This is a genomic window from Streptomyces sp. DSM 40868 (assembly GCF_011820545.1).
Taxonomy (GTDB): Bacteria; Actinomycetota; Actinomycetes; order Streptomycetales; family Streptomycetaceae; genus Streptomyces; species Streptomyces eurythermus.
Window position 1 is genome coordinate 2,837,563 of record NZ_CP050504.1, and the last position, 461,373, is coordinate 3,298,935.

Sequence of the window (461,373 nt, forward strand, 5' to 3'; positions counted from 1 at the left end):
GGTGTCCCGGGCGCCGATGGCGGTGAGCACGGCCTGCGGTACGGCGTCCGGGTCGTCCACGGGGGCCAGTTCGGCGAGCCACACCCCGTCCCGGACGGTGTGCCGTACCGCCTCGGCGGCCTCCTGGGACAGCCGGGTCTTCCCGGCGCCGCCGGGCCCGAGCAGGGTGACCAGGCGGGCCCCGGCGAGGTCGGCGGCGATGGCCTCCAGGTCGGCTTCGCGGCCGACGAAGGAGGTGAGCCGGGCCGGCAGGTTGCCCGGGCCTGCGGCGGGCGCGGCGGGCGCCGGTTCCGCGCGCAGCAGTTCGGCGTGCAGGGCGCGCAGCTCCGGCCCCGGGTCGGAGCCGAGCCGGTCGGCGAGCAGCCGGCGTACGTCCTCGTAGGCGGCCAGGGCCTGGGCGGGGCGGCCGGTGTCGCGCAGGGCGCGCAGCCGCAGCGCCTGGAGCGGCTCGTCCAGCGGGTGGTCGTCGCACAGCGCGGCCAGCTCGGGCAGCGCCTGCTCGGCCCGGCCGAGGGCGAGGGCTGCGGCGTGCCGGGCGCGCCGGGCGTCGAGCCGGCGGGTCTCCCAGCGGGCCGCCTCGGCGGTGCGGTCGGGCAGGTCCGGCAGGGCGGGCCCGTGCCACAGGGCGAGGGCCTCGTCGAGGACGGCGGCGGCCTTGGCCGGGTCGCCGTCGGCGAGGGCGGTCAGGCCGTCGCCGGTGAGCCGGTCGAAGCGGGTGAGGTCGACGTCGTCGGGGGCGGCGGTGAGCCGGTAGCCGCCGTCGGCGGAGGCGACGGCCTCGGCGCCGAGGGCGCGGCGGAGCCGGCCGACGAGCGCCTGGAGGGCGCCGGTGGCGTCGGCGGGCGGGTCGGCGCCCCACACCTCGTCCACGAGCACGGCCGCGGGTACGGTCCGGCCGGCCCGCAGCGCGAGCACGCTGAGCAGGGCACGCAGCCGCGCCCCGCCGACCGGGACGGCCGTGCCGTCGGGGCGGATCGCCTGGGTGGTGCCGAGCAGCCGGTAATACACGGGGTCCATTGTCTCCGGAGGGGGCGCGGACGGTGATCGGTGGTGGGGGGCGGTCGGTATCGGGAAGGGGGCGGAAGGATACGGAGGGCGGCCACGGGCTTGCCGGAAACGGCACCCACCGGCAACGCTGCCGAAAGCGGCCGCCGACTTGGCAGGGGGCGGCACCTCCGGACACTACCGGCGGGACCGCGGGGGCGGCCGTCGACTTGACGGGGAGCGGCACCCGCCAGGCACGACCGGCGAGACTGCCGGGGGCAGCCGTCGGCTTGGCAAGGGGCAGCACCTCCGGACACTACCGGCGGGACCGCGGGGAGCGGCCGCCGGCTTGACGGGGAGCGGCCCCGCCAGGCACGACCGACGAGACTGCCAAGAGCGACCACAGGCTTGACCGGGAACGGCCCCCGCCAGGCACGACCGGGGAGACTGCCAGGGGGGCAGCCGCAGGCTTTGACGGGGAGCGGCACCTCCGGACACTACCGGCGAGGCTGCCGGGGGCGGCCGCAGGCTTTGACGGGAGCGGCCCCCGCCAGGCACGACCGGCAGACCGCCGGAGACAGCCGCCGGCCTGACGGGAACAACACCGCCGGACACAACCGGCGAGACCGCCGAGAGCGACCGCAGGCTTGACGGGGAGCAGCACCGCCAGGCACGACCGGCAGACCGCCGGAGACAGTCGTCGGCTTGGCGAGAGGCGGCACGGCCGGACGCGACCGGCGAGGCTGCCGGACCCGGCCACCCGCTCGTCGAGATCAGCACCTGCCAGACACGCCCCGAGCGACTGCCGGGCGGCACCGGCCGGGCCGGTGTCGGAAGGGGCGCCGACGGCAACCGGGCCGGTGCCAGGGGCAGTAGCCCACACAGCCGAGCCGGAGCCAGAGACGGCAACCCACCACGGCCCCACCGGTACCGGAAGCGGCAACCCACCACTGCCCCGCCGGAGCCAGAGACGGCAACCCACCACAGCCCCACCGGTACCGGAAGCGGCAACCCACCACGGCCCCGCCGGAGCCAAGGGCGGCAGCCCACCACGGCCTCACCGGCCCCAAGGGCGGCAGCCCACCGCGGTCAGGGGCCGTCGGCCGTCGGTTCCAGGGTGATCAGGGCGCCGACCGTGCGGTGTGTCCGGTGGGGGCCCGGGCCGGGGCCGGGTTCGTCCGGGTCGAACCACTTCGGGCAGTTGTCGGCGGTCTGGAGGGCGTACGCGCCGGGCACCGCCTCCCAGTGGTACGGGGACGGGAGGACGACCGTCCCCTCGGACCCGGCGTCCGGATCGAGGGCGCGGTCGAGGCGTGCGCGGGCGCGCCGGTCCGTGTGGACCACGTACTCCTGGCGCACCAGCTCGATGGCGCTGACCCGGCCGGTGGTCCGGCGGGTGCGGTCGCCGTGGTTCTCCACCCACGCCTCGGCCCCGTAGTACCGGTCCCGGCGTTCCCCCGGGTCCACGGCGACCAGCGGCCAGGCCACCTCGTCGCCCACCGCGAAGGGCCGCCCGCAGCACTCCATCTGCCAGTCCTCGTAGAACACCCTCATCCCTGCCATCCTCCCAACCTTCCAGGAACCCGGCGGCGACCGCGAGACGTTTTCCCCGTATGCTCTCGGATCTTCCGGGAGTCCCTTCCCGTGTCCCTCGTCACCTCAGGAGCCGATGCATGACCACCGCCACCACCCGCCCCGGCGACCGGCAGGTCAGTCCCGTGTTCGTCGGCATCCTGGCCGTGACGGCGGTGACCGGCTGGGCCACCTGGACCGGGTACGCCGAGCAGCCCGGCGTCGCGGTGTTCCTGTTCGTGACCGCGGCCTGGATCGTCTCCCTGTGTCTGCACGAGTACGCGCACGCGCGCACCGCCCTGCACAGCGGGGACATCTCGGTCGGCGCGAAGGGCTACCTCACGCTGAACCCGCTGAAGTACACACACGCGCTGCTGAGCATCGTGCTGCCGGTGATCTTCGTGATCATGGGCGGGATCGGTCTGCCCGGCGGCGCGGTGTTCATCGAGCGCAACCGGATCCAGGGCCGCTGGCGGCACAGCCTGATCTCGGCGGCGGGCCCGCTGACGAACGTGCTGTTCGCCGCGGTGTGCACGGCGCCGTTCTGGCTGGACGCGCTGGACGGCGTCCCCGCGGACTTCCGGTTCGCGCTGGCGTTCCTGGCGCTGCTCCAGGTCACGGCGGCGATCCTGAACTTCCTGCCGGTGCCGGGCCTGGACGGCTACGGCGTGATCGAGCCGTGGCTGTCGTACAAGGTGAAGCGGCAGGTGGAGCCGTTCGCCCCGTTCGGGCTGCTCTTCGTGTTCGCGGTGCTGTGGCTGCCGTCGGTCAACGAGGCGTTCTTCGACGTGGTCGACGCGGTGATGCGGGCGCTGAACGTGGACATGTTCTCGCAGTACTGCGGCGACGCCCAGTACCGCTTCTGGGAGGAGAGCCCGGCGATCTGCTCGCTGGGTTCGTGAGGGACTCGTTCAGTTCGTGACGGACGTGTCGCGGGCGGCGTCCGTCCGGCCGCGCTTGACGTAGTACCAGGTCATGTTGGACGACAGTCCGGCCAGCAGCACCCAGACGATCCCCAGCCAGCTGCCCTGGACGAAGGAGACGACCGCCGCGGCCACGGCGAGGACGCAGACGACGAGGGTGTAGAGGGCGATGCGGGGCATGACGGGGGGCTCCTGTCGGGGACACTGCTCGGAACTGCTTCGCCGACCAGTGTCCCCCATGGGCTCAGGCGGCTCACACGTCGGTCACGCGCAGCCCGGCGTGTGCCTTGTACCGGCGGTTGACGGAGATCAGGTTGGCGACCAGCGACTCCACCTGGTGGGCGTTGCGCAGCCGCCCCGCGAAGACACCGCGCATGCCGGGGATGCGGCCGGCCAGGGCCTGCACGATCTCCACGTCCGCGCGCTGCTCGCCGAGGACCATGACGTCGGTGTCGATGCTCTCGATCTCCGGGTCCTGGAGCAGGACGGCCGACAGGTGGTGGAAGGCGGCGGTGACCCGGGACTCCGGCAGCAGCGCGGCGGCCTGCTCGGCGGCGCTGCCCTCCTCGGGCTTGAGGGCGTAGGCGCCCTTCTTGTCGAAGCCGAGCGGGTTGACGCAGTCCACGACGAGCTTGCCGGCCAGTTCCGCGCGCAGCGCCTTCAAGGTGTCGCCGTGGCCGTCCCACGGTACGGCGACGATCACGATGTCGCTGCGGCGCGCGGCCTCGGCGTTGTCGGCGCCCTCGATGCCGTGGCCGAGTTCGGCGGCGGCTGCCTGGGCGCGGTCGGCGGCGCGGGAACCGATGATCACCTTCTGGCCGGCCCGGGCCAGCCGGTAGGCGAGGCCCTTGCCCTGCGGTCCGGTGCCGCCGAGCACGCCGACGGTGTACCCGGAGACGTCGGGCAGGTCCCAGGGGTCCTTGGCGGGGGCCTTCTGTGCGCTGTCGGTAGAGGTCATGGCCCGACTCTACGTCCGGTCCCGCCGGGGCACCGGATCAGGTCAGGCGCCGTACCGGCACCCGGCGGAAGGTGATCGTCTCGTAGGGACCGAAGTCGCCCGTCTCGTACAGCAGCCCCACCGTGTGCGGGTCGACGCGGACCAGGTCGGAGTAGGCGGCGGGCAGTCCGTCGGCGGTGTACGCCGGGCGCCAGGTGGTGCCGCCGTCGCGGGAGACGCGGATCGTCATCAGGGCGCGGGCGTTCCCCGGGTCGGCGGGGGCGGAGAACAGCAGCAGGCCGGGGTCGCGGAGCTGGAGGACGGCGGCCTGGCAGACGGGGGCGGTCAGGCCCGCCTGCGGGCGGAAGGGCTTGAGGAGCGTCCTGCCGCCGTCCGGGGAGTGGGCGTCGGCGCGGTTGCCGGGGGAGGGCGAGTCGTTGCGGGCGTTGAGGTAGACGCGGCCGTCGGGGAGTTCGGCGGCGGTGGTCTCGTTGACGTTGACGTAGCCGTCGGTGTTGTCGTCCAGGTAGCCGAGGTACCAGTTCTCGCCGCGGTCGTCGCTGAGCAGGCAGTGCCCGCCGTTGTACTTGGCCTCGGCGCCGGTGTCGGTGCCGGTGGGCGGCACGGTGTGGTTGGCCGGGACCAGGATCCGGCCGGAGGTCAGCTGGAGGGCGTGGCCGGGGGTGGTGGCGTACCAGCGCCAGCCCGGTGCCTTCACCTGCCGAGTGATCTCCCGGGGCGCGGACCAGGTCACGCCGTCGTCGTCGCTGTGCTGCACCCACACCCGCCGGCCGTCGGCGTCCGGGACCTGCCCGCGCACGATGGCGGCCTCGGTGGCCCAGCCGGCGGCGCGGACGTGGACGAGCAGGACGCGGCCGGTGTCGAGGACGACGGGGGCGGGGTTGCCGGCGAGGTCGGTGCCGTTGCTCGCGGCGACCTGGAGCGGGCCCCAGGTCCGGCCGCCGTCCGTGGACCGCTTCAGCACGATGTCGATGTGCCCGTGGTCGGCGGCGGAGCCGACCCGGCCCTCGCAGAAGGCGAGCAGGGTGCCGGCCCGGGTGGCGACGACGGCGGGTATGCGGAAGCTCGCGTACCCTTCGCGGCCCGCACGGAAGGGAACGGTCACATCGGCCGGGGGAAGAGCCGTGTCGGCCGGGGAAACGGTCGGGGGAACGGTCGGGTCGGTCACGGGGCGGCTCCTCGGTCGTGGACGGGACACACACGGGCCGTGCACGGGTCGCAGGGGGACGCGTACGGGTCCCGTACGCGACCCGTACGGGGCGCCTTTTCCCCGAGTCGGGCGAATTCCCGGTGAACTCCGGGTCACGAGTGGCCCGTTGCGGCAGGATTCGGCCACATGGACGCCGTACGGGTCGCGTTGCTGCGGGAAGTGCTCGCCGGGACGGAGTGGCTGGGGGCCACCCGGAGGTTCGCGGGGGTGCTGCGCGGGTCGGTGGTGGCGCACGGGGGCGGGCTGCTGCTGGTGGGCACGCCGGAGTACGAGCCCTGGCACCTGGCCGCGCACCTGGTGGACGAGGCGGCCTGGTCGGGCACGCCCGAGCTGGCGCCGACGCTGGTCCGGCAGCATCCGCGCCCGTCCGACCCCGCGCATCTGGCGGTCGGACCGGGCCGGATCTCGGCGGCGCGGCGCGGGGAGACCCTGCTGGTGGTGGCGCCGGAGGAGCCGGCGTCGCTGCTGGAGCGGGTGCACGACGCCCGGCGGGCCGGGGTGACGGTGCTGGCGCTGGGCGGCGCGGGCGGGGGCGAGCTGGCCGCGATGGCGCATGAGGCGCTGGCCGTGCCGGAGGGGGCGGAGCTGGACCTGGACAGTGTGCAGCACCTGGTGAGCGCGGCGGCCGGCGAGAACGCGGGACCGCCGGGGTCCCGGCGGGGCTTCCGCGACCGCCTGTCCCGCCTGACCGAAGCCCTGACCGCACCACCGCCGGCCCCCTGGTGACCGGCCCGCCGCCGGGGCGGAGTCGGCCGGTTCCGGAGGAACGGGCACGCGGTACGGATGCGGGAGCGGCGCGCCGACGCCCTGCGGACCCGCTCAGTCTTCGTCGGACCCGCTCAGTCCTCGTCGGTCCGCTCGCCGGACGGCGTGTCGTGCCAGCGGGGGTCGTTCTCCCACTGGAGGTTGCGCTCGGCGGCGGTCTGCATCGCGTGCCGGGCCGCCTCGGGGGTGGCGTACGGTCCGAAACGGTCCTTGCCCGGGCAGTCGGGGCCCTCCTCGACCTTCCCGTGCTCCAGGCAGTAGTACCACTCGCCCGGTTTGCCGGCCGTGCGCTTCTTGAACAGGGCCATGGACAGCTCCTCTCGCCACCGACATGTTCCCCCATGTCCGCTGGTTAGACTCGCTGGCATGTCTGGCCAGTCGCTGCTCGTACCAGGGGAGCTGTCTCCCACCCGTTCGGTTCCCGGAAACATCCGCCGCCCCGAGTACGTCGGCAAGCCCGCGCCGGCGCCGTACACCGGGCCGGAGGTGCAGACCCCCGAGACCATCGAGGCGATGCGGACCGCCGGCCGTATCGCCGCGCGGGCGATGGAGGAGGCCGCGAAGATCATCGCGCCGGGGGTGACCACGGACCAGCTGGACAAGGTCGCCCACGAGTACATGTGCGACCACGGGGCCTACCCGTCCACGCTCGGCTACCGCGGCTTCCCGAAGTCGCTGTGCACGTCCGTCAACGAGGTCATCTGCCACGGCATCCCCGACTCGACGGTCCTCAGGGACGGCGACATCGTCAACCTGGACGTGACGGCGTACATCGGCGGGGTGCACGGCGACAACAACGCCACGTATCTGGTCGGCGACGTGGACGAGGAGTCGCGGCTGCTGGTGGAGCGCACCCGGGAGGCGCTCAACCGGGCGATCAAGGCGGTGCGGCCGGGCCGGCAGATCAATGTCATCGGCCGGGTCATCGAGTCGTACGCCAAGCGTTTCGGCTACGGCGTCGTGCGGGACTTCACCGGGCACGGCATCAACTCGTCGTTCCACTCCGGGCTGATCATCCCGCACTACGACAGCCCGCACGCGACGACGGTGATGCGGCCGGGGATGACGTTCACGATCGAGCCGATGCTGACGCTGGGCACCCACGAGTACGACATGTGGGACGACGGCTGGACGGTCGTGACGAAGGACCGCAAGCGCACCGCCCAGTTCGAGCACACCCTGGTGGTCACGGACACCGGCGCGGACATCCTGACCCTTCCCTGAGGCCGGGTCCCCCTGGCCGGATGCGGCAGGGGGACCCGGGCCGCGTCAGAACAGGGTGTCGGTGCAGTGGGCGCCACCCCAGAAGATCTTGTTCTCCAGCGAGGAAAGTCCGCCGAAGTACGGGCTGCACACTACGTCGTCGTCCTTGTGGTCGTCGTAGGTGCCGGCGGCTGCCGTCGACGCGCCGGCGCCGGCCAGGGCGACGGCGAGGACGGTCGCGGCCAGAACGGATCTGATGCGCATGGTGCTCCTCTCGGGAGGCTGAGTGGTCACGCCCAGAGGTCCCCGTTCGTCCTCGCGCGCACACGCGGTTCCACCCGGACGGCGCGCGGCCGGTCACCCGGACGCCCGCGCGTCAGCGCTCCAGGCGGACCCGGCCGCCGATCTCGGTCCAGCCGTGCGGCTGGGGCGCGGTCAGGATCTGCGAGCCACGGCCCTGGATGATGTTGAGGGCCCGGCCCAGCCGGTCGGTGAGCAGCAGCGCCGCCGCGCCGGTGGCCTCGTCCTCGTCGATCCCGTCGTCCCGCCCGGGGAAGGCCCGGGCACGGATCCTCCCGGCCGCCTCGTCCTCCCAGGCCCACGCGTACACCCACTCCCCCGGCGGCGGCACGGGAAGCGCGTCCACCTCGGCGGCGCTCGGGTACTGGCGCAGGGTGCGCGGCGGCGCCCACTCCGCGCGGGCCTCGATCCAGCTGAACTCGCCGTCCTGCCGGGCCCCGGCCACACCGGCGGGGGTGACGAGTTCGGGCACGTCGAGCAGCCAGGCGGTGCCCACGCAGGGGTGCCCGGCGAAGGGCAGGCGCAGGGTGGGCGTATAGATGTCGATCACTCCGCGCTCGGGGTCGTCCACGAACACGGTCTCGCTGAAGCCGAGCTTGCCGGCCAGTGCCTGCCGGTCGTCGCGGCCGGGCAGCACCGTGCCGTCGCGGACGACGCCCAGTTCGTTGCCGTAGCCGCCGTCCGGCCCGCAGAAGACGCGGAGTACGTCGTAGTCGGTCACCCGGGAATTGAAGCACCGCGGCGCCCGCCAGGGGCCGCACCGGGCGTTTTGACCCTGCCTTTGCCGTGGCGTGATGTCCGCTTTGCGGCACCGCAATCAAGTCGTGTCCGTGTGCCCGCTGTGAGAGCCGAATCACCGACAGCACGGGTACGGGCGTGGTAAGCCTCGGGTAAGTTAGGCCAGCCTCACCATACGAATCGCCCTTGGAGCCTGCATGCGAGCCGTCCGACTGACCGTCACCGCCGCCGTGACCGCGGCCGCTCTGACCGCCCTCTCGGCCTGCACCTCGAAGAGCGACGCGAAGGACGGTGACGCCATCCGGGTCACCGCGGCCGACTCCACCTGCGACACCTCCAGCAAGTCCGTGCCGGCCGGCCAGGTCACGCTGAAGATCGAGAACAAGGGGTCGCGGGCGACCGAGGTCGAGATCCTCTTCCCGGACGACCGGATCGTCTCCGAGAAGGAGAACATCGGGCCGGGCACCAAGTACACCCTCACCGCCGAGGTGAAGGCCGGCTCCTACGAGATCGCCTGCCGGCCCGGCATGAAGGGCCACGGCGTCCGGCAGAAGCTGACCGTGACCGGCGGCGCCGCCACCGCCAAGCGCGACCCGAGGCTGGACGCGGCCGTCGCCCGGTACCGCACCTACGCCCAGGACCAGGCCGACGAGACGCTGCCGAAGGCCGAGGCGTTCGCGAAGGCCGTCCAGGACGGCGACCTGGAGGCGGCGAAGAAGGCCTACGGTCTGTCCCGCCTCGGCTGGGAGCGCACCGAGCCGGTCGCCGAGTCCTTCGGTGACATCGACCCGAAGGTGGACGTCCGCGAGGACGGCCTGGAGCCCGGGCAGAAGTGGACCGGCTGGCACCGGCTGGAGAAGGCCCTCTGGCACGACAAGAAGGTCGGCGCCGAGGAGAAGGCCCTCGCCGGACAGCTGGTGACGGACCTCAAGGACTGGCAGAAGCGGGTCGGGAAGGCCGAGATCACCCCGACCTCCATGGCCAACGGCGCCAAGGAGCTGCTGGACGAGGTCGCCACCGGCAAGGTCACCGGCGAGGAGGATCGCTACGCCCACACCGACCTCGTCGACTTCAAGGGCAACGTCGAGGGCGCGCAGAAGGCCTACGAGCTGCTGAAGCCGGTCGCCGCGAAGAACGACCCGGCGCTGACCAAGGAACTCGACAAGCAGTTCGCCGCGCTGGACGCCCTGCTCGACAAGTACCGCTCGGACAAGACCTCGTACGACTTCGTCTCCTACGACAAGGTCGGCAAGGACCAGCGCAAGGAGCTGTCGGACGCGGTGAACGCGCTCGCCGAACCGCTGTCCAAGCTCGCCGCCGCGGTCGTGAAGTAGGCAAGGGGAAGGGCGATGACCGAGACCCAGGGGAGCAATCCGTCGCGCCGGGCGCTGATCGGCTGGGGCGGTGCCGGGCTCGCGCTCGGGGCCGCCGTGGCCGGCGGAGCCGTGGCGGTGGCCCAGTCGGGCGAGGACGCGGACCCGGTGGCGGACGGGATGGGCGGCGCGGTGGAGTTCCACGGCGCCCACCAGGCCGGCATCGCCACCCCGGTGCAGGACCGGCTGCACTTCGCCGCGTTCGACGTGAGGACCGACGACCGCGAGGCGTTCGTCCAGCTGCTCAAGGACTGGACCGAGGCGGCCCGCCGGATGACCGCCGGCAAGCCGGTCGGCGAGGGCGCCTACGGCGGGCTCGCCGAGGCCCCGCCGGACGACACCGGCGAGGCGCTCGGCCTCAAGCCGTCCCGGCTGACGCTGACGATCGGCTTCGGGCCGTCGCTGTTCGACAGGTTCGGTCTGAAGGACCAGCGGCCCCCGGCCCTCGTCGACCTGCCCAAGTTCCCCGGCGACAACCTGGAGCGCTCCCGCACCGGCGGTGACCTGTGCGTCCAGGCGTGCGCCGACGACCCGCAGGTGGCCGTGCACGCCATCCGCAACCTCGCCCGCATCGGCTTCGGCAAGGTGGCCGTGCGCTGGTCCCAGCTCGGCTTCGGCAAGACCTCCTCGACCACCCCGGGCGCGCAGACCCCGCGCAACCTCTTCGGCTTCAAGGACGGCACCCGCAACATCGCGGGCACCGAGACCGACCGGCTGGACGAGCACGTCTGGGTCGGCGCCGGGGACGGCCCGGCGTGGATGACCGGGGGGTCGTACCTGGTCGCCCGGCGGATCCGGATGAACATCGAGACCTGGGACCGCACCTCGCTCCAGGAGCAGGAGGACGTCTTCGGCCGGGACAAGCGCGAGGGCGCCCCGGTCGGCAAGGCCAAGGAGCACGACGAGCCGTTCCTGAAGGCGATGAAGCCGGACGCGCACGTCCGGCTCGCGCACCCCGACTCCAACGGCGGGATCACCATCCTGCGCCGGGGCTACTCCTTCACCGACGGCACCGACGGCCTCGGCCGGCTCGACGCGGGCCTGTTCTTCCTCGCCTACCAGCGGGACGTGCGCAAGGGCTTCATCCCGCTCCAGCGCAAGCTGGCCGCGCACGACGCGCTCAACGAGTACATCCAGCACGTGGGTTCGGCGGTCTTCGCCGTCCCGCCCGGCGTCCGGGACTCCGGCGACTGGTGGGGCCGGACGCTGTTCTCGAAGGAGGCGTAGCCCGTGTTCTCCAACTACCTGATCGGCCTGCGCGAGGGACTGGAGGCGTCGCTCGTCGTCTGCATCCTGATCGCCTACCTGGTCAAGACCGGCCGCCGGGACGCCATCAAGCCCATCTGGGCCGGCATCGGTGTCGCCATCGCCATCGCCATGGGCTTCGGCTGCGCCCTGGAGTTCGGCTCGCAGGAACTGACCTTCCAGGCGCAGGAGGCGCTCGGCGGATCCCTGTCGATCATCGCCGTCGGCCTGGTGACCTGGATGGTGTTCTGGATGCGGCGCACCGCCCGGAACCTGAGGTCGGAGCTGCACGGCAAGCTGGACGCGGCCCTCAAGCTCGGCACCGGCGCGCTGGTCGCCACCGCGTTCCTCGCCGTGGGCCGGGAGGGCCTGGAGACCGCGCTGTTCGTGTGGGCGTCGGTGCACGCGGCCTCCGACGGCACCCCGCGCCCGCTGGTCGGGGTCGCCCTGGGCCTGGCCACGGCGGTGCTCCTGGGCTGGCTGTTCTACCGGGGCGCGCTGAAGATCAACCTGGCGAAGTTCTTCACCTGGACCGGCGGCATGCTGGTCGTGGTCGCGGCGGGCGTGCTGGCGTACGGCGTCCACGACCTCCAGGAGGCCGACTGGGTGCCGGGCCTGAACGACCTGGCGTTCGACATCAGCGGTGCCATCCCGCCGGACAGCTGGTACGGCACGCTGCTGAAGGGCGTGTTCAACTTCCAGCCGGATCCGACGGTCGTCCAGATCACGGTGTGGGCGCTGTATCTGGTCCCGGTGCTCGGGCTGTTCCTCTCCCCGGTAGGGTTCGCCTCCGGGAAGGGGAAGGTGAAGGAGCCCGATGAGCAGGGAACGCAGCCCTCGGCGGCCTCGCAGGCGTGACCGGAACGCACTCATAGCGGCCACGCTGACCGCTTTGTCGCTGACGGCGAGCGGATGCGTGGTGGTGCACGGGGAGCGCGAGGTGCTCCCCGCCGCCACCCGTGCCGAGGCCGCCAAGGCCGTCGCCGCGTTCACGGACGCGTACAACAAGGCCGACAAGGCCTACGACAGCTCCGTGGACGCCCCCTATGTCACCGGCGCCCTCGCCGACATCGACTCCGCCCGGCTGAAGGCGGGGCACGTCAACAGCCCCTCCGGCAACCCGGCCCACACCCCGCTGACCCTGACGGACGTGAGGATCACGATCGTCAAGAAGGCCGGCTGGCCCCGCTGGTTCGTCGCCGACGCCCGGGGCAACAAGGGCGGCAATGCCCGGTGGGTGCTCGTGTTCACCCGGGGCGACCTCGGCGAGCGGTGGCGGGTGGCCTATCTGACCCTCATGGCGCCCGGGACCGTACCGGAGTTCGAGAAGGACGCGGACGGCTGGGCCGAGGCCGTGCCCGCCGACACCACGCGACTGGCCGTCCGCCCCGACGAGTTGAGCAAGTCGTACGCGGCCTACCTGAAGAACGGCGGGACGGTCTTCGCGGACGGCCGCGACACGAGCGGGCTGCGCGCGGCCCGGAAGAAAGAGGCCGAGAAGCCCGGTCTGGTCCGGCAGTTCATCGACGAACCGCTCACCCACGGCGCCTACGCGCCGCTCGCGCTGCGCACGGCGGACGGCGGGGCGCTGGTGTTCTTCACCACGCACCACTACGAGAAGCGGACCGCCGCGACCGGCGCGACCGTGCCGATCCCCAACAAGGACGTGAAGGCCCTGATCAAGGGCGAGGTGAAGCAGTCCCTGACGATGGAGTCCATCGCCAACGAGGCCGTGCTCGACCCGGCCGGCAGCGGCCCGGTACGGATGCTGGGGCGGGTCCAGGGACTGACGTCCGCGCAGGGTGGCTGAACCCGGCGACCGGACGCCGGACTACCGGGGCCGGTTGGTGGAATCGGCCGGGGCCGGTCGGTGGAGACCGCCGGGGCCGGTCGGTGGAGACCGCCAGGGCGCAGGTCAGTGGTTACGGCCGGGGTGCCGGTTGGTGGAGTCGGCCGGGAGGCCGGGGCGGCCGGCCAAGTCGGCCGGGGCCCGCAAGCCAGGACGGCCGGAAGGCCGATCGGCAGAGACAGCCCGGGGCCGGACGACGGCGACAACCGGGAGTCGGTTGGCGGAGACAGCCAGGGGGCCGGTCGGTCAAGACGACCGTGAGGCCGGGCGACGGAGACAGCCGGGCGACGGAGACAGCCGAGGCACTGGTCGACGGCGACAACCGGGGCCCACCGGGCAAGACGGCCGGAAGGCTGATCGGCGGAAACAACCCGGGGCCGGACGACGGCGACAACCGGGAGTCGGTTGGCGGAGACAGCCAAAGGCCAGTCGGTCAAGACGACCGGAAGGCCGGACGACGGCGACGACCAAGGCACTCGCCGACGGCGACAACCGGGGCCCACCGGGCAAGACGGCCGGAAGGCTGATCGGCGGAAACAACCCGGGGCCGGACGACGGCGACAACCGGGAGTCGGTTGGCGGAGACAGCCAGGGGGCCGGTCGGTCAAGACGACCGGGAGGCCGGGCGACGGAGACGGCCGGGAGGCCGGTCGGTCAAGACGGCCGGGCGACAGAGACGACCAAGGCACTGGCCGACGGCGACAACCAGGGCCCATCAGGCACCACGGCCGGAAGGCCGATCGGCAGAGACAACCCGGGGCCGGACGACGGCGACAGCCGAGAGTCGGTGGCGGAGACAGCCAAAGGCCGGCCGGTCAAGACGACCGGAAGGCCGGACGACGGCGACGACCAAGGCACTCGCCGACGGCGACAACCAGGGCCCATCAGGCACCACGGCCGGAAGGCCGATCGGCAGAGACAACCCGGGGCCGGTCGACGGCGACAGCCGAGAGTCGGTTGGCGGAGACAGCCAGAGGCCAGTCGGTCAAGACGGCCGGGAGGCCGGTCATCGGTGACAGCCAGGGGTCGATCGGCGGAGACGGCCGGGCGGTCACCACGGCCGGGAGGTTGGTAGACGGCAGCGGCAGAGCGGCCGGTCGACGGCGACAGCCGGGGCCCGTCGGGCAGGACGGCCGGGAGGCCTCAGTGGCGCAGGGGCCAGGCCGCGCCCGGGTGGTCGGCCTCGGCGCCGTGCCGGGCGCAGGCGTCGGTGAGCGCCTCCAGCAGGCTCAGCGGATCGGGCAGCGCGTGCTCCGGGCCGCGCACCCAGCGCACCCGCTGGTCGTCGTCGCCGGGCAGCCGGGCCGGCGGTACGAGGACGTAGGAGCCCCGGCAGTGCCAGCGCAGGCCGGGATGCTCGTCCATCGTCTCCGGATGGCAGTCCAGCTCGCAGGGCCACCACTCGTCCTCGTCCTCCGGGGTGCCCCGGGTGAGGGTGAAGAACAGCATGCGGCCGTCGTCGCTCTCGGCGACCGGACCCACCTCGATCCCGGCGCCGAGCAGCCGCTGAAGGGCCTCCCGCCCGGCCTGAAGGGGCACATCGAGGACGTCGTGCACCATGCCGGTGGCGGTGATGAAGTTGGCCAGCGGCTGGTGCCGGGCCCAGCGCTCGATCTGCGCGCGGTCGGTGGTGGACTGCGTCTGCCAGGCGAACGACACCGGGTGCCGGGCCGGGGTGGGACAACCGACGCGGTCGCAGGAACAGCGGTAGCCGGGCGCGGGGTGCGCGGCGGGGGCGAGCGGCAGACCCGCGCCGGCGGCGGCGAGCAGCAGGGCCTCACGGCCACCGTCGTCGGCGGCGCCCTCCTTCGGGCGGCGTCCGCGCAGCCACTGGGAGAGTTTGCCCTGCCGGCCGGACCGGCCGCCGAACGTCCCGCTCATCTATCCCCTCGCCTCGCTGGTGTGCGGACAGCATGCCTTATCGTCCCATCTTCGCGTGGACCGGGGGGTCGCCGCAGGCGAGTGGCCGACTGTCACCGGCAGGGGTACGGCGGTCAACGCGGTGCCAGGCCGTACAGCGCGTAGTCGACCAGGGTGTCCGTGTAGTCGTAGGTGATCGGGCCGGTGTGCTGGAGCCAGCGCTGGGCGAGCGGCGAGACGAACAGCTCCAGGGCGATCCGGGGATCCACGTCGCGCCGTATCTGCCCGGCGTCCCGCGCCGAGCGCAGCCGGGCGACGTACAGCTGGAGCTGCGGTTCCAGGAGCCGGGCCACGAAGACGCGGCCGAGCCGCTCGTTGACGACGCCCTCCGCGGTCAGCGCACGCGCCGGTGCGTCGAAGCGGGGGTCGAGCAGCTCGTCCACCGTGGCGCGCAGCACCGCCTTGAGGTCGGCGGCCAGGTCGCCGGTGTCCGGGATGCCGGCGGTCTCGTGTCCGGCCCCGTCGTGTCCGGCCGGGCGGGCCGTCTGTTCGGCGAGGTCCAGGAAGGCCTCCAGCAGGACGTCCGCCTTGGAGGACCACCAGCGGTAGATGGTCTGTTTGCCGACCCCGGCGCGGGCGGCGATGCCCTCCACCGTGGTCTTCGGGTAGCCGGCCTCCGCGACCAGGGAGAGGGCGGCGGCGTAGATCGCCCGGCGGGACTTCTCGCTGCGGCGGGTGGCGTCGGGGGCGGGCTTGCTGGCCATGGCACCGAAAGTAACAAGCCGGGGCGGCGGGCTACGACGCGGAGTCGTACGGCGGCCAGGCGTCGCCCCAGTCGGCGTCCCGGGCGGCCTTGTACAGGTCGCCGTGGCGCTTGGTGACCGTGCCGCGGCTCAGCCTCTCGTCGGCCTCGCACAGGTCGAGCAGCACCTGGCCCTTGCGGATCTGCGGGCGCCGGACCACCCGGGCGGGGGCCGGCTCGGCGGGCAGCCGGGTCGCGGCGACGTACGAGAACTTCTCGTCCTCGTACGCCAGGGAGCCGCCCTTGACCTGTCGGTGCAGGGAGGACCGGCCGACCCGGGCGGAGAAGTGGCACCAGTCGGTGCCGGGCGCGATGGGGCAGGCGGCGCTGTGCGGGCAGGGCGCGGCGATCCGGAAGCCGGCCCGGATCAGCCGGTCGCGGGCCTCGATGACGCGGGCGTAGCCGGCCGGGGTGCCGGCCTCGACGATCACGACGGTCCGGGCGGCGCGGGCGGCGGCGTCGACGAGGGCGGCGCGGTCGGGCTCGGCGAGTTCGTTGAGCACGTACGACACCGTGACCAGGTCGGTGTCGTCCAGGGTGAGGTCCGCGCCGATCCGGGCGCGCTGCCAGCGGGCGTCCTTCAGGGCCGGGTGGGCGGCGGCGAGCCGGCGGCCGACGGCGAGGGCGGGTTCGGCCCAGTCCAGCACGGTGACGGCGCGCTCGCCGGGCCAGGTCGTCTGGACGGCCCAGGTGGCGGCGCCCGTGCCGCCGCCGACGTCGGTGTGGCCGGCGGGGGTCCAGCCGGGGAGGACGTCGGCGAGGGCGGCGAGGGCGGAGCGGACCGCCTCGAAGGTGGCGGGCATGCGGTACGCGGCGTACGCGGCCACGTCGGCCCGGTCGCGGAGGATCGGCGCGTGGGTGGGGGTGTCGCCGCGGTAGTTGGCGATCAGGCGGTCCACGGCGGCGGCGACCTCCCTGGGGGGCAGGCCGTCCAGCAGGTCGGCCAGGGCCGTGCGGAGGTCGTTCACCCGGCGATTCTATGGCGCCCGGCGCCTTGGTTCTCCGGCCCACCGCCCACCCGGTTCCGCCGGCCGGGAGGGCGCCCTCGCCTCCGGGCTAGATCACCGCTTTTGCCAGCAGCGTCGCCAAGGTGGCTCTCGGGGTGCTGTCGGGCGGCCGGCGGCGGGGGTGGACCGTGTTGGCCAGGAGGATCAGGAAGGTGTCGGTGGCCGGGTCGAGGACCAGGGACGTGCCGGTGAAGCCGGTGTGGCCCGCCGCGCCGCGGCCCGCCAGTTCGCCCATGAACCACGGCTGGTCCAGTACGAAGCCCAGGCCGGGCGGGGTGAACAGCAGCTCCACGTAGTCGGGGCCGAGGATGCGCGCGGGGCCGTAGGAGCCGCCGGCGAGCAGGGCGCGGCAGAAGACGGCCAGGTCGGGCGCGGTGGAGAACAGGCCCGCGTGTCCGGCGACCCCGCCCAGCGCCCAGGCGTTCTCGTCGTGCACCACGCCCCGCAGCATCCCCCGCTCGGCCTTGGCCCACGGCCGCCGCTGGTCCTCGGTGGCCGCGGCGCCGGGGCAGGGCCCGAAGCCGGTGGCGGTCATGCCGAGCGGCCGGGTGATGCCGTCCCGCACCAGGACGTCCAGGGTGCGGCCGGTGATCCGCTCCAGGACGCACTGGAGCAGGAGCATGTTCAGGTCGGAGTACCGGTGGGCGCCCGGCCGGCCCGTCGGGGCCTCGGCGCGCAGCAGGTCCAGCCGGGACGCGTCGTCCGGGCAGTCGTACAGCGGCAGTTCCGGGCGCAGCCCGGAGGTGTGCGTGAGCAACTGCCGTACCGTGACGCCGTGTTCGGCGGCGGCGTGGAAGTCGGGCAGGTAGTCGCCGACCCGGGCGTCGATGCCGAGGGTGCCCCGCTCGATCTGCTGCACGGCGGCGACGGCCGTGAACAGCTTGGTCAGGGAGGCCAGGTCGAAGCGGGTGTCGAGGGTGGCCGGGACCCGGGCGGCCGGCGGCAGCTCGACGCCGGCGCCGGTCCCGGGGTCGTACCCGGCGTAGCGGACCGCCCAGCCGGCGGCCTCGGCGACGGCGATCACGGGCCCGCGCCCGGCCAGCACGACCGCGCCGGCCGCCCAGGGGCGCTCACCGGTGGTGAGGGCGTGCACCTCGGCGACCAGGTGCCCGAGTCCGACGGGGTCGAGCCCGGCTCGCTCCGGTGTGCCGGCGCGCAGTCTCGGTGCGCTCAGCTCGCGTCTCCCTCCGCGTGCGCACGGGTGGTCTCCCGTGTGGTCCAGGGACGGCACATTCCCACGAAGCAGGCCGCCGCGACCAGTGCTCCGGCCAGCTGGACCACGGCCATGGGCACGGCGGTGTGCTCTCCGGCGACGCCGACGAGCGGGGAGGCCACCGCGCCGACGAGGAAGGAGGAGGTGCCGAGCAGCGCGGAGGCGGACCCGGCGGCGTGCCGGACGCGCAGCAGGGCGAGGGACTGGGCGTTGGGCAGGGTGACGCCCATCGCGGACATCAGGACGAACAGGGCGGCGGCGACGGGGACCAGTCCGGTGTCGCCGAGGACGCCGGTGGCCATCAGCAGCAGGGCGGTCGCGGCGAGCGCGATCACCGCCAGACCGGCCGCGAACACCTTGTCCAGGCCGACCCGGCCGACCAGCACCTTGCCGTTGATCTGCCCGGCGGCCACCAGGCCGACCGAGTTCAGGCCGAACAGCAGGCTGAAGGTCTGCGGGGAGGCGCCGTAGATCTCCTGGACGACGAACGGGGAGGCCGATATGTAGGCGAACAGCGCGGCGAAGGTGAAGCCGCCGGCGAGCATGTAGCCGGTGAAGGGCAGGTCGGCGAGGAGGCCGCGCATCGCGCGCAGGGTCTCCCCCACGCCGCCGCGGTGCCGCTCGGCGGGCGGCAGGGTCTCCGGCAGCCGCAGCCAGACCAGGGCGGTGAGCAGTACGCCGATCACCGTGAGCACCACGAACACGCCCCGCCACTCCGTGACCCGCAGGATCTGCCCGCCGACGAGCGGCGCCACGATGGGCGCGGCCCCGGAGATCAGCATCAGGGTGGAGAAGAAGCGGGCCATGGCGACACCGTCGTACAGGTCGCGTACGACGGCCCGGGCGATGACCACCCCGGCCGCGCCCGCCAGGCCCTGCACCACGCGGAACGCGATCAGCGTCTCGACGGTGGGCGCGAGGGCGCACAGCGCGGTGGCGGCCAGGTACACGACGAGCCCCGCGCGTAGCGGGCGGCGGCGCCCCCAGCGGTCGCTGAGCGGGCCGATGATCAGCTGGCCCAGCGCGAGTCCGGCCATGCAGGCGGTCAGGGTGAGCTGCACGGTGACGGCCGGGGCGTCCAGGGAGCGGGTGACCTGCGGCAGCGCGGGCAGGTACATGTCCATCGCGAGCGGGGTGGTCGCGGTGAGGGCGCCGAGGAGGAGGGTGACGAGGGGGCCGGTGCGGCCCGGGGCGCCGGCCGCCGGTGGCGCGGTCGCGGAGTGAGGGGCCTGGTCCTGGTCCCGGCCCTGGTCCCGGTCTTGTTCCGGTGTCGGTGTCGCCGCGTGTTCCGGCATCTGCCCCTCCCTGTCCGTGCCTTGGGCCCCTCTGCCGTCGGTCCCGCCGACACGGGTGTCGCCGGCATCGGGTGTCGCGACATCGGTGTCACCGGTCCGACCGGCACCTATGCTCTCAGCTCGGACAGACTGCCGAGGCACACACGAGCGAGGGCGGGCGGAATGGCGGAGCAGAGCGTGCGCTGGGGGATCCTGGCGACCGGCGGGATCGCGGCGGCGTTCGCGGCGGACCTGGTCGATCTCCCGGACGCGGAGATCGCGGCGGTGGCCTCGCGCCGGCGGGAGTCGGCCGAGGCGTTCGCCGAGCGGTTCGGGGCGCGGCGGGCGTACGGCGACTGGGAGTCGTTGGCCGCCGACGAGGACGTGGACGTGGTCTACGTCGCCACCCCGCACTCGGCGCACCGGGCGGCGGCCGGGCTGTGCCTCCGGGCGGGCCGGAACGTGCTGTGCGAGAAGCCGTTCACGCTGAACCTGCGCGAGGCGGAGGAACTCGTCGCGCTGGCCCGGGAGCACGGCCGCTTCCTGATGGAGGCGATGTGGATGTACTGCAATCCGCTGGTCCGGCGGCTGAAGGCGCTCGTGGCGGACGGGGCGATCGGCGAAGTGCGCACCGTTCAGGCGGACTTCGGGATCGCCGGGCCCTTCCCCGCGACACACCGGCTGCGGGACCCGGCGCTGGGCGGCGGGGCACTGCTGGACCTGGGCGTGTACCCGGTGGCGTTCGCGCAGTTGCTGCTCGGCGAGCCGGACGGGATCACCGCGAGCGCGGTGCTCTCGCCCGAGGGCGTCGACCTCCAGACGGGGGCCTTGCTGTCCTGGGAGAGCGGCGCGCTGGCCGCACTGCACTGCTCGATCACCGGCGGTACGGCGAACACCGCGTCGGTCACCGGCACGCGCGGGCGGATCGACGTGCCGTCCGGGTTCTTCCACCCGGAGCGGTTCGTGCTGCACCGCGAGGGCCGGGACCCGGAGGAGTTCACCGCCGACCCCGCCGACGGTCCGCGCACCAGCATGCGGCACGAGGCGCTCGAGGTCATGCGGGCGCTGCGGGCGGGCGAGAAGGAGTCGCCGCTGGTGCCGCTGGAGGGGACGCTCGCGGTGATGCGCACGATGGACGCGGTGCGGGAGCGGGTCGGGGTGCGGTATCCGGGGGACGCGGCGCCGGTGGGTGTCTAGCCGCGGGGCGGCCATGTCGCTCGCGTCGGGCAACCGTATGGCGGACAGTCGATTCCGTATGGCGGACTCTCCGCCTACGCTGCGGAGTCATGACTGACAGGAACTCGAAGATCGCGGTGGTGACCGGGGCCGGGTCCGGCATCGGGCGGGCCGTCGCCGTGGAGCTGCTGCGCGCCGGCTGGTCCGTGGTGCTGGCCGGCCGGCGTGCCGAGCCGCTGGCGGAGACGGCGGCACTGGTGCCGGGGGCGGCCTCGCTCGCCGTCCCCGCCGACGTGTCCCGGCCGGAGGACGTCGACGCGCTGTTCACGGCGGCCGTGGACCGGTTCGGCCGGGTGGACCTGCTGTTCAACAACGCGGGGACCTTCGGGCCCGGCGGGGTCCCGGTCGAGGAGCTGCCGTACGACGCCTGGCGGCACGTGGTGGACACGAACCTCAACGGGGCGTTCCTGTGCGCGCAGGCGGCCTACCGGCGGATGAAGGAACAGGACCCGCGGGGCGGCCGGATCATCAACAACGGCTCCGTCTCGGCGCACACGCCCCGCCCGCACTCGGTCGCCTACACCGCGACCAAGCACGCGCTGACCGGCCTGACCAAGTCGCTGTCCCTGGACGGACGGCCGTACGGCATCGCGGTCGGCCAGATCGACATCGGCAACGCGGCGACCGACATGACGGCGCGGATGCCGATGGGCGCGCTCCAGGCGAACGGGGAGGTCGCCCCGGAACCGATGATGGACGTGGCCGATGTGGCGCGCACGGTACGGCACATGGCGGAGCTGCCGCTGGAGGCGAACGTGCAGTTCGCGACGGTACTGGCGACGACGATGCCGTACATCGGCCGGGGCTGAGCCGCGCCCGGGCCGTACCGGCGGGCGGAACTCGGTCGTCCGCGGTATTGCGGCCCGTTGCTGACCTATGCTCAACTTTTCTCCACCGGAGCTTCACAGTTGGAGCATGACGGTTCCGCGGCCATTCCGAGGGGGGAGGCGGCGGCCGTTCCACCGGACCGGAACAGGGGGGCACACCTCGCGCCACCGCGAGGCCGGACCGGCCGCGGGAACGGCCGCCGCGCAGGCATGCGGGTGCGCGCACGCCACGTACGTACGGCGCCTCGGCGCAGCTCGCCGGTCACCGGATACGCACGGCGGCCCTGCTCAGTTCGTCGGCCGGCGGATACGTACGGCGATTCGGCGCAGCTGGTCGGCCACCGGATACTACGTGGGCTCAGCTCGGCTCGTCGGCCGTCGGTTCCGGTCCCCCGCCCTCCGGTGTCGCCGGCCGGGTCCGGCGGCGGCGCAGGGCCCAGGCGCCCGCTCCCAGCAGGGCGAGCGCGCCGGCGCCGGCCGCCACCGCGACGGGGCCGGTGGAGCCGGCGCCAGCACCCACCACGCCGGGGGCACCGGCCGCCGCGCGCACCGCCCGCCCCCCGGGAGCCGGGCTCGCGCTCGCCCCGCCCTCGCTGAGCGGGGTGACCAGCGTGCCCACGGGCCGGGCCGAACGCCCGTGGGTGAAGCCCCAGTCGAGCAGCGCGGCGGTCTCCTCGTACACGGCGTTGCCGCCGGACTCGGGATGCATCACGGTCACCAGCAGGGTGCGCCCGCCCCGGGTGGCCGCGCCGGTGAACGTGTTGCCGGCATGGCTGGTGTAGCCGTTCTTGACACCGATCAGGCCGTCATATGTCTTCAGACCCCATGCCCCGGTCAGCAGACGGTCGGTGTTCTGGATCTGGAACGTCTTCTTGCCGCCCGCCGGGAAGTCGGCCGTCCTCGTGCCGCAGTAGCCGCGGAAGTCGGCGTCCTTCAGCCCGTGCCGGGCGAAGAGCGTGAGGTCGTACGCCGAGGAGAGCTGCCCCTTGTGGTCGAAGCCGTCGGGGCTGACCACATGGGTGTCCAGGGCCTGCAGGTCCTGGGCCCTGGCCTGCATCTCGGCGACCGTCCTGGCGATGCCGCCGTTCATGTGGGACAGCACGTGCACGGCGTCGTTGCCGGACCGCAGGAACACGCCCTGCCACAACTGCTCGACGGTGTAGGTGATGCCGGGCTTGATGCCGACGAGGCTGGACCCGGCCGGGACGTCGGCGAGGTCGGCGTCGGTGACCTTGTACCGCCGGGCGCGGTCGAACTTCTTCAGCACGGTGTCCGCGAACAGCATCTTCAGCGTGGACGCGGGCGCGAGCCGCCGGTGCGCGTCGAACGAGGCGAGCACCTCCCCGCTCGCGCAGTCGGCGACCAGCCAGGCGCGGGCGGTGAGCTTCTTGGGCAGTCCCGAGGCGCCGTGCACCTGGACGCCGGTACGGGCCAGTCGTTCGCCCCCGACGACCGTGGTGGCCGCTGTCGCGGCGGTGGCGTCGGTGGCCGTGGACAAGGGCAGGGCGGCGGCCGTCAGCCCGAGGACGGCACGCCGGCTGAGCCGGGAACATTCACGCACCCGGGGACCGTACACCGCGACGAGCAGACGTTCCGCGTCCGGAGGGGCGTACGGTCCGGATCACGCCGCGCACCGGGCAGATCGGCCAAGTCGGCGCACCTCAGCGGGCCTTGGAAAGGCTCACCTGCCGAGCAAGCGGTCGATCTCGGCCAGCTGGCCGGCGGTGAGCGGTCCCTTCTCGATCGCCCCGGCGTTCTCCTCGGCCTGGGCGACGGTCCGGAAGCCGGGGATCGGCACGGTGCGCGGGCTGCGGGCCCACAGCCAGGCGAGGGCGCCCTGGGCGAGGGTGCGGCCGTCGCTGGTGAGGAGGGACCGGACGGCGTCGATCCGGTCCAGCCACTGCGGATCGGCGCCGGAGCCGTCGGACGCGTACCCCGGGAGCCAGGCCGGCGGCCGGCTGCGGATGTCCCCCGCGTCCAGCGTCCCCTCGCGCCGCCCCGCCAGCAGTCCCATGGCCAGCGGGCTGCGGTTGACGCTCGCCAGCTCCAGCCGCTCGCACAGCGCCAGGGTCCGGGGCGCGTCCTGGAGCACGTTGAGGGCGTGCTGCACGGCCGCGCAGTGCGGTCCCTCGGCGAAGACGGCGGCCCGCTCGGGATCGTCGGTGCTCCATCCGTAGGCCCGCACCAGCCCCTCCCGCACGAACTCCTCGCAGGCGTCGCGGAGTTCGGCGGCTCGCTCCGGGTCGGCGTCGGAGATGTGCAGCTGGTACAGGTCGACGCGGTCGGTGCCGAGCCGGCGCAGGGAGGCGGTGAGGGCCCGCCGGGCGTACTCCGGGGTGTCGTCGGTGCCGGTCAGGGTGCGGGTGTCCGGATCGAAGACGTTGCCCCACTTGGTGGCGAGGACCACCTCGTCCCGCCGCTTGCCGAGGGCCCGGCCCAGGATCTCCTCGCTGTGCCCGGTTCCGTAGGAGTCGGCCGTGTCGAAGAAGGTGACACCGAGGTCGAGCGCCCGCCGGACGGCCCGTACGGACTCGTCGTCGTCCACCTTCCCCCAGCCGACGGGCTGCCCGTCGGCCATCCAGTGCTCACCGCCGATGGCCCAGCACCCGAAACCGAGTGCGCTCACCGCTGTGCCGCCGCGTCCCAGCGTCCGTGTCGTCGTCATGGGCCGCACGCTAGGAGTTGGAGCGCGCGCGAAGGCAAGGAACCGTACGGAGCCCCCCTCACGCCGGGACTCACGCCGGGTCGCCGGACCCGGCCGGCTGGATCGTCACGGCGGCGGGCTCATTCCGCGCCCCCCGGCCCGCCACCCGAACGGCAGCCACGAGGGGCCGCTCGGGGCCGTGGGTGCGAGGGTGGCCCCAGGAGCCCTGTCCGCCTGTCCGCCTGTCCGCCTGTCCGCTGGGAGTCACCGTGACCTGTTACGACCGACGTGATCTGGGCCTGCTGCTGCTCCGGCTGGGCACCGGAGGGGTGCTGGCGGCGCACGGCACGCAGAAGCTGTTCGGCTGGTTCGGCGGACACGGACTGGAGGGCACGGGCCAGTTCATGGAGTCCATCGGCTACGTGCCCGGCAAGCTGAGCGCGATGGCGGCGGGCCTGGCGGAGACCGGCGGCGGCACGCTGCTGGCGCTCGGCCTCGCGACCCCGGCGGCCGGCGCGGCGGCGGCCGGCGGGATGGCCGGGGCGGCGGCCGTCCACGTGCCCAACGGCTTCTTCGCCCAGGAGGGCGGCTACGAGCACGCGGCGATCCTGGGCCTGACCGCCGCCGGCCTGGCCGTCACCGGCCCCGGCCGCCTCTCCCTCGACCACGCCCTCGGGCACGTCCTCGACCGCGGCTGGATGGTCCCGGCCGCCCTCGGCGTGACGGCGGCGGCGACGGCCGTGGTGGTGGGCGCGCGCAACCGCCGGCTGCGGCGCAAGGCGCAGGGCGAGCAGGAGACCCTGTTCGAGGAGTGAGCCGGCGTCCGCACGACACCGGGGCCGGCCGGAAGGCCGTAGAGGCGCACGGACGGCTGCAAACGGCGCCGACCGGACGCGACCGGACGCATGGGGACGGTACGAGCAAGCACCCCCGAGGATGAACAAGCACCCCCGAGGGCCGCCGAACGCACTGACGACTTTCGGCCATCTTCGGGCTTCCGCCCCTCCCGTCCCGCCCGCCACACCCCGCCTCACCACCGGCCCCACCCCGGCCGGCCACCCTCCGCGGGCGTCACCGAAGGGCCCCCGGAGCCTTGCCGCGCCTGGCTCAGGAGCCCCGTTCTCCGGCGCTGTCCGAACACCCGACACCCCCGCCGGACACTACATCTGGGGTCCATTGCCAGCCGAGACACAAGATGTATGCTCCCACCTGATTTCGGCGACACCTGAGACGCCCACGGCACAACGGGCCCCTCAGGCACGGGCGGCTGCCTTGCCATGCCTTGCCCCCCTGTGTCCCGGGCCCCGTTTCCATCCGACGAGGGAGCACCACGTGACCATGGCTCCAAGCCATCCGGCCGCGCTCACCGAGGAGCGACCGCAGCACGATCCGGAGCCCGCGCTGCTGCGGACGCTGTCCGAGCTGACGGCCGATCTGCCCGACGCCGACCCCGATCGGGTGGCCGCCGCCGCGCTGCGCGGGCGGTCCGCGCGGGCCGACGAGGCGGAGCTGCGCGAGCTGGCCACGGAGGCCGCCGCCGGCCTGATCGCCGAGGACCCCGCCTACTCCAAGCTGGCCGCCCGGCTGCTGACGATCGGCATCCGCCGCGAGGCCCGTACCCAGGGGGTGTCGGCCTTCACCGAGTCGGTGGCGGTGGGGCATCGCGAGGGCCTGGTCGCCGACCGTACGGCCGAGTTCGTGCGCACCCACGCGGAACGGCTGGACGCGCTGGTGGACTCGGCCGTGGCGGAGGGCGCCGACGACCGCTTCGGTTACTTCGGCCTGCGCACCCTCTACACCCGTTACCTGCTGCGCCACCCGGTCACCCGCAAGGTCATCGAGACGCCCCAGCACTTCATGCTGCGCGTGGCGAGCGGTCTGGCCGAGGACCACACGCCCGGGGCGGTGGACCAAGTGGCCGACCTCTACGGCCTGATGAGCCGCCTGGACTACCTGCCCTCCTCCCCCACCCTGTTCAACTCCGGCACCCGCCACCCCCAGATGTCCGCGTGTTACCTGCTCGATTCACCCCTGGACGAGCTGGACTCCATCTACGACCGCTACCGGCAGGTCGCCCGGCTGTCGAAGCACGCCGGCGGCATAGGGCTGTCGTACTCCCGTATCCGTGCCCGGGGCTCCTACATCCGGGGGACGAACGGGCACTCCAACGGGATCGTGCCGTTCCTGAAGACCCTGGACGCCTCGGTCGCCGCCGTGAACCAGGGCGGCCGCCGCAAGGGCGCCGCCGCCGTCTACCTGGAGACCTGGCACTCCGACATCGAGGAATTCCTCGAACTCCGGGACAACACCGGCGAGGACGCCCGCCGCACCCACAACCTCAACCTCGCGCACTGGATCCCCGACGAGTTCATGCGCCGCGTCAACGCCGACGCCCAGTGGTCCCTGTTCTCCCCCGCCGACGTCCCCGAACTCGTCGACCTGTGGGGCGAGGACTTCGATACCGCCTACCGCAAGGCCGAAGCCGCCGGCCTCGCCAAGAAGACCCTCCCCGCCCGCGAGCTGTACGGCCGGATGATGCGCACCCTGGCCCAGACCGGCAACGGCTGGATGACCTTCAAGGACGCCGCCAACCGCACCGCCAACCAGACCGCCGAGCCCGGCAACGTCATCCACTCCTCCAACCTCTGCACCGAGATCCTGGAGGTCACCAACGACGGCGAGACGGCCGTCTGCAACCTCGGCTCGGTCAACCTCGGCGCCTTCGTCCGCGACGGCGACATCGACTGGGACCGCCTGGACGCCACCGTCCGCACCGCCGTCACCTTCCTCGACCGCGTCGTCGACATCAACTTCTACCCCACCGAACAGGCGAGCCGCTCGAACGCCAAGTGGCGGCCGGTCGGGCTCGGGGTGATGGGCCTCCAGGACGTCTTCTTCAAACTCCGCCTGCCCTTCGACTCCCCGGAAGCGAAGCACCTGTCCACACGCATCTCCGAGCGGATCATGCTCGCCGCGTACGAGACGTCCGCCGACCTCGCCGAGCGCAACGGCCCCCTGCCCGCCTGGGAGAAGACCCGCGCCGCCCGGGGAGTGCTCCATCCCGACCACTACGACACCGAGTTCACCTGGCCCGAACGCTGGGCGGCGCTGCGCGAACGGGTGGCAACGGTCGGCATGCGCAACGCCCTGCTGCTGGCGATCGCGCCCACCTCGACCATCGCGTCGATCGCGGGGGTGTACGAGTGCATCGAGCCGCAGGTGTCGAACCTGTTCAAGCGCGAGACCCTGTCCGGCGAGTTCCTCCAGGTCAACTCCTACCTGGTGCAGGACCTGAAGGACCTCGGGGTCTGGGACGCCCGCACCCGCGAGGCGCTGCGCGAGGCCAACGGCTCGGTGCAGGACTTCCAGTGGATCCCCGAGGACATCCGCGCCCTGTACCGCACGGCCTGGGAGATCCCCCAGCGCGGCCTGATCGACATGGCCGCCGCCCGCACCCCGTTCCTCGACCAGGCGCAGTCGCTGAACCTGTTCCTGGAGACGCCGACCATCGGCAAGCTCTCCTCCATGTACGCCTACGCCTGGAAGTCCGGGCTGAAGACGACGTACTACCTGCGTTCCCGGCCGGCCACGCGGATCGCGCGGGCGGCGCGGGCCACGGTGCCCGTCCAGCAGGCCGCCGATCCCCAGGCCATCGCCTGTTCCCTGGAAAACCCCGAGTCCTGCGAGGCCTGCCAGTAATGTCCCGTAACACCAACCTGCTCGACCCCGGCTTCGAACTCACCCTGCGCCCCATGCGCTACCCCGACTTCTACGAACGCTACCGGGACGCCATCAAGAACACCTGGACCGTCGAAGAGGTCGACCTCCACTCCGACGTCGCCGACCTCGCCAAACTCACCCCCGAGGAACAGCACCTCATCGGCCGGCTCGTCGCCTTCTTCGCCACCGGCGACTCCATCGTCGCCAACAACCTCGTACTGACCCTCTACAAGCACATCAACTCCCCCGAAGCACGCCTGTACCTGAGCCGTCAGCTCTTCGAGGAAGCCGTACACGTCCAGTTCTACCTGACCCTGCTGGACACCTACCTCCCCGACCCCGACGACAGGGCCGCCGCCTTCGCCGCCGTGGAGAACATCCCCTCCATCCGCGAGAAGGCACAGTTCTGCTTCACCTGGATGGACTCGGTCGAAAAACTCGACCGGCTGGAGACCAAGGCCGACCGCCGCCGCTTCCTGCTCAACCTCATCTGCTTCGCCGCCTGCATCGAAGGACTCTTCTTCTACGGCGCCTTCGCCTACGTCTACTGGTTCCGCAGCCGCGGCCTGCTGCACGGCCTGGCCACCGGCACCAACTGGGTCTTCCGCGACGAGACCATGCACATGAGCTTCGCCTTCGACGTCGTCGACACCGTCCGCAAGGAAGAACCCGACCTCTTCGACGACCAGCTCCAGCAGCAGGTCACCGACATGCTCAAGGAGGCCGTCGAGGCCGAGCTGCAGTTCGCGCGCGACCTGTGCGGTGACGGCCTCCCGGGCATGAACACCGACTCGATGCGGCAGTACCTCGAATGCGTCGCCGACCAGCGCCTCACCCGCCTCGGCTTCGCCCCCGTCCACGGCTCCGAGAACCCCTTCTCCTTCATGGAGCTCCAGGGCGTTCAGGAGCTGACGAACTTCTTCGAGCGCCGCCCCTCCGCGTATCAGGTCGCCGTCGAGGGCACGGTCGACCTCGACGAGGACTTCTGAACGGACTCCCTCAGGACGCCAGGCTGCCGCTGACCTCCCGGACCTCGACGGCAGCGGCGGCGCGGGCCTCGGCGGCGGCATCGGCGAGGTCGTCCAGGAGCCGGGCCAGGGCCGTGCGGGTGGGCTCGTCGGTGATCCGGCCGTCGCTGATCATCAAGGTGGCCCGTGGGATGCCCAGTTCCCGCGGGATCACCTTGGCCCCCATCACGGCGAGGGTCTCGGCGAGCCAGGCCCGGGCCCGGTCGCCGCCGGTCGCCGCGGGGGACGCGCTGGCCAGGGCGACCGGCTTGCCGTCCATCTCCCCGCCCCCGACCAGCCACTCCAAGGCGTTCTTCAACACCCCCGAGGTGCCGTGCGCGTATTCGGGAGTGGCGATCAGCAACCCGTCCGCCGCGCCGACGGCACCCCGCAGTTCCGCCACGACCCGGGGCAGCGCCGTCGTCTCCACGTCGGCATCGAAGAACGGCAACCGCCCGAGCCCCGGGTCGACGAGGAGTTCCCGCGGGGGCACCACCAATTCCGCCGCCGACCGCAACACAGCCGCGTTCAACGACCCCGCCCGCAGACTCCCGCACAACCCGAGGATTCTCATACCGGCCAGCCTATGTCCCGACGTCTTACGAGACGTCTTACGAGCGGTGCGGGACCGCGGCGCCTGACGGGGCGGGGACGCCTGAAGGGCGGTGCGGGCCGGCTGACGCGCGGCGGGGGTGCCTGGCGCGGAGTGAGGGCGCCTGACGCGCGGTGGGGGCGGCTGACGTGCGGTGGGTGCCTCACCCCACCAGCAACCCCCGTTCCAGGGCGACAACGACGGCGCGGGTGCGGTCGCTGACGTCCAGCTTCGCGAAGACGCGCAGGAGGTGGGTCTTCACCGTGGCCTCGCCGATCACCAGGCGGCGGCCGATCTCGGCGTTGGACAGGCCGTCGGCGACCGCGCGCAGCACCTCGCGTTCGCGGGCGGTGAGGGCGACGGGTTCGGGGCGGCGCATGCGGGCCACGAGGCGTTCGGCGACCTTGGGCGCGAGGACCGTCTCGCCGCGCGCCGCCGAGCGGATGGCGTCGGCGAGCTGTTCGCGGGTGGTGTCCTTGAGCAGATAGCCGACGGCGCCTGCCTCCACGGCCCGTTCGATCTCGGCGTCCGTGTCGTACGTGGTGAGGATCAGCACCCGGGTCGCGACGGGCAGGGCGACGATCTCGGCGGTGGCGGCCGCCCCGTCGAGCACCGGCATGCGCAGGTCCAGGAGGGCCACGTCGGGGGCGAGCCGCTGGACCAGGCCGACGCCCTCGCGGCCGTCGCTCGCCTCGCCGACGATCTCGATGGTGGGCTCGCCGGTCAGCAGGGCCACGACCCCGGCGCGCATCACGGCGTGGTCGTCGACCACGACGACCCGTATCCGGTCGGTGGCGGTGTCGGTCATCTGCTTCCCTCGGGGTCGGCGTGGCGGGGTCTCAGCCCTGGGCGGGTGTGGGCAGGGTGGCGAGGATGCGGGTGCCGTCCCCGAGGGAGCTGGTGACGGTGAGTTCGCCGTCGAGTTCGGCGAGGCGCCGGCGCATGCCGTCGAGTCCGAAGCCGCGGGACTCCGCGACGACGAAGCCCTTGCCGTCGTCGGTGATCTCCAGCTCGACGCCGCCGGGAACTTCGCTGAGGACGACGCCGACGGTGGCGGCACCGGAGTGTTTGCGCACGTTGGCGAGGGATTCCTGGGTGCAGCGCAGCAGGGCGACGCGGGTGCGCTGGTCGAGGTCGATGTCGGGCAGTTCGGCGGTGACGGTGACGCCGGTGTCCTGGGCGAAGCGGTCCAGGGTGCGGCGCAGGGTGGTGGCCACCGAGCCGGCCGCGACGCCGCTCACCGGGACGGAGCCGACGAGCACCCGGGCCTCGGTGAGGTTCTCCCGCGCGGTCTGCTCGATGGACGCGAGCTGCTGGGCGCTGCGCCCGGGGTCGGAGGTGAGGGCGGCGCGCGCGGCTTCGGCGAGTACGACGATGGAGGCGAAGCCCTGGGCGAGCGTGTCGTGGATCTCCCGGGCCATCCGCTCGCGTTCCTCGGCGGCGCCCTGGCGCTGGTGGGCGAGGGCCAGTTCCTCCTGGGTGAGGGCGAGTTCGGCGGTCAGTAGCTCCTGCCGCTCGTTGCTCTGGCCGACGAAGCGATGGATCCACAGGCCGAGGCCGGTGCCGATGGCGTAGGCGGCGAGGGTGAACACCGTGTTGCCGGTGAGGAATTGGGGGCTCCAGCCCTGGCCGAGCGTGCCGCCGAACACGGTGAGGGCGGCGGCGCCGCCGCTGAGCGCGACCGCCTCGCGGGGTGTGCGGGTGCAGAGCCAGAACTGCGGCAGGGACACGACGTAGAAGGCGGCCCCGCCGTCGAGGAGGTACGAGCTGCCGCCGAGGGCGAGGGCGAGGAGGCCCAGGTAGGCCCGGCGGTTCAGGAGGCGGGTGCGCGGTCGGGCGAGGGTGAGGGCGTGGCACAGCGCGATCAGGGCGAGCAGGCCGAACATCCAGCCCTTGCGGGCCGGCGACCGGTCGAGCACGCCGCCGGCCGTCGGCAGCAGGCCGAACAGGACCCAGACCACCGTGTTCCCCAGCCGGATCCGGTCCGGGGTGAGCCGGTCGCTCGGCTGCTGCTGCCCGTGGGCCACGCTGACTCACCTCATCCGTAAGGGTGTTCGGAATCCTATCGGCGGTGGTGGTCAGTCCACCGGCTCCAGCGGGCGGGCCGTGGGGTCGGCGGCGGTGGCGCGGGCGCGGCGCACGCCCCGGGAGGGCCACCAGTTGGCCTCGCCGAGCAGGAGCATCAGAGAGGGCAGGACCAGCATACGGATGACGAAGGCGTCCAGCAGGACGGCGACGGCGAGGCTGAAGCCGATCTGCTTCATCTCGATCAGGTGCAGGGCGGCGAAGCTGGCGAAGACGGTGACCATGACGACGGCGGCGCTGGTGACCACGCCGGCCGAGCTGCCGATGCCGTCGATGACGGCCTTGCGGGTGGGGACTCCGCGCAGCGCGACCTCCCTGATGCGGCTGATCACGAAGACCTGGTAGTCCATGGACAGGCCGAACAGGATCACGAAGAGGAACAGCGGGACGCGGGAGCCGATCGATCCGGTGGAGGTGAAGTCGACCAGGCCCTCGGCCCAGGTGTGCTGGAAGACCAGGACCAGGATGCCGAGCGAGGCGGCGGCGGACAGCAGGTTGAGGACGACGCCGACCAGGCCGAGGACGACGGAGCGGAACGCCCGGACGGTCATGACGAAGGTGACCAGGAGGAGGGCGCCGATGATGAGCGGCAGCTTCTGTTCCTGGTGGGTCGGGTAGTCGGCGTAGCGGGCGACGTCTCCGGTCACGGCGGTCTCGGCGCCCGGGACCCTGCCGACGGTCTCGGGGACGTAGCGCTCGCGGATGTCCTCGAGGGAGGACTGGGCCGCGTCCGTGCTGACGTCGTGCGGGACTTGGAGCTGGAGCATGCTGATCCGCCGGTCGGACGAGGTGGTCAGGGCGGAGGTGCCGCTCAGGCGCGGGTCTTCCTTGACGTCGGCGGCGAGGGCGCGCAGGGCGGCGGTGACCTCGGCGGAACGGCCGGCGTCGGCGCGTACGACGACCTGGTGCATGGACTTCAGCTCGGGGAAGGCCGTGTTGAGCCGGTCGTAGACCCGCATGGCAACGATGGAACGGGAGTGGGTCTCGCGGCCCATGTCGGTGAGTTTCAGGCCGAGGACCGGGGCGGCCAGGGCGAGCAGCGCGAGGACCGTGACCAGGAGGGTGGCGGCGGGCCGCTTGGCGACGGGCCGCAGCACGGCGGCGGTGAACCGCCCGGGCCCGGTCCGGTACGCCCGCTGCTTCCTCGGCGCGAGCCCGCGCGCGGCCCGCCGCTCGGCCCGGCGCTCCGCCCGCATGCCCATCTTGGCGAGCAGCGCGGGCAGGACGGTCAGGGAGCTGACGACGGCGACGAGGGTGACGACGATCGCGCCGGTGGCGATGGAGGAGAAGATGATGTCGTCGGCGAGGTAGAGGGTGGCGCTGGAGACGGCGACGGCGAGCCCGGAGAGGACCACGGCACGGCCGGAGGTGGCGGCGGCGATCTCCACGACGGCCCGCGGGCCGAGCCGGCCACCGCCACGGGCGCGTTCCTCCCGTTCCCGCTTGAGGTAGAAGAGGGTGTAGTCGACGCCGACGGCGAGGCCGATCAGCAGGATGATGTTGGTGCCGACGCCCGCGTCGGGGAAGACGTGCGAGGCCACCATCGACAGACCCACGGCCGCCACGATCGAGGACAGGGCGAGCAGCAGCGGTACGAGGGCCATGGCGATGGAGCTGAAGACGAGCAGCAGGGTGATCAGGGTGACCGGCAGGGCGATGACCTCGGTGCGCGAGAGGTCGTCGCCGCGCAGCTTCTCGACGCCCTTGCTGATGGAGGGCGAGCCGGTCTCCTCGATCCGCAGCCCGGGGTGGGCCTTCTGCACGGCGGCGGTTTGCGCGAGCAGCGGCTCGACGTGCTTCTTGCCGTCCAGCTCGGGCCCGTTGAGGGTGACGGTGACCCGTACGGCGGTGTGCCGCGCGTCCCGCACCGGTTCCGCGACGGACCGGACCTCCGGAAGCCTCCGCATCAGGGCGGTGATGTCGGCGGCGGCCGCGTCGGCGTCAGCGGTGTCGAGCCGTCCGCCGCCGGGCTTTGCGGTGATCAGGACGTGTTCGACGGGCCGCTGCTGCAACCCGCCCTCGGCGGCGATCGCCTCACCCCGCCCCGCCTCACCGATCCGGAAGTCCTCGGTGGTCGCCGCGTTGGTGCCGACGGCGATACCGACCCCGAGACACAACACGACGAACACCAGCCAGCCGACGATCCCCCGCCAGGGGTGCGCCGCACTCCAACCAGCCATACGCACAGGGAGATTCTTCATGCCGACCATGCTCTTGGCGGACGCTACGACACCGACAGCAGCGACTGGTTGAACCTGGGGTCCACCGGGTGGTGGACGGGGGTACGGCGGGCTGCCCCGTCCGGGGAGCCGGAGCCGCGGCGCCGGATCACGACGACCAGGGCGGCGCGCGGGGACGGCTCCACTCAGCGGCAGGCAGACTCACCGAGCGCCGGGCCTTCGCATCCTCCACCCCACGGCCAACGGCCCGTTCCCCGGCTGAGGCCGCCAAGGCCCGGCCGCCGCGAACGACTCATGTATCGGTCTCGTTTCAAGCAACCTTCGCCCGTAAAACGTGCGCGGAGTGGACTAGGACGCGACACCAAGGCGACTGAGGGAGGCAAGCGGTAACCCTGCTGTCTCTGTCACCTGCCCGGCATGGGAAGGCGGTCGGAGGGACCGACGTCTCGAACTGACAACCACGCGAGATGCAAAGTCCGGGCCCTAACATGTGCGTAAACTCAGTCAAACAATGCGTCCCTCAAACGCAGGTGCTCACGGAATCACTGGGCGCGAGGCTGCCACGAGCTCCGGAGGAGATCATGTCCAAGACCTCAGGGTCCCCCCCGGTTGTCGTCACCCTGGCGGAGATCGCGCGCCTCGCGGGCGTCGGGCGCGCCGCCGTCAGCAATTGGCGGCGACGGTATGACAGCTTTCCCTCTCCCGTCGGCGGCACCGACACGAGCCCGCAATTCTCGCTTCCGCAGGTCGAGGAGTGGCTCAGGCGGGAGAACAAACTCAAGACGGCGCTCAACCCGCTCGACCGGCTCTGGCCGGAATACGAATCCCTGGGCGACCGGGAGACGACGGGCCTGCTGGTGGCCCGGGTAGGACTCCGGCAGAGTGGCGTCGAAACCGCCGGCCCCGCCGGGGGGCCGCGCCTTGACCAGCGTCAGACCCGCCTGCTGGAGCGCACTCTCGAACTGGCTCAGCCGGACGAGGAGGCCAAGACCTTCGAACTCCTTCTCGACCGATGGCTCCGGACACACGTGCGACAGATCACGACTACACCGGTACAGCTGGCCCAGCTCATGGCCCAGGCGGCGGCCATGAACCACCCCGGGCCGGTCCGGAGCGTGTTGGATCCCGCGTGCGGGACGGGAACATTGCTCATCGCAGCCGGCCGGCAGTGGGATGCTGGCCGTGCGACGAGACTGCGTTTCCTCGGTCAGGACAGCGACCCGGTTCTCGTGGAGCTGGCCAAAGCTCGCCTCTCCGTGGACGGGTTCGCCGAGCGTGACCTGTCCAACGTCTCGTTGGCTGCGGGTGACACGCTGCGGGGCGATGCCCATCTCGGAACGCAGGCCGATGTGATCCTTTCCAACCCGCCGTCGAACGAGCGCGACTGGGGTCACGCGGAGCTCGCCACAGACCCGCGTTGGGTGTACGGGCAGCCACCGCGTACCGAGCCAGAACTCGCCTGGGTTCAACATGCCGCAGCAGCTCTGGCTCCTGGTGGCGTCGCAGTTCTCGTCTTGCCGCCCGCAGTGGCGGCCCGCCGCGCGGGTCGGCGGATCAGAGCCGGTCTCCTGCGGTCCGGAGTGCTCCGGACAGTGATCGCTCTGCCGCCTGGTGTCGCCCCGCCTTACGGTGTCGGACTGCATTTGTGGATCCTGCACGCGGACGGTGTCCCCGGTCGGGGCGGTGCGGACGGCAGAGAACTCACGTTCGTGGACACCACACACGCCACTCGTCCCGTGTCCGTCGACAGCGCCGGCGTCGACTGGTCCGCTGTGGCAGAGCAGGTAGTAGGAGTCCTCGGCGGCACAAGCATGCTGGGAAGCGTCTCAGTGCCCGTGGTCGACCTGCTGGACGATCAGGTGGACCTCACACCTGCGCGGCGTGTTCCGAGGACACGAGCCGCAACCATCGTCGATCTCAGGCGCCTCTGGACACGGTTCGACTCACACATGGGGGAAGTCCGCGAAGCCGCCGACGCCCTGTCGGCACTCATACCCGCGGACGGTGACGAGACGGTTCCGCTCATCAGCGTCGGCGAGCTGGAACGAGCCGGTGCCCTGGAGATCCGGACCGGGCAGGGGCTGCCGGAGTCGCTGGTGCGCCGCGGGGAACGCCAGGAGGACGAGACGCGCGTCCTCACGGGGACGCCGCTGTCCGGTCAGGCGCAACTGTGGCTTCCCGCGTCGGCCGTCGCGGCAGGTGAGCAGGATGGCTCACTCACGGTCACGGCGCCCCAGGACGTCATCGTCTCGGTGCTGGCCCGGGCCTTCGACGTACGGGTGGAAAGCGACGCCCCGTCCGTCCTGGGGCCCCAGCTCTCGGCGCTCAGGGTAAATCCCGCGGTCCTCGACCCGTGGTTCCTGTCCGGCTGCTTGCGCGCCCCCGCCAATGTGCACAGGGCCGGCACGCACGCGTCCACCACGTCACGCATCGACGTCAGGCGTCTGCACGTCCCGAGGCTCTCACTGGAGGAGCAGCGGCAGTACGGGGAGGTCTACCGGAAGATCGCCGTCTTCGAACGAGAACTCACCGATATGAAGACCGTGGGCGGCGAGCTGAGCCGGGCGCTGGGGGACCTGCTGGCCGCGGGGCACCTTCCGCGGGACTGACCGGCTACGCCTCGGGCAGCCAGGCGAGGAGGTCGGACACCTCCGCTTCGTAGCCAGACTCGGCCAATTCCACCGCGACCTCACGGCAGCGGCTCGTCAGCCGGCCGGAATCCGGTACGGCGACGAGCGACAGGCTGTGCACCACTGCGCGCCAGCCGCCGAGCGCGCCGGTGAAGTCACCCTCGGGCATGAGGCACTCGGCAACCCCGAGGCGGCCTTCCAGGACCAGAGGGTCCGACGGCTCTCCGTTCTCGGCCACGAGCTGGTACTGCTCTTTCGCCTCACCCGTACGACCATCCAGCCGGGCGGCGTCGGCACACACCAGTCGCCCCTCCAGGACGATCGGCTCCCGCGCGCCCCAGTCCGACGCCGCCTTGGGCAGCAGGTCGAAGAGCTCGGCGCAGCGGTCGCCGGGACCATCGGCGAGCAGTTCCGCCCGGGCCTGCGCGACGCGTCCGGCGAACTGGTTGCGCCCCAGCCACCCACCGCGGCGGCGGACCGGACGTCGTGCTGTGGCACGGGGGGTGAGCGGGGTGCTCGCTGCGCCCGTCAGCGAGCCGTCCGCGAGGCGATAGCGAGCGGTCGGGTCCGGATCCAGTTCCGGATCCGGGGCCGGGTCGCCCGGCTTCGGAAGGAAGTCGCCGAGCACGTCCAGCACTTCGTCGATGGACTTGGGGCGGTCCGCCGGGGCCTTGGCGAGGAGGTCCCAGCCGAGGTCGTCCAGTTCCTCCGGGATCCCGACATTGATGCTCCGCAGGCGCGGCGGCAGGTCCTCGAGGTGCTGGGTGTCCTTGTTCCGGTCGGGCTTGTCCTCGAAGGGCTTTTCTCCGGTGAGGAGTTCGAACAGCACACAACCGAACGCGTAGAGGTCCACCGAGGCAGAGATGTCCTGCTGGCCCCGCAGCTGCTCCGGGGCCATGTACCCCACGCTGCCCGGCGTCGCGCCGAGGGCGGTGTAACGGGTCGCGTCAGGGTCGGTGAGGTGGGCGATACCGAAGTCGAGCAGCTTCACCGCTCCGTCCGCGGAGGCGATGACCATGTTGCCCGGTTTCAGGTCGCGGTGCACCACGCCGTTCATGTGCGCGTGCCCAAGGGCCTCGGCGATCTGGACCGCGACGGCGATGGCGGCATCGAACGGGAACGGCCGGCGCACGTCCAGGAATTCGCGCAGGCTGATCCCTTCGACGTATTCCATCACGAGGTAGGGCTCTTCACCGCGGTAGCCACGGTGCAGCAGGCGGGGGATCCCGGGGTGCTTCAGCTCCTCGAGGATGACACCTTCACGTTCGAACCGCTTCAGCAGCTCGATTCGGCGTCGCGTGCGCTCTGCCGGGGTGAATCGGCCCTGTGTGTATGCATCGAGCCGCAACACCTTGACGGCGACCGTCTGCCCGGTCCCCAGGTCGGTGGCCGCCCAGATGGTGCCCATGCCGCCCTGGTCGAGCGCCTCATCGATTCGGTAGCGGCCGTCGAGGACTTCCCCGGCTTCCACGCCTCACCCCCGGCTGTTCATGACATGGTGTCAGCCACACAATAGCGGTTCACGGGACACATCGAGTCAATCGCTTGACTGAGTTCACAAACATACGCTTCCCTGAGTGTGTTGGCGCTCTCGTCTCACCACGCCCGTAAGGGGTGCATCGTGTCGCTCCCTCTGCCTCCGCCCGGAACGAACGGAGACATCCGGCTCATCCGCACTTCGCTGCCGTTGCTCCGCGAGGACCCTCAGGAATGCCCGCGCGGCAACGCCCTGCGAGCCAGGGCACTGCTCCGTCAGGTTCCGCCGCGGCCGCGGGGCAAGCCCGTCGAGGACTTCGCTCTCGGACCGGTGATGAGCGTCCTGGACTCGGTCGAGCACGAGGGAGAGGACGTCGACAGCTCCTTGGCGCGAATTCTGAGGAACCAGAAGTACCATACGGGCCACTCCAGTTGGGTCGAATCAGCCGTTCGGTCCTACCTGCTGGCGCGCACGGCGCGCGAGGCGGAGCGGCACCTTCTCGGGCGCCCGCCGACCCTGCCGGTGCGCGCCCAGTGGACGGCCATCACCCAGATCGAGAGTCCGGACACCCGCGGGGCGATCCGCTACGAGCGCACGGCGTGGGGACGGCGGTACGCGTCCGCCGACGGGACTGAACGCGAGCTGTGGCTCCTGTCCGTGAATTCCCTCAAGGGGGACCGCCCGCCCGCCGAGATCACGGAGGCGGCTGCCGTGGCGGCAACGGGCATCCCCTCCCAGTCGGCCTTCCACGACATCTTCCGTCCGGCACCGGGCAGCACCGTCCACCCGCAGCGGGTCCGGGTCGTAGGCGTCGGCTGCGGCAGCGGCGAGCACGAGGTGCTGGCCGACTGGGACACCGCCGAGGTCGAGAGGCGGTTCGTGGAAGACGCCCAGCCCGTGCTGCGCCGGGTGATCGAGGACGGCCGGCTCAACCCCGGTTCCAGTTGCACGCGCTGTGAAGGCCTGGTCGGCTGCGAGCAGCCGCCCCGCGCCCCCGGTGTCCTCGGGGTCCCTGGGCCACGCCGCCCCCGCATTCGTCGCTCCGTGTCCGCCAGCGACCTGCGCGTCCATGCCCGCTGCCCGGCGCAGTTCCACCTCACCCGCGCGCTGCACCTGAAGTCAGGGGATCCGGAGAGCGAGCCGGTCCGCAGGGGACGTGCGGTCGACCAGTGGCTCAACCTCCGTCACGAGGACGGATGCTGCCGCACGGTACCCCTCCCGGATGTCCTTCCCGGCCTCTCCCCCTCCGAACTGCCGACCGCCCTCACCCTGCTCATGGAGCACCAGCGGGCCTGCCCCCTCGACGGCCTGCCGTCCGACGAGGTCGTACGGATACAGCCGCGCCTGACCATGTACGACCCCGAGCTGGACGTCGTCCTGATCGCGGACCCCGACCTCTTGTACACCCGCTCCGGAGGCTGGGTTTGGCACGAGACGAAGACGGCTGCGAAACCCCCCTGGGAAGGCCGCGCATTGCTGGAGACGTATCCGCAGCTCGCCTTCGCAGTGCTGATGATGTCGGCCGGAGTACCCGGCGGTGATCCGCGTCGGTCGCTGATCGAGCTGGAGGTCCTGTACCTGGACGCGGAAGGAACCGGCAGGTCGCGCTGTGAGGAGATCGATCCCGGCGATCCCGACACCTTGTCGGAAGCACGCCGCGTCATCGCCGCGCTCGCCGGCCCCTGGGCGGTGGACGAGACCTACGCACCCACGCCCGGCAGCCATTGTGCAGTCTGTGACGTGCTCAGACACTGCGCGGCCGGCCGGGCGCACCTGGAGGCACCGTGACCACGACCGACAACGCAGTACCACCACACGACACCGACTGGTCCGCACACCGCGGTATTCCCCTCATGCGCGCACTCGCCACCGCTCTGACGGTGCTCGACGCGGCCACCGGCCCCGAAGCCTTCACCTTGCCCTATCCGTCCGAGGTCCAGCGCGCCCTCGACCGGACGGTGCTGGCCTGCCTGGAGCGCGGGGCCGAGCCTCCGGTCAGCCTTCCGGACCTGCTGTCCTGGTGCCGCGAGCGACCGGTGGCGGACTGGCCGGTGGGCCTGCCGGCCGAGGCGGCCGGACCGGAAGACCTGCTGCTCGACCCGGACTCCTCACGCCCTACCGAGCTGTGCTACGAGTGGGCGGAGCAGTTCTCGGACAGCGCACTGGTCCTCTACGACCGTGAGATCATCCGCGCAGCACTGCGCCTGTGCCGCGAGTACGGCGAGGAGGATGCGTACACCGAGTTCCGGCGGCTCCTGGTCACCCGGCCCGTCCTCACCACGGCCGAGGAATGGGCCGTGTCGATGGACCACGTGCTGGACCCGGTGAAGGAATTGCTGAGCCGCATCTACCTCCCCGTCCCGGACAGCTATCTCCGCAGTGGCGTCTACGCGACCTGCGGCCGGTGTCTCACCCTGCTGACCCCGCTGCCCGACGGTGGCTGGTGGTGCGAGCGGGACCGTTGCCGCCGCAGGGGCCGACCGCCGGTGGGACGTCGCATCCCGAAGGAGGAGGCCGGTGAACTGCTTCAGCTTGCCCGGCCGTTGCGCCAGTTCGTGACCGGCCCCGGACGGGCGGAGACCCGATTGGAAGGACGGCTCACCGCGCTCGGGCTGAAGGTGAGGATGTGGCCTGCGTATGACGCCTATGACGTACACGTCACCTTTCCGGACGGCTGGGTGTGGGCGGTGGACGTGAAGGACTGGGCCCATCCGGCGTTCCTGGGGCGGGCCGCCAGGCCCGTGCCCCAGGAGCCCCGGTACGACGAGGCGTTCTGGGTGGTGCCGCAGGACCGTGTCGACGACCGACCGGGCTATATCGCCACGTATGAGCGGAACCGTCCGGTCACCGCCCGCCGAGTTCCGTTGCTCACCGACACCCAACTGCTCGCCCGCGCCCAGGACCGGCTGGAACACACCGGCAGAACCATGTGTGAGGAGGAGACCGGCGATGCGTGACCGCGACAGCTGGCATCATCCGGTCAGCAGGGAGCTCGCCCGTTTGTGGGACGAGGTGCCCGCCGAACTCGGCGACGTGAAGCCCAGCCTGCTGTGCCAGGCGGAGCTGGCCTTGCGGATCCTGGAGCACATCGCACCGGACGAACCCGCCCGCGGTGCTTACGTCCTGTTCGCCGGATACGATTTCGCCGGCGCCCGGGGACACGTGCCCACCCTCCAGCACGAGGTCATGCTGCTCGCGGGCCGCCACCTGCTGTGGCACCTGCGCCGCGGTCGTGCGTGGGAGCGTACTCTGGAGACCTACCGATGTCTGCCGGACCGGCTGCGGGCCTACGAGGTCGCCGCGCTCGACCGGCCCGCTCGGCGGCGCGAGCCAGCCGTCGCGTCGGACCGATTCGTCGTGTATGACGCCGCCCTCGCGGCGCTGCCTCCGCTGGCCCGCAAGGCTCTGCCCCTCGCTCCGCCCGGCCGCGCCACCTTCGTCGACAGGGGCCGTCCCACCTCGGTGACGCTGCCCAAGGAGCTACGTCCCGACCCCGTTCCCGGCCACGCCCCGGAGGCGGGGCGGCCGGGTAAGGGGCAGCCGCTCACGATCGGCCGGACCGAACTCCTCGATACGGCGCGATGGATGGACGCCACCGAGCAGGCGAACGAAGTGGAGAATCCTGGCCACTGGGCGGACCGTCTCGCCGAGCTGCACATCTTTCCGCGCGACGCGGACGGGCTGGGCTTCTCCAAGGAGGGCGACCTCCGGCTCGTCGGACTGCTGCACCTGGCCGGCATGGTCGGTGCGGGCAAGTCAACCCTGATGACCCTGCTCGCGGTCTGGGGTGCCCGCCGGACGCCGGCGCTGCGCACCACACTCCTCGTCGGCGACGTGGCCGAACAGCTGCGGCTCACCGCTCTGTTCCGCGATCTGGGGCTGCCCGCCACGCCGGTGCTGGGGCTCACCACGCGGGAAACCCATGTTCAGCGACTGCACCGGCGGCTCGCCTCCCGCGGCGTGCACAACCTTCTGGATCACGACGACCCGGGCTTCGACCACCTGAGCACGGTGTGCGTGGTGGACGCCCTGCGCGGTACCGAGGCGGCACGCCCCCTACGGTTCGCGGACGCGCCGTGCGCCTCTCTCTATCCGGAGAAGAAGCGCACGCAGGACGCCGGCGCGGACCCTGGCGCCCTGCCTGAGCCGTACCGACCGGGGCAGCGTCACCCTTCGAGCGGGGACGAGCGTCCGGCGGAGGTGAAGGGAGCCCCGCACGGGTGCCCCCTGTGGTACGTGTGCCCGCGTCACCGTACGGCCCGGGAGCTGGTCGACTCCCTGATCTGGGTGGCCAACCCGGCGAGTCTTGTGCAGTCGGCCGTGCCGCGCCACCTGGGTGACGAGCGGCTGCGCCACCTGGAACTGGCCTGCTTGCGCAGTGACATCATCGTCGTGGACGAGGCCGACTCGGTACAGATGAAATTGGACGAGATCTTCGCACCCTCCGCGACCCTTGTCTCTCCCGGCCCCGAGTCCTGGCTGGACCAGGTGCAAACTCACCGCATCGAGGAACTGTGCCGGCAGGGGCGGCTGCCGCTCACCGACCAGGAGGTCGAGCGCTGGTCGGCCTCACTGACGGTGGTCCATGCCGCCACCGACCGCCTGTACAAGCTCCTGATCTCCGACGCGGACCTGCGCGAGTGGGCCGACATCGAGTACTTCAGCCCCTGGACCCTTCAGGAGAAGCTGCTCGGCTCCTGGTTCACACAGGACCCCGAATCCGGGCCCCCGGACGGCGTCTCTGACGAATCGGAGCTGTACGAGGCATACGAGGACGAGGCTCCGGAGCTCGAGTCGGACGGACCGGAAGTGGATGCCCACCGTGCCGAACTGACCGAGCACTTCGACAACTTTCGCGACGATCCCCTGGGTGGACGTGGCCCGTACGGCAGCCTGACCGACGAATTGGTGCGCCTGGCTCAGGACTTGCTGACCACGTTGTCCACTTCTGACACGCGCGAACGCGTCCTCGCCGTGCTGCGCCCACTGCTCGCGGGCACTCCCGCTGCTGCCCGGACCCAGGACGGGGCCTGGCTCGATCTGACCGCCGGCCGCCTTGAGTTCATGCTGCTCCTCAGCGCCCTGCACCAGCGTCTCGACCGGCTGGTCTTCCTCTGGCCCCAGGTCGAGGCGGCCCTGCACCTGGACTCGACCGGCAACGAGCTGTCCCGCCGTCCGCCGCTCGACTACGCCCCGCTGGTACCGGAAGCACCGATGGGCAACGTCCTGGGATTCCAGTATCTGCCTGACGAGCGAGAACACGACGGCGAGGGACGGCACAGCGGCACCCTGCGCTTCTTCCGGTGCGCGGGCGTGGGCCGGGAACTCCTGCTCACACTGCCCAACGTGGGGGCCGACCCGGGCCGGGGACGCAGGGGACCGCACGTCGTGCTGATGTCCGGAACCAGTTGGGCGGGCACCTCGACACGTGCGCACGTGGTCGCGCCCGTGGGCGCGGTCCTGACGCCCTCCCCAAGGTCCCTCGAAGCCGTGAGCGCGTCGGAATTCAGTACGCACTTCCTGTACGACGACGAGGGCCGCCCCCTGAGCCTGTCAGGCACCGAGCCGAAAGCCCGGCCCGCCGCCTGCCGGGCGATGGTCAGCCGGCTCGGCTCCCCCGGCCGGGGCGGCGCCCCGAGCCCGCTGGAGCAGGAGCTCGCCAGGGTCGTCGACAGTCGCCGACGACGGGCGATCCTCCTGGTCGGCAGCTACAAGGAGGCACACATCGCGGCGGAGGTCCTGCACGAGATGGAACGCTGGCACGGCCGCGTCCGTGTGCTGACCGCCGACGACGCCGACCTGGAACAGGCCGTACGGGGCTCGGCACCGCCCCGGGCGGAGGCAGACCGGGTCACGGCGCTGCGCCGTGGCGACCTGGCGATGTTCGCCCAGGACCCCACGGCTGAGATCCTCGTGGCCCCGCTGATGGCCGTCGAGCGCGGGCACAACATTCTCAACGCGCAGCGCAACGCAGCTTTCGGCACGGCCTTGTTCCTCGCTCGGCCACATCCGCGCCCGGACGACCTCGCCCTGGCCGTGTTCGCGATCAACGACTGGGCGACCCGGTTCGCCCGTGACGAACCCGGGCTCGCACAGGGAACCTTCAGCAAGCTGGTCACGACGGCGGCGGATCTGGACGCGGCCGGGCTCGCATTCCGACACGTGGCGCGCGCCGAGTGGCGTCGTCTGCTGTCCCGCCGGTACATCTACTCCCGCCTGTCCGTCCACGAGAAGACGTCCTTCACATGGGACCAACTGGTCACGATCTGGCAGGTCATCGGCCGTCTGGTGCGCGGTGGGGTGCCCGCCCGTGTGGTCTTTGTGGACGCTCGGTTCGCGCCCCGTACGGCCAAGCTGCTGTCCCCCGGCGCGGCGGCGGCGCAGCTTCCGCAGGACGACGGCCTGCTGACCAGGCTGCGAAACGTGCTTGCCCCCTACTTCACGGAGGGCTCCCCACCGCCTGACTGCCCCGATCCGGCGGACCCCGCGGTCGCCAGGCTGTTGTACGCGCCGCTGTACAAGGCACTGCGCGCCATCGAGCACCACACGTCCTGACCTTCGCCAGAGAGGACCTGACCATGGCCCCCCGTTACGACTGCATCCGTACCGCGGCCGCACGTCCCGTCTCCCCCGACACCTCGGTGGTCGAGCGGTACCGCGCGCTGCCCTTCCCCGAGGAGTGGACCGGCGCGCTGCTCGCCCTGTGCAACGCGGGCCGCGACAAGCCGCTGGAGACGGTGCCCACCTTCCGTATGGACCAGGTCGTGCAGACGCTCGCCCCCGACGTACTCGTGCGGCCCCGCCCCAACCGCCACCGCGGGGAGGGCCAAGACTTCTGGCTGTACGCCCCCGAAGGCGTGCCCGATCCACTGCCCGACGCGGCGCTCAGGGGACTCCTCGGCGCCTGGCTGAAGGACCTGCGCCCGGAGCCCGAGTTCCGTTCGCTGCTGTCCGAGACCCGCTCGGCGCTGCTGGAGAAACCTCCCCGGTGGCAGGAGGACGTACCTGTGGAGCTGCTGCGCCACGAGCGGCCCACCGACGGTGGCACGGCCGCTCCGGAGCCGCGCCAGTTCCAGTTGGCCACCGACTGGCTGGCCAGGCGGGTCCTCGCCTTGGAGCCGTACAACTTCGCAGGCGGCCGGCTGCGCTTTCGGGCCATGCCGCGCGGCCCGATGGACCGGGGCGCCGAACTCGTTTCACAGGCGCTGGAGTTCGAGGGCAGCCGGGGTTCCGAGTGGTACTCCGTCGTCTTGAACATCACGCTGCAGACGGTCCCCTTCGACCCGCTCCCTCGCTTCCATGTGCACACTCACATCCGCCGGTACGCGACCCGCGTGAGCGCGCGGACGGAACGGTTGTACCTGCCGTTCGGCCGCCGGACCACGGTGCTGCTGCGCCCGCGGGTTCCATGGCTGCCTGGCGCGCCGGCGAGCGACCGGTTCGCCGTGGCGCGGCTCGCCTGGAGCCGGGACGGCCACGACTGGGTCGGCGGCGGACCGGCCGGAATGCTCCGGAGCATGTCCCTCACCGAGTCGTTCCCGGACGCCGACGCCATCCTCACCGACCCGGTCGGCTGGCTGACCGACGACATGCGGGCGGCTGTCCTGTACAGCACGGCCATGGGGTCGCACGAAGTCGGAGCCGGCCTGATGACGGATCAGCGCTCGAAGATCGTCGAGTGGGCCCTGCAGGCCCTTCCGGAGCAGCTGGAGCCGGTACCCGCGCTGGTCCGCACGAGCCTGTCGGGCAGCACGCCCGGCAACTCCCGTCAGGATCCTTCCGAGGAGTCGGCGAAGAGCGAGGAGGAGCGCAGGCGCGCGGAGGCTCGGCGGCGCGGCACGGCGTTCGCGCTGTGCCAGCTGCCCCAGGACCTCTCCCCGGGTGAGCTGCCCGCGCTCGAGGCGCGGTTGCTCTGGCAGACTCCCGTGATGCGGGACACCGCGATCAACGCTCTCGTGGCGCACCTGGATCTGAAGGGCGACGGCGGCGCGCCGGGGTCTGAGGAGGCCTACGACGGCACGGTGGTCCTGGAGTGGCAGTCCCCCGAACTCACCGTGCGGCTGCGCTGTCGCAGGCTCTCCCGCTCCCTGGGCCGGGATCTTGCCCTGTCCGAGGGCATCCGGCACTCGCGGGCCGCGGTCACCACCGCGATCCGCGACCGGCGCCGGGAGATGACGGCCTTCCTCACCGAGGAAGGGATCCCGTCGCCCGCGCCCACGCTCGCCCTCGTGGAGATCGACCGGGCCAAGGACTTCTCCTCGCCCGACCACGACGCCAAGTTCGCGCTGCGACTGGGCTGCGCGGACGCCGGTGTGCTCACCCAGTTCCTGGCCGTGCCGAAGAAGGCCAAGGGTTACAACAGCGAGAAGAACAAGGAGTTCCGCGCGGCGAAGGCCTGGGACGATGGACTGCGGCAGCTGGGTGTGCGGGTCCACCCCGAACACAGCCTCGGGGAGCGTCTGCCCGTCGGCATGCGGTACGCGGCCGTTTGGATGGTGCGCAAGAACCGTCGCAGCCGCACCCGGTGGGCCGGGCATGTGCCCGTCGCCGTGCTGGTCACTCCCGATTCGTCCGGTGTGGGTCTGGCCCGAGTGGAGGGCTGGGACGACGAGGCGCGTGCCTGGGTGCCGTACCCGGTCATGCTGTTGAAGCTGACCAGGCAGTGCGAGGTGCCCAAGGACATCCTGCCCGCACCGCGCGATGGCGAAGCCCCGGCGGCCCGGCCGTCCTGGTGGGCCGACATGGCTCAGCAGCGGAGGGATACCGAGGAGTGGCTCCAGCGGGTGCGCCGCACGCTGCGCGGCACGCCGACCATGCTGCTGGCCCACGCACAGAACATGCGCTCGCACTGGACCTGGCTCCAGGACGGCACCGTGGTGGCGGACAAGTTCCGCGACGGCCATGCCCCCGCGCGCCGACTGGACCCGGACCTGCGGCTCGTCCGGGTACGTACGGCACGCAACCGGGAGACCGCCCAGTGGTGGGGGGTGAACCCCGACGGTCCCAACGGCCTGGCCGCCCATCTGTGGGCGGACCCGACCGCGGACCCCGGCAAGGCCCGCGTCTTCTGGTCCACGACGCCCAAGGCCCGCACCTTCAAGCTGTCGGTGGCCGCCGACAAGCTGGCACCTCGCGTCAACACCAGGGGCAAGGTGACCATCGACACCGACAAGGCGGCCTGGAACCCCGGGCTCGTGGAGATCGCCGTTCTGGGGTGCCACTCCGGCGACGGCGACGTTCCCGAAGCGCTCGCGCTCGCCGTGCACCAGCTCCGGCAGGCTCCCGATCTGCCGGACGCGCTCAGTCTGCCGTTGCCCCTGCACCTCGCGGGGCTCGCGCAGGAGTATGTACTGCCGACCCAGAGCGAGGACGGCAGTGACGGGGGCGACGCCGTCGACTCCGTCTCCGACGCCGACCCGGACACGGGGGCGGCCCCGGGGACGGAGACGGCTCCCGAGCCGGAGGAGACGGACTGGGAACAGCTCGCCCTCGCTATCCCTGCACAGTCCGTGTCCGGGGGCAAGCGGTGGGAGAAGCAGCCGGGCTGAGGTCCGCCACCGCGTCGCGTGTCGCAGCCCCATGACGTGCTTTCCGCCTCATGGGGCTCCGGGCTGACCTAGGATCGTCCTCGATTCACCCGCAGTGACAGTGCGGTAGGTACGGGTTACAGAAGAGCTTGGGGGGCCGTCGAGTGCCTCGAGGTGAGCGGATTGCCGATCGCTATGAACTGCTGGCGCCGATCGGTCATGGGGCGATGGGCGAAGTATGGGAATGCACCGACCTGCGCCTGCGGCGGCCGGTCGCCCTCAAGTTCATCCGTCCGGCACTTCTCGACTCGCACGACGAACGGCAGCGCCTCGTCCGGCGCTTCCGGCGGGAGGCCGCCGCGCTCGCCGGAGTCGACCATCCTCATGTCGCGACCGTGTACGACGCCGGTGAGTGGAAGGCGCTGCAGTATCTGGTGATGCAGCTCGTTCCGGGCATGGCGACTCTGGATGACCTGGTTTCGGAGCGCGGTCCGCTCACTGTGGACGCGACGGCCGCCGCGGGCGCGCAGATCGCTGCCGGGCTGTCCGCTGTACACGCGGCAGGTCTCGTGCACAGGGATCTCAAGCCGCAGAACGTCATGGTCGCTCCCGATGGCACCTTGAAGATCATCGACTTCGGTCTGGTCACCGCGCCCGGCGCCATGCCCACACGACTGACAGTGCCGGGGGAAGACATCGGTGCACCGGACTACCGGGCGCCGGAACAGGCAGGCGGTCCCTGTTCCTCCGTCGACCACCGGGCCGATCTGTACTCGCTCGGCTGCCTCCTGCACTTCATGCTGGTTTCGGAACCCCCGTTCACCGCGCCGACACCGGCGCTCGTCGTGCTGGCGCACCGGAAGAACGTGCCCCCAGCCCTCACCGCCTTCCGCCCTGACATCCCACCGGGCCTTGAAGACCTGGTCCTTCGGCTCCTCGCCAAGGACCCCGACGAGCGCCCCGCCGACGCCGTCTCGGTGTACTCCCTCCTGGCTGGCCATGTCCCATCGTCCGCACCCACCGTCTCGTGGGATTCCACCCCCGACGCGGGTATGGACGTCACGCGGCCGTTCCGATACCCGGCCGCTCCGCGACCGCCGGCGGCCCGGGTGCACAGCGGGGTGCGGGAGAGGCGATGAGGGACTACCGCATGACGCCGGGCGAGTTGATCGACGGCCGCTACGAACTGGCGGAGCTGCTCGGCAGGGGCGGCATGGGTGAGGTGTGGGCCGCCTACGACCAGCGGCTCGACCGCTCCGTGGCGGTGAAGCTGTTGACACCGCCGACCGTCTCCGGGGTGCCGCGGCAACTCGATCCGCAAGACCCCGCCGTCATCCGCTTCACTCGAGAAGCCCGGCTGATGGCCAAGCTGGAGCACCCGTACGTGCCGGTCATTCACGATGCGGGCACCCACCGGGCGAGCCGGCTCTACCTGGTGATGCAGCGCGTGTACGGGCACACCCTGGACCGGCTGGTGCTTCAGCGCGGCCGCTTCCCCGTGGAGTGGGCCGCCGCGGTGGGCGCCCAGGTGTGCTCCGTGCTGGAGCAGGCCCACGGCCGCGGCTTCGTACACCGGGACCTCACCCCGCGTAACGTCATGCTCACGGCGGACGGCACCGTGCGCGTTCTCGACTTCGGCATCGCCACCGCCCTGCAGGGCCCGGACGGCCCACGGCTGACCGGCGCCGGCACGGTGGCGGGAACCCCGGGCTTCATCTCGCCCGAGCAGGGCAAGGGTCAGGCGGCGACACCTCTCAGCGATCTGTATGCGCTGGGATGCGTGCTGTACGAGATCCTGGGCGGCCGGCCACCGTTCACCGCCCACGAGCCACTGGCGCTGGTGGTCCAGCACATCGTCGACGACCCGGTTCCGCTGGATCGGCTGCGCGGGGACGTACCGGCCGAGCTGTGCGATCTGGTCTCCCGGCTGCTTGCGAAGCGCCCGGAGGAGCGTCTGGCGAACGCGGCCGAGGTCCGGGACGTCCTCGCCCCCTGGGCCGAGCAGGCGGTGCCGAGGACCATCCGCGCGGCAGCTCCGCGACCCGGTTCGGTCACCGCACGGGTTCCGCAGGGCGGGGCCGGTCTTCCGGGCAGGCTTTTTCCCGGCCAGGAGCACAGGCCTTCCCCGGAACAGGCGCCGGCTTCTCCCCCGGCGGCACAGTCTCCCTCCCGGCCGCGGCGATCGTCATCGCCCTCCGGCACCGGGTCATCCACGCCCGTGGACCCGGGTGACCTGCGCGAGCGCGCCCGACGCCTGGCTGCGGAAGGACGGTTGTCACAGGCGCTGGAGCTGCTGAGCAGGGATCTCGACGCGGTTCTGCCCCGTTTCGGCCCCGCTGACCCGGAGGTCGTGTCCCGCCGTCTTGGCATTCTGCGACTGCAGTTCGAGGCCCAGGAGCTGCATGCTGCCCGCGACGGTTGCTTGGAACTTGCGGACATCCTCGCGTCGACCCGTCCCGCGCCGGACGCAGACCTCGCAGTGTGTCGGGTGATGGCCGCCCGCTGCCTTGGCCGACTGGGGCATAACTCCGATGCGCTTCGGGAGTTTCGCAGCGCGCTCGATCTCCAGAAGACGGTGTTCCCCCTGCTGCACCCGGAGATCTTGGGGACCCGACGGGAGATCGCCACATTGCTGGCGGGGTCGGGTGCACCAGGTGAAGCCCTCGACGCTTTGCGCTCCCTCGCTGACGATCAACGAACCGCGCTGCCTCCGGACGATCCCGCCCACGCCGAGGTGGAGCGGTTGGTCAACCGCCTGACCCGACTGCCCCGCGCCGTCCCTCTCACGCAGTAGACCGGCGGCTACCCGCCGCGACCAGACGAGGAATCTTCGTGAACTGAGTCAACCGACGGGTCGGTGGCTAGTATGAGCGTCCCGGTAGGCACCGCCGTATCGCCAATAGTGGAGGATATCCGTATGCCCAGTACCACCCGTACTTCCGGAGCCTCCGCGATCGTCGCACCGCCCAAGGAGAACGATCTCGTCCAGGTGCGCGGCCAGAACTGGGTGGTGTCCGGCATCGAAGTCGCCCCTGCTGGTGATGCCACGGTGGTGCACCTGCAGTCCGTCGCCGACGGCCGCTACGGCGACACCCTCTCGGTGATATGGGAGGTGGAGCCGGGACGCCGGGTACTCCCCGCCGGCTCCCTCCCCGACGCTTCCGCGGGACGGTTCGACCCGCCCGAGCAGCTCGCCGCCTTCCTTGATGCGGTCCGCTGGTCGGCCGTCGCCTCCGCCGACGTCAAGACGCTCCAGGCTCCCTTCCGGTCCGGGGTGGCCATCGAGCCCTATCAGCTCGAGCCTGTCGCCCGCGCCGTCGGCGCCCCTCGCGTCAACCTCCTGCTCGCCGACGACGTCGGTCTCGGCAAGACCGTGGAGGCCGGCCTGGTCGCCGAGGAGCTACGACTGCGCGGCAGAGCCCACCGCATCATGATCATCTGTCCTGCCGGGCTCACCCTCAAGTGGCGCGACGAGATGGCGGACAAGTTCGGCCTGGAGTTCACCGTGGTCGACTCGGCCTGCTGCGCCGAGCTGCGGCGCACGCACAGCAGCGCCGCCAACCCCTTCCGGGTGTTCCCGCTGACCATCGTCAGCCTTCCCTGGCTGCGTACGCCCAAGGCGCAGCGACTCATCGACGAGGTGCTACCACCGGGCGGAACAACGGAGCTGCCGGGCCGCCCCGGCCGCCGGACCTTCGACCTGCTGATCCTGGACGAGGCGCACCATGTCGCCCCGAGCGCCCCCAAGCAGGTCTACGCCGTCGACTCCCAGCAGACCAAGCTGATTCGGCGCCTCGCCCCCCACTTCGAGCACCGGCTCTTCCTCTCCGCCACCCCGCACAACGGTTACCAGGAGTCGTACACGGCGCTCCTGGAGCTCATCGACAACCAGCGCTTCTTCCGCGGTGTCGAGCCCGACACGGACGCCCTCGCCGACACCGTCGTACGACGTCTGAAGACCTCCGTGGTCGACGAGGACGAAAACCCGCGCTTCCATGCCCGGGAGTCGAAGGCGCTGCCCGTCGAATACCCGGAGACGGAACGTGAGATCCACGCTCTGGTGACCCGTTACGCGGAGCTGCGCAAGAAGCGTGTCACTCCCGACCGGCGCGGCGGCCGCAAAGCCGTCGACCTGGTCACCCTGCTACTGAAGAAGCGGCTGTTCTCCTCCCCCGCCGCCTTCGCGCACACAGTCGGCGTCCATCTGGAGTCGGTGCGTGCCAAAGACAAGTCCAGTGGGGACAAGGACGTCCAGGCCCCGGTTGAGACGCCGCTGTGGATCGCGCAGTACGAGGACTACGCCGCCGAACTCGACGACGAGGAGCTGTCCGAGGCCGAGGACGACGCGATCATCCGCGCCGCCACCGTCACCCCGGGATCCTCTGAGGACGAGGCCGAGCTGCTGGAGCGGATGGCCCACTGGGGTCAGGCCCACCAGGCGTCCCCCGACGCCAAGGCCACGGAACTCATCAAGACCCTGAAGGCCATCTGCCTTACCGGCGGGATGTGGGGCAACGAGCGGGTCGTCGTGTTCACCGAGTACCGCGACACCCAGGACTGGCTGCTGACCCTGCTCCAGCAGGAGGGTCTCGCGCAGGAGGGCCGCGTCCTTACCCTTCACGGCGGGAAAAGCGCCGAGGAACGGGAGCAGATCCGGCTCGCCTTCCAGGAACCGCCCCACACCCCCGAAGGCAAGGTCCGCATCCTCATCGCCACCGACGCCGCCAGCGAGGGTATCGACCTCCAGGACCACTGCCGCTATCTGATCAACTACGACATCCCGTTCAACCCCAACAAGCTGGAACAGCGCATCGGCCGTATCGATCGCTACGGCCAGCGCCACAACCCGCAGATCATGCACTTCGTCGGCGCCGCCTGGGACAGGGCCAGGACCGATGTGTACGAGGCAGACCTGGAATTCCTCGCGCGTATCGCGAGGAAGGTCGCGCAGATGGAGGAGGACCTCGGCGAGGTGAACGCCGTCCTCGCCGAGAAGGTGCAGCTGCGGATGACCGGGCAGCTCGGTGACTTCGACATCGAGCACGCCCGAGCGAAGAAGATCAAGGGCCGCCCCACCGGCGGCAAGGTGGACGCCGAGCAGAACGTAACCGAGCAGGTACGGCGGCTGAGCGCCCAGCTGAAGCAGACCACCGCCGACCTCGGCATCACCCCGGACCGGGTCGCCCGCGTCGTCAACACGGCACTTAATCTGGCGAGGCAGCAGCCCCTCGTGCCGTGTTTGGACGAGAACCCGCAGTCCGAGGACGACTTCCGGCAAGGCCTGTTCACCGTGCCGCCGCTGACCGGCTCCTGGGAGCGGGCCACCCGCGGCCTGACCGACAAGCTCCGCCCCGACGTCCTGCGTCCGGTGACCTTCGACGCGAAGGCCGCTTCGGGGCGCCCCGACATCGTCCTGGCCCATCTGAACCACCCGCTGGTCGCCATGTCGACCCGGCTGCTGCGCACGGCCGTGTGGAACGCGGACAACGTCGATCTGCGCCGCATCACGGCCGTCGTCAGCGACGATCCCGCCCTGGAAACCACGTTCGTCGGCGCGTACGCGCGTTTCGTGCTCGTCGGCACGGACGGGCAACGCCTCCACGAGGAGATTCTGCACGCGGGCGGCTGGCTGGGGGAGAACGGCTGGCAACGCCGGCTGCGCGGGGTGGAGGCGGTCGGTGCGATCCTGGACCGCGCGCTCACCGAGGGCCGCCCCGCCCGGGACCGTCTCCTCCACCGCCTCCAGCAGAGCTGGCCGAAGACGTACGAGGGCCTCACCCAGTCCATCGAGGCACGCGGCAAGGAGCGCAAGGCATCCCTGATCGACCGGCTGGCCGAGCGCCAGGCCGACGAGGAGAAACGCATCAACGCCACCCTGGACCGCCTGCAGCGCACACTGCGGAACCGGCTCGGCGACACCTTCCCCGGCACAGCCTCCCCCGCGGGCGGGACGGACGCGCTGTTCGGCCTGGACGAGCTGAAGGACCCCGACGAGCGCCGCCAGCTCGCCGACGACCGCAAACGCTGGCGGGCCCGGCTCGACGGTCTGGAGGACGAGCGCAAGCGCGAACTCGCCGCAATCGCCGCCCGCTACCGCGACCCGCAGGACCACCTCTTCCCGGTCGCCGTCGTCTTCGTCATCCCCTCCAAGGAGGCCTACTGATGAGCCCCGCGCCCCGCTCTGGAGGCCGACGCCCCTCCGCCGCCGCGATCCGTGCCGCGAAGGCGTCCGACGGCAAACAGCAGCACCTGGACTGGCTGAACCTCGTCGAGGTTTCCGGCCCCTTCCTCACCCTGCCGGTCCTGTTGCGCACCTGGCCGCAGCTGGAGGGCGTCCCCAAGGAGCGCCGCGCCGACATCCGCCTCCACCACGGCATCTGGCAGGACGACCGCAAGGGCGCCGGCCGTCTCGACTGGATCGACTTCCAGCTGCGGACCTTGCTGGAGTGGGGCGACGCCCTGCACCTGCGGGAGGGCACCGGGCTCTTCGGCGACAGCGGCGAGAGCCTCGCCGAGGACGACGCCCTGCTGGACCGGTTCGCCGTCAGCCCACCCGGGTCCGACACCACCATCCGCCCCGACTTCGCACTCGTCCGGCCCGGAACCGATCCCGCCACCGAACCGGACACCGCCGCTCTCACCCGCCATGTACCGGTCCTCGGCCTGGTCCTGCCGCCCGACACCGTGCCGACCCGGCGCATCAAGGGCGACTCCTGGTCGGCGAGCGGAGTCGACCGGCTCGCCCACGTCCTGCGCCACCACGGCGTCGAGCTGGGCCTGGTCACCGACGGCCGCTGGTGGTCCCTGGTCTGGGCGCCGCCCGGCGGCGTCACGACCAGTGCCACCTTCGACACCATCGCCTGGAACGAGTCCGCGGACCTGGTGGCGGTCCGCGCCTGGGTGTCCCTGCTGCGGCGCGGCCGGTTCTTCGGACGCCCCGAGGACGAGCTCCTCCCCGCGCTGCTGCGCGAGAGCCTGGACGGCCAGGAAGACGTCACCGAGGCCCTCGGCGTCCAGGTCCGCCAGGCCGTCGAACTCCTCGTGGACTCCATCGGCCGCGCCGAGGCCAAGATGGTCAAGCGCGGCGGCAAGGGCCTGTCGGGCGTACCGGCGAGCGAGGTCTACCGGGGAGCCGTCGCGGTCATGATGCGCGTCGTCTTCCTGCTCTTCGCGGAGGAACGGGGCCTGCTGCCCGCCGACAACGAGCTGTACGCGGAGGCGTACTCGGCCGGGCGGTTGTACGAGACGCTGGACGAACGCCGCCGCGCAGACGGCGAGGACTCGCTGGAGCACACCACGGCCGCATGGCACCGGCTGATCGCGCTCTTCCACGCCGTGCACGGCGGAGTGAACCACCCGCTGCTCACCCTGCCCGCGTACGACGGCTCCATCTTCGACCCCAAGCGCTTCCCCTGGCTGGAGGCGGTCCCGGAGGGCGCGGACGGTACGGACCCCGACACCACACGCGCCGCCGACGGTCACACCTCTCTCCTCCCGATCGACGACCGCACCGTCCTGCACGTCCTCGACTCGGTGCAGTTCGTCGTCGTCAACAAGGAGCGGCGTCGGCTCACCTTCCGTGCCCTGGACGTCGAGCAGATCGGCTACGTGTACGAGGGCCTGCTCTCCTACGACGGCAAGCGCGCCCAGGACACCGTGCTCGGGCTCATCGGCAAACCTGGCCTGGAACACGAGGTGGGCCTGACCGAACTGGAGACACTGGCGGCGCCGTTCGGCGTGGGCGCGCGCGCCGTCCCCGGCCAGAAGTCCGACCTGCCCGGCCTCGCAAAGAAGCTGTACGAGCGCTTCAAGGACCCCAAGCCGCCGGCCACGGCGTCGAAGATGGAGAAGCTGCTCGCCCCCGGCGACGAACAGGCGCGGGGCAAGGCCCTTCACCGCCTTCTCGCGGTGACCGAGAACGACCGCGAACTGGCCGAGCGAATCCTCCCTTTCCACGGCCTGCTCCGCGAGGACCTGCGCGGCCTGCCCGTGGTGATCCCGGAGGACGGCCTGTACGTCACGGAGTCCCGCCTCCGCAAGAACACCGGCACCCACTACACGCCGCGAGCCCTGGCCCAGCAGGTCGCCGAGGGAGCGTTGGAGCCGCTGGTCTACCGTCCGGGCCCGTTGCAGACGGCGGAGAAGAAGCAGTGGAAGCTCGTCAAGGCGGACGAGATCCTCAACCTCAAGGTCGCGGACATCGCGATGGGGTCGGCGGCGTTCCTGGTCGCCGCCTGCCGCTACCTCGCGGACAAGCTGATCGACGCCTGGGTCGAGGAGGGTGACGAGGAGGCCCTGGCCTTCCGCGGCAGTCACCGCGATCAGGCGGGCGCGGTCACGGCGGCAGACGCGGAGAGCGACCCGGTCGTGATCCGCGCCCGACGCCTGATCATCGAGCACTGCCTCTACGGCGTGGACATCAACCCGATGGCCGTAGAGATGGCCAAGCTGTCGCTGTGGCTGATCTCGATGGACCCGGAACGGCCCTTCACCTTCCTGGACGACCGGCTGGTGGCGGGCGACTCGCTGCTGGGCATCACGTCCCTGGAGCAGCTGGAGGTCATGGACCTCGACGCCCGGCGGGGCCGCGAGCGGCACAAGCGGGGCGTCATCGACTTCACGGCGGGCGTGCGCGAGCTGGTCCACGAACTCGCCGAGGACCGCAAGCGGATCGGCGACATGCCGGGCGAGACGCTGAAGGACATCGCGGACAAGCGGTCGATACTGGCCGACGTTAGGGAGCGGACGGCGCGCGCCAACCTTCTCGCCGACCTGACGGCGGGAGCCGCTCTTGCCTCGCACGGCAGTGGTCCGCTGCCGGCTCGGGAGTCTCTGAAGAAGGAGATGGCCCGGCACGGCTGGTCCCTGAAACGGTCCGAGGCTCCGATGGCTGCGGCGGGCATGGGCTTCGCCGTGGCGAAGGGGCTTGAGGGAGCCACGGAGGAGGCCCGCTCACTGGCCCGGGAGTGGCTGGCCACGGATCTGCCTGAGGGCGGGTTCGAGAGGGAGCCGGTGCATTGGCCGTTGATGTTTCCGGAGGTGTTTGAGGGGGGTGGGTTTGATGCGGTGATTGGGAATCCTCCTTTCCTGGGCGGGACTAAAATCTCCGCCCCCATGGGCATTGCTTACCGGCACTACGTGGCAGATTCGATCGCTGGATTCGAAACGGATCGAGCGGATCTAGCCGCATTCTTCACCCGCCGAGCCGCAACAATCACGAATTCCAGCGGAAAGATCGGCCTAGTAACGACGCACGGCGTAGCCCAAGGCACCAGCATGGAGGTAAGCCTCGGAAACCTGACCAGCGCAGGATGGGTCATTTACAAGGCTATCCCCAGGCATCCATGGCCGAGCCACAGCGCATCCGTGTACATCATTCAATTCCACCTGAGTTCTGATCAGTGGCATGGGACAGTAACCCTAGGAGCAGCAAAGGTTCCCAGGATTACGCCGACTCTCACACCCGCCAGCCGCTCAGATTGGAAACCCGTTCGGCTAGCCGAGAACAGCAACCGCGGCCTACAGGGAAGTAAGCCGTCAGCCAAAGGGTTTATCCTCGATACTACAACCGCACGGATGCTCATTGCTTCCAACCCAAGGAATGCCGAGGTTGTCAGGCCTTACTTGACTGGCAGCGACCTCTACGGCACCCCAGATCAGAGCGCACGACGGAGCATCATCAATTTCCAAGACTGGCATGAAGAACAGGCCAAGACATACACCGAACCTTTTTCTTACCTCTACAAGAGGATCCCACTCGAACGAGTTGGCTCCTCAGAGGAGGACAACCCGAATTGGTGGCAATTTGGCCGTCCAGCAGTTGAGCTGTACAGACGAATCAGCGAACTAGACTCTGTCATCGCGTTCGCATACACCAGCAAGACAATGACGCCCGTGATGGTGCCGGTCGGCCCAACGTTTGGCGATAGCGTTGTCATACTTCCTTTTTCTGACTACGGCACATTCGCCACACTGGCGAGCTTCGCCCATTACTGGTGGGCCATCATTAACGGCACATCCATGAAGAACGATCCCCGGTACCAAGTGCCGAGATGCTTCGAAAATTACCCCCTCCCACTTCCGGGCCGCCGCGCTCTACTACAAGAGGTCGGTAAGGAACTGCATGATTCACGACGCCACGTAACCCACCAACGGAACATCGGCCTTACTGATCTATATAACCTAATCCATAACCCTGATTGCCATGATGGCGATATCGTTAAAATTAGAAACATTCAATGTCTCATCGATGAATCAACAGTCCGCGCGTACGGCTGGGACGACCTCCTAGAAACTCCTGAAGGACTAGGCCACACTTTCCAGGAAACCGAACAAGGAACACGCTACACGGTTGACTTGACGGTCCGCACCGAAATCATCGATCGCCTCCGCGAGTTGAATCAGGAGCGATATGCCGCCGAGGTCGCTACTGGACTTCATAAGGGCAAGTCCGGGAGCATGGGAAAGCGGGCGCAGGGCGAGGCCAAGAAGGCGCAACGAGAGGAAATCCCCGGCACCAAGGAGGGCGCCCCAGCGCAGAGTTTCGATGACGACGGGCTCTTTCCGCCCCAGGACGCCCTCTTCTGATCCGAGCACCACCTGGGTCGCCGCCACCCACAACACCGGGCGGCGACCCGCCCTCCCCCCACGCGCAACACCCAGACCCCGTTCACTTTCGCCCAGTGGAGCGTGTCATGGCTGTAGTCGACACCCGGCTCGTCCAGACGGCCGTCATCGGCACGAAGGATTCGGATCAGCCGGTCATCCTCCCCGAAGAGCCGCACAACCTTGATCGGTTCCGCCGGCACTTCCACGGCAAGCGATTCTGGTGCGGCACGTTACTCGGCGGTTGCGGCGGGGAGCTGATGACCAAGCGGTACGAGACCAAGGTCTGCCACTTCGCCCATTACCCGGACCACACCGGCACCGCCCCCGTGTGTGATCGCGTCGCGAACGGCGTCGACAGCGCCGACCATCTCTTCATCAAGAGGGACCTGACGGCCTGGCTCAAGGCACAGGGAATTCGGGTCCAAGCGAAGCTTCGCAACCTCGGCACCAGTCCCGGCGATGCGGTGGACTTGTGGCTCCCCAAGACCCGTCATCGGATGCGCTTCCAGCTCTGCCCCCAGGACTACCGCACCTGGTACCGGGCCGAACAGGAACTCAGCACGCCCTGCGAGCAGATGGACTGGGTCTTCAGCTCTGAAGGGCCGATCTCCGCCAACATGGTGCAACGGCAGGGTTACGCGCTCCGCGTGAAATGTGAGACGCACGGTTCGGACCGACGCGTCCTGATCGGGGTCGAACGTGCCGATCGGCCTGTTGTCTGGTCAGCTCTGGACGATTGCCGACTCACTCCTGACGGGCTGGTCACCCCAGTACTGGAGGAGTTACTCGGCGACGACAGTGCGATTCAGCGCGGCAAAGGTGCCTGGCTCCGGCCCGCAACGTTCCCCCTCCGGGCCGACCAGATCGTTTTTGCAATCGACGCCAAGGTGCCGGCGCCCAAGCACTCCCCACTCGCCGCCGAGGGCCGCTACATCATCACCGCGGACGTAAAGCCCGCTGGCAGCAGGATCATCCGAGCGCACGTGTCCCTCCCGAACGACGTTCCTATGCCGACCGAGCAGCATGTGTACCGGCTGTACGGAGTGGCCCGTCTCCTCCTCACCGATCCCGATCCGCGAGACGGCGTGCAGTGGGCGGTGCGGGCCGATGGCGTCGTTCAGCTCGGCGGCATCGAGGCGGAGCGCACCGGTTTGTGGCGCCCCGGCATCGCTCTTGCCCAACGGGTGGGGAGAGCGTCAGACGTTCCTGTCCCCGCCCAGCGCACCGCCATGGAGCAGGACACTGCCGTATACGGCCGAGTCGGCTCAACGCAATCGTCGAGTGGTGCTGCTCCCACAAGGCCGGATCCCGAAATGGTGGTCCGGGTTCGCAAAGCGCTGGAGGATTTCGCCAAGCGTCGCACCCCCACGACGTGGAGCACGCTGGGAGCCGTTGCGAAACTCAACCTGATGCGGCTGTCCCCCGCCGAACGCCGGGACCTGCTCATCGCCGTTGATCGTCCCGTCACCCCGGACAAGCCCGTGCTCTCGGCTCTGGTACGCGACTCCGGCGGCCGCCCGCTGCCGGATATGACCACGATCATCCGCGAACTCGGGATTCATGCCCCCGCCGATGACATCACCTTGAGGCTGTGGTGTGACCGCGAAAAGGATCGCGCCTACCACGCTCACAGCACATCACGTATCCGCATGATCCCGGCCCGGCTGGCCATCGGCGCCGATGGCCAGCCAGCCAAACCTCCGGCGGTGTCACGACCCAAGGGACGCCCGACCACTCCCGACTCACGGCGTCCCAAGACGTTGGAGGGCGGTCTCCAACAGCTCATCAGCGCCATGGCCCGTGGGCAGGAGTTGTTGCGTGTGACAAGCGGCCCCGATCACACGAGGTTGTCCAAGGCCATGAAGAAAGCCAGGGCACGCCTCGATGCTCACTACGCCGCAAAGACCAAGGGGACAACCTACGCCGACCAGTTGAATAGTCACAGTGGTTCGCTGAGTCACCATGCTCAGCTCTTGCTGCGGGCCATCAGGACAACGGAGGACCACTTCACCCTCGAGCCGGTTCCCGAGGCAAAGACGCCTGAGCCTGCACAACCGGCTTCACCGCGTGTCGTCGCCGAGCATGCGCCCTCGGCGCAGCCGACCGAAGCAGCGGTACACAAGTCGCCCAAGGATGTGGCCGCCGAACAGTTCGAGTCCCTGGTCGAGCAGTTCAGGGAGGCACAGCGCGTGCTGGACGTCGACCGGGCGGAAGAGATCTACCGCATGGCCGGTCCCCTCCACAGAACACAACTCTCTCCCGCAGCCCAGCACCGGAACCAGGCGATCGTCGCGGAGATGAGGACGTGGGTAGGCGTGCAGCAACCCAACCGCTCCTCGGCGCTTCTCAAGCGCTGCCGTCGTCTGATCCACCAGATGCGGGAGGAGAAGGACACCATCAGCACCGACGGCCTGGCGGCCCTGCTTGCGGAAGCGAAGGCATTGAGCGAACGCGTCACGCTGTCCGACTCAGAGCGCAAGGATCTCGCCAAATGGCAGCGGCATCTCCAGGCACGACGCGAGGCGGAGCAGCTCACTTCAGACAGCGATCCGTCCAAAGACGAGCCTGTAACCGAAGGGCGGCTCTCCCGGTCACAGGTTCTCCATCTCGCCTCCGTCGTGCGGCCCTTGTTGGAGCAGACCGCACGGGGTCAGTCCCTGACAACGTGGAGTGACCTACGACGGCGGCTCGGGGAGAGTGTCCTTCCTCGCCTTCACCCGGATGATCAAGGCGAGGTCCTCGTCGCTGTAGACCGTGGCACTCCGGCCGATGAACCCCTGTTGTCGAGCCTCATCGTCGTAGGAGACAGCGAGATCCATCCCTTGTACCGGCACGTGGCCTTCTCTCTCGACCGGGACGTTTCCCTCTCGGATACGACTCTCCGGAGTGAATGGGCCGTGGACGTGCTTCGCCTTCGTGCTCTGTGGAAACACCGGTGACCAATCAGCCATCAACTGCTCGTTGACTGCACGGGCGGGGCTTTCACCTGCGGCCCACGGTGGACGACGTCCCAGCCTACGCCGATTCGTGCAACGGCCTTGTCGCCGTGCAGCCCGAGGGTGGGCACGGGTTTACGCCCGCTGGGGTGTCGAGCCGTACCGTCCACCGGCAAGTCGGTCTGGTATTAACTGAACGTCGGTCGTCTTCGGTCCCCTGCAGAGCGGCCCTGAACCTCGGAGTCGGCCACGCGCTCAGAACAGTGTGTCGTCGCGCTGGAAGAGTCCCCCGTCGAAGACCGCCGAAGCCTGCTCCTGCTCGGCTGGCGGGACCTCGTAGAGCGAGGCGCCCCCTTCGTCTCGCCCGTCCAGCCGCAGCCCGGCACCACGCGGCTCCTGCCCCACCGCCGGGGCCTCCGCGTCGGGCTTGTCCACCATTCCGCTCAGCCGCTTCAGCCGGGCGTATGCGTACTCCCCGCACAAGTCCCTCAGCGGCTCGGGTACGTCCACCCTGATCGTGCGCAACGTCCGCAGCCCGCCCGCCTTCCTGGCGGCCAGGATGTCGAGTCGGGCCCATCCGGTCGTGGCGAGCATCAACAGCCTGGACAGGTCGTCGGGGTCGTTCTCGTCGTACTGGAAGCGTAGGTGATGGAGGAAGCTCTCCGGTTCGTCGTCCGGCAGGCCGATGAGCAGGTCTCCCGGCCGTTCCTTGTCCACCTCGAACTGGATCCGGCCGTCGTGGCCGAGCCTGGCCGCCATGCGTTCCTCGGGGCCGGGACGCACCGCGCAGAACCACCAGGGGGTGTGGCCGGGGAGGGAGTGCCAGGTGAAGGTCGTCGGTGTCGTGCCCCGGGCGGACCCTGCGCGCAGCTCGATCATGGTCGTCATCCAGCCCGGTGCCGGCGCCTGCGAGCCCGGCAGGAGGGGTCTCGGGTGGGGGCCGGCGTCGCCGTCCCGTACGAGATAGGTCTCCAGCATCAGCTCCTGGTCCCGCTTCCGGTCGTCGTGCGCCGCCCGGAACAGTTCCTGCTCGTAGGTCGTGAGGCCCTCGCGCACCCGCTCCCGGACTCGGGCGTAGTCCGCCGCCGCGGCCGCCACGTCCCTCCAGAGGCCGCCGCCCGTGCCGGAGCTCAACTCGTCGGCCCGGCGGCGGACGTATTCCGCGGCCTGCGCCTCGCTGCCGAGCGCGACGAGGTGTCGCGCCTCTCCGAGGTACTCCCCGAGCCACTGGGCCGATCCGGTCAGGTGCCGGGCCACTGGTGCTCGGTCCAGCAGTCCGAGGGCGGCCCCCGTGACGTTGTCCCGCTGGGTGGTGCGCAGGTAGGCGGCGAAGGACTGCCACCGGGCTCCCGGATCCAAGGGCCGGTCCAAGGATCCGTCGCTCATCACGCACGGATCGAGCATCCAGCGTTCGTCCAGTTCGCGCGCCGTGCGCAGGGCTCCGACGGCTGCCGCACGTCGTGCGGTGTACAGCTGGAGGAAGCCGGTCCACAAGTCGGACGTCCGCCAGGAGCGCAACAGCGGGAGCGCGTGCTCGTGCTCGTGCAGGTGACGGAGGAGGCTCGCGACCAGGTCGGCGCAGTCCTCCAGGGGTGGTTCCCGGTTCGGCCAGAGCGAGTAGAGCTCGTCGGCGATGTCGGTGGCCGCGGTCCCCCGCTGGTCGCGCAACGCCGTGCGGACCATCAGCATGGCCTGTACGAGGGTGGGGTTCCCCAGGTCTTCGGGGAGGAATCGTTCCGTTCCCGGGCAGGCGGAGTCCAGTTCGTACGCCAGTTCCTGGATGATGTTCTCCCACCACTCGGCTCCGGCGTCGGAGAACTCCCTGCCGTTGTCCACTTCCCACCCCACAACAACTGTGTTGGACGCACCATGGTTGACCGTAAGTCAGGTGACGCCTTCAGCCTGCACCCTACGTGAGACAACAGAGGAAGACGCTTGTGAACTGAGTACACAGCTGTCATTCTTAGCATGCGCAGTTTGTGCGGACACCGCGCTGTCGGTGGACCGCCCTATCGTTGTTCGCGGGTGCCCATCGGTGCCCAGGGAGGGAAATGCGCATGCCGTCACCACAGAACGCCGCCGCTCCGACGCCCGGCGTTCCCCACCCCGTCGACGAGGTTCCCCAGACTTTCCGGTCCGGCTCGTCGTACGACGTCCGCGAGCAGCTCGGCAAGCTGATCTCATGGGACCTGCTGGGGCCGTGGGCGGGCGACGAGACCGAAACTCTGCCGCCCAACAGCGCGGGTCCCCGCGACCGTTACCTCGTCGGACTGCTCGGACCCCGTCCGGCGCCGACCGACCAGCCGGTGAGGGTCGCGGCCGGCCAGGCGGAGACCGAGGTCGGCGGGGAGGGTGACGGGCAGGACGCGGAACTCACGGACCGGCTCACCCCTCAGGCGGCCGGACGGCTGTGGGCGTCGTCCATGGGACTGAGCTTCCTGGTACCGGCCGACGTGGGCATGCTCAGTGTGGTCGCCTCCTGGGGACGGTACCGGCAGAGCGACGGCAAGACCGACGACGGTCGCACAGTCCGCACATGGTCGCGGGAGCCGGTCCGGCACGAGGTGGACATTCCCGTCGACGTGCCGGGCACCCGCCGCAAGGTGCTGGAGGGCGTCGACGAGAGCGATCCGAACCTTCCCTGCATCCGGCTCGACGTGCACGTGCGGGAGCGGCCCGGCACGGTCGACGGCGCGGACAACCTGCGCTTCGTCGACCTGTCGCTGATCAACGCACTGGAGGAGTCCCGCGAGCAGCGGGACGGACAGTGGCTGTTCCAGACGAAACTCGAGGTCACCTCCTTCGACGGGCAGTCCAGCGTCTTCCTGCCGATCGACGACCCGCTGTCCGATGACCCCGGACGGCCCCAGGAGAGCCCCGAGGAGCAGCATCTGCGGCTGCTGTACCGGCAGGAGCTGAAGCACGCGCACGGGCGGAACGTCGCCGTGCACGCGCAAGTCCTGCCGAAGGGACGCCGTGCGGTCAAGCTGGAGACGACCTGGCTTCCGGTGAAGGACGTGCCCGCCACGGTCGCACCGAGCACGGCGCAGCAGCCGCTCCTGGCGGGACTCGAAGTGAGCATGGACAAGCTCGCCGAACTGGCGGTGTGGGAGCGCCGCGATGAGCTGCTGAAGGCTCTGCAACCGCTGGCCGACGGCTACGACGGCTGGCTGGAGCAGCAGGCCGTCAAGGCGCAGTCGCTCTCCGGCGAGCTGCGCACCGCCGCGCAACGGGCGGTCGAGGAGGCGCGCGACGCGTGCGCCAGGATCGCACTCGGCATCGACCTGCTGCACGCCGACCGCGACGCGCTGCGCGCGTTCCGTTTCGCCAATCGGGCGATGGCAATGCAGCGGCGGGCCACGGCGACGGCTGCGCTGCGGGCCGAGGGCGGCGAGAACCCGCCCACATACGCGGCGGCGTACGCCGAGGTCGACAGCCGCGGCGCCGCGGCCGCGAGCTGGTACCCCTTCCAGCTGGCGTTCGTGCTGCTCAATCTGTGCTCGCTCACCGACCCCGCGCACAAGGAGCGCCGGGCGGACAGTACCGCCACGGTCGACCTGCTCTTCTTCCCCACCGGTGGCGGCAAGACGGAGGCCTACCTGGGCCTGGCGGCCTACACGTTCGCCATCCGCCGGCTGCAGAAGGTCGTCGGGGAGGGGGAGGACGCCCGCGAGGGGCGTGACGGTGTGGCCGCACTGATGCGCTACACCCTACGGCTGCTGACCGCCCAGCAGTTCCAGCGGGCCTCGGCCCTGGTATGCGCGGCGGAGGTGCTGCGCAGGGAGGACGAGAACGTCTGGGGCAGCCGGCCGTTCCGCATCGGCCTGTGGGTAGGCGCCGGTGTGTCGCCGAACTGGTATGGAGACGCGGCACAGCAGATCGCCGAGGCCACCGAGTCCGCCTCGGGACAGCATGCGAACGTGCTGCAGGTGCTGTCCTGCCCGTGGTGCGGCGAGGAGCTGCGGGCGTGGCGGGACGTGACGCCGGACGACGTGCGGCGGCGGATCCTCGTGTACTGCCCGCGCGGTGAGGACGCGGAGCCCTGCCCGTTCTCCCGGGTGCTGGCACCCCGTGAGGGGCTGCCGATCCTCACGGTCGACGAGGAGATCTACCGGCTGGTGCCGAGTCTGCTGATCGCGACCGTGGACAAACTCGCGCAGCTGCCGTGGCGCGGCTACGCGGGGTTGCTGTTCGGACGCGTGACCGAGTACTGCGAGCGGCACGGCTACCGCCACGACGACCTCGACGAGGAGATCGGCTGCGGCTCCCGGCACAACGCCAAGGACAGGCACAAAGCCGTGACGAGCCGGCCGATGCCGCGACGGCTGCGGCCGCCGGACCTCATCATCCAGGACGAGCTACACCTGATCTCCGGGGCGCTGGGCACCACCGTGGGACTGTTCGAGTCGGCCGTCGACCAGCTGTGCACCTGGCGAGTGAGGGACGCGCGAGGGGAGCTCCGCGAGACCGGGCCGAAGATCGTCGCGTCAACGGCCACGACGCGCAACGCCCGTGCCCAGGTACTGGGGGTCTTCGCCCGGGACCTGGCGATCTTCCCACCGCAAGTGGTGGACGTCGGGGACACCTTCTTCTCCCAGCAGGTGGACATCACCCGCGAGAACCCGGGGCGGCGTTACTACGGGGTGTGCGCGCATGGTGTGCGCATGAAGGCCGCCGAGATCCGGATCGCGGAGATCCTGCTGCTGGCCGGGCAGCACATGTTCGACCTCTACGGCGCGCCCGCCGATCCGTACATGACGGTGGTCGGGTACTTCAACGCGACCAAGGAGCTCGCCGGCATGCGGCGGGTCCTCGACGACGACGTGCCGAGCCGGCTGCGGGCCAACGGGCGCCGCCGGGGTATCGCCAACCGGCTGCTGCGCGACACCGACATGCTCAACCTTCAGGAGCTGACCTCCCGCATCTCGTCAGCCGACATCAGCGCCACCCTCAAGCGGCTGGAGATCGGTTTCAACCCGGAGCACGACACGTCGGTGCGCAAGCAGGCGATCATCGACGAGTTCCGGGACGCGGGGAAGACTCGCCAGCCGCGGGTCCTGCCCTCCCTGCCGCACCGCAAGCCGGTCGACTACGTGCTGGCCACGTCGATGCTGCAGGTCGGTGTGGACGTCTCCCGCTTCGGGTTGATGGTCGTCACCGGACAGCCGAAGAACACCGCCGAATACATCCAGGCCTCGTCACGTGTCGGACGTCAGGCAAAGCGGCCCGGGATCGTGATCACGCTCTACAACTGGGCACGTCCCCGGGATCTCGCCCACTTCGAGGACTTCGAGCACTACCACGCCACGTTCTACCGGCAGGTCGAGGCGCTGTCGGTGACTCCCTTCACCCGGCGGGCGCTCGACCGGGGTACCACCGCCACGTACGTCTCGGCTGTTCGGCAGGCCTGTGACGAGTTCTCCGACAACGTGGACGCGGAGGCAGTCGACCTCGACGACCCGCGGGTGCGGGAGGTCGAGCGGCGGCTGCTGGCACGTGCCGAGTCGGTGGACGGAGAGCGCGCCCGCCAGTACCTCGCCGAGCGCATCGATACTCTGCGCGATGCCTGGCTGGCCAAGAAGGGCGAGCAGGGCAGGCTCGGCTACCGGGGCCAGACCCGGAAGAAGCAGACACTTCTGGGGCTGTTGCGCAACGCGGACGGCAGCGGATGGGACGTTCTCACCGTTGCCCAGTCGATGCGTGAGACGGAGAACGAGATCAACATGCTGCTGCCCGCCGACACGGTGCTGACGGCCCCGGCCGGCAAGGCATGGGAGTTCGGGCCGTCGAACGAGACAGGTGGCGGAGACAGCGCGGACACGGTGGGCGGCGACGAGTTCGGCGAGGTGCCGGACTCCGAGGGCAACGGCACGGGGGCCAGGGGGCAGCGGTCATGAGCGGTGGGTACTTCAGGCGGGTGGGTGCCGTACGGCCGAGCCACCTCATGTTCACCGGCGGCGTCGGCGCGCTCGTCGACCTGCCCAACTTCTCCGTCATGGTGAAGGGCCTCGACCACTGGAGCTACGCGGGTGTGCCCGATCCCGTGATCGAGGAGCCCCGGCTGCGCGGGGCCATCAACAGGACACTGCGCCGTTATGGCCCCCACCAGGTGACCGAGTTGCGCACTGCGCCGTGGATTCCCGGCACCGACACCGACCCGAAGGGACACGCGGCGAGGATCGGGGTGCCTGTGACCCCCTTCCCACAGTGGCTGCGCTGCACCGCGTGCAATGAGCTGGCCTCCCTGGGCTCGGGCAAGTGGGGGTTCGAGAACAACAACCCCCGGCGCCCCGACGAGGCGCGCTTCTACCACGAGAACTGTTACCGGAAGAAGAAGGGCCGCAAGCCCCTCGCCGTGGCCGCCCGCTTCGCCCTCGCCTGCACCAGGGGACACCTCGACGAATTCCCGTACACGGAGTTCGTCCACGAGGGGCGGAGCTGCCCCGACACGACGTACCCGACGCTGCGTATGCGCGACAGGGGCGGCAACCTCGCGGCGAACGTCTCTCTCGAATGCCTGGTCTGCAAGAAAGCCAAGCGCAACATCCGGGACGCAATGGGCGACAAGGGCCGGGAGAACCTGCCCCGCTGCCGCGGCCGGCACCCGCAGTTCGACGGCGTCTACGACAACTGTGGCGAGCAGCCTTATCTGCTGGTCGTGGGGGCGTCCAACCAATGGTTCCCCGTGACGCTCAGCGCGCTGGCACTACCCGACACCGGGGCCGACTCGCTGCGTAAGCTCGTCGAGGAACGCTGGCCGGACCTGGAGGACTTCGAGGACGAGCATGAGATCGCCATGTTCGCCAAGAAGTCCAAGCACCACCGCTATCTGCGGGACTACGAGCCAGCACAGGTCTGGCAGGCCATCTCCGCCTACCGGGCGGCCCTCTCCGGTGAGGAGGGCGAGGCCGAGCAGCAGCCGGGTCCTCCGGATCTGCTGACCCCGGAGTGGCAGGTGCTGTCCGCAGCGAAGATCGCCGACCCGACCGAGGACTTCGCCCTGGTGGAGGCCTCGCTCAGTGAGCCCCTGTCCTCCGTCTTCTCCCGGGTGCGGCAGGTGGAACGGTTGCGCGAGGTGCGGGCGCTAATCGGGTTCACCCGGCTCGACGCGCCCGACCCGGAAGACCCGGGCCTGGTTACCCGGGTCGAACTGGGACGGCGCGAACGCGGCTGGGTGCCGGCCAGTGAGGTTCGCGGCGAGGGGCTGTTCCTGCAGGTGGACGATCAGTTGATCGAGCACTGGGAGCAGCGCGTGGCGTCGAGCGAGGCGCTCGCCGCCCACGCGGCGGCGTTCCGTCGGTTCCGTGAACACCGTAGGTCCGAACGCATCCAGGACGGTTCCGACCCGATGCATGGCTGGCCGGGCAGCCGCTACATTGCGCTGCACACACTCTCCCATCTCCTCATCCGAACCATCGCAATGGAGTGCGGTTACAACTCGGCGAGCTTGGCCGAGCGGATCTACAGCGGCGACGCCGAGGAGCGGCGGACCGGCATCCTCATCTACACGGCGGTCCCGGATGCTGAAGGCACGCTCGGCGGCCTGGTGTCCCTCGCCGATCAGGACCCGAGCACCGGGGAGAGCCGGCTGACGAGAATCGTGCGCACGGCACTGCACAAAGCGGGGCGGTGCTCCTCAGACCCGCTGTGCGGCGAGCGGCTTCCCCAGGCGCCGGAGGACTTCCTGCACGGCGCAGCCTGCCACTCCTGCCTGTTCGTGTCCGAGACCACATGTGAGCGCGGTAACCGTTTCCTGGATCGGCGGTTCATCACCCCGTTGCCGGGTGACACGGAACCGCTGGCCCTCATACCGGATTTTAGGTGAGCGGACGAGCGCGTGAGTCGCAAGCACTTCGAGGCGGCGACCGCCACGGCCGCCGCCTCGCTCGGACCCACACGGACGAAGACCCTGGCCACGCTCCTCGCCCAGGGGCGTTCCCCCGCGTACATCCTCGGCAAGTTCCAGACACCGGCCGCTCTGGAGGCCATCTCCTCCCTGCTGGTCTCGATCACAGAGGACGGCGTGCCTCCGGCTGAGGCCGCGGCGTATCTGCGTGGGTACGCCGCGGCCTGGACCCGGCGACGCGAGGACACCGAGGTCCGAGCCGTGTGGAGCGGCCCCTCCACGCCGGGGACGCCGGTCCGCGCCACCGCCCAGGTACTCACAGAGGTGGTCGGCGCCGCGGAACACCGGATCGTCGCCGTCACCTACTCGGCCCGCTCGTATGCACCGCTGACCGCGGCGCTCTCCGAGGCCGTAACCCGCGGCGTCACGGTCGACATCGTCGTCGAGACGCTGGAAGGCGCGGGCGGACTTCTCTCCGGAGGTGAGCCGGCCGCTGCATTCTCCGGCATACCCGGGCTGCGACTCTGGCACTGGCCGAATTCCCGACGCGCCGCTCCCGGCGGTCGGTTGCATGCGAAGTTGGCGGTGGCCGACGACCGGATCCTCTTCCTCACCAGCGCCAACCTCACAGCGTCGGGCGCCGAGCGCAACATCGAGGCGGGCGTGCTGTTGAAGGGCGGCCCCATGCCGGGCCGGATGGCAGATCACATACGGGAGTTGCAGCGACGAGGGGTTCTGACGCGATGGCAGGGGCCCCGCACCCCTTAGAGAGCTGACCGCAGTGTTCGCGTCAGAGCGGACGCGGCCGGGTCTACTGGCGCGACAGCACCCATGACTTCGAGCCGTATCGGGCCGCTCCCTTCGAGGATTCGGCTGCTTACATCATTGAGTGACGCGCACCGCGCCGAGCGAGCGACGCATCACTCCGTACGTGCCCGCGCGTGTACGGACCTGCGTTCCGCGCCGCAGCCGGTCAGTAAGGTGATGGTGTTCTTGAGGGATGGCCGGAGGGGGCGCTGATGGCTACGTTGGGGATGCACCGGGACTTCCTGCTGGAGTTCGCGGCGCTGGAGAAGCCTGTCCAGAAGCGTGTCTTCGAGGTGTTCGAGAAGTTCGCGACAGCCACCCACGCAGGGCTGCACCTGGAGAAGCTGACGCATCAGAGGGATCCGCGCCTGCGGACCATCCGCATCACCGACTTCTGGCGAGGCGTCGTCCTCAAGGCTGAGACCGGCAGCAGTTATCTGCTGTTGAAGGTCCTCCCCCACGACAAGGCCAACCACTGGGCCGCCAAGCACCGGGCGTCGGTGAACGAGGCGACGCAGGGCATCGAGATACGCAACGACGTGGCTCTGGAACGGGCCACGGCCGGGTTGCGGGCGCTGGCCACCCAGGAGTCGCCCTGTCTGTTCCCCGCCTCCGAGTATCCGGACAAGATGCTGCGCAGTCTCGGTGTGGACGAGGAGATCCTGCCGATCATCCGGCTGATCCCGGACGAGGATCATCTGGAGGCCTTGCACAAGGTACTCCCGGAGCATCAGTACGACGTGCTGCTGGGGCTCGCGACCGGCATGACACCGGAAGCGATCGACCGGGAGTTGGTGCAGGCGTATGCCCGGACCGCAGTGCGGACTCCCGCGGCCGAAGAGACCGACGAGTTGAGAGCTGCGATGGCCCGTTCCCGCGGCCGGGTCGCTCTCGTGTCCGGCCCGGTGGAACTGCAGGCCATCCTGGAGCGCCCGTTCGACGCCTGGCGGGTCTTCCTGCACCCGAGCCAGTACCGCGTGGCATACCACGAGGGCTATACCGGGCCGGCCAGGGTCACCGGCGGACCCGGCACCGGGAAGACCGTCGTCGCCCTGCACCGGGCATACCACCTGGCACGGCGGCTGCCCGCCGATGCCCCCGACGGGTGTGTCCTGCTCACCACGTACACCAAGGACCTTGCAGCGGAGCTGGAACGCTGCCTGGCCCTCCTGGTCGAGGAGGTGGACGTCCGGGCGAGGATACGTGTGGTCAACGTCGACGCCCTGGCCAACGAGATCGTACGAGCGGAGCGTGGCGGCACCCCGCTGAAGCTGGTCGTCGACCAAAAGGACATCACCGCCCGCTGGGCCCGCATCGCGCGACGGCTGGGGATCGACTTCACCGACGTCTTCCTCGATCAGGAGTGGCGTCATGTCATCCTGGCGCAGGCTCTGACGGAACCGGAGGAGTACCTGAAGGCCCCGCGCACCGGTCGTGGTACGGCGCTCCCGCCGCTGAAACGGCTTCAGGTATGGCGTGCCGTCTCCGCCTTCGAGGAACAGCTGCGTCATGCGGGAGAGTGGACTTTCCTGCAGGTGTGCGCGGAGGCGGCACGTATTCTGGACGAGCGGCGAGAGAGACCGTATCGCCACGTCGTGATAGACGAGGCGCAGGACCTGCACCCCGTACAGTGGCGGTTCCTGCGGACACTGGTAGCCCCCGGCCAAGACGATCTCTTCCTCGCCGGGGACACCTACCAGCGGATTTACGGGAACCGGGTCTCGCTGCGCTCGCTCGGCATCCCGGTCGTCGGGCGCTCGCACCGGCTGCGGATCAACTACCGCACCACACAGGAGATCCTGGCCTGGTCCTCCTCTCTGCTGACCGGAGAGGAACCCGATGACATGGACGGCGGCAACGAGACACTGGCCGGGTACCGATCCACGATGCACGGTGAGCGGCCGGAAACGGCCGGGTATGCCACCAAGCCCGAGGAGATCGAGGCCTTGGTCGCCCGGGTGCGGGACTGGATCGGCGCGGGAGTGGATGCGGAGGACATCGGGGTGGCGGTGCGCTTCATCCAGCTGGGGCGGGACATCGCGCACGCCCTGGAGCAGGCCGGAATTGCGGCATGCATACTCGGCACCGCCGGTCGCGGCGGTGCCGGCGTGCGCATCGAAACCATGCACCGGATGAAGGGGCTGGAGTTCCGCTGCGTCGCCGTGGCAGGTATCAATGACGGCACCGTGCCGATGAAATCGGCTGTCACCGCGGTGACTGTCGACGCCCAGCAGCACCAGGAGGACCTGAACAGCGAACTGAGTCTGCTGTTCGTGGCGTGTACCAGGGCTCGGGAGGCACTGCGGGTGTCCTGGCACGGCGCACCGAGCCCGTTCCTGGCACCGGTCACCGCGCCGCGCCGGTAGTGCCCCGTCCCGCACGCGCGGCGTGCGGGACCCTGCTTGCGCGTGTGGGGGTCAGAAGTCCCAATGCCATGCATTCACTCAGCGTTGTCAGAAAGTGTCGGGGTTCTCGTCCACCATGCGACGGGCCTCCGCGAGGGCGGCTGTGTGCGCGAACCACTCCAGCACTGCGCAGATTTCCTCACTGTGCTCGGCGAAGGCCTGCAACGGAAAGGACGGGCGCAGATCCAGTTTGACCTCGGCCAAGTCGATACCGTGGATCCCGTTCAGCCGAGTCATCAGCTCGCGCCGCAGCGGTTCGTCGTCGAACGGGGGTCGCCGCTTGAGGTACTGAAAGGCGACCTCGACCGTGCCGGAAATCGGGTAGAGCGCCAGTGGCCACAGCACTCGGGAGTCGGAGGCGTTGCCAAAGCGTGCTGTGGGGAAGCAACTGGTCTCGCTCGCCCGACCATAGGCGAAATGACCTCCCTGTCGCTCCCAGAAACGCATGGTGGTCAGGACGCCGTCGACGGTCTCCTTGGTCTGGTTCTCCCGCAGTTGCCTTTCGAACCGGCCGGCCGCCGAATGGTGCTCGTCGTCGGCCTGCAATGACGGTTGGGCATCCTCGGGGACGTCCTTGCCCAGTAGGGCTGCCAGGTCGGCGGTGGTCAGCCGGTGGGATCGGTGGGCCCGGCCTGCTGCGTCGAAGGGGACACCCTCCGCCTCCAAGCGGGTCCGTGCGTCGCCCGACTCCTGGCCCTCCGGCCAACGGAAGCCATCCGACACGCGGCCGGCCGCCGTCAGCACCCGGTAAGCGCCATGCACGCCCGCCCTGGTCGCCAAGTGCTGGCCGACCGGGACCGCGTGGGTGCCGATGAGCGCCGCGACGTCGCCGTACGTCGTCCACGTCCCGGCCGGCATGGCGAGGAGCGCGGCCCGCAACTCCTTCCAGCCGGACCACTCGTCGTCCACAGGGGCAGTGCCCGCTTCGGGGCCGGGCCACAGCCGGACGGCCCGGGCGGCGAGGTCGGCGGCGCGGTCAAGGATCTCCGTCTTCCCCCACCGCTCTCGCCCGGCGATCTCCTGGTTCATGCGCAGGGCGCTGAAGTCCAGGATCTCTTGCTTGCGACGGAAGGGGTGATTCGACAACTTCGCGTTGTCCGCGGAGAGGGTCAGGTTGCCCAGTGTGTGGACCAGGGCGGCGTGAAGTTCCTCCGGGCTCTGACCGTCCTCGGTATCCTCTGCGAGTAGGTCCAGCCACTGATGAGCGGGGTTCTGCGGCAGCACGTGCTCGACGGTCAGCCGTGCCTTGGCGAAGTCGACCGGTTCGCTTGATCCGTAGCTTTCCTCCAGCCTCCGCAACACCTGCAACCGCTGATTACTGCGACCCGCCTTGTAGAAGGGGCGACTGAGAATCGCCTCGCGGACGGCGTCATCGTCGGGCCAGACGCGAGCGCCTGTCTTGTTTTTGGTCAGGAAGCGGCGTACCGCCTCGGCCGGGTCGTCGTCCTTCTCGATCTCCTTGGGCATCTCCATGAACACCCGGTTGCTACCCGTGGTGGAGTATCCGGTGAAGAGACGCCTCACCATGTAGCTCTCGGCATAAGTCAGCGCCTGGGCAGCCTGGTGGGGTGTGGCCTGCCCGTCGTCCACCCGGTCGAGCAAGTGGAGCGCCAGCGGATAGTGGGTTTGGCCACCCCAACGGGAGAGCCTTTCCAGCACTTCGCGGAGTTCCGGGTCAGGCTCCCGCTCGGGTTCCAGAATCCTCATCAGGCGTTCCGCCCTGCGGGCCAGGGAGACGATCTCGGCCTCCAGAGCCGCCTCGTCGGAGCTCACGGGCGCCAGGCGTTTCTTCTGGTCCCGGTAGATCTCGCTCTGCTTGGCACGACTGTTGCCAGCCACCACCAGGTCGAGCCAGACAAGCAGTTCCAGGTTGGCGGGACCCAGCCGTTCTTGCATCGGCAGCCAGAGACTGCGGTAGACGGCCTCGCCACGGGTCGGCAAACACATGAAGAGGTAGTTGCGCAGCAGGTCGCTCTGACTGAGTCCGACACCGGTATTGTTGATCGACTCGAAGATCCGATAGACGTTGTCGCCCTCCGCTGCAGTGATCTCCACGATCGACAGGAGACCACTGAGTACGGTCTCCACCGCGTCCGTCCACGCCTCGCCACCGCTCTCCTCACCCTCGGTGAGGGCGCCCAGGAAGAACCGGTAGGCGGCCCCCACATTGCCGGGACCCCCGGCCCTGGGTGAACTCTCGACGCAGGCGGTGAAAGCGTCGCGGTCCGCCTGCGTTGGCAGAAGACGGTAGTGGTCGTCGCCATTTCGGTACTTGTTGACGAGCACCAAGTCATGAATGCGCTCAGCCTTCCGCTCCGCGCCCCGTTCCCGATGGCGGTCACGCAGGGCAGTGAAGGCGAGCATGAGGGTGGTGAGTCGCTGTTGACCGTCGACAACAAGCCATCGTTGAATGCCTCCCGCGCTGATCCGGCCAGGTGCCAGCACTACGGAGCCTAGGAAGTGCGCCGCGGGAGCCTGGCCCTCCAAGCGCTCCTCGGCCAGCTCCAGCACGTCATCCCAAAGCCGCTGCAGCTCGTCCCGCTGCCAACTGTACGTGCGTTGATAGAGCGGTACCTGGAACTGCTTCTCGCCTTGGACGAGTTCGCTGAAAGTCGTTTCCTGAGCGTGCACGCGAAACTACTCCCTGGTAGTCGGACCAGATCACCATCCTGCCACCGTGGAAACAGCCGCGTGGCGAGTTCGCTCCCAGGCGTTGATCCGGCTGCCTGCTCCGCACTGTTCCGAAGACGGTAGCCGCGGCTCGATGCATGACGAACCGGCACGTCCGCCGCAGCAGACACCGAAGGGACGTTTTGCTCGCTGAGCTGCCGACGGCACCGGCCCACGAGCATGTGGGCTCACCAGCGCACCGCCGCTGAAGGGGTTCGACGAGGAGGGGATCGAACGCTTACCCGGTCACCGGGGACAAGTGGGCGGAGTCCTACGCGTACGACCGGCTCGGCAACCAGACCGCCGCCGACTGGCCCGCGCGGCAATTCGGCCACGACGGGTGCGGCGAACGCGGCTACCAGGGCGCCGACCTGGTCCGCGCCGGCCGGATCCGCTACGAGCACGACGCCGCGGGACGCGTGGTGCTGCGCCAAAAGACCCGGCTCTCCCGCAAGCCGGACACCTGGCAGTACAGCTGGGACGCGGAGGACCGGCTCACCCGGGTCGTCACTCCGGACGGCACGGTGTGGCGGTACCTGTACGACCCGCTGGGCCGGCGCATCGGCAAGCAGCGCCTCGCCGGGAACGGGGTCGACGTACTGGAACAGGTGGACTTCGCCTGGGACGGCACCTCGATGTGCGAGCAGACGACCAGCTGGGCGGACTCGGTCGACTCGGTGACCCTGACGTGGCACCTCAACGGGGCCGAAGCGGTCGCGCAGAGCGAGCGCCGGACCCTGGCCAAGGCCTCGCAGGAAGAGGTGGACGCCCGCTTCTTCGCGATCGTGTCCGATCTCTCGGGCGCTCCGTGCGAGCTGATCGACGAGTCCGGCGACATCGCCTGGCGCGCCCGGGTCACCAACTGGGCCTCCACTACAACTACCTCAGGTACTACGACCCCGAGATCGGCCACTACATCAGTTTGGACCCCCTCGGCCTGGCTCCGGCGGCCAACCCTGTCGGTTACGTGGACCGCCCTTCCGCCTCCTGCGACCCCCGGGCCTCGCTCCCCAGAAGTCACCGATCCCGCCCAAGCCGTACGAGACACCCGATCTTTCCCACTTGGCACCGCATTTCAACCCGGAAGGAGGGATGAGCAACTGCACCTATGTGGCCGAGGCCTTCGACCGGTACCTCGCCGGTGAGGGCATCAAACCCGTCCCCGGTAACATTCCGCTCCAATCCCTCGATCGACTGGAGAGCGTGTACGGGCGAAAGTTCACGGAAACCGGATCTGGAACATGGTCGATCACATACGGAATCCCGACCACGGGGCTCGAGGTCTGGTGGCCGCGCGACCCGAAGCAGGCACGGCAGGCCATGTGTTCAACATCGTGAACCACCAGGGCCGTGTGCTTTTCTCCGATGTGCAGACAGGTTTCGTCGATCCCATGCTTTACAAGACATTCAAGCTGATGAGGAGCAACTGATGTACACGATGGAACAGGCGGAGCGACTGGCGGCGGAGGCTCTGTGCCAGAAGTTCGGCGAGTGGAGCGATCAGGTCGCACTTTTCGGAAACGGAGAATTCGCAACGAAAAAGGGAGAATTTTTCTATTTCGGCTTCCAGTCCGTGAAGTACATCGAAACCCGGGACGAGAAGTACTTCAACTACGGACCCAACTGCATTTCGGTCCACAGCGAGACCGGCGAGTGCCGGTTCCTCGACATCCATGAGGTTCTGGCCGTGGATCCCTTCAAGACGGACTGACCGCCGACAAAAGGGCTCCTGACCTGTGTTTCCGCTGGTCGGGAGCCCTGAGGGGCAGACGAGTCGGGACATACGCCGGGTTCTGTTCCCCGGTTGCCTCGCGGCGGCCGGGGCGACGGCCATCCATCTAGGGCCGGCGTTGCCGCCGGCCTCGTGCGGTCTACCCGCGGACTCGGGCGGGCAGCCCTCGGTCGTCCGCGCAGGAGCACCGGAGGCGCTCCCTCTTGACCTTGCTCCGGGTGGGGTTTACCTAGCTGCCCAGGTCACCCTGGGCACTGGTGGTCTCTTACACCACCGTTTCACCCTTACCAGGAACCGGAGTCCCTGGCGGTTTGCTTTCTGTGGCACTGTCCCGCGGGTCACCCCGGGTGGCCGTTAGCCACCACCCTGCCCTGTGGAGCCCGGACGTTCCTCGGGAAGCCCCCTAGGGGGACCCCACGCGGCCGTCCGCCCGGCTCGTCTGCCGTGAGGACCATGGTACCGGGCGGCCGCCCCGGCACGGACCGCGCCCGCTCCCCTACGTGCCCAGCGCCCCGAGCCCCCGCTTCCACGCCGCCTCCAGGTCCGCGTCGGCCGGGAAGCGGCCGTGGATCTCCAGGGTGACCATGCCGTGGGCGAAGGCCCAGAAGGCGCGGGCCAGGTCCAGGTCGCCGGCGCAGGCGCGCAGCAGGGGCAGGGCGGCCCGGTCCTCCAGGCCGGCGGGCAGTTCGGCGCGGGGCAGGGGCCGCTCGGTGCCCAGGCAGTACAGGTGGGGGTGGGCGAGGACGTAGCTCCGGTACGCCCCGGCCAGCGCCTCCAGCGAGCCGGGGGCGCGGGCCTCGGCGGCCTCCAGCGCCTCCGCCGTCTCCGTCAGCATCTGCGCCACCAGTTCGACCTCTACGGCGTGCTTGTCGGGGAAGTGCTTGTAGAGGGACGGGGCCTTGATGCCGAGGCGGTCGGCGAGGGTGCGCATGGTCAGCTGGGCGGGTCCGGACTCCTCCAGGAGGTCCCGGGCCGCCGTCACGATCTCCCGTGCCCGGGGGGTGAGCCGGTCAGCCACGCTGGTAGCCCTCCTTGGTGCGCAGTCCGTAGCCGAGGGCGCGATCGTACGAGATGTGGGCGAGCCAGCCGCACAGCGCGGCGAAGGCGGGCGGCCAGTCCAGCGGGAGCGCCGCGTAGGCGACGGCGAGCGTGAACGGGACCAGGGCGCGGTGCAGCGCGTTGTAGTACGGCACCGCGCGGGGCGGCAGCTGTCCCTTCGCCATGCGGGGTGCCTCGTCGAGCGCGACCAGGAAGGTCAGGTCGGGCAGCACGAGGAAGGCCAGGGCGAGGAGCGTGGCCGGCCAGCCGTGGCGCACGCATTCCACCACCGCGAAGGCCGACCAGAACAGCGCGAACGCCAGCCACGCCCCGCGTCGTAGGGCCGGACTCCCGATGCGGCGGGTGACGGTCGCCGTCGTCGTATCGACTGTCGTGGTCATGGCTGCCCCCAGGTCGTCGTCTCGGCGCGCCGGTCATGGCTAACGTCGTTAGCCATGACCGTACGGCTAACGTTGTTAGCCGTCAAGACCCGCTCTCTCCAGGGCGTCGAACGCCGCCTCCAGCCGGCGCCGATGATCCCGGGCGACCTCCGTCACCAGGTCTCCCGCAAGCAGCCGGCGCACTGAGGCGACGAACACCGTCCGGTACGCGGCCATGGTCAGCGCGGCCGACAACTCCGGGTCCGCCACGCCCGCCTCGCCGAACGCGGCGGCCAGCGCCGCCTCGATCTCCTCCACGCCCTCCCGGGCCCGCGCGCGCAGCGCGGACGAGGCAGCGACTGTCCGCCAGAAGTCGGCGAAGGTGTCCCCGACCCCGCCCAGCGGATGCCGCTCTTCGAGGAGCCGCAGCGCGAGGCGACGCAGGGCGGCGAGCGGGGGTTCATCGGGGGCGCGGTCTCGTATCGCCGACGCGAAGAGGTCGGCTGCCTCCGGGATGCGGTCCAGGAAGAGGTCTTCCTTGCGCGGGAAGTAGTTGAAGACCGTCATCGGGGAGACGCCTGCCGCGCGGGCGATCTCGGCGACCGTCACCGCGTCGAAGCCACGCTTCCCGATCAGGTCCGTCGCGATGTCCGAGATCCGCTGCCGGGTCTCGCGCTTCTTCCGCTCCCGCAGGGAGAGCTCCGGATCAGGTCTGGAATCCATGGGGGAACTGTATCCCAGATATCTGTAGTCACTCGAAAGTTTTAGTGACTACAGTTGAGGCCATGACGACAACCGAGTACGACTACGACGTGGTGGTGGCCGGTGCCGGCCCCGTGGGGCTCTTCCTCGCCTGTGAGCTGCGGCTGGGCGGGGCACGGGTGCTGGTCCTGGAGCGGCGGACCGAGGTGGACGAGACGATCAAGGCGGGCTCCGTCAACATCGCGACCGCGATCGCCCTGTACCGGCGGGGCCTGCTGCCCGAGCTGGCGGCGGCCTGGGAGGCGTCCCGGGCCCGGCTGCGCGCCTTCGACGGGAACGCTCCCGGCCAGACCAGCGGTCACGCCCCCGGTGGGCCCTCCGGACTCCCGCCCAAGTTCGCCGGGCACTTCGCCGGGATCATGCTCGACCCGGACCTCTTCGACGGCTCCGATCCCGCCTGGGCGGACGCGGGCCCCGCCGCCGACGCCGGTCTCGTCCTGCCCCAGGCCGAGCTGGAGCGGATCCTCGGCCGGTGGGCCGGGCGGCTGGGCGTCGAGGTGCGCCGGGGCGTCGAACTGACCGGCTTCGACGCCGAGGCCGACGGGGTGACCGTGCGCTTCCACACCGACAGCGCGGGCGGCGGCCCGCGGAGTCTGCGGGCCGGCCGGCTGGTCGGGTGTGACGGGGGGCGCAGTACGGTCCGCAAGCTGGCCGGGTTCGACTTCCCGGGCACGGCACCGGAGATCACCGGCTACCAGGCGCTCGTACGACTGGCCGGGGCCGAGCGGCTGGGCACCGGCTGGCAGACCACCGGCACGGGGACGTACGTCCACGGGCCGTTCCCTGGGCGCGTGCTCACCGTGGAGTTCGACGGTCCGCCGGCCGACCGGTCCGCGCCGGTCACCGCCGAGGAGCTGACGGCGAGCCTGCGCCGGGTCTCGGGCGTGCCCGAGGTGACCGTCACCGAGGTGCTCACGGCGACCCGGTTCACCGACAACGCCCGCCAGGCGACCGACTACCGCAGGGGCCGGGTGCTGCTCGCCGGTGACGCGGCCCATGTGCACGCGCCGTTCGGCGGGCAGGGTCTCAACCTCGGCATCGGGGACGCGCTGAACCTGGGCTGGAAACTGGCCGCCGTCGCACGCGGCCGGGCCCCCGAGTCGCTGCTGGACACCTACACCGCCGAACGGCACCCGGTCGGCGCCCGAGTGCTGGACTGGACCCGGGCACAGGTCGCGCTGATGCGCCCCGACCGGCACTCCCGCGCCCTGCGCCGGGTGGTCACCGACCTGGCGCTGACCACCGCCGGCACGACCTACCTGGCCACGCGGATCTCCGGCGTGCGGCAACGCTACGACCTGCCCGGCGACCACCCGCTGACCGGCGTCTGCGCGCCCGACCTGCGGCTTGCCGACGGCACCCGGCTCGGCGAGCGGCTGCACACCGGCCGCGCCCTGCTGCTGGACCCGGCCGGCGACGCCGGGCTGCGGGTCCGGGCCGGGGGCTACGGCGACCGGCTGGACGTGGTCACGGCCGCCTGCCCGGACCGGCCCGGGCTGCGGGGGCTGTTCGTGCGGCCGGACGGGTTCGTGGCGTGGGCCTCCGACACGGCGGGCGGCGAGGGACTGCCCGCCGCCCTGGAACGCTGGCTCGGCACACCGCGGGTCGCCGCCTGACCAACGTCGACGCCCCCCACCGGCCGAGACCCTGGACCGCCGGTTCGGCACGCCCCGGGTCACCGCTTGACCCACGTCGAACGTCCCCCGACCGATGCCCTGGAACGCTGGTCGGCTCGCACCAGGCCACCGCACAGCCGGCGCCGACACCACCGGACCGACCAAGTCCCTCGACCGCCAACCCGGCCCCTGCGCCCACCCCTTGACCCCGCCGTGACGTCAACGTCTGTACTGGGTCCCATGCGGATCGGAGAACTCGCCGCCGCCGTCGGCGTCACGACGCGCACCGTGCGGCACTACCACCACCTGGGCCTGCTGCCCGAGCCGGCGCGGCGCGCCAACGGCTACCGGCACTACGCGCTGCGGCACGCCGTCGTCCTCGCCCGGATCCGGCGGCTGACCGAGCTGGGGCTGGGGCTGACCGAGGTGCGGGACGTCCTCGCCGACGACGCGGGCAAGGACCTCGCCGAGGTGCTGACCGAACTCGACGAGGACCTGGCCCGGCAGGAGGCGGCGATCCGGGAGCGCCGGCGGCGGCTGCGGGCGCTGCTGGACGCCGGTGAGCCGCCCGCCGAGGGTCCCGTCTCGCCCGAACTGGCCGCCGTACTGGAGGCGTTGCCGGCCGACGGCTCACCCATGGCCGTCAAGGACCGGGAGATCCTGGCCCTGGTCGACACGGGGGCGTCGCCGGAGGACCGGGGGCGGCTGTCGGCCGCGTTGCGCGGCGTCCTGGACGACCCGGACACGGTGGCCCGCGCCCGCGAGGCGTACGCGCTGCTCGACGCGCTGGCCGACGCGGACCCGGGCGATCCGCGCGTGGAGCGGACGGCGCGCACGCTCGCCGCGTGCGTACCGGACGGATTGCCGGTGGAAGGCCAACCCGACCTGGACAACGCGGTGTTGGGGGCGGTGTACGCCGACCTCGCGCCCGCCCAGGCGGAGGCGGTGCGCCGTATGCTGGAGATCGTCCTGGGGGTGGAGCGATGACGACGGTGTACCGGATGGCCCGGCACGAGATGCGGCTCTTCGTCAGCCTGGCGCTGTGGCTGGCCCGGCGTACCCAGGGCACCGCCGGCGGGCGGGCGTTCGGGTACGCGCGCGGGCAGGGCTCGACGCTGCTGGGGCTGGCCTTCGTCTGCGTCGTGGAGACGGTCGGGGTGTCCTTCATGCTGCGGGACATGCCGCTCGCGCACGACGTGCTGCTGGCCGTGGACGTCTACACCGTGCTGTTCGTGATCGGCCTGCACGCGGCCGGCGTGGTCCGCCCGCACGTGCTGACCGGCGACGCGCTGCGGGTGCGCCACGGCGCCCATGCCGACCTGCGGATCCCGCTGGCCTCGATCGCCGCCGTACGCCGCGAGACCCGGACCACGCACAAGCCGGAACCGGACGCCCTGGACCTGATCGTCGGCTCGCAGACCACGGTGACCCTCGAGCTCGCCGAGCCCGTCGTGCACACGTCCCTGCTGGGCCGGCGCAGACCGGTGCGCGTGATCCGGCTGTACGCCGACGACCCGGGTGCCCTGGTCCAGGCCCTCACCGCGCGCTGAACCCCGCGGTCGAGGCCGTACGCGGGACCGCCGTACCCTGGCGCGGAGGTCTACGTAAGGAGTACGTGTTGCTGGTCCTGCTGCCGCCCTCCGAAGGCAAGGCGAACTCGGGTGACGGCGCCCCGCTGGAGCTGGGCTCGCTGTCCCTGCCGGGGCTGACCGCCGCGCGGGAGGCCGTGCTCGCCGAGCTGGTCGAGCTGTGCTCCGGCGACCCGGAGAAGGCCCGCGAGGTGCTGGGGCTCAGCGAGGGCCTGCGCGGCGAGGTCGCGAAGAACGCCGGGCTGCGCACGGCCGGCGCCCGCCCCGCCGGGGAGATCTACACCGGTGTCCTCTACGACGCCCTCGGCCTGGCCACGCTGGACGCGGACGCCCGGCGGCGCGCCGCCGGCTCGCTGCTGGTGTTCTCCGGACTGTGGGGCGCGGTGCGGGTGACGGACCGGATCCCCTCCTACCGCTGCTCGATGGGCGTGAAGCTGCCGGGCCTCGGCGCGCTGGCCGGGCACTGGCGGGCGCCGATGGCCGAGGTGCTGCCGGCGGCGGCCGGCGAGGGCCTGGTGCTTGACCTGCGCTCCTCGGCCTACGCCACCGCCTGGAAGCCGAAGGGCGAGGTGGCCGGGCGCACGGCGACGGTACGGGTGCTGCACGCGCCCACCCGGAAGGTCGTCAGCCACTTCAACAAGGCGACGAAGGGCCGGATCGTGCGCGCCCTGCTGACGTCCGGGGCCGCCCCGGAGAACCCGGCCGAGCTGGTGGAGGCGCTGCGGGAGCTGGGCTACGCCGTGGAGGCGGAGGCACCCGGCAAGGCGGGCAAGGCGTGGGCCCTGGACGTGCTGGTGGACGAGGTCCACTGAGCATTCATCGCACTCGTTGCAGCATACGCAACGCTCATTGCGGGTGGTGCAGTAGCTGGGCACGATGAGGGCATGACCTCGCCGCTGCCCCGCTCCGCCGACCCCTCCGTCCTGGACCTCGCGCCCGTCCTGCCCGTGGTGGTGCTCGCCGACGCCGCCGACGCCGTACCGCTGGCCCGGGCGCTGGTGGCCGGCGGGCTGCCCGCGATCGAGGTGACCCTGCGGACCCCGGCGGCACTGGAGGCGATCCGCGCCATCGCCGCCGAGGTGCCCGAGGCCGTGGTCGGCGCGGGCACGGTGGTGACCCCGGAGCAGGTGGGCGCGGTGACGGCGGCCGGGGCGCGGTTCCTGGTCAGCCCCGGCTGGACGGAGGCGCTGCTGACGGCGATGCGCGCGTCCGGGGTGCCGTACCTGCCCGGGGTGTCGACCGCCTCGGAGGTGGTCGCGCTGCTGGAGCGGGGGGTGCGGGAGATGAAGTTCTTCCCGGCGCAGGCGGCGGGCGGTACGGACTATCTGCGGTCGCTGGCCGGACCGTTGCCGCAGGCCCGGTTCTGCCCGACCGGCGGCATCGGTCCGGCGACCGCGCCGGAGTACCTGGCCCTGCCCAACGTCGGCTGCGTCGGCGGCAGCTGGATGGTCCCGGCCGAGGCGGTGGCCGCCCGCGACTGGGACCGGATCGAGGAGCTGGCGCGGGCGGCGGCCGGGCTCAGGGGCGCAAGTGGGACGTGTCGTTGAAGAGCCGGACGCTGGCGTTGCCGTCCGCGTAGTACGCCACCACCGACAGCGAGGCCGCCGACAGCTCCATCCGGAACAGCGACTCGGGCGGGGCGCCGAGGGCGAGGCGGATCAGCGTCTTGATCGGGGTGACGTGGGTGACCAGCAGGACCGTGCGGCCCTGGTACGCCGCGACCAGCTTGTCCCGGGTGGCGGCCAGCCGTACGGCCGTCTCGGCGAAGCTCTCGCCGCCGCCGGTGGGGTGGGCCTCCGGGTCGGCGAGCCAGGCGTTCAGGTCGTCCGGGTGGCGTTCGCGGACCTCGCCGAAGGTCAGTCCCTCCCAGGCGCCGAAGTCCGTCTCGCGCAGGCCGTCCTCGATCGTGACGTCCAGGTTCAGCCGGGCGGCGACGATACCGGCGGTCTCGCGGGTACGGGCCAGGGGGGAGGCCACGATCGCCTGGATGGTGCCGCGCCTGGCCAGGGCGTCGGCGACGCGGTGCGCCTGCTCGCGGCCGGCCGCGGAGAGGGCGGGGTCGGTGCCGCCGCTGCCGGAGAAGCGTTTCTGGGGGGTCAGCGGGGTCTCGCCGTGGCGCAGCAGCACGAGGGTGGCCGGGGCACCGAGGTCGGGCGCGGCGCTCCAGCCGGGCGTCGAGGTATGCGACTGACCTCCGGTCACCGGCCGCTGCCCACCGGCGGCCGCCGCTGCCTCCGCCGGGACGGCCTCCGCCCCACCGGCCCGACGGCCCTCGGTGACGGCGGACTCCGGCGCCGCCCCGGCCGTACGACCACCTGCGGCCACGGCGGATCCGGGCGCCGTCTCGGCCGTGCCGCTGTCCGTGATCACGGCGGATTCCGGTGCCGCTCCGGCCTTACGGCTGTCCGCGGTGGTTCCGGGCGCCGTCTCAGCCGCGTGGCTGCCCGCGGCCGCGGCGGACGCCGCCCCGGCCGTTCCACTGCCCGCGGCCGCTGCGGACGTCGTCTCGACCGGGCGGCCGGCCGTCGGCACGGAGGACGGCGGCTCGTCGGCGGGTGCCGCCCCGGCCGTGCGGTCAGCCCCAGCTCCGGCGGCGGCCGGCGCCGCCCCGGCCTTCGTCGCCAGGTCGGCGCGGGAGAGCGACGGGGACCACTGTTCGCCCCTCGCCCCCGCGTCCATCGCCTCGTTGGCCAGGCGGTCCGCCTGCTTGTTCCGCTCGCGCGGGATCCACTCGTACGTCACCTGGTCCGGCGGGAAGACCGAGCGTGCCTCCATGGCCAGGGGCTTCATGTCGGGGTGCTTGATCTTCCAGCGGCCCGACATCTGCTCCACGACGAGCTTGGAGTCCATGCGGACGCGGACCCGCGCACCGGGGTCGAGGGCGTGCGCGGCGCGCAGGCCGGCCAGGAGGCCGCGGTACTCGGCGACGTTGTTCGTGGCGGTGCCGAGGTACTCCGCCGCCTCGGCCAGCGTCTCCTCCGTCACCCCGTCGCGCACCACGGCCCCGTAGCCCGCGGGCCCGGGGTTGCCCCGTGACCCGCCGTCGGCCTCGACGATGAACTCCCGCACGCCCGCCCTCCCGGGTTCCTCAGATTCCGGACTCGGCCGTGCGCACCAGGATGCGCCCGCAGTTCTCGCAGCGGACCACCTTGTCCCGGGCCGCCGAGCGGATCTCGTTCAGCTCGGTGATGGCCAGCTCCTGCCGGCAGCCCTGGCAGGTCCGGGCGTACAGCTTGGCCGCGCCGATGCCGCCCTGCTGGGAGCGCAGCTTGTCGTACAGCTTCATCAGGTCCTCGGGCACGGACGCGGCGACGACCTCGCGCTCCTTCGTCACCGAGGCGGCCTCGGCGTCGATCTCCTCGAACGCCGCGTCCCGGCGCCCGGTGGCGTCGTCGATCTTCGCCTGCACGGAGGCGACCCGCTCGGTCAGCTCGTTCACCCGCTCCTGCGCGGCCTCGCGGCGCTCCATGACCTCCAGGACCACGTCCTCCAGGTCGCCCTGCCGCTTGGCGAGGGAGGCGATCTCGTGCTGGAGGTTGGACAGGTCCTTCGGCGAGGTGACCGCGCCGGAGTCCAGCCGCTGCTGGTCGCGGGCGGCGCGCTGGCGCACCTGGTCGACGTCCTGCTCGGCCTTGGTCTGCTCGCGGGCGCAGTCGCTCTCCTCGGTCTGCGCGGCCACGAGCAGGTCGCGCAGCTGCGTGAGGTCCTTCGTCAGCGAGTCGATCTCGGCGTGCTCGGGCAGCGACTTCCGCTTGTGCGCGAGCTGCTGGAGGCGGACGTCGAGGGCCTGGACGTCGAGGAGTCGGATCTGGTCGGCGGGCGCGGCGTTCAGTTGGGGGCTCCCGTGGGCTAGAGGGTTGTGGAGGACGCCGCGTGGGCGGTCCAGGGGTCGGTGACCGTCTTGGAGACGTGAACCCGCAGGTCCCAGCCGTTGCGGTCGGAGATCTCGTCGAGCTGGCTCGCGGCCAGCTCGCACCAGGGCCACTCGGTGGCCCAGTGCGCCGCGTCGAGCAGCGCGAGGGGGCTCGTGGCCACCGCCTCGGAGGCCGGGTGGTGGCGCAGGTCCGCGGTCAGGAAGGCGTCGACGCCCGCCGCGCGGACCTGGTCGAAGAGGCTGTCGCCGGAGCCGCCGCTGACGGCGATCGTGCGGACGACGGCCTCGGGGTCGCCGGCCACCCGGATGCCCTGCGCGGTGGCGGGCAGCCGCTCGGCGGCGCGGGCGGCCAGTTCGCGGACGGTGAGCGGGTGGTCCAGCTCGCAGACCCGGCCGAGGCCCCGGCGCCCGTGCGGGTCGGTGGGGTCCGGCACGAGGGGGCCTGTGACCCTGAGGTCCAGGGCGCCGGCGAGGGCGTCGGAGACACCCGGGTCGGCGGTGTCGGCGTTGGTGTGGGCGACGTGCAGCGCGATGTCGTTCTTGATCAGCGTGTGCACGACCCGTCCCTTGAAGTGGGTGGCCGCGACCGTGGTCGTACCCCGCAGATAGAGCGGGTGGTGGGTGACCAGCAGGTCGGCGCCGAGCTGCACCGCCTCGTCGACGATCTCCTGGACGGGGTCGACGGCGAACAGCACCCGGGTGACCTCCTGGCCGGGGTCGCCCACCACCGTGCCGACCGCGTCCCAGGACTCGGCCCGCTCGGCGGGCCACAGGTTCTCCAACGCGGCGATGACTTCAGACAGACGGGGCACGGGCCAAGGCTACCTGGCTGTTCGGCGGGGGTGTACCGCATGCGTCCGGTCTGACCCGGCTCAGCACACCCGTCCCGGTTTCCCCGGGTGAATCGCTTCTGCGCCACCCGTATGTGTGAAGCGGGCCTCGGCGCCCGCGCGCGCCGGTGCACGCCGAAACTAGCGTCGTCGCCGGAGGTGACCGAACGATGACGGCCTGTGCTATCGAACCCCCGTCCACGAGCGGGGCCGACGGCGTGCCGGAGGCGGGGTGCGTGATCACGGCGGACGGCTCGTACGCGGCCCGGCTCGCGCCCGCCGGTGACTGCTGGTTCCCGGAGCGCTGGACCTTGGACGGCCCGGAGCCCTACGCGGTGCCGCTGCCCGGCAACCAGCCCGAGGAGCCCGGCACCGGGGTGCAGCCGATGGGCGACGGCCGGGTGCTGATCCACCGGCCGTCGGCTTCACGGCACCTGTTCTCGCTGCTGTACCCGACCGGGCCCGGCACCGGCGAGCTGCCGCTGGGCGCGGTGGAGTGCCCCGAGCCCGGCACCCGGCTCGTGCTGCTGCCGCCCGCCCCGGGAGGCGCCCGGGCGTACGCCCTCGCCAGCGGGCCGCGCTCCAGCGCGGTGTGGCTGGTCGCGGGCGGGGCGTTCGGCCCGGAACGGCTGGCCGAGGTGCCGGGGCGCTGCTCGGGCGGGGTCTGGCTGGACGGCACCGGGCGGCTGCTGGCGCTCGACCGGGAGCTGGGCGGGCGCACCAAGACGGTCGTGGTGGACCTGGAGCGGGCCGTGGTCTCGCCGCTGCTGCAGATCGCGGACGACAGCGACGACCGGCTGCTGCTCGCCGACCCCGACAGCGGGCTGCTGCTGATCTCCTCCGACGCGCCCTCCCCCGGGCAGGAACGATTGGGCTGGGGCGTACTGGGCAGCACCCTGCCGGTGCGGTTCCCGGAGTGCCTGCGGCTGCCGGACTGCGTGGTGACGCCGTTCGCGATCCAGCCCGGGCAGGTGCTGACGCCGGAGAACTGCGCGGTGGGCCTGCGCGTCGACGGCGCGTTCGGCACCTGGGTGGGCGTCTGGCGGCCCGCCGAACGCCGGGTCCGTCACCTTCCGGCACCCGAGGGCTGGCTGGCCGGGACCGGGGTGTGGACCCCGGAGGGGGTGCTACGACTGCCGTACGCGACCCGGTCGACACCATGCGGCGTGTCGACCCTGACGGCCGCACGGGGGAGCGCGGGGGCGAAGGAACCGAACGGGAAGGCGGGGGCGACGGAAGCGGACGGGAACGCGGGGGCGACGGAACCGGGCCGGACCGCTGTACCGGCGCCCACCCGGCCGGCCGCCCCGACGAGGTCCCGGCCTCCCGCCCCCCTGGAAACCCGGACCCCCGCGCCCCCGGTGCCCCAGGCCCCCGTGCCCTCGGTGACCCGCGTCGCCGGGCCGGTGCCGGCGCGGCCCGTGCCCTTGCAACAGGCCCCTCTGGGGCGTCTTGTAACGAACTAGTGCCGGTTGGCGTGTGCGCCTGGATTCGACCCGTGGTGCGCCGGTTACACTCCCCGGCTGTACCGAAGATCATGTTGACGGGGTGAATACGTCCGATGAGCGACACCAGCACGACCGAACAGCTGTCTGCCGGCTCTTCCCAGACCGCGGGCCACGGCCGGCACCGGGGCCCGGTCGCGGCCCAGGAGAGGGAGACCGCTCCGCACGGCCGGCACCGCAAGCCGGTCCAGGAAACGGCCGAGGCGGCAGCAGCCTGACGGCAGTGAAGCAGTGAAGAGGAGGGGGCGTCCGACCGGGCGCCCCCTTTTTTCCCTTCTTGCGTGGCCGCCTTCTCCCGTGTCCACCGGTCCGGTGTCATCCGCGTTCGGGCGACAGCACCTCCGCCGCCGCGAACGTCTCCCCTGCCGGCCGCCCGGCGAAGTGCGGGGTGAGCAGCGCGTCGAGCTCGTCGTAGGTGAACGTCTCCTGCTCGCTGTCGTACTTCGCCTGTACGCGGGGCCGGTCCAGTACGGCCACCATGCCGTCGTGGACGACGAACAGCCGACCGTTGAGGCCGGCGGCGGCCGGTGAGGCCAGACAGCCGACGAGCGAGGCGACGTGTTCGGGGGCGAGCGCCGGCTGGGGCAGCACCCCGTTCATCGCGGAGGTCCGAGTGGCACAGGCCGGTGGCGCGCACCCGGATCCTGACCTTGCCGGGGCCGAAGCCGACCGCCTCGACGTCGTCGAGGACCTCCAGCTTCTCCCGGCCGATCTCGTGCAGTACGGCGGCGCGCATGCTGCACCTCCCCTCACTGGCTGCTCAAGCGTGCGGAAACGACGACTTCCGACCGTGCGGAAACGACGACTTCCGACGGCTTCGCGGAAGTGCCACCGCTCAGGAGTGCTCCACGACCGTGTCGGCGAGCACCGGCGCGTCGTCCCGGTCCACGGCGCCGGCCTCCACCCGTACCCGCCCCTCTTCGCGCCACATCCGGACGCGCAGGGTCTCGCCCGGGAACACGACCCCGGCGAACCGGGCGCGGTAACCGCGCACGCGGGTCACGTCCCCGTCGAGCAGCGTGTCCACGACCGCCTTGAGCGTCATGCCGTAGGTGCACAGCCCGTGCAGGATGGGCCGGTCGAACCCGGCGCGCTTGGCGAAGTCGGGGTCGGCGTGCAGCGGGTTCCAGTCGCCGCTGAGGCGGTAGAGCAGGGCCTGGTCCTCGCGGACGGTGCGCTCGACGGTGCGGTCGGGCTCGCCGGCGGGCGGGTCGAGCCGGCCGGAGGAGCCGCGGTCGCCGCCCCAGCCGCCCTCGCCGCGGACGAAGATCCGGGCGTCGCTGGTCCACAGCGGGCCGTCGGCGTCGGCGACCTCGGTGCGCATGACCAGGACGGCGGCCGTGCCCTTGTCGTGGACGGCGGCGATCCGGCCGGTGGCGGTGGCGGTGCCCCGGACCGGGATGGGGCGGTGGACCTCGATGCTCTGCCCGCCGTGCAGGACGCGTGCCAGGTCGACGTCGATCCCCGGCATGGACAGCCCGCTGATCACTCCGGGCGAGCCGTTGCCCGCGACGGTGGCGAAGCTCGGCAGGACGTGCAGCCGGGACTCCAGGGTGTAGCGCAGTTCGTCGGGGTCGGTGGCGGGACGTCCGGCGCCGATGCCGAGGTGGTAGAGCTGTACGTCCTTGTGGTCCCAGGTGATCTCGCCGGTCCGGGGTTCGGCCGCGAGGGCCTGCGCTGCGTCGATGGGCATGGGGCTCCTGACACGGTGGCGGCGGTCGTGGCGGTGGCAACGGTCGTACGGCGGCAGCGGTCGTGGCGGAAGGCCCCGGCGCGGACGTCCGCACCGTCGGCCGCACCGGGGCCGCCACGAGCCGATCTAGAACGCGTTCCAGTCCGGCGCCCTCTGTATAGCCGAGCGCTCCGCCGTCGTGAAGGCTCCTGACGCCTCGTCAGCCGGGCGCGCGGGACCGTGACATTTGTACTGCTCGTTTCCGTATCTCCGTCCCTGCCGAAGGCGGCGTCCGGTTCCTTACGTTCGCTACGTACGCTGTGCGTCCCGACGCCGTACGGCGAGGACCATTCGACCGGGGGGACACGGAGATGACGGGATGGCGCGGACCACGGGACCGGGGGGCGGTCCGGCAGGGCGCGATGGAGCGGTGGCGGGTGCGGCGCGAGTGCTCCCGGACCGCGCGACGGGCCCGGTGGGAGGGCGGGAAGACCGGCGTCGGCCATCCGGGCCCGGCGCCCACCGGTTTCTCCCTGCTGCCCTGGCTGCTGCTGGGCATGGGCGCCTTCTCCAATGTGATCCAGGGTGACACGCCGAACCCCTGGATCGGCGTCCTGGGCCTGCTGGCCTTCAACTCCCTCTACGTCCATGTCACCTTCCGTGCCTTCGACCGGGCCAAGCGGGAGTCGGTGTCCAACCGGGTGGCCCTGGGGCTGCTCGGCCTGGTCACCACGGGACTCGCCCTCGGCTACGGCGGAAACTGGCTGATGTTCTTCCCGCTGCTGGGCCTGGCCACCGGCGCCACCCTGCGCGGGCCGTGGGTGGGCCGGGCCGGGTTGCTGCTCACGCTGTACGCGGGGGCGCTCTCCTGGCTGCGGGCCGGCTGGGACGAGGCGACCGGCATCGCCTACGCCACGTTCCTCTCCAGCATGGTGACCGCCGCGATCCTCGGTCTGTCCGAGGCGGTGCGGGAACTGCGGGCCGCCCGCGAGGAACTGGCCCGGCGCGCGGTGGAGAAGGAGCGGCTGCGTTTCTCCCGTGATCTGCATGATCTGCTGGGTCACACCCTTTCCGTGGTCGTGGTGAAGTCGGAGGCGGCCCGCCGGCTGGCCTCCCGCGACCTGGACGCGGCGCTGACGCAGATCGCGGACATCGAGACGGTGGGCAGGCAGGCGCTCACCGAGATCCGGGAGGCGGTGACCGGTTACCGCGAGGGCAGCCTGGCCACCGAGCTGACCCGGGCCCGGTCGGCACTGTCCGCGGCGAGCGTGCGGCCGGTGGTCCGCCAGTCCGGCACGCCGCTCGCCCCGGAGACCGAGGCACTGCTCGGCTGGGTGGTCCGCGAGGCGGTCACCAACGTCGTCCGCCACAGCGACGCCACCCGCTGCGAGATCACCGTGGAGTCGGCCGCCGAGCGAGTACGGCTGACAGTGACGGACAACGGCACGGGCGCCTCCGGCGGCGGGGTCCCAGACGCGGGTGCCTCCGGCGGTGAGAGCGGGCGCGCCTCCGGCCGTGAGGGCGCCTACGTGTTCGGGAGTGAGGGCAAGGGCTTCTCCAAGGGTGAGTGCGGGGGCGCCTCCCGTGGTGGGGACGCGGGCGTCACCGCAGGTGAGCGCGCTCCCCGGCGCAGGGTCGTCGGCGGTACCGGGTTGAAGGGGCTGACCGAGCGTCTCGCGGCGGCGGGTGGTTCTCTGACGGCCGGTCCCTCGCCCCGTGGCGGCTTCACGGTCACGGCCGTCCTCCCCGTCGGCGCCGACGAGTTGACGCTCACGGGGTGACGTCCGGGGCCGGGGCGAGGCGGGCCGCGAGCCCCGTCCGCGCCCGCCGTACGCTGGCCCCATGAGTGACACGCCCGGGAAGCAGCGTTCGGCCGCCCCCGTCCGGGTGTTGCTCGCCGAGGATCAGGGGATGATGCGCGGCGCGCTCGCCCTGTTGCTCGGGATGGAGGAGGACATCGAGGTCGTGGCCCAGCTGGGCTCGGGGGACGGGATCGTGGACGCCGTGCTCGCGCGGAGCGCGGACGTGGCCCTGCTGGACATCGAGCTGCCCGGGATGAGCGGGCTGGACGCGGCGGCCGAGCTGCGGACGCGGGCGCCCGGGTGCCGGGTGCTCATCCTGACCACCTTCGGGCGGCCCGGTTATCTGCGCCGGGCCATGGAGGCCGGCGCGGCCGGTTTCCTCGTCAAGGACGGGCCGGTGGAGGAGCTGGCCGCGGCGATCCGGCGGGTGCTCGCCGGAGAGACCGTGGTCGATCCCGTACTGGCCGCCGCCGCGCTCAGCGCCGGGCCCAGTCCGCTGACGCCTCGTGAGTGCGAGGTGTTGAAGGCGTCCGTGGACGGGGCGACCGTCGCCGATGTCGCCGCCCGGCTGCACCTGTCCGAGTCCACCGTCCGCAACTACCTCTCCTCCGCGATCGGCAAGACCGGCACCCGCAACCGGACCGAGGCGGTGCGCGAGGCCCGGCAGCAGGGCTGGCTGTGAGACCGTGAGCGCGGCGCCCGCCGTGTCCGCGTCCTCCGCCGTACCGGCGGCCGCTACTGGATCACCACCGCCGCCTTGACGCTCTCTCCTTCCGGGGCCAGGCACAGGAACCATCTGTCCGGAGACCCGGCGGCCGCCACCGGCAGATCCACGGTGCTCTCGTCCTTCTTCCATGTGCACTTCACCTGCTGTGCGGTCCCGGCGACCCGGCCCACCGCGAGCCGGTCGGACACCGTGGCGCCCTCCTTCGCCAGCGGCAGCGCGCCGAACGAGACGTCCCGGCCCGACATGCGGTCCCACTTCTCGACGTTGTCGAAGACGAGCACCCTGGGCTTGCGGTCGTCACCGAGGTAGAGGCTCGCGTAGTACGACGTCCGGTTGACGAGGCCGTCGGGGCCGGGCGGCAGCACCGTCTTGGTGAGGCCGAACTTCCGCATGGCCGTCAGCTGTCCGGCCGCCTCCGCCCGGTCGCGCGGCGCTCCCCATACGGTCAGCTCCACCCGCCAGTCGCTGCCCCGGTCCGTCCCCGTCCCCAACGGGGTGCGCTGCGGCCGGTACACATGGCGCGCCTCCGCTGTGGACAGTCCGGCGGCCACGCCCGTCTGCCGGTCGCCGCCGGGCAGCCCGGCCAGCGCCAGCGTCGCCCCCGTGGAGCCCGCCAGCACCGCGGCCGTGGCCGCCGCCACGGCCCAGCGCCGTGCCCTGCGCCGCCGCCGGCCGGCCTGGATGACCGCCTGGACCGGGGCTATGCCGATCTCGACCTCGTCCGCCGCGTCGGCGAGCAGGTGGGCGATGTCCGTCTGTGTCATGTTCTGCTGCTCCCGGTCCCCGGTCATCACTTCCGCCTCTCCTGCGTCACCGTCTCGGCCAGTACCGGTATGGCGCGGAGCTTCGCGATCCCCTTGGCCGCGCTGCTCTTCACCGTGCCGACGGAACAGCCCATGGCCTCCGCCGCCTGGGTCTCCGTCAGGTCCTCCCAGTAGCGCAGGACCACCGCTTCGCGCTGTCGCGCGGGCAGTTGGGCGAGCGCCTTGAGCAGGGCGCTGCGGTCGTCCGCCTGGGCGATCCGGTCGCCCGTGTCGGCCACCTCGCGCACCAGGCCGGAGTCGTCCTTCGGCGCCAGGAACTCCCTGAGCCTTCTGCGGTGTTTTCGCGCGTGGACGTTGATCATCACGCGCCGTACATACGCCTCCGGGTCGTCTGCCGCGCCGACCCTGCGCCAGGCCGTATAGACCTGTTCGAGGGTCGACTGGACCAGGTCCTCGGCGGCGTGCTGTTCCCCCGTGAGAAGAAATGCCGTACGCATCAACCGCGGCCAGCGGCCGACCATGAAGCTCTGGAACTCCTCGTCCCGAGTCTGCTTCCCGTCCCCCATGGGCACCTCCTAGATGTCTAAAGGAGTCCATGGGCCGTCCGAACCGTTGCCCCGATCCCGGAACTCGGAGAATTTCCTCAGCCCGGCGGCGTCCCGCCGTCCTCCACCGCCCGCGGCACCGTCACCACCGCCGCATCGCCCAGCCCGATGTTGTGCGCGAGGCCCACCCGCGCCCCCGGCACCGGCCGGGCGCCAGCCTCGTCCCGTAGCCGCCACACCAGCTCGGCCGTCTGCGCCCGGCGATCTCGGCCAGGCCGGACGGGCACCGCCGCCGTGCGAACCGTTCCGAGACCACCACGGCCCCGTCCGAGGTGGGCGAGCACTGGAGTCTGGTGAGCGGGTAGTGGATCACGCGTGCGGCGAGGATGTCCCCGACCTCGTACCCGTCCCGGAACCGGGCGTAGGGGTTGTGCGCGGAGTGCCGTTGGTACTTGGTGGCGACCGCGGCGAGCTGGGCCTCGGTCGTACCGCTTTTCCATGTGTTCGCGGGCGGCGGCGCCGAAGATCTGCGCGGTGGGCGGGGCGGGAGCGAAGCCGTGCCGGGCGGCCATGGCGCCGTAGTGCCGGGCCACGGGCGGCCGCGAAGTCACCGGCTCCGGCGCCGTCGCCGGGCGCGCCCTTCCGCATCCGTTCGAAGCCGAGCGCGAGCACGCGGTCGCAGCCGCCGCCCTCGACGAGCTGGCGGGCCGGCATCAGGGCGGTGGCGCCGGTCGCGCAGTTGATGCTGACGTTGCAGACGGGCGCGCCGGTCAGGCCGAGTTCACAGACGGCGCGCCGGCCGGCGGTGGAGGGCTGGAGGCAGTAGCCGATGGGAACCTGTTCCACGTCGGCGGAGGCGATCCCCGCGTCCGCGAGCGCCCCGCCGCCCGCTTCCGCACCATGTCCCAGTACTGCCATTCACGGGTCTCGGGCTTCTCGAACCTGGTCGTCCCGACCCCGGCGGCATATGCCTTCATGGCGCGCACATTAGAACGCGTTCCATCAGCAGGCCAGACCTTGACAGGGGGTCAGAAACCCATGGAACGGTCAAGACTTCATTAGGGGCCCGAAGCAACGGAATAGTTGCCTGTGCATACGAGGTTTACCTGGCACTTATGACACGTGGAAGGCCTCACTCCATGACAGACACGACGACCGACCAGCCCACCCGGAAAGCGGGCGGCGCGGTGGTCCCGGTGCTCGCGTTCGCGGGCATCGTCGTCGCGGTGATGCAGACGCTGCTCGTGCCGGTCATCAAGGACCTGCCGCAGCTGCTAGACACCGCTCCCAGCAACGCGACCTGGGTCCTCACCTCCACCCTGCTGTCCGGCGCTGTGGCCACCCCGATCATGGGCCGGCTCGGTGACCTCTACGGCAAGCGCCGGATGCTCGTCCTGAGCCTGGCCGTGATGGTGATCGGCGCCCTGGTCAGCGCGTTCACCAGCGAGCTGATCACCATGATCGTCGGCCGTACCCTCCAGGGCTTCGCCATGGGCGCGATCCCGCTGGGCATCGGCCTGATGCGGGACATGCTGCCGCGCGAGCGGCTCGGCTCGGCGATGGCCCTGATGAGCTCCTCGATCGGCGTCGGCGGCGGACTCGCGCTGCCCGCCGCGGCCCTGGTCGCCCAGCACACGAACTGGCACGCGCTGTTCTACGGCGCCGCCGGCCTCGGTGTGCTCGCCATCGGGCTCACCCTCCTGGTCGTGCCCGAGTCCCCGATGCGCGCGGAGGGCTCCTTCGACCTGGCCGGCGCGCTGGGTCTGTCCACCGGTCTGGTGCTGCTCCTGCTGCCCATCACCAAGGGCAGCGACTGGGGCTGGTCCTCGGGCACCACGCTCGGCCTGTTCGCCGCGGCCGTCGTCGTACTGGTCCTGTGGGGCCTGTACGAGCTGCGCGTCCAGGCACCGCTGGTCGACCTGCGCACCACCGCCCGTCCGGCGGTCCTGTTCACCAACCTCGCGTCGATCATGGTCGGCGTCGCGTTCTACGTCGTCTCGCTCGTCCTGCCCCAGCTGCTCCAGCTGCCCACCGCGACCGGGTACGGCCTCGGCCAGTCGATGGTCGTCGCGGGCCTGTGCGTGGCCCCGCTGGGCCTGACGATGATGTTCACCGCGCCGGTGTACGCGCGGCTGTCCGCCCGCTACGGCCCCAAGGTCACCCTGATCACCGGCCTGCTGATCATCGCGATCGGCTACGGCGGCGGGCTCGGCCTGATGGACGCGGCCTGGCAGACGATCGTCACGTCCGTGATCCTCGGCGCGGGCATCGGCCTCGCCTACTCCTCGCTGCCCGCGCTGATCGTGGGCGCGGTCCCTGCGTCCGAGACCGGTGCGGCCAACGGGCTGAACACGCTGATGCGGTCCATCGGTACGTCGGTGTCGAGCGCCGTCGTCGGCATGGTGCTGGCCAACACCGCGGACAATGTCGGCGGGGTCGCGATACCGACCATGCACGGTTTCCGGGTGTCCTTCCTGATCGCCACGGCGGCGGTGGCCGTCGGTCTGCTGCTGGCGCTCTTCCTGCCGAAGAGCCCGCGGCCGGCGCAGCAGCACACGCAGCTGCGGGCCAGCAGCGAGGAGGACGCTTCGCTGGAGCGGGCCGAGGAGGCGCTGCGGGGCTTCCGGGGCCGGGTGCTGGGCGCCGACGGCGCGCCGGTGGCCCGGGCGAAGGTCACGCTGATCGACCGGCGGGGGCGGCAGGCGGGGGCGACCGTCTCCGACGAGGAGGGGCGGTACGCGCTGGCCGTACCGGCGCGGGGCCCGTACGTCCTCGCCGCGAAGGCCTCCGGCCATGGGCCGCTCGCCTCTTCCGCGACGCATTCCGGCGAGGAGCGGGCTGTCGACCTGGATCTGTCGCTGCCCGGGGAGACGGTGAACGCCTAGGAACTCGGGGGGCCGGGCGGCCGACGGCCGCGAGTGTTTCAGTTGGTGAGCCCGCGGTAACCGATCAGGTCAGCCGAGCCCGACAATCCGTATCGGCCCGTCAGTCGCGCTGACGGGCCGATACCATACCCTGTCCGGGAGCGCATCGGAAGCGAGAACACCCCAGCCCTCCTCGCTGTGCCACTCGAGCACGCGGCCGGAAAACACATCCGCAGATGTGGTGTCAGGCATTTTCGGGCCCCCCTTGCGACACCGGTATTTCGCCGTTCCGGCGTGTGCTGTGGTCAGCAGCGCTCGACCGAACCGCAGTCACGTCAACAGACGGCCCGGAACTCCACGATCTTGATTCCGCATGCTCGACAACGCGGTGGGCCCCTTCGCCAAGCACAGCTTCGGACGCCCTTTATCAGTGCGTGAGTCGGCGGTGGCTGATCGGGGACCGAACGCACCCCCCGTCCCCCACGCGGCCCAGCGTGCGGCAGCATAAGCGGGGTTCGGACAGTCGTACGGTCGAGAGGAACCCATGGCCACCGCCACGCCCAAGCCCGAGATCCTGGCCGCGTTCGAGGCGGCCAAGGGGTTCATGCCCGTGGACGAGGGGCTCGCCCTGTACGCGGCGGCGGTGGAGGCGGGGCGGCTGGGGCTGCCGTTGCTGGAGGTCGGGACCTACTGCGGGCGCTCCACGATCCTGCTGGCCGACGCGGCCCGGCAGGCCGGGGTCACCGCGCTGACCGTCGACCACCACCGGGGCAGCGAGGAGCAGCAGCCCGGCTGGGACTACCACGACCCGGAGACGGTCGATCCCGAGACCGGGCTGATGGACACGCTGCCGCTGTTCCGCCGCACTCTGCACCGCGCGGGGCTGGAGGAGCACGTCGTCGCCCTCGTCGGCCGCTCGCCGCAGATCGCGGCGTTCTGGAACTCCCCGCTCGGCTTCGTGTTCATCGACGGCGGCCACACGGACGAACACGCCGGCGCCGACTACGAGGGCTGGGCCCCGCACGTCGCCGAGGGCGGCCTGCTGGTCATCCACGACGTCTTCCCGCACCCCGAGGACGAGTTCACGGGCCAGGCACCCTACCGGGTGTACCTGCGCGCGCTGGATTCCGGGGCGTTCACCGAGGTCACCGCCGCCGGCTCGCTGCGCGTGCTGCGGCGAGCGGGGGCGGGAATCTGAGGCCCCGGTTAGAGTCGCAGACGTGTCGTACACAGGCCCGGAATTCGAATCCCCGCAGCCCCGTCGGCCCCGGCGCGGCCCGCTGACCGTGGCGCTCGCCGCGCTGGTGCCCGGCGCTCTGCTCGGCTGGGGGGCGTACGCGGCGCTGGGCGACGGGGGTTCGGACAGCGCGGCGCCCACCGCGTCCCGAACGGTCTCCTCCGCTCCCGCCCCGGCGGCCTCCCGTGGTGACGACGGCAAGGTGTCCGGCTCGCCCTCCGCGCCTTCCGGCGGCTCCGGTGCGCTCCAGGGGAAGGTCGTCGTCATCGACCCCGGGCACAACCCGGGCAACTTCCGGCACACGGCGGAGATCAACCGCCAGGTGGACATCGGCACCAACTCCAAGGAGTGCGACACCACCGGTACGTCCACCAACGACGGTTATACGGAGGCGTCGTTCTCGCTCGACCTGGCGCACCGGCTGCGGGACCTGCTGGAGCGGGAGGGCGTCACGGTGAAGCTGACCCACGACGGCGACAGCCCGCCCTGGGGACCGTGCGTGGACGAGCGGGCGCGGTTCGGCAACGCCGCGCACGCGGACGCGGCGATCTCGCTGCACGCCGACGGCTCCGCCGCCGGCAACCGCGGCTTCCACGTCATCCTGCCGGGGTCCGTGCACGCCGGGGCGGCGGACACCCGCCCCATCGTCGGCCCCTCGCACGAGCTGGGGGTGCGGGTCGCGGGCACCTACCTCCGCGCGACCGGCGAACCGCCCGCCAACTACGTCGGCGGCGGCACCGGTCTGGTCACGCGGACGGATCTGGGTGGTCTCAATCTGTCAACGGTTCCCAAGGTGTTCATCGAGTGCGGCAACATGCGCGATAACACGGACGCGGCCCTGCTGACCGACGGAAGCTGGCGGCAGCGCGCGGCGCAAGGGATCTCTGAGGGAATCGTGAGTTTCCTGCGCGTTTCGTGACCGGCGGCCATAACCGGCCGGACAGCCCGATCTTGCGGACTGTAGTGTCTACCGACGACGAGACGACCTACGAAGGACCTGAAGTGAATATCCGCTCCCTCACTAGAGGCGACGGCGTGGTGATCGGAGCAGCGGTGGTGCTGTTCATCGCGTCGTTCCTCGACAACTACTCGTACGACGGGCTGCCCGACAGCGTCGACCTGCCGAACCTCTGGGAGAGCGGACCGGTCCTGCTCAGCGTCGTGCTGGCGGGCATCATCGGCGCGGCGCTCATCGTCGTGAGCCGGGGCCTGCCCCAGCCCCGCAAGATCGCGGGTCTGGAACTGGGCGCGTTCGGCGTGGCGTTCGCGGTGTTCGCGGCCTGGAGCGCGCTGGGCAACATCATCGACCCGATCGGCGGTGTGGACAACATCGGCGAGGGCTCCGACCGGTCCCCCGACGCCGGCATGGGGCTGATCCTGGCCCTGATCGCCACCCTGGTGATGGCCGCCGCCGCCATCGCCACCCCGCTCGTCCCCGCCCTCCAGGCGTCCCTGGTCCCGGCCCCGAAGCCGCCGGCCCCGCAGCCCTACGGCGCCCAGCCGCCCGGTGGTTACGGCTACCCGGGCGCCCAGCCGCAGCAGCCGTACGGTGCCCAGCCGCAGCCGGGCCAGCCGTACGGGCAGCAGCCGCAGCCGGCCGCGCAGGGCGCCCCGGCCGCGCAGCCGCCGGCCGCGGACTTCTCGCCGTTCTGGTTCGCCGTGCCGGTGACCCGTCCGCTGTTCGCGGAGGACGGCTCGGGCGGTCAGATCGCCGAGCTGGCGCCGGGCACCTGGTACCTGGCCGTCGAGCAGCGCGGTGCCGCGCTGGTCGCGCAGACCCAGGACGGCCGTCGTGGTGTGCTCCAGGACACCTCCGGCATCCAGCGCGGCTGAGCCGTAGCTTTGTAGCGCACCGGCCCCTCGCCCTTCCGGGCGGGGGGCCGTTGCCGTACAGCCGCCTCCCCGCTGTTGTCTGACGGCATGTCAGGAGGCGGGTGTCGTGCGGCTCGGTCTCGCACTCGGCTACTGGGGACACGGCCCGGACACCGGCCATGTGCCGCCGGCCCGGGAGGCGGAACGGATCGGCTACGACTCGGTGTGGTCGGCGGAGTCCTGGGGCTCGGACGCGTTCACCCCGCTGACCTGGGTCGCCGCGCACAGTCGCCGCTGACCGCGACCCGGGAGTACGTGGACGTGGTACGGCAGGTGCTGCGCCGCGAGGCGCCGGTGGAGCTGGACGGCCGGTTCCACGCCCTGCCCTACCGGGGCCCGGACGCGACCGGTCTCGGCGGACCGCTCAAGCCCGTCACCCATCCCCTGCGCCCCCGCCTGCCCGTCCTGCTCGGTGCCGAGGGGCTTCTGGTGGCCCCGATGGCGCGGGTGAAGGTGTGCGACGACGTGGCCGAGGGGCTGCTGCCGGGCAAGGCCATGCTCGGCTTCTACATCGGCGGGATGGGCCACGCGGCCCGCGACTTCCACGCCGACCTGATGGCCCGCATGGGCTACGAGGCCCAGGCGCGGCGGATCCAGGAGCTGTTCCTCGCCGCGCGCCGCGAGGAGGCCGCGCTGGCCGTGCCGGACGCCTTCGCGGACGAGATCTCCCTGGTCGGCCCACGCGAACGCGTCGCCGAACGGCTTCAGTTGTGGCGCGCGGGCCCGGTGACGGACCTGCTGGTCCTGTCCCCGGACCCGCACACCCTGCGGGTGCCGGCCGAGCTGAACGGCTAGCCCTTCGTCAGCTCCGCGGCCGTCGGCACCTGTTCCTTCACCGGTGCGCCGGCGCTGCGGCCCGCGTCCTTGATCTGGCCGATGATGTCGTCGAACGCGCCGGCCGCGCCGTCGTCGCCCTTGCGGAGCTTGCTCGCCAGGCCCTTCAGGGATTCGATGCCGGCGCCGAGCGGGGCGAGGGCCTTGGAGAGCGTCGGGTCGCCCTGGGCGTTGCGCTGGGCTGCCTTGAGCCGGTTGTAGGCGAAGAGGCCGGCGGCGCCCGCCTTGACCAGGGCCAGCCTGCGGCCCTTGGTTCCCTTCTTGAACTTGCCGGCCTTCCAGGGCTTCACGATCCACTGGTAGGTCGCCCCGGCGGCGAGGCCCGCGTTCGCCACGAACCGGGTCTTGGCGAACTTCTGGCGTTCGGCGGACTTGCTGGGGCTGGGGCTGTCGGCGGCGGGCACGGCCTGGGCCGCCGCCGAGGTGTTCTTCGTACTGCTCTGCTGGCCGCTCCCGCAGGCGGTGGCACCGGCCACCAGGGCGCAGCACAGGGTGAGCGCCACGAACAGGCGCCGTATCGGTACGGGCACGGGGTCCTCCCGACGTGTCCTCCCCGAGCGGTCTGGTTCCTCCGGCAGGTTCGCCCGGGGCGGGCGGTTGCGCCACTCGGGGGACGCCGTCAGAGGGACGGGGCGCGGTCGCGTCCGGGTCGGGTCGGGGGCGTTTCCGGGGCGCGTCGGGGTCTTCTCCGGGGTTACAGGACCCGTGGTGCGGCAATCCGGAGAGTATGTCCACTCGATATCGCAACGGTGCGAACCCGGCCGGACGGGTCGTGGCGATCGTCGCCGACGTCGCGGCGCTGATCCTCGGCCTGTGGATCCTGATGTACCTGCTGGAGGCGAACCGGGCCAACGACCTGGTCCGCTTCGTGCACGACGCGGCCTCCTGGCTGGCGGGGTGGTCGCGCGACCTGTTCACCTTCGACGAGGCCTGGGCCCGCGTGGTCGCCGGGTACGGCCTGGCCGCCGTGGTCTATCTGTTCGCGGGCCACGCGATAGCCCGCCGAATACACCGGCACTGAGCGGTGCGCCCAGTACCGGCGCGGGCGCCGGTCGCGGTGCGAGTGCCGGTCCCGGCGCACGTTCCTGCGCCGGTGCGGATGCCCGCGCCGGCGTCGGTCAGGCGCAGCAGTCCGGGTCCAGGCCGGTCGGCAGGCGCTCGCCGCCGAAGACCGCGCAGGTGGCCTCGTGGCCGCCCAGCGCGGCCACGGCCAGCAGCAGCGAGCCCGCCGTCCAGGTGGTCAGCTCACGGGGCCAGATCGCGTCGTCCTCGAAGACGTAGCCCGTCCAGTAGAGGCCGGTCGCGGGGTCGCGCAGGTGCTGGATGGACTGGAGGATCTCCAGGGCCCGGTCGGACTCGCCGACCGCCCACAGGGCCAGCGCGAGTTCGCTGGACTCGCCGCCGGTCACCCAGGGGTTGGGGACCACGCAGCGCACGCCGAGGCCGGGCACGACGAACCGGTCCCAGCCCTCCTCGATCCGGGCCTTGGCCTCTGCTCCGGTCAGGGCGCCGCCGAGGACCGGGTAGTACCAGTCCATCGAGTAGCGGTCCTTGTCCAGGAAGCGCTCGGGGTGCCGGCGGATCGCGTGCCGCAGCGCCCCGGCGGCCGGCTCCCAGTCCGGCTGCGGTTCCTCGCGCTGCTCGGCTATGGCGAGCGCGCAGCGCAGCGCGTGGTGGACGGAGGAGCTGCCGGTGAGCAGGGCGTCGGCGGTGGGCGTGCCGTCGTCGTCGCGCCGCCAGCCGATCTGCCCGCCGGGCTGCTGGAGCCGCAGCACCCACTCGACGGCCGCGTAGACGGCCGGCCACATCCGGTCCAGGAAGGTGTCGTCGCCCGTGGAGAGGTAGTGGTGCCAGACGCCGACGGCTATGTAGGCGACGAAGTTGGACTCGCGGGCCCGGTCGGTGACGTCGTCGTGGGCGCCGTCGGCGTAGGCGGCGTACCAGGAGCCGTCCTCGTTCTGGTGCCGGGCCAGCCAGGTGTAGGCGCGCTCGGCGGCCTCGTGTTCGCCGGCCGCGTCCAGGGCCATGGCGGCCTCGGTGTGGTCCCAGGGGTCGAGGTGGTGTCCACGGAACCACGGGATGGCGCCGTCCTCCCGCTGTCCGGCGAGGATGCCGGCGACGGTCGCGGCGGCCTGCTCGGCGGTGAGGACCCCGGGCAGGACGAGGTGTTCTGTCCGGGGGGTGGTCACCTGGCGTCCGCCTCTGCGCCGAGCGAGGGGAGGTGCGGCTTGGTCGCGTAGACCACGAAGCTCTTGCCGATCAGCGGGTTGAGCGCCTGTTCGGCGAGCCGGGTGGCGAACGGCTTCTTCATGATGTCCCAGACCAGCAGCTTGTGGTACGCGCGCACCGGCAGCGCCTTGTCGTTGTCGACGCCGAAGGCGCACTTCAGCCACCAGTAGGGGGCGTGCAGGGCGTGGGCGTGGTGGCTGCCGTAGGGCTTCAGGCCCGCCTCGCGGAGCTTGCCGGTCAGCTCGTCGGCCTTGTAGATGCGGATGTGGCCGCCCTCGACCTCGTGGTAGGCGTCGGACAGGGCCCAGCAGACCTTCTCGGGGCCGTAGCGCGGCACGGTGACGGCGATCCGGCCGCCGGGCTTGAGCACGCGGACCATCTCGGCGAGCACGCCCTTGTCGTCGGGGATGTGCTCCATCACCTCGGAGATGATGACGACGTCGAAGGACTCGTCGGGGAACGGCAGGGCGAGGGCGTCGCCCTCCATGGCGGTGGCAGTGGCGCCCTCGGGGGCCTCGCCGGCCTCCTTCATCGCCGCGAACCACTTGGCGACCTCGCGGATCTCCTCGCCGTTGCGGTCCACGGCCACGACCCGGGCGCCGCGCCGGTAGCACTCGAAGGCGTGCCGGCCGGCCCCGCAGCCGAGGTCCAGGACGCGGTCGCCCGGGGCGAGCGGGAACCGGGAGAAGTCGACGGTCAGCACGTGGCCCTGCTTTCGGAGGAGACGCTGGTGTCACTCGCCGAGGTCGCGGACGCGGCGCTTGGCGGGGCCGCGACGCTCGCCGGGGCCGCGGAGCGGCCGGGAACGGGAGCCGCGGTGGGGGTGCCCACGCGCGGGCCGGTTCGAGCCTGAGGGCGGCCCGGGGCCGCCGGGCGGGCGGGGTTTCCCGTGCGGGCGGCGCGGGCGATGGCCTCGCGGTAGTGGGCCACGGTGCCCTCGGCGGCGCGGGCCCAGGTGAAGTTGGCCAGCACCCGGTCGCGGCCCGCCGCGCCGAGCCGGGCCCGCAGCCCGGGGTCGCCGAGCAGCCGGTTCAGCGCGGCGGCCAGCGCGTCCGCGTCGCCGGGCGGTACGGCCAGGCAGGTCTCGCCGTCGCGGCCGGCGACCTCGGGGATCGCGCCGCCGGTGGTGGCGACCAGCGGGGTGCCGGTGGCCATGGCCTCGGCGGCGGGCAGCGAGAAGCCCTCGTAGAGCGAGGGCACGCAGGCCACCTCGGCGGAGCGGATCAGGTCGACCAGCTCGGCGTCGGAGATGCCCTTGACGAAGTCGACGGCGCCCGCGAGGCCGTAGCGCTCGATCGCCTGGGCGACCGGGCCCTCGGCGGGGCGCTTGCCGACGACGACGAGGTGGGCGGCGGGGTGCTCGGCGCGCACCTTGGCGAGCGCCTCCACGAGGAACACGAGCCCCTTGAGCGGCACATCGGCGCTGGAGGTGGTGACGATCCGGCCCGGTACCTCGGCGACGGCGGGATTCGGCGCGAACAGGTCGGTGTCGGCGCCGATGTGGACGACGTGGACGCGGTCGCGGCGGACCCCGAGGTGGTCGACGATCTCCTGGCGGGAGCTGCCGGAGACGGTGAGGACGGAGGGCAGCCGACGGGCGACGCGCTTCTGCATCCGGGTGAAGGCGTACCAGCGGCGCACCGAGTAGCGGCGCTGCCAGGTCTCGGCCGCGTCCAGCTCCAGCTGGCGGTCCACGGTGATGGGGTGGTGGATCGTGGTGACCAGGGGGGCGCCGATGTCGCCGAGCAGGCCGTAGCCCAGGGTCTGGTTGTCGTGGACGACGTCGAACTCGCCGCGCCGGGCGCGCAGGTGGTGGCGGGCGCGCAGCGAGAAGGTCAGCGGCTCGGGGAAGCCGCCGGTCCACATGGTGGCGACTTCGAGGGCGTCGATCCAGTCCCGGTACTCGTCCCGCTTCGGGGTGCGGAAGGGGTCGGGCTGACGGTAGAGGTCGAGGCTGGGCAGCTCGGTGAGGGTGAGGTTCGGGTAGCCCTCGTCCAGCACGGGGTAGGGCTGGGAGCCGATGACCTCCACGCGGTGCCCGAGGCGGGCCAGTTCGCGCGAGAGGTGCCGTACGTAGACGCCCTGTCCCCCGCAGAACGGGTTCCCCTTGTAGGTGAGGAGCGCGATGTCGAGCGGTCGCCCCCCGTCGGCAGCGGGTTCCTGGTCGGCACCCGCTTCCCGGGCCTCAGCGGTCACTCCGTGCCCCCTTCTGCCTGCACTGTCCCGCGAGACTACGACGGGACGCTAATCTAGAACAAGTTTCAGACTTGATCGTTCAAGAGGCTCCGAATCTACCGGCAGGTAGGGGCGCTGTGAGCAGTGGATCGGGTGATTCGCGCCACGGCGCGCGGCCCTGCCATGCTGGCCGATCACGAGCCCTACAGACCCCCTCACCGACTGTCACGGAACGGGACCCATGCCTGCGGAAGCCAGCACCTCGCGCCCGGCCGCGCCATCCCTCACCGAGCGGCAGGAGGCCCGCCGCCGCAGGATCCTGCGCGCCAGCGCGCAGCTCGCCGGGCGGGGCGGGTTCGATGCCGTGCAGATGCGTGAGGTGGCCGAGTCCTCGCAGGTGGCGCTGGGCACGCTGTACCGCTACTTCCCGTCGAAGGTGCATCTGCTGGTCGCCACCATGCAGGATCAGCTGGAGCACATGCACGGCACGCTGCGCAAGAAGCCCCCGGCGGGCGCCACGGCCGCCGAGCGGGTCGCGGAGACGCTGATGCGGGCCTTCCGCGCGCTCCAGCGGGAGCCGCACCTGGCCGACGCGATGGTCCGCGCGCTCACCTTCGCCGACCGCAGCGTCTCGCCCGAGGTCGACCAGGTCTCCCGGCAGACGACCGCGATCATCCTGGACGCGATGGGCCTGGCGGACCCCACGCCCGAGCAGCTGTCCGCGGTCCGGGTCATCGAGCACACCTGGCACTCGGCGCTGATCACCTGGCTGTCCGGCCGCGCCTCGATCGCCCAGGTGAAGATCGATATCGAGACGGTGTGCCGGCTGATCGACCTGACGGATCCGGCCGCCGCGCACTCCCGACGGCCCTGAGCCCCGCCGGAGGGGGCATGGAAAGACCTACGAGACGGGTTCCCTTCGCCGGTATGGTCCGGATCAGGTAATGGGGGTCGTCGTCCGGCGTCGCCGCCTTCCGACCTCTCAGCCCTACCGTCGCTGTCGGCCCGGGCGGATGCTCTTCGCGTCTCGCCTGAGTCGGCTACTCCGGTCGGACTCCCTCACTCGCCTCGTAGGCTGATATCAGGATATACCGGAAACCTCCTGACGGAACCGCTCAATTCCCACCATTTGCCAACGCGGTACCGCCTGGTGGGCGCGGTTCAGCAGACCGCCTCCAGCCCCTCCCGGCGCCGCCCGCCGCCCACCGGGCCGGCAGCCGCCGGGCCTCCTCCTCCGGGGCCGCCAGGAAGACCCGCTGGGTGCCCGCGTGGACGGCGCGCTCGCGTTCCACCGTGCCCTCGCTGCAACAGGCGCACAGCAGCTGGAAGCCGCCGGCCGGCTCGGCGCCGTAGCCGTGCCCGGAGAACAGGTCGGTCAGCTGCTCCATGCAGGTGGGAGGACTCGGCCCCAGCGCCCCCAACACCGCCGCCCTCAGGCGCTGACCGCCTTGCGGGTGATGTAGCGGGTGCCGGTGAACACCATCCGCTTGAAGGCCACCGCCGTGAACCCCTTGAGGTGGCTGTCCTTGAGGCTGTCGTCGGGGTGGGTGAACTGGGCCACCGCGTCCTTTCGTCCGAGGCTGACGCACCGGGCCACGTACCGCAGGTCGTACGGCTCCGGCTCGCGCCCCTCGGCGAGGCGGGCCAGGGCGTCGACGGCGGCCTGGGCCTGCGGGGCGGCGGTCTGGCAGCCGAACCGGGCGCCGGCCACGCCCGCGCAGTCACCCACGGCGAAGATCCGCGGGTCGGTGACGCTGCGCAGGTAGGCGTCCACGACGGCCCGGCCGTCCGCGTCGACCTCGAGTCCGCTGCGCGCGGCGAGGTCGGGCACGCCCGCCACGATCCCCCACAGGGTCAGGTCGGAGTCCAGTTCCCGCCCCGACCGCAGCCGCACCATGCCGTCGGCGGCCTCCGTCACCCCGTCGTCCACGGTCTCCACCCGGAGCCGGTCCAGCGCCGCGAGGGCCCGCCGTCGCGCCCCGCCCGACAGGCAGTCGGCGACCGCCGGCGCGACGATCCGGACCCGCAGGTCGGGCCGGGCCTCGGCCACCTCCGTCGCGGTCTCCACGCCCGTCGCCCCGCCGCCGACGACCGTCACGGTGCTCCCGCCGGGCAGGGCGGCCAGTTCGGCCCGTGCCTGCCGCGCGCCCTCCCAGGTGCCGACCGGGACCGTGCCCGGCAGGGCCCGGACGGTGCTGCCGACGGCCAGGAAGAGGTGGTCGAAGGCGAGGCTCTCGCCGTCGTCCAGGACCACCGTGCCGTCGCCGATCTTCTCCACGCTGCCGATCCGCACGGCGATGCCGGGCCGCAGCATCCCGGTGAGCGGCGTCGCCACCGTGGCCGTCCCGGCGACCTGCTGGTGCAGCCGGATGCGCTCGACGAACTCGGGGCGCGCGTTGACCACCGTGACCTCGGCGCCCTTCACCTTCTTGGCCACCCGGTTCGCCGCGAACGTGCCCGCGTACCCGGCACCCACCACCACTACCTTCATCTCGGCCTCCCATCGGAGCAGTTGGTCACTCCCGAGACGAGACGGGCCGCTCCCCCGTGACATGGCGCCCGTGTGAGCCGCGCCACACCACAAGGGGCACCTACTCCTCCGGCGGGAACACCGCCTCCCCGCTGTCCGCCAGCGTGATCACGATTGCCTCCACCGGGCACCCCTCGGCCGCCGCCAGGAACTGTTCGCTCGCGTCGGTGTCCGGTGCAGGGGGGCCGGGACCGGCGGGCGGAGTCCGGCCGGAAGCCGCCGGGGGCGTGGTGGAGGCACTGGGCCGAGCCGACGCAGAGGGACCGGTCGACCTCCACGTGCCGGCCGTCGTCCACGACACACCGGGCCAGACGCAGCCTGCCGGTCGGCGGCGGATATCGCAATCCACACCGAACCCAGAAGGCCCTCACCTGTTCAAGCACCCAGCACGCGTGTCACCAACGTCCCGGGACAGCACACCTAGGGCAGCAGGCGGACGACTGGGCGGGGCGGAGCCGGTACCGGGCAGCGAGCCGGTGGCGTACGTGGCGGTGTGAGGGGCGGCGAGACGCAGGACGGCGAGTCGAGGGACGGCGGGGGTCAGGCCGATGCCCCCAGATCCCGTACTCCGGAACCCCCCACGACACCCGCCCCTTCCCCCGCGAGAGCCTGCCGGTGGAACCTCTCTATCGCCGCCTCATGGTTGCGCAGTGCGTGCGAGACGTTCTGCAGTTCGCTGTCGGGGACGCAGGGGAAGGCGAGGAACTCGGCCTGGGAGTCCGGGTGTTCCGGGTCGTCCGGGGCGTGCAGTGCCGTCGCGGCGAACCGGAGGTCCACCGCCCCCGCGATGCCCCGCGCGACCGGCTCCGGGTAGCCCGCCTCCAGCGCCGCGGACCGTATCCGCTCGCGCCGGGACGCGCTCAGGTACGGCCCCAGCTTGAGGAGGCCGTCGTTGATGGCGGCCCGGCGCAGTTCCAGGCGCAGGGCGGCGCCGCTGACCCGGCCCGTGGCGGGCGCGGCGGGCGGGGTGATGGCCAGCATGGCCTGCCACAGCGGTTTCAGCCGCCGGTGTTCACGGACCAGGCGCCGCCGCTCCGCCAGCACCGGACCGGCCTGGCCGACGATGAACGCGACCGCCACCAGGCCCGCCTCGGCGATGGCGAACGGCGGTGCCGCGTAGGTCGACAGCCAGTCCCAGTCCCGGCCGCTCCACCGGCCGGCGATGGCCGCGAACTTGGCGACGTCGAAGAGGAGCCCGAGGGCGTATGCCTCCTGGAGGAAGATCACCGCGCGGCGCAGCCAGGTGTCGGCGACCTCCCGGTACCAGGCCCGCAGCATCCCGGCGGCGACCAGCGCGGACGCCGTGTGGGCGACGACGTAGAGCAGGATGAACTCGCGCATCCACGGCGTGCGGGCGTAGTAGGTGTCGAGGTCGCGCAGCCGCTCCACGCGGTGGTCGGCGAGCAGGAACGTCACGCACAGTCCGGCGATGACGGCGGCGTACGCCAGCCCGACCTGGCGGGTGCGCCGGCGGCGGGCGGCGGACGGCGGTTCGCGCCAGGTGATGATGAGCCACAGGCAGGCCCCGCAGTAGGCGGTGGCGAGGCAGTACACCCACACGGCGGCGAAGTTGGGGACGCCGGTGAGGACGTTGATGCGGTGCAGGTTGGCCGGTGGCAGGGAGACGAAGACGAGCGTGCCGATGCCGAGCAGCACGGCGGTGGCCCGCAGGATCGGGTCCTGCCAGGCGCGCCGCAGCAGCGGCAGTTTGATCACGAAGGCGACGGCGAACAGGACGGCCGGGACGGCGTAGGAGACCCAGGAGCCGGAGATGTCCCAGCGCATCAGGGGCCGCCTATGTTGCCCAGCGAGGAGGACAGCCGGTCGGTGAGGGTGTCCTGGGTCATCCGGCCGGCCGCGCCGGGCCCGACGACCTTGGAGAACTTCGCCGCGAGGCGCAGCCCCCACTCCTCGGCCTCCCACTCGGCCTCGGCGGCCTCGGCGGCGGGCGACCGGGTGGCCATGGCGACCACCCGGTCCCAGGGGATGTCGTCCTCGGCGCGGGCCAGCAGCCGGCGGGCGGCGGCGGGCAGTCCGGGGGCGTAGTGGACGTCCAGGGTTCCGTAGTGGATGTGGCCGATCTCGTGCCCGGCGATGACGAACTTGTGCGGGTCGGGGGCGCGTTGCTCGACCACGACGATGTAGTCCTCCTCGCGGGCGAGGGTGATCCCGGAGATGTCCAGCCCCGGCGGGAAGGCGACGAACCGCAGCTTGACCGGGCGGTCCAGGTGGGGGCTGAGGGTGGCGCACAGCGCGTGCAGGAACGCCTCGGGGGTGGTCGGCGGGGTGAGGGTGCGGACGGTCTCGCGCACGAGCCGGTCCAGGAAGCGCTTCGGGGAGCCGAAGGGCCCGAGGCGCAGCGCCGACCGGGAAGTCCGCTTGGGCCTCGGGGTCTTGGCGGACTGTTCAGGCACGCCCGGTGTCTCCCGCCTTCTCCGAGGCGATGATCATCTCGGCCAGGTCGGCCAGGGTGGCGAGCTGCCGGGCGTTCATCTGCGGGGCCCGGGCGGCGAGCCGGATCAGGCCGCTCTCGCGCAGTCTGAGCAGCGGGTCGGCCTCGGCCTCCAGGCTCTGCAGCACCGGTTGCAGCGCCTCGAACAGCGCCTCGGGTTCGTCGGCCGTGAAGAAGCCGGCGGGCAGGCCGAAGAAGCGGCGCAGCCGGTCGGCGTGTTCCAGGCTGGGCATGCCGCTCTTGCGCCACTCGCTCAGCCACTGCCTGCTGGTTCCGGCGATCCGGGCGAGTTCGTCCAGGGAGTACCGCTTGCCGTCCGGGCGGCGCCGGGTCTCCCGGATGAAGTCCAGCCGCTGGCGCACCCGGTGGGCGAGGCAGGTCTCGCCGGCCCGGCCGCCGGAGAGGAGTTCCACGACGACGCCCACGGGGATGCCGGTGCGGTAGGAGAGGCCGGCCACGTCGAGGGCCTCCGGCAGCCGGCCGGGTCTGCCGGTCAGCTCGCCGAGCCGTTCCAGCACGTCGGCCAGCGCGGCGTAGGCGTCACTCACCGAGTCCCCCCTGCGTGTCTTTCCGTTCGCCGGCTGGGCGCGAGGCTACTAGGTTGCCCCCTTGACGACCAGATCTGACAAGGCTCCCTGCGTAATTACGCAGCTATCGTTGACAGTTCAGGGCGCGGTGGGTGAGGATCACTGCACGGAGAGCAAGATCCGACCCGCCTCGGGTGCCGCCTATGGGGGAGCGGCACCCGGGGCGCTCCTGATCGCCTTCCCCCCGAGGAAGGTCCAGGCCCATGGCCCAGCCCGTCGTGCTCCTCGGGGCCGGCCGGGGGGAGATCTGCGGCGAGTTCCCGCTGGCACGCGTCGCCGCGGCCCGCCCGGTCCTCTTGGTCGACCCGTTCCCGCCCGCCCGCTGGGCCCGCCCGTACGCGACCGCCCACTTGGCGGCGGACCCGGCCGATGCGGAACGGACGGCGGGGGCGTTACGGAGACACTCCCCCGCAGGCGTACTGGCCTGGTCCCCGGAGTACCTGCCCGCGGCGGCGCGTCTGGCCGCCCGGCTCGGTTTACCGGGCCTGCCGTACGAGACGGCCGTGACGTGCGCCGATCCGCCGGCGTTACGGGCGCTGCTGGACCGGCACCGGGTGCCGACGGCGGATCCGGCGGACACCGAGGGGGAACCGGTGTCGGCCGAGGCCGTCGTCCTGGACGACGAGGTACGCATCGTCGCCCTCACCCGTACGACCCCGGGCCCGGCGCCCGCCCGCAGCCCGCTGCGGCACGGCGTCCACGCCCACGACGTGCTGCTGCACAACCGTTTCCTGCGCCAGTGCGTGGAGCGGGCCGTGTGCGCCCTGCGGCTCACGCACACCGTCGCGCACATCACGCTGCGGCTGACCGCGCGCGGCCCCCGCGTCCTGGGCGTGGCCCCGTACCCGCCCGGCGACCTGATCACGCTGCTGGTGGAGCGGGCCACCGGCGTCGATCTGGCCGGGGCCGCGGCGACCCTGGCCACCGGCGGGCTCCCGGACGTCACGCCGACCCGGCAGCGGGCCGCCGCCGTCCAGTTCGCCTATCCGACCGTGACCGGCCGCCTCGCCCACCTCCACCTGGACCCGGCCGCCGCGGACGAGCCGTGCGCCGAGCGCATGGTCCTCACCCGCCGCCCCGGCGACCCGGTGACGGCGGCCCCCCACGCCCGGATCACCGACCGCCTGGCCCACTGGGTGGCCACGGCCGACACCCCGGCCCAGTGCGAACACGCCCTGCGCCGCATGTCCCGCCACCTCACCGCCACGGTCCATCCGGCGGTCCACGTCCACGCGGCCTAGGGATCGCCCTGCCGGCTCCCCTTCGCCCCCGGTCGGCGTCGACGGCAGTGCACCGGCGTCGACGCCACGCCGGCGGTGGGCCCCCGGTGGGACGGCCTCACCCGTTCCGGAAGCAGTGACCGTCGCAGGTGTAGTCCCACCAGGCTCCGCAGCCGCTCGGGATCCGTTCGCAGGAAACCCGGTACTGGCAGTGCGTTCCGATACGGCAGAAGTCCGACGCGTCGGAACAACTGCAGTACTCGGCCCTGGCGGGGACCGGCTGGTCGTCCGGGCCGAGAGACGCCATGACGCGGTAGGCCTCGTCGGCGCCGAACGCCGCGATCATCCGCCGGCTCATCTCCTGGTCCGCGCGGACCCGTGCGTCCGACTTGTCGCTCTTGTCGCCGCCGAACACCGCGTCATCGGAGATGTAACGCTCCAGGTCGGCGAGGGCCCGCTGCTGCTCCGAGGTCGTGGGCGGGTGGGCGGCCCGGTAACTCGCGACGTGCTCGCGCCACAGGCGCGCGCGGGTGGAGGCCGGCAGCGCGGCGTGGATGGCCCTGCGGTAGTCGGGCGAGTAGGCGATGATCGCCTGGTAGGTCTGCGGCAGCCGGTCCCGGTTGGCCGTCACCCACGCCGCGGCGGCGGTGCGGCGTTCCTCGGCGAAGGCCGGCGCCGTTCCGGTGAACAGCAGGCCCCCGGCGACGGTGGCGCCGGCGCCCAGGCGGAGGAACTGCTTACGGCTGAACCGCTTGGTGTCGTCGGCAGGGCCGACCAGCGGCTGATGGATCTGCTCGCGCAGCCGGCCGAGGGCGCTCAGGACCCGGAAGGTGGCGCGCACCCCGAGACGACGGGTGAGGGGAAGGGCCATTCGGTGCGACGTCCACGCGCGAACCCGCCCGTCCCCGTCGGCACGGATCAGGGTCGGTGCGAAGGGGGCGTCGGGGCCGAGGGCCGCCGCCCGCCACTCCTTCATCCGCGGGTTCTCGAGGGGGAGCACCTCGAGCCTGCCGGCGCAGGCGGCGGCGACCGCCTGCGAGATCTCTCCGCAGGTGCGGCACGATCCGTCGAAACCGAGTACCCAGTGCGCGTCACTTCCCGGTCGTGCCGGACGTGCCTCTCTTTCCTTCATGTGCCTTGTTCCTCCTTTGATCGGGACGCAGCCCTCTCGTAGCTGAGGTCTCGTCAGATAGTGTCCCCTTTGTTCGATTGCCGAGAAAAGCTGCAAAAAGCGGCACTTAGTACAGATAGAACCTATGTACGAGTTGCCCCGGAAGGCGGGTGGCGTGTTTTCCGCGCGCGCTTCGTCCGCCGCTTCCCGCCGCATGCCCACGGCCACCGCCGGTCCCGTTCGGGGCGGCCGGTAAAGTGGCGGGGTCGTCACACCCGTACGGGGGAAAGCCGGTGCAATTCCGGCGGTGTCTTCGCCGCGTCACCGGCTTGGCCGGAGCGGGCGGGAACGCCTCGCCGGGTCGTTGACGGCTCGCGTGCGCCGGTGGTCCGCCGCGCACGGCACCGTCGAGGTTGACGGAGCCGAGCCGCCCGGGGTGTCACCCGCGCGCTGCCCGGCTCCCCGCAGGAGAGGCAGTCGCCGACCATGAACGTCCGCCGCAGTGCCGCGGCTCTCGCCGCCGTAGGCGTGCTGGCCGCCGCCGCGCCCGCCACGGCCGCCGACCCGTCCCCGTCGCCCAAGGCCACGCTCCCCGCCGGGCTGTACGGCAAGGGCGACCCGACGTACGACGGCGTGTGGCGGCAGTCGCTGACGCTGGTCGCGCAGCGGACCCTCGGCTACAGGCCCGCCCCCGCCGCCGTGGACTGGCTCACCGGCCAGCAGTGCGCGGACGGCGCCTTCGCCGCCTTCCGGGCCACCCCGGACAAGCCCTGCGACGACAAGCTGAAGACGGACACCAACAGCACGGCCGCCGCCGTGCAGGCCCTCGCCGCGACCGGCGGGCACGGCGGTGTGGTGGAGAAGGCCGTGAACTGGCTGAAGTCCGTGCAGAACAAGGACGGCGGCTGGAGCTACTACCCGGGCGACCCCAGCGACACCAACTCCACCTCCGTCGTCATCGGCGCCCTCGCCGCCGCCGGCACCGACCCGGCGTCCGTCCGCAAGTCCGGCAAGTCCCCCTACGACGCCCTGCCCGCCTGGTCCATCCCCTGTGACCAGGACGGCGGCGGCGCCCTCGCCTTCCAGCCGGACAAGAAGGGCGAGCTGCTGCCCAACGCCGACGCCACCGCGGCCGGTCTGCTCGGCGCGCTCGGCAAGGGCTTCGTGGCCCGCGCCGGCCAGGCCCCCGCCAAGGACACCTGCGTCAAGGCCACCTCCCGTACCCAGGTCGCCGACAACGCCGGCGTCTACCTGGCGGCGGCCGTCGGCAAGACCGGGCACCTGGAGTCCACCCTGCCCGGCGCCAAGGCCCAGCCCGACTTCGGCAACACCGCGGACGCCGTCGTCGCGCTCGCCGCGAACGGCCGTACCGAACCGGCCCGCAAGGCGTACGCCTGGCTGGAGAAGAACGCCAGCCCGTGGGCGGAGCAGAGCGGTCCCGCCGCCTACGCCCAGCTGATCCTGGCCGCCCACGCCCTCGGCGAGCAGCCGGGCGACTTCAACGGCACCAGCCTCGTCAGCGCCCTCAACTCGCAGGGTCCGGCCCCGCAGATGGACACCTCCGGTCAGCAGCACGAGGAGGAGGAGAAGAAGGAGTCCCGGAACTGGGGCTGGTGGATCTTCGGCGTCTGCCTCGTCGCGAGCATCGGTGTCGGATTCCTGCTCAGCGGCCGGAAGAAGCAGCAGCCGTGACCGCCGTCCGCCGTACCGCGCCGGTGCTGGTCGCCGCGCTGCTCCTCCTCGTCTGCGCCGGGCGGGCCGGTGCGACCGGCTACCGCTACTGGTCCTTCTGGGAGCGCACCGACGGCCACTGGACGTACGCGACGCAGGGCCCGGCCTCCGTCCGGCCCGGCGACGGTACGGTGCAGGGGTTCCGGTTCACCGTGGGCGCCGATGCCGCGGACGCCGGCCGGCCGCGCGGTACGGCGGACTTCGACACGATCTGCGCGGACACCCCGGCGAAGGCCGGGTCCAAGCGGGTGGGCCTGGTCCTCGACTTCGGCACGCCCGCGGACGCGCCGTCCGGCGAGGCCCCGCCGGAGCGGCGGGCCGTGTGCGCGCGGGTGCCGTCCGACGCGTCCAGCGCGGACGCGCTCGCCGCGGTGGCGGGGCCGCTGCGCTACGACACCAACGCCCTGCTGTGCGCCATCGCGGGCTACCCGCACAAGGGGTGCGGCGAGCAGGTCTCCACGGACCGCGAGCCCACCGCCGCGCCGGAGTCCGACTCCTCCGAGTCCTCCGGGTCCGGCCCGTCCCTGGGCCTGCCGATCGGCGTGGGGGTGGTGGCCCTGCTGGCAGGCGCGGCGATATGGCAGTCCCGACGGCGGCGCGATGCGTCCGGGTGACCCCGGCCCGTCCTGCGACCGCGACGCGACGCGTCCGGGTGAGCAAGGCCCGTCGTGCGGCTGCGGCAACACCGTGGCCGCTCGCGCGGTTCCCCGCGCCCCTAGGGAGTCGCAGTCCCGTCCGCCGGGAACCACCCCCGTCCGGTTCCGCCCCACCCTCCACCCCGGCGCCTGGTGGCTCTGGGCGATATCGCTCGGCGTCGCCGCGACCCGTACCACCAACCCGCTCCTCCTGGCCCTCCTCCTCGCCGCCTCCGGCTACGTCGTGGCGACGCACCGCTCCCCCGCCCCCTGGGCCCGCTCGTACACCGCGTTCGTCCGTCTGGCCCTCGCCGTCGTCGTCATCCGCGTCCTGTTCGCGGTGGCGCTCGGCTCCCCCATCCCCGGTACGCACACCCTCCTCACCCTCCCCGAAGTCCCGCTCCCCCACTGGGCGCAGGGCATCCGCCTAGGCGGGCGGGTGACCGCCGAGGCCGTGCTCTTCGCCGCCTACGACGGCCTGAAGCTCGCCACCCTCCTGGTCTGCGTCGGCGCCGCGAACGCCCTCGCCAGCCCGAGCCGCCTGCTCAAGTCCCTGCCCGGCGCCCTGTACGAGACGGGCGTGGCCGTGGTCGTCGCGCTCACCTTCGCCCCGCACCTGATCGCCGACGTCCGCCGGCTGCGCGCCGCCCGCCGTCTGCGCGGCCGTCCCGACCGGGGTGTACGGGGCCTGCTCCAGGTCGGCCTGCCGGTCCTGGAGGGCGCGCTGGAGCGTTCGGTCGCGCTCGCCGCCGCGATGGAGGCCCGCGGCTACGGCCGTACCGCCGACGTCCCCGCCCCCGTCCGCCGTACCACCACCGCCCTCACCCTCGGCGGCCTGCTCGGCGTCTGCGCGGGCACGTACGGACTGCTGACGGCCGAAGGCGGCACCTACGGGCTTCCCGTACTGCTCGCCGGAGTCCTCGCCGCGCTCGCCGGGCTGCGGCTGGGCGGCCGGCGTTCCCCGCGCACCCGGTACCGTCCCGACCCCTGGGGAGCGCACGCCTGGCTGGTCACCGGCTCCGGTGCCGCCGTGGCCGCGCTGCTGACGCTGGCCTCGGTCCGCGATCCCGAGGCCCTGCACCCCGGTGTCGTCCCCCTGGTCGCCCCCACCCTTCCGCTGTGGCCCGCCGTGGCCGTCCTGCTCGCCCTGCTGCCCGCCTTCGTCGTCCCCAGGGAGCCGTCGTGATCCGCTTCGAGGATGTCAGCGTGACGTACGAGGGCGCCGCCGGACCCACCGTCACCGGCGTCGACTTCGAGGTGCCGGAGGGCGAACTCGTGCTGCTCGCCGGCCCGTCCGGGGTCGGGAAGTCGACGGTGCTGGGCGCGGTCAGCGGGCTGGTCCCGCACTTCACCGGCGGCACCCTGCGCGGACGCGTGACGGTGGCCGGCCGGGACACCCGTACCCACCAGCCGCGTGAACTCGCCGACGTGGTGGGCACGGTGGGCCAGGATCCGCTGGCGCACTTCGTGACGGACACCGTGGAGGACGAACTCGCCTACGGCATGGAGTCCCTGGGGCTCGCCCCGGCGGTGATGCGGCGCCGGGTGGAGGAGACCCTGGACCTGCTGGGCCTGGCCGCCTTGCGGAACCGTCCCATCGCCACCCTCTCCGGCGGGCAGCGGCAGCGGGTCGCCATCGGCTCGGTCCTCACCCCGCACCCTCAGGTACTGGTCCTGGACGAGCCGACCTCCGCGCTCGACCCGGCGGCGGCGGAGGAGGTGCTGGCCGTCCTCCAGCGCCTGGTGCACGACCTCGGCACGACGATCCTCATGGCCGAGCACCGCCTGGAACGAGTGATCCAATACGCCGACCGCATGGTCCTCCTCCCGTCCCCCGGCGCCACCCCCCTCACCGGCACCCCGTCCGAGATCATGGCGGTCTCCCCGGTCTACCCCCCGGTGATCGCGTTGGGCCGCCTGGCCGGCTGGACCCCGCTTCCGCTGACGATCCGGGACGCCCGCCGCCAGGCGGCTCCGCTACGGGCCCGGCTGGCTGTCGGTCCTTCGCGCCGGGACTCGGCGACGCCGGCAAGCGACCCCTCCCCCGCCCCGCACCAGCACCGCTTCCGCTCCCGGTTCCGCCGCACCACCCCCACCCCGGCCCCCGACCACCAGCACCTCGCCCAGATCCACGCCCTCTCCCTCCGCCGGGACACCACCCAGGCCCTGCGCCACATAGACCTGACCATCTCCAAGGGCGAGACCATCGCCCTCATGGGCCGCAACGGCGCCGGCAAGTCCACCCTGCTGAACACCCTCGTCGGCCTGCTCACCCCCACCACCGGCACGGTCACCGTCGGCGGCCTCACCCCCCACCGCACCCCGCCCCCGACCCTGATCCGCCAGGTGGGCCTGGTCCCCCAGGACCCCCGGGACCTGCTGTACGCCGACACGGTCGCCGCGGAGTGCGCCGCCGCAGACAAGGACGCGGGCGCCACCGAGGGCACCTGCCGCGCCCTCGTCTCCGAGCTGCTCCCGGACATTTCCGACGACACCCACCCCCGGGACCTCTCCGAGGGCCAGCGTCTGGCGCTCGCGCTGGCCGTGGTGCTCACCGCCCGCCCGCCCCTGCTCCTGCTGGACGAGCCGACCCGCGGCCTGGACTACGCGGCCAAGGCCCGCCTGGTCTCCGTGCTGCGCTCGCTCGCCGCCGAGGGACACGCGATCGTGCTGGCGACGCACGACGTGGAGCTGGCCGCCGAGCTGGCGCACCGCGTGGTGCTGCTGGCCGAGGGCGAGGTGATCGCCGACGGCCCGATGGCGGAGATCGTCGTCTCCTCCCCCTCCTTCGCCCCGCAGGTGACGAAGATCCTGGCCCCCCAGCACTGGCTGACCGTCTCCGAGGTCCGCGAGGCTCTGCGGTGAACCGTCGCCTGCACGCCGTCCGCCTGGGGCCCCGCTCCCTCGCCGCCCTCGCCCTCACCGGCGCCGTCGGCCTGGTCGCGTTCTGCTGGCCTTTTCTCGCCCCGCCCCGCTCCCAGCTGAGCGCCCACGCCCAGGACGCCCCCTGGCTCTTCGCGGGCCTGCTCGTCCTGCTGGTCGCGGTGGTCGCGGCGACGATCTCGGAGTCCGACCTGGGCCCGAAGGCGGTGGCGATGCTGGGCGTCCTGGCCGCCACGGGCGCGGCGCTGCGGCCGATCGGCGCCGGTACGGCGGGCCTGGAGCCGATGTTCTTCCTGATGGTGCTGAGCGGCCGGGTGCTGGGCCCGGGTTTCGGCTTCACCCTGGGCTCGGTGACGATGTTCGCGTCCGCCCTGCTGACGGGCGGCGTCGGGCCGTGGCTGCCGTTCCAGATGCTGGCGATGGGCTGGTTCACGATGGGCGCCGGGCTGCTCCCGGGTCCGGTCCGGCTGCGCGGCCGGGCCGAGCTGCTGTTGCTCGCGGTCTACGGCTTCCTGGCCGCGTTCGCCTACGGCACGGTGATGAACCTGGCCGGCTGGCCCTTCATGGGCGGCGGGGCCTCGGGCGTCTCCTTCGTCGCCGGGGATCCGGTCGCCGCGAACCTGGCCCGTTTCGTCGCGTACTGCACGGCCACGTCCCTCGGCTGGGACCTGGGCCGGGCCCTGTGCACGGTGGTGCTGACCCTCGCGCTCGGTCCGGCGGTACTGCGGGCGCTGCGCCGGGCCACCAGGCGCGCCGCCTTCGAGACCGCGGTCACATTCGACGGCCCCGAACGGTGACCGAGCGCACCAACCCGGGCGCGTGGCGTGTGCGAGTCGGTGAAGAACCCCACATGACGCAGGTCACCTACGACCCTCGACCGTAGCTCCTTTTGCCCGATTCACCCCTTCCCGCACCCCTTCTGACCTGCGGATTGAGACGCACGCCACATACTTCGCATCCCTCATGGATCCGGTCACCACTAGTAAAGGGGGTCATTGCGGGCACCTTCCGGGCCTGCTTATCTGGATGACGTCGCCAGGCGCCACGAGCCCCGCAGCGGGCCGCGGCGCCGACGTATGCGGATCGCCCCTCACGGTGGTCCACCCCATGCGGGCGATCCCCCGTCCCCGAACGCAAGAGGTACTTCGTGACCGTCTCCGTCATCCGCCGCATCGCTTCCCCGAAGAAGGTCCTCACCACCGCCGCCGTGGCCGCCGCCACCGCCGGCATGGCGCTCACCGCCGCTCCGGCTCACGCCGCCCCGGCCCAGGCCTCCTCCGCCCAGGCGATCGCGCACAAGATGATCCCGGACGCCGCGCAGTTCAACGCCTTCAGCAAGATCGTCTCCCACGAGAGCGGCTGGAACCCCCACGCCACCAACAGCTCCTCCGGCGCCTACGGCCTCGTCCAGGCCCTCCCGGCCTCGAAGATGGCCTCCGCCGGCTCCGACTGGAAGACCAACCCGGCCACCCAGATCAAGTGGGGCCTGGACTACATGAACTCCCGCTACGGCAGCCCCGTCAAGGCCTGGAACTTCTGGCAGGCCAACGGCTGGTACTGAGCCGACAGCACACCTCACCGCGTCAGCGCCCCCACCCACCCGGCGGGGGCGCTTCGCGTATATACGGACAGGGCCGTTCGGGCTGCTTCCCCCGGCTCCCCGCGTGTCCCGGCCCCTCCCCCGCACCCCCTGCCCGCAGGCTGCTGCGCATGCTGCCGGACCCCGAGACGCGCGGGCTGCGGCTGGTGGCCGTGCTGCTCACCCTCACCGTGGTCAGCGGGATGATCGACGCCGTCAGTTATCTGGGGCTGGGCCGGGTCTTCACCGCCAACATGACCGGCAACGTCGTCGTCCTCGGTTTCGCCGCCGCCGGTGCCCCCGGCTTCTCGGTGCCCCATACGAGCGTGTCCCTGTGCTGCTTCCTGCTGGGCGCGGTGACCGGCGGCCGGGTGGGTGCCCGGCACCGCCAGGGTTCCCGTCGTCGCCGGGCCAGGCTCGCCCTGGCGGCGGAGGCGGTGCTGGTCGGCGCCTCGGCGGCCGTCGCCTTCGTCTGGCCGGGCACCGGCGCCACCCGGTACGCGCTGATCGCGCTCACCGCCTACGCGATGGGCCTGCGCAACGCGACCGTCCGCAAGCTGGGGGTGCCGGACCTCACCACCACCGTGCTGACGATGACCCTGACCGCCCTCGCCTCCGAGTCCCGGCTCGGCGACGGCACCGGCCACCGCTCCCCCCGCCGCACGGCCGCCGTTCTCGCGATGGCCGGCGGCGCCTGCCTGGGCGCGTGGCTGGTCCTGCGGTACGGCCTGACCCTCCCGCTGCTGATCGCCGCGCTCGCCTCGGCCGTGCTGGCGGTGGTGGCCTCGGGCAGGGAGTGAGGCGCGCCACGCGTCAGCACGCCAGCTGTCGCGGGGCGCTCCCGGCGGAAGAGGTCCCGTCGGAGTTCGGGTTGCCCTCGTCCTCCGCCGCCACCGGTGTCGAGACGATGTCCCAGGGCGGGCGGCGGCGACGATCGCCTCGGCGCGGGCGCGCAGCCGCTGCTCCAGCGCGCGGATGGAGCGTGGCGTGAACCCGCGCTGCACTGTCTGGCGCACGCGCGTATGTTCCGGTGGATCCAAGTCGAGCAGGATCAGCCGCTGGGCGTCGACGGCGTCGCGCTCGATGTGCTCGTTGAAGCGGATGACCGCCGTGTTGAGGGAGGAGGAGAACAGTACGGCTCGGGCAGTGCTGGACAGGGCATCGGCGGCTCCAGACATCCGACGGCCCATCAGCGGGTGTGGCGACGGTGGTAACGGGTTCTACAAGTCGCAAGAGCCGTGACTGAGCCAATCCATGGCGAAACCGCGCGGATCACGCCTTCCCCATCCGCAAGACCCTTGCGGTGACGGTCATCACATCAGCAGACTGCCGGGCAGGAACTAGAACACGTACTAGTTCTGGAGGAGAGCCCTCTCGGAGAGGACCCGCGCCCATGGCCGCCGAACCCGTGATCGTCGAAGCCGTCCGCACCCCCATCGGCAAGCGCGGCGGCGCGCTCGCCCAGCTGCACCCGGCCCGTCTGCTGGGCGAGACCTACCGTGAACTCCTCGGCCGCACCGGCATCCCCGCCGACGCCGTCGAGCAGATCGTCGGCGGTACGGTCACCCACGCCGGCGAGCAGTCCATGAACCCCGCGCGCACGGCCTGGCTGACCATGGGCCTGCCCTACGAGACGGCGGCGAGCACGGTCGACTGTCAGTGCGGCTCCTCGCAGCAGGCGTCCCACATGGTGGCCAACATGGTCGCGGCGGGCGTGATCGACGTCGGCATCAGCTGCGGAGTCGAGTCCATGTCCCGGGTCCCGCTGGGCTCCGGCTCCAAGCACGGCCCCGGGAAACCCTTCCCCGACGAGTGGAACGTCGACCTCCAACCAGTTCGAGGCCGCCGAGCGCATCGCCCGCCACCGGGGCCTGACCCGGGAGAACGTCGACGCGCTCGGCCTCCTCTCCCAGCGGCGCGCCGCCCACGCCTGGGCCGAGGAACGCTTCAAGCGGGAGACCTTCGCCGTCCAGGTGCCCACCACGGAGGAGGAGCAGGACGCCGGTCAGGGCATGTGGCGCCTGGTCGACAAGGACGAGGGACTGCGGGACACCACCCCGGAGGCGCTGGCCGGCCTGAAGCCGGTCATGCCGACCGCCGTCCACACCGCCGGGAACTCGTCCCAGATCTCCGACGGCGCGGCGGCCATCATGTGGGCCTCCAAGCGGATGGCCCGCGCGCTGAGACTCAAGCCGAGGGCCCGGATCATCGCCCAGGCCCTGGTCGGCGCCGACCCCCACTTCCACCTGGACGGCCCCATCGACGCCACCCGCGCCGTCCTCGGCAAGGCGGGCATGACCCTCAACGACATCGACCTGGTCGAGATCAACGAGGCGTTCGCCTCCGTCGTCCTGAGCTGGGCCCAGGTCTTCGACCAGAACCTCGACAAGGTCAACGTCAACGGCGGTGCGATCGCCCTCGGCCACCCGGTCGGCGCGACGGGCGCCCGCCTCATCACCACGGCCCTGCACGAACTGGAGCGCGCCGACAAGGAGTACGCCCTGGTCACCATGTGCGCGGACGGCGGACTGGCGACCGGGACGATCATCCAGCGGCTGTAGCCGACGCCCAGGAGACGAAGTCGCCGAAAGCGACGGGGCCGACGTTCAGCACCGGTCCCGCCGGGTTCTTCGAGTCACGGATGGCGACGGTGGTGGCGCAGGGGGGTTCGGCGACCTCCAGGCACTGGCCGCCCTGGTCACCGCTGTACGAGGACTTCTGCCAGGTCAGGTCACCGAGGGGGGCGCACTCGACGCAATCACCGCCCTGGTCGCTGCTGTAGCTGGACTTACGCCACTTGCTCTCCATAGCGGTCCTCCATGACGCCTCGGATCAGCTCCGCCGACTCCTTGATCGAGAGCGCGGCGGCCTGGAGGTGATCGTAACGGAGCGAGCAGTCCTTAACGGTGTCCGGATTGGCCGTGGGGTACCCGCTCCCGTAGCTCTCGGTGTAGAGGATGGTCGGGTCGTCCGTGAAGCGGTAGAGATTGAATGAGCCGGTCAGCCCCGCGTGCGCTCCCGTGTCACTCGGCAACACCTGGATGTTGATCAGGGGGTTGTCCTCGAAGGTCAACAGATGAGCCAATTGACCTCGCATGGTTTCCCGGTCGCCGATTTGCAGGTGGAGCGCGGCCTCGCTGAGAATCGCCCAGAAGACGGGCGGGTTCTCCTTCTCGAAGACTCGCTGGCGCGCCAGTCGGGCGGCGGTGCGGTCGTCGAGCTTGTCCCGGTCCACCGCTCCGAGTACCGCCCGCGCGTAGTCCGGAGTCTGGAGCAGACCGAGGACCATGTGCGTCTGGAACGAGCAGATCTCCACCGCCCGTACCTCAAGCTCAGCCACCTGCTGGAACCACGCGGGAAGTTGCGTCCGCATCACCAGCGGATGCAGTCGCGTCAGCAGCCCGCCCGTCCCCAGGGCCGCATCCATCCGCTGACTGAACTCCAGCGTGGGGACTTTCCTCGCGGTCTCGATCTGGCCGATAAGCGACCCGGTGTAGTTGGTGATCTGCCCTAGCTCCCGCTGCGTGAGGCCCGCCGCCTCCCGATACCGCCGCAGCTCGAAACCGTAGTAGTGGAGCGGAGACGCGCCCGCGTCGAGGGTGCTGATGTTGGCCACGGTGGGACCCCTCTCACGCAACAGAGCCCACGTGGGGACTCGTTGTGTTCTTCCTGTAGCCGAGCGTAGTGAGAGCAGGTCAGTCTCGTACCGTGAACCTGAATTTTCCCCACATTCCCCAGTACCGCATGGAAATCACGGTCGGCGAGCACTCCGTGCGTCACATCCGCCGGATCGTCCGCTCGCTGCTGTGCGAGTGGGAACTGGAGCCGTTGACGTTCGCCGTGGAGCTGGGCGTGAGCGAGCTGGTCACCAACGTCGTACGGCATGTGCCCGACCGCCGCTGCCGGGTGGTCGTGGCCCGGCAGGCGGCGGGGGTCCGGGCCGAGGTGAGCGACGGCTTCGCCGCGCTGCCCCGGATGGAGACCGAGGTGGACGAGGAGTCCGAGGGCGGCCGGGGTCTGGCCCTGCTGGACGCCGTGGTGGACAAGTGGGGGGTGTCAGCGGGCGCCGGCGGGAAGACCGTGTGGTTCGAGTGCCACGGCTGCCCCGCCGACGCCGAGGTCAGCCGATGACGCGCACGGACAGGGGGTTCTGGTAGGCAACCGCCCGGCCCGGGGCCAGATTGCTCGTGAAGTTGACGCAGTTCGCGGCGAAGAAGTAACTCACCGTCTTGTTCGTCTCGTTGACGAGCGTCCGCGCTCGGGCCTGAAGGTTGATGCAGACGTTGTCGGGCGGGTTGTCGATCCGGAATTCCTGTCCGGTGGAGCTGAAGTACCGGATCCTTCCCGTGGCGGCCTCCGCGCTGGAGGTCAGACCGACGGCCAGGACGCCCGCGGTGCCGGCCGCGAGGGCGAGCCTGGCCGGACGTGCGATGCGGAACATGGGGGGCCGCCTTCCTCAGCCGATGACGCGCACGGACAGGGGGTTGCTGTAGGACACCGCGCGGCCGGGGGGCAGGTTGTCGGTGAAGTTGGTGCAGTTCGCACCGAAGAAATAGCTCACCGTCTTGTTCGTGTTGTTGGCGAGCAGCTGCGCGCGGAAGCGAAGGTTGATGCAGACGTTGTCCGGCGGATTGTCGATCCGGGCTTCCTGGCCGGAGGCGCTGAAGTACCGGATGTTTCCGGTGGCGGCCTCCGCGCTGGAGGTCAGGCCGACGGCCAGGACGGCCGCGATACCGGCCGCCAGGGCGAGTCTGGCCACATGCGCGATGCGGAGCATGAGTGGGTGTCCCCTTTCCGTTCCAGCCCTCGAAAGGGGAAATCCCACCGATCGAGGGAATTAAAGGGGACACGCCCAAACTCTCACCTGAACAAGTGATAGTTCAGGTAATGAGATTTCACTCATCCGGCGCGTTTGATCCACTGCTGTTCCTGGTCGCCGTACGCGCAGTCGACCAGCTCGACCGGACCGTTCAGCCGGGTGGCGGCGAGGCACTTGCCCTGCGCGTTGTTCCGGTAGACCCAGCGGTTGCCGCCCACGGGGATCTGGGTCCACCACGTCACCGACCCGCTGCCGCCGCAGCTCTGCATGGACACTTCGGCGATGCCGTTGAACACGGCGGAGGCGCACAGCTCCCGCCCGCCGATCCGCTGCATGATGTGGACGGTGTTTCCGCCCTCGGGGTCCACCTCCCACACCTGGTTCGGCCCGCCGTGCCGGTCGTAGACCAGGACACTGGAGCCCTCTCCCCGGCCGGCGTCGTTGTCGAGGACGTAGCCGGGGTTGGCGACGTTCTCCAGCACCAGCCCCGACTGTGCCGCCGCCTGACCCGTCAGGGCGCCGGAGGCCAGCAGCCCGGCGCCCAGCAGAGCGACGACCGCGCGCGTCCTGGTCTTGTTCACGAAGACTCCCTCACTCTTGTCCGCTACTGCGGGATGAGCCTTGCCCGCGAGCGGCCCGGAGGAGGCGTCGCCTCGCCCCGCCGTCACCTGAAGTCGGTACGCCCCAGAGCCGGGTGGAGCCCTACGGCCGGCGCCGGGGAGACGGCGGGCGCCGGAGCGGCCCGGGGCCCCTGGAGCACGTACGACAGCCCGAAGCCCGCGCCCACCACCACCGCGCCGCCCACCGCGTCCAGGACCCAGTGGTTGCCGGTGGCGATGATCGTGGAGACCGTGAGGAAGGGGTGCAGGAGGCCGAGGGCCTTCATCCACCAGCGCGGGGCGACGACCGCGATCACCACACCGCACCACAGCGACCAGCCGAAGTGCAGCGACGGCATCGCCGCGTACTGGTTGGTCAGGGCGGTCAGGGTGCCGTAGTCCGGCTTGGCGAAGTCCTGGACGCCGTGGACCGTGTCGATGATGCCGAGGGTGGGCATCAGGCGCGGCGGGGCCAGCGGGAAGAGCCAGAAGCCGACGAGGGCGAGCAGGGTGGCGAAGCCGAGGGAGGCGCGGGCCCAGCGGTAGTCGGCCGGGCGGCGCCAGTACAGGACGCCGAGGATCGTCAGCGGGACGACGAAGTCGAACGACTCGTAGTAGAAGACGAAGAACTCCCGCAGCCAGTCGATCTTCGCGACGGCGTGGTTGACCGCGTGCTCGATGTCAAGGTGCAGGAAGCGTTCGAGGTCGAGGACCATCCGGCCGTGGTGCTCGGCGCGGGCCCGGCCGCCGGAGATGGTGCCGCCGGTCGCCGCGAGGCGTACCTGCTGGTAGGCCGCGTAGGTGACGCGGAGCAGCAGTAGCTCCAGCAGGAGGTTGGGGCGGGACAGGACGCGCCGCAGGAAGGGCAGGAGGGGGACGCGGCGGAAGCAGGCGGGGGCCTGCGGGGCGTACTCGGCGGGTATCGGCTCGCGGTAGTACGGCGAGGTGCGCGGCAGGAAGGGGACCGCCGTGGCGGCGGCCAGCGCCGCGAGCAGCACCAGGTTGTCCCGCAGCGGGAACATCCACGACATCTCCGGCAGCATCATCGACGCCGGGAGGGTGGTGAGGAGGACGACGGCCACCGGCCAGACGTAGCGGTCCGAGGCCCGCCGCCCGGCCCGGCCGACGATCGCGAGGAGCAGCCACAGCAGCTGGTGCTGCCAGGTGGTGGGCGACACGGCGATGGCGGCGCAGCCGGTGACGGCGACCGCGAGCAGGAGCTGGCCGTCCCGGGCGTAGCGGACCGCGCGGCGCAGCGCGAGGACGGCGACGGCGGCGCCGAGCACGAGGTAGAGCGCCGTCTCCGGGTGGCCGGTGAGGCCGAGGCGGAGCAGGGCGCCGTGCAGGGACTGGTTGGCGAGGGCGTCGGCCTGCCCGCCGAGCCCGGCCCCGGCCAGGTGGTGCACCCAGTAGGTGTACGAGTCGTGGGGCAGCGCGGCCCAGGCGAGCGCCGTGCACGCGGCGAAGGTGACGGCGGCGGCGCGGGCGGCCCGGCGGCGGTCGGTGAGCCACAGCAGGGGGACGAAGAGCAGCACGGTGGGCTGGAGCGCGGCGGCCACGCCGACGCACAGTCCGCTCGCGCGCTGTCCGCGTACGGTGAAGCAGCCGAGCAGGACGAGCAGGACCGGGGTGATGCTGGTCTGGCCGAGCCACAGGTCGTTGCGGACCGGCAGGGAGAGCATCAGCAGGCTGACGGCGACCGGGGCGGCCAGCAGCGAGGTGCGGCGGCCGACCGGCCGGGGCAGCGCGCGGGCGGCGACCACGCCCAGGGCGACGACCAGCAGCAGGGAGCCGAACGTCCAGCTCCAGCCGAGGGCGGCCTCGGCCCAGCGGGTCATGGGGCGCAGGACCAGGCCGCCGAAGGGGGTGCCGGTGAACTCCCCCGAGGCGTAGATCGAGCCCTTGACGTGCAGGACGCCCTCGGGGCCGATCCAGGTCTCCAGGTCGGTGAGGCGCTCGTTGCCCGGGGTGGTGAGGACGACGGCCAGCTGGCGGGCGGCGAGGATCAGGGCCACGGCCCACAGGGCGAGCCGGGTGGCTCTCAGCCGCGCGCCGGCCTCCGGCGCGTCGAAGCCCCCCGTGGCTCGTCCGCCGTGCCTCACGCTCATCACGACTCGTCGGCCTCCCGCCCCTTCGTCCCGGACGCCCGATGCGCCGGATTCCTGTCCGCGTGCCCTATGAGGCTCGCAGACACCTGGAGGGGGAACGCAGGCAACCCCCCGTTAACCCGACGTGCCCGCTTATGTCCGGATGAGTTCGGTCCCGCGAGGCCGCGGTTGCAGCCCGGGGGCGCGATAAGGATCACACTGACCAGCAGGAATGACCTTGGGTGAGGGGGCAGACGTACCTGCGTACCCGCGGTTTCGCTGCATTGTGCACCTAAACGCATACAGCACGTAAGACGCAGAAGCCGCCTATGGTCGATTTTCGGCCCACGCACGTCACCGTTGCCGTCGGCGGGCCCGACCCTGTCCCCGTCGAAAGGTAGGCGAGCCCCGTTTTGGCGACCGCCACTGCCGTCACCCCGCGTCCGACGACCCGCCGGGCCACCAAGGCCCGCAACGTCACCGTCACCGACCCCGCCCTGGTGAGGCGCGCCGTGAAGGCGGCAGCGCTCGGCAACGCCATGGAATGGTTCGACTTCGGTGTCTACAGCTACATCGCGGTCACCCTGGGCAAGGTCTTCTTCCCGTCCGGCAACCCCACCGCGCAGCTGCTGTCCACCTTCGGTGCCTTCGCGGCGGCCTTCCTGGTCCGCCCGCTGGGCGGCATGGTCTTCGGGCCGCTGGGCGACCGCATCGGCCGCCAGAAGGTCCTCGCCCTGACGATGATCATGATGGCGGCGGGCACGTTCGCCATCGGCCTGATCCCGTCCTACTCGGTGATCGGCGTCGGCGCGCCGCTCCTGCTGCTGGCCGCCCGGCTGGTGCAGGGCTTCTCCACCGGCGGCGAGTACGCGGGCGCGTCCACCTTCATCGCCGAGTACGCGCCCGACAAGAAGCGCGGCTTCTTCGGCAGCTGGCTGGAGTTCGGCACGCTCGCCGGCTACATCGGCGGCGCGGGCCTGGTCACCCTGATGACCGCCCTGCTGTCCTCCGAGGACCTGCTCTCCTGGGGCTGGCGCATCCCGTTCCTGATCGCGGGCCCGATGGGCATCATCGGCCTGTACCTGCGGATGCGGCTGGAGGAGACCCCCGCCTTCGCCGCGCAGCTGGAGAAGGCCGAGGCCCGGCCCAAGGTGCCGCTGCGCGACATGGTCGCGGGCCAGTGGAAGGCCCTGCTGATCTGCATGGGCCTGGTGCTGGTCTTCAACGTCACCGACTACATGCTGCTGTCGTACATGCCGAGCTACCTCACCAGTGAGCTGAAGTACGACGAGACCCACGGCCTGCTGGTCGTGCTCGGCGTGATGGCCCTGATGATGATCGTCCAGCCGTTCGCCGGCGCGCTCACCGACCGCGTCGGCCGCCGCCCGGTGATCGCGGCGGGCTGCGCGGGCTTCCTGCTGCTGTCCGTTCCGGCGCTGCTGCTGATCCGCCAGGGCAGCCTGCTCGCGGTGGGCCTCGGCATGGCCGCGCTGGGCCTGCTGCTGGTGTGCTTCACCGCCGCCATGCCGGCCGCGCTGCCCGCGCTGTTCCCGACCCGGGTGCGCTACGGCTCCCTGTCCATCGGCTTCAACGTCTCCGTGTCCCTGTTCGGCGGTACGACCCCGCTCGTCGTCACCGCGCTGATCGGGGCCACCGGGAACATGATGATGCCCGCGTACTACATGATGGCCGCCGCCGTCGTGGGCGGTTTCGCCGTCTGGCGCATGTCCGAATCGGCGGGCCGCCCCCTGCCGGGCTCGGCCCCGTCGATCGAGGCCGGCTGACCGCTCCCACGCGCCACCGCTCAAGGCCCGCGACCGGATCCGTCCGGCCGCGGGCCTTTGCCCATACCGTGGAGCCCCGCTCTCGCCCGTCTGCTGGGATCATCGGACGTGCAGGGCGTAAACAGCCTCCGGAAGACACTCGGGAAAGGCAGCAGGCGCTATGAGCGGGTCGCAGCTCTGGGTCGACGTCGACGACTACTTCACCAGCCATCTCTCACCGGACGACGAGGCGCTGCGGGCGGCCCTGCGGGACAGCGAGACCGCCGGGCTGCCCCCGATCGCGGTCACGGCCGCACAAGGCAAACTCCTCCAGCTGCTCGCCCTCGCGCAGGGCGCCCGGCACGTGCTGGAGATCGGCACGCTCGGCGGGTACAGCACGATCTGGCTGGGCCGCGCCCTGCCGGAGGACGGCAGACTGATCACGCTGGAGTACAACGCCAAGCACGCCGACGTCGCCGTACGCAACATCTCCCGGGCCGGGCTGGAACGGATCGTGGAGGTGCGGGTCGGCCCGGCCCTGGAGTCGCTGCCCAAGCTCGCCGACGAGAACCCGGCCCCCTTCGACCTCGTCTTCATCGACGCGGACAAGGCGAACAACCGGCACTACGTGGAGTGGGCGCTCAAGCTCACCCGGGCGGGCAGCCTGATCATCCTGGACAACGTGGTGCGCGAGGGCCGGGTGGCCGACGCGCGCAGCACCGAGCCGGACGTGGTGGGCACCCGCGCCGCGCTCGAACTGATCGCCTCGCACCCCCGGCTGTCCGGTACGGCCATCCAGACCGTCGGCCTCAAGGGCTACGACGGCTTCGCGCTGGCGCGGGTGCAGGACTGAGTCTCACGGCCGGCCTGTTGACCGGGTTCACAGCTATCGCGTTGACCGGGTTGGTGGGCTGCCGCGTGCCGATTGACTCGGTTCACAACTGTCGTATGCGATCGGCTGCTCACAGCTGTTCGCACGGCGCCGCCGGTTCACACCTCGTGGAAGAACCCGACGTTGACGCTGCGCGGCCCGGAGCGTTCCTGGACGACGATCTCGCCCGCCCCGCCGCGCGGCAGCGGCACGGTCGCGCCGTAGCCGACGGCCTGCGCGTGCGGGCCGTAGGTGAGCCGGACCTCGGAGGCCGGGTCCGGCTGGGAGCCGCGGTGCCAGGTCAGCTGCCAGGTGCCGTCCGGGCCGCAGCGGAACTCCAGGTGGACCCGGGAGACGAACAGCCAGTCCTCGGGGGTGACCAGCCGGCACACCGCCGCGTCCCGGCCGACCCGCAGCGCGGCGCCGGGCTCGCTGGGCAGCTCGGCCAGCGTCATGCCGGCCGTGGCACCCGCGTCCGCGCCCGAGACGGTGACCATGGTGAGTTCGAGCACGAGCGCTCCCCCTGAAACGTCCGAAACGTCGTTGTACGGCGGTGGGTTGCGGCGGGCGGGCTGCCGTACCGTCGCCGCATGATAAGGCCCTCGGCACGGTGGCGTCCGGCACAATGGACCCATGACCGAGCGAAAGCCACCGGGCGTTCCGTTCGACTCCTGGGTGGACAAACAGATCCGTGACGCGCAGGGGCGCGGGGAGTTCGAGGCGCTGCCGGGGGCCGGGGCGCCACTCTCGGCGGAGGTCGACTCCACGTACGACGAACTGTGGTGGGTCAAGCGCAAGATGGCCCGGGAGGGACTGGCCTACCTGCCGCCCGCGCTGGCACTGCGCAAGGAGGCGGAGGACGCGCTCGCGGCGGCCTACGCGGCGCCCTCGGAGCGGATCGCCCGCAAGATCATCGAGGACGTCAACGTCAAGATCCGCGACATGATGTTCAAGCCGCCGCCCGGCCCGCCGCTGGGGAAGAAGCCGTACGACGTCGAGGAGGTCGTACGGGAATGGCGGCAGCGCAGGGCTGCCGCCGACGGCCCGGGCGCGACGGGTTCAGCTGTGCAGTAGCCGTTCCGCGAGTTCCCGGTAGTCCCGCAGGGCGAGCCGCAGTTGCTCGGTGTCGGTCTCGGCGCCGGGCCCGCGTTCCTCGGTGCCCTCCCAGGACATCCGCAGGGTACGGCGGCGCCGCGTCACCGCCTCGCTGAACCGGGCGGCGATCTCTTCCAGGGTCCGGTCGGCCCGCTCCACGGCACCCTTCGGCTGGTCCACGAAGCCTCCGACCACCTCCCGCATCCGCCGCTGCCACTCCTCGACTTCCTCCCGCGCGATCAGGGGGGAGCCTTCGCCGGAGGGGGCGGGGGTCGGAGCGCCCACGGAGGTGACCGGTTCCGTGCCTGCGGGGCCGGAGGCGGGGGCGGTGTCCGAGCGGGGCGCGTCGCGGGTCGGTGCGCCCGGGGCCGTCGGCCAGGTGTCGCGGCCCGGGGTGTCGGTCGTCATCGCGTCGCGCTGGGACGCCTCGCCGGGCGCCGGTGCGCCCAGACCGTTGTCGGGCATCCGGTCCTCCTCCGAGATGGCCTCGCGCTCCGCCCGGTGACTGGCCCCGAACCCCTCGTCGGTACCGGCCCCCATGTCCTCCGTACCGGGCCGCAGCCCTTCGGTCCCGTGCCACTGCCCGGCCTGATCGGTTCCGCGCCACTGCCCGGTCTCCTCGGTACCGCGCCACTGCCCGGCCTGCCCGGTACCGCGCCACTGCCCGGTCTCCTCCGCACCGCGCCACTGCCCGGCCCCGGCACCCGCCGGTCCCGGGGGCGGCGCCGGGGTGTCGTCGGGAGTGCGGTCGTCGCCGGTCAGACCCTCACGGCCGGGGCCGACGGCACCGGGAAGCCGGCCGCCCGCCGGTCCGGCACCGGATGTCTCCGGGGTCCGGTCGCCCGTCGGGGCGGTACCGCTCGCGTCCGGGGTCCGGTCACCTGCCGGGCCCATACCGCCAGACTCCGGAGCGCCCCGGCCGCCCGCCAGGCCCGTACCGCCCGCATCCGGGGTTCGGGCGCCTGCCGGGCCCGTACCGCTCGTGTCCGGGGCCAGGCCGCCTGTCGGTCCTCCGCCGCCGGTTTCCGCGTCCGGGATCCGGCCGCGTGCCGAACCCGTTCTTCCGGCTTCCGTGTCCGGCGTGCCCGCGCCGCCCACGCCCTGGCCCTGGCCCTGGCCCTCGCTCGAGATCCAGCCCGCTGTGCCCCCGCGCGGGGACTCCGCGCGGCCCGGTTCGCCCGGGAGGCGTTCCTCCGGGCGGGGCGTTCTGGGGGCGCGCCGGCCGGCGGTGGCGTCGCCCGGGGACCATTCGTCCGTGGCCGGGGAGTCCTGTTCCGGTGTCCATTCCTCGCCCGGGGCCCGGGAGAGGCGTTCGGTGCGGTGGCGGTCGTCGCCGGGGCCGCTCGTCCTGTCCCGCATGGTGCTCAGCTCTCCTTCGGTCGGCTCCGGTGCAGCGCCCACGGTGTGTGGGAGCGTGCGTGGGAGCGGCCGCCGTCGGACGTCGTGGCGCGGCCCGTACCCGCCGGGGCCCGGTGCCGTCCGGGCTCGCCGCTGGTCAGGTCGTCGAAGAGGGCGCGCCCGCCGAGCAGCGCCGAGCGCAGCTCCTCGGTACCGCCGCCCTCGCGGGCCGCCCGGTGCAGCCGCCGGTAGCCGTCGACGTGGTCGGCGTGGTGCACGGACAGCGCGTCGACCTGCTCCTCGTACCGCCCGCCGTCGGGGTAGCCGCGCGCCCCCGCGAGCCGCGCGAGCAGCCGGTCGGCCTCGGCCACCGCCTCCTTCGGCGAGTCCACGAACCGTTCCTGCACGGCCGTCCAGAGGTCCGCGTACCGCTGCCGCTCGGCGCCGTCCAGCGGACGTTCCCGCAGGTCACCGTGGCGTTCGAGGCGTTCGCCCAGTTCCCGTTCGGCCGCCTTGGTGTCCCCGTCGTGCAGGGCGACGGCCCGCTCGTACTCCGGCCCGAAGCGCCGCTTCAGGCTCGTCCCGCCGCGCCGGCCACGGCTCCGCCGGGCGACGAGCCCGGCCGCGCCGAGGACCACGACCGCGGCGATCACGATCAGCAGAATGATCAGCCAAGTGGACATGGTTGCCTTCCGGCCCCTTCCGATCGGACCGGCTCCGCCGGCCGGTTCACCCCCCGGGTGACCCGGAACCCGGTCCACAAACGACGGCCCGCGAACGACGGTCCGGGCCCCACCCCGGCCGCCGTGACGTGACAATGACGGCCATGACGTGGACGATCACCGCCGAGCCGTACGACTCCCCGGCCGCCGCCGCCCTCTGGCGGGCCTACTACACCGAGGTCAGCGACCGCTGGTACCTGCTGCACGAGGGCCGCCGCACCGACCCCGCCGAGCTGGAGCGGGAGATCGCGGCGGACAGCGGCGCGGACCTCGCCCCGCCGTCCGGGTGCCTGCTGGTCGGGCGGTACGACGGCACCCCCGCCGGTACGGCGGGCGTACGGCTGCTGGACGCGGACACCGCCGAGCTGACCCGGGTCTTCGTGCTGCCGGAGCGGCGCGGCCGGGGCGGGGCCCCGCTGCTCGTGGCCGCCGCCGAGGAGGCCGCCCGCGCACTCGGCGCCCGGCGGATCGTCCTGGACACCCGCGGCGACCTGGTCGAGGCCCGCGCCCTGTACGCCCGCCTCGGCTACACCGAGACCGCCCCGCACAACACCGACCCCTACGCCGAGCACTGGTTCGCGAAGGAGCTGGGACCGGCGGCCGTCAGCTGACCTTCGCCACCGTGCTCCCGTTGTGCGGGCGTTCGCGTTCGGCGCCGCACAGCTCGCCGGTGAGGTCGTGGACCAGCCGGGTCAGGTCCGCCGGGCGGCCGGGCTCCCACCAGTCGCCGAGCAGCTCGGCCAGCGACTGCTCGCGGGCCGCGGCGAGCCGTTCGGCGACCTCGCGGCCGGTGTCGGTCAGCACCAGGTCCAGTCCCCGGCGCTCGGCGAGCCGCCGCTCCTCCACCTGGCGGGCGGCGGCCATGACCGCCTGGAGCGGGACCGCGCTGCGCTCGGCCAGCATCCCGGGTTCCACGGAGCCGTAGCGGCGGATGCGCAGCAGCATCCAGCCCGCGGCGGGCAGCAGGTCGTACCCGGCCCTGTCGATGATCTTCCGGTAGATCTCGCGGCGGCCCTCGCGGGTGCCCAGCACGGACAGGGCCCGGCAGCACTCGTCGTGGGAGGAGCGGTGGACGGGGTTGGGCGGGATCGTCTCGGAGACGTCCGGCGCGGTGACCGAGCCGCGCAGCCGGTCCTCCTTCAGGAACCAGGCCAGCACGAAACCGAGGAGGGCGACGGGAGCGGCGTAGAGGAAGACGTCGGTGATGGCGGACGCGTAGGCGTGCAGGGCGGCCTGGCGCGGCACGGGCGGCAGGGCGGCGATGCCCCGCGGGTCGGACTTCAGCGCGCCGGCGTCGACGCCCGGCGGCAGCCGTACGCCCCGGAAGGCGTCGGCGAGCTTGTCACCGAGGCGGCTCGCGAAGACCGTGCCGAAGATGGCCACGCCGAAGGAGGCGCCGATGGAGCGGAAGAAGGTGGCGCCGGAGGTGGCGACGCCCAGGTCCTCGTAGGGGACGGCGTTCTGCACGATCAGGATCAGCACCTGCATGACGAGGCCGAGACCGAGACCGAAGACGAAGAAGTAGGTGCTCATCACCGCGGTCCCGCCGTGCTCGTCCAGCCGGGCCAGGAGCAGCAGACCGAGCGTGGTGACGGCGGTGCCGGCGACCGGGAACACCTTCCAGCGGCCGGTGCGGCTGACGATCTGCCCGGAGACGGTGGACGACAGCAGCAGGCCGAACACCATGGGCAGCATGTGCACGCCGGACAGGGTCGGGGTGACACCGTGCACGACCTGGAGGAACGTCGGCAGATACGTCATCGCGCCGAACATGGCGAAGCCGACGACGAAGCTGATGACGGACGCCAGGGTGAAGGTGCGCACCCGGAACAGCCTCAGCGGCAGCACGGGTTCGGCGGCCCGCCGCTCCACGGCCACGAACACCACGGCGAGGACGACGCCCAGCACGGCGAGCCCGATGATCCGCGCCGAGCCCCAGGGCCAGGTCGTACCGCCGAGCGAGGCGACCAGGACCAGGCAGGTGGCGACGGCGGCGATCAGGAAGGTGCCGAGATAGTCGATGACGTGGTGGGCGGCGCGCCGCGGGAGGCGCAGGGCCACGGCGATCACGGCGAGCGCTATGACGCCGACGGGCAGGTTGACGTAGAACACCCAGCGCCAGCTGAGGTGCTCGGTGAACAGCCCGCCGAGCAACGGCCCGAGCACGCTGGTGGCGCCGAACACGGCACCGAACAGACCCTGGTAGCGCCCGCGCTCCCGGGGCGGGACGAGATCGCCGACGATCGCCATGGACAGCACCATCAGCCCGCCGCCGCCCAGGCCCTGGAGCGCCCGGAAGGCGATGAGCTGGGGCATGTCCTGGGCCATGCCGCACAGCGCGGAACCGATCAGGAAGATCACGATGGCGATCTGGAACAGCCGCTTGCGGCCGTACTGGTCGCCGAGCTTGCCCCACAGCGGGGTCGCGGCGGTGGACGCCAGCAGATAGGCGGTGACGACCCAGGAGAGGTGCTCCAGGCCGCCCAGGTCGCTCACGATGGTCGGCAGCGCGGTCGAGACGATCGTCTGGTCCAGGGCGGCGAGCAGCAGACCGAGCAGCAGCGCGCCGATCGGGACGAGCACGCTGCCCGGAACGTGCTCGCCGCCGCCGGTGCGCTCGGCCGCCGTGCCGTGCGTGTCCAGGGCCATGGGGACCTCCCGGGCTCGGTTGCACCTTCCATCGTGATCTGTGTGTCCGGTTATGGCCTGTCGAGTCCTGCGGAAACGGCCGTCGTCCGCATAACCTCGGAAGCTCCCGAGGGGAGGGGGCACAGCGTGACCGGTGAGGGGGAAACGGCGTGACGGGTGAGGGGGACGCGGCGTGACCGGGGAGAGCGGTGAGGGGGGACACGGCGTGACGGGAGAGCGGGGCAGCGCCTGCCCGGAGTGCGGGACGCCGAGGGGGCCGGACAACACGCCGGCGTGCGACTGCACCGAGCGCGCGGCCGAGGCACTGCGCGAGACCCGCACGGCCGAGGCGGCAGCGGCGGAGGACTTCGACCCGCTGCGGATACGGCCGTACGTCACGACGGCGACCCCGGCGACGACGGCCCACCCGCCCCTGCACACCGACTTCCCCGACCCCCCGCCCCCGCCGGCCCCGGCGCCCCGGCCGCAGCCGTCCGCCCCCGAGCGGCCCGCCGCCCCGGGCCCCCGCTCCCGCCGCCCGCTGCTCCTGGCGGCCGGAGGTCTCGGCGCGGCCCTCCTGGCGGCGACCGCCTTCGCCCTGACCTCCTACCGCACCCCGACCCACGACCGAGCGGCCCAGGAAATCAGACAGAGCATCCCGGCCAACCCGACGAAGGCTCCCGCGTCGACCCCGGCACCGGCACCTCCGGCGGCCCCGCCCACTCCCCCGCCGTCATCCCCCGCACCCACCACGCCCACCCCGTCCCCGACCCCCACGACTCCGTCCCCCACACCGACGCCGACGCCGACCCGCACCCCGTCCCCCACCCCGTCACCGACGGCCTCCTCGATCCCGCCCACCACACCGGCGGCGCCCACGGTGCTACGGCGCGGCGACACCGGCCCGGAGGTGACGGAACTCCAACAGCGCCTGCGGCAACTGAACCTCTACGGCGACCGAATCGACGGCACCTACACCCGCCCCGTGGAAGACGCCGTACGCAACTACCAACTGGCCCGAGGCATCAAGGAAGACCCCCTGGGCGAATACGGCCCGGCGACACGGAGAAGCCTGGAGTCGGAAACGAGGGATCCCTGAGGCGCCCCTCCAGGGGCGCGGGGAACTGCGCGACAAGCCACAACGCACCCGCACCCGACAACGGCCCCGAACGCCGTGCGACCCGCTCAGCCGATCCGCAGGAGAACCGTCCCGTCGGCCCCCGCCTCCACCCGCACACCCGTAAGGTCCGGCACCACCACATCCGGCTCGTGGACGACCGCCCGCGGCCCGACCCCCACGACCCGCATCCCCGCGGAGCGCCCCGCCGCGATCCCCGCCCCGGAGTCCTCGAACACCACACAGTCGGCCGGATCGATCCCCAGCTCGGCCGCGCCCTTCAGGAATCCCTCGGGATCGGGCTTGCTCGCGCCGACCGACTCCGCGGTGACCCGGACCTCCGGCAGCGCCAGCCCCGCCGCGGTCATGCGCGCGGTCGCCAGTCCGAGGTCGGCGGAGGTCACCAGCGCGTGCGGCAGCCCCGCCAGCGACGCGAGGAACGCCCCGGCGCCGGGCACCTCGACCACGCCCTCGGTGTCGGCGGTCTCCTCCGCGAGCATCCGCTCGTTCTCCGCGAAGTTCTCCTCCATCGGCCGGTCGGGCAGCAGCAGGGCCATGGAGGCGTGCCCCTGCCGGCCGTGTATGACCTTCATCACCTCGTCGCCGTCCAGCCCGTGCCGGCCGGCCCAGCGCCGCCAGACGCGGTCCACCACGGCGTCCGAGTTGACGAGGGTGCCGTCCATGTCGAGCAGGAGGGCACGGCAGGTGAGGACGGTGGGCGTGGCGGTGGCCGGCATCGGCAGCTCCAGAAGGGAGGAGGGCCCGTGTCGGGAGAGACGGCGGGAGGAACAAGGCGGCCCCGCCCGCCGGTCAGGGAAAACGGGCGGGAGCCACTTTGTTTCTCCACGGTACAAAACGGTTCCGCGTTTCCGCCACCTTCCCCGGCGAGGATTCACCGCCCGTTCGCCCGCCCGACCGCTCAGCCGGCCACCGCTTCCCACAGGCTCCAGGCGCCGAGCGCCAGCATCAGCACGGCCGCGATCTGCGTGATCAGCCGCAGCGGCACCCGCCTCATCAGGGCCTTTCCACCGACGATGCCGAGCCCGGCGACGGCCCACAGGCCGAGCACCGCGCCGAGGCCGACGGAGATCGGGTCGTCGTAGCGGGCGGCGAGGTTGGCGGTCATGATCTGGGTGAGATCGCCGAACTCGGCGACCAGGATGAGCATGAAGCCGGTGCCCGCGACCTTCCAGAAGGACTGGTCGGCGGGCTTCTTGACCTCTTCCTCGTCGTCGCCCTTCTTCAGCAGGAGCATCGCGGCCCCGCCGAGGAAGAGCACGCCGGTGAGGGCGTGCACGATCTGCTGCGGCAGCAGGGTGAGCACGCTGCCGGCCGCGACGGCGAGCACCACGTGCAGCAGGAAGGCCGCGGCGACGCCCGCGAAGACGTACGAGGCGCGGTAGCGGGTGCCGAGGACGAGACCGGCGAGCGCGGTCTTGTCCGGCAGTTCGGCGAGGAAGACGACGCCGAAGACGAGCGCCGTCACGGTGATGCTGATCAAAGGTCCTCAATCGGTCGGGCTGCCCCGCCGAGAGTGCGGTACGTCACGCGATGACACCTCGGCACGGCAGCACACTTCTCGCCCGCGCCGGTGGGGCACGGGCGTGCACTGCTTGCCGAAGGTCTCGCTGGCGGCTCCTGCTGGAGGCCGCCTCCGGGCGCCGGCTCAGGCTCGCTGAGCAGTATGTCGACGGTCCGGCGAAGAGCTACTCCCCTTCTGCGCCTCCCATCGTACGGGATGTGAAGGTTTTGCCGTCAACCTTGTCCTGACATGATCACGTCACTATCTTCTAATCAAACGCTCATCCGCCGGCAACCCCTCATCGCGAGCATTCCCTCGCTCGCGCTCCAACACCCCCAACTCCAAAGGGAGTTCACGCATGCCCAGGTTCTACGCGCGTCGACGGACGAGCATCCTCACCGCCCTCACCGGCCTGATCGCCTCCGTCGCTCTGTTCAACTCGCCGAGCGCCTCCGCCGCCCTGCCCACGCCGGTCAGCGCCGCCACCGCGCGCGAGTACCTCTCCCAGCTCACCGTGGCCACGGAGAACCGCACCGGCTACAGCCGCGACCTGTTCCCGCACTGGATCACCATCAGCGGCACCTGCAACACCCGCGAGACGGTCCTGAAGCGAGACGGCACGAACGTCGTCACCGACTCCTCCTGCGCCGCGACCGGCGGCAGCTGGTACTCGCCGTACGACGGCGCGACCTGGACCGCCGCGTCCGACCTCGACATCGACCACCTCGTCCCGCTGGCCGAGGCCTGGGACTCCGGCGCGAGCAAGTGGACGACGGCCCAGCGGCAGGCGTTCGCCAACGACCTCACCCGGCCGCAGCTGATCGCCGTGACCGACAACGTCAACCAGGCGAAGGGCGACCAGGACCCGGCCACGTGGATGCCGTCGCGGTCGGCGTACGTGTGCACGTACGTGCGAGCGTGGGTGCAGGTGAAGTACTACTACGGCCTGTCCGTGGACTCGGCCGAGAAGAGCGCGCTGACGAATTACCTGGCGAGCTGCTGAGGTCGCTCGGCCGGTCGCCTACTCGCCGTAGGGGGGGCGGGTGATACTGCGACTGCGGGCTCATCGTGGCCGGTCGCGCAGTTCCCCGCGCCCCTGTCAGGGGCGCTCGTGCGGGCCCGGTCTCAAGCAGCGGGCTTGCGCCTCATCAGGAAGCCCGCCGCCGCGCCCGCGCCGAACAGTGCCGCCACCGACACTCCCGTGGCCAGCCAGGTCGCGCCCAGCCACTGGGCGCCGTAGTAGCCGAGGGCCACGCTGTAGGCGGCCCAGGACAGGCCCGCCAGGGCGGACCAGGGCAGGAAGTCGCGGGCGCGGCGGTGGGCGGCGCCGGCGCAGAAGGAGACGACCGAGCGGCCGGCGGGGGCGAAGCGGGCCAGGACGACCAGCGCGCCGCCGCCGCGGGCGAGGGCGTCACCGAGACGTTCCTGCGCGGAGGTGAGCCTGCGGGAACGGGCTATCGCCCGGTCCAGCCGCTCGCCGCCGCGCCAGGCGAGACGGTAGGCCACCAGGTCGCCGAGGACCGAGGCCGTCGCGGCGGACAGGATCAGGGCCAGGATGTCCGGCACCTCGTGCGCGACCTGGCCCGCCGCGCCGGTGCCCGCCGCCGCTGCCGTACCCGCCGTGATGACCAGCACTCCGCTGGGCAGCACCGGCAGGAACACATCAAGCAGGACCGAGACGGCCACCACGGCGTAGATCCATGGCCCGGCCGCTAGCGACCCCACGCTTTCCCACACGACGACTCCTGACATTCCCCCGTTGACGGCTATACAGCGTACGCGGGGGTGTGACAGCAGATGCGCGGGGGGTTCGTGAGTCGATCACGGTACGTTCACGGGCGGCCGGTCACCCGAGGTGCGCCGACCGCCCGTGCGTTGTTCGGCGTCAGACCGCCACCGGGGCCTGCTCGGCCGCCTTGGCCTCCTCCCGTGCCGGGCGCCGGGTGAGGAGGCGGTCCAGGCCGAAGGCGCCGGAGCCGGTGAAGACCAGCAGCAGGAACGACCAGCAGAACAGCACCGACAGCTCGCCGCCGTTCTGTATCGGCCACAGCGCGAGCTGCTGGTGGACGTCGAAGTAGGCGTAGGCCATGGAACCGGAGGCGATCAGCGCGGCCCCGCGGGTGCCGAGGCCGAGCAGGACCAGGCCGCCGGCGACGAGCTGGATCACGGCCGCGTACCAGCCGGGCCAGGTGCCGGCCGCGAGGGTGCCGCCGTTGGTGCCGGCGGCGCCGCCGAGGACGCCGAACAGGGAAGCGGCACCGTGCACGGCGAAGAGCAGGCCGATGACGATGCGGAAGAGCCCCAGAGCGTAGGGCTGAGCGGAATCGAGACGAGCAGACATGTGGGGATGACTCCTTCTTCGGTGTCTGTCGGGCCGGCCGGGGACGTGACCGGCTGTGGGGAGGGGAACCGAATCAAGCCAAGGTTAGGTGAACCTAATCAGTGCTTGCAAGTTCAACATCTGGCCAACGGTTCCGTGCCCCGCCATCCCCTTCCGCACCTCTGTCACCGTCCGTGATCACTCGTCATCACCCGTGATCACCTGGGACCCGCCCGCCCCCGCACCTCCAACGCGCCCAGGAGTTCCGCCGTGGCGCGGGCGACGGCGTCCACCGCCGCGTCGAACGCCTCGCGGTTGTGGGCGGCGGGGGCCCTGAAGCCCGAAACCTTTCGGACGTACTGCAACGCGGCCGCGCGGATGTCGTCGTCCGTGGCCTCACCTGGCAGCACGGGCGGGCGCAGCGTCTTGATGCTCCGGCACATGTCCTCAGTCTCGCGCCGCGCGCCGCGCCCTGCGAAGATCATCGCGAAGGCGGCCACCGACTCCCGGGGCCGACCGTCGAAGGGAACAACTCCATGACGCATCCGCTCTCCGTGGCCGTCCTCGGCCCCGGCGGCACCGGCGGCCTGCTCGCCGCCCTGCTGTCCCGTTCCGGACATCGCGTGCTCTGCCTCGCCGGTGCGGAAACGGCCGGAAAGCTACGCCGCGACGGCATCTCCGTCCGCAGTCCGCAGTTCGGCGACTTCACCGCCGCCGTCGACGCGGACACCGAGCTGCGCGCACCGGTGGACATCTGCCTGGTCGCCGTCAAGCACACCGCGCTCGACGCCGCCCTCACCCGGGTCCCGCCCGCCGTGCTCGGTGACGCCCTGCTCGTCCCGCTGCTGAACGGCGTCGAACACCCCGCGGTCCTGCGCGGGCGCTACCGCCCCGACCGGGTCGCCCCGGCCGTGATCCGCGTGGAGTCCACCCGCGTCGCGCCGGGCGTGATCGAACACGGCAGCCCGTTCACGGAGATCGACCTGGCCGGGGACGCCGTGCCCCGCGCCCGGCTGGAGGCGCTGGCCGCGCTGCTCACGGAGTGCGGCACGACGGCCCGGGTGGCCGGGGAGGAGTCGGCGGCACTGTGGGCCAAGATGGCCTTCCTCGCCCCGTTCGCCCTGCTCACGACCCGGTACGGCGTCCCCCTCGGCACCGCCCGCACCCGGTACCGCGCCGAGCTGGAGGCGCTGGTCGCCGAGACGGCCGCGGTCGGCCGGGCCTGTGGCGCGCCCACCGATCCGGTGCGAGCCCTCGCCCGGTACGACGCCTTCCCGCCCGCCGCCAAGTCGTCCATGCAGCGGGACGCCGAGGCCGGCCGGCCGCTGGAGCTGGACGCCATCGGCGGCGCCCTGCTGAGGGCGGCCGACCGGCACGGCGTACCGGTGCCGGTGGCGCGGCGGCTGGTGCGGGAGCTGCGCGAGGCGGGATACTGACCACCGGTCAGTCGAGCTGCTGACCGACGGTCACTCAGGCATACTGACCGTCGGTCACTCGTGCGGCTGAAACCTCACCCGTACCGCCTGTCAGACCTCGCTTCACTAATTCGAACAGGCGTAGCATTGCCGCGTGGCTACGACCTATGAATTCCCCAGTGACCTCCTCGCCGGTCAGGAGGAGCTGCATCAGGTCCGGGCCGAGCTGTCGGCCCTGCTCAAGCGGCTGCCCTGGTCGGTCGAGCCGATGGACGGCTTCAGCGACGACAACGGCTGGCGCAAGGTGGAGCGGCCCGCGTCCCCCGGCTGGACGGAGGACGAGCAGGCCCAGGTGGAGAAGCTGCGGCGGCGCGAGCACGAGCTGGCGGTCTTCGTCAGCACCCACCGGTTCTGGACGGACGTCCCGGCGGCGGAGCGGATGGACGCCCGGACCTGCCTGAAGCACGCCCACGAGGAGCAGGCGGAAGGACAGTGAAACGAAGAAGGCCCCCCGGAGATCTCCGAGGGGCCTCGTCCGTGGGCGCGGACGGTTTCGAACCGCCGACATCCTGCTTGTAAGGCAGGCGCTCTACCCCTGAGCTACGCACCCGGACAGGTCGACAGCCTACATTGCCCGGCGGGCCGCACCGCAAACAGACGGCAAGGTCACGCGCCCCGGGCGAACCGACCGGCCCGTGTCTTCGTCCTCCCCGGGTGGGACAATGACACCACCCAGGGTGAATCACCACGCAGGAGAGGCATGTGACGGCGACACCGGGCACGCCAGCGACACCGCCGTACCCGCCGCCGTCCACCGCCCGGACCCGGCGTGACCGCCGTGCCGTCCGGGACACCCTTACCCTGCTCGGCCTGCCGTTGCTGGCCGCGCCGCTGCTGGCCGCCGCGTTCGCCGGCGGGGGCACCCGGCGCTGGTTCGGCGGACGGGCCGGGACCCAGCGCGCCGAGGCCCAGGCCGCCAAGGACGCCGCCGCGGCGGCCTTCTACGAACTCGACACCGCCCAGCGGGACCTGCGGATCTCGGTCGAGACCATCGCGGCGGCGGACGACTCCCCCGCCGCCCGCCGCGCCGTCGCCGACTTCACGGCGCTCGGGCACCGCGTCGACGAGGCCAGCCGGCGGTACATCGAGGCCGTCGACGCCCACGACCTGGACCGGGACACCCTGGAGGCCGGCCCGGCCGCGCGGGCCCGCACCGAGCTGACCGCGGCCCGGGACGAACTGCTGCGGGTACGACGGGAGCTGGAGGAGTTCGGCCGCTCGCTCGGGCCGCTGCTGGACAAGGCGGAGACCCGGCTGGCCCGGCTGGCGCCCGCCGTGGAGCGGGCCCGGCAGTCGCTGCTGGCGGCGAGCAACGCCCTGGACGCCGTACGCGCGAAGCACCTGCGGGCCGACGACCTGGCCGCGCGGCTCGCCGCCCTGGCGCCGGAGCTGACCCGGCTGAACCAGGGCGCCGGGCAGCACGGGGTGGACGCCACGCTGGAGCGGGCCGAGCGGGTGCAGCGGGAGGCCGGGGCGATCCGGGCCGAGGCCGAGCGGCTGCCGGAGCGGGCGGCCGAGATCGACCACCGGCTGGTGTCCCTGCGCACCCGGGCGCAGGCGCTGACCACCCGGGCCGAGCAGGTGGAGCCGGTCCTCAGCGAGCTGCGCCGCCGGTTCACCGCCGCCTGCTGGCAGGACCTCCAGCAGGTGCCCGCGCTGGCGGCCGACCAGGTACGGCAGGCCGAGCTGAGGCTGGCGGAGGCGCGGGCGGCGCGGGACGACCAGCGGTGGGCGGACGCCACGGCGCTGCTGTCGACCGTCCGGGCGCTGCTGAACGCCACCGACGAGGCGGTGTCGGCCGCCGGTGACCGGCTGGCCCGGCTGAACGCCGTACAGAAGGACCCGCAGGAGGAGATCGAGCGGACCCGGTTCGCGATCCGGGACGCCCAGCGGCTGGCGATGGCGGGCCGCACGACGCCGGACCCCCGGCACGCCCGCCCCCTGGACGACGCGGTGGCCCGGCTGGAGCGCGCGATCGGCACCCTGGCGGAGCACCACCCCGACTATTGGCACTTCCTCGGCGAGACGGAGGCGGTCAGGCAGAGCGTGGCACGGGTGGTGACCCTCATCCGCGAGGACCGCGGCGCCGGCCACTGAGCCCGGCGGGCGGCGGACGGCCGTGTGTGGCGTGGTCCCGAGCGGCCGGGGCCGGCGTGTCGCCTGCACACCGGGTGGGCGGGGTCGCGTCCGGTACCGGGCGGCCGGGGCCGGCGCGAGACCCGACGCGGAGCGGACGCTTCGCCAGTCGCCGGAGCAGGCGTGTCACCGGTCCCCGGGGAGTCGGCACCGGCCGGGCGGCCGGGGCAGGCGGGTGATGTGTGACGCCGGTCGGCCGGGGGCCGCGCATCGCCGGGCACCGGAGCGGACGCGCCGCCGCCCGCCGAAGGCACGCTGCCGACCGCCGAGGCCGGTGGGCGACGCCGGGCGGCCGAGCGGGGGCGTCGCCAGTCGCCGGACCAGGCACGTCACCGGTCGCCGGGCCGGAGTGACCCCTCGGCGGCCAGGACCGGCGTGTTGCCGGGTGCGCGGGGGTGGCGGATATTGGGTGAACGGACGGATGGCCTCCGCTAGCGCCCGAGGAGGCGGACATGGCCACACACGCGGTGCATTCGAGGAACGCCCGGGAACGCCGGCGGATCCGGCTGGACGATCACCTGCCCGTGGACCACCGGCTCAACCGGGTCTACCGCGCCGGGGCGGGCCTGATCGGCGCGTTCCTGGTCGCCTTCGGCATTCTCGGCCTGCTGGACCAGATCGGTTTCTTCAGCACGGGCGGCAACCAGGTCGCCGGGCTGAACACCAACGGCGCGCTCAGCGTGCTGTCGATCTGCATCGGCCTGCTGCTGCTGGTGGGCGCGGCCGTCGGCGGGAACTTCGCGTCCACCCTGAACATGGTCCTCGGCGTGCTGTTCCTGCTGAACGGCTTCCTGTTCCTCGGGCTGCTGGACACCCCGAACAACTTCCTGGCGTTCAAGATCCAGAACGTGTACTTCAGCTTCGTCGTGGGCCTGCTGCTGATGACCTTCGGCATGTACGGCCGGGTCGGGCACGCGCTGCCGCACGACAACCCGTACTGGCGGGCCCGCCACCCCGAGACCTCCCCGCACGAGGAGGCCGGCGGGCGGCAGGGCCCGCGGCAGGGACCGGATCAGGTCCGGTAGGCGTAGAACGCCGCGTTCGGGTACGAGGCGACCAGGCTGGCCACCGACCGGTTGTACGTGTTGGTCGAGTGGTAGGTCACGTACGGCACGCCCCGGCGGTCCCGGGAGGTGACGATCATCGTGTGGTCCTTCGAACCGTCACGGTTGAAGTCGATCTGGATCACGTCGCCGAGGTCCGCCTGGTAGACGTTGGCGAGGCTGGTGGCCCGCTTGGACGACAGGGCGAACCAGGACCACTCGTTCACGCCGACGAACGAGTCCGACTGGATCTCGGAGTTGCCGAACCACTTGTGGAAGTCGTACGTGTACCCGGGCACGTGCTTCCAGCCGCCCGCCTTCAGCGCCTGGCTGACGAAGTTGGTGCAGTCGCCCCCGGCCCCCTGCCCGTTGAAGCTCGGGTAGTCCGGGTTGTACTTGCTCCAGTACTTCTGCGCGTAGGCGACCATGGCCTTGTAGTCGTAGCCGCTCGCGGAGAAGTTCTTCGGGTTGGCCGGGGCCGGCCGGGTGGTGGCCGCGCGGGCCGCGCTCGGCGGACCGTCGTCCTCGGCCTCGGCCTGCGGCGTGGCGACGTCCGGCTTGGCGACCTGGTTCACGGCGAGGTAGCCGTCGTCGGTGTCGCGGATGCCGGTGAGCCGCCAGTTCCCGTGCCGGTCGGCCGAGAAGGTCAGCTCGTGGTGGGCCTGGAAGCCGGTCGACTTCGGGCTCTTCTCGGTGGTCCTGCCGTAGGTCAGCGTCGTGGTCTCGGTGACCGCGACCTTCGCCTTGCGGCCCTTCACCTGCGTCGCGTCGAGCCGGACCTGGGTGCTGCCCGCGCGGTACGTCTCACCCAGCCGGGCGAGCCGGCCGCGGCGGTCGCGCAGCTGCTTCACCGCCGACGTCTGCTCCCGCGTCTGTCCGCCGGACAGGCTCACGGAACCGGAGAAACCGGCCGTGTGCCGGGTCTCCTTCGTCCCCGCGCCCTCCACCAGGGCCTGCGTGCGGTCGGTGAAGACCGCGTCGGCCAGCCGCTGGAAGGTCGCCTTGGTGGCCGCGTCCACCGTCGGGTCGTCGGTCACCGCCGCGCCCGCGCTCCAGTTCGGCACCAGGGCCACACCGGCGACCACCGAGGCGGCCGCGGCGGTCACTATGGCCGTACGTCGCCCCTTACGGCTCAGTCTTCTGGATTTCAATGATGTTCCCCTCTACGCCGGTACACCTACCGGGAGAGGGGCATCTTCGCATGGCCGCCACACCGGATGTGAAGAGGGGCGCACAACCGGAATCAGCCGTGCTGACCGGTTACTTGACGACCGCCGACCAGTCCGGCGACTGGGCCGGGTCCAGGCCCCGCAGGGCGGCCAGGGTCTCCGGCTTCTGCACGTCGAGCCAGTCCGCCAGCTCCTTGAAGGAGACGCACTTGACGCCCTCCTTGGTGCACACGTTCTTGACCACCTGGTCGATGGCCCTCATGTAGATGCCGCCGTTCCAGTCCTCGAAGTGGTTGCCGATGAACAGCGGGGCGCGGCTGCCGTAGTAGACGCGGTTGAAGCCGGCCATGTAGGAGTCGACGGTGCGCTGCTCCCACTCGGGGAACTTGGCCGGGTCGCCCTGGGTCTCGCCGTCGGACTGGTTGTAGAGGAAGTTGAAGTCCATGGACAGGCCCTGGTACTTGCCGTCCTCGTACGGCAGCATCTGCAGCGGGAAGTCCCAGATGCCGTTCTTCTTCGCGGGCCATATCTGGAAGTCGCCCGGGGAGCTGGCGTCGTAGCGCCAGCCGTAGTCCTTGATGGCCTTCAGCAGGTTCGGCTGGCCCTCCAGGCAGGGCGCCCGGCCGCCGGTGACCTCCCGCTTGAAGTCGAAGGGCAGCGGCGGCAGATCGGTGAAGCCGGTGTTGGTCTTCCAGTGCTCCACGAACTTGTAGAACTGGTCGATCTCGCTCTTCCACTGCGCCACGCTCCAGTCGCCGCCGCCCTTGGCGCCGCAGAAGTGACCGTTGAAGTGGGTGCCGATCTCGTTGCCGTCCTTGTACGCCTTGGCCAGTTCCTCCACGGTGGTGCGGATGTGGTCGTCGGTGGCGTAGTCGATCGCGGCGTCCCCCGGGGAGTGCATGGGGCCCTGGTACTGCGCCTTCTTGCTCTTCGGCAGCAGATAGATGCCGGTGAGGAAGAAGGTCATGTGCGCGTTGTACTCCTTCGCCAGCTCCCGGTAGTGCGAGAACAGGTGGTCGCCGCCCTCCAGCGCGCCGTCCCAGGAGAAGACCACGAACTGGGGCGGCTTCTCACCGGGCTTGAGCGGCACCGGCTTCAACTGGCCCTTCTGCGGGCCGGTGTAGGAGGTGGAGCCGTCCCCCAGCACCTTGACCTTGCCGTCCCAGGTCGGGGTCGGGCTGGGCTTCCTGGGGGACGCTGCCGGTTCGGGCTTCTCGCTTCCCGTCGCGGCGGCCGGTGAGCTGTCGCCGTCCGTGCCGGACAGCGCCAGGAACCCGGCCACCAGCGAGGCCGCGACGAGGAGCGCGGCCAGGGTCAGGACCTGGGGACGGGTGGCACGGGGCGCGCCACGGCGGCGGGGGGCTCGACGGCGGCCTGACGACGACATCTTGCGGGGCATGCGCGGCTCATTCTGCGGAAGGGGAGGACGGACGGACTCTTTCCCGGCTCAGCCGAGGCCCGTCGCGGCCGACCAGAGGGCATACGGGACGCTGTGGGCGGGCCCGGCCAGTCCCTCGAGCGGCAGTGGCTCCAGGGACTTGGCCAGGTCGATCCGGTAGACGACGATCGCGGTGGACACGGAGTCGGCCGTGCCGACGTACCAGGCGGCGGTGTCCTTCTCGGTGCCGCCGGCCTTCCCGGACACCCCGGAGCGGCCGGCCGCCGCGTCGGGGTGCGCGGTGCGGAAGGAGTCGGTGAGCGCCTCGGTGACCTGCTCGGCCACCCGCGCGCCGACCGCCCGCTTCGGACGCGGCGTGCTCAGCGCGACCGGGGCGCCGTTGCGGGTGATCCGGACCACCGAGTACGGCTCGGTGTGGTTGCCGCCGGCGGCGAAGGTGGCGTAGCCGTTCGCCATCCGGATCGCGCTCGGCGTGGAGGTGCCCAGCGACAGCCCGGGCACCTGGGGGCCCATGCTGGAGCGCAGCAGCCCGGAGGCCACGGCGGTGTCGCGCACCTTGTCCAGTCCGGCGTCCATGCCGAGCTGCATGAACGGGGTGTTCACCGACTTGGCGAGCGCCTCGCGCAGGGTGATCTTCCCGTACGACTTCCCGCCGTCGTTGTGCGCGGCGACCTTCTTGCCGCTGCGGTCCCAGTACGGTCCCTCGGGCGTGGTGACGGGCACGCCGTCGTCGCCGTCGTAGACGCTGTCCGGGCCGACGGGGGTGGCGGGGCCGCTGCGCGTCTTGTGCACACCGTGTTCGAGTCCGGCGGCGTAGACGAACGGCAGGAACGCGGTGCCGGCCGGGACCGTGGTGGCGTTGGACTCGTTGTAGCCCTGCTTGCGGTGGTCCGGGCCGCCGTAGACGGCGAGGATCCTGCCGTCCGCGGTCACCGAGGCGGCGCCGTAGTGACCGTTCTCCGCCGCCTCGGGAGTGTCGTCCCGCGCTTCCTCGCGGGCCTTGGTGACGGCGTCGGTGAGGGCCTTCTCCCGCTTGCGGTCGAAGGTGGTGTAGATCTGGTAGCCGCCCAGGTCGAACTGCTTGTCCGTCAGGTGCGCGGCCTTCTTGGCGTAACTCGACGCCAGCTCCACCAGGTAGTCGCTCTGCTCGCCGGTGTCGTACAGCGGGTTGGTCCTCAGCGGCTCGGGAAACGTCTTGTACTTCGCCCGCTCCTGCTTCGACAGCTTGCCGATCTTCACCATCCGGTCCAGGATCCAGGACCAGCGCTCCACCGCCCGCGCGTGGTTGGCCTTGCCGAGCGTCGGGTCGTACAGGCCGGCGCCCTTGAGCAGCGAGGCGAGCATCGCCGCCTCGGAGACGTTCAGCTTGTCGACGTCCTTGCCGTAGTAGGCCTGGGCGGCGCGCTGGATGCCGTAGGTGCCCCGGCCGAACCAGCTGGTGTTGAGATAACCCTCCAGGATCTCGTCCTTGCTCATCTTGTTGTCGAGCTTGAGGGCGATCATCGCCTCGGTGAATTTACGGCTGACCGTCTGATTCTGGGTCAGGTAAACGTTCTTCACATACTGCTGGGTAATAGTGGAACCGCCCTCGGTGTCCCCCTCGCCCACCGTACGGAAAAGTGCCCGGCTGATGCCTTTGAGGGATATGCCCGGGTCCGAGTAGAAACTCTCGTTCTCCGCCGCGAGCACGGCCCAGCGCACGTCCTGCGGGATGTCCTCCAGCGGCATCGCCTGCCGCTGCACCCAGCCCGTACGGGCCATGGGCGTGCCGTCGGACCAGAAGTAGACGTTGTCCTGCTGGGTGGCGTACGAGTTGATGTCGCTCGGTATGTCCGTCATCGCGTACGCGGTCACCAGGAACGCGCCGAGCAGGCCGAAGGACGCCAGGAGGCCGCCGATCCACTGGCGCCAGGAGGGCATCCAGCGGCGCCAGCCGGTGCGGCCGGGGCGCGGATAGACGGGCTTCAGGCGGCGCGCGTAGGGGGCTATCCGGCGGGTGTACGGGGCGAGCGGGCCGAGCAGACGGCTCCGCGAGCGCTTCCGGCCGGCGGAGCGCGCGCCGCGCCGGCGGTCGGCCCGGCCACCGGTCGGCGTGGGTTCCTTCGACCGCGAGGACTCCCTCGAGGGCGCGGCGACGCGCAGCTGCATCGTCTCGTCCGCCCTGAGGGCGTCGACTCTCAGATGCAGGGTCTCGTCGGCCCCCAGCGGCTCGTCGCCACGGCCACCCCCCATGGGGCCGTCCTCCCCCTGCGACGCATCGGTCACGCCTGCGTCTCCCTCCGCACTCGGTCTCGCTCGCGCGGGTGAGCTGAGCATCCTCGCCACGGCGTTCACAAATTATCAGTAACGTTTTCGAATGCCCCGCACATATGCCGCACAGATGGCAACACTCATGAAACATTGAGCTGCCCCGGCACCCCCCTGACGGCTAACCTGGGCCCATGCCTCGCTACGAGTACCGCTGCCGGAGCTGCGGCGACACGTTCGAACTCAACCGTCCTATGGCGGAGTCCGCCGACCCCGCGACGTGCCCTGCGGGGCATGACGACACGGTGAAGCTTTTGTCCACGGTTGCCGTGGGCGGCGTCTCCAGCGGGCCGGCGCCCGCGCCCCGGTCCGGGGGCGGCGGGTGTTGTGGTGGAGGGTGCTGCGGGTAGTCGGCCCACGCCTGCCGGGGTGCCGCGCTCTGCCGTCGGGCGGGTGCGGCGCCGTCGTGGTTGATCGCGCAGTTCCCCGCGCCCCTCAGGTCGGCTGTCGGACCGTTCTCAGGAACTCCCGCAGGATTCGCTCCCCCGCCAGTACGCCCCGTTCCGGTAGTGCGGTGATCCGAGGGGCCGTCCAGCCCGTGTCCGCCAGTTCTCCGTGGCCCGGGCGCCAGCCCCGGTCGGCTGCCAGGAGCAGGTCGGCGTCCAGGAGGGAGTCGCCCGCGGCCAGGGTCAGGTCCGCGCCGGTGCGGCGGGCGACCTCGCGGACGGCCGCGCTCTTGGTGAGCGGCTTCGGCACCGCGTAGATCTTGCGGCCCTGGAGCGAGACGGTCCAGCCGCGGTCCTCCGCCCACACCGCCAGCTCCTTCACCCAGTCCTCGGGCAGCAGCTCGCGCTCCACCACCAGATAGGCGAACAGGTCCTCGGCGACCCGGTGCTTGCGCACCCACACCGGGTCGGCCGTGCGCAGCAGATGCTCGCGGACCTCCGCCAGCGGCGCGCACTCGTCGGCGAGCCGCGCCAGCACGCGCGCGTGCCAGCCGGCGTCGGTGACCCCGTCGACCAGCAGATGGCCCCCGTTGGCGCAGATCGCGTACCGGGGCGGCGGGCCGGGCAGGTTGATGCGCTGGTACTGCTTGCGCGTCCGGGTCGTCGTCGGTACGAACACGGCCGCGTCGCCGAGGTCCGTCAGCAGCCCGGCCGCCGTCTCCGTCATGAAGGACAGCGGCCTGGCCTCGTGCACCTCCACGCACAGCAGCCGGGGCGCCCGGGCGTCCGGCATGGTCAGCGCCAGGGCCGCCGAGGAGTAGATCAGCGTGCGATCGAGGTCGCTCGCCACCAGCACCGGCATCAGACGTGCACCGCCTTTCCGTCGGCGCCCGTGGCACCGCGTGTGTACTTGGGGTGGATCAGCCCGACGCAGCTGTACGGCAGCTCGCCGACCTCCTCCACCGGCACGCCCCGCTGCTCGGCGAGCAGGCGGACGTGGTCCAGTTCGGGGCCGGCGCCCGCGCGGGCCAGGATCTTCCACGGCACCCGGCGCAGCAGGACCCGGGTGGTCTCGCCGACGCCCGGCTTGACGAGGTTCACGTCGTGGATGCCGTACTCCTCGCAGATCCGCTCGACCGCCCGCCAGCCCGCCCAGGTCGGGGTGCGGTCGGTGGCGAGGAGGTCCTTGACCGCGCCGGTGACGGTGTCGGCGACCTCCTCGAAGCGGGCGGAGACGGCGTCGAGGAAGGCCACGGAGACGTCGGCGCCGGCCAGTTCGCGGTAGAACTTCGCGCCGTGGTAGTCGTCCGGGCCGACCAGGTCCGCGCGCAGCACCGTACGCGAGATGAGCCCGGACACGGTGGAGTTGAGGCAGGCGGAGGGGATGAGGAAGTCGTCCCGGGTGCCGTACGTGCGCACGCAGGAGCCGGGGTCGGCGAGGACGGCGATCTCCGGGTCGAACCCGGTGACGCCCTCCTTCTTCGCGAAATCCTCCAGAGCCTGGGCGAGTTCCCGGGTGATGGCGCCCTTGCCGGTCCAGCCGTCCACGAAGACGACGTCCCGGGGGTCGTGGTGGGCGGCGAGCCAGCGCAGCGCGTTGGCGTCGATGCCCCGGCCGCGCACGATCGACACGGCGTAGTGCGGCAGGTCCAGCCCGTGCCGGAACCGTGCCCAGCGGCGCATCAGAATGCCCACCGGGGTGCCGGCGCGGGCCAGGGAGACCAGCACCGGGCGGGGCGAGCGCTCGGCGATCACCGTCTCGGTGACCACGCCCACCGCCCGCGCCAGCCGCGCCGCCGACGCCTCCAGGGCCGCGTGGAACAGCTCCTGGTAGCGCTCGCTGGGCTGGTACTCCACCGGCAGCGACTCGGCGTAGTGCGCGCCACCGCTCTGGACGGCCTCCTCCCGCTCCTCGGTCGGCGCCTCCAGGGGCACGTCGGACAGGTCCTGGAGCAGCCAGCCGACCTCCTCCGGCGCGTACGAGGAGAACGCGGGACCGCGGAGGGGCTCGGGCAGCATGGCCGGCCTTTCGGGAACGTGCGGGACGTACGACGGTACGACCGCGAGCAGAACGTGCGGGACCCGCTCGGCGAGCCGGGCCAGCAGGCCGTCCGGCGCGTGCAGGGCGGGGGTGTCGGCGACGGAGTCGACCACGGCCACGACGGCGTCGAAACCGGCGCCGGCCACGTTGTAGGCGTAGCGCTCGCCGGGTCCGTCCGCGGGGTCGTCGTGGGCGGGGAAGACCAGGCGGGTACGGATCGCGTAGCCCGGGTCGTCCACCGCGAGCACGGGCGAGCGGGTGGTGGTGGAGAACCGCACCTCGGCGTCCGTACCGCGCTCCAGCTCCCGCGCGAGCCGCAGCGGGGCGTACATCAGCTCCTCGAACCCGAGCACGAGCACCCGGCGCGCGCCGGCGGGCAGGGCGTCGCGTATCCGGCCGGCCATGGCGGGGAGGGCGGCTTCGAGGCGGGCGCGGTGGGCCGGGGTGAAGCCGTGGCGGGCGCCGTCGGGAAGGCCGGGGGGCCAGTGCAGGTCGACTTTTACGACGTGGCCCGGCTGAGGCGCCCCGTGCGGGGCACGGGACGGGACCTCATCCCCCGCCTCGCACTCCGCGACCAGCCGCTGCCCCTTCTCCAGCACCCCCTCCGGCAGCTCCACAACCCCGGAAGCGAGAGCGACCACATCCACCCGCGCCCCGATCTCCCCGGCGAATCGTTCCAGCCGAGCGGTGTCCTCGGCCGACCGCATGTCCACCAGCGCGACCACCACATACCGACGGCGCGGATACCGCGCGTGCAGGTCACGGATGGTGTTCAGCACCGTGTTGCCGGTGGAGAACTCGTCGTCCACCAGCACCAGCGGCCCCCGCCCGGCCAGCAGCCCCGGATCCTCGGGCAGCAGCAGATGCGACGTGGCGTGGGAGTGCGACTCCTCGAACCCGCCGGCGGGGGCGACCCCGCGCACCGGCCGCCGCGTGGAGTGCAGGTACGGCACGCAGCCGAGCCCGTCCGCCACGGAGTGCCCGAGCCCGGTCGCGGTCTCGGCGTACCCGAGGACGACCGCGTCCGACGCCTCGGCGCCGAGCAGCGCGGCGACCCGGCGGCCCAGGTCCAGCCCGTGGTCGTGGACCACGGACGGCGACTGCGGGACGTGCTTGCCGAGGACGTGGGAGACGAGCAGGTGGGCCCGCTTGGGGTTGCGGCGCAGCGCGAGCCCGAGCAGGGCCGGCAGCCCGTCGTCGCCCACGAGCCCGACCCCGAGTCGCTCGGCGACCCAGCTGCCGGACCAGACCCCGTCGTTCACTGCGTTCTTCATGCGTTCCTTGCTGAGGTGGCGAAAGGTTCAGCCGGGTATGCCGGCGGCGAGCAGTTCCACGAAGCCGACGTCCTCGTGGGCGACACCGAACGCCTCGGCGCGCAGCAGGGTCCGCTCGGCCCAGGCGCGGTGCGGCTTCACCTCGTTCATCTTGTTCGTGTAGGCCGACCGCAGTACACCCCCGCCGCCGCGTTCCGGCCGCAGGATGTCCTGGGCGTCACTGAACTCCTCGTGACTGACCACGGAGAGCGCGTGCACGGGCAGGACGTGGGAGGGGTGGATGCAGGTCTTGCCGAGCAGACCGTTGGCCTGGTCCAGGGAGATCTCCCGGAGCAGCCCGTCCATGGCGTGGGCGATCAGCCGCTCGCGCAGCTCGGCGGCCTGCACCTGGAGGAAGGGGCTCTGCCGCAGCTGCGGCTTGAACATGCGCTCGGAGGCACGGAAGTACTCCCAGACCGGGCCGGTGACGGTGAAGCCGGTGCCGTCGGCCCGGCCGAGCATGTTCACGACGTCGGCGATCACGGAGGCGACTATCTGGACGTCGTAGGCGGTCATGTCGGGGGCCCGGCGCAGGCCGTAGGAGGAGCAGAAGTCGGTGACGCCGAGGCGCAGGGCCAGCACCCGGTCGCGGTACTTGTCGACCGCGCGGAAGATGCCCTCCAGCGTCTCCATGCGCGACTCGCGGTACAGCAGCTCGGGCGACTCCAGGACCGGCATGGCGAACAGCCGCCGGCCGCCGGCGTGCTCGGCCGCCGTCAGGGCCTCCAGGAAGGGGATGCCGCGTTCCTCGGTGAACTTGGGCAGCACGAACCCGGACAGCAGGCGCCCGGCCGGGCCGAGGCGGCGGACCAGGTCCGGTATCTGCTCGGGGGTGCGCACCCGGATGAACAGCAGCGGCGGCTCCGACCCGGGCCGGGCGGCGAGGTCGGCGAACTGCCGGACGAGGTTCTCCTCGCCCGCCGCCACGTCCGCGTCGTCGATCGAGTCCTCCAGGCACAGCACCATGGAGACCACGCCCCTGCCCGCCTGCTTGACGATGTCGTCCGCGAGCCGGGGCCGGGTCGCCGGGCTGTAGAGCGTGGCGCCCAGGGCCGCGGAGAGCAGCCTGGCCGGGGAGTCGGCGGTGAACGCGCACGGCTCCTGGTGGAAGAGGCGCTTCCGCACCTCGGGGGCAATGTGCCCGAAATGACGCATAGGACTCCCTTTGGACTCCGGCCACACCTCTGGGTTCGGTAAAGGGTGGCCGGTAATAGTACGTAGGGACCCATGGCGGAGGTTCCCCGTGGACATGAATTTCCGGTAACTCCCCCCTGCCGGCGCCACGCCCCCCACATTGTCGTGACCAGGACCGAGAGGGCAGGATGACCGCATGACGCACGCGATGCTGAAGGGGTCGAACGTCCCGCTGGAGGCCGGCACGGTACGCGCCGTGCTGCGCTGGACACCCGGGCAGGGCGTCCCGGACGTGGATGTGTCGGCGCTGCTGCTCGGGCCCGACGGCCGTGTGCGCTCCGACGAGGACTTCGTCTTCTACAACCAGCCCCGGCATCCCTCCGGGAAGGTGTGGCGGCTGGGCAAGAAGCGGGTCGCCGAGGGGCTGACCGACACGATCCAGACAGACCTGCCCGGGGTCGAGCCGGGCGTCTCCCGGATACTGCTGGTCGCCTCCGCCGACGGGGTCACCTTCGACCAGGTGCCGGCGCTGTGCATCCTGCTGTACGACGCGGGGGCCGCCGACGCCGAGCCGCTGGCCCGGTTCGACATCAAGCCGGAGACCGGGTCCGAGACGGCGCTGATCTGCGGTGAGCTGTACCGGCGCGGGGACGGCTGGAAGTTCCGGGCGCTGGGCGAGGGCTACTCCAACGGGCTGAAGGGGCTCGCGACGGACTTCGGCATCTCGGTGGACGAGTCCGAGGCGGCGGCGGAGGAGCCGCCGACGTCCGCCCTGCCGTTGCCTCCGGAGGTGCCGGCGTACGGGTATCCACAGCCGGTTCCTGTGCCGGTGCCGGCGGCTTCGGCGGGGGACGGGTACTTCCGGATGCCGCCGCAAGGGCCTCAGTTCATCGGGCGGTGAGCGGACGCGACCCCTTCACCCCTACGCCTTCGTCTTGTAGCCCCTGCCCCACTGGAGGCCCCAGCCGTAGAGGCGGTCCAGTTCGCCCTGGAAGCCGTAGACGAACTTGACCTCGCGGCGGACGATCAGTTCGTCCTTGACGTTCTCCAGGAGGACCACGGCGCAGGAGCGGGCCTGGGGGTGGCGTTCGTCCAGGCCGATCTCGATGCGGGGGCCGTTGCCCGGGTAGAGGGTGACGACGGCCTGGGTGCGGTCGAAGGCGGGCGTCTGGTCGTAGATGTAGACGAAGACCAGCAGCCGTTTGATGCCCTCGCGGTGGTCGAGGTTGACGTACATCGTCTCGCCGGAACCGGAACCGAACCGGTCGTCGCCGCTGAGCTTGATGTACGGCGGCGCGTTGACGTCGCCGAGGTAGCCGCCGAGGGGCTGGACGACGCCCTTGGTGCCGTCGGCGAGTTCGTACAGGCAGCCCAGGTCGAGGTCGACGTTGACCATGCTCTGGCCGTGGCCGAGGATCTCCGGCGGCTTCAGCGCCTTGAAGGGGTGGCGCAACAGGCTGGTGCGGGGGCCCGAGCCGAAGTCGGAGGTCCGCATCCGCCAGGTGAGGTTGACGCGCAGGTTGCCGGTGGCCGCGCCCTGCTTGGTCAGGGACACCGTCGGGTGCCGCCTGGTCAGCTCGATGGCGTTGGTGGCCGCGTTGCCCGAGTCGAAGGCCGCGGCGCGCCCGCCGAGCAGTCCGTCGAAGAAACCCATTCCCGCCCCCAGGTACCTGTTGTGACACCGACGGGGCGGCCGACCGCGTCGGCCGCCCCGTTCGAAGCGTTCCTCACCGGCGGGGGTGTCACACCCCGGAGGAGACCTCCGCCTTCGTGCCGCTGCCCTCGCCCGCGGCGGCCAGGGCGCGGTTGCGGCGGACCGAGGAGAGGAAGGACGCGAGGATCAGGATCACGCCGATGGAGCCGGTGATGACCTCGTGGATCTCGTACTGGATGGTGATCAGCAGGACCACGGCGAGGGCGCCGATGGCGTAGTGGGCGCCGTGCTCCAGGTAGACGTAGTCGTCGAGGGTGCCCTGGCGGACCAGGTAGACGGTCAGCGAACGGACGTACATGGCGCCGATGCCGAGGCCCAGGGCCATCAGGACGATGTCGTTGGTGACGGCGAAGGCGCCGATCACGCCGTCGAAGGAGAAGGACGCGTCCAGGACCTCCAGGTAGAGGAACATGAAGAACGCGGCCTGGCCGGCCAGGACGATCGCGGGCTTCTTCTTGCCGCTGCGGGCCGCCTCTTCCTCCTGCTCGTGCTCGCGCTCCTCCTCTTCCTCCAGCTTGTCCTCGAAGTAGCCGGAGAGACCGCCGACGATCATGTAGGTGATCAGGCCGGCGATGCCGGAGATCAGCACCGTCTGGGCCTTGTCGGCGTGGATGCCGCCGTGCTGGTGGGCGTGGGTGGCGACGGTGAAGGCGGCGACCAGCAGGACGATCAGGGCGATGCAGACCGACAGCATGTCGACCTTGCCGAGCTTGGCCAGGGGCCGCTCGAGCCAGCGCAGCCACTGGATGTCCCGGTCCTCGAAGATGAAGTCGAGGAAGATCATCAGCAGGAACATGCCACCGAACGCGGCGATCGCCGGGTGGGCGTCGGTCACCAGCTGCTCGTAGCGTTCCTTGTTGTTGATCGCGAGGTCGACGGCCTCGATCGGGCCCATCTTGGCGCTGATGGCGACGATGACGACGGGGAAGACCAGCCGCATGCCGAACACGGCGATGAGCACACCGATGGTGAGGAAGATCTTCTGCCAGAAGGGGCTCATCTTCTTCAGGATTCCGGCGTTGACCACCGCGTTGTCGAAGGACAACGAGATCTCCAGGATGGCCAGGATCGCCACGACCCCGAAGCCGGTCCACCCCCCGTAGAACGCCGCCGCGATCAGACCGAGCACGGTGATCGCGAAGGACCATCCGAAGGTTTTGAGAAGCACTGGCTACCCCATCATCTGTTGAGGCCCCTCCCGGACGAATTCCGAGGAGAGTTCTCCCCCGCGCCGTACGCGGCTTTACGAAACGTTGACTCCGAAGTCTAGAGCGATGCCCCGCAGGCCCGACGCGTACCCCTGACCGACCGCCCGGAACTTCCACTCGCCCTGGTGCCGGTACAGCTCGCCGAAGATCATCGCGGTTTCGGTGGAGGCGTCCTCGCTCAGGTCGTAGCGGGCCAGTTCCTGGCCGTCGGCCTGGTTGACCACGCGGATGAAGGCGTTGGAGACCTGGCCGAAGGTCTGGCCGCGCTCGTCCGCCATGTGGATGGAGACCGGGAAGATGATCTTCTCGCAGGAGAGCGGGACCTTGGCGAGGTCCACCAGGATCGACTCGTCGTCGCCGTCGCCCTCACCGGTGAGGTTGTCACCGGTGTGCTCCACCGAGCCGTCGGGGCTCTTGAGCTGGTTGTAGAACACGAACCAGTCGTCGCCCAGCACCCGGTTGCCGGTGCCGCACAGCAGCGCGCTGGCGTCCAGGTCGAAGGGGGCACCGGTGGTGGAGCGCGCGTCCCAGCCGAGCCCGATCAAGACGTTGGTGAGGTTCGGTGCGGCCTTGGAGAGGGAGACATTGCCTCCCTTGGCGAGCGTGACGCCCATGCTGATCCTCCCCTGGTGGTGCTTCCCTTGGTTCTCCTGCGCGTCCGGCGCCGCCCGTAAACGGTGCGGCGCCGGACACTGCGGGTGTCGTTACGCTGCCGGGATCAGACGTTGACGCCGAAGTCCTGCGCGATGCCGCGCAGCCCGGAGGCGTAGCCCTGGCCGATGGCGCGGAACTTCCACTCCGTGCCGTGGCGGTACAGCTCGCCGAAGACCATGGCGGTCTCGGTGGAGGCGTCCTCGCTCAGGTCGTAGCGGGCGATCTCCGCGCCGCCGGCCTGGTTGACGACGCGGATGAAGGCGTTGCGGACCTGGCCGAAGGACTGCTGGCGGTTCTCGGCGTCGTAGATCGACACCGGGAACACGATCTTGTCGACGTCGGCCGGGACGCCGGCCAGGTTCACCTTGATCTGCTCGTCGTCGCCCTCGCCCTCACCGGTGAGGTTGTCACCGGTGTGCTCCACCGAGCCGTCGGGGCTCTTGAGGTTGTTGAAGAAGACGAAGTGCTGGTCGCTGATGACCTTGCCGGCGTTGTTCAGCAGCAGCGCGCTCGCGTCGAGGTCGAAGTCGGTACCGGTCGTGGTCCGCACGTCCCACCCCAGACCGACGATGACCGCGGTCAGGCCCGGGGCCTCCTTCGTCAGCGATACGTTGCCGCCCTTGCTGAGGCTGACTCCCACGGGTCCTCCATGTGGTGTTCAGGGGCGGGGAGCCCCGTCGTGCTTCGGATATGGGATCAACGTGCCGATCCTAGTGACGGGTTCCCGCCTGCCGCGCAGCTTGGGCCGAGGAAACCCAGGTGTCGGCCCGCGTGGCTCACAGAGCGTCGAGCGCCTTCACGTAGTCGCCGAGGTCACGGGCGTCCGGCAGGCCGTTGACCACGGTCCACCGCACGACGCCCTCCTTGTCGATGATGAAGGTGCCCCGGACGGCGCAGCCCTTGTCCTCGTCGAAGACGCCGTAGGCGCGCGAGACGTTGCCGTGCGGCCAGAAGTCGCTCAGCAGCGGGTACTCCAGGCCCTCCTGCTCGGCGAAGACGCGCAGGGTGGGGACGGAGTCGTTGGAGACGGCGAGCAGCTGGGTGTCGCGGTCCGTGAACTTCGGCAGGTTGTCCCGCAGCTCGCACAGCTCGCCGGTGCACACGCCGGTGAAGGCGAAGGGGTAGAAGAGCAGGACCACGTTCTTCTCACCGCGGAAGTCCGAGAGCTTCACGCTCCGGCCGTGGTTGTCCTTGAGCTCGAAGTCGGGTGCCTTGTCGCCGACCTGGATCGCCATCGTCGTGCATCCCTTCGGGGGACTGTTCGGGTGGAAGTGACGCATGAGCGCACACCGGCGCTCGGGTCCACCCTACGCAGCGGTCACCGAGGGGTTCACGGCGGCCGGGCCGGGCCCTGACAAAGGCCCGGCCCGGCCGGCGGTCAGCTCAGACGGTCACCGCTTGGACTTGGCGGCCTTGGGCGTCGCCAGGCGCGAGCCGCTCCAGTCCTTGCCGACGCTGACGCTCTTCGACGCCGTCAGGCCGGCCGTCGTGGCGGCGTCCTGGATGTCGCTCGGTTCCACATACCCGTCACGGCCGGTCTTCGGCGTGAAGAGCAGGATGGCGCCGCCTTCCTCGATGTACGTGGTGGCATCCACCAGCGCATCCGTCAGGTCGCCGTCGTCGTCACGGAACCACAGCACAACGGCGTCGGCCACGTCGTCGTAGTCCTCGTCCACGAGGTCAGTCCCGGTGACTTCCTCGATGGCCTCGCGGAGCTCCTGATCGACGTCGTCGTCGTAGCCGATCTCCTGGACCACCTGCCCGGGCTGGAACCCCAGCCTGGCGGCAGGGTTCGTCCGCTCCTCCGCGTGGTCCGCGGTCGCGCTCACGGGTTGCCTCCTGATCATGTCTTTGTTGAGTATCTCAGCCACGCGCGTGCGCGAAGCATTGGCCGTAGTCCACACGGGCGGGACGGATCGCGCAAGTACCCGGCCGTCGGGACCGTCGAAACGGTGACGATCCCGGCCGTGTCGTCGCAACTCCTGGCACCGTATCGCGCTTTTCCCCCACCCACATCACGCCGGTGTGCCCGGTTTGCACCGTTCGGAATCATCCTGGGTTACGTCGCTCGAACAATTTTGCCAAGCACGTCACACCCCGGGCGTATCGTTGCGTTTTGACCGGTGGTGCGCCGGCGGAGACGACCGTGGAGATGACGTACGCGTTCCCCAGGTACACGATGGGGAACGGTGCAGGCAGCTGTTAACGAGAACTGGCCCTCCGACAGGTAAGGAACAGCGTGGCTTCCGGATCCGATCGCAATCCGATCATCATTGGCGGCCTTCCGAGTCAGGTCCCCGACTTCGATCCCGAAGAGACCCGGGAGTGGCTCGACTCCCTGGACGCCGCCGTCGACGAGCGCGGCCGGGAGCGGGCCCGCTATCTCATGCTGCGCCTGATCGAGCGGGCCCGCGAGAGGCGCGTGGCCGTGCCCGAGATGCGCAGCACGGACTACGTCAACACGATCCCCACCAAGAGCGAGCCGTTCTTCCCGGGCAACGAGGAGATCGAGCGCCGGATCCTGAACGCCACCCGCTGGAACGCGGCCGTCATGGTCTCCCGCGCCCAGCGCCCGGGCATCGGCGTCGGCGGCCACATCGCCACCTTCGCCTCCTCCGCCTCGCTCTACGACGTCGGCTTCAACCACTTCTTCCGCGGCAAGGACGAGGGCGACGGCGGCGACCAGGTCTTCTTCCAGGGCCACGCCTCCCCCGGCATCTACGCCCGCGCGTACCTGCTCGACCGGCTCACCGCCGAGCAGCTCGACGGCTTCCGCCAGGAGAAATCGAAGTACCCGGACGGCCTGTCCAGCTACCCGCACCCGCGCTCGATGCCGGACTTCTGGGAGTTCCCGACGGTCTCCATGGGCCTCGGCCCGCTCTCGGCGATCTACCAGGCGCGGATGAACCGCTATATGCAGGCGCGCGGCATCGCGGACACCTCGCGCTCGCACGTGTGGGCGTTCCTCGGCGACGGCGAGATGGACGAGCCCGAGTCGCTCGGCCAGCTCACCCTGGCCGCCCGCGAGGGCCTGGACAACCTGACCTTCGTGGTCAACTGCAACCTCCAGCGCCTCGACGGCCCGGTGCGTGGCAACGGCAAGATCATCCAGGAGCTGGAGTCGGTCTTCCGGGGCGCCGGGTGGAACGTGATCAAGCTGATCTGGGACCGCTCCTGGGACCCGCTGCTCGCGCAGGACCGGGACGGCATCCTCGTCAACAAGATGAACACGACCCCGGACGGCCAGTTCCAGACGTACGCCACCGAGTCCGGGGCCTATATCCGCGAGCACTTCTTCGGCGACGACCACCGGCTGCGCGCGATGGTCGAGAACATGACCGACGACCAGATCCTGCACCTGGGCCGCGGCGGACACGACCACCGCAAGATCTACGCCGCGTTCAAGGCGGCCAAGGAGCACAAGGGCCAGCCGACGGTCATCCTGGCCAAGACGGTCAAGGGCTGGACGCTGGGCCCGAACTTCGAGGGCCGCAACGCCACGCACCAGATGAAGAAGCTGACGGTCGACGACCTCAAGCGCTTCCGGGACCGGCTGCACCTGCCGATCTCCGACCGGGAGCTGGAGTCCGGCCTGCCGCCGTACTACCACCCGGGCCGGGACTCGGAGGAGATCCAGTACATGCACGACCGCCGCCGGTCGCTCGGCGGTTACGTCCCGACGCGCCTCGTGCGCTCGCAGCCGCTCGCCCTGCCGGACGACAAGGCGTACGCGACCGTGAAGAAGGGCACGGGCCAGCAGTCCATCGCGACGACCATGGCCTTCGTCCGGCTCCTGAAGGACCTCATGCGGGACAAGGAGATCGGCAGGCGGTTCGTGCTGATCGCGCCGGACGAGTACCGTACGTTCGGCATGGACTCCTTCTTCCCGAGCGCGAAGATCTACAACCCGCTGGGCCAGCAGTACGAGGCGGTGGACCGCGAGCTGCTGCTGGCGTACAAGGAGTCCCCGACCGGCCAGATGCTGCACGACGGCATCTCCGAGGCGGGCTGCACGGCCTCGCTGATGGCCGCGGGCTCGGCGTACGCCACGCACGGCGAGCCGCTGATCCCGGTGTACGTCTTCTACTCGATGTTCGGTTTCCAGCGCACCGGCGACCAGTTCTGGCAGATGGCCGACCAGCTGGCGCGCGGATTCGTCCTGGGCGCGACCGCCGGCCGTACGACCCTGACCGGCGAGGGCCTCCAGCACGCGGACGGCCACTCCCAGCTGCTGGCCTCCACCAACCCGGCGTGCGTGGCCTACGACCCGGCGTACGCCTACGAGATCGCGCACATCGTCCAGGACGGCCTGCGCCGGATGTACGGCAGCTCGCCCGAGCACCCGCACGGCGAGGACGTCTTCTACTACCTCACCGTCTACAACGAGCCCATCCAGCACCCGGCCGAGCCGCCGAACGTGGACGTCGAGGGCATCGTCAAGGGCATCCACAAGATCGGCGAGGCCACCGGCGGCGCCATCCCGGCGCAGATCATGGCGTCCGGCGTGGCGGTCCCCTGGGCCCTGGAGGCGCAGCGGATCCTGGCCGAGGAGTGGAACGTCCGGGCGGACGTGTGGTCGGCGACCTCCTGGAACGAGCTGCGCCGCGAGGCCGTGGCCTGCGAGCAGCACAACCTGCTGCATCCGGAGGAGGAGCAGCGGGTGCCGTTCGTGACGCGCAAGCTCGGCGGCTCGGAGGGACCGTTCGTGGCCGTGTCCGACTGGATGCGATCGGTTCCGGACCAGATCGCGCGCTGGGTGCCCGGGCCGTACCAGTCCCTGGGCGCCGACGGGTTCGGCTTCGCCGACACCCGGGGTGCCGCGCGCCGCTTCTTCCACATCGACGCCCAGTCGATCGTGGTGGCGGTGCTGACGGAGCTGGCGCGGGAGGGGAAGGTCGACCGGTCCGTGCTGAAGCAGGCCATCGACCGGTACCGGTTGCTGGACGTCTCGGCGGCGGATCCGGGGGTGGCCGGGGGCGACGCGTAGCCTCCCCCGCTCTCGGCTGCGCTCGAGCGGGGGCGCCCCCATCACTCCGCTTCGGCCGGCAAGGGGTCGCGGGGAAGGTGCGGGCCGGTGGTGGGCTGAGCGCGCAGTTCCCCGCGCCCCTGTCGGGGCGCTGTACTTACGGTTTCTTTACGATTACGCCATGGAGCAGCTGTCCGCGCAGGCGCGGTGGGAGCGGTTCACCGAACGGCCGTTGTTGGGGCTCGCGGTGGCTTTCGCCGTCGCTTACGCGGTGCCCATCGTGGACGCCTCCGCCGGGCGGTCCCTGACGGCCGTGTGCACGGGCGTCGAGTGGGTGGTGTGGGGGGCGTTCGCCCTGGACTACCTGGTCCGGCTGGCGCTCGCCCCGCACCGGAAGACGTTCGTACGACGGCACTGGCCCGACCTGTGCGCGGTCGTCCTGCCGGTGCTGCAACCGCTGCGGCTGCTGCGGCTGGTGTCGACGCTGCTGCTGGTGGGCCGGCGGGCGCGGATGGCTCCGCAGATCCGGCTGACCACGTATGTCGTCGGGGCCGTGATCGGCCTGCTGATGTTCGGCTCGCTGGCGGTGCTGTCCGTGGAACGCGAGTCACCGCACGGGAACATCCGGACGCTGGGTGACGCGGTGTGGTGGTCGTTCACGACGATGACGACCGTGGGGTACGGCGATCACGCGCCGACGACGGGTCTGGGGCGGATGATCGCGGTCGGGCTGATGCTGTCCGGGATCGCCCTGCTCGGTGTCGTCACCGCCAACATCGCCGCGTGGTTCATCTCGCGGTTCGAGAAGGACGACGTGGAGGAGCGGCGGCAGACGGAGGCCATCGCCGCGCTGGCCGAGGAGGTGCGGTTGCTGCGCGCCGAGGTGGCGCGGCTGACGGAGGCGGAACCCCGAAGGGACGCGGAGGGCTGCGCCGTAGGCAACAGCTCCCCCGCGCCCGGCAACGAGCCGCGGGCCTCCTAGAGAAGGCCGTTGCCCCAGGTCGCCGCGCCCGCGAGGGCGATGGCGGCGAGCAGGGTGTCGATGGCGCCCAGGACCAGGGCCACCAGCGCCGGTACATTGCGTTCGCCGGACCAGCTGCGGCCCATGGACTGCCAGCCGCAGAAGATCGCGACGGGACCGAGGACGATCCCCAGCGCGAAGAAGCCGGCCACCGCGCAGATGGCGCCGATGATCCCGAGCGTCGCGCGGTCCGGCCCGGTGTGTGACCACGTCCGGCCACGCGACCGGGGGTACCCGCGTGTTCCGTGCCCGAAGCCAGCCATCATCAACTCCCTGAGGCATCTGGACAGTTCGGCTTCAGGGTGCGAGTACCCCGGTTGCGCCGGAGCAGACCGGGCGCGCTGTCCCCCTCCGACAGCGCGCGCCGCGGCCCGGTGGTCCTCCCATGTCCTGCGGAGGAGTTGACCCACTGTGACCTGCGGCGCGCGCCGGGAGCCAGCGATCTTGAGCGGAGTCACCCTGATAGGCGAACTCCGCTCGGAAGGGGCCGTCAGATGTGGCCCACGCCCGCGCCCGCCTCCGCGTTCGCACCGCGCTTGGTGAGCAGCGCGACGAGGACGGCGACCGCGGCCACGCCCGCCGCCACGAGGGAGGCGAGGCTCATGCCGTCGATGAAGGTGTGGTGGGCCACCTCGGTGATCTTCTCGGCTATGGGTGCCGGGGTGTCCTTGGTCACCGGGGCGACGCCCTGCTGGACCGCCTCGGCCGCCTGGTGCAGCTGCTGCGGGGGCAGCTTCGGCAGCCCGGCGTCCGCCCAGTTGTCGGCGAGGGTGTGGTCGACCTTGGAGGCCATCACCGCGCCCAGCACGGCCGTGCCGAGGCTGCCGCCGATCTGCATGGCCGCCTGCTGGAGGCCGCCCGCGACACCGGACAGCTCCATCGGGGCGTTGCCCACGATGACCTCCGTGGCGCCGACCATGACCGGGGCGAGGCCGAGGCCGAGCAGGGCGAACCAGACGGACATCAGGCCGCTGCCGGTGTTCTCCTCCAGCGTGGACATGCCGTACATGGCGATCGCGGTGACGGCCATGCCGCCCGCCAGCGGGATCCGCGGGCCGGCCTTGGTGATGAGGGCACCGGCCAGCGGGGAGCCGACGATCATCATGCCGGTCAGCGGCAGCAGGTGCAGGCCCGCGTCGATCGGGCTCATGCCGTGGACGTTCTGCAGATAGAAGGTGACGAAGAACAGGCCGCCCATGAACGCGATGGCCATCAGCACCATCAGGACGACACCCGCGGACAGCGCGACCGAGCGGAACAACGCCAGCGGGATCAACGGCTCCTTCACCCGCTTCTCCCAGACGGCGAACAGGGCGAAGCCGACCAGCGAGGCGACGAGGAACAGCCAGGTCTTGCCGTTGCCCCAGCCCCAGGCCGGGGCCTTGATGAGGGCCCAGACCAGGCAGAACATCGCGCCCGAGAGCAGGGCGATGCCGAGCAGGTCGAAGGAGCGCGGGGCGTTCTGGGCGCGGTGGTCGAGCAGGATCAGCAGGCCCAGCAGCAGGGCGAGGGCGCCGACCGGCACGTTGATGAAGAACACCGACTGCCAGTTGACGTGCTCGACGAGGACACCGCCGAGGATCGGGCCGCCGGCGGTGGAGGCGCCGATGACCATGCCCCAGATGCCGATCGCCATGTTGAGCTTCTCGGCCGGGAAGGTCGCGCGCAGCAGGCCGAGCGCGGCCGGCATCAGCAGCGCGCCGAACAGTCCCTGGAAGACACGGAAGGTGACGACCGCGGCGATGCTGTCGGACAGTCCGATGGCACCGGAGGCGGCGGCGAAGCCGGTGACGCCGATCAGGAACGTCTGCCGGTGACCGAAGCGGTCGCCGAGCTTGCCGGCGGTGATCAGGGAGACCGCGAGCGCCAGGAAGTAGGCGTTGGTGATCCACTGCAACTGCGCCCAGCTGGCGTGCAGGTCCTTGCCGATGGCCGGGTTGGCGATGGCCACGATGGTGCCGTCGAGGGCCACCATCATGACCCCTACGGCGACGGTGATCAGCGTGAGCCACGGGTGGCCGCGCAGGCCCGCGGCCGGCTGCGGCCCGGACGGGGACGCCGGCGTTTTGTCCCCCGGTCCCGTCGCGCCGATGGTGGTCTGACTAGTCATACACTCAGATTAGTGACAGCCGCTGACAGTTGACAAACCAAATCACTAGTCGGTTACTGACACGAAAAATGGGGGTCAGATCAGGGCCGGACGGAGGTTCCGCCCGCGTTCACAGGAGAGTGGCCATGGAGACGCTGCGGGAACGGAAGAAGCGGCGTACACGGGAATCGCTGCTGCGGGCCGCTCTCGAACTGTTCACCACGCAGGGCTACGAGCGCACCACCGTCGACGAGATCGCCGATGCCGTCGACGTCTCGCAGCGCACCTTCTTCCGTTACTTCGCGGGCAAGGAGGACGTGGCCTTCGCGGTCCAGGACATGGCGGAGGCCGCGTTCGTGGCGGCCGTACGGGCGCGACCGCCGCACGAGACGCCGATGCGGGCCCTGCGCCAGGCGTTCCTGGAGAGCTGGGACGAGATGCGCGAGACCGTCGAGTCGGTCGTGCCGGTCGAGCTGCACCTGGGCATGTACCGCACGATCGAGGCCGAGCCCGCGCTGCTCGCCGCCCGGCTGCGCCGGCTGGCCGCGATGGAGGAGACCCTCGCGCGGGTGCTGGCCGAGCGGGAGGGCGTCGACGTGGACGGCGACCCCCGGCCCCGGCTGGCGGTGGCCGTGTTCGCCGGGGTGATGCGCGTCACCGAACGGCAGTGGTGCACGAGCGAGGACCCCGGGCCCGAGCTGATCCGGACGCTCACCACGTCGTACCTCGATCAGGTGGGTTCGGCGCTGACCGGAAACTGGCGGACCACCTGAGATCGTTGGCAGATCGCCGTCTCTCTCACCATCGCCCGCCGAAACGTGATCCCCGTCACTCGGTTACCCCGAGACCCGCTCGCTCTCCTAGGGTGTCCTCCCAGTGACTTCCTTCGACACCTCCCCACAGCTCAGCATCTGGCGCGCCCTGCTGGCGCTGGCCGTGGTGTTCGTGATGCTCGCGACCACCGGCTGGACCGCCCTGCGCACCCACCGGGAGTCGTCGGCGCTCGCGGCCTCCCTCGCCGAGTGGCGCCACGGTCACCTGCACGGCCTGCGCCTGCCGGACCCCGACGCCGCCCCCACCCGGCTCGCCCGCTTCTTCGGCTCACTCACCCCGGGCGACCGCGACCGGCTGGCCCGCCGCTACCCGCTCGCGGTCGGCAACATGAACGGGGCCCCGGTCTCCCTGCGCTACCGGGCCAACCACCTCGCGCTGGACCAGGCCCGCAGGACCGAGCGCGCCCGCATGCACGACGGCCGGCTCAGCACCGCGGGCCAGCAGGACGCGGGCCGGCGGATGCACCGCTACGAGTCCCTGCTGAGCGACGGCCGGCAGATCCTGGCCTTCGACCCCGAGGGCTCCGGCCGGATCGCCGAGGTGTTCGGCGACCTCGGCGCGGCCCGGCGGATCTCGGTCGTCGTCCCCGGCGTCGACACCGACCTGCTCACCTTCCAGCGCACCAGCCGCCCCTACAGCGCCCCGGTCGGCATGGCCAAGGCGCTCTACGCGGCCGAGCGCGCGGCGCGCCCCTCGACCCGTACGGCGGTGATCGCCTGGGCCGACTACACCTCCCCCGACGGGCTCGGGGTCGACGCGGCCACCGGACTGCGCGCCGAGGAGGGCGCCGTACGGCTGAACGCGCTGCTGCGCGCCCTGCCCGGCCGGGCCCCGGTGTCGATGTTCTGCCACAGCTACGGCTCGGTGCTCTGCGGGGTGGCCGCGCGCGGCATGCCCCGCCGGGTCGCCGACCTGGCGGTGGCCGCGAGCCCCGGCATGCGCGCCGCCAGCGCGGCCGACCTCGGCACGACGGCCCGGGTGTGGGCCATGCGGGACGCCAGCGACTGGGTGCGCGATGTGCCCTACCTGGAGCTGGGCGGGCTCGGCCATGGCGCCGACCCGGTGTCCTCGGGGTTCGGCGCGCGGGTGCTGTCGGCCCGGGACGCCGAGGGCCACAGCGGTTACTTCCAGCCCGGCACGGACAGCCTGCGCAATCTCGCCGAGGTCGGGGTGGGCGCGTACGGCGAGGTGACGTGCGCACGGGAGGACGATGCGTGCCGGTCCGGTCTGTCCGGCACGCCGACGGCCCAACGCGCGTAGAAACAGCAGGAAGTGCGGTCCGCGAGGGTGGCGACGGAGGGACACGTGCCGCATACGATGAGCCGCATGGGTGACGTACTGGCGGGATTTCATGCCGTCTGGGAGTTCGAGTCCGACTCCGTGCTCATCCGTTACGAACGGGGGATTCGAACACCGAAGCTGTTCCAGGCGCTGGGCGAGCGGCGGATCCCGCTGGCCGCGGTCGAGGGCGTGACCCTCGGCCCGGGCCGACGCGGGACGGTCGTCCTGTGCCTGCGGCCGCGCCCCGGCGCCGATCCGCTGATGGAGGCGGCCGACGGGCAGCTGAAGGAGGGCTCCGACCCCTACCGGCTGGTGCTGCCGGCCGAGCGGGAGACCCTCGCCGAGTACTACGCCGACGAGCTGAAGGGGCTGCTCACCGAGTCCGGCCCCGCCGACCGGCACCTGGTCGCGGCGCCCGAGGCGCCCCTGCAGTTCAAGGCGTACGACGGCAAGGCGTCCTTCGACGGGACGTCCGTGCAGTTCCGCTGGTCCTGGACGGGGGCGTCCTCGACGAAGTGGAAGGCCGGCGACCAGAGCTTCGCGGTGGCCGAGCTGAGCGGGGTGGAGTGGCGCTCGCCGGAGGTCTTCGAGGGCCATCTGCGGCTGATCCGGCGGACGGCCGGCCCGGCGGCGCCCGCGCAGCCCGACCAGGACCCGGCGGCCGTCGTCTTCGGGCTGGGCTACGGCCCGGTGCACGAGTCACTGCCGTTCGCCGCGGCGGTCCTCGCCGCCGCGCGCACCCGTGGGCCGGTACCCACGCCACCGGCCCCGGCCCGGCGCGACCCCGCCGACATCGCCGAACGGATCCGCCACCTCGGCGAACTCCACCAGGCCGGCCTGGTCACCGACGAGGAGTTCACCACCAAGAAGGCGGAACTCCTCGCAGAACTGTGACCCCCCGCCCGGCTCCCTGTCCCGACCCAACGGACCGCCAGACCCCACCGAACGGCCAGGCCCCACCGAACGGCCGAGCACACTGAGCGACCGAACCCACCGGGTGGCCGGGCGCGCCGGACGGCCGGGCACACCTGGGCGGCCGGGCACACCTGGGCGGCAGGACCGCCGGAAAGCCGGCCCCGCGGGGCGATCGGCCCCGCCGAACGGCCAAGCGCACCGGACAGCCGGTCCGCCGGGCGGTCGGCCCGACGGAAAGCCGGGCGCGCCGGAAAGCCGGCCCCGCCGGGTAGTCGACCCCGCCGAACGGCCGGGCACACCAAGGCGGCAGCCCCGCCGGAAGGCCGGGCACGCCGAGCGATCAGCCCCGCCGGAAAGCCGGGCACGCCGAGCGATCAGCCCCGCCGGAAAGCCGGGCACGCCGAGCGATCAGCCCCGCCGGAAAGCCGGGCACGCCGAGCGATCAGCCCCGCCGGAAAGCCGGGCACGCCGAGCGATCAGCCCCGCCGGAAAGCCGGGCACGCCGAGCGATCAGCCCCGCCGGAAGACCGGGCACGCCGAGCGATCAGCCCCGCCGGAAAGCCGGGCACGCCGGGCGGTCGGCCCCGGCGGACGGCCGGCCCACCTACAGCCGGGCGGCGAGTCCCGGCCAGCCCCACCGGGCCGCCGGGGCACACCGGACGGCTGGCCCCACCCGAAAACCAGCCCCACCGAGCGGTCGGCCGCATTGGACGACCAACCCCGCCGGACGGCGGGCTCACCGGAGGGCCGGACTCACCGGACAGCCAACCCCACCAGGCAGTCGGGCACGCCGGGCGGTCGGCCCCACCCGAAGGCCCACCCCGCTGGACGGCCAGCCCCGCCGGGCGGCCGACGGTCGGGCACGCCAGGCCGTGGGTCCCACCCGAAGGCCAGCCCCGCTGCACGGCCAACCCCACCGGGCGGCCGGGCACGCCGGACGGCGGCCCCACCAGACGGCCGGCCCCGCCGCACAGCCAGCCCCGGCGGGCGCGCCGGACGGACGTTACTCGCGGCCCGCCGAGGCGAAGCGCATGTCCGGGTAGCGGTCGCCGGAGACTCGGGAGGCGATCGGCTCGAGGGTGGCGAGTTCGTCCTCGGTCAGGGTGATGCGGGTCGCCGCCACGTTCTCCTCCACCCGGCCCGGCTTGCGGGTGCCCGGGATCGGCACCACGGGCAGGCCCGCGACCGACGCCCGCTGCTGCGCCCAGGCCAGGGCGATCTGGCCGAGCGTGGCGCCGCGGGCCTCCGCGATCGCCCGGATCGGCTCCAGCAGGGCCGCGTTGGCCGCCGCGTTCTCGCCGGTGAAGCGGGGCTGCTGGCGGCGGAAGTCGTCGGGCGTCAGGTCCTGCTCGGCGTTGGTGAAGGAGCCGGTGAGGAAACCGCGGCCGAGCGGCGAGTACGGCACCAGGGCCACGCCCAGGTCCCGCGCGGCCGGTACGACCCTGGCCTCGATGTCCCGGCTGAACAGCGACCATTCCGACTGCACGGCCGCGATCGGGTGCACGGCGTGCGCGGCGCGCAGCTCGTCCGCGGTGACCTCGCTGAGCCCGAGGTGCTTGACCTTGCCCTCGCGGACCAGCTCCGCCATCGTGCCGACGGTCTCCTCGATGGGGACGTTCACATCGCGGCGGTGCATGTAGTACAGGTCGATCACATCGACGTCCAGCCGCTTCAGGCTGGCCTCGACCGCCTCGCGGATGTAGGGCGCGTCGTTGCGGATGATGCGCTTGGTCGGGTCGTCCGGCGGGATGGACAGGGCGAACTTGGTGGCGATGACCACCTCGTCCCGGTGCGCCTTGAAGAACGGCGAGAGGAACCGCTCGTTCTCCCCGGCACCGTAGGCGTCCGCCGTGTCGTACAGCGTGACGCCCAGCTCCAGCGCCCGGTCCAGCGCGGCACGGGCCTGCCCGGCGTCCGTCGGGCCGTAGCCGAAGTTCATGCCCATGCAGCCGAGGCCCTGCACACCGACCTCCGGCCCGTCCGTGCCGAGCCGTACCGTCGGAATCCTGGCGTCGGTCATCGAGTGGTCCCCTCCGTGGCGTAAAAACTGATCTTGCGGTCGAGTACGGCGAGCGTGTCGCGCAGTTCGGCGATCCGGTTCAGGACGTCCCGGCGGGTCGACTCCAGCAGGGCCTGCCGCTCCGCGTAGGTGTCCTCGCCCTCCCGGACCAGCTCCGCGTACCGGACCATGTCCGCCACCGGCATACCGGTCAGCCGGAGCTTGGTGACGAAGTCCAGCCAGTCCAGGTCGCGGTTGCGGTAGCGGCGCTGGCCGGTGTGCGAGCGGTCGACGTGCGGCATCAGCCCGATCCGCTCGTACCAGCGCAGGGTGTGCGCGGTCAGACCGGTGAACACGACGACCTCGCTGATCGTGTAGCGGTCCTGGCCGTCTGGGCGGGGGTGGCGCCGGGGAGGGGCGGAGCAGATGTCGGCGGGGGTGGCGTGCTCGGTGGCCGCTGGCGTGGTCTGCATCACCGTCATGCCCCCACGCTATGGCGTTGGAGTGCACTCCAAGCAAGCCGGACCGGTAAGAAATCCCCAGGACCGGGCCCGGTGGCGGTGGTTAGCCTGCGCCCCATGAGTCTCGTACGACGGGCCCGGCCCGATGATGCCGGGGAAGTGCTGCGGCTGCGCCAGATCATGATCGATTCCCTGTGGGGCGACGGGGGTGCCGGGGGTGCCGGAGCGGCCGGCTGGCAGGCCGAGTCGCTGCCGGAGCTGCGCGAGCGGCTCGCGAAGGAGGAGGGGGACTTCGCCGCGTTCGTCGTGGACCACCCGGACCGGCCGGGGTCGCTGGCCGCGCTGGTCGCGGGAACCGTGGAGTACCGCATCGGCAAGCCCGGCAATCCGCACGGCCGGGTCGGGTACGTCTTCAGCGTGGCGACCGACCCGGACGCCCGCAGGCGGGGCTACGCGCGCGCCTGCATGGAGGAACTGCTGGCCTGGTTCCGGGCGCGCGGCGCCGGACACGTGCTGCTCAACGCCTCGCCGGAGGCCGAGCCGCTGTACACCGCGCTGGGCTTCACCCGGGATCCCGACCCGTCGATGCGGCTGTCGCTGTGAGCCGCATAGGCTCGGACGCATGTCGTTGCAGAGCCTGGCGCTGATCGAGAACTGGCCCGTCCCCACCGCCGCGGCGGGGGTCGTACGAGCCGACGGAACCGTCCTCGGGACGCACGGCCCCGTCGGGCACCGCTTCCCGCTGGCCTCCGTCACCAAGCCGCTGGCGGCCTACGCGGCGCTCGTCGCCTACGAGGAGGGCGCGATCGAGCTGGACGAGCCGGCCGGTCCGCCCGGGGCGACGGTCCGTCACCTCCTCGCGCACACCTCGGGGCTGGCCTTCGACGAGCACCGGGTCACGGCCCCGCCCGGGGACCGGCGGCTGTACTCCAACGCCGGGTTCGAGCAGCTCGGGGACCACATCGCCAAGGCCACGGACATCCCGTTCGCGGAGTACCTGCGCCAGGCCGTGCTGGAGCCGCTGGGCATGACGGCCACGTCGCTGGAGGGCTCGCCGGCGAAGGACGGGGTGTCGACGGTCGAGGACCTGCTGCGGTTCGCGGCGGAGGTGCAGGCGCCCCGGCTGCTGGACCCGCGGACGGTGGCGGCGGCGATGACCGTGCAGTACCCGGGGACCAAGGGCGTCCTGCCCGGGTACGGGCACCAGAACCCGAACGACTGGGGCCTGGGCTTCGAGATCCGCGACGGCAAGACCCCGCACTGGACGGGCGCCTCCTCCTCGCCGCGCACGTTCGGGCACTTCGGGCAGTCGGGCACGTTCCTGTGGATCGACCCGGACGCCGGGGCGGCCGGGGTCGCCCTGACCGACCGCGCGTTCGGCCCCTGGGCGATCGAGGCGTGGCCGGCCCTCACGGACGCGGTCCTCGCGGAACTGCGCGGCTGACGACGGCCACGGCCCCCGGGCGCTACGGCGTCATCTCCCACAGCAGCAGTTCCGCCGGCGCCGTCGCCAGTGCCTGGAGCCCCTCGGCGCCGGTGATCCGCGCCGCGTCGCCGGGGCCCAGCTCCGCCCCGGCCAGCCGGACCGTGCCGCGCACCACATGGACGTACACCCATGGCGCGTCCGGCACCGCCGTCCGCTCCCCGGCCCCCGGCCGCCGTACGTGCAGCACCGCGCCCGCGGCCGGGACCGCGTACCTGACGGGCCCCTCGGCGGCCGGGACGAGGGTGTAGGACGGGGTGCCGCCGGGCTCCCGGGGGGTCAGCCACATCTGGAGGAAGGTCAGCGGGGCCGGGCCGTCGTTGCGTTCCACGTGCCGCACGCCCGCCGCCGCGCTCAGGTGCTGCACGTCCCCGGGGCCGACCCGGGTCTCGTGCCCGGCCGAGTCGCGGTGGGTCAGCTCGCCCTCGACGACCCAGGTGACGATCTCGGTGTGGCTGTGCGGGTGCTCGTCGAAACCGGCGCCGGGGGCCAGCCGCTCCTCGTTGCACGCGATCAGCGCGCCGAACCGAAGGTTGTCGGGGTCGTAGTGCGGTCCGAAGGAGAAGGCGTGCCGGGTGTCGATCCCGGCCCCGGGGTCCCCGCCGCGATAGCGCTCACCGGCGCGCCGTACGTCCGTCATCACGGCCCCCACGGTAGCCCCGCGGTACGGACCGGGCCGCAGGCGGGCCCGGTCCGGAGCACCGTACGGAGACCGGCCGGGACGCCTTGCGGGGCGTGGTCCGGCCGCCCGGCGAAGGCCCGGCCGGGCGGCCCGCGGCACCGTCCCGGCCGCCCGTCCACGGCCGCCGGGCGCCGGCCGCCGCCCTCGCCAGGCCACCGGCCGGGCCGGCGGTCACCGCCCCCGGCGGCACGGGGTCCCGTCCGGATAAGGCAGTCTTGTCCCCGTGCCCGAACCCGAATCCCACCACGGTGACCCCGCAGCCCGTCACGTCCACCCGCACGCCGCGACCCTGAAGCGGCTGGAGAAGTCCTCCGGGAGTCTCGCCGCGCAGGCCATCGCGCGCATGGACGAGACCCTGCCGTGGTACCGGGCCATGCCCCCGGAGAACCGTTCCTGGATCGGGCTCGTCGCCCAGGCGGGCATCGCGGCCTTCACCGAGTGGTTCCGGCGCCCGGACGCCCCCCAGGCGATCTCCACCGACGTCTTCGGGACCGCGCCCCGGGAGCTGACCCGGGCCATCACGCTGCGGCAGACCGTGGAGATGGTGCGCACCACCATCGAGGTGATGGAGTCCGCCATCGACGAGGTGGCCGCCCCGGGCGACGAGAGCGTGCTGCGCGAGGCGCTGCTGGTGTACGCCCGGGAGATCGCCTTCGCCACCGCCCAGGTCTACGCCCAGGCCGCCGAGGCACGCGGTGCCTGGGACGCGCGGCTGGAGTCGCTGGTGGTGAACGCCGTGCTGAGCGGGGAGGCCGACGAGGGGGCCGTCAGCCGGGCCGCCGCGCTCGGCTGGAACTCGCCGGAGCACGTGTGCGTGGTGCTCGGCACCGCGCCCGACGGGGACAGCGAGCTGACCGTGGAGGCCATCCGGCGGGCCGCCCGGCACGCCAAGCTCCAGGTGCTGACCGGGGTGCTCGGCGACCGGCTGGTGGTCATCGCGGGCGGCAGCGACAACCCGCTGGCCGTGGCCCGCTCGCTGATCGGGCCGTTCGCCGCCGGACCGGTCGTCGCGGGCCCCGTCGTCCCCGATCTGCTGGCCGCCACCCGGTCCGCGCAGGCCGCCGCCGCCGGGCTCAAGGCGTGCACCGCCTGGCAGGACGCACCGCGCCCGGTGCTCGCCGACGATCTGCTCCCGGAGCGCGCCATCGCGGGCGACCCGAGCGCCCGCGAGCAACTGGTGGAGGAGATCTACAGACCGCTGGAGGAGGCCGGCTCGGCGCTGCTGGAAACGCTGAGTGTCTACCTGGAGCAGGCCAGCAGTCTCGAAGGCGCGGCGAGAATGCTCTTCGTTCACCCGAACACCGTGCGCTACCGGCTCCGACGTGTGACTGACGTCACCGGCTGGTCCCCCTCGGATGTAAGATCCGCGTTCACACTACGGATCGCGCTCATCCTGGGGCGTCTGGCCGATGGTGAACCCCAGACATAAGGTTTTGTCGGGGCTCCACAAAAGCCCTACGTGTTCTTCGTCCCTGTCCCCACGGGCGGCCCCCGCCCACCCCAAGAGAGAGTGTGAGAGTGCTCGTACTCGTCGCTCCCGGCCAGGGCGCCCAGACGCCCGGCTTCCTGACTCCCTGGCTCGACCTGCCCGGTGCCGCGGACCGCGTGGCCGCCTGGTCGGACGCCATCGGACTGGACCTCGCCCACTACGGCACCCAGGCCGACGCCGACGCGATCCGCGACACCGCCGTGGCGCAGCCGCTGCTGGTCGCCGCCGGTCTGCTGTCCGCCGCGGCACTGGGTGACATCTCCGAGATCGCGCCGGACGCGGTCGCGGGCCACAGCGTCGGCGAGATCACCGCCGCGGCCTTCGCCGGCGTCCTGGACGACACCGCCGCCCTCGGCCTGGTCCGCACCCGCGGCCTGGCCATGGCCGACGCCGCCGCGGTCACCGAGACCGGCATGTCGGCGCTGCTCGGCGGTGACCCCGAGGTGACCCTGCCGCACCTGGAGAAGCTGGGCCTGACCCCGGCGAACATCAACGGCGCGGGCCAGATCGTCGCCGCGGGCACGCTGGAGCAGCTGGCCGCGCTGAACGAGGACAAGCCCGAGGGCGTCCGCAAGGTCGTCGCGCTGAAGGTGGCCGGCGCCTTCCACACCCACCACATGGCCCCGGCCGTGGCGACCCTGGAGGAGGCCGCGGCCAAGCTGTCGCCGGCCGACCCGAAGGTGACCTACGTCTCCAACAAGGACGGTCAGGCCGTCGCCTCCGGCGCCGAGGTGCTCCAGCGGCTGGTCGGCCAGGTCGCCAACCCGGTCCGCTGGGACCTGTGCATGGAGACCTTCAAGGAGCTGGGCGTCACCGCGCTCGTCGAGGTGTGCCCGGGCGGCACCCTGACCGGCCTGGCCAAGCGGGCCCTGCCCGGTGTCAAGACGCTGGCCCTGAAGACCCCCGACGACCTGGAAGCGGCCCGGGCTCTGTTCGCAGAGCACGCCGGAGCCTAAGGAGAGCCGTACATGGCGAAGATCAAGCCCAGCAAGGGCGCGCCGTACGCGCGCATCCTCGGCGTCGGCGGCTACCGGCCGACCCGGGTCGTGCCGAACGAGGTGATCCTGGAGAAGATCGACTCGTCCGACGAGTGGATCCGCTCCCGCTCCGGCATCGAGACCCGGCACTGGGCCGGTCCCGAGGAGACCGTGGCCGCGATGGCCATCGAGGCCTCCGGCAAGGCGATCGCGGACGCCGGCATCGACGCCGAGCGGATCGGCGCGGTGGTCGTCTCCACCGTCTCGCACTTCAGCCAGACCCCGGCCATCGCCACCGAGATCGCCGACAAGCTCGGCACGAACAAGGCCGCCGCCTTCGACATCTCGGCCGGCTGCGCGGGCTTCGGCTACGGCCTCACCCTCGCCAAGGGCATGGTGGTGGAAGGTTCCGCCGAGTATGTGCTGGTGATCGGCGTGGAGCGGCTGAGCGACCTCACCGACCTGGAGGACCGGGCCACCGCCTTCCTGTTCGGTGACGGCGCCGGCGCGGTCGTCGTGGGCCCCTCGCAGGAGCCGGCCATCGGCCCGACCGTGTGGGGTTCCGAGGGCGACAAGGCGGAGACGATCAAGCAGACCGTCTCCTGGGACCGGTTCAGGGTCGGCGACCTGACCCAGCTGCCCGTCGACAGCGAGGGCAACCTCAAGTTCCCTGCGATCACGCAGGAGGGCCAGGCGGTGTTCCGCTGGGCCGTGTTCGAGATGGCGAAGGTCGCCCAGCAGGCGCTGGACGCGGCCGGGATCACCGCGGACGACCTGGACGTCTTCATCCCGCACCAGGCCAATGTGCGGATCATCGACTCGATGGTGAAGACACTGAAGCTGCCGGAGCACGTCACGGTCGCCCGTGACATCCGCACCACCGGCAACACCTCGGCCGCCTCGATCCCGCTCGCGATGGAGCGGCTCCTGGCGACCGGGGAGGCGAAGAGCGGCGACACCGCGCTCGTCATCGGATTCGGGGCGGGTCTCGTCTACGCCGCCACGGTCGTTACCCTCCCCTAGGCACTCCGTGCCGGATCACCCGGTCCGGTTCGGATACAAATGCCATTAAACCGTCTGGAATATGAAGAAGGAGCGCCTGACATGGCCGCCACTCAGGAAGAGATCGTCGCCGGTCTCGCCGAGATCGTGAACGAGATCGCCGGGATCCCGGTCGAGGACGTCAAGCTGGACAAGTCCTTCACCGACGACCTGGACGTCGACTCGCTGTCCATGGTCGAGGTCGTCGTCGCCGCCGAGGAGCGCTTCGACGTGAAGATCCCGGACGAGGACGTCAAGAACCTCAAGACCGTCGGCGACGCGACCGACTACATCCTCAAGCACCAGGCCTGAGCCACCGCGTAGGCCGCGTACAGCAAGGCCCCGCCACCCGGCGGTGGCGCCGTAATCCCCGCACCGGCGGGGGTAGTCCTCCCCCGTATCCGTTGGAGAAAGAATTCCCGTGAGCCCGACCAATCGCACCGTGGTCGTCACCGGTATCGGCGCAACCACACCGCTGGGTGGCGACGCAGCCTCGACCTGGGAGGCCCTGGTCGCCGGCACGTCCGGTGTCAGCCTGCTGGAGCAGGACTGGGCGGCGGACCTGCCGGTCCGCATCGCCGCGCAGATCGCCGTGGAGCCGGGCGAGATCATCCCCCGGCCGCAGGCCCGCAAGCTGGACCGGTCCGCGCAGTTCGCGCTGATCGCCGCTCAGGAGGCCTGGAAGGACGCCGGTTTCACCGACAGGGCCGGGGTGGACTCCACCGTGAACCCCGACCGTCTCGGTGCGGTCATCGCCTCCGGCATCGGCGGCGTGACGACCCTGCTGGACCAGTACGACGTACTCAAGGAGAAGGGCGTACGCCGCGTCTCCCCGCACACCGTGCCGATGCTGATGCCCAACTCCCCGGCGGCCAACGTCGGGATCGAGCTGGGTGCCCGCGCCGGTGTGCACACCCCCGTCTCGGCCTGCGCCTCGGGCGCGGAGGCCATCGGGTACGCGATCGAGATGATCCGCACCGGGCGTGCGGACGTGGTCGTGGCCGGTGGTACCGAGGCCGCCATCCACCCGCTGCCGATCGCCGCGTTCGGCAACATGATGGCGATGTCCAAGAACAACGACGACCCGCAGGGCGCCTCGCGTCCCTACGACGCCGGCCGTGACGGCTTCGTGCTCGGCGAGGGCGCCGGTGTGATCGTCCTGGAGTCCGAGGAGCACGCGAAGGCCCGCGGTGCCCGGATCTACGCCGAGGCGGTCGGACAGGGCATCTCCGCCGACGCCCACCACATCACGCAGCCGGAGCCGTCCGGCAACGGGATCGCGCACGCGCTGCAGAACCTGCTGGACAACACCGACCTGAAGCCGGCCGAGATCGTGCACGTCAACGCGCACGCCACGTCCACGCCACAGGGCGACGTGGCCGAGATCAAGGCGCTGCGGAAGGTGTTCGGCGACGACGCCGACCACATGGCGATCTCCGCGACCAAGTCGATGACCGGTCATCTGCTCGGCGGCGCGGGCGGTGTGGAGACCGTCGCGTCGATCCTGGCGCTGGTGAAGCGTACGGCTCCGCCGACCATCAACCTGGAGAACCTGGACCCCGAGGTCAACGCGGACATCGTGAGCGGTGAGGCGCGGGCGCTGCCGGAGGGCCGGATCGCCGCGCTGAACGACTCGTTCGGGTTCGGCGGGCACAACGTGGTGCTGGCGTTCCGTACGGTCTGAGTTCCTTGACGTGTGAATGGCCCGGTCTCCTGGTGTGGAGGTCGGGCCATCGTCATTGATCCCTCGCGGTCCTCTCTACACCACCTGGTGCAGCCAGCGGACCGGGGCGCCCTCGCCCGCGTATCTGAAGGGTTCCAGTTCGTCGTCCCAGGGCTTGCCCAGGAGCTTGGCGATCTCGGCCTCCAGGTCGGTCTCGCCGCGCTGGGAGCGGGTCAGGGCGGCGCGCAGGCGGTCCTCGGGGATCAGGATGTCGCCGTGGAGGCCGGTGACGGCGTGGAAGATGCCGAGGTCCGGGGTGCAGCTGTAGCGCTCGCCCTCGGCGGTCGCGCAGGGCTCGGCGGTGACCTCGAACCGCAGCAGGTGCCAGCCGCGCAGCGCGGACGCGAGCTTGGAGGCCGTGCCGGCCTGGCCCTGCCAGGAGAACTCCGAGCGCCAGGTGCCGGGGGACGCGGGCTGCCGGATCCAGTCGAGGCTGACGCGCGTGCCGAGCACCCCGGCGACGGCCCACTCGACGTGCGGGCACAGCGCGCGCGGCGCGGAGTGCACGTACAGAACTCCACGTGTCGTCACCGGAACCTCCGGGCAGAGCGGGACATCTTGCGGACTGGCTGGGCGGCAGTGGCACGACGGCCGCGTTGATGGCGAGGCTACCTTGCGACGGGGCAAGGAGTGTGACGTACCGTCGGTCCCGGCGCCAGGAAATCGCCGCCATTCACCCGGGGGGACGCTTGTACGGGGGTCGGCCGTTCCCCGGGTGCCGGGCCGGGAACCCTCAGTCGTTGTCATAGGGGGAGCACCTGACCGTCGAGCGAGGGGAACAGCAGGGATGCGGAAGCGAAGCCACCGTGTGCAAGCCGCCCTCGCGGTCGTGGCGGCCATGGTGCTGGGGGTCGCCGGGTGCCAGGGCGGGGACGGTTCGCCGGCGGCGGAGGGCACGAAGGCGCGCGCTGCCCGGCCCCCGCTGTGGGACACCAGCCCGGACTCGGTCGCGGCGGTGGGCGACTCCATCACCCGCGGGTTCGACGCGTGCACGGTGCTGTCGGACTGTCCGGAGGCGTCCTGGGCGACGGGCAGTGACACGGCGGTGCGGAGCCTGGCGGTGCGGCTGCTGGGGGTGACGGGGGCGGCGGAGCACAGCTGGAACTACGCGGTGACCGGGGCCCGTATGGCCGATCTGCCGGGGCAGATGGCGCAGGCGGTGGCCCGCCGCCCGGAGTTGGTGACGGTGATGGTCGGCGGGAACGACGCCTGCCGGACCACGGCGTCGGCGATGACACCGGTGGCCGACTTCCGCGCGGGCTTCGAGGAGGCGCTGCGCACGCTGCGCTCGGCGCTGCCGAAGACGCAGGTGTACGTGTCGAGCGTGCCGAACCTGATGCGGCTGTGGTCCGAGGGCCGGACGAACGTGCTGGGCAAGCAGGTGTGGAAGCTGGGCATCTGCCCGTCGATGCTGGCCGACGCGGACGATCTGACCAGCGCGGCGACGCTGCGCCGGGAGACCGTGCAGCAACGGGTGGTGGAGTACAACAAGGTGCTGAAGGACGTGTGCGCCAAGGACCGCCGCTGCCGCTTCGACGGGGGCGCGGTGTACGACTTCCGGTTCGGCACGGACCAGCTGAGCCACTGGGACTGGTTCCACCCCAGCAAGGACGGGCAGGCCCGGCTCGCGGAGATCGCGTACCGGAAGGTCACGGCGGGAAGTTCGTGACCTAGTGTTTCCCGCATGAACGAACTTTTCGGCACACTTCCCGACGGCACTCCGGTGCACCGGTGGACGCTGGAGCGCGGCGGGGTGCGGGTGCGGGTGCTGTCGTACGGCGGGATCGTGCAGTCGGCCGAGGTTCCGGACCGGGCCGGGCGGACGGCGGACGTGGTGCTGGGCTTCCCGGACCTGGAGGGCTATCTGCGGCATCCGGAGCCGTATCTGGGTGCCGTGATCGGCCGGTACGCGAACCGGATCGCGGGCGGCCGCGTCCCGCTGGACGGCCGGACGTACCAGGTGACGCGCAACGAGGGCGCCAACTGCCTGCACGGCGGGGAACGTGGCTTCGACAAGCACGTGTGGGAGGTGACGCCGGTGGAGCACGGGCTGCGGCTGAGCCGGGTCGGCCCCGACGGCGAGGAGGGGTTCCCGGGGCGGCTGTCGGTGACGGTGACGTACACGCTGACGGCGTCCGGGGCGCTGCGGATCGGCTACGAGGCGGTCACCGAGGCGCCGACGGTCGTGAACCTGACCAACCACACGTACTGGAACCTGGGGGGCGCGGGGTCCGGTGACACCGGCGGGCACGAGCTGCGGCTGGCCGCGTCCCGGTACACCCCGGTGGGCGCGGACCTGATTCCGGTGGGGCCGCCGGCGGACGTCGAGGGCACCCGTCTCGACTTCCGGGCGCCCCGCCCGACGGGCTCCGGCTACGACCACAACTTCGTCCTGGACAAGGGAGTGACCGGGGACGCGGAGGAGGTGGCGGAGCTGTACGACCCGGTCTCCGGCCGCGTCCTGACGGTGGCGACGACCGAGCCGGGCCTCCAGCTCTACACCGGCGACCACCTGTCCGGCCCGTTCCCGCCGAACGCCGGCACCGCCCTGGAGACCCAGCACTTCCCGGACTCCCCCAACCGTCCCGACTTCCCCACCACGACCCTGCGCCCGGGCGAGGTCTACCGCTCGGAGACGGTCTACGGGTTCGGGGTGCGCGGCTGAGAGCGGTGAGCCCCGGTCCAGGGGTCAGGTCCCGGACCGGGGCTGTTCGTGGGGGACTTTGTCCGCGGTGTGCGGGGAGTGTCCCGGATCAGACGTTAATCGGTGCGGTGAGCCGGCGGTCGGTGATCGAGCGGCCGGCGAAGATCTCGTACGAACCCTTCACAAAAGCCCACGCCTTCGTCGTGTCGTCCCACACCTCGAAGGCGCGGCGGGGCAGTTCGACGGTGGCCTCGGCGCTCTCGCCGGGGCCGGCCTCGACGGAGGCGAAGGCGGCGAGCCTGCGGGCCGGGCGGTCCGGGGCGGGCTCGGCCGGGGAGAGGTAGAGCTGGATCACCTCCCGGCCCGGCCGTTCGCCGGTGTTGCGGACGCGTACGCGGACGGTGGTGCCGTCGGTCTCCAGCGACTCGTAGGCCCAGTCGGTGTAGCCGAGGCCGTGGCCGAAGGGGTACGTGGGGGTGCGGCCGGCCCGGTCCCAGGCGCGGTAGCCGATGAACAGGTCCTCGCTGTAGGGCAGTTCGCCGTTCACCGGGACCACCTGGGTGACCGGGGCGTCGGCGAGGGTGCCCCAGGTGGTGGGGAGCCGGCCGCCGGGCTCGTGGGTGCCGGTGAGGACGTCGGCGAGGGCGGCGCCGCCTTCTTGGCCCGGGAACCAGGTGAGCAGGATCGCGGCGACCTCGTCCCGCCAGGGAAGTTCCACCGGGGAGCCGGAGTTGACGACCACGACGGTGTCCGGGTTGGCGGCGGCGACCGCGTGCACCAGGTCGTCCTGGCGGCCGGGGAGCCTCAGGTCCGGGCGGTCGAAGCCCTCGGACTCCACCCGCTCGGTGGTGGCGACCACGACCACGGCGGTGTCCGCGTTCCGGGCGGCCTCGACGGCCTCGGCGATCAGCTCGTCCGCGTCGCGCGGCGGACCGGAGTGGGCGAGCGCGAAGGCGACGACCTTCATCGGGAGGTCCTCGGGCAGACGGACGGCGTGGGTGAGGGAGACCTCGACCGGTTCGCCCGCGGTGAGTTCGGCCTCGGCGCGGGGCACGGGCGCGGCGAAGAAAGTGCCGGAGGGGTCGTCCGGACCCGGGCGCTGGGCACCGTCGTAGTACGTCGTCCCGCCGACGGTGAGCGTGAAGGCGCCGGTGCCCTTGACCGCGAAGGTGTGCCGGCCCGACTCGCGGGGGGTGTAGGTGCCGGTCAGTTCGACGGTGTCCAGGGTGTCGTGGGTGACGCCCTCGGGGAGGTCTGTGCCCATCCACTGGATGGCCGCGCCGGGGGCGGAGCGGGTGCCGATGATCTCGCCGGCCGCGTTCCGGCAGACCGCCCGCACGGTGAACCCCGGGTCGTCCAGGGCCGGTCCGGTGACGGGGTCGGCGCCGACGGCGTAGGTGAGGGTGCCGTCGGGGAGGGCGGCGGTGAGGCCGTCGAGCGGGGAGACGGTCCGGGCCGGGAAGACGGTGGCGGAGCCGCCGCCGAGGACCCGGGCGTCGCGGGCGGCGGCGCCGATCAGGGCCACGGTGCCGCGCGGCCTCAGGGGCAGGACGCGCCTTTCGTTGCGGACCAGGACGAAGGAGCGGCGGGCGATCTCGCGGGCCAGGGCGGCTCCGTCGACCGGCGCGGGCGGTTCGGTGACCGCCGGTTCGGCGCCGGCCAGGGCGCCGACGCGGGCGGCCAGGCGCAGCACCCGGCGGACGGCGGCGTCGACCGTGGCCTCGGCGACCTTTCCGTCCCGTACGGCCCGGGCGAGGGCGGGGCCGTAGACGGTCCGCGGGCCGGGCATGGCGAGGTCCAGGCCGCCGTTCGCGGCGCCCACCGTGTCCCGGGCGGCCGTCCAGTCGGAGACGTTGACGCCGTCGAAGCCCCATTCGCCGCGCAGGACTTCCTCGACGAGGTGGTGGTGTTCGGTCATCGTCGTGCCGTTGACCGAGTTGTAGGCGGTCATGACGCCCCACGGGCGGGCGTTCCTCACGATGGCCTCGAAGGGCGCCAGGTACAGCTCGCGCAGGGCACGTTCGGAGACCCGGTTGTCCACCGTGAAGCGGTCGGTCTCGGCGTCGTTGGCGACGAAGTGCTTGACGGTGGTGCCGACGCCGCCGGACTGGACGCCGCTCACATAGCCGCCGCCGATCACCCCGGTCAGGTACGGGTCCTCGCTGTAGCACTCGAAGTGGCGCCCGCCGAGCGGGGAGCGGTGCAGGTTGACGGTCGGGGCGAGCAGGACGTGGACGCCCTTGCGGCGGGCCTCCTGGGCGAGCAGCACCCCGGCGCGGCGGGCGAGTTCCGGGTCCCAGGCGGCGGCGAGCGCGGTCGGCGAGGGCAGGGCCACGGAGGGGTCGTCGGCGCTCCAGCGCACGCCCCGGACGCCGACCGGGCCGTCCGACATCACCAGGGACGAAAGGCCGATCCCGGGCAGCGCGGGCAGGCTCCACATGTCCTGCCCGGCCAGCAGCCGGGTCTTGGTGTCGAGGTCGAGCGCGCGCAGGGCGGCCGCCACGACGGCCTCGCGGGCCTCCTCGGCCGAGGTGGGCTCCGGTCCCGTCATCGGTTCCTCCTCGTGGCATCCGTACCGGCCGGTGCGGGAACCTCCATCGTGCCCGTGCCGTCGCCGGCCCGGTAGGTGGCCGCGCCCGGCGGTCAGTGCGAGGGAGTCAGGGCGAGGCTGACGCCGAGGCCGGCCAGGACGGAGCCGATCGCCTTGTTGAGGACCTTCTGGCCGCGCAGCAGCACGGCGCGCATCCGGGAGTGCGAGAAGAACACGGCGACCACGCCGAACCACGCCAGATGGGCCAGCGACATGAACAGGCCGTAGCCCACCTGCCGGTACAGCGGGGTGCCGGGGCCGACGACCTGGGAGAAGGTGGAGACGACGAACAGGGTCGTCTTGGGGTTGAGGACGTTGGTGAGGAAGCCGGTGCGCAGGGCGGCGAGCGGGGTCAGTTCCGTCTTGTTCCCGAGGTCGACCTCGACCTCGCCGCGGGCGCGGAAGGTGCGGACGCCGACGTAGACGAGGTAGGCCGCGCCGGTCAGCTTGATGACCGTGAACACCACGGTGGAGGAGGCGATCAGCAGGCCGACGCCGAGCAGGGTGTAGGTGACGTGGACCAGCACACCGGCCGCCACGCCCGCGGCGGCGAGCAGGCCGGTGCGGCGGCCGTGCAGACAGCTGTTGCGCACGATCATCGCGAAGTCGGCGCCGGGGGCGATCACGGCGAGGACCGTGATGACGGCGACGGCCAGCAGCTGGGTCACGAGGTGACGTCCTCCGTGTCGGGCCGCCCGCCGGGGGCGGTGTCGGCGTCGGCGGTCTCCTCGCCCAGCAGGTCACGGGCGAGCAGCGTGGCGCCCGCGACCGCGCCCGGCATCAGGAACACCGCGACGAACGGCACCAGGAAGGCCAGGCCCAGGGGGGTGCCGAACCCCCAGACCAGCGTCTTGCGGGAGCGCAGCAGGGCGAGCCGGGCGCGCAGGTCGACGTCCCGGCGCTGGAGGGCGACGGCGGCGAGTTCCTCGGTGAGGAAGAAGCCGGTGACGAAGAAGCCGATCACGGGGACGACGGTCTGCCCGACGAACGGCAGGAACCCGAGGGCGAAGAGCAGGACGCCCCACAGCCCGGCCCGGACCAGGATCCGCAGGCTGTCCCGGGCCGAGATCCACAGCTCGCGCCAGAGCGGCAGGCCGGAGACGGGGGCGGTGCCGTCGGGCGAGACGTCGGCGTCGACCCGCTCGGAGAGGGACTCGTAGAAGGGCTGGCCGACCAGCAGGGTGACGGCCGTGAAGGTGAGCACGGCCAGCAGCAGGCCGAGCGCGAACAGGACGGCCGTCAGGAAGCCGCGGAACAGGCCCTGCCAGGGACCGGACCAGTCGTCGGCGAACGGGGTGGCCCAGGCGACGGCGTCCTCGCCCCATATGGCCAGCGCGACCAGCGCGGCGGCGTACAGCACCAGTGTGATCAGGCCGGGCAGCAGGCCGAAGCCGTACCGGCGCCCGTGCCGGGTCACCCACCGCTGGCCCTTCAGCAGATAACCGAAACCCACCCCGAGATCGCGCATGGCCAGGACTCTACTGGCTTCGCGAGGCGGTGCGGGGCTCAGTCCCCGAGCATGCGGCGCAGCAGGTCACGCAGGGAGCGGCGCTCCTGTTCGGACAGCCCCGCGAGGGGTTCGCGGGCGAACCGCAGGCCCTCGCGCAGGTCCCGGGCCACCTCGCGGCCCTGCTCGGTGGCCGCGGCCACCTTCACCCGGCGGTCGGCCGGGTCGGGGCGGCGCTCCACCAGTCCCCGGGACTCCAGCCGGTCCACGATCCCGGTCACGTTCGACGGCTCGCACTTCAGCTTCTGGGCCAGCTTGCGCATGGGCAGCGGCTCCAGCGAGAGCAGGCTGAGCAGCCGGGCCTGCGGGCCGGTCAGGGTGTGCTCGCCCGCCGCCTCCTCGTAGTCCGCGTAGAAGCGGGCCACGATCTCACCGATCAGCTCGAGGACCTCCATGGTGAGGGGGTCGGGGCGGCGGACGTTCGATGGGGTGGACATGCCCGCCAGGATACCCGGTTACTTGACATCATGAAATATTCAGGAGCATGGTTGTTTCAGGTAGTGAAGTACCACCCTGAAAGGCTCTGTCATGATCAACCGCGAGTGGCACCTCCTCAGCCGTCCCGTCGGCTGGCCGAAGCCCGAGGACTTCGCGCTCGTCGAGTCACCCGTCCCGGCCCCGGCTGAGGGCCAGGTGCTGGTACGGAACAAGTACCTCTCCGTCGACCCGTACATGCGCGGAAGGATGAGCGCCGCCAAGTCCTACGCCGCCCCCTTCGAGCTGGGCAAGGTCATGCAGGGCGGCGCGGTCGGCGAGGTGATCGAGTCCAAGGCCGAGGGCATCGAGGCCGGCGACCACATCCTGCACTTCTTCGGCTGGCGCGAGTACGCGGTCGTGGACGCGAAGAACGCCGTCAAGGTGGGGCCGACGGCCGTGCCCGCCGTCACGGTCGACGCCGGAGCCGAGGGCGTGCCGCTGTCGGCGTACCTCGGCGTCCTCGGCATGACCGGCCTGACCGCCTACGCCGGCCTGCTGCGCACCGCCTCCTTCAAGGAGGGCGACATCGTGTTCGTGTCCGGCGCGGCCGGCGCGGTGGGCAGCCAGGTGGGCCAGATCGCCAAGCTCAAGGGCGCCTCCCGGGTCATCGGCTCGGCCGGGTCCGACGAGAAGGTCAAGCTACTGGTCGACGAGTACGGCTTCGACGCCGCGTTCAACTACAAGAACGGCCCGGTCGCCGAGCAGCTGCGGCAGGCGGCGCCCGACGGCATCGACGTCTACTTCGACAACGTCGGCGGGGAGCACCTGGAGGCGGCCGTCGGCTCGCTCAACCAGGGCGGCCGGATCGCGGTCTGCGGCATGATCTCGGTCTACAACAACACCGAGCCCGCGCCCGGCCCGAGGAACCTGGCCCGGCTGATCCAGACCCGCGGCCGGATCGAGGGCTTCCTGGTCGGCGACCACTACGACCTCCAGCCGCAGTTCGTCCAGGAGGTCGGCCCGTGGGTGGCCTCGGGCGCGCTGAAGTACCGCGAGACCGTGGTCGAGGGCATCGAGAACACCCTGGAGGCGTTCCTCGGGGTCCTGCGCGGCGACAACATCGGCAAGATGGTCGTCAAGCTCTGACCTTCCGGGTTTTTTCGCGATGCGGTAACTTCTTTCCGGAATCCTGTGGCGATCGTGGGCGCGAGTCGCCGTGGACCGAGGAGGAAGACAACCGCATGCCCATCACGCAGTCCGACGTCCTGTACACCGCCGTCGCCACCGCCGAGAACGGCCGTGACGGCCGGGTCGCCACCGACGACGGCAAGCTCGACGTGGTCGTCAACCCGCCCAAGGAGATGGGCGGCAGCGGCGCCGGCACCAACCCGGAGCAGCTGTTCGCCGCCGGGTACAGCGCCTGCTTCCAGGGGGCGCTGGGCGTCGTCGCCCGGGAGGAAGGCGCCGACATCTCCGGTTCGACGGTCACCGCCAAGGTCGGCATCGGCAAGAACGACGACGGGTTCGGGATCATCGTGGAGATCTCCGCGAACATCCCGAACGTCGACGCCGCGACCGCGAAGAGCCTGGTCGAGAAGGCACACCAGGTGTGCCCGTACTCGAAGGCGACGCGGGGCAACATCACCGTGACGCTGGCCTGACCCTCGTCGTCGGCCACGACGGCAGCCGCATCCTCGGACGTGGGATGCGGCTGCCGTCGTATGCGCACCCCTCAGTCGCACCACCACAGGAAGCGGTCGCAGGTCTTCACGGGCGAGGGGCTGGGGGCGGGGGCGGAGGTCGTCGGGGCCGGTGTGGGGGCGGTGGTGGCGGGCCCGGTGGGCGCCGGGGCGGCGGTGGTCGTCGCCGGTGTACCGGAATCCGTGGCACCCGTGGTGGCCGACTGTCCCGCCTCGCCGGACTCCCCCGGCGAGGCGGAAGCGGAATCCTTGTCGCCCGTGCCGTCCCGGTCATCCTCGTCGCCCGTGTCTGCGGCGGACGGCGAGACGGAGGCGGAGCCCGGGGCCGAGGCGCCCGGGGAGCCGGAGGCGGCGCCCGGGAAGGCGGCGGACGTCACGCCGGCCGGTCCCGCCGTACGGCCCGGAGCGCCGGAACCGGAATCGTCCTCCGCCTCGGTCTCCCCGGCCGTGGCCGAAGGGTCGTCGGCAAAGGGCGAGAAGGGCGCGTCCGTACCCAGCTCCGCGAGACTGAGCCCGCCGGCCGCGAGCGCGAACCCGGCGACGACCACGAGGACCCGCCGCCGACGGCGCCGGTGCCCGGCCGCCTTGCGCTCCCGCCGCCCGGCACGGGCACCGGCCCGCCTGCCGGCGGGATCCTCGGCGGTGCGCTCTTCATCGGCCTGCCCGCCATCGGTGTGCCCCTCGGCGGCGGGGACACCGGCGTCCTTGTGGGCGCCCTCGCCGGTAGGTGCGTGACCGCCGCCGGTGAACTCCCGGTCGTATCGTCCCAGTTCACCATCGTCCCCGGACAGTTCACCACCGCCCCCGCCCCGTTCACCGCCCGGCCCGGCGGAACCCGGGCCGCGCTGCTCGGGCACGCGGACGGTGCCGGGCGGGCCGTAGGGGATCCCGGCGGGCGCGAGGCCCTCCCCGTCGGGCCGCCGACCGCTCCCCGCGCTCCCCTGGCCGTCCCCGGCGGGCCACCGGTCGACCGTGGCGGACGCCCGGTTCGGCAGGCCGCTCGCGGCAAGTCCGTGGGCGTCCCCGTCGGCTCCCGTCCCGCGGGCCGGGCCGCCCCAGGCGTCCCACGACGCCTCCCCCGCACCGTACGCGTCGTCGTGGGCGGGCGTGCCGCAGCCGGGGCAGGCCAGGGCGCCGTTCAGGTGGCGTCGGCAGGGGTGGCAATAGTCCATGACGCGGGAAGACTAGAGTCCGCGCGGGCCGGGTTCCAGGCGTGGCTGTGAAGGTTCGGTGCGGGAGCGAAACAATCTCGAAAGCCTTGCCGAAACCGTTACCTGTTCGACCCATTGACACCCCCGGCGCCCCGTCCTTACTGTCACGCCAGCATTTCGAACGTGCGACGAAATACCGAACAGCTGAGGGGCAACTGCCGTGCGCATCACCGGAATCAGCACACACGTGGTCGGCACGCCGTGGCGCAACCTGACCTATGTCCAGGTGCACACCGACGAGGGGATCACGGGAGTCGGCGAGACGCGGATGCTCGGGCATACGGACGCGCTGATCGGCTATCTGCGGGAGGCCGAGGTCAACCACATCCTCGGCTCGGACCCGTTCGCCGTCGAGGACCTGGTGCGCCGTATGAAGTACGGCGACTACGGCCGCGCCGGCGAGATCGTGATGTCCGGCATCGCGGTGGTCGAGATGGCGTGCTGGGACATCAAGGGCAAGGCGCTGGGCGTGCCGGTGTGGCAGCTGCTCGGCGGAAAGGTCACCGACAAGGTCAAGGCGTACGCCAACGGCTGGTACACCACCGAGCGGACGCCGGAGGCGTACCACAAGGCCGCCCAGGGGGTCATGGAGCGCGGTTACAAGGCGCTGAAGATCGACCCGTTCGGCACCGGCCACTTCGAGCTGGACCACCAGGAGACCCTGTACGCCGTCTCGCTCATCGAGGCCGTACGGGACGCCATCGGCCCGGACGCGGAGCTGATGCTGGAGATGCACGGCCGCTTCTCCCCCGCCACCGCGGTCCGGCTGGCCAAGGAGATGGCGCCGTTCAAGCCGGCCTGGCTGGAGGAGCCGGTGCCGCCGGAGAACCTGAAGGCGCTGGAAAAGGTCGCCGCCAAGGTCGACATCCCGGTGGCCACCGGCGAGCGCATCCACGACCGCATCGAGTTCCGCGAGCTGTTCGACAGCCAGGCCGTGGACATCATCCAGCCCGACGTCGGCCACATCGGCGGCATCTGGGAGACCCGCAAGCTCGCCGCCACCGCCGAGACCCACTACATGCTGGTCGCCCCGCACAACGTGGGCGGCTCCGTGCTCACCGCCGCCTCCCTCCAGGTCGGCTTCACCTCGCCGAACTTCAAGATCCTCGAGCACTTCAACGACTTCGCGGACGCGGAGATCAAGAAGGTGGTCAAGGGCGCGCCGCAGGTGAACCCGGAGGACGGCTGCTTCCACCTCTCCGACGCGCCCGGTCTCGGCGTCGAGCTGGACGTCGACGCGGCGGCCGAGTTCCCGCAGCAGCGGGCCCACTTCGACCTGTGGGCCGAGGGCTGGGAGAAGCGCAATCCCAAGGACGCCCAGTGAGTTCACAGGTCCTGGTCGAGGCGCCGGGCGTCCACCGGGTCGAGGCCCACACGCCGCGCGAACCGGGTCCCGGCGAGGCGCTGGTGGCCGTGCACGCGGTCGGCATCTGCGGCAGCGACCGCGAGGTGTACCAGGGCAACCGGCCGGAGGGGTACGTCCGTTACCCGCTCGTCCCCGGGCACGAGTGGTCGGGGACGGTCACCGCGGTGGGGGCCGGGGTGCCCGGCTCGCTGACCGGCCGCAAGGTGGTCGGCGAGGGCTTCCGCAACTGCCAGGTGTGCGACCGCTGTCACGCGGGCGAGACCACGCTGTGCTCCGCCGGGTACGAGGAGACCGGGTTCACCCGGCCCGGCGCCATGGCGGCCACCCTCACCCTGCCCGCCCGGCTGCTGCACGTGCTGCCGGACGACGCCGACCTCACCGCCGCCGCGCTGCTGGAGCCGGCCGCCTGCATCGCCGCCGCCGCGCTGAAGGCGAACGCCCGGCCGGGCGAGCGGGTCGCGGTGGTCGGCACCGGCACCCTCGGGATGTTCGCCGTGCAGTTCCTCGCGGCCGGCTCCCCGGCCGAGCTGCTGGTCGTGGGCACCCGGAACGACCGGGAGGCACTGGCCCGGCGGTTCGGGGCGAGCGACTTCCGGCTGCGGGACCAGGAACTGCCCGCCGACTTCGACGTGGTGATCGAGACCGCCGGGTCCGCCTCCGCCGCGCGGACCGCCGCCGCGCTGCTGCGGCGCGGCGGGCGTCTGGTCCTCACCGGGATCCCGGCGCCGGGCGCGGACGGCCTCGACCCGACCGATCTCGTCGTACGGCAGCTGGAGGTGCACACCGTCTTCGGCGCGCCGCCGGATGCCTGGGCGCACGCCGTGCGGGTGTTCGGCGCCGGACTGCTGGACCCGCTGCCGCTGGTCACGCACGAGGTGCCGCTGACCGACTTCCCGCGGGCCATCGAGCTGGTGGGGGCCGGCGATCCCGCCGTGGGCAAGGTGCTGCTCCGCCCCTGACCGTACGCCGGCCGGGGGGTGCCCTGACCACGCCCCGGCCGGCGTACACCCACGCTTCTTTCGTTACCCAGAGCCGCGACCCTTGTCCGAAATACCGAACACGAAGGACAGCTTGTGACCGACGCTTCCGCCCCGGCAGCCCGCAGGCCCGGCGAGCAGGTGCTCGCCGCTCTCGGTCTGGGCGCGCCCGCCCTCGACCCCGCCGACGCCTCCGTCCACACCTTCCCGGGCGGCGGCCGCTGGCGCACCGAGATCCCCTCGTGCGAGGGTCCCGAGGCGCTGGCCGTCGTCCTCAAGGAGGCCTCCCGCCTGGACGTGCCGATCCACCGGATCAGCCAGGGCAGCGGCGTATGGATGCTCACCGACGCCGAGATCACCGAGATGGTCGAGGCCACCGCCGAACGCGACATCGAACTGTGCCTGTTCACCGGCCCGCGCGGCACCTGGGACACCGGCGGCTCGGTGCGGACCGACTCCCGGGGGGCCGGACTGCGCGCCCGGGGCCACGACGCGGTCGCCGGCTGCGTGGAGGACGCCGTCCGGGCCACCGAGCTGGGCGTCAAGTGCCTGCTCGTCGCGGACGAGGGGGTGCTGTGGACCCTGCACCGGGCCCGCACCGCCGGCATCATCCCGGCCGACACCACGCTGAAGGTGTCCGCGCTGATCGGTCCGGTCAACCCCGCCTCGTACGCCGTGTACGAGCGGCTCGGCGCGGACTCCGTCAACGTGCCCAGCGATCTGACGCTGGACCACCTCACCGAGATCCGGCGGGTCTCGGGCGCTCCGATGGACATGTACATCGAGGCCCCGGACGACCTCGGCGGCTACGTCCGGATGTACGAGGTCGCCGAGCTGATCCGGCGCGGCGCCCCGCTGTACCTGAAGTTCGGCCTGTCCAAGGCGCCCGGCATCTACCCGTGGGGCCGTCACCTGCGGGACCTGACCCTGGACACCGCCCGGGAGCGGGTGCGGCGCGGCCGGCTCGCCCTGGACCTGCTCGCCCGGCACGGCGCGGACGGCGACATGGCGCCGCTCGGCTCCCGGCTGCCGGGTTCCTTGAACCGGTTCCCCGTAGAAGCGTCCGCCCCTGCCCACGACGAGAACGACAAGGACTGATCCCCATGCACAACCGCAGAGCCGCCCTCGCCTCGATAGCCGGCGCCGCCTCGCTCGCGCTCGCCCTCACCGCCTGCGGCCAGAACAGCGAAGGCGGCAGCAAGGAGAAGTCCGGTGACGCCAAGGGCGCCACCATCGGCATCGCCATGCCGACCAAGTCCTCCGAGCGCTGGATCAACGACGGCAACAACGTCGTCAAGGACCTTCAGGCCAAGGGCTACAAGACCAAGCTGGTCTACGGCGAGGACGACCCGGAGACCCAGGTCTCGCAGATCGAGAACCTCATCACGCAGGGCGTGAAGGGCCTGATCATCGCGGCGATCGACAACAAGTCGCTGAACAGCGTGCTCCAGCAGGCCGAGGACGCGAACATCCCGGTCATCTCCTACGACCGGCTGATCCTCGGCACCAAGAACGTCGACTACTACGCCTCGTTCGACAACGAGAAGGTCGGCCGGCTCCAGGGCACGTACATCGTGAACAAGCTCGGGCTGGACAAGGGCGCGAAGGGCCCGTTCAACATCGAGCTGTTCGCCGGCTCCAACGACGACAACAACACGAAGTACTTCTTCGGCGGGGCGATGAAGGTGCTCCAGCCGTACATCGACAAGAAGCAGCTGGTCGTCAAGTCCGGGCAGACCCGGCTCACCCAGGTCGTCACCCTGCGCTGGGACGGCACCACCGCGCAGAAGCGCATGGAGGACATCCTCACCTCGTCGTACAAGTCCGGCCGGGTCGACGCGGTCCTCTCGCCGTACGACGGCATCTCCATCGGCATCCTGTCCGCGCTGAAGTCGGACGGCTACGGCTCGGGCAGCAAGCCGCTGCCGGTCATCACCGGCCAGGACGCCGAGCTGGCCTCCGTGAAGTCGATCATCTCCGGGCAGCAGACGCAGACCGTCTACAAGGACCTGCGCAAGCTCGCCGAGGTCGCCGCCACGATGATGGACGAGTCCCTGAAGGGCAAGAAGCCCGAGGTCAACGACACCAAGACGTACGACAACGGTGCCAAGGTCGTGCCAGCCTACCTGCTCCAGCCGGTCAGCGTCGACAAGTCCAACTACCGGAAGGTGCTGGTCGACGGCGGTTACTACACCGAGTCCCAGCTGAAGTGACCCGCCCATTTCCTACGGAGTGAAAGGCACGACCATGGCGGGACCCGTCCTGGAAATGCGCTCGATCGTCAAGACCTTTCCCGGTGTCAAGGCGCTGTCGGACGTCACCCTGGCCGTCCGGCGGGGCGAGGTCCACGCCATCTGCGGGGAGAACGGCGCCGGCAAGTCCACCCTGATGAAGGTGCTCTCCGGCGTCCATCCGTACGGCACCTACGAGGGGGACATCCTCTTCGACGGGGAGATCTGCCAGTTCCGTGACATCCGGGCGAGCGAGCAGCACGGCATCGTCATCATCCACCAGGAACTGGCGCTGGTGCCGCACCTGTCCATCGCGGAGAACCTCTTCCTCGGCAACGAGCACGCCACGCGCGGCCTCATCAACTGGCGCGAGACCCTGCGCCACGCCACCGAACTGCTGCGCCGGGTCGGACTGGACGAGCACCCGGAGACCCGGGTCGCCGACATCGGCGTGGGCAAGCAGCAGCTGGTGGAGATCGCCAAGGCGCTGTCCAAGCAGGTGAAGCTGCTGATCCTGGACGAGCCGACGGCGGCCCTGAACGACGAGGACAGCGACAAGCTCCTCGATCTGATCCTGGAGCTGAAGAACCAGGGCATCACCTCGATCATCATCTCCCACAAGCTCAACGAGATCCGCAAGGTCGCCGACTCGGTGACGATCATCCGGGACGGCCGCTCCATCGAGACCCTCGACGTGAAGGCGCCGGAGACCACCGAGGAGCGGATCATCGCCGGCATGGTCGGCCGCGACCTCGACCACCGCTTCCCCGAGCGCACCCCGCACCAGCCGGAGCAGGGCGTCGCACCGGCGCTGGAGATCCGCGGCTGGACCGTGTTCCACCCGATCGACCAGCAGCGCAAGGTCGTGGACGACGTGTCGCTGACCGTGCGCCGCGGAGAGATCGTCGGCATCGCGGGCCTGATGGGCGCGGGCCGCACCGAACTCGCCATGAGCGTCTTCGGGCGGACCTACGGCCGGTACGCGGGCGGCACGGTCCTCAAGGACGGCCGGGAGATCCGTACCAGGACGGTGCCGGAGGCGATCGGACACGGCATCGCGTACGTCACCGAGGACCGCAAGCACTACGGCCTCAACCTCATCGACACCATCAACCGGAACATCTCGCTGACCGCGCTGGACAAGGTCGCCAAGCGGGGCGTGGTGGACGAGCACGAGGAACGGCAGGTCGCCGAGGGCTTCCGGAAGTCCATGAACATCAAGGCGCCCACCGTGTTCGAGCCGGTGGGCAAGCTCTCCGGCGGCAACCAGCAGAAGGTCGTCCTCAGCAAGTGGATCTTCGCCGGTCCGGACGTGCTGATCCTCGACGAACCGACCCGCGGCATCGACGTGGGCGCCAAGTTCGAGATCTACACGGTCATCGACCAGCTCGCCGCCCAGGGCAAGGCGGTCGTCTTCATCTCCTCCGAGCTGCCCGAGCTGCTCGGCATGTGCGACCGCATCTACACGATGGCCGCCGGACGGCTGACCGGTGAGGTGCCGCGGGCCGAGGCCACGCAGGAAGTGCTGATGCGTCATATGACAAAGGACAAAGAGGTAACGCGATGAGCACGGATGTGACCGCCAAGAGCCCGGCCCCCGCGCCGCCGGGCGGGAGCGGACCGGCCGCCGACGGACTGCTCGGCGTGATGCTGGCCGGCCTGCGCCGCAACATGCGCCAGTACGGCATGCTGATCGCACTCGGCCTGATAGTGGTCCTCTTCGCGATCTGGACCGACGGGGACCTGCTGCTGCCGCGCAACGTCTCCAACCTGGTACTCCAGAACAGCTACATCCTGATCCTCGCGATCGGCATGATGCTGGTGATCATCGCCGGGCACATCGACCTGTCGGTCGGCTCGCTCACCGCGTTCACCGGCGCCTTCGCGGCCGTACTGACCGTGCAACACGGGGTGTCCTGGCCCGTCGCGCTGGTGCTGTGCCTGGTGATGGGCGCCGTCGCGGGTTCGATCCAGGGCTATCTGATCGCCTATCTCGGCATACCGTCCTTCATCGTCACCCTCGCCGGGATGCTCCTCTTCCGCGGTCTGACCGAGATCCTCCTCAAGGGGCAGACCCTCGGCCCGTTCCCCGACGGCCTGCAGAAGCTCGGCAACGGTTTCCTGCCCGAGGTCGGCCCGAACACCAACTACCACAACCTCACCCTGCTGCTCGGGCTGGTGCTGATCGCGGCCGTGGTGTGGCAGGAGTTCCGGGACCGCCGCCGCCAGCAGGAGTTCTCCCTGGACGTCCTGCCGGCCAGGCTGTTCCTGCTCAAGCTGACCGCGCTGGTCGCCGCGATCCTCGTCGTCACCCTGCTGCTCGCCAGCTACAAGGGCACGCCGATCGTGCTGATCGTCCTCGGTGTGCTGGTCGTCGGCTACGGCTACGTCATGCGCAACGCGGTCTTCGGCCGGCACATCTACGCCATCGGCGGCAACCTGCCGGCGGCCAAGCTGTCCGGCGTGAAGGACAAGAAGGTCACCTTCTGCGTCTTCCTGAACATGGGCGTGCTCGCGGCCCTGGCGGGTCTGGTGGTCGCCGCCCGGCTGAACGCGGCCTCGCCGAAGGCGGGCGTCAACTTCGAACTCGAGGCCATCGCCTCCTCGTTCATCGGCGGTGCGTCCATGAGCGGCGGTGTCGGCACCGTCCTCGGCGCCATCATCGGCGGTCTGGTCCTCGGCGTGCTGAACAACGGCATGAACCTTCTGAGCGTCGGCACCGACTGGCAGCAGGTCATCAAGGGCCTGGCCCTGCTGCTGGCGGTCGGGTTCGACGTGTGGAACAAGCGCAAGTCCGGTTCGTAAGGTCCAGAAAGCGAGAGCCGCACCCATGGAACTGAACAGACGCACGGTCATCGCGGGAGCAGCCGCGGCGGGCCTGGCCGCCACCACGCTCGGCGGCACGGCCCACGCGGCCCCGGGAAGGAAGCCGGTGAGGGAACACTTCGGCACGCTCGCCGACGGCACCGAGGTCCACCGCTGGTCGCTGGAGAACGGCGGCACCCGGATGAAGGTGCTCTCCTACGGCGGTGTCGTCCAGACCCTGCAACTCCCCGACCGGCACGGCCGGTACGCCAACGTGGTCGCCGGGTTCGACAACCTCGCCGACTACGCGGCCGACAGCCCGTACTTCGGCGCGCTGATCGGCCGCTACGGCAACCGCATCGACGCCGGCCGGTTCACCCTCGACGGCAAGCCGTACCAGCTCGACGTGAACGACGGCGACAACAGCCTGCACGGCGGCGCCAAGGGCTTCGACAAGCGCGTGTGGGACGTCGAGCCGTTCACCGAGGGCACGGACGTCGGCCTGCGGCTGCGCTACACCAGCGCCGACGGCGAGATGGGCTACCCGGGCACGCTGCGCACGCGGGTGACGTACACCCTCACCCGGCACGGGGACTGGCGCATCGACTACGAGGCGACCACCGACAAGGCCACCGTCGTCAACCTCACCAGTCACGTCTACTGGAACCTGGCCGGCGAGGGCAGCGGCGGCATCGAGGACCACGAGCTGTCCATCGCCGCCGCCCGCTACACCCCGACCGACTCCGGGCTCATCCCCACCGGGGAGCTGGCCAAGGTCGCGGGCACCCCGTTCGACTTCCGGCGGGCCAAGCCCATCGGCCGGGATCTGCGGGCGGGCGACGAGCAGCTCGTGCTGGCCAAGGGGTACGACCACAACTGGGTGCTGGACAAGGGGATCACGGCACGGCCCGAGCACGTCGCGACCCTGCGCGACCCGCACTCCGGCCGCACCCTGAAGATCGCCACCGACCAGCCGGGGCTCCAGTTCTACTCCGGCAACTTCCTCGACGGCACGCTCACCGGCACCTCCGGCCGCACCTACCGGCAGGGCGACGCGCTGTGCCTGGAGACGCAGCACTTCCCGGACTCGCCGAACCAGCCGGCGTTCCCGTCGACGGTACTGCGCCCCGGCCAGACGTACCGGACGACGACGATCCACCGCTTCAGCGCGTGAACCCGCTTTACGGCTGGGTGAGTTGAACGCACCTCCCGACACCTCCGTATCCAGGAACGGCCCGCACGGGCCGCGCTCGGATACGGAGGTTTCCTTTTGGCCGGCAACGTCACTTCGCTGTTCCGGGACGGCGCCGGAGCCGGCCCGGTGGACTTCCGCGTCGCGGGCAACCCGTACTTCCCGACGCCCGGGATGTTCGACGAACTGGCGGCCCGGTTGCGCGAGATCGTCACGTCCTGCCCGAGCGACCCCTGCACCGACACCGACACCGTCACCGCCGAGCTGAGCGCCCTGCTCCACCTCCCGCCGCAGTGCGTGGCGGTGGGCAACGGCACCACCGAACTGATCGCCTGGATCGACCACTCGCTGGTCCGGGAGTCCCTGGCGGTCCCGGTGCCGACGTCCGGCCGCTGGACCGGCCGGCCGGCGGTGACCGGCAAGCGGGTCGACATGTTCCCGCTCCAGGAGGCGGACGGCTTCGCCCTGGACCTCGACCGGTACGCCGGCTTCCTGCGCGCCCGGGGCAGCCGGGCGGCCGTGGTCTGCACCCCCAACAACCCCGACGGGGGCCGGCCGCGGCGCGAGCACCTGGTGCGGTTCCTGGACACCATGGCCGACCTGGACCTCGTGGTCGTGGACGAGTCGTACCTGGAGTTCGCCGACGCGGAGCCCGAGCCGAGCCTCGCCCAGGAGGCCGTGCTCCGCCCCAACGTGATCGTCCTGCGCAGCCTGGGCAAGAGCCTCGGCCTGCCCGGCGTCCGCCTCGGCTGTCTCGCCGCCGACCCCGTGCTGGCGGGCAGGATCCGCTCCCTGCTGCCGAAGCGGAACCTCGGCTCCCTCGCGGAGCACGTGGTGTCCCTGCTGCGCGACCACGGGCCCGCGTACGCGCGCAGCCGGGACCGGATCCGCGAGGACCGCCGGGACATGACCGCCCGCCTGGCCACGCTCTCCGGGCTCACCGTCTACCCCTCCCAGGCCGACTTCGTCCTCGTCCGCCTGCCGGTCGGCGCGGAGGGCACGGTCGTCCGGGACCGGCTGCGCACCGGGCACCGGCTGCTGGTCCGCGACTGCGGCGACAAGATCGGCTCCTCCAGCCGCTTCCTGCGCCTCGCGGTACGCCCCCAGGCCGACGTACGCCGCCTGGTGCCGGCGCTGGAACAGGTGCTCTACGCCTCCGCGACCGGCTCCGGCTACAGCTCGGGCACGGCGACGGTGGACCGCCTGATCGGGGAGACGAGCGGGGCGGGGCTGCGCCCTACCGGGGCCGGGTCCGACGCGGCGGCCCCGCGCTCGGGTGTGCCCGCTCCGGCCGTCGGCACGGGCATACCGCTCCCCGCCGCCGTCCCTCCGGTGCCGGTCGCGCCCCCGGTGCCGGTGGCGCACCCGGAGCCGGTGGCGCCTTGGGCGCCCGCCGCGTCCACCCCGCCCGGGGTTCCGGCACGGGGCGGGCTCACGGCGGCCCAGGTGCGAGGTACCGTCCGTCCGGTGGAGACCCGCCCCCGGAAGGAAGACCGGCCATGGCAGAACACCGGCACCTGACCGTACTGACGACCACGGACAGCGAGGAGAAGGCGAAGGCCCTCGCCGCCGGCGCGGTGGAGGCGCGGATCGCCGCGTGCGCACAGATCAGCGCCCCCGTCACCAGCGTCTACCGCTGGGAGGGCGCGACACAGACCGAGCAGGAGTGGCAGATCCTGTTCAAGACCACCACGGCGCGCTACGAGGACCTGGAGACCTACATCAAGGAAGCACACGACTACGACACCCCGGAGATCATCGCGACCCCGATCGTGGCGGGCAGCGGGGCGTACCTGGCGTGGCTGGAGGAGGAGACCCGGCCTGCCGGGTAGACCCCGGGCGCAGAAGTATGTCAGGCGCCGAAGTCGGCGCGGAGGTGTGCCGGCCGGGGCAGGAGCACCGCGTAACCGTGGGCGGCGATCGGTTCGCGTACCCGGGTGAGCAGGTGCCGTACGCCGGTCACGGCCTCGGCGTCGGACGCGGCGCGGACGAAGAGCACCGCCTCCAGACCGGCCCGGACCGGGCGGACCCTGACGTGCTCCAGCCCGGCGGCGGGCACCGCGTGCGCCCACAGCAGATCGTGCAGGAGCGGGCCGATGCCCGTGGGTCGTGGTGAGTCGTCGTCGTGCGGCCGGAAGGTGACGCTGACGATCCGCACGGGTTCAGTTCCAGCCGATGACGCCCGCGCCCGTGGCGAGCGTCGTGTGCGCCGGCTCGGTGTCCCAGCCGATGACCCCGGCCAGCGGTGTGCCGGCGGACTCGCTGTCCCAGCCGATGACGATCCCGGCGCCGGTGACGGCGGTGGCGGACAGGACGAGGGCGGCGGCGCCGGTGGCGATCAGACGGCGAGCGGTGCGGAACATGGCGGATCCCCCTGGACGGCGATGGCGGAGAACAGATGCTGTGGTGAGCGGGATCCGGTCCGGCCGCCGGCCCGGGCCCCGCTCGGTGAGCACCATCCTGCGGGCCGTGCCACCAGCGCGGAAGCGTCTTCGACCGGCACCAAGGTGGCTGGCACGAAGGTGCCAGGGAGATGTGGCCGTACCGCGTGGGTTGCGTGGCGAAAACGCGTCCGTAGGATGATCAAATCGCGCCACTGAGGCGTCCGTACTGGGGATTTACGCACTTCCGGGGGGTTGTCGCGTGCTGGAGGCACTGGGGCTCGATCGGTCCTTGGAGTCCGTCTACCGGGCTCTGCTGATCCACGAGGACGACGGCGTGGCCCAGTTGGCCGCACGGCTGGCGCTCACCGAGACCGAGGTGCGCGAGTGCCTGGACCGGCTCGTGGACCTGGAGCTGCTCCAGCCGTCCCGGGACGCTCCCGGCATGCTGCGCGCGGTCAGCCCCGACGTGGGACTGGAGATCATCCTGCGCCGGCAGGAGGCGGAGCTGGTGCGCCGCCAGGAGGAACTGGCCCGCAGCCGGGAGGCCGTGGCCCGTACGGTGGCCGAGTTCGCCACGCTGCGGCCCAACACCCGGGAGGACGGCGCCGAACGGCTCGTCGGACTGGACGCCATCCAGCGGCGCCTGGAGTGCCTGGCGAAGGATCTGCGCGAGGAGTGCCGGGCCATCGAGCCGGGCGGTGCCCAGTCGCAGGCCAGCCTGGACGCCTCCCGGCCGCTGGACGAACAGGCGCTGGCCCGGGGTGTGCAGCTGCTGACCGTGTACCAGGACAGCGCCCGCAACGACCCGGCCACGTTCGCCTACGCCCGCTGGCTCAGCGAGCAGGGCGGGCAGGTGCGCACCAGTCCGGTGCTGCCGCCCCGCATGCTGATCTTCGACCGGCGCACCGCGGTCGTCCCCATCGATCCGGCCAACACCCGCCTGGGCGCCCTGTGCACCAGCGCACCGGGCATCGTGGCGTCGTTGCTGGCCCTGTTCGAGCAGACCTGGGAGTCGGCGGTGCCGCTCGGCGCGGACCGGCGTAGACCGGCGGGCGAGGAGGAGGTCACCCCGGCGGAGCGGGAGCTGCTCAAGCTGCTCGCCTCCGGGATGACGGACGAGGCCGCGGGCAAGCGCCTGGGGGTCTCCCTGCGGACGGTACGGCGCCAGATGGCCGCCCTGATGGAGCGCCTGCACGCCTCCAGCCGTTTCGAGGCGGGTCTGAAGGCGGCCCAGCGCGGCTGGCTGTGAGGTTCAGTAGGCCACCGGCCAGCCCGACGACCAGTTCAGCAGGTTGATCCCGAGCTTCGGGGTGCCGCCCGCGTTGCCGTCGTAGTAGTGGTACACGATCAGGTCGCCGTCGGTGTCGTGCATGATGGACTGCCCGCCGGGTCCGATGACGTTGCCGTGGGACTCCAGGACCGGGGTGCCGCCGTTGTTCGTCATCGCCACGCCGTTCTTGTCGTAGTACGGCCCGGTGACCGAGGTCGCCCGGCCGACCTTCACCTTGTACGTCGAGCTGGTGCCCTGGCAGCAGACGTCGTAGGAGGCGAAGAGGTAGTAGTAGCCGTTGCGCTTGACGATGTACGGCGCCTCGACCGCCTTGCTGCCGGTGGGCCGGGCGGCGAGGGAGTAGCGCCTGGTGTCGCCCGCGTACTGCTTCCCGGTCGCGGGGTCGATGCGGATCATCTTGATGCCGGTCCACCAACTGCCGAAGGACAGCCACCACTTGCCGTCGTCGTCCACGAAGAGGTTGGGGTCGATGGCGTTGTAGTCGCTGCTGGAGGTGGAGGTGTATACGACGCCGTAGTCGGTCCAGGAGCCGGGCAGCCCGGTCGTGGAGCCGGCCAGGCCGATCGCCGAGGTGTTCTCGCCGAACTTGGAGACGGCGTAGTACATCAGGTACTTCCCGCCGGCGTACGAGATGTCCGGCGCCCACGCCTCGGTGGCGTACGACGACCACCAGGACGGCTTGGTGGTGAAGGCGTCGGCGCCGGCGGTGAAGGAGATCCGGTCGGTGGAGGTCCGGTGGCCCAGGCCGCCGCCGGTGGCGTAGAGCAGGTAACGGCCGCCGGAGGTACGGATCATCGTCGGGTCGTGCACGACGGTGCTGCCGGTGACCGTGCCGGGGTTGGGGTACGCGGAGGCGGTGCCCGGCACGAGCGCGAGCAGCAGGGCGGCGGGGACGGCGAGGAGTGCGGTGCGCTTCATTGCGGGCTCCCTCTTCCTGATGTGTTCGTGATACCGAACAGCGATCGCCGGTTCGAACGGGACCGTAGAAGCGAACGGTCGACGAGTCAACGGTTCCGGCACGAACTCACCGGCCGGGCACGCCTTGGATCACGGCGGCCCGGCGCCGACGGCGACTTCTAGGATCTTCGTCATGCCATCACGACTCGTGCAGATCAACATGAAGGCCCACGACGACGCCGCACTCGGCCGCTTCTGGGCGGAGGCACTCGGCTGGGGTGTCGACAGCGAGGGCCCCGGCGTCACCAACCTCGAACCGGCGGACTTCGCCTACCCCGACCCCGCGGCCGTCTGCATCGACCTCATCGCCCGCCCGGAGCCCAAAACGGTGAAGAACCGGGTGCACGTCGACCTGGCCACCACCTCCGCCGCCCACCAGGCGGAACTGGTCGCGCGCTTGCGGGAGCTCGGCGCGACGCTCGCCGACGTGGGTCAGGGCGACGTCCCCTGGACGGTGATGGCCGACCCGGAGGGCAACGAGTTCTGCGTCCTTGAGCCCCGCCCGGTCCACCAGGACACCGGGCCGATCGCCGCAGTGGTGGTCGACTGCGCCGACCCACGGGAAATGGCCCGGTTCTGGGGCCGGGCGATCGACTGGACGCTGCACGAAGTCACCGACGACCTCGCGGTCATGCGCTCCGCCCCGGGCGTCGGCCCGTACCTGGAGTTCGTCCGCACCCCCGACACCAAGAGCGTGTGGAACCGCGTCCACCTCGACATCGCCCCCTATCGCGGTGACGACCCGGCGGCGGAGGAGGCCCGGCTGCGCGCCCTGGGCGCCACCGACCCCGGCATCGATCAGTCCGCGCTCTCCTGGAGGGTGCTGGCCGACCCGGAGGGCAACGAGTTCTGCCTGCTCACTCCTCGCTGACCCCGCGCGACGGCTCCGGCCGACCAGGGGCACGGCAGGCGGGTCGAGGGGGGAGACCGGTCCAAGCGCGAGGTCGGCCGGACCGCGCGCTTGACGGTTCCCCGCTTTGCCGAACTGACAGCTTGCCGACAGGAAGCGTCTCTACGGTGCCGTGTCCATGACAGACACCTCTGATGCCCGGAAGATCGGGCGCCGTACCGTGCTGGCCGCCGCCGGGAGTGCCGCCGCGGCGCTGACCGTAGGGGCCGCGGCTCCGGCGAAGGACGCGGCCGGCGCGCAGAACGCCGCCGCGGTGTGCACGCTCACCACCGAGATGACCCAGGGCCCCTACTACCTCGACGGCGCGCTCGTCCGCGCCGACATCACCGAGGGCAAGCCCGGCATCCCCCTGAAACTCGCCCTGACCGTCGTCGACGCCGCCTGCGCCCCGCTCCCCGGCGCCCTCGTGGAGCTGTGGCACGCCGACGCGCTCGGCGAGTACTCCGGCTACGTGGGCGCCAACGGGCACCAGGAGCCCGACGACCGCACCTTCCTGCGCGGTGGCGTTCTCACGGACTCCGGCGGGGCCGTCAGGTTCACGACGGTCTACCCGGGGTGGTACCGGGGCCGCTGTGTGCACATCCACGTCAAGGTGCACACCGGCGTGACCGTGACACCGGACGGCCACTTCACCGGCGGCTCGACCGTCCACACCGGCCAGCTCTTCTTCGACGAGAGGGTCACGGCGGCCGTCGCCAAGGTCTCGCCGTACTCCGCCAACACGGTCCCGCGCACCACCCTCGCGCAGGACTCCATTTACGACGACCGGGGCGCCGTCTCCGGCCTGCTCGGCCTCACCGCCCTCGGCGGCTCCGCCTCGTCCGGCTACACCGGCACCCTCACGCTGGGGGTGGCGGGCTGACGGCCGGCCGGGGCGGGAGGGGGCACCTCGCCTCCACCCGCCCCGGCCGGGGGGGGCTCGTTCAGCGGCCCTGGATGCCCATCGGGAGCAGGGTGTTCAGGGAGGTGACCGGGTTGCCCGTCTCCAGGGAGCCGAGGAGGCCCGACAGGAGGGCGACGCCGGGGGCGCCGGCGGCGGGGAGGGGGGAGCGGACGGCGTCGGCGGCCCCGGCGGCGGGGGCGGCGGTGGCCAGCAGCGCGGTGGCCAGGGCGGAGGCACAGGTGAGCTTCTTGATCATGTCCGCCCTAACGAACGGCACGGGCGCGGGGAAACGCGCCGGTCCCCCGGTCGGCCGAGTCCGCGACGTCCGAGTCCCGTCGGCCGAGTCCGCGACGTCCGAGTCCCGCCCGGCCGGAGCCGTCCCTCACGGGTTCTCCCACGCCGCCGGTTCCGCCGCGAGCGCCCGGACGGGCTCGGGCAGGGCGTCCGCCGCGAGGTCGGCCACGGTGACGCCCTCCAGGATGCGGCGGACGTTGGCGCGCAGGGCGATCCACAGCGGCAGCAGCGGCCGGGCCGTGCCCGTGTAGGCGAGGCCCGTCGGGCGTTCGCCGCGTACCGACACGATCGGGCCGTCCACCGCCCGGATGACGTCGGCCACGGTGATCGCCGGTGCCGCCCGCGCCAGCCGGTAACCGCCGCCCCCGCCACGCCGGCTGTCCACGATCCCGGCCCGCCTGAGGTCGCCGAGGATACCCTCCAGGAACTTGTGCGGGATGTCCTGCACGGCGGCGATTTCCTCTGCTTTCACCGGGCCGTTACCCTGCCGTACGGCCAGCTCCAGTACCGCCCGTACCGCGTAATCCGCCCGTGCCGAGATCCTCATGGATCCATTGTGGGGCGTCCCGCCATGGAGAATGGCCGGACCCGCGCCCCCTAGGACCGCCCGGGAGGACCCACCTTGGCGCTCAGCAGACGTTCCTTCAGTGCCCTGGCCGGCTCCGCCGCGCTCGGGCTGGCCCTGGGCGGCAGCGGCGGCCCCGGGGCGCCCTCCGCGTACGCGGGCGGCAGCGCGCCGACAGGTCCGGCGCCGGCCGCGCCGCGGGCCGACGGCGCGCGGCACACCATCGGCTACGACCGGTACTCGCTGCTCGTGGACGGGCGGCGGCTGGTGGTGTGGTCCGGCGAGCTGCACCCCTTCCGACTGCCGAGCCCCTCGCTGTGGCGGGACGTGCTGCAGAAGATGCGGGCGCACGGCTACAACACGGTCAGTGTCTACGTGGCCTGGAACCACCACTCCCCCGCGCCCGGCCGGTACGACTTCTCCGGCGTCCGGGACCTGGACCTGTTCCTGCGCATGGCGGCGGAGACGGGGCTGTACGTCATCCTGCGGCCGGGCCCGTACATCAACGCCGAGGTCGACGGCGGCGGCTTCCCGGGCTGGCTGACCGCGACCAAGGGCACGGCCCGCACCGACGACCCCACGTACCTGTCGCACGTGGACGAGTGGCTGACCCAGGTGAACCGGATCGCCCGCCGGCACCTGTTCACCCGGGGCACCGGCACGGTCCTGCTGTACCAGATCGAGAACGAGTACGACGCCCATCCCGCCGACGCGACCGGCCGGGCGTACATGTCGCACCTGTACAAGAAGGTCCGGGCCGACGGGATCGACGTCCCGCTGTTCCACAACGACAAGGGCAGGAACGGCTACTGGACCCCCGGCTCCTTCGACACCGGCGGGGAGAAGGGCGGCTGGCTGTACGGCTTCGACGGCTATCCCTCGCCGTTCAAGACCCCGCCTGACTGGGGGCACTTCGGGCCCGGCGGGCCGAAGGGCGGGGCCACCGCCTCGCCGAGCACGCCCGGTTTCGTGCCCGAGTTCGGTGGCGGCTGGTTCGACCCGTGGGGCGGGGCCGAGTTCGACGGCAAGGGGTACGCCGAGTCGCGGCGCACCCGGGACGCGGCCTACGAGCGCCGCTTCTACCTGACCAACCTGGCCAACGGCCTCACCCTGCACAACGTGTACATGACGTTCGGCGGGACCTCGTGGGGCTGGCTGCCCGCACCGGTCGTCTACACGTCGTACGACTACGGCGCCGCCATCGACGAGGCCCGCAACGTCACCGACAAGATCGCCCCGATGCACCAGCTCGGGCATCTGCTCCAGCGCGTGCCCGACTTCGCCAAGCTGGACCGGGCGCCGGACGTGCGTGCCGAGGGGCTGAAGGTCTACCACCTCGCCAACCAGGACACCGGCGCGCAGGTGTACATCGCCCGCAACGACGGCACGGAGGAGGTCACCACCGACCTGCCGACCGACGCCGGCAAGCTGCGCGTCACCGTGCCCGGCAAGGACGCCAGGCTGCTGACCACCGGGCTGCGGCTGGGCCGGCGCAGGCTGAAGTACTCCACCGCCTCGCCCATGCTGTGCCTGACGACGGGCCGGCAGGACATCGCCGTGTTCACCGGGCCCCGCGGCCAGATGGCCGAACTGGTCCTGGAGTCCCGGGCCGAACCGTCCGTGCAGCGGCTGGACCCGGAGGGCGGCTGGGCCTACGACCGGGGGGAGCTGCACGTCAACGCGCCCCTCGGCGAGGAGGGGCTGACCCGGATGCTGGTGCAGAAGGGCGACAGCGACACCCCGCTGCTGCTGCTCTTCGCCGACGACGCCACCGCCGTCCGCCTGTTCCCGTACGACACCCCGTCCGGGACCCTCCTGGTGTACGGCCCGGCGCTGCTGCGCCACGCCGAGGTGCACGGCTCCGAGGTGCGCCTCACCGGTGATCTGAAGGAGTCGGCGGGCCTGGAGGTGTGGGGGCCGCGCGGGATCGACACCCTGGTCTGGAACGGGCGCCGGGTGACCACCCGGGTCACCCTCTCCGGCTCCCTGATGACCAGGGGGTCGCTGCCGGGGGTGCCCGAGGTGCGGCTGCCGCGGCTGGGCGGCTGGCGGATGCGGCGGGAGAACCCGGAGGCGGGCCCCGGCTTCGACGACTCGTCGTGGAAGAAGGCCGACAAGACCTCGTCGTTCTCCACCACGGCCGTCCCCGAGGGGCAGCCGGTGCTGTTCGCCGACGACTACGGCTTCCACTACGGCGACGTCTGGTACCGGGGCACCTTCACCGACAGCACCGCCATCGAGGAGGTCGCGCTCGCCTACAGCACCGGCACCCAGGGTCTGCTGATGGCGTGGCTGGACGGCGAGCCGCTGGGCACGCACCGGATGCCCGTGCCGGACAAGAAAACGGTCCGGCAAGGGAGCTGGGCGGACACGGCCGTCTTCCCGGTGCGCGAGCGGCTGCGCTCCCCCGGCCGGCATGTGCTGTCGGTGCTGGTCCGGCGCATGCAGCACGACCAGGACGGCAAGGCGCTCGACACGCACAAGGTGGCCCGCGGGCTGACCGCGGTCACCTTCAAGGGCGGCGCGCCGAAGGTGCGCTGGCGCATCCAGGGCGAGGGGCCCGCCGACCCGGTGCGCGGGCCGCTGAACAACGGCGGCCTGTACGGCGAGCGGCACGGCTGGCACCTGCCCGGCTTCCGGGACCGGGACTGGGAGAAGGCGGAGTTCCCGCGCGCGGAGCGGTACCAGGGTGTCACCTGGTACCGGACCACGTTCCGGCTGTCGGTGCCGGCCGACGTGGACGCGTCGATCGGCCTGACCCTGGACGACGACCCGTACCGGGCCTACCGCGCCCAGCTCTTCCTCAACGGCTGGAACATGGGCCAGTACATCAACAACGTCGGTCCGCAGCACACGTTCGTGCTGCCGAACGGCATCCTGCGCACCCGGGGCACCAACACGCTGGCGCTGGCGGTCCTGTCGGAGTTCACCACGCTGTCGGGCCCCGGGTCGGTACGGCTGACGCTGCTCGGCGCCGCGAGCGGCGGAGTCCCCGTCACACCGGTGTGATCAGGCCAGCCTGATCACGTTCCAGGACAGCGGCTCCAGTACGGCGGTGAGGGTGCCGTCCGCCAGGGCGGTGCCCTCGACCGGGTGCGGGGTGACGCGTTCGGGGTCGGTCAGGGTGTTGCGGGCGTCGGGGTCGGCGTCCGCCAGGGCGGTGTGCTCGGTGACGGTGGTCAGCTCCAGGCCCTGCAGGACGACTTCGAGGGGCAGCGGCTCGGTGCGGCTGCGGTTGACCGCGAACACGGTGACGGTGCCGTCGTCCGCGCGTACGGCGGTGGCGTGCAGCAGGTCCGTCTCGCCGTACTTCTTCGTCTCGTACGTCGGCGACTCCACGCGGACGTCCAGCACCTGGCCGCGACCGTACTTGGAGGCCTGGGCGAACGGGAAGAACGTCGTCTGCCGCCAGGCCGGGCCGCCCGGCTCGGTCATGATCGGGGCGATGACGTTGACGAGCTGGGCGAGGCAGGCGACGGTGACCCGGTCGGCGTGCCGGAGCAGGGCGATCAGCAGCGAGCCGAAGACGACGGCGTCGGTGACGCTGTAGTTGTCCTCCAGCAGACGGGGCGCCTCCGGCCAGTCGGACAGGTCGCGCGTCTCGGAGAACTCCACCCACTTGGTGAGGTACCAGACGTTCCACTCGTCGAAGGAGAGGTTGATCCTCTTCTTCGACTTCAGCAGCGCGCCCACGTGGTCGGCCGTGGCGACCACGTTCTCGATGAAGGACTCCATGTCGACGGCCGAGGCGAGGAAGGAGTCCACGTCGCCGTCGACGGGCTCGTAGTAGGCGTGCACCGAGATGTAGTCGACGAGGTCGTACGTCTCCTTCAGGACGGTGGCCTCCCACTCGGCGAAGGTGGGCATGGCCTGGGTGGAGGAGCCGCAGGCGACCAGTTCCACGCGGGGGTCCTGCTGGCGCATGGCGCGGGCGGTCTCGGCGGCGAGCCTGCCGTACTCCTCGGCCGTCTTGTGGCCGGTCTGCCAGGGGCCGTCCATCTCGTTGCCGAGGCACCACAGCCGGATGCCGAAGGGGTCCTTGTCGCCGTGGGCGGCGCGCAGGTCGGACAGGGCGGTGCCGGAGGGGTGGTTGGCGTACTCCTGGAGTTCCAGGGCCTCGGCGACGCCCCGGGTGCCGAGGTTCACCGCCATCATGGGCTCCGCCTGGGGGCCGACCTTCTTCAGGAACGCGATGTACTCGGACAGGCCGAAGCGGTTGGTCTCGGTGGAGTGCCAGGCCAGGTCGAGCCGGCGGGGACGGTCCTCCACCGGGCCGACGGAGTCCTCCCACTTGTAGCCGGAGACGAAGTTGCCGCCGGGGTAGCGGATGGCGGTGACGCCGAGTTCGCGGACCAGTTCCAGCACGTCGGTACGCAGGCCCTCGGCGTCGGCCGCGGGGTGGTCCGGCTCGTAGATGCCGGTGTACACGCAGCGGCCGAGGTGTTCCACGAAGGAGCCGAAGAGACGGGGGTTGACCTCGCCGACGGTGAAGGCGGGGTCGAGGGTGAAACGGGCGGTGTGCATGGTGCCTTCCGGGGTGGGTGGTCGGGATTCGTGGGCGGGTGCGGGTGCGTGGCGGGTCGATCGCGCCGTCCCCCGGGCCCCTTGGACCGGAGTCTCGGCGCGGGGGCTCCTCGCGTCACTGGCCGGCCAGGCCGGTGTGGGCGACGCCCCGCACGATCTGGCTCTGGAAGAAGACGAAGACGATGATCAGCGGCAGTCCGGCGATCAGGCCGCCGGCCATCAGCTGGGGCCAGACGATGCCGAAGGCGTTCTGCACGGTGGCGATGCCGTTGGGCATGGTCATCAGGTCGGGGTTGTTGGTCACCATGTACGGCCACAGGAAGTTGTTCCAGGACGCGATGAACGTGAAGATCCCGACCGCGGACAGCGAGGGCTTGGACAGGGGCAGCACGATGGTGAAGAAGATCCGCCAGCGGCCGGCGCCGTCGATGAACGCGGCCTCCTCCAGTTCCCGGGGCAGGCCCTGGAAGAACTTGTAGAGGATGTAGACCATGGCGGCCGGGGCGCACTGGGGCAGGATCATGCCCCAGTAGGTGTCGACCATGCCGAGCGACTGGACCGTGGTGAACAGCGGGACGCCGAGGATCGCCGGGGAGAACATCAGGCCGGCCATGGTCAGGCCCATCAGGGCGCCCTTGCCGCGGAACTCGGTGCGGGCGAAGCCGTATCCGGCGAGGGAGGCGACCAGCAGCACGATCACCGTGACGGACACGGAGACGACGACGGAGTTCACGAACCAGTTGGGGATGTCGCCCGCCTTCAGGACCTCCTTCCAGGAGTCCAGGGTGATGTGCTCGGGTATCCAGTGCGGCGAGGTGACGGACTCCGTCGGGGTCTTCAGGGAGGTGGACAGGGCCCAGGCCAGCGGGGCGAGCCAGATCAGGGAGAGGGTCGCGGCGACGGCCGTGAGCGCGATCTGGGCGGGCGGCCAGCGGCGGGCGGAGCGGGTGGTCATCGGGTGGCCTCCTCGCGGCTCTTCAGCAGCCACATCCGGGCGAGCGCCACGGCCGCGATGATGACGAACAGGACGAAGGAGATCGCGGAGGCGTAGCCCACGCGGTAGGTGGTGAAGCCCTGTTCGAGGGTGTACTGGACGAAGGTGCGCGTCGATTCCTCCGGTCCGGGGCCGAACTGGTACATGACCACGGCCTGGTCGAAGACCTGGAGGGAGGCGAGGACCTGGAGGGCGACGACCAGGCCGGTGATGGAACGCAGGTTGGGCACGGTGATGTACAGCATCCGCTGGAGGGCGTTCGCGCCGTCGAGTTCGGCGGCCTCGTACAGGTGCTGCGGGATGTTCTGCAGGGCGGCCAGGTAGAGCAGGAAGGAGAAGCCGACCGTCCACCACAGGGTGGCGACCACGACGGCGAGCATGGCCGTGGACTTCTGGGTGAGCCAGGGGGTGTCCAGGCCGAGGACGTGGTTGACCATGCCGTTGGTGGGCTGGAACAGCCACCACCACAGGTTGCCCACGACGGCCGAGGGCAGCAGGAAGGGCGCGAAGAAGCACAGCCGCCACAGCCATTTGAAGTGCGTGGTGTGGTGGGCGATCAGGGCCATGAGCAGGGCCACGACGACGATCAGCGGGACGACGTACAGCGTGAACTGCGTGCTGTGCCACAGGGAGTCCCATACGAGCGGGTCCCGCAGCGCCTCGCGGTAGTTGGCGAGGCCGACGAAGCCGGTGTGGTCGCCGGAGATGTTGGCGTCCGTGAAGCTGAGGTAGAGGCCGCGGACGACGGGCAGGATGACGAACAGCCCGTAGACGACGAGGAACGGGGCGACGAACCAGCCGCCGTGCTGGAGGCGGCGGGACCAGCGCAGCCGGGCGGACCCGGCGGCGGCGCGGGGGCGGGCCGTGCGGCCGGCCGTGGTCAGTGTCGTACTGCTCATGCGGCGGCTCCCTTCAGCTCCTGGGCGGCGGTGCGCCCGGTCATCGGGTTCTTCGCCTCGAGCAGCTGCTCCAGCAGGGACTTCATGCGGCGGGCCGCCTTGTCGGGTGCGGTGGAGCCGAGGTTGGAGGAGGCGATGACCGGGCCGAGGCGCTGGGCGAGGATGCCGGTGGAGCCCGCGAACCAGATGTGCGGCTCGTTGGCCTGGTGGTCCATGGCGGGCCGGGAGTACTCGTTCTGCGGGGTCAGCTCCCGGTAGCCCGGGTCCTCGAAGGTGGGCAGGTGGGCGGGGATGTGACCGCCGAGGGCCCAGGTGGTGGCGTGGGTGACCATGTAGGCGGCGAGCCGGTAGGCGCCCTCGTCGGCGGCGCCGCCCCGGCCGGCCTGGTGGGGCAGGACGAAGGAGTGGGACTCGGCGTGGGTGGCCGGGGTGCCGAAGACCGGGGGGAGCGGCTGGGCGCCGTAGTCGACCTTCTCGCTGTTGAAGTAGGGCACCGACCAGTTGCCCTCCCAGGTGAAGGGGGAGCCGGCGAGGAACGCCTCGCCGTCGGCCTCGCCCGGGGTGACGTAGCCGTCGGTGACGTGCTTGCGGAAGAACTCCAGGACCTCGGTGGCCTTGTCGGTGTCGAAGGTCAGGTCCGACCGGTCGGCGTCGAAGTAGGTGCCGCGGAGCTGCTGGTAGAAGGTGACGAAGAACCACCAGCAGAAGTTCTGGTCGTTGGCGTGCAGGCCGAGGGTCTGCACGCCCTTCCTCAGCTGTTTCCTGGCCTCCTTCAGGACGGCGAACCAGTCGTCGGGGGAGGTGGCGGCGGGCAGCCGGCCGGCGGAGTCCAGCAGTCCGGCCCTGCGGCACACGTCCTTGCGGTAGAAGCAGAGCTGGACGTGGATGTCGAGGGGCAGGGCGTACAGCTCGCCGTCGACGACGCCGCGCTTCCACAGCACCGGGTTGAAGTCGGCCTCGCGCACGCCGTACTCGGCCAGCAGGCCGGTGTCCCAGGGGTCGAGGAGGCGGCCGGGGGCGAAGCCGGGGACGCGGCCCTGGTGCATGACGGCGAGGTCGGGGGCGCGGTTGCCGGCGGCGGCCATGGCGAGCTTGGTGTAGTAGGGGCCGCCCCAGGTGAGGGTGGAGTCCTTGACCGCGGTGCCGGGGTGCGTCTTGCGGAACGCGTCCACCATGGCGACCTGGTTGGCGCCGTCACCGCCCTGGAAGAGGTTCCAGTAGCGCACCCGGGTGCGGGCGCCGCCGGCCAGCGCGTCGGCCCCGCTGCCGAGGGCGGCGAAACCGAGGCTCGCGGCCGTCACCAACCCGCCCGCGGCGCCGAGGAAGTGCCTGCGGTTCAGGCCAGGTTGTCCCATACCTTGCCCCTACGTTCGATATCCCGAATGATGCCCGTAACTTCGAACGGGACCGTAGATTCCCCGCGCGTGCGCGTCAATGGGTTGGACAAAGGTCATAGTTGTTTCGAGTTGAACGATGTCCGGGGGGAACGCATGACGCGGGCACATCCGTGCGCGTACCCTCGGACCAGCCATGACCGGGCCGGAGACGGTACGAAGGGGGGCCGATGGGCATCGCGGGCGCGCGACAGCGGCTGACCGGACTCGCCTCCCGGCTGCTCCGCCCCCGCACCGGTCCGGCGATGCGCACCCTGGCCGGCGACCTCGCCGCCGCCGTCCGCGCCCGGCCCGAGACACCGCGGGACATACGGCAGTTGTGCCACGCGCTGTGCGAGGAGATGACCGCGCTGCGCGCCGGACGCCCGGTCGAGCTGCGGTTCGAGCGGTTCCCGGACGAGATCGAAGTGACCGGGCTGTGGGTCGAGTTCGCCGACTTCGACCTGATCATCGTGGAGGAGCGGGCGGAGGACGTGCAGCAACTGGTTATCCTGGGGCACGAGCTGTGGCATCTGCACGCCGGCCACCGCCACCACCACCTGGCCGGGGCGGCCGCGGCCCGCGCCCTCGCCGACGCCCCCGGCTGGCGGGAGGCGGCCCTGACGGTGGCCGCCCGCAACGGCTCCCGGGAGACCGACGAGGCCGAGGCGGACCACTTCGGGCACCGCCTGGCCACCCTGTTCCGCGGCCACCTGTCCGGGCCCCGGCCCGCCCCGCCCGACCCCCTCCAGCGCTCCCTCGGCTATCGCGGACGCGAACGGGCGGGCGGCCCCGAAGGGCGCGCCGCACCGGCGGCGGACCGGCGGTCCGGGAAGGGGGGAGCCGCGCGGTGAGACCGCCGGGCTTCCTCTGCGAGTTCTCCGTCTCCTTCTGGATCCCCGCGGCCGTGCTCGTCACCGCCCTGGCGGTCAAACTGCCGACGATCATCCGGCTGTGGCGGGACCCGCTGCTGCGCGCGGTCGGCACGCTGCTGCTGCTCGCCTGCGCGGTGTTCGTCTTCAGCGCCCCCTCCACCGTCGCCCTGGTCAACCGGCTGACCGGCGTGCCCAACATCTCGGCGCCCTGGTGCTACTCGCTGATCACCGCGCTGTGCGCCAACGGCCTGCTGCTGCTCATCACCTGGCGCAACGGCCCCTGTGGCCGCTCGGCCGGCACCCGCCGCGCACGGCGCTGGGTGCTCTCGGTGTACTCCGGCGTGATCGTCGCCCTGTGGGTGCTGTTCCCGCTCGCCGACACCCCCGTGGAGCGGCTGCGGGACCTGGACACCTACTACGCGACCACGCCGTTCATCCGCGAGGGCATCCTGCTCTACCTCCTCGCGCACGCCGTGGCCTGCCTGGTCAGCTCCCGGCTGATCCGGGCCTGGGGGCGCGTCGCCGGCCTGGACGCCTGGCTGCGCCGGGGCCTCAGGCTGCTGGGCGCCGGGTACGCGCTGGACCTGGTGTACAGCGCGGCCAAGCTGACCGCCGTCGGGGCGCGCTGGGCCGGGCGGAACGCGGACTGGCTGAGCACCGACCTGGCGCCGGCCGTGGCCGCCGTCGCCGCGATCCTCGTGGCCGCCGGGTTCGTGCTGCCGCACGCCGGACAGTATCTGCGCGACCGGTGGCGGATCCGGCTCGCGCACTGCGAACTACGGCCGCTGTACCGGCTGTTGCGCTCGGTGAGCGGGGCGGGGCTGCCGTTCGTCCTGCGCGCCACGCCCGAGCTGCGGCTCACCCGGCGCGAGACGTTCATCCGGGACGTGCTGCTGCCACTGGCCCGGCGCATCGACACCGGGCTGTGCGGACGCGCGTACGACGCGGCGCTCGGGCTCGGCCATCCGCCCGAGCGGGCGCGTGCGCTGGCCGCGGCGGTGAGCGTTCTCGACGCGGTCGAGCACCGGGCCGCTGTCCGGGGGCCCGCAGAGCCCGCCGCCGGGACCGACACCGGACAACTGCTCCGCGAGATCGGCGCGGTGTCCCGCGCGCTGCGGAGGTCTGCCGACATCAAGGCGGTGCGGGCTCGAGTGGCGGGGGTCTGCTGCGGTCGGCCGGGTGCGGGTGACGTCCGGCGGAGAGACGGGGGTGTGCTGTCGTCGGCCGGGTGCCGGTGCCTTGTGGCTGAGCGCGCCGTTCCCCGCGCCCCTTTGGGGCGCGGTAGCTCACGGAGTTGAGAAGTGAACCTCAGCCCGCGAACGCCGGCTGGGGCAGGCCCTTGCCCGCGTTCGGGATCACCAGGAGGGAGCCCGACAGGGGGTGCGGGGCGTCCAGGCCCGTGCGGGCCGTGGTGATGTAGAGGTCGGTCAGGGTGGGGCCGCCGAACGCGCAGGCCGTCGTACGGGGGGTCGGCAGGGAGATGACGCGGTCCAGCGTGCCGTCGGGCGTGTAGCGGCGGACCGCTCCGCCGTCCCACAGGGCCACCCATACGCAGCCGTCGGCGTCGACCGCGAGGCCGTCCGGGTAGCCCGCGCCCTCCTCGACCTCGGCCAGCGGGCGGCGGTTGCGGATGCCCTCGGAGTCGTAGTCGAACACGTCCACGCGGCGCGTCGGGGTGTCGACGTAGTACATGAGGCGGCCGTCGGGGCTCCAGCCGGTGCCGTTGCTGACCGTGACGTCGTCCAGCACCGTCCGCGCGGTGCCGTCACCGGTGATCCGGGACAGCGTGCCGCCGCCGGTCGCCTCGTCGTAGCGCATGGTGCCCGCCCACAGGGAGCCGTCCGGGGCCACCGCCGCGTCGTTCGCGCGGCGGCCCGGTACCGGCTCGTGGTGCAGCCAGCGGAAGGTGTCGTCGGGGTCCAGCAGGCCGACGCCGTCGCGCAGGTTGAGCACCAGGCCGCCGCCCGCGCGGGGCTTGGCGGCGCCGACGTGCTGGGGCGTCGTACGGACCGTGCGGCGGCCGGTCACCGGGTCGTAGGTGTGCAGCCGCATGCCCAGGATGTCCAGCCAGAGGAGCCTGCCGGTCGCCGGGTCCCAGGTCGGGCCCTCGCCGAGCGTCGCCTCCGCCGCCACCGCCACCTCGTACGCCGTCATGCCGCGCTCCTGTGTCCCAGCCGCTCCGACAGTTCCGCCGCGCCCTTGGCGGCCAGCTGCTCCAGCTCGGCCCGGCGCTCGTCGCTCCAGCGAATCATAGGGACGGAGATGGACAGCGCGGCGACAACCTGGCCGGTGCGGTCGCGGACCGGCGCGGCGACGCAGGAGACGTCGGGGTTGGACTCGCGGCTCTCCACCGCGATCCCGCGCTCCCGGATCTCCGCCAGGGCCGCCCGCAGCGCGGCCGGTTCGGTGATGCTGTTCGGCGTCATCGCGGCCAGCTCGGCGTCGTCGGGGATCCGCGCGGTCAGCTCCGGCCCGGGCAGCGAGGCCAGCAGCATCTTGCCGACCGAGGTGCAGTGGGCGGGCAGCCGGCGGCCGGCGGCGGAGACCATGCGGACGGCGTGGGTGGAGTCGACCTTGGCGATGTAGATGACGTCGGTGCCCTCCAGGATGGCCACGTGCACCGTCTCGTCACAGGTCTCGGCGACCGAACGGGCCACCTGCTGGCCCTCGGCGGCGAGGTCGAGCTGCTCGGCGTAGCGGCTGCCGAGCTGGTACGGGCGCACGCCGAGCCGGTACCGTCCGGGCTGGCCGGGTACCGGCACGATGTACGACCGTGCGGCGAGCGTGGTGACCAGCTCGTGCACGGTGGTGCGCGGCAGCTGGAGCCTGCGCACGATGTCGGGGGCGGAGAGCGTCCCGTCCCCGTCGAGGAACAGCTCAAGAATGTCGAGAGCCCGGGTCACGGCAGGCACGAGGCGTCCCACGTCCGGCCCCCTCCCTTGGTGGTGTTGGCGCCCGTCGCGATATCCGGGTCGAGATGTTCGAGATATCAACAGGCGATCGGCATGACGAACACAGGCTAGTCAGGGAAGGTTGCGCGGGCAATGGGCGGGGGCCGGACCGGGCACGATGGACTTCATGGAACTCGACTTCCAGCTGGTACTGCTGCGCCGCATGGCCGACCACAACCCGGACCTCGTGGATCAGGCGCGGCGGCGGCTCGGCGCGTCGGCGGCCGACATGCGGGAGGCCAACAAGCGGTGGCAGGCGATGGTCCGCTCGCCGCGCGGCCGGGGCGCCGCCGCCCGGTACCGGGCCGTTCTCGGCGCCCCCGGGTCCGTGGCGCCGCGCCGGATCGGCGACCTGGACTGCGAGGCCCGGCGGTGGGCCCTGCCGCTCTGGCCGGACCTGCGGTTCGAGGTGCTGGTCGGGCCGGACGGCGGGGTGTGGCACGAGTGGCTGGTGCGGGCGCCGGACGCGCCGGGCCCCCGCCTTCACACCCTGGAGGACCTGACGCCGTGGTCGTGCACGGTGGACGAGGCCGCCCGCGCCTTCGCCCCCGCCCGGCCGCTCCAGGGCACGGCCCCCACCCGGTCGGCCCTGGCCCTCACCGCCCCGGACCGCGACGGCGTACGGCACGAGCTGGTCGCCGAGTTCACCTGGGGGCTGCTCCAGCGGACGGCCGTCGTCGGCTAGCCGGCAGGGAGTCCGGTCGCCGGGTTCACGGGCTGCCGCCCTCGGCCAGGCGGTACCGGGGGCCGGTCGCCGGGTTCACGCACGGCCGCCCCCCCCGCCAGGCGGCACCGGGACCGGTCGCCGGGGTGCGTTGTCCCGGCGGCCGGCCCTCGCGGGTGACCTAGGCGTCGAAGCCGGTCGCCCGGGTCTGCTTCTCCCACTCGACGACCTCGGCGCGGACCTGGTCGAGGTGGCCCAGGACCGCGCTCACGCCGTCGTCGCCCAGCGGCAGCCGCAGCGGGGTCCGTTCGGCCTCCAGCGCTGCCAGGATGACGGCCGCCGCCTTCGCGGGGTCGCCGGGCTGGGTGCCGTCGGTGCCGGAGATGAACCCGCGGGTCTCGCTGACCTTGGGGTACACCCCGCTGTCGGGGCTGGCCCCGGCCCGTCCGTTGCCGAACAGGGAGGTCCGGAACGCGCCCGGCTCCACGATCAGCACCTTGATGCCGAAGTCCGCCACCTCGTCGGCGAGCGCCTCGGAGATGCCCTCCAGCGCGAACTTGGTGCCGGAGTACGCCCCGAAGCCCGCGAAGGACATCTGCCCGCCCATGCTGCTCATCTGCACGATCGCGCCCGAGCGCCGCTCGCGCATGTGCGGCAGCACCGCCCGCACCAGGGCGGTCGGACCGAAGACGTGCAGCTCGAACAGGTCCCGCAGCTCCTGCTCCGTGGTCTCCTCGACCGCGCCGACGTGTGTGCGGCCCGCGTTGTTGACCAGCACGTCGATCCGGCCGTGCCGGGCCACGACGTCCGCGACCGCCGCCTCGATCGCGGCGCCGTCCGTCACGTCGAGGCGCAGCGCCTCCACCTTGCCCGGGTGGGCGGCGACCAGGTCCTCAAGCGCCTCCGGGCGGCGGGCCGCGCCGACCACCAGGTCACCGGCGGCGACGGCGGCCTCGGTGATCGCCCGGCCGAATCCGCTGCCGGCCCCGGTCACCAGCCATACCTTGGACATGCAACTCCCCCATCGATAAGTGATCTTGACGGGCACAGCCTGCGGTACGGGACCCTTTCGCGTCCAGCCTCGGCGGCCAACCGTCCATCAACCGGACGGAGTTCAGCCCTCCCGGGCCGCCCGGAGGATCGTCTCCGCCACGCGGGGCAGGGACTCCGGGTGCAGCCCCAGGAACAGGTTGGGTTCGACCAGCTCCAGTTCCATCAGGCGGGGTTCGCCGTCGTCGCCGTCGACCAGGTCCACGCGCGCGTACAGCAGCTCGGGCGCGCCCGGGACGGCGGCCAGCGCCCTCTCCGCCACGGCGAGTTCGGCGGGCGTGGGCTGCCAGCGCTCCAGGCCGGGGTGGGCGACCTTGTCGGCGTCGTAGGGGGTGCCGGGGGACAGCACGGCGCCCTTGCGGCTGGCGTGCAGCAGCCGTCCGCCGAAGAACTGCAGGGCCCGCTCCCCGCGTACGTCGATGCCCGGCATGTACGGCTGCACCATCGCGGTGAAGCCCTCGGCGTGCATCCGGGCGAGCTGCCGCAGCGCGGTGTCGTGCTCGGCGGGGGTGTAGCGGGCGGCGAACCGGGCGCCCGCACCCGAGGTCGGCTTGACGACGAACTCGTGGCCGGTGGGCAGGGCGGCCGCTTCGCCGGGGGCTGTGTAGCGGGTGGGGACGGTGGGCACCCCGGCCGCCGCCAGCTCGCCGAGGTAGCGCTTGTCGGTGTTCCAGCGCACGACGGGGGCCGGGTTGGCCAGCCGGGTCAGGGCCGCGGTGCGCTCCACCCAGGCGGTGAACTCGGCGGCCCGCCAGCTGTAGTCCCAGGTGGAGCGGATGACCACGAGGTCGTATCCGGCCCAGTCGGCCGCCGGGTCGTCCCAGTGCCGGGCCTCCGCGTCGGCGCCGGCGTCCCTCAGCGCCCGTACCAGTACCGGCAGATCGGTGTCCTTGCTGGGTCCGGGGCCGGGGTCGTAGGTGGCGAGGGCGATACGGGGCACGGCGGGACTCCCTGTCGTACGCGGGTTCGATGGGGTGCGGTGGCGAGGCTAACAAGGCCCGCCACGAGGCGTTCCGCTGGTGTAGGAAGGGTGCTGTCGTCCCCGGCAGCCGGCCGTCGCCGGCAGTAAGGAGTGCGCCGCGTGTCCTCTCTCTTCCCCGCCCTGGCGGACGGTTCCCGCGAGGGCGTCGCCCTGCGGTTCGGGCCCCGGACCCTGACGTACGGCTCGCTCGCGGGCGCCGCGGGTGCCCTCGCCGCCCGGCTTCAGGGGGCGGGCCGGGTCGCGGTGTGGGCCGTGCCGGAGCTGGAGACCGCCGTCGCGGTGACCGGCACGCTGCTCGCCGGGGCGGCCGCGGTGCCGCTCAACCCGAAGTCGGGTGAGAAGGAACTCGCGCACATCCTCACCGACAGCGCGCCGGCCCTGGTCCTCGCCCCGCCCGGCGCCGCACTGCCGCCGGTGGTGGACGAGCTGCCCCGGATCGACGTGGACGCCTCCGCCACCGGCCCGCTGCCCGGGGAGCGGGCGGCGGACGGCGATCCGGCGCTGATCGTCTACACCTCCGGCACCACCGGCCCGCCCAAGGGCGCGGTGCTGCCCCGCCGGGCCCTCGCCACCACCCTGGACGCGCTCGCCGACGCCTGGCAGTGGACCGGGGACGACGTGCTGGTGCACGGCCTGCCGCTGTTCCATGTGCACGGGCTGGTGCTGGGCGTCCTGGGCCCGCTGCGGCGCGGCGGCGAGGTACGGCACCTGGGCCGGTTCTCCCCGGAGGGCGTGGCCCGGGAGCTGAACGACGGCGCGACCATGCTGTTCGGGGTGCCGACGATGTACCACCGTCTCGCCGAGGCCCTGCCCGGCGATCCGGAGCTGGCCGGGGCGCTGGCGCGGGCCCGGCTGCTGGTCTCGGGCTCGGCCGCGCTGCCCGTGCACGACCACGAGCGGATCGCGGCGGCCACCGGCCGGCGGGTGATCGAGCGGTACGGCATGACCGAGACGCTGATGAACACCAGCGTGCGGGCCGACGGCGAGGCGCGGGCCGGCACGGTCGGGGTGCCGCTGCCGGGCGTGGAGCTGCGGCTGGTGGAGGAGGACGGCACGGAGCTGACCGACTGGGACGGGGAGAGCGTCGGCGAGATCCAGGTGCGCGGCCCGAACCTGTTCACCGAGTATCTGAACCGGCCCGACGCCACCGCCGCCGCGTTCACCGCCGACGGCTTCTTCCGCACCGGGGACATGGCCGTACGGGAGAGCGACGGGTACGTCCGCATCGTCGGGCGCAAGGCCACCGACCTGATCAAGAGCGGCGGTTACAAGATCGGCGCCGGGGAGATCGAGAACGCGCTGCTGGAGCATCCGGGGGTGCGGGAGGCGGCGGTCACCGGGGAGCCGGACGCCGACCTGGGCGAGCGGATCGTGGCCTGGATCGTCCCGGCGGACCCGGAGTCACCGCCCGGTGCCGAGGAGTTGGCGGACCACGTGGCCCGGCGGCTGGCCCCGCACAAGCGCCCCCGTGTCGTCCGCTACCTGGACGCGCTGCCCCGCAACGACATGGGCAAGATCATGAAGCGGGCCCTGGCCGATGTCTGAGCGGCGCTCGGCGCGGGAGGTGCTGGCGCTGCTGGCCGACCCCGGCAGCTTCCGTGAACTCCCCGCGCCCGCCGGGGAGTCGGCACCGGACGGCCCGCTGGGCTGGCAGGGCTACGACGCCTCGCGGGCCCGTGCCGCCGAGCGCACCGGCGAGGCCGAGTCGGTCGTCTGCGGCACCGCGCGCGTCGCGGGCACCGACGCCGTGCTGATCGCCTTCGAGTTCGGCTTCCTCGGCGGCTCGCTGGGCGAACGCACCGGGGACCGGCTGGTGGCGGCCCACGCCCACGCCCGCGCGCACCGGCTGCCGGTGGTGCCGCTGATCGCGACCGGCGGCAGCCGTATGCAGGAGGGCATGCTCGCGCTCACCCAGCTCCAGCGGGTGGCCCGCGCGTCCGCGCTGACCCGGCGGGCCGGGCTGCCGCAGATCGCGGTGGTCCGGGACCCGACGACCGGCGGCGGCTGGGCCACGCTCGGCGCGGGCGCGGACGTGGTGCTGGCCCTGCCCGGCGCCCAGGTGGGCTTCGCCGGCTCCCGGGTCCGCCCGCCGGACGCCGACCCGGCCGCGTACACGGCCGAGGCGCAGGTGGCGGCGGGCTCGGCGGACGCGGTGGTGGCACCGGACCGGCTGAAGGAGGTGCTCGGCACCTGGCTGCGGCTGCTGACGGCCCCGGCCGCCGAGGCACCCGTGCCACCGGCCCTGGGCGCGGCCGGGCTGCCCGCCACCGGATGGGAGGCCGTCGCGAACGCCCGGGACCCGCGGCGGCCACGCGCGGCCGCCTATCTGGACGGCCTCTTCGACCGCCGGGTGCTGATCAGCGGCGACCGGTGCGGCGGCACGGACCCCGACGGGATGCTGTGCGGGTTCGGCGAACGGGACGGCCGCGGTGTGGCGTTCGCCGCGCAGACCGGGACGGCGACCCGGCCCGCCGGGTACCGCACCGCCGCACGGCTGATCCGGCTCGCGGACCGGCTCGGCGTCCCGGTGCTGACGCTGGTGGACACCCCGGGTGCCGCGAGCGGCGCGGACGCCGAACGGCAGGGGGCCGGGGCCGCGATCGCCGAGGTGTTCCAGGCGGTGGCCGACGCCCGGGTGCCCATGGCCACCCTCGTGATCGGCGAAGGCGGCTCCGGCGGGGCGCTGGCACTGGCCGCGCCGGGCAACACCTGGGCCACCCCGGACAGTTACTTCTCGGTGATCGCGCCCGAGCTCGCGGCGGCCATCCTCAAGCGCCCGCCGGAGCAGGTGGAGGCGACCGCCGGCCAGTTGCGCGTCCGACCGCAGGACCTGGTGGAGCTGGGGGTGGTCCGCGGCATCGTGGAACCCGCGGACCACCCCCGTTTTCCCGCTACTTGACGGCCGCCGCCCGGATGATCTCCTGGGTGACCGAGCCGCCCCGGTCGTCGTGGGCGAAGGCGCGCAGGGAGAGGTGGGCGGTGCCGCGCGGCACGGTGAGCGTGCCGTGCCAGGAGGCGCCCCCGCCGGCGGTCAGCGGGACCGTGCGCCAGGTGGCGCCGTCGTCGTACGACACCTCCAGCCGGCCGCCGCCGAGCCTGCCGGTGCCGGTCGCGCCCGCCACGTACTCGGCGGCGATCCCGACCGGCACGCGCCGGCCCGCGGGCACCCGGCCGGCCAGGTCGGTGCCGAGGTCGAAGGCGAGGTTGACCAGCGGCAGATACGTCCAGCGGTCCGCCGGGCCGGCCGCCGACCGGAAGGTCCACTCGGTGTGGCCGCGGGTGGCGACGGGCCACCGGGCGGCGTCCAGGGCGGTGTCGGTGACGACCTTGTAGGTGTGCTCGTCGGCGGGCGCGCCGGAGACGTAGACGGCGGAACTCGTGCTCTCGTCCACGAGGGTGCCGTCCAGGTAGACGGCGGTGGTCTGGCGCAGTCCGCTGTCGTCGCTCCACACGTCGCCGAAGCCGGTGTGGTCGGGCCCGGAGTCGCCCCAGCCGGGTGTGTTGAACTGGAGCCGGTCACCGGCGCGTTGCTGTCCCCAGCCGAGTCCGGTGCCCAGCCAGGGGTGCCACACCGGGCGGAACCAGTCCAGCTCCGGCCGGGTGCCGCCGGTGTAGCGGACCAGCCCGCCGCGCTCCTCCAGCGCGCCGTCGCGGACGGTGACCGACTCGTGCCACAGCTGGCCGGGGCCGGTGGACACGTAGTCGGTGCGCTCGGCGGGCAGCGAGACGCGCTCCTGGAAGCCGATGCCGACGGGGAAGGTGCCGGTGAGGGAGTAGCGGAACTCGCCGCCGGCGGTCGATCCGGCCGCGTGGAACCTCACGTGCACGGCCGCGAGTCGAGGTGTGTACGTGAGGTCGCGGTCGGGGATGGCGCCCGGGTGGCCCTCGGACAGGTCGTAGACGTACGGCGAGTCGGCCGTGCCGGTCATGTCGACCCGGCCCGCGGCGCGCAGCCGGGCGGCGTCGGCGCGGTTCAGGGTGGCGATCGTCAGCGGCCGGTCGGCGTTGTCGTCCGTGCCCCACCAGGCCATCAGCCGGCCGGGTGTGTCGTCCGTGACGAACAGGGCCTCGGCGCCCGCGTCCTGGGCGGCCCGGGCGAGCGCGGCCGGGTCGGCGCCGGGGGCGAGGCGGGCGAGGACGGCCTTGCCGGACACGCCGGTCAGGGGGCCGTCGCCGACGTCGGCCAGCGGCAGCCGGGTGCGGCCCTCGGCGAGGGTGCCGCCGGGCTGGACGGTGGCCTCGCCGACGCCCTTCACCTCCAGCCGGGGCTTGGCGAGCCGCCACACGGTGCGGTACTCGAAGGTGCCCTGGGTGACCTTCGGGGTGGGCGCGGCGAAGACGCTGTCGTAGGCGAGGGGAACCTGGACCGCTTCGAACAGGTCGGCGCCGCCTGCCTGCCGGTCGTACTCCATCAGCAGCTGGCGGGTCTCCGTGCGCCGGTCCACGGCGGCCCCGACCTCGCGCAGCGTCCGGCCGTCCAGGGTGACGTCCTGGTCGTGGTCCAGGCGGATCTCCGGGGCCGCGAGGAAGCCTAGGCCGAGGGAGTCGGCGCCGTGGCTCCCGCGTACGTCGAGGAAGGTGGCGAGGGTGTAGGTGCCCGGCTTCAGGCGCAGCCGGAGGGTGCCGGAGTCGCCGACGTGGACGGGCCTGGCGTCCTCGCCCCCGGCGAGCCGTTGCACGGTGAGGTCGGCGGGCACGGGGGCGCCGTCGCGGTCCTTGACGTGGACGGTGAGCGTGTACCGCTCCTCCTCCTTGACCAGGCCGAACGCGGTGTGCGCGAGGGCTGTGCCGTCCTCGGCGGCGGCCACGACCTGCCCGCTGGTCTCGCCGACGGGCGCCCGGGTGGCGTCGCCGGTGACGGTGGTGGACGCGGTGGAGTGGGCGGGCACGGTGAGGGTGTCCCGGGCGAGGGTGACGACGCCGTCGGGGGCGCCCGTCACGGACAGTCTCAGCCGCATCTCGGCGTCGGAGGTGTTGCGGTAGGTGAGGGTCCGGGTGACGGGCCGGTCGGTGTCGTAGGGCCAGCGGTGGAAGCCCAGGTCGGCGCTGCCGGTCGCGGTGAGGTCCGCCCGTACCGCGTCCGGGACGCTGACCCGGCCCGCGCCCAGGACGTAGGCGGAGGTGCCGAGTTGCCGGGAGGTGGACAGCAGCGCGTCCTTCAGCTGGGCGCCGCTCCAGTCGGGGTGCCGCTCCGCGAGCAGCGCGGCCACCCCGGCGACCTGCGGGGTCGCCATCGACGTGCCGCTCAGGGAGGTGTAGTCGCCGGTGCCGGGGGCGAGCCGGGAGCGGGCGGCGAGGATGTCGACGCCGGGTGCGGCCAGGTCCGGTTTGAGGGCGTTGTCGCCGAGGCGGGGTCCGGCGGAGGTGAAGTAGGCGGGCCGGTCGGCGGAGTCGACCGCGCCCACGGTCAGCGCGGCGTCGGCGGCGCCGGGCGAGCCGATGGCGGAGGGCGCGCCGGTGTTGCCCGCGGCGACCACGAACAGGGCGCCGGTCTCCTTCGTCAGGGTGTTCACCGCCTGGGCCATCGGGTCGGTGCCGTCGCTCGGCTCCGGGGACCCCAGGCTCATGGAGACGATACGGGCCCGCACGTCCCGGGCCGCCCACTCCATCCCGGCGATGATCTGGGACTCGCTGCCGGAGCCCTGGTCGCTCAGCACCTTGCCGACGGCGAGGATGGCGCCCGGCGCGACCCCCTTCTCCGCGCCGTCGGAGGCGGCGCCGCTGCCGCCGACGGTGGAGGTGACATGGGTGCCGTGCCCGTTGCGGTCGGCGGCCTCCTCCCCCTCGACGAAGCTCCGGCTGGTGCTCACCCGGCCGGCCAGGTCCGGATGGCCGAGGTCGGCGCCGGTGTCCAGGACGGCGACGGTGACACCCTTGCCGGTCAGCCCCGCGTCCCAGGCCGCCGCCGTGCCGATCTGGGCGTTGCTGTCGGCGAGTTCGGCCGTCACCCGCCCGTCCAGCCACACCTTGCCGATGCCCGCGCCCCGGGTGAACGACCGCCAGAAGGTACGGTCCCTGCCCGCGGCCAGCGCGGCCGCGCGCAGGCTGGGCAGCTCCCGGGTCCGCTTCGCCCCGGCCGGGGTGGCGGCCCGGGCGCCCTTGCCGTAGGTCACGATCAGCGGCAGCGCGTCCGCCCGGGCGTCGGTGAGCCCCTGCCGGATCAGCCCGGTGACGTCGAACAGCCGCCGGTCCAGGGTGCCGGCCCGCAGAAACGGCAGCGCCTCGTCCGGTACGACGGTCAGGTGCCCGTCGGCCCGCCGGGTGCGGACGGCGCCGGTGGCGCCCTGGGGCCGCCGTACGGTGACGGTCTGCCGGCCGTGTCCGAGGTCGGTGACGGTCACCCGGTCGCCGGTGACCAGGGTGACGGTCGCGGGGGCGGCGGCGCCCCGGGCGGGTGCGGCGGCGGGGGCCGCCCGGGCGGCCGCGGGGCCGGCCGGGAGCAGGGCGCTCACCAGCGCCGCCGCCAGGAGTGCCGTGCCGGGTCTGACGGGTCCTGTGCTCATCCACGCCTCATCTCGTACGGGTCGCGCGTGACATGTGCTGGGACGAGTGTGAGGTGAGCGCGCCGGCACGGGAGCCGGCCACCGCTGACGGGAAGCTGCCCTGGCGGGTTCTCGCCAGCGCGGCCCGGCCGCCCGCCGCCCACCAGCCGCGCCCGGCACGCGCGTTGAGCCCCCCGCCGCGCGCGTCAACCGGCGTGACTCGCCAAGCGCCGTCCGTACCATGGGGCTTGCACGAGCAACGCACGGAACAAGGGGGAGCGAGCGGCGCCATGGACGACGGACTGCTGGAGTTCAGGACCGAGGACGGCGCGCTCGTCGTGGTGGACGGTGTCAACGCCAGATCGGGCGCCCGTCTCGTGTCGCGCGGCGACGGCCCGGCGCAGGCCGCGCGCACCTTCGAGGGCGCGCTGGACGGTGTACGGGCGGCGGCAGCGGCGGCGCTGCGGGTCTTCCGGGACGGCAGTCTGCGCCCCGACGCGGTGGAGATCGAGTTCGGCGTACGGCTGTCCGCCGAGGCCGGCGCGGTCATCGCCAAGGGGTCGACCGAGGGCCATCTGGTGGTCAAGCTCAGCTGGTCCCCGGAGCGGGCCGGGACGGAGCGGGCCGAGCCGGCGCCCGCCGTGCCGGGGCAGGGCGCGTCGGGTCCGGAGTCCGGGAGCCGGTGATGCGCGGCGCCGCCTGGCACGCCCGGATCGCCTGCGGCGACGTGGTGGGGTCCGGCTTCCTGGTGACCGGCCGCCTGCTGCTCACCTGCGCCCACGTCGTCCGCAAGCGCGGCCGGTACCCGGTGACGGTCAGCTTCCCGCACGCCCGGGAACTGGGCGAGGTGTCCGCCACGGTCGTCGTCCACGGCGGCTGGGCGGGCGCGGACACCGACCCCGGCGACGTGGCCGTACTCGAACTCGCGGTGGACGAGGACATCCCGCTCGCCCCGGCCCGGTTCGCCCCGCACGACACCGCGTACACCGAGCCGTACCCGAAACTGGTCTCCTACGGCTTCCCCAAGGACTACGACGAGGGCACCCTCGCCGAATTCCAGGCCGTCTCGGCGCAGTTGATCGCGGGCGAGTGGCTGGAGCTGGTGACGTGGCACGGCCACGGGCAGCCGATCGTGGACGGCTTCAGCGGGGCGGCGGCGACCCTGCCGGACGGCAGGGTGGTGGGCATGGTCACCGCCGCCCTGGGCACGTCGCCGGAGGTGCGCAAGGGCCGGATGCTGCCGCTGGACGTGCTGGCCCGGTACTGGCCCGGCCTGGCCGAGCTGGTGCCCGTGGCGGGCCTCGGGGACGACGACCCGCGGCGGCTGTACGACCTGCTGCGCCGGGCCGCCGCCGACCCCGGCGCGGGCCACGACCCGAACCGGCTGTACCTGGACGCGGTGGGCCCCTTCGGGCCGCCCCTGCCCCCGGGCGGCTTCCCCTCCCTGCGGGCCGCGGCCGACTATGTGCGCTGGGAGGTCCCGGACCCGGACGCGCTGCCGAGGTTCACCGACCGGCTCGCCGGACTGCTCGGCGGACGGCCGGCGTTACCGGACCGGGCGGCACCGGACGCGACGACCGAGCGGGCCGGGCCCGCCTGGTCGCCGGTGGTCGTGGAGATCGACCACAGCGGCGCCGGCCCCGACCAGGTGACCGTGGAGGTGTCCGCGTACCGCGACGGCCGGCGCCGGCCGGTGGGCGCCCGCCGGCTGCCCCGCACCGGGGTACGGGCCTACGTCCAGAGCCGCATCGACGAGGCCGTCGCCCATCTCGCCCCCGCTGCCGACGAGTTGGTGACGTTCGTGCTGCCGCGCGAGTGGCTCAACGAGGCGGTGGCGCACTGGGAGTGCGGCGCGGACGACAGTACGCCGCTGGGCTGCGCCTATCCCCTGGTGGTGACCGACCGCGCCCGTCATCACAGCGGGCGGATGCGCCACCAGCTGCGCAAGAAGTGGCAGAAGCTGGACACCGGCGGCGGGGTCGAGGTGCACCGCGTGGAGTGCGGCACCCGGGAGCGCCCGCCGAGCCTGCGCAAGAGGCTGTGGGATGGCGACGCCCCGCTGGCGGGCTTCGCCGCCCCTCCCACGGCGACCCGCCCGCTGTTCGAGGTCGGCCTCACCGTGCCCGTACCGGTCCTGCTGTGGCCCCGGACGGGGACGCCCTGCGCCGTGCACGAGGACACGCCCCGCGCCGAGACCGCGCGTACGGACGCGCCGGGTGCCGGGAAAGCTGGGGGCTCTGGGGTCCCTGGGGGCCCTGGGAACCCCGGGGGTCCTGGGAGCCCGCACGAGGACGCGTCCTGCCCCGGCACCGCGTTCCTGGACCGGCTCACCGCCGCCGTCGCCGACGTCCCGCCCGCCGAACTCCCCCGGCACGTCATGTCGTTGCGGCTCACGGCGGAGGCCGCCGACGAACCCGAGCGGCACTGGGCGCGCCACCTCCAGCTGCTCTGGGACGACCCGCGCTGCTTCCCCGAGACCGGCGCGAGCCTGCACTCGCCCGTCGCCTGACCGACCGCACACCCGACCGCCCCCACGGAGAAGAAGAGCCCATGCCCCTGTGGCCCGTCTACACCGGTACGAACGAGCCGCACGACGGCATCAGCGAGCTGCCCGCGCCGCCGCCCTGGCGTGCCTTCGACGGCGGGCCGGTGCTCCCGGCGCCGGACGCCGCCGCCGACACCGCCGCCCACTCCCCCGACCGCACCCACCGCGCCGAGACCTACCAGGCCACCGAGGAGACCGTCGAACTGGTCAACGCGGCCCTGTACCTGCGCCGTCCGCTGCTGGTCACCGGCCCGCCCGGCACCGGCAAGTCCTCGCTGGCGTACGCGGTCGCCCGGGAGCTGCGGCTCGGCCCGGTGCTGCGCTGGAACATCACCAGCCGCAGCACCCTGCACGACGGCCTCTACCAGTACGACCCGCTCTCCCGGCTGTACGCGGCCCGGCAGGAGGCGGCCCGGCCGGGGCGGACGGGCGGTACGGAGGACACGGGCGGCGCGGCCGGCGCGGGCGGTGTGGTCGACGGGTCGGGCATCGAGCACCATCTGCGGCTCGGCCCGCTCGGCACCGCGCTGCTGCCCTACGCCCGGCCCCGCGCGCTGCTCATCGACGAGATCGACAAGAGCGACCTCGACCTGCCCAACGACCTGCTGAACGTGCTGGAGGAGGGGCAGTACGAGATCCCCGAGCTGGTGCGCGCCTCCCGGCTGACCCCGGACGGCGTCGCCGAGGTGCTGGCCGACGGCACCGACGAACGGGTCCCGGTGGTGCGCGGCCGGGTCCGCTGCCGGGCCTTCCCGTTCGTCGTCCTCACCAGCAACGGCGAACGCGAGTTCCCGCCCGCCTTCCTGCGCCGCTGTGTCACGCTGCACCTCAGGCAGCCGGACGACCGGCATCTCGCCGAGATCGTCCGCGCCCACCTGGGCGAGCCCGACGCCTACGCCCGGACCCTGATCGACCGCTTCCTGTCCCGGTCGGGCGCCGGCGACCTGGCCACCGACCAGTTGCTGAACGCGATCTACCTGGCCCGCTCCGCCGACCTGGACGCCGAGTCCCTGGACCGGCTGGCCGAGCAGCTGATGCCCTACCTGGGGCAGAGCGCGCAGTCCGATGTCTTCTGATCCGGCCGGTTCCCCGGACCCCGTGGTGCGCCTGGCCGACGTACTGGCCCGGGCGTCCGACGGGGTGCGCCCGACCCCGCTGGAACTGGCCGAAGTGCTGTGGCTGGCCCGGCACATGAGACCGGGGACCGGCACCACCGGGCGGGAGACCGGGGAGCGTGAGGCCGAGGGCCAGGAGTCGGCGGAGCGGACACCGCCGTCTCCGCCCCCGCCCACGCCCACGCCCCCACCCGAGCAACCGCCACCGGCCCCCGAGCCGTCGGCCCCGGCCGGACCGCCGCCCGCGCACGAGCCACCGCCGGCACCCGCCCGGGTGCCCCTGCACCTGCCCGCCCGCCGGCCCGCCCGGGCGGCGGTCCGGCCGCACGCCCCCCTCCTCGCCCCGGCGCCCCCGATGCTGCGCCACCGCCTCGCCCTGCACCGCGCGCTGCGTCCGCTGGCCCGCCGCACCGACGCGCCCGTGGGCCGGGAGCTGGACGAGCGGGCGACCGCCGACCGCATCGCCCGGCTGGGCGCCGACCCCGCGTGGTGGCTGCCGGTGCTGCGCCCCGCCCGGGAGCGCTGGCTGCGGCTGAACCTGGTGTACGACGCCGGGCCGACCATGCCGGTCTGGCGTCCCCTGGTGCGCGAACTGCACGCGGTGCTGGGCGAGTCGGGCGCGTTCCGCACCGTCGGCCTGTATCGCGCGGACGCCGACGGCCGGGTGCGCGGTCCCGGCGTGCCCGCGCCCGCCGACGGCCGTACCGTCACGCTCCTGATCAGCGACTGCATGGGCCCGCAGTGGCGGGAGGGCCCCGCCGGAAAGCGCTGGTACGCCACCCTGCACCGCTGGGCGCGCCGGATGCCGCTGGCCGTCGTGAATCCGCTGCCGGAACACCTGTGGCGGGACACGGCCCTGCCCGCCGAGCCCGGCACCCTGTCGGCCCCGCACCCCGCGGCCCCCTCGGCGGCGCTCACGTTCACGCCGTACGAGCCCGGACCCGATGAGCCGGTCCGTCCCGGCGGCTCCGTGCCGCTGCCCGTGCTGGAACCGGAGCCGCGGTGGCTGGCGCACTGGGCCGGGCTGCTGGCCACGCCGGGCGGCGCGGAGTTCCCCGCCGCGGTCGCCGGGCTGGGCCGTCCGCTGCCGGCGGACGCCGAGGACCGGACCGACGTCGGGCGGCTCACCGCCGAGGAGCTGGTGCTGCGGTTCCGGGCGACCGCCTCGCCGGAGGCGGTACGGCTGGCCGGGCACCTCGCGGTGGGGCGCCCCGATCTGCCGGTGATGCGCCTGGTCCAGGCCGCCGTCGAACCGGATCCACGGCCCCGGCACCTGGCCGAGGTCATCCTCAGCGGCATGCTCACCACCGTGCCCGGGGGCCCGGCCGGCTGCTACGCGTTCCGGGACGGCGTCCGCGAGCTGCTGCTGCTCGGCCTGCCCCGCACCGAGCGCCACCGCACCACCGAACTCCTGGACCGCATCGGCGAGTTCATTGACCGCAGGGCGGGCCGGGCACCGGGCGAGTTCCGGGCGTCGGTGCCGTCCGCGCGGGGCGCGGGGACGGCCGTGGAGGACGATCCGTTCGCCATGGTCCGCGAGGACAGCGCGCGGCGCCTGTCGGCGGACGGCACCAGGGACCTGTCGGCGGACGGCACCCGGGTGTCGTCGGCGGAGGATGCCCGGGGCCTGTCGGCGGACGGCACCGGGGCGCTGTTCGCGGGGCGGTACCGGCTGCTGCGGCCGGTGGAGGGCACGCTCATCGGGGACAGCACGGGCTGGCCGGCCGAGGGGATGGGCTGGCTGGCGGAGGACACCCGGGAAGGGGACGCCCCGGTCGTGGTGCACCGGTATCCGGCGCTCTACGCCGACGCGGACTTCACGGAGCGGTGCCGGCGGCTCCGCCTGGTACGCCACCCCCTGGTCGCGCCGGTGCTGGACCACGGGATCGAGGGCGATGTCCCTTACGTGGTCCGGGCGTCCGTCCCCGGGCGGACCCTGCTCCGGCGTCTGGAGGAGACCGGTGGCCGGCTGCCCGTCGAAGAGCTCGTCGCCCTGCTGCCGAAGCTGGCCATGGGCATCGACGCCCTCTACACCGGGGGCGGGTCACGGGGCCTCCTGCGACCGGACACCGTCGTCCTGACCCCGTACGGGCCGGTGCTGACCTGCCTGACGTCGGCACCGCTCGCCGTTGAGGGCCACGTCGGCGCGCTGCGGACCCTCGGCCGGCTCATCCGCGACATCCACGGGGGCGACGCACCCGAAGAGCTGGAGACGAGGCTGGACACGGCCGCCTCCGAGCTGCTGTCCGAGAGCCCCGAGGTCCAGCGGCACGGCGTCGAGCTGCTGCTCGGGCTGGACTCCGGCCCGCGCCCCGGGCCCCTCGGCTTCTCCCTCTTCGGCCCGCTGGAGGTCACGCGCGACGGCAGGCCGCTCCCCGTTCCGCTCCCGCACGACCAGGCCGTCCTGTGCATGCTGCTGCTGAACCGGGGACGGCCTGCGCCCCCGGAGGAACTGGCCTCCGGCCTCTCGGACACCCCCTGGGCCAGCACGTCCTCCGTCGAGTCGTGTCTGCTCCGCCTGCGCTGGGCCCTCGGCCCGGACCTCCTCACCACCGACGACGGCCACGCGCTCGACTTCGGCAACGTCTCCGCCCCCGAGGACATCGACGTCTTCCGCTTCCGCCGGCTGGCCGCCGGGGCACAGCGGAGCCGGGCCGCCGGCGACCGGGGGAACGCGCGTCAACAGGCCGCCCAAGCACTGGAGTTGTGGCAGGGCGAACCCCTGCACCGTGTTCCGGGACGGGCCGCCCAGGACGTCCGGGAGGAGCTGGAGGCCCTCCGCCGTACGCTCCACACGATCCTGGAGACCGAGGAGGAACCCCCCGCCGAACCCCCCGGCATCCATTTCACGGCCGACGACCTGACCGGGCGCCCGGAGGCCCGGGTCACCCTCGAAGCGGCGGTGCACGAGATCCTCGCGCGCGGTTCCGTCAGCCCCCGCCAGTACGAGGTGACCGTCCGCCCGGACGGCTACCTGGTGCGCACCGCACCCGGCGCCTATCTGCTGCCGGTCCTCGTCGCCGTGCTGCGCGAACTCCCCTACGCGCTCACCCGGCTGAGCGATCCGCCCCGGCTCACGGTGACGTTCGGCCGGCCGCCCGTCGCCCCGCCGGCGACGGCCGCGGACGTGACGATCGTCGTACCGCCCGCGCTGTACGACGAGTTCGCCGCCAGCTCCGCCGCCCAGCGCGCCCGCAGTTTCCGGCCGCTGTTCACCGACGGCGACCCGGACAGCCCGCCGGCCGCCTGGTACTGCCCGCTCGGGCCGAAGGCCGCCGAACCCGGCGAACGCGACCTGGTGCAGGGCCCGTTCATCACGGCCGACCTGCGCGAGCTGGGCGTTCCCACCCCGGGCCGCACGGCCGTCGTGCACACCCGGCCCGACGGCCCGCTGACCCTGCTCGACCCGATCCAGCCCTACGGCACCCGTCCGCCCCGGCCGGAGACGTACTACTCGGTCGACCTCACCTCGCACGAGATCCGCCGGATCGTGTCCCTGCCCAGCTCCGGCAAGGGCGCGTTCCAGGCCGCGGTGCTGCTGACCTGGCGGGTGGCCGACCCGGTCGCCTTCGTCCGCGCCGAGGCCACCGGCATCCCCGAACTGCTGCTGCGGCACCTGTGCGCCGCGGCGGCCCCGATCACCCGCCGTCATCCGCTGCGCCGGGCGGGCGCGGCCCAGCGGGCGGTGAACACGGGGGTGACCGACTGGCCGGTGCCGGGGCTGGCGGTGTCGTGTGCCGTGCAGCTGGTGCCCGAGTGGGCGCCGGCCCCGGCGGCGGAGCCGCCCGTGCCGTCCCGGCGGCGGCTGTCCACGCTCCTCGATGACGCCGAGACGGTGCTGGTCGGCTTCGAGGGTCCGCTGACGAGGCTGTTCACGACCCACTCGGCGCGGGAGGCGGTGCTCGACCTGCTGTCGGTGGTGGCCGACCACCGCGACCCGCAGGACGCGCTGTCGGGCCGGCCGCTGCCCGCCTCGAGCGCCGCCGGCCGGGAGGCGTTCGCCCATCCGCTGGACCTGCTGCGGGCCTTCGCGCACGACCGGCTCGGCCCGCTGCTCGGGGCCCGCCTCGGCGAGCTGGAACTGGCCGCCGTACCCGACGCCCCCATGACCCACCGCTCCCTTGCCCTGGTCCGCGCCCTGCACCGGTCCGGGCGCCGGGTCAGCGTGGTGACGGACGTGTCCACCGCGGCCGTCCACCACTGTCTGCTGCCCTACCGGCTGCCGCTGGCCGGCGTCCACGGCCGCCGCGACGACCTCGGCCTGCTCACCCCGCACCCCGACTGCCTGCTGCGCGCCCTGGACGCCGCCGGCACACCGCCCCGGGGCGGTGTGCTGATCAGCTCCTCGGTCGCCGAACTCACCGCCGCCCAGCAGCTCGGCGTCCGCTTCATCGGCTACGCGCCCACCGCGGCCGGGCGGCGGCGGCTGCGCGGGGAGGGCAGCGAGGTCACCGTCTCCTCCCTGGAGCCGCTGCTGGAGGCCGCCCGGGTGCTGTGACCCGCCGACAGGACTGTGAACCGACAGGTCTTGTGGCCCACTGACAGGCCCGTGGCCCGCCGACACACCGGTACGGCCGGGAATTACGCCCGTTCGGCGGCGCCCCGCCCGGCCGTGCCCAGCGGGCGCCCGCTCCCGGCCGCGCGTCAGGATGCCAGTGGGCCCGCCGACCAGTCGGGCACCCCAAGGCCCGCGTACTCGGGAGGATCCGCCGTGACCGTCAGCCTGGAGCAGTTGCGCCGCTGCCACTTCGCCGTCGACCTGGGCGCGGCGCGTACCCGGGTGTATGTGAAGGGCGCCGGTCTGGTCGTGGACCAGCCCTCGGCCGCCGCCGTGAACACCCGCACCGGCGCGCTCATCGCCGTCGGCGAGTTCGCGGAGCAGATGACGGGCCGCACCCCCGACTACATCAAGGTCGTCCGGCCCGTCTCCGGCGGCACGGTGGTCGACATCGAGATGGCCCAGCGCATGCTGCGGCATCTGCTGGGCGACAAGATGCGCCGCATGCTGCGCCGCAAGCCCCGGCTGCGGGCGGCGGCCTGCGCCCCGCACGGCGCCGACCCGCTGGCCCAGCGGGCGACCGTCGAGACGCTGGTCGGGCTGGGGGCGCGCCGGGTGGAGCTGGTGGACACGCTGATCGCCGCGGCGGTGGGGTGCGGACTGCCGGTGGAACGGCCCGAGGCCACCATGGTCATGGTGTGCGGGGCGGCGGCGACCCAGGTCGCGGTGCTCTCGCTGGGCTCCATCGTCGCCGCCGAGCGGATCCCGGTGGGCGGGGAGGCCGTGGACCACGCGATCGTGCAGCACCTGCGGCACGCGCACGAACTGGTGCTGCCCACCCAGTCGGTACGGCCGCTGCACCTGGCGCTGTCCGGCAACGGCCTGACCCCGCACGGCCCGGCGTCGGCCGAGATCCACGGCCGGGACGTGGTCACGGGTCTCGCGCGCAGCGTGCGCGTGGACACCGCGGCCGTACGGAACGCGATCCAGACGCCGCTGACGGCCGTCCTGGACGGCATCGGGAAGGTGCTGCGCGACTGCCCGCCCGACCTGGTGGCCGACCTCGCCGACCGGGGGATCGTGATGGTCGGCGGCTCGGCCCTGCTGCCCGGCCTCGACCAGCTGCTGCGGCGGGCCACGAGGATGCCGGTGTACATCGCCGAGCGCCCGGACGTGTGCGCGGCACAGGGGCTGGGGGCGATGCTGGAGGGACGGATCGAGCCACTCCGGTTGCAGGCGGCGTGAGCGCACGGCGGCCGGACGGCGCCGCGCCCGGCCCCGTCACCGCCCCACGCCCCTTCTCGACCGGCCCGCGGGTACGAGCCCTCAACGGCCCGGGTACGAGCCCCTCAACGACCCAGGTACGAGCGGATGGTCGTGCCCTCCGGTCCGGTGTGGACGCGCACCAGGTCGGACAGCAGGTTGACCAGCAGCAGCCCGCGTCCGCCGCGCTGCTCGCGGGCGGGCGGACGGCGTCCGGCCAGCGGGTCGGCGAGGCGGCCCTTGTCACGGACCTCGCACAGCACGTACCCGTCCTGCGGCCACACCGTCAGCGTGCCGGCACCTCCGCCGTGCACCACGCTGTTCGTGGTCAGCTCGGCGGTGATCAGCGCCAGGTTCTCCAGGGCCGTCCCGGTCAGCCCCAGCCGGGCACCGTGGTCGGTGGCCAGGTGCCGGACGGCGGAGAGGGAGTCCTCGGCGAAGGCGGTGCCGAACACCTCCGGACCGGCGCCGGGGGCGGGCGCGGGCGGCAACGGCAGGTTGTAGCGGTCCACGACGCCGTCGGGGTCGTACGCCGTGCTGACCACCTCGGCGGCGGAGCCCGCCGGGATGACGACCGGGTGGGTGGCGTGGGCGTCGGCGAGCACCCGTTCGTCCAGGCGGGAGGTGTCGTAGGGGCACAGGATGGTGACCTCGCGGCCCTGGAACGCCGCGTTGATCAGCGCCTCGTGCTGGGCACAGGCCGGGTACTCGTCCGGGCTGCGGCCGGCCCAGATCGGTTCGCCGATGATCCGGACCCGCCGGCCCGGGGCCTGCTGGTCGGCGAAGGCGCGCAGCACGCCGGGGATGATCCGGCCGGGGTTGCGGCCGGCGTCGCGCATGTCCAGGAACCGTACGGCGTCGCCGTCGGCGCCCAGGGCGTCCTGGATCAGCGCCAGGTTCTCCCCCGGCACGGCGACCGCGACCGGCTCGCCCGCCGCCAGCCCCGCCCGGATGAAGGACACGGTGCCGGCCAGGTACTGGTCGGTGTCGGCGTAGAACAGCGCGGGGTGGACGAACGGTTCCACGGGGTGGGTCGCCGTGGTCATGACGTCGACACCTCGATCCCCGCGAGACCGGGCCAGAGCAGCCCCAGTATCCGTGACAGGGAATCCGGTGGCCGGTCCAGCACGAGCCGGCGGCGGCCGTCCAGGCTCTTGGCGGTGTCGGCCAGCGCGCCGGCTCCCGCCACATCGACGAAGGTCACCGCGGAAAGCTCCAAGTAGTACACGTCCTCGCCCCCGACGTCCTCGGCTTCACGCACGACCCGCTCCAACGCGCGCTCCCATGTGTCCCGCGTGGGCAGGATCACTTCGCCCACCGCGCGGAATCCGCTCCGCCCGGTCAGCGGGTACACGTCGAGCCGCGGCGCCGCCTGCTTCGGCACGACGGCCGTCGGCAGCAGCCGGGCCGGCTCGGGTGCGCTCATGCCATCTCCCACTCGCACGGATACACAGCTGCCCAGTATGCGCCCTCCACCGCCCCACCGAGCACGGATCACGCTCGGCGGGCGGGGAGCGGGGGCCGGCGGGCACGGGCCGGGACCGGCGGTGGGGGGCGGGCGGCGGACACCGGTCGGAAGCGGCGGACCGACGGCCCAGGCGAGCGGCGGACACCGGTCGGAAGCGGCGGACCGACGGGCGCGGGTGGGGATGAGGGCCGGTGGATGCTGGTCGGGCCCGCCGGAGCGGATCGGGCTCGCTGGGCGTTGGCGGGTCGGCGGACATGGGGCGCCGCGACGGGCGCGGCTGTCATCCGGCAAGCAGGGGTCGGGCCCTGCGGTGCGGCTGACGCCGGATGACGCGACCGACACCCGGCAGCCGCCGGTGGCTCCGGCAAAGGCGGATCGAGGCCCGGCGAACACGGCCGGCATCCGGCAGGAGTGGCCGACACCTGGCAGGTCTGCCACCCCCGGCGCAGCGGATCGGGCCCGGCAACGCGGACCACGCCCGGCGGGCACGAGTCGGACCCGGGGAGAGGATCGGCCTCGCTGGGCGTGGGTCGGACCCGGCAGCCGCGGATCGAACCCGATCGACGCGGGCCGGGCCCGGCAGGCGCGGCCCCGACACCGCAAGCACAGCCACCACCCGACAGACCCGCGCCGAACCCGAGCGACGCGGACCGGACCCGGCAGGCGCGGCCGACGCCGGCGGACGCCGGCGGACGCCGATCCGGTCCGGCGAACACGACCGGCACCCGGCGGACACGGCCGACACCAGCGGCTGCGGCCGGCGGTCGGCACCCGGCGTGCGCGGCCGGCATCAGCGAACGCGGCCGGCACCCGGCGGACACGCGGGACGCCCCGGTGAGCACGCGGGACGCGTCGGTGGGTGTAGGCCGACGTACGGAGGGCAGGCGAGGGGCGATGGAGGATCGCTGGAACGGGAGGGGAGACATGACCACGGCGGCACGCGCACCGCGGGGCGGACGAGCGGTACCCCTGACCGTCGGCGTCCGCGTGGAGGGCGGCCGGGCCGTGCTCCGCGCCCGCGGTGAGCTGGTCCACGGCTGCGCGGACACCCTCGCCGAGGCCCTGGCCGAGCTGCCGCCGGGCATCGCCCGGGTCGAGCTGGACGCCGGCGAGGTGGTCTTCCTGGACACGGCCGGGCTGACGGCCCTGGACACGCTGCGCGAGTACGGCCGCCGGCGGAACGTACCGGTCGGTGCCACCGGCTGGCGCGGGCAGCCCCGCCGGGTGCTGGAGCTGACCGGCCTGGACCCCGTGGACCCGCTGGGCGGCACCCCGCCCGCCGGTCTCCGCGAACGCGCGGCCTCGGCGGTGGCCCGGGAACGCGCCGAGCAACTGGACGTGCTGCGCCTGGAGATAGCGCAGTTGCGGCACGCGATCGACTCCCGCCCGGTCATCGACCAGGCCCGGGGCATCCTGATGGCGGCCCACGCCTGCACCCCCGACCAGGCGTGGGACATCCTGCGGGAGGCGTCCCAGCGGACCAACACCAAGCTGCGGCAGGTCGCGGCGGCGGTCACGGCGAGTGCCGCGCCGGACGGCACGCCGCCGCCGGAGCCGCTGCGCTCCGCGCTGGCCGACGCGGTCCGCCGGGTCAGTACGGCAGCACGCGCCCCGAAGGAGTCCTGCGGTCGATCTCCTGCCCACGCGGCGCGGCGGGCCGCCGGCTGACACGTACCCGGATCCGACGGTCCATGACGCCCTCCTCCTGCCGGCACCGCCCGTTTCGGCGCGCCGGTAGGGGGTCCGTGCCCAGGACGAGACCGGTTCACGCCTGAACGAGCCCATTTCATGGCATCGTTACGGCCGTGCGCGTCCGTTCGGTCGCCGGGTCGGGCAGCGCGCGAGGCCGGGGCGAGCCGGGACGGCCGTCCGATCAGGTCCCCCCTCCGATGCGTTCCGTGCGGGCAGTACGACCCGCCGCCGGTCCGGTTCCAGGCCGGCTCCGCACCGGCTCCGGCCGCCGTACGGTCAGTCGCCGCGGGCGCGCACGGCGAGCGCGGCGACCAGCAGGGGCGGCAGGAGCAGCAGCGCGAAGGCGGCGCGGTAGCCGCCGAGCGGCCCGGCGCCGGCGGCGAGGCAGGCGTTGAGGACGGCGGAGGCGAGCGCCAGTACGACGACCTGGCCGAGGTTCATGTTGGTCTGCAGGGCGCTGGTGGTGTGGCCCTGCCGGTGCGGGGGGCTGTGCTTGAGGGAGAGCACGGTGACGCAGGGGTCGAGCAGCCCCATGCCGACGGCGGACAGCGGCATGGCCGCCGCGGCCGTGACCGGCGGCGCGCCGCCGGAGCAGCCGGCCACCGCGAGGGCCACGGCGGCGGCCATGACCAGGGCGCCGGCCGCGACCAGACGGTGCCGGGCCACCTGCTGGAGCACCCTGCCCTGCACCCAGGAGGCGGCGGCCCACAGCACGGCGGAGGCGGTGAACGCCGCGCCGACCACGACCGCGTCGACCCGCCGCTCGGTGATCAGCATCAGCGGCACCAGCGCCTCCACGGCGAAGTAGGTACCGGAGGTCAGCCCGCGCAGCAGCACCGTGACCGGAAGGCCCCGGGCTCCGCGCCAGGTACCGCGCGGCAGCAGCCGGGGCGCGAGGACGACGAGCAGGACGACACCGGCGGCGACCGCGGTGAGATGGCGCGGATCCCACGCGGACGCGCCGTACTGCCCGAGCGCAGCCCCCGCACTGAGCAGGGCCGCGATCAGCAACGGGGGCCGCTCGGCGGGGACTTCCCCGGCCCCTCCGGCCGCCGGGTGCGGGGCGGGCCGGCGCAGGACGAGGACCAGGGCGACGGCGGGCAGGGCGGTCAGCGCGGCCAGACCGTAGAAGACCGCGCGCCAGGACCACCACTGGACGACCAGGCCGGCCAGCGGCGGGCCGAGCAGGGACGGCAGGACCCAGCCGGCGCTCAGCAGCGCGAGCATCCGGGGCCGCAGGTGCTCGGGGTAGGCCTGGCCGACGGCGGTGGTCACCGACACCGCGACCAGGCCCGCGGCCAGGCCGTCCACGAACCGGCCGGCGGCGAGCTGCCAGACGGAGACGCTGGACGCGGACACCAGCAGGGTGAGCACCGACAGGACCATGCCGAGCGCGAGGGGCCGCCGGGCGCCCGACCGGTCCGCCCAGTGCCCGCCGAGCACCCCGCCGAACAGACCGGCGGCGACGAAGCAGCCGGCCACGACGGGGAACAGGGACACGCCGTCCAGGTCGCGGGCCGCCGTCGGCAGGGTGGGCACCACCGCCAGGGCGGCGAACCCGGTCAGGAACATCACCACGGTGAAGGTCAGGGTGGCGGCGAGGTACGGCGGCGAGAAGATCCCGCCTGCCTCCGGCCCGGCCGGGGAATCCGTGGCGTCCGCCGGGCCGGGTGCCGCCGGTGACACGGGTTCGCGCACGCCGACCCCCCGAACCTGGTCTGGACCATTGAGCTGGACGGCACGGGAATCTACGGGCCGCCCGCCCCGGGGTCAACCGTCCAGGCGTCCACCGCCGGCCAGGAAGGCGAGGGCCACCGCGGCCTCGCAGGCGATGCCGGTGGCGATCACGTCCTCGTCGACGGTCATGCGGGGCGAGTGCAGCGACGGGGCCTCGTGCGGGGCGACGCCGGGCGGGCAGGCACCGAGGAAGGCCATGGCGCCGGGGACGGCCCGCAGCACGTAGGAGAAGTCCTCCGCCGTCATCTGCGGGGCGGGCAGCTCGCGCACCGCCTCGGCGCCGAGCGCGTCGGCGGCGGCGCGCCGGACGAGGGCGGTCATGCCGGGGTCGTTGACGGAGACCGGGTAGCCGGTGACGACGGTCGCCTCCGCCGTGGCCCCGTGCGCGGCGGCCACCCCGTGGGCGACCCGGGCGATCGCCTCGTGCAGCCGTCGCCGGGTCGGCTCGGCCAGCGTGCGCAGGGTGCCGGAGAGTTCGGCGGTGTCGGGGATGACGCCGGTCGCGGTGCCCGCGGTCAGCCGGGTCACGCTGAGCACGGCGCTGTCGTCGGCGGCGACGCCCCGGGTGACCGCGCTCTGCAGGGCGAGCACGATCTCGCAGGCCACCGGCACCGGGTCACAGGTGGTGTGCGGGGCCGAGGCGTGCCCGCCGCGGCCCCGGACCACGATCCGGAACCGGTCGGAGGCCGCCAGCTGCGGTCCCGGCCGCAGCAGCACCTCGCCGGCCGGCATGTTCGGGTTCACGTGCAGGGCGAACGCGGCGTCGGCCCGGCTGCCGGACGCCTCCAGCACCCCTTCCTCGATCATGAGGCGGGCTCCGTGATGGCCCTCCTCGCCGGGCTGGAACATGAACACCACGCGCCCGGGCAGCGTCGCGCGCCGCCCGGCGAGCAGCCGGGCCGCGCCCACCAGCATCGCCATGTGGACGTCGTGCCCGCAGGCGTGCATCAGCCCGGGCCCGCGCGAGGCGAACGGCAGCCCGGTGTCCTCGGCGACCGGCAGCGCGTCCATGTCGGAGCGCAGCAGGATCGTCGGCCCGTCGGCCGCGCCGGTGAGGGTCGCGGTCACGGAGGACAGGGCGCGCCCGGTACGGATGTCGAGGCCGAGGCCGTCGAGCGCGTCCAGGATCAGACGCTGGGTGGCCGGCAGGTCCAGGGCCGTTTCCGGGCCCCGGTGCAGGGCGCGGCGCAGGGCGATCGCCTCGGGGGCCAGCCGGCGTGCCGCGTGGAGCAGGTCCGCTCCGGCGGCGTCCCCGGCAGCGGGGTCCTCCGGCGTACCGTCGGCGGCCCTGGGAGCAGGTGTTGTCATACGGCCGTTCTCCTTCCCGGGACCGGAACCGGGACCGGTCGGCCCACGGCACGGCGGCGGGTCCTTCCCCACCGTAGGGACCGCGGCGCCGCCCGGACAGTCCCCGACGGCCCGGGCACCCCCGATCCGGACAGGTCCGCATGCCGACAGGATGGCGGAAACACCGTCAGCTTCCCTGGTGGGCCACGCCGTGCCGGGCGTCGGCCACATGGCGTCGGCCGGACCGCACCGCCCAGGCGAACACCGCCGCGGCGAACAGCAGCACGGCGAGGGTGTCGTAGGGCCCCCGGAGCAGTCCCAGGCCGCCGGAGGAGCCGAGCGCGGAGCAGCACAGCAGTCCGGTCAGCCAGACCGGCAGCCAGGCCCCGTCGCGCAGTTCCCGGCGCAGTTGCCGGCGCGAGGGGAAGCCGTCCCGGCCGGAGCGGAGCAGCCAGGACAGCGGTACTCCGGCCAGCGCGAGCGGCAGGGTCAGGTGCAGCCGGTGCCAGGTGGACCAGTACACGAACAGGGTGGCCACGAGGAAGCTCAGCGGCGGGATCCAGCGCATCGCGCCGGCCGGCTCCCCCGTGGGGCGCAGGGTGGCGGCGGCGACGGCGGAGGTGGCGTACACGAGCAGGAAGAGGTTGCCGAGGGTGCCGACGACGTCCTGCCAGGTACCGAAGGGCAGCAGATAGACCGCCATCACCGAGGCGTTGAGGGCGAGGGCGCGGCGCGGGATGCCGGAGCCGGTGTGCACGCCGAGGAACCAGCGGGGCAGCAGGCCGTTCTTGGCCAGGGCGTAGGTGCGCCGGGCGCTGATCCCGAGCCCGATGAAGGTGGCGCCGCCGGGCGAGACGACGGCGTCGGCGTACAGCAGCAGGGCCAGCCAGTGCAGGTTGACGAGCAGGGCCAGCTGGCCGAACGGCGAGGTGAAGTCGACGCCCCGCCAGCCGTGGGTGAGGGCGCTGTCCGGGACGGCGAAGAGGAAGGCGAGCTGGAGGCCCACGTAGAGCAGGACGGCGAGGGCGATGGCGGTCAGCACGGCGGGCCGCAGGTGCCGGCGCGGATCGCGGGCCTCGCCGGCCAGGTCGACCGGTGACTGGAAGCCGTTGACGGCGTAGACGAGCCCGCCCGCGGACAGCGCGGCCAGGCCCGCGGACCAGCCGTAGGGGGCGAAGCCGCCGTGGTCGGTGAGCCGGTGCGGGTGGAAGCCGGAGGCCAGCAGCAGGACGACGGTGAGGACGGGGATGGCCGTCTTGACCACGGTGAGCGCGTAGTTCACGCGGGTGAAGAGCCGTACCCCGAACCAGTTGAGGGCCGCGAACACGCCGGTGAGGACGATCGCGACGGCCACCCCGGGCAGGCTCAGCCGGCCCTCCGTGTGCAGTGCGGGGAACCAGCGGGTGAGGTACTGCACGGTCGCGGTGACCTCGGCGGCGCCCGCGCCCACGGACAGCAGCACCGCCCAGCCGATCACCCCGGCGACCAGCGGGCCGTTGGCGTACAGCGGCCAGCGCACCGTACCGCCGGCCTCCGGCATCCGGGCCGCGAGGTCCACCAGGACCAGCGCGACGAGCATGGCCAGCGCCCCGGCGGCCAGCCAGGACAGCACGGACAGCGGGCCGGCGGTCTGGGCCGCGTACATCGCGCCGAACAGCCAGCCGGAGCCGACGATGTCGCTGAAGCCCACCGCGGTCAGGGCCGCGAACCCGAGGTGCCGGCGGAGTTTGCCCTCCTCGCGCAGGACGGCGTCGGGGGCGGCCGGTACGGCCCGGGCGGGCGGCTGCCGCGGTCCGGACCCTTGCTGCGAGGGGGTGCGTGCCACCCTCCGTCGCTTCCCGCACCCGCGCCGGACGACGCGCGGACACCACCGGATTCACCTCGACGCCGCACGTTCGTCAACCCGGCGCAACCGTCTCCGTTCGCCACTCAAGTGACTGGAGTATGCAACTTTTTCGCGGCGCGAGAGGTCACGTACGAGCACGGACGTGCGCGTACGGGCCCGTCCGCGTGCGCGCCGACGCGCTCCACGGGTCACGTACGGCCCGTACCCACGCACGCCAACCGGTGCCGCCCAGACGGCACTTGGGAACCGAAAGGTCTGCCGGATGAAGATCCGCCGCGCCCTGACGGCCGCCGCAGCGGCCGCCGTGATAGCGCCCGCCGCCCTACTGGCCGCCCCCACCGCCGCGTTCGCCACGGACCCGGTACCGGACACCAGTCCCCGCACGCCCGCGACTCCCGGCACACCCGATACCCCCGATACCGCGAAACCGGCCCAGCCGCCGACGGACGCCCCGGCGAACGGCGGCGGGACGGACGCTCCGGGCGAAACCGAGGCCGGTGGCCCGGCCTCCCAGGAGGACGACGGGAACACCTCGGGGAGCCGGCAGAAGGTCGACGGCACCACCGAGGAGGCCACCGGGCAGAAGCCCGGCGGGACCGGCGCCCCCGACGACCCCCATGGCCGTCCCTGCGCGTTCGAGTCCGACCAGGTGCGCGTGGCCCTCCACGGGCTGCCGACCCAGCTGGTCGCGGACGGCCCCTGGTCCCCCTTCTCGATGACGCTCACCAACACCACCGGCAAGACCTTGAACGAGGTCGGGCCCTATCTGAACGTGATCTCCGCCGCGGACGTCGACCGGCCGTACTGGGAGCTGAAAACCGAGTACCACGACCCCAAGTCGGGGCGGTGGAAGCCCTACGAATCCTTCGAACCCGGCCGCCTGTTCGACCTCATCCCCGTCGGTCCGCACAGCACCCGCACGTTCCAGCTGCGCACCCACGTGGTCAAGAGCGCCAAGCCCGGCCCCGGGTACGCACTCGTCGCCGCCGACTACCGCAACCGCGACGGTTCCTGTGGTTCGTCCAAGGAAGGCTGGTACGACTTCACCATCCTCCCGGTGGGCGCGAAGCCGACGCAGTCCCCGACCGCCCGGCCGGGTGAGCCGGGCGGCACGGCGTCGCCAGGCCGGAGCTCCGCGCCCGGCGGCGGCACGGGGGGCTCCGCCTCCACCGGCGGCCCCGGCCCGCAGGGCGGCAACCTCGCCGAGACCGGCTCCTCGTCCGCGCTCCCGGCGATCGGCCTCGCCGCGGGCGCCGCGGTGGTGGCCGGCGCGGGCGCGGTCTTCGTCGTACGGCGCCGCAAGGCCATGGCCGGTCCGGGCGGCGGCGACACGGACGTCACCGCGTAAGCACAGCCCTTCCTCCGAGACTCCGCAGCACCGGAAGAGAGATCACCATGAAACTGCGCCGTGCCCTGTCCCTCTCGGCCGCGACGGCCGCCCTGCTCCCCGTGGCGATGGCAGCCGCCCCCGTCTCCCAGGCGGCCGACGCCCCGGTCCCGACATGCACCGAAGTCAGCCAGGGGAAGTATCACGAGAACACCTTCGTGACCCGCGCGTTCGGCATACCCGACAAGCTGACTCCAAGTACTCGCTGGACGCTCTTCACCACCACGCTCACCAACGCCTCGTCGATGGAGGTCGAGTCGTTCAAGCTCACCGCCTGGGCGCTCAATATCGACGACGACATGGACCACGCCTACCTGGGGCGGTACATCGATCTGCAGTACTGGGACACCTCCCTGCACCTCTGGAAGACGCTCCGCGGCTCCCGCGCCCCCGTCCCCGCCCCGGACACGCTGAAGCCCCGCACGTCCCTCCATGTGCAAATGCGGCTCAGGCTGAGGGGAGACGTGCCCATGAAGCCGGGCGAGAAGATCTACGGGGAAGTGAACGTCGGCGGCACCTGGGTCAACACCTCCCGCAACAACTGCGTGGGCCAGACCCGCAGCGGCGGGGCCTTCTGGGCCGAGAAGGGCTGAACCCCGCGGACGGCCACCGGTACCGCCCCCGCTCAACGACCACCGAGGTCGGCCAGCAGGTCGTCGAGCACCATCTCCTCCTCGATGCGCGCGCCGAGTTCGGTGAGGGCGGCGGGCAGGTCCGGGTCCCACACGGCGGTGGCCGGTGTGCCGGCCAGGGGCGAGGCCAACGGGGTGGCGGCGACCGCGGCGCGGTAGTCGGCGGCCGTGTAGCGCCAGGGCCGCCAGGGGACCCGGCGCAGCAGGGCGGAGGCGATGCGCAGGCCGCCCCAGTCGAAGTCGCCGTGGTAGCGCAGGGTGGTGCCGTGTGCGTGCAGGTGCCGCAGCAGGGTGAGGGCGGCGGCCGAGGGCTGGCCCTGGAGGCAGACCAGCGGCGGGCAGGCGGCGCCCAGGGTGTCGGCCGCGGTGGCCAGGACGGCCGGGTTCTCGCACACGTGGACGACGGCGGGTGCCGTGCGCGGCGGATGCCGGGTGAGCTGCCGCAGGGTCAGGGCCGCGGGTTCGCCCTCGTCGGCCGACCAGTCGAGGGCGGGGGTGCCGCGCAGGCCCAGGGTGAGGACGGTGGAGGAAAGGGCGTCCTTGAGGAGCCCCGCCGCGGCCCACGCCTCGCGGCGCCACTCGGCCCCGCCGCCGTCCGGGAAGCCGGTCAGGGCACGGGCGCCGGACAGGACGAGGGTGGCGAGCGGGGTGCCGTCGTCGAGGGCGTGGGCGTTGCCGAAGGTGCCCGCGGCGAAGGCGGGCAGGGACACGGCGGGATCGGCCGGCAGCCGGCTCAGGGCCTCGGCCGTGCCGTCCAGCAGGCTCCTCGCCGACCCGGGGGTCCTGGCGAGCCGGCGTACCAGGCCGTCCGCACGCAGCCGCCCGGCCCAGTCGGCCAGTTCGGGCCTGCGGGTGCGGACGAGCTCGTCGAGGGGGGCGTACGCGTCCCGCCAGGCGCGCTCCTCCCGCTCGCGTACGTCGGCCAGCGGGGGGACGGGCCCGGTGAGGGCGGTGACGGCGGCGGCCAGGCCGTCGGGGCTGACGCCGGAGCGGCGCAGGACGGCGTCCACGGCGTCGAGCCGGACGCTCAGCGCGCGTCCGGCGCCGGGGGCGCGGCCCAGCAGCCGTTCGACGGCGGCCCGCTGCCCGGCGGTGGGCTCCCGCAGGGTGACCGGGCCGGTGAGGGACTCCTCCCGTGCCATACGGCGGCGTACCCGGTCGACCAGCCAGGCGAGGCCGGGGTCGCCGAGCAGCCGGGTCAGGCGGTCGCGGTCGACGGGTGCCGCGGGCTGCCGGCGGGTGCCGGCAGGTCCGCTCTCGTGCCCTCCCTCGCGCGTGTCCCCCCCGCTCACGTCCACAGGGCGTCCTGTGCGCCGGCCGGGTCCGGCGCCGTCGGCCGGCCGGTCTGCGCGGGGATGCCGCCCATCGGGCGGGCCGGTTCGCCGCCCCTGGTCCGTGCGGCGCCGTCCCATTCCCAGCGGGTCACCAGGACCGCCGCGATCTCGTCGACCCGGGAGAGCTGGGCGATGGCGATGCCGGGGACCTGCGGATAGCAGGCCCATTCGCGTTCGGAGGTCATCACCACGTCCAGGTCGAAGGCGTGCAGCAGGCCCAGGCACTTGGCGCGGGAGTCGTCGTCGACCCCGGCGAATGCCTCGTCCAGGGTGACCAGCCGGGGGGCGTGGGGGGCGGCGGTGGCGTAGTGGGAGGAGGCCGCGGCGAACAGCGGCACGCTCACGGCCAGGACGCGCTCGCCGCCCGAGGCGGGCCCGGTGGCGGGCAGCCACTTGCCGTGCTGATGGCGTTCGATGCCGAACTCGTGCCAGGCCCGGTAGTCGAGGGCCGCGGTCAGTACCTCCAGCCAGCTGCCCGCGGTGTCGTCGGCCTGCCGTCGGGCGATCTCCGCCTGGAGGAACTCGCCGACCGCGGCCCGGTCCTCGGCCGTCCAGGCGTCCGCGGACTGGCGCAGCCGCTCACGGGCCTGTGTCAGACCCGCCGGGGCCTTGCGGGAGGGACGCCAGACGAGCCGCAGTCGCATACCGGTGGAGGTGGGCCGTTCCTCCAGTTCGGTGTTCATGGCCCGCACCTGGCGCTCCGCGGCGCCGATCAGTTCCTGGAGGGTGTCGGCGACTTCGGTCAGCAGGTGGGTCTCGAGGATCTCCCGCTCGTGCGCGGACAGGATGCGGGTCAGCTCGGCGACCTCCGTGGCGAGGGCCTCCGCGAGGTCGGGGACGGCCCGGGTCCGGCCCTGGTAGACGATCTCGACGACCATGCCGTCCTCCGTCATCCGGGCGGAGGCGTTGTGGCCGCCCCGGGAGAGGGCGTCCTGGAGCTTCTTGTACTCCTCGCTGAGTCGCTTCTGCACGCGCTCCCAGGCTCCGTCGGAGTCGTCCGTGCCGGACAGGTCGTTCTCGATCGCGCGGGCGAGGGCGATGGCCGGGGTGGCGGCCCAGGGCCCGGCGTCCACGTCGGGCACGGCCGCTCGGGGCAGGGCGACGGTGAGCAGCCCGGTGGCCGTGAACCGCTGGAGCGCGGCGATGGCGTCGGCGCGGGCCGCGGTGGCCTCGCGGACCACCACCTCCAGGCGTTCGATGTGCCCGAGTGCCAGGTGGGCGCGCCGGTCGGCGGCCGTCACGTCCTCGCGGGCCCGGCGCTGCTCGCGCTCACACGTGGCGAGTGCGGCGGCGGTGTCGGCGAGGCGCCGCTCGAGCTCCGCCACGGCGGCGCCGACGGTGGAACGCAAAGTGGTGTGGCGTTCGTCGGCGGCTGCCGCGCCGCGAGCCGCCTCCTCGGCGCGCAGGGCCAGCTCCGCCGCCCTTTCCCCGGCCCGCCCGGCTTCCGCGCGCTCCTCGGCGAGGGCCGATGCCGCGTCGGCGCGCTCGCGCAGTACGGGCCACAGACCGGCGAGGACGGCGGTGTGGTCGGCCAGGGCCTGGCGGACGGCGGTGAGGTCCGCGCGGTCCGTGGGCAGGTTCACCGCGGCGGCGGTGTCGGTGAGTTCGGTGGTGGCCCCGGCCTCCTGGCGGTACGCCTCGGCGAGGTCGGCGGCGCGTTCGTCGCGGCGGGAGCGGGCCCGGTGCGCGGCGTCGGCGGCCGCGGCGGCGAGGGCGTGCGCGCGGCGCAGGGTGGCGTCGTCGGGGACGCCGGCCAGTTCGGCGTCGAGGGTGCCGCGGCGGCGGGCCACCGCGGCGCGTTCGGTGTCGAGGCGGGCCATGTCCTCGGCGCAGGCGGCGAGTTCGGTACGCAGGGCGGCGATCCGGGCGCGGCGGGCCTCCTCGCGGGCGCCCTCGCCCACGTACTCGGCCGCCGGCTTCGACCAGCTGCCGGTCAGCGCGCCGACGCGGAAGCGGCCGTCGACGCCCACCCAGGTGTCTCCCCCACTCCCGGCTTCTCCCCCACGCTCGGCTGCGCTCGCGCGGGGGGACCCCCATGAGCGGGCGGGCCCCCGGCCCGGCCCGAGCCCCACCCCGGCCAGCACCCGGGCGACGGTCCGGTCGCCCACCGCCGCGGCCTGCCGGTCACCGTGGTCCACGGCCGGGCGGAGCACGTCGGTGAGCGTGCCGCCGGTCACCGGGCCGGCCGGTGCGAGCAGCACGTCGTGCCCGTCGCCGCGCAGGACGGTGCCGTCCGGGCACACCCAGGCGTCCAGGAGCCCGGACGCCTCCAGGGCGGCCTCCAGCCCCGCCCTTTCCTCCGCCGTGACCTCTTCGTGGAAGTCGACCAGCCGCCACAGGGGTGCGCCCGGGACCCGCTCGCGCAGGCCGGGGGTACGGGTCCGCGGCGCGGCCGGCCCGCGCCGGCCGCCCGCCTCCAGCTCGGCCAGCTCCCGCTCGGCCTCGCCGCGCCGGGCCTTCAGGGCGGCTCGTTCCTGCCCGAGGAGCGCGGCCCGGTCGGCCAGCTCCGCCGCCCGCGCGAGGTGCGCCCGGCCCGCCTCCTCCCGTGCCGGAAAGGCACCCTGACAGTGCGTCACCCAGTCCTGGAGGGTGTCCAGCAGCCCGGCGCGGTCGGCGACCGCGAGTTCCCCGCAGCCGTCCAGGTGGGCGCGGACGCCGGCGACGAGGTCCGCGCCCGCCGCCTCGGCGTTCCGCTCCTCCTCGGCCTGCCGCCGTGCGGTGTGGCCGGCCTCGGTCTCGGCGTCGTCCAGCCGGCGGGCCGCGGCCCGCCGCGCGGCGGCGGCCCGCTCGGCACGGGCCGCAAGCTCCTCCACATGGTCGACGGTACGGCGCCTGCGGGCCACCGTCTCCTCGGCCGCGCGGCGCAGTTCGGCCTCCGGTGCGCCGTCGGTGCGCGGTACGTCGTCGAGGCGGGCCGCGGCGGCGGTCTCCCGGGCCCGCTCGGCCAGGCCGGCGATCCGTTCCCCGGCCTGCGCGAGGCGTCGTTCGGCCGTGCCGAGGCGGCCAAGGGCCCGGGTGTGCGCCTGGGCCGCGTCCCGCCGGTCGGCCTCGGCCCGTTTCAGCTCCTCGGTGGTACGGCGCGCCTCGGCCGCCGCCTGCTCCAGCTCCCGGGCGCTGCGCATCTCGGGGCCCTCGCGCAACGCGGCCTGCTGTGCCCGCAGCCGGGTGGCGGCCTCCTCCAGCTCCGCGAGCCGCCCGGCCGCGTCCTCCCGGTCCGCCTCGGCCTGTTCCCGGTCGGTCCGGGCCTTGGCCAGGTCGCGGTGCAGCTGCTCGTAGCGGGCGTGTTCGCTGCGGGGCAGCCGGGCACGGCGGCGGGCGGCGACGCGGGCGTAGCGCCGGTAGTGGTCCAGGAAGGCAGAGGCCGCCCGCTCGGCCTCGCTCGCCGCCCGCAGCTCCTCCTTCTCCTCGTCCAGGGAGCGGAACGCCTCGGCCACGTCGGCGATCACCGCCTGGTCCATCGGCGGCAGCGCCTCGGTCAGCGCGCGGGACAGGGCCGCCTCGTTGGGCCGCTTCGACAGCTGCGGCTGGCGCAGCTGGATGAGCAGGTCGACCAGGGCGGCGTAGCGGCGCTCGCCGAGGCCGAACAGCGCCTCGTCGACGGCGCGACGGTACGCGGTGGCCGTGTCGTACACCATGCCGTGCCCGGCGACGGCCTCCGCGAGCCGGTCGCGCGACAGGGCGGTGCCGGTCGCGTCGAGCAGGCTCAGGTCCTCGCCGATCCGCTGGTCGGTGACCGCGTACCAGTGGCGTGCGATGCCGCGTCCCGCGACGGCCTTCAGCCCGCAGGCGAGGGTCCGGAAGTGGCGCTGTCCGGTCTCGGTGTCGACGCGGCCGAACTCGATCCAGGTGTAGCCGAGCCGCTCGGGGTGCGGGTGCTCCCCGCCCAGGAGCAGGTTCCACTCCATGCGTTTGCCCGGGTCGGCATCGGGCTCCACGCGGCGCGCCGACAGATCGCCGTCCAGCAGGAACGGGAGCGTGAGGGCCAGCACCTTGGACTTGCCGGTGCCGTTGTTGCCGCGCAGCAGCAGGCGGCCGTCGCGGAACCAGAACTCCTCGGTGTCGTAGTAGAAGAGGTCGACCAGGCCGAGGCGCAGCGGCCGCCACCGGCCGGGCGCGGGGTGGGGCAGGGCCGTCACGGTTGCTGTGCCTTTCGCCGGGGGCTGCTCGGGGATTCGACGACGACGGTCTCGCCGACCGCGTACCGGGCGAGTGCGGGCAGCGGGGCCACGCCGGTGGGCGTACGCCGCACCAGGCCGAGCGCGGTCAGCTTGGCCAGTGCCTGCTCGACCAGTTCGCCCTCCACACCGGGCTGCTTGGCGCTCTTGGACCAGAACGCGCCGTGGACGGCGGCCAGTTCCCGTACCCGGGACTCCAGTTCGTCCCGGCCGACCTCGCCGTCCGCCCCGGCGAGGTGCTCGGCGAGCAGCAGGGTGACATGCCCGTGGGTGCCCTGTTCGGGCATCCGTACGTCGGTGAGGTCGTCGTGGGGGTCGACCATGGCGATGCCCTCGGCCCGCACCTCGGGCACCAGGCCGGTCAGTTCTCCGACGCGGGCGGTGAGGAAGGCGCGCTGGCGGGTCAGGTAGACCAGTTCCTCGTCGGTCAGCTCGTCGTAGTAGAGCACCGGGTCGTCGAGGAGGCGGCGGGTCAGCTTCTGGCGGATCGCGCGGAAGCGCAGCTCGTCGCTGTCCAGGGCACTCTCCGCGGTGAGCGCGGACAGCCGCTCCTCGAATCCGCCCGCGTCGATCAACGACGGCCCGTGGCGGGCGGCCAGCAGCCCGGCCAGGACGCGGCGCTCCACGTCGTAGAGCACATCGCCCGCCCCGCTGACGTAGGCGTCCTCGTCCCCGGCCACCCTGCGCAGCACCCCGTACCGCAGCAGCAGCCGCACCACGGCGGCGAGGTCCAGGCGTTCCTCGCGCCGTTCCAGGGTGAACTCCACGCCCGCGTCGGCCAGTTCCGGGGCGGCTGCGTCCAGCACCACCTGTTCGGCGAGGCGGCCGAGCGCGATCTGCGCCTCCCCTCGTTCCAGCGCGGCCAGCGCCAGACACAGCAGGACATAGCGGCGACGGGTGAACGGCACCCCGGCGCGTGACGCCTCGCGCGCCGGGTGGGTCGCGTCGGCCAGGGTGCCGGGCGTCTTGCGCAGCCTGGCGGACTCCGTGTCCACCCGCAGCGACCAGCCGGTGTTGCGGTCGAACCAGTCGCGCAGCTCGGCGGCGTACCGGCGCACCAGGCGGTAGGCGTCGGCGCCGGGGCCGCGGGCGAGCAGCAGCGGTTCCTTCAGCAGGGCGCGGGCCGCCTTGTGGAACTCGGCGGTGCGCCGGTCGTCCAGGACCTCGCCCAGGGACGCGGTCATCGCGGCTCTCCGGTGAGGACGCCGGCCGTGAGGTCGGTGATCGCGACGGTGTGGTCGGGCCCGCGGAACACCCCGACCGGGGTGCGGATCTCGGCCGTCGTGCCGTCGGCCAGGGCGGTGAGGCGAATCTCCATCGTGCCGTCGTTGCTGGTCGCCACGGTCGTGGTGGTGCCCGGCCGCCAGGTGGCCAGGGCGTCGCCGAGCAGCCGCAGGAACAGGCCGAACGCCGTCGGGTCCAGCTCACCGAGTGCGGACAGCCGGGTGGGGCCGTCCGTCGCCAGCCGGGCGCGGGCGGCGGCGATCTCCTCCGCCTGCTTCGTGGCGAGCTCGGCCAGCAGCCGCCGCTGCTCGGACCGGTCCTGCACCTTGCGGGGCTTGCCGCGCCGCTCGTAGCTGCCGGTACGGCGCAGTTGCGGACTGATCCGCAGCGGTTCGGCCTCGGCCCAGGGCGTGGCGGGACTCACCGGCCGCGCCGCGCGTGCGGCGAGGGTGTCGGCGTCGACGGTGAGATGGCGGGCGGGGTACAGGCCGAAGGCGGCCCGCCACAGCCGGTGCCGCGCCCCGTCGTCCGGGGCTTCGGCGAACCAGCGGGCCAGGGCGCGGAAGTCCGCCGACCGGTCCGAGCGCCCGGCCCGCCGCTCGTTCAACTGCCGTACGACCGCCAGGAGCTGGGGTATCGCACCGAGTGCGCGTCCGCGCAGCAGGCGGGCCTGGGACTCGCGGCCGTCCGCCGACACGAACCAGGCGGCGAGCCCCGACCAGCGCCCCGCCCACCGCTCGTGGGCCTGCGTCTGGGCGGTGTCGGCCTCGTCCGGAGCGGCGTCGGCCGCCTCCCGCGCGGCGGCCAGCCGCAGCAGCACGTGTACCCGGCCCTCGTCCTCCAGTTCCCCGATGAGCAGGGCGATCCGCCCGCCGAGGGTGATCAGGTCCTGGATGAACCGTTCCAGGTACTGGATCAGCCGGTCCTTGTAGGCGAGGAAGACCTCGACCTCGACACCGTGCAGGTCGATGGTGCGCTGCAACGATCCCATGAACGCCCGCGCGTTCTCGGCCAGCGCCTCGAACCGGTGCGTCAGCGCGGACAGCGCCAGGTGGGCCTTGGCCGCGTCCGGTTCCTCCTCGGCGGCGAGCACGAGCAGCGCGCGCAGGTGCGTGACGATGTCGTGCAGCGCCACCGCCTGGAGCGCTCCGCGCCGCCCCAGCGCCTCGTCGTACACGGACAGCGCCTGCTCGGCGGCTTCGCCGGCCTGGGTGAGCTGGTAGATGAAGCGTCTGCGGTAGAAGTCCTCGACCGCGGTGACCCGGGAGGTGTCCGGGTCCGCCCGCAGGTTGCCCCAGCCGACGAGGCTGTCCAGCGCCTTGACGACGGCGTCCGGGCCGGCGGGCCGGTGCTCCGGCGGCAGCGCGGCGTGCACGTCCTCGGGCCGCAGATGCACCGCGAACCGCTCCTTGGCCGTCAGGAACACGCGCATCACCTGGCGGTAGAGGGCGGCGTTGGGCGCGGTGAGATGGGCGAAGGGGCCGTACGAGGTCTCCGTGCGGGGCTCCGCGCACCCGGTGGCCCCGGCAGGGCCGCCGCGGTCCGCTTCGGCAGGGTGTGACGTCATCGTCCTCGCATTCTCCCCGATGAGACCCCCGTGAGGGCAGTTCCGGCCGGAACTGCCCTCACGCAGGCGCGGCCATGCGTCTCTACGTACGTCGCGGTAGCGGGCGTCGGGCACGCCCGTCCTCACAACCCGTGCCGGTCGAGGACGCTCATCAGCTTCCGCCGGCGCCTCAGCTCCGTGCGCAGACCGGCGAGATACCCGGTGAACGCGGCCTCGGTCCCCAGCGCGCGGTGGCAGTCACGGGCACCCGTCAGCAGCCGTGCGAGGTGCTCGTAGGCGCGCTCCCCGGTCGGCTCCTTCGACCGCTCGACCAGCCGCAGGTACACGCCGAGGGCCTCGGCCGGACGTGTCTCGCGCGACAGGCCGGCCAGTCGCTCCCACTGCCGGTCGTCCGCGCGGCCGGCCGCCTCGCGCCAGGCGGCGTCCAGGTCACCGTCGTCGAGCAGCGCGTCGATCAGCACGGGCCCGCCGTACCGGCCGTGGTCACGACGGGCGTCCTCGTCCAGGGCGGCCAGCGCCGCCGCGCGCTCGGCCGCCCAGCAGTCCGCCGCTCGGGCGGCGGAGCGCAGCTGCCGGTAGGCGGCCAACGACCGCTCGACCCGGAACCGGTCCCGCCGCACCGCCACCACGTCGGCCGCCCGCCCCGCGTCCGCGTACCGGGAGCACATGTAGTCGACAAGCCGACCGTCGATGTCCGCCTCGGCGGCGCAGTCCCGCAGTCCGCGCTCCGCCCAGGCGAGCGCCTCGTCCGCGCGGCCTGCCGACTCCAGTTCCCCGGCGATGCGCAGATGGGTGGCACCGGACGGGTCGAGGTCCCGCGCCTGCAGTGCGACCAGCGCGTCGACGTCGCCCTCCGCCTCGACCAGGCGCTCCATCAGATCCCGCTCCGCCCAGCCGGACGGCCTGCGCGCCAGCGCCTCGGCGGCCAGTTGCCGCGTGCGGGCCAGTCCGGCCGGCCCGAGGACGTCGGCGTAGTCGAGGGGATCGATGTCCGGCACGTCGCTGCCGTCGTCCAGCACCGCGCCGACCAGCCACCCGGCCAGCCGTGCCGGATCGGGACGTGCCACCCGGCATGCCTCCAGATGTGCCTCGGCCACCGCGGCGGCGGCCTGCCCGACCACACCGTCGGAGTCGTCGATCTCCCCGTACGCCTCCCCCAGCGTCCGGAGCGCCTCCTCGGCCAGGCCGACCGCCCGCTCCGCATGCCCTGCGGCGGTCAGGGCACGCAGGGCGCCCGCCGCTTCGGCGACTTGACGCGCGTACCCGGGGGCATCCGCGTACTCGACGGCCCCGTACCGGGCGAACGGCCGGGGATCGATCAGGGCGATGATCCGGTCCCGGACCATACCGAGGTCGGAGCGAGCGGTGGCCGCCCGCAGCTCCAGACGCCGGCGCAGCTCCCGGTCCCCGGCGAGCTGCTCACGCACGAGCGCCAGCAGCTCGTCACGCGACAGCGCCGAAAGCCACGCCCCCAAGCCGGAAGCCCGCGCCCGTGCCGCGGCCCGCTGCCGGGGGGCCGTCTCCGCCCGCCGCAACACGGTCAGCCCGACCGCCACACAGTGCTTGCAGAAGTTGCCCTCCTGCCCGTACGGACAGTCGCACCACCCCGAGACCCCCTCGCCGCCACCGAGGACGAACTCCACCTCGTAGACGTCCGTACCCTCCACCACGGCGGTGACCGAGCCGTCCCCCACCTCCAGCCCTCTCACCGCGTCCAGATACCCGAGCCCCCGCTCGAAGGACCGGGCCCCGGCCAGCGCCCGCAGCTCGTCCTCACCGAACCCCACCGCTTTGCGTGCCACACCGGTATTCAATCGCGGAGGGCGGGCCGGGGGAGCCCGATGATCTCAGCCGGTCCCTACTGGGAGGCCACATCAACAAGCTGACCGACGACACCCTGCACGCCCCCGTGGAGACACCGGTCTGCTGCGGGGCATGCCGTACGGCGGAGCGGAGCTGCTTGTTCCGCCATCTGCGGATGCCGTCGGTGAGGAAGCGCTGTCGGCCGGACATCGTGTCCGTGGTCACTCAGGGCTTGGTCCCGGAGGGTGAACGGCGGTCGTCGCTTCGGCGTGGTGGCCGTCGTTCTTTCGTTGCCGCAGGTCGCATCGTTTCTGCGCCTGTCCTGCTGAGTGGGGCGGGTGGGACTCGAACCCACGGCCGACGGATTATGAGTCCGCTGCTCTAACCGGCTGAGCTACCGCCCCATAGCGGCGTGTCGCGTACAAGTGTGCGCGCCGTCTGCCGCAGCATAGCCGCTCATACGATCTGCTGCCTCGGCTGGTCGGCTTCCACGCTGCTGCTCATGACCTCGAGGACACCGCCGCGGGCGCGACGGTTCCCGGGGACATGAAAAAGGACCCCTGAGGGGTCCTCGTTCAGCGCTCCCCCGACTGGACTCGAACCAGTAACCTGCCGGTTAACAGCCGGCTGCTCTGCCAATTGAGCTACGGAGGACCGAAGCTCCCCCGACTGGACTCGAACCAGTAACCTGCCGGTTAACAGCCGGCTGCTCTGCCAATTGAGCTACGGAGGATCGCCTCGATTGCATCGAACGTACCTTCCTGGGTATTCGCCAGGGGGCGGCCGCTCGCTGCGACACATACATTAGCGCAAGCAGGGGGGTGCTCCGCCAATCGGTACCCTCGGCGCCAGCGCCGCACCAGATACCTACGCACGGGAAGGGTGGCAGCCATGCGCTACCGGCTCACGTTCCTCGCCGGACTGGCCCTCGGTTACGTACTCGGCACGAAGGCCGGACGCGAGCGCTACGAACAGCTGAAGAAGTCGGCCCGGCAGATCGCGCAGAACCCCGCGGTCCGCAACACCGCCGAGACCGCCGCCCAGCAGGGGCGCGTCTACGCGGGCAAGGCCTTCCACACGGTCGGCGACCGCATCCCCGAGTCGGTGGCCCACCGGGTCCGCTCGCTCCGGGAGCGCAACGGCCACGGCACCCGCGAGGACGACTGGGGCACCAGCACCACCTGAGCCCCGGCCCGCGCCCGCGCCGCGGCGGGCGCCCCCTCCCCCGGGGTGCCCTCGGCCGAGCCGGGCGCGGCGGTACGGCAAAATCGTCCGCATGGGGATAGTCGCCGGCTTGGACAGCTCACCGGAGTTCACACGCATCGTGGTCTGCGACACGGACACCGGTGCCGTACTACGACAGGGGTACGCCCCGCACCCGGTGGAGGGCCGGCCCAGCGACATCGACCCGCAGGCCTGGCTGCTCTCCCTCGGTGAGGCGGCCGGCGGCGGTCTGCTGGAGGGGGTGCAGGCCATCGGGGTCTCGGCCCAGCAGAACGCCCTGGTCCCGCTGGACGCCCAGGGCAACACCGTCCGCCCGGCCCTGGTCGGCGGTGACAAGCGCGCACAGGTCGCCGCCGCCGACCTGGTGGACGCGCTCGGCGGCCGGGAGGCCTGGGCGCAGGCGGTCGGCTGTGTGCCGCAGGCCGCCCAGCCGGTCACCAAGCTGCGCTGGCTGGCGAAGAACGAGCCGGAGAACGCCCAGCGCACCGCCGTCCTGCTCCAGGCCCACGACTGGCTGGTCTGGCAGCTGCTCGGCCGGCCCCTGCGGCGCACCACCGACCGCGGCGGAGCCTCCGGCACCGGGTACTGGTCGGCGGCCACCGGCGCCTGGCGCCCCGACCTGGTCGAGCTGGCGCTCGGCCACCAGGCGGTGCTGCCGGAGGTGATCGGCCCCTCGGAGGCGGCCGGCACCACCCCGGAGGGGCTGCTGATCTCGGCCGGGACCGGGGAGACCATGGCCGCCGCGTTCGGGCTGGGCCTGGGCCTCGGGGACGTGGTGGTGTCGCTCGGGGCCTCCGGTTCGGTGATGGCCGTGCACCCGGAGGCGCTCGCCGACCAGTCCGGGATGATCACTTCGCTCGCCGACGCCACCGGCATGTACCTGCCGGTGGTCACCACCCTGAACGCCGTACGGGCCCTGCGCGGCACCGCCGAGCTGCTCGGCCTGCCGGACCTGGAGAGCCTGTCGGACCTGGCGATGAAGTCCACTCCGGGGGCGCACGGGCTGGTGCTGCTGCCGTACCTGGAGGGCGAGCGGACGCCGAACCTGCCGCACACCGCGGGCACCCTCGCGGGGCTGCGGCGCGAGTCGATGAAGCCCGAGCACCTGGCGCGGGCCGCCTTCGAGGGCATGCTGTGCGGGCTGGCGGACGCGCTGGACGTGCTGCGCGGGCGGGGCGTGGAGGTGCGCCGGATCTTCCTGCTGGGCGCGGCCGCCGAGCTGCCCGCCGTGCAGGCCTCGGCGCCGTCGCTGTTCGGCGCGCAGGTCGTCGTACCGCAGCCGGCGGACTACGCGGCGATCGGCGCGGCCCGGCAGGCGGCCTGGGCGCTCGGGGTGTCGCAGGGCGCCCTCGATCCGCGCACCCCGCCGGCCTGGCAGGGCGCGGCGGCGCAGGTGCTGGAGCCGGGCGAGGAACTGGCCGTGGGTCAGGCGGTGCGGCAGCAGTTCACCGCGGTGCGGGAGCAGACCCATCCGGGGGCATTCCGCCCGTAAGGGAGCACAGTAGGCGTCAACTCCCCGAAACCCCCGGCCGGTAGAGGAGAAACCTTCGGGTTAATCGGTTGAGGTAACGCGGGTGGAGTGTCCGACGATAGGGGCCAAGGGCAACCGACCAGCCCCTGTCGCCGACTCCGAGAGACGTAGCGTGCTCATACGACTTCTACGGACCTATCTCAGGCCCTACAAGAAACCCATCGCCCTCCTGGTGGTGTTCCAGTTCCTCCAGACCTGCGCGACCCTCTACCTGCCCACCCTGAACGCCGACATCATCGACAACGGTGTCGTGAAGGGCGACACGGACTACATCCTGTCCTTCGGCGCCCTGATGATCGGCATCTCGCTGGCGCAGGTCGTGTGCAACATCGGGGCCGTGTACTACGGCGCCCGGACCGCCTCCGCGCTCGGCCGGGACGTGCGCGGTGCCGTCTTCGACCGGGTGCAGTCCTTCTCCGCGCGTGAGGTGGGTCACTTCGGGGCGCCCTCCCTCATCACCCGTACGACGAACGACGTCCAGCAGGTCCAGATGCTGGTCCTGATGACGTTCACCCTGATGGTGTCGGCGCCCATCATGTGCGTGGGCGGCATCGTGCTGGCGCTCGGCCTGGACGTGCCGCTGTCCACCGTGCTGATCGCGGTCGTGCCGGTGCTCGGGGTCAGTGTGACCCTGATCGTGCGCCGGCTGCGCCCGCTGTTCCGGTCGATGCAGGACCGGCTGGACACGGTCAACCGGGTGCTGCGCGAGCAGATCAGCGGCAACCGGGTGATCCGCGCCTTCGTCCGGGACTCCTACGAGCAGGAGCGGTTCGGCAAGGCCAACACGGAGCTGACCGAGATGCAGCTGGCCACCGGCCGGCTGCTGGCCCTGATGTTCCCGATCGTGATGACGGTGGTGAACCTGTCGTCCATCGCGGTGGTGTGGTTCGGCGCGCACCGCATCGACAGCGGCGGGATGGCCATCGGTGACCTCACCGCGTTCCTCGCCTATCTGATGCAGATCGTCATGTCCGTGATGATGGCCACCTTCATGTTCATGATGGTGCCGCGCGCGGAGGTCTGCGCCGAGCGCATCCAGGAGGTGCTGGACACCGAGTCCAGCGTCGTGCCGCCGGCGGCCCCCGTCACCGGGCTGCGCTCCCACGGGCACCTGGAGCTCCGGGGCGCGGGCTTCCGCTATCCGGGGGCCGAGGAGCCGGTGCTGAAGTCCATCGACCTCGTGGCCCGGCCCGGCCGGACCACGGCCGTGATCGGCTCCACCGGCAGCGGCAAGTCGACGCTGCTCGGGCTCGTCCCCCGGCTGTTCGACGCCACCGACGGCGAGGTGCTGGTGGGCGGCGTGGACGTGCGCGAGATCGACCCGGTGCTGCTCGCGAAGACCGTAGGGCTCGTCCCGCAGAAGCCGTACCTGTTCGCCGGCACGGTCGCCAGCAACCTTCGCTACGGCAATCCGGACGCCACCGACGAGGAGCTGTGGCACGCGCTGGAGGTGGCGCAGGCCAAGGACTTCGTGACCAAGCTGGAGGGCGGCCTGGACGCGCCGATCGCGCAAGGAGGCACCAATGTCTCCGGCGGTCAGCGGCAACGGCTCGCCATCGCCCGCACACTGGTGCAGCGCCCGGAGATCTACCTCTTCGACGACTCCTTCTCCGCGCTCGACTACGCCACCGACGCCGCCCTGCGCGCCGCGCTGGCCCGGGAGACCGCCGAGGCCACCGTGGTGATCGTCGCCCAGCGGGTGTCGACCATCCGGGACGCGGACCGGATCATCGTGCTGGACGAGGGCCGGGTGGTCGGCTCCGGCCGGCACGCCGAGCTGATGGCATCCAACGAGACCTACCGGGAGATCGTGCTCTCCCAGCTGACGGAAGCGGAGGCCGCCTGATGGCCGGGCCCATGGGACGCATGATGGCCGGGGGTGGCCCCGACCAGCGCTCGATGGACTTCAAGGGGTCGGGCAGACGGCTCGTCGCCCGGTTCCGGCCGGAGCGGCTGACGATCTACGCGCTGCTGCTGTGCGTGGTCGTCAGCGTGGGCCTGAGCGTGGTCGGCCCGAAGATCCTCGGCCGCGCCACCGACCTGGTCTTCGCCGGCCTCATCGGCCGGCAGATGCCGCACGGCGCCACCAAGGAGCAGGTGCTCGACTCCATGCGCGAGCGCGGCGAGGGCCGGGTCGCGGACATGCTGAAGAGCACCGACTTCACCCCCGGCGAGGGCATCGACTTCACCGCCGTGGGGCATGTGCTGCTGCTCGCCCTCGGCACCTTCCTCGTCGCGGGCCTGCTGATGGCGGTCGCGACCCGGCTGGTCAACCGGGCCGTGAACCGCACGATGTACCGGATGCGGGAGGACGTGCAGGCCAAGCTGTCGCGGCTGCCGCTGTCGTACTTCGACAAGCGCCAGCGCGGTGAGGTGCTGTCCCGGGCGACGAACGACATCGACAACATCGGGCAGACCCTCCAGCAGTCGATGGGCCAGCTGATCAACTCGGTGCTGACCATCGTCGGCGTGCTGGTGATGATGTTCTGGGTGTCCTGGATCCTGGCGCTGGTGGCCCTCGTCACCGTCCCGCTGTCGTTCGTGGTCGCCACCCGGGTCGGCAAGCGGTCGCAGCCGCACTTCGTGCAGCAGTGGCGGTCCACCGGCAAGCTCAACGCGCACATCGAGGAGATGTACACCGGGCACACGCTGGTGAAGGTGTTCGGGCGGCAGGAGGAGTCGGCGGAGCAGTTCGCCGAGCAGAACGAGGCGCTGTACGAGGCCGGGTTCAAGGCGCAGTTCAACAGCGGTGTCATGCAGCCGCTGATGATGTTCGTGTCGAACCTGAACTATGTGCTGGTGGCGGTCGTCGGCGGGCTGCGGGTCGCCTCCGGCGCCCTGTCGATCGGTGACGTGCAGGCGTTCATACAGTACTCACGGCAGTTCTCCATGCCGCTGACGCAGGTCGCCTCGATGGCGAACCTGGTGCAGTCCGGCGTGGCCTCCGCCGAGCGGATCTTCGAGCTGCTGGACGCGGAGGAGCAGGAGGCGGACCCGGTGCCGGGCGAGCGGCCGGCCGAGCTGCGCGGGCGGGTGTGCCTGGAGCACGTGTCGTTCCGGTACGACCCCGAGAAGCCACTGATCGAGGACCTGTCGCTGACGGTGGAGCCGGGACACACGGTGGCGATCGTCGGCCCGACCGGCGCGGGCAAGACCACGCTGGTCAACCTGCTCATGCGGTTCTACGACGTCTCGGCCGGCCGGATCACCCTGGACGGGGTGGACATCCGGAGCATGACCCGGGACGAACTGCGTTCCGGCATCGGCATGGTGCTCCAGGACACCTGGCTGTTCGGCGGCACCATCGCGGAGAACATCGCGTACGGCGCCGCGCGCGAGGTGACGCGCGGGGAGATCGAGGAGGCGGCTCGGGCGGCCCACGCGGACCGGTTCATCCGTACCCTCCCCGACGGCTACGACACCGTGATCGACGACGAGGGCACGGGCGTCAGCGCCGGTGAGAAGCAGCTGATCACCATCGCGCGGGCGTTCCTGTCCGACCCGGTGATCCTGGTGCTGGACGAGGCGACCAGCTCCGTGGACACGCGCACGGAGGTGCTGATCCAGAAGGCGATGGCCAAACTCGCGTCGGGCCGTACGTCGTTCGTGATCGCGCACCGGCTGTCGACGATCCGGGACGCGGACACCATCCTGGTGATGGAGAACGGCTCGATCGTCGAACAGGGCGCGCACGCCGAGCTGTTGGCGGCCGGCGGGGCGTACGCCCGGCTGTACGAGGCGCAGTTCGCGCAGGCCGTGGCCGAAGTCGACTAGGCGCGGGGGGCCGTCGCCCGGCGGCGGCCCCTTCAGTCCAGATAGCCCCTCAGCTGCTCCGCGAAGGCGTGGTCGCGGAGCTTGCCGAGGGTCTTGGACTCGATCTGGCGGATCCGCTCCCGGGTCACGCCGAACAGCCGGCCGATCTCCTCCAGCGTGCGCGGGCGCCCGTCGGCCAGGCCGTAGCGCAGCTGCACGACCTTCCGCTCGCGCTCCCCCAGGGTGGACAGCACCGCGTCCAGGTGCTCACGCAGCAGCAGGAAGGCGGCCGACTCCACCGGGCTCGCGGCGTCGCCGTCCTCGATGAGGTCGCCGAGGGCGACCTCGTCCTCCTCGCCGACCGGGGCGTGCAGCGACACCGGCTCCTGGGCGAGGCGCAGCACCTCGCGGACCCGCTCGGGCGTCAGGTCGAGATGGGCGCCGACCTCCTCCGCGGTGGGTTCGCAGCCGCGTTCCTGGAGCATTCGCCGCTGCACCCGGACGACCCGGTTGATCAGCTCCACCACGTGCACCGGCACGCGTATGGTGCGGGCCTGGTCGGCCAGCGCCCGGGACATGGCCTGGCGGATCCACCAGGTGGCGTAGGTGGAGAACTTGTAGCCGCGGGCGTAGTCGAACTTCTCCACGGCCCGGATCAGACCGAGGTTGCCCTCCTGGACGAGGTCGAGCATGGTCAGTCCGCGGCCTACGTACCGCTTGGCGACGGAGACGACCAGCCGCAGGTTGGCCTCGATGAGTCTGCGCTTGGCCATCCGGCCCATGACGACGAGGCGGTCCAGGTCGAGCGCCAGCTCGCTGTCCAGGTCGGGGGTGGTGCTCAGCTTCTCCTCCGCGAAGAGGCCGGCCTCGACCCGGCGGGCGAGTTCCACCTCCTCGGCGGCGGTGAGCAGCGGGATGCGGCCGATCTCGCGCAGGTACTGCCGGAACAGGTCGGCCGAGGGCCCGCCGGACTCCGCCCGCGCGACGACCGCGACCTCGGCCTCCGGCTGCTCGTCCGACTCGTCCGGCCCCTCCGCGTCCGGCGGCGCCTCCTCCTCGGCGGCCGGCCCCGGGTCCAGGCCGGCCCGGCCCTGCGGGGGTACGGCCACGAGGACGCCGGTCTCCGCGTCCGGCTCGTCCCCGCCGGTGCGGGTGGCGCTGGTACTGCTGTCGGTCTGGGCGAGGGTCCGGGTCTGCACGGGGGGCGACCTCCAGGATGATCGCTGCGAAGCCGAGCGGCAGCGTGCGCTCCGAGGCTCGGGCACCGCCCCCAGTGTGGGGTACGACACAACACCGCCACGAGGGGCGTGCGGTGACTTTTTGCATCCATCTGGTGACTGGCCGATTATGCGGCTCGTCGGACTGTGCGCCTGGCAACTGTGGACGGCAGGATTCCGTCAGAGCGCCTCCGCGCCCCGTTCCCTCAGGGACTGGTCGTACTGCTGGAGGACCCACAGTTCGTTCTGGACGGCGGCCAGTTGGGCGGGGTCGCCGCCGGTGGCGAGGCGGGTCATCTGGGACTGGATGTCGCGGATGCGGCGTTCGACGGCGCGGCGGCGGATCTGGACCAGGACCGTGCCGGCGTAGGTCTCGTCCACCGTGCGGCGCAGGATCGGCTCGACGGCCAGCTCCGTGACCATGGAGCGGACCGTGTCGTCCGGCGCGGCCTCGCGCACCCGGACCAGGTACTCCTGCGGGTCGGGCACGCCGTACTCCGCGCCGCCCGCCTCCGCGATGGCCAGCCGCACGGCCGCGTACGGCGGTGCCGTGAACTCGTCCACGCCGTACGCGTCGAACGCCGGGGAGACCAGCTCGGGCCGCTGGAGGGCGAGTTTGAGCAGTTCCCGCTCGGCGGCGTAGACCGGGTTGCGCAGGGTCAGCGCCGGGCCGGAGGTCGCCGGGCGCGGCGTCTCGGCCCACTGCCTCTCGTCCGGGCGACGCCGGTCGGCGGGCTGCGGCCCCCTGCCGCCCTCGCGTGCCCAGCGGGCCAGCTGGGCGACCCGGCGGACCACGAACTGGGTGTCGAGGATGCCCAGCATCCCGGCCAGCTCCACGGCGACCTCGTGCTGCGCGCCGCTGTTCTTGATCTTCGCGACGACCGGCGCGGCCTCGTCCAGCGCGGCGGCCCGGCCGGCCGGGGTGTCCAGGTCGTACCGGCTCACGATCTGCCGGAGCGCGAACTCGAAGAGCGGGGTGCGCGGTTCGACCAGATCGGCCACCGCCTCGTCACCCTTGGCCAGCCGCAGGTCACAGGGGTCCATGCCGTCGGGCGCGATCGCGATGTACGTCTCGGCGGCGAACTTCTGATCGTCCTCGAAGGCCCGCAGCGCCGCCTTCTGCCCGGCCGCGTCACCGTCGAAGGTGAAGATCACGCGCGCGCTGCGGTTGTCCATCAGCAGCCGCCGCAGGATCTTGATGTGCTCCCCGCCGAAGGCCGTGCCGCAGGTCGCGATGGCCGTCGTCACCCCGGCCAGGTGGCAGGCCATGACGTCGGTGTAGCCCTCGACCACCACCGCGCTGCTGGTCTTGACGATGTCCTTCTTCGCCAGGTCGATGCCGTACAGCACCTGGCTCTTGCGGTAGATCGCCGTCTCGGGCGTGTTCAGGTACTTCGGCCCGTTGTCCGCCTCGTACAGCTTGCGGGCGCCGAAGCCGACGACCTCGCCGCCGATGTCCCGGATCGGCCACATCAGGCGGCCCCGGAAGCGGTCGATGGGGCCCCGGCGGCCCTCCTGGGACAGCCCGGAGAGGATCAGCTCCTTGTCGGTGAAGCCCTTGCCGCGCAGATAGCGGGTGAGGTGGTCCCAGCCCTGCGGGCTGTAGCCGACCCCGAAGTGCACGGCGGCGGCCTGGTCGAAGCCGCGCTCGGCGAGGAAGATCCGGCCGGTCTCGGCCTCGGCGCTGCCGGCGAGCTGCTCGGCGTACCACTGCGCGGCGATCTTGTGCGCCTCGACCAGGCGGATGCGCTCGCCACGCTGGTGGGCCGGGTTGTACCCGCCCTCCTCGTACCGCAGCGTGATGCCGGCCTGCGCGGCCAGCCGCTCCACCGCCTCCGAGAAGGAGAGGTGGTCCACCTTCATCACGAAGGTGATGGTGTCGCCGCCCTCCTGGCAGCCGAAGCAGTGGAAGAGTCCCTTGCTGGGGCTGACCTGGAAGGACGGCGACTTCTCGTCGTGGAACGGGCACAGGCCCTTGAGGTTGCCGCCGCCCGCGTTGCGCAGCTGGAGGTACTCGGAGACCACGGCGTCGATCGGGACCGCGTCCCGTACCGCCTTCACGTCCTCGTCGTTGATCCGTCCTGCCACGGATGAATTCTACGGGGGCGAGGGGAGGCTCCCGGTGCCTTCGGGAGTCACGGGACCAGCCCGGCGAGCGGCACGTGCGGGTCCGACAGGGCCTCGACGTTCACCTGGGCCCGGGAACGGATGAGGTTCTGGATCGGCTCTGTGACATCCCACACGTTCACGTTCATCCCGGCCAGCACGCGCCCCTCGCGCACCCAGAACGCGATGAACTCCCGCTTGCCCGCGTCGCCCCGGATCACCACCTCGTCGTACGTCCCGGGCGGCGCCCACCCGCTGTACTCCATGCCCAGGTCGTACTGGTCGGTGAAGAAGTACGGCACCCGGTCGTAGGTGACGTCCCGGCCGAGCATCGCCCGCGCGGCGGCCGGACCGCCGTTCAGGGCGTTCGCCCAGTGCTCCACCCGCAGCCGGGTGCCGAACAGCCCGAGCGGGAAGGACGCCACGTCGCCGGCCGCGTAAATGTCGGGGTCGGAGGTGCGCAGCCGCTCGTCCACCAGGATGCCGCCGCCGTGCGCCCGGTCGGCGATCTCCAGCCCGGCCGCCTCGGCGAGCGCCACCCGGGGGGCCGCGCCGATCGCCGCGAGGACGTCGTGCGCCGGGTGCTCCTCGCCGTCGTCGGTGCGGGCCGCGAGGACCATGCCGTCCTGTCCGACGATCTCGGTGAGCCGGGCCCCGAAGTGGAAGCGGACGCCGTGCTCGCGGTGCAGCTGGGCGAAGACGTTGCCCAGCTCCGGCCCGGGGACGCCGTACAGCGGGGTGGGCTCCGGTTCGATCACCGTGACCTCGGCGCCGTACTCCCGGGCCGCCGCCGCGACCTCCAGCCCGATCCAGCCGGCGCCCGCGATCACCAGGTGCCCGTTGTCCCGGCCGAGGTGCTGGAGCACGCCCTTGAGGCGCTCGGCGTGCGCGAGACGGCGCAGGTGGTGGACGCCCGCCAGGCCGGTGCCGGGGATGTCCAGGCGGCGCGGTTCGGCGCCGGTGACCAGCAGCAGCTTGTCGTAGCGGACGAGGGTGCCGTCGTCACCGAAGCGGACCGTCTTCGCCGTGCGGTCGATGCGGTCCACGGTCTGGCCGAGGTGCAGTTCGACGTCGTGCCGCGCGTACCAGGCGGGCTCGTGCACGAAGACGCTCTCGCGCTCCTCCTTGCCGAGCAGATAGCCCTTGGACAGCGGCGGGCGCTCGTAGGGGTGGTCGCGTTCGTCGCAGATCAGTATCACCCGTCCGCTGAAACCCTCCGCCCGGAGCGTCTCGGCCGCCTTCGCACCGGCGAGACCGCCTCCGACGATGACGAATGTCTGATCCGCGTCGACCACTTGATGCCTCCTCGTAAGGGTGCCGCCACGTGCGAGCCTCCCGCACGCAGCGTGATGCGGGAAGAGGGTGTGACCCGATCAGGCCACGGACGGTCACTTTCCGCTCACCGGCGTCCCGTCAGTCTCGCGTGCAGCGACAGCGCGGAGGCGTCGGTGAGGGAGGCGATCTGGTCGACGATCACCCGCTTGCGCGCCCGGTCGTCACCCGCCGCGTCGAACAGCGCGCGGAACTGGGGATCCAGCCCGTCGGGCGCGCGGGCGGTCAGCGCCTCGGCCAGCTCGGCGACGATCACCCGCTGGTCGGCGCGCAGCCGCTCCTGCTCGGCGCGCTGCATCACATACCGGTCCGCGACCGCCTTGAGCACCGCGCACTCCATCCGGGTCTCGCGGGGTACGACCAGCCGGGCGGCGTACCGGGTGAGCCGGCCCGTGCCGTACGCGGCCCGGGTCGCGGTCTCGGCGGCCAGGCAGAACCGGCCGATGAGCTGGCTGGTGGCGTCCTTCAGCCGGGCCTGGGCGGTGGCCGTGCCGTCGTAGCCGTGCGGCCACCACTCCTGGTCCTGGAGGCGGTCCAGCGCGGCGGAGAGTTCGGCCGGGTCGGTGCCGGCGGGGACGTAGCGGCCGACGGCCACCTCGAACACCGCCCGCCGTTCCGGCTCCGCGTGCAGGCAGTTGGGGTCGATGTGCCCGGCGTGCAGTCCGTCCTCCACGTCGTGCACCGAGTAGGCCACGTCGTCCGACCAGTCCATGACCTGTGCCTCGAAGCAGGTGCGGGTGCCGGGGGCGGAGGCGCGGACCCAGTCGAACACGTCGCGGTCGTCGTCGTACACGCCGAACTTCGGCGACGTGGGCGCGGTGGGGTGCCCGCCGCGCGGCCAGGGGTACTTGGTGGCGGCGTCGAGGGTGGCGCGGGTCAGGTTCAGGCCGACGGAACGGTCCTCGGTGAACCGTTTCGGCTCGATGCGGGTGAGGAGCCTGAGGGACTGGGCGTTGCCCTCGAAACCGCCGCAGTCGTCGGCGAACTCGTTCAGCGCGGTCTCGCCGTTGTGCCCGAAGGGCGGATGACCGAGGTCGTGGGCGAGACAGGCCGCCTCCACCAGGTCCGGGTCACAGCCGAGGGCCGCGCCCAGCTCCCGGCCCACCTGGGCGCATTCCAGGGAGTGGGTGAGCCGGGTGCGCGGGCTCGCGTCCCACGCCTGGCTCCTGGTTCCCGGGGTCACCACCTGCGTCTTGCCGGCCAGGCGGCGCAGGGCGGCGGAGTGGAGGATGCGGGCGCGGTCGCGCTGGAAGGCGGTACGGCCGGGGCGTTTGTCGGGTTCGGGGGCCCAGCGTTCGGCCGACGCCGGGTCGTACGCCGTGTCCTGTGCGGTGGAGAGTGCGGTGCCTTCCATGGGTCGACAGTAAGCCTGATCGCCCGCCGGGTCCGGCTGCGGGGCGGGTGCGGGGCGGCAGCGGGCCGCTCAGGCAGCCGACGACCACGGTAGTGAAACGCTCTGTTCATAACGGTGCAGGACCAGGCGGGCCATCGTCTCGTGGGCGCCCAACGGCGCCGAGGCGATCCATGGTGCCTGGGAGGCGCACTGCGTCGCGAAGCGGCCCGGAGCCGTGAAGCACGAGGCGACCGCCACCCGGTGCCGGCCCCTGGCCGCCAGGGCGCGCAGGGCCGTCGGGACCGTCGGGGCCGCCGCCGAGGCGTAGGCGGGGACGACCGGCACGCCCAGGCGGCCGGCCAGGAGGCGGGCCGTGCGGCGGGTGTCCGCGGCCGAGTCCGGGTCGCGGGAGCCCGCCGCCGCGAGGACGACCGCGGACGTACGGCGGGCGGTGTCGTCCAGGGCGGCCGGCCAGCCGGCCTCGACGAGCCGGGCGTGCAGGGCCTCGGCGAGCAGCGGGTGCGGTCCGAGCGGGGCGGCCACGCTCGCGCGTACCGGCGCGGCGGCGGCCAGCTCCGGGATGTCCTGCTTGACGTGGTAGCCCCGGGCGAGGAGCAGCGGGACGAGGACGGCGCGCGTGCCGCCGAGGGTCGCGAGGGTGTCGGGCAGCAGGGGCTCGTTCAGCTCGATGTGGCCCAGCCGGACCGGCAGGCCGGGACGCAGCGCGCGGACCCGCGCCATCAGGGCCCGTACGGTGCCGAGCGCCCGCGGGTCGCGGCTGCCGTGGGCGACCAGGACCAGGGCGGGCGGTGCCGGGCGGCGGCCGCCCGGCACGGAGACCGGCCGGGTGCGGGTGCGGGAGGTAATCGACGCCGTCATGGCAGGATCCTGGCCCCCGCAGGTTGCGCCCCCGTTGCCGGGCCGTCACGGGCATTTTCCGTACCATCACCCCGGCCGGCGGCGGGGTGTGAGGCGAACCGGACCGGTGCGGGCGGCGTCTTCCTCGGTCGGGACGATCAGGGGGGCATCGTATGAGGATCCGCCGGCCGCGAGGGCTGCGAGGACCGAGGTGGCTGCCAGGACCGCGGCGGCTGCGATGGCCGCGTACCCGGGCCGGGCAGCGGCGGCTGCTGTGGGCCCTGATGGCCGGGTGCGTGCTGGCGCTGCTGCCGGCGACCTGGCTGCGCCTGTCCACGGCGGACCGGCTGCGGACCACGGCGGACGTGCCGCGCGCCGAGGTCGCGGTGGTGTTCGGGGCGGGGCTGTGGCAAGGGAAGCCGTCGCCGTATCTCGCGCACCGGCTGGACGCGGCGGTGACGCTGTACCGGGCGGGGCGGATCGAGGTCGTCCTCGTCACCGGGGACAACAGCCGCGAGGACTACGACGAGCCCGACGCCATGCGCGCCTATCTCACGGCACACGGCGTGCCGGACCGGCGGATCGTCAGCGACTACGCGGGCTTCGACACCTGGGACAGCTGTGTACGGGCCAAGCGGATCTTCGGGGTGGACCGGGCGGTGCTGATCAGCCAGGACTTCCACATCCGGCGGGCGGTGGCGCTGTGCGAGGCGGCGGGGGTGGACTCGTACGGCGTCGCAGTGGCCGCCGAGCACGACGTGACCTGGTACTACGGCGGGACGCGTGAGCTGTTCGCGGCGGGCAAGGCGGCGCTGGACGCGGTGTTCCGGCCGGACCCGCGGTTCCTCGGGCCCCGGGAGCCGGGGGTGACGCGGGCGCTGGCGGCCGGGCGGTGACGGGTCATCCGGGCCATGGCATCTCCCTCACGGCGGGCCGGGCGGCGCGGGGAGGTCGCCGTGCCGGGGGTGTAACCGGACGCGACCCGGGGCCGTAACACGCCGGACGCACGCTGGGCGGCATGGAGAAGACCCCGACGCCCACCCACTGCCCGTACTGCGCCTTGCAGTGCGGGATGAACATCACGCCCCTGCCCCAGGGGGGCGTCGAGGTCACCGAACGGGCGGACTTCCCGGTCAACCGGGGCGCGCTGTGCGGCAAGGGCCGTACGGCGGCCGAGGTGCTGTCCCCGGCCGTACGGCTGACCACCCCGCTGGTACGGGAGGGCGGCCGGCTGGTGGAGGCGGACTGGCCCGAGGCGCTGGACCGGATCGCCGGCCGGCTGGCCGCGACCCGGGAGCGCCACGGTCCGGACTCGCTCGGCGTGTTCGGCGGGGGCGGGCTGACCAACGAGAAGGCGTACGCGCTCGGCAAGTTCGCGCGGGTGGTGCTTGGCACCTCGCAGATCGACTACAACGGCCGGTTCTGCATGTCGTCGGCCGCGGCGGCGGGCACCAAGGCGTTCGGGCTGGACCGGGGGCTGCCGTTCCCGCTGGAGGACGTCCCGAGGACGGGGTGTGTGATCCTCGTCGGCTCCAACCTGGCCGAGACCATGCCGCCGTCGCTGCGGTTCTTCACCGAGCTGCGGGAGAACGGCGGCACGCTGATCGTCGTCGACCCGCGCCGGACGAGGACGGCGGAGCAGGCGGACCTGCACCTCGCGCCCCGCCCCGGCACCGACCTGGCCCTCGCCCTCGGCCTGTTGCACCTGGTGGTGGCCGAGGGGCGGACGGACGAGGCGTACATCCGGGAGCGGACCACGGGGTGGGAGGAGGCCCGGGCCGCGGCGATGGCGCACTGGCCGGAGTACGTGGAGCGGATCACCGGGGTCCCGGTGCCCCGGCTGCGCGAGGCCGTACGGATGTTCTGCGAGCCCGAGGCGGCGATGGTGCTCACCGCGCGCGGACCGGAACAGCAGTCCAAGGGCACGGACACGGTGGGCGCGTGGATCAACCTGTGCCTGGCCACCGGCCGGGCGGGGCGCCCGCTGTCCGGGTACGGCTGTCTGACCGGGCAGGGCAACGGACAGGGCGGACGCGAACACGGCCAGAAGGCCGACCAGTTGCCCGGCTACCGCAAGCTGGACGACCCGGCGGCGCGACGGCACGTGGCCGGGGTGTGGGGCGTGGACCCGGACAGCCTGCCGGGCCCGGGGCGCAGCGCGTACGAACTCCTCGACGCGCTCGGCACGGACGTACGGGCGCTGCTGCTGATGGGCTCCAACCCGGTGGTGTCGGCCCCGCGCGCGGCCCACGTCGAGGAGCGGCTGCGCTCGCTGGACTTCCTGGCCGTGGCCGACGTCGTGCTGTCGGAGACGGCGGAGCTGGCGGACGTGGTGCTGCCGGTGACCCAGTGGGCGGAGGAGACGGGCACGACGACCAGCCTGGAGGGCCGGGTGCTGCTGCGCCGCCGGGCGGTCGCCCCGCCGCCGGGCGTCCACAGCGACCTGTACGTCCTGCACGAGCTGGCCGGCCGGCTCGGCGTGGAGAAGGGCTTCCCGACGGACCCGGAGGAGGTCTTCGGGGAGCTGCGCCGCGCCAGCGCGGGCGGCCCGGCGGACTACTCGGGCATCACCTACCGCCGCCTGGCCGAGGAGAACGGCGTCTTCTGGCCCTGCCCGGAGGAACCGGCCGGGACGAGCGGAGCCGAGGGCCGAGACGCGGCCTCGGGCGCCGTGTCCCAGGGTCCGGCGGCCTCCGACGCCTCCGCCGCCGTACGCCACCCCGGCACCCCCCGCCTCTTCCTGGACCGTTTCGCCACCCCGGACGGGCGGGCCCGGTTCGTGGCCGTGGCGCACCGGGCGACCGCCGAGGAGCCGGACGCCGAGTACCCGCTGCTGCTGACCACCGGCCGGGTGGTGTCCCAGTACCAGTCGGGGGCGCAGACCCGGCGCGTGGCGGAGCTGAACGCGGCGGCGCCGGGACCGTTCGTGGAGCTGCACCCCCGGCTCGCGGCCCGGCTGGGCGCGGCCGAGGGGGATCCGCTGGCCGTGGTCTCGCGGCGCGGCCGGGCCGTGGCGCCGGCCCGGATCACCGACACGATCCGCCCGGACACCGTCTTCATGCCCTTCCACTGGCCGGGCGAGGGCCGCGCCAACACCCTCACCAACCCGGCGCTGGACCCCACGTCCCGGATGCCGGAGTTCAAGTCGTGCGCGGTGCGGGTGGAGCGAGTGGAGGCCGTACCGCGGTCGTAGGGCGAGGGCGGGTTCGCGTAGGTTCGGGGGTATGTCCGACAAAGAGCAGTACGACCTCGACGCCTACCTGGACCGGATCGGCTTCAAGGGCGAGCGGCGGGCCGACCTGGCCGCCCTGCGGGGCGTGCACCTGGCGCATTCGCTGACGCTGCCCTTCGAGAACCTGGACCCGGTGCGGGGCTCGGCCCCCTCCCTGGACCCCGCCGATCTGATGGCGAAGATGGTGCGCGGGCGGCGCGGCGGCTACTGCTACGAGCACAACACCCTGCTGCGGCTGGCGCTGGAGGCGCTCGGGTTCCGGGTGAGCCCGCTGGCCGGCCGGGTGGTGCTGGGCGCCGAGGGGCCGCCCGGGAGCCGGCCGCGTACGCACGCGATGCTCCGGGTCGAGGTGGCGGGCGAGCCGTGGCCGTACCTGGCGGACGTCGGTTTCGGCGCGGTCGGGGCGCTGCTGCTGCCGGTGCCGCTGGTGGCCGGGACCGAGTACGAGGGCGCCGGACGCCGGCACCGGCTGGCGCCGCTGCCGCACGAGGGGCCGCTGGAACTGTGGGAGTTGCAGGCGCGGGACCGGCGGACCGGGGAGTGGACCGGCCAGTACGCCTTCACCCAGGAGCCGTTCAGCGCGCCGGATCTCGAGGTGTTCAACTGGTTCGTCGCCACCCATCCGCGCTCCCCGTTCACCCGCCGCCCCTACCTCCAGCGAACCCTGCCCGACGGCCGCCATCTCTCCCTGGACGGCCCCCTCCTGACGGAAACCCTCCCCGACGGCACGGCCACGGAGCGGGCGCTGACGGAGGAGACCGAGGCACGGCAGGTGGTGGAGGAGCGGTTCGGCATCGCGGTACCGGCCGGGGTGACGCTGCTGGGCTGAGCGTCGCTTTTGGCGAGGAACTTGTCGTGATCAAGGAACTCCTCGGACACGCCCACATCGGCGTCACCGCCACCGTCTACGCCCACGTCCGACTCCGCCTCCAGCGCGACGCCATCGACTCCTTCGGCCGCGCCCTCGACCACCCCTCACATACGTACGGCAACCCGGCCAGATCCCCCATTGCGCGAAGCTCCACGCGGCCAAGATTCACTAACGAGAATCAGGTCTCGGCCAAGGATCGAGTCCCGGATCGGTGTGCCGACGGTGAGGTCGTAAGTCGTTTGGCGCTGGTGGAAGTTGTGGACCGTGTTGACGGTGACCGTCGTGCCGTCGGGGGCGCGGAGCTTGGTGCCGGGGGTGAGGTCGTGGGCGTCGGTCCAGCGGTGGTGGGTGGTGTCCCAGAAGGGGTGGTGCCAGGTGGTGGTGAGGGTCTCGGACTGGGGCGGGCCGCGGACCGGAGTGGTGTCCAGGGTGAGGGTGGTGAAGTCCCGGTCCGTGTGGGTGACGATCAGCCGCTGGACCTTTTCCGGCGCGGTGACACCGCGTCCAGCATGCCGTCGACGACCTTCTCCGCTTGCTCGGCGTCCTTGACGGCGGTGTAGGCGCGGTCGAGGGCCCTCCAGACCTTGAAGGCTTCGACGCCGACCTTGATGGCTTTGAAGACCTTGCCCCAGGGCACCGAGGTCAGGGCGGTGTTGATGCAGCCCATGACGTCGCCCTTGGTGAAGCAGTTGTAGGCGTCGGTGAGGCCGATGACGTCGGCGACGAGATTGACCAGGTGCTGCTTGAGGCCGGAGGCCTGCTTCTTCGCGGCGGCGGTCGACGCCTGCGCGGTGGCCTTGGCCCGTGCCAGGGCCCGGGACTCGGCCTGCCGGTCGTAGGTCTTCGGGCTGATGTTGCCGCCGTGCACGCCCCCGCCCGCGCCGAGGCGGTGGCCGTCGGCGCAGGAGCCGTGGTGGCAGTAGGCCAGGTCGCGGCCGCCGGGGTCAACGTTGCCTTCACCCCCGCCACCCCGCCACACCCCTCGCCGAAGATCCACAAAGCTCCACCACGAAGCCTATGGACATGACATGTCATGGCCATTTAAATCTCGGGAATCAGCGCCGCCCCCCACCGCCTGACGGGCGCCTTCCCGAGGAGACAGATGAGCCGGATACGGCAGCATGTCCGAGGAACCCGCCGCATGGTCACCACCGGTGTCGCCGCCGCCACCGCGACCCTGCTGGCCGTCGGCCTCTCCCCCGCCGCCCACGCCGAGGGCGGACCGACCCGGGCCACCGCGATCGACAACGCGGCCTCCGCGCTGTCGGCCCACGCCTCCGCGCTGGGCCTCGCCGCCCCGCAGGACACCAGCGTCCGGGACGTGATCGTGGACAAGGACGGCACCCAGCACGTCCGCTACGACCGCACCTACCGCCATCTCCCCGTCCTCGGCGGCGACTTCGTCGTCCACCTGACCCCGGGCGGCGCCTACCGGGGCGCCGACCGTGCCACCCGGCAGACCGTCTCCGTGCCCACGGTCACCCCGGCGGTCCCCGGCCCGAAGGCCGCCGGTCTCGCGGTGGACGCCCTGCGCGCGGCCCACCCGGACACGACGCTGAAGCAGGCCAAGGCCAAGCCTCAGCTGGTGGTCGACGCCCTGCACGGCACCCCCAGGCTGGCCTGGCGCACCACCGCCGTCGGCCTGGACTCGCTCGGCAACCCGGTCGCCCGGACCCTGCTGACCGACGCCCGCACCGGCGCCCGGATCGACGCCTGGGACAGCATCGAGACCGCCACCGGTGACGGCGCCTCCCTCTACAGCGGGACCGTGCCGCTGGAGACCACCCCGTCCGGGTCGTCGTACCAGCTCAAGGACCCGACCCGGGGCAACACCTACACCGGTGACGCGGAGAACAAGACCGACCTGTGCATCTTCGGCATCTGCTTCAGCCGGGCCCCCGCAACCCTGCTCTCCGATGCCGACAACCACTGGGGCACCGGCGCCACGGCGGACCGCGCCTCGGCCGCCGTCGACGCCCAGTACGGCACCGACGAGACCTGGGACTACTACAAGAACGTGCACGGCCGCACCGGCATCGCCGGGGACGGCAAGGGCTCGTACAACCGCGTCCACTACGGCACCAACTACAACAACGCCTTCTGGGACGACAGTTGCTTCTGCATGACGTACGGCGACGGTGACGGGACCACCTTCGGGCCGCTGGTCGCCCTCGACGTCGCCGGGCACGAGATGTCCCACGGGGTGACCTCGAAGACGGCCGCGCTGACCTACTCGGGCGAGTCCGGCGGGCTGAACGAGGCCACCTCCGACATCCTCGGCACGATGGTGGAGTGGTACGCGGACAACCCGTCCGACGCCGGTGACTACCTCATCGGCGAGAAGATCGTGAAGCCCGGCTTCGGCAAGGCGGCGCTGCGCTTCATGGACAGGCCCTCCAGGGACGGCAGTTCGGCCGACTACTGGAGCTCGTCGGTCGGCAACCTCGACGTCCACTACTCCTCCGGCGTCGCCAACCACTTCGCCTACCTGCTCGCCGAGGGCAGCGGCCCGAAGACCATCAACGGCGTCAGCTACAACTCGCCGACCTACAACGGCTCCGCCGTCACCGGCATCGGCCGGGACAAGGTCGGCAGGATCTGGTACCGGGCGCTGACGGTCTACATGACGTCCTCGACCAACTACAAGGGCGCCCGCACGGCGACCCTGAACGCGGCGAAGGACCTCTACGGCGCCGGCAGCACGGAGTACAACGCCGTGGCCGCGGCCTGGAGCGCGGTCAACGTCGGCTGACCTCCGCCGTACGTTTCCGGGGCCGGTGTCCGCTCGGGCACCGGCCCCGGTGTGTGTCCGGGTGGCGCGCTGACGTCGTGTCACCCGTTCACCGGCGCCGCCGCTCCATTCGTGTTCTTTTCATACTTCTTCCTCCCGGCCGTCCCGCACCCACGCCTGACCTGCCGGAACGCCGCACGGGCTCACCCGGGCGGGTGGCCGGGCCGCCACCCGTTCACCGCATTCCTGACGCTCACTCAGCAAGCGAGCCGGCCGCCGAGCCACTTATCTCGGAAGGGCAGGGGCGCACCCCTGGACGAGTCGGACAAGCTCTGGGGAGCACCATGCGACGCACTGCCCGTCTCCTGGCCGGTACCGCGCTCGCCGTGGCCGCCACGGCACCCGCCCACGCGGTGGCGGCCACGGACCCGGCGGCACCGCTCACGGCCGCCCCGGCCGGCCGGCTGGAGGTCCGGCCGGCCACCGTGACGCCCGGCGACGAGGTCACCGTGAGCACGGCCGCGTGCGGCTCCCCGGGCGCCGCGACCGGGGACGCGGGCGCGGTCGGCGCCGGCACCTTCCCGCTGGCGCCCGGCACCGGCGAAGGGCGGGTGTCCGGCCGGTTCCGGGTGCCGCCGAGCGCCCAGCCGGGCACGTACGAGATCGTCGCCCGGTGTGCCGAGGGGGACCGGCAGGTGGCGGGCGACCTGGTGGTGGCGCTCAGCGCGGCGCACGGGCAGGTGCAGCCGCGGGGAAGCGTGAAGACAGGGGTCGGCGGCGGGCTGGGCCGCGACCCCGTACAGACCACGGCGGGTGTGGCGGCACTGGCCGTCGCCGCCGCGGGCGGTACCTGGCTCCTGCATCGCCGGGCGAGAGGCGACGGGATCTGACGGACACCCTCCGCTGTCCGTCCACCGGTACCGCACATCCCGCCCCCTCCGGGTCCGACGCCCCTCGCGGCCCGGAGGGGGCGGGCATCCGACAGGGGGTCGCCTGAGGGAGAGGGGTCGCGCATGCGTGCTGGGACGGCCAAGGGTGCCGCAAAAGCCGGGCGCCGGCATGAGCACGGGCATCGGCACGGGCACGGGCGGCGGGCCCGGCTCGGGGACGGCCTCATAGCCGCCGTCACCGTGGTGGCCCTCGGCTCGGGCGTGTGGCTGCTGGCCGGCACCGGCCCGCGCACCCCGCCGCAGCCGACGGCCGCCGAGGGCCGGGCCGAGCCCGGCGGTGACCGGAACGCGGCGCCCGCCCTGGCGCCCTCGCCGCCCCTGCGCGTCCGCATCCCCGCGATCCGTGTGGACGCGCCCCTGACCGGCCTGTCCCTCACCCCCTCCGGGGGCCTGGACGCCCCGCCCGCCGAGGAGCGGAACCTGGCCGGCTGGTACGAGGCCGGGACCACGCCCGGGGAGACGGGCACCGCGATCGTCGCCGGCCATGTCGACAACGCCGACGGCCCCGCCGTCTTCTACCGCCTCGGCGCGCTCAAGCGGGGCGACCGCGTAGAGGTGGACCGCCGGGACGGCACCGTGGCGCTGTTCACCGTGGACGCGGTGGAGGTGTACTCGGCCCGCGACTTCCCCGACGACAAGGTGTACGGCGCCGCCCCCCGCCCCGAACTCCGCGTCATCACCTGCGGCGGCGGCTACTCGAAGACCACCGGTTACCAGGGCAACGTGGTGGTGTTCGCGCACCTGACGGGGAGCCGCTGACCGCACTCCGCGAGCCCTCAGCGCGCCGCCGGCTCCACACCCAGGACATGTCTCTTCCCCCACACGCCCAGCGGGGCCAGCGCCTCGTTCAGCTGGTGGCCGATCCCGGTCAGCGAGTACTCGACGCGGGGCGGCACCTCCGCGTAGTCCTCGCGGTGCACGATCCCGTCGGCCTCCAGCTCGCGCAGCTGCGCGGCGAGCACCTTCTCCGTGACGCCCGGCAGCAGCCGGCGCAGTTCCCCGAACCGCCGGGCGCCCTCCTCCCCCAGCGCCCACAGGATCGACACCTTCCACTTGCCGTCGATGATGTCCATCGCCGCGTCGGTGCCGCAGACGTACGACCCCGGCCGTCGCCCCACCGGCATGCCGTTCCCCCTTCCGACCCGCAGGCTTTCCCGCGGGTAACCACCCACTCCGAAGTACGTACTTACGCGCGTGGCTCTCCGGGGAGAGCCTAGTCGTCATGACCGACAACTCCCCTTCCTCCGGCCCTCGTACGTCCCTGACCCTGCTCGGCACCGGTGCCATGGGCACCGCCCTCGGCCGGGCCTGGCTCGCCGCCGGGCACCCCCTGACCGTCTGGAACCGCACGCCGGAGCGGACGGCCGCGCTGACCGCCGAGGGCGCGGTGGCCGCCGACAGCGCGGCGGCGGCCGTGGCCGCGAACCGGCTCGTCGTGGCCTGCCTGCTGGACGACGCCTCGGTGGGCGCCGCCCTGGACGGTGCCGACCTGGCCGGGCGGGACCTGGTGAACCACACCACCGGCACCCCCGCCGACGCCCGCGCCCGTGCCGCCTGGGCCGCGGAGCGGGGCGCCCGGCTGCTGGACGGCGGGATCATGGCCGTACCGCCGATGATCGGCACGCCCGGCGCCTTCGTGTTCTACAGCGGTGACCAGGAACTGTTCGAGGAGCACCGGGACACCCTCGCGGTCCCGGCCGGCACCGAGTACGTCGGCGCCGACCCCGGGCTCGCCGCGCTGCACGACGTGGCGCTGCTGACCGGCATGTACGGCATGTTCGCGGGGATCACGACCGCCTTCGCGCTGCTGCGGGACACGGACGTGGCGCCCGGGGAGTTCGCCCCGCTGCTGGTGTCCTGGCTGTCCGCGATGGCCGGCCAGGCGCACGGCATGGCCGGCCGGCTGGCGTCCGGCGACTACACCTCCGATGTCGTCTCCAACCTCGCGATGCAGGTCGCGGGCACCGGCACCCTGCTGCGCACGGCCGAGGAACAGGGGGTGAGCCCGGAACTGATCACCCCCTTCTTCGACCTCATGCACCGCCGCCTGTCCGACGGCCACGGCACGGAGGACACCACGGGCCTGGTGGACCTGCTGAGCACCCGCCGCCCCGCCGGGGTCCGGTGAGCCACCAAGGCCCTGTGCCCCACCGAGGCGGGACGACCCGCCACGCCCGATAACCGCGAGGTCCCGGTGAGCGCCACCGGGACCTTCGCGTGCTCCACCCCCTCACACCCCCCGCCCCGCCCCGCTGAGGGCAGCGTTCCTCCCGGGAAACAGACGTGATGCCGCCGGGTAACGTCGGGACCGCACGCTCAAGGGCATGACCTCGAATACGCGTGTGGTGGTGATCGGCGCCGGCCTCGCGGGCGTACGGCTCGCCCGGCGCCTCGGCGAGCTGGGCACGCCCGCGCTGCTCGTCGGCGACGAGGAGCACGCGCCGTACAACCGGGTGCTGCTCGCCGAGGTGCTGGCCGGCCGGTACGCGCCGGAGGTGATCGCCCTCCCGCCGCCGACCGGCCTGCTGCGCACCCGCGTCACCGGCATCGACCGGGCCGCCCGTACCGTCTCCTGCGCCGACGGCATGTCGATCGCCTACGACACGCTGGTCCTGGCCACCGGCTCCAACCCGGTGCTGCCCCCGCTGCGCGGCCTGTTCACGCCCGACCGGCGGCTCCCCGAGGGCGTCCACGCCTTCCGCACCCTGGACGACTGCCTCGGCCTCGCCAAGGCGGTGCGGCCGGGAATTCGCGCGGTCGTCATCGGCGGCGGTCTGCTCGGCGTCTCCGCGGCCCGCGCGCTGGCCGTGCGCGGCGCCCAGGTGGTCCTCGCCCAGCAGGCCGAGCGGCTGATGGAGCGCCAGCTCGACCCGGACGCCTCCCGGCTGGTGCTGCGCCACCTGACCGACCTGGGCGTGGAGGTGCACACCGAGTGCCGGGTGCGGGACGTGCGCTGCGTGGCCGGCGCGGTCCGCTCGGTGGAGCTGGCCGACGGCTACGCCCTCGACGCCGACCTCGTCGTCCTCGCCTGCGGGGTGCGTCCCCGTACGGGCCTGGCCGAGCAGGCGGGCCTCGCCGTGCGCAAGGGCGTCCTGGTGGACGACGAGCTGCGCACCTCCGACCCGTTCATCCACGCCGTCGGCGACTGTGCCCAGCACGACGGCACGGTCTACGGCCTGGCCGCCCCGGCCCTCGAACAGGCCGAGGCGCTCGCCGAGTTGCTCGCGGGCGACGCCGGCGCGCGCTACCGCGGGACCCGTTCCCTGACCCGGCTGACCCTGACCGGTCCCGGCTCCCCCTTCGACCTCGCCGCGTTCGGCGAGACCGAGGCGCGCCCCGGCGACGACGTGGTGCGGCTCGCCGACGCCACCCGGGGCACCTACCGCAAGGTCGTCGTCCGCGACGACCGCCTGGTCGGCGGGGTCCTCGTCGGCGAACTCGGCACCGTAGGCGCGCTCGCCCGGGCCTGGGAGGGAGCGGAGCCGCTCCCCGACGACGGGCCCCTGCTGCACCTGCTCACCAACGATGGAGGCTCCTGAATGACCGCCACCCCGGGGGCCACCCCCACGATCGTGCTCGTCGGCCACGGCATGGTCGGCCAGCGCTTCCTCGAAGCGCTGGCCGAGCGCGGCCTGACCGCCACGCACCGCGTGGTCGTGCTGTGCGAGGAGCCGCGTCCGGCGTACGACCGCGTGCAGCTCACCTCGTACTTCTCGGGCCGTACGCCCGAGGATCTCTCCCTGACCGACCGGGAGTTCATCAAGGACCACGGCATCGAGCTGCACATCGGCGACCCGGCCGAGTCCATCGACCGCGAGGCGCGGACGGTGACCGCCCGGTCCGGCCTGGTCGTCGGCTACGACGTGCTGGTGCTGGCCACCGGCTCCTACCCGTTCGTGCCGCCGGTGCCGAACAAGGACGCCACCGGCTGCTTCGTCTACCGCACCATCGAGGACCTGCTCGCCATCGAGGAGTACGCGAAGTCCCGGGCGACGACGGGTGCCGTGGTCGGCGGCGGGCTGCTCGGCCTGGAGGCCGCCGGCGCGCTCAAGGGGCTCGGACTGAACACGCACATCGTGGAGTTCGCGCCGCGCCTGATGCCGGTGCAGGTCGACGAGGGCGGCGGCGCGGCCCTGCTGCGCACCATCGAGCAGATGGGCCTGACGGTCCACACCGGCGTGGGCACCCAGGAGATCGTGACGGACTCCGAAGGTGCCGTGACCGGGATGAAGCTGTCCGACGGCTCCGAACTCGCCGCCGACATGGTGGTGTTCAGCGCCGGTGTCCGCCCCCGCGACCAGCTCGCCCGGGACGCGGGCCTGACGGTCGGCGAGCGCGGCGGCATCGCGGTGGACGAGCGGTGCCGGACCGTGTCCGACCCGCGCGTCTTCGCGATCGGCGAGTGCGCGCTGGCCGCCGACGGCCGGGTGTACGGCCTGGTGGCGCCGGGCTACGAACAGGCCGAGACGGCCGCCGCCACCATCGCCCGCGACGAGGCCGCCTTCACCGGCGCCGACCTGTCCACCAAGCTGAAGCTGCTCGGCGTGGACGTCGCCTCCTTCGGCGACGCGCACGGCACCGCCGAGGACTGCCTGGACGTCGTCTACTCCGACTCGCGCGCGGGCCTGTACAAGAAGCTGGTCATCGGCGCGGACGGCACCCTGCTCGGCGGCATCCTGGTCGGTGACGCGGAGGCGTACGGCACCCTGCGCGCGCTCACCGGCTCGGTGCCCCCCGTCTCCCCCGAGTCGCTCGTCCTGCCCGCCGGAGCCGGCTCGGGGGCCCAGCTCGGGCCGTCCGCGCTGCCGGACGACGCGATCATCTGCTCCTGCCACAACGTCAGCAAGGGCACCATCCGCGGCGCGGTCACCGAGCACAGCTGCACCACCGTGCCCGAGGTGAAGAAGTGCACCAAGGCCGGTACCGGCTGCGGCAGTTGTGTGAAGGTGCTGGGCCAGCTGGTCACCGCCGAGCTGGAGGCGTCCGGCGTCGAGGTCGACAAGGGGCTGTGCGGCTGCTTCGCCCAGACCCGCGAGGAGCTGTACGAGATCGTCCTCGCGCTGCGCGTCACGTCGTACCGGGAGCTGCTGGACCGCTTCGGCCGCGAGGACGCCCGGGGCGGCGAGGGCTGCGAGGTGTGCAAGCCGACGGTCGGCTCGATCATCGCCTCCCTCGCCCCCTCCATCGGCGCGAGCGGCTATGTCCTGGACGGCGAGCAGGCCGCGCTCCAGGACACCAACGACCACTTCCTCGCCAACCTCCAGAAGAACGGCTCGTACTCGGTCGTGCCGCGCATCCCCGGCGGGGAGATCGCGCCCGAGAAGCTGATCGTGATCGGCGAGATCGCCCGGGACTTCGGCCTCTACACGAAGATCACCGGCGGGCAGCGGATCGACATGTTCGGCGCCCGGGTGGAGCAACTGCCGCTGATCTGGGCCCGGCTGGTGGACGCCGGCTTCGAGTCGGGGCACGCCTACGGCAAGGCACTGCGCACGGTGAAGTCCTGTGTGGGCTCCACCTGGTGCCGCTACGGCGTGCAGGACTCGGTGCGGATGGCGATCGACCTGGAGCTGCGCTACCGCGGCCTGAGGTCCCCGCACAAGCTGAAGTCGGCGGTCTCCGGCTGCCAGCGCGAGTGCGCGGAGGCCCAGTCGAAGGACTTCGGGGTGATCGCCACGGCCAACGGCTGGAACCTGTACGTCGGCGGCAACGGCGGCGCCACCCCGCGCCACGCCGACCTGCTCGCCCAGGACCTGTCCGACGCCGAACTGGTCCGGCTGATCGACCGGTTCCTGATGTTCTACATCCGCACCGCCGACCGGCTGGAGCGCACCTCCACCTGGCTGGAGCGCATCCCCGGCGGCCTGGACCACGTACGGGACGTGGTGGTGCACGACTCGCTCGGCATCTGCGACGAGCTGGAGCGGCTGATGCGGGAGCACGTCGCGCACTACCGCGACGAGTGGGCCGAGACCGTCAACGACCCCGAGAAGCTGGCCCGGTTCGTGTCCTTCGTGAACGCCCCGGACACTCCCGACCCGGTGGTCTCCTTCGTCCCCGAGCGCGACCAGATCAAGCCCGACCTGCCACTGCTGACCATCGGGCTGCGGCCCGCCGACGACGTCCTGGAAGGAAGCGCCCAGCGATGACCCTGGCAGTTGAGACGACCGATCTGAAGGTCCAGCTCCAGCTGGCGGACGGCTGGTTCACGGTCTGCGACCTGAGCGTGCTGGTCCCCGGCCGGGGAGTGGCGGCCCTGCTGCCGGACGGCCGCCAGGCGGCCCTCTTCCGGGACCGCGCGGACCGGCTGTACGCCGTCGGCAACCGCGACCCGTTCACCGGGGCGGCCGTCCTCTCCCGCGGCCTGACCGGCACCCACGAGGGCCGCCCCTTCGTGGCCTCCCCCCTGCTGAAGCAGCGCTTCGACCTGGTCAACGGCGTCTGCCTGGACGACGAGACGGTGCGGATCCCGGTGTACGAGGTGCGCACGGTGTCGTGACCCCCAGGTTTCTTGACTGATCGTTTCAGTAACCCTAGGCTGTCACACATGGGCAGGACCAAGGAATTCGATCCGGACGCCGCGCTCCAGTCGGCACTCGAGCTGTTCTGGCGGCGCGGCTACGAGGCCACCTCGATGGCCGACCTGGTCGAGCACCTGGGCATCGGCAAGGCGAGCCTGTACGCCACCTTCGGCAGCAAGCACGAGCTGTACCTGAGGGCGCTGGACCGCTACGGGCAGGCACAGAAGCCGGTGCTCGTCCGCGAGCTGTCCGCGCCCGGCCCGGTGCTGCCGGCCGTACGCGGTCTGGTCCGGCGGTTCGCCGCCGAGGCCACCGCGGCGGCCACCCGGGAACAGGGCTGCCTGGTCACCAACACGGCGGTCGAACTGGCCCCGCACGACCGGGAGGCCGCCCGCCGGGTGGAGCAGAGCTGGGACACCATCGAGACCCTGCTGCACTCCGCCCTGACGCGCGCCCGGGCACAGGGCGAACTGGCGGCGGACCGCGATCCGCTGGCCCTCGCCCGGACGCTGTTCGTGCTGCTCCAGGGGCTCAGGGTGGTCGGCAAGGCGTCGGCGGACCCGGCCCGGGTGCGGGACGCGGCGGAGCAGGCCCTGGCACTGCTGGACTGACCTCGCACCCGAGGACGCGCCTCTCCCCGCGGAGGCGCGTTTTTCCGGCGCTCATACTGAACCGATCGTTCTAGACAAAAGGGACTTCACCATGTCGCACCGCTTCTCCGGCCGGACCGCACTCGTCACCGGCGCCGGCTCCGGCATCGGCCGCGGGGTGGCCCTCGCCCTCGCCCGGGAGGGCGCCCAGGTCGTCGTCGCCGGGCGGCGCCGCGCCCCGCTCGACGAGACCGTGGCGCTGATCGAGGCCGAGGGCGGCAAGGCGCTCGCCGTGGCCGCCGACGTCTCCCGCGCGGAGGAGGTGCGGGACCTGGTGGCCGCCGCCGTGGACCGGTTCGGCTCGCTGGACGTGGCGGTGAACAACGCCGGTGTCCTCGAGGGCCGCGGGCGCACCGTGGGCGAGCTGCCCGAGGAGGACTGGCGCCGGATGATGGACATCAACGTCACCGGCGTCTTCCTCGCCCTCCAGGCCGAGATCGCCCGGATGCGCACCCAGCCGAACGGCGGCGTGATCGTCAACATCGCCTCCCGGATCGGCATGCACAGCCGGCTCCCCGGCGTCGCGGGCTACGCCGTCAGCAAGGCGGCCGTGTCGGTCCTCACCCGCTCCGCCGCCCTGGACCACATCGCCGACGGGGTGCGCATCAACGCCGTCAGCCCCGGCTCCACCGCCACCGACATGTCCTTCAAGCCCGGCGAGACCGAGGCGGACCGGGCCGCGCGGATGCGTACCGAGGTGCCGCTCGGCCGGGTCTCCACCGTCGAGGAGGTGGTCGCGGCGGTGCTGTACCTCGCCTCGGACGACGCGGCCTCGGTGGTCGGCGCCGACCTGGTGATCGACGGCGGCTCCACGGCCTGAGCCGGCCCGGCCCCGCGGGTCGGCCGATCCCGTTCCCGGGGCCGGCCGATCCCCTTCCCCCCGGGGGTCAGTCGATCCCGGACCGCTCCACCCCGGCCACGATCCACCGCTGGAAGCACAGGAACACCAGCAGCAGCGGCAGGATCGACACGGCCGCCGCGACGAAGAGCTCGTGCAGCCGTACGACCTGCGCGGTGGTGAACGAGGACAGGGCCACCTGCACCGTCCAGGCGCTCTGGTCCTGCCCGATCACCAGCGGCCACAGGAAGGAGTTCCACGCGCCGAGGAACACGATCGTGCCGACGGCCGCGAACACCGGGCGGCTGTTGGGGACGACGACCCGCCAGTACGTCCGCCAGTACCCGAGCCCGTCCACCTGGGCGGCGTCCTCCAGCTCCCGGGGGAAGCCGAGGAAGTACTGCCGGAAGACGAAGCAGGCGAACGCGGAGAACAGCGTCGGCACGATCAGACCGCGCAGCGTGGAGATCCAGCCCAGCGACGACACCAGCACGAAGCTGGGCACGAAGGTGACGGCCGCCGGGACCAGCAGGGTGCCCAGGATGCCGTAGAACACCTTGTTCGCGTGCCGGTAGGGGATGCGGGCCAGGCCGTAGCCGGCGAGGGAGGCGAGCAGCAGGGTGCCGAGGGTGGTGGCGACGGCGATCAGCGCGGAGTTGAGCAGGGACCGGGCGAACGGCACCGACGGGTCCTGGAACAGCTCGCGGACGTTGCCCCACCGCACGTCGGCGGGGAAGAAGGTCCACTCGGGGGAGGTGATGTCCCGCTCGTCGGCCAGCCCGTTGCGCACCAATAGGTAGAAGGGGATCAGGAAGAGCAGGGCGAGCGCGGCCAGCAGGGCCAGCCTGAGCGCCCGCCCGGCCCGCACCAGGGCGTCATCCATCGCCGTCCGTCCTTCCCAGCCGCAGCCAGCGCGCCTGTGCCACCGTGACGACCGCGATGACCAGCGCCAGGATCACCGCGCCCGCGCTGCCGAGGCCGAGGTTCTGCCCCTGCCCCAGCGCGGTGTAGTAGAGGTAGACCAGCGGCGGCCGGGCGTAGGGCGGGTAACCCCGGGCGTCGGACAGCAGGTTGTAGAACTCGTCGAAGGCCTGGAACGCGTTCACGACGAGCAGCAGCAGCACCGCGACCGAGGTGCCCCGCAGTTGCGGCAGGGTGATGTGCCGCAGCACCGTCCAGCCGGGCCGGGCCCCGTCCACGGCCGCCGCCTCGTACAGCGCCGGGTCGATCCGCTGGAGCCCGGCGAGGAACAGGATCATGTAGAACCCGGCCTGCAACCACAGCCGTACGGTCACGATGACCAGCCAGTACCAGGGCGGGTCGGTGGTGGACAGCCAGGCGACGGGGTCGCCGCCGAACCAGCCCAGCACGGTGTTCGCCAGCCCGAACCGCACCCCGTTGAAGATCGACATCTTCCAGATCAGCGCGGCCACCACATAGCTGCACGCGGCCGGCAGGAAGAACACCGACCGGAAGAACGCCCGCGCCCAGCGGACCCGGTTGACCATCAGGGCGAGGGCCAGGGAGAACCCGTAGGTGACCGGCACGATGAAGGCGGTGAAGAGCAGGAAGGTCTTGAGGCTGTCGCGGAACGCCGCGTCGCGCAGCATCGCCGTGTAGTTGTCCAGGCCGGTGAAGTGCGTGGGGGTGACGGTGTTGTGCGCGTCGAAGAAGCTCAGACCCACGCTCCACAGCAGCGGTACGTAGGTGAACAGCGCGAGCCCGAGCGCGAACGGCCCGACGAACACCCAGAACCACAGGGTCCGGTTCCGCCTCACTTGCGCACCCTGGCGATCTCCTCCGCCACCTTCCGTACGGCGGACCGCAGTTCGCGCTCCGGGTCCGCCCCGCCCTTGATGATCCGGCTGAGGGCGTCCTGGTAGGCGGTCTGGCCGGCCGGGGTCCACAGCAGCGGCTGGGCGTATCCGTGGTCGGTGGTGAACCGTACGACGTCGGCGGCCGGGCCCTCGCGCAGCGGTTCGGCCTCGGTGGCGAGGGAGCGCCGGGCGGGGATGTGGAAGCCGTAGGAGAGCGCGAAGTCCTTCTGGTAGTCGGTGCGTTCGACCCACAGCCATTTCACGTACGCCTTGGCCAGATCCTTGTGCCGGCTGCGCGCGCTGACGGCGGCACCGTAGGCCCCCACGGGTACGGCGGGCCGGCCCCGGTCGCCGTCCGCCGGGAACGGCAGCACCCCGAAGTCGTCCCCGAGTTCACGCTTGATCTGCGGCAGCGCCCACAGTCCGGACCACTGCATCGCGGTCAGCCCCTGGAGGAAGGCGGAGGGGTCGGACCAGTCGGCGGGCGCGCCGAGGAGCAGGGACTTGTCGGCGTACAGCCGGTGCAGTTTGCCGAGGGTGCGGGCGGCGGCGGGATCGTCGAAGCCGACCCGGCCGTCGTCGGTGACGAGCGGGAATCCGGCCGCGTACAGGGGAGTTCCGCCCAGGACCCCGGCGCCTCCGTCGTTGCCGAGGAAGAGTCCCTTGGTCTTGCGGTCGGTGAGCGCGCGGGCGGCGTCGACCAGGGCGTCCAGGGTGGTGGGCGGCTCCACGCCGGCGTCGCGCAGCAGGCTCTTGCGGTAGTACAGCAGCTGGGTGTCGATGACCTGCGGAATCCCGTAGATCCGCCCCTCGTGGGTCTTCGGCGCGAGCACGGCCGGATTGAAGTCGTCCTTGACCCCCGCCAGCAGATCGGTGAGGTCGAGGACCTGGCCGCCCCGGATCTGGTCGAGGGTGGGCCCGTTGACCTCGAAGACGTCGGGCCCGGAGTCGGTGAGCAGGGCGGCGGCGGTCTGCTGGTCGTAGTTGCCCGGCCGCCACTGCACCGAGACATCGGCCTTCCGGAAGGCGGCGGCGTACCGCTGGACGGCCCGCTCGGTGCCCGGCTCGCCGTACTGGTGGTACCACTGTGACAGCCGGGGCCCGGAACCGCCGTCCCCGCGCCCGGTGTTCGATCCGCACGCCGTGAGCAGCCCGGCGCCCGCGCCCGCGGCCAGGAGTGTCCTGCGGCTGATCGTCATCGTGTGCCCCCTGACGTCCGTCATCGTTGTGCGGCCCAACGATCAACCATGCGCGGCGATTACGAAAGACGCGTTGCGGCCGTGTGTCGGCGTGCGCCCCTCCGTGGGCACCCGGTTCCCGTGTCCCGGCACCGGTGCACAACTTTTCCGCTCCGGGACGCATCCAACACAACGACCCACATGCACCCTTCGACTGGAAGAAGGAGAATGTGCCCATGTTCCAGAAGCCGAATCCGACGACTCCGCCTCCCGGCCGGCGCCCCGCGGAACGCCCCCGGGTCCTGCGCGGACGCGGACCGGTGACCGCGCTCGCCGCCGCGCTGCTGGGCGTCACGGCCGCCGGGGCCGCCTGGAGCGCGACACCGGCGGCGGCCCGGACCACGACGGCCATACGGACCTGCGCGGTGAGCGACCTGTATCTGTCCACGGGCGCCAAGGAGGGCGCGGCCGGATCCCTGTACTGGCCGGTCCGGTTCACCAACACCAGCACCACCAAGTGCGCCCTGCGCGGCTACCCGGGCGTGAGCGTCCTGGACGGCGCCCACCACCGCATCGGCCCGGCGGCGAAGCACAGCGGCCGCGCCTACGGCACCGTCACCCTCTCCCCCGGCCACTCCGCCACGGCGGTCCTGCGCACGACCAACGGCCCGGTCGGCGGCCCCTGCGAACGCACCGGCACCTACCTCCAGGTCTACCCGCCGGCCTCCCGCACCGCGACCCTCGTCCCGGCCCCGTGGAAGACCTGCTCGGGGGTGTTCCAGACGGGGCCGGTGAACACGGACGGCGGGTTCTGAGCAACCGGGAAGCCGAGCCGAGCAGCCGGCGCCTCTCAACGGGCGCCGGCAACACCCCTCTCCCCTCCTTTCGTTCATCACGAAACCATCACCTCCCTTCACATGCGGCACCGCACAACTACGGTGGTCGGCACGTGCCACCGCCCGGGGTACGCGCCATCGCCTGAGGGGGGCACCATGACGAACCCGTACACCCCGCCGTCCACGCCGAGAAACCCCCGGTGGGCCCGGAAGCGCTACGTCCTCCCCGCCCTGGCCCTGGCCCTCTTCGTCGGTGTGGGCATAGGCGCCGCGGACGAGGACCCCGCGTCCGACACGGAGCCGGCCGCCGCCCAGCCCCGCCCGACGGTGACCGTCACGGCGACAGCCACGGCCACGCACACCGCGGACCCTGAGCCCGCTCCCACCGTGACCGAGACCCGTACCGTGAAGGTCACCACGACCGTCACGGCCCAGCCGGCGTACGGCGGCGGCACGTCCGGCGGCGAAGCCGCCGACGCCGGCGGATCCGGCAGCGTCCACTACGCCAACTGCACCGCGGCCCGCGCCGCCGGCGACACCCCCCTGTACGCGGGCGACCCGGGCTACGACTCCCACCTCGACCGGGACGGCGACGGAGTGGCCTGCGAGTGACCGAGCCGGCGCCCGGACAGACCCGGGGCGCGCAAAGGGGCGGCACCCCCCGCACTGGGGTGCCGCCCCTTCTCTTTCGTGCGCCGGGGCCGTCGTCGATCGGTGAGGGTCGGGGACCGGCGACGGCTCCGGGGTCCGGGGGTCAGCGGTGGTCGCTGCCCGCCGACTGGGTGGCCGCGCGGCCCGCTTCCAGGCGGGCGACCGGGATGCGGAACGGGGAGCAGGAGACGTAGTCCAGGCCCGCCTCGTGGAAGAAGTGGACCGACTCCGGGTCGCCGCCGTGCTCGCCGCAGACGCCCAGCTTGAGGTCGGGGCGGGTGCGGCGGCCGGCCTCCGCGGCCGACTTGACCAGGGAGCCGACGCCGTCCTTGTCGATCGTCTCGAACGGGCTGACGCCGAAGATGCCCTTCTCCAGGTACGCGGTGAAGAACGAGGCTTCCACGTCGTCGCGGCTGAAGCCCCACACCGTCTGTGTCAGGTCGTTCGTGCCGAAGGAGAAGAACTCCGCGGCCTCGGCGATCTCGCCCGCCGTGAGGGCGGCGCGCGGGAGTTCGATCATCGTGCCGATGGCCAGCTTGAGCTTCGTACCCGTCGCCGCCTCGACCTCCGCGACGACCTGGTCCGCCTCCTCGCGGACGATCTCCAGCTCCTGGACCGTGCCGACGAGCGGGATCATGATCTCCGCGCGCGGGTCGCCCTTGGCGGCCTTGCGCGCGGCCGCCGCCTCCGCGATCGCGCGGACCTGCATGGTGAACAGGCCGGGGATGACCAGGCCGAGGCGTACGCCGCGCAGGCCCAGCATCGGGTTCTGCTCGTGCAGCCGGTGCACCGCCTGGAGCAGCCGCAGTTCGTTCTCGTGCGGCTCCTGCCGGGACTCCGCCAGGGCCACCCGGACCGACAGCTCCGTGATGTCGGGGAGGAACTCGTGCAGCGGCGGGTCCAGCAGCCGGATCGTCACCGGCAGGCCGTCCATCGCCTCGAACAGCTCCACGAAGTCCTGCTTCTGCAGCGGCAGCAGGGCCTTCAGGGACGCCTCGCGCTCCTCCTCGGTGTCGGCCAGGATGAGGCGTTCGACCAGCTCGCGGCGGTCGCCGAGGAACATGTGCTCGGTGCGGCACAGGCCGATGCCCTGGGCGCCGAAGCGGCGGGCGCGCAGCGCGTCCTCGGCGTTGTCGGCGTTGGCCCGTACCCGCAGCCGGCGCTTGCGGTCGGCGAAGGCCATCATGCGGTGCACGGCCTCCACCAGCTCGTCGGCGTCGTCGGCGCCCGGGTGCATGCGGCCCTCGAAGTACTCCACGACCGGGGACGGCACGACCGGGACCTCGCCCAGGTAGACCTTGCCCGTGGAGCCGTCGATGGAGATGACGTCGCCCTCCTCGACGACGTGCCCGCCGGGGACGGTCATCCGGCGCCGCTTGGTGTCGACCTCCAGCTCCTCCGCGCCGCACACACAGGTCTTGCCCATGCCCCGGGCGACCACGGCCGCGTGGGAGGTCTTGCCGCCCCGGGAGGTGAGGATGCCCTCGGCCGCGATCATGCCGTCCAGGTCGTCGGGGTTGGTCTCCCGGCGGACCAGGATGACCTTCTCGCCCGAGCGGGACCACTTCACGGCCGTGTACGAGTCGAAGACCGCCTTGCCGACCGCCGCGCCCGGCGAGGCCGCGATGCCCCGGGCCACCTGCTCGACCTTCGCGTGCTCGTCGAAGCGCGGGAACATCAGCTGGGCCAGCTGGGCGCCGGTGACGCGCTGAAGCGCCTCCGTCTCGTCGATCAGGCCCTGGTCCACCAGCTGCGTGGCGATCCGGAAGGCCGCGCCCGCCGTGCGCTTGCCGACGCGGGTCTGGAGCATCCACAGCCGGCCGCGCTCGATGGTGAACTCGATGTCGCAGAGGTCCTTGTAGTGGTTCTCCAGGGTCTCCATGATCTTCATGAGCTGGTCGTACGACTTCTTGTCGATCCGCTCCAGCTCGGCGAGCGGGACGGTGTTGCGGATGCCCGCGACCACGTCCTCGCCCTGGGCGTTCTGCAGGTAGTCGCCGTAGACGCCCTGGTGGCCGGAGGCGGGGTCGCGGGTGAAGGCGACGCCGGTGCCGGAGTCGGGGCCGAGGTTGCCGAAGACCATCGAGCAGACGTTGACGGCGGTGCCCAGGTCGTGCGGGATGCGCTCCTGACGGCGGTAGAGCTTCGCGCGGTCGCCGTTCCAGGAGTCGAAGACCGCCTTGATGGCGAGGTCCATCTGCTCGCGCGGGTCCTGCGGGAACTCCCGGCCGGCCTCCTTCTTGACGATCTTCTTGAAGGTGGTGACCAGCTTCTTCAGGTCGGCGGCCTCCAGGTCGGTGTCGACCGTGACCTTCTTGGCGGCCTTCGCCTTGTCGAGGGCGTCCTCGAAGAGGTCGCCGTCGACGCCGAGGACGGTCTTGCCGAACATCTGGATGAGGCGGCGGTAGGAGTCCCAGGCGAACCGCTCGTCGCCGGCCTGCTCGGCCAGGCCCCGCACGGAGGCGTCCGACAGGCCGATGTTCAGGACGGTGTCCATCATGCCGGGCATGGAGAACTTGGCGCCGGAGCGGACCGAGACCAGCAGCGGGTTGTCCGCCTGGCCCAGCTTCTTGCCCATCTTGCGCTCCAGGGCGTCGAGGTGCGCACTCACCTCGTCACGCAGTGCCGCCGGTTCCTCGCCACTGTCGAGGTAGACCTTGCATGCCTCCGTGGTGATGGTGAAGCCGGGAGGGACCGGCAGACCGAGGTTGGTCATCTCGGCGAGATTGGCACCTTTGCCGCCGAGGAGGTCCTTGAGGTCCTTGTTGCCCTCGGTGAAGTCGTAAACGAACTTCGGCGCGTGGGGTTCTTTGTTTTCCGACACGGGTCTCGACTCCTTGAGGCCACGGTGGCTGCCCTGACGGCGAGGAACATACCCAGATCGAAGGTGGTTGGGTACGTCTGCTTGCGCGTCATGTGCCTGTAACCACCTGTCCGCCAGCGGATCGAAAGTCAAAGCTTGGCAAGCCTGACGGAGATTATGTTTTCACTTCTTGAACGCACCGTCGCCCATAGGCGCGGTTTCCCGCTCAGATGAGCGCCGACCGGCACGACTGATTTCGATCGCTGAACGATCAAGGGGTGGCACCCAGTGCCACCCCTTGGAGAAGTGCAGTCGTGCATGATCCGCTCATCTGAGCGCTACCCCTATCAAGGGTGGCGAGAATCACGCTGCCACAAGGCGCCGAATTCCACCATGCGGACGACGCCTCGGACACCAGTCGGAAGCGGAAACACCGCCGTCACACCCGCCCAGGGTCGGGTTGCGGAACCTCCCCCTCACATCCCCATCGCCGCGAGCCGCTCCTCCACCCGCTCCGGTGCGTACAGGTGCTCCACCACCATCGCCCCGGCCCCGACCAGCCCCGCCCGGTCACCGAGCCGGGAGGTGACCACGTCCAGGTGGGCCGTGGAGCGGGGCAGCGCCCGCTGGTAGAGCAGCTCGCGCACGCCGGTCAGGAACGGCGTCCCGGCCAGGTCGCCCGCGATCATCAGCACGCCCGGGTTGAGCAGGGTCACCACCGTCGCCAGCACGTCCCCGACCCGGCGCCCGGCCTCCCGCGCCAGCGCGGCGGCCTCCGGGTGCCCGGCCGCCAGCAGGTCCCGTACATCGGAGCCGGAGGTGGCCGGCACCCCGGACGCGGCCAGCCGCCGGGCCACCGCGCCACCGCTCGCGACCGCCGCCAGGCAGCCCTGCGAACCGCACCGGCACAGCGCGTCGGCGCCGACCCGGATGTGCCCGATGTCGCCGGCGCCGCCGTCCACGCCCCGGTAGACGGAGCCGTCCACGACCACCCCGGCGCCGATACCGGTGGACACCTTGACCAGTACGAAGGCCGTGCAGTCGGGGTATCCGGTGCGCTGCTCGCCGTAGGCCATGAGGTTGGCGTCGTTGTCGACCAGCACCGGCACGGCGGGCGCCCCGGTGCGCTCGGTGAAGGCACGGGACATCCGGCCGCGGATGTCGTAGCCGTCCCAGCCCGGCATGATCGGCGGCTGCACCACCCGGCCGGTCTCGCTGTCCACCGGGCCCGGCACCGCGAGCCCGATCCCGCACACCTCCTCGGCCCCGTGCCCGGCCTTGGTCAGCAACTCCTCGAACCAGCCGCCCAGTTCGCCGAGGACCGCCTCCGGCCCCTCCTCCACCACCAGCGTGCCGGCCTGCTCGGCGAGGATCTCTCCGGTCAGCGAGAGCACGGCCGCGCGGGCGTGCCGGGTGTCCAGGTCGGCGGCGAGGACCACCGCGTGGGAGTCGTCGAACTCCAGCGTGATGGAAGGGCGTCCGCCGAGCGGCGAGTCGACCGGGCCGCCGGCGCCCTCGCGCAGCCAGCCCGCCCGGAACAGCCGGTCCAGGCGCTGGCCGACGGTGGCGCGGGACAGTCCGGTCGCCTGCTGGAGCGCCCCGCGCGTCACGGCCCGGCCGTTGCGCACGAGGGCGAGCAGATCGCCGGCTCCCGCCTGGCCTCCGCTCCTGCCGCTCCTGCCGGCCCTTCCCGGGCGTCCGGTCATGCGCACCCCCTTGTGTTTCTCCAGCTTGCCTTACATATTGAGTTTTGCGTGTTAAATAGACGTAACCCTACGGTGGCCGCAGCCGAACTCGCGCGGCCGGACGTCTTCGGGGAGCCCCGAGTGGATCGCACCGCCCAGCTCAGTACCCGTCCCTTCCCGTACGAGATCGCATACGATCCACCGACCGCACCGCCGTCCCCGCACGTCAGGGCCGCCCGGGTGCTGGCGGCGAACTGGACCGGCGCCTCCACGGTCCCGTCCAGGAAGCTGTACCCGCACCAGTGGTCCTGGGACTCCGCGTTCATCGCGATCGGGCTGCGGCACGTCTCACCGGCCCGGGCCCAGACGGAGCTGGAGACGCTGCTGGCCGCGCAGTGGGCCGACGGGCGCGTCCCGCACATCGTCTTCAACCCCTCCGTCCCGCTCGATGCCTACTTCCCGAGCCCCGACTTCTGGCGCTCCTCCACCGCCGGACGCGCCGCGGGCGCCCCGCGCACCGTACAGACCTCCGGCATCGTGCAGCCACCGGTGCACGCGCTGGCCGCCTGGCTGGTGCACCGCGCCGACCCCGCCCTGTCCCGCTCCCGCGGCTTCCTGGCCCGGGTCTACCCGAAGCTGGCCGCCTGGCACCGGTATCTGCTGCACCGGCGCGACCTCGGCGGCGCCGGACTGGTGTCCGTGGTGCACCCGTGGGAGCAGGGCATGGACAACAGCCCCTGCTGGGACGCCCCGCTGGCCCGGATCACCCCGGCCCCGGCCCGCTCCTTCCGCCGCGCCGACCTCGACCACGGCGCGGCGGAGGACCGGCCGACCGATCTGGACTACGGCCGGTACGTGCGGCTGGCCGCCGACTACCGGGACCGTGAATACGCCGATGACGGCGGGGAGTTCGCCGTGGAGGACCCGGCGTTCAACGCCCTGCTGATCGCCTCCGAGCACGCCCTCGCGCGGATCGCCGAGGAGCTGGGCGCCGCCGGTGCCGCCCGCCGGGAGCGCGCCGAGCGGCTGACGGCGGCCCTGGTGGAGCGGCTGTGGGAGCCGGCCGCCGGGATGTTCCTGTGCCGGGACCTGCGCGGCGGCGGCCCGCGGCCCGAGCGCTCGGTCTCCGGGCTGATCCCGCTGCTCCTGCCCGGTCTGCCCCGCGATGTGGCCGCCGCGCTGGTGGACACCCTGCGCGGGCCGCACTTCTCGCTCGGCGGCCGCACCCGGCTGGTGCCGAGCTACGACCTGCTCGGGGAGGCGTTCGACCCGCACCGCTACTGGCGCGGCCCGGCCTGGTTCAACACCAACTGGCTGCTGGAGCGCGGGCTGCGGGCGCACGGCGAGACGGCCGCGGCCGACGCCCTGCGCACGGCGTTCCTGGACCTGGCCGACGCCACCGGCTTCGCCGAGTACGTCGACCCGTACACCGGCGAGCCCTGCGGGGCGACCGGCTTCAGCTGGACGGCGGCGCTGGCACTGGACCTGTACCACCGCGAGCCCGCATCACAGACGCGTCAAAGGCCGGACAAGAGCCCGTCAAGGGACGTGTCCGCGCCCGGCACCGGCACGTTCGACAGGAGTGACCAAGGAGGGGACCGGGGATGACGGACCGGCATCATCTGCTCGTGCACGGCGCCACCTTCGCCGCCGTGGGCGACCGCGGTGACATCAGCGGGGTACGCGGCGGCGGCTTTCCGGACGGGTTGTTCGTCCGGGACGCCCGGCACCTCAGCCGCTGGCAGCTCACCCTCGACGGGGCGGTGCCCGAGGTGCTCAGCCCGGTGACGGACGGGGACGAGGCGCGCTGCGTGCTGGTCCCGCGCGGTGGCCGGCAGGAGCCGCCGGCCTGCACCGTCTTCCGTGAACAGGCCGTCGGGGACAGCTCGTTCGTGGAGTCGCTGAAGGTCACCAGCAACCGTCCGGTGCCCATCACCGTACGACTCGCGCTCACCGTCGACGCCGACTTCACCGACCAGTTCGAACTCCGCTCCGACCACCGCACCTACGTCAAGACCGGCGTCGTACGCTCCCGTCAACTCCTGCCCGACGGCATCGAGTTCGCCTACCGCCGGGCCGACTGGCGGTCCCGCACGGCGATCACGGCCGACCCCGCCCCGGACGCCGTGGAGGAGACCGGCACCGGCGCCCGCCGCCTGGTGTGGTCCCTCGACGTCGCGCCGCACGGCACGACCGAGCTGCTGCTGCGGGTGATCGCCCGCCCGCACGGCGAGAAGCGCGCGCTGCGCGTGCCCCGCGACCCGGCCGCCGTGCACCGTCAATTACGCGCCCGGGAGGAGCAGTTCGCCGAAGGGGTGGCCTTTCCCACCGGCTGGCCGGAGCTGGCCGCGGCCTGTGTCCGGGGCCTCGCCGACCTCGCCGCGCTCCAGGTGCCGGCCGGCGGACCGGACGGCGAGGACCTGCGCGTCCCGGCGGCCGGCGCGCCCTGGTTCCTCACCCTGCTGGGCCGGGACGCGCTGATCACCTCCCTGTTCGCCCTGCCCTACCGCCCCGGTCCGGCCGCCGCCACCCTGCTCGCCCTGGCCGCCACCCAGGCCACCGGCACCGGTGACGCCCCGGTCGCCCAGCCCGGCAAGATCGTGCACGAGGTGCGGCACGGGGAGCTGGCCCACTTCGGGCAGGTGCCGTTCGGCCGCTACTACGGCTCGGTGGACGCCACCCCGCTGTTCCTCGTCCTGCTCGGCGCGTATGTCGAGCAGACCGGGGACACGGCCCTGGCCCGCCGGCTGGAGCCGCACGCCCGGGCCGCCATCGGCTGGATGCTCGACCACGGCGGGCTGACCTCGCGCGGCTATCTCGTCTACCGCGCCGACGAGGGCGGCCTCGCCAACCAGAACTGGAAGGACTCCCCCGGCGCGATCTGCTGCGCCGACGGCACCCGGCCCACCGGCGCGGTGATGGCGGCGGGCGCGCAGGGCTACGCGTACGACGCGCTGCGCCGTACGGCGTCGGTGGCGCGCGGGGTGTGGGGCGACGAGACGTACGCGGCGCTGCTGGAGCAGGCGGCGGCCGATCTGCGGGACCGGTTCCAGCGGGACTTCTGGATGCGGGAGCGGTCGTTCCCGGCGCTCGCGCTGGACGGCCAGGGCCGCCAGATAGACGCGCTGGCCTCCGACGCCGGGCATCTGCTGTGGTCGGGGCTGCTGGACAAGGAGTACGGCGAGGTGGTGGGCCGGCGGCTGCTGGAGCCGGACTTCTTCTCCGGCTGGGGCGTGCGCACGGTGGCCTCCGGGCAGCCGGCCTACCATCCGCTGTCCTACCACCGCGGCTCGGTCTGGCCGCACGACAACGCCCTGATCACGCTGGGCCTGGCCCGCTACGGGCTGCACGACGAGGCCCGTACGGTGGCGCACGCGCTGCTCGACGCGGCGGCGGTGACCGGGTACCGGCTGCCGGAGGTGTGGGCCGGGTACGGGCGGGACACGCACGGTGAGCCGGTGCCGTACCCGCACGCGTGCGGCCTGGAGGCCCGGTCGGCGGCGGCGCCGCTGGCCCTGCTGACGGCGGTCGGGGGCGTCTGAGCGCACGGTGTCCCGCGCTCCCCGGTGAACAGCGGGCCGCCGTGCGCCGTACCGAGGGGCATGCGTCAGTCAGTCGTGGTGGTGGCCGGGGAGCGCGAGTCCGTCGTACGCGGGGTGGGGTGGCGGTGGCCGGGCAGGGCGCGGGCGCTGTCCGGCGCCCTGACCGGGCTCGCCGCCCTCCTCGTGCTCGCGGCGCTCGTCATGCCGGACTCGGCGGACCGGCTCGGGCCGGCCGCCTTCGTCCGCATACCGGCGGAGGCCGTCGTCGGGGCGGTGGTGCTGCCCGCGCTGCCGCGCCGGCCCCGGGTGGCGGTGGCGGCGGGGTGCGGGGTGCTGCTCGCGGCGCTGACCGTGCTGAACGCGCTGGACATGGGCTTCCGGCAGTATCTGGGCCGGACGTTCGACGTGGTGCTGGACTGGAGCCTGCTGGGGGACGCGGAGTCGTATCTGGAGGACTCCCTCGGCTCCGGAACCGCCCGCGCCGCCGTGGCGGGGGCCCTCGCCCTGGTCCTGCTGCTCTTCGTGCTGCTGGCGCTGTCCGTGGTGCGGCTGACCGAGCTGCTCGCCCGGCACCCCGGCACCGCCCGCCGCTCCACCCTGATCGCCGCCGTCGCGTGGGTCGCCTGTGCCTCGCTCGGCCTGGCGCCGGCGGCCGTGCCGCTCGCCTCCCACCGCACCGTGACCGCGCTGCGCGGCCAGGTGCACCGGGTCTCGGACACGCTCCGGGACGAGGCGGAGTTCCGGAAGGTGGCCCGGGCCGACGCGTTCGGGAACACCCCGGGCGAGAGGCTCGTGCCGGACCTGCGCGGCAAGGACGTGATCTTCGCGTTCGTCGAGAGCTACGGCCGCAGCGCGATCGAGGACCCGGTCATGGCACCCGGCGTGGACCGGATGCTCGACGCCCGCACCAAGGCCCTGGCCAAGGCCGGTTTCCACGCCCGGAGCGGCTGGCTGACCTCGGCGACGTACGGCGGCAGCAGCTGGCTGGGCCACTCCACCACCATGTCGGGGCTGTGGATCAGCAACCAGCAGCGCTACCGCACGGTCATGGCGAGCGACCGCCTCAGCCTGACGGGGGCGTTCCGGAAGACCGGCGCGTTCGAGACGGTCGGGGTGATGCCCGGAGTCCAGAAGGGCTGGCCGGAGCAGAAGTGGTACGGCCTGGACAAGGTCTACGACGCCTTCCGGCTCGGCTACCGCGGTCCGAAGTTCAGCTGGTCGACCATGCCCGACCAGTACGCGCTCCAGCAGTACCAGGAGCGGGTGCACGGCAGGCGGCCGGCCGCGGGCAAGGGGCGGATGTCGCTGCTCGTCCTGACCTCCAGCCACCAGCCCTGGGCGCCGGTCCCGAGCATGGTGGACTGGGACCGGCTCGGCGACGGCTCGGCCTTCAAGGCCATGGAGGCGGCGGGCGCCAAGGCGGCGGACGTCATCGCCGACACCGCCAAGTCCCGCGCGGAGTACGGCAAGTCGGTCCAGTACTCGGTGACCGCGCTCACCGAGTGGCTCCAGCGGTACGGCACGAAGGACACCGTGCTGGTCTTCCTCGGCGACCACCAGCCCATCGCCCGGGTCAGCGGCACCCACGCGAGCCGGGACGTGCCGGTGTCGCTCGTCGCCAAGGACCCGAAGCTGCTGGACCGGACAGCCGACTGGCACTGGACCGACGGCCTGCGCCCCGCCCACGACGCCCCGGTCTGGAAGATGAGCGCCTTCCGCGACCGCTTCCTGAGGGCGTACGGCTCGACACCGGGACCGGGGAAGAACTGACGGCGAGGCCGGGGTCCGGGGCGGAGCCCCGGGGATGCTCAGCCGCCGGAGGTGTCCAGCTCCGCGTCCTCCCCGACGCCCGAGCAGTCGTACGGGTCCTTCAGCCACCCGTCCGGCAGCACCACCCGGTTGTTGCCGGAGGTCCGCCCCCGCGGCCCCTCCGCCCCGGCCGGCCACGCCTGGTCCAGGTCCAGCTCGTCCAGCCCGGCCCGCAGCTCCTCCAGGGACGAGGTGATCGCGAGCCGCTTGCGCATCTCGGAGCCGACCGCGAAGCCCTTCAGATACCAGGCGACGTGCTTGCGGAAGTCCACCACACCCTTGGACTCGTCGCCGCTCCACTCCCCGAGCAGCGTGGCGTGCCGCACCATGACGTCGGCGACCTCCCGCAGCGTCGGCCGTACGAAATCCTCCGTACGCCCCTCGAACCCGGCCACCAGGTCCGCGAACAGCCACGGCCGGCCCAGGCAGCCCCGGCCGACCACGACCCCGTCGCAGCCGGTCTCCCGCACCATCCGCAGCGCGTCCTCGGCCGACCAGATGTCGCCGTTGCCGAGCACCGGGATCTCCGGCACATGCTCCTTCAGCCGGGCGATGGCGTCCCAGTCGGCGGTGCCGCCGTAGTGCTGGGCGGTGGTACGGCCGTGCAGCGCGATGGCGGTCACCCCCTCCTCGACGGCGATACGGCCGGCGTCGAGGTAGGTGATGTGGTCGTCGTCGATGCCCTTGCGCATCTTCATGGTCACCGGCAGGTCCCCGGCGCCGGAGACCGCCTCGCGCAGGATGGCCCGCAGCAGGTTCCGCTTGTACGGCAGCGCGGAGCCGCCGCCCTTGCGCGTCACCTTCGGCACCGGGCAGCCGAAGTTCAGGTCGATGTGGTCGGCGAGGTCCTCCTCCACGATCATGCGGACGGCCTTGCCGACGGTCACGGGGTCGACGCCGTACAGCTGGATCGAACGCGGCCGCTCGCTCGCGTCGAACCTGATGAGCTGCATGGTCTTCTCGTTGCGCTCGACCAGCGCCCGGGTGGTGATCATCTCGCTGACGAAGAGTCCCTTGCCGCCCGAGAACTCCCGGCACAGGGTGCGGAAGGGGGCGTTGGTGATCCCCGCCATGGGTGCGAGCACGACGGGCGGCGTCACGGCGTGCGGTCCGATGGTCAGCGGGTGGGTCATCGTCAGGGCTCCGGGACGGATCTACGGCGACAGGGGCGAGGCTCCATTGTCCCTCACCCGGCGGGGCGCTCGTCGGGCAGTTCCGCGAGCCGCTCCAGCCGCTCCTCGCTCTCCTCGTCGGCGGGCAGGTAGGCGACCACCCGGTGGGCCGGGGACTGCGGGGCCAGCCACATGTTCCGGTGCTCCAGCCGGATCAGCCCGACCCGGGGGTGCCGGTACCGCTTGACGTGCGGGGACATCGGCGCGACCTCGTGCCGCTCCCACAGCTCCCGGAACTCGCCGGAGGCCCGGAGCAGCCGGTTCAGCTGCTGCTTCCAGGCGGGCTCGGCCACGTGCTCGGCCATGCCCGCGCGGTACTTGGCGATCAGGTCGCGCAGCATCTCGTCCCGGTCCAGGAAGTCCCGTTTCCAGCGCTCGCTGGTGGTCAGCAGCCACAGGCAGTTCCGGTCGGCCGGGGGCAGCTCGGCGGGGTCGCCGAAGAGCTGGGCGTAGGGGCGGTTGGCGGCGAGGACGTCGTAGCGGGCGTTCTGCAGGGAGGCCGGGTAGGGGGCGAGCCGTTCGACGACCTTGAGGGCGGTCTTGGCGGCGACCGGGTACTCCGGCCCGGAGCGCGGGTCGTGGGTCCCGGCCAGGGCGAACAGGTGGGCGCGCTCGGTGGGGTCCATCAGCAGGGCGCGGGCGACGGCGTCCAGCACCTGCGCGGAGACATGGGCGGCGCGGCCCTGCTCGATCCACGTGTACCAGGTGACGCCGACCGCGGAGAGCTGGGCGACCTCCTCGCGGCGCAGTCCGGGGGTGCGGCGGCGGGGGCCGCGGGGCAGGCCCACCTGCTCGGGGGTGATCCGCTCGCGCCGGCTGCGCAGGAAGGCGGCCAGTTCCCGGCGCCGTGTCTCCGTCTGCTGCTCGGGCACTGCGATGGTCATGGCACCAAGGGTGCCGTCCGGCGGTATCCCTGTGCCAGTTGGTGCCGGTACCCGGATAACCACCGTCTGGTACCCGGCTGCGGACCCGGCGCAGAGTCGGGGCGTGACCACGACGACATCCTCTGCGACCGCCGCCCCGCCGCGGGCGGCCCTGACCCCGCTCGGCCTGTTCACCCTGCTGCTCGGCGCCGCCCTGCCGATGATCGACTTCTTCATCGTCAACGTGGCGCTGCCGACGATCGAGCACGATCTCGACGCGCCCCCGGCGACCCTGGAGATGGTGGTCGCCGGGTACGCCGTGGCGTACGCCGTGCTGCTGGTGCTGGGCGGCCGGCTGGGGGACACATTCGGCCGGCGGCGGCTGTTCCTGTGGGGGGTGGCCGGTTTCGGGCTGACCTCGCTGGCCTGCGGGCTGGCACCGGGGGCATGGTGGCTGGTGGCCGCGCGGGTGGCCCAGGGCGCCGCGTCGGCGCTGCTGCTGCCGCAGGTGCTGGTCACCATCCACGCCACGACGTCCGGCGAGCGCCGGGCCCGCGCGGTCGCCCTGTACGGCTCGGTGGGCGGGGTGTCCATCGTGCTCGGGCAGGTGCTGGGCGGGGTCCTGGTCGCCGCCGACCTCGCGGGCACCGGCTGGCGGGCGGTGTTCCTGGTGAACGTGCCGGTGGCGGTGGCCGGGCTGGGCTGTGCGCTGCGGTCGGTGCCGGACAGCCGGGCCGAGCGCCCCGCGCGGGCGGACCTGGCGGGTACGGCGCTGCTGGCGGCGGCGCTGTGCGCGCTGCTGCTGCCGCTGACCGAGGGCCGGGCGGCGGGCTGGCCGCTGTGGTCGGTGCTGCTGCTCTGCGCCGCGCCGCTGTGCGCCCTGGCCTTCCACCGGGTGGAGCGGCGCGCGGAGCGCACCGCCGGGAGCCCGCTGCTGCCGCCGTCGCTGCTGGCGTCCCCGGAGGTGCGCCGGGGCCTGCTGCTGGGGCTGCCGGTGTTCGTGGGCTTCGCGGGCTGGATGTTCGTGACGGCGGTCACGCTGCAACAGGGTCTCGGGTACGGGGCGTTGCGGGCGGGGCTGGCGCTGGTGCCGATGGGGGTGGCGCAGTTCGGCGCGTCGATGCTGGCGCCGCGCGCGGTGGCGCGGTTCGGCGGGCGGGCGGTGGCACCGGCGGCGGTGGCGCACATCGCGGGCCTGGCGACGATGGCGGCGACGGCGCTGCTGGGCCCGTGGCCGCACCTGAGCCCGCTCGCGCTGGCGCCGGGGCTGGCGCTGTGCGGGATCGGCCAGGGACTCGAGCTGCCGCTGTACTTCCGGTTCCTGCTGGCGGCGATCCCGGACCGGCTGGCCGGGACCGGCAGCGGACTCGCGGCCACGCTCCAGCAGTCGTGCCTGGCGGTCGGGGTGGCGACGCTCGGCTCACTGTTCCTGTCGCTGGTCCCCGGGGCCGGGATGCGCGGGGCGCTCGCGGTGGTGCTGGCGGTGCAGGCGGCCGGGCTGCTGGGGCTGATGGTGCTCGGCCTCCGACTGCCCGGCAAAGATCATGTATGACTCATTAGTTAGACACACTATCGACACGGGCGTACGATGGCGGACATGCCCGAGTTGAGCCATCGCCGCCGCATGCTCGTGCTCGCGATCTGCTGCATGAGCCTGCTGATCGTGAGCCTGGACACCACCGCGCTGAACGTGGCACTGCCCGCGATGCAGCGCGACCTGGAGGCCACCACCTCCGGACTCCAGTGGACCATCGACGCCTACACGCTCGTCCTGGCCTCGCTGCTGATGCTCGCCGGCTCCACCGCCGACCGGATCGGCCGCAAGCGCGTCTTCATGGTGGGCCTGGCGGTGTTCACCGCGGGGTCGGTGCTCTGCTCCCTCGCCCCGAACCTGGAACTGCTCGTCGTGTTCCGCATGGTCCAGGCGGTGGGCGGCTCGATGCTCAACCCGGTCGCCATGTCGATCATCACCAACACCTTCACCGACCCCCGCGAGCGCGCCCGCGCCATCGGCGTGTGGGGCGCGGTCGTCGGCATCTCCATGGCGGCGGGCCCGCTGGTCGGCGGACTGCTGGTGCAGTCGGTGAGCTGGCGCGCCATCTTCTGGCTCAACCTCCCGGTCGGCCTGGCGGCCCTGCTGCTCACCCTGCGCTACGTCCCCGAGTCCCGCGCGCCCCGCGCCCGCCGCCCCGACCCGGTCGGCCAGCTGCTGGTGATCGCCCTGTTCGGCGCGCTGACGTACGCGATCATCGAGGCCCCGGAATCCGGCGCCGGTCCCGTACTCCCCTTCGCCGCGATCGCGGTGGCCGCCCTGCTGGCCCTGCTGTGGTACGAGCCCCGGCGCGCCGAACCCCTCATCGACCTGCGCTTCTTCCGCTCGGCTCCGTTCAGCGGCGCCACCGTGATCGCGATCAGCGCGTTCGCGGCCCTGGGCGGCTTCCTGTTCCTGTCCACGCTGTACCTGCAGAACGTGCGCGGCCTCGACGCCCTGCACGCGGGCCTGTGGATGCTGCCGATGGCCGTGCCGATGTTCCTGTGCGCCCCGCTGTCCGGCCGTCTGGTCGGCAGCCACGGCCCGCGCGTCTCCCTGCTGGTGGCGGGTGCGGCGATGACCGCGAGCGGTGTCCTGTTCGCCGCGTTCGAGGCGGAGACGGACAACGCCACCCTGCTGCTCGGCTACGTCCTCTTCGGCATCGGCTTCGGCTTCGTGAACGCGCCGATCACCAACACGGCGGTGTCCGGCATGCCCCGCGCCCAGGCGGGAGTCGCCGCCGCCGTCGCCTCCACCAGCCGGCAACTGGGCTCCACGCTCGGCGTCGCGGTGATCGGCGCGGTCCTCGCCTCCGGCATCGGCTCGTCGCCGTACCGCCGTACGTTCGTCCCGGCGGCCCGCCCCGGCTGGTGGATCCTCGCCGGCTGCGGCCTCGCCGTCCTGGTCCTCGGCCTGCTGACCAGCGGCCGCTGGGCACGCCGGACGGCCGAGCAGACGGCGGCGAGCCTGGAGACGCCGGAGATACGCCCGGTGGTGGAAGCGGCGCCGAAGGGGGCCTGACGCGGGCGGTCACCGCCAGGCGGTGGCCTCGGTCGCGTGGATGCAGTACCGCTCGAAGGTGCTCTTGCCACCGGGCTTCGGCACGGCGCACGCGGTGACCTGGAACTCGTCGTCGGGGACCGACACCATGTGGGTGAACTGGTCGTGGTCGTAGGCGATCTCGGCGGTCCGCGTCTTGCCGCCCGTGACACTGACGGTCACCTGGTCTCCGGGGCTCCCCTTCTCGATCTTCGCCCAGACCGCCTCGCAGTCCTCGCTGTAGCGGATCTGGAGATGCGCGGGATTGCCCACGGTGGGCTTGAACGTCCCCGCGTCCTCGGCGCACCCCTGGTTCTGCGGGTTCTTGCCGTCGCAGGCCGCTCCGTCGCCGGGGCAGGACGGCTCGTCGAACAGCGAGTTCAGCACGTGGTCCCCGACCGGGGTCACCACGGCGGTGACCACCGCCCCCACGATGGCGACCGCGTAGGCGAGCGCCGCCGGCCCACTGAGCCATTTCTTCCACCAAGGGGGCCGCGCCGGGGAGTTCGGCGGGTCGCCCGGTGTTGGGGAGTTGTCGCCGGGGTCGGCTGGTGGCGTGGGGTTGCCACCGGGGTCGGCTGGTGCCGGGGAGTTGCCACTCGGACCGGCCGGTGCCGTGGAGTTGTCGTCAGGGTTGGCCGTAGTCATGAGAACACTCACCTTGATGTGCCGCTCCTGACGGCCAGGATCGCCCTGCCCCCGCCGCGGCCGTAAGGCGCACACGGGAGCAAGGGAGCGCAACGGCCCCCACCACATGCGCCCCCACACGCCCACTCCGCACCGCCAGATGGCCGCCCGAGCCGACTCCTCGTAAATGGCTCGGAGTTGTTTCCGCGACTCACGAACTGGCGCGGGCGATGCACTACGCTGCCCGGAAGGCCGTTTCTGCGGGGCAGAGCGTCTCGCACTCCCTTTCCCTCGAAAGGACCGCCGCTCTCGTGATCGACGCGTCCGTTCAGGCCATTCCCGGGCTGCTCGTCTGGTTCGTTCCGATCGCCCTGTGCTTGGCGGTGCCGACAGCTCTGATCGCGTGTGCGCGCCGGAAACCGGTCACGGTGCGCGTACTCCTGGCAGTCTGTTCCGCCGGCATCCTCGCCGTGACATTGCTGCCGGCGGACGGCGGGCCCGTCGGCGACGGAGCGGTGTGCGACCTGAGTTCGCCATTTCCTCAAATGCCGACCTCTTCCAGCGCGCTGCTGAACGTTGCCCTGTTCGCCCCGGCCTCCTTCTTCGCCGCTCTCGTCTTTCCGCGCCCCCTGACCATCCTCGCGGTCACGTCAGTGGGAAGCGGGCTCATCGAACTGTTCCAGGCGGAGGGGGCCATGGGCCGCTCGTGCAGTGCTACGGACATCGTTGCCAATACGACCGGTTCACTGATCGGAGTGGCGGCGGGAACCGTATGGTGCCGGCGTACCGGGCGGCGGGTCACGGGAAGGGCCAAGCGTGATGCGCTCTGGGGCGCGACTCTCGCCGTTACGGGCTCTGCCGCCTTGGCCGCTACCTTCCCCTCCTCCGTCACTCCCTACATTCCCCTGACAGAGCGTCCGGGATTCGCGGCCGAGCAGCGCGCTATCGAGGGCGCGGACACATGGATCACCGAGGCCGCCGCGTACGTCTTCGGAAAGGGAACGCGGGTCGAACAGACCGTTGTCGCGAAGCACAGTGGACTAGTGACGGCAAAAACCAACAGGGGCGGGATCACCGGATGGTGGCCTGAGAAGAAATTGGAAGAAGCCGCCTCCACGGACAACAGGGCAGAGCCCGGCTCCCTGAATCAGACCCAGGCCGAAGAGGTCTCGACCCGCTTCGTCCGCCGATGGTTCCCTGCCGAGGTGCTCGGCGCCAAACGAACCGTCCATGTCAGCGGATCAGGGAACAGCGCGGTCTACCTGTTCGCGTACCGTCGGTACACCAAGGGACTGATGATGCCTATGCGGCTGAACGTCACGGTGACCTCAAGCGGGCGCATCATGAACTTCACCGCCCGCGCGCTGAAGGACCCCAAGCTGCCCGAAAGCACCGTGTCGAAGGACGAGGCAGCGCGGCTTGCCCGCACGTACACGGGCCACACCGCCCAAGGCGCGGTACTCCTGGCCCGGAAGGTCAAGGGCCAGGGCTGGCGTCCCGTATGGATGATGGGTGCCGAGAACGGCGACGTGTCCATCGACGCCGTCACCGGCCTACGGATCCCCCAAGGCGCCTTGGCCCGCTATCCGGCCGACGTCCGGATGTCGCCGGCTTCCCGGCGGTAGCTTGGTCGGCATGGTGAGTGAACACCTGGGGGACCGGATCGCCCGCTTACGACGGCTCGCCGACCTCACCCAGGAGGCGCTGGCGGAACGGTCCGGAGTATCCGTGGATCTGGTGCGGAAGCTGGAGCAGAAGCGGAAGCACAGTGCCCGGCTGCCGACACTGCACGCCCTGTCCGGGGGCCTGGGAGTGGAACTGACCGCGCTCTTGGGAGACCCTCCCGCCATACCGTCGACGGGCGAGCCCGACCCACCGCAGATGGTCGCTCTGCGTCGCGCGATCATGCCTCCGCTGTTCGTTCCTCCTCAGGAGCCGAAGGGGGTCGAAAGGCTGTCCCTGCCCCTCCTCTGGCGTGAGATCGCCGACGGCTGGACGCTGTACCACGACGCGCAGTTCGGGCGCCTCATGGAGGTGCTGCCCGGCATGATCGATGACGCCCGGTTCGCCGCCGCGGTCGGCACCACCGACGAGAGGGCGGCCGGTGAATCCGCCCTGGGCAAGACCCTCCAGCTGGCGGGGCACCTTGCCATCCGCCTCGGAAAGACCGACCTCGCGTTGAGCGCCCTGGAACGCGCCATGAACGCCGCCCAGAGGTCCTCCGACCCGCTGCTGGCCCGCATGATCAGCAACTCTGTCGCCTGGAACTACCAGCGCCAGAACCGCTTGGACGACGCCGAGCACCTTGCCGTCCGTGCGGCCGACGGACTGGAACGCGAACGCGGCAGGAGTGCCGAGCACTTGCGCGTCTGGGGCGGCTTGATCATGTCGGCCGCCACGTCCGCCGCCCGCTCCGGCGACTACGACACCGCCAGCGACATGATGCGCACCGCCGAGGACGCCACCCGCCGGCTCACGGCGCTCGCGCCCCCGGCGGACGGCAGGATGGTCTCCGTCTTCAGCGGATCGTCCGTCCGCATCGAACGCGTCCGCCTCGCCGTCCAGCACGCGCGCCCGGAAGAGGCGTTGAGCCTCGCGAAGGGGATGCGGCTCGGTACGGACATCCCGTCGTCGTGGCGTACATGGCTGCTCCTGGACGTGGCTCGGGCCCACACGGACATCGGGGACGCCGAGGGCGCCGTCAAGACCCTTGAGAAGCTGCGGCGGACCGCCCCCACATGGATGCGGCACCATACGCACGCCGTGGCCATCGTGACCGACCTCTGGGCCGTCCCGTACCGGCCACCAGGGCTGCGAAAGCTCGCCGAGTTTCTGGGAGTCGCGACTTAGCGTGACAAAAGTGGGACGCTCCGTCCCTGTTGTCGACCGACGCCCGGCGGGAGGGTCTTCCGGCAAGGACCCCGCGACCGGACGACCGGCCGGGGGTATGGCCACCAACCCCGTGGAGGTTGCTGACAGTGCCCAAAGCCACAGCGAACCGCCCCCGTCTGTCGCCCTGGTCAGAGAACGGCAAGCGTGTGTATTTGCACGCCGGTGATCCCAAGGGCGTCATCAGCCGGCTCGCCGACGAGATGGAGGAAGCCCAACTCGGCGCCGGGCGGGAGGTTCTGGGAGCGGCCCGGACGCTGCTGGACGACCCGGACGCGTCCCGGCCTGAGCTTCGCTTCACCGCGACACGGCTGACGGAGTGCCTCTTCGACGCTCTCCGCATCGCCGAGTCACGCGGCGAACGCCTCGCCGACGACGAAGACGAGGGCGAGGCAGAGGACCGGTGAGCCGCGCGGTGCTCCGCTTCGTCCCGCACACGCTACGAAGTCTTCTGCGCGGCCGAGCCGAGCGCGTGCGCGGAGACGTCAGGTCCGGAGGACGACCGGGACGCCGTTCGGGACTGGTGCCTGCGCCACACCGGCCGTACCGGGCACGACCTGTTCCGCCGCGTCGTCACGGATCACGCGCGGGTGACACGCGACGCGTGACGCTCGGCTCACCGGACACCCCCGTGCCGGTCCGGCGCCCCCGCGGCGGAAAGCCAGGGACCTACCCCGCCGCCCTCAACCCCCGCACCAGCAACCCCACCACCGCCTCGAACTCCTCCTCGATCCCCGGCGCCGTCCACTCGCGGGCGTACCCCGGGTCGTGGAAGCGGCCCGTCGCGTGGAAGACGGCGCGGGCCGTCGTGGCCGGGTCGGGGGCGGTGAAGTCGCCCGACTCCGCGCCCGCGGCGATGATCCGGGTGAGCTGGCCGGTGAGGTCGGCGATGTGGTCGTGGACCACGCCCCCGAGTTCGTCGACGAGCACGGTGTACGTGGCGAACAGCTCGGGGTCGTCGCCCGCCTTGTGCCGCTTGGCCTCGAAGAGGGCGGCGAGCCAGTCCCGCAGCCGCTGCTCGGGGGAGCGGTCCTCGGCCATGACGATCCCGGCCAGCCGCTCCGAGGTGCGGTCCAGCCAGCGCTTGGTCACCGCCTCGCGCAGCGCCGCCTTGGTGCGGAAGTGCCGGTAGACGCTGCCATGGCTGACGCCGAGCGCGCGGGCCACGTCGACCACGGTGGCCTTGGCCGGGCCGTGGCGGCGCAGCACCTCCTCGGTGGCTTCGAGGATGCGCTCGGCGGTCAGGGTCTCGGTGGTCGAAGGCATGCCTAGACGGTACCCGGCACGACCGTCAGCGTTCGCTGTCGAGCATCGCCATCTGCTCCGCCGCGTACCGGTCGCCGGCCGCCGCGTCCGCCGGCACGGCGGCCTCGATGGCGGCGAGGTCGGCCTCTTCCAGGGTCACGTCCAGCGCGCCCAGCGCCTCGTCGAGCCGCTGCCGGGTGCGGGCGCCGACCAGCGGCACGATGTCCTCGCCCCGGGAGAGCACCCAGGCGATGGCGATCTGCGCGACGGAGACGCCCTGCTGCTCCGCGATCTTGCGCAGGGACTCGACCAGGGTGAGGTTGTGCCGCAGGTTGTCGCCCTGGAAGCGGGGCGAGTGGGCGCGGAAGTCGTTCGCGGCGAAGCCCTGGTCGGCCGAGACGTGGCCGGAGAGCAGCCCGCGCGAGAGCACGCCGTACGCGGTGACGCCGATGCCCAGCTCGCGCAGGGTGGGCAGGATCTCCCGCTCGGGGCCCCGGGAGATGAGGGCGTACTCGATCTGGAGGTCCGCGATGGGGGCGGTGGCGGCGGCCCGGCGGATGGTGTCCGCGCCGACCTCGCTCAGCCCGATGTGCCGGACCCAGCCCTTGTCGACCAGTTCGGCGATGGCGCCGACGGTCTCCTCGATGGGCACGTCCGGGTCGAGCCGGGACGGACGGTAGATGTCGATGTGGTCGACGCCGAGGCGCTGGAGGGAGTAGGCGGCGAAGTTCTTCACGGCGGCCGGGCGGCCGTCGAAGCCGAACCAGTCGCCGTCCGGGCCGCGCAGCGCGCCGAACTTCACGCTGATCCGCGCGTTCTCGCGCAGCGCGGCGGGGGCGGTGCGCAGCGCCTCGTTGATCAGCAGTTCGTTGTGGCCCATGCCGTAGAAGTCGCCGGTGTCGAGCAGGGTCACGCCGGCCTCCAGGGCGGCGTGGATGGTCGCGATCGACTCGGCGCGGTCCGCCTCGCCGTACATGCCGGACATGCCCATGCAGCCGAGGCCGAGGGCGGAGACCCGGGGGCCGGTGGTGCCGAGGTTTCGGGTTCGCATCGTCATGCCTCCACTGTGGCATGACAGCTAACAGATTTCAATATCTGTCAGTCCAACAATGTCCATCAACGCCGTGGTCCAGACCTCTTGACGAATGGTCTGGACCAGCGCACTGTCATGTCTGCGACATCCCCTCGACCCGAACCCCCGCCGGGAGGCCCGATGCTCCGCCGCACCCTGCGCCTGCTCACCGCCGCCCTGACCGGCGCCGTCCTCGCCCCGCTGGCCATCGCCACCGCGCCCGCCGCCTCCGCCGCCGACACCTGCGCGGTGAAGTCGAGGCCGGCGGGCAAGGTGCTCCAGGGCTACTGGGAGAACTGGGACGGCTCCGCCAACGGCGTCCACCCGCCCTTCGGCTGGACCCCGATCACCGACTCCCGTATCCCCGCCCACGGCTACAACGTGATCAACGCGGCCTTCCCGGTGATCCGCTCCGACGGCACCGCACTGTGGGAGGACGGCATGGACGCCGGCGTGAAGGTGGCCACGCCCTCCGAGATGTGCCAGGCCAAGGCGTCCGGCCAGACGATCCTGCTGTCCATCGGCGGCGCGGCGGCCGGCATCGACCTGTCGTCCCAGACCGTCGCCGACCGCTTCGTGGCGACGATCGTGCCGATCCTGAAGAAGTACAACTTCGACGGCATCGACATCGACATAGAGACGGGCCTGGTCGGCAGCGGCAACATCAACCAGCTGTCGCCGTCCCAGGCCAACCTGATCCGCATCATCGACGGGATCCTCGCCCAGATGCCCTCGAACTTCGGCCTGACGATGGCCCCGGAGACGGCGTACGTCACGGGCGGCAGCGTCACCTACGGCTCGATCTGGGGCGCGTACCTGCCGGTCATCAAGAAGTACGCGGACAACGGCCGGCTGTGGTGGCTGAACATGCAGTACTACAACGGCAGCATGTACGGCTGCTCCGGCGACTCCTACTCGGCGGGCACCGTACAGGGCTTCACCGCGCAGACCGACTGCCTGAACAAGGGCCTGGTCGTACAGGGCACGACGATCAAGGTGCCCTACGACAAGCAGGTCCCGGGGCTGCCCGCCCAGCCCGGCGCGGGCGGCGGCTACATGTCCCCGTCCCTGGTCGCCCAGGCCTGGCGGAACTACGGCGGCTCGCTCAAGGGCCTGATGACCTGGTCCGTCAACTGGGACGGCGCGAAGAACTGGACGTTCGGCGACAACGTCAAGGCGCTCCAGGGCCGTTGAGCGGGCGCGGACACACGAATGCCGGGCGGGCCCTCATCGGCCCGCCCGGCATTTCGCGGTCGTGACTAGGCGCCCAGCAGACGCGAGGCCAGGTAGCCCTCGATCTGGTCGAGCGACACCCGCTCCTGCTTCATCGAGTCACGCTCGCGCACGGTGACGGCGTTGTCCTCGAGGGTGTCGAAGTCGACGGTCACGCAGTACGGCGTGCCGATCTCGTCCTGACGGCGGTAGCGGCGGCCGATGGCGCCGGCGTCGTCGAACTCGATGTTCCAGTGCTGGCGCAGCGCCTGGGCCAGGCCCTTGGCCTTCGGGGACAGCTCCGGGTTGCGGGACAGCGGCAGCACGGCCACCTTCACCGGGGCGAGACGGTGGTCGAGCCGCAGGACGGTCCGCTTCTCCATCTTGCCCTTGGCGTTGGGCGCCTCGTCCTCGACGTAGGCGTCCAGGAGGAAGGCCAGCATGGTGCGGCCGACACCCGCCGCCGGCTCGATGACGTACGGCGTCCAGCGCTCGCCGGCCTCCTGGTCGAAGTAGGAGAGGTCCTGGCCGGAGGCCTTGGCGTGCGCGGAGAGGTCGTAGTCGGTGCGGTTGGCGACGCCCTCCAGCTCGCCCCACTCGCTGCCGCCGAACTGGAAGCGGTACTCGATGTCGGCGGTGCGCTTGGAGTAGTGGGAGAGCTTCTCCTTCGGGTGCTCGTACCAGCGCATGTTCTCCTCACGGAGACCCAGGCCGGTGTACCAGTTCCAGCGCTGCTCCATCCAGTATTCCTGCCACTGCTCGTCCTCGCCCGGCTTGACGAAGAACTCCATCTCCATCTGCTCGAACTCGCGGGTGCGGAAGATGAAGTTGCCCGGCGTGATCTCGTTGCGGAACGACTTGCCCATCTGGGCGATGCCGAACGGCGGCTTGCGGCGCGAGGTGGTCTGCACCTGGGCGAAGTTGGTGAAGATGCCCTGGGCGGTCTCGGGGCGCAGGTAGGCGACGGAGCCGGAGTCCTGGGTCGGGCCGAGGTGGGTGGACAGCAGGCCGGAGAACTGCTTGGGCTCGGTGAACTGGCCCTTGTTGCCGCAGTTCGGGCAGTTGACGTCCGCCAGGCCGTTCGCCGGGGCGTGGCCCTTCTTCTCCTCGTACGCCTCCTCCAGGTGGTCGGCGCGGAACCGCTTGTGACACGAGGTGCACTCGGTCAGCGGGTCCGTGAAGGTGGCGACGTGGCCGGAGGCGACCCAGACCTCGGAAGCCAGGATGACGGACGAGTCGATACCGACGACGTCCTCGCGCGACGTCACCATGTAGCGCCACCACTGGCGCTTGATGTTCTCCTTGAGCTCGACACCCAGCGGTCCGTAGTCCCAGGCGGCACGCTGGCCGCCGTAGATCTCACTGCAGGGGAAAACGAAGCCACGGCGCTTGCTCAGGCTGACGATGGTGTCGATCTTGTCGGCGGCCACGGTGCTCTCTTCATTAACGACGACGGGCGTTGAAGCGAGATGCTTCCAGCGAATGATTCAGGTTACCGGCGCAGGCTCCCCCACGACCAAATCGGCCCCTGTCCAGACCGCATGACGAGCGTTGTTGACAACGGTTTCCATATTTGTTGAAAATGACTGTCATGAACGTACGACGACGCCTCATACCCACCGCCGCGCTGGCCGCGGTCACCGCGCTCGGTACCGCCACCCTCGCCGGCTGCTCCGGCGACGCGGCGGGAGCGGGCAACACGTCCAAGTTCGACGTCGTCTCGTCGTTCTACCCGATGACCTTCCTCGCCGAGCGGATCGGCGGGGACCACGTCCACGTCACCACCCTCACCTCCCCCGGCCAGGAACCGCACGACCTGGAGCTGAGCACCCGGCAGATCGCCTCCCTCGAGGAATCCGACGCGGTGCTGTACCTGAAGAACCTCCAGCCCTCCGTCGACAAGGCGGTGGCCCAGTCCCCGGTCGACACCAAGATCGACGCGGCCTCCCTGACCACGCTGGAGGACCACGGCAACGAGGTCGGCGGCCACGCGGCCGAGCACGACCACCACGAGGACGGCGAGGAGGCGGGCAAGGACCCGCACATCTGGCTCGACCCGGTGCGCTACGCCCAGGTCGCCGAGGGCGTCGGCAAGGCCTTCGAGAAGGCCGACCCCGACCACGCGGCCGACTACAAGAAGAACACCGCCGCCCTGGTCGAGCAGCTGAACGCGCTGGACACCGAGTTCGAGAACGGCCTCGCGCACACGAAGAGCAAGGTCTTCATCACCACCCACGCCGCCTTCGGCTACCTCGCCGAGCGCTACGGCCTCACCGAGGAGGCCATCAACGGCCTCGACCCCGAGTCGGAGCCGAGCGCCGCCCGGGTGAAGGACCTGGAGAAGATGGCCGAGGCCGACGGCGTCTCCACGGTCTTCTACGAGACCCTGGTCAGCGACAAGACCGCCAAGACCATCGCGAAGGACACCGGCCTGAAGACCGATGTCCTCGACCCGATCGAGGGCATCACCGACCGCTCCCGCGGCCAGGACTACTTCGCGGTCCAGCGGGCCAACCTGAAGGCGCTCCAGCAGGCCCTGGGCGCCGAGTGAGCGGCACGGGAGGCACCATGACCACCGGCGAACCCGTCATAGCCCTGCGCGAGGTGAGGGCCGAGCTCGGCGCCCGGCCCGTGCTGCGCGGCATCGACCTCACCGTCGGCCGCGGCGAGGTCGTCGCGCTGCTCGGCGCCAACGGCTCCGGCAAGTCCACCGCCGTCCGCGCGATCATCGGCCAGGTGCCGGTCAGCGGCGGCACGGTCGAGCTGTTCGGCACCCCGCGCCGCTCCTTCCGCGACTGGGCGCGCGTGGGCTACGTACCGCAGCGCACGACGGCCGCGGGCGGCGTCCCGGCGACGGTCACCGAGATCGTCTCCTCCGGCCGGCTCGCCCGCACCCGCTTCGGCCCCTTCCGCAAGACCGACCGGGAGGCCGTCCGGCGCGCCCTGGAGCTGGTCGGCATGGCCGACCGCGCCAAGGACTCGGTGACCGCCCTGTCCGGCGGCCAGCACCAGCGGGTGCTGATCGCCCGCGCGCTGGTCTCCGAGCCGGAGCTGCTGATCATGGACGAGCCGATGGCCGGCGTCGACCTGGCCAGCCAGGAGGTGCTGGCCGAGACCCTGCGCCGGCAGGTGGAGGCCGGTACGACGGTCCTCCTCGTGCTGCACGAGCTGGGCCCGCTGGAGCCGCTGATCGACCGGGCGGTCGTCCTGCGCGACGGCTGTGTCCTGCACGACGGCCCGCCGCCGCGCGCGGTCGGCCAGCACGCCCTGCCCGGCCACGACCACGTACACCCGCACGCGCCGGCGGGCACCGAACCGATCCGCACGGGACTGCTGAGCTGATGGAATTCCTGAACTACGCCTTCATGCAGCGGGCGCTGCTGGCCGCCGTGCTGGTCGGCATCACCGCGCCCGCGGTCGGCATCTACCTGGTCCAGCGCCGCCAGGCCCTGATGGGCGACGGCATCGGACACGTGGCCATGACCGGCGTCGGCCTCGGCTTCCTGCTGTCCACCTCCCCGGTGTGGATGGCGACGGCCGTCTCCGTGCTCGGCGCGGTCCTGATGGAGCTGATCCGCTGGTACGGCCGCACCCGCGGCGACATCGCCCTGGCCATGCTGTTCTACGGCGGCATGGCCGGCGGCGTGATGCTGATCAACCTGGCGCCGGGCGGCTCCAATGCCAACCTGACCTCGTACCTGTTCGGCTCCCTGTCCACGGTCTCCCCGTCCGACGTGACCGCGATCTGCGTGCTCGCCGCCTTCGTGCTGCTGGTCACCCTGGGCCTGCGCCGCCAGCTGTTCGCGGTCAGCCAGGACGAGGAGTTCGCCCGGGTCACGGGCCTGCCGGTGCGCGCCCTGAACCTGCTGACGGCCGTCACCGCGGCCGTCACCGTGACCGTCGCCATGCGGGTGGTCGGGCTGCTGCTGGTGTCCGCGCTGATGGTCGTGCCCGTGGCGGCGGCCCAGCAGCTCACCCGCAGCTTCACCGTCACCTTCGTGATCGCCGTCGCCATCGGCGTGGCCGTGACCGTCAGCGGCACGGTCACCTCCTACTACCAGGACGTCCCGCCCGGCGCCACGATCGTCCTGCTGACCATCGCCGCCTTCCTCGCGCTGACCGCGCTCGCCACCCCGCTGGCCCGGCGGCGCGCCCGCGCGGCGGCCGCGGCCCGGCCCGCCCCGGACCCCGCGGAGTGCACGATCCCGGGCGCGCGGGGGGCCGCGGACGAGGTCGGCGTCTGACCGCCGACCGCCCGGGCTGGCACAATGGCCCGGGCACAAGCGAGCCATCGAAGGAGGCAACGGTGACGACCGCTGGACCGCCCGTGAAGGGGCGCGCGACCCGCCAGCGTGCAGCCGTGGCGGCGGCCCTGGACGAGGTCGACGAGTTCCGCAGCGCCCAGGAGCTGCACGACATGCTCAAGCACAAGGGCGACTCCGTCGGGCTGACCACGGTCTACCGCACCCTCCAGTCCCTCGCCGAGGCCGGCGAGGTCGACGTCCTGCGCACCTCCGACGGCGAGTCCGTCTACCGCCGCTGCTCCTCCGGGGAACACCACCACCACCTGGTCTGCCGCGCCTGCGGCAAGGCCGTGGAGGTGGAGGGCCCGGCCGTCGAGAAGTGGGCGGAGGCCATCGCGGCGGAACACGGCTACGTCAACGTGGCCCACACGGTGGAGATCTTCGGCACGTGCGCGGAGTGCGCCGAGGGCTAGCAGCCGCGGGCGCGTTGTGGCCGGTCGCGCGGTGCCCCGCGCCCCTCGCGGGGCGCGGCCAGGGACCCGGTCGTTACGAGTCGCCCTTCATCGCGGCCTCCATCGCCAGCAGCTCCTCGTTCGGGACGGCGCCGCCGAAGCGGCGGTCCCGGGAGGCGAACTCCATACAGGCCCGCCACAGGTCACGGCGGTCGAAGTCGGGCCACAGCACGTCCTGGAAGACCATCTCGGCGTACGCGCTCTGCCACAGCAGGTAGTTGGAGGTGCGCTGTTCACCGCTCGGCCGCAGGAACAGGTCGACGTCCGGCATGTCCGGGTAGTACAGGTACTTCTGGACGGTCTTCTCGGTGACCTTCGACGGGTCGAGCCGGCCCGCCCGCACCTCCTCGGCGATGGCCTGCGCCGCGTCGGCGATCTCGGCCCGGCCGCCGTAGTTCATGCAGAAGTACAGGGTGAGCAGGTCGTTGCCCTTGGTCTGCTCCTGGGCGACCTGGAGCTCCTTCGCCACCGACTTCCACAGTCTGGGCATGCGGCCCACCCAGCGCACCCGGATGCCGAGCGCGTCCAGCTCGTCGCGGGTCTTGCGGATGAAGTCCCGGTTGAAGTTCATCAGGAAGCGGACCTCGTCGGGCGAGCGCTTCCAGTTCTCGGTGGAGAAGGCGTACAGCGAGATGTTGCGCACGCCGACCTCGATCGAGCCCTGGAGCACGTCCAGCACCCGCTCGGCGCCGACCTTGTGCCCCTCCGTGCGCGGCAGCCCCCGCTCCTTGGCCCACCGGCCGTTGCCGTCCATCACGATCGCGACGTGGTTCGGCACCAGCTCACCGGGGAGCTTGGGCGCGCGGGCACCGGACGGATGCGGCTCCGGCGCCTTGTACTCGCGCCGCTGGCGCCCCAGGATCCCGCGTACGACCATGTGCTTCTCGTCTCCTCGACCCGTGCCGTGCTTACTTCTCTACGTAGCGCAGGGAGCGCAGTCCGCGCTCCAGATGCCAGTGCAGGTAGGCGGACACCAGCCCGCTGCCCTCGCGGACGTACCTCGGCTCGCACGCGTCCGCCGTCTCCCAGTCTCCCGTAAGCAGCGCCCCCAGCAGGACCAGGGTCTGCGGCGACGGCACGACGCTGCCGGGCACCCGGCAGTCGGCGCACACCGAGCCGCCGGAGGCCACGGAGAAGAACCGGTTCGGTCCCGGCATCCCGCACTTGGCGCAGTCGCCGAAGCTGGGCGCGTAGCCGTTGACGGCGAGGGACCGCAGCAGAAAGGCGTCGAGGACCAGGTGCGGCGCGTGCTCGCCCCGGGCGAGCGTCCGCAGCGCCCCGACGAGCAGCAGGTACTGCTGTACCGCCGGCTCGCCCTCGTGATCGGTGAATCGCTCGGCGGTCTCCAGCATGGCCGTCCCGGCGGTGTACCGGGCGTAGTCCGTGACGATCCCGCCGCCGTACGGAGCGATGGTCTCGCTCTGCGTGCACAGCGGCAGGCCACGCCCGACCAGCTCACTCCCACGGGCGAAGAACTGCACGTCCACGTGGGAGAACGGCTCCAGCCGGGCCCCGAACTTCGACTTCGTCCGCCGCACCCCGCGGGCCACGGCCCGCACCCGTCCGTGCCCGCGCGTGAGCAGGGTGATGATCCGGTCCGCCTCGCCCAGCTTCTGGGTGCGCAGCACGATGCCGTCGTCGCGGAACAGACTCATGGGCCCATTCTCGCCCATGCGCGAAGGCGCTAGAGCACCTCTCCGCGGCTGCGGGCGTTGGCGTAGGCGGTGGCCGCGCTGAGCCGCTCGGCCGGGGTGGCGCAGCGCAGCGCACCCGGCTCGGCGTCCCACTCGCGCCCGCCGCCGTAGGGTCTCACCTGCACATACGGCCCCTCGTGCCCCATGACCACGCCGACCTTCCCGGTGCGGGTGTCCACCACATGACTGCCCACGACGGGTTTCACCGGGCCTCCCCCGCCAGTGCCGCCGCCAGCCGGCGCGCGGTCTGGACCGAACACCGTCCCAGGTCCACCAGCGGGCTGGGCACCTCCCGCACGAGACTCACCGGATCGAGCCCCAGCGACGGGAGAACGACCCCGGCCTTTTCGAGAGCCGACCGCAATTCCCTCAACGCCTCCTCCGCCTCTTCGATGCCGCTCACTTCGCTCCCCTTCCATGTCCGAGTTTACGCTTTGTACATCAAGCGTGACGCTGCGCTTTCCCGCTCGGAAGGGACCCACGCCCCGGGTCGGCCGTGGCCGGAGGTCCGCGACAGGCGGTACGGGAGTGCTCGGGGGCGGAACGCGAACGCGCCGGACGGGGGCGGGATTCACCCGGGTGGAGCTGGGACGGGCGGGTTCGTTCGCGTGCGCTGTCTTGACCGCCCCCACGGCCCCTCCTATCGTCGCGCTACCGAGCGGACGTAGGACGTAGGACGTCGTATCTCACTCCTCCCACCACCCCGACCCTCATCAGCTCACCGACCTGCTGGAGGACCCGTGCGCGACGACGTGATCCCCGACGTACCGGCACCGCGCCGCCGGTCGTTGCTGCTGGGTGCCGGGGTGCTGGGCGCGGGGGCGGTGCTGGCGGGGTGTTCCGCCGGGCCGGAGTCGACCAACGACACCGGCGGCGGGGGCAGTGGCAAGGACCGGACGCTGACCGCCGTCATCGGCTACGGCAACGACGGCAGCTGGGACCCGACGCAGACCGCCTCCGCGTTCGCGATGGCCGCCAACAATCACATCTACGAGGGACTTCTCGACACCGACCCGATCACCCGGGCGCCGTACCCCGCCCTCGCCACCGCGCTCCCCGCCGACCCGAAGGCGACCACCTGGCGGTTCACGCTCCGCGACGGCGCCACCTTCCACGACGGCAAGCCCGTCACCGCCGACGACGTCGTGTTCGTCTTCGACCGGATCCTCGACCCCAAGACCCAGACCCTCGCCAAGGGCTTCTTCGCCTCCTGGCTGGAGTCGGTCCGCAGGACCGGTGCCCGGACCGTCGAGCTGAGGCTCAGGTTCCCGTTCCCGGACGGGCTGGCCCGGCTCACCCTCGCCAAGATCATGCCCGCGCACGTCTACTCCCGGCCCGGCGCCTGGGACGACGCGGTCAAGGGGCTGGCCGTGGGCTCGGGGCCGTACCGGCAGACCGCGCACCACCCGAAGTCGAACACCACCTTCGAGGCGTTCGCCGCGTACAACGGCCCGCGCCGGCCCGTCTTCCGGAAGATGAACTGGCTGACCATCGTGGACGCCTCCTCCCGCGTCGCGCGGATCTCCGGCACCGGCGCCGGCGCGCAGATCGCCGACAACATCCCGTACGCCAACATCCCCCGTCTGGAGGAGGGCGGGCTGAAGGTGGCCGGCGGGGCCGGGATGAACAACCTGTTCCTGATGTTCAACACCCGGCACAAGCCGTTCGACGACGTGCGGGTGCGCCAGGCCCTGCACTACGCCATCGACAGCGAGAAGATGGTGCGGGTCGCCCTGAAGGGGCACGGCCGGCCCGCGTCCTCGTTCCTCAACGAGGGCAACCCCAGCCACCGGCGGGCCAGAACCGTCTACGACTACGACCCCGGCAAGGCGAAGGCACTGCTGAGGGCGGCCGGAGTGACGGACCTGAAGGTCGAGATCATGGCCGTCAACGTCAGCTGGATCGTGGACTGCCTGCCGACGATCAAGTCCTGCTGGGACGCCGTGGGCGTGCGCACCACCCTGGCGCCGCAGGAGACCACGGCCGTGTTCACCAAGATGGACCAGCGGCGGGACTACCAGGTGGTGGCCGCCGCCTCCAACCCCAACCAGTTCGGGCTCGACGCCGACCTGATCATGCGCTACAACTACGGCCCCGAGAACCTGTGGATGCGCTACACGCGGTGGGCGGACGACCCGGTCGCCCGGCGGCTCTTCGCGGACATGGACCGGGCGACGCGGGAGCCGGACCCCGCGCGGAAGAAGGCGATGATCCAGGACTACATCGACGTCGTCGCCGAACAGGCCGTGCTGTACCCGGTCGTCCACAACGAGCTGATGACCGCCTGGGACCCGCGCGAGCTCACCGGGATAAGGCCCCAGCCCTACCCCGGCGTCAACCTCCTCCAGGCCCGCTGGATCTGACGGCATGACCACGGTCGTACGCATCCTGCTGCGCCGGATCGCCCTGCTGGTGCCGCTGCTGCTGGGCATCGTGCTGTTCGTGTTCCTGGTGATGCGGTTCTCCGACGCCGACCCGGCCTCCGCGTTCTTCCAGGGCGCCAACCCCACCCCCGAGCAGCTGCACGACTTCCGGGAGCGCAACGGGCTGCTGGACCCGCTGCCCGTGCGCTACGTCCACTTCGTCGGCGACGTCCTCCACGGCGACCTCGGCACCAGCGCCCTCACCCGCGCCCCGGTGCTGGACCAGGTCACCACCGCGCTGCCGCTCACCCTCCAGCTGACCTTCCTCGGGCTCGCCCTGGCCGTCGTCCTGGCGCTGGCGGGCGGGGTGACGGCGGCGGTGTACCGGGACCGGCTGCCGGACCAGATCATCCGGGTGGTGTCGCTGGTCGGGGTGGCCGCGCCCGGCTTCTGGCTGGCGCTGCTGATGATCCAGTACCTCGCGGTGGACCTGGGCTGGTTCCCCACCGGCGGCTACATCAACCCGGGCGACTCGGTCACCGGCTGGCTGCGGACCATGGCGCTGCCCGCCGTCGCCCTGTCCCTGCCGGTCGCCGCCCAGCTCACCCGGATCGTGCGGACCTCGGTGGTGGAGGAGCTGGACAAGGACTACGTCCGCACGGCGATCGGCGGCGGGCTGCCGCCGCGGGTGGTGGTCGGCCGGAACGTGCTGCGCAACGCGCTGGTCAACCCGCTCACCGTGCTCGGGCTGCGGGTCGGCTATCTGCTCGGCGGCGCGGTCGTCATCGAGACGATCTTCTCGCTGCCCGGCATGGGCAAGCTGATGATCGACGCGGTGCAGAACGGCGACCCGGCGGTGGTGCAGGGCGTGGTGCTGACCACCGCGACCGGGTTCGTCGTCGTCAACCTCGTCATCGACATCCTGTATCTGCTGGTCAACCCACGACTGAGGGCGGGCTGATGGTCACGCGCGCGAGGCTCACCGAGCGGCTGTCCCGGCCCGGCGTCCGGCTGCGCGGCTGGCGCCGGCTGCCGCTGCCGTCGAAGGCCGCCGTCTGCTTCCTGGCCCTGGTCGTCCTCGTCGCCCTCCTCGCCCCGGTGCTGGCGCCGGACGATCCGCTCGACATGCGGGACCCGGCCGGCGGGACGGGGGCGCCGTCCGCCGCGCACTGGATGGGCCAGGACAGCCTGGGCCGGGACATCCTGAGCCGGCTGATGCACGGCGCCCGCTGGTCGCTGGCCATCGGGCTGGGCGCGACCGCGCTGGCGCTGGTGGCCGGGGCCGTGCTCGGTGCCGTCGCCGCCACCTCCCGCAAGGCCGTGGACGAGACGCTGATGCGCTGCCTGGACGTGGTGATGGCGTTCCCCGGCATCGCGCTGGCCGCCGTGCTGGTGGCCGTGTTCGGCGGCGGGATCGGCGTGCTGATCTGCGCCATCGCGTTCCTGTTCACCCCGCCGGTGGCGCGGGTGGTACGGGCGAACGTGCTGGACCAGTACGGCGAGGACTACGTCACCGCCGAGCGGGTCATCGGCGCCCGCACCCCGCACATCGTGCTGCGGCACGTGGCCGTCAACTGCGCCGCCCCGGTGCTGGTGTTCTGCACGGTCCAGGTCGCCGAGGCCATCGTCTTCGAGGCGTCCCTGTCCTTCATCGGCGCCGGTGTGCGCCCACCGGACCCGTCCTGGGGCAGTGTCATCGCCGACGGCAAGAACATGGTGCTGACCGGCGGCTGGTGGGCGACCGTCTTCCCGGGGCTGCTGATCCTTCTCACCGTGCTGTCGCTGAACATCCTCTCCGAGGGACTGTCGGACGCGTGGGCCGCGCCCGCCCCCAGGGAGGTGCGGGCGCCCGCGGACCGGCTCCAGACGCCCGAACCCGGCACCGGCGAGGTGCTGCCGCTGCCCGGCCTCGCCGAGGCCGCCCGGCGGCTGCGGTCCCGGGCCCGGCCGCTGCCCGACCGGAGCGGACAGCCGGTGCTCGCCGTGGAGAACCTCACCATCGGCTTCCCGGACCGGCACCGGGGCGTGGACATCGTGGCCGGGGTCGGCTTCGAGGTGTACCCCGGCGAGGTGCTGGGCCTGGTGGGCGAGTCGGGCTGCGGGAAGTCGCTGACCGCGCTCACCGTGATGGGACTCCAGCCGAAGGGCGCCCGGATCGGCGGGCAGGTGCGGTTCCGGCAGCGGGACCTGCTGACCGAGCCGGCGCGGGCCCGGCGCCGGCTGCTCGGCCACGAGATGGCCATGGTCTACCAGGACGCCCTGTCCTCGCTGAACCCGGCCATGACCATCCGCGCCCAGCTCCGGCAGCTCGTCCGGCGCGGCGGCCGCCGTAGCCCCGCCGAGCTGCTGTCGCTGGTCGGGCTGGACCCGGAGCGCACCCTGCGCAGCCATCCGCACGAACTGTCCGGCGGGCAGCGCCAGCGCGTGCTCATCGCCATGGCCCTCTCCCGCGAGCCGAAGCTGATCGTCGCCGACGAGCCGACCACCGCCCTGGACGTCACCGTGCAGGCCCAGGTCATGGAGCTGCTGCTGCGGCTGCGCGCGGAGCTGGGCTTCGCGCTGGTGCTGGTCTCGCACGACCTGGCGCTGATCGCCGACGTCACCGACCGGGTGGCGGTGATGTACGGCGGGCAGATCGTGGAGACCGGGGTGACCGCCGACCTGGTGGCGGCGCCGGCCCACCACTACACGCGCGGCCTGCTCGGCAGCGTGCTGTCGCTGGAGTCGGCCGAGGAGCGGATGACGCAGATCAAGGGTGTCGTGCCGTCCCCGGCCCAGTTCCCGGCGGGCTGCCGCTTCGCCGACCGCTGCCCGCTGGCCACCGAGGTGTGCCACACCACCGCCCCGGTCCTGACCGGCACCGCCACGCACACGGCCGCCTGCCACCACCCGGCGGTGGAGCTTTCGTCCACGGAGAGCGAGGAGGCCCTGCAATGACCGCCGTGGTGGAGGTACGGGACGCGCACGTGGTGCACCGGGCGCGCGGCGGCGGGCTCTTCCGCCGGGACCGGGTGTACGCCCTGACCGGCGCCGACCTGTCCGTGGCGGCCGGGGAGACGGTGGGCGTGGTCGGCGAGTCGGGGTGCGGGAAGTCGACGCTGGCGAAGGTGCTGGTGGGCATCCAGCGGCCGGTGACGGGGACGGTGGCGTTCGGCGGCCGGGACCTGTGGGCGATGCCGGCCGCCGAGCGCCGGGCGACCGTGGGGGCGGGCACCGGGCTGGTCTTCCAGGACCCCTCGACCGCGCTGAACCGCCGGCTGACCGTCCGCCGCATCCTGCGCGACCCGCTGGACGTGCACCGGCGCGGCACCCGGGCCGAACGCGAGGATCGGGTGCGGGAGTTGATGGGGCTGGTGGGGCTGCCCGGGGCGCTCGCCGACGCCCTGCCCGGACAGCTGTCGGGCGGGCAGCGACAGCGGGTGGCCATCGCCCGCGCGCTCGCCCTGGAGCCGGCCCTGGTGGTCGCCGACGAGCCGACCAGCGCCCTGGACGTCTCGGTCCGCGCGCAGATCCTGAACCTGCTGCTGGACCTGAGGGAACGCCTCGGCCTCGCCCTGGTGTTCGTCTCGCACGACATCCAGACGGTACGGCGGATGAGCGACCGGGTGATCACGATGTACCTGGGCCGGATCGTGGAGGAGACCCCGGCCGGCCGGGTCACCGACGCGTCCCGGCACCCGTACACCCGGGCCCTGTTCTCGGCCACGCCGGGCCTGCTGGACCCCATCGACCCGATCCCGCTGACCGGGCCGGTGCCCTCGGCGACCCGCCCGCCGAGCGGCTGCCCGTTCCGCACCCGGTGCTGGAAGGCCGACGAGCTGTGCGCCCGGGTGATGCCGGACTTCTCGGCCGCGTCACACCCCGCTCACCGCTACCGGTGTCACCATCCTGTGGAGGAGGACACGTCGACCAGAGACCTAGCGCGCCAGGAGCCCTGAATGACCCTTCCCGCCCCGCTCACCGGTGTCGTCCCGCCCGTCTGCACGCCCCTGACGCCGGAGCGCGAGGTGGATGAGCCGTCCCTGCTGCGCCTGGTGGACTTCCTGGTGGAGGCGGGGGTGCACGGGCTGTTCCTGCTGGGCTCGACCTCGGAGGCGGCGTTCCTGACGGACGCGCAGCGCCGGCGGGTGGTGGCGGCCGTGACCGCGCACGTGGGCGGGCAGCTGCCGGTCATCGCCGGCGCGATCGACATGACCACCCCGCGCGTCCTGGAGCATGTCGCGGCGGTCACCTCGGCGGGCGCGCAGGCCGTCGTCGTCACCGCCCCGTTCTACGCCCGCACCCACCCCGCGGAGATCGTCCACCACTACCGCCGGATCGCCGCCGCGAGCCCGGTCCCGGTGATCGCCTACGACATCCCCGTGGCCGTGCACACCAAGCTGCCCGCGGACCTGGTGCTGGGGCTCGCCGGGGACGGCGTCCTGGCCGGGGTCAAGGACTCCAGCGGGGATCTGGCGGCCTTCCGGGAGCTGGTCACGGGCTCGCGCGCGCACCCGGGGTTCGGGGTGCTGACCGGCTCGGAGCAGATCACGGACGCGGCGCTGGAGCTGGGCGCGGACGGTGCGGTGCCGGGCCTGGCCAACGTCGATCCGCACGGGTACGTCCGGCTGTACCGGCACTGCCGGGCGGCGGACCAGGAGGGCGCGCGGGCCGAACAGGAGCGGCTGTGCGCCCTGTTCGGGATGGTCGGCGTGGGTGATCCGGCGCGGATGGGCGGCAGTTCGGCGGCGCTGGGCGCGTTCAAGGCGGCCCTGCACCTGCGTGGCGTCATCGACTGCCCGGTGACCGCCGAGCCGCAGGTCCCGCTGTCCGGCGAGGAGGTCGAGCGGGTCGGCAAGTTCCTCGCGGCGGCGGGCCTGCTGGGGCAGGACGCGCACGGAGGCTGACAGCGGCGTACGGCGCGAGCCGGCGCGCGGCAGCCACGGCGCACGCCCGCGTACGGTGGCACGCCCGCCAACGGGTGCGGGAGCCCGCGTGCGTCAGCGCACCCGGCTACCGGCGCCCGCGCCCGCGTACGGCGCTCAGCGCGCTCCCCGGCGCACCTCCCGCAGCGCGTAGTGCACCGCCCAGGCGTCCGCGACCGGCCCCAGGTGACCGAGCTTGTCGGGGTTGACCACGATGCGGATGGCCTGGATCCGCCCGTCGAGGACGTCGAGCGCCACGGCGTTGAGCACCCGGCCCTCCGGGTCCCGGAAGACCGCGCCGGGCTGCCCGTTGACCTGGTGCGGCTCGCAGGTGACGCCGATCCCGGCGAGCTGGGGGAAGACGGAGGCGAGCAGGCGGGCCACGTTGTCGGCGCCCAGGACGCTCCGGGCCAGCTGGGGTGCCTTGCCGCCGCCGTCGCCGGCCATGGACACATCGGCGGCGAGCAGGTCCCGCAGCCCGATGACATCGCCCTCGCGCAGGGCGTCGAAGAACCGGGAGGCCAGTTCCTCCCGCTCGGTGCGGTCCGCCTCGAAGCGGGGCCGGCCCTCGGTCATGTGGCGCCGGGCGCGCACCAGGAGCTGGCGGCAGGCCGCCTCCGAGCGGTCGACCGCCTCGGCGATCTCGGGGAAGCCGAAGTCGAACACCTCCCGCAGCACGAAGACCGCGCGCTCCAGCGGGCTGAGCCGCTCCAGGAGCAGCAGGGCGGCCATCGACACCGAGTCGGCCAGCTCCGCCGACCGCTCCGGGTCCTGGTAGGGGTCGGCGAGCAGCGGCTCGGGGAACCAGGGGCCGACGTAGGCCTCCCGGCGGACCCGGGCCGAGCGCAGTACGTCGATGGACAGCCGGGTCACCGTGGCCGACAGGAACGCCTTGGCCGACCGGGGCCGGGCCGGGGAGGCGGTGAAGCGCAGCCAGGTCTCCTGGACGGCGTCCTCGGCCTCGCCGACGCTGCCGAGGATCCGGTAGGCGATGGAGAACAGCAGGGGCCGCAGCTCCTCGAACTCCTCGGTTCTGCTCGTATTCGTACTCGTGCTCGTACCCATGCCGGACGCCCCCGTCGTAGTCGATCAGCGCACCACATCATCCCCTCCCGGGCGCCGGAAAGCACCCGCCCGCTCCCCGGCCCTCAGGGCAGCGGGATCCGGCGGAACTCCAGGGTCTCGTAGGGGCTTTCGGTGCCGGTCTCGTAGAGGACGCCGACGCGGTGGGCGTCGAGCTGGACGAGGTCGGAGTAGGCGGACCGGCGGTCGGTGAGGGTGAGCAGCGGGGTGAAGGTGCGGCCGGCGTCCAGGCCGGCCCACAGGGCGAGGGCGCGGCGGGCGGTGGGCACGGAGGGCGCGGAGAACAGCAGGGGCGCGCCGGGGGTGTCGGGCTGCAGGACGCTGCCCTGGACGACGGGGACGGCGTTCAGGGCGGGCTGGACGGCGTAGGGGCGGTCCAAGGTCTGGCCGCCGTCGCTGGAGTAGCCGTGGAGCCGGTTGCCGGGCGCGGTGCCGTTCTGGTCGCGGGCGGCGAGGTAGACGCGGCCGTCGGGAAGCTGGGCGGCGCTGGTCTCGTTGGCGTTGGTCACGCCGTCGTAGTCCGCGTCCACGAAGCCGAGGTGCCAGGTGTGGCCGACGTCGTCGCTGTAGAGGGCGTGGCCGCCGTAGTACTTGGCCTCCTGGCCGGTGTCGGGGGAGCCGGCGGGCGGGGCCGCGGAGTGGTTGGCGGGGATCAGCAGGCGGCCGGCGTGAGGGCCGCGGGTGAGGGCGAGGGCGTGGCCGGGGCCGGTGGCGTACCAGCGCCAGCCGGGCCGCTTCACCGCGGCGGTGATGTCCCGGGGGGCGGTGAAGTGCAGGCCGTCGTCCGCGCTGCGCTGGACGTACACCCGGCGGCCCTGCTCGGGGGTGACCTCGCCGCGCATGATCCGCGCCTCGGTGGCGCCGGCGCTGTTGCCGCAGGTCACCAGGACGATGGTGCCGGTGCGCGGGTCGACGACGGGGGCCGGGTTGCCCCGGGTGTCGCCGTGGCCGGCGGCGACCACGGTCAGCGGGCCCCAGGTGCAGCCGCCGTCGGCGGAGCGGCGCAGCACGACGTCGATGTCCCCGCTGTCCTGGGCGCCGCCGCGGCGGCCCTCGGCGAAGGCGAGGAGGGTGCCGGGCCGGGTCCGCACCACGGCGGGGATGCGGTAGACGGCGTAGCCGCCCTGCCCGGAGACGTACGGCACGGAGGAGTCGCAGGCGGCGGGCGCCGCCTGCGCGGGCTGCCGGGCGGTGAGCGCGGTGAGGGCGCCGAGTGCGGTGAGGAGGGCGAGGACGGTCGCGTGGGAGCGGCTGCGCGGGGTCACCCCCTGATGCTGCCCGCGACGGGGGCGCCGTCCTTACTCCGGCGGGGTGATCAGGAGGGGGTGCGGGCGGCGGCCAGCAGCCGGGTGACGTCGTCGGCGCGGATGGTGAGGGCCGCGCCGACGGTGGCGAGGGCGTCGCGTTCGGCGGGGGTGTAGGGGCCGTCGGCGAGGGCGATGCGGGCGCCCTGGAGGAGCAGCGCCTCGCGGCCGGCCGGGGCGAGGTGCGGGGCGAGCGGGTCCAGCGCCTCGTGCAGCTCTATGGTCAGCCCGGCCCCGGACGGCTGCTCGAAGTACCGGCCGGTGTCGGCGGCGAGGGCGTCGACCAGCGCGGCGAGCTGTTCCTCGGTGCAGTCGGCGAAGCCGGCCGCGCGGACCGTGGCGGCGGCCGTCTCCAGGGCCGTGCGGGAGGCGGTGCCGCCCGCGGCGAGGACCGCGAGGGCGACGGTGTGCACGGCGTCGCGGAGCATCGCGGAGAAGCGGCGGGTGGTGGGGTGGCCCAGGACGTCGGTGCCGAAGTGCTGCCGGCAGGCGGCGCACTCCACGACCGGTCCGGTCTCGCCGCGCGGCAGCAGGGGCACGCCGAGCAGGGTGAGCCTGCGGCGGCCGGTGAGCCGCTGGTAGTTGCGGTCGCCGCCGCAGCCGGGACAGAAGAACTCTCCGTCGCCGACGGGTGTCCACGCGGTGCGGGTGCCCAGGATGCGCAGGGCCCCGGTGGCACGGCCGTCTCGTCCCCGTACTGGCAGCACGTCGCACCTCCGTAACGGCGCGGCAACATCGCCGCGATGGCGTGATGTTAGCCACATCTCGCAGGTGGAGTCAGTACCCCGTAGGAGACCTTTCCGTGACCTGGGGGCGCGTTGGCCGGAAATCGGCACCCCGCCCGCCGGTGTGCGGCGGGCGGGGTGCGGGCGGGCGGGGCGTCAGCGGGTGGCGCGGTTGACCGCGGAGACGACCGCCTTCAGCGAGGCGCGCGTGGTGTTCGCGTCGATGCCGATCCCCCACAGGATCTTGCCGTCGATGGCGCATTCGATGTAGGAGGCGGCCTGCGAGGAGGCGCCCTCGCTCATCGTGTGCTCCTGGTAGTCCAGCAGGCGTACGTCGATGCCCAGGGTGTGCAGGGCGTCGAAGAAGGCCGAGATCGGACCGTTGCCGGAGCCGGTCAGGACGGTGTCCCGGCCGTCGACAGTGGCCTCGACGGTGAGGGTGTCCACGCCGTCGGTGTCCGTGGTGGACTGGCCGGTGCGCACCTGGATGCGGCCCCAGGGGTTGTCCGGGTTGGGCAGGTACTCGTCCTGGAAGACGGCCCAGATGTCCTTCGGCGTGATCTCGCCGCCCTCGGCGTCGGTCTTCGCCTGGATGATCCTGGAGAACTCGATCTGCATCCGGCGCGGCAGGTCCAGCTTGTGGTCGTTCTTCAGGACGTAGGCGATGCCGCCCTTGCCGGACTGGGAGTTGACCCGGATGACGGCCTCGTAGGAGCGGCCGACGTCCTTGGGGTCGATGGGCAGGTACGGCACCGCCCACTCGATGTCGTCGACGGTGACGCCCTTGGCCTTCGCCTCGGCCTCCATCGCGTCGAAGCCCTTCTTGATGGCGTCCTGGTGGGAGCCGGAGAAGGACGTGTAGACCAGGTCGCCCACGTACGGGTGGCGCGGGTGGACCTCCATCTGGTTGCAGTACTCCCACGTACGGCGGATCTCGTCGATGTCGGAGAAGTCGATCTGCGGGTCGACGCCCTGGGAGAACAGGTTCATGCCCAGGGTGACCAGGTCGACGTTGCCGGTGCGCTCGCCCTGGCCGAACAGGCAGCCCTCGACGCGGTCGGCGCCGGCCATCAGGGCCAGCTCGGCGGCGGCCACGGCGGTGCCGCGGTCGTTGTGCGGGTGCACGGACAGGCAGACGTACTCGCGGCGGGAGAGGTTGCGGTGCATCCACTCGAAGCGGTCCGCGTGCGTGGAGGGGGTGGAACGCTCCACGGTGGCGGGCAGGTTGAGGATGATCTCGCGGTCCGGGCCGGGCTGCCAGACGTCCATGACCGCCTCGCAGACCTCCAGGGCGAAGTCCAGCTCGGTGTCGGTGAAGATCTCCGGCGAGTACTGGTAGCCGAACTCGGTCTCGGGGCCCAGCAGCTTCTCGGCGTACTCCATCACCAGGCGGGTGCCGTCGACGGCGATCTGCTTGATGTCGTCCTTGGAGCCGCGGAAGACGACCCGGCGGAAGACCGGCGCGGTGGCGTTGTACAGGTGGACGGTGGCGCGCCTGGCGCCCTTGAGGGACTCCACCGTGCGCTCGATCAGGTCCTCGCGGGCCTGGGTCAGCACCGAGATGGTGACGTCGTCCGGGATCGCGCCCTCTTCCTCGATGATCGAGCGCACGAAGTCGAAGTCGGTCTGGCCGGAGGCGGGGAAGCCGACCTCGATCTCCTTGTAGCCCATCTTCACCAGCTGGTCGAACATCCGGCGCTTGCGCTCGGGCGACATCGGGTCGATCAGCGCCTGGTTGCCGTCGCGCAGGTCGGTGGAGAGCCAGCGGGGCGCTGCGGTGATCCGCTTCCCGGGCCAGGTGCGGTCGGGGATGTCGACCTGCTCGTAGCGGCCGTACTTGTGGATCGGCATGGGGCTGGGCTGCTGGCGGTTGGCCATGGTGCGTGGGCTCCTCGGGGTGTCCCGGATATCCGACTGGACGGCCGACGACGCAACGCCGAGCTCCGCGGGGAGGGAGTCGGCCTCGACTACAGACCCTCGCCGCGGCAGCTAAGGAGAAGCAGCCAGGAACGCATGATGCTCCGCAGCCTAGCCGAGCCGTTCCGGGCGCGCGGGCCTGTCCCAGTATGCGGGACCCCATGACACATCGGGACAAAAAGTGCGCCGCACCACATCGCCGTACCACAACGTCACGCTGCGTGGCCACTGTTGTCCGGGTATTTCACCAATCATGGTGGCAGGTAGTGACAGTGAGGTCACACAATGCGATGGTTCCAGATATGACCACCCACGGGGGCTTCGAGCCCGTCTTCTGCACGATCGTGCCGCCGCACGTCCTCGACCAGCTCGCCCGGCACGACGACCCCGCCCTGTCCGGACCGGCCCGCCGGTCCCTGGAGCACGACGCCTACCAGCGCACCAAGCGCCGCCTGACCACGGTGATCGGCGCCGCCGCCGTCGCCCCGCGCCAGGGCGCCGCCGCCGACCGGCCGCAGCGCACCATCTACGACGCCGAGCACACCCAGGACCTGCCCGGCACCAAGGTCCGCGAGGAGGGTTCCGAGCCCGGCTCCGACGCCTCCGTCAACCGGGCCTACGCGGGCCTCGGCGCCACCTTCGACCTGTATCTGAAGGTGTACGGCCGGCACTCCATCGACGGCAACGGCCTGCCGCTGGACGCCACCGTGCACTTCGGCGAGGGCTACGACAACGCCTTCTGGAACGGCGAGCAGATGGTCTTCGGCGACGGGGACAACGAGGTCTTCCTCGACTTCACCATCCCGGTCGACGTCATCGGCCACGAGCTGACCCACGGCGTCACCCAGCACACCGCCAACCTCGACTACCACGGCCAGTCCGGAGCGCTCAACGAGTCGCTCTCCGATGTCTTCGGCTCGCTGATCAAGCAGTACACCCTCGGCCAGACCGCCGCCGAGGCCGACTGGCTGATCGGCGCCGGGCTGCTCGCCCCGCGCGTCACCGGCACCGCCCTGCGCTCGATGAAGGCCCCGGGCACGGCGTACGACGACGACGTCCTCGGCAAGGACCCGCAACCGGCGCGGATGGAGGACTACGTCCGCACCAGCCGCGACAACGGCGGCGTGCACATCAACTCCGGCATCCCCAACCACGCCTTCTACCTGACCGCCACCGCCCTCGGCGGCCACTCCTGGGAGAAGGCCGGGCAGGTCTGGTACGACGTGCTGACCGGCGGCGACCTCAAGGAGGACGCCCAGTTCACCGACTTCGCCACGCTGACGGTGAAGGCGGCCCGGGAGCGGTACGGCGCCGGGGACGAACTGCGGGCCGTGCAGAAGGCATGGGAACAGGTGGGGGTGCGCACGCTCTAGTTCCGTACTAGACACGTAGCCATGCGTATTCGAGTACGGCGTACAGGCGGTTTCGCGGGCATCGAGCGCGAGGCCGAGGTGGACACCTGCGACCGGCCCGACGCCGGGGAGTGGCAGGCCCTGGCCGGACGCGTCCTCGCGTCCGGCCGGAGCGCGCCCCCGGCGGGCGTCCCGGACGGCTTCAGCTACGAGATCACGGTCGACGGCCGCACGGTGTACACGGCCGATCCCCGACTCACCGACGACCAGAGGGAGTTGGTCACACGGGTACTGAAGGAAGGCGCGTGACGAGGCGTTGACTTCCGTCGCCGTGGGTGCGGATGATCCCGCCCATGGCGACTGACGCAGGCACCGAGATACCCCGGTTCCCGGCCGGCTTCCTGTGGGGCGTGTCGACCTCGGCCCACCAGATCGAGGGCGCGGCCGACTTGCGGGAGCCGTCCGTCTGGGACGTGTTCACGGCCGGGCCGGGGCGGGTGCGGGACGGCTCGACGGCGGCGGTGGCCTGCGACCACTACCACCGCTACGCCGAGGACGTGGCCCTGCTCGCGGACCTCGGCGTGGACGCGTACCGCTTCTCCGTCTCCTGGCCCCGGGTGAACTCCCCCGGCGGCCTGGACTTCTACGACCGCCTGGTGGACGAGCTGTGCGCGGCGGGCGTGCGGCCCGTGCCCACCCTCTTCCACTGGGACCTGCCCGCCGCGCTGGACTGGCTGGAGAGGGACACGGCGTACCGGTTCGCCGACCACGTGTCGGTGGTGGCGGACCGGCTCGGCGACCGGGTGGCCACCTGGATCACCCTCAACGAACCGGCGGAGCACACCCTGCTGGGCCACGCGATCGGCGCCCACGCCCCCGGCCGTCGGCTGCTGTTCGACGCCCTGCCCGCCGCCCACCACCAGCTCCTCGCCCACGGCCTCGCGGTGCGGGCGCTGCGCGCGGCCGGCGCGGCGGACATCGGCATCGCCAACTCCCACGTCCCGGTCTGGCCCGCGTCCGGGGACCCGGCCGACCTCGCGGCGGCGGACCTCTACGACACCCTGCTCAACCGGCTGTTCGCCGAGCCGGTGCTCCTGGGCGCGTACCCGGAGGGCATGGCGGAGCTGATGGGCCGCAACGCGGCGGAGGACCTGGAGGTGATCGCCGGGCCCGTCGACTGGTACGGCGTCAACTACTACGCGCCGTCCCGGGTGGGTGCCCCCGGGGACGGCAACGGCGAGTACGGCGGCCTGGAACTGCCCGCCGAACTGCCCTTCTCGGTGCGGGAGATCGAGGGGCGTCCGGTGACCGACTTCGGCTGGCCGGTGGTCCCCGAGGGCCTGACCGAACTTCTCACCGGCCTGCGCGACCGCTACGGCGACCGGCTCCCGCCCGTCCTCGTCACCGAGAACGGCTGCTCCTACGAAGGCGTGGACGACCAGGACCGCATCGCCTACCTGGACGCCCACATCCGCGCCGTCCACACCGCCCGCGCCGCCGGCGCCGACGTCCGCGGCTACTTCGTGTGGTCCCTGCTGGACAACTTCGAATGGGCCGAGGGCTACACCCGCCGCTTCGGCCTGGTGCACGTGGACTACGCGACGCAGACACGCACCCCGAAGGCGTCGTACCACTGGTACCGGGAGGTGCTGCGGGCCCAGCGCCGGTGAGGCCTCAGAAGCCCAGCTTGCGCAGCTGCTTGGGGTCGCGCTGCCAGTCCTTGGCCACCTTGACGTGCAGGTCGAGGAAGACCGGCGTGCCCAGCAGCGCCTCGATGTGCTTGCGGGACTTGATGCCGACCTCCTTCAGGCGCTTGCCCTTGGGGCCGATGATGATGCCCTTCTGGCTGGGGCGCTCGATGTAGACGTTGGCGTGGATGTCGAGGAGGGGACGGTCGGCGGGGCGGTCCTCGCGCGGGAGCATCTCCTCCACGACCACCGCGATGGAGTGCGGCAGCTCGTCGCGCACGCCCTCCAGGGCGGCCTCGCGGATCAGCTCGGCCACCATCACCTGCTCCGGCTCGTCCGTCAGATCGCCCTCGGGGTAGAGCGCCGGCCCCTCGGGCAGCAGCGGGATCAGCAGGTCGGCCAGCAGATCCACCTGCTTGGCGCCGACCGCCGACACCGGCACGATCTCCGCCCACTCGATGCCCAGCTCCTTGCCCAGCTGGTCGATGGCGATCAGCTGCTCGGCGAGGGCCTTGGGGTCGACCAGGTCGGTCTTGGTGACGATCGCGACCTTCGGCGTCTTCTTGATGCCGGCCAGCTCCTTGGCGATGAACCGGTCACCGGGGCCGAGCTTCTGGTCCGCCGGCAGGCAGAAGCCGATCACGTCGACCTCGGCCCAGGTCGTGCGGACCACGTCGTTCAGCCGCTCGCCGAGCAGCGTGCGCGGCTTGTGCAGGCCGGGGGTGTCGACCAGGATCAGCTGCGCGTCCGGCCGGTGCACGATGCCCCGCACCGTGTGCCGGGTGGTCTGCGGGCGGTTGGAGGTGATCGCCACCTTCTGCCCGACCAGAGCGTTCGTCAGGGTGGACTTGCCCGCGTTGGGGCGGCCCACGAAGCAGGCGAAGCCGGCGCGGTGGACGGACTCGGCCGGCTGCTCGGAAGTCTGGGTACGAACGCTCATGCCGCCCATTGTCCCTGATCCACGAAGCCCCGCCGTACCACCACCGCCCACCGCCCCCGCCGGTGAGCCTCCGGAAACCCGGCGGCAACGAAACGTCACGGAAACACACCCGTACGCGACCGGAAACGCACACCGGTGACCCTCTTGCGCAGCCCCCAGCCGTTGGAGACGCCCGTGACCCTCGCCGCACCCCACGCCGACACCGGCGACACCGCCTGGCTGCTCGCCGCGACCGCCCTCGTCCTGCTGATGACCCCGGGCCTGGCCCTGTTCTACGGCGGCATGGTCCGCACGAAGAGCGTCCTCAACATGCTGATGATGAGCTTCGTGTCGATCGCCCTGGTCACGGTGGTCTGGCTGGCGGCCGGCTACTCCCTCGCCTTCGGCGACGACCTCGGCGGCGGCCTGCTCGGCGGGGTGGAGCACGCCGGGATGCGCGGCCTCGGCCCGGACAGCGTCCACGGCACGGTCCCCACCGTGCTGTTCGCCACCTTCCAGCTCACCTTCGCGATCATCACGGCCGCGCTGATCAGCGGCGCGGTCGCGGACCGCACGAAATTCTCGGCGTGGCTGGTCTTCGTACCGGTGTGGACCCTGCTGGTATACGTTCCGGTCACCCACTGGGTGTGGGGCCCCGGCGGCTGGATCACGGACCGGCTCGGCGCCCTCGACTTCGCCGGGGGGCTGCCCGTCGAGATCACCTCCGGTGCCTCCGGACTCGCCCTGTGCCTGGTCCTCGGACCCCGGCTGGGCTTCAAGAAGGACGCCATGCGCCCGCACAACCTGCCCATGGTGATCCTCGGCGCCGGTCTGCTCTGGTTCGGCTGGTTCGGCTTCAACGCCGGTTCCGCGCTCGGCGCGAACGGCCTCGCCGCCGCCGCGTTCCTCAACACGCTCGCCGCCGGCTGCACCGGCCTGCTCGGCTGGCTCTTCGTCGAGCAGCGGCGCGACGGCCACCCGACCACCCTGGGCGCCGCCTCCGGCGCGGTGGCCGGCCTGGTCGCGATCACCCCCTCCTGCGGCACGGTCTCCCTGCTGGGCGCCCTGGTCGTGGGCCTGGCCGCCGGTGTCGTCTGCTCCTACGCGGTGAGCTGGAAGTTCAAGCTGGACTACGACGACTCCCTGGACGTGGTCGGCGTCCACCTGGTCGGCGGGATCATCGGCACCGTGCTGATCGGCCTGTTCGCCGACAAGGCGATGACCGGCGGCGCGCAGGGCCTGTTCCACGGCGGCGGGCTCGCCCCGCTCGGCCGGCAGCTGCTGGCGGTGGCGGTCGTGGCGGCGTACGCGTTCTCGGTGACGTACGGGCTGGGCAAGCTGCTCGACAAGGCGCTGGGCCTCCGGGCGAGCGAGGAGCAGGAGTACACCGGTCTCGACCTTACGGTGCACGCCGAGACGGCATACGATCACGGCGTCCTGGGCCACGGCGCCCCGGTCTCCCACTCCGCCCCGCTCACCGCCCAGAAGGTCAAGACCCAGGCATGAAGCTCATCACCGCGATCGTCAAGCCGTACCGTCTGGACGAGGTCAAGACCGCCCTGCGGGAGCTGGGGGTGCACGGGCTGACCGTGACCGAGGCCAGCGGCTACGGTCGGCAGCGCGGGCACACCGAGGTCTACCGGGGGGCCGAGTACCGGGTCGACCTCGTGCCGAAGGTGCGGATCGAGGTGGTCGTGGAGGACGCGGTCGCCGACGACGTGATCGACGCGGTGGTCAGGGCCGCCCGGACCGGGAAGATCGGCGACGGGAAGGTCTGGGCCGTTCCCGTCGAGACGGTCGTCCGGGTGCGGACCGGCGAGCGCGGGCCCGACGCGCTCTGACCAGCAGCGCCCCGGTCAGCGCCCCGGCGGCGGACACCAGCGCCACCAGCAGCCAGGGCAGCACGAGGAAACCGGCGCTCGCCGGCTCCCGGGTGTCCCGGGCGCTCGCGGTGACCGTGACCTCGCCCCGGTCGAACCGGGGCATCCCGCGCCAGGTCTCGGTGAGCCGTACCGGCTGACCCGGCAGCAGTTCGGCGGGCACCCGGGTGAGCCCGCGGTCCAGCGGCGCCCGGCACAGTCCGCGTGCCTTCGGCTCCACCCGGGGGCGGGCGAGCTTTCCGCCGCCGGTGCCCACCCGCTCTTGCCGGGGCCGCCCCGAGGGCGGGCGCGGGTGGGTCAGGTGGCGGGGACGGTGAGGCGGACCGTGCCGTCGGGGGCGGCGAGCAGGACCGGGGTGCCGGTGCCGCCGAGGTCGGCCACGGCGGACAGGTCCTCGGCCGGGACCGACTCCGCGTCGCTCACCACGGCCGCCGCCTCCAGCGACCGCGCCCCCGAGGCCACGGCCATCGCGACGGCGGTCCGCAGCGCGCTCAGCTTCAGCGAGGGCAGCTCCACCGTCCCGGCGACATACGTGCGCCCGGTCTCGTCCCGTACGGCCGCGCCCTCGGGCACGACGTTGCGGGCCCGCGCGGAACGGGCCAGGGTGACGATCTTGCGGTCCTCGGGGTCAAGCCCGGTGCTCTCGGTCATGCCCCGAGCATACGAAGCCGCGCCGGGCCCGCCCCGCGACGGGTGCGTCACGCCCGATCGAGCCGCAGCCGCTGCGCCCTCGGCAGACCCGCCACGACCAGGTCGTAGGAGTCCTCGATCAGCTCCCTGACCAGCCGGTCCGGCAGCGTCCCGTCGACGGTCACCGTGTTCCAGTGCCGCTTGTTCATGTGCCAGCCGGGGACGATCAGCCCCTCGTGCTCACCGCGCAGCCGGACCGCGTCCTCCGGGTCGCACTTGAGGTTGACCGTCAGGGGCCGCGCGTCCAGCGTCGTCAGGGCGAACATCTTGCCCAGCACCTTGAAGACCGAGAACTCCGGGCCGAACGGGAAGTCCTCCACCGCCGCGTTGAACGACAGGCAGAAGGCGCGCAGCTCCTCGGGGGTCACTCGGCCTTCTCCTCCTCGGCGGCCGGCACGGGGACCGGCTCGACCAGCACCGTGACGATCTTGTTGCGGCGGCCGGCGGCGGCCTCCGCCGTCAGCCGCAGCACCCGCTCGTCCGGCAGGCGCACCTCGGCGGACGCACCGGCGATCGGCACCCGGCCGAGCGCCTTGGCGAGCAGTCCGCCGACGGTCTCCACGTCCTCGTCGTCGTACTCCTCCAGGCCGTACAGCTCGCCGAGGTCGGTGATGTCCAGGCGGGCGGTGACCCGGAAGCGGTCGTCGCCGAGGTCCTCCACGGGCGGCAGTTCCCGGTCGTACTCGTCGGTGATCTCGCCGACGATCTCCTCCAGGATGTCCTCGATGGTGACGATGCCGGCGGTGCCGCCGTACTCGTCGATGACGACGGCGACGTGGTTGCGTTCCTTCTGCATCTCGCGCAGCAGGTCGCCGGCGTTCTTGGTGTCGGGCACGAACACGGCCGGGCGCATCGCCGTGGACACCAGGTCGCCCTCCGCGTCCCGGCTGATGTGCGTCTTGCGGACCAGGTCCTTCAGATACACGATCCCGATGATGTCGTCCTCGCTCTCACCGGTGACCGGTATCCGCGAGAAGCCGGATCTGAGGGCGAGGGTGAGGGCCTGGCGGATGGTCTTGAAGCGCTCGATGGTGACCAGGTCGGTGCGCGGGACCATGACCTCGCGCACCAGGGTGTCGCCCAGTTCGAACACCGAGTGCACCATCCGGCGCTCCTCGTCCTCGATCAGCGACTCCTTCTCGGCGAGGTCGACCAGCGCGCGCAGCTCCGCCTCGGAGGCGAAGGGGCCGTGCCGGAAGCCCTTGCCGGGCGTGAGCGCGTTGCCGATGAGGATCAGCAGGGAGGGCACCGGGCCCATGATCCTCGCCAGCGGCAGCAGCACATAGGCCGCCGCGGTCGCGGTGTGGATCGGGTGCTGGCGGCCGATGGTGCGCGGGGAGACGCCGACGGCGACGTACGACACGAGGACCATCACGCCGAGGGCGACCAGCAGGGCCTCCCAGGTGGTGGAGAACTCCTTGAGGCAGGCGTAGGTGACCAGGGTCGCGGCGGCCATCTCGCAGGCCACCCGGACCAGCAGGGCCACGTTCAGATAGCGGGTGGGGTCGGCGGCGACCTGGGCGAGCCGGGCGCTGCCGCGCCGCCCGGACTTCACGGCCTCCTCGGCGCGGAAGCTGGAGACACGGGCGAGGCCCGCCTCCGCGCAGGCGGCGAGCCAGGCCACGACGACGAGCGCGATCGCCCCGAGAACGAGCTGAACGGACATGCGGCCCGCTTACGAGACGGTCGGCGCGGGCGACGGGCCGGTCAGGCCGCGCTCGGCCCGCCAGCCGTCCACGATGGCCGCCTGGAGCCCGAACATCTCGGCCTTCTCGTCGGGCTCCTCGTGGTCGTACCCGAGCAGGTGGAGCACGCCGTGGACGGTGAGCAGCTGGAGCTCCTCGTCCATGGAGTGCCGCGTGGGCGCCTCGGCGCCCTGCCGGGCGGCGACCTCCGGGCACAGCACGATGTCCCCGAGCAGCCCCTGCGGCGGCTCGTCGTCGTCCTTGGACGGCGGCCGGAGCTCGTCCATCGGGAAGGACATGACATCGGTGGGGCCCGGCAGGTCCATCCACTGGATGTGCAGCTGCTCCATGGCGTCGGCGTCCACGACGATCACCGAGAGCTCGGAGAGCGGGTGGATGCGCATCCGCGCGAGCGCGTAGCGGGCGATGTCCAGGATCGCCTGCTCGTCTACCTCGGTGCCGGACTCGTTGTTGACGTCGATCGACATGGTCGTGCTGGTCTACTTCCCCTTGGAGCCCCTGGCACCGGTCCCGGCCCGGCCTCCCTTGGGGGAGCCGCCGTTCTCGGTGCCGTGCTGGCTGTCGTACTGCTCGTACGCGTCGACGATACGGCCCACCAGCTTGTGCCGTACGACATCGTGGGACGACAGCCGGGAGAAGTGCACGTCCTCGACGCCCTCGAGGATCTCCTGCACCTGGCGCAGGCCGGACTTCTGCCCGCCGGGCAGGTCGACCTGCGTCACGTCACCCGTGATCACGATCTTCGAGTCGAAGCCGAGGCGGGTGAGGAACATCTTCATCTGCTCGGGGCTGGTGTTCTGGGCCTCGTCCAGGATGATGAAGGCGTCGTTGAGCGTGCGGCCGCGCATGTAGGCGAGCGGCGCGACCTCGATCGTCCCGGCGGCCATCAGCCGGGGGATGGAGTCCGGGTCGATCATGTCGTGCAGCGCGTCGTACAGCGGGCGCAGATACGGGTCGATCTTCTCGTAGAGGGTGCCGGGCAGGAAGCCGAGGCGCTCGCCCGCCTCCACCGCCGGGCGGGTCAGGATGATCCGGTTGACCTGCTTGGACTGCAGGGCCTGCACGGCCTTGGCCATGGCCAGGTAGGTCTTGCCGGTGCCGGCGGGGCCGATGCCGAAGACGATCGTGTGCTTGTCGATCGCGTCGACGTACCGCTTCTGGTTGAGGGTCTTGGGGCGGATGGTGCGGCCCCGCGAGGAAAGGATGTTCTGCGTGAGCACCTGCGCCGGGGTCTCGGGCCCGTCGTTCGTGCCGTTCTCGCTCGCCTTGAGCATGGCGATCGAGCGTTCCACTGCGTCCTCCGTCATCGGCTGCCCGGTGCGGAGCACCAGCATCATCTCGTCGAACACGCGCGAGATCAGGGCGACGTCGACGGGGTCGCCGACCGCGCTGATCTCGTTTCCCCGGACGTGGATGTCGGCCGCCGGGAAGGCCCTCTCGATCACGCGCAGGAGGGAGTCGCCGGAACCCAGCACGGTCACCATGGGGTGCTGGGCGGGGACGGTGAACTGCGCTCTCGCCTGCTCCTGCGCGGGGGTGTGAGCTGTCGGTGTCTCTGTCATGGGCCGGCGCTGAAGGCCTGCGCTTCCTCCTCGTCACGGCCGCACGGCTGACGGCGGCCTCGCACTGTCCAGGGTACGACGGGGGGATGACAACGCCGTAGGGCTTTTCCTACGACCGTTTTTCCGGCCCGCCGTACCGTCCCGGCGTGGCACCGGCTCAGGCCGAGCGGCCGAACCCGATGGTGGGCACGGCCCGGCGCAGCGGCCAGGGCCGGTCCAGCCGCCTGGGGACGAGGTCCTCCAGGAAGGCGTACCGCTCCAGGGCCATCGGGTCCTGTCCGGGCAGGGACTGCACCTTGCGCCACCACGCCCCGATCTCCGACCAGCCGGGCGCGGACAGCGAGCCGCCGAACTCCTGCACCGACAGCGCGGCCGTGAGCCCGGCGAAGGCCAGCCGGTCGGCCAGCGGCCAGCCGGCCAGGGAGCCGGTCACGAACCCGGCGACGAACACGTCCCCGGCCCCGGTCGGGTCCAGCGCCTCCACGGCGATCGCGGGGACCTCGGCGGCCTCCCCGGTGCGCCGGTCCACCGCGTAGGCGCCCTCCTCGCCGAGGGTCACCACGGCCACCGGCACGCACTCGGTCAGCGCGTGCGCGGCGGCCCGGGGGCAGTCGGCGCCGGTGTAGCGGCGCGCCTCCTCCGCGTTGGGCAGGAACGCCTCGCAGTGCTCCAGGTCGGGCAGGCCGGCCAGGTCCCACGCGCCCGTCTCGTCCCAGCCGACGTCGGCGAAGATCCGGGTGCCCGCGCGGGCGGCCTCGGCGATCCACGGGGCGCCGCGGCCCGGGGTGAGGGAGGCCACGGCGGCCCGCGCGCGGGGCGGCCGGGCGGGGCCCCCGTCCGGGCCGAAGACGGCCTCGGGCGGCGGCTCGTGGCCGTGGGAGACCATGGTCCGCTCGCCCTCGTAGGCCATGGAGACGGTGACCGGGGAGTGCCAGCCGGGCACGGTCCGCGAGGCCGAGAGGTCGATGCCCTCGCCCCGTTCCAGGGCGTCCCAGCAGTACTCGCCGTAGTGGTCGTCGCCGAACGCGGCGGCCAGGGCGGTACGCAGGCCGAGCCGGGCCAGGGCGGCGGCCATGTTGGCGACCCCGCCGGGACTGGAGCCCATGCCCCGGGCCCAGGACTCGGTGCCGCGCACCGGCGCCGAGTCCAGGCCGGTGAAGATGATGTCGAGGAAGACCGTGCCGGTGAGGTAGACGTCCCAGGGCGGGTCGCCGGGGGCGCGCAGCGCGGCGAGCGGATCGACCTGGACCTGGCGGCGCGCTGCCTGGGTGAGGTGTTCCGGTTCCTCTCGGGCGAGGGTGTGCGACGACGTCACGGTGCGCTCCCTGGCGTGGTGCGGTTTCGGCCAGTGTGCACCAGCACACGTACCGGAACGCCAGGGGTCCGCCCACCGGCGGGCCGGCGCCGGTTCACCAGCGGGGCATCACCGGGGTGTGCCAGGCGGGGTCGGCGACGCGCATGGCCGCCGCGTCGTCGCGGTCGCGCAGGGCGCCGTCGTCGTCGGCCCAGCGCCGGTGCAGCCGGGCCAGTTCGTCCCGGTCCAGTTCGACGCCGAGGCCGGGCGCGTCGGACACGGCGACCCGGCCGGCCCGGAAGGCGATCCGCTCGGTGAGGACGTCCTCGGACTGCCAGGGGTAGTGGGAGTCGCAGGCGTGGTGCAGGCCGGGGACCGTGGCCGCCACCTGGGTCATCGCGGCGAGGCTGATGCCGAGGTGGGTGTTGGAGTGCATGGAGACGCCGACCCCGAAGGCGGCGCAGATCGCGGCGAGCCGCTGGGTGTTGCGCAGCCCGCCCCAGTAGTGGTGGTCGGACAGGACGACCTGGACGGCGTCCTTGGTGAACGCCTCCTTGATCTCGCCGAAGGTGGTCACGCACATGTTGGTGGCCAGCGGCACGTCGGTGCCGGCGGCCACCTCGGCCATGGCGGGCGTGCCCAGCGTCGGGTCCTCCAGGTACTCCAGGACGTCACCCAGCTCCTTCGCGACGTTCAGGGAGGTGGCGACCGACCAGGCGCCGTTGGGGTCGAGCCGCAGCGGGTGGCCGGGGAAGGCGTCGGCGAGGGCGCGGACGGCGGCGATCTCCTGCTCGGGCGGGAAGACCCCGCCCTTGAGCTTGAACGAGCCGAAGCCGTGCCGCCGCTGGAACAGGCGGGCCTGTTCGACCACGCCGGCCGGGTCGAGCGCGGCGCCCCACTCGTCGGGCTCGGCGCGGACGCCCGCCGGGTGCGCGTCCCACTTGTAGAAGAGGTAGGCGCTGTACTCGACGGCGTCGCGGACCTTCCCGCCGAGCAGCGCGTGCACGGGCAGGCCGAGCGCCCGGCCCTGGGCGTCGAGGCAGGCGACCTCGAAGGCGGACAGCACCGACAGCCGCAGTTTGTCGGCGGTCTGCACCCCGCGCAGCCCGCCCGCGTCCGTGCCGCCCTCGACCCGGGAGGCGTCCACGGCCAGGTCGATCCCGAACAGGCCGTTCACGTCCATGACCGAGCGCCCGGTGAGCCGTTCGGCCAGCGGCCGGGCCAGCTCCAGGTACTTGGTGTCGCCGTAGGTCTCGCCGAGCCCGGTGACACCGTCGGCGGTGACGATCTCCACGATCAGCCGGGGGGTGTACGGCTGGTGCACGCCCTGGGTGTTGAGCAGCGGCGGGTCGGCGACCAGGATCGGCGTCAGCCGCACCTCGGCGATGGTCAGGTCACGGGTCACAGGGAGGCCCCCACCATCTCTCCTCATGAATCACGTCTATATATGAGAACGCAGGCTAGACGGTTCTACCCCGGGACACCGCCCGCAAACGACACCGTGGCCGGGATCACACACCCCGGCCACGGCAGCAGCGCGCAGCCCTACGACACGTGGTCCCCGAACTCGTATGCCTCCACCTCGGCGAGGTAGCGGGCCCGGCGCTCCTCGTCGTCCTCCAGGAAGGAGGCGAGGAAGGAGTTGCGGGCCAGCTCGCGCAGCCGCTCCCGGGTCAGGCCCAGGCTCTCGTGCACGGCCGCGAAGTTGTCGCCCGCGTACCCGCCGAAGTACGCCGGGTCGTCGGAGTTGACCGTGCACAGCAGCCCGGCGTCGAGCATGGCGGGCAGGGGGTGGTCGGCGAGGGTGTCGACGGTGCGCAGGCGCACGTTGGACAGCGGGCACAGGGTGAGCGGGATCCGCTCCCGGACCAGCCGCTCCACCAGCGCCGGGTCCTCCACGCAGCGCAGACCGTGGTCGACGCGCTCCACGCCCAGCACGTCCAGCGCCTCCGTGATGTACTCCGGCGGCCCCTCCTCACCGGCGTGCGCGACCCGGCGCAGCCCGAGTGCGGCGGCGGCCTCGTACACCTCGCGGAACTTCGCCGGGGGGTGCCCGACCTCAGCGGAGTCCAGGCCGACCCCGGTGATCCGGTCCAGGTACGGCCGCGCGGCCTCCAGCGTGAGCAGGGCCGACTCGGCGGACTCGTCCCGCAGGAAGCACATGATCAGCCTGGTGGAGACGCCGTGGTTCGCCTCGCTCTCCCCGAGCGCCCGCCACAGCCCCTCCACGACCGTGCCCAGGGGCACGCCCCGGGCCACATGGGCCTGCGGGTCGAAGAAGATCTCCGCGTGCCGCACACCCTGCGCGGCGGCCCGGGCCAGGTAGGCGTCGGCCAGGTCGGCGAAGTCGTCCTCGGTGCGCAGGACGGCCATCAGCTCGTAGTACAGGTTCAGGAAGGACTGGAGGTCCGCGAAGCGGTAGGCCTCGCGGAGGGCGTCGGTGTCCGCGTACGGCAGGCGCACGCCGTTGCGGGCGGCCAGCTCGAACGCCAGCTCCGGCTCCAGGGTGCCTTCGATATGGAGGTGCAGTTCTGCTTTCGGGAGAGGCATCAAAGCATCGTACGGGTGTTTTACCGCCGTTTCGGAAGCGGTACCCGCAGCAGGTCGTGGGCCACGGTCAGCTCACCCGTGAACCCGGCCGCCCGCGCCTGCCGCTCGAACTCCTCGGGCTCGGTGTAGCGCTGGCTGAAGTGGGTCAGCACCAGGTGCCGTACCCCGGCGTCCCGGGCCACGGCGGCGGCCTGCCCGGCCGTCAGGTGCCCGTGCTCGACGGCGAGGTCCGCGTCCTCGTCCAGGAACGTGGACTCGATGACGAGCAGGTCGCAGTCCTCCGCGAGCGCGTGCACGCCGTCGCAGAGCCGGGTGTCCATGACGAACGCGAACCGCTGTCCGCGCCGTACCTCGCTGACGTCCTCCAGGGCCACGTCCCCGAGCCGCCCCTCCCGCTGGAGCCGGCCCACGTCCGGGCCCTGGATGCCGTGCGCGGCGAGCCGGTCGGGCAGCATGCGGCGGCCGTCGGGCTCGACGAGCCGGTAGCCGTAGGACTCCACGGGGTGCGAGAGCCGGCGCGCCTCCAGGGTGTACGACCGGGTGACCGCGAGAAGGCCGTCGGCGGCGACCGGGGCCTCAGTGAGGGCCACGGTCTCGCGGTAGGCGGTCGCGTAGCGCAGGCGCTCGAAGAAGCGCCGGCCCGAGCGCGGGTAGTGCGCGGTGATCTCGTGCGGCACCCGGTCCAGGTTGATCCGCTGGATGACCCCGGCCAGGCCCAGGGAGTGGTCGCCGTGGAAATGCGTGACGCAGATGCGGTTCAGGTCGTGGGCGGCGACCCCGGCGCGCAGCATCTGCCGCTGTGTGCCCTCGCCGGGGTCGAAGAGGATGCCCTCGCCGTCCCACCTCAGCAGGTAGCCGTTGTGGTTGCGGTGCCGGGTCGGGACCTGGCTGGCGGTACCGAGGACCACCAGTTCACGTACGGACACGGGCGCTCATCCCGGGGGCCACTGGAGGCCGCGGCCGCCGAGGACGTGCGCGTGGGCGTGCCAGACGGTCTGGCCGGCGCCGGAGCCGGTGTTGAAGACGAGGCGGTAGCTGTCGAGCCCCTCCGCGTCGGCCACGGCCTTGGTCTCGGCGAGCACATCGGCCGCGATCCGCGGGGCGCCCGCGGCCAGCTCGGCGGCGTTCTCGTAGTGGGCCTTGGGGATGACCAGGACGTGGGTGGGAGCCTGGGGGTTTATGTCCCGGAAGGCCACGGTCGTTTCTGTCTCTCGGACGATCGTCGCCGGGATCTCGCCCGCGACGATTCGGCAGAACAGGCAGTCGTTCTGCGGTTCGCCGGCCATGCGCTGCGCTCGCTTTCAGGGGTGATCAACAGGGTTGGCATGGTAGCCCGTCGGGGGCGGGTCGGCACCGCTCAGTCCGGGAGCCCCGGAGGCGTCTTCGCGGGGTTCGTCTCCAGCGCCTCCAGCGCGAGCGCGATCGCCGCGTCCAGTTGGGCGTCCGTGCCGGATGCCCAGTCCTGGGGCCGCTGGACGACCTCCACGTCCGGGTCCACCCCGTGGTTCTCCACGTCCCAGCCCATCCCCTCCAGCCAGATCGCGTACTTCGGCTGGGTGACCAGGGTGCCGTCGACCAGGCGGTAGCGGCTGTCGATGCCGATGACCCCGCCCCAGGTGCGGGTGCCGACTACCGGGCCGATGCCGAGGGCCTTGATCGCCGCGTTGACGATGTCGCCGTCCGAGCCGGAGAACTCGTTGGCGACGGCCACGACCGGGCCGCGCGGCGCGTCGAGCGGGTAGCTGGTGGGGCGCATGCCGCGCGCCAGGTCCCAGCCGATGATCCGGCGGGCCAGCTTCTCCACCACCAGCTGGGAGGTGTGGCCGCCCCGGTTCTCCCGGACGTCGACCACGAGTCCCTCGCGGGCGACCTCCACGCGCAGGTCGCGGTGGATCTGGGCCCAGCCCGGCGCCTGCATGTCGGGGACGTGGAGGTAGCCGAGGCGGCCGCCGGAGGCCGCGTGGACGTGGGCGCGGCGGTCGGCGACCCAGGCGTGGTAGCGCAGGGGTTCCTCGTCGGCGATGGGGACGACGACGGTGTGCCGGGGTTCGCCCCCGCCGGCCGGGGAGACGGTCAGCTCCACCGGGTGGCCCGCCGTGCCGGCCAGCAGCGGGCCCGGGCCCGTCACCGGGTCGACCGGGTGCCCGGCCACCGCGATGACGGCGTCCCCGGGGCGCACCGCGACGCCGGGCGCGGCGAGCGGGGAGCGGGCGTCCGGGTCGGAGGTCTCCGCCGGCAGGATCCGGTCGATGCGCCAGCTGCCGTCCTCGTGCCGGGAGATGTCGGCACCGAGCAGACCGTGCCGGGCGCGTCCGGAGCCGCCGCGCGGGGTGACGTAGGCGTGCGAGGTGCCGAGTTCGCCGTGCACCTCCCACAGCAGGTCCACCAGGTCGCTGTGGGTGGCGAGGCGGGCCAGCAGCGGGCGGTAGCGGTCGAGGATGCCGGCCCAGTCGGCGCCGCCGAGGTCGGGGCGCCAGAAGTGGTCGCGCATGAGGCGGCCCGTCTCGTCGTACATCTGCCGCCACTCGGCGGCCGGGTCGACGGTCCCCCGGACCCGGGCGAGGTCCACGGTGACGCTGGTGTCGCCGTCGTCGTCGCTGCCGGTACGGCGGTCGCTGGGCACGACCCGCAGCCGGCCGTCGCTCCACAGCAGCAGGCGTTTGCCGTCGCCGCTGACCTCGAAGTGGTCGGCGTCGGCGGAGAGGTGCTCCAGGCGGCGCTGGGCGAGGTCGTAGCGCTCCAGCTCGGTGTGCGGGTCGGGGTCCTCGGGGTGGGCGCGGGCGGTGCCGAGGACGCCCCGCACGGGGTGGCGCAGCCAGAGGACGCCGTCCTTGGCGGCGCGCAGCGTGGAGTAGCGGCCGGCCTCCACCGGGAAGGGGACTATCCGGTCGGCGAGCCCTTCGAGGTCGATGCGGGTGGCCGGGGTGCCCTCGCTGTCGGGGGTCTCGTCCTTGTCGGGGGTCTCGAAGGGGCGGCCGTGGCGCTGCGGGCCGAACGGCGAGGGCGTGGTGGCGGCCAGCGTGATCAGGTGCGGCCGGGCGCCCACCACGAAGGCGAGGTCGAAGACGTGTTCGTCGTAGACCGGGTCGAAGGCGCGGTTGGAGAGGAACGCCAGGTGTTTGCCGTCGAGGGTGAAGGCGGGCGCGTAGTCCTGGAAGCGCAGCGGGGTCGCCTCGGTGACCGACAGGTCGGTGGTGTGGGCGATGCGCAGCTGGGACAGCGGGCGCGGGCCGGGGTGGGACCAGGCCAGCCAGGCGGAGTCCGGGGAGAAGGCGAGGCCGGAGACCTCGCCGTCGTCGCTGCGGTCGACCTCGCGGACCTCGCCGGTCTCGCGCTCGACCAGCAGCAGCCGGCCGTCGTGCGCGGCGACGGCGGCCCGGCTGCCGTCGGGCGCCATGGCCAGTTCCAGGACCCGGCCGAGCTGTCCGGCGGCGAGCCGGCGCGGCGGGGCGCCGGGCACGGTGCCGGTCGCCGGGGCGAACTCCAGGGCGTCCTCGCCCTCGGCGTCCGTCACCCACACCACCCATTCCTCGCCGTCGGCGCGGAAGGCGCGCGGCATCCGGGCGCGGACGCCGGGGGTGGCGGCCAGGGCGCGGGCGGGGCCGGAGCGGTGGGTGACCCAGTGGACGCCGCCGCGCACGCAGACGGCGCTGCCGCGCGCGGTGTGGTCGGGGGACGCCTCGCCGAACCAGCGGGAGGCGTTGACCGGGTACGGCCTGAGGTCCACGCGGGGCCCGCCGAGCCGGATCTCCAGCCGGCGCGGCTCGGCGCCCTCCAGGTCGTCCAGCAGCCACAGTTCACCGGCCGAGCTGTAGACGACCCGGGTGCCGTCACCGGCCGCGTGCCGGGCGTAGAAGCCCCCGAGGGGGGTGTGCCGGCGCAGGTCGGAGCCGTCCTCGAGGGAGGAGTAGAGCGCGCCGGTGCCCTCGTGGTCGGAGAGGAACGCGATGCGGTCGCCGACCCACACCGGGCACTCGATGTTCCCGTCGAGGTCCTCGTGCAGCCGGACGAACTCCCCGGCGCCTTCCGCGCCTTGGGCGGCCCGGTCGATCCACAGCTTGCCCGCCGTGCCGCCCCGGTAGCGCTTCCAGTAGGCGGCCTCCCGGCCCATCGGCGCGGACAGCAGCACGGTGGCCGGGCCGAGGGCGACGCTTCCGACCGGGCCGTAGGGCAGGGTCTCGGCCGGGCCGCCGTCCAGCGGGACGGCGTGCGCCCAGGTGTGCCGGAAGCTGTGGCGGCCGTGCGCGCCCAGCGCGAGCACCCGTCCGTCCGGGGTCCAGCCGCGCACCTCCGTACGGGAGTTGCCCCAGTACGTCAGCCGCTCGGCGGGCCCGCCGTCGACCGGGGCGACATGCACCTCGGGGGCGCCGTCCCGGGTGGAGGTCCAGGCGAGGTGCCGTCCGTCCGGTGACAGGCGGGGATGGGTCACCGGCATGTTGTCGGCGCTGACCCGCCAGGCCCGGCCGCCGTCCAGCGGGGCGAGCCATACGTCGTCCTCGGCGACGAAGGTCACCAAGTCGCCGTGCAGATGGGGGAACCGGAGGTAGCCGGAGCCGTGCGTGTTTCCCGTCGAAGCGCCCTGAGTCACCCCGTCACTCTACGCAGCGACGGGCCCGGCCCGCCCCCGGTTTCCGGTCACTCGCGGTCAGCCGCGCAGCAGCAGCCACTCCTGGAGTTCCACCAAGTTGCCCTCCGGGTCCTTCAGATGGGCCACGCGCATGCGGTCGGTCATGGGCGCCGGGCCGTGCAGCAGGGTCGCGCCCCGGGCGGTGATCCCCGCGCAGTAGGCATCGAGGTCGTCGACGCGCAGCACGACCAGGGAGCGGTGCCCGGTGGCGGTGTCGCCCAGCTCGGCCAGGACCCCGGCCATCATCGAGCGGTCCTGGAGGGCGATCCCGGCGGAGCCGGTGTGCGGGCTGAACTTCTCGTACGGTCCCCCGGTGGCGCCGGACTGCGGCTTGAGGCCGAGGACATCGGCGTAGAAGCGGTAGCAGGCGGCGAAGTCACTGACCAGGAGCCGGACTTGGGCGAGTTCCACGGTGTCTCCGAGCGGTGGTCTAGGACCAGCGGCCGGTGCGGCCCAGCAGCAGGGCCGCGGCGGCGGTGCCGGCGGTGGAGGTGCGCAGGACGGTCGGGCCGAGGACGTACGGCGCGGCACCGGCCTCGGCGAAGAGCGCCAGCTCCTCCGGGGAGACGCCCCCCTCCGGTCCGACGACCAGCACGATCTCGCCCTCGGTGGGCAGCTGGGCGGTGGCCAGACGCTCCGTGCCGCTCTCGTGGAGCACTGCGGCGAAGTCGGCGCGGGCGAGCAGCGCGGCCACCTGCTTGGTCGTCGCCGCGTCCGCGACCTCGGGGAAGCGGACCCGGCGGGACTGCTTGCCGGCCTCGCGGGCGGTGGCCCGCCACTTGCCGAGGGCCTTCAGCCCGCGGTCGCCCTTCCACTGGGTGATGCAGCGGGACGCCTGCCAGGGCACGACCGCGTCGACGCCGACCTCGGTCATGGTCTCGACGGCGACCTCCCCCCGGTCGCCCTTGGGCAGGGCCTGGACGACGGTGATCCGCGGGTTCGGCGCCGGTTCCTCGGTCACCGGGTCCATGCGGACGATCAGACGGTCCTTGCCCTCGGTGCCGGTCACCTCGCCCACCGCGTAGCGCCCGGCGCCGTCGGTGAGGACGACCTCCTCGCCGGGCCGCAGCCGCTTCACGGAGACGGCGTGGCGGCCCTCGGCGCCCTCCAGGACGTACCGGTCGCCGTCCGGCTCGAAGTGCTCCACGACGAAGACGGGGGCGGTCACGCGCCCTCACCCCCCTTACGGGATTCGTCCTTACAGGATGCGTCCGACAACGCTGTCCGGGCCTCGGCGAGTTCCGCCGCCAGCACCTCCACCAGCCGTCCGGCCGGCAGCTCCCGGGCCATCCGGTGGCCCTGTCCCGCCCACAGCGCCATGCCCTGCGCGTCACCGGCCTTCGCGGCGGCCTTGCGCAGCGGCGAGGTGAGGTGGTGGACGTCCGGGTAGGCGGCGGGCGCGTACGGACCGTGTTCGCGCAGGAAGCGGTTGACCAGGGAGCGGGCCGGGCGGCCGCTGAAGGCGCGGGTCAGCCGGGTGCGCGTGAAGAGGGGGTCGGTCAGCGCCCGTTTGTGCGGGTCTGGCGCGCCGGACTCGTCGGTGGCGAGGAAGGCGGTGCCGAGCTGGGCCGCGTCGGCGCCGGCCGCGAGGACGGCGGCGATCTGGCCGCCGCGCATGATGCCGCCGGCGGCGACGACCGGGATGTCCACCGCCTCGCGGACCTGCGCGAGAAGCGACAGCAGCCCGATGCCCGCGCCGTCGTCCTCGGGCGAGTCGCGGTGGGTGCCCAAGTGGCCGCCGGCCTCCGCGCCCTGCGCGATCACCGCGTCCGCCCCGGCCGCCTCGATCGCGCGGGCCTCCTCCGCGGTGGTGGCGGTGACCAGGGTGAGCGTCCCCGCCCGGCGCAGCCGCGCGATGACCTCGCGGTCCGGCACGCCGAAGTGGAAGGAGACCACCGGGACCGGGTCGTCGAGCAGGACGGCCAGCTTGGCGTCGTAGCCGTCGTCCCGGCCGCTGTCCGGGTCGCCCAGCTCGGTCTCGTACCAGGCGGCCTCGCCGGCCAGCTGGTGGGCGTAGACCTCGACGGCGCCGGACTCCGCGAGCTCGGGCTGCGGCATGAACACGTTGACGCCGAACGGGCGGCTCGTGAGCCCGCGCAGTCGCTTGATCTCCTGGTACATCCCGTCGGCGGTCTTGTACCCGGCGGCGAGGAACCCGAGGCCGCCGGCCTCGCAGACGGCGGCGGCGAGCTGCGGGACGGAGACCCCGCCCGCCATGGGTGCCTGCACGATCGGGAGGGGAAAGAGATCGGTCAGCGCGGAGGACATGACCGCATGGTGTCACGTCCGTCCGACCGGCCGGAATCGGGGCATCCCCCGGAACGCCCCTGAGACGCCCCCGGCACACCCCGGAGGCGCCCCCATGGTTCAGCGGCCGTTGAACGCGTCCTTCAGCCGCGAGAACAGGCCCTGCTGTCCCGGCTGGAACTGGCCCTGGGGCCGTTCCTCGCCGCGGAGCTTGGCCAGTTCGCGCAGCAGGCGTTCCTGCTCGGGGTCCAGCTTGGTCGGGGTCTGCACCTCGACGTGCACGATCAGGTCGCCCCGGCCGCCGCCGCGCAGATGCGTGACACCGCGGTCGTGCAGCGGGATCGACTGGCCGGACTGGGTGCCGGGCCGGATGTCGACCTCCTCCATGCCGTCCAGGGTCTCCAGCGGGACCTTGGTGCCGAGCGCCGCGGCCGTCATCGGGATGGTGACCGTGCAGTGCAGGTCGTCGCCGCGCCGCTGGAAGGTCGGGTGCGGCAGTTCGTGGATCTCCACGTACAGATCGCCGGCCGGGCCGCCGCCGGGGCCGACCTCGCCCTCGCCCGCGAGCTGGATCCGGGTGCCGTTGTCGACACCGGCCGGGATCTTCACGGTGAGCGTGCGGCGGGAGCGCACGCGGCCGTCGCCGGCGCACTCCGGGCACGGGGTCGGCACGACCGTGCCGAAGCCCTGGCACTGCGGGCACGGCCGGGAGGTCATGACCTGGCCCAGGAAGGACCGGGTGACCTGCGAGACCTCGCCCCGGCCGCGGCACATGTCACACGTCTGCGCGGACGTGCCGGGGGCCGCGCCCTCGCCGTTGCAGGTGTTGCAGACGATGGCGGTGTCGACCTGGATGTCCTTGGTCGTCCCGAAGGCCGCCTCGTCCAGCTCGACCTCGATCCGGATCATCGCGTCCTGGCCGCGCCGGGTGCGCGAGCGCGGCCCGCGCTGCGACGCCGTACCGAAGAACGCGTCCATGATGTCGGAGAAGTTGCCGAAGCCGCCGGCCCCGAAGCCGCCCGCGCCGGCGCCGCCGGACTGCGAGAGCGGGTCGCCGCCGAGGTCGTAGACCTGCTTCTTCTGCGGGTCCGACAGCACCTCGTAAGCGGCGTTGATCTCCTTGAACCGCTCCTGGGTCTTCGGATCCGGGTTGACGTCCGGGTGCAGCTCGCGCGCGAGCCGCCGGAACGCCTTCTTGATCTCATCCTGCGACGCGTCGCGGCGCACGCCGAGAACGGCGTAGTAGTCCGTGGCCACTTACGACTCCGCCAGGATCTGTCCGACGTACCGTGCCACTGCGCGTACCGCTCCCATCGTTCCCGGGTAGTCCATGCGGGTCGGTCCGACCACGCCGAGCTTGGCAACCGCCTCGCCGCCCGAACCGTAACCGACCGACACGACGGACGTGGAGTTGAGTCCCTCGTGGGCGTTCTCGTGGCCGATGCGCACGGTCACGCCCGGGTCTTTCGCCTCGCCGAGGAGTTTGAGGAGCACGACCTGCTCCTCCAATGCCTCCAGGACGGGCCTGATCGTGAGGGGGAAGTCGTGCCCGAAGCGGGTGAGATTGGCGGTACCGCCGATCATCAGCCGCTCCTCGTTCTCCTCCACGAGTGTCTCCAGCAGGGTGGAGAGCACCGTGGAGACCGTACCTCGGTCCTCCGGCTCGAAGGCGTCCGGCAGGTCCTCGACCAGCATCGGCACATCGGTGAACCGGCGGCCCGCGACCCTGCTGTTCAGCCGGGCCCGCAGATCCGCCAGCGAGGCCTCGCCGAACGGGGCCGGGCAGTCGACCATACGCTGCTCGACCCGGCCGGTGTCGGTGATCAGCACGAGCATCACGCGCGCCGGGGCGAGCGAGAGCAGCTCCACGTGCCGGACCGTGGACCGGGTCAGCGACGGGTACTGCACGACGGCGACCTGCCGGGTCAGCTGCGCGAGCAGCCGCACCGTGCGTGCCACGACGTCGTCGAGGTCGACGGCGCCCTCCAGGAAGTTCTGGATCGCCCGCCGCTCGGGCGCGGTCATCGGCTTCACGCCCGCGAGCTTGTCGACGAACAGGCGGTAGCCCTTGTCGGTGGGGATGCGCCCCGCGCTGGTGTGCGGCTGCGCGATGTACCCCTCGTCCTCCAGGGCCGCCATGTCGTTGCGGACGGTGGCCGGGGAGACGCCGAGGTTGTGCCGCTCGGTGAGCGCCTTGGAACCGACCGGCTCCTCGGTGCCCACATAGTCCTGGACGATGGCGCGCAGTACCTGAAGCCTGCGTTCACTCAGCATTCGCGCGCACCTCCAGCACGTCGTCCCTCGTCCCGTCGGGTCGTCCGCCTGGCACTCTTCCCACGCGAGTGCCAGCATTCCCCGGCCCAGTGTACGGCCGTCGGGTACACCCTGGGCAAGGTCGGGCCGCGCCGCCGGGTCGTACCGCTAGCGTCGCGGGTATGAGCGTGACTTGGGAAGAGCTGGGGTGGGAACGGCTGGCGGCCGGGGTGGGGCGGTGCCGGCTGCCGGGCTGGGACTGCACGGCGGGGCTGGTCGTGGGCGAGGGGACGGCGCTGCTCGTGGACGCCGGTTCGAGCCTGGCGGAGGGGGTCCGGCTGCGGGCGCGGGCCGAGGAGCTGGCGGGTGGCCGTGTGACCCATCTCGCGCTCACCCATCCGCACTTCGACCATGTCTTCGGCGCGGCGGTGTTCGCCGGGGCGGAGGTGTACGGGGCGGTCGGCCTGGACGCGGTGTTCGCGTTCGAGCGGGCGGAGCTGCGGCTGGACGCGGTGCGCAACGGGCTGCCGGTCGCCGACGCCGACGAGGCGGTGGACGCGCTGGTCACGCCCCGGCACCTGGTGTCCGGCGAGTGGACGCTGGACCTCGGCGGCGGTCGCCAGGCGCTGCTGGCCAACGTGGGCCCGGGCCACACCGCCCACGACCTCGCGGTGCTGGTTCCCGGCTCCCCGGAGGTCGTCTTCTGCGGCGACCTGGTGGAGGAGTCCGGCGAGCCCCAGGCCGGCCCGGACGCGGTCCCCGCCCGCTGGCCGGACGCCCTGGACCGGCTGCTGGCGCTGGGCGGCGAGGACGCGGTGTACGTGCCCGGTCACGGGGCGGCGGTGGACGCGGCGTTCGTACGACGTCAACGGGACGAGCTGGCGGCACGGTTCGGCGTGATCTGAACGGCGGTTCTCTTCGCATCCCGGCGTGTCGCGCTGGTCACGGCGCGGCTTCTCCTATCGTCATCCGAATGCGCCAGTACTCCGCCGACCTCACCCCTCCGTGGAAGAAGAAACCGAAACCGGCGCCGGAGGTCCCGGCCGACCCGGGGCTGGTGGTGGAGGAGGCCGGTACCGGGTTCTGCGGGGCGGTGATCCGCTGCGAGGCGGGCACGGTGACCCTGGAGGACCGCTTCGGCAAGCACCGTGTCTTCCCCCTGGAACCGCGCGGCTTCCTGCTGGAGGGCAGGGTCGTCACCCTGGTCCGCCCGGCCTCGGCCCCGGCCCGCCCCACCCGTACGGCGTCCGGCTCGATCGCCGTCCCCCAGGCACGCGCGCGCGTGGCCCGCGCCGGCCGTATCTACGTGGAGGGTCGGCACGACGCCGAGCTGGTCGAGAAGGTCTGGGGCGACGACCTGCGCGTCGAGGGCGTGGTCGTGGAGTACCTGGAGGGCGTGGACGACCTGCCGGCCGTCGTGGAGTCCTTCGCCCCGGGCCCCGACGCCCGCCTGGGCGTCCTGGTGGACCATCTGGTGCCGGGCACCAAGGAGTGGCGGATCGCCCAGTCGGTCACCAGCGAGCACGCCCTGGTCGTCGGTCACCCGTTCATCGACATCTGGCAGGCGGTGAAGCCGTCCTCCCTGGGCATCGAGGCATGGCCGACGGTCCCGAAGGGCCAGGACTGGAAGACGGGGGTGTGCCGGGCACTGGGCTGGCCGGCGGAGAACACCGGCGCGGTGTGGCAGGCGATCCTGAAACGGGTGGGCTCCTACAAGGACCTGGAGCCGGAACTGCTGGGCCGCGTGGAGGAACTGATCGACTTCGTCACGGGTAGCGGTGGGGCCTGACGTCGGGAAGGGTTCCGAACTCGCTGGTGTCGAGTTCCAGCCCGAGATCGTCCATCGGGACCGGCTCGCCGAACTTGATGATTTCCTGAGCGTGGTAGTCGGCGTCCTCCCCTTGACCCGTGGGCTTCGTCAGCAGGACGCACTGCGCCATGATCGGGTCGATGACCAGGTAGGTGGGGATTCCGCCCGCCGCGTAGATCGAGCGCTTGACCACGTAGTCCTGATGGACGCTGGACTTGGAGACGACCTCCAGCACCATCGTGATCAGTTGGCACGGCATCAACCGCCCCGAACTCGGCAGAGAGTCCTTGGGCAGGACAACCAGGTCCGGCACAGGCTCACTGGCCTCGCCGACGATGTCGACATCCTGAGTCTGCAGGCGAGCCCAACGCCGGGGAATCTGGTCCTGAACATCGGCAACGATCCAGTTGTGCACGATGTCAGGGCTGGACATCATCACGAGTACCCCCCGAAGAAGCTCGGCTTTGGCGCCCTCCGGGGGCTCGAAACCCTCGAAGAACTGAGTCATCCTGCGCTCGTCCACAGCGGTCATCTCCGTGGCCTCCACATCCGCCGCGTCCTTTTGGCGGCAGCCTACGAACCAGGTTAGGGACCGAACGGGCGCTCCGGGGGGATCCACTCGCCCGAGTGATCAGTCCACCAGGTCCCGCACCACCGCGTCCGCCAGCAGCCGCCCCCGCAGGGTCAGCACGGCCCGGCCCTCCTCGTAGGGCTGCTCCTGGAGGAGTCCGTCCGCCAGGGCGCGGCGGGAGGCCGCGAGGCCCTCCTCCTTCAGCAGGGACATGGGGACGCCCTCGCGCAGCCGCAGTTCCAGGAGGATGCGTTCCACGCGGCGGTCCTCGTCGGAGAGGATCTCGCGGCCGGCGCCCGGAGAGCGTCCGTCGGCGAGCGCCGCCGCGTACGCGCCGGGGTGCTTCACGTTCCACCAGCGCACGCCGCCCACGTGCGAGTGCGCGCCCGGTCCGGCGCCCCACCAGTCGGCGCCGCGCCAGTACAGCTCGTTGTGCAGGCAACGGCCCGCCTCGGAGGTGGCCCAGTTGGAGACCTCGTACCACTCGAAGCCCGCCCGGCTCAGCGTCTCCTCGGCGATCAGGTACCGGTCGGCGTGCACGTCGTCGTCGGTCATCGGGACCTCGCCCCGGCGGATCCGGCGGGCCAGCTGGGTGCCCTCCTCCACGATGAGCGCGTAGGCGCTGACGTGGTCGGGCCCGGCGCTCAGGGCGGCCTCCAGCGAGGTCCGCCAGTCGTCGTCGCTCTCCCCCGGCGTGCCGTAGATCAGGTCCAGGTTCACGTGCTCGAAGCCCGCCGCCCTGGCCTCCGCCACGCACGCCTCGGGGCGTCCGGGGGTGTGGGTGCGGTCCAGGACCTTCAGCACGTGCTGCCGGGCGCTCTGCATGCCGAAGGAGATCCGGTTGAAGCCGCCCTCGCGGAGGGTGGCCAGGTAGGCGGGGTCGACGGACTCCGGGTTCGCCTCCGTGGTGATCTCCGCGTCCGGCGCGAGTCCGAACTCCTCGCGGATCACCCCCAGCATCCGCACCAGGTCCCCGGCGGCCAGCAGCGTCGGCGTACCGCCCCCGACGAACACCGTACGGACCTCGCGGGGGTCGTCGCCCAGCACCTTCCGCGCCAGCCGGATCTCCTGGACGAGGGTGTCGGCGTAGTTGTCCCGGGAGGCGAGCACCCCCCCGGTGCCGCGCAGCTCGGTCGCGGTGTAGGTGTTGAAGTCGCAGTAGCCGCAGCGGGTCGCGCAGTACGGGACGTGCAGGTAGAAGCCGAGCGGGCGGGCGGCGGCCCCGGCGAGCGCGGAGCCGGGCAGCGCGCCGTCGGCGGGGACGGGCTCGCCGTCGGGGAGTGCGGAAGGCATGCCTTCCATTGTCCAGCACCGCGAACGTCGCGCGGCCGCCTCACTCGGCCTGGAGCACCAGCAGGGCCAGGTCGTCCCCGGGCAGGTCGGTGCCGAAGTCGTGGACCAGGCGGCGGATGCGCTCCGCGATCAGCTCGGCGCCGAGCCCGGCGCAGCCGGACAGGGCGTGGGCGAGGCCGTCGCCGTCGTCGAACTGGCGGCTGCCGGAGCGCCGCTCGGTCACCCCGTCGGTGACGCACAGCAGGCTGTCGCCGGACCGCAGCTCCACGGTCTCGCTGGTGTACGTCTCGTCCTCCACCACGCCGAGCAGGGTCTGCGGGCGGGCGACGGTGCGCACGGTGCCGTCCGGGGCGAGGACCAGCGGCAGCGGGTGACCGGCGGAGGCGAGGGTGCAGCGGACCCCGTCGGCGTGCGGGGTCAGCTCGCCGTAGAGGAGGGAGAGGAAGCGCGTCTGCGGGCCGTCCCCGAGGCCCGGCGGCCGGCCGCCCGCGGCGACCAGGGCGCGGGCCGCGGCGTCGGCCGCCTCGGTGGCGTCGTCCAGCAGCAGCTGGTTGAGGCGGTCCAGGACGTCGGCGACGCCGTAGCCCTCGCGGGCCAGCAGCCGCAGCCAGGGCCGGGCGAGGCCGATCACCACGGCCGCCTCGGGGCCCTTGCCCTGGACGTCGCCGACGGCGAAGCACCAGCGTCCGTCGCCGGCCGGGAACAGGTCGTAGAAGTCGCCGCTGGGGCCGCCCTGGTCGCAGGGTTCGTAGACGAGCGCGCTGCGCACGCCGGGGATCTCGGCGACCGCGCCGGGCAGCAGACCGCGCTGGAGCACGGCGCTGATGGTGGCCTGGCGGGCGTACTGGCGGGCCGCGCCGATGGCCAGGGCGACCCGTCGGCTCAGGTCCTCCACCAGGCCGGTGATCTCGTCGGGGAAGCCGGCCGGCCCGCACCGGCCGATGACCAGCGTGCCGAGCGGCCGGCCGCCCGCGACCAGCCGGTAGGCCAGCGCCGTGCCGTCGGCGCCGTGCGGGCCGAGCGCGTGGCCGGTCTCAGGGGTGGGGCTCAGGGCCGGAGCGCGTCGCGTCCGGCGGGCGCGGCGGCTCCTTCTCCAGCGCGGCGCGCAGTTCCTCGATGCGGGCCTCGCTGGCGTGCCAGACCCGGGCGGGGCCGTCGCGGGCGCCGCCGCGGACGGTCGCCTCGTCCTCCAGCCAGACCGCGCACCAGTCGGCGAGCCGGGGCACGATCAGCTGGCCGGTGAGCGCGGCGACCAGGTTCTCGTCGAGCTGTCCGGCGAGCAGGTCGGATGCCTCGGCGAGGAAGGACAGGGCGCCCCGGCCGAGCCAGTCCCGGTCGCCGTCGGCGCGCCGCGGCCGCGGGGCGAGGTCCTCGGCGGCCTCCAGGGCGGGCCCGGGGGCGGGGTCGTCCGGGGTGTCGCTGCCGCCCGGGGGCAGCCGGGCCCAGACGGTCTTGGCACCGGCGCGGTAGGTGACGCCCCAGGATTCGGCGAGCGTGGCGACGAGCCGCAGCCCGCGCCCGTACTCGGGGGTGTCGTACGGCGCCTCGCCGCCGGCTTCCCGTGGGGCGCGGGAGGGGTGCCGGTCGCACACCTCGATCACGAACGCGCCGCTCTCCTCCAGCCGCCACTCGACGTGCACGTCCGTGCCGGCGTGTACGACGGCGTTGGTGACCAGTTCGCTGACGACCGCCATCGCGTCGTCGGCGAGCCGCGCCGGGACGCCGGGCGCCTCGGCCAGCGCGGCCCGCACCAGCGCGCGGGCCGACCCCGGGGCGAGGGGGCTGCCGGGCAGCGTGGCCCGCCCCCGTGTTGCCGAGTCTGGCTGAGACTCGTTGTCCCGCTGTGCGGGTATGGCCGCCATGTCCATGCGGCCAGGGTGACAGACCGGACCCGCCTATAAGCGCCGAGTCACGGAACTGACCGGAAGACGGAACCTTTCGAGCGCCGGTGAGCGTTAAATTCGAGCGTCGGTGAGTGTGAGGGGCGTGGGGCCACGCCCGCGCGCGGGTGCGCCGCGTGGCGCGAAACCGTGGGCGGCCCGCGGTCTACGCCTCCCTGGTGCCGGCGTACATCTCGTCGATCAGGTCCTTGTACGCCCGCTCCACCACCGGCCGCTTCAGCTTCAGGCTCGGCGTGATCTCGCCGTGCTCCACGTCGAGGTCGCGCGGCAGCAGCCGGAACTTCTTGACGGTCTGCCAGCGCTGGAGCCCGGCGTTGAGCTGCCGCACGTACCCGTCGATCAGCTCCACCGTCTGCGGCGCGGCGACGACCTCGGCGTACGACCTGCCCTCCAGGCCGTTCTCCTTCGCCCACTGGAGGATCGCGGGCTCGTCCAGGGCGATCAGGGCGGTGCAGTAGTTCCGGTCGGCGCCGTGCACGAGGATGTTGGACACGTACGGGCACACCGCCTTGAACTGGCCCTCGATCTCGGCCGGCGCGACGTACTTGCCGCCGGAGGTCTTGATGAGGTCCTTCTTGCGGTCGGTGATGCGCAGATAGCCGTCGGGCGACAGCTCGCCGATGTCACCGGTGTGGAACCAGCCGTCGGACTCCAGCACCTCGGCGGTCTTCTCGGGCTGCTGGTGGTAGCCCTGCATGATGCCGGGGCCGCGCAGCAGGATCTCGCCGTCGTCGGCGATGCGGACCTCGGTGCCGGGCAGCGGCTTGCCGACCGTGCCGGTGCGGTAGGCCTCGCCGGGGTTGACGAAGGAGGCCGCGGAGGTCTCGGTCAGGCCGTAGCCCTCCAGGATGTGGATGCCGGCGCCGGCGAAGAAGTAGCCGATCTCCGGCGCGAGCGCGGAGGCGCCGGAGACACAGGCGCGCAGCCGGCCGCCGAATGCCTCGCGGAGCTTGGCGTAGACGAGGGTGTCGGCCACCTTGTGCTTGGCGGCGAGCCCGAACGGCGCCGAGGCGACACCGGTGCGGCGGAAGTTGTCCTGGGTGACCTTGGCGTACTCGCGGGCGACCTCGGCGGCCCACTGGAAGACCTTGTACTTGGCCGCGCCGCCCTCGCGGGCCTTGGCCGCCACGCCGTTGTACACCTTCTCGAAGATGCGCGGCACGGCCGCCATGTACGTCGGCCGCACCACCGGAAGGTTCTCGATGATCTTGTCTGCGCGGCCGTCGACCGCGGTGACGTGCCCGACCTCGATCTGGCCGGAGGTGAGCACCTTGCCGAAGACGTGCGCGAGCGGCAGCCACAGGTACTGGACGTCGTCGATGGTGACCAGGCCGGTCGCGGCGATCGCCTTGGCCATGTACGCCCAGTTGTCGTGCGGCAGGCGCACGCCCTTGGGGCGGCCGGTGGTGCCGGAGGTGTAGATGAGGGTGGCGAGCTGCTCTCTGGTGATCGCGCCGACCCGCTCCTTGATCAGCTGCGGGTGCTGCTCCAGGTAGGCGGCGCCACGCTCCTCCAGCTCGGCGAGGCTGATCACCCAGTCGCCGGTCTCCACGCCGGCCGGGTCGATCACCACGACCTTGGCGAGCGCGGGCAGCTCGGGGCGCTTCGCCACGGCCTTGGCCAGCTGTGCCGCGTCCTCGGCGATCAGCACGCGGCTCTCGGAGTCGGAGAGGATGAACGCGGACTCGTCGGCGTTGGTCTGCGGGTAGATGGTCGTGGTGGCACCGCCGGCGCACATGATGCCGAGGTCGGCGAGGATCCACTCGACGCGCGTGGAGGAGGCGAGTGCCACCCGCTGCTCGGGCTCGATGCCCAGCTCGATGAGCCCGGCCGCGATCGCGTACACCCGTTCGGCCGCCTCCGCCCAGCTGAGCGACGCCCAGTCGTCGGGGCCCTCGCCCGCGGCCGGCGGAACGGGGTGACGGTAGGCCTCGGCGTCCGGTGTGGCCGCCACGCGCTCCAGGAAGAGGGCCGCCACGGACGGCGGACGGTTCTCGATCAGGGTCTGTGTGTCGCTCACGACATCCTCCGGGGCCCGCGACGGTGCGGCTGGCTCGGTGCGGCTGGGTTGACTCACGGTGGGGGTAGCGGACTGTTGTTTAACTCGCGAGTAACTAACGAGCAGGGATCAGGGTAAGGCGCGGCCGCCCGCCGCGTAAGAGGCATCGGCCCGACACTTTCCGACACGGGGTCACGTCCGCTACGCACGGGGGCCCGCCGCGCTTTCGCACGACGGGCCCCCGCATGCCCGCTTTGCGGGCGTCACCGGCCGTAACCGGTGGTTACTTCTTGCCCTTGGCCGACCCCGCGGCGTCGTCGCTGGACAGCACGGCGATGAATGCCTCCTGCGGAACCTCCACGGAACCCACCATCTTCATCCGCTTCTTGCCTTCCTTCTGCTTCTCCAGCAGCTTCCGCTTACGGGAGATGTCACCGCCGTAGCACTTGGCGAGGACGTCCTTGCGGATGGCGCGGATGGTCTCGCGGGCGATGACCCGGGAGCCGATGGCGGCCTGCACCGGCACCTCGAAGTTCTGCCGCGGGATCAGCTCCTTGAGCTTGGCGACGAGCCGCACGCCGTACGCGTACGCCTGGTCCTTGTGGGTGATCGCCGAGAAGGCGTCCACCTTGTCGCCGTGCAGCAGGATGTCGACCTTGACCAGGGAGCTGCTCTGCTCGCCCGTGGGCTCGTAGTCCAGGGAGGCGTAGCCCCGCGTCTTGGACTTCAGCTGGTCGAAGAAGTCGAAGACGATCTCCGCGAGCGGCAGGGTGTAGCGGATCTCGACACGGTCCTCGGAGAGGTAGTCCATGCCCAGCAGCGTGCCGCGCCGGGTCTGGCACAGCTCCATGATCGCGCCGATGAACTCGGTCGGCGCGAGGATCGTCGCCCGCACGACCGGCTCGAACACCTCGGCGATCTTGCCCTCGGGGAACTCGCTCGGGTTGGTGACGGTGACCTCGCTGCCGTCCTCCAGGATCACGCGGTAGACCACGTTGGGGGCGGTGGCGATCAGGTCGAGACCGAACTCGCGCTCCAGCCGCTCCCGGATCACGTCCAGGTGCAGCAGGCCGAGGAAGCCGACGCGGAAACCGAAGCCGAGGGCGGCGGAGGTCTCCGGCTCGTAGACCAGTGCGGCGTCGTTGAGCTGGAGCTTGTCCAGGGCCTCGCGCAGCTCCGGGTAGTCGGAGCCGTCCAGCGGGTACAGACCGGAGAAGACCATCGGCTTCGGGTCCTTGTAACCGCCGAGCGCCTCGGTGGCGCCCTTGTGCTGGCTGGTGACCGTGTCACCGACCTTGGACTGCCGGACGTCCTTCACGCCGGTGATGAGGTACCCCACCTCGCCGACGCCGAGACCGTCGGCCGGCAGCATCTCCGGCGAGTTGACGCCGATCTCCAGCAGCTCGTGCGTGGCGCCGGTCGACATCATCTTGATGCGCTCGCGCTTGTTGAGCTGGCCGTCGATGACACGGACGTACGTCACGACACCGCGGTAGGAGTCGTAGACCGAGTCGAAGATCATCGCGCGGGCGGGCGCGTCGGCGACACCGACCGGCGCCGGGATCTCCTTGACGACCTTGTTCAGCAGCGCGTCCACACCGAGACCGGTCTTCGCCGAGACCTTGAGCACGTCGTCCGGTTCGCAGCCGACCAGGTTCGCCAGCTCCTCGGCGAACTTCTCCGGCTGCGCGGCCGGCAGGTCGATCTTGTTCAGCACCGGGATGATCGTGAGGTCGTTCTCCATCGCCAGGTACAGGTTGGCGAGGGTCTGCGCCTCGATGCCCTGGGCGGCGTCGACCAGGAGGATGGTCCCCTCGCAGGCGGCGAGCGACCGCGAGACCTCGTAGGTGAAGTCGACGTGCCCCGGGGTGTCGATCATGTTGAGGATGTGGGTCGTGCCCTGGTCGGGGCCCTCGGTCGGGGCCCAGGGCAGACGCACCGCCTGGGACTTGATCGTGATGCCGCGCTCGCGCTCGATGTCCATCCGGTCGAGGTACTGAGCACGCATCTGCCGCTGCTCGACCACACCGGTCAGCTGGAGCATCCGGTCGGCGAGCGTGGACTTGCCGTGGTCGATGTGCGCGATGATGCAGAAATTGCGGATCAGAGCCGGGTCGGTACGGCTCGGCTCGGGCACATGGTTAGGGGTCGCGGGCACGCAGGGTCCTGTCTCTTGAGGCGCCTTATGCCTCGGGTCGGATCGTTACGTAGTCTCCATGGTCCCACGGGGAGGGACCCGGAGCCGTTTTGGGCTGCCCGGAGGGCCACTGGTACTGTAGATGGCTGTGCCTCATGCCCTCTCAGCGCGAGGCGCGACAGAAAATTTTGGATCACCGGTTCGGGACCCGAGCGGCCCCGCGCCTGAACCTGAAAAGGCTCCTTCGTGGCGAACATCAAGTCCCAGATCAAGCGGAACAAGACCAACGAGAAGGCCCGGCTGCGCAACAAGGCCGTCAAGTCCTCCCTGAAGACCGCGATCCGCAAGGCTCGTGAGGCCGCTGCCGCGGGTGACGTGGAGAAGGCGACCGAGCTGCAGCGCGCTGCCGCGCGTGCGCTCGACAAGGCCGTCTCCAAGGGCGTCATCCACAAGAACCAGGCCGCCAACAAGAAGTCGGCGCTTGCTTCCAAGGTCTCGTCCCTCAAGGGCTGAACCTCCTTTCTGATCTGATCGCCGGAAGGACCCAGAGCGGGCCCTCTCTCATCCGCTCCCGACCGGCACCCCAGGACCCACGCGCGGCCTGCGTTCGCCACGCGGGCGTGGATCCACAAGCTTGATCCGACGGCCCCGGCGCCTTCGCCTTTCCCCAAGGCGGGCACCGGGGTCTTTGGCGTGCTCGGGGTGCTGGGGGTGCTTGCCTTCGGCGTGCCTGGGGAGCTTCTGGCGTGCCTGAGGAACCTTTGGCGTGCGCGGGAGGTGTGGGGCACCGGCACGGCACCAAGAAGCTGAGCCGGTTCGGTCAGGCCCGGCCTCTGGAGCGGGCGGCTCGGGCGATCACCACGACCGCCTTCTCCAGGGCGTACTCGGGGTCGTCGCCGCCGCCCTTCACGCCGGCGTCCGCCTCCGCGACCGCTCTGAGTGCCACCGCGACCCCGTCCGGCGTCCAGCCCCGCATCTGCTGGCGCACCCGGTCGATCTTCCACGGCGGCATGCCCAGCTCACGCGCCAGATCGGCCGGCCGGCCGCCCCGGGCCGAGGACAGCTTGCCGATCGCCCGCACGCCCTGCGCCAGCGCGCTGGTGATCATCACCGGCGCAACCCCTGTCGCCAGCGACCATCTCAGGGCCTCCAGCGCCTCCGCCGTACGCCCCTCCACGGCCCGGTCGGCGACCGTGAAGCTGGAGGCCTCGGCGCGCCCCGTGTAGTACCGCCCGACGATCGCCTCGTCGATCGTCCCTTCCACGTCGGCGACCAGCTGCGAGACCGCCGAGGCCAGCTCCCGCAGGTCGCTCCCGATGGCGTCGCAGAGCGCCTGGCAGGCCTCGGGGGTGGCCGACCGCCCGAGGGAGCGGAACTCGCCCCGCACGAAGGCCAGCCGGTCCGCCGGCTTGGTCATCTTCGGGCAGGCCACCTCCCGTGCGCCCGCCTTGCGCGCCGCGTCCAGCAGCCCCTTTCCCTTGGCACCGCCGGCGTGCAGCAGCACCAGCGTGATCTCCTCGGCGGGCGAACCGAGATACGCCTTCACGTCCTTGACCGTGTCGGCGGACAGGTCCTGCGCGTTGCGTACGACCACGACCTTGCGCTCCGCGAAGAGCGACGGGCTGGTCAGCTCGGCGAGTGTGCCGGGCTGCAGCTGGTCCGGGGTCAGGTCACGTACGTCCGTGTCGGCGTCGGCGGCCCTGGCGGCGGCCACCACCTCCCGCACGGCACGGTCGAGCAGGAGGTCCTCCTGGCCCACGGCAACGGTCACCGGGGCGAGAGGGTCGTCATTCGCAGTCTTCCTGGCCATCGCTTACAGCATCCCACGCGGCACTGACAGCCAACCGGCCCCGCCACCCCGACCGGTCCCGGAGCGGACCCTGAGGGCGGCTCGGGGTCACGGTTCCTCGCGCCAGCCGTCCCACTCCCCCGCGAACGCGTCCAGCTCGGCGGGGTCGAGCCGCTCGCCCTCGTCCCGCAGGACCACCAGCCACTGGGCGTCCTCGGCGTCGTCCTCACCGGCCAGCGCGTCCCGGACGAGCCGAGGCTCCTCGTCGATACCGAACCGCTCCCCGAGCGCCTCGGCCGCTTCCTCGGCGGCGTCGCGGTCGGGCAGCACCAGCACGTGTCTCACATCGCTCACAGGCCCATTCTCCGGCACCCGACGGGGGCCACCGGACCGGGCCCGGCAGCCCTCCGCCCCCAGGTCGTCCCAGGTCAGCCGGTACGCACGGCCTCGGTCGCCGGTACCCGGCGGGCTCTGCCCATGGCCGGCGCGACAGCCCCCGTCAGCTCTTCGGCACGATCTGCACGTCCAGGTCGACGCGGATGCTCGGTCCGACCGCCGCGATGCCCCGGGCCAGCATCGACTGCCAGCTGATCGTGAAGTCGTCCCGGTGCAGCTCGGTGCTGGCCCGGCAGGCCGCCCGCGTCTCGCCCTCCATGCCGTTGCCGATACCGAGGTAATCGGTGTCGAGCGTGACCGTGCGGGTCACGCCGTGCAACGACAGCGCCCCGGTGACCGTCCAGCGGGTGCCGCCCTTGTGCACGAACCGGTCGCTGTAGAACTCCAGCGTCGGGAACCGCTGTACGTCCAGGAAATCCGCCGACCGCAAGTGGTCGTCGCGCATCCGGATCCCGGTGTCGATGGAGGACGCGTCGATCACCACGTGCATCGCCGACCGCTCCATCCGCTCGGCGATCCGCACCACCCCGGCGAAGGAGTTGAACCGCCCGTGGATCCGCGCCAGCCCGATGTGCCGTGCGGTGAAGCCGATCGAGGAGTGCGCGGGCTCTATGTCCCAGTCGCCCGGCGCCGGCGGTTCCGGCGGCTGGGCCACCTGAAGCGTGACATCGCCCAGCGAGGCAAGGGAGTTCTCCGCGACCAGCGCGGTGGCGCGGTACGGCGCATAGCCCTCGGCCGCCACCGCGAGCCGGTACTCCCCCGCCGGCACCATGGCCAGGAACAGGCCGTAGGGGTCCGTGCCCCCGGTCACCACCCGGCGGCCCATGGCGTCCGTGACCGTCAACTCGGCACCCGCCACGGGCTCGTTGACGGGGTCGACCACCCGGCAGCTGAGCACTCCCGCATGCGGCGGTGTACGGACCCCCGCCAGAGGATTCGACCGTTGCACCCGGCTTCCCCGGTTACCCAACAAGCGACCGAACATCCACGACACCCCTGTACCCCTCGACATGATCGACTGCCGAAGGTTCATTCGATCACCGATGCGGCTTTCGAGGCAACACGGACCCACATCACAGCAATCCACTGCATGCGCCGGGACTGATCCGAATTAGTCGTTCAGGTCAAGATTTCACAAAGCCGCCACACAACTCGTCCCATGGGACACCGGGTCAGCGCGCACTCGTCACCCGCAGCTCCCCTTCCCTCCCTCCGGTCCCGGTCAGCGCGAGCGCCCCGTCCCGGTCGGTGCGCAGGACCGTCGCCCCGCCGCCGCGCAGGGCGGCCACGGTCGACGGCGCCGGATGGCCGTAAGGGTTGTCGGCACCGGCGGAGACGAGTGCCACCCGGGGTGCGGCGAGGCGCAACAGCCCGGGATCCTGGTAGGCCGAGCCGTGGTGGGCCACCTTCAGGACGTCCACCCCGGCCAGGCCGGCCGCCGCCGGGGACCGCAGCAGGGCCTGCTGGGCAGGGGGTTCCAGGTCCCCGAGGAGCAGCAGGCGCAGTCCGCCCGTGCGCACGAGCAGCGTGACACTGGCGTCGTTCGGCCCTTCCGGCCGGAAGGCCGGCCCGGGGACGGAGACCGGATCGGGCGCGGAGATCGAACCGGGTACGGAGGGGACGGAGGCCGGCGTTCGCGTTCCGAAGGGTGTCCTGGCTTCCTGGGGCGGGGGCCACAGGACCCGCCAGGTCAGCGGTCCGACGCGCCGTTCCTCTCCCGCGGCGGCCGTCACGACCGGGATGTGCCGCTCGGCCGCCTCCCCGCGGACGAACCGTGCCTGGTCCGCCGGTTCCGCGAGTCCGGTGGTCTCGATCGCGGCCACCGAGCGGCCCCGCAGGACACCGGGCAGGCCCGCTACATGGTCGGCATGGAAGTGGGTCAGGATCACCAGGGGGACGCGGGTGATGCCCAGCCGTCGCAGACAGTCGTCGACCAACGCGGGATCGGGTCCGGCGTCCACGACGACCCCCGTTCCCCCGCCCGCCGCCAGCACCGTCGCGTCGCCCTGCCCGACGTCGCACATCGCGAATCTCCAGCCGGGCGGCGGCCAGCCCGTGATCACCCGGGTCAGCGGCGTCGGCCGGGTCACGGCCAGCACGAGCAGCATGCCGAGCAGTCCGCACCACACGGGGTGCCGCAGCAGTCTCCGGCCGACCGCCACGACGGCCACGGTGACCACCGCGAGCGCCAGTGCCCCCGGCCAGTTCCCCGGCCAGTCCACACCCGCGCCGGGCAGCGCCGCCCCCGCCCGGGCGACCCCGGCGATCCACCCGGCAGGCCAACTCGCGCACCAGGCCAGAGCTTTGGCCACCGGCATCAGCAAGGGTGCCGTCGCGAGTGCCGTGAACCCCAGCACTGTGGCCGGTGCGACCGCCATCTCGGCCAGCAGATTGCACGGCACCGCCACCAGGCTCACCCGGGCCGACAGCACCGCCACGACCGGCGCGCACACGGCCTGGGCCGCGGCGGCCGCCGCCAGCGCCTCGGCGAGCCTCGGGGGCACCCCGCGCCGCCGCAACGCCTCGCTCCAGCCCGGCGCCAGCACCAGCAGCGCGCCGGTGGCCAGCACCGACAGCAGGAAGCCGTAACTGCGGGCCAGCCACGGGTCGTACAGCACCAGCAGCAGGACCGCCGTGGCCAGCGCCGGGATCAGCGATCTGCGGCGCCCGGTGGCCAGGGCGAGCAGTGCGACGGCGCCGCAGACGGCGGCCCGCAGGACGCTGGGGTCGGGCCGGCAGACGACCACGAAGGCCAGTGTCAGCGCCCCCGCCAGCACGGCCGTCATCCTCAGTGAGAGGCCCAGGCGCGGGGCCAGGCCCCTGCGTTCGGCCCGTTGGGCCAGGCCCGGCGGCCCGATGAGCAACGCGAGCAGGACGGTGAGGTTGCTGCCGGAGACGGCGAGGACGTGTGCCAGGTCCGTCTCGTCGAAGGCGTGGTCCAGCTCGGGCGTGATCCGCGAGGTGTCCCCGACGACCAGTCCGGGAAGCAGCGCCCGCGCGTCCCCCGGCAGGCCCTCGGTCGCCTCCCGCAGGCCCGCCCTGAGCCGGCCCGCGAGCCGTTGCGGTCCGCTCGGCCCCGCCACGATCCGGGGTACCGGCCGGTTACGCACCCGTAGCACGGCCGCTGTCCGGTCGCCGCCCGTGAGCGCGGGCGCCAGCCGGCCGCCGACCCGGAGCCGGGTGGACGGCAGCAGCCCGAGCCAGGCGGCTCGCCCACCCGGCCGGAACCGGCCGGCTGCGGCCGGCGGCCCGGGACTTCGGCTTCTCCGGGCGCTTGCCTCCGGTGCCGGGACATCCGCGTCGACGATCAGCAGCACGGGCGTCCGCCCCCGCATCCGCCGTCCGTCGGCCGCCTCCACGCTCCGCACCTCGCCCCGCGCCAGCACCGCCACCGGTGCCATGTGATCGCCGCTCACCCGTGGGCCGCTCAGCCAGGGATCGCCGCTCAGCTCGACCTCGGCGGTGACGGTCGTGAACCGCCGGGCCAGCTCGGGCACCGGCCCGCGCCGCACGTCGGCCCCGTGCAGTCCGGCGGCGACGGCCGCCGCGGCGGCACAGAGCAGCACGGCGGCGACGGCGGCCCGCGCCCAGCGGAACCGGCCCCGCACCCACCCGGCCGCCCCGGCCCGTCCGCCCTGCCCGGTGCGTCCGCCCTGCCCGATGCCTCCAGCCCGTCCGGTGCATCCAGCCTGCCCGGTCTGCGCGGGCCGCCCTGTCCGCCCTGCCCGCCTCGTCCTCCCCGTCCGCTCGGCCCGGTCCGATCGCCGCACCGACAGCAACAGGACACCGCCGAGCAGGCAGCAGGCGACGATCCCGGCGGTCCAGGCCACCGGAGCGTCCAGGGTGAGGGCGGCCGTGCCCCAGGCCGTGAGCGCGGGCGGGACCAGGCGCAGGTCCAGCGGGCCGTCCCGGCTGGTCCGCGTGGCCCCGCTCCCCTCGTGCCCGGCGTCCGGGCCGGCCGCGTCGAGCGCGCGGTTCATGGCCGTACCAGATCGCGCAGGTCGGTGAACCGGCTGTCGCCGATGCCGTTGACCTCGCGCAGTTCGTCCACCGAGCGGAAACCGCCGTGCTGGGTGCGGTAGTCGATGATGTGCCGGGCCAGTACCGGGCCGACTCCGGGCAGGGTGTCGAGCTGGTCCGCGGTGGCGGTGTTGAGGGAGACCGGCGCGGCCGGGCCCGGACCGGCGGCACCGGAGAGCTGCCCGGCCGCCGGGCCGGCCGGAGCGGCGGCTCCCGCGGGGACGCCGACGAGGACCTGCTCGCCGTCGACCAGGAAACGGGCCCGGTTGAGCCCCTCCGTGCTCACCCCCGGCCGGACCCCGCCCGCGGCTCGCAACGCGTCGGCCACCCGGGCACCTGACGGCAGCCGCAGGATGCCCGGTTTGCGGACCTTGCCGCCGATGTCCACGACGATCTCCGCGCCGGGTGTCGCCGAGGCGGACCCGGCCGTGGTCGCCGTCTCCTCCTTCTTGGGGAACGGCGCCTGGGCGCGGACCGCTTGCGGGGCACTCACGGACTGGGTCCGGCCCGACCAGAAGTGCTGCCCGGCGAAGACGGCCGCGGCCACGAGCACCACGGCCAGCGCCACGACCGCTCGCCGCTCCACCCCGTACCGCGCCTGGAGCCAGATCGGCATCCGCTCCCGCAGGGCAAGCCCGGCGCGTTCCCACCGGCCCGGAGGAGCCGCGGACACCTCCGCCCCTCCCGGTCCCCCCGGTTCCGGCGACCGCGCACCACCGGCCTGTTCATCCTTCGCCGAAGCGGCGGACGGCGGGGGCGGGGGTGCCAGGTCGTCCGGTGAGCGCGGCGGAACCGTGCCCCGATCCGGCACAGCCGTGGTGCCTGCCCACGGCGGCACCGTCGGCCGTACAGGCCCCCGCACCGTCGGCCCTACAGCCTCCCTCACCACCGACCGCGCCGACCCCGGCGCCGTCCCCGCCGCCCCCTCCACCCGCCCCGCCGATGCCGACGCGCCCGTGGAGCCGACCGGATCGGGCGGCGCGTTCCCGGACTCCCGCCACCGCACCGCCCGTTCGCCGAAGAGCAGTTCCGCCCGGCGGCGCAGTTCCTCGGCCGGCGCGGGCGCCCGACGACGACCGCGACGATGTTCGGCGGGACGGGACTCGGCGGCTCGAGGGACGGTGGGCCGGGACTCGGCGGGTCGGGGCACGGACGCTCGCGGCTCGTCGGCCCGGTGTTCGGCAGGACGTGGCCCGGTGACGCGGTGGCCCGGTGGCCGGTGTCCGATGGCCCGGCGGTGCCGGACGCGGCCGTCCGAAGCCGGGCCACGGCCGGGGCCGCTGGTCGGGATCGCGATGCGGGAACGGGATCGAAGTGCCATGCGACGAGGATGGAGCACTTCGCCGCATCACGATGATCTTGGTGAAATCCCGTGCATTACCGCCCGGTTGTGGATAACTCCGCCACCCACACGAGTGAAGACGAGCGAAACCGACGGGTCGACGGCCCCGGGACCTCGGCCTCAGCGGGGCGAGACGACCGCCCCCAGCAGACCAGGCCCGGTGTGCGCCCCGATCACCGCTCCGACCTCGCTGACATGCAGGTCGGCCAGGCCCGGGACGCGGGCCCGCAGCCGGTCGGCGAGTGCGGCGGCACCGTCGGCGGCGGCGAGATGGTGAACGGCGATGTCGACCTCCGCGTTGCCCGCCCGCTCCACGGTGAGCTCCTCCAGACGCGCGATCGCCTTGGACGCCGTACGCACCTTTTCGAGCAGCTCGATACGGCCGTCGTCCAGCTGGAGCAGGGGTTTGACGGCGAGCGCGGAACCCAGCAGCTTCTGCGCTGCGCCGATGCGGCCGCCTCGGCGCAGATAGTCGAGGGTGTCGACGTAGAAGACGGCGGATGTGCCGGCGGCCCGCTTCTCGGCGGCCGTGACGGCCTCGTCCACCGTGCCGCCCGCCTCCGCGGCCTCGGCCGCGGTGAGCGCACAGAAGCCGAGCGCCATCGCGACCACTCCGGTGTCCACCACGCGTACGGGCACCGGTGCCTCGCGCGCCGCGAGGACCGCCGCGTCGTAGGTGCCGGACAACTCGGCGGACAGGTGCAGGGAGACGATGCCGCTCGCGCCGGACTCGGCGAGTCTGCGGTAGGTCTCGGCGAACACCTGGGGGCTGGGACGGGAGGTGGTCACGGAGCGCCGCTTCTGCAGCGCCTGGGCGAGGGAGCGGGTGGAGATCTCGGTGCCCTCTTCGAGCGCCTGGTCGCCGAGGACCACGGTCAGCGGGACCGTGGTGATGCCGTGACGCTCCATCGCCCGGGGCGGCAGATAGGCCGTTGAATCGGTGACGATCGCGACATGGCGGGACATGAGCTGGAGGTTACCTGGCGTAGTGCTCGCTCGGCAGCCCGGCCCCTGTCGTGTGCCCGGGGAGGGGTCCGCTCATGTGGTGCTCTCGGGGCGGGGCTTCTTCTGCCACGGGACGGTGGGGCGCCACGAGGTCCCGGTGATCGCGTCGGGAGCGGGCCGCGCCGTGGCGTGGGCACCGGCCGCCTCGGAGCGCGCCCGTCCTGCGGCAGGGCCGTCGGCGGGGGTGGCGGGGGCGTCGGGCCAGTGCGAGGACGCCTGGCCGGGTTCGGTTCTCGTCCAGTGGCGCAGGGCGTCGGCCTCGATGTCGATCTGGGCGCTGAGGTGGTCCAGATCGTCGTCGGAGAAGCGGCGGGCGCGGTCGCGGACGGCCCAGCGCAGGGAGTCGGCGGAGTGGGTGATGCGCTCGGTGCGCTCGCGCAGTTCGGGCAGGCGCGCGGCGAGTGTGGCCCGGTCGGGCTCGGTCTCCAGGCGTTTGAGGTCGGCGTCCAGGTCGTGCCCGTGGACGCTGAGCCGTTCGAAGAGGCCGAGGGACTCCTTCAGCGATTCGTCCTCGGCGACGCCCGCGTGCAGCGCGTCCTGTGTGGCGCGCATGGAGGTGCGCAGTGCGAGCCGCAGCCGGGCGATCTCGCCGGCCGGCCCGGGCTGGGCGACGGACTTGGCGCGCAGGGTGTGGTCCTCGACCGTGCGGCGGGCCTGCGCGATGGTCCGGTCCACACCGCGCTTGGTGGCGCGGACGGCCTTGACCGTGGCGTAGGCGCCCATGCCCACGAAGATCAAGAAGAGCAGGGCGAACACGGTGAGCACTACGTCCATGGCGCTCCTCCTCCGGTCGGTGCGGTACGGCCCGCTGCGCTTCTCCACGGTAAACGCAGCGGGCAGGCCCGGAGTTCCGTCCGAACCCCGAACCTGCCCGTAGGGGACTACCCCGAGCCGACGAAAACGTCCCTTTTCGCGCCCCGGTACACGCCGGTGTTCACGCGGGAACGGTTACGCGGGAACGATGTTGACCAGCTTCGGCGCCCGCACGATCACCTTGCGGATGCCCGCGCCGCCCAGCGCCGCGATCACCTTCTCGTCGGTTAGCGCGACCTTCTCCAGTTCCTCCTCGGAGATGGCGGGCGGCACCTCCAGCCGGGCCTTGACCTTGCCCTTGATCTGCACGACGCAGGTCACGGTCTCGTCGACGACGTAGGCCGGGTCGGCGACCGGGAAGTCCCGGTGGACGACGGAGTCGGTGTGGCCCAGCTTGCGCCACAGCTCCTCGGCGATGTGCGGGGCCAGCGGGGCGACCATCAGCACCAGCGGCTCGGCCACGGACCGCGGCACCGCGCCACCGGTCTTGGTCAGGTGGTTGTTCAGCTCGGTGACCTTGGCGATGGCGGTGTTGAAGCGCAGGCCCTCCAGGTCCTGGCGCACGCCGTCGATGGCCTTGTGCAGGGCGCGCAGGGTCTCGTCGTCGGGCTCCGCGTCGGTGACGGTGACCTCGCCGGTGGTCTCGTCGACGATGTTGCGCCACAGCCGCTGCAGCAGCCGGAACTGGCCGACCACCGCACGCGTGTCCCACGGGCGGGAGACGTCCAGCGGACCCATGGCCATCTCGTACAGGCGCAGCGTGTCCGCGCCGTACTCGGCGGCGATCTCGTCCGGGGTCACGGCGTTCTTCAGGGACTTGCCCATCTTGCCCAGCAGGCGGGTGACCTTCTCGCCCTGGTAGTAGTACGCGCCGTCGCGCTCCTCCACCTCGGCGGCCGGCACCGCGATGCCCCGGCTGTCGCGGTAGACGTATGCCTGGATCATGCCCTGGTTGAACAGTTTGTGGAACGGCTCCGCGGAGGAGACGTGCCCCAGGTCGTACAGGACCTTGGACCAGAAGCGCGCGTACAGCAGGTGCAGCACGGCGTGCTCGGCGCCGCCGACGTACAGGTCCACACCGCCGTGCGGCAGACCCTCGCGCGGACCCATCCAGTACCGCTCGATCTCCGGGTCCACCAGCTCGCGGTCGTTGTGCGGGTCCAGATAGCGGAACTCGTACCAGCAGGAACCGGCCCAGTTGGGCATGGTGTTGGTCTCGCGGCGGTACTTCTTGGGGCCGTCGCCCAGGTCCAGGGTGACGTTGACCCATTCCTCGTTGCGCGACAGCGGGGTCTCGGGCTGGGTGTCGGAGTCGTCCGGGTCGAAGGTGCGCGGGCTGTAGTCCTCGACCTCGGGCAGCTCCAGCGGCAGCATCGACTCGGGCAGCGCGTGGGCGACGCCGTCCTCGTCGTAGACGATCGGGAAGGGCTCGCCCCAGTAGCGCTGGCGGCTGAACAGCCAGTCGCGCAGCCGGAAGTTGACGGTGCCCTCGCCGATGCCCTTGCCGGCCAGCCACTCGGTGATGCGCGCCTTGGCGTCGGCCACGCCCAGGCCGTTCAGGCTCAGGTCGTCGCTTTCGGAGTTGATGATCTTCGCGTCGTAGGAGACGAAGGCGTCGTCCCAGGTGGACGGGTCGGTGCCGCGGCCGTCGGTCGGCTCGACCACGCAGCGGACGGGCAGCTCGAAGGCGCGCGCGAAGGCGAAGTCGCGGCTGTCGTGGCCCGGGACGGCCATGATCGCGCCGGTGCCGTAGCCCATCAGGACGTAGTCGGCGATGAAGACCGGGACCCGCTCGCCGCTGACCGGGTTGGTCGCGAAGGCGCCGGTGAAGACGCCGGTCTTGTCCTTGGCCTCGGCCTGCCGCTCCACGTCGGACTTCGAGGCGGCCTGCGCGCGGTAGGCGGCGACGGCCTCGGCCGGGGTGGCGTGGCCGCCGGTCCACACCTCGTGCGTGCCCTCGGGCCACACCTCGGGGGTGAACTTCTCGACCAGCGGGTGCTCGGGCGCCAGCACCATGTAGGTCGCGCCGAACAGGGTGTCCGGGCGGGTGGTGAAGACCGTGATGCGCTCGCCGTCGATCGGGAAGTCGATGCGGGCGCCCTCGCTGCGGCCGATCCAGTTGCGCTGCTGGAGCTTGATGGCCTCGGGCCAGTCCAGCTCCTCCAGGTCCTCCAGGAGCCGGTCGGCGTAGGCGGTGATGCGCATGTTCCACTGGCGCAGCTTGGCCTTGAAGACCGGGTAGTTGCCGCGCTCGGACCGGCCGTCGGCGGTGACCTCCTCGTTGGCCAGTACGGTGCCCAGGCCGGGGCACCAGTTGACGGGCGCGTCGGAGGCGTAGGCCAGGCGGTACTCGCCCAGGATGTCGGCGCGTTCGCGGGCGCTCAGTTCGCTCCACGCGCGCGTGGTGCCCGGAATGGCGCGTTCACCGGACTCGAACTGGGCGATCAGCTCGGAGATCGGGCGGGCCTTGCGCGCCTCCTCGTCGTACCAGGAGTTGAAGATCTGCAGGAAGATCCACTGGGTCCACTTGTAGTACTCCGGGTCGATCGTGGCGAACGACCGGCGCTTGTCGTGGCCCAGGCCCAGCCGGCGCAGCTGGGCCTTCATGTTCTCGATGTTGGCCTCGGTGGACACGCGGGGGTGCGTGCCGGTCTGCACGGCGTACTGTTCGGCGGGCAGGCCGAAGGCGTCGAAGCCGAGGGTGTGCAGGACGTTGTGGCCGGTCATGCGCTGGAACCGGGCGTAGACGTCGGTGGCGATGTAGCCCAGCGGGTGGCCGACGTGCAGGCCCGCGCCCGAGGGGTACGGGAACATGTCCATGATGAACTTCTTGGGCTTGGCGGCCAGCTCGGGGTCGCCCGCCAGGTCGCCCGTGGGGTTCGGCGCCGCGTAGGTGCCGTCGGCGTCCCAGAAGTCCTGCCAGCGTGCCTCGATCTCGGCTGCCATGGCGGCCGTGTAGCGGTGCGGCGCGGCCTCCGCCGACGCGGCGGTGGCAGCGGGGTTCGTCTCGCTCATGATCCTCAAAGCTCCATCGATCGTCTCTGCCTGCGGAAATGAAAAAACCCCTCGCACAGGAGGGGACGCCGCGCCGATGCCGACCTCACGGCTGAACCTGGGTCGGTACTGATCAGCGCGGCCCGCTAAGCAGAAGGCGTACGGCACGCATGGCGCTAGGGTACCGCAGCCCTTGAGCAAGCCGCGACGCGCTTCCGTATCCCTGAGGGACATGTCCACGAAGCCCGCCGGTACGGAACAAAGGTCAGCGATTACTTCGCGTACCTCTCCTATGGGACGCCACTCCGATCAGATTGTCCGTCGATAACAAGCGCAATAACCCAAACCCCGTACTGATCGGTATGGCGCCACTTAGAGTGCGGCAGCGGGACCGCTTTCCCGAAACTGCTCGGAGTCGCCCCCATGAACCCTCGTCGTCGTACCAGCTCGCCCCCCATACCGGGCCGCTCGGCCTATGGGGTGGCGTCCGCCGTCGCCTTGTTGCTCATCCCCGTGTCCGTGCTGGTCGGAGGCGTGCGGTTCCGCGAGTTCCTGAACTTCGGCGCGGGAGTGCTGTCCCTCGTCTCGCTGAGCTGCTCGGTGATCTGGGGCCTGTTCGCCCAGGACCGCATCTTCCTGAACACCCGGCAGCGGATCATCGGCCAGGCGGTGCACCGGACGACCGCGGTCGCCTCGATCGCGTTCCTGCTGCTGCACATCACCACGAAGATCGCGCTCGGCCACACACAGGTGATCGCCGCGGTCGTCCCGTTCTCGCTCGGCGTCACCGGGATCGCCGGCCTGATCGGGCTGGGCTCGCTGGCCGGCCTGCTGATGATCTTCGTGGGGGTCACGGGCGCCCTGCGCGGCACCTTCGCCACCCCGGCCCCGGTCGCGGCGCGCTGGCGGGCCATGCACATGCTGGCCTACCCCGCCTGGTGCGCGGCGCTGATCCACGGTCTCTACGCGGGTCGCGCGGCCAAACCCGTCTTCGTGATCCTCTACAGCCTGTCGCTGCTCGGTGTGATGGGCGCCCTCGCGCTGCGCGCCGCGCCCCGCCCGGTCAAGCGCGCGGTCGCCGACCGGCTGGTGGCCCTGTTCGACCGGCCCGCACGGCCCGGACCCGACGAGCCGGCGGCGAGCCGTTCCCGGGCGGCCGGCCGGGACCGGACCGGCCCGCGAAGCGGCCGGGAACCGAGGCCGGCGCCCGCCGCCCCGCTCCACCAGTCCCCGGCCGCCGCCCCGCTCCGCCGGCCCCCGGCCGCCGAGCCCGCCGCCGGCATCGCCGCGGCCTACCGCGCGGTGTCCGTCCCCAACCACCCGCCGCAGCCCTTCACGGCCGCCCAGGCGGCCGCCGCGGACCTGCCGCAGGCCCTCCGGCCCACGGATGCCTTCCCGCGCCTGGACGGCCCCTCCAGCACCTCCGGCGGCTGGCCGGTCCCCTCCCCGCCGCCGGTCGGCGAGGCCCCGCCGTCCGCGTACGACCCGCTCCAGGACACCGGGTACACCCTCCCGGCCTACGGCGGTCCGGGCACCACCGGCTACGGCGGACGTGACGTGTACGACACCGCTGAGACGAACGGCTCCTACGGCACGTACCTCCCGGGTGACACGTTCGACAGCGGTCCCGCCACCGAACCGCTTCCCGGCTCGCCCTACGGGGCACCGGGTTCGGGCGAACCATGGAACACGCCTTCCGGAGGCTTCAAGTGAACGAGGCACTGCCCGACGTCCCCGAGGTCCGCGTGGTCGGTCTCCCCCAGCTCACGTCGGGCTTCGACCTTGTGGAGCGGCTCGACCTGCCGATGCACCTGAAGGTGCACGGGCCGCTCGACCCGCTGGGCGGCGAACAGCTCGCCCAGCTCGCCGAACGCATCCACCTGAAGGGGCGCGGCGGAGCCGGCTTCCCCTTCCACAAGAAGCTGCGCTCGGTCGCCGAGTCGGCGATCAGACGCGGGGTGCGGCCGGTCGTCGTGGTCAACGGCAGCGAGGACGAGCCGGCCTGCCGCAAGGACACCGTGCTGATCAACCGGGCGCCGCACCTCATCCTGGACGGCGCCCTGCTGTGCGCCGAGGCGCTCGGCGCGCGCACCCTCGTCGTCGGCGTCACCCGGGAGTCCACGCAGCGTTCCATGGAGGCCGCGCTCGCCGAACGCGGCCTGGGCAACAGCCGCAGATCGGCGCTGCGCGCGTGGGTACAGCGCAATCCGGTGCGCATGGTCACCGGTGCCGCCGCCTCGCTGATCCGCTCGATCGACGGCGGCCCGGCGATCCCGCCCGGCCGCAAGGTCAGCGCCTCGCGCAGCGGTGTCGGCGGGGCGCCCACGCTGCTGTCGAACGCGGAGACGTTCGCGCAGCTCGCCATAGCCGCCCGCATCGGCCCGGAGCGTTACGCCCACACCGGTCTGTACGACGAACCGGGCACCGTGATGCTCACCGTGTCCGGTGCGGTCGCCCGCCCGATGGTGATCGAGGTGCCCACGGGCGTGCCGCTGCGCTACGTGTTGCAGCTCGCGGGCGCCCCGCCGGTGCCGCAGGGGGTGCTGACCGGCGGCTACCACGGCAAGTGGATCGACGCGGCGACCGTGGACGAGGCGATCGTCTCCCGCAACTCGCTCGACGCGGTGGGCGGTTCGCTGGGCGCGGGCGCGATCCTGCCGATCGGCCAGGGGACGTGCCCGCTGGGCGAGTCGCTGCGGGTGGCGCAGTGGCTGGCCGAGGAGAGCGCCGGCCAGTGCGGGCCCTGCTATCTCGGGCTGCCCGCCGCCGCGCGCGGGCTGGAGGACGTCCTGGGCGGCGGCGGACCGGCGGCCCTTGAGGCGCTGAAGCAGGTCGCGAGGAACGTGAAGCGGCGCGGCGCGTGTTCGCACCCGGACGGTTCGGCGATGTTCCTGGAGTCGACCATCAAGGCGTTCACCGACGACCTGGCGGCGCATGTCCTCGGCAACGGCTGCGGACGGCCCGTGGAGGGCGTGCTGCCGCTCTTCGAGGGGGGCAGGGCCGCTACGGGCGGCGCGGACGACGCGGAGACCGGCGCGAGCCGCCAGAAGATCCACGTGGACTGGACGCTGTGCCGGGGCCACGGGCTGTGCGCGGACATCTTCCCGGAGGTGTTCGAACTCGGCGCGGACGGTTTTCCGACCGTCGCCCAGGCACAGGTGCCGCGGTACGCGGAGGCGAAGGCGCTGCGCGCGGTGCGCCGCTGCCCGGCGCTCGCCCTGCGCATCGAGGAGGACACCCGCGGGCAGGCGCCGGCGCGCAATCTGCCGGTGCTCTCCCCGGGACGCGGCCGGCGCGCGCTGGGCCGCTGACCACACGCAAGGGGCGGGTCACCGGATCGGGTGGTCCGCCCCCTTTGCGGTCCACTGCCTCTTGCGACCACCGCGCCTTGCGTCGCAACACGCCGAAGGCGGACCATTCTTGGAATGGTCCGCCTTCGACTTCTGTGGAGCTAAGGAGAATTGAACTCCTGACCTCCTGCATGCCATGCAGGCGCTCTACCAACTGAGCTATAGCCCCTTGTTTTGTTGTTTCGCCCGGTTCCCCCGGCGACGACGTAAACATTACAGGCCCGTGGCCGCAGCGCCAAATCAGTTTCAGCTTCGCTCCGGTATGGCAGCTAATGTCGGTTTTCATGCCCCAGATCGCCCCGTTCACCGCACACCGTCGGGTCCCGCTCGCCCTGGCCGCGTGCCTGCTGTCCTTCGCCGCGTTCTGGGCCGCGCAGCGGGCCGCGCACGTGTCGATGGTCGACCTGATGGTCTACCGGGCCGAGGGAGCCGCCGTGCGTGCCGGTGACGACCTGTACGCGCTGCGCGCGACCACCGCCCGCCTGCCCACCACCTACCCGCCGTTCGCGGCCCTGCTGTTCACCCCGCTGTCCCTGCCGGACACCGCGCTGCTGCGCACGCTGGCGACGGCCGGCAATCTCGCGCTGCTGGTGGTCTTCGTACGGCTGTCGCTGAAACTCGTCGGCCACGCGCGCGTGCGGACCGTCTGGTGGGTCGCGGCGGCGGCCGTGTGGTGCGAACCGGTGTGGACGACCGTGCGCTACGGCCAGATCAATCTGCTGCTGGCCGTGCTGGTGCTGTGGGACCTGACCCGCCGGCCCGCCGGCGGCCACGACCGCTGGAGCGGGCTGGGCCTAGGACTGGCCGCCGCGGTGAAACTGACGCCCGCGCTGTTCGTCGTGTTCCTGCTCGCCACGGGCCTGGCGGACCGGCTGCGGGGCGGGCGGGGCACACCGTGGCTGGGGCACGCGCGCGGGGCGGCCGTCGCGTTCGCCGGGGCGACTCTGCTGGCGGCGGCCGTCCTGCCGTACGACTCCTGGCGGTTCTGGACGCGCATGGTGCTGCGCGCGAGCCGGGTCGGACTGGCCGAGGACACCGGCAATCAGGCCCTGCGCGGCGTTCTGGCCCGCCTTCTGCACACACCGGACCCGGCGGCCGTCTGGGCGGCCGGTGCCGCCGTACTGGCCGCCCTCGGTCTGACGGTGGCGGTGCGGGCGGAGTCGCGGGGGCGGCGGGACTGGGCGGTGTGCGCCTGCGCGGTCACCGCCCTGCTGGTCAGCCCGGTGTCGTGGACCCACCACTGGGTGTGGTGCGTGCCGCTGGTGCTGCTGCTGTGGACGCGCGGGCACCGGACGGCGGCCCTGGGCACCCTGCTGGTCTTCTGGTCGTACGTCCCGTGGTGGGTGCCGCACGGGGCCGGGCGGCCGGAACTCCATCTGGGCGGCGCGGACTTGCTGCTGTCGGCCGGCTACGGCGTCACCGGTGCGCTCTTCCTCGCGCTGGCCCGGACATCGTTGCCGAGGCCCGGGGGCGGCGAGGCCGGCGTCAAGCCGTGACGAACTGGTAGAACCGCTTGAGCGTGCAGTGCTCCTCCAGGAGCCGGCCGTAGATCGGCTCGCCCTCGAGTTCCCGGTAGGTCTCGATGGGGTCGCCTTTTATGATCAGCGCCCGCGCGCACTCCTCGCACCAGTACTGGTACGCGGGATTGATCGGCTCCATGTCGCGGACGATGGGCGTACCGCTCCCGCACCAGTCGCACTTCCGCCGGTGTGCCCCCATCGATCAGCTCCAGGTGTGGCCGCAGGCCGTGCACACGTATGAGATCCCGCCATTGTCGCCGAGCACCTGCGCGACATGCGCGGAACCGCAGGAAGGGCAGCTCAGCCGGGTGATCGAATCCCGTATCAACGCCGCGTCGAGGAGGTGGCCGACCTCCTCGAGGATGCTCGCAGGCATCGCTACTCCCTCCCGTCGGGCCGCGTCCCCTTCCGGCCGTTTGATTCTGCCACGACCGGACCGACACGGTCAGCGACGCCTCAGTACCAGTCCGGACACGGCGGCCACCGGGAACGCCCCCACGGAGGTGTACGGCCCGAGGGCCCGAACGACTCAATCCGGTGCGGGAGGGCCGTCCATGGCTGAACACGAAAAATCCCGCCCCCCGGAGGGGACGGGATCCTCATCACCGATCCTTGACACTCGGCAGAGTGTCGATCAGTGGAGCTAAGGAGAATTGAACTCCTGACCTCCTGCATGCCATGCAGGCGCTCTACCAACTGAGCTATAGCCCCTGGTGTTCTTCCCGCTCGGCGGGGCGAACAAGAAGAACTTTAGCCTGTGACCTGCCGGAAAGTGAAATCCGGGGTCCGCGGGGCCCGGGACGGTCAGTCGTCGTCGCCGAGGACGGGCTCCGGAAGGGTGCCCGCGTTGTGCTCCAGCAGGCGCCAGCCGCGGGCGCCCTCGCCGAGCACGGACCAGCAGCAGTTGGAGAGGCCGCCGAGGCTCTCCCAGTGCCGGGACTCCAGGCCGAGGAGCCGGCCGATGGTGGTGCGGATGGTGCCGCCGTGGCTGACGACGACGAGGGTGCCGTCCTCGGGCAGCTTCTCGGCGTGCCGCAGCACGACGGGGGCGGCGCGGTCGGCGACCTCGGTCTCCAGTTCGCCGCCGCCGCGGCGGACCGCTTCCCCGCGCTTCCAGGCGGCGTACTCCTCGCCGTACCGGGCGATGATCTCGTCGTGCGTCAGCCCCTGCCAGACGCCCGCGTAGGTCTCGCGCAGCCCCTCCTCGCGGGTGACGTCGAGGCCGGTGAGGGCGGCCAGCTCGGCGGCCGTGTGCGCGGCCCGCCGCAGGTCCGACGAGACGATCGCGTCGGGCCGCAGGGAGGCGAGCAGCCGGGCGGCCCGGCGGGCCTGGCCCAGGCCCGTCTCGGTCAGCTCGACGTCCGTGGTGCCCTGGAAGCGCCGCTCGACGTTCCAGGAGGTCTGGCCGTGTCGCCACAGGATGATGCGGCGGCCCCGGCCCGTGCGGTCGGTCACCTCACCCGTGGCGCTCATCACCACTCCCCGCCCGGCTCCTGGTCGGCCTCGGCGGCCTGGAGCCGGGCGTGCTCCTCGGCCTTGCCGCGGGTGGCCTTGGCGTCGGCGGGCAGCTCGATCTCGGGGCAGTCCTTCCACAGCCGCTCCAGGGCGTAGAAGACCCGCTCCTCGCTGTGCTGGACGTGCACGACGATGTCGACGTAGTCGAGCAGGACCCAGCGGGCCTCGCGGTCGCCCTCGCGGCGGACCGGCTTGGCGCCGAGTTCCTTCTGCAGGCGCTCCTCGATCTCGTCGACGATGGCCTTGACCTGGCGGTCGTTCGGCGCGGACGCGAGCAGGAAGGCGTCCGTGATCGACAGTACGTCGCTCACGTCGTAGGCGATGACGTCGTGGGCGAGCTTGTCGGCCGCCGCCTGGGCGGCGGTGTTGATGAGCTCAAGGGAACGGTCTGTGGCGGTCACTGCATGGCTTTCCGTCGGCGGTCTTTTGTCATCAAGGGTCTCACGACCGCCCGGCACACCCCACGGGATTATGGGCGGCACCGGGGGCTCGCGGGCCGCGCTCCGCCCGGGAGCGCGGCCCGGGGTCAGGACGAGGACGGCTTGTAGTCGCGGCCGAGGACCACCGAGACGTCGGCGCCGGAGGAGACGGTGCCCTTGGTCACGGAGCCGGCGGGCAGGCCGAGGGTCTTGGCGACCTCGGTGGCCTTCGCCTGGTCGGCGGCGTCCGCGTAGGTCACCTTCGAGGTGGCCTCGGTGCCGGAGGCGCTGCCGCCCTCCAGGAAGGTGAAGCCGCCGTTGAGGAGCACGACGCGGGCCTTCTCCGTGTCGTCCTTCACACCGGTGGCGTTCTGGACGGAGACCCGGACCGCGGAGCCGGCGTCGGGGCTCTTCGCGGTGCCGCCGAGGATGTCCTTCACCACGCTGTCACCGGTCTCGGCGCTGAGCGTGCCGTCGGGCTTCACGGGCAGCAGGGCGGTCTTGTAGTCGCCGCTCTTGGCCAGGTCGGCGAGCCTGGCGAGGAAGGTGCCGAGGTCCTTGTCGGTGAGCGGCGGGTCGAGGATCTGCGCGAGCGTCTGCACGGTGACGGTGGCGGCGGCCGGGTCGGAGGACATCTTGCGCAGCACGCCCTGCATGACCTGGCCGAACCGCTGGAGCTGGGCGTTCTCGGACTCTCCGGAGGCGCGGTAGGTCGCGTAGGCGACGGCCATCTTGCCGCTGAGGGTCTGGTCCCGGCCCTTGTGGACGAGTGGCGCGGCGCCCTTCTTCTTGGCGTCCGGGTCGGGCACGTCGGTGTCGGTGTCGATCTCGATGTTGCCGACGAGGTCGACGAGGTTCTGCAGGTAGGGGGTGTCGAGCCGCCAGCTGCCCTGGATGCTGGTGCCGAGGACGGTGTCGAGCTGGTCGCGGGTGCCGGAGGTGTCGTCGTCGTCCACGGACTTGGCGAGCGTCGTGGTGGAGCCGTCGTCGCCGGTCAGGGCCAGGGAGTTGGGCAGCAGGACCGTGGTGCCCTGCTTGGTGGTGGTGTTGTCGACCAGCAGCGCCGTGGAGGTGCCGCCCTTGACGGTGTTGTGCAGGTGGACGACGAGCACATCGCGTTTCTGGGCGGTGACCGGGGCGGCGGTGCCGGCCGGGCCGCCGGAGGACAGGCCGGGCAGCTTTCCGGCGTACCAGAGGTAGCCGACCCCGCCGGCCGCGACGACGGCGAGGACGACGAGCAGGGCGATGAGCCGGCCGCGGGCGCGGCGGCGGGCCTCCTCGCGGCGCTCGGTGCGGTTCTCGGTGAACTTCAGCCAGTCGATGACGTCCTCGGAGTCACCGTCCGGCTCCTCGACGAAGGCGAACTGTTCGGTGCGGTAGTCCGGCGCGGCCGGCCCGGGCCCGCTGTCCTCGGCGGTCGTGCCGCCTCGCGCGGCCGGACCGTCCTGCGCGGCCGGGGTGTCCTCGGCGGGGCCGGCCTGCTGCGGGATGTAGGCGGTCTGCTCGGCGACCCGGGGCTGCCGGCCGCCGCTCGCGGCCTGCCCGTAGGGGTCGTAGCCGCCGGCGTCCTCGCTTCCGGTGCCGGTGCCGGTGCCGTAGGGGTCGTAGGGGTCGTACGGGGCCTGGGACCCGTACGGGTCCTGAGGGGCGTACGGGTCCTGAGTGGGGTACGACTCCTGGGTGGCGTAGGAGTCGTAGGCGGGCTGCTGGTGGCCGGTGGCGTACGGGTCGTAGCCGTAGCCCTGCTGCTGGGCGTAGGGGTCGTAGGCCGCCTGCTGGGGCTGCGGGACCTGCTGGGCCCGGGGAGCCTGCTCGGCCGGTACCTGCCGGTACACGGGCCGGCCGTACTCGTCGTAGCCGACGACTTCGTACGGAACGGCGCCGTGGCCCGCGTCACCCGCGTCGTATCGGTCGTTCACCGGTGCCCCTCTCGGCTCACTCGCCGCGGTACAGCTCGCGCTTGTCGATGTAGCGCACGACTCCGTCCGGGACCATGTACCAGATGGGGTCGCCCTTGGCGACTCGCGCGCGGCAGTCCGTGGAGGAGATGGCGAGGGCCGGCACCTCGACCAGCGAGACACCGCCTTCCGGCAGGCCCGGGTCGGTCAGGTGGTGGCCGGGGCGGGTGACGCCGATGAAGTGCGCGTAGGAGAACAGTTCCTCGGAGTTGTGCCAGGTCAGCAGCTGGGCGAGGGCGTCGGCACCGGTGATGAAGAAGAGGTCGGTGTCCGGGTTGAGGGCACGCAGGTCGCGCAGGGTGTCGACGGTGTAGGTGGGGCCGCCGCGGTCGATGTCGATGCGGCTGACGGAGAACTGCGGGTTCTCGGCGGTCGCGATGACCGTCATCAGGTAGCGGTCCTCGGCCGGGGAGACCCTGCGGTGCGACTTCTGCCACGGCTCGCCGGTGGGGACGAAGACCACCTCGTCCAGCTGGAACTGCGCGGCGACCTCGCTGGCCGCCACCAGGTGCCCGTGGTGGATCGGGTCGAATGTCCCGCCCATGACGCCCAGGCGCCGCTTGCCCGTGTGGGCGGGGGCGTGGCCCGGTCCGTGCTGCGGGCGCTTCACCGTGTCGTCGGCCGTCTTGCGCGCCGGACCGGTAGGCATGTCCTGCTCTCCCATGCGTGCAGACCCTACCGGCCCGGCCTCGAACGTCCGGCCGGGGACGGGGTCCCCGCTCAGCGGTCGCGGTTGAAGCGCGTGGTGATCCACAGCAGCAGGAGCAGGATGATCAGGGCGCCGCCGCCGGTGACGAGCGGGTTCAGGCTCTCGTGGTTTCCGCCGCGCTCCTCGCCCTCGGCGGCGAGGGTGACCAACTGGGCTGCGGCGCTGTGGAAGCTCATCTTCGGCAGGACCTATCGCGTGTGGGCGGAATAAAGATGTCGGCTCATCGTAAGCGGGCGGCCGTGCGGCGATCACGCCGACTCCGCCGTTGGGGACGCGGGGGCGCCGGCGGCCGGCCCCGGCGAAGAGCGTCCGCCGCGGACGGGAGGGAACTTCCGGCGCGCCTCAGTCGTCCTTGCGCTTGTAGCCGCTCAGCAGGAACCAGGCGGTCAGCGCACAGCCGAGGACCATCACGACCAGCACGACACGGAGCAGGTTGCCCGTCCCGTGCTGCTGGACGGCGAGCGTGGCGGCCTCGGTCAGCCGGGCGGCTGCGGGGTGGTGCTCCATGGCGGGGACTCCTTCGGGTGTACTGCCCGTCCACGGTATCTCCGCCTAGGCTGGGCCCCGCCTCGGGGGCGCGGTGGACACTGACACGCACATGGGGGAAGACATGTCCGACGACGGCCGGCAGCAGACGGGGCACGAGCGGCTGCCCGGCAGACAGCGCAGGCGTTTCCCGGGGATCTCCTCACGGGCGTACGAGCACCCGGCGGACCGTTCGGCGCTGGTCGCGCTGCGCAAGCTGAGCGGGTTCGACACCGTGTTCAAGGCGCTCAGCGGGCTGCTGCCGGAGCGCAGCCTGAGGCTGCTGTTCCTGTCCGACTCGGTACGGGTCTCCGAGCGGCAGTTCTCCCACCTGCACGACATGCTGCTGGACGCCTGTTACATCCTGGACCTGGAGAAGGTCCCGCTGATGTACGTCACGCAGGATCCGCGGCCGAGCGCGATGTGCGTCGGCCTGGACGAGCCGATCATCGTGCTCAGCACGGGGCTGGTCGAGCTGCTCGACGAGGAGGAGATGCGGGCGGTCATCGGGCACGAGGTGGGGCACGCGCTGTCCGGGCACTCGGTGTACCGCACGGTCCTGCTGTTCCTGACCAGCCTCGCGGTGAAGGTCGCGTGGATCCCGCTCGGCAATCTCGCGGTCACGGCGATCGTCACGGCGCTGCGCGAGTGGTTCCGCAAGTCGGAGCTGTCCGCCGACCGGGCGGGCCTGCTGGTGGGCCAGGACGTACGGGCCTCGATGCGGGGCCTGATGAAGGTAGCCGGCGGCAACCACCTGCACGAGATGAACGTGGACGCGTTCCTGGAGCAGGCCGAGGAGTACGAGTCCGGCGGCGACCTGCGCGACTCCGTGCTGAAGATCCTGAACGTGCTGCCCCGCTCGCACCCGTTCACCACCGTGCGGGCCGCCGAGCTGAAGAAGTGGGCCGAGTCGCGGGACTACCAGCGGATCATGGACGGCCACTACCCGCGGCGCGGCGAGGACAAGGACGCCTCCGTCAGCGACTCCTTCCGCGAGTCGGCGGCCGGCTACGCGAGCGATGTGAAGAGCTCCAAGGACCCGCTGATGAAGCTGGTCACGGACCTGGCGGGGGGCGCGGGCGACCTGGGCGGCCGGGTCCGGCGCGGCTTCGACGGCTTCCGCAGCCCTCCGCCGGCCCCGGGGGACACACCGGGCACGGACGCGTAGCCCCGGGCCTTCCGGCTCCGCCCCGACGGCCTGTCCGGAGCACGGCCCGCCCCTCACGCCCTCGGTTGCGCCCCCGTGGCCAGCGTTCCGCAGACGGACGCCGGGCTGTCCGTGTCGTAGGGGTTGGTGCCCGCGGGGCGGCCCGTCCCGGCCGTCTGGCCGGCCAGGAGGGGGCGCAGGTAGGCCGAGGCGTCCTCGGCGCAGGCGAGGGGGCCCGCCTGGACGTACGACGCGGTCAGCTGGACCTGGCGGGTGCGCAGGTCGTCGCGGTCCAGGTGGAACGTCAGCTCGCGGCGGACCGTGAAGAGGGACGCGGGGGCGTGCGAGGCGGCGCCGGTGGGGCGCAGGGCGTAGACGAAGGTGTGGTCGGCGGAGACCTCCAGCGTCGCCGCGTCGGCCTCGGTGACGTGCAGGGAACCGAAGGCGCGGATCCGGTCGTCGGCCAGCCGGGCCCGCGCGGGGTCGATGCGGACCATCCAGCCCGTGGACGCGTGCCGCCCGTCCGCGGCGGGGTGGGTGACGCTCCGGTCGAACTGGTCGAGCTGTCCGGAGTCGACCAGGGACCGGACGGGGCGCACCTCGCGGCCGGCCAGCACCTCGGGGTGGAGGGAGGAGCGGACGATGTAGTCCTTGACCGCGGTGAGGGCGGTCATCACCTGGCTGTCGGAGAAGTGGGCGGTGCGGCGCGAGGCCGGCAGCGGAATGCCCTCGGCACCGATGTCGAAGGGGGCGGCGGGGCTGTGCGTGAACAGCCGCTCGGGGTCGGCGGCGCCGGGCACCCTGCCCTGCGGGGCGAGCGGGACGACGGTCGTCCGCAGGGCCTCCACGGACCGGCGGACCGGCGTGGAGCCGTAGGGGTGCCGGACGCCCATGTAGAGGGCGGTGCCGAAGGCGACGGCGATCAGCAGGGCGAGGATCAGGACCTGCCGGGTGAGTCCGCGGCGCAGGGCCGGGCGGCGGCGTACGGCGGGCGCGTGGTCGGCCATCCGCTCCGCGGCGGAGGACTCCTGGAGCCGGGCAGCACGGACGAACGACTCGTCGAAGACGACGGATCGGTATTCGTCCTCCGCACCGCCGGGGCCGCCCTCGGGTGTCCCCTCCGGTGGGTCGCCAGGCCCGCCCATACCTTCAGAGTAGGTCCGGCGGGCCCCGGGTAAACGCCCGGCTGACGACAACTTCTGACAGGTTCTCAACAGGCGCGGACGGGGGCTCGAAGGGCGCTCAGGGGGAGTGCGGGACGGCCGAGACGGCCGGCCGGGGATGGTCGTCGGAGGCGGCGGGGGCGGAGGCGGCGTCCTTGCCGACGCCGGTCGAGGCGGGCGCGGGCACCCGGTCGCGGGTGCCCGAGGAGCCTCCCCGGTAGACGGCGGCGAAGGCCAGGGCGACCATGCCGATGCCCATCACCACGGCCAGGACCCAGGCGACGGGACGGTGCCAGCGGACCTGCTTGCCGTACGGGCCGTGGAGGCCGTCGCCGAGGACGTAGGCGTCGTCCGGCTCGTCATCGTCGTGATCTTGGCCGAATCGGGCGCCGTCGGGGCCGTAACCGTCGTCGTGGCGCTCGCCCCGGGCGTGGGCGCGGCGGGCCTCCGCCTCGGTGGCCTCGGCTCTGGCCTGGGCGGCGGCCAGGAGGCGTTCGACGGCGGACGGTTCATGGACCGTGGCCGCCTGTACGAAGGCCTCGTCGAAGACCACGGAGGCGAACTCTTCGTCCGACACCCCGTGGTCGTGGTCGTCGTCGGGCTCCCAGCCGTCAGGGAACGGCGTGCCCCCCACGTCCTCCGGCACGGATCCAGAGTAGACCTGGGGGGTCAATTTGGGCAGACGGTATGGAAATTCGTCTGTCTGGTGGGACGCCTTCCGGCCGCGTTCCCCGGGGCCGGGTGCGCTCGGCCGGACGGGTGAACCTCAGCGGCGTACGTGCCCGTCGCCGGTGACGATGTACTTCGTGCTGGTCAGCTCCGGCAGCCCCATCGGGCCGCGGGCGTGCAGCTTCTGGGTGGAGATGCCGATCTCGGCGCCGAAGCCGAACTGGCCGCCGTCGGTGAAGCGGGTGGAGGCGTTCACGGCGACGGTGGTGGAGTCGACCAGCTGGGTGAAGCGGCGGGCGGCCTGCTGGGAGGTGGTGACGATGGCCTCGGTGTGGCCGGAGGTCCACAGCCGGATGTGCTCGACGGCCTTGTCCAGCGAGTCGACCACCGCGGCGGCGATGTCGTGGGAGAGGTACTCGGTCTCCCAGTCCTCGGGGGTGGCCTCGACCGCGGTGACCTTGGAGTCCTTGGCGTAGGCCATGACCCGGTCGTCGGCGTGGACGGTGACCCCGGCCTCGGCGAGGGCGTCCAGGGCGCGGGGCAGGAACGCGGGGGCGATGTCCTGGTGGACGAGGAGGGTCTCGGCGGCGTTGCAGACGCTGACCCGCTGGGCCTTGGAGTTGATCAGGATCTCGACGGCCGTGTCGATGTCGGCCTGGGCGTCGACGTAGACGTGGCAGTTGCCGGTGCCGGTCTCGATCACGGGGACCGTGGACTCGTTGACCACGGTCCGGATCAGGGAGGCGCCGCCGCGCGGGATGAGGACGTCGACCAGGCCGCGGGCGCGCATCAGCTCGCGGACGGAGTCGCGGCTCTCGCCGGGCACGAGCTGGACGGCGTCGGCGGGGAGCCCGGCACCGCCGACGGCGTCGCGGATCACCCGGACCAGGGCGGTGTTGGACGCGTAGGCGGAGGCGGAGCCGCGCAGCAGGACGGCGTTGCCGGACTTCAGGCACAGGGCCGCCGCGTCGACGGTCACGTTCGGGCGGGCCTCGTAGATGATGCCGACGACGCCGAGCGGTACGCGCACCTGGCGCAGGTCGATGCCGTTGGGAAGGGTGGAGCCGCGGACGACCTCGCCGACCGGGTCGGGCAGCTTGGCCACGTCGCGGACGTCGGAGGCGATGGCGCGGACCCGCTCGGGGGTGAGGGTGAGCCGGTCGACGATGGCCTCGCTGGTGCCGTTCTCCCGGGCCTTGGCCACGTCCTTGGCGTTGGCCTCGACGATCTCGGCGGTCCGGACCTCCAGGGCGTCGGCGATGGCGAGCAGCGCGTCGTCCTTCACGGCGCGCGGGAGCGGCGCGAGGTCGGCGGCGGCGGCTTTGGCCCGGTAGGCGGCCTGGGTGACCGGGGACATCGAGTCGTACGGCGAGAGCGTGGTCATGGGGGAAGGGTAGTGCGCGGGGCGCCGCCGTTCAGCGGTCGTCCCACACCCCGAGACACCCCAAAAGGGGTGAACCCCTCCCCCCGGGTCGGAACGTCCGCTCAGAACGGGTGGACGCCCACCGGTGTCGCCGGTGGCGGGCCGTAGCCCTCGGCGATGCGGTGGTGGTAGGTCTCGCGGTCGATGACCTCCAGGCCGACGATCTCCCAGGCGGGCAGGCCGGCGGTCTGCCGGTGCTCGCCCCACAGGCGCAGCGCCACCGCGGCGGCGTCGTGCAGGTCGCGGGCCTCTTCCCAGTACCGGATCTCCGCGTGGTCGGTCGCGTATCTGCTGGTCAGCAGGAAGGGGTGGTCGTGGGCGAGCTGTTCCAGGGCCCGCCGCAGTTCCGGCAGCGGGACCTTCTCACCGGAGACGCTCAGGGTGACGTGCCACAGCCTGGGCAGGTCCCTGGGTTCCTCGTAGGTGTCCCCGGCCGCGACGCTCGTCAGAGCACCGCGGGACGCCGCCCCCGGGCGCACTCGTCTCACGACGGCCTCCTTCACGCATGGCCGGCAGGGCCGTATGGCTCGCTTGGCCTCTTGACGGAACGTGTTCCCTTCAACATGTTCCCGAGACAAAGTGGAGCAGGCCGCAGGGCTTCGTGTGGGGGTTTTACGGAACGTCCCCCACCGGGGGCGTTCCGCAGGCTCCGCTTTACGCGTGGTTTTGCGAGCCCTTACACGTGCAGGAGCACCAGGTCGTCCCTGTGTACGACCTCGCGTTCGTACGCGGCGCCCAGCTCACGCGCCAGCTCACGCGTCGAACGCCCGATCAGCAGGGGGATCTCCTTGGCGTCGAAGTTGACGAGTCCCCGGGCCACCGCGCGGCCCCGCGCGTCCCGCAGTTCGACGGGGTCGCCGGCGCTGAACTCGCCCTCCACGGCGGCGATTCCGGCGGGCAGCAGCGACTTGCGCCCGTTCACGACCGCGTCCACCGCGCCGTCGTCCAGGGTCAGCGCGCCCTGCGGGGTGGAGGCGTGCTGGAGCCACAGCAGCCGGTCGGCGGAGCGCTTGCCGGTGGGGTGGAAGTAGGTGCCGGTGTCACCGCCGGCCAGGGCCTCGGCCGCGTGCACGGCGCTGGTGAGCACCACCGGGATGCCGGCGGCGGCGGCGATCCGCGCGGCCTCCACCTTGGTGACCATGCCGCCGGTGCCGACGCCGGCCTTGCCCGCGCTGCCGATCTCGACGCCCGCGAGGTCCCGCGGGCTCCTCACCTCGGCTATCCGGGAGGTGCCGGGCCGGCTGGGGTCGCCGTCGTAGACGCCGTCGACGTCGGAGAGGAGGACGAGCAGATCGGCGTGGACGAGGTGGGCGACGAGCGCGGCGAGGCGGTCGTTGTCGCCGAAGCGGATCTCGTCGGTGGCGACCGTGTCGTTCTCGTTGACGATCGGGAAGGCGCCCATCGCGAGCAGCTCGTCGAGGGTGCGGGAGGCGTTGCGGTGGTGGGCGCGGCGGCTCATGTCGTCGCTGGTGAGCAGGATCTGGCCGACGCGGACGCCGTAGCGGGCGAAGGAGGCGGTGTAGCGGGCGACGAGCAGGCCCTGGCCGACGCTGGCGGCGGCCTGCTGGCGGGCGAGGTCCTTGGGGCGGCGGCGCAGGCCGAGCGGGGCGAGGCCGGCGGCGATGGCACCGGAGGAGACCAGGACGATCTCCCGCTCGCCCCCGCTGCGGCTCTTGGCGAGGACGTCCACGAGGGCGTCCACGCGGTCGGCGTCCAGGCCGCCCTCGGCGGTGGTCAGCGACGACGAACCCACCTTGACGACGATCCTGCGGGCCTCGCCCACGGCCTGCCTTGCCCTTGCCACGGTGCCTTCCGTCCCCTCGCGCGCTGTCCGGCTGCCTGTTCCGGCAATCTACGCGAAGCCGTGTGGATGGTGCGCCCGGGTCCGCTGGCTGGACAGCGGCGGGCCCGCTCACCGGGAGGGTCACGCGGTCGCCGAATGTGACCGATTCTGCACCGTCCGGCACCGCGGAGGCATTCCTTTTTCGGCGCGGAACCGCCGTGGGGCCACGGCCGCCGGTCCGGCGCGGTCTGAGAGCATGGGGTCCATGCGTCAATCGGGTTCGACACGTGCCGCCGTGAGCGCGGTCTGTGCTGCGATGGCCGTCATGTCCCTCGCCGGGTGCGGGAGTTCGGACCACGGGAAGCCGCCCGCTCACGCCCGGACGGACGACGCCCAGCCGCGGCAGGCGCCGTTGAAGCGGATCCCCGGCGTCGGGGACCGGCTGTGGGACCGCGTGCCGGCGGACTCCCGTCAGGTGGTCGTCGTGTACGGCGCGGGCAGGAACTCCCCCGATTCCACCATCGCCCTCTTCGACAAGCACGGTTCGGTGTGGAAGCAGGAGCGTTCCTGGTCCGGGCACAACGGCCGGCGCGGCTGGACGACGAACCACCACGAGGGCGACCAGCGCAGTCCGGTGGGCGTGTTCACGCTGACCGACGCGGGCGGGGTGAACGCCGCGCCGGACGCCAGGCTGCCCTACACCAGGTCCGCGGCCTTCCAGGCGCCCCACTACTGGAAGAAGTCGTCCTGGCACGACTTCGACTACGTCATCGCCATCGACTACAACCGGGTGAAGGGCACCGCGCCCAACGATCCGACCCGGCCGCTGGGCCAGTCCAAGGGCGGCAGCATCTGGCTGCACGTGGACCACGGCGGCGGGACCTCGGCGTGCGTCAGCCAGTCCGCGTCCGACATGCGGTACCTGCTGCGCACGCTCGACCCGAAGGCGCACCCCGTCGTGGTGATGGGCGACCGGGACGACCTGAAGGCGTGAGCCAGGTGTGAGCCGGTCCGGGTGCTGACACAGGACGGAAGGGCCGGCCCGTGGCGGGCCGGCCCTTCCGTCCTGTCCGATGCCGTCAGCGCTCCAGGAACCTGAACAGTTCCTCCCACCGGTCACGGATGACCTTCGGCGAGTACCGCTGGACGTTCTTCCGGGCCAGTTCGCCCATCCGGTCGCGGAGTTCGGAGTCCTCCATCAACCGGCCGAGCTTCTGCGCGAGTTCGGGGACGTTTCCGGGGCGGGCCAGGAGTCCGTCCTCCTCGTCGCGGACGATCTCGCGCACGCCCGGGGCGCAGTCGAAGGCCGCGCACGGCACCGCGCAGGCCATGGCCTCCAGCAGGGCCAGCGGGAAGCCCTCGCCCCGGGAGGACTGGACGAACACCGACGCCCCGCGCAGCGCGCCGGCGACGTCGTCGGTCTGGCCGGCCCACTCCACCCGGTCGTCCAGGCCGAGCCGGGTGCACTGGGCGCGCAGCGCCTCCTCGTCGGGGCCGGAGCCGTAGATCCGCAGGAGCCAGTCGGGGTGCTTCGGCGCCGCTTCCGCCCAGACGTCCAGGAGCATGTCGATGCCCTTCTGGTGTCCCAGACGGCCGATGCTCGCGACGACCTTCTCGGTGCGCTCGGAGGGGATCTCCGGCATCATCGGCAGCGGGTTGGGCATGTACCCGACGTTGTTCATGCCCCGGCCGATCCACAGGTCGGCGTCCTCGCGGGTCAGCAGCAGCAGGCGGTCGACGTCCTTGTAGTACCGCGCGACGCGCCCGAAGCGGGAGGAGCCGCGCGAGTACTCGTACGACTCGTGGCTCATGCCGATGACCGGGTGCCCCGCGGTGTCCGCGAGGGCGACCCACTCCATGGCCCACACCTGGGTCACGATGATCATCGCCCCGGGCCGGGCGGCCCGGAAGATCGCCGACAGCCGGTCGGCGGCGGCCCGCATGCTCTCCTCGCGCGCGGCCTCGCGGCGCCGGGCCTGGAGGTTGGCCCGGTCCAGCAGGGTGCGGGCCTGCCAGCGGCCGGGCGGGCGCTCGTCGTAGAGCGTCACGGTGGTGAAGGGCGGGTTGGCGCCCAGGTCCATGGGCACCTCGGGCGGCGCGATGCCGACGATGGTGACCCGGTGGCCCTCCTCGGCGAACAGTTCGGCCATCAGCGCCTGCCAACGGGCCACTCCGCCGAGTTCGTTGACCTCGTTGGCCACGAAAATGATGTCACGCTGTGTCATCGGGCGTCTCCCCGGTTTCCGAAGAAGCGATCGACGATCTGGGCGGCGGCGTCGCCGCGGTCGTACTCGCCGTACTGGGCCACGAATTCCTTCAGGCGCGCCTCCTGTTCGGAGGCGAGGCCGTCCAGGTTCTCCAGGACGCCGAAGAGGTCCTCCGCCGTGTGCACGACGGGGCCGGGGGCCTCTTCCGACAGGTCGAAGTACGTCCCGCGGCTGTTGTCGACGTACTCCTCCCAGTCGTAGGTGAAGAACACCATGGGGCGCTGGAGGAGCGCGTAGTCGAACATCACCGAGGAGTAGTCGGTGATGAGCGCGTCCGCGAGCAGCAGGACCGGGGTGATGTCCGGCTCGCCGCTGACGTTGACGACCCGGCCCGCCACGGAGGGCGGCAGCGTGACGTTGTTCAGGTAGTGCGTGCGCACCAGCAGGGTGAAGCGGTCACCGAAGCGGTCGGCGAACTCGTCCACGTCGAACGGGAACTCGAACTTCTTGACCTTGCCGTTCTGCTCCCGGAACGTCGGGGCGTACAGCACCACCGGGCGGTCCAGGCGGATGCCGAGGCGCTCGGCGAGTTCCCGGGCCGCCGGGTCGAGGGTGCCGGCGTCCCGGGCCCGGACGAGCGCGTCGTTGCGCGGGTATCCGGTGCGCAGGAGCCTGTCCTCGGTGATCCGGTAGGCCGGGGCGAGGGTCCGCTCGTCGTGCCGGCCGCGCACCACGAAGTAGTCGAACCGGTCGATCGCCTCCTGGTAGGCGCGCTGCTCGTGCTCCGGCTTGATGCGGTACTTCGGCTCGTCGAAGCCCATCCGCTTCAGGGCGGAGCCGTGCCAGGTCTGGATGTACGTGGTCTCCGGGCGCTTGCTCAGCTTCAGCGGGAAGCCCTGGTTGTCGATCCAGAACTCGGCCTGCGCCAGCGCCCTGAGGTAGGGCCAGGACCAGCGGCGCACCAGTTCGACGTCGTCCGGGAAGCCCGTGGGACGCTCGCCGGCGTAGGACCAGATGGCGTGGAAGGGCACGTTGCGGCGGCGCATCTCCTCGTAGATGGCCCGCGGGCTGTCGCTGTACTGCTTGCCGAGGTGGCTCTCGAAGACGACCGTGCCCTTGCGGACGGGCAGCAGCCGGATCATGCGGTGGTAGGTCTCGATCTTGCGCGGGCCCGAGTGCAGGTCCTTGCGCACCTTGACGGCCTTGCGCACCATCTTCTTGGCCATCGCGGCGGGCGGGCTCTGCAGGTTGCGCCGCACCAGCGTCGTGGTGCGCTGGGCGAGCGTGCCGTGCTGGGCGAGCCGGAAGGCCAGGTGGCCCTTGGCCGAGGCGTGCGGCACCAGGCGGTCGGCCGTCATCCGGCCGAGCCGGGGACGGACCCGGACCACGCCGGCGTCCTCCAGCGCGGTCTGGCCGACGGTGAGCCGGCTGGTGGCCTGGACACCGTCGACGCTCAGGTAGAGGCGTACGTCCCACACCTCGTCGACGATGCCGAGGGGGCGGAACTTCGCCGCCAGGGGCACGGTGGCCTGCCATGCCACCGACTCGCCCTCGTGCTGGACGCTCTGCACCGGGAAACGGAACTTCTGCAGGCTCCTGCGGCGGGCGCGGAACTCCAGCTCGGCCTTCAGCTCCGCGCCCGGCGGGATCACCCCGAGCGGGTTGACGACGGCGCCGGAGACCTTGATGCCCGCGGGGTTCTCCGCGTAGGAGGTCACCTGGTTGCGCAGCCACATGCGCTGGACCGGCCGGGAGTGGTAGCCGAGGTCGGTCACGTCGAGGATCTTGCGGGCCAGCGGGTCGTCGAGGTGCTCCTCGCACCAGTAGACCCGGCCGTCGCGCTCGACCAGCGGGCTGGAGACCTTGCGCGGGTTGATGAGGGTGTCGATCGCCGGGGTGAGGTTCTTCCAGTCCTCCTGCAGCAGCAGGTAGGCGCACAGCCGGTGGACCGGGGACAGCTCCTCGTAGGCCTCCGGGGAGAAGCCCTGGATGTAACCGCGGGCCAGCTCGGCGAACTTGTGGCGGTATTCGTCGTCCAGGAAGGGCAGGTCGCGCAGGTACAGCACGAGGTCGTGCTTGAGGAACTTGCGGTCCTTGTGGAGCTTCAGCTCGCTCTGGCCCCGCTCCGCGAGGACCCGGTCGATCCTGCGGTGGATCTCCACGCGGTCGGCGAAGTTGTTGATCTCGTGGCGCCGGTTGCTGATCGACTTGGCGGCGGCCTTCTCCACGACGTTCCAGTGGTAGACCGTGTTCGGGATCAGGGTGATCCGGGAGGCGGCCAGGTAGGCCTGCGCGGAGAAGAGCAGGTCCTCGTAGTGGATGCCCTTGGGGAAGGTCAGGCCGCTTTCCAGCAGGAACTCACGCCGGTAGCACTTGTTCGTCGACAGGGTGTCGAAGACCATCAGGTCCGGTATCTCGGCGACCGAGTCGAAGGTGCGGGTCTCCCGGTAGAGCCACGGGTACCACTTGACCTTCTTGCCGTTGCGGCTGTCCGTGTGGACGCGCAGGCAGAGCCCGGAGACCAGGTCGGCGCCCGTGCTCTCGGCGGCGTCGAGCATGTTGCGGCAGGCGTTCAGCTCGAGGGTGTCGTCGCTGTCCAGGAACATCACGTAGCGGCCGCGGGCGACGGCGATGCCCTGGTTGCGCGGCTCGCCGCAGCCGCCGCTGTTCTCCGGCAGCTGGATCGCGCGCACCCGGTCCGAGCGGGCGGCCAGCTGCTGCGCGACCTCGAAGGAGCCGTCGGTGGAGCAGTCATCGGCGATGATGACCTCGACATTGCGCAGTGTCTGGTCCAGGACCGACTGCACGGCGGTCGGAAGGCGTGCCGCGTCGTTGAAGACGATGACGACGACGCTGATGTCGGGCGTTGTGTCGGGTTGCTGGGACACTGCAGCGGCTACCTCTGGCTCGTGTGGGTGGATATCAGGGCCGACGCGTCGCGGGACGGCTCCGGCGGCGGGGCGGGGGTCCGCTCGTCCAGTGGGACGACCGGCGGCAGATCCCCGAGGTCCTCTCCGAGGAAAATGTGGCGCACCACACGCTCCGCCGCACGACCGTCGTCGAAGTCGCAGAAGCGGCGACGGAACCGATCGCGTGCCCGGGCGGCCCGCTCCCCGCGCCAGGCGCCGGAACAGAGTACTTCGGCCAGCTCCTCCTCGGTGGTGGCCACCGCCCCCGGCCCCTCGGTGCGCACGTCGAAGTACGTGCCGCGCACGACGGAGTAGGTCTCCCAGTCGTCGGCGTGGACGACGATCGGCCGGTCCAGGTTGGCGTAGTCGAACATCGCCGAGGAGTAGTCCGTGATGAGGCAGTCGGCGGCGAGGTAGAGACGCTCGACCGCTCGGTGGCCGGACACATCGATGATCCGGTCCTCGGACCGCCACTCGGCCGGCCACCGGGCCGGGCGTTCGTCGGGGTGCGGCCGTACGAGCAGCACCGCGTCCGGCCCGAGCCGCCCGGCCAGCTTCGCCAGGTCCAGCCGCGGCTCGAAGCCGCGCTGGTACTCACGGCGCGTCGGTATGTACAGGAAGGCCGTCACGCCCTCGCCCAGTCCGAGCTCGCGACGGGCCTCGCGCACGTCCTCGGCGGTGGAGGTGAGCAGGACGTCGTTGCGCGGGTAGCCGGTCGTCAGGGAGGTGTACGAGCAGGGGTACGCCCGCTGCCACACGGCGCTGGAGAAGTGGTTGGCGACGAGGCTGTAGTTCCAGCGGTCGCTGCGCCGCAGCAGTGCGGCGAAGTCGATGCCCGCCGAGGCCGGGTACTGCCGCCGGTCCAGTCCCATGGTCTTCAGCGGGGTGCCGTGGTGGGTCTGCACGTGGACCTGGCCCGGCCGGCGCACCACGGCGTCCGGGAAGTTCACGTTGTTGACCAGGTAGGTGGCGCGGGCGAGGGCCGCCCAGTACTCGCGCGACCCCGTCCGGACGACCTCGACGCCCTCGGGCACCTTGTCCACGGCGTCCGGGCGGACGGCCCACACGCGGCGGATGTGGGGGGCGCGGCGGGCGAGCTCGGCGTCGATGGCCGCCGGGTTGCAGGACACGCCGCTGCCCCCGTAGGCGGAGAACAGCGCCAGGTTCTCGTCGAGCGGCAGTCTCAGCTGGTGCCGGTAGTCCAGGCTCAGCGCGGTGCGTCTGGTGCGGCCGAGGGTGGTGCGCGCGTAGCCGGTCGCCTTGGCGCGCAGCTTCACGACGGCCTTGGCGCCCACCAGGCCGGCGTAGGCGTCGCGTTCCAGCAGCGCGTACTTCTTGCCGCGGGAACCGGCCGGCTTGCGGAAGCCGGCGGGCATCCGGGCCCGGTAGTCGGCGGCGGCTCGGTGGAAGAACTCGGCCCGCGCGTCCCGCGGCAGCCGGCCGGGGCGCTCCAGGATCGCCAGGTAGTGGTCGACCATCTTGCGGAACAGCGGTGCGCGCCACTGCTCGGCGTCCGCGCGGGTGTCGAGGAACTCGAAGACGCGGCGGTACTGCTCGAAGATGTCGAAGTGCTTGCGGCTGACGGTGGCGAGGATGTTGCCGCCCTCGCGCCGCTGCCGGTACAGCAGGCAGACGCGGTCCAGCACGGCGATGCGCTCGGCGGTGATCAGCGAGCGGAACGTCCACAGGGCGTCTTCGTAGTAGCCCGGCGGGAAGGTGAGGCCCTCGCGGGCGATGAAGTCCCGGCGGTAGGCCTTGTTGCAGACGATCTGCAGCAGGTTCAGCAGCTGCGGTCGCTCGGCGAGGGAGAACACCCCCGGGCCGGCCTCCGCGAGCAGGGCCGCTCTCTGGTTCGGGCGTATCTCGCCGTCCCAGTAGGTGCGCACGTAGTCGTAGATCAGTACGTCGGGATCGCCGGCGGCCGTCAGCCGCTCCGCTATCGCGCCGAGCGCGCCCGGCGCGAGGGTGTCGTCACTGTCCAGGAACAGAACGTAATCGCCGCGCGCCGATTCCAGAGCGGCGTTGCGCGCCCGTCCGAGACCCACGTTCTCCATGAGGTGGATCACACGAATGCGATCGTCCCTGGCGGCGTATTCGTCCAGGAGGGCGCCGGAGCCGTCCGGGGAGCGGTCGTCGACGGCGACGATCTCGAAGTCCTGGTAGTCCTGCCCGAGGACCGACTCAAGGCACTCTGCGAGGTAGCCCTGCACGTTGTAGACGGGGACGACGAGAGAGAGCCTTGGCATCCTTAGCAACCTGTCTCCGTGGCGGACTTTGACGACGCGATCGGCCGGCACATGCGGCCATCGCCGACCCGAGTGCACACCGTCCATCAGCGTAGAGGATTAACAGGTTGTTTCCGTCGGGGCCACTTGTCATCTTACCGACAGTCACCGCAACGGCATTGCCCCATTGCTCCGCATGAAACCGGATTCGCCCGATTCGATTTTTCCGGGGCCGGGAGCCAGGCTGAGCAGACTGACCGCCGCTGTGAAGAGGTGACGATGAGCTGGCTGGTAACTGGCGGCGCCGGATATATCGGCGCGCACGTGGTACGCACCCTGATCCAGGGTGGTGAGGAGACCATCGTCTACGACGACCTCTCCACCGGCAGCGCCGACCGGGTGCCCGAGGGCACCCCGCTGGTGGTCGGCAGCGTACTGGACGCCGACAAGCTGGAGCGGACGATCCGTGACCACCAGGTGACCGGCGTCGTGCACATCGCGGCCAAGAAGCAGGTGGGCGAGTCCGTCGAGCGGCCGCTGCACTACTACCGGGAGAACGTCACCGGACTGCAGACCCTGCTGGAGGTCATGACCGCCACCGGGGTCGACCGCATCGTCTTCTCCTCCTCCGCCGCGGTGTACGGCATGCCGGACGTGGACCTCGTCACCGAGGACACCCCCTGCGCGCCCATGAGCCCGTACGGCGAGAGCAAGCTGATCGGCGAGTGGCTGATCACCGCCGCCGCCCGGGCGCACGGACTGCGCGCCGCCTCCCTGCGCTACTTCAACGTGGCCGGGGCGGCCGAGCCCGCGCTCTCCGACACCGGTGTCTTCAACCTCATCCCCATGGTCTTCGAGCGGCTGGAGGCCGGTGCGGCGCCGCGGATCTTCGGCAACGACTACGCCACGCCCGACGGCACCTGCGTACGCGACTACATCCACGTCCAGGACATCGCCGGCGCGCACCTGGCCGCCGCCCGCCGCCTGACCGACGCCGAGGCGGGCACGTCCCTCGTCCTCAACATCGGCCGCGGCGAGGGCAGCTCGGTGCGCGAGATGGTGGACCGCATCCTGAAGGTCACCGGCCGCGAGGACGTACGGCCCGAGGTCACCGAGCGCCGCCCCGGCGACCCGGCCCGTGTCGTGGCCTCCGCCGACCGCATCCGGCGGGAACTCGGCTGGAGCGCCGCGCACGACCTGGACGACATGATCGAGTCGGCCTGGCAGGGCTGGCGGCACCGCCACCCGTGAACGCGAACGGGCGGCGCCGCACGGCGCCGCCCCGGGGCGTCACGGCCCCCGCCGGTCCATGACCGGCACCGCTGGAACCGCCCGAGAACGGTTCGAACCGCTTGAGAACGGCTCGAACCGCTTCAGAACGGCCGGACCGCCTTAGAACGGCTCGAAGTCGTCGAACTCCCGCAGCGCCTCGTCGTGCTCGGCCTGCTTGTCCCGGCGGCGCTGGGCCGCGGGGCGGGGCGCGTCGAAGCGGTGGTCCTCGCCACGGCGGCCGAGCATCTCCGCGCCGGACATGACGGTCGGCTCCCAGTCGAAGACGACCGCGTTCTCCTCGGGGCCGATGGCGACGCCGTCGCCCGCGCGGGCGCCCGCCTTCATCAGCTGCTCCTCCACACCGAGACGGTTCAGCCGGTCGGCGAGGTAGCCGACGGCCTCGTCGTTGTTGAAGTCGGTCTGGCGCACCCAGCGCTCGGGCTTCTCGCCGCGCACCCGGAACAGCGGCTCGCCGCCGGTGTCCTCGCGTACGACGGTGAAGCCCGCGTCGTCCACGGCCTTGGGCCGGATGACGATCCGGGTCGCCTCCTCCTTCGGCTTCGCCGCGCGCGCCTTGCCGACCAGCTCGCCGAGGGCGAAGGTCAGCTCGCGCAGACCGGTGTGGGCCACGGCCGACACCTCGAAGACGCGGTAGCCGCGGGCCTCCAGGTCGGGGCGGACCATCTCGGCGAGGTCCTTGCCGTCCGGCACGTCGATCTTGTTCAGGACGACGATGCGGGGCCGGTTGTCCAGGCCGCCGTACTCCCGCAGCTCGGCCTCGATGACATCGAGGTCGGAGACCGGGTCGCGGTCGGACTCCAGCGTGGCGGTGTCCAGCACGTGCACCAGCACACTGCACCGCTCCACGTGCCGCAGGAACTCCAGGCCCAGGCCGCGGCCCTGGCTGGCGCCGGGGATGAGGCCGGGCACGTCGGCGATGGTGTAGACGGTGGAGCCCGCGGTCACCACGCCGAGGTTCGGGACCAGCGTCGTGAACGGGTAGTCGGCGATCTTCGGCTTGGCCGCGCTGAGCACGGAGATCAGCGAGGACTTGCCGGCGCTCGGGTAGCCGACGAGGGCCACGTCCGCGACGGTCTTCAGCTCCAGGACGATGTCGTGGACGTCGCCGGGCTCGCCGAGCAGCGCGAAGCCGGGCGCCTTGCGGCGGGCGGAGGCCAGCGCCGCGTTGCCGAGGCCGCCCCGGCCGCCCTGCGCGGCGATGTACGAGGTGCCGTGGCCGACCAGGTCGGCGAGCACATTGCCCGCCTTGTCCAGCACGACCGTGCCGTCCGGCACCGGCAGGACCAGGTCCTGGCCGTCCTTGCCGGAGCGGTTGCCGCCCTCGCCGGGCTTGCCGTTGGTGGCCTTGCGGTGCGGGGAGTGGTGATAGTCCAGCAGCGTCGTGACCGACTGGTCGACGGTCAGGATGACGTCACCGCCACGGCCGCCGTTGCCGCCGTCGGGGCCGCCGAGCGGCTTGAACTTCTCACGGTGGACGGAGGCACAGCCGTGGCCTCCGTTACCCGCGGCGACGTGCAGTTCGACGCGGTCCACGAAGGTGGTCATGGTGGGGTGCCTCCAAAAGACGAACGGGGTTTTACCTGTGTTAACACGCGAAAGGCGGACCCGCCTTCCCGCCCGGGAAGTGAGGTCCGCCTCGCGAAAGCGTTCAGCGCTGAATCAGGCGATCAGACGATCTGGTGATTCAGGCGACCGGAACGATGTTCACGACCTTGCGGCCGCGGTGGGTACCGAACTCCACCGCACCGGCCTGCAGGGCGAACAGCGTGTCGTCGCCGCCACGGCCGACACCGGCGCCGGGGTGGAAGTGGGTGCCGCGCTGGCGGACCAGGATCTCACCCGCGCTCACGACCTGACCGCCGAAGCGCTTCACGCCGAGCCGCTGGGCATTGGAGTCGCGACCGTTCCGGGTGGACGATGCGCCCTTCTTGTGTGCCATTTCTCCTCAGTCCCTTACTTCGCAGCCGTGGGGATCGACGTGACCTTGATCGCCGTGTACTGCTGGCGGTGACCCTGCCGACGACGGTAACCGGTCTTGTTCTTGTAGCGCAGGATGTCGATCTTCTGGCCCTTGTGGTGGTCCACGACCTCGGCCTGGACCTTGATGCCGGCCAGGACCCACGGGTCGCTGGTCACGGAGTCGCCGTCGACAACGAGCAGGGTCGAGAGCTCGACCGTGTCGCCAACCTTGGCGGTGGAAATCTTGTCAACCTCAACGATGTCGCCGACAGCAACCTTGTGCTGGCGACCACCGCTGCGCACGATGGCGTACACGCGGATCTCACTTTCGCTCGTCTCAGAACCGGCACCCCCGCAGGCCAGCCGCCCAGAAACACCACAGACGACCTCTCCCGGCCAACCGCGTTGCCCGGGAGGAAGAGGTTTACGGGGATGTGGCGTGTTCAGTGGACACGCCGACGGTCCAGGGTACGGGGCCATGGCCAGGGGGGTCAAACCGGGCCACGGCTCAGGACGTGACCGCGCCGACGTACTCCGCGTACGCCTCCTCGATGCCCTCCGGCGACAGCTGAAGGTGTTCCAGGACGGTGTACCGGCCCGGCCGGGTCTCCGGGGCCAGGCGGACGGCCCGGACGAACTCGTCGTCGCCGAAGCCGAGGTCCCGGGCCAGCACGGGCAGTCCGTGCCGGCGCAGCACGCCGGCCAGCTGCCGGGCCCCCTCGTGGTCGCCCCGCAGGTGCGTGGCGAAGGCGGCCGCGAGACCCACCTGCTCGCCGTGGCTCGCCGCGCGCTCCGGGTACAGCAGGTCGAGCGCGTGACCGATCTCATGGCAGGCACCCGAGGAGGGCCGGGTGTGACCGGCGATCGACATGGCGATGCCCGAGAGCACGAGGGCCTCGGCGAGCACCGTGAGGAACCCGTCGTCACCGCATCCGCCCGGGTGGCGCAGCACGCTCTCGCCGGCCTGCCGGGCCATCGCCGCGGCCAGGCCGTCCAGCCGCTCCCCCTTGACGCGGTGGGCCAGCTCCCAGTCCGCGACCGCGGAGATGTTGGACAGGGCGTCGCCGATGCCCGACCGCACGAAGCGGACCGGAGCCTCCCGCACCACCGCGAGGTCCACGAGGAGGGCGATGGGCGTGGGCACGCCGTACGAACCCCGGCCGGCGTCGTTGTCCAGTATGGACACGGGCGAGCAGATGCCGTCGTGCGAGAGGTTGGTGGCGACGGCGACCAGCGGCAGCCCGATGCGCGCCGCGGCGTACTTCGCGCAGTCGATGACCTTGCCGCCGCCGATGCCGACCACCGCGTCGTACCGGCCGGGCTTCATCTCGTCGGCCAGCCGGATCGCGTCGTCCAGGGTGCCGCCACCGACCTCGTACCAGGTGGCGCCGGGCAGCATGGGGGCGATCCGCTCGCGCAGCCGGGCGCCGGAGCCGCCGCTGACGGCGACGGCGAACCGGCCCGAGGGAGAGATCCGCTGGTCGGCGAGGACGCTCGCCAGGCCGTCCAGGGCACCCGGGCGGATGTCCACGACGACCGGCGAGGGGATCAGCCGGCTCAGTACCGGCACGCGATCTCCCGTCCCCGGGCGAGGTCGTCGTGGTTGTCGATCTCGACCCAGTCGACCTCGCCGATCGGCGCCACGTCGATACGGAAGCCGCGGTTGACCAGCTCCTGGTAACCGTGCTCGTAGAACTGCTGCGGGTCGCTCTCCCAGACCGTCTTCAGCGCGTCCGCCAGCTCCGGCGCCGCGTCGCCCTCGATCAGGGTGACGCCGATGTACTCACCGGTGGCCTCCGCCGGGTCCATCAGCTTGGTGATCCTCGTCATCCCCTTGGCGGGGTCGACGACGACCTTCATCTCCTCGTCGGCCAGCTTCTTCACCGTGTCCACGGCGAGGACGATCCGCTTGCCGTCGCCCCGGGCGGCCAGCAGCGTCTTCTCCACCGAGACCGGGTGCACGGTGTCACCGTTGGCGAGGATCACCCCGTCACGCAGCGCGTCCCGGCCGCACCACAGGGAGTAGGCGTTGTTCCACTCCTCGGCCTTGTCGTTGTCGATCAGCGTGAGCTTCAGGCCGTACTTGGCCTCCAGCGCCGCCTTGCGCGCGTAGACGGCCTCCTTGCGGTAACCGACGATGACCGCGACCTCGGTCAGCCCGATCTCGGCGAAGTTCCCCAGCGTCAGGTCCAGGACCGTGGGCTCGCCCTCCACGCCCTCGGGCCCCACCGGCACCAGCGCCTTGGGCAGCGTGTCGGTGTAGGGGCGCAGACGCCGTCCGGCGCCGGCCGCCAGCACAAGGCCTATCATCGCGGTTTCTCTCCTTTGGTTCATGGGTGGACCGTCCGTCGCGGCCGGCTCGGGCGCCGTGCTCGGGTGACGGACGGTCGCGCGCCGGCCGGGGCCGGCGGGAAAAACGGGTGTGGCCCTGTCCGGGGACAGGACCACACCCTGTACGGCGGCGCGATCAGTCGTCGCCGGCCGGGGCCGACGGCACGGACTTCGCCGTCGACTTCGCGGCGGCCGTCTTGGCGGTCTTCGTCGCCTTCTTGGCCGTCGTCTTCTTCGCGGCCGTCTTCTTGGCAGCGGCGGTCTTCTTGGTGGTGGCCTTCTTCGCCGCCGCCTTCTTCGCCGGTGCCTTCTTGGCCGCCGCCTTGCGGGCGGTCTTCTTCGCCGGAGCGGCCGCCTCGGCCTCCTCGGCTCCCTCGGTCACCGGGGCCTCGGCCACGGGGGCCTCCGCCGCCGGAGCCGCCTCGGACGCCGCCGACGGGACGACCACCACGGCCGCCTCCTCGGGCGCGGTCGGCGCGGTGGCCTTGCGCACCGCACGGCGGCGCGGGCGGGCCGGCGCCGGGGCGCTCTCGGCCGCCGGCTGCTCCGTCACCGGCTGCTCGGCCTCCGCCGGCTTTCCGGCCTCGGCCGGGGCCGCCTCGGTGACCTGGGCGGGCTGCTCCGCCGGGGCCGCGGGCGCGGTCTCGGACACGGTCAGCACGGCCGCCTCGGCACCCGCGGGGGAACCGGCCGGGGCCGACGCCTTCCGGGTCGCCCGACGGCGCGTACGGCCCTTGGGCGCGGCCTCCTCGGCGGCCGGTGCCTCGGCCTGCGGCGCCGGGACCACCTGGTCCTCGACGGCCGCCGGCTCGGCCAGCGCCTCGGCGGCGGGCTCCGGCCGCACCGGGCGCGCCGCCGCCTCCTCGGCGGTGACGTCCTGCGCGGTCGGCGCCTCGGGCTCCGTGACGGGCTCGGCCTTCTCCGCCTTGCGGCCGGCCCTCTCCGGCCGCTCGGCCTTCTCCGGCTTCTCCGTCTTCGGCGCGCCGGCCGGAGCCGACGCCCGGCGGCTCGCCCGGCGGCGGGTACGGCCACGGCCGGCCGCCGCCTCCGCCTCGGCGACGCTGCTGTACAGCTCCTCGTCCGGCGCGAAGTCGGGCGCGGGCAGGGAGACCGGCTCGGCGGCCTCGGCGGCCACCTCGGCGGCGGTCTCCACCTCGGGCGTGACGGCCGTACCGGCCTCCACGGCCACGGCGGGGGTCTCGTGCACATGCTCGTGCACGGGCTCCGCCTCGGCGCCCCGGCCGCCGCGCTTCTTGCGCTTGCCGCCGCCACCGTTGGCGGTGGCCTGGTCCAGGTGGACGATGACACCGCGGCCGTTGCAGTGGACGCAGGTCTCGGAGAAGGACTCCAGCAGGCCCTGGCCGACCCGCTTGCGGGTCATCTGCACCAGGCCCAGCGAGGTGACCTCGGCCACCTGGTGCTTCGTACGGTCCCGGCCCAGGCACTCCAGCAGGCGGCGCAGCACCAGGTCGCGGTTGGACTCCAGGACCATGTCGATGAAGTCGATCACGATGATGCCGCCGAGGTCGCGCAGCCGCAGCTGGCGCACGATCTCCTCGGCCGCCTCCAGGTTGTTCCTGGTGACCGTCTCCTCCAGGTTGCCGCCCTGGCCGGTGAACTTGCCGGTGTTGACGTCGATGACGACCATCGCCTCGGTCCGGTCGATCACCAGCGAACCGCCGCTGGGCAGCCAGACCTTGCGGTCCAGCGCCTTGGCGAGCTGCTCGTCGATCCGGTACGTGGCGAAGACGTCGACCTCGCTCGTCCACTTCGACAGCCGGCCGGCCAGGTCCGGGGCGACGTGCGAGACGTAGCCGTGGATGGTCTGCCAGGCGTCGTCGCCGCTGACGATGACCTTGGAGAAGTCCTCGTTGAAGATGTCGCGCACGACCCGGACGGTCATGTCCGGCTCGCCGTACAGCAGCGTCGGGGCGTTGCCGCTCTTGGCCTTCTTCTGGATCTCCTCCCACTGCGCCTGGAGCCGCTCGACGTCACGGCGCAGCTCGTCCTCGCTTGCGCCCTCGGCGGCGGTGCGCACGATGACGCCCGCGTCCTCGGGGACGATCTTCTTGAGGATCGTCTTCAGCCGGGCCCGCTCGGTGTCGGGCAGCTTGCGGCTGATGCCGGTCATCGAGCCCTCGGGCACGTACACCAGGTAGCGGCCCGGGAGGGAGACCTGGCTGGTCAGACGGGCGCCCTTGTGACCGATCGGGTCCTTGGTGACCTGCACCAGGACGGACTGGCCGGACTTCAGGGCGGACTCGATGCGACGCGGACCGCCGGACATGCCGAGCGCCTCGAAGTTGACCTCGCCGGCGTACAGGACGGCGTTGCGGCCCTTGCCGATGTCGATGAAGGCGGCCTCCATCGACGGCAGCACGTTCTGGACCTTGCCCAGGTAGACGTTGCCGACGTACGAGGTCGACTGCTCCTTGTTGACGTAGTGCTCGACGAGCACGCCGTCCTCCAGGACGCCGATCTGCGTACGGTCGCCGTGCTGGCGGACCACCATCACGCGCTCGACGGCCTCGCGGCGGGCCAGGAACTCGGCCTCGGTGATGATCGGGACGCGTCGGCGCCCCTGCTCCCGGCCTTCCCGGCGGCGCTGCTTCTTGGCCTCCAGCCGGGTCGAGCCCTTGATGGACTGCACCTCGTCGGACGGCTCGCTGGGCTTGCGCGGCTCGCGGACCTTGACGACGGTGCGCTCCGGGTCGTCGGCGGACGGCTCGGCGTCGACGGTGGTGTCACCGGCCCGGCGCCGGCGGCGCCGGCGGCGGCGGCTGGCGCTGGACCCGGCGGGCTCGTCGGCGCGGCCCTCCTCGGCGTCCTCTTCCTCCTGCTCGGCGGTGTCCTCGGCGTCCTGCGCGGCCTGCTCGGCGGCCAGTTCCTCGGCGTCGGCGTCCACGCCCTCGCCGGACTCGTCGGCGGCGTCACCGCGCCGGCGACGGCGTCCGCCCCGGCGGCGACGGCGGCGCGAGCCGGACTCCTCGTAGCCCTCGGCGCCGTCGGTCTCGTCGCCCTCCTCGCCCTCGGCGAGGTCCTCGGCGGACTCGGGGGCCTCCTCGGCCTCCTCCGGCTCCTCCTCGGCGGCGGTCTCGACGGGCCGGGTCTCCTCGGCGGCACCGCGGCGGCGCCGGCGCCGGCGGGTACCGGTCTCGGCGCGCTCCTCCACGTACTCCTCGGGTTCCTCCGCCTCGGCGGCCTCGGCCGCGGCCTCGGCGGCGGCCCGCTCCGGGGTCTGGAACCGGGGTTCGGTGAACACCGGGGCCTGGAACACGGCGACGGCGGGACGGGCGGGGCGGCGCCTGCCCTTCGCCTCGGCCGGCTGAGCGGGCTCGGCGGGCTCGGTGCGCTCGGCGGCCTTGGGCGCGGCGGGCTGCGCGGGCTCGGCGAACCCGGACGCGGCTCGTACGACCCGGCGCCGGGCGCGGCGCGGCGCAGCGGCCTCGGCGGCCGGCTCGGTGGTGTGCGTGGTCACGGGGGCCTCCGGCTCCGCGGGGGTGGCCGGAGTCCGCTCCTCGGCCTGGGTGGCGGCGGGGGCCTCGGCGGCCTCCTCGCCGGCGGGCGCGGAGACCCGGCGGGTGGCCCGGCGCCGGGTACGGCGCGGGGCGGCCTCCTCGACGGGGGTCTCGGCGGGCGTCTCCCGCACCGGCTCCGCCTCGGCGGCGGGCGTCTCCTCGGCGGCGGGCGTCTCCTCGGCGGCCTCGGGCGCACCGGCGGGCGCCGACGCACGACGCGTGGCCCGACGACGCGGACGCGCGGGCGCGGCCTCGACGGCCTCCTCGGCGGCCGGCTCCTGCGGGGCGGAAGCGGCGGGCTCGGTCACCTCGGCGGCGGGCGCCTCCTCGGCGGCCTCGGGCGCACCGGCGGGCGCCGACGCACGGCGCGTGGCCCGACGACGCGGACGCGCGGCGGGAGCGGCCTCTACGGACTCCTCGGCAACCGGCTCCTGCGCGGCGGCGGCCGGGGCGACGGTCTCGGCGGCCTCGACGGGCGCCTCGACGGCCGAAGCGGTCTCGGTGGCGGCGGTCGGCGCGGAGACGCTGCGCGTGGCCCGGCGGCGGGTACGGCGCGGCGCGGCTTCCTCGCCGACGACGACCGCGCCGGCCTCGGGGACGGCGGGGGCCGTCTCGGCGGCGGCAGCGGCCGGGACGACGGTCTCGGCGGCCTCGGCGGACACCGGCGAACCGGCGGGCGCCGACACGCGGCGCGTGGCCCGACGGCGCGGACGCACGGCGGGAGCGGCCTCGGCGGGCGTCTCCTGCGCGGCGGCCTCGGTCGCCTCTTCGGCCACCTGCGTTTCTTCGGCGCCGTCCTCGAGCACCTCGGCGACCTCGTCGGTCTCGGCGGCCGGTATGGCCGGCACGGTGACCTCGGCGGGCGCCTCGGCCGCCGCGGCGGGCGGGCCCGCCGGGCGGGAGGCGGCGCGGCGACGCCTGCGCGGCGGCAGGGTGTCGCTGGGGGTGTTCAGTTCGGAACCCTCTTGGGGTTCGTTCGGTCCGAGCATGCGGGCGTATCTCCCGTCAGGCTCCCGGGCGCCGCACCTGGTCCGGCGCCGGTCTCAGGGGACCGTCCGCCGTTGACGTCCGCGGCCCGCGCGATGCGCGATGGCCGCCGTCCGGGGCGCGGGCGCCGCACGGGAGCACTCTGTGTCCTGTCTCGCCGGTTCCGTACGCCTTGTCGGTACGGCCTGGCGAAAGTCTTCTGGTCGGTGCGCTGCCCGACCCAGGTGGCTCCCGAGTACGAGGGCGGCGCTACGACGTCCGTCCCTACGCGGGACCTTCCGGCATGGGCGCCGTCGCGGCGGCGGCCGGTTGGGCCGTCAGGGCCCCGGCAGCCTCGCGGTCGGGCGCGAGCGGGTCGGTCACCGTGCCGGTCTCTTCATCGAACAGCCCCTGCGCCAGCCTGGTCACCGCTGCGGGGACCGGCGGCGCCAGGTCGGCCACGGCGCGGAGACCGGACAGGACGTCGTCGGGTCGTACGGCAGGCGTCACGTGCCGAACAACCAGCCGCAGTATCGCACAGGGCCGGTCGCTCGGCCTATCAGCCGGAGCGTCGTGCGTTTCCAGGCTCACCACCGCCGGGCGGGCGTCGAAGGTGCGGACGCCGTTCTTGGTCATCCGCTGCACCTCCACGGCGTCGGCCTTGGTGAAGGCTTCCACCGCGCGCTCGGCCTCGGCCGGCTCGACGCCGTCCAGCCGCAGCTCCCAGACGGAGGCCGTCAGCCGGTCGGCGAGGCCGGAGGTCCGTGCCTCGACCGCCTCGGTGATGTCGAGCCCGGCGGGCAGCGACTCGTCGAGGAGGACGCGCAGGGTCTCCGGGTCGCGCGGTGCGGTGAGCGCGATCTCCAGGTACTCCGCCTCACTGCCCGTGCCGGTGGGTGCGGCATTGGCATACGAGACCTTGGGGTGCGGCGTGAACCCGGCCGAGTACGCCATGGGCACCTCGGCGCGACGCAGCGCCCGCTCGAAGGCGCGCTGGAAGTCTCGGTGGCTGGTGAACCTCAGGCGGCCGCGCTTGGTGTAGCGCAGGCGAATGCGCTGCACCGCGGGTGCGGGCGGCGGGCCTTCGGGCTGTCGCTTGCCCAGTGTCGTTCAGTCCTTCGTGAGTGCGGTCGTACTCCTACCAAGAGTACGTGTGTCGCGGGCCACGGGTTCCCGCCGGTCCGCCTCGACCGGCTGCCGAGGGGTGCCGAACAGCATCCGGCGGAACTCGGCGCGGGCCTGCCGCAGCGTGTCGCGGGCCGTGGTCACCACCTCCCGGGTAACCCGCCCCAGCGCGCGTACGCCTGCGGCGACGGGCCGCAGGACGGCGGCGCGCACCGCGTGCCCGACCGGCGTGAGGACGGTGCGGTACGCCCAGCGCACCGGCTCCACGAAGACCCACCGGAAGAGGGTGGCGAGAACCCGCCCGACGGCCCGGGAGATCCGCCCCGCGATCCGCCAGGCGTGTCCGAGGGCGTCCCGCACCTCGCGGGCGAGAAGCGCCAGGAACCGGCCGACGGGCGCGAGCACCCAGCGCCACAGCGCGAGCGCGGGCAGGACGAGCAGCACCCGGGCGGTCCAGTACAGGGCCAGGCCGATCCCGGTGACGAGGAGGCCCAGCAGCCGGGCGAGTCCTCGCGCGCACCAGGCGACGGCCCGGCCGACGGGCGCGAGGACCCAGGTGTACAGCCATCGCGCGGGGACGACGACCAGGTACCGCACCAGCCAGGCGAGCACCGTGTACACGCCGAGTCCGAGGGCGGCCAGCACGGCGCCGGCGCCCTTCAGCAGCCAGGCCAGCGCCCGCCCGACGGGGACCAGCACGCGCGCGTACACCCACGCGAGCCCGGCGCCGATCCCGCGCGCGAGCCAGGCGAGGGCGTGTCCGACGGGGGTGAGGACGTACCGGTAGCACCACACGGCCGGTACGACGACGAGGACCCGGCCGAGCCAGGCGAGCGCCCTGCCGACGGGGACCAGGAGATACCGCCACAGGGCCACGAACGGCCGGACGAACAGGGCCCTGCCCGTCCACAGGAGGGCCCGTCCGAGTGGTTTGAGCACGGTGTCCCGCAGAAGCCGCCCGGTGACGACGAGCGCGTCCCACACCATGCGCACCGGCACGACCAGCACCAGGACGACGATCCGCACGGGCAGGCGGACGGCGACGACGAGGCACCCTTCGGGCTGGTGGCGCGGTTCCGGCGGCTTCTGGAGATCCATGTCCGGGAAGACGCGCGGACCGGCCGATCGGATCCGCATCTGTCATGTTCACCGCGACACACCGCCGTGTCGTGCGGCTCCGTGGTTCAGCCGGCGGTGCCGTGCCCGGCGACCGGCCGGAAGTAGCGGTCCAGTGCCCAGGCGGCCAGGCGGGTGCCGGCCCGGCGGCCGTCGACGCCCGCCGTGCGGGAGTGCACGCCGGCCCACACCCGGGCGTCGACGACGTCCCGGTCGAGGTCGTCGGCACTCCGGTAGTACCGGGTGGTGCCGGTGACCTCGGAGGGGACGTCGAGGTCGATGCGCGAGGTGCCGAGGACGCCGGTCAGGGCGCGTGTCACGGCGGCGGCGACGGTCGTGTGGCCGGCGATGTAGTCGGGGTGCGGCGGGGTGGGGAGCAGGGGCTCCCAGTCCGGGTCGGGCGTCGTCGCGGGGTTGCCGTCGGTGCCGGCGAGGCGGATGGCGGTGATCGGCCGCCAGAAGGCGTAGTGGAGCTTGGCGTCCCACGTGGTGACGACGGCGTCGGTCGCCGCCGCGTTCACGGCGGCGAACAGCCGGGCCGTCCGGGCGATGCCGAGCCGGTGGCGGGCGGCGTGGTCCCGTACGGCCGTCTGGACCTGCGCGATCAGGTTGCCGCCGAAGAAGAGGGCGGTCTCGGTCTGCCGCGCGGTCCTGCCCGAACCGGTCCGCGCGCCCATGACCCGCACCTCCCGGACGTCCTCGGCGTAGGCGGCCGAGGAGAGGGCGGGCGGCCCGCCGGGGCGGAACTGCCGCGGCGAGGTGAGCAGCAGGGGGCGGAGCCTGGCGAGCCAGGTGTCGATGAAGGGCTGGAACCCGGGCGGGGTGGGCCGCCAGACGCCCGGTGCCGGGGACGCGGTGTACGGGACGTCCGCGAACCTGCCGTCCCCTTCCCGGAGTTCGACGACGTGGGCGGCCGCGCGCTCGCCGTAGCGCACGCCCTGGTCCCTGGCAGGACCGGCCGGGAGCGCGGCGAGCGAGTCCGCGTAGGCGGTGTCGAGCCGCTCCTGGAAGGCGGGGAAGCAGGTGAGCAGTACGTCGTGGGCCGCGGTGGCGGCGGCCGCCGCGGAGGACGCCCCGGCCGGGCCGTGCTCACGCCACTTGTACAGGGCGTAGCCGCCCTCGATCCCCACCACGGCGTTGTACACGGCGACGGAGACGAACCCCTGCCAGATCGCCGCCTGCCCCGAGGGACGCGGGCCGAGGCTCGTCGTGATCGTGTCGGTGGCGATGGCGTTCCAGTCCCGGACCACGGCCGCCGGGTCGGCGGCGGTCCGGGCGCCGGCGCCGGGCGGAGTCGTCGCGGCGGTGAGCGAGACGAGCGCGACGGCCACGGCGGCGCAGGTGAAGGCCCGGACACGTGAACGCGGCGGAACGGGGAGAGGTGGCTCTCGGTACACGGCGGGCTCCCTGGCGTCGAGTGCCCAAGACCTAACAGCGGCCCACCGGGCGGACAAGACAACGCGCCGCGACCGGGCGGGCACCGGACCCGCTTGTACGCCACCGGACGCCGCTGAGCCCCCTTCCCGGGCGGGAAGGGGGCTCAGGGACCGTAGGGACGCGGGAGCGGGCGGCCTCAGTGCGTGTGACCGCTCGCCGCCGGCGTCGGGCCGGCGTTCTTCACCGTCAGCGGCAGCAGCTTCTTGCCCGTCGGGCCGATCTGGATGTGGGTGTCCATCTGGGGGCAGACACCGCAGTCGAAGCACGGCGTCCAGCGGCAGTCCTCGACCTCGGTCTCGTCCAGCGCGTCCTGCCAGTCCTCCCAGAGCCAGTCCTTGTCCAGACCGGAGTCCAGGTGGTCCCAGGGCAGGACCTCCTCGTAGGTGCGCTCCCGGGTGGTGTACCAGTCGACGTCCACGCCGAAGGGGGCGAGGGCCTTGTCCGCGCACGCCATCCAGCGGTCGTAGGAGAAGTGCTCGCGCCAGCCGTCGAACCGGCCGCCGTCGTCGTACACCGCGCGGATCACCGCGCCGATCCGGCGGTCACCGCGCGAGAGCAGGCCCTCCACGATGCCGGGCTTGCCGTCGTGGTAGCGGAAGCCGATCGAGCGGCCGTACTTCTTGTCGCCGCGGATCTTGTCGCGCAGCTTCGCCAGGCGCGCGTCCGTCTCCTCGGCCGACAGCTGCGGCGCCCACTGGAACGGGGTGTGGGGCTTGGGTACGAAGCCGCCGATGGAGACCGTGCAGCGGATGTCGTTGGAGCCGGAGACCTCGCGGCCCTTCTGGATCACGCGGGTGGCCATGTCGGCGATCTGCAGGACGTCGTCGTCGGTCTCCGTCGGCAGGCCGCACATGAAGTACAGCTTCACCTGGCGCCAGCCGTTGCCGTACGCCGTCGCGACCGTACGGATCAGGTCCTCTTCCGAGACCATCTTGTTGATGACCTTGCGGATGCGCTCGGAGCCGCCCTCGGGGGCGAAGGTCAGACCGGACCGGCGGCCGTTGCGGGTCAGCTCGTTGGCCAGGTCGATGTTGAAGGCGTCCACGCGGGTGGAGGGCAGGGACAGGCCGATCTTGTCGTCCTCGTACCGGTCCGCGAGGCCCTTGGCGACGTCGCCGATCTCGCTGTGGTCGGCCGAGGACAGGGACAGCAGGCCCACCTCCTCGAAACCGGTCGCCTTCAGGCCCTTGTCGACCATCTCGCCGATGCCGGTGATGGAACGCTCACGCACCGGGCGGGTGATCATGCCGGCCTGGCAGAAGCGGCAGCCTCGGGTGCAGCCGCGGAAGATCTCCACGGACATCCGCTCGTGGACCGTCTCCGCCAGCGGCACCAGGGGCTGCTTCGGGTACGGCCACTCGTCCAGGTCCATGACCGTGTGCTTGGACACCCGCCACGGCACGCCGGAGCGGTTGGGCACCACACGGGCGATCCGGCCGTCCGGCAGGTACTCGACGTCGTAGAACGCCGGGACGTACACCCCGCCCGTCCTCGCGAGGCGGAACAGCACCTCCTCGCGGCCGCCGGGGCGGCCCTCGGCCTTCCACTCGCGGATGATCCGGGTCATGTCGAGGACGGCCTGCTCGCCGTCGCCGATCACGGCCGCGTCGATGAAGTCGGCGATCGGCTCCGGGTTGAAGGCCGCGTGACCGCCGGCCAGGACGATCGGGTCGTCCTCGGTGCGGTCCCGGGACTCCAGCGGGATGCCCGCCAGGTCCAGCGCGGTGAGCATGTTGGTGTAGCCCAGCTCCGTGGAGAAGCTGAGGCCGAGCACGTCGAACGCCTTCACCGGGCGGTGGCTGTCCACCGTGAACTGCGGGACGCCGTGCTCACGCATCAGCGCCTCCAGGTCCGGCCAGACGCTGTAGGTGCGCTCGGCGAGGACGCCCTCCTGCTCGTTGAGGACCTCGTAGAGGATCATGACGCCCTGGTTGGGCAGACCCACCTCGTACGCGTCCGGGTACATGAGCGCCCAGCGGACATCGCACTCGTCCCACGGCTTGACCGTGGAGTTGAGCTCTCCGCCGACGTACTGGATCGGCTTCTGCACGTGCGGGAGCAGAGCTTCGAGCTGCGGGAAAACCGACTCGACAGGCATCTCGCGAACCTTCATGAGCTGACAGGGGGGACCATCAAGCCTAACCCGCCCGGCGGGTCCCCCCGCACGCTCAGCCGGGCAGCCCGCCGGCGACCTTCTTCCACCGCCCGGCCAGCTCCTCCTCCAGCCGGGCCGCGTGGGCCTCCTCCCTGCCGTACAGCAGCCCGTAGGTGAACGCGCTCTCCCCCGCCGCGTGGGCCACCGCGGCCAGCTCGCGCAGGGTGCCGCGGGCCATGACGCCGTCCTGGTGGTCGCCGAGCAGGGTGGTCAGGCTCTTCATGGCCTTGGTGAGGGCGCGGGCGGGGCCGCCCAGGGCGTCGGTGGCGGCCTCGGCCGCGTACCGGGTGCGCTTGGCCTTCTTGCGGGCCTCGTGCAGCGCGCGGTCGCGCTCCCGGCCCGGCGGCAGCGCGAGCGCGTGCTCCATCAGGGCCGTGAGCTTGCGCGCGTCCTTGCGTACGGCCTTGGCGAGCGCCTTCCTCGGTTTCCGCCCGGCCGCCGCGCGCAGCGGGGGATCGGCGAGCAGGGCGTCGAGGGCGTCGAGCAGGGCCAGATAGCGGCGGGAGTCCAGGACACCGGTCAGATGGGCGTGGGTGCCGTGGCGGGCCTCGGCCCAGGCGGTGATGCGTTCCTCGACGGGGCCGGTGACCAGGGCGGGCGGGAGCGCGTCGAGGGCGCTGGTCAGCCGGTCGGCCAGCACCTCCTGGTCGCGTGCGGCGCCCAGCTCGCCCGCGAGCCACTTCAGCTCGGCGCCCACGGGGCCGGTGACGGCGCGGTCGAGGACGCCGGTGAAGGTGCGCAGGGTGGCGCGGGCCCGGCGGGTGGCGACCCGCATCCGGTGCACCGAGTCGGGGATGCCGCGGCGCACGGCGGGATCGAGCGCGACCAGCGCGTCCCGCTGGTCGCGCAGATAGGCGAGGACATGGTCGCCGGCGGTCACGGGCGCGGCGGGCCCGGCCGGCTCGCCGGGGCGGTCCGGCGCGGTCTCCGCCAGGGCGCGGGCCAGTTTCGACGCGGCGGCGGACGGCCGCACCCCGGCCGCGCGCAGCCGCTTCTCCAGCCGGTCGAGCAGGGCCGGGTCGCCGCCGTCGGCCAGTTCCACCTCGATCTCGGTCCACCGGGCGGTGCCGCCCGGACCGGTCAGCCGCTCGGCGGTCACGGTGTCGAGGCTCGCCTCGGCCAGCAGGACGCCCCGCGCGTCGACCAGGTGCCGCACGTCCCGCACCGACCGCAGCCGGACCAACGGCACCAGCGCGCGGCCGCGGACCCGGGAGCGGACGAGGGCGGCGATCTCCTCGGGAACGCTGTCACCGAGCGGGGCCCGGATCTCGTCGCGGACCCCGGGGGCGACGGGGAACTTCAGGTGCCAGCCGGCGTCCGAGCCCCCGGTGCGCCGGCGCAGGGTGAGCGAGTCCCCGGCCAGGCGTTCGTCGGCGGTGTCGTAGTAGGTGGCGTCCAGCTCGGCCACGCCCCGGTCGTGGACGGCGGCCACCGGGCCGGCTCCGGTCAGGTCGGGCAGGTCGGCCAGGTCGCCGTCGTCGGCTTCGTACTTGCGCTCGATCTCGCGTTTCGTGTCCGCCATGCACCGAATCTAGTGGCGGCGGCGCCGCTCCGGCAGAGGGCACCGCCGCCGGGAGGCTCACGCCGACATCGGCCGCTGCACCTTGATCGACTGGAGCAGTCCCACGGCCACCCACACGGCGAACATCGAGGAGCCGCCGTACGACACGAACGGCAGGGGCAGACCGGTGACCGGCATGATGCCGAGGGTCATGCCGATGTTCTCGAAGGACTGGAAGGCGAACCAGGCGACGATCCCGGCGGCCACGATCGTCCCGTACAGCTCGGTCGAGTCGCGCGCTATCCGGCAGGCGCGCCACAGCAGCAGCCCGAGCAGGAAGATGATGAACCCGGCGCCGACGAAGCCCAGCTCCTCCCCCGCGACCGTGAACACGAAGTCCGTCTGCTGCTCGGGCACGAACTGCCCGGTGGTCTGCGAGCCGTGGAAGAGCCCGGCACCCGTCAGGCCGCCGGAACCGATGGCGATGCGGGCCTGGTTGGTGTTGTAGCCGACGCCCGAGGGGTCCAGGTCCGGGTTGGCGAAGGCCGCGAACCGGTTGATCTGGTACTCGTCCAGGATGTGCAGCTGCCAGATCGCCACACAGCCGATCACCCCGGCGGCGAGCAGCCCGAACACCCAGCGGTTGGAGGAGCCGGAGGCGAGCAGCACGCCCAGGATGATCGCCACCATGGCCAGCACCGAGCCGAGGTCGGGCATCAGCAGCAGGATCATGATGGGTACGGCGGCCAGGCACAGCGACTGGAACACCGTGCGGTGGTCGGGGTACGGCTTGTCGCCCGCGTCCACCCGCGCCGCCAGCAGCATGGCCATGCCCAGGATGATCGAGATCTTCATGAACTCGGCCGGCTGGAGCGAGAAACCGCCGATGACCAGCCAGTTGCGCTGGCCGTTGATCGTCGCCCCGAGCGGGGTGAGGACGACCAGGGCGAGGAGCACCGACAGGCCGTAGAGGATCGGCACGGCGTTGCGCAGGGCGCGGTGGCCGAGCCAGACCGTGGCGGTCATCAGGGCGATCCCGATGCCGAGGTTCATCAGGTGCCGCAGGAGGAAGAAGTACGGGTCGCCCTGGTTCAGCTCGGTGCGGTTGCGGGTCGCCGAGTACACCAGCAGCGAGCCCAGCAGGGACAGCGCGGTGGCCGCGAACAGGATCGGCCAGTCCAGCCGGCGGGTGAGCGAGTCGCGCGCGAAGAGCCTGGTCCAGCCGGGCCGTTCGGGGCCGTAGCGGGAGACGGAGAAGCTGTTCGTGCCGGTCATGAGGGCATCCTCCGGCTTCCCCGGGCCCGGTGCCCGCGGCGCCGCCTGCGGGTGTCGCGGTTGCCGGTCGTGGGCGACGGCGTGGTGCCCGCGGGCTGCTGGTCGTCGCCGTTGGTCGGATTGTCCTTCTGGGCGGTCTCGGTGTCCTTCGCCGGATCGCCGGTGATCTTCGGGGCGGCGATGGTGCCGTCCGTGCGGACCTTGGGCAGGCCCTTCTGCGGCTCGGGCAGCAGCGCCTTCTTCTCATCGATGGAGCCGTCGCCCCGGACGCCGTAGAGCGCGCTGTAGATGTTGCGCACGGCCTCACCGGAGGCGCCGGAACCCGTACCGGCCTGGGCGATCGTCATGATCACCGTGTAGTCCTCGGAGTAGGTGGCCAGCCAGGACGTGGTCTGCTTGCCGTAGACCTCCGCCGTACCGGTCTTGCCGTGCAGCGGGATCTCGTCCTGGGGCCAGCCGCCGAACTTCCAGGCCGCCGTACCGCGGGTGATGACGCCCGCGAAGGCGTCGTCCATGCCCTTGAGGGTGGCCTGGCTGACCGGGAGCCTCCCGCGCTTCTTCGGCTTGATCTCCCGCACGGTCTTGCCGTCGGGGCTGATGACCGCCTTGCCGATGGTCGGCTGGTACATCGTGCCGCCGTTGGCGACGGCGCCGTAGATCACGGCCTCCTGGATCGGCGTGACGAGCGTGTCGCCCTGGCCGATGGAGTAGTTGATCGAGTCACCCTCGCGCATCTTGTTGCCTTCGAGGCAGTTCTCGTAGGCGATCTTCTCGACGTACGAGCCGTCCTTCTTGCCGGTCTTGCACCAGGCGTCCTTGTTGGCCTCCCAGTACGCCTGCTTCCAGCGGCGGTCGGGGACGCGGCCGGTGACCTCGTTGGGCAGGTCGATGCCGGTCTCCTTGCCGAGGCCGAACTGGTGGGCGGCCTTGTAGAAGTAGTCCTTCGGGCGGCCCTTGGGGTTGCTGCCGCCGTCCTTCTTCCACTCCTTGTCGGCCAGGTAGTAGAAGACGGTGTCGCAGGAGACCTCCAGGGCGCGGCCCAGCGAGATGGGGCCGAAGTTCTCGCCCTCGAAGTTCTTGAAGACCTGGCTGCCCACCGAGTAGGAGCTGGTGCACGGGTAGCGCCCGTCGAAGGGGTAGCCGGCCTCGACGGCGGCGGCCGTGGAGATCACCTTGAACGTCGAACCGGGCGCGGCCTGACCCTGTATGGCCCGGTTCAGCAGCGGGTAGTCGGAGTCCTTGCCGGTGAGGGCCTGATAGTCCTTGGCGGAGATGCCGCCGACCCAGACGTTCGGGTCGTAGGTCGGCGCGGAGGCCATCGCGACGATCCGGCCGGTCTTGGCCTCCATCACGACCACGGCACCGGAGTCGGCCTTGTAGTTGGTGCCGGTGATCTTGTCGTACTGCTGGCGGGCGGCCTTCATCGCCTTGTCCAGCTCGTACTCCGCGACCCGCTGGACGCGGGAGTCGATGCTGGTCACCAGGTTCGAACCGGGCTCGGCCGCGTCCGACTCGGCCTTGCCGATGACCCGGCCGAGGTTGTCGACCTCGTAGCGGGTGACGCCGGCCTTGCCGCGCAGCACCTTGTCGTACGTGCGCTCCAGGCCGGAGCGGCCGACCATGTCGGAGCGCAGATACGGCGAGTCGGTGTCCTTGGCCTTCTGGATCTCCTCGTCGGTGACGGGCGAGAGATAGCCGAGCACCTGCGCGGTGTTGGACTTGCCCGGGCCCGGGTAGCGGCGCACGGCCTCGGGTTCGGCGGTGACGCCGGGGAAGTCCTCGGAGCGCTCGCGGATCTGCAGGGCCTGCTTGGGCGTGGCCTCGTCGGTGATCGGGATCGGCTGGTACGGCGAGCCGTTCCAGCAGGGCCGGGGGGTCTTGGCGTCGCACAGCCGGACCTTCTGCATGACCTCCGTCGGGCTCATGCCGAGGACGCCGGCCAGCTTGGTGAGGACGGCCTTGCCGCCGTCCTTCTGCCGGGTCAGGTCGGTGCGGGAGGCGGAGACCACCAGCCGCGTCTCGTTGTCCGCGAGGGGCACGCCCCGGGCGTCCAGGATGTCCCCGCGCACGGCGGGCTGGACCACCTGCTGGACGTGGTTGCCGGACGCCTCCTTCTGGTACTCCGCGCCCTCACGGATCTGGAGGTACCACAACCGGCCGCCGAGCGTGCCGAGGAGGGAGAGGACGAGGATCTGGATCACGACGAGCCGGATCTGGACCCGCGGGGTCCGACCGGTCTCGGGAATGTTGGTCACTGCGGCTGTCTCCCCCTCTCAGTGCGCGGACGTCCGCGCGCGGACGTCGGTGCGTGCCATGGGCGTACGGGGTGCCCGGGCGGGAACCCGCCGCTCCCGTACGCATGATGAACGACCGGCCTGTGAACTGGCGTTCCAGGAGAGCCGACCCGTTCGAGTGAACCTGCCGGGTGCGAACCCTTCGCCGCTCACAGCCGCTTGACCCCCTTGATGCGGCCGACCCGGGCGGAGCGGGTGCGGGCCTTGGCCTTCAGCGCGCCGAGGCCGCCGCGCCGGTCGCCGACGCGCAGGCCGGTGCCGGAGGACAGCCAGCCGGAGGAGATGTCACCGGCCTTGGCGGCGGGCCCGGTCTCGGTGAGCGGGTCGTTGTCGGCGCGGCGGGCCAGCCACATCACCCCGGGCACCACGAACGGGGCGAGCAGCAGGTCGTACAGGGCAGCCGAGAACAGCAGCCCGGGCAGGCCGACGTGGCGGGCGGCGGTGTCGCCGACCAGCGCGCCCACCCCGGCGTAGAGCAGGGTGGAGCCGACGGCGGCGGCGACCACGACGGCCATCGGCCCGGTCGCCGACTTCAGCCGGCCGTTCTCCGGCCGGATGAGACCGGCGAAGTAGCCGGTGACGCACAGCACGAGCGCGTAGCGGCCGGCGGCGTGGTCGGCGGGCGGGGCCAGGTCGGCGAGCAGACCGGCGCCGAACCCGACGAGGGCGCCGCCCACATGGCCGTACACCATCGCCAGGCCGAGGACGGTGAGCAGCAGCAGATCGGGCACCGCGCCCGGCAGATGCAGCCGGGCCAGGACGCTCACCTGGATGACCAGGGCCACCACGACCAGCGCGCTGGAGAGCAGGATCCGGTTGACACGCATGGGATTCGGCTCCTACTGCTGCTCGTCGCTGGCGGTGTCGGTGTCGGTGTTGCCGTTGGTGTCCGGGTCGGGGGCGCCGGCCGACGGGGACACCGTGACGGTCACGGTCGGCGTCGGCACCGGCTTCGGCTTGGCCGGGAGCACGGTGTCCCGCGGGTCCTTCTTGGGGCCCTGCACGACCACACCGACGATGTCGAGCTTGGTGAAACCGACGTACGGGGTGACGTACAGGGTGCGGGTGAGGCCGCCGCCGGAGGGGTCGACGCGGGAGACCACGCCGACCGGGACGCCGGGCACGAACGGCTTGTCGGCCTCCGAGCCGAAGGTGACGAGCCGGTCGCCCTTCTTCACCTCCGCCTTGCCGTTGAGCAGTTCCACGCGCAGCGGGCGGTCCCCCTGGCCGGAGGCGAAGCCGAGTTCGTCGTTGCCCTCTATGCGGGTGCCGACGGTGAAGTCCGGGTCGTTGGCGAGCAGCACGGTGGAGGTGCTGGGGCCGACGGTGGTGACCCGGCCGACGAGGCCGTCCCCGTTGAGGACGGTCATGTCCCGCTTGATGCCGTCGTCGGCGCCCGCGTCGATGGTGATGGTCCAGGAGAAGCCCTGCGCCGACCCGATGGCGATGACCTGGGCGCCCTTGATGGCGTACTGCCCCTCACCGGCGATCTTCATCAGCTTGTCGAGCTGCTCGAGGCGGCTGCGGTTGCGGTCGTCGCTGCCGAGCTTGGCCTTGAGGGCCGCGTTCTCCTTCTCCAGCGCGGCCAGCCGGTCGTGCCGGGTGCCCGAGTCACGGACGGCGGAGACGGCGTCGCCGACCGGGTCGACCACACCGGACAACCCGTCCTCGACCGGGCCGAAGACCGCCGCGGCGGCGTGCCGGGCACCGTCGACCGGGGAGTTCCGCCCTCCTCGGATGTCCACCGTGATCAGCGCGAACGCGATGGCGACCAACAGGACCAGGAGCAGCCGGCTCTCTTTCGTGTCCCTCACGTGCGGCGGCCGTGCCCTTCCTCAAGTAGGAATTCGGCGGGCCCTTGGGAAAACGCGAATGACGCCGCGCAAACCGAAGAGGCCCAATAGGGGGAGCGTATGCCTCTATATCAACGATCCGCCGCACGAGAGGAGAACGTCTCGTACGGCGGAATGGAGGAGCGACGTCATCGGCGCGGCTGGGCGTCCAGAACCTGCTGGAGCGCCTCGAACTCCTCGACGCACTTCCCGGAGCCGAGCGCGACGCTGTCCAGCGGGTCCTCGGCGATGTGGATCGGCATGCCGGTCTCCCGCCGCAGCCGCTCGTCCAGCCCGCGCAGCAGCGCTCCGCCGCCGGTCAGAACGATTCCCCGGTCCATGATGTCGCCGGAGAGCTCCGGCGGGCACTTGTCGAGGGTGGTCTTCACCGCGTCCACGATCGCGTTGACCGGCTCCTCGATGGCCTTGCGGACCTCGGCCGCCGAGATGACGACCGTCTTCGGCAGCCCGGACACCAGGTCGCGGCCGCGGACCTCGGTGTGCTCGTCGGTGTCCAGGTCGTAGGCCGAACCGATCGTGATCTTGATCTGCTCGGCGGTGCGCTCGCCCAGCAGAAGGCTGTACTCCTTCTTGATGTACTGGATGATCGCGTTGTCCAGTTCGTCCCCCGCGACGCGGATGGACTGGGCGGTGACGATCCCGCCGAGCGAGATGACCGCGACCTCCGTGGTGCCGCCGCCGATGTCCACCACCATGTTGCCCGTGGCCTCGTGCACCGGCAGACCGGAGCCGATGGCGGCGGCCATGGGCTCCTCGATGATGTGCACCTGGCGGGCTCCGGCCTGGGAGGACGCCTCGATGACCGCGCGGCGCTCGACTCCCGTGATGCCCGAGGGCACGCAGACCACGACCCGCGGCCGGGCCAGGTACCGCCGCTTGTGGATCTTCAGGATGAAGTAGCGGAGCATCCGCTCGGTGATCTCGAAGTCGGCGATCACACCGTCCTTCAGCGGACGCACGGCCACGATGTTGCCCGGCGTCCGGCCGATCATCTTCTTGGCTTCCGAACCCACCGCCAGGATCCCACCCGTGTTGGTGTTGATCGCCACGACGGACGGCTCGTTCAGTACGATTCCGCGACCCCTGACGTACACCAGCGTGTTGGCGGTCCCGAGGTCGACAGCCATGTCACGGCCGATGAACGACATTGAGTTCCCCATCCGGATTCATCTGGCCTCCCTGCGCTTTTGAGGGCATGTCAGGTAGGCGAGGCGGGTGCTGTGACGTGAAGGCTTCCATCGTAAACGCGCCGCCACGAACACTGCGCGAGGGTCTCCGCCATTGTCACCAGATGGCGTGCCGCCCCGCTTGTGGAGACGGGCGTTCGGGGGCGCGCGTTCCCTCAAATGCGTGGGCCGTGCGGTGGAGCCCGGACGAAGGGTGCGAGAAAAGGCCCGGGACCGCGCCCGGACCTTCTCCGCCGCCGCCGTGGGCCTTACGCGCGGCCGGGGAAGAAGATCTTCACCTCGCGCTCGGCGGACTCCTCCGAGTCCGAGGCGTGGATCAGGTTCTCGCGGACGATCACGCCGAAGTCACCGCGGATCGAGCCGGGCGCGGCGGCGATCGGGTCCGTCGGGCCGGCCAGCTGACGCACGCCCTCGATCACCCGCTCGCCCTCCACGATCAGCGCGACGACCGGACCGGAGGACATGAACTCCACCAGCGGCTCGTAGAACGGCTTGCCCACGTGCTCGGCGTAGTGCTGCTCCAGCGTGGCACGGTCCAGGGTGCGCAGCTCCAGCGCGGTGATCTGCCAGCCGGCCTTGCGCTCGATACGGCCGATGATCTCACCGGTCAGCCCACGGCGGACGGCGTCGGGCTTGAGGAGGACAAGGGTGCGCTGGCTCACGAGGGGGCTCCTTACACGACTTACGGGTGCGGTGGCACGAGGTTACAGGGCGTGCCGGGGCATCCGTCACGCAGCGTCAGCCGGGGAGGACGACGACCGCGCCCCCGCCGCGAAGCGGGCCTTCGCCTCGTCCACCTTTCTCCCGAAGTGCACCGACGCCCACCACAGCGCCGCGAAGACCGCGCCCATGAAGTACATGGTCGGCACGAAGACGCCGGAGGCGATCAGGGCGAGCTGCAGGGCCCAGCCGAGGGCCACCCCGCCCGGGCGGGTCACCATGCCGCACAGCAGCACACACAGCAGCATGGCGATGCCGCTGACCAGCCACACCGTCGACGTGGCCAGGTCGGGGTCCTTCATGGCGACCAGCCCGGCGAAGCCGATGATGAAGAACTCGCCGATCAGGGTCGACGCACAGAGCGTACGCATCTCGTCTCTCAGCCCTTCCCCAGCAGCAGCCGGGCCTCGCCGACCGTGATGACGGAACCGGTGACCAGCACACCGCCGCCCGCGAACTCGCCCTCCTCCTCGGCCAGCGTGATCGCGGCCTCCAGGGCGTCCGGCAGCCGCGGCTCGACCTGCACCCGCTCGTCGCCGAACACCTCGACGGCGACCGCGGCCAGCTCGTCCACGTCCATGGCGCGGTGGCTGGAGTTCCGGGTGACGACGACCTCGGCGAAGATCGGCTCGAACGCCTCCAGCAGCCCCCGCACGTCCTTGTCCCCGCTCGCGCCCACGACACCGATCAGCCGGCTGAAGTCGAACGCCTCCCGCACCGCCTCCGCGGTGGCCTCGGCACCCGCCGGGTTGTGCGCCGCGTCCAGCACGACCGTCGGGGAGCGCCGGACGACCTCCAGACGGCCCGGGGAGGACACGGCCGCGAACGCCTTGCGCACGGTGTCGATGTCCAGCGGCTCCGCGCGCTGGGCGCCGACGCCGAAGAACGCCTCCACGGCGGCGAGCGCGACGGCCGCGTTGTGCGCCTGGTGGGCGCCGTGCAGCGGGAGGTAGACCTCCGGGTACTCGCCGCCGAGGCCGCGCAGGGTCAGCAGCTGCCCGCCGACGGCGACCTGCCGGGCGGTCACGCCGAACTCCAGCCCCTCGCGGGCGACCGTGGCGTCCACCTCGACGGCCTTCTTCAGCAGCACCTGCGCCGCGTCCACCGGCTGCTGGGCCAGGATGACGGTCGCGTCCTGCTTGATGATGCCGCTCTTCTCGCCGGCGATCTCCGCGGTGGTCCCGCCGAGCCGGTCGGTGTGGTCCAGCCCGATGGGCGTCACGACGGCCACGTCACCGTCGATGACGTTGGTGGCGTCCCAGGAGCCGCCCATGCCGACCTCGACGACGGCGACGTCCACGGGCGCGTCGGCGAAGGCGGCGTACGCCATGCCGGTGAGGACCTCGAAGAAGGAGAGCCGGTACTCCTGCTGTCCGTCCACCATCTCGACGTACGGCTTGATGTCCTGGTACGTCTCGACGAACCGCTCGGCGGAGATCGGGGCGCCGTCCAGGCTGATCCGCTCGGTGATCGACTGCACGTGCGGGCTGGTGTACCGCCCGGTGCGCAGCTCGAAGGCGCCGAGCAGGGCCTCGATCATGCGGGCGGTGGACGTCTTGCCGTTCGTGCCCGTGATGTGGATCGAGGGGTACGAGCGCTGGGGCTCGCCGAGGACGTCCATCAGCGCGGCGATCCTCGTGACCGAGGGCTCCAGCTTGGTCTCGCCCCAGCGGGTGGCCAGCTCGGCCTCGACCTCGCGCAGCGCCTTGTCGACCTCGGGGTCCTCCGGGCGCGCGGGTACGTCGGCCTGCGGCGGTCCGCCCTGGGTGCGCAGGGTGCGGCTGCCGGCCTCGATCACCGCGAGGTCGGGGTCGCGGGTGGTCTCGGCTTCGATGATCTCCTCGAAGCTGTCGAGGGGGTCGGGCTGGTCGGTACCGTTCGGGTCGCTCACGGTGCCCAGTCTACGGAGACCGGCTGACAAAGGGTGCGGTGGCTCGGCGCGCCTGTGGAAAGGGGTGGCGGGGGTCGGGCGGGTGCGGGCTCCGGTCGCTCCTCGCGCAGTTCCCCGCGCCCCTGACGGGGCACGCGAAAGCCCCCGGCGCTCACCGGCACCGGGGGCTTTCGTACGGGAGTCACGCCTGCGGCAGCTTCTCCAGCTGGGCGGTGATGCGGGCGATGTCCTCGTCCGCCTTGGCCAGGCGGGTGCGGATCTTGTCCACGACGTGGTCCGGGGCCTTGGCGAGGAACGCCTCGTTGCCGAGCTTGGCCTCGGCCTGCTGGCGCTCCTTCTGGGCCGCCGCCAGGTCCTTCGCCAGACGCTTGCGCTCCGCGGCGACGTCGATCGTGCCGGAGAGGTCGAGCGCGACCTCCGCGCCCGCCACCGGCAGGGTCGCCGTGGCCGTGAAGGACTCGCCCTCGGGCTGGAGCCGCAGCAGCTGGCGGATGGCCGCCTCGTGCGGGGCGAGGGCCGTGCCGTCGAGGGTCAGCCGGGCCGGGACCCGCTGGCCGGGCTGGAGGCCCTGGTCGGCGCGGAAGCGGCGGACCTCGGTGATGACCGACTGGAGGGTGGAGATCTCCTGCTCGGCCGCCGCGTCCCGGAAGCCGCTGTCGGCCGGCCAGTCGGCGATCACGACCGACTCGCCGCCGGTCAGCGTGGTCCACAGGGTCTCCGTGACGAACGGGACCACCGGGTGCAGCAGCCGCAGCGTGACGTCGAGGACCTCGCCGAGGACCCGCTTACTGACCTCGGCCTGCTCGCCGCCCGCCTGGAAGACGGTCTTGGACAGCTCCACGTACCAGTCGAAGACCTCGTCCCACGCGAAGTGGAAGAGGGCGTCGGAGAGCTTGGCGAACTGGAAGTCGTCGTAGTAGGCGTCGACTTCGGCGACGACCGAGTTCAGGCGGGAGAGGATCCAGCGGTCGGTCGCGGACATCTTCGCCGGGTCCGGCAGCGGGCCCTGGACCGTCGCGCCGTTCATCAGCGCGAAGCGGGTCGCGTTCCAGATCTTGTTGGCGAAGTTGCGCGAGCCCTGGACCCAGTCCTCGCCGATCGGCACGTCCACGCCCGGGTTGGCGCCGCGGGCCAGGGTGAAGCGCAGGGCGTCGGAGCCGTACTTGTCCATCCAGTCCAGCGGGTTGACCGCGTTGCCGAAGGACTTCGACATCTTCTTGCCGAACTGGTCGCGGACCATGCCGTGCAGGGCGATGGTGTGGAACGGCGGGGTGCCGTCCATCGCGTACAGGCCGAACATCATCATCCGGGCGACCCAGAAGAAGAGGATGTCGTAGCCGGTGACCAGGACGGAGTTCGGGTAGAACTTCGCGAGCGACTCGGTCCGCTCGGGCCAGCCGAGGGTGGAGAACGGCCACAGGCCGGAGGAGAACCAGGTGTCGAGGACGTCGGTGTCCTGGTGCCAGCCCTCGCCGCTCGGCGGCTCCTCGTCGGGGCCGACGCAGACGACCTCGCCGTTCGGGCCGTACCAGACCGGGATGCGGTGGCCCCACCACAGCTGGCGCGAGATGCACCAGTCGTGGAGGTTGTCGACCCAGTCGAAGTACCGCTTCTCCATCTCCTGCGGATGGATCTTGACCTTGCCGTCGCGGACGGCGTCGCCGGCGGCCTTGGCCAGCGGGCCGACCTTCACCCACCACTGCATGGACAGGCGCGGCTCGATGGTGGTCTTGCAGCGCGAGCAGTGGCCGACGGAGTGGACGTAGGGCCGCTTCTCGGCGACGATCCGGCCCTCGGCGCGCAGCGCGCCGACGATCGCCGAGCGGGCCTCCAGGCGGTCCATTCCCTGGAAGGGACCGTGGACGGTGATGACGGCGTGCTCGTCCATCACCGTGATGGACGGCAGGTCGTGGCGCTGGCCGATCTCGAAGTCGTTCGGGTCGTGGGCCGGGGTGACCTTGACGGCGCCCGTGCCGAACTCGGGGTCGACGTGGGTGTCGGCGACGACCGGGATGGAGCGGTCGGTCAGCGGGAGCCGGATGAGCTTGCCGACGAGGTGCTTGTAGCGCTCGTCGTCGGGGTGCACGGCGACGGCCGTGTCACCGAGCATCGTCTCGGCGCGGGTGGTGGCCACGACGATGGAGTCCTCCCCGTCGCCGTAGCGCATGGAGACCAGCTCGCCGTCGTCGTCCTGGTACTCGACCTCGATGTCCGAGATGGCCGTCAGACAGCGCGGGCACCAGTTGATGATGCGCTCGGCGCGGTAGATCAGCTCGTCGTCGTAGAGCTTCTTGAAGATGGTCTGGACGGCCTGGGACAGGCCCTCGTCCATGGTGAAGCGCTCACGGGACCAGGCGACGCCGTCGCCGAGGCGGCGCATCTGGCCGCTGATCTGGCCGCCGGACTCGGCCTTCCACTGCCAGACGCGCTCCACGAAGGCCTCGCGGCCCAGGTCGTGGCGGGACTTGCCCTCCTTGGCCAGCTCGCGCTCGACCACGTTCTGCGTGGCGATGCCGGCGTGGTCCATGCCGGGCTGCCACAGCGTCTCGTAGCCCTGCATGCGCTTGCGACGGGTGAGCGCGTCGATCAGGGTGTGCTCGAAGGCGTGCCCGAGGTGCAGGCTGCCCGTGACGTTCGGCGGCGGGATGACGATGGTGTACGGCGGCTTGTCGCTCTTGGCGTCCGCGTCGAAGTAACCCCGCTCTACCCAGCGCTCGTACAACGGCCCCTCTACGTCGGCCGGCGCGTACTGGGTCGGCAGTTCGGTGTCGGGCGCTGGGGGCTGCTGCTGAGCGTTGTCGGTCACGGTGGTCAGTTTAGAGGTGTCACGGGGCGGTCCCGAAACGCGCGTGTTCTGTAACGGTGCGGCCCCCGGTGCCGGGCGTGTCCCGGACCTGGGCCAGGATGTCAGGAACACATAAGCTTCTGGAGGGGAACCCAGGAATGAGCAACAACCAGCCGGGCCCGTACGGCCAGCCGCCCCAGCAGCCGGGACCGTACGGCCAGCCGGGGCAGCCTGGGCCGTACGGCCAGCCGGGCCCCTACGGCCAGCAGCCGCAGGCTCCCCAGCCCGGCTACGGCTACCCCCAGCAGGCCCCTCCGGCGCCGCAGCCCGGATACGGCTACCCGCAGCAGGGCACGCCGCCGCAGGGCGCCCCGGGGGGCATGCCCCCGCAGCCCGGCCCGTACGGCCAGCAGCCGAACCCCTACGGCCAGCAGCCCTACGGCGTCCCGCCGCAGCCGCCGCAGCCGGCCGGCGGGAAGAAGAAGACCGGTCTGATCATCGGCGCGGTGGCCGTGGTGGCCGCACTGGCGGTCGGCGGGTACTTCGTGCTCGGCGGCAGCAGCGGTGGCGGGGTCGCGGACGACGGCCCGCACAAGCTGACGGCGCCGGCGACGGTGCTGACCGAGTACAAGAAGAAGGACGGCGACAGCGACACGATGACCAAGCAGGATCTGAAGGACGCCGAGAAGTGGGGCGTGCACGATCCGAAGGACGTCAGCGCGAAGTACGAGTCCGGCAGCGACGACAACCCGCTGAGCAAGAAGATGATCCAGTTCGGCGGTGTGTACGGCACGATCGACGACCCCGAGAAAACCGTCGACGCGATGTTCGCCTACATGAAGACCAAGGCCCTGGAGGAGAAGGACAGCGAGGTCACCCTGACCGGCGAGCCGAAGGCGTACTCGCCGGCCGGGCTCGACGGCGCGGTCCTCAAGTGCCAGCAGGCCAGCGCCCCCACCGGCGCGAGCAACGGCGGGCCGAAGGACGTGACGATCAGCATCTGCATCTGGGGCGACCACAGCACCCTCGGCCTGGTCATGCCGGTGGACGTCGCCAACCTCGCGGCGGGCCGGAGCAGCGACCCGGCGGCCGACGCGGAGCTCACCGCCAAGTTCCGCGGCGCGGTCCGCGTGAAGGCCTGACGGCTTCCGCTACGGACGAAGGGGCCCCGGTCGGTCGACCGGGGCCCCTTTCCTCACCGTGCGCGTCCGGCGGTCACGCCGTCTTCTGCTCCCCCGAACCCCGGCCGCGGGCGTCGCGCGGGATCAGGGTGGGGTTGACGTTGGAGAGGACCACGTCGGCGGTGATGACCACGCGGGCCACGTCCTTGCGGGACGGCACCTCGTACATCACGCCCTGGAGGACCTCCTCCATGATGGCGCGCAGGCCACGGGCACCGGTCTGGCGGAGGATGGCCTGGTCGGCGATGGCCTCCAGCGCCTCGCGCTCGAAGTCCAGCTCCACGCCGTCGAGTTCGAACAGGCGCTGGTACTGCTTGACCAGGGCGTTGCGCGGCTCGACCAGGATCTTCAGCAGCGCCTCGCGATCCAGGTTGTGCACGGACGTGATCACGGGCAGCCGGCCGATGAACTCGGGGATCATGCCGAACTTGACCAGGTCCTCCGGCATGACGTCCTCGAAGACGTCCTTGGCCTCCAGCTCGCGCTTGGACAGGATCGTCGCGCCGAAGCCGATGCCCTTGGCGCCGGCCCGGGCCTCGATGATCTTCTCCAGGCCCGCGAAGGCACCGCCCACGATGAACAGCACGTTCGTCGTGTCGATCTGGATGAACTCCTGGTGCGGGTGCTTGCGGCCGCCCTGCGGCGGGACCGAGGCCGTCGTGCCCTCCAGGATCTTCAGCAGCGCCTGCTGGACGCCCTCGCCGCTCACGTCCCGGGTGATCGACGGGTTCTCGCTCTTGCGGGCGACCTTGTCGATCTCGTCGATGTAGATGATCCCGGTCTCGGCCTTCTTGACGTCGTAGTCCGCCGCCTGGATCAGCTTCAGCAGGATGTTCTCGACGTCCTCGCCGACATAGCCCGCCTCGGTCAGCGCCGTGGCGTCGGCGATCGCGAACGGGACGTTCAGCATGCGCGCCAGGGTCTGCGCCAGCAGGGTCTTGCCGGAGCCGGTGGGACCGAGCAGCAGGATGTTGGACTTCGCCAGTTCGATCGCGTCGTCCCGGCCGCTCGCGCCGCCGTTCTCGCCCGCCTGGACCCGCTTGTAGTGGTTGTACACCGCGACCGACAGAGCCTTCTTGGCGGCCTCCTGGCCGACCACGTAGCCCTCGAGGAACTCGTAGATCTCGCGCGGCTTGGGCAGCTCCTCCCAGCGCACCTCGCTGGTCTCCGCGAGCTCTTCCTCGATGATCTCGTTACAGAGATCGATGCACTCGTCGCAGATGTACACACCGGGCCCTGCGATGAGCTTCTTGACCTGCTTCTGGCTCTTGCCGCAGAACGAGCACTTGAGCAGATCGCCGCCGTCACCGATGCGTGCCACGGTGTGCTTCCCCTTCGCCTGGGAGACGCCTGGACGTCGTGAGTCCAGCGGCTCCTGGTGCTGCCTTATGTCCGACGGTACCTTGCCGGGCCCGGTGTTCGGGCCCCCCTTGGCAGGGTTCACTTTGCCGTGCGCCGTGCCAAGGGGGGCTCGGAGTGCCGCGTGCCGCGTCAGCGGACGGCGGCGTTGTTCAGCTTGCGGGTGGAGATGATCTGGTCGACGAGGCCGTACTCCAGCGCCTCCTCGGCCGTGAGGATCTTGTCGCGCTCGATGTCCTCGCGGACCTTCTCGAGCGGCCGGTTCGAGTGCTTGGCCAGCATGTTCTCCAGCTGCTCGCGCATCCGGGTGAACTCGTTGGCGATGATCTCGAGGTCGGACAGCTGACCGCGGCCGGTGGAGCCGGCCGGCTGGTGGATCAGCACCCGGGAGTTCGGCAGCGCCATGCGCTTGCCGGGCGTGCCGGCGGCCAGCAGGATGGCCGCGGCGGAGGCCGCCTGGCCCATGCAGACCGTCTGGATGTCGGGCTTCACGAACTGCATCGTGTCGTAGATCGCCGTCAGCGCGGTCATGTCCCCGCCGGGGCTGTTGATGTAGATCGAGATGTCCCGGTCGGGGTCCATCGACTCCAGGCACAGCAGCTGCGCCATGACGTCGTTGGCGGAGGCGTCGTCGATCTGGACGCCCAGGAAGATCACGCGCTCCTCGAAGAGCTTCGCGTACGGGTCGTACTCGCGGATGCCCTGGGAGGTGCGCTCGACGAAGCGCGGGATGACGTAGCGGCTGTCGGGCCGGGGGCCCTCGTACATACCGCTGGCGGCGCCGGGGAAGTTGCTCATGGGGTTCACCGTCCTGGTGGCGTTCGGGGGGCTGGTGTCTCGGCGGTGCGTGGCGTGGCCGGGCCGGTCAGGCACCGGTGCCGCCGCCTCCCGGAACACCCGAGGCGTGCGTGATGATCTCGTCAATGAGACCGTACTCCTTGGCCTCTTCCGGGGTGAACCAGCGGTCGCGGTCGCCGTCGCGGATGATCGTCTCGACGGACTGACCGGAGTGGAACGCGGTCAGCTCCGACATGCGCTTCTTGGTGCGCATCAGGTACTCGGCCTGGATCTTGATGTCCGAGACCGTACCGCCGAGGCCGGCGGAGCCCTGGTGCATCATGATGTCCGCGTGCGGCAGGGCGAAGCGCTTGCCGGCGCTGCCGCCGGTGAGCAGGAACTGGCCCATCGAGGCCGCCATGCCCATCGCGATGGTGACCACGTCGTTCGGGATGTACTGCATGGTGTCGTAGATCGCCATGCCGGCCGTCACCGAGCCGCCGGGGCTGTTGATGTAGAGGTAGATGTCCTTGTCCGGATCGGCGGCAAGGAGCAGCAGCTGCGCCGTGATCTTGTTGGCGATGTCGTCGTCAACCTGCTGGCCGAGGAAGATGATCCGCTCGTTGAGCAGCCGGTTGTAGACCTGGTCGCCGAGGCCACCACCGATGGAAGGCTCGCCGGCGGCGGAGGGCATCAGATTCGTCACGTATCCACCTGCTCGTCTTACGACGGCGCCGGGCCGTCTCACGTCGTCCTGCCGGAGGCTTGGCGGGGGGTTTCAGGAGACTCCCCTGCCCCCGTATTCATGGACCCTAACGCTCAGCCTCCTTCGGGGAATCCCGGAGATGGGAGTGTTCGCCGGGGGCGTAGCGCGGGGGGCGTCCGCCGGACATCGGGCGGGGGCGGTGCGGCGGTCGTCGGGCCGCGCCCGCGCTCCTCGGGCCGGCCGCGGCCCCCGGTGTACGCGAACGGGCCCCGGGGACAGTCCCCAGGGCCCGCTGTACGGCCTTACCGGCGCCGCAGGGCTCGCGGTGCTCAGCCCTCGGCCTTCTCCTCGGAGGTCTCCGACGCCTCGGCGGCCTCGGTCTCCTCCTCCTCGTCGTCCAGGTTGACGATCTCGCCGTTGGTGTCCTTCACCGTGGCGGCCTCGACCACGACGGCCAGGGCCTTGCCGCGGGCGACCTCGCCGACCAGGAGCGGAACCTGGCCGCCCTCGACGACGGCCTGGGCGAACTGGTCGGGGGACATGCCGGAGGAGGCGGCGCGCCGCATGAGGTGCTCGGTGAGCTCCTCCTGGTTGACGTTGAGCTGCTCCTTCTTGACCAGCTCGTCCAGGACGAACTGGGTCTTGATGCCCTTGACCGCCGCCTCGCGGGTCTCGGTCTCGAACTCCTCGGCGGTCTTGCCCTGGATCTCCAGGTACTTGTCGAGGGTGAGGCCCATCTGGGCGAGCTGGTGGTGCTCCAGGTTGTGCTTGCGGGTGTTGATCTCGTCCTCGAGCAGCTTCTCGGGGACGGGGACCTCCACCAGCTCCAGCAGCTTCTCCAGGACGCGCTCCTGGGCCTGCGTGGCCTGGTCGAACTGCTTCATGTTGGCGAGGCGCTTGCGGCTGTCCGCCTTCAGCTCCTCCAGGGTGTCGAACTCGGAGGCGAGCTGCGCGAAGTCGTCGTCCAGCTCGGGCAGTTCACGCTTGGCGACCTCGGTGACCTTGACGGTGACCTCGGCCTCCTTGCCGGCGGCGGAGCCGCCCTTCAGCTCGGAGGTGAAGGTGGCCTCGCCACCGGCCTCCAGGCCCTTCACGGCCTCGTCGATGCCCTCCAGCAGCTCACCGGAGCCGATGGTGTAGGACACGCCGTTGGCGATGCCGTCCTCCAGGACCTCGCCGTCGACCTTGGCCTCCAGGTCGATCGTGACGACGTCGCCCTCCTCGGCCGCGCGCTCGACCGGGGTGGTGGAGGCGAAGCGCTCACGGAGCTGCTCGACCGACTTCTCGACGTCCTCGTCGGTGACCTCGACGGCGTCGACCTCGACCTCGATGCCGGAGTAGTCCGGGATCTCGAGGGCCGGGCGGACGTCGACCTCGGCGGTGAAGTTCAGCGTCTCGCCGTCCTTCAGCTCCGTGATGTCGACCTCGGGCTGGCCCAGCACGTTGAGCTCGGCCTCGTTGACCGCCTCGGTGTAGAACTTCGGCAGCGCGTCGTTGACGGCCTCCTCCAGCACCGCACCGCGGCCGAACCGCTGGTCGATCACGCGGGCCGGGATCTTGCCCTTGCGGAAGCCCTTCACCGTGACCTGCTGGTTGATCTTCTTGTACGCCGCGTCGAGGCTGTCCTTGAGCTCCTCGAAGGGCACCTCGACAGTGAGCCGAACCCGGGTCGGGTTCAGGGTCTCCACGGCGCTCTTCACGGTTCGGTCTCCTTGTGGCTGACTTCTTGGTTTCTGCCGGAGCCAGACAGGTCCGGCGGATTCGCCGCCCGGACGAGTACGTAGGCCGTGAGGGCCAGGACACACGGGCGCGCAGCTTGCATAGTAACCGCAGCGGGTCGGCGCCCCAAAAGGCGATCTTCGCGGGTCGTGTGCCGGTGGTCGGGGTGGCGGGATTTGAACCCACGGCCTTCCGCTCCCAAAGCGGACGCGCTACCAAGCTGCGCCACACCCCGTCTGGTGTGCGACACGTAGGGTACATGCCCCGGCCGATCGCGTCGGCCGGATTACGCGCGACAACACGCGGGCGGACGCGCGGGGGCCGCCCCGCCCGGCGCCGTCGGGGCCGGCCGTCATGACGGAAGCCGTTGGCCTCGGCGGCGGGCGACCCGCTACGATGCCTCCAGTGCCGCGGTCACCGACCGGCGGCGCCGTGTTGCGGGCGTAGCTCAATGGTAGAGCCCTAGTCTTCCAAACTAGCTACGCGGGTTCGATTCCCGTCGCCCGCTCTGGATGCCGAAGGCCCAGGTGAGGGGTTATTTCCTCTCCCTGGGCCTTCAGCCGTTCAGGACTGACGGATGATGCCGTCATGGCCGACAAGTCGAGGCGTCCCCTCAGCGAGCTCCGTCAGGGCGAGACCGTCCAAGCAACGATCATCCGTCACCAGCCATGGGGCCTCTCGGCAGAACTCGACGCCTACGAACCCGTGGGCGCCTCGCTGGACCTGATTCGCCGTGGCAGCGAACCGGGAGTGAGGCGACTCGCCCAGGAGCTGCCTCCCGTGGGCACGACCATTGACCTCGTCATAGGCGAAGTGCGTACGTGGAACCGCGAGCCGTGGACATGGGTGGACCTCACAGCACCCGAGCCCAGCGAAGGCCGACCGTGCCCCCGGCGTGCCCGACGGGCGGTGACCGAGGCCTTCGCCCGCTCTGATCGGCTCAAGGGCCCGGCTTTCCGCTTCGGCGGGGCCGGGCCCTTGACGTGTTCACGGTGTGACATCGGGCTCCAGGGGCGGGACCTGGGCGATAGCCGGACCCGCGGCGGGTCAGAACCTGATCGAGTTGATGGAGTCCGCTATCGAGTTCAGGAAGCGGGTGAGCGGTGGGGCCATGCCGGTGGAGGCCAGGAAGAAGCCGAAGAGGATCGCGACGATTGCGGGGCCGGCCTTGAGGTTCCCCCCTCGGATCAGGACCACCAGGATGACCGCCAACAACAGCACCACGGACAGTGAAATGGCCACTACTGATCACACCCTCGGTCGGTCCGCTCTCCCGGCCCGGAGGTACGGCCCGCGCACCCCCGCCAGGGACATCGTGCCACCAACCCGGCCCGCGTATGCGGCCGATGACGAATCGTCGGACACGGGCACCCGCCGCGGGCGATCCACCGCACAGTAATTCGATCAAGCACCCACGCGCGGCTCACCTCGGAATTACCCGACTTCGTTTCCACCTCCACACATCTCATGCCCAGGTAATTCGAATTGATGACACAGGAACGATGTATGCCCCCTTTAGTCGGGATGAATCGGGACATTACGCGGGTGTTCGGGCTCGATAACCGGTAATCATTGCGGGGGTTTTACGAAATGCGACGGGCGCCGTTAGGGTGCCTGAGATGTTTGACGCCGCCTCGTCCCCCGGCCCGAACCGCAGCCCGCTCCCCCTGGCCCAGCCGCCGGTGAACGGAGTGCCCGCCCCGCGTCCCCCCGTGGACGCGCGGGAGCGGCAGGCGGCGCCGGACAGACCCGGACGGCGGCGCGACGCGTTCTTCGACAATGCCAAGTACCTGGCCATCGTGCTCGTGGCGACGGGCCATGCGTGGGAGCCGCTGAAAGAGGGAAGCCGGACCCTGGAGACCGTGTACACCGTCGTGTACACCTTCCATATGCCGGCGTTCATCATCGTCTCCGGCTTCTTCTCACGTCATTTCGACATGCGCCCGCACCGGTTGAAGCGGCTGATCACCGGGGTCGCCGTGCCGTACGTCCTGTTCGAAACGGCGTACACGCTCTTCCGTAATCTGATCAACGGTTCGCACGCGGACATCAGCCTGCTCGACCCCTGGTATCTGACCTGGTTCCTGGTCGCGTTGTTCGTCTGGCGGCTGACCACTCCGCTGTGGCAGCTGGTGCGTCATCCGCTCCCGCTGGCCATCGGCATCGCGATGCTGGCGTCCGTCAGTCCGGACATCGGCGACGACCTCGACCTCCGGCGCGTCCTGCAGTTCCTGCCGTACTTCGTGCTCGGCCTGTGCCTGCGGCCCGAGCACTTCGAGCCGCTGCGCCGCCGCGCGGTGCGGATCGCCGCGGTGCCGGTGTTCGCGGCGGCGCTCGCGGTCGGCTGGTGGGCGGTGCCGCGCATGAACACCGGGTGGTTCGCCCACAGCGAGTCGGCGCAGGAGCTGGGCGCCCCCTGGTGGTGCGGCCCGGTGATGACGCTCGCGCTGATGGGCTGCTCGCTGCTGCTGACGGCCTGCTTCTTCGCGTGGGTACCGCGCCGGACGACGTGGTTCACCCGGCTCGGCGCGGGCACCCTCTACGGCTATCTGCTGCACGGCTTCCTGATGAAGCTCGGTGACTACCACGGCTGGTTCGAGCACCCCTGGCTGCACCGGCCGGCCGGCGTGCTCCTGGTGACCGTGCTCGCCGCGGCCACCGTCACGGTGCTGTGCACCCGGCCGGTACGGCGGGTCTTCCGCTTCGCGGTGGAGCCGCGGATGGAGTGGGCGTTCCGGCAGGACGCGGCCGAGCAGGCCCGCAACCGCAACCGGCAAGGGCAACGGCAGCAGGAGAGGGTCGGTGTCTAGGCGACCGGGCCTTCGTCACGGGTGCGGGTCGAGAAGTGCCCGCATCCGCTCGTACTTCCCGGTCAGCCGGGTCCGGACCGGTTCGGGGAGGACGGCGAGGCGGTCCGGGTCGGCGTTGTGCGCGAGGTCGGCCTCCTTCACCAGCAGCGCGCCCGGGGTGGCGAGGATCCGGGCGGCGTACGCCTCCTGGGACTCCCCCGGTCCTCTGGTGAGGGCCCGCACGATGGCCTTGGTCCGCGCGGTGAGGCCGGCCGCCGCCAGCCATTCCTCGCTGAGCACGGCGTCCTCCACGGCGTCGTGCAGCCAGGCCGCCGCGATCTGGTCCGGGTCGCCGCCCCGGGCGCGCACGCCGTCGGCCACGGCCGCCAGATGCTCGGCGTACGGCCGTCCGGCCTTGTCGGTTCGGCCGTCGTGGGCGGCGCGGGCGAGCGTCTCGACCTCGGTGAGGGTGAGAAGGGGCATGCCCTCAGTGTGCCCCGCGGCGGGACGGGGCCGGCTCAGCGGGCCGCGGACGTCTCGCGGCAGATCAGCAGCAGGGCCCGGTCGTCGTTGACGTCCTTGGCGACCGCTTCGATGAGGTGCCAGGCGGCGCCGTGGAAGCCGCCCGGCACATAGCGGTCGGCCTCGCCGGTGAGCCGGTCGATGCCCTCCACGATGTCCCGCTCGGCGGTCTCCACCAAACCGTCTGTGAACAGCATCAACACGTCCCCGGGCCGTAGCGAGCCCTTCACGGGGTCGAACTGGGCGCCGTCGTACACACCGAGCAGCGGGCCCTCGGCGGCCTTCTCCTCCCAGCGTCCGCTGCCCGCGCTCAGCTGGAGCCCCGGCGGATGGCCCGCGGAGTACAGCTCGTAGTCCCCGGAGTCCAGGTCCAGCACCAGGTGGATGGAGGTGGCGAAGCCCTCCTCCCAGTCCTGGCGGAGCAGATAGCCGTTGGCGGCCGGCAGGAAGGCGTGCGGGGGCAGCGAGCCGAGCAGTCCGCCGAAGGCGCCGGACAGCAGCAGGGCCCGCGAGCCCGCGTCCATGCCCTTGCCGGACACGTCGGTGAGGACGACCTCCAGCGTCCGGCCGCCGTTCGTACGGGCCGCGACGACGAAGTCGCCGGAGAAGGACTGCCCGCCCGCCGGCCGCAGCGCCATCTCGTGGTGCCAGCCCCTGGGCAGCTTCGGCAGCTTGCTCTGCACCCGGATCCGCTCGCGCAGGTCGAACAGCATCGTGCCGCCGCGCCGCCAGGGCACGCCGACCCGGCTGCGGAACTGCGCGGTCAGCAGCCCGAAGAAGCCGCACGCGGCGACCACCAGGACCACGCCGGGGGTGACCCGGGAGGGGCCCTCGGTGTACGGGCCGAGCCGCACCGACTCCACGATCAGCGCGGTGGCCGCCGCCGCGTACAGCCCGAGCAGGCTCGCCGGGCGCAGCAGCAGACCGCCGGCGACGATCGGCAGCACCAGGCTCGCCGGGGACCACCACACCGGGTCGAACAGGGTCATGGCCGCGAGGAGCGGGACGGTCAGCAGCAGTCCGACGAAGGCGATCCAGTCGGAGCCGTCGCCGCGGAAGTAGTCCACGGCGCTTTTGCGCAGCCCGACGCGGGCCCGGTGCCACCGCTTCTTGCACCGGGCCGTGAACGTGTCGGCCTTCGCGCGCCGCTGTCGTCCTGCTGCCATCAGTTCGGGACCCTATCCAGCGGACCGGCCGCTTGGCACGGGAGGTCCCACTTGTCCCCCGTGCGGGATTCCGCTTCGCCGCGCGCACGCCGGGCCGCGCGGCGCCCGCGCCGGGGGAAATTCACTGGCCCGCCCCCCGGCGCGCTGATAGGCATGGCTCATGGGGACTGACCACGGAACCGAGTTGAGGCCGCTGCGCGAGGACGAGTGGGACGGGTGGTGCGACGCCCTGTACCGGGCCTTCGGCGCGGGACCGGCCTCCGGGGAGGAACGCGAGGCGGAGCGGGCGACCACGGAGTTCGACCGCTCCCTCGCCGCCTGGGACGGGGACACGCTCGTCGGCACGGCGGGGGCGTTCAGCTTCCGGCTGACCGTGCCGGGCGGGGCCCTGGTCCCCACGGCGGGAGTGACGATGGTGAGCGTCGCCGCCACCCACCGACGGCGCGGCGTGCTGACCTCGGTCATGCGCCGGCAGCTGGACGACTTCCACGCGCGGGGCGAGCCGGTGGCGATGCTGACCGCGTCCGAGCCGGCCATCTACGGCCGCTTCGGATACGGCCCCGCCACGTTCCGGATCAGCTCCGAGATCGACACCAGCCGGGTGACCCTGGCCCTGCCCGCCGGTACCGACGAGGTGCGGGTGTGGTCGGCGGCCCCGGCCGATGTGCTGGACGCCTGCGAGGCGGTGTACGCGGCCCTGGTCCCGCGCCGGCCCGGCATGCTGGCCCGGCAGCCGAACTGGGAGCGGGTCGCCCTGGTCGACATCGAGCGCCACCGGGACGGGGGGCCGCCGATGCAGTGCGTGGTCGCCGAACGGGACGGCGAGATCACCGGGTACGCCCGCTACCACACCAAGGGTTCCTGGGACGCCGGCGGTGCCCCCGCCGGCACGGTACGGCTGAAGGACCTGGCCGGGCTGGATCCGGCGACCGAGGCCGCGCTCTGGCGGTTCCTGTTCGGCATCGACCTGATGACGACGTTGTCGGTGCCGTCGCGGCCGGTGGACGACGCCCTGCGGTACCTGGTCTCCGACATCCGCCGCTGCGACCCGCGGCTGCGGGACGACGCCTACGTCCGGCTGGTGGACGTCGGCGCGGCGCTGTCGGCGCGCACGTACCAGGCGCCGGTGGACGTCGTGTTCGAGGTGGAGGACGCCTTCTGCCCCTGGAACGCCGGGCGTTGGCGGCTGACGGGTGACGCGAAGGGCGCGTCGTGCGAGCGTACGGCCGACGCGGCGGAACTCGCCCTGTCCGTACGGGAACTGGGCTCGGCGTACCTCGGCGGGGTGTCCCTGCTGTCGCTCGCGGCGACCGGGCGGGTACGGGAGCTGCGGCCGGGAGCGCTGACGGAGGCGTCGGTGGCGTTCGGCTCACCGCTCGCCCCGTGGCTGCCGCACGGTTTCTAGCCGTCGCTCACGCCCGCTGGCAGGTGGGGCACCAGAAGAGGTTGCGGGCGGCGAGACCGGCGGTACGGATCTCGCCGCCGCAGATGTGGCAGGGCATGTTCGCGCGGCGGTAGACGTACACCTCGCCGCCGTGGTCGTCCACGCGGGGCGGGCGGCCCATCGCCTCCGGGGTGTGCTCGGGGCGGACGGTGTCGATCCGGTTGTTCCGCACGCCCTCGCGCATCAGATCGGCCAGGTCGGTCCAGATCGCGTCCCACTCGGCCGGGGTGATGTCGCGGCCGGGCCGGTAGGGGTCGATGCCGTGCCGGAACAGCACCTCGGCGCGGTAGACGTTGCCGACGCCGGCCACGATCTTCTGGTCCATGAGCAGGGCGGCGATCGTCGTACGGCTGCGGGAGATCCTGCGGTACGCGGCGGCCGGGTCGGCGTCCGCGCGCAGCGGGTCGGGGCCGAGCCGGTCGTGGATCTGCCGCTTCTCGGCGTCCGTGATCAGGGCGCAGGTGGTGGGGCCGCGCAGGTCCACGTACGACGTGGCGTTCGCCAGGCGGAGCCGGACGGTGTCCGTGGGCGGGGGCGCGGGGGCGTCGCCGAAGCCGATCTTGCCGAAGAGGCCGAGGTGGATGTGGACCCAGTCGGTGTCCCGGAACCCGAGGAAGAGGTGCTTGCCGTGGGCCTCGGTGGCGGTCAGCTCGCTACGGTCCAGCAGGGCGGCGGCGTCGGAGAACTTGCCCTGGGGGCTGGTGACGCGGGGCGCCGTTCCCAGGAAGCGCCCGGCGTAGTCCTGGGCCAGCCGATGAATGGTGTGCCCTTCCGGCAAGGCGGGGTGTCCTTTCCTGCGTTCTTCGCCCACCCACCCGACTCGGTAGATCGAGAGGCTAGCGTCCGACGCCGCCCCGGGCGGGTGCCTTGGGCGCAGAGCCTTGCGGCGCCTTGGACAAGGGTATTGGGGTCCCCTGGACGCGGGATGCCCTGGGCATGAACCTTGCCACGGCCCGGGGGCCTCGATGCCGACGCCCGGGACCGGGCCTCTCGGCCGGCCGAATCGAACGGACAGGTGGGCGGATGGTTCCACCCGGGGCACACCTCCCGACCGGCCCGAACCGACGGCGGACGAGCCGCGGTGCCGGGCACACTCCCCCCGAGCCCCGGGCTTCCGGCCCACCGCGCCCGGTGAGCGGGCGAACCGGGAGCCGGGGCGGAGCCCCAAGAGCGAGGATGCGGCCACCGTGCCGCGGCCGGCTCGGCCAAGGCACGGCCGAGCCCGACACCAACCAACCCCGGAACACCGGACCGGGAACAACCGGACCCGGAACAGCCAGTCCGCGCACAGTCGTGCACGGCACCAGCGGACCAGCCGGTCAGCCCCCGCGTGCTCGGTGCCCGCGCGGTCGGCCGGGAGCGGCCGCCGTGGGGTTACGGCTGGGGGTGGTGGGCCGGGATCGGGGGGAGGGTGCCCGTCGTCTCGTAGTCCGCGAGCATCTCGATGCGCCGGACATGCCGCTCGTCACCGGAGAACGGCGTGTTCAGGAAGACCTCGACGAACTTGGTGGCCTCCTCGGTGCTGTGCATGCGCGCACCCACGGCCACCACGTTGGCGTTGTTGTGCTGCCGCCCGAGCGCCGCCGTCTCCTCGCTCCAGGCCAGCGCCGCGCGCACGCCCTTCACCTTGTTCGCGGCGATCTGCTCACCGTTGCCGGAGCCGCCGATCACGATGCCGAGGGCGTCGGCGTCCGCGGCCGTCCGCTCCGCGGCACGCAGGCAGAAGGGCGGGTAGTCGTCCTGGGCGTCGTAGATGTGCGGCCCGCAGTCGACGGGCTCGTGCCCGGCCGCCTTCAGCCACTCGACGAGGTGGTTCTTCAGTTCGTAGCCCGCATGGTCGGAGCCGAGATACACGCGCATGCAACGAGTGTGACACGCCCCCACCGGGGCAGCAGCCCCAGGGTGCCGGCGGTCGGCCATCCCGAATTCCTGTGAGACATGCCATAGATCCTCAAGGGAACCAGAGGTAACGATACGGATTCGGAGGTTCCCCATTCCGTTGGCCTCGGATTCACTGGACCGACTCGTACACCGCTCGTACGAGCAGCTCCACCTGGCGCAAAGGAAATCCGTCCATGACCCCTGGTTCGGGCCTCCAAGCAGGACTCAAGAACCGCCACCTGTCGATGATCGCGATCGGTGGCGTCATCGGAGCCGGTCTCTTCGTCGGTTCCAGCTCGGGTATCGCCACCGCGGGACCCGGCATCCTCCTGTCGTACGCCCTCGTCGGCACCCTCGTCGTCCTCGTGATGCGGATGCTCGGCGAGATGTCCGCCGCCAATCCGACGTCCGGCTCCTTCTCCGCGCACGCCGACCGCGCGCTCGGCCGCTGGGCCGGATTCTCCATCGGCTGGCTGTACTGGTTCTTCTGGGTCGTCGTCCTCGCGGTCGAGGCGACCGCCGGCGCGAAGATCCTCGAAGGCTGGGTCCCGGCCGTCCCGCAATGGGGCTGGGCACTCATCGTGATGGTCGTGCTGACCGCGACCAACCTCGTCTCCGTCGGCTCCTACGGTGAATTCGAGTTCTGGTTCGCCGGGATCAAGGTCGTCGCGATCGGCGCGTTCGTCGTCATCGGCCTGCTCGCCGTGTTCGGCGTGCTGCCGGGCGTCGACGCCGACAAGGCGTCCTTCGGCAACCTCACCTCGCACGGCGGCTTCCTGCCGCACGGTCCGGGTGCGATCCTCACCGGTGTGCTGCTGGTCGTGTTCTCCTTCATGGGCAGCGAGATCGCCACCCTGGCGGCCGGCGAGTCCGAGGACCCGCAGCGCGCGGTCACCAAGTCCACCAACAGCATCATCTGGCGGATCGGCGTCTTCTACCTGGGCTCGATCCTGGTCGTGGTCTCGCTGCTGCCGTGGGACGACCCGTCCATCGCCAAGGACGGCTCCTACGTCGCCGCGCTGAACTCGCTCGGCATCGACCACGCCGGTCAGATCATGAACGTCATCGTGCTGACGTCGGTGCTGTCCTGTCTGAACTCCGGCCTGTACACGGCCTCCCGGATGGCCTTCTCGCTCGGCGAGCGCGGCGACGCGCCGAAGGCGTTCGCCCGGGTCAACAGCCGGGGCGTGCCGATGACCGCGATCCTCGCCTCGGTCGTGTTCGGCTTCGTCGCCGTCTTCTTCAACTACCTCTCCCCGGACAAGATCTTCCTCTTCCTGGTCAACTCCTCCGGCGCGGTCGCGCTGTTCGTGTGGCTGGTGATCTGCTTCTCGCAGCTGCGGATGCGGAAGATCATCCAGCGCGAGGCACCGGAGAAGCTGGTCGTACGGATGTGGCTGTACCCGTATCTGACCTGGGCGACGGCGACGCTGATCGTGGGCGTGCTGGTCTACATGCTCTTCGACACCGAGCACGACGGCCGCCAGACGGTGCTGCTGTCGCTGCTGGTCGCGGCGATCGTGCTGGTGATCGCGGTGGTCAGGCAGCGGCTGGCGGCGGGCCGCCCGGCGCCCGCGGCCGAGTCCCCGGCCGACAAGGTGTCCGTCGGCTGAGCAAGTCGTACGAAGACAAAAGGAAGAGGCTCGCAGGGCCGGGGAGTGATCCCGGTCCTGCGAGCCTCTTTCATGCCCGCTTCTAGCGCTTGCCGAGCGCCTTCCAGGCGGCGGGCAGGGCGCCCATCGCCAGGGCGGCCTTGAGGGCGTCCCCGATCAGGAACGGGGTGAGGCCGGCCGCGATCGCCTCGGACGCGGACAGGTGGGCCGCCAGGGCCAGGTACGGCACGCCGACGGCGTAGATGACGGCCTCGCCGAGGACCATCGCGCCGGCCATGCGCAGCGGCGAGCGGTCGGCGCCGCGCCGGGCCAGGGCGCCGACGACGGCGGCGGCCAGCAGCATGCCGAGGACGTAGCCGAAGGAGACGAGACCGGTGCCGGCCTCGCCGCCCGCGAACCACGGCACGCCCGCCAGACCGGCGACCGCGTACAGGGCGAGGGAGAGGAAGCCGCGGCGGGTGCCGAGGGCGGTGCCCACGAGCAGCGCGGCGAAGGTCTGGCCGGTCACCGGCACCGGGGAGCCGGGCACGGGCACCGACAGCTGGGCCGCGAGGCCGGTGAGCGCGGCGCCGCCGACCACGAGGGCGGCGTCGCGGACGCGGGAGGCCGGGAGCAGGTCGGCGAGGACTGCGCCGGGTCGGGTGGTGGCGGTGGCGGTGGCCATGGGGACTCCACGGGATGGTGTGGACACGTCGGGACACCGTGACGCTATACCGGGGCACTCGTCACGATCACCGTCAGCGCCCGACAAAGGCCGGAACGGCGACTTGGTGGGCTCCGGACAAAGGATGCGGATTACACCGGCCGGGGCGTGAGACTGATCACTGAGGCGGAGACGTTTCCCTCACGTGTTCCGCGCGGACCAGACGGATGCCCCAACTGTGGAATCCCACCAAAGGAATTGCGAGTCGCGTACGACCTCTGGTCACGTTCGACGGCGTAACCGTAGATTAACCCTGCGCACCAGAGGTGTCCGGATAGTGGTCAGCCCCTTCGCCTGAGCGGACGGGACGCGGAGACTGGCGGGGTTTTTGCCCGCCCATTGCACGGGGGAGAGCAGCACCCATGCCCAACAGCACGACCACGGAGACGACGCCGCAGCAGGCGGACGGCTCCCTCTCCCACGGCCTCAAACAGCGCCATCTTTCGATGATCGCCCTGGGCGGGGTGATCGGCGCGGGTCTCTTCGTCGGCTCCGGCGCGGGCATCGCCGTCGCCGGTCCGTCCATCGTGGTCGCCTACGCCCTCTCCGGGGTGCTGGTGATGCTGGTGATGCGGATGCTCGGCGAGATGTCGGCCGCCTATCCGTCGTCGGGCTCCTTCTCCGCGCACGCCGAGCGCGCGATCGGCCCGTGGGCGGGCTTCGCGTCGGGCTGGTCGTTCTGGGTGCTGCTGTGTACGGCGGTCGGCCTGGAGGGCATCGGCGCCGCGAAGATCGTCCAGGGCTGGCTGCCGGGCACCCCGCAGTGGATGTGGGTGCTCCTGTTCATGGTGGTGTTCTGCGGCACGAACCTGGCCGCCGTGAAGAACTTCGGCGAGTTCGAGTTCTGGTTCGCCGCACTGAAGGTCGGCGCGATCAGCCTGTTCCTGATCCTGGGCGTGCTGGCCATCGCCGGCGTACTGCCCGGCACGGACGCGCCCGGCGCCTCGAACCTCACCGACTTCATGCCGAACGGCGGCGACGGCCTGGTGATCGGCCTGCTGGCCTCGGTCTTCGCCTACGGCGGCCTGGAGACGGTCACCATCGCGGCGGCCGAGTCCTCCGACCCGGTGCGGGGCGTGGCACGCGCCGTACGGACCGCGATGCTCCGTGTCGCCGTCTTCTACGTCGGCTCGATGGCGGTCGTCGTCACCCTGGTTCCGTGGGACTCGAAGGACATCGCTGACCAGAACAAGGGGCCGTACGTCGCCACACTCGAACACCTCGGCATCCCCGGGGCGGGACAGCTGATGCAGGTGGTCATCCTCGTCGCCCTCCTGTCCGCCATGAACGCCAACATCTACGGCGCCTCGCGCATCGCCTTCTCGCTGGTCGAGCGCGGCCAGGGCCCGAAGGTGCTGGCGCGGCTGTCCGGCGGGGTGCCCCGGATCGCGGTGGTCACCTCCTCCGTGCTGGGCTTCGTGTGCGTGCTGCTCAGCTACTGGCGGCCGGACGACATCTTCAAGTGGCTGCTGAACATGATCGGCGCGGTCATCCTGATCGTCTGGATCTTCATCGCGGTCTCCCAGCTGCTGCTGCGCCGCCGCATCGAGCGCGAGGCCCCCGAGCGGCTGGTCGTGCGCATGTGGGCGTTCCCGTGGCTGACCTGGGTGGCGCTGGCCGGCATGGCCGCGATCTTCGTGCTGATGTGGCGCGAGCCGGACACCCGGACCCAGCTGTACTCCTCGGGCGGCATGGCCCTGTTCCTGGCCGCGGTCGGCTACGGCTGGCAGCGGCTGCGCGCCAAGGGCTGAGCGCCCCGCCCCGCGCCGCACGCGCGACAGGCCCCCACGAAACACACGTGGGGGCCTTTCTGTTGCTCTGATCCACTTGTTGCTAGCGTGTAGTTGCAAGAGACTTGCAATAAGGTTCCGGAGGGGAACACCCATGCCCGTCTACACGCTGCCCGACCTGCCCTACGACTACTCCGCGCTCGCCCCCGTCATCAGCCCGGAGATCATCGAGCTGCACCACGACAAGCACCACGCGGCCTATGTGAAGGGCGCCAACGACACCCTGGAGCAGCTGGCCGAGGCGCGGGACAAGGAGACGTGGGGCTCGATCAACGGCCTGGAGAAGAACCTGGCCTTCCACCTCTCCGGGCACATCCTGCACTCGATCTACTGGCAGAACATGACCGGCCCGAAGGACGGCGGCGGCGAGCCGCTGGCGCAGGACGGCGTCGGCGAGCTGGCCGAGGCCATCAAGGAGTCCTTCGGCTCCTTCGCCGGCTTCAAGACCCAGCTGTCCAAGGCCGCGGCCACCACCCAGGGCTCGGGCTGGGGCGTGCTCGCCTACGAGCCGCTGAGCGGGCGCCTGGTCGTGGAGCAGGTCTACGACCACCAGGGCAACGTCGGCCAGGGCTCCACCCCGATCCTGGTGTTCGACGCCTGGGAGCACGCCTTCTACCTCCAGTACAAGAACCAGAAGGTGGACTTCATCGAGGCCATGTGGCAGGTGGTGAACTGGCAGGACGTGGCCAGGCGCTACGAGGCCGCCAAGTCCCGCGCCGACGTGCTGCTGCTGGCGCCCTGACCCTCCGGGCGCCCCGGTCGTCCTGCCTCGTGATCGTCTTCTCACCCTTCACGACGGCAGGCGGAAGAAAGAAGACCCCCGTGAGGACGTGACTCACGGGGGTCTTCCCTTGCACGGAGACGGTTACAGGTTGCTGAAGTCCGGGCCCTTGGTCCTGGTCCGCTTGATCTCGTAGAAGCCCGGTACCGAGGCCACCGCCACCGTGCCGTCCCACAGGCGGGCCGCCTGCTCGCCCTTGGGGGCGGGAGTGACGACGGGGCCGAAGAAGGCGATCTGCTCGCCGTCCGGGCCGGGCAGGGCGATGACCGGGGTGCCGACCTCCTGGCCGACCTTCTCGATGCCCTCCTTGTGGGAGGCGCGCAGCTCGGCCTCGAACTCGAAGTCGTCCTGGCCGGCGTACTCGATCAGCTCGGCGGGCAGGCCGACGTCGGCGAGCGCGCCCGCGATGGCCTCCAGGGTCACGCCCTCGTCGTTGTTGTGGATGCGGGTGCCGAGGGCGGTGTAGAGCGGGCCGACGACGTCCTCGCCGTGCTTCTGCCAGGCCGCGGTGACCACGCGGACGGCCGGCCACGCCTTGGTGGTCAGCAGCTCGCGGTATTCGGCGGGCAGCTCGTCGAGCTTGTCCTCGTTGAGGACCGCCAGGCTCATGACGTGCCAGCGGACCTCGATGTCGCGGAGCTTCTCCACCTCCAGCACCCAGCGGGAGGTCATCCAGGCCCACGGGCACAGCGGGTCGAACCAGAAGTCGACGGGGGTCTTGCCGGACGAGGTGGCGGTCTCGGACATGGCGCTCCTTGGCGAAACGTGGTTTCCCGCGTCAACGAGACGGGCGCCACCCGCATTCCCCGCTGTCCGCCGTCAGGAGCACGTGACAGGATCGGTCCTGACTCAGCCGTTCTCCGCGCGATCACGAAGGAGTGCCGTACGTGCCCGGTGAGAATCTTTCCCGCGACGAGGCCCGGGAGCGGGCCGCCCTGCTGTCCGTCGACGGCTACGAGGTGTTCCTGGACCTGCGGTCCGCCGTCGGGGACGGGGACGGGGACGGCGAGCCGCGCACGTTCCGTTCGGTGACCACCGTGCGGTTCCGGTGCAACGAGCCGGGCGCGTCCAGCTTCGCCGATCTGCTGGCCCCGCGGGTCACCTCCGTCTCGCTCAACGGCCGGGACCTGGACCCGGGCGAGGTCTTCGACGGCTCGCGGATCGCGCTGGAGGATCTGGCGGCGGAGAACGAGCTGGTGGTGGACGCGCAGTGCGCGTACTCGCGCACCGGTGAGGGCCTGCACCGCTTCGTCGACCCGGAGGACGGCGAGGTGTATCTGTACACGCAGTACGAACCGGCCGACGCCCGCCGGGTGTTCGCGAACTTCGAGCAGCCGGACCTGAAGGCGCCGTACCGGTTCGAGGTGCGGGCGCCGGAGGGCTGGACGGTGTGGGGCAACGGCGCCGGTGAACTCGTGGACGGGGTGTGGCGGTTCGCGGAGACGAAGCCGATCTCGACGTACATCACGTGTGTGGTGGCGGGCCCGTACCACTACGTGACGGACTCCTACAGCCGCACCCTCGAGGACGGCACGAAGCTGGAGATCCCGCTGGGCGCGATGTGCCGCAGGACGCTCGCCCCGTACTTCGACGCCGACGACATCTTCCTGGTCACCAAGCAGGGCCTGGACTTCTTCCACGAGCACTTCGACTACCCGTACCCGTTCGGGAAGTACGACCAGGCGTTCGTGCCGGAGTACAACCTGGGCGCGATGGAGAACCCGGGCATGGTGACGTTCCGGGAGGAGTACGTCTTCCGCGGGAAGGTGACGCAGGCGTCGTACGAGGCGCGGGCCAACGTCATCCTGCACGAGATGGCGCACATGTGGTTCGGCGACCTGGTCACCATGGAGTGGTGGGACGACCTGTGGCTGAAGGAGTCCTTCGCGGACTTCATGGGCACGTTCGCGAGCGTCGGCGCGACCCGTTTCAAGGACGCCTGGATCACCTTCGCCAACCGGCGCAAGGCGTGGGCGTACCGCGCGGACCAGTTGCCCTCGACGCATCCGATCACGGCGGACATCCGTGACCTGCAGGACGCCAAGCTGAACTTCGACGGCATCACCTACGCCAAGGGCGCCTCGGTGCTCAAGCAGCTGGTGGCGTACGTCGGCCAGGACGCGTTCCTGGAGGGTGCCCGGCGCTACTTCAAGCGGCACGCGTACGGCAACACGCGTCTGGGCGACCTGCTGTCGGTGCTGGGCGAGACGAGCGGCCGGGACATGAGCGCGTGGGCGCGGTCGTGGCTGCAGACGGCGGGCGTGAACGCGCTGACCCCGCAGGTGCTGCTGGACACCACGGGCGGCCGGGTCGCCGAGCTGGCCGTCGTGCAGGAGGCCCCGGAGTCGTACCCGGAGCTGCGGCCGCACCGGATCGTGGTGGGCCTGTACCGGCGTACGCCCGAGGGCACGCTCGAGCGGTACGCGCGCGCGGAGACGGACGTGCACGAGCCGCGCACGGTGGTGGCGGAGCTGGCGGGGCTCCAGGCGCCGGAGCTGGTGCTGGTCAACGACGAGGACCTGACCTACTGCAAGACGCGGTTCGACGCGACGTCGCTGGAGACGCTGCGCACGGACCTGGGCGGGCTCACGGATCCGCTGGCGCGCGCCCTGTGCTGGTCGGCGCTGTGGAACATGACCCGGGACGGGCTGCTGCCGGCGCGGGAGTTCATCTCCCTGGTGCTGCGGTTCGCGGGCGGTGAGTCGGACATCGGGGTGGTGCAGATGCTGCACGCCTGGGCGAACTCGGCGCTGACGCACTACGCGGCGCCCGCGTGGCGGGAGACCGGCGGGGAGCTGCTGGCCGAGGGGGCGCTGCGGGAGCTGCGGTCGGCGGCGCCGGGCAGTGAGCACCAGCTGGCCTGGGCGCGCTTCTTCGCCGCGGTGGCCTCCTCGGAGCCGGATCTGAGGCTGCTGCGGGATCTGCTGGACGGCACCACCGAGGTCGAGGGGCTGGAGGTGGACCAGGAGCTGCGCTGGGTGTTCCTGGAGCCGCTGGCGGCGCACGGGGCGGCCGACGAGTCGGTGCTGGCGGCGGAGCTGGCCCGGGACGACACGGCGTCCGGCAAGCGGCACCAGGTGCGCTGTCTCGCCGCGCGGCCGCAGGCGGCGGTGAAGGCGCAGGCGTGGGCGCAGGTGGTGGAGTCGGACGCGCTGTCGAACGCGCTGGTGGAGGCGACGATCGCGGGGTTCGCCCAGCCTTCGCAGCGGGAGCTGACCGCGCCGTACGCGCAGCTGTACTTCGCGGCGATCGAGCGGGTGTGGCGGGAGCGGTCGATCCAGATCGGCATGGATGTGGTGCGGGGTCTGTTCCCGGCGTTGCAGGACCGGCCGGAGACGCTGGAGGCGACGGACGCGTGGCTCGCGGCGCACGAGGACGCGGCGCCGGCGCTGCGGCGGCTGGTGCTGGAGGCGCGGGACGACCTGGCGCGGGCGCTGCGCGCGCAGGCGTGTGACGCGGCGGCCGGCCGCTGAGCCATGGCCTGATCCCGCCCGGCCGGTGACCGTTACGAAATCCGGGCGAACAGAACCGTAACCCCTGGTCCGCACCCGATCGGACCAGGGGTTTTCGCTGTCCTCTCGGCATCCGAACACCTGACCTTTAGTACCGTCTTGTCCGCATTCTTCGACGAATGTGTAACAGCGGTTACGGGCCCGACGTGTCGCGGGAATCCCGAGGCCATGACGCACGACACCCCCCTCTCCCCCCGCCCGCTGCGCCACCTCGCCGACGTCCACCGCCGGGTCCTGACGGCGGCCCAGCTGCGCGCCCACGGTGTGTCCCCGGCCGAGCTGGCCGAGCGGTGCGGCCCCGACGGCCCCTGGCGGGAGCTGCTGCCGCGGGTGATTTTGCTGCACTCCGGCCCGCCCACCGGCGAGGAGCGGTTGCACGGGGCCCTGCTGTACGCGGCCCGTGCGGCGCGGCAGGGTGTGCCGGCCCAGCCGACGGCCCAGGGCCCGCACCGGCCGCAGTACCCGGACGCGGTGCTCACCGGGCCGGCGGCGCTGGCCCTGCACGGCTTCTCGGCCACCCCGCCGCCCGACGCGCTGAACCGGGTGGACGTCCTGGTGTCCCGGCAGCGCCGGCCGCGCTCCACCGGCTATGTGCGCATCCTGCGCACCACCGAGCCGCCCGAGCCGCAGCGGGTGGCGGGGCTGCCGGTGGCACCGGTGGCGCGGGCGCTGGCGGACGCGGTGGCGGAGCCGACGGACACCGAGACGGTGCGGCGGCTGCTGACCGAGGCGGTGCGCGGCGGCCACTGCGAACCGGCCGCCCTGCTGCGGGAGCTGGCCCGGGCGCGGCTGCTGCACCGGCCGCACGTGGCGGACGCGGTGGACGCGGTGTTCGCGGAGGGCCGCCCGGCGGCCGAGGACCGCCTGTACCGGATGGTCCGCGAGTACGGTCTGCCCGACCCGGTGTGGAACGTCGATCTGCGCCTGCCCGGCGGCCCGCACCTGGGCGGCCTGGACGCCTACTGGCCGGACCACGCGGTGGCGGTCGAGCTGGACACCCGGGTGCCCCGGCAGGACGACGAGGCGGTGTGGTCCCGGTACGCCGGCAAGCGCGAGCACCTGGAGCGCCTCGGCATCACGGTCGTGTACATCACGCCGCGCAAGCTCCGGGACTGCCCGGAGCAGCAGGCGACGGTGGTGCGGACGGCGCTGATGGCCTCCGTCGACCGCGAGCCGGCCGCGTACGTCGTGGTGCGGCCCCGGTAGCCACCGGCGTGGCGTCGCCCCGTGGTCGCCGGCCTGGTGCTGCCCCGCGCGCGCCCGGCCGGCCAGTTGTGCTGGTCCGCCCGGGTGAGGGCTCACCCGGGCGGACCAGCGCGGCGGGCGGGGCGGGGCGGGCCCCGGTACAGGAGAGTCATGAGACAGACCCGAACAGCGGCGGGCGCCTGCTCCCTGCTCCTCGCGGCGGCCTGCGCGTTCGCCGGTCCCGCGACCGCCCAGGTGCCGCCCCGCATCCCGGCCGGCGGCTATGTGGCCCTCGGCGACTCCTACTCCTCCGGCGTGGGCGCCGGTGACTATCTGGCCTCCGGCAAGGAGTGCAAGCGCAGCAGCCGGGCCTATCCCGTGCTGTGGGCCGAGGCCCACGCGCCGGCGACGTTCAGCTTCGCCGCGTGCAACGGCGCCGGCACCGAGGAGGTGCTGACCGAGCAGCTCGGCCATCTCAGCCCGCGCACCTCGCTGGTCACCCTCACCGTGGGCGGCCACGACTCGGGCTTCGCCGGGACCATGGCGATGTGCGCGATCGGGGGTCCGGACCGCTGCCACACCGCCGTGTCCCGGGCCGTCGACACCATGGACGGGTCGCTGACGGACCGCCTCGACCGTCTCTACACGGCCATCCGGGACCGGGCGCCCGCCGCCCGGGTCGTGGTGCTGGGCTACCCGCGCCTGTACCACCTCAGGGGCTCCTGCGCGCTCGGCCTGCAGGACGGCGAGCGCGCGGCCCTGAACGACGCCGTGGACCATCTCAACGGGGTGATCGCGGGGCGCGCCGCCGCCCACGGGTTCACCTTCGCCGATGTCACCGCCGCCTTCGCCGGGCACGAGATCTGCTCCTCCCGCCCCTGGCTGCACAGCGTGGACATCCTGGCGATCACCGAGTCCTACCACCCCACGGCGCCGGGCCAGTCGCTCGGCTACCTGCCGGCGCTCACCCGTGTCTCCGGCTGACAGAACTCCTTCTCGGCCACGGCCGTGGTGTCCCCGGCCCAGTCGCCGTCGAAGTTGACGGCCAGGGTGTGCCGGCCGTCCGCCGACGCCGCCGCCTCGGACACCGAGCCCGGGATCTCGCCGCTGTGGCCCCAGACGTGGGTTCCGCAGGCCAGCCGGGTGTCGGTGAGTCCGAGGCCGTACCGGACGCCGGGGGCCGCCTTGACGGGCACGGTGGCCTTCATCTCCCTGAGCCGGCGGGGCGGCAGCAGCCGGCCGCCGAGCAGGGCGCCGTAGAAGCGGGTGAGGTCGGCGGAGTCGGAGATCATCTCGCCGGCGGCGTGGGCCAGGGAGGGGTTGAGGGCCGTGACGTCGTGGGCGGGGCCGCCGGGGACGCCGAACGTCGAGTACGCCCTGCCGCTCGGGCGCGGGACACCGGTCCGGGTGCCGGGCAGGGAGGTGGCCGTCAGGCGCAGCGGGGTGATGATCCGGCGGGTGACCTCGGTGGCGTACGGGCGGCCCGTCACCCGCTCGATCACCAGTCCGGCCAGGACGTAGTTGGTGTTGGAGTACCCCCAGGAGGCGCCCGGCGCGAAGGCGGGCGCGTGCCGCATCGCCACGGCCACCAGGTCCCGGGGGGCGAGGGTGTCGTAGCGGTGCCGGAAGAAGCCGTCCTTGGTGAAGTGGTCGCGCCGGAAGCCGTCGTCGGTGAGGTAGTCGCGGATGCCGCTGGTGTGGTTGAGCAGCCGCCGCAGACTGATCCGGCGGCCGTCGTGGCCGTGGCCGCGGACCAGGCCCGGCAGCCAGGTGTCCACCGGGTCGTCCAGGGAGAGCCGGTCCTCCGCCGCCAGCTGGAGCAGGACGGTGGCGACGAAGGTCTTGGTGATGCTGGCGACGCGGTAGCGGTCGTGGGCCGAGCGCGGCCGGCCGGTGCGCAGGTCGCCCACGCCGGCCGCCGTGGACCAGGTGCCGTGGGCGTCCCGCACGGTGGCGGTGGCGCCGGGCACCCCGGCCGCGACGGCGGCCCGGACGGCCGCGCGGGTCGCGGTGTGCGCACCGGGCGCGGGACCGGCCGCCAGGGCCGGGCCCGCGAGGGCCGCCGAGAGGAGCAGGACGGCGGTGCCCGCCACAGCCGTGCGTACGCGCATGTCTTCCCCTGCCTGTGGGTGCGGAGCGGTCGGGGGAAGGAACCTGGGCCGGCCCGCGCGGGTTGCCGATCCGTAAGCCGTTCGGATGACTTCCAGACCGGGCCGGCTCGCCGCGCGCCCTACGGTGATACGTCCGGCCCGTCCGTGAGCCGTCCGTGCGGCGGGCGCTCGCGCCACAGCCGCAGCCCGATGTCGACCATCGGCACCCGGACCAGACCGGGTACGGCGGCCAGGTCGTGCCAGGCGGCGAAGTCGGTGGAGCCGCCGACCTCGGGGCGGAGCTCCCCGCCGGTGACCTCGCCCGCGTAGAAGATCCGCAGGGACTGGTGGTCCCTGCGGCGGCCGACGCGCGGGTCCCCGACGAACCGGCGGGTGTGGACGCCGAGCAGGCCGGTCACCTCGATGCGGTAGCCGGTCTCCTCGGTGACCTCGCGGCGGACGGTGTCGTACGGGTCCTCGCCGTGCTCCATGCCACCGCCGGGCAGCACCCACTCGGGGGTGCCGCCGGGCGTGGGTGACCGGGCGAGCAGGAGGTGTCCGTCGCGGACGCACACGGCGTAGGCCGCCACCCTCAGGTTCCGTCGCATGCCCGGACGTTATTGCGTGCGGCGGGCACGGGCGAGCGAAAATCCCGGCAGCGGTCAGGTCACCCCGTACGCAAGGGACGGATTCCGCCCCATACCGTCGGAACACGCCCGTTTCGCATCGCGGGTTTTCCCCATACGTTCATTTCGATTGCGTCAACGGTCCCCAAAATGACGCCCTTTCGGTCAGGCTGAGCGCTCCCGTCCGCTCGTTCCTTGACCTGAGGGATGCCGATGAACCACACCGCCCCCGAGCGTGATCCCATATCCGGCCCGAGACGCCTGGCCCGCATAGCCGCGGCCGTGGGCGTGGTGGCCGCCCTCTCCGCGGCCGGACCGGTGCCGATGGCCCTCGCCGCGGAGCCGTCCCCCGCCCCGGCCGCCGATCCCGGCGTCAAGTCCGCCCACGACAAGCTGGGTTCGGACGACGCCGCCCTGCTCGCCGAGGCCAAGGCCGACGGCGACAAGAGCGTCACCCTGATGATCGCGACCTCGCCCGGGAAGACGGAGCAGGTCGCCGGGGAGCTGGACGCGGTCGACGGCGGCCTGGTGGGCCGGACCGACGACAAGCTCGGCTATGTCCGGGCCACCGTCCCCACGAGCCGCGCGGACTCGGCCATCGACGCCGCCGTGAAGCTGTCCTCCGTGCGGGCCATCGACCTCAAGCAGGAGATCCCGCTGGACGACCCGGTGCCCACGGGCGCCAAGTCCCCCTCCGGCAAGGCCGCCTACCCCGCGCCGGGCCGCAACACCCCGGCGGAGAACCCGTACAACCCCTCCTTCGAGACCGGTGCCGTCGAGTTCGTCCGGGACCACCCGAAGGCGGACGGACGCGGCGTCACCATCGGCATCCTCGACTCCGGCGTCGACCTCGGCCACCCGGCGCTGCGCACCACCACCACCGGCGAGCGGAAGATCGTCGACTGGGTGACCGCGACCGACCCGGTGACCGACGGCGACGGCACCTGGCGGCGGATGACCACCGGCGTCACCGGCCCGGCCTTCTCCGTCACCACCGCGCAGGGCGCCGAGAAGTTCACGGCGCCCGAGGGCTCGTACAAGTTCAACTACATGTACGAGTCCGCCACCGCCGGCGGTGACGAGAAGGGCGACCTCAACCGGGACGGCGACACCACCGACGCCTGGGGCGTGCTGTACGACCCGGCGGCCGGCACGGTCCGCGTCGACACGAACGACAACCTGGACTTCACCGACGACCCGGCGATGAGGCCGTACAAGGACGGCTTCCAGGTCGGCCACTTCGGCACCGACGACCCGGCGACCGACGTCGCCGAACGCGTCCCGTTCGTGGTGGAGACCCGCAAGGACGTCGTCTACAACGCCTCCGGCGCCAAGGCCGACTACGTCAACATCGGGGTCATCGAGTCCGAGCACGGCACCCATGTCGCCGGCATCACCGCCGCCCACGGCCTGTTCGGCGGGAAGATGAACGGCGCGGCCCCCGGCGCGAAGATCGTGTCCTCGCGTGCCTGCACCTGGACCGGCGGCTGCACCAACGTCGCCCTCACCGAGGGCATGATCGACCTGGTGACCAAGCGCGGTGTCGACATCGTCAACATGTCGATCGGCGGACTGCCCGCGCTCAACGACGGCAACAACGCGCGCGCCGAGCTGTACACCCGGCTCATCGACACCTACGGCGTCCAGCTGGTGATCTCCGCCGGCAACTCCGGGCCGGGCGCCAACACCATCGGCGACCCGGGCCTGGCCGACAAGGTGATCTCGGTCGGCGCGACCATCTCCAAGGAGACCTGGGCCGCCAACTACGGCTCGGTGGTGGAGAAGAAGTACGCGATGATGCCGTTCTCCTCGCGCGGCCCGCGTGAGGACGGCGGCTTCACCCCGACCCTGAGCGCGCCCGGCGCCGCGATCAACACCACCCAGACCTGGCTGCCGGGCGGTCCGGTCGCCGAGGCGGGCTACTCCCTCCCGGCCGGCTACTCGATGCTCCAGGGCACCTCGATGGCCTCCCCGCAGGCCACCGGCGCCTCCGCGCTGCTGCTGTCGGCCGCGAAGCGCGAGGGCATCGACCTCACCCCCGCCCGGCTGCGCACCGCGCTGACCTCGACCGCCGACCACATCAAGGGCGTCCAGGCGTACGAGGAGGGCGCGGGCCTGATCAACATCGTGGACGCCTGGGACGCCATCGAGGACGGCGCCACCGCCCACGACTACACGGTCGAGGCGCCGGTCGACACCGCGATCGACGACGCCCTGAAGACCCCCGGCCACGGCACCGGCCTGTACGACCGCGAGGGCGGCCTGAAGGCGGGCCAGAAGAAGACGTACGACGTGACGATCACCCGTACGTCCGGCCCGGACAAGGCGGTCCGGCACGAGCTGCACTTCGAGAACAACGCCGGGCACACCTTCCGGATCGTCGGTGACGACGTGGTGCGGCTCCCGCTGAACCGGCCGGTGACGGTCAAGGTGCAGGCGGCGCCGGGGTCCGCGGGCCTCAAGAGCGCGATCCTCGAGGTCGACGACCCGAGGACCGAGGGCGTCGACAAGCAGATCCTCACCACGGTCGTCGTCGCCGAGCCGGTGAAGTACACCTACTCCGCGTCCGGTTCGGTGCAGCGCAACAGCACCCGGTCGTACTTCCTGACCGTGCCCGAGGGCGCCACGAGCCTGGAGGTCGCCCTCGGCGGGCTGAAGGACGGCAGCCAGACCAGGTTCATCGCCATCCACCCCTACGGCGTCCCGTCCGACACCACCGGCACGCCGTACTGCTACCACAACTACCTGGACGGCAACGGCTGCAAGCCCGGCGTGCGCGCGTACGCCGACCCGCAGCCCGGCGTCTGGGAGATCGAGGTCGAGTCCCGGCGCACCTCCCCGCTGCTCGACAACCCCTACCGGCTGGACGTCTCCGTCCTCGGCGCGGCCTTCGACCCGGAGACCGTGACCGTGCCCGAGGCCAAGGTGGGGACCCCGGTCGCCGCGTCCTGGAAGGTGACCAACGGGTACGCCCCGCTGGACGGCACGCTGACCGGCGGCCCGCTCGGCTCCGCCGAGTCCGCCCGGCCGGCGATCAAGGAGGGCGAGACGCGGACCACCACGGTCACCGTCCCGGCCGGCGCGACCTCGCTCGACGTCGCCATCGGGCGGGTCTCGGACGCGGCGGCCGACCTGGACCTGGCGGTGTACGACGCGGCCGGCAAGGAGGTCGGCAAGTCCGCCGACGGCGACTCGGAGGAAGCGGTCTCCGTGCCGTCCCCGGCCGCCGGCACCTACACGATCGAGGTCGTGGGCTACGCCGTCCCGTCCGGCTCGACCGACTACGACTACCGGGACGTGTTCTTCTCCTCCGCCCTCGGCTCCGTCACGGTCGCCGATCAGGCCCCGGTGCACCTCGCCACGGGCGCCTCGGCGACGGTCACCGGCCAGGTCACGGCCGAGGCCGAGGCCCCGGCGGGCCGCGAGTTCTTCGGCCGGGTCCAGCTGGTGAACGCGCGCGGCACGACGGCGGGCACGGCCAGCGTGAAGATCGGCAAGGTCACGCCGTAACGGGGTGACGGCCGGCGGTGAGGGGCGGGGGTCCGTGACGACCCCCGCCCCTTCTCGTACGCCTCCACGGTCGGCGGCCGGCCGCAGAGGCGTACGTCACACCCTCGTATGGCCGGGCCCCGCGCGGGCAGGGGCGGGACGGCACAGCTTGCGGCGCGGGGCCCTCGCGGAGGGAATTCCTCCAGCCCGACGGGGTGCCGGGCGGACATGCGGAACCGTCCGCGGGGCGGCCGTGTCCCATTCCTCGGGCACGCTGGGCAAAGAATTGGACAGGTGGACCGGGGTGGGCCGCATGATGGAAACGCCCCGGTCAGGCAAGCAACACACAAGAGGGAGTCGCCGTGAGGGTCGGAATCGTCGGAGCCACCGGTCAGGTGGGCACGGTCATGCGCAGGATCCTCACGGAGCGCGACTTCCCTGTCACGCAGCTGCGCCTGTTCGCCTCGGCCCGCTCGGCCGGGACCGTGCTGGACGGTGTGACGGTGGAGGACGCGGCGACCGCGGACTACACCGGCCTGGACATCGTGCTCTTCTCGGCGGGCGGCGCGACCTCCAAGGCGCTGGCCGAAAAGGTCGCCTCCCAGGGCGCCGTCGTGATCGACAACTCCTCGGCCTGGCGCAAGGACCCCGAGGTCCCGCTGGTGGTCTCCGAGGTGAACCCGCACGCGATCGCCGACCGCCCCAAGGGCATCATCGCCAACCCGAACTGCACCACCATGGCCGCGATGCCCGTGCTGCGGCCGCTGCACGAGGAGGCCGGCCTCGAGGCGCTGGTCGTCGCCACCTACCAGGCGGTGTCCGGCTCGGGCCTCGCGGGCGTGGCCGAACTGCACGGCCAGGTGCAGAAGGTGGCCGCCGAGGCCGACAAGCTCACCCACGACGGCGGAGCCGTCGACTTCCCCGAGCCGCAGGTCTACAAGCGCACGATCGCCTTCAACGTGCTCCCGCTGGCGGGTTCGATCGTCGACGACGGTCTGAACGAGACCGACGAGGAGCAGAAGCTGCGCAACGAGTCCCGCAAGATCCTGGAGATCCCCGAGCTGAAGGTGTCCGGCACCTGTGTGCGCGTGCCGGTCTTCTCCGGCCACTCCCTCCAGGTCAACGCCCGCTTCGCCCGCCCGCTCAGCCCGGAGCGGGCCACCGAGCTGCTGGCGAAGGCGCCCGGGGTGGCCCTGTCCGACATCCCGACCCCGCTCCAGGCGGCCGGCCAGGACCCGTCGTACGTCGGCCGTATCCGCCGCGACGAGACGGTGGAGAACGGTCTGGCGCTGTTCATCTCCAACGACAACCTCCGCAAGGGCGCCGCGCTGAACGCGGTGCAGATCGCGGAGCTGGTGGCGGCGGAGCTGTCGGGGAAGTAACGGCACCCACGCGGTCCGGGGCGGTCACGGTGACGTGGCCGCCCCTTGCTCGTCCCGGCCCGGGGTGAGGGCCGCCAGCCCGGCGAGCACACCGCCCGTGAGCAGGACGGCGGTCGTTCCGGGTCCGTCCGCGAGCCGTCCGCCGGCCAGCGCGCCGAGCGCGATGGCCGCGTTGAACACCCCGGCGAACAGGGCCGACGCGGCCTCCGGCGCCCCGGGCGCGGCGGCCGTGAGGGCCCGCTGCCCGGACACGGACACCCCGCCGTAGGCCAGTCCCCACACCAGCAGCAGCGCGGCCGACCCGGCGGCCGAGCGGCCCGCCGGGGCGAGCAGCACCACGACCGCACCGAGCACCGTGGCGATCAGCCGCAGGGCGCGGCGCGGACGGCGGGCGGCGAGCGCCCCGCCCGCGAAGTTCCCGGCGACACCCGCGAGTCCGTAGCCGAGCAGCAGGGTGCCGACCAGGCCCGGCCCGGTGCCCGGGGTGCGCTCCAGGACGGGCCGGACGTAGGTGTAGGCGGCGAAGTGGCCCGTGACCAGCAGGGCGACGGTGACGAGCAGCCACCGCACCCGTGCGGCGCGAAGCAGCCGGGGGAACGTGCCGAGGCGGACGGCGCCCTCGGCGGGCAGCGGCGGCAGGACGACGGCCAGCCCGGCCGCCACCAGCAGCGCGCAGCCGGTCATCGCGGCGAAGGCGGTGCGCCAGCCCGCCGCCGCGCCGAGGAAGGTCCCGGCGGGCACCCCCAGCACCGAGGCGACCGCGATCCCGCTGAAGACCAGCGCGGTGGCCCGGCCGGCCGACGGCCCGGGCAGCAGCCGCGCGCCGAGCCCGGCGGCCACAGCCCACACCCCGCCCATGCACACCCCGACCAGCAGCCGGGCGACGAGCACCACGGGGAAGGCGGGGGCGAGCGCGGTGAGCAGGTTGGCGGCGGCCAGCAGGAGCAGCAGCGCGCACAGCACCGTACGGCGGTCGGCGCGGCGCACGGCGACCGGCAGCAGCGGGGCGGCGACGGCGGCGACCAGTCCGGGCAGGGTGACCGCGAGGCCCGCGGTGCCGGCGGAGACGTCCAGTCCGGCGCCGAGCGAGGTGAGCAGGCCGACGGGGAGCATCTCGGTGGTGACGACGGCGAAGGTGGCGCCGGCGAGCATCCCGACGGCGGCCCAGGGCCGGTCCGTGCGCTCTGACGGGATGTCGGGCCGGCTGACGCGGGTGCGGGGGTGGGGGGTTCGGTGGAAGACCATGCCCTCCAGCCTTTGCCGCGGGCGGCGCGGGAACAACGGCGATCCGCTCACCCTTGCATGAGCGGGATTGATCGGCGGAGGGAGTCGCGTGTCCGGGCTGGAGCTACGGGAGTTGGAGTGCTTTCTGGTGCTCGCCGAGGAGCTGCACTTCGGCCGGGCCGGGGAGCGGTTGTTCGTGTCGCAGAGCCGGGTGAGCCAGCTGCTGGCCGCGCTGGAGCGCCGGGTGGGCGCCCGGCTGGTGCACCGCTCCAGCCGCCGGGTGGCGCTGACCCCGCTCGGCGAACGCTTCCTGGAGCGGCTGCGTCCGGCGTACGGGGCGCTGCACGCGGCGGTGGCGGACGCGCGGGCGGTGGCCCGGGGCGGGACCGGCCCGCTGCGGCTCGGTTTCCAGGGGACGGCCTACGCGCCACTGCTGGAGGCGGTCACGGCGTTCGAGGCGAAGGACGCGGCGCGTTCGGTCGACCTGGTGGAGATCCCGTACGCGGACCCGTTCGGGGCGGTGCGGCGGGGAGCGGTGGACGCGGCGGTGGTGCTGCTGCCGGTCGCGGAGCCGGACCTGGTCGTCGGGCCGGTGTTCTCCCGGCAGCGGCACACGCTGGCCGTCTCCCGCCGGCACGCGTTCGCCGGCCGGGACCGGGTCGGCGCGGCGGACCTCGCGGCCGTACCGCTGATCGGCGCGGCGGCGCCGGCCCCGCCGTACTGGCGGGCCGCCCGCGCCCCCGGCGCGCTGCCCGGCCCGGCGGCGACCACCCTTCAGGAGGCCCTGTCCCTGGCCGCCGCCGGCCGCGGCGCCCTGCTGCTGTGCCACCCCACGGCCGCCCAGCACCGGCGCACCGACATCGCCTACGTCCCCGTCGACGGCGTCCCCGACTCCGAACTGGCCCTGATCTGGCACCGGGACGCGGAGACGGAGACGGTACGGGAGTTCGCCCGGACGCTGGCGGAGGCGGAGGCGGGGCGGGCGGCGGGCTGACGCCGGGGGGCGGTGCCGGGCGGGCGCCGGGGTCCGAGATGCCGAGCCGTCGGGGGGCCGCTAGCGTGTTGGAGGAGGGCCGCGGTCGGGCGGTGTGCCCGCCGTCGGCGAGCGCCCTGGTCACGAGGCCCGGCCGGGCACACGGGACGTGCCCTCGCCCCCGCGGCATCACCTGTACCGCGCCGTGCCCGTGCGCGCCGCGGTAGCCCATCGCCCCCGTCCCGGGACCACCCCACGAGGGCGTGGAAGGAAGGTAGGCCCATGAAAGCACTACGCGTGAGGCGTCTCCTCGCGGCATCCGCGGCCGGCGCCGTCCTGGCCGGTGGCGCGGCCATCGGCACGGCGGGCCCGGCCTCGGCGGCCACGCCGGGGCAGGTCTCCACCCACCACGGCTGTTTCGACCGCGGCGGCTGGGGCAACGGCTGCGGCTTCCGGAACAACTTCTTCGGCAACGGCTTCCACAACGGACTCGTCGGCACCGGTGTCGTGGTGATCGTGGTGAGCTGAGCGCGCGACGCGGACCAGCGGCACGCGGAAGGCCGTCCCCGGGCGGCCTTCCGCGTGTGCGTCCTCCCCTCGGAGCACGTCCTCCGGCGCCACGGGCACCGGCGGGAACCGGACATCGCGTTCCCCGTCACTCCCATGGAAGGATGGCGCAACCGACACATAACGAGGAGATGACCGCGTGCCTGGCACAAACCTGACTCGCGAAGAGGCGCAGCAGCGGGCCGAGCTGCTCACCGTTGACTCGTACGAGATCGATCTCGACCTCTCCGGCGCGCAGGGTGGGGGTACCTACCGGTCCGTGACCACGGTGCGCTTCGACGTGGCCCGGGGCGGCACCGAGTCCTTCATCGACCTGGTGGCGCCCACCGTCCACGAGGTGGTCCTCAACGGCGATCCGCTCGATCCGGCCGAGGTCTTCAAGGACTCGCGGATCGCGCTGCCGG

General features: G+C 72.3%; 379 protein-coding genes, 8 tRNA genes, 1 other RNA gene and 9 pseudogenes (2 of these 397 cut by a window edge). 174 read left to right on the plus strand and 223 right to left on the minus strand.

The window, feature by feature from the left end:
* Both HB370_RS12815 and HB370_RS12820 read right to left on the minus strand, forming a co-directional pair.
* Window positions 1–1,017 carry the 5' end (the start) of a BTAD domain-containing putative transcriptional regulator gene (locus tag HB370_RS12815; protein ID WP_030791303.1) on the minus strand. The gene continues 2,238 nt to the left of window position 1, outside the view, so the window shows 1,017 of its 3,255 coding nt (coding positions 1–1,017); the start codon lies at window positions 1,015–1,017; its stop codon lies off the left edge, out of view.
* A 1,056-nt stretch (window positions 1,018–2,073) separates the two neighbouring features.
* Window positions 2,074–2,547, minus strand: a complete 474-nt coding sequence (locus tag HB370_RS12820; RefSeq protein WP_030791298.1) for a DUF6578 domain-containing protein — start codon at window positions 2,545–2,547, stop codon at window positions 2,074–2,076.
* Between the two features lie 110 nt (window positions 2,548–2,657).
* On the opposite strand from HB370_RS12820, the gene HB370_RS12825 reads away from it, so the two are divergent.
* Complete coding sequence (locus HB370_RS12825) at window positions 2,658–3,458, plus strand: site-2 protease family protein (RefSeq protein ID WP_030791296.1); 801 nt, start codon at window positions 2,658–2,660, stop codon at window positions 3,456–3,458.
* A 9-nt stretch (window positions 3,459–3,467) separates the two neighbouring features.
* On the opposite strand, the gene HB370_RS12830 is transcribed toward HB370_RS12825, so the two are convergent.
* The 3 genes from HB370_RS12830 to HB370_RS12840 are packed head-to-tail and all read right to left on the minus strand — an operon-like array spanning window position 3,468 to window position 5,605.
* The gene (locus HB370_RS12830) at window positions 3,468–3,719 is read right to left on the minus strand and encodes a hypothetical protein (RefSeq protein WP_208974391.1); all 252 of its coding nucleotides are present in this window, start codon (window positions 3,717–3,719) and stop codon (window positions 3,468–3,470) included.
* Between the two features lie 13 nt (window positions 3,720–3,732).
* Window positions 3,733–4,437, minus strand: coding sequence for an NADPH-dependent F420 reductase (npdG, locus tag HB370_RS12835; protein ID WP_030791293.1), 705 nt, complete (start codon window positions 4,435–4,437; stop codon window positions 3,733–3,735).
* Between the two features lie 37 nt (window positions 4,438–4,474).
* Window positions 4,475–5,605 (minus strand): sialidase family protein, encoded by a 1,131-nt coding sequence (locus HB370_RS12840; protein WP_051816108.1) that lies wholly within the window; start codon window positions 5,603–5,605, stop codon window positions 4,475–4,477.
* 168 nt (window positions 5,606–5,773) lie between these two features.
* Between HB370_RS12840 and HB370_RS12845 the strand changes: the two genes are divergently transcribed.
* The gene (locus HB370_RS12845) at window positions 5,774–6,373 is read left to right on the plus strand and encodes a hypothetical protein (protein WP_030791287.1); all 600 of its coding nucleotides are present in this window, start codon (window positions 5,774–5,776) and stop codon (window positions 6,371–6,373) included.
* Between the two features lie 113 nt (window positions 6,374–6,486).
* Here the strand turns inward: HB370_RS12845 and HB370_RS12850 are convergent, their stop codons facing one another.
* Complete coding sequence (locus tag HB370_RS12850) at window positions 6,487–6,720, minus strand: hypothetical protein (RefSeq protein WP_030791285.1); 234 nt, start codon at window positions 6,718–6,720, stop codon at window positions 6,487–6,489.
* Between the two features lie 58 nt (window positions 6,721–6,778).
* Here HB370_RS12850 and map point away from each other — a divergent pair, with 58 nt between their 5' ends.
* On the plus strand, window positions 6,779–7,636 hold the full coding sequence (gene map, locus HB370_RS12855) for a type I methionyl aminopeptidase (RefSeq protein WP_030791283.1): 858 nt from the start codon (window positions 6,779–6,781) through the stop codon (window positions 7,634–7,636).
* A gap of 45 nt (window positions 7,637–7,681) precedes the next feature.
* Here map and HB370_RS12860 read toward each other — a convergent pair whose 3' ends face one another.
* A complete protein-coding gene (locus HB370_RS12860; RefSeq protein WP_030791280.1) occupies window positions 7,682–7,879 on the minus strand; it encodes a hypothetical protein in 198 nt (65 codons plus the stop codon).
* A 112-nt stretch (window positions 7,880–7,991) separates the two neighbouring features.
* The gene (locus HB370_RS12865; protein WP_030791278.1) at window positions 7,992–8,636 is read right to left on the minus strand and encodes a PhzF family phenazine biosynthesis protein; all 645 of its coding nucleotides are present in this window, start codon (window positions 8,634–8,636) and stop codon (window positions 7,992–7,994) included.
* Between the two features lie 214 nt (window positions 8,637–8,850).
* On the opposite strand from HB370_RS12865, the gene efeO reads away from it, so the two are divergent.
* From efeO to HB370_RS12885, 4 genes are read left to right on the plus strand one after another with little or no spacing between them, the layout of a single operon-like run.
* On the plus strand, window positions 8,851–9,987 hold the full coding sequence (gene efeO / locus HB370_RS12870) for an iron uptake system protein EfeO (protein ID WP_030791276.1): 1,137 nt from the start codon (window positions 8,851–8,853) through the stop codon (window positions 9,985–9,987).
* Between the two features lie 15 nt (window positions 9,988–10,002).
* On the plus strand, window positions 10,003–11,253 hold the full coding sequence (gene efeB / locus HB370_RS12875; RefSeq protein ID WP_030791267.1) for an iron uptake transporter deferrochelatase/peroxidase subunit: 1,251 nt from the start codon (window positions 10,003–10,005) through the stop codon (window positions 11,251–11,253).
* 3 nt (window positions 11,254–11,256) lie between these two features.
* Complete coding sequence (gene efeU, locus HB370_RS12880) at window positions 11,257–12,129, plus strand: iron uptake transporter permease EfeU (protein WP_030791265.1); 873 nt, start codon at window positions 11,257–11,259, stop codon at window positions 12,127–12,129.
* A complete protein-coding gene (locus HB370_RS12885; protein WP_078637758.1) occupies window positions 12,089–13,081 on the plus strand; it encodes a hypothetical protein in 993 nt (330 codons plus the stop codon). Before efeU ends, HB370_RS12885 begins: the two co-directional genes overlap by 41 nt.
* Before the next feature lie 1,182 nt (window positions 13,082–14,263).
* On the opposite strand, the gene HB370_RS12890 is transcribed toward HB370_RS12885, so the two are convergent.
* From HB370_RS12890 to HB370_RS12910, 5 genes are all read right to left on the minus strand, one after another.
* The gene (locus HB370_RS12890; protein ID WP_030791260.1) at window positions 14,264–15,001 is read right to left on the minus strand and encodes a bifunctional DNA primase/polymerase; all 738 of its coding nucleotides are present in this window, start codon (window positions 14,999–15,001) and stop codon (window positions 14,264–14,266) included.
* Between the two features lie 113 nt (window positions 15,002–15,114).
* Entirely contained in the window at window positions 15,115–15,744 is a 630-nt protein-coding gene (locus HB370_RS12895; protein WP_030791257.1) for a TetR/AcrR family transcriptional regulator, read from the minus strand.
* A 31-nt stretch (window positions 15,745–15,775) separates the two neighbouring features.
* Window positions 15,776–16,750 carry a small ribosomal subunit Rsm22 family protein gene (locus HB370_RS12900; protein ID WP_030791254.1) on the minus strand — a complete coding sequence of 325 codons (975 nt, stop codon included), beginning with the start codon at window positions 16,748–16,750 and terminating at the stop codon, window positions 15,776–15,778.
* An 88-nt stretch (window positions 16,751–16,838) separates the two neighbouring features.
* Window positions 16,839–18,020, minus strand: a complete 1,182-nt coding sequence (locus tag HB370_RS12905; protein WP_030791251.1) for a serine hydrolase domain-containing protein — start codon at window positions 18,018–18,020, stop codon at window positions 16,839–16,841.
* A complete protein-coding gene (locus tag HB370_RS12910) occupies window positions 17,960–19,297 on the minus strand; it encodes a multidrug effflux MFS transporter (protein WP_030791247.1) in 1,338 nt (445 codons plus the stop codon). Before HB370_RS12910 ends, HB370_RS12905 begins: the two co-directional genes overlap by 61 nt.
* Window positions 19,298–19,459: 162 nt before the next feature.
* On the opposite strand from HB370_RS12910, the gene HB370_RS12915 reads away from it, so the two are divergent.
* Window positions 19,460–20,473, plus strand: coding sequence for a Gfo/Idh/MocA family oxidoreductase (locus HB370_RS12915; protein ID WP_030791244.1), 1,014 nt, complete (start codon window positions 19,460–19,462; stop codon window positions 20,471–20,473).
* A gap of 89 nt (window positions 20,474–20,562) precedes the next feature.
* On the plus strand, window positions 20,563–21,321 hold the full coding sequence (locus HB370_RS12920) for an SDR family oxidoreductase (protein WP_030791242.1): 759 nt from the start codon (window positions 20,563–20,565) through the stop codon (window positions 21,319–21,321).
* 376 nt (window positions 21,322–21,697) lie between these two features.
* Here the strand turns inward: HB370_RS12920 and HB370_RS12925 are convergent, their stop codons facing one another.
* Entirely contained in the window at window positions 21,698–22,900 is a 1,203-nt protein-coding gene (locus tag HB370_RS12925; protein ID WP_208974392.1) for a serine hydrolase, read from the minus strand.
* A gap of 120 nt (window positions 22,901–23,020) precedes the next feature.
* Complete coding sequence (locus HB370_RS12930) at window positions 23,021–24,004, minus strand: aldo/keto reductase (RefSeq protein ID WP_030791236.1); 984 nt, start codon at window positions 24,002–24,004, stop codon at window positions 23,021–23,023.
* 248 nt (window positions 24,005–24,252) lie between these two features.
* On the opposite strand from HB370_RS12930, the gene HB370_RS12935 reads away from it, so the two are divergent.
* From HB370_RS12935 to HB370_RS12945, 3 genes are all read left to right on the plus strand, one after another.
* Window positions 24,253–24,798 carry a DoxX family protein gene (locus HB370_RS12935; protein ID WP_030791235.1) on the plus strand — a complete coding sequence of 182 codons (546 nt, stop codon included), beginning with the start codon at window positions 24,253–24,255 and terminating at the stop codon, window positions 24,796–24,798.
* 517 nt (window positions 24,799–25,315) lie between these two features.
* Window positions 25,316–27,682, plus strand: a complete 2,367-nt coding sequence (locus HB370_RS12940; RefSeq protein WP_167512975.1) for a ribonucleoside-diphosphate reductase subunit alpha — start codon at window positions 25,316–25,318, stop codon at window positions 27,680–27,682.
* Complete coding sequence (locus HB370_RS12945; RefSeq protein WP_167512976.1) at window positions 27,682–28,692, plus strand: ribonucleotide-diphosphate reductase subunit beta; 1,011 nt, start codon at window positions 27,682–27,684, stop codon at window positions 28,690–28,692. The genes HB370_RS12940 and HB370_RS12945 overlap by 1 nt, the downstream gene beginning before the upstream one ends.
* A gap of 10 nt (window positions 28,693–28,702) precedes the next feature.
* Here the strand turns inward: HB370_RS12945 and HB370_RS12950 are convergent, their stop codons facing one another.
* From HB370_RS12950 to HB370_RS12970, 5 genes are all read right to left on the minus strand, one after another.
* Window positions 28,703–29,284, minus strand: coding sequence for an NAD(P)H-dependent oxidoreductase (locus HB370_RS12950; protein ID WP_063766443.1), 582 nt, complete (start codon window positions 29,282–29,284; stop codon window positions 28,703–28,705).
* Between the two features lie 181 nt (window positions 29,285–29,465).
* On the minus strand, window positions 29,466–30,110 hold the full coding sequence (locus HB370_RS12955; protein ID WP_030789872.1) for a response regulator transcription factor: 645 nt from the start codon (window positions 30,108–30,110) through the stop codon (window positions 29,466–29,468).
* A gap of 31 nt (window positions 30,111–30,141) precedes the next feature.
* Window positions 30,142–31,329 (minus strand): sensor histidine kinase, encoded by a 1,188-nt coding sequence (locus HB370_RS12960; protein WP_030789869.1) that lies wholly within the window; start codon window positions 31,327–31,329, stop codon window positions 30,142–30,144.
* A gap of 51 nt (window positions 31,330–31,380) precedes the next feature.
* Entirely contained in the window at window positions 31,381–33,588 is a 2,208-nt protein-coding gene (locus tag HB370_RS12965) for an MMPL family transporter (RefSeq protein ID WP_037702775.1), read from the minus strand.
* Window positions 33,589–33,611: 23 nt separating this feature from the next.
* Window positions 33,612–33,752 carry a hypothetical protein gene (locus HB370_RS12970; protein WP_157855637.1) on the minus strand — a complete coding sequence of 47 codons (141 nt, stop codon included), beginning with the start codon at window positions 33,750–33,752 and terminating at the stop codon, window positions 33,612–33,614.
* 396 nt (window positions 33,753–34,148) lie between these two features.
* Between HB370_RS12970 and HB370_RS12975 the strand changes: the two genes are divergently transcribed.
* On the plus strand, window positions 34,149–36,176 hold the full coding sequence (locus HB370_RS12975; RefSeq protein WP_030789862.1) for an N-6 DNA methylase: 2,028 nt from the start codon (window positions 34,149–34,151) through the stop codon (window positions 36,174–36,176).
* A 4-nt stretch (window positions 36,177–36,180) separates the two neighbouring features.
* Here HB370_RS12975 and HB370_RS12980 read toward each other — a convergent pair whose 3' ends face one another.
* Window positions 36,181–37,668 (minus strand): serine/threonine-protein kinase, encoded by a 1,488-nt coding sequence (locus tag HB370_RS12980; protein ID WP_051816075.1) that lies wholly within the window; start codon window positions 37,666–37,668, stop codon window positions 36,181–36,183.
* Between the two features lie 150 nt (window positions 37,669–37,818).
* On the opposite strand from HB370_RS12980, the gene HB370_RS12985 reads away from it, so the two are divergent.
* The 9 genes from HB370_RS12985 to HB370_RS13025 all read left to right on the plus strand — a co-directional run bounded on the left by HB370_RS12985 (window position 37,819) and on the right by HB370_RS13025 (window position 60,748).
* Window positions 37,819–39,462, plus strand: coding sequence for a PD-(D/E)XK nuclease family protein (locus HB370_RS12985; RefSeq protein ID WP_063766444.1), 1,644 nt, complete (start codon window positions 37,819–37,821; stop codon window positions 39,460–39,462).
* Window positions 39,459–40,631, plus strand: coding sequence for a hypothetical protein (locus HB370_RS12990; RefSeq protein ID WP_244405506.1), 1,173 nt, complete (start codon window positions 39,459–39,461; stop codon window positions 40,629–40,631). The genes HB370_RS12985 and HB370_RS12990 overlap by 4 nt, the downstream gene beginning before the upstream one ends.
* Window positions 40,624–44,229, plus strand: a complete 3,606-nt coding sequence (locus tag HB370_RS12995; RefSeq protein ID WP_030789851.1) for a hypothetical protein — start codon at window positions 40,624–40,626, stop codon at window positions 44,227–44,229. Before HB370_RS12990 ends, HB370_RS12995 begins: the two co-directional genes overlap by 8 nt.
* A gap of 23 nt (window positions 44,230–44,252) precedes the next feature.
* On the plus strand, window positions 44,253–47,222 hold the full coding sequence (locus tag HB370_RS13000; protein WP_051816072.1) for a DUF3962 domain-containing protein: 2,970 nt from the start codon (window positions 44,253–44,255) through the stop codon (window positions 47,220–47,222).
* Window positions 47,223–47,365: 143 nt separating this feature from the next.
* Window positions 47,366–48,340, plus strand: coding sequence for a serine/threonine-protein kinase (locus HB370_RS13005; protein ID WP_063766442.1), 975 nt, complete (start codon window positions 47,366–47,368; stop codon window positions 48,338–48,340).
* Window positions 48,337–49,995: a serine/threonine-protein kinase gene (locus tag HB370_RS13010; protein WP_051816070.1), complete on the plus strand. Its 1,659-nt coding sequence runs from the start codon at window positions 48,337–48,339 to the stop codon at window positions 49,993–49,995. The genes HB370_RS13005 and HB370_RS13010 overlap by 4 nt, the downstream gene beginning before the upstream one ends.
* Window positions 49,996–50,118: 123 nt before the next feature.
* Complete coding sequence (drmD, locus tag HB370_RS13015) at window positions 50,119–53,364, plus strand: DISARM system SNF2-like helicase DrmD (RefSeq protein WP_030789830.1); 3,246 nt, start codon at window positions 50,119–50,121, stop codon at window positions 53,362–53,364.
* Window positions 53,364–57,788, plus strand: a complete 4,425-nt coding sequence (locus HB370_RS13020) for a DNA methyltransferase (protein WP_030789827.1) — start codon at window positions 53,364–53,366, stop codon at window positions 57,786–57,788. Before drmD ends, HB370_RS13020 begins: the two co-directional genes overlap by 1 nt.
* A gap of 107 nt (window positions 57,789–57,895) precedes the next feature.
* A complete protein-coding gene (locus HB370_RS13025; protein WP_051816069.1) occupies window positions 57,896–60,748 on the plus strand; it encodes a competence protein CoiA family protein in 2,853 nt (950 codons plus the stop codon).
* Window positions 60,749–61,000: 252 nt separating this feature from the next.
* Here HB370_RS13025 and HB370_RS13030 read toward each other — a convergent pair whose 3' ends face one another.
* A complete protein-coding gene (locus HB370_RS13030; RefSeq protein WP_030789822.1) occupies window positions 61,001–62,581 on the minus strand; it encodes a hypothetical protein in 1,581 nt (526 codons plus the stop codon).
* 221 nt (window positions 62,582–62,802) lie between these two features.
* Here HB370_RS13030 and drmA point away from each other — a divergent pair, with 221 nt between their 5' ends.
* From drmA to HB370_RS13050, 4 genes are all read left to right on the plus strand, one after another.
* Window positions 62,803–66,642: a DISARM system helicase DrmA gene (gene drmA, locus HB370_RS13035; RefSeq protein WP_078637719.1), complete on the plus strand. Its 3,840-nt coding sequence runs from the start codon at window positions 62,803–62,805 to the stop codon at window positions 66,640–66,642.
* Entirely contained in the window at window positions 66,639–68,570 is a 1,932-nt protein-coding gene (locus HB370_RS13040) for a DUF1998 domain-containing protein (protein ID WP_030789818.1), read from the plus strand. The genes drmA and HB370_RS13040 overlap by 4 nt, the downstream gene beginning before the upstream one ends.
* Before the next feature lie 12 nt (window positions 68,571–68,582).
* Window positions 68,583–69,359, plus strand: coding sequence for a DISARM system phospholipase D-like protein DrmC (drmC, locus tag HB370_RS13045; RefSeq protein WP_030789816.1), 777 nt, complete (start codon window positions 68,583–68,585; stop codon window positions 69,357–69,359).
* A 251-nt stretch (window positions 69,360–69,610) separates the two neighbouring features.
* A complete protein-coding gene (locus HB370_RS13050; protein WP_030789814.1) occupies window positions 69,611–71,764 on the plus strand; it encodes a UvrD-helicase domain-containing protein in 2,154 nt (717 codons plus the stop codon).
* An 87-nt stretch (window positions 71,765–71,851) separates the two neighbouring features.
* Here HB370_RS13050 and HB370_RS13055 read toward each other — a convergent pair whose 3' ends face one another.
* Window positions 71,852–74,434, minus strand: a complete 2,583-nt coding sequence (locus tag HB370_RS13055; protein ID WP_030789812.1) for a DUF262 domain-containing protein — start codon at window positions 74,432–74,434, stop codon at window positions 71,852–71,854.
* Between the two features lie 299 nt (window positions 74,435–74,733).
* On the opposite strand from HB370_RS13055, the pseudogene HB370_RS13060 reads away from it, so the two are divergent.
* From HB370_RS13060 to HB370_RS13070, 3 genes and pseudogenes are all read left to right on the plus strand, one after another.
* Window positions 74,734–75,452: pseudogene (locus HB370_RS13060) on the plus strand (RHS domain-containing protein); the annotation flags it as partial.
* Window positions 75,453–75,654: 202 nt separating this feature from the next.
* Window positions 75,655–75,903 (plus strand): toxin glutamine deamidase domain-containing protein, encoded by a 249-nt coding sequence (locus HB370_RS13065; protein WP_280117793.1) that lies wholly within the window; start codon window positions 75,655–75,657, stop codon window positions 75,901–75,903.
* Entirely contained in the window at window positions 75,903–76,184 is a 282-nt protein-coding gene (locus HB370_RS13070) for a hypothetical protein (RefSeq protein WP_030789806.1), read from the plus strand. The genes HB370_RS13065 and HB370_RS13070 overlap by 1 nt, the downstream gene beginning before the upstream one ends.
* Before the next feature lie 55 nt (window positions 76,185–76,239).
* Here HB370_RS13070 and rnpB read toward each other — a convergent pair.
* The 4 genes from rnpB to HB370_RS13090 all read right to left on the minus strand — a co-directional run bounded on the left by rnpB (window position 76,240) and on the right by HB370_RS13090 (window position 78,346).
* Window positions 76,240–76,643, minus strand: an RNA gene (rnpB, locus tag HB370_RS13075) — RNase P RNA component class A.
* 58 nt (window positions 76,644–76,701) lie between these two features.
* On the minus strand, window positions 76,702–77,223 hold the full coding sequence (locus HB370_RS13080; protein WP_030789803.1) for a TetR/AcrR family transcriptional regulator: 522 nt from the start codon (window positions 77,221–77,223) through the stop codon (window positions 76,702–76,704).
* Window positions 77,216–77,644, minus strand: coding sequence for a DUF4260 family protein (locus HB370_RS13085; RefSeq protein WP_030789800.1), 429 nt, complete (start codon window positions 77,642–77,644; stop codon window positions 77,216–77,218). Before HB370_RS13085 ends, HB370_RS13080 begins: the two co-directional genes overlap by 8 nt.
* Window positions 77,645–77,719: 75 nt before the next feature.
* Entirely contained in the window at window positions 77,720–78,346 is a 627-nt protein-coding gene (locus HB370_RS13090) for a TetR/AcrR family transcriptional regulator (protein WP_030789797.1), read from the minus strand.
* 62 nt (window positions 78,347–78,408) lie between these two features.
* On the opposite strand from HB370_RS13090, the gene HB370_RS13095 reads away from it, so the two are divergent.
* From HB370_RS13095 to eda, 5 genes are all read left to right on the plus strand, one after another.
* A complete protein-coding gene (locus HB370_RS13095) occupies window positions 78,409–80,001 on the plus strand; it encodes an FAD-dependent monooxygenase (protein WP_030789794.1) in 1,593 nt (530 codons plus the stop codon).
* Between the two features lie 240 nt (window positions 80,002–80,241).
* The gene (locus tag HB370_RS13100) at window positions 80,242–80,988 is read left to right on the plus strand and encodes a MerR family transcriptional regulator (protein WP_030789791.1); all 747 of its coding nucleotides are present in this window, start codon (window positions 80,242–80,244) and stop codon (window positions 80,986–80,988) included.
* The gene (locus HB370_RS13105; protein ID WP_030789788.1) at window positions 80,985–81,551 is read left to right on the plus strand and encodes a hypothetical protein; all 567 of its coding nucleotides are present in this window, start codon (window positions 80,985–80,987) and stop codon (window positions 81,549–81,551) included. Before HB370_RS13100 ends, HB370_RS13105 begins: the two co-directional genes overlap by 4 nt.
* Window positions 81,552–81,619: 68 nt before the next feature.
* Window positions 81,620–82,402 carry a peroxide stress protein YaaA gene (gene yaaA, locus HB370_RS13110; protein WP_030789784.1) on the plus strand — a complete coding sequence of 261 codons (783 nt, stop codon included), beginning with the start codon at window positions 81,620–81,622 and terminating at the stop codon, window positions 82,400–82,402.
* Window positions 82,403–82,474: 72 nt separating this feature from the next.
* Complete coding sequence (gene eda, locus HB370_RS13115) at window positions 82,475–83,137, plus strand: bifunctional 4-hydroxy-2-oxoglutarate aldolase/2-dehydro-3-deoxy-phosphogluconate aldolase (RefSeq protein WP_030789780.1); 663 nt, start codon at window positions 82,475–82,477, stop codon at window positions 83,135–83,137.
* Here the strand turns inward: eda and HB370_RS13120 are convergent.
* The 3 genes from HB370_RS13120 to HB370_RS13130 are packed head-to-tail and all read right to left on the minus strand — an operon-like array spanning window position 83,109 to window position 86,276.
* A complete protein-coding gene (locus tag HB370_RS13120; protein ID WP_030789777.1) occupies window positions 83,109–84,659 on the minus strand; it encodes a bifunctional RNase H/acid phosphatase in 1,551 nt (516 codons plus the stop codon). The two genes, eda and HB370_RS13120, sit on opposite strands and share 29 nt — an antisense overlap.
* Before the next feature lie 19 nt (window positions 84,660–84,678).
* On the minus strand, window positions 84,679–85,422 hold the full coding sequence (locus HB370_RS13125) for a C4-type zinc ribbon domain-containing protein (RefSeq protein WP_078637720.1): 744 nt from the start codon (window positions 85,420–85,422) through the stop codon (window positions 84,679–84,681).
* Between the two features lie 17 nt (window positions 85,423–85,439).
* Entirely contained in the window at window positions 85,440–86,276 is an 837-nt protein-coding gene (locus tag HB370_RS13130) for a Nif3-like dinuclear metal center hexameric protein (protein ID WP_030789771.1), read from the minus strand.
* A gap of 188 nt (window positions 86,277–86,464) precedes the next feature.
* On the opposite strand from HB370_RS13130, the gene HB370_RS13135 reads away from it, so the two are divergent.
* Both HB370_RS13135 and HB370_RS13140 read left to right on the plus strand, forming a co-directional pair.
* Complete coding sequence (locus HB370_RS13135; RefSeq protein WP_030789768.1) at window positions 86,465–87,760, plus strand: hypothetical protein; 1,296 nt, start codon at window positions 86,465–86,467, stop codon at window positions 87,758–87,760.
* Between the two features lie 95 nt (window positions 87,761–87,855).
* Window positions 87,856–88,017: a hypothetical protein gene (locus tag HB370_RS13140; RefSeq protein ID WP_167345766.1), complete on the plus strand. Its 162-nt coding sequence runs from the start codon at window positions 87,856–87,858 to the stop codon at window positions 88,015–88,017.
* A 97-nt stretch (window positions 88,018–88,114) separates the two neighbouring features.
* Here the strand turns inward: HB370_RS13140 and HB370_RS13145 are convergent.
* The 3 genes and pseudogenes from HB370_RS13145 to HB370_RS13155 all read right to left on the minus strand — a co-directional run.
* Window positions 88,115–88,372, minus strand: a pseudogene (locus HB370_RS13145) (short chain dehydrogenase); the annotation flags it as partial.
* Window positions 88,373–88,535, minus strand: a pseudogene (locus HB370_RS13150) (Zn-dependent alcohol dehydrogenase); the annotation flags it as partial.
* Window positions 88,536–88,634: 99 nt separating this feature from the next.
* Window positions 88,635–89,492 (minus strand): MaoC/PaaZ C-terminal domain-containing protein, encoded by an 858-nt coding sequence (locus tag HB370_RS13155; protein ID WP_030789762.1) that lies wholly within the window; start codon window positions 89,490–89,492, stop codon window positions 88,635–88,637.
* A gap of 350 nt (window positions 89,493–89,842) precedes the next feature.
* On the opposite strand from HB370_RS13155, the gene HB370_RS13160 reads away from it, so the two are divergent.
* Both HB370_RS13160 and HB370_RS13170 read left to right on the plus strand, forming a co-directional pair.
* A complete protein-coding gene (locus HB370_RS13160; RefSeq protein WP_051816068.1) occupies window positions 89,843–91,252 on the plus strand; it encodes a sensor histidine kinase in 1,410 nt (469 codons plus the stop codon).
* 61 nt (window positions 91,253–91,313) lie between these two features.
* The gene (locus HB370_RS13170) at window positions 91,314–91,955 is read left to right on the plus strand and encodes a response regulator transcription factor (protein WP_030789756.1); all 642 of its coding nucleotides are present in this window, start codon (window positions 91,314–91,316) and stop codon (window positions 91,953–91,955) included.
* Window positions 91,956–92,008: 53 nt separating this feature from the next.
* On the opposite strand, the gene HB370_RS13175 is transcribed toward HB370_RS13170, so the two are convergent.
* The 3 genes and pseudogenes from HB370_RS13175 to HB370_RS13185 form a co-directional block, all read right to left on the minus strand.
* On the minus strand, window positions 92,009–92,791 hold the full coding sequence (locus HB370_RS13175; protein ID WP_030789753.1) for a hypothetical protein: 783 nt from the start codon (window positions 92,789–92,791) through the stop codon (window positions 92,009–92,011).
* Entirely contained in the window at window positions 92,791–93,330 is a 540-nt protein-coding gene (locus HB370_RS13180) for a SigE family RNA polymerase sigma factor (RefSeq protein ID WP_030789749.1), read from the minus strand. Before HB370_RS13180 ends, HB370_RS13175 begins: the two co-directional genes overlap by 1 nt.
* A 77-nt stretch (window positions 93,331–93,407) precedes the next feature.
* Window positions 93,408–94,286: pseudogene (locus HB370_RS13185) on the minus strand (hypothetical protein).
* Between the two features lie 162 nt (window positions 94,287–94,448).
* Between HB370_RS13185 and HB370_RS13190 the strand changes: the two are divergent.
* The 5 genes and pseudogenes from HB370_RS13190 to HB370_RS13210 all read left to right on the plus strand — a co-directional run bounded on the left by HB370_RS13190 (window position 94,449) and on the right by HB370_RS13210 (window position 100,077).
* Window positions 94,449–96,194: an MFS transporter gene (locus HB370_RS13190; protein WP_030789746.1), complete on the plus strand. Its 1,746-nt coding sequence runs from the start codon at window positions 94,449–94,451 to the stop codon at window positions 96,192–96,194.
* A gap of 523 nt (window positions 96,195–96,717) precedes the next feature.
* A complete protein-coding gene (locus HB370_RS13195; RefSeq protein ID WP_030789743.1) occupies window positions 96,718–97,371 on the plus strand; it encodes a class I SAM-dependent methyltransferase in 654 nt (217 codons plus the stop codon).
* Window positions 97,372–97,393: 22 nt separating this feature from the next.
* A complete protein-coding gene (locus HB370_RS13200) occupies window positions 97,394–98,329 on the plus strand; it encodes an N-acetylmuramoyl-L-alanine amidase (RefSeq protein WP_030789740.1) in 936 nt (311 codons plus the stop codon).
* Between the two features lie 83 nt (window positions 98,330–98,412).
* Window positions 98,413–99,243, plus strand: coding sequence for a DUF5336 domain-containing protein (locus HB370_RS13205; protein WP_078637717.1), 831 nt, complete (start codon window positions 98,413–98,415; stop codon window positions 99,241–99,243).
* A gap of 106 nt (window positions 99,244–99,349) precedes the next feature.
* Window positions 99,350–100,077, plus strand: a pseudogene (locus HB370_RS13210) (LLM class flavin-dependent oxidoreductase).
* Here the strand turns inward: HB370_RS13210 and HB370_RS13215 are convergent.
* A complete protein-coding gene (locus HB370_RS13215) occupies window positions 100,074–100,646 on the minus strand; it encodes a hypothetical protein (protein ID WP_030789729.1) in 573 nt (190 codons plus the stop codon). The pseudogene HB370_RS13210 and the gene HB370_RS13215 sit on opposite strands and share 4 nt — an antisense overlap.
* A 197-nt stretch (window positions 100,647–100,843) precedes the next feature.
* On the opposite strand from HB370_RS13215, the gene HB370_RS13220 reads away from it, so the two are divergent.
* Complete coding sequence (locus HB370_RS13220) at window positions 100,844–101,137, plus strand: hypothetical protein (RefSeq protein WP_030789727.1); 294 nt, start codon at window positions 100,844–100,846, stop codon at window positions 101,135–101,137.
* Window positions 101,138–101,234: 97 nt separating this feature from the next.
* Here the strand turns inward: HB370_RS13220 and HB370_RS13225 are convergent, their stop codons facing one another.
* From HB370_RS13225 to HB370_RS13235, 3 genes are read right to left on the minus strand one after another with little or no spacing between them, the layout of a single operon-like run.
* Window positions 101,235–102,305 carry a prenyltransferase gene (locus tag HB370_RS13225; protein ID WP_167512977.1) on the minus strand — a complete coding sequence of 357 codons (1,071 nt, stop codon included), beginning with the start codon at window positions 102,303–102,305 and terminating at the stop codon, window positions 101,235–101,237.
* Window positions 102,302–103,048: a class I SAM-dependent methyltransferase gene (locus tag HB370_RS13230; RefSeq protein ID WP_030789722.1), complete on the minus strand. Its 747-nt coding sequence runs from the start codon at window positions 103,046–103,048 to the stop codon at window positions 102,302–102,304. The genes HB370_RS13225 and HB370_RS13230 overlap by 4 nt, the downstream gene beginning before the upstream one ends.
* On the minus strand, window positions 103,042–104,541 hold the full coding sequence (locus HB370_RS13235) for a glycosyltransferase family 4 protein (RefSeq protein WP_030789719.1): 1,500 nt from the start codon (window positions 104,539–104,541) through the stop codon (window positions 103,042–103,044). Before HB370_RS13235 ends, HB370_RS13230 begins: the two co-directional genes overlap by 7 nt.
* Before the next feature lie 220 nt (window positions 104,542–104,761).
* On the opposite strand from HB370_RS13235, the gene HB370_RS13240 reads away from it, so the two are divergent.
* Complete coding sequence (locus tag HB370_RS13240; protein WP_030789716.1) at window positions 104,762–105,394, plus strand: TetR family transcriptional regulator; 633 nt, start codon at window positions 104,762–104,764, stop codon at window positions 105,392–105,394.
* A 241-nt stretch (window positions 105,395–105,635) separates the two neighbouring features.
* Here the strand turns inward: HB370_RS13240 and HB370_RS13245 are convergent, their stop codons facing one another.
* The 6 genes and pseudogenes from HB370_RS13245 to HB370_RS13270 all read right to left on the minus strand — a co-directional run bounded on the left by HB370_RS13245 (window position 105,636) and on the right by HB370_RS13270 (window position 110,050).
* The gene (locus tag HB370_RS13245; RefSeq protein WP_157855636.1) at window positions 105,636–105,908 is read right to left on the minus strand and encodes a hypothetical protein; all 273 of its coding nucleotides are present in this window, start codon (window positions 105,906–105,908) and stop codon (window positions 105,636–105,638) included.
* Window positions 105,909–105,952: 44 nt separating this feature from the next.
* Complete coding sequence (locus HB370_RS13250; protein ID WP_037702746.1) at window positions 105,953–107,011, minus strand: FAD-dependent oxidoreductase; 1,059 nt, start codon at window positions 107,009–107,011, stop codon at window positions 105,953–105,955.
* A 100-nt stretch (window positions 107,012–107,111) separates the two neighbouring features.
* Window positions 107,112–107,346, minus strand: a pseudogene (locus HB370_RS41880) (ferredoxin).
* 244 nt (window positions 107,347–107,590) lie between these two features.
* Window positions 107,591–108,835 (minus strand): MAB_1171c family putative transporter, encoded by a 1,245-nt coding sequence (locus HB370_RS13260; protein WP_051816067.1) that lies wholly within the window; start codon window positions 108,833–108,835, stop codon window positions 107,591–107,593.
* Window positions 108,835–109,464 (minus strand): hypothetical protein, encoded by a 630-nt coding sequence (locus tag HB370_RS13265; protein ID WP_244405508.1) that lies wholly within the window; start codon window positions 109,462–109,464, stop codon window positions 108,835–108,837. The genes HB370_RS13260 and HB370_RS13265 overlap by 1 nt, the downstream gene beginning before the upstream one ends.
* Window positions 109,457–110,050 carry a helix-turn-helix transcriptional regulator gene (locus HB370_RS13270; protein ID WP_030789702.1) on the minus strand — a complete coding sequence of 198 codons (594 nt, stop codon included), beginning with the start codon at window positions 110,048–110,050 and terminating at the stop codon, window positions 109,457–109,459. Before HB370_RS13270 ends, HB370_RS13265 begins: the two co-directional genes overlap by 8 nt.
* A 242-nt stretch (window positions 110,051–110,292) precedes the next feature.
* Here HB370_RS13270 and HB370_RS13275 point away from each other — a divergent pair, with 242 nt between their 5' ends.
* Window positions 110,293–111,330: a hypothetical protein gene (locus HB370_RS13275; protein ID WP_030789699.1), complete on the plus strand. Its 1,038-nt coding sequence runs from the start codon at window positions 110,293–110,295 to the stop codon at window positions 111,328–111,330.
* A 97-nt stretch (window positions 111,331–111,427) separates the two neighbouring features.
* On the opposite strand, the gene HB370_RS13280 is transcribed toward HB370_RS13275, so the two are convergent.
* Window positions 111,428–112,441 (minus strand): bacteriocin fulvocin C-related protein, encoded by a 1,014-nt coding sequence (locus HB370_RS13280; RefSeq protein ID WP_051816066.1) that lies wholly within the window; start codon window positions 112,439–112,441, stop codon window positions 111,428–111,430.
* Between the two features lie 465 nt (window positions 112,442–112,906).
* On the opposite strand from HB370_RS13280, the gene HB370_RS13285 reads away from it, so the two are divergent.
* The 7 genes from HB370_RS13285 to HB370_RS13315 all read left to right on the plus strand — a co-directional run bounded on the left by HB370_RS13285 (window position 112,907) and on the right by HB370_RS13315 (window position 120,048).
* Entirely contained in the window at window positions 112,907–114,112 is a 1,206-nt protein-coding gene (locus HB370_RS13285; RefSeq protein ID WP_030789694.1) for a prenyltransferase/squalene oxidase repeat-containing protein, read from the plus strand.
* A complete protein-coding gene (locus HB370_RS13290) occupies window positions 114,109–114,765 on the plus strand; it encodes an SCO2322 family protein (RefSeq protein WP_030789691.1) in 657 nt (218 codons plus the stop codon). The genes HB370_RS13285 and HB370_RS13290 overlap by 4 nt, the downstream gene beginning before the upstream one ends.
* Before the next feature lie 187 nt (window positions 114,766–114,952).
* Complete coding sequence (locus HB370_RS13295; RefSeq protein WP_030789689.1) at window positions 114,953–115,972, plus strand: CbiQ family ECF transporter T component; 1,020 nt, start codon at window positions 114,953–114,955, stop codon at window positions 115,970–115,972.
* Window positions 115,969–117,651 (plus strand): ABC transporter ATP-binding protein, encoded by a 1,683-nt coding sequence (locus HB370_RS13300; protein ID WP_030789686.1) that lies wholly within the window; start codon window positions 115,969–115,971, stop codon window positions 117,649–117,651. Before HB370_RS13295 ends, HB370_RS13300 begins: the two co-directional genes overlap by 4 nt.
* Window positions 117,648–118,466 carry an ECF transporter S component gene (locus HB370_RS13305; protein WP_030789683.1) on the plus strand — a complete coding sequence of 273 codons (819 nt, stop codon included), beginning with the start codon at window positions 117,648–117,650 and terminating at the stop codon, window positions 118,464–118,466. The genes HB370_RS13300 and HB370_RS13305 overlap by 4 nt, the downstream gene beginning before the upstream one ends.
* A gap of 350 nt (window positions 118,467–118,816) precedes the next feature.
* Window positions 118,817–119,230 carry a lytic transglycosylase domain-containing protein gene (locus tag HB370_RS13310; protein ID WP_167512978.1) on the plus strand — a complete coding sequence of 138 codons (414 nt, stop codon included), beginning with the start codon at window positions 118,817–118,819 and terminating at the stop codon, window positions 119,228–119,230.
* A gap of 149 nt (window positions 119,231–119,379) precedes the next feature.
* Window positions 119,380–120,048 carry a YoaK family protein gene (locus HB370_RS13315; RefSeq protein WP_030795291.1) on the plus strand — a complete coding sequence of 223 codons (669 nt, stop codon included), beginning with the start codon at window positions 119,380–119,382 and terminating at the stop codon, window positions 120,046–120,048.
* Window positions 120,049–120,165: 117 nt separating this feature from the next.
* On the opposite strand, the pseudogene HB370_RS41885 reads toward HB370_RS13315, so the two are convergent.
* Window positions 120,166–120,381 (minus strand): annotated as a pseudogene (locus tag HB370_RS41885) (steroid C27-monooxygenase); the annotation flags it as partial.
* A gap of 260 nt (window positions 120,382–120,641) precedes the next feature.
* Between HB370_RS41885 and HB370_RS13325 the strand changes: the two are divergent.
* Window positions 120,642–121,809 (plus strand): annotated as a pseudogene (locus tag HB370_RS13325) (steroid 3-ketoacyl-CoA thiolase).
* Here the strand turns inward: HB370_RS13325 and HB370_RS13330 are convergent.
* Complete coding sequence (locus HB370_RS13330) at window positions 121,793–122,056, minus strand: DUF397 domain-containing protein (protein WP_030795288.1); 264 nt, start codon at window positions 122,054–122,056, stop codon at window positions 121,793–121,795. The pseudogene HB370_RS13325 and the gene HB370_RS13330 overlap by 17 nt on opposite strands.
* Window positions 122,037–122,864, minus strand: coding sequence for a helix-turn-helix transcriptional regulator (locus HB370_RS13335; protein ID WP_030795285.1), 828 nt, complete (start codon window positions 122,862–122,864; stop codon window positions 122,037–122,039). Before HB370_RS13335 ends, HB370_RS13330 begins: the two co-directional genes overlap by 20 nt.
* A 128-nt stretch (window positions 122,865–122,992) precedes the next feature.
* Between HB370_RS13335 and HB370_RS13340 the strand changes: the two genes are divergently transcribed.
* Window positions 122,993–123,379: an ATP-binding protein gene (locus HB370_RS13340; protein ID WP_051816332.1), complete on the plus strand. Its 387-nt coding sequence runs from the start codon at window positions 122,993–122,995 to the stop codon at window positions 123,377–123,379.
* On the opposite strand, the gene HB370_RS13345 is transcribed toward HB370_RS13340, so the two are convergent.
* From HB370_RS13345 to HB370_RS13360, 4 genes are all read right to left on the minus strand, one after another.
* Complete coding sequence (locus HB370_RS13345) at window positions 123,369–123,689, minus strand: hypothetical protein (RefSeq protein ID WP_030795280.1); 321 nt, start codon at window positions 123,687–123,689, stop codon at window positions 123,369–123,371. The two genes, HB370_RS13340 and HB370_RS13345, sit on opposite strands and share 11 nt — an antisense overlap.
* A gap of 15 nt (window positions 123,690–123,704) precedes the next feature.
* Entirely contained in the window at window positions 123,705–124,025 is a 321-nt protein-coding gene (locus tag HB370_RS13350) for a hypothetical protein (protein ID WP_030795277.1), read from the minus strand.
* A gap of 122 nt (window positions 124,026–124,147) precedes the next feature.
* Window positions 124,148–124,648 carry a ricin-type beta-trefoil lectin domain protein gene (locus HB370_RS13355; RefSeq protein WP_030795273.1) on the minus strand — a complete coding sequence of 167 codons (501 nt, stop codon included), beginning with the start codon at window positions 124,646–124,648 and terminating at the stop codon, window positions 124,148–124,150.
* An 83-nt stretch (window positions 124,649–124,731) separates the two neighbouring features.
* The gene (locus HB370_RS13360) at window positions 124,732–126,774 is read right to left on the minus strand and encodes a bifunctional glycosyltransferase 87/phosphatase PAP2 family protein (RefSeq protein ID WP_051816330.1); all 2,043 of its coding nucleotides are present in this window, start codon (window positions 126,772–126,774) and stop codon (window positions 124,732–124,734) included.
* Between the two features lie 392 nt (window positions 126,775–127,166).
* Between HB370_RS13360 and proP the strand changes: the two genes are divergently transcribed.
* Both proP and HB370_RS13370 read left to right on the plus strand, forming a co-directional pair.
* Window positions 127,167–128,537 carry a glycine betaine/L-proline transporter ProP gene (proP, locus tag HB370_RS13365; protein WP_030795269.1) on the plus strand — a complete coding sequence of 457 codons (1,371 nt, stop codon included), beginning with the start codon at window positions 127,167–127,169 and terminating at the stop codon, window positions 128,535–128,537.
* Window positions 128,538–128,697: 160 nt separating this feature from the next.
* Entirely contained in the window at window positions 128,698–129,369 is a 672-nt protein-coding gene (locus HB370_RS13370; RefSeq protein ID WP_030795266.1) for an O-methyltransferase, read from the plus strand.
* A 137-nt stretch (window positions 129,370–129,506) separates the two neighbouring features.
* On the opposite strand, the gene HB370_RS13375 is transcribed toward HB370_RS13370, so the two are convergent.
* Window positions 129,507–129,899 carry an FHA domain-containing protein gene (locus HB370_RS13375; protein WP_030795264.1) on the minus strand — a complete coding sequence of 131 codons (393 nt, stop codon included), beginning with the start codon at window positions 129,897–129,899 and terminating at the stop codon, window positions 129,507–129,509.
* 121 nt (window positions 129,900–130,020) lie between these two features.
* Between HB370_RS13375 and HB370_RS13380 the strand changes: the two genes are divergently transcribed.
* A complete protein-coding gene (locus HB370_RS13380; protein ID WP_030795261.1) occupies window positions 130,021–130,461 on the plus strand; it encodes a DUF1992 domain-containing protein in 441 nt (146 codons plus the stop codon).
* On the opposite strand, the gene HB370_RS41890 is transcribed toward HB370_RS13380, so the two are convergent.
* Together HB370_RS41890 and HB370_RS13390 are read right to left on the minus strand one after the other, a co-directional pair.
* Window positions 130,447–131,376, minus strand: a complete 930-nt coding sequence (locus tag HB370_RS41890; RefSeq protein WP_244405510.1) for a hypothetical protein — start codon at window positions 131,374–131,376, stop codon at window positions 130,447–130,449. The genes HB370_RS13380 and HB370_RS41890 overlap by 15 nt on opposite strands.
* 470 nt (window positions 131,377–131,846) lie before the next feature.
* On the minus strand, window positions 131,847–132,503 hold the full coding sequence (locus HB370_RS13390; protein ID WP_030795254.1) for a hypothetical protein: 657 nt from the start codon (window positions 132,501–132,503) through the stop codon (window positions 131,847–131,849).
* A 134-nt stretch (window positions 132,504–132,637) separates the two neighbouring features.
* Here HB370_RS13390 and HB370_RS13395 point away from each other — a divergent pair, with 134 nt between their 5' ends.
* Entirely contained in the window at window positions 132,638–133,153 is a 516-nt protein-coding gene (locus tag HB370_RS13395) for a GNAT family N-acetyltransferase (RefSeq protein WP_030795252.1), read from the plus strand.
* Here HB370_RS13395 and HB370_RS13400 read toward each other — a convergent pair.
* On the minus strand, window positions 133,146–135,191 hold the full coding sequence (locus HB370_RS13400; protein WP_030795249.1) for an MDR family MFS transporter: 2,046 nt from the start codon (window positions 135,189–135,191) through the stop codon (window positions 133,146–133,148). The two genes, HB370_RS13395 and HB370_RS13400, sit on opposite strands and share 8 nt — an antisense overlap.
* A gap of 205 nt (window positions 135,192–135,396) precedes the next feature.
* On the opposite strand from HB370_RS13400, the gene HB370_RS13405 reads away from it, so the two are divergent.
* Window positions 135,397–136,269, plus strand: coding sequence for a peptidoglycan-binding domain-containing protein (locus HB370_RS13405; RefSeq protein ID WP_167512979.1), 873 nt, complete (start codon window positions 135,397–135,399; stop codon window positions 136,267–136,269).
* An 86-nt stretch (window positions 136,270–136,355) separates the two neighbouring features.
* Here HB370_RS13405 and HB370_RS13410 read toward each other — a convergent pair whose 3' ends face one another.
* Window positions 136,356–137,024, minus strand: coding sequence for an HAD family hydrolase (locus HB370_RS13410; RefSeq protein WP_030776789.1), 669 nt, complete (start codon window positions 137,022–137,024; stop codon window positions 136,356–136,358).
* Window positions 137,025–137,206: 182 nt separating this feature from the next.
* Window positions 137,207–137,788 (minus strand): TMEM165/GDT1 family protein, encoded by a 582-nt coding sequence (locus tag HB370_RS13415; RefSeq protein WP_030776792.1) that lies wholly within the window; start codon window positions 137,786–137,788, stop codon window positions 137,207–137,209.
* Between the two features lie 379 nt (window positions 137,789–138,167).
* On the opposite strand from HB370_RS13415, the gene HB370_RS13420 reads away from it, so the two are divergent.
* On the plus strand, window positions 138,168–138,812 hold the full coding sequence (locus tag HB370_RS13420; RefSeq protein ID WP_030776795.1) for an HNH endonuclease family protein: 645 nt from the start codon (window positions 138,168–138,170) through the stop codon (window positions 138,810–138,812).
* 122 nt (window positions 138,813–138,934) lie between these two features.
* Here HB370_RS13420 and HB370_RS13425 read toward each other — a convergent pair whose 3' ends face one another.
* The 3 genes from HB370_RS13425 to HB370_RS13435 form a co-directional block, all read right to left on the minus strand.
* Window positions 138,935–139,546, minus strand: a complete 612-nt coding sequence (locus HB370_RS13425) for a VTT domain-containing protein (RefSeq protein ID WP_030776797.1) — start codon at window positions 139,544–139,546, stop codon at window positions 138,935–138,937.
* Between the two features lie 148 nt (window positions 139,547–139,694).
* A complete protein-coding gene (locus HB370_RS13430; protein ID WP_030776799.1) occupies window positions 139,695–140,150 on the minus strand; it encodes a DoxX family protein in 456 nt (151 codons plus the stop codon).
* A 197-nt stretch (window positions 140,151–140,347) separates the two neighbouring features.
* Window positions 140,348–140,572, minus strand: a complete 225-nt coding sequence (locus HB370_RS13435) for a DUF2277 family protein (RefSeq protein WP_030776802.1) — start codon at window positions 140,570–140,572, stop codon at window positions 140,348–140,350.
* Window positions 140,573–140,665: 93 nt separating this feature from the next.
* Here HB370_RS13435 and HB370_RS13440 point away from each other — a divergent pair, with 93 nt between their 5' ends.
* Window positions 140,666–141,565, plus strand: a complete 900-nt coding sequence (locus HB370_RS13440; protein WP_030776804.1) for a 2-dehydropantoate 2-reductase — start codon at window positions 140,666–140,668, stop codon at window positions 141,563–141,565.
* A 133-nt stretch (window positions 141,566–141,698) separates the two neighbouring features.
* Window positions 141,699–142,040: a hypothetical protein gene (locus HB370_RS13445; protein ID WP_030776807.1), complete on the plus strand. Its 342-nt coding sequence runs from the start codon at window positions 141,699–141,701 to the stop codon at window positions 142,038–142,040.
* 42 nt (window positions 142,041–142,082) lie between these two features.
* Here the strand turns inward: HB370_RS13445 and HB370_RS13450 are convergent.
* Window positions 142,083–142,154 (minus strand) — tRNA-Val (locus tag HB370_RS13450).
* A gap of 152 nt (window positions 142,155–142,306) precedes the next feature.
* Here HB370_RS13450 and HB370_RS13455 point away from each other — a divergent pair.
* Both HB370_RS13455 and HB370_RS13460 read left to right on the plus strand, forming a co-directional pair.
* Window positions 142,307–143,701: a hypothetical protein gene (locus HB370_RS13455; protein WP_030776810.1), complete on the plus strand. Its 1,395-nt coding sequence runs from the start codon at window positions 142,307–142,309 to the stop codon at window positions 143,699–143,701.
* A 491-nt stretch (window positions 143,702–144,192) separates the two neighbouring features.
* On the plus strand, window positions 144,193–144,765 hold the full coding sequence (locus HB370_RS13460) for a DUF4383 domain-containing protein (protein WP_051815311.1): 573 nt from the start codon (window positions 144,193–144,195) through the stop codon (window positions 144,763–144,765).
* Here HB370_RS13460 and HB370_RS13465 read toward each other — a convergent pair.
* From HB370_RS13465 to HB370_RS13475, 3 genes are all read right to left on the minus strand, one after another.
* Window positions 144,753–145,856 (minus strand): amidase domain-containing protein, encoded by a 1,104-nt coding sequence (locus HB370_RS13465; RefSeq protein ID WP_037700498.1) that lies wholly within the window; start codon window positions 145,854–145,856, stop codon window positions 144,753–144,755. The two genes, HB370_RS13460 and HB370_RS13465, sit on opposite strands and share 13 nt — an antisense overlap.
* Window positions 145,857–146,043: 187 nt before the next feature.
* Window positions 146,044–147,351, minus strand: a complete 1,308-nt coding sequence (locus tag HB370_RS13470) for a hypothetical protein (RefSeq protein WP_030776815.1) — start codon at window positions 147,349–147,351, stop codon at window positions 146,044–146,046.
* 48 nt (window positions 147,352–147,399) lie between these two features.
* Window positions 147,400–149,583, minus strand: coding sequence for a transglycosylase domain-containing protein (locus tag HB370_RS13475; RefSeq protein WP_208974515.1), 2,184 nt, complete (start codon window positions 149,581–149,583; stop codon window positions 147,400–147,402).
* Between the two features lie 209 nt (window positions 149,584–149,792).
* Between HB370_RS13475 and HB370_RS13480 the strand changes: the two genes are divergently transcribed.
* Window positions 149,793–150,008 (plus strand): zinc ribbon domain-containing protein, encoded by a 216-nt coding sequence (locus tag HB370_RS13480; protein WP_030776818.1) that lies wholly within the window; start codon window positions 149,793–149,795, stop codon window positions 150,006–150,008.
* Window positions 150,009–150,093: 85 nt separating this feature from the next.
* Here HB370_RS13480 and HB370_RS13485 read toward each other — a convergent pair whose 3' ends face one another.
* Genes HB370_RS13485 through HB370_RS13495 form a run of 3 tightly spaced genes read right to left on the minus strand, consistent with a single transcriptional unit; the run spans window position 150,094 to window position 154,553 of the window.
* On the minus strand, window positions 150,094–150,906 hold the full coding sequence (locus HB370_RS13485; RefSeq protein WP_030776820.1) for a hypothetical protein: 813 nt from the start codon (window positions 150,904–150,906) through the stop codon (window positions 150,094–150,096).
* The gene (locus HB370_RS13490; protein ID WP_030776821.1) at window positions 150,906–153,359 is read right to left on the minus strand and encodes a phosphoribosyltransferase; all 2,454 of its coding nucleotides are present in this window, start codon (window positions 153,357–153,359) and stop codon (window positions 150,906–150,908) included. The genes HB370_RS13485 and HB370_RS13490 overlap by 1 nt, the downstream gene beginning before the upstream one ends.
* Window positions 153,360–153,386: 27 nt before the next feature.
* A complete protein-coding gene (locus HB370_RS13495) occupies window positions 153,387–154,553 on the minus strand; it encodes an HpcH/HpaI aldolase/citrate lyase family protein (protein ID WP_030776822.1) in 1,167 nt (388 codons plus the stop codon).
* A 175-nt stretch (window positions 154,554–154,728) separates the two neighbouring features.
* Between HB370_RS13495 and HB370_RS13500 the strand changes: the two genes are divergently transcribed.
* Window positions 154,729–155,433 carry a TerD family protein gene (locus HB370_RS13500; RefSeq protein WP_030776823.1) on the plus strand — a complete coding sequence of 235 codons (705 nt, stop codon included), beginning with the start codon at window positions 154,729–154,731 and terminating at the stop codon, window positions 155,431–155,433.
* Window positions 155,434–155,454: 21 nt separating this feature from the next.
* On the opposite strand, the gene HB370_RS13505 is transcribed toward HB370_RS13500, so the two are convergent.
* The 6 genes from HB370_RS13505 to HB370_RS13530 all read right to left on the minus strand — a co-directional run bounded on the left by HB370_RS13505 (window position 155,455) and on the right by HB370_RS13530 (window position 159,937).
* Window positions 155,455–156,186 (minus strand): Tellurium resistance, encoded by a 732-nt coding sequence (locus HB370_RS13505; RefSeq protein ID WP_030776825.1) that lies wholly within the window; start codon window positions 156,184–156,186, stop codon window positions 155,455–155,457.
* An 88-nt stretch (window positions 156,187–156,274) separates the two neighbouring features.
* Window positions 156,275–157,414 carry a DUF475 domain-containing protein gene (locus HB370_RS13510; RefSeq protein WP_030776827.1) on the minus strand — a complete coding sequence of 380 codons (1,140 nt, stop codon included), beginning with the start codon at window positions 157,412–157,414 and terminating at the stop codon, window positions 156,275–156,277.
* Between the two features lie 75 nt (window positions 157,415–157,489).
* On the minus strand, window positions 157,490–158,068 hold the full coding sequence (locus HB370_RS13515) for a TerD family protein (RefSeq protein WP_030776829.1): 579 nt from the start codon (window positions 158,066–158,068) through the stop codon (window positions 157,490–157,492).
* 104 nt (window positions 158,069–158,172) lie between these two features.
* Window positions 158,173–158,748 (minus strand): TerD family protein, encoded by a 576-nt coding sequence (locus HB370_RS13520; RefSeq protein WP_030776832.1) that lies wholly within the window; start codon window positions 158,746–158,748, stop codon window positions 158,173–158,175.
* Window positions 158,749–158,884: 136 nt separating this feature from the next.
* Window positions 158,885–159,343, minus strand: coding sequence for a peroxiredoxin (locus HB370_RS13525; protein WP_030776834.1), 459 nt, complete (start codon window positions 159,341–159,343; stop codon window positions 158,885–158,887).
* A gap of 156 nt (window positions 159,344–159,499) precedes the next feature.
* On the minus strand, window positions 159,500–159,937 hold the full coding sequence (locus HB370_RS13530; RefSeq protein WP_030776836.1) for a DUF3052 domain-containing protein: 438 nt from the start codon (window positions 159,935–159,937) through the stop codon (window positions 159,500–159,502).
* A 410-nt stretch (window positions 159,938–160,347) separates the two neighbouring features.
* Here HB370_RS13530 and aceE point away from each other — a divergent pair, with 410 nt between their 5' ends.
* Both aceE and HB370_RS13540 read left to right on the plus strand, forming a co-directional pair.
* Entirely contained in the window at window positions 160,348–163,095 is a 2,748-nt protein-coding gene (gene aceE / locus HB370_RS13535) for a pyruvate dehydrogenase (acetyl-transferring), homodimeric type (RefSeq protein ID WP_030776839.1), read from the plus strand.
* Window positions 163,096–163,255: 160 nt separating this feature from the next.
* On the plus strand, window positions 163,256–164,056 hold the full coding sequence (locus HB370_RS13540) for a potassium channel family protein (RefSeq protein ID WP_051815313.1): 801 nt from the start codon (window positions 163,256–163,258) through the stop codon (window positions 164,054–164,056).
* On the opposite strand, the gene HB370_RS13545 is transcribed toward HB370_RS13540, so the two are convergent.
* Together HB370_RS13545 and HB370_RS13550 are read right to left on the minus strand one after the other, a co-directional pair.
* The gene (locus HB370_RS13545; protein WP_063766405.1) at window positions 164,053–164,361 is read right to left on the minus strand and encodes a hypothetical protein; all 309 of its coding nucleotides are present in this window, start codon (window positions 164,359–164,361) and stop codon (window positions 164,053–164,055) included. The two genes, HB370_RS13540 and HB370_RS13545, sit on opposite strands and share 4 nt — an antisense overlap.
* 224 nt (window positions 164,362–164,585) lie before the next feature.
* A complete protein-coding gene (locus HB370_RS13550) occupies window positions 164,586–166,205 on the minus strand; it encodes an MFS transporter (protein WP_030776848.1) in 1,620 nt (539 codons plus the stop codon).
* A 125-nt stretch (window positions 166,206–166,330) separates the two neighbouring features.
* Here HB370_RS13550 and HB370_RS13555 point away from each other — a divergent pair, with 125 nt between their 5' ends.
* From HB370_RS13555 to HB370_RS13565, 3 genes are all read left to right on the plus strand, one after another.
* On the plus strand, window positions 166,331–166,957 hold the full coding sequence (locus tag HB370_RS13555) for a TetR family transcriptional regulator (protein WP_030776850.1): 627 nt from the start codon (window positions 166,331–166,333) through the stop codon (window positions 166,955–166,957).
* 103 nt (window positions 166,958–167,060) lie between these two features.
* A complete protein-coding gene (locus HB370_RS13560) occupies window positions 167,061–168,278 on the plus strand; it encodes an alpha/beta hydrolase (protein ID WP_030776853.1) in 1,218 nt (405 codons plus the stop codon).
* Window positions 168,279–168,344: 66 nt separating this feature from the next.
* The gene (locus HB370_RS13565; protein ID WP_030776856.1) at window positions 168,345–169,193 is read left to right on the plus strand and encodes a DUF4429 domain-containing protein; all 849 of its coding nucleotides are present in this window, start codon (window positions 168,345–168,347) and stop codon (window positions 169,191–169,193) included.
* A gap of 1,024 nt (window positions 169,194–170,217) precedes the next feature.
* Here HB370_RS13565 and HB370_RS13570 read toward each other — a convergent pair.
* On the minus strand, window positions 170,218–171,234 hold the full coding sequence (locus tag HB370_RS13570) for an aldo/keto reductase (RefSeq protein WP_030776859.1): 1,017 nt from the start codon (window positions 171,232–171,234) through the stop codon (window positions 170,218–170,220).
* Window positions 171,231–171,695, minus strand: a complete 465-nt coding sequence (locus HB370_RS13575; protein WP_030776861.1) for a MerR family transcriptional regulator — start codon at window positions 171,693–171,695, stop codon at window positions 171,231–171,233. The genes HB370_RS13570 and HB370_RS13575 overlap by 4 nt, the downstream gene beginning before the upstream one ends.
* A gap of 96 nt (window positions 171,696–171,791) precedes the next feature.
* Here HB370_RS13575 and HB370_RS13580 point away from each other — a divergent pair, with 96 nt between their 5' ends.
* On the plus strand, window positions 171,792–172,277 hold the full coding sequence (locus HB370_RS13580) for a GNAT family N-acetyltransferase (RefSeq protein WP_030776863.1): 486 nt from the start codon (window positions 171,792–171,794) through the stop codon (window positions 172,275–172,277).
* Window positions 172,278–172,296: 19 nt separating this feature from the next.
* Window positions 172,297–173,118, plus strand: coding sequence for a serine hydrolase domain-containing protein (locus HB370_RS13585; RefSeq protein ID WP_030776866.1), 822 nt, complete (start codon window positions 172,297–172,299; stop codon window positions 173,116–173,118).
* Between the two features lie 22 nt (window positions 173,119–173,140).
* Here HB370_RS13585 and HB370_RS13590 read toward each other — a convergent pair whose 3' ends face one another.
* Window positions 173,141–173,797: a pirin family protein gene (locus tag HB370_RS13590; RefSeq protein WP_030776869.1), complete on the minus strand. Its 657-nt coding sequence runs from the start codon at window positions 173,795–173,797 to the stop codon at window positions 173,141–173,143.
* A 265-nt stretch (window positions 173,798–174,062) separates the two neighbouring features.
* Here HB370_RS13590 and fasR point away from each other — a divergent pair, with 265 nt between their 5' ends.
* From fasR to fabF, 5 genes are all read left to right on the plus strand, one after another.
* A complete protein-coding gene (gene fasR / locus HB370_RS13595; protein ID WP_030776870.1) occupies window positions 174,063–175,268 on the plus strand; it encodes a fatty acid biosynthesis transcriptional regulator FasR in 1,206 nt (401 codons plus the stop codon).
* 89 nt (window positions 175,269–175,357) lie between these two features.
* The gene (locus tag HB370_RS13600; protein ID WP_030776873.1) at window positions 175,358–176,284 is read left to right on the plus strand and encodes an ACP S-malonyltransferase; all 927 of its coding nucleotides are present in this window, start codon (window positions 175,358–175,360) and stop codon (window positions 176,282–176,284) included.
* A 12-nt stretch (window positions 176,285–176,296) separates the two neighbouring features.
* The gene (locus HB370_RS13605; protein ID WP_030776875.1) at window positions 176,297–177,328 is read left to right on the plus strand and encodes a ketoacyl-ACP synthase III; all 1,032 of its coding nucleotides are present in this window, start codon (window positions 176,297–176,299) and stop codon (window positions 177,326–177,328) included.
* An 81-nt stretch (window positions 177,329–177,409) separates the two neighbouring features.
* A complete protein-coding gene (locus HB370_RS13610; protein WP_030604530.1) occupies window positions 177,410–177,658 on the plus strand; it encodes an acyl carrier protein in 249 nt (82 codons plus the stop codon).
* 109 nt (window positions 177,659–177,767) lie between these two features.
* Window positions 177,768–179,030, plus strand: coding sequence for a beta-ketoacyl-ACP synthase II (fabF, locus tag HB370_RS13615; protein WP_030776878.1), 1,263 nt, complete (start codon window positions 177,768–177,770; stop codon window positions 179,028–179,030).
* A 75-nt stretch (window positions 179,031–179,105) separates the two neighbouring features.
* On the opposite strand, the gene HB370_RS13620 is transcribed toward fabF, so the two are convergent.
* Window positions 179,106–179,600: a DUF3145 domain-containing protein gene (locus HB370_RS13620; protein WP_030776880.1), complete on the minus strand. Its 495-nt coding sequence runs from the start codon at window positions 179,598–179,600 to the stop codon at window positions 179,106–179,108.
* A 256-nt stretch (window positions 179,601–179,856) separates the two neighbouring features.
* On the opposite strand from HB370_RS13620, the gene HB370_RS13625 reads away from it, so the two are divergent.
* Window positions 179,857–180,738 (plus strand): SGNH/GDSL hydrolase family protein, encoded by an 882-nt coding sequence (locus HB370_RS13625; protein WP_030776883.1) that lies wholly within the window; start codon window positions 179,857–179,859, stop codon window positions 180,736–180,738.
* A gap of 15 nt (window positions 180,739–180,753) precedes the next feature.
* Complete coding sequence (locus HB370_RS13630) at window positions 180,754–181,734, plus strand: aldose epimerase family protein (protein ID WP_030776887.1); 981 nt, start codon at window positions 180,754–180,756, stop codon at window positions 181,732–181,734.
* An 88-nt stretch (window positions 181,735–181,822) separates the two neighbouring features.
* Here HB370_RS13630 and HB370_RS13635 read toward each other — a convergent pair whose 3' ends face one another.
* The 4 genes from HB370_RS13635 to HB370_RS13650 all read right to left on the minus strand — a co-directional run bounded on the left by HB370_RS13635 (window position 181,823) and on the right by HB370_RS13650 (window position 186,247).
* Window positions 181,823–184,264, minus strand: a complete 2,442-nt coding sequence (locus HB370_RS13635) for a glycoside hydrolase family 3 C-terminal domain-containing protein (RefSeq protein WP_030776889.1) — start codon at window positions 184,262–184,264, stop codon at window positions 181,823–181,825.
* Window positions 184,265–184,356: 92 nt separating this feature from the next.
* Window positions 184,357–184,971: a LysE family transporter gene (locus tag HB370_RS13640; RefSeq protein ID WP_030776891.1), complete on the minus strand. Its 615-nt coding sequence runs from the start codon at window positions 184,969–184,971 to the stop codon at window positions 184,357–184,359.
* Entirely contained in the window at window positions 184,968–185,771 is an 804-nt protein-coding gene (locus HB370_RS13645; RefSeq protein WP_030776893.1) for an EI24 domain-containing protein, read from the minus strand. The genes HB370_RS13640 and HB370_RS13645 overlap by 4 nt, the downstream gene beginning before the upstream one ends.
* 38 nt (window positions 185,772–185,809) lie before the next feature.
* Window positions 185,810–186,247 carry a MarR family transcriptional regulator gene (locus HB370_RS13650; protein WP_030776896.1) on the minus strand — a complete coding sequence of 146 codons (438 nt, stop codon included), beginning with the start codon at window positions 186,245–186,247 and terminating at the stop codon, window positions 185,810–185,812.
* A gap of 91 nt (window positions 186,248–186,338) precedes the next feature.
* Between HB370_RS13650 and HB370_RS13655 the strand changes: the two genes are divergently transcribed.
* On the plus strand, window positions 186,339–187,373 hold the full coding sequence (locus HB370_RS13655) for an NADP-dependent oxidoreductase (RefSeq protein ID WP_030776899.1): 1,035 nt from the start codon (window positions 186,339–186,341) through the stop codon (window positions 187,371–187,373).
* A 95-nt stretch (window positions 187,374–187,468) separates the two neighbouring features.
* Window positions 187,469–187,888, plus strand: a complete 420-nt coding sequence (locus tag HB370_RS13660; protein ID WP_030776901.1) for an organic hydroperoxide resistance protein — start codon at window positions 187,469–187,471, stop codon at window positions 187,886–187,888.
* Window positions 187,889–187,959: 71 nt separating this feature from the next.
* Here the strand turns inward: HB370_RS13660 and HB370_RS13665 are convergent, their stop codons facing one another.
* Window positions 187,960–189,099 (minus strand): hypothetical protein, encoded by a 1,140-nt coding sequence (locus HB370_RS13665; RefSeq protein ID WP_051815315.1) that lies wholly within the window; start codon window positions 189,097–189,099, stop codon window positions 187,960–187,962.
* Window positions 189,100–189,298: 199 nt separating this feature from the next.
* On the opposite strand from HB370_RS13665, the gene HB370_RS13670 reads away from it, so the two are divergent.
* From HB370_RS13670 to cutA, 9 genes are all read left to right on the plus strand, one after another.
* A complete protein-coding gene (locus HB370_RS13670) occupies window positions 189,299–190,462 on the plus strand; it encodes a mandelate racemase/muconate lactonizing enzyme family protein (protein ID WP_030776906.1) in 1,164 nt (387 codons plus the stop codon).
* On the plus strand, window positions 190,459–191,463 hold the full coding sequence (locus tag HB370_RS13675; protein ID WP_030776909.1) for an alcohol dehydrogenase catalytic domain-containing protein: 1,005 nt from the start codon (window positions 190,459–190,461) through the stop codon (window positions 191,461–191,463). The genes HB370_RS13670 and HB370_RS13675 overlap by 4 nt, the downstream gene beginning before the upstream one ends.
* A 114-nt stretch (window positions 191,464–191,577) precedes the next feature.
* Entirely contained in the window at window positions 191,578–192,579 is a 1,002-nt protein-coding gene (locus tag HB370_RS13680; protein WP_030776911.1) for a hypothetical protein, read from the plus strand.
* Between the two features lie 5 nt (window positions 192,580–192,584).
* Window positions 192,585–193,694, plus strand: coding sequence for a multiple monosaccharide ABC transporter substrate-binding protein (chvE, locus tag HB370_RS13685; protein ID WP_030776913.1), 1,110 nt, complete (start codon window positions 192,585–192,587; stop codon window positions 193,692–193,694).
* A gap of 34 nt (window positions 193,695–193,728) precedes the next feature.
* Window positions 193,729–195,279: a multiple monosaccharide ABC transporter ATP-binding protein gene (gene mmsA, locus HB370_RS13690; RefSeq protein WP_030776915.1), complete on the plus strand. Its 1,551-nt coding sequence runs from the start codon at window positions 193,729–193,731 to the stop codon at window positions 195,277–195,279.
* Window positions 195,276–196,517, plus strand: a complete 1,242-nt coding sequence (gene mmsB, locus HB370_RS13695) for a multiple monosaccharide ABC transporter permease (RefSeq protein WP_030776917.1) — start codon at window positions 195,276–195,278, stop codon at window positions 196,515–196,517. The genes mmsA and mmsB overlap by 4 nt, the downstream gene beginning before the upstream one ends.
* Before the next feature lie 25 nt (window positions 196,518–196,542).
* The gene (locus HB370_RS13700; RefSeq protein ID WP_030776919.1) at window positions 196,543–197,691 is read left to right on the plus strand and encodes an aldose epimerase family protein; all 1,149 of its coding nucleotides are present in this window, start codon (window positions 196,543–196,545) and stop codon (window positions 197,689–197,691) included.
* Between the two features lie 96 nt (window positions 197,692–197,787).
* Window positions 197,788–199,230: an aminotransferase class I/II-fold pyridoxal phosphate-dependent enzyme gene (locus tag HB370_RS13705; protein ID WP_051815317.1), complete on the plus strand. Its 1,443-nt coding sequence runs from the start codon at window positions 197,788–197,790 to the stop codon at window positions 199,228–199,230.
* Window positions 199,209–199,541, plus strand: coding sequence for a divalent-cation tolerance protein CutA (gene cutA, locus HB370_RS13710; protein ID WP_030776924.1), 333 nt, complete (start codon window positions 199,209–199,211; stop codon window positions 199,539–199,541). Before HB370_RS13705 ends, cutA begins: the two co-directional genes overlap by 22 nt.
* A 20-nt stretch (window positions 199,542–199,561) precedes the next feature.
* Here the strand turns inward: cutA and HB370_RS13715 are convergent, their stop codons facing one another.
* The gene (locus HB370_RS13715; protein WP_051815319.1) at window positions 199,562–199,867 is read right to left on the minus strand and encodes a hypothetical protein; all 306 of its coding nucleotides are present in this window, start codon (window positions 199,865–199,867) and stop codon (window positions 199,562–199,564) included.
* A gap of 4 nt (window positions 199,868–199,871) precedes the next feature.
* Entirely contained in the window at window positions 199,872–200,072 is a 201-nt protein-coding gene (locus HB370_RS13720) for a hypothetical protein (protein ID WP_030776929.1), read from the minus strand.
* Window positions 200,073–200,352: 280 nt separating this feature from the next.
* On the opposite strand from HB370_RS13720, the gene HB370_RS13725 reads away from it, so the two are divergent.
* Window positions 200,353–201,342, plus strand: a complete 990-nt coding sequence (locus HB370_RS13725) for a LuxR family transcriptional regulator (RefSeq protein WP_030776933.1) — start codon at window positions 200,353–200,355, stop codon at window positions 201,340–201,342.
* Window positions 201,343–201,345: 3 nt separating this feature from the next.
* On the opposite strand, the gene HB370_RS13730 is transcribed toward HB370_RS13725, so the two are convergent.
* On the minus strand, window positions 201,346–202,302 hold the full coding sequence (locus HB370_RS13730) for an arabinan endo-1,5-alpha-L-arabinosidase (protein ID WP_030776942.1): 957 nt from the start codon (window positions 202,300–202,302) through the stop codon (window positions 201,346–201,348).
* 172 nt (window positions 202,303–202,474) lie between these two features.
* Between HB370_RS13730 and HB370_RS13735 the strand changes: the two genes are divergently transcribed.
* Together HB370_RS13735 and HB370_RS13740 are read left to right on the plus strand one after the other, a co-directional pair.
* A complete protein-coding gene (locus tag HB370_RS13735) occupies window positions 202,475–203,212 on the plus strand; it encodes a VOC family protein (protein WP_030776951.1) in 738 nt (245 codons plus the stop codon).
* A gap of 157 nt (window positions 203,213–203,369) precedes the next feature.
* On the plus strand, window positions 203,370–204,113 hold the full coding sequence (locus tag HB370_RS13740; protein ID WP_030776952.1) for an intradiol ring-cleavage dioxygenase: 744 nt from the start codon (window positions 203,370–203,372) through the stop codon (window positions 204,111–204,113).
* Between the two features lie 61 nt (window positions 204,114–204,174).
* Here the strand turns inward: HB370_RS13740 and HB370_RS13745 are convergent, their stop codons facing one another.
* Window positions 204,175–204,390: a hypothetical protein gene (locus tag HB370_RS13745; RefSeq protein WP_030776953.1), complete on the minus strand. Its 216-nt coding sequence runs from the start codon at window positions 204,388–204,390 to the stop codon at window positions 204,175–204,177.
* A gap of 126 nt (window positions 204,391–204,516) precedes the next feature.
* Entirely contained in the window at window positions 204,517–204,975 is a 459-nt protein-coding gene (locus tag HB370_RS13750; RefSeq protein ID WP_030776954.1) for an Rrf2 family transcriptional regulator, read from the minus strand.
* Between the two features lie 75 nt (window positions 204,976–205,050).
* On the opposite strand from HB370_RS13750, the gene HB370_RS13755 reads away from it, so the two are divergent.
* Window positions 205,051–208,002, plus strand: coding sequence for a beta-galactosidase (locus HB370_RS13755; RefSeq protein ID WP_030776957.1), 2,952 nt, complete (start codon window positions 205,051–205,053; stop codon window positions 208,000–208,002).
* On the opposite strand, the gene HB370_RS13760 is transcribed toward HB370_RS13755, so the two are convergent.
* The 4 genes from HB370_RS13760 to HB370_RS13775 form a co-directional block, all read right to left on the minus strand.
* Entirely contained in the window at window positions 208,003–209,517 is a 1,515-nt protein-coding gene (locus tag HB370_RS13760; protein ID WP_030776959.1) for an alpha-N-arabinofuranosidase, read from the minus strand.
* A gap of 115 nt (window positions 209,518–209,632) precedes the next feature.
* Entirely contained in the window at window positions 209,633–210,472 is an 840-nt protein-coding gene (locus tag HB370_RS13765) for a carbohydrate ABC transporter permease (RefSeq protein ID WP_030776961.1), read from the minus strand.
* Window positions 210,469–211,410, minus strand: a complete 942-nt coding sequence (locus tag HB370_RS13770; protein WP_030776964.1) for a sugar ABC transporter permease — start codon at window positions 211,408–211,410, stop codon at window positions 210,469–210,471. Before HB370_RS13770 ends, HB370_RS13765 begins: the two co-directional genes overlap by 4 nt.
* Complete coding sequence (locus HB370_RS13775; protein WP_030776970.1) at window positions 211,407–212,765, minus strand: extracellular solute-binding protein; 1,359 nt, start codon at window positions 212,763–212,765, stop codon at window positions 211,407–211,409. The genes HB370_RS13770 and HB370_RS13775 overlap by 4 nt, the downstream gene beginning before the upstream one ends.
* 209 nt (window positions 212,766–212,974) lie before the next feature.
* On the opposite strand from HB370_RS13775, the gene HB370_RS13780 reads away from it, so the two are divergent.
* Complete coding sequence (locus HB370_RS13780) at window positions 212,975–213,637, plus strand: toxin-antitoxin system, toxin component family protein (protein ID WP_051815320.1); 663 nt, start codon at window positions 212,975–212,977, stop codon at window positions 213,635–213,637.
* Entirely contained in the window at window positions 213,634–214,956 is a 1,323-nt protein-coding gene (locus HB370_RS13785) for an MAB_1171c family putative transporter (RefSeq protein ID WP_244405513.1), read from the plus strand. The genes HB370_RS13780 and HB370_RS13785 overlap by 4 nt, the downstream gene beginning before the upstream one ends.
* A 10-nt stretch (window positions 214,957–214,966) precedes the next feature.
* Here HB370_RS13785 and HB370_RS13790 read toward each other — a convergent pair whose 3' ends face one another.
* A complete protein-coding gene (locus HB370_RS13790) occupies window positions 214,967–215,812 on the minus strand; it encodes an SMP-30/gluconolactonase/LRE family protein (protein WP_030776988.1) in 846 nt (281 codons plus the stop codon).
* On the minus strand, window positions 215,809–216,582 hold the full coding sequence (locus tag HB370_RS13795; protein WP_030776990.1) for an IclR family transcriptional regulator: 774 nt from the start codon (window positions 216,580–216,582) through the stop codon (window positions 215,809–215,811). The genes HB370_RS13790 and HB370_RS13795 overlap by 4 nt, the downstream gene beginning before the upstream one ends.
* 154 nt (window positions 216,583–216,736) lie before the next feature.
* On the opposite strand from HB370_RS13795, the gene HB370_RS13800 reads away from it, so the two are divergent.
* Window positions 216,737–217,294 (plus strand): hypothetical protein, encoded by a 558-nt coding sequence (locus HB370_RS13800; protein WP_244405515.1) that lies wholly within the window; start codon window positions 216,737–216,739, stop codon window positions 217,292–217,294.
* Between the two features lie 160 nt (window positions 217,295–217,454).
* On the opposite strand, the gene HB370_RS13805 is transcribed toward HB370_RS13800, so the two are convergent.
* Window positions 217,455–218,285, minus strand: a complete 831-nt coding sequence (locus tag HB370_RS13805) for an oxidoreductase (RefSeq protein ID WP_030776996.1) — start codon at window positions 218,283–218,285, stop codon at window positions 217,455–217,457.
* 102 nt (window positions 218,286–218,387) lie between these two features.
* Window positions 218,388–219,263 (minus strand): hypothetical protein, encoded by an 876-nt coding sequence (locus tag HB370_RS13810; protein WP_030776999.1) that lies wholly within the window; start codon window positions 219,261–219,263, stop codon window positions 218,388–218,390.
* Between the two features lie 141 nt (window positions 219,264–219,404).
* On the opposite strand from HB370_RS13810, the gene HB370_RS13815 reads away from it, so the two are divergent.
* Both HB370_RS13815 and HB370_RS13820 read left to right on the plus strand, forming a co-directional pair.
* On the plus strand, window positions 219,405–220,850 hold the full coding sequence (locus HB370_RS13815; protein ID WP_030777001.1) for an acyl-CoA synthetase: 1,446 nt from the start codon (window positions 219,405–219,407) through the stop codon (window positions 220,848–220,850).
* Window positions 220,843–222,204, plus strand: a complete 1,362-nt coding sequence (locus tag HB370_RS13820) for a carboxyl transferase domain-containing protein (protein WP_030777004.1) — start codon at window positions 220,843–220,845, stop codon at window positions 222,202–222,204. Before HB370_RS13815 ends, HB370_RS13820 begins: the two co-directional genes overlap by 8 nt.
* Here HB370_RS13820 and HB370_RS13825 read toward each other — a convergent pair.
* The gene (locus tag HB370_RS13825) at window positions 222,197–225,808 is read right to left on the minus strand and encodes a S8 family serine peptidase (RefSeq protein ID WP_030777007.1); all 3,612 of its coding nucleotides are present in this window, start codon (window positions 225,806–225,808) and stop codon (window positions 222,197–222,199) included. The genes HB370_RS13820 and HB370_RS13825 overlap by 8 nt on opposite strands.
* Window positions 225,809–226,077: 269 nt before the next feature.
* Here HB370_RS13825 and HB370_RS13830 point away from each other — a divergent pair, with 269 nt between their 5' ends.
* The 5 genes from HB370_RS13830 to HB370_RS13860 all read left to right on the plus strand — a co-directional run bounded on the left by HB370_RS13830 (window position 226,078) and on the right by HB370_RS13860 (window position 235,190).
* Window positions 226,078–226,473: a CU044_2847 family protein gene (locus HB370_RS13830; protein WP_051815322.1), complete on the plus strand. Its 396-nt coding sequence runs from the start codon at window positions 226,078–226,080 to the stop codon at window positions 226,471–226,473.
* Entirely contained in the window at window positions 226,473–228,296 is a 1,824-nt protein-coding gene (locus tag HB370_RS13835) for a trypsin-like peptidase domain-containing protein (protein ID WP_030777012.1), read from the plus strand. Before HB370_RS13830 ends, HB370_RS13835 begins: the two co-directional genes overlap by 1 nt.
* A 41-nt stretch (window positions 228,297–228,337) precedes the next feature.
* Window positions 228,338–229,408 carry a MoxR family ATPase gene (locus HB370_RS13840; RefSeq protein ID WP_030777014.1) on the plus strand — a complete coding sequence of 357 codons (1,071 nt, stop codon included), beginning with the start codon at window positions 228,338–228,340 and terminating at the stop codon, window positions 229,406–229,408.
* Window positions 229,398–233,945 carry an SAV_2336 N-terminal domain-related protein gene (locus HB370_RS41895; RefSeq protein ID WP_244405517.1) on the plus strand — a complete coding sequence of 1,516 codons (4,548 nt, stop codon included), beginning with the start codon at window positions 229,398–229,400 and terminating at the stop codon, window positions 233,943–233,945. The genes HB370_RS13840 and HB370_RS41895 overlap by 11 nt, the downstream gene beginning before the upstream one ends.
* A 213-nt stretch (window positions 233,946–234,158) precedes the next feature.
* On the plus strand, window positions 234,159–235,190 hold the full coding sequence (locus HB370_RS13860; RefSeq protein WP_030777018.1) for a rod shape-determining protein: 1,032 nt from the start codon (window positions 234,159–234,161) through the stop codon (window positions 235,188–235,190).
* A gap of 104 nt (window positions 235,191–235,294) precedes the next feature.
* Here the strand turns inward: HB370_RS13860 and HB370_RS13865 are convergent, their stop codons facing one another.
* Together HB370_RS13865 and HB370_RS13870 are read right to left on the minus strand one after the other, a co-directional pair.
* Window positions 235,295–236,254, minus strand: coding sequence for a sensor histidine kinase (locus tag HB370_RS13865; protein ID WP_030777020.1), 960 nt, complete (start codon window positions 236,252–236,254; stop codon window positions 235,295–235,297).
* Complete coding sequence (locus HB370_RS13870; RefSeq protein WP_051815325.1) at window positions 236,251–236,634, minus strand: STAS domain-containing protein; 384 nt, start codon at window positions 236,632–236,634, stop codon at window positions 236,251–236,253. The genes HB370_RS13865 and HB370_RS13870 overlap by 4 nt, the downstream gene beginning before the upstream one ends.
* Before the next feature lie 966 nt (window positions 236,635–237,600).
* On the opposite strand from HB370_RS13870, the gene HB370_RS13875 reads away from it, so the two are divergent.
* Window positions 237,601–238,344, plus strand: a complete 744-nt coding sequence (locus HB370_RS13875; protein ID WP_030777024.1) for an ANTAR domain-containing protein — start codon at window positions 237,601–237,603, stop codon at window positions 238,342–238,344.
* Between the two features lie 300 nt (window positions 238,345–238,644).
* On the opposite strand, the gene HB370_RS13880 is transcribed toward HB370_RS13875, so the two are convergent.
* The 3 genes from HB370_RS13880 to HB370_RS13890 all read right to left on the minus strand — a co-directional run bounded on the left by HB370_RS13880 (window position 238,645) and on the right by HB370_RS13890 (window position 243,217).
* Window positions 238,645–239,988 carry an MFS transporter gene (locus tag HB370_RS13880; protein WP_244406025.1) on the minus strand — a complete coding sequence of 448 codons (1,344 nt, stop codon included), beginning with the start codon at window positions 239,986–239,988 and terminating at the stop codon, window positions 238,645–238,647.
* A gap of 150 nt (window positions 239,989–240,138) precedes the next feature.
* A complete protein-coding gene (locus tag HB370_RS13885; RefSeq protein WP_051815327.1) occupies window positions 240,139–241,413 on the minus strand; it encodes a M20 family metallopeptidase in 1,275 nt (424 codons plus the stop codon).
* 166 nt (window positions 241,414–241,579) lie between these two features.
* Complete coding sequence (locus HB370_RS13890) at window positions 241,580–243,217, minus strand: APC family permease (protein ID WP_078637349.1); 1,638 nt, start codon at window positions 243,215–243,217, stop codon at window positions 241,580–241,582.
* A gap of 283 nt (window positions 243,218–243,500) precedes the next feature.
* On the opposite strand from HB370_RS13890, the gene HB370_RS13895 reads away from it, so the two are divergent.
* Both HB370_RS13895 and HB370_RS13900 read left to right on the plus strand, forming a co-directional pair.
* Complete coding sequence (locus HB370_RS13895; protein WP_030777034.1) at window positions 243,501–244,586, plus strand: LAETG motif-containing sortase-dependent surface protein; 1,086 nt, start codon at window positions 243,501–243,503, stop codon at window positions 244,584–244,586.
* Between the two features lie 47 nt (window positions 244,587–244,633).
* Window positions 244,634–245,218 (plus strand): hypothetical protein, encoded by a 585-nt coding sequence (locus HB370_RS13900; protein WP_030777036.1) that lies wholly within the window; start codon window positions 244,634–244,636, stop codon window positions 245,216–245,218.
* A gap of 32 nt (window positions 245,219–245,250) precedes the next feature.
* Here HB370_RS13900 and HB370_RS13905 read toward each other — a convergent pair whose 3' ends face one another.
* From HB370_RS13905 to HB370_RS13940, 8 genes are all read right to left on the minus strand, one after another.
* The gene (locus HB370_RS13905; protein WP_078637361.1) at window positions 245,251–246,549 is read right to left on the minus strand and encodes a TIGR02679 family protein; all 1,299 of its coding nucleotides are present in this window, start codon (window positions 246,547–246,549) and stop codon (window positions 245,251–245,253) included.
* A complete protein-coding gene (locus HB370_RS13910; protein ID WP_167512980.1) occupies window positions 246,546–250,727 on the minus strand; it encodes a TIGR02680 family protein in 4,182 nt (1,393 codons plus the stop codon). Before HB370_RS13910 ends, HB370_RS13905 begins: the two co-directional genes overlap by 4 nt.
* Entirely contained in the window at window positions 250,724–251,950 is a 1,227-nt protein-coding gene (locus HB370_RS13915; RefSeq protein WP_030777044.1) for a TIGR02678 family protein, read from the minus strand. The genes HB370_RS13910 and HB370_RS13915 overlap by 4 nt, the downstream gene beginning before the upstream one ends.
* A complete protein-coding gene (locus HB370_RS13920) occupies window positions 251,947–253,557 on the minus strand; it encodes a TIGR02677 family protein (RefSeq protein WP_078637350.1) in 1,611 nt (536 codons plus the stop codon). Before HB370_RS13920 ends, HB370_RS13915 begins: the two co-directional genes overlap by 4 nt.
* Before the next feature lie 122 nt (window positions 253,558–253,679).
* On the minus strand, window positions 253,680–255,359 hold the full coding sequence (locus HB370_RS13925; protein WP_244405519.1) for an SWIM zinc finger family protein: 1,680 nt from the start codon (window positions 255,357–255,359) through the stop codon (window positions 253,680–253,682).
* 331 nt (window positions 255,360–255,690) lie between these two features.
* A tRNA-Ile gene (locus tag HB370_RS13930) sits at window positions 255,691–255,764 on the minus strand.
* A 177-nt stretch (window positions 255,765–255,941) separates the two neighbouring features.
* Window positions 255,942–256,014, minus strand: a tRNA-Asn gene (locus HB370_RS13935).
* A 6-nt stretch (window positions 256,015–256,020) separates the two neighbouring features.
* A tRNA-Asn gene (locus HB370_RS13940) sits at window positions 256,021–256,093 on the minus strand.
* A 158-nt stretch (window positions 256,094–256,251) separates the two neighbouring features.
* Between HB370_RS13940 and HB370_RS13945 the strand changes: the two genes are divergently transcribed.
* The 4 genes from HB370_RS13945 to HB370_RS13960 all read left to right on the plus strand — a co-directional run bounded on the left by HB370_RS13945 (window position 256,252) and on the right by HB370_RS13960 (window position 261,889).
* Window positions 256,252–256,545: a hypothetical protein gene (locus tag HB370_RS13945; RefSeq protein WP_030777052.1), complete on the plus strand. Its 294-nt coding sequence runs from the start codon at window positions 256,252–256,254 to the stop codon at window positions 256,543–256,545.
* 91 nt (window positions 256,546–256,636) lie between these two features.
* Window positions 256,637–258,076 carry an FGGY family carbohydrate kinase gene (locus tag HB370_RS13950; protein WP_030777056.1) on the plus strand — a complete coding sequence of 480 codons (1,440 nt, stop codon included), beginning with the start codon at window positions 256,637–256,639 and terminating at the stop codon, window positions 258,074–258,076.
* 151 nt (window positions 258,077–258,227) lie between these two features.
* Window positions 258,228–259,961 (plus strand): ABC transporter ATP-binding protein, encoded by a 1,734-nt coding sequence (locus tag HB370_RS13955; protein WP_030777058.1) that lies wholly within the window; start codon window positions 258,228–258,230, stop codon window positions 259,959–259,961.
* A complete protein-coding gene (locus HB370_RS13960; RefSeq protein ID WP_030777061.1) occupies window positions 259,961–261,889 on the plus strand; it encodes an ABC transporter ATP-binding protein in 1,929 nt (642 codons plus the stop codon). The genes HB370_RS13955 and HB370_RS13960 overlap by 1 nt, the downstream gene beginning before the upstream one ends.
* A 32-nt stretch (window positions 261,890–261,921) precedes the next feature.
* On the opposite strand, the gene HB370_RS13965 is transcribed toward HB370_RS13960, so the two are convergent.
* From HB370_RS13965 to HB370_RS13985, 5 genes are all read right to left on the minus strand, one after another.
* Window positions 261,922–263,067: an RNA polymerase sigma factor gene (locus HB370_RS13965; protein ID WP_030777063.1), complete on the minus strand. Its 1,146-nt coding sequence runs from the start codon at window positions 263,065–263,067 to the stop codon at window positions 261,922–261,924.
* 198 nt (window positions 263,068–263,265) lie between these two features.
* Window positions 263,266–265,173, minus strand: coding sequence for a DNA primase (gene dnaG / locus HB370_RS13970; RefSeq protein WP_030777066.1), 1,908 nt, complete (start codon window positions 265,171–265,173; stop codon window positions 263,266–263,268).
* A 47-nt stretch (window positions 265,174–265,220) separates the two neighbouring features.
* Complete coding sequence (locus HB370_RS13975) at window positions 265,221–266,486, minus strand: FAD-dependent oxidoreductase (protein ID WP_030777068.1); 1,266 nt, start codon at window positions 266,484–266,486, stop codon at window positions 265,221–265,223.
* Between the two features lie 104 nt (window positions 266,487–266,590).
* Window positions 266,591–267,877 carry a deoxyguanosinetriphosphate triphosphohydrolase gene (locus tag HB370_RS13980; RefSeq protein ID WP_030777070.1) on the minus strand — a complete coding sequence of 429 codons (1,287 nt, stop codon included), beginning with the start codon at window positions 267,875–267,877 and terminating at the stop codon, window positions 266,591–266,593.
* Between the two features lie 69 nt (window positions 267,878–267,946).
* The gene (locus HB370_RS13985) at window positions 267,947–268,735 is read right to left on the minus strand and encodes a sirohydrochlorin chelatase (RefSeq protein WP_030777073.1); all 789 of its coding nucleotides are present in this window, start codon (window positions 268,733–268,735) and stop codon (window positions 267,947–267,949) included.
* Window positions 268,736–268,887: 152 nt separating this feature from the next.
* On the opposite strand from HB370_RS13985, the gene HB370_RS13990 reads away from it, so the two are divergent.
* The 3 genes from HB370_RS13990 (at window position 268,888) to HB370_RS14000 (ending at window position 272,775) form a co-directional block, all read left to right on the plus strand.
* Entirely contained in the window at window positions 268,888–269,610 is a 723-nt protein-coding gene (locus HB370_RS13990) for an ElyC/SanA/YdcF family protein (RefSeq protein WP_106980578.1), read from the plus strand.
* Between the two features lie 122 nt (window positions 269,611–269,732).
* On the plus strand, window positions 269,733–271,907 hold the full coding sequence (locus HB370_RS13995) for a molybdopterin oxidoreductase family protein (RefSeq protein ID WP_030777078.1): 2,175 nt from the start codon (window positions 269,733–269,735) through the stop codon (window positions 271,905–271,907).
* Between the two features lie 31 nt (window positions 271,908–271,938).
* Window positions 271,939–272,775, plus strand: a complete 837-nt coding sequence (locus tag HB370_RS14000; protein ID WP_030777081.1) for an arylamine N-acetyltransferase — start codon at window positions 271,939–271,941, stop codon at window positions 272,773–272,775.
* A gap of 508 nt (window positions 272,776–273,283) precedes the next feature.
* Here the strand turns inward: HB370_RS14000 and HB370_RS14005 are convergent.
* The gene (locus HB370_RS14005) at window positions 273,284–273,814 is read right to left on the minus strand and encodes a hypothetical protein (RefSeq protein ID WP_244405521.1); all 531 of its coding nucleotides are present in this window, start codon (window positions 273,812–273,814) and stop codon (window positions 273,284–273,286) included.
* Window positions 273,815–273,919: 105 nt separating this feature from the next.
* Between HB370_RS14005 and HB370_RS14010 the strand changes: the two genes are divergently transcribed.
* From HB370_RS14010 to HB370_RS14020, 3 genes are all read left to right on the plus strand, one after another.
* Entirely contained in the window at window positions 273,920–275,569 is a 1,650-nt protein-coding gene (locus HB370_RS14010; protein ID WP_030777087.1) for a M4 family metallopeptidase, read from the plus strand.
* 323 nt (window positions 275,570–275,892) lie between these two features.
* Complete coding sequence (locus tag HB370_RS14015; protein WP_030777090.1) at window positions 275,893–276,438, plus strand: hypothetical protein; 546 nt, start codon at window positions 275,893–275,895, stop codon at window positions 276,436–276,438.
* Window positions 276,439–276,561: 123 nt separating this feature from the next.
* Window positions 276,562–277,257: a class F sortase gene (locus HB370_RS14020; protein WP_078637351.1), complete on the plus strand. Its 696-nt coding sequence runs from the start codon at window positions 276,562–276,564 to the stop codon at window positions 277,255–277,257.
* A 17-nt stretch (window positions 277,258–277,274) separates the two neighbouring features.
* On the opposite strand, the gene HB370_RS14025 is transcribed toward HB370_RS14020, so the two are convergent.
* Window positions 277,275–277,622, minus strand: a complete 348-nt coding sequence (locus HB370_RS14025; protein ID WP_030777094.1) for a helix-turn-helix domain-containing protein — start codon at window positions 277,620–277,622, stop codon at window positions 277,275–277,277.
* A 98-nt stretch (window positions 277,623–277,720) separates the two neighbouring features.
* Between HB370_RS14025 and HB370_RS14030 the strand changes: the two genes are divergently transcribed.
* The 6 genes from HB370_RS14030 to HB370_RS14055 all read left to right on the plus strand — a co-directional run bounded on the left by HB370_RS14030 (window position 277,721) and on the right by HB370_RS14055 (window position 284,489).
* Window positions 277,721–278,626: an NAD(P)-binding domain-containing protein gene (locus tag HB370_RS14030; RefSeq protein WP_030777096.1), complete on the plus strand. Its 906-nt coding sequence runs from the start codon at window positions 277,721–277,723 to the stop codon at window positions 278,624–278,626.
* A gap of 196 nt (window positions 278,627–278,822) precedes the next feature.
* Entirely contained in the window at window positions 278,823–280,037 is a 1,215-nt protein-coding gene (locus HB370_RS14035; protein WP_030777098.1) for an FAD-dependent oxidoreductase, read from the plus strand.
* Window positions 280,038–282,647 carry a nitrite reductase large subunit NirB gene (nirB, locus tag HB370_RS14040; protein ID WP_030777100.1) on the plus strand — a complete coding sequence of 870 codons (2,610 nt, stop codon included), beginning with the start codon at window positions 280,038–280,040 and terminating at the stop codon, window positions 282,645–282,647.
* A complete protein-coding gene (gene nirD / locus HB370_RS14045) occupies window positions 282,644–282,997 on the plus strand; it encodes a nitrite reductase small subunit NirD (RefSeq protein ID WP_030777103.1) in 354 nt (117 codons plus the stop codon). Before nirB ends, nirD begins: the two co-directional genes overlap by 4 nt.
* A gap of 48 nt (window positions 282,998–283,045) precedes the next feature.
* Entirely contained in the window at window positions 283,046–283,630 is a 585-nt protein-coding gene (locus HB370_RS14050) for a TetR/AcrR family transcriptional regulator (protein ID WP_030777106.1), read from the plus strand.
* 91 nt (window positions 283,631–283,721) lie between these two features.
* A complete protein-coding gene (locus tag HB370_RS14055; RefSeq protein ID WP_030777108.1) occupies window positions 283,722–284,489 on the plus strand; it encodes a glucose 1-dehydrogenase in 768 nt (255 codons plus the stop codon).
* Between the two features lie 67 nt (window positions 284,490–284,556).
* Here the strand turns inward: HB370_RS14055 and HB370_RS14060 are convergent, their stop codons facing one another.
* The 3 genes from HB370_RS14060 to HB370_RS14070 are packed head-to-tail and all read right to left on the minus strand — an operon-like array spanning window position 284,557 to window position 287,523.
* Window positions 284,557–285,390 (minus strand): carbohydrate ABC transporter permease, encoded by an 834-nt coding sequence (locus HB370_RS14060; RefSeq protein ID WP_030777111.1) that lies wholly within the window; start codon window positions 285,388–285,390, stop codon window positions 284,557–284,559.
* Complete coding sequence (locus HB370_RS14065; protein ID WP_030777114.1) at window positions 285,383–286,285, minus strand: sugar ABC transporter permease; 903 nt, start codon at window positions 286,283–286,285, stop codon at window positions 285,383–285,385. The genes HB370_RS14060 and HB370_RS14065 overlap by 8 nt, the downstream gene beginning before the upstream one ends.
* Window positions 286,282–287,523, minus strand: coding sequence for a sugar ABC transporter substrate-binding protein (locus HB370_RS14070; RefSeq protein WP_030777115.1), 1,242 nt, complete (start codon window positions 287,521–287,523; stop codon window positions 286,282–286,284). The genes HB370_RS14065 and HB370_RS14070 overlap by 4 nt, the downstream gene beginning before the upstream one ends.
* 215 nt (window positions 287,524–287,738) lie before the next feature.
* Between HB370_RS14070 and HB370_RS14075 the strand changes: the two genes are divergently transcribed.
* Complete coding sequence (locus HB370_RS14075) at window positions 287,739–288,317, plus strand: DUF4232 domain-containing protein (protein ID WP_051815329.1); 579 nt, start codon at window positions 287,739–287,741, stop codon at window positions 288,315–288,317.
* Window positions 288,318–288,494: 177 nt separating this feature from the next.
* Window positions 288,495–288,950, plus strand: a complete 456-nt coding sequence (locus tag HB370_RS14080) for an excalibur calcium-binding domain-containing protein (protein ID WP_030777120.1) — start codon at window positions 288,495–288,497, stop codon at window positions 288,948–288,950.
* Window positions 288,951–289,092: 142 nt separating this feature from the next.
* On the opposite strand, the gene ppdK is transcribed toward HB370_RS14080, so the two are convergent.
* Window positions 289,093–291,813, minus strand: coding sequence for a pyruvate, phosphate dikinase (ppdK, locus tag HB370_RS14085; RefSeq protein WP_030777126.1), 2,721 nt, complete (start codon window positions 291,811–291,813; stop codon window positions 289,093–289,095).
* 455 nt (window positions 291,814–292,268) lie between these two features.
* A complete protein-coding gene (locus tag HB370_RS14090) occupies window positions 292,269–293,498 on the minus strand; it encodes an ROK family protein (RefSeq protein ID WP_030777128.1) in 1,230 nt (409 codons plus the stop codon).
* Window positions 293,499–293,618: 120 nt separating this feature from the next.
* On the opposite strand from HB370_RS14090, the gene HB370_RS14095 reads away from it, so the two are divergent.
* The 3 genes from HB370_RS14095 to HB370_RS14105 all read left to right on the plus strand — a co-directional run bounded on the left by HB370_RS14095 (window position 293,619) and on the right by HB370_RS14105 (window position 298,789).
* Entirely contained in the window at window positions 293,619–295,085 is a 1,467-nt protein-coding gene (locus HB370_RS14095; protein WP_063766406.1) for a trehalase family glycosidase, read from the plus strand.
* Window positions 295,082–297,019 (plus strand): glycogen debranching N-terminal domain-containing protein, encoded by a 1,938-nt coding sequence (locus HB370_RS14100; protein WP_030777131.1) that lies wholly within the window; start codon window positions 295,082–295,084, stop codon window positions 297,017–297,019. The genes HB370_RS14095 and HB370_RS14100 overlap by 4 nt, the downstream gene beginning before the upstream one ends.
* A gap of 201 nt (window positions 297,020–297,220) precedes the next feature.
* Entirely contained in the window at window positions 297,221–298,789 is a 1,569-nt protein-coding gene (locus HB370_RS14105; protein WP_051815343.1) for a hypothetical protein, read from the plus strand.
* A 38-nt stretch (window positions 298,790–298,827) separates the two neighbouring features.
* On the opposite strand, the gene dusB is transcribed toward HB370_RS14105, so the two are convergent.
* Both dusB and HB370_RS14115 read right to left on the minus strand, forming a co-directional pair.
* The gene (gene dusB / locus HB370_RS14110; RefSeq protein WP_030777136.1) at window positions 298,828–299,961 is read right to left on the minus strand and encodes a tRNA dihydrouridine synthase DusB; all 1,134 of its coding nucleotides are present in this window, start codon (window positions 299,959–299,961) and stop codon (window positions 298,828–298,830) included.
* 53 nt (window positions 299,962–300,014) lie between these two features.
* On the minus strand, window positions 300,015–300,884 hold the full coding sequence (locus HB370_RS14115) for a helix-turn-helix transcriptional regulator (RefSeq protein ID WP_030777138.1): 870 nt from the start codon (window positions 300,882–300,884) through the stop codon (window positions 300,015–300,017).
* Here HB370_RS14115 and HB370_RS14120 point away from each other — a divergent pair.
* Together HB370_RS14120 and HB370_RS14125 are read left to right on the plus strand one after the other, a co-directional pair.
* Window positions 300,883–302,415 carry an MFS transporter gene (locus HB370_RS14120; RefSeq protein WP_078637352.1) on the plus strand — a complete coding sequence of 511 codons (1,533 nt, stop codon included), beginning with the start codon at window positions 300,883–300,885 and terminating at the stop codon, window positions 302,413–302,415. The two genes, HB370_RS14115 and HB370_RS14120, sit on opposite strands and share 2 nt — an antisense overlap.
* A 45-nt stretch (window positions 302,416–302,460) precedes the next feature.
* Window positions 302,461–303,915: an MFS transporter gene (locus HB370_RS14125; protein WP_030777142.1), complete on the plus strand. Its 1,455-nt coding sequence runs from the start codon at window positions 302,461–302,463 to the stop codon at window positions 303,913–303,915.
* Window positions 303,916–303,924: 9 nt separating this feature from the next.
* Here HB370_RS14125 and HB370_RS14130 read toward each other — a convergent pair whose 3' ends face one another.
* The gene (locus tag HB370_RS14130; RefSeq protein WP_078637353.1) at window positions 303,925–304,581 is read right to left on the minus strand and encodes a DUF2690 domain-containing protein; all 657 of its coding nucleotides are present in this window, start codon (window positions 304,579–304,581) and stop codon (window positions 303,925–303,927) included.
* Between the two features lie 290 nt (window positions 304,582–304,871).
* On the opposite strand from HB370_RS14130, the gene HB370_RS14135 reads away from it, so the two are divergent.
* The 3 genes from HB370_RS14135 to HB370_RS14145 all read left to right on the plus strand — a co-directional run bounded on the left by HB370_RS14135 (window position 304,872) and on the right by HB370_RS14145 (window position 307,856).
* The gene (locus HB370_RS14135) at window positions 304,872–306,185 is read left to right on the plus strand and encodes a VanZ family protein (RefSeq protein ID WP_157855537.1); all 1,314 of its coding nucleotides are present in this window, start codon (window positions 304,872–304,874) and stop codon (window positions 306,183–306,185) included.
* A 10-nt stretch (window positions 306,186–306,195) separates the two neighbouring features.
* Window positions 306,196–307,410: a helix-turn-helix domain-containing protein gene (locus tag HB370_RS14140; RefSeq protein ID WP_030777150.1), complete on the plus strand. Its 1,215-nt coding sequence runs from the start codon at window positions 306,196–306,198 to the stop codon at window positions 307,408–307,410.
* 188 nt (window positions 307,411–307,598) lie between these two features.
* Entirely contained in the window at window positions 307,599–307,856 is a 258-nt protein-coding gene (locus tag HB370_RS14145; protein ID WP_244405523.1) for a hypothetical protein, read from the plus strand.
* A gap of 262 nt (window positions 307,857–308,118) precedes the next feature.
* Here HB370_RS14145 and HB370_RS14150 read toward each other — a convergent pair whose 3' ends face one another.
* Both HB370_RS14150 and HB370_RS14155 read right to left on the minus strand, forming a co-directional pair.
* Entirely contained in the window at window positions 308,119–308,715 is a 597-nt protein-coding gene (locus HB370_RS14150) for a TetR family transcriptional regulator (RefSeq protein WP_030777155.1), read from the minus strand.
* 25 nt (window positions 308,716–308,740) lie between these two features.
* Complete coding sequence (locus HB370_RS14155) at window positions 308,741–309,751, minus strand: aldo/keto reductase (protein ID WP_030777157.1); 1,011 nt, start codon at window positions 309,749–309,751, stop codon at window positions 308,741–308,743.
* Window positions 309,752–309,907: 156 nt separating this feature from the next.
* On the opposite strand from HB370_RS14155, the gene HB370_RS14160 reads away from it, so the two are divergent.
* The gene (locus HB370_RS14160; protein WP_030777161.1) at window positions 309,908–310,960 is read left to right on the plus strand and encodes a chitinase; all 1,053 of its coding nucleotides are present in this window, start codon (window positions 309,908–309,910) and stop codon (window positions 310,958–310,960) included.
* Window positions 310,961–311,025: 65 nt separating this feature from the next.
* Here the strand turns inward: HB370_RS14160 and HB370_RS14165 are convergent, their stop codons facing one another.
* On the minus strand, window positions 311,026–312,408 hold the full coding sequence (locus HB370_RS14165) for a glycine--tRNA ligase (RefSeq protein WP_030604840.1): 1,383 nt from the start codon (window positions 312,406–312,408) through the stop codon (window positions 311,026–311,028).
* Between the two features lie 161 nt (window positions 312,409–312,569).
* Between HB370_RS14165 and HB370_RS14170 the strand changes: the two genes are divergently transcribed.
* From HB370_RS14170 to HB370_RS14185, 4 genes are all read left to right on the plus strand, one after another.
* On the plus strand, window positions 312,570–313,529 hold the full coding sequence (locus HB370_RS14170; RefSeq protein ID WP_030777163.1) for a metal ABC transporter substrate-binding protein: 960 nt from the start codon (window positions 312,570–312,572) through the stop codon (window positions 313,527–313,529).
* A 17-nt stretch (window positions 313,530–313,546) separates the two neighbouring features.
* On the plus strand, window positions 313,547–314,320 hold the full coding sequence (locus HB370_RS14175) for a metal ABC transporter ATP-binding protein (RefSeq protein ID WP_030777166.1): 774 nt from the start codon (window positions 313,547–313,549) through the stop codon (window positions 314,318–314,320).
* Window positions 314,320–315,222 (plus strand): metal ABC transporter permease, encoded by a 903-nt coding sequence (locus HB370_RS14180; RefSeq protein WP_030777168.1) that lies wholly within the window; start codon window positions 314,320–314,322, stop codon window positions 315,220–315,222. The genes HB370_RS14175 and HB370_RS14180 overlap by 1 nt, the downstream gene beginning before the upstream one ends.
* Before the next feature lie 62 nt (window positions 315,223–315,284).
* Complete coding sequence (locus HB370_RS14185) at window positions 315,285–315,695, plus strand: transcriptional repressor (RefSeq protein WP_030777170.1); 411 nt, start codon at window positions 315,285–315,287, stop codon at window positions 315,693–315,695.
* Window positions 315,696–315,768: 73 nt separating this feature from the next.
* Here HB370_RS14185 and HB370_RS14190 read toward each other — a convergent pair whose 3' ends face one another.
* From HB370_RS14190 to HB370_RS14205, 4 genes are read right to left on the minus strand one after another with little or no spacing between them, the layout of a single operon-like run.
* Window positions 315,769–316,611 (minus strand): isoprenyl transferase, encoded by an 843-nt coding sequence (locus HB370_RS14190; protein ID WP_030777173.1) that lies wholly within the window; start codon window positions 316,609–316,611, stop codon window positions 315,769–315,771.
* A 31-nt stretch (window positions 316,612–316,642) separates the two neighbouring features.
* Window positions 316,643–317,389, minus strand: coding sequence for a DNA repair protein RecO (recO, locus tag HB370_RS14195; protein WP_030604856.1), 747 nt, complete (start codon window positions 317,387–317,389; stop codon window positions 316,643–316,645).
* 29 nt (window positions 317,390–317,418) lie between these two features.
* Window positions 317,419–317,634, minus strand: coding sequence for a hypothetical protein (locus tag HB370_RS14200; RefSeq protein WP_030777175.1), 216 nt, complete (start codon window positions 317,632–317,634; stop codon window positions 317,419–317,421).
* Window positions 317,631–317,831 carry a hypothetical protein gene (locus tag HB370_RS14205; RefSeq protein WP_030777177.1) on the minus strand — a complete coding sequence of 67 codons (201 nt, stop codon included), beginning with the start codon at window positions 317,829–317,831 and terminating at the stop codon, window positions 317,631–317,633. Before HB370_RS14205 ends, HB370_RS14200 begins: the two co-directional genes overlap by 4 nt.
* A gap of 337 nt (window positions 317,832–318,168) precedes the next feature.
* Here HB370_RS14205 and HB370_RS14210 point away from each other — a divergent pair, with 337 nt between their 5' ends.
* The 5 genes from HB370_RS14210 to HB370_RS14230 are packed head-to-tail and all read left to right on the plus strand — an operon-like array spanning window position 318,169 to window position 324,677.
* Complete coding sequence (locus HB370_RS14210) at window positions 318,169–319,791, plus strand: ABC transporter substrate-binding protein (RefSeq protein ID WP_030777180.1); 1,623 nt, start codon at window positions 318,169–318,171, stop codon at window positions 319,789–319,791.
* Between the two features lie 4 nt (window positions 319,792–319,795).
* Window positions 319,796–320,752, plus strand: a complete 957-nt coding sequence (locus tag HB370_RS14215; protein WP_030777182.1) for an ABC transporter permease — start codon at window positions 319,796–319,798, stop codon at window positions 320,750–320,752.
* The gene (locus HB370_RS14220; protein ID WP_030777186.1) at window positions 320,752–322,728 is read left to right on the plus strand and encodes a dipeptide/oligopeptide/nickel ABC transporter permease/ATP-binding protein; all 1,977 of its coding nucleotides are present in this window, start codon (window positions 320,752–320,754) and stop codon (window positions 322,726–322,728) included. The genes HB370_RS14215 and HB370_RS14220 overlap by 1 nt, the downstream gene beginning before the upstream one ends.
* Complete coding sequence (locus HB370_RS14225; protein WP_030777188.1) at window positions 322,725–323,729, plus strand: ABC transporter ATP-binding protein; 1,005 nt, start codon at window positions 322,725–322,727, stop codon at window positions 323,727–323,729. Before HB370_RS14220 ends, HB370_RS14225 begins: the two co-directional genes overlap by 4 nt.
* Entirely contained in the window at window positions 323,730–324,677 is a 948-nt protein-coding gene (locus HB370_RS14230) for a dihydrodipicolinate synthase family protein (RefSeq protein WP_030777190.1), read from the plus strand.
* Window positions 324,678–324,812: 135 nt separating this feature from the next.
* Here the strand turns inward: HB370_RS14230 and HB370_RS14235 are convergent, their stop codons facing one another.
* The 4 genes from HB370_RS14235 to leuA all read right to left on the minus strand — a co-directional run bounded on the left by HB370_RS14235 (window position 324,813) and on the right by leuA (window position 329,685).
* Window positions 324,813–325,760 (minus strand): RNA polymerase sigma-70 factor, encoded by a 948-nt coding sequence (locus tag HB370_RS14235; RefSeq protein ID WP_030777192.1) that lies wholly within the window; start codon window positions 325,758–325,760, stop codon window positions 324,813–324,815.
* Window positions 325,761–325,843: 83 nt separating this feature from the next.
* Complete coding sequence (locus HB370_RS14240) at window positions 325,844–327,043, minus strand: sialidase family protein (protein WP_030777193.1); 1,200 nt, start codon at window positions 327,041–327,043, stop codon at window positions 325,844–325,846.
* Window positions 327,044–327,093: 50 nt separating this feature from the next.
* Window positions 327,094–327,789 carry a TerB family tellurite resistance protein gene (locus HB370_RS14245; RefSeq protein WP_030777196.1) on the minus strand — a complete coding sequence of 232 codons (696 nt, stop codon included), beginning with the start codon at window positions 327,787–327,789 and terminating at the stop codon, window positions 327,094–327,096.
* Between the two features lie 174 nt (window positions 327,790–327,963).
* On the minus strand, window positions 327,964–329,685 hold the full coding sequence (leuA, locus tag HB370_RS14250) for a 2-isopropylmalate synthase (RefSeq protein WP_030777198.1): 1,722 nt from the start codon (window positions 329,683–329,685) through the stop codon (window positions 327,964–327,966).
* Window positions 329,686–330,026: 341 nt separating this feature from the next.
* On the opposite strand from leuA, the gene HB370_RS14260 reads away from it, so the two are divergent.
* From HB370_RS14260 to HB370_RS14270, 3 genes are read left to right on the plus strand one after another with little or no spacing between them, the layout of a single operon-like run.
* A complete protein-coding gene (locus HB370_RS14260) occupies window positions 330,027–331,097 on the plus strand; it encodes a M4 family metallopeptidase (RefSeq protein ID WP_030777200.1) in 1,071 nt (356 codons plus the stop codon).
* 21 nt (window positions 331,098–331,118) lie between these two features.
* Complete coding sequence (locus HB370_RS14265; RefSeq protein ID WP_030777202.1) at window positions 331,119–331,385, plus strand: protealysin inhibitor emfourin; 267 nt, start codon at window positions 331,119–331,121, stop codon at window positions 331,383–331,385.
* Between the two features lie 44 nt (window positions 331,386–331,429).
* A complete protein-coding gene (locus HB370_RS14270) occupies window positions 331,430–332,746 on the plus strand; it encodes a GH1 family beta-glucosidase (protein WP_030777203.1) in 1,317 nt (438 codons plus the stop codon).
* Between the two features lie 4 nt (window positions 332,747–332,750).
* Here the strand turns inward: HB370_RS14270 and era are convergent, their stop codons facing one another.
* Entirely contained in the window at window positions 332,751–333,704 is a 954-nt protein-coding gene (gene era / locus HB370_RS14275; RefSeq protein ID WP_030777206.1) for a GTPase Era, read from the minus strand.
* Window positions 333,705–333,878: 174 nt separating this feature from the next.
* Between era and HB370_RS14280 the strand changes: the two genes are divergently transcribed.
* Entirely contained in the window at window positions 333,879–335,189 is a 1,311-nt protein-coding gene (locus tag HB370_RS14280; RefSeq protein ID WP_030777208.1) for an ammonium transporter, read from the plus strand.
* Window positions 335,186–335,524 (plus strand): P-II family nitrogen regulator, encoded by a 339-nt coding sequence (locus tag HB370_RS14285; RefSeq protein WP_030777211.1) that lies wholly within the window; start codon window positions 335,186–335,188, stop codon window positions 335,522–335,524. The genes HB370_RS14280 and HB370_RS14285 overlap by 4 nt, the downstream gene beginning before the upstream one ends.
* A gap of 336 nt (window positions 335,525–335,860) precedes the next feature.
* On the opposite strand, the gene HB370_RS14290 is transcribed toward HB370_RS14285, so the two are convergent.
* The 16 genes from HB370_RS14290 to hrcA all read right to left on the minus strand — a co-directional run bounded on the left by HB370_RS14290 (window position 335,861) and on the right by hrcA (window position 352,513).
* Window positions 335,861–336,214, minus strand: a complete 354-nt coding sequence (locus tag HB370_RS14290; protein WP_030777213.1) for a hypothetical protein — start codon at window positions 336,212–336,214, stop codon at window positions 335,861–335,863.
* Window positions 336,215–336,261: 47 nt separating this feature from the next.
* Window positions 336,262–336,621: an MmcQ/YjbR family DNA-binding protein gene (locus HB370_RS14295; RefSeq protein WP_030777215.1), complete on the minus strand. Its 360-nt coding sequence runs from the start codon at window positions 336,619–336,621 to the stop codon at window positions 336,262–336,264.
* Window positions 336,618–337,919 carry a hemolysin family protein gene (locus HB370_RS14300; protein ID WP_030777218.1) on the minus strand — a complete coding sequence of 434 codons (1,302 nt, stop codon included), beginning with the start codon at window positions 337,917–337,919 and terminating at the stop codon, window positions 336,618–336,620. Before HB370_RS14300 ends, HB370_RS14295 begins: the two co-directional genes overlap by 4 nt.
* Window positions 337,920–337,928: 9 nt before the next feature.
* On the minus strand, window positions 337,929–338,426 hold the full coding sequence (gene ybeY / locus HB370_RS14305; RefSeq protein WP_030777220.1) for an rRNA maturation RNase YbeY: 498 nt from the start codon (window positions 338,424–338,426) through the stop codon (window positions 337,929–337,931).
* 12 nt (window positions 338,427–338,438) lie between these two features.
* Entirely contained in the window at window positions 338,439–339,521 is a 1,083-nt protein-coding gene (locus HB370_RS14310) for a PhoH family protein (RefSeq protein ID WP_078637354.1), read from the minus strand.
* 157 nt (window positions 339,522–339,678) lie between these two features.
* Window positions 339,679–340,836 (minus strand): PfkB family carbohydrate kinase, encoded by a 1,158-nt coding sequence (locus tag HB370_RS14315; protein WP_030777228.1) that lies wholly within the window; start codon window positions 340,834–340,836, stop codon window positions 339,679–339,681.
* A gap of 94 nt (window positions 340,837–340,930) precedes the next feature.
* Window positions 340,931–342,247, minus strand: a complete 1,317-nt coding sequence (locus tag HB370_RS14320) for a glucarate dehydratase family protein (RefSeq protein WP_051815335.1) — start codon at window positions 342,245–342,247, stop codon at window positions 340,931–340,933.
* A 113-nt stretch (window positions 342,248–342,360) separates the two neighbouring features.
* Window positions 342,361–343,365, minus strand: coding sequence for an adenosine deaminase (locus tag HB370_RS14325; RefSeq protein ID WP_030777232.1), 1,005 nt, complete (start codon window positions 343,363–343,365; stop codon window positions 342,361–342,363).
* A 20-nt stretch (window positions 343,366–343,385) separates the two neighbouring features.
* Window positions 343,386–344,291 carry a ribonuclease Z gene (locus tag HB370_RS14330; RefSeq protein ID WP_030777235.1) on the minus strand — a complete coding sequence of 302 codons (906 nt, stop codon included), beginning with the start codon at window positions 344,289–344,291 and terminating at the stop codon, window positions 343,386–343,388.
* 6 nt (window positions 344,292–344,297) lie between these two features.
* Window positions 344,298–344,651, minus strand: a complete 354-nt coding sequence (locus HB370_RS14335; RefSeq protein ID WP_030777237.1) for a histidine triad nucleotide-binding protein — start codon at window positions 344,649–344,651, stop codon at window positions 344,298–344,300.
* Window positions 344,652–344,722: 71 nt separating this feature from the next.
* Complete coding sequence (locus HB370_RS14340; protein WP_208974516.1) at window positions 344,723–347,881, minus strand: S41 family peptidase; 3,159 nt, start codon at window positions 347,879–347,881, stop codon at window positions 344,723–344,725.
* Between the two features lie 129 nt (window positions 347,882–348,010).
* Window positions 348,011–348,403 carry a VOC family protein gene (locus tag HB370_RS14345; protein WP_030777242.1) on the minus strand — a complete coding sequence of 131 codons (393 nt, stop codon included), beginning with the start codon at window positions 348,401–348,403 and terminating at the stop codon, window positions 348,011–348,013.
* A 19-nt stretch (window positions 348,404–348,422) separates the two neighbouring features.
* Window positions 348,423–349,160, minus strand: a complete 738-nt coding sequence (locus tag HB370_RS14350; RefSeq protein ID WP_030777244.1) for a 16S rRNA (uracil(1498)-N(3))-methyltransferase — start codon at window positions 349,158–349,160, stop codon at window positions 348,423–348,425.
* Window positions 349,157–350,260 carry a nitronate monooxygenase gene (locus HB370_RS14355; RefSeq protein ID WP_030777246.1) on the minus strand — a complete coding sequence of 368 codons (1,104 nt, stop codon included), beginning with the start codon at window positions 350,258–350,260 and terminating at the stop codon, window positions 349,157–349,159. The genes HB370_RS14350 and HB370_RS14355 overlap by 4 nt, the downstream gene beginning before the upstream one ends.
* Before the next feature lie 99 nt (window positions 350,261–350,359).
* On the minus strand, window positions 350,360–351,496 hold the full coding sequence (gene dnaJ, locus HB370_RS14360; RefSeq protein ID WP_030604949.1) for a molecular chaperone DnaJ: 1,137 nt from the start codon (window positions 351,494–351,496) through the stop codon (window positions 350,360–350,362).
* A complete protein-coding gene (gene hrcA, locus HB370_RS14365; protein ID WP_030604953.1) occupies window positions 351,497–352,513 on the minus strand; it encodes a heat-inducible transcriptional repressor HrcA in 1,017 nt (338 codons plus the stop codon).
* 161 nt (window positions 352,514–352,674) lie between these two features.
* Here hrcA and HB370_RS14370 point away from each other — a divergent pair, with 161 nt between their 5' ends.
* Both HB370_RS14370 and HB370_RS14375 read left to right on the plus strand, forming a co-directional pair.
* Window positions 352,675–353,397, plus strand: coding sequence for an MBL fold metallo-hydrolase (locus HB370_RS14370; protein WP_030777249.1), 723 nt, complete (start codon window positions 352,675–352,677; stop codon window positions 353,395–353,397).
* 68 nt (window positions 353,398–353,465) lie between these two features.
* Entirely contained in the window at window positions 353,466–354,281 is an 816-nt protein-coding gene (locus HB370_RS14375) for a DUF3097 domain-containing protein (RefSeq protein ID WP_030777252.1), read from the plus strand.
* Here the strand turns inward: HB370_RS14375 and HB370_RS14380 are convergent.
* The 5 genes and pseudogenes from HB370_RS14380 to lepA form a co-directional block, all read right to left on the minus strand.
* Entirely contained in the window at window positions 354,259–354,834 is a 576-nt protein-coding gene (locus tag HB370_RS14380) for a Uma2 family endonuclease (RefSeq protein ID WP_030777254.1), read from the minus strand. The two genes, HB370_RS14375 and HB370_RS14380, sit on opposite strands and share 23 nt — an antisense overlap.
* 99 nt (window positions 354,835–354,933) lie before the next feature.
* Complete coding sequence (gene hemW, locus HB370_RS14385; RefSeq protein WP_030777257.1) at window positions 354,934–356,166, minus strand: radical SAM family heme chaperone HemW; 1,233 nt, start codon at window positions 356,164–356,166, stop codon at window positions 354,934–354,936.
* Window positions 356,167–356,206: 40 nt separating this feature from the next.
* Window positions 356,207–358,028 (minus strand): annotated as a pseudogene (locus HB370_RS14390) (SpoIIE family protein phosphatase).
* A 184-nt stretch (window positions 358,029–358,212) separates the two neighbouring features.
* The gene (locus tag HB370_RS14395; protein WP_030777261.1) at window positions 358,213–360,087 is read right to left on the minus strand and encodes a long-chain fatty acid--CoA ligase; all 1,875 of its coding nucleotides are present in this window, start codon (window positions 360,085–360,087) and stop codon (window positions 358,213–358,215) included.
* 262 nt (window positions 360,088–360,349) lie between these two features.
* On the minus strand, window positions 360,350–362,224 hold the full coding sequence (gene lepA, locus HB370_RS14400) for a translation elongation factor 4 (protein WP_030777264.1): 1,875 nt from the start codon (window positions 362,222–362,224) through the stop codon (window positions 360,350–360,352).
* Window positions 362,225–362,449: 225 nt separating this feature from the next.
* Between lepA and rpsT the strand changes: the two genes are divergently transcribed.
* The gene (gene rpsT / locus HB370_RS14410; protein ID WP_030777267.1) at window positions 362,450–362,716 is read left to right on the plus strand and encodes a 30S ribosomal protein S20; all 267 of its coding nucleotides are present in this window, start codon (window positions 362,450–362,452) and stop codon (window positions 362,714–362,716) included.
* 307 nt (window positions 362,717–363,023) lie between these two features.
* Here the strand turns inward: rpsT and holA are convergent, their stop codons facing one another.
* The 8 genes from holA to leuS all read right to left on the minus strand — a co-directional run bounded on the left by holA (window position 363,024) and on the right by leuS (window position 374,583).
* Window positions 363,024–364,013: a DNA polymerase III subunit delta gene (gene holA, locus HB370_RS14415; RefSeq protein WP_030777269.1), complete on the minus strand. Its 990-nt coding sequence runs from the start codon at window positions 364,011–364,013 to the stop codon at window positions 363,024–363,026.
* A gap of 87 nt (window positions 364,014–364,100) precedes the next feature.
* Entirely contained in the window at window positions 364,101–364,346 is a 246-nt protein-coding gene (locus HB370_RS14420) for a hypothetical protein (RefSeq protein ID WP_030777274.1), read from the minus strand.
* 145 nt (window positions 364,347–364,491) lie between these two features.
* A complete protein-coding gene (locus HB370_RS14425) occupies window positions 364,492–365,373 on the minus strand; it encodes a YceI family protein (protein ID WP_030777275.1) in 882 nt (293 codons plus the stop codon).
* A gap of 187 nt (window positions 365,374–365,560) precedes the next feature.
* A complete protein-coding gene (locus HB370_RS14430; RefSeq protein WP_244405525.1) occupies window positions 365,561–368,368 on the minus strand; it encodes a ComEC/Rec2 family competence protein in 2,808 nt (935 codons plus the stop codon).
* On the minus strand, window positions 368,365–369,414 hold the full coding sequence (locus HB370_RS41900; protein WP_244406027.1) for a ComEA family DNA-binding protein: 1,050 nt from the start codon (window positions 369,412–369,414) through the stop codon (window positions 368,365–368,367). The genes HB370_RS14430 and HB370_RS41900 overlap by 4 nt, the downstream gene beginning before the upstream one ends.
* Before the next feature lie 456 nt (window positions 369,415–369,870).
* Window positions 369,871–370,716 carry a DegV family protein gene (locus HB370_RS14440; RefSeq protein ID WP_030777284.1) on the minus strand — a complete coding sequence of 282 codons (846 nt, stop codon included), beginning with the start codon at window positions 370,714–370,716 and terminating at the stop codon, window positions 369,871–369,873.
* A gap of 72 nt (window positions 370,717–370,788) precedes the next feature.
* Window positions 370,789–371,529, minus strand: coding sequence for a hypothetical protein (locus HB370_RS14445; RefSeq protein ID WP_030777286.1), 741 nt, complete (start codon window positions 371,527–371,529; stop codon window positions 370,789–370,791).
* Between the two features lie 174 nt (window positions 371,530–371,703).
* Window positions 371,704–374,583, minus strand: coding sequence for a leucine--tRNA ligase (gene leuS, locus HB370_RS14450; protein ID WP_030777288.1), 2,880 nt, complete (start codon window positions 374,581–374,583; stop codon window positions 371,704–371,706).
* A 402-nt stretch (window positions 374,584–374,985) separates the two neighbouring features.
* Here leuS and HB370_RS14455 point away from each other — a divergent pair, with 402 nt between their 5' ends.
* Both HB370_RS14455 and HB370_RS14460 read left to right on the plus strand, forming a co-directional pair.
* Window positions 374,986–376,275 (plus strand): cytochrome b/b6 domain-containing protein, encoded by a 1,290-nt coding sequence (locus HB370_RS14455; protein ID WP_208974394.1) that lies wholly within the window; start codon window positions 374,986–374,988, stop codon window positions 376,273–376,275.
* Entirely contained in the window at window positions 376,272–377,873 is a 1,602-nt protein-coding gene (locus tag HB370_RS14460) for an NADH-quinone oxidoreductase subunit NuoF family protein (RefSeq protein WP_030777291.1), read from the plus strand. Before HB370_RS14455 ends, HB370_RS14460 begins: the two co-directional genes overlap by 4 nt.
* 135 nt (window positions 377,874–378,008) lie before the next feature.
* Here the strand turns inward: HB370_RS14460 and HB370_RS14465 are convergent.
* Window positions 378,009–378,081: transfer RNA gene (locus tag HB370_RS14465), tRNA-Ala, on the minus strand.
* Between the two features lie 115 nt (window positions 378,082–378,196).
* On the opposite strand from HB370_RS14465, the gene HB370_RS14470 reads away from it, so the two are divergent.
* Window positions 378,197–379,408 carry a glycosyltransferase 87 family protein gene (locus tag HB370_RS14470; protein ID WP_078637364.1) on the plus strand — a complete coding sequence of 404 codons (1,212 nt, stop codon included), beginning with the start codon at window positions 378,197–378,199 and terminating at the stop codon, window positions 379,406–379,408.
* Here the strand turns inward: HB370_RS14470 and HB370_RS14475 are convergent.
* The 9 genes from HB370_RS14475 to HB370_RS14515 form a co-directional block, all read right to left on the minus strand.
* Window positions 379,398–379,631: a hypothetical protein gene (locus HB370_RS14475; RefSeq protein ID WP_030605004.1), complete on the minus strand. Its 234-nt coding sequence runs from the start codon at window positions 379,629–379,631 to the stop codon at window positions 379,398–379,400. The two genes, HB370_RS14470 and HB370_RS14475, sit on opposite strands and share 11 nt — an antisense overlap.
* Window positions 379,632–379,634: 3 nt before the next feature.
* Window positions 379,635–379,808 carry a hypothetical protein gene (locus tag HB370_RS14480; RefSeq protein WP_106980580.1) on the minus strand — a complete coding sequence of 58 codons (174 nt, stop codon included), beginning with the start codon at window positions 379,806–379,808 and terminating at the stop codon, window positions 379,635–379,637.
* A gap of 262 nt (window positions 379,809–380,070) precedes the next feature.
* Window positions 380,071–380,143, minus strand: a tRNA-Ala gene (locus HB370_RS14485).
* A 93-nt stretch (window positions 380,144–380,236) separates the two neighbouring features.
* Window positions 380,237–380,905 carry a histidine phosphatase family protein gene (locus HB370_RS14490; RefSeq protein ID WP_030777294.1) on the minus strand — a complete coding sequence of 223 codons (669 nt, stop codon included), beginning with the start codon at window positions 380,903–380,905 and terminating at the stop codon, window positions 380,237–380,239.
* Window positions 380,905–381,348, minus strand: coding sequence for a ribosome silencing factor (gene rsfS / locus HB370_RS14495; RefSeq protein ID WP_030777295.1), 444 nt, complete (start codon window positions 381,346–381,348; stop codon window positions 380,905–380,907). The genes HB370_RS14490 and rsfS overlap by 1 nt, the downstream gene beginning before the upstream one ends.
* 125 nt (window positions 381,349–381,473) lie before the next feature.
* Window positions 381,474–383,285 carry an LCP family protein gene (locus tag HB370_RS14500; RefSeq protein ID WP_030777297.1) on the minus strand — a complete coding sequence of 604 codons (1,812 nt, stop codon included), beginning with the start codon at window positions 383,283–383,285 and terminating at the stop codon, window positions 381,474–381,476.
* Between the two features lie 16 nt (window positions 383,286–383,301).
* Window positions 383,302–383,988: a nicotinate-nucleotide adenylyltransferase gene (gene nadD / locus HB370_RS14505; protein ID WP_030777298.1), complete on the minus strand. Its 687-nt coding sequence runs from the start codon at window positions 383,986–383,988 to the stop codon at window positions 383,302–383,304.
* A gap of 56 nt (window positions 383,989–384,044) precedes the next feature.
* On the minus strand, window positions 384,045–384,209 hold the full coding sequence (locus HB370_RS14510) for a hypothetical protein (protein WP_030777300.1): 165 nt from the start codon (window positions 384,207–384,209) through the stop codon (window positions 384,045–384,047).
* Window positions 384,210–384,375: 166 nt separating this feature from the next.
* Entirely contained in the window at window positions 384,376–384,540 is a 165-nt protein-coding gene (locus HB370_RS14515; protein ID WP_030777303.1) for a hypothetical protein, read from the minus strand.
* A gap of 103 nt (window positions 384,541–384,643) precedes the next feature.
* Between HB370_RS14515 and HB370_RS14520 the strand changes: the two genes are divergently transcribed.
* Window positions 384,644–385,726, plus strand: a complete 1,083-nt coding sequence (locus HB370_RS14520) for a M48 family metallopeptidase (RefSeq protein ID WP_030777306.1) — start codon at window positions 384,644–384,646, stop codon at window positions 385,724–385,726.
* 53 nt (window positions 385,727–385,779) lie between these two features.
* On the opposite strand, the gene HB370_RS14525 is transcribed toward HB370_RS14520, so the two are convergent.
* The 5 genes from HB370_RS14525 to proB form a co-directional block, all read right to left on the minus strand.
* The gene (locus HB370_RS14525) at window positions 385,780–386,850 is read right to left on the minus strand and encodes a hypothetical protein (RefSeq protein ID WP_030777308.1); all 1,071 of its coding nucleotides are present in this window, start codon (window positions 386,848–386,850) and stop codon (window positions 385,780–385,782) included.
* 97 nt (window positions 386,851–386,947) lie between these two features.
* Entirely contained in the window at window positions 386,948–387,541 is a 594-nt protein-coding gene (locus tag HB370_RS14530) for a hypothetical protein (RefSeq protein ID WP_208974395.1), read from the minus strand.
* Between the two features lie 93 nt (window positions 387,542–387,634).
* Window positions 387,635–388,921: a glutamate-5-semialdehyde dehydrogenase gene (locus HB370_RS14535; RefSeq protein ID WP_030777312.1), complete on the minus strand. Its 1,287-nt coding sequence runs from the start codon at window positions 388,919–388,921 to the stop codon at window positions 387,635–387,637.
* A gap of 101 nt (window positions 388,922–389,022) precedes the next feature.
* Window positions 389,023–389,448, minus strand: coding sequence for a hypothetical protein (locus HB370_RS14540; RefSeq protein ID WP_030777314.1), 426 nt, complete (start codon window positions 389,446–389,448; stop codon window positions 389,023–389,025).
* Window positions 389,449–389,636: 188 nt separating this feature from the next.
* The gene (proB, locus tag HB370_RS14545) at window positions 389,637–390,743 is read right to left on the minus strand and encodes a glutamate 5-kinase (RefSeq protein WP_030777316.1); all 1,107 of its coding nucleotides are present in this window, start codon (window positions 390,741–390,743) and stop codon (window positions 389,637–389,639) included.
* A gap of 325 nt (window positions 390,744–391,068) precedes the next feature.
* Here proB and HB370_RS14550 point away from each other — a divergent pair, with 325 nt between their 5' ends.
* Window positions 391,069–391,737, plus strand: coding sequence for a hypothetical protein (locus HB370_RS14550; protein ID WP_208974396.1), 669 nt, complete (start codon window positions 391,069–391,071; stop codon window positions 391,735–391,737).
* A gap of 85 nt (window positions 391,738–391,822) precedes the next feature.
* Here the strand turns inward: HB370_RS14550 and HB370_RS14555 are convergent, their stop codons facing one another.
* From HB370_RS14555 to HB370_RS14565, 3 genes are read right to left on the minus strand one after another with little or no spacing between them, the layout of a single operon-like run.
* Window positions 391,823–392,968 (minus strand): glycosyltransferase family 4 protein, encoded by a 1,146-nt coding sequence (locus HB370_RS14555; RefSeq protein WP_030777320.1) that lies wholly within the window; start codon window positions 392,966–392,968, stop codon window positions 391,823–391,825.
* Entirely contained in the window at window positions 392,965–395,838 is a 2,874-nt protein-coding gene (locus tag HB370_RS14560; RefSeq protein WP_030777322.1) for a bifunctional glycosyltransferase family 2 protein/CDP-glycerol:glycerophosphate glycerophosphotransferase, read from the minus strand. The genes HB370_RS14555 and HB370_RS14560 overlap by 4 nt, the downstream gene beginning before the upstream one ends.
* 8 nt (window positions 395,839–395,846) lie before the next feature.
* Entirely contained in the window at window positions 395,847–398,105 is a 2,259-nt protein-coding gene (locus HB370_RS14565; protein ID WP_030777324.1) for a bifunctional glycosyltransferase family 2 protein/CDP-glycerol:glycerophosphate glycerophosphotransferase, read from the minus strand.
* A gap of 258 nt (window positions 398,106–398,363) precedes the next feature.
* On the opposite strand from HB370_RS14565, the gene galE reads away from it, so the two are divergent.
* Window positions 398,364–399,335 (plus strand): UDP-glucose 4-epimerase GalE, encoded by a 972-nt coding sequence (galE, locus tag HB370_RS14570; RefSeq protein WP_030777326.1) that lies wholly within the window; start codon window positions 398,364–398,366, stop codon window positions 399,333–399,335.
* A 141-nt stretch (window positions 399,336–399,476) separates the two neighbouring features.
* Here the strand turns inward: galE and obgE are convergent, their stop codons facing one another.
* The 20 genes from obgE to HB370_RS14670 form a co-directional block, all read right to left on the minus strand.
* Window positions 399,477–400,922, minus strand: coding sequence for a GTPase ObgE (gene obgE, locus HB370_RS14575; RefSeq protein ID WP_030777329.1), 1,446 nt, complete (start codon window positions 400,920–400,922; stop codon window positions 399,477–399,479).
* Window positions 400,923–401,061: 139 nt separating this feature from the next.
* The gene (rpmA, locus tag HB370_RS14580) at window positions 401,062–401,316 is read right to left on the minus strand and encodes a 50S ribosomal protein L27 (RefSeq protein WP_030605064.1); all 255 of its coding nucleotides are present in this window, start codon (window positions 401,314–401,316) and stop codon (window positions 401,062–401,064) included.
* A 14-nt stretch (window positions 401,317–401,330) separates the two neighbouring features.
* Complete coding sequence (gene rplU / locus HB370_RS14585; RefSeq protein WP_028422127.1) at window positions 401,331–401,651, minus strand: 50S ribosomal protein L21; 321 nt, start codon at window positions 401,649–401,651, stop codon at window positions 401,331–401,333.
* A gap of 193 nt (window positions 401,652–401,844) precedes the next feature.
* Window positions 401,845–402,906, minus strand: coding sequence for an iron-containing alcohol dehydrogenase family protein (locus tag HB370_RS14590; RefSeq protein WP_030777332.1), 1,062 nt, complete (start codon window positions 402,904–402,906; stop codon window positions 401,845–401,847).
* Window positions 402,894–403,646 (minus strand): phosphocholine cytidylyltransferase family protein, encoded by a 753-nt coding sequence (locus tag HB370_RS14595; RefSeq protein ID WP_167512981.1) that lies wholly within the window; start codon window positions 403,644–403,646, stop codon window positions 402,894–402,896. The genes HB370_RS14590 and HB370_RS14595 overlap by 13 nt, the downstream gene beginning before the upstream one ends.
* A 157-nt stretch (window positions 403,647–403,803) precedes the next feature.
* Window positions 403,804–408,174, minus strand: a complete 4,371-nt coding sequence (locus tag HB370_RS14600; RefSeq protein ID WP_208974397.1) for an Rne/Rng family ribonuclease — start codon at window positions 408,172–408,174, stop codon at window positions 403,804–403,806.
* A 262-nt stretch (window positions 408,175–408,436) separates the two neighbouring features.
* Entirely contained in the window at window positions 408,437–409,213 is a 777-nt protein-coding gene (locus HB370_RS14605; RefSeq protein ID WP_030790455.1) for a TIGR03936 family radical SAM-associated protein, read from the minus strand.
* A gap of 48 nt (window positions 409,214–409,261) precedes the next feature.
* A complete protein-coding gene (locus HB370_RS14610) occupies window positions 409,262–410,374 on the minus strand; it encodes a hypothetical protein (RefSeq protein ID WP_030790452.1) in 1,113 nt (370 codons plus the stop codon).
* A gap of 86 nt (window positions 410,375–410,460) precedes the next feature.
* Window positions 410,461–411,723, minus strand: coding sequence for a vanadium-dependent haloperoxidase (locus HB370_RS14615; protein WP_037702837.1), 1,263 nt, complete (start codon window positions 411,721–411,723; stop codon window positions 410,461–410,463).
* A gap of 242 nt (window positions 411,724–411,965) precedes the next feature.
* Window positions 411,966–413,927 carry a TIGR03960 family B12-binding radical SAM protein gene (locus HB370_RS14620; RefSeq protein WP_030790445.1) on the minus strand — a complete coding sequence of 654 codons (1,962 nt, stop codon included), beginning with the start codon at window positions 413,925–413,927 and terminating at the stop codon, window positions 411,966–411,968.
* A gap of 70 nt (window positions 413,928–413,997) precedes the next feature.
* A complete protein-coding gene (locus HB370_RS14625) occupies window positions 413,998–415,506 on the minus strand; it encodes a CYTH and CHAD domain-containing protein (protein WP_030790443.1) in 1,509 nt (502 codons plus the stop codon).
* A 57-nt stretch (window positions 415,507–415,563) separates the two neighbouring features.
* Window positions 415,564–416,760, minus strand: a complete 1,197-nt coding sequence (rodA, locus tag HB370_RS14630) for a rod shape-determining protein RodA (protein WP_030790440.1) — start codon at window positions 416,758–416,760, stop codon at window positions 415,564–415,566.
* Window positions 416,757–419,015 carry a penicillin-binding protein 2 gene (gene mrdA, locus HB370_RS14635; RefSeq protein ID WP_030790437.1) on the minus strand — a complete coding sequence of 753 codons (2,259 nt, stop codon included), beginning with the start codon at window positions 419,013–419,015 and terminating at the stop codon, window positions 416,757–416,759. The genes rodA and mrdA overlap by 4 nt, the downstream gene beginning before the upstream one ends.
* A gap of 188 nt (window positions 419,016–419,203) precedes the next feature.
* Window positions 419,204–419,881 carry a rod shape-determining protein MreD gene (mreD, locus tag HB370_RS14640; protein WP_030790434.1) on the minus strand — a complete coding sequence of 226 codons (678 nt, stop codon included), beginning with the start codon at window positions 419,879–419,881 and terminating at the stop codon, window positions 419,204–419,206.
* Window positions 419,882–419,893: 12 nt separating this feature from the next.
* Window positions 419,894–420,868 (minus strand): rod shape-determining protein MreC, encoded by a 975-nt coding sequence (mreC, locus tag HB370_RS14645; RefSeq protein ID WP_030790431.1) that lies wholly within the window; start codon window positions 420,866–420,868, stop codon window positions 419,894–419,896.
* A gap of 167 nt (window positions 420,869–421,035) precedes the next feature.
* A complete protein-coding gene (locus tag HB370_RS14650) occupies window positions 421,036–422,055 on the minus strand; it encodes a rod shape-determining protein (protein ID WP_030790429.1) in 1,020 nt (339 codons plus the stop codon).
* A 287-nt stretch (window positions 422,056–422,342) separates the two neighbouring features.
* Window positions 422,343–422,756: a nucleoside-diphosphate kinase gene (gene ndk / locus HB370_RS14655; protein ID WP_030790425.1), complete on the minus strand. Its 414-nt coding sequence runs from the start codon at window positions 422,754–422,756 to the stop codon at window positions 422,343–422,345.
* 66 nt (window positions 422,757–422,822) lie between these two features.
* Window positions 422,823–423,185 (minus strand): DUF4233 domain-containing protein, encoded by a 363-nt coding sequence (locus HB370_RS14660; RefSeq protein WP_030790422.1) that lies wholly within the window; start codon window positions 423,183–423,185, stop codon window positions 422,823–422,825.
* 8 nt (window positions 423,186–423,193) lie between these two features.
* Complete coding sequence (locus HB370_RS14665) at window positions 423,194–424,705, minus strand: folylpolyglutamate synthase/dihydrofolate synthase family protein (protein ID WP_030790419.1); 1,512 nt, start codon at window positions 424,703–424,705, stop codon at window positions 423,194–423,196.
* Between the two features lie 181 nt (window positions 424,706–424,886).
* Window positions 424,887–427,511 (minus strand): valine--tRNA ligase, encoded by a 2,625-nt coding sequence (locus tag HB370_RS14670; RefSeq protein WP_030790416.1) that lies wholly within the window; start codon window positions 427,509–427,511, stop codon window positions 424,887–424,889.
* Between the two features lie 137 nt (window positions 427,512–427,648).
* Between HB370_RS14670 and HB370_RS14675 the strand changes: the two genes are divergently transcribed.
* On the plus strand, window positions 427,649–428,632 hold the full coding sequence (locus HB370_RS14675; RefSeq protein WP_030790414.1) for a membrane protein: 984 nt from the start codon (window positions 427,649–427,651) through the stop codon (window positions 428,630–428,632).
* Between the two features lie 73 nt (window positions 428,633–428,705).
* Here the strand turns inward: HB370_RS14675 and clpX are convergent, their stop codons facing one another.
* The 5 genes from clpX to HB370_RS14700 form a co-directional block, all read right to left on the minus strand.
* Window positions 428,706–429,992 (minus strand): ATP-dependent Clp protease ATP-binding subunit ClpX, encoded by a 1,287-nt coding sequence (gene clpX / locus HB370_RS14680; RefSeq protein ID WP_014672712.1) that lies wholly within the window; start codon window positions 429,990–429,992, stop codon window positions 428,706–428,708.
* Window positions 429,993–430,162: 170 nt separating this feature from the next.
* Window positions 430,163–430,828, minus strand: a complete 666-nt coding sequence (locus tag HB370_RS14685) for an ATP-dependent Clp protease proteolytic subunit (protein WP_030608200.1) — start codon at window positions 430,826–430,828, stop codon at window positions 430,163–430,165.
* 67 nt (window positions 430,829–430,895) lie between these two features.
* Entirely contained in the window at window positions 430,896–431,501 is a 606-nt protein-coding gene (locus HB370_RS14690) for an ATP-dependent Clp protease proteolytic subunit (protein WP_030790409.1), read from the minus strand.
* 341 nt (window positions 431,502–431,842) lie between these two features.
* Entirely contained in the window at window positions 431,843–433,213 is a 1,371-nt protein-coding gene (tig, locus tag HB370_RS14695) for a trigger factor (protein WP_030790407.1), read from the minus strand.
* Between the two features lie 177 nt (window positions 433,214–433,390).
* Window positions 433,391–433,467, minus strand: a tRNA-Pro gene (locus HB370_RS14700).
* Window positions 433,468–433,669: 202 nt separating this feature from the next.
* Here HB370_RS14700 and HB370_RS14705 point away from each other — a divergent pair.
* A tRNA-Gly gene (locus HB370_RS14705) sits at window positions 433,670–433,740 on the plus strand.
* 539 nt (window positions 433,741–434,279) lie between these two features.
* On the opposite strand, the gene HB370_RS14710 is transcribed toward HB370_RS14705, so the two are convergent.
* Window positions 434,280–434,474, minus strand: a complete 195-nt coding sequence (locus HB370_RS14710; RefSeq protein ID WP_030790404.1) for a hypothetical protein — start codon at window positions 434,472–434,474, stop codon at window positions 434,280–434,282.
* 377 nt (window positions 434,475–434,851) lie between these two features.
* On the opposite strand from HB370_RS14710, the gene HB370_RS14715 reads away from it, so the two are divergent.
* Window positions 434,852–436,042 carry an acyltransferase family protein gene (locus tag HB370_RS14715; protein WP_030790401.1) on the plus strand — a complete coding sequence of 397 codons (1,191 nt, stop codon included), beginning with the start codon at window positions 434,852–434,854 and terminating at the stop codon, window positions 436,040–436,042.
* A 15-nt stretch (window positions 436,043–436,057) separates the two neighbouring features.
* Here HB370_RS14715 and HB370_RS14720 read toward each other — a convergent pair whose 3' ends face one another.
* Together HB370_RS14720 and HB370_RS14725 are read right to left on the minus strand one after the other, a co-directional pair.
* A complete protein-coding gene (locus HB370_RS14720; protein ID WP_030790398.1) occupies window positions 436,058–436,504 on the minus strand; it encodes an HD domain-containing protein in 447 nt (148 codons plus the stop codon).
* Between the two features lie 35 nt (window positions 436,505–436,539).
* Entirely contained in the window at window positions 436,540–437,709 is a 1,170-nt protein-coding gene (locus HB370_RS14725) for a PP2C family protein-serine/threonine phosphatase (protein WP_030790395.1), read from the minus strand.
* A gap of 160 nt (window positions 437,710–437,869) precedes the next feature.
* Here HB370_RS14725 and HB370_RS14735 point away from each other — a divergent pair, with 160 nt between their 5' ends.
* A complete protein-coding gene (locus HB370_RS14735) occupies window positions 437,870–439,114 on the plus strand; it encodes a GNAT family N-acetyltransferase (protein WP_030790392.1) in 1,245 nt (414 codons plus the stop codon).
* Window positions 439,115–439,121: 7 nt separating this feature from the next.
* Here the strand turns inward: HB370_RS14735 and HB370_RS14740 are convergent, their stop codons facing one another.
* Together HB370_RS14740 and HB370_RS14745 are read right to left on the minus strand one after the other, a co-directional pair.
* On the minus strand, window positions 439,122–439,931 hold the full coding sequence (locus tag HB370_RS14740; RefSeq protein WP_030790390.1) for a DNA-formamidopyrimidine glycosylase family protein: 810 nt from the start codon (window positions 439,929–439,931) through the stop codon (window positions 439,122–439,124).
* 596 nt (window positions 439,932–440,527) lie between these two features.
* Window positions 440,528–441,013 carry a ribose-5-phosphate isomerase gene (locus tag HB370_RS14745; protein WP_030790387.1) on the minus strand — a complete coding sequence of 162 codons (486 nt, stop codon included), beginning with the start codon at window positions 441,011–441,013 and terminating at the stop codon, window positions 440,528–440,530.
* 215 nt (window positions 441,014–441,228) lie between these two features.
* Between HB370_RS14745 and HB370_RS14750 the strand changes: the two genes are divergently transcribed.
* Window positions 441,229–442,647, plus strand: a complete 1,419-nt coding sequence (locus HB370_RS14750; protein WP_030790383.1) for an amino acid permease — start codon at window positions 441,229–441,231, stop codon at window positions 442,645–442,647.
* An 82-nt stretch (window positions 442,648–442,729) separates the two neighbouring features.
* Here HB370_RS14750 and HB370_RS14755 read toward each other — a convergent pair whose 3' ends face one another.
* Window positions 442,730–443,311: a biotin transporter BioY gene (locus tag HB370_RS14755; RefSeq protein ID WP_030790380.1), complete on the minus strand. Its 582-nt coding sequence runs from the start codon at window positions 443,309–443,311 to the stop codon at window positions 442,730–442,732.
* A 401-nt stretch (window positions 443,312–443,712) separates the two neighbouring features.
* On the opposite strand from HB370_RS14755, the gene HB370_RS14760 reads away from it, so the two are divergent.
* Together HB370_RS14760 and HB370_RS14765 are read left to right on the plus strand one after the other, a co-directional pair.
* Entirely contained in the window at window positions 443,713–445,101 is a 1,389-nt protein-coding gene (locus HB370_RS14760) for an amino acid permease (RefSeq protein WP_030790377.1), read from the plus strand.
* A 133-nt stretch (window positions 445,102–445,234) separates the two neighbouring features.
* Complete coding sequence (locus tag HB370_RS14765) at window positions 445,235–445,882, plus strand: superoxide dismutase (RefSeq protein WP_030790374.1); 648 nt, start codon at window positions 445,235–445,237, stop codon at window positions 445,880–445,882.
* Window positions 445,883–446,005: 123 nt separating this feature from the next.
* Here HB370_RS14765 and HB370_RS14770 read toward each other — a convergent pair whose 3' ends face one another.
* Window positions 446,006–446,668: a DsbA family protein gene (locus HB370_RS14770; protein WP_030790371.1), complete on the minus strand. Its 663-nt coding sequence runs from the start codon at window positions 446,666–446,668 to the stop codon at window positions 446,006–446,008.
* Between the two features lie 140 nt (window positions 446,669–446,808).
* Between HB370_RS14770 and pepN (HB370_RS14775) the strand changes: the two genes are divergently transcribed.
* From pepN (HB370_RS14775) to HB370_RS14785, 3 genes are all read left to right on the plus strand, one after another.
* Entirely contained in the window at window positions 446,809–449,394 is a 2,586-nt protein-coding gene (pepN, locus tag HB370_RS14775) for an aminopeptidase N (RefSeq protein WP_030790369.1), read from the plus strand.
* Window positions 449,395–449,601: 207 nt separating this feature from the next.
* Window positions 449,602–450,639: a hypothetical protein gene (locus HB370_RS14780; RefSeq protein WP_030790367.1), complete on the plus strand. Its 1,038-nt coding sequence runs from the start codon at window positions 449,602–449,604 to the stop codon at window positions 450,637–450,639.
* 150 nt (window positions 450,640–450,789) lie between these two features.
* Entirely contained in the window at window positions 450,790–451,602 is an 813-nt protein-coding gene (locus HB370_RS14785; RefSeq protein ID WP_030790365.1) for an SGNH/GDSL hydrolase family protein, read from the plus strand.
* Here HB370_RS14785 and HB370_RS14790 read toward each other — a convergent pair.
* Window positions 451,569–452,729: a serine hydrolase domain-containing protein gene (locus tag HB370_RS14790; RefSeq protein WP_208974398.1), complete on the minus strand. Its 1,161-nt coding sequence runs from the start codon at window positions 452,727–452,729 to the stop codon at window positions 451,569–451,571. The two genes, HB370_RS14785 and HB370_RS14790, sit on opposite strands and share 34 nt — an antisense overlap.
* A 119-nt stretch (window positions 452,730–452,848) precedes the next feature.
* Window positions 452,849–453,316 carry an NUDIX hydrolase gene (locus HB370_RS14795; RefSeq protein ID WP_030790357.1) on the minus strand — a complete coding sequence of 156 codons (468 nt, stop codon included), beginning with the start codon at window positions 453,314–453,316 and terminating at the stop codon, window positions 452,849–452,851.
* 231 nt (window positions 453,317–453,547) lie between these two features.
* On the opposite strand from HB370_RS14795, the gene HB370_RS14800 reads away from it, so the two are divergent.
* Window positions 453,548–456,844 carry a S8 family serine peptidase gene (locus tag HB370_RS14800; protein WP_030790355.1) on the plus strand — a complete coding sequence of 1,099 codons (3,297 nt, stop codon included), beginning with the start codon at window positions 453,548–453,550 and terminating at the stop codon, window positions 456,842–456,844.
* 341 nt (window positions 456,845–457,185) lie between these two features.
* Window positions 457,186–458,205: an aspartate-semialdehyde dehydrogenase gene (locus HB370_RS14805; protein WP_030790352.1), complete on the plus strand. Its 1,020-nt coding sequence runs from the start codon at window positions 457,186–457,188 to the stop codon at window positions 458,203–458,205.
* Window positions 458,206–458,229: 24 nt separating this feature from the next.
* On the opposite strand, the gene HB370_RS14810 is transcribed toward HB370_RS14805, so the two are convergent.
* Window positions 458,230–459,357, minus strand: a complete 1,128-nt coding sequence (locus HB370_RS14810) for an MFS transporter (protein WP_244406028.1) — start codon at window positions 459,355–459,357, stop codon at window positions 458,230–458,232.
* A gap of 181 nt (window positions 459,358–459,538) precedes the next feature.
* Between HB370_RS14810 and HB370_RS14815 the strand changes: the two genes are divergently transcribed.
* From HB370_RS14815 to pepN (HB370_RS14825), 3 genes are all read left to right on the plus strand, one after another.
* Window positions 459,539–460,423: a LysR family transcriptional regulator gene (locus HB370_RS14815; RefSeq protein WP_030790346.1), complete on the plus strand. Its 885-nt coding sequence runs from the start codon at window positions 459,539–459,541 to the stop codon at window positions 460,421–460,423.
* 261 nt (window positions 460,424–460,684) lie between these two features.
* Window positions 460,685–460,930, plus strand: coding sequence for a hypothetical protein (locus HB370_RS14820; protein ID WP_244405526.1), 246 nt, complete (start codon window positions 460,685–460,687; stop codon window positions 460,928–460,930).
* 178 nt (window positions 460,931–461,108) lie between these two features.
* Window positions 461,109–461,373, plus strand: the beginning of a protein-coding gene (gene pepN, locus HB370_RS14825; RefSeq protein WP_030790340.1) for an aminopeptidase N. It continues 2,312 nt past the right edge of the window; the window shows 265 of its 2,577 coding nt (coding positions 1–265); the start codon lies at window positions 461,109–461,111; the stop codon falls past the right edge of the window.

Coding starts and splice junctions, on each gene's coding strand:
- HB370_RS12820 (WP_030791298.1), bottom strand. CDS start 2,547: ATGGCAGGGATGAGGGTGTTCTACGAGGACTGGCAGATGGAGTGCTGC.
- HB370_RS12825 (WP_030791296.1), top strand. CDS start 2,658: ATGACCACCGCCACCACCCGCCCCGGCGACCGGCAGGTCAGTCCCGTG.
- HB370_RS12830 (WP_208974391.1), bottom strand. CDS start 3,719: ATGGGGGACACTGGTCGGCGAAGCAGTTCCGAGCAGTGTCCCCGACAG.
- npdG (WP_030791293.1), bottom strand. CDS start 4,437: ATGACCTCTACCGACAGCGCACAGAAGGCCCCCGCCAAGGACCCCTGG.
- HB370_RS12845 (WP_030791287.1), top strand. CDS start 5,774: ATGGACGCCGTACGGGTCGCGTTGCTGCGGGAAGTGCTCGCCGGGACG.
- HB370_RS12850 (WP_030791285.1), bottom strand. CDS start 6,720: ATGGCCCTGTTCAAGAAGCGCACGGCCGGCAAACCGGGCGAGTGGTAC.
- map (WP_030791283.1), top strand. CDS start 6,779: ATGTCTGGCCAGTCGCTGCTCGTACCAGGGGAGCTGTCTCCCACCCGT.
- HB370_RS12860 (WP_030791280.1), bottom strand. CDS start 7,879: ATGCGCATCAGATCCGTTCTGGCCGCGACCGTCCTCGCCGTCGCCCTG.
- efeO (WP_030791276.1), top strand. CDS start 8,851: ATGCGAGCCGTCCGACTGACCGTCACCGCCGCCGTGACCGCGGCCGCT.
- efeB (WP_030791267.1), top strand. CDS start 10,003: ATGACCGAGACCCAGGGGAGCAATCCGTCGCGCCGGGCGCTGATCGGC.
- HB370_RS12885 (WP_078637758.1), top strand. CDS start 12,089: ATGAGCAGGGAACGCAGCCCTCGGCGGCCTCGCAGGCGTGACCGGAAC.
- HB370_RS12890 (WP_030791260.1), bottom strand. CDS start 15,001: ATGAGCGGGACGTTCGGCGGCCGGTCCGGCCGGCAGGGCAAACTCTCC.
- HB370_RS12895 (WP_030791257.1), bottom strand. CDS start 15,744: ATGGCCAGCAAGCCCGCCCCCGACGCCACCCGCCGCAGCGAGAAGTCC.
- HB370_RS12910 (WP_030791247.1), bottom strand. CDS start 19,297: ATGCCGGAACACGCGGCGACACCGACACCGGAACAAGACCGGGACCAG.
- HB370_RS12915 (WP_030791244.1), top strand. CDS start 19,460: ATGGCGGAGCAGAGCGTGCGCTGGGGGATCCTGGCGACCGGCGGGATC.
- HB370_RS12920 (WP_030791242.1), top strand. CDS start 20,563: ATGACTGACAGGAACTCGAAGATCGCGGTGGTGACCGGGGCCGGGTCC.
- HB370_RS12930 (WP_030791236.1), bottom strand. CDS start 24,004: ATGACGACGACACGGACGCTGGGACGCGGCGGCACAGCGGTGAGCGCA.
- HB370_RS12945 (WP_167512976.1), top strand. CDS start 27,682: ATGTCCCGTAACACCAACCTGCTCGACCCCGGCTTCGAACTCACCCTG.
- HB370_RS12950 (WP_063766443.1), bottom strand. CDS start 29,284: ATGAGAATCCTCGGGTTGTGCGGGAGTCTGCGGGCGGGGTCGTTGAAC.
- HB370_RS12955 (WP_030789872.1), bottom strand. CDS start 30,110: ATGACCGACACCGCCACCGACCGGATACGGGTCGTCGTGGTCGACGAC.
- HB370_RS12965 (WP_037702775.1), bottom strand. CDS start 33,588: ATGAAGAATCTCCCTGTGCGTATGGCTGGTTGGAGTGCGGCGCACCCC.
- HB370_RS12975 (WP_030789862.1), top strand. CDS start 34,149: ATGTCCAAGACCTCAGGGTCCCCCCCGGTTGTCGTCACCCTGGCGGAG.
- HB370_RS12995 (WP_030789851.1), top strand. CDS start 40,624: ATGCGTGACCGCGACAGCTGGCATCATCCGGTCAGCAGGGAGCTCGCC.
- HB370_RS13000 (WP_051816072.1), top strand. CDS start 44,253: ATGGCCCCCCGTTACGACTGCATCCGTACCGCGGCCGCACGTCCCGTC.
- HB370_RS13010 (WP_051816070.1), top strand. CDS start 48,337: ATGAGGGACTACCGCATGACGCCGGGCGAGTTGATCGACGGCCGCTAC.
- drmD (WP_030789830.1), top strand. CDS start 50,119: ATGCCCAGTACCACCCGTACTTCCGGAGCCTCCGCGATCGTCGCACCG.
- HB370_RS13020 (WP_030789827.1), top strand. CDS start 53,364: ATGAGCCCCGCGCCCCGCTCTGGAGGCCGACGCCCCTCCGCCGCCGCG.
- HB370_RS13025 (WP_051816069.1), top strand. CDS start 57,896: ATGGCTGTAGTCGACACCCGGCTCGTCCAGACGGCCGTCATCGGCACG.
- drmA (WP_078637719.1), top strand. CDS start 62,803: ATGCCGTCACCACAGAACGCCGCCGCTCCGACGCCCGGCGTTCCCCAC.
- HB370_RS13040 (WP_030789818.1), top strand. CDS start 66,639: ATGAGCGGTGGGTACTTCAGGCGGGTGGGTGCCGTACGGCCGAGCCAC.
- HB370_RS13050 (WP_030789814.1), top strand. CDS start 69,611: ATGGCTACGTTGGGGATGCACCGGGACTTCCTGCTGGAGTTCGCGGCG.
- HB370_RS13070 (WP_030789806.1), top strand. CDS start 75,903: ATGTACACGATGGAACAGGCGGAGCGACTGGCGGCGGAGGCTCTGTGC.
- HB370_RS13085 (WP_030789800.1), bottom strand. CDS start 77,644: ATGACCACGACAGTCGATACGACGACGGCGACCGTCACCCGCCGCATC.
- HB370_RS13090 (WP_030789797.1), bottom strand. CDS start 78,346: ATGGATTCCAGACCTGATCCGGAGCTCTCCCTGCGGGAGCGGAAGAAG.
- HB370_RS13095 (WP_030789794.1), top strand. CDS start 78,409: ATGACGACAACCGAGTACGACTACGACGTGGTGGTGGCCGGTGCCGGC.
- HB370_RS13100 (WP_030789791.1), top strand. CDS start 80,242: ATGCGGATCGGAGAACTCGCCGCCGCCGTCGGCGTCACGACGCGCACC.
- HB370_RS13105 (WP_030789788.1), top strand. CDS start 80,985: ATGACGACGGTGTACCGGATGGCCCGGCACGAGATGCGGCTCTTCGTC.
- eda (WP_030789780.1), top strand. CDS start 82,475: ATGACCTCGCCGCTGCCCCGCTCCGCCGACCCCTCCGTCCTGGACCTC.
- HB370_RS13135 (WP_030789768.1), top strand. CDS start 86,465: ATGACGGCCTGTGCTATCGAACCCCCGTCCACGAGCGGGGCCGACGGC.
- HB370_RS13140 (WP_167345766.1), top strand. CDS start 87,856: ATGAGCGACACCAGCACGACCGAACAGCTGTCTGCCGGCTCTTCCCAG.
- HB370_RS13155 (WP_030789762.1), bottom strand. CDS start 89,492: ATGCCCATCGACGCAGCGCAGGCCCTCGCGGCCGAACCCCGGACCGGC.
- HB370_RS13160 (WP_051816068.1), top strand. CDS start 89,843: ATGACGGGATGGCGCGGACCACGGGACCGGGGGGCGGTCCGGCAGGGC.
- HB370_RS13170 (WP_030789756.1), top strand. CDS start 91,314: ATGAGTGACACGCCCGGGAAGCAGCGTTCGGCCGCCCCCGTCCGGGTG.
- HB370_RS13175 (WP_030789753.1), bottom strand. CDS start 92,791: ATGACCGGGGACCGGGAGCAGCAGAACATGACACAGACGGACATCGCC.
- HB370_RS13180 (WP_030789749.1), bottom strand. CDS start 93,330: ATGGGGGACGGGAAGCAGACTCGGGACGAGGAGTTCCAGAGCTTCATG.
- HB370_RS13190 (WP_030789746.1), top strand. CDS start 94,449: ATGACAGACACGACGACCGACCAGCCCACCCGGAAAGCGGGCGGCGCG.
- HB370_RS13195 (WP_030789743.1), top strand. CDS start 96,718: ATGGCCACCGCCACGCCCAAGCCCGAGATCCTGGCCGCGTTCGAGGCG.
- HB370_RS13220 (WP_030789727.1), top strand. CDS start 100,844: ATGTCCACTCGATATCGCAACGGTGCGAACCCGGCCGGACGGGTCGTG.
- HB370_RS13240 (WP_030789716.1), top strand. CDS start 104,762: ATGCCTGCGGAAGCCAGCACCTCGCGCCCGGCCGCGCCATCCCTCACC.
- HB370_RS13245 (WP_157855636.1), bottom strand. CDS start 105,908: ATGGAGCAGCTGACCGACCTGTTCTCCGGGCACGGCTACGGCGCCGAG.
- HB370_RS13250 (WP_037702746.1), bottom strand. CDS start 107,011: ATGAAGGTAGTGGTGGTGGGTGCCGGGTACGCGGGCACGTTCGCGGCG.
- HB370_RS13260 (WP_051816067.1), bottom strand. CDS start 108,835: ATGCGCTGGGACATCTCCGGCTCCTGGGTCTCCTACGCCGTCCCGGCC.
- HB370_RS13275 (WP_030789699.1), top strand. CDS start 110,293: ATGGCCCAGCCCGTCGTGCTCCTCGGGGCCGGCCGGGGGGAGATCTGC.
- HB370_RS13280 (WP_051816066.1), bottom strand. CDS start 112,441: ATGAAGGAAAGAGAGGCACGTCCGGCACGACCGGGAAGTGACGCGCAC.
- HB370_RS13285 (WP_030789694.1), top strand. CDS start 112,907: ATGAACGTCCGCCGCAGTGCCGCGGCTCTCGCCGCCGTAGGCGTGCTG.
- HB370_RS13315 (WP_030795291.1), top strand. CDS start 119,380: ATGCTGCCGGACCCCGAGACGCGCGGGCTGCGGCTGGTGGCCGTGCTG.
- HB370_RS13330 (WP_030795288.1), bottom strand. CDS start 122,056: ATGGAGAGCAAGTGGCGTAAGTCCAGCTACAGCAGCGACCAGGGCGGT.
- HB370_RS13340 (WP_051816332.1), top strand. CDS start 122,993: ATGGAAATCACGGTCGGCGAGCACTCCGTGCGTCACATCCGCCGGATC.
- HB370_RS13345 (WP_030795280.1), bottom strand. CDS start 123,689: ATGTTCCGCATCGCACGTCCGGCCAGGCTCGCCCTCGCGGCCGGCACC.
- HB370_RS13350 (WP_030795277.1), bottom strand. CDS start 124,025: ATGCTCCGCATCGCGCATGTGGCCAGACTCGCCCTGGCGGCCGGTATC.
- HB370_RS13360 (WP_051816330.1), bottom strand. CDS start 126,774: ATGAGCGTGAGGCACGGCGGACGAGCCACGGGGGGCTTCGACGCGCCG.
- HB370_RS13370 (WP_030795266.1), top strand. CDS start 128,698: ATGAGCGGGTCGCAGCTCTGGGTCGACGTCGACGACTACTTCACCAGC.
- HB370_RS13380 (WP_030795261.1), top strand. CDS start 130,021: ATGACCGAGCGAAAGCCACCGGGCGTTCCGTTCGACTCCTGGGTGGAC.
- HB370_RS41890 (WP_244405510.1), bottom strand. CDS start 131,376: ATGGGCCCGGCAGGTGACCGGACCCCGGACGCGAGCGGTACCGCCCCG.
- HB370_RS13390 (WP_030795254.1), bottom strand. CDS start 132,503: ATGTCCACTTGGCTGATCATTCTGCTGATCGTGATCGCCGCGGTCGTG.
- HB370_RS13395 (WP_030795252.1), top strand. CDS start 132,638: ATGACGGCCATGACGTGGACGATCACCGCCGAGCCGTACGACTCCCCG.
- HB370_RS13400 (WP_030795249.1), bottom strand. CDS start 135,191: ATGGCCCTGGACACGCACGGCACGGCGGCCGAGCGCACCGGCGGCGGC.
- HB370_RS13410 (WP_030776789.1), bottom strand. CDS start 137,024: ATGCCGGCCACCGCCACGCCCACCGTCCTCACCTGCCGTGCCCTCCTG.
- HB370_RS13420 (WP_030776795.1), top strand. CDS start 138,168: ATGCCCAGGTTCTACGCGCGTCGACGGACGAGCATCCTCACCGCCCTC.
- HB370_RS13430 (WP_030776799.1), bottom strand. CDS start 140,150: ATGTCTGCTCGTCTCGATTCCGCTCAGCCCTACGCTCTGGGGCTCTTC.
- HB370_RS13435 (WP_030776802.1), bottom strand. CDS start 140,572: ATGTGCCGGAGCATCAAGACGCTGCGCCCGCCCGTGCTGCCAGGTGAG.
- HB370_RS13440 (WP_030776804.1), top strand. CDS start 140,666: ATGACGCATCCGCTCTCCGTGGCCGTCCTCGGCCCCGGCGGCACCGGC.
- HB370_RS13460 (WP_051815311.1), top strand. CDS start 144,193: ATGGCCACACACGCGGTGCATTCGAGGAACGCCCGGGAACGCCGGCGG.
- HB370_RS13470 (WP_030776815.1), bottom strand. CDS start 147,351: ATGCCCCGCAAGATGTCGTCGTCAGGCCGCCGTCGAGCCCCCCGCCGC.
- HB370_RS13475 (WP_208974515.1), bottom strand. CDS start 149,583: ATGGGGGGTGGCCGTGGCGACGAGCCGCTGGGGGCCGACGAGACCCTG.
- HB370_RS13480 (WP_030776818.1), top strand. CDS start 149,793: ATGCCTCGCTACGAGTACCGCTGCCGGAGCTGCGGCGACACGTTCGAA.
- HB370_RS13485 (WP_030776820.1), bottom strand. CDS start 150,906: ATGCCGGTGCTGGTGGCGAGCGACCTCGATCGCACGCTGATCTACTCC.
- HB370_RS13490 (WP_030776821.1), bottom strand. CDS start 153,359: ATGAAGAACGCAGTGAACGACGGGGTCTGGTCCGGCAGCTGGGTCGCC.
- HB370_RS13495 (WP_030776822.1), bottom strand. CDS start 154,553: ATGCGTCATTTCGGGCACATTGCCCCCGAGGTGCGGAAGCGCCTCTTC.
- HB370_RS13500 (WP_030776823.1), top strand. CDS start 154,729: ATGACGCACGCGATGCTGAAGGGGTCGAACGTCCCGCTGGAGGCCGGC.
- HB370_RS13505 (WP_030776825.1), bottom strand. CDS start 156,186: ATGGGTTTCTTCGACGGACTGCTCGGCGGGCGCGCCGCGGCCTTCGAC.
- HB370_RS13515 (WP_030776829.1), bottom strand. CDS start 158,068: ATGGGCGTCACGCTCGCCAAGGGAGGCAATGTCTCCCTCTCCAAGGCC.
- HB370_RS13525 (WP_030776834.1), bottom strand. CDS start 159,343: ATGGCGATCCAGGTCGGCGACAAGGCACCCGACTTCGAGCTCAAGGAC.
- HB370_RS13540 (WP_051815313.1), top strand. CDS start 163,256: ATGGAGCAGCTGTCCGCGCAGGCGCGGTGGGAGCGGTTCACCGAACGG.
- HB370_RS13545 (WP_063766405.1), bottom strand. CDS start 164,361: ATGATGGCTGGCTTCGGGCACGGAACACGCGGGTACCCCCGGTCGCGT.
- HB370_RS13550 (WP_030776848.1), bottom strand. CDS start 166,205: ATGACTAGTCAGACCACCATCGGCGCGACGGGACCGGGGGACAAAACG.
- HB370_RS13555 (WP_030776850.1), top strand. CDS start 166,331: ATGGAGACGCTGCGGGAACGGAAGAAGCGGCGTACACGGGAATCGCTG.
- HB370_RS13565 (WP_030776856.1), top strand. CDS start 168,345: ATGGGTGACGTACTGGCGGGATTTCATGCCGTCTGGGAGTTCGAGTCC.
- HB370_RS13570 (WP_030776859.1), bottom strand. CDS start 171,234: ATGACCGACGCCAGGATTCCGACGGTACGGCTCGGCACGGACGGGCCG.
- HB370_RS13575 (WP_030776861.1), bottom strand. CDS start 171,695: ATGACGGTGATGCAGACCACGCCAGCGGCCACCGAGCACGCCACCCCC.
- HB370_RS13580 (WP_030776863.1), top strand. CDS start 171,792: ATGAGTCTCGTACGACGGGCCCGGCCCGATGATGCCGGGGAAGTGCTG.
- HB370_RS13585 (WP_030776866.1), top strand. CDS start 172,297: ATGTCGTTGCAGAGCCTGGCGCTGATCGAGAACTGGCCCGTCCCCACC.
- HB370_RS13590 (WP_030776869.1), bottom strand. CDS start 173,797: ATGACGGACGTACGGCGCGCCGGTGAGCGCTATCGCGGCGGGGACCCC.
- HB370_RS13605 (WP_030776875.1), top strand. CDS start 176,297: ATGGCGAAGATCAAGCCCAGCAAGGGCGCGCCGTACGCGCGCATCCTC.
- HB370_RS13610 (WP_030604530.1), top strand. CDS start 177,410: ATGGCCGCCACTCAGGAAGAGATCGTCGCCGGTCTCGCCGAGATCGTG.
- HB370_RS13625 (WP_030776883.1), top strand. CDS start 179,857: ATGCGGAAGCGAAGCCACCGTGTGCAAGCCGCCCTCGCGGTCGTGGCG.
- HB370_RS13630 (WP_030776887.1), top strand. CDS start 180,754: ATGAACGAACTTTTCGGCACACTTCCCGACGGCACTCCGGTGCACCGG.
- HB370_RS13635 (WP_030776889.1), bottom strand. CDS start 184,264: ATGACGGGACCGGAGCCCACCTCGGCCGAGGAGGCCCGCGAGGCCGTC.
- HB370_RS13645 (WP_030776893.1), bottom strand. CDS start 185,771: ATGCGCGATCTCGGGGTGGGTTTCGGTTATCTGCTGAAGGGCCAGCGG.
- HB370_RS13650 (WP_030776896.1), bottom strand. CDS start 186,247: ATGTCCACCCCATCGAACGTCCGCCGCCCCGACCCCCTCACCATGGAG.
- HB370_RS13655 (WP_030776899.1), top strand. CDS start 186,339: ATGATCAACCGCGAGTGGCACCTCCTCAGCCGTCCCGTCGGCTGGCCG.
- HB370_RS13660 (WP_030776901.1), top strand. CDS start 187,469: ATGCCCATCACGCAGTCCGACGTCCTGTACACCGCCGTCGCCACCGCC.
- HB370_RS13665 (WP_051815315.1), bottom strand. CDS start 189,099: ATGGACTATTGCCACCCCTGCCGACGCCACCTGAACGGCGCCCTGGCC.
- chvE (WP_030776913.1), top strand. CDS start 192,585: ATGCACAACCGCAGAGCCGCCCTCGCCTCGATAGCCGGCGCCGCCTCG.
- mmsA (WP_030776915.1), top strand. CDS start 193,729: ATGGCGGGACCCGTCCTGGAAATGCGCTCGATCGTCAAGACCTTTCCC.
- mmsB (WP_030776917.1), top strand. CDS start 195,276: ATGAGCACGGATGTGACCGCCAAGAGCCCGGCCCCCGCGCCGCCGGGC.
- HB370_RS13700 (WP_030776919.1), top strand. CDS start 196,543: ATGGAACTGAACAGACGCACGGTCATCGCGGGAGCAGCCGCGGCGGGC.
- cutA (WP_030776924.1), top strand. CDS start 199,209: ATGGCAGAACACCGGCACCTGACCGTACTGACGACCACGGACAGCGAG.
- HB370_RS13720 (WP_030776929.1), bottom strand. CDS start 200,072: ATGTTCCGCACCGCTCGCCGTCTGATCGCCACCGGCGCCGCCGCCCTC.
- HB370_RS13730 (WP_030776942.1), bottom strand. CDS start 202,302: ATGAAGCGCACCGCACTCCTCGCCGTCCCCGCCGCCCTGCTGCTCGCG.
- HB370_RS13735 (WP_030776951.1), top strand. CDS start 202,475: ATGCCATCACGACTCGTGCAGATCAACATGAAGGCCCACGACGACGCC.
- HB370_RS13740 (WP_030776952.1), top strand. CDS start 203,370: ATGACAGACACCTCTGATGCCCGGAAGATCGGGCGCCGTACCGTGCTG.
- HB370_RS13745 (WP_030776953.1), bottom strand. CDS start 204,390: ATGATCAAGAAGCTCACCTGTGCCTCCGCCCTGGCCACCGCGCTGCTG.
- HB370_RS13750 (WP_030776954.1), bottom strand. CDS start 204,975: ATGAGGATCTCGGCACGGGCGGATTACGCGGTACGGGCGGTACTGGAG.
- HB370_RS13760 (WP_030776959.1), bottom strand. CDS start 209,517: ATGCACACCGCCCGTTTCACCCTCGACCCCGCCTTCACCGTCGGCGAG.
- HB370_RS13765 (WP_030776961.1), bottom strand. CDS start 210,472: ATGACCACCCGCTCCGCCCGCCGCTGGCCGCCCGCCCAGATCGCGCTC.
- HB370_RS13770 (WP_030776964.1), bottom strand. CDS start 211,410: ATGAGCAGTACGACACTGACCACGGCCGGCCGCACGGCCCGCCCCCGC.
- HB370_RS13775 (WP_030776970.1), bottom strand. CDS start 212,765: ATGGGACAACCTGGCCTGAACCGCAGGCACTTCCTCGGCGCCGCGGGC.
- HB370_RS13780 (WP_051815320.1), top strand. CDS start 212,975: ATGGGCATCGCGGGCGCGCGACAGCGGCTGACCGGACTCGCCTCCCGG.
- HB370_RS13790 (WP_030776988.1), bottom strand. CDS start 215,812: ATGACGGCGTACGAGGTGGCGGTGGCGGCGGAGGCGACGCTCGGCGAG.
- HB370_RS13800 (WP_244405515.1), top strand. CDS start 216,737: ATGGAACTCGACTTCCAGCTGGTACTGCTGCGCCGCATGGCCGACCAC.
- HB370_RS13805 (WP_030776996.1), bottom strand. CDS start 218,285: ATGTCCAAGGTATGGCTGGTGACCGGGGCCGGCAGCGGATTCGGCCGG.
- HB370_RS13820 (WP_030777004.1), top strand. CDS start 220,843: ATGTCTGAGCGGCGCTCGGCGCGGGAGGTGCTGGCGCTGCTGGCCGAC.
- HB370_RS13825 (WP_030777007.1), bottom strand. CDS start 225,808: ATGAGCACAGGACCCGTCAGACCCGGCACGGCACTCCTGGCGGCGGCG.
- HB370_RS13830 (WP_051815322.1), top strand. CDS start 226,078: ATGGACGACGGACTGCTGGAGTTCAGGACCGAGGACGGCGCGCTCGTC.
- HB370_RS13835 (WP_030777012.1), top strand. CDS start 226,473: ATGCGCGGCGCCGCCTGGCACGCCCGGATCGCCTGCGGCGACGTGGTG.
- HB370_RS13840 (WP_030777014.1), top strand. CDS start 228,338: ATGCCCCTGTGGCCCGTCTACACCGGTACGAACGAGCCGCACGACGGC.
- HB370_RS41895 (WP_244405517.1), top strand. CDS start 229,398: ATGTCTTCTGATCCGGCCGGTTCCCCGGACCCCGTGGTGCGCCTGGCC.
- HB370_RS13865 (WP_030777020.1), bottom strand. CDS start 236,254: ATGACCACGGCGACCCACCCCGTGGAACCGTTCGTCCACCCCGCGCTG.
- HB370_RS13870 (WP_051815325.1), bottom strand. CDS start 236,634: ATGAGCGCACCCGAGCCGGCCCGGCTGCTGCCGACGGCCGTCGTGCCG.
- HB370_RS13875 (WP_030777024.1), top strand. CDS start 237,601: ATGACCACGGCGGCACGCGCACCGCGGGGCGGACGAGCGGTACCCCTG.
- HB370_RS13885 (WP_051815327.1), bottom strand. CDS start 241,413: ATGACAACACCTGCTCCCAGGGCCGCCGACGGTACGCCGGAGGACCCC.
- HB370_RS13895 (WP_030777034.1), top strand. CDS start 243,501: ATGAAGATCCGCCGCGCCCTGACGGCCGCCGCAGCGGCCGCCGTGATA.
- HB370_RS13900 (WP_030777036.1), top strand. CDS start 244,634: ATGAAACTGCGCCGTGCCCTGTCCCTCTCGGCCGCGACGGCCGCCCTG.
- HB370_RS13915 (WP_030777044.1), bottom strand. CDS start 251,950: ATGACCGCGTCCCTGGGCGAGGTCCTGGACGACCGGCGCACCGCCGAG.
- HB370_RS13920 (WP_078637350.1), bottom strand. CDS start 253,557: ATGACGTCACACCCTGCCGAAGCGGACCGCGGCGGCCCTGCCGGGGCC.
- HB370_RS13945 (WP_030777052.1), top strand. CDS start 256,252: ATGCGCTACCGGCTCACGTTCCTCGCCGGACTGGCCCTCGGTTACGTA.
- HB370_RS13950 (WP_030777056.1), top strand. CDS start 256,637: ATGGGGATAGTCGCCGGCTTGGACAGCTCACCGGAGTTCACACGCATC.
- HB370_RS13960 (WP_030777061.1), top strand. CDS start 259,961: ATGGCCGGGCCCATGGGACGCATGATGGCCGGGGGTGGCCCCGACCAG.
- HB370_RS13980 (WP_030777070.1), bottom strand. CDS start 267,877: ATGGAAGGCACCGCACTCTCCACCGCACAGGACACGGCGTACGACCCG.
- HB370_RS13985 (WP_030777073.1), bottom strand. CDS start 268,735: ATGACGGCGTCGATTACCTCCCGCACCCGCACCCGGCCGGTCTCCGTG.
- HB370_RS13990 (WP_106980578.1), top strand. CDS start 268,888: ATGAGGATCCGCCGGCCGCGAGGGCTGCGAGGACCGAGGTGGCTGCCA.
- HB370_RS13995 (WP_030777078.1), top strand. CDS start 269,733: ATGGAGAAGACCCCGACGCCCACCCACTGCCCGTACTGCGCCTTGCAG.
- HB370_RS14000 (WP_030777081.1), top strand. CDS start 271,939: ATGTCCGACAAAGAGCAGTACGACCTCGACGCCTACCTGGACCGGATC.
- HB370_RS14010 (WP_030777087.1), top strand. CDS start 273,920: ATGAGCCGGATACGGCAGCATGTCCGAGGAACCCGCCGCATGGTCACC.
- HB370_RS14015 (WP_030777090.1), top strand. CDS start 275,893: ATGCGACGCACTGCCCGTCTCCTGGCCGGTACCGCGCTCGCCGTGGCC.
- HB370_RS14020 (WP_078637351.1), top strand. CDS start 276,562: ATGCGTGCTGGGACGGCCAAGGGTGCCGCAAAAGCCGGGCGCCGGCAT.
- HB370_RS14025 (WP_030777094.1), bottom strand. CDS start 277,622: ATGCCGGTGGGGCGACGGCCGGGGTCGTACGTCTGCGGCACCGACGCG.
- HB370_RS14030 (WP_030777096.1), top strand. CDS start 277,721: ATGACCGACAACTCCCCTTCCTCCGGCCCTCGTACGTCCCTGACCCTG.
- HB370_RS14035 (WP_030777098.1), top strand. CDS start 278,823: ATGACCTCGAATACGCGTGTGGTGGTGATCGGCGCCGGCCTCGCGGGC.
- nirB (WP_030777100.1), top strand. CDS start 280,038: ATGACCGCCACCCCGGGGGCCACCCCCACGATCGTGCTCGTCGGCCAC.
- nirD (WP_030777103.1), top strand. CDS start 282,644: ATGACCCTGGCAGTTGAGACGACCGATCTGAAGGTCCAGCTCCAGCTG.
- HB370_RS14050 (WP_030777106.1), top strand. CDS start 283,046: ATGGGCAGGACCAAGGAATTCGATCCGGACGCCGCGCTCCAGTCGGCA.
- HB370_RS14055 (WP_030777108.1), top strand. CDS start 283,722: ATGTCGCACCGCTTCTCCGGCCGGACCGCACTCGTCACCGGCGCCGGC.
- HB370_RS14060 (WP_030777111.1), bottom strand. CDS start 285,390: ATGGATGACGCCCTGGTGCGGGCCGGGCGGGCGCTCAGGCTGGCCCTG.
- HB370_RS14070 (WP_030777115.1), bottom strand. CDS start 287,523: ATGACGATCAGCCGCAGGACACTCCTGGCCGCGGGCGCGGGCGCCGGG.
- HB370_RS14075 (WP_051815329.1), top strand. CDS start 287,739: ATGTTCCAGAAGCCGAATCCGACGACTCCGCCTCCCGGCCGGCGCCCC.
- HB370_RS14080 (WP_030777120.1), top strand. CDS start 288,495: ATGACGAACCCGTACACCCCGCCGTCCACGCCGAGAAACCCCCGGTGG.
- HB370_RS14090 (WP_030777128.1), bottom strand. CDS start 293,498: ATGACCGGACGCCCGGGAAGGGCCGGCAGGAGCGGCAGGAGCGGAGGC.
- HB370_RS14100 (WP_030777131.1), top strand. CDS start 295,082: ATGACGGACCGGCATCATCTGCTCGTGCACGGCGCCACCTTCGCCGCC.
- HB370_RS14105 (WP_051815343.1), top strand. CDS start 297,221: ATGCCGGACTCGGCGGACCGGCTCGGGCCGGCCGCCTTCGTCCGCATA.
- dusB (WP_030777136.1), bottom strand. CDS start 299,961: ATGACCCACCCGCTGACCATCGGACCGCACGCCGTGACGCCGCCCGTC.
- HB370_RS14120 (WP_078637352.1), top strand. CDS start 300,883: ATGGCACCAAGGGTGCCGTCCGGCGGTATCCCTGTGCCAGTTGGTGCC.
- HB370_RS14115 (WP_030777138.1), bottom strand. CDS start 300,884: ATGACCATCGCAGTGCCCGAGCAGCAGACGGAGACACGGCGCCGGGAA.
- HB370_RS14125 (WP_030777142.1), top strand. CDS start 302,461: ATGCCCGAGTTGAGCCATCGCCGCCGCATGCTCGTGCTCGCGATCTGC.
- HB370_RS14130 (WP_078637353.1), bottom strand. CDS start 304,581: ATGACTACGGCCAACCCTGACGACAACTCCACGGCACCGGCCGGTCCG.
- HB370_RS14140 (WP_030777150.1), top strand. CDS start 306,196: ATGGTGAGTGAACACCTGGGGGACCGGATCGCCCGCTTACGACGGCTC.
- HB370_RS14150 (WP_030777155.1), bottom strand. CDS start 308,715: ATGCCTTCGACCACCGAGACCCTGACCGCCGAGCGCATCCTCGAAGCC.
- HB370_RS14155 (WP_030777157.1), bottom strand. CDS start 309,751: ATGACGATGCGAACCCGAAACCTCGGCACCACCGGCCCCCGGGTCTCC.
- HB370_RS14160 (WP_030777161.1), top strand. CDS start 309,908: ATGCTCCGCCGCACCCTGCGCCTGCTCACCGCCGCCCTGACCGGCGCC.
- HB370_RS14170 (WP_030777163.1), top strand. CDS start 312,570: ATGAACGTACGACGACGCCTCATACCCACCGCCGCGCTGGCCGCGGTC.
- HB370_RS14175 (WP_030777166.1), top strand. CDS start 313,547: ATGACCACCGGCGAACCCGTCATAGCCCTGCGCGAGGTGAGGGCCGAG.
- HB370_RS14180 (WP_030777168.1), top strand. CDS start 314,320: ATGGAATTCCTGAACTACGCCTTCATGCAGCGGGCGCTGCTGGCCGCC.
- HB370_RS14190 (WP_030777173.1), bottom strand. CDS start 316,611: ATGGTCGTACGCGGGATCCTGGGGCGCCAGCGGCGCGAGTACAAGGCG.
- recO (WP_030604856.1), bottom strand. CDS start 317,389: ATGAGTCTGTTCCGCGACGACGGCATCGTGCTGCGCACCCAGAAGCTG.
- HB370_RS14215 (WP_030777182.1), top strand. CDS start 319,796: ATGACCACGGTCGTACGCATCCTGCTGCGCCGGATCGCCCTGCTGGTG.
- HB370_RS14220 (WP_030777186.1), top strand. CDS start 320,752: ATGGTCACGCGCGCGAGGCTCACCGAGCGGCTGTCCCGGCCCGGCGTC.
- HB370_RS14225 (WP_030777188.1), top strand. CDS start 322,725: ATGACCGCCGTGGTGGAGGTACGGGACGCGCACGTGGTGCACCGGGCG.
- HB370_RS14230 (WP_030777190.1), top strand. CDS start 323,730: ATGACCCTTCCCGCCCCGCTCACCGGTGTCGTCCCGCCCGTCTGCACG.
- HB370_RS14235 (WP_030777192.1), bottom strand. CDS start 325,760: ATGGGTACGAGCACGAGTACGAATACGAGCAGAACCGAGGAGTTCGAG.
- leuA (WP_030777198.1), bottom strand. CDS start 329,685: ATGGCCAACCGCCAGCAGCCCAGCCCCATGCCGATCCACAAGTACGGC.
- HB370_RS14260 (WP_030777200.1), top strand. CDS start 330,027: ATGACCACCCACGGGGGCTTCGAGCCCGTCTTCTGCACGATCGTGCCG.
- HB370_RS14265 (WP_030777202.1), top strand. CDS start 331,119: ATGCGTATTCGAGTACGGCGTACAGGCGGTTTCGCGGGCATCGAGCGC.
- HB370_RS14270 (WP_030777203.1), top strand. CDS start 331,430: ATGGCGACTGACGCAGGCACCGAGATACCCCGGTTCCCGGCCGGCTTC.
- era (WP_030777206.1), bottom strand. CDS start 333,704: ATGAGCGTTCGTACCCAGACTTCCGAGCAGCCGGCCGAGTCCGTCCAC.
- HB370_RS14285 (WP_030777211.1), top strand. CDS start 335,186: ATGAAGCTCATCACCGCGATCGTCAAGCCGTACCGTCTGGACGAGGTC.
- HB370_RS14290 (WP_030777213.1), bottom strand. CDS start 336,214: ATGACCGAGAGCACCGGGCTTGACCCCGAGGACCGCAAGATCGTCACC.
- HB370_RS14300 (WP_030777218.1), bottom strand. CDS start 337,919: ATGTCCGTTCAGCTCGTTCTCGGGGCGATCGCGCTCGTCGTCGTGGCC.
- ybeY (WP_030777220.1), bottom strand. CDS start 338,426: ATGTCGATCGACGTCAACAACGAGTCCGGCACCGAGGTAGACGAGCAG.
- HB370_RS14310 (WP_078637354.1), bottom strand. CDS start 339,521: ATGACAGAGACACCGACAGCTCACACCCCCGCGCAGGAGCAGGCGAGA.
- HB370_RS14320 (WP_051815335.1), bottom strand. CDS start 342,247: ATGAGGAGAGATGGTGGGGGCCTCCCTGTGACCCGTGACCTGACCATC.
- HB370_RS14325 (WP_030777232.1), bottom strand. CDS start 343,365: ATGCCTCTCCCGAAAGCAGAACTGCACCTCCATATCGAAGGCACCCTG.
- HB370_RS14335 (WP_030777237.1), bottom strand. CDS start 344,651: ATGGCCGGCGAACCGCAGAACGACTGCCTGTTCTGCCGAATCGTCGCG.
- HB370_RS14355 (WP_030777246.1), bottom strand. CDS start 350,260: ATGTCCTCCGCGCTGACCGATCTCTTTCCCCTCCCGATCGTGCAGGCA.
- hrcA (WP_030604953.1), bottom strand. CDS start 352,513: ATGCTGAGTGAACGCAGGCTTCAGGTACTGCGCGCCATCGTCCAGGAC.
- HB370_RS14370 (WP_030777249.1), top strand. CDS start 352,675: ATGAGCGTGACTTGGGAAGAGCTGGGGTGGGAACGGCTGGCGGCCGGG.
- HB370_RS14375 (WP_030777252.1), top strand. CDS start 353,466: ATGCGCCAGTACTCCGCCGACCTCACCCCTCCGTGGAAGAAGAAACCG.
- HB370_RS14380 (WP_030777254.1), bottom strand. CDS start 354,834: ATGACCGCTGTGGACGAGCGCAGGATGACTCAGTTCTTCGAGGGTTTC.
- hemW (WP_030777257.1), bottom strand. CDS start 356,166: ATGCCTTCCGCACTCCCCGACGGCGAGCCCGTCCCCGCCGACGGCGCG.
- holA (WP_030777269.1), bottom strand. CDS start 364,013: ATGGCCAGGAAGACTGCGAATGACGACCCTCTCGCCCCGGTGACCGTT.
- HB370_RS14425 (WP_030777275.1), bottom strand. CDS start 365,373: ATGTTCGGTCGCTTGTTGGGTAACCGGGGAAGCCGGGTGCAACGGTCG.
- HB370_RS14430 (WP_244405525.1), bottom strand. CDS start 368,368: ATGAACCGCGCGCTCGACGCGGCCGGCCCGGACGCCGGGCACGAGGGG.
- HB370_RS14440 (WP_030777284.1), bottom strand. CDS start 370,716: ATGTCCCGCCATGTCGCGATCGTCACCGATTCAACGGCCTATCTGCCG.
- HB370_RS14445 (WP_030777286.1), bottom strand. CDS start 371,529: ATGGACGTAGTGCTCACCGTGTTCGCCCTGCTCTTCTTGATCTTCGTG.
- leuS (WP_030777288.1), bottom strand. CDS start 374,583: ATGAGCGAGACGAACCCCGCTGCCACCGCCGCGTCGGCGGAGGCCGCG.
- HB370_RS14455 (WP_208974394.1), top strand. CDS start 374,986: ATGAACCCTCGTCGTCGTACCAGCTCGCCCCCCATACCGGGCCGCTCG.
- HB370_RS14470 (WP_078637364.1), top strand. CDS start 378,197: ATGCCCCAGATCGCCCCGTTCACCGCACACCGTCGGGTCCCGCTCGCC.
- HB370_RS14475 (WP_030605004.1), bottom strand. CDS start 379,631: ATGGGGGCACACCGGCGGAAGTGCGACTGGTGCGGGAGCGGTACGCCC.
- HB370_RS14480 (WP_106980580.1), bottom strand. CDS start 379,808: ATGCCTGCGAGCATCCTCGAGGAGGTCGGCCACCTCCTCGACGCGGCG.
- HB370_RS14490 (WP_030777294.1), bottom strand. CDS start 380,905: ATGAGCGCCACGGGTGAGGTGACCGACCGCACGGGCCGGGGCCGCCGC.
- nadD (WP_030777298.1), bottom strand. CDS start 383,988: ATGGGAGAGCAGGACATGCCTACCGGTCCGGCGCGCAAGACGGCCGAC.
- HB370_RS14510 (WP_030777300.1), bottom strand. CDS start 384,209: ATGAGCTTCCACAGCGCCGCAGCCCAGTTGGTCACCCTCGCCGCCGAG.
- HB370_RS14515 (WP_030777303.1), bottom strand. CDS start 384,540: ATGGAGCACCACCCCGCAGCCGCCCGGCTGACCGAGGCCGCCACGCTC.
- HB370_RS14520 (WP_030777306.1), top strand. CDS start 384,644: ATGTCCGACGACGGCCGGCAGCAGACGGGGCACGAGCGGCTGCCCGGC.
- HB370_RS14525 (WP_030777308.1), bottom strand. CDS start 386,850: ATGGGCGGGCCTGGCGACCCACCGGAGGGGACACCCGAGGGCGGCCCC.
- HB370_RS14535 (WP_030777312.1), bottom strand. CDS start 388,921: ATGACCACGCTCTCGCCGTACGACTCGATGTCCCCGGTCACCCAGGCC.
- HB370_RS14550 (WP_208974396.1), top strand. CDS start 391,069: ATGTCCCTCGCCGGGTGCGGGAGTTCGGACCACGGGAAGCCGCCCGCT.
- HB370_RS14555 (WP_030777320.1), bottom strand. CDS start 392,968: ATGACACAGCGTGACATCATTTTCGTGGCCAACGAGGTCAACGAACTC.
- HB370_RS14565 (WP_030777324.1), bottom strand. CDS start 398,105: ATGCCAAGGCTCTCTCTCGTCGTCCCCGTCTACAACGTGCAGGGCTAC.
- galE (WP_030777326.1), top strand. CDS start 398,364: ATGAGCTGGCTGGTAACTGGCGGCGCCGGATATATCGGCGCGCACGTG.
- obgE (WP_030777329.1), bottom strand. CDS start 400,922: ATGACCACCTTCGTGGACCGCGTCGAACTGCACGTCGCCGCGGGTAAC.
- rpmA (WP_030605064.1), bottom strand. CDS start 401,316: ATGGCACACAAGAAGGGCGCATCGTCCACCCGGAACGGTCGCGACTCC.
- HB370_RS14595 (WP_167512981.1), bottom strand. CDS start 403,646: ATGATAGGCCTTGTGCTGGCGGCCGGCGCCGGACGGCGTCTGCGCCCC.
- HB370_RS14600 (WP_208974397.1), bottom strand. CDS start 408,174: ATGCTCGGACCGAACGAACCCCAAGAGGGTTCCGAACTGAACACCCCC.
- HB370_RS14610 (WP_030790452.1), bottom strand. CDS start 410,374: ATGGATCTCCAGAAGCCGCCGGAACCGCGCCACCAGCCCGAAGGGTGC.
- HB370_RS14620 (WP_030790445.1), bottom strand. CDS start 413,927: ATGCCTGTCGAGTCGGTTTTCCCGCAGCTCGAAGCTCTGCTCCCGCAC.
- HB370_RS14625 (WP_030790443.1), bottom strand. CDS start 415,506: ATGGCGGACACGAAACGCGAGATCGAGCGCAAGTACGAAGCCGACGAC.
- rodA (WP_030790440.1), bottom strand. CDS start 416,760: ATGACCGGCACGAACAGCTTCTCCGTCTCCCGCTACGGCCCCGAACGG.
- mreD (WP_030790434.1), bottom strand. CDS start 419,881: ATGCGTGTCAACCGGATCCTGCTCTCCAGCGCGCTGGTCGTGGTGGCC.
- HB370_RS14650 (WP_030790429.1), bottom strand. CDS start 422,055: ATGTCGTTCATCGGCCGTGACATGGCTGTCGACCTCGGGACCGCCAAC.
- HB370_RS14660 (WP_030790422.1), bottom strand. CDS start 423,185: ATGCGTACGCTCTGTGCGTCGACCCTGATCGGCGAGTTCTTCATCATC.
- HB370_RS14675 (WP_030790414.1), top strand. CDS start 427,649: ATGAGCAACAACCAGCCGGGCCCGTACGGCCAGCCGCCCCAGCAGCCG.
- HB370_RS14685 (WP_030608200.1), bottom strand. CDS start 430,828: ATGAGCAACTTCCCCGGCGCCGCCAGCGGTATGTACGAGGGCCCCCGG.
- HB370_RS14690 (WP_030790409.1), bottom strand. CDS start 431,501: ATGCCCTCCGCCGCCGGCGAGCCTTCCATCGGTGGTGGCCTCGGCGAC.
- HB370_RS14715 (WP_030790401.1), top strand. CDS start 434,852: ATGTTTGACGCCGCCTCGTCCCCCGGCCCGAACCGCAGCCCGCTCCCC.
- HB370_RS14720 (WP_030790398.1), bottom strand. CDS start 436,504: ATGCCCCTTCTCACCCTCACCGAGGTCGAGACGCTCGCCCGCGCCGCC.
- HB370_RS14725 (WP_030790395.1), bottom strand. CDS start 437,709: ATGGCAGCAGGACGACAGCGGCGCGCGAAGGCCGACACGTTCACGGCC.
- HB370_RS14735 (WP_030790392.1), top strand. CDS start 437,870: ATGGGGACTGACCACGGAACCGAGTTGAGGCCGCTGCGCGAGGACGAG.
- HB370_RS14745 (WP_030790387.1), bottom strand. CDS start 441,013: ATGCGCGTGTATCTCGGCTCCGACCATGCGGGCTACGAACTGAAGAAC.
- HB370_RS14750 (WP_030790383.1), top strand. CDS start 441,229: ATGACCCCTGGTTCGGGCCTCCAAGCAGGACTCAAGAACCGCCACCTG.
- HB370_RS14755 (WP_030790380.1), bottom strand. CDS start 443,311: ATGGCCACCGCCACCGCCACCACCCGACCCGGCGCAGTCCTCGCCGAC.
- HB370_RS14760 (WP_030790377.1), top strand. CDS start 443,713: ATGCCCAACAGCACGACCACGGAGACGACGCCGCAGCAGGCGGACGGC.
- HB370_RS14765 (WP_030790374.1), top strand. CDS start 445,235: ATGCCCGTCTACACGCTGCCCGACCTGCCCTACGACTACTCCGCGCTC.
- HB370_RS14770 (WP_030790371.1), bottom strand. CDS start 446,668: ATGTCCGAGACCGCCACCTCGTCCGGCAAGACCCCCGTCGACTTCTGG.
- HB370_RS14780 (WP_030790367.1), top strand. CDS start 449,602: ATGACGCACGACACCCCCCTCTCCCCCCGCCCGCTGCGCCACCTCGCC.
- HB370_RS14785 (WP_030790365.1), top strand. CDS start 450,790: ATGAGACAGACCCGAACAGCGGCGGGCGCCTGCTCCCTGCTCCTCGCG.
- HB370_RS14790 (WP_208974398.1), bottom strand. CDS start 452,729: ATGCGCGTACGCACGGCTGTGGCGGGCACCGCCGTCCTGCTCCTCTCG.
- HB370_RS14795 (WP_030790357.1), bottom strand. CDS start 453,316: ATGCGACGGAACCTGAGGGTGGCGGCCTACGCCGTGTGCGTCCGCGAC.
- HB370_RS14800 (WP_030790355.1), top strand. CDS start 453,548: ATGAACCACACCGCCCCCGAGCGTGATCCCATATCCGGCCCGAGACGC.
- HB370_RS14810 (WP_244406028.1), bottom strand. CDS start 459,357: ATGCTCGCCGGCGCCACCTTCGCCGTCGTCACCACCGAGATGCTCCCC.
- HB370_RS14820 (WP_244405526.1), top strand. CDS start 460,685: ATGAAAGCACTACGCGTGAGGCGTCTCCTCGCGGCATCCGCGGCCGGC.